The organism is Streptomyces sp. NPDC020884 (assembly GCF_044333935.1).
Classification (GTDB): domain Bacteria; phylum Actinomycetota; class Actinomycetes; order Streptomycetales; family Streptomycetaceae; genus Streptomyces.
The window spans coordinates 1-461,373 of record NZ_JBIRRY010000006.1 but is presented as its reverse complement, the minus strand read 5'-3'; the positions used below and the strand labels follow the sequence as shown (position 1 = coordinate 461,373).

Annotated in this window: 388 protein-coding genes, 4 pseudogenes and 2 riboswitches (1 of these 394 only partly in view); of the genes and pseudogenes, 238 read left to right on the top strand and 154 right to left on the bottom strand. The window is 72.3% G+C overall.

Annotated elements, in window-relative coordinates; translation table 11 throughout:
• The 9 genes from ACH4UK_RS21385 to ACH4UK_RS21345 form a co-directional block, all read left to right on the top strand.
• A protein-coding gene (locus ACH4UK_RS21385) for a nucleotide pyrophosphohydrolase (protein ID WP_398358446.1) crosses the window boundary here: on the top strand, positions 1 to 132 show its 3' portion. It extends 228 nt beyond the left edge of the window; only the last 132 of its 360 coding nucleotides appear in the window; its start codon lies off the left edge, out of view; its stop codon occupies positions 130 to 132.
• 124 nt (positions 133 to 256) lie between these two features.
• Positions 257 to 757, top strand: a complete 501-nt coding sequence (locus ACH4UK_RS21380) for a DUF6099 family protein (RefSeq protein ID WP_398358445.1) — start codon at positions 257 to 259, stop codon at positions 755 to 757.
• 85 nt (positions 758 to 842) lie between these two features.
• Entirely contained in the window at positions 843 to 1,766 is a 924-nt protein-coding gene (locus ACH4UK_RS21375) for an LLM class F420-dependent oxidoreductase (RefSeq protein ID WP_398358443.1), read from the top strand.
• Positions 1,767 to 1,890: 124 nt separating this feature from the next.
• A complete protein-coding gene (mmuM, locus tag ACH4UK_RS21370; RefSeq protein ID WP_398358442.1) occupies positions 1,891 to 2,808 on the top strand; it encodes a homocysteine S-methyltransferase in 918 nt (305 codons plus the stop codon).
• Positions 2,809 to 2,909: 101 nt separating this feature from the next.
• A complete protein-coding gene (locus tag ACH4UK_RS21365; protein WP_398358440.1) occupies positions 2,910 to 4,457 on the top strand; it encodes a 3' terminal RNA ribose 2'-O-methyltransferase Hen1 in 1,548 nt (515 codons plus the stop codon).
• Complete coding sequence (locus ACH4UK_RS21360; RefSeq protein WP_398358439.1) at positions 4,454 to 7,057, top strand: polynucleotide kinase-phosphatase; 2,604 nt, start codon at positions 4,454 to 4,456, stop codon at positions 7,055 to 7,057. Before ACH4UK_RS21365 ends, ACH4UK_RS21360 begins: the two co-directional genes overlap by 4 nt.
• Positions 7,058 to 7,144: 87 nt before the next feature.
• A complete protein-coding gene (locus tag ACH4UK_RS21355) occupies positions 7,145 to 8,380 on the top strand; it encodes an arginine deiminase (protein WP_398358437.1) in 1,236 nt (411 codons plus the stop codon).
• A gap of 114 nt (positions 8,381 to 8,494) precedes the next feature.
• Positions 8,495 to 9,499, top strand: a complete 1,005-nt coding sequence (gene argF / locus ACH4UK_RS21350) for an ornithine carbamoyltransferase (protein WP_398358435.1) — start codon at positions 8,495 to 8,497, stop codon at positions 9,497 to 9,499.
• A 215-nt stretch (positions 9,500 to 9,714) separates the two neighbouring features.
• A complete protein-coding gene (locus ACH4UK_RS21345) occupies positions 9,715 to 11,202 on the top strand; it encodes an amino acid permease (protein WP_398358433.1) in 1,488 nt (495 codons plus the stop codon).
• Here the strand turns inward: ACH4UK_RS21345 and ACH4UK_RS21340 are convergent.
• Positions 11,153 to 11,602 carry an ATP-binding protein gene (locus tag ACH4UK_RS21340; RefSeq protein WP_398358431.1) on the bottom strand — a complete coding sequence of 150 codons (450 nt, stop codon included), beginning with the start codon at positions 11,600 to 11,602 and terminating at the stop codon, positions 11,153 to 11,155. The genes ACH4UK_RS21345 and ACH4UK_RS21340 overlap by 50 nt on opposite strands.
• A gap of 283 nt (positions 11,603 to 11,885) precedes the next feature.
• On the opposite strand from ACH4UK_RS21340, the gene ACH4UK_RS21335 reads away from it, so the two are divergent.
• Both ACH4UK_RS21335 and ACH4UK_RS21330 read left to right on the top strand, forming a co-directional pair.
• Positions 11,886 to 12,713, top strand: a complete 828-nt coding sequence (locus tag ACH4UK_RS21335; RefSeq protein ID WP_398358429.1) for an enoyl-CoA hydratase family protein — start codon at positions 11,886 to 11,888, stop codon at positions 12,711 to 12,713.
• Positions 12,698 to 14,998, top strand: a complete 2,301-nt coding sequence (locus tag ACH4UK_RS21330; RefSeq protein WP_398358428.1) for a bifunctional salicylyl-CoA 5-hydroxylase/oxidoreductase — start codon at positions 12,698 to 12,700, stop codon at positions 14,996 to 14,998. The genes ACH4UK_RS21335 and ACH4UK_RS21330 overlap by 16 nt, the downstream gene beginning before the upstream one ends.
• Here ACH4UK_RS21330 and ACH4UK_RS21325 read toward each other — a convergent pair.
• The 4 genes from ACH4UK_RS21325 to ACH4UK_RS21310 form a co-directional block, all read right to left on the bottom strand.
• Positions 14,985 to 15,461: a hypothetical protein gene (locus tag ACH4UK_RS21325; protein WP_398358426.1), complete on the bottom strand. Its 477-nt coding sequence runs from the start codon at positions 15,459 to 15,461 to the stop codon at positions 14,985 to 14,987. The genes ACH4UK_RS21330 and ACH4UK_RS21325 overlap by 14 nt on opposite strands.
• Complete coding sequence (locus tag ACH4UK_RS21320) at positions 15,458 to 16,288, bottom strand: GNAT family N-acetyltransferase (RefSeq protein ID WP_398358424.1); 831 nt, start codon at positions 16,286 to 16,288, stop codon at positions 15,458 to 15,460. Before ACH4UK_RS21320 ends, ACH4UK_RS21325 begins: the two co-directional genes overlap by 4 nt.
• Before the next feature lie 69 nt (positions 16,289 to 16,357).
• Positions 16,358 to 17,179 (bottom strand): PaaX family transcriptional regulator C-terminal domain-containing protein, encoded by an 822-nt coding sequence (locus tag ACH4UK_RS21315; RefSeq protein WP_398358422.1) that lies wholly within the window; start codon positions 17,177 to 17,179, stop codon positions 16,358 to 16,360.
• Positions 17,180 to 17,183: 4 nt separating this feature from the next.
• A complete protein-coding gene (locus tag ACH4UK_RS21310; protein WP_398358420.1) occupies positions 17,184 to 18,863 on the bottom strand; it encodes an AMP-binding protein in 1,680 nt (559 codons plus the stop codon).
• A 150-nt stretch (positions 18,864 to 19,013) separates the two neighbouring features.
• Here ACH4UK_RS21310 and ACH4UK_RS21305 point away from each other — a divergent pair, with 150 nt between their 5' ends.
• The 9 genes from ACH4UK_RS21305 (at position 19,014) to mnhG (ending at position 27,696) form a co-directional block, all read left to right on the top strand.
• The gene (locus ACH4UK_RS21305; RefSeq protein WP_398358418.1) at positions 19,014 to 20,168 is read left to right on the top strand and encodes an acyl-CoA dehydrogenase family protein; all 1,155 of its coding nucleotides are present in this window, start codon (positions 19,014 to 19,016) and stop codon (positions 20,166 to 20,168) included.
• Positions 20,165 to 20,566, top strand: coding sequence for a RidA family protein (locus ACH4UK_RS21300; protein ID WP_398358416.1), 402 nt, complete (start codon positions 20,165 to 20,167; stop codon positions 20,564 to 20,566). Before ACH4UK_RS21305 ends, ACH4UK_RS21300 begins: the two co-directional genes overlap by 4 nt.
• Before the next feature lie 55 nt (positions 20,567 to 20,621).
• Positions 20,622 to 21,080 (top strand): (4Fe-4S)-binding protein, encoded by a 459-nt coding sequence (locus ACH4UK_RS21295; protein ID WP_398358414.1) that lies wholly within the window; start codon positions 20,622 to 20,624, stop codon positions 21,078 to 21,080.
• Between the two features lie 140 nt (positions 21,081 to 21,220).
• On the top strand, positions 21,221 to 24,124 hold the full coding sequence (locus ACH4UK_RS21290; RefSeq protein WP_398358412.1) for a Na+/H+ antiporter subunit A: 2,904 nt from the start codon (positions 21,221 to 21,223) through the stop codon (positions 24,122 to 24,124).
• On the top strand, positions 24,121 to 24,732 hold the full coding sequence (locus ACH4UK_RS21285) for a Na(+)/H(+) antiporter subunit C (RefSeq protein WP_398358410.1): 612 nt from the start codon (positions 24,121 to 24,123) through the stop codon (positions 24,730 to 24,732). Before ACH4UK_RS21290 ends, ACH4UK_RS21285 begins: the two co-directional genes overlap by 4 nt.
• A gap of 3 nt (positions 24,733 to 24,735) precedes the next feature.
• Positions 24,736 to 26,388, top strand: coding sequence for a Na+/H+ antiporter subunit D (locus tag ACH4UK_RS21280; protein ID WP_398358409.1), 1,653 nt, complete (start codon positions 24,736 to 24,738; stop codon positions 26,386 to 26,388).
• Entirely contained in the window at positions 26,385 to 27,014 is a 630-nt protein-coding gene (locus tag ACH4UK_RS21275; RefSeq protein ID WP_398358407.1) for a Na+/H+ antiporter subunit E, read from the top strand. The genes ACH4UK_RS21280 and ACH4UK_RS21275 overlap by 4 nt, the downstream gene beginning before the upstream one ends.
• Positions 27,011 to 27,346, top strand: a complete 336-nt coding sequence (locus tag ACH4UK_RS21270; protein WP_398358405.1) for a monovalent cation/H+ antiporter complex subunit F — start codon at positions 27,011 to 27,013, stop codon at positions 27,344 to 27,346. The genes ACH4UK_RS21275 and ACH4UK_RS21270 overlap by 4 nt, the downstream gene beginning before the upstream one ends.
• Positions 27,343 to 27,696 carry a monovalent cation/H(+) antiporter subunit G gene (gene mnhG / locus ACH4UK_RS21265; RefSeq protein WP_398358404.1) on the top strand — a complete coding sequence of 118 codons (354 nt, stop codon included), beginning with the start codon at positions 27,343 to 27,345 and terminating at the stop codon, positions 27,694 to 27,696. Before ACH4UK_RS21270 ends, mnhG begins: the two co-directional genes overlap by 4 nt.
• Positions 27,697 to 27,714: 18 nt before the next feature.
• Here mnhG and ACH4UK_RS21260 read toward each other — a convergent pair whose 3' ends face one another.
• Complete coding sequence (locus ACH4UK_RS21260) at positions 27,715 to 28,083, bottom strand: nuclear transport factor 2 family protein (protein WP_398358402.1); 369 nt, start codon at positions 28,081 to 28,083, stop codon at positions 27,715 to 27,717.
• Between the two features lie 193 nt (positions 28,084 to 28,276).
• On the opposite strand from ACH4UK_RS21260, the gene ACH4UK_RS21255 reads away from it, so the two are divergent.
• Complete coding sequence (locus ACH4UK_RS21255; RefSeq protein WP_398358400.1) at positions 28,277 to 29,011, top strand: CDP-alcohol phosphatidyltransferase family protein; 735 nt, start codon at positions 28,277 to 28,279, stop codon at positions 29,009 to 29,011.
• On the opposite strand, the gene ACH4UK_RS21250 is transcribed toward ACH4UK_RS21255, so the two are convergent.
• Entirely contained in the window at positions 28,980 to 29,429 is a 450-nt protein-coding gene (locus ACH4UK_RS21250) for an adenylyltransferase/cytidyltransferase family protein (RefSeq protein ID WP_030079843.1), read from the bottom strand. The genes ACH4UK_RS21255 and ACH4UK_RS21250 overlap by 32 nt on opposite strands.
• A 152-nt stretch (positions 29,430 to 29,581) precedes the next feature.
• On the opposite strand from ACH4UK_RS21250, the gene ACH4UK_RS21245 reads away from it, so the two are divergent.
• From ACH4UK_RS21245 to ACH4UK_RS21235, 3 genes are read left to right on the top strand one after another with little or no spacing between them, the layout of a single operon-like run.
• Positions 29,582 to 30,844, top strand: coding sequence for a glycosyltransferase (locus tag ACH4UK_RS21245; protein WP_398358398.1), 1,263 nt, complete (start codon positions 29,582 to 29,584; stop codon positions 30,842 to 30,844).
• Positions 30,841 to 32,532, top strand: a complete 1,692-nt coding sequence (locus ACH4UK_RS21240) for a lipopolysaccharide biosynthesis protein (RefSeq protein ID WP_398358396.1) — start codon at positions 30,841 to 30,843, stop codon at positions 32,530 to 32,532. Before ACH4UK_RS21245 ends, ACH4UK_RS21240 begins: the two co-directional genes overlap by 4 nt.
• Entirely contained in the window at positions 32,529 to 33,770 is a 1,242-nt protein-coding gene (locus ACH4UK_RS21235) for a hypothetical protein (RefSeq protein WP_398358394.1), read from the top strand. The genes ACH4UK_RS21240 and ACH4UK_RS21235 overlap by 4 nt, the downstream gene beginning before the upstream one ends.
• Here the strand turns inward: ACH4UK_RS21235 and ACH4UK_RS21230 are convergent.
• Positions 33,739 to 35,235, bottom strand: a complete 1,497-nt coding sequence (locus ACH4UK_RS21230) for a hypothetical protein (protein WP_398358392.1) — start codon at positions 35,233 to 35,235, stop codon at positions 33,739 to 33,741. The genes ACH4UK_RS21235 and ACH4UK_RS21230 overlap by 32 nt on opposite strands.
• 110 nt (positions 35,236 to 35,345) lie before the next feature.
• Here ACH4UK_RS21230 and ACH4UK_RS21225 point away from each other — a divergent pair, with 110 nt between their 5' ends.
• Positions 35,346 to 36,509, top strand: a complete 1,164-nt coding sequence (locus tag ACH4UK_RS21225) for a glycosyltransferase (protein ID WP_398358391.1) — start codon at positions 35,346 to 35,348, stop codon at positions 36,507 to 36,509.
• A 12-nt stretch (positions 36,510 to 36,521) separates the two neighbouring features.
• Here ACH4UK_RS21225 and ACH4UK_RS21220 read toward each other — a convergent pair whose 3' ends face one another.
• From ACH4UK_RS21220 to gmd, 5 genes are read right to left on the bottom strand one after another with little or no spacing between them, the layout of a single operon-like run.
• Positions 36,522 to 37,373, bottom strand: a complete 852-nt coding sequence (locus ACH4UK_RS21220) for a glycosyltransferase family 2 protein (protein WP_398358389.1) — start codon at positions 37,371 to 37,373, stop codon at positions 36,522 to 36,524.
• A complete protein-coding gene (locus tag ACH4UK_RS21215; protein WP_398358388.1) occupies positions 37,370 to 38,098 on the bottom strand; it encodes a hypothetical protein in 729 nt (242 codons plus the stop codon). Before ACH4UK_RS21215 ends, ACH4UK_RS21220 begins: the two co-directional genes overlap by 4 nt.
• Before the next feature lie 4 nt (positions 38,099 to 38,102).
• Positions 38,103 to 40,361 (bottom strand): LamG-like jellyroll fold domain-containing protein, encoded by a 2,259-nt coding sequence (locus ACH4UK_RS21210; protein ID WP_398358386.1) that lies wholly within the window; start codon positions 40,359 to 40,361, stop codon positions 38,103 to 38,105.
• A complete protein-coding gene (locus tag ACH4UK_RS21205; RefSeq protein ID WP_398358384.1) occupies positions 40,358 to 40,693 on the bottom strand; it encodes a hypothetical protein in 336 nt (111 codons plus the stop codon). Before ACH4UK_RS21205 ends, ACH4UK_RS21210 begins: the two co-directional genes overlap by 4 nt.
• Positions 40,690 to 41,703, bottom strand: coding sequence for a GDP-mannose 4,6-dehydratase (gene gmd / locus ACH4UK_RS21200; protein ID WP_398358382.1), 1,014 nt, complete (start codon positions 41,701 to 41,703; stop codon positions 40,690 to 40,692). Before gmd ends, ACH4UK_RS21205 begins: the two co-directional genes overlap by 4 nt.
• Here gmd and ACH4UK_RS21195 point away from each other — a divergent pair.
• Both ACH4UK_RS21195 and ACH4UK_RS21190 read left to right on the top strand, forming a co-directional pair.
• Positions 41,684 to 41,821: a hypothetical protein gene (locus ACH4UK_RS21195; RefSeq protein ID WP_398358380.1), complete on the top strand. Its 138-nt coding sequence runs from the start codon at positions 41,684 to 41,686 to the stop codon at positions 41,819 to 41,821. The genes gmd and ACH4UK_RS21195 overlap by 20 nt on opposite strands.
• The gene (locus ACH4UK_RS21190) at positions 41,818 to 42,801 is read left to right on the top strand and encodes a GDP-L-fucose synthase family protein (RefSeq protein ID WP_398358378.1); all 984 of its coding nucleotides are present in this window, start codon (positions 41,818 to 41,820) and stop codon (positions 42,799 to 42,801) included. The genes ACH4UK_RS21195 and ACH4UK_RS21190 overlap by 4 nt, the downstream gene beginning before the upstream one ends.
• 61 nt (positions 42,802 to 42,862) lie before the next feature.
• Here ACH4UK_RS21190 and ACH4UK_RS21185 read toward each other — a convergent pair whose 3' ends face one another.
• From ACH4UK_RS21185 to ACH4UK_RS21140, 10 genes and pseudogenes are all read right to left on the bottom strand, one after another.
• Complete coding sequence (locus ACH4UK_RS21185; RefSeq protein ID WP_398358376.1) at positions 42,863 to 44,416, bottom strand: exopolysaccharide biosynthesis polyprenyl glycosylphosphotransferase; 1,554 nt, start codon at positions 44,414 to 44,416, stop codon at positions 42,863 to 42,865.
• A 376-nt stretch (positions 44,417 to 44,792) separates the two neighbouring features.
• Positions 44,793 to 47,018 carry a hypothetical protein gene (locus ACH4UK_RS21180; RefSeq protein WP_398358374.1) on the bottom strand — a complete coding sequence of 742 codons (2,226 nt, stop codon included), beginning with the start codon at positions 47,016 to 47,018 and terminating at the stop codon, positions 44,793 to 44,795.
• Between the two features lie 72 nt (positions 47,019 to 47,090).
• Entirely contained in the window at positions 47,091 to 47,627 is a 537-nt protein-coding gene (locus tag ACH4UK_RS21175; RefSeq protein ID WP_398358372.1) for a hypothetical protein, read from the bottom strand.
• A gap of 132 nt (positions 47,628 to 47,759) precedes the next feature.
• Positions 47,760 to 50,315 (bottom strand): SpoIIE family protein phosphatase, encoded by a 2,556-nt coding sequence (locus ACH4UK_RS21170; RefSeq protein WP_398358371.1) that lies wholly within the window; start codon positions 50,313 to 50,315, stop codon positions 47,760 to 47,762.
• A 96-nt stretch (positions 50,316 to 50,411) separates the two neighbouring features.
• On the bottom strand, positions 50,412 to 51,041 hold the full coding sequence (locus tag ACH4UK_RS21165) for an alpha-ketoglutarate-dependent dioxygenase AlkB (RefSeq protein WP_398358369.1): 630 nt from the start codon (positions 51,039 to 51,041) through the stop codon (positions 50,412 to 50,414).
• Positions 51,042 to 51,097: 56 nt separating this feature from the next.
• Positions 51,098 to 52,672 (bottom strand): GMC family oxidoreductase, encoded by a 1,575-nt coding sequence (locus ACH4UK_RS21160; protein ID WP_398358367.1) that lies wholly within the window; start codon positions 52,670 to 52,672, stop codon positions 51,098 to 51,100.
• 34 nt (positions 52,673 to 52,706) lie between these two features.
• The gene (locus ACH4UK_RS21155) at positions 52,707 to 54,314 is read right to left on the bottom strand and encodes an APC family permease (protein WP_398358366.1); all 1,608 of its coding nucleotides are present in this window, start codon (positions 54,312 to 54,314) and stop codon (positions 52,707 to 52,709) included.
• Positions 54,311 to 55,780 carry an aldehyde dehydrogenase family protein gene (locus tag ACH4UK_RS21150; RefSeq protein WP_398358364.1) on the bottom strand — a complete coding sequence of 490 codons (1,470 nt, stop codon included), beginning with the start codon at positions 55,778 to 55,780 and terminating at the stop codon, positions 54,311 to 54,313. Before ACH4UK_RS21150 ends, ACH4UK_RS21155 begins: the two co-directional genes overlap by 4 nt.
• 267 nt (positions 55,781 to 56,047) lie before the next feature.
• Positions 56,048 to 57,577, bottom strand: a complete 1,530-nt coding sequence (locus ACH4UK_RS21145; protein ID WP_398358363.1) for a helix-turn-helix domain-containing protein — start codon at positions 57,575 to 57,577, stop codon at positions 56,048 to 56,050.
• A gap of 190 nt (positions 57,578 to 57,767) precedes the next feature.
• Positions 57,768 to 57,954: pseudogene (locus tag ACH4UK_RS21140) on the bottom strand (RidA family protein); the annotation flags it as partial.
• A 401-nt stretch (positions 57,955 to 58,355) separates the two neighbouring features.
• Here ACH4UK_RS21140 and ACH4UK_RS21135 point away from each other — a divergent pair.
• Positions 58,356 to 58,799: a VOC family protein gene (locus tag ACH4UK_RS21135; protein WP_398358361.1), complete on the top strand. Its 444-nt coding sequence runs from the start codon at positions 58,356 to 58,358 to the stop codon at positions 58,797 to 58,799.
• Between the two features lie 102 nt (positions 58,800 to 58,901).
• Here the strand turns inward: ACH4UK_RS21135 and ACH4UK_RS21130 are convergent, their stop codons facing one another.
• Complete coding sequence (locus ACH4UK_RS21130) at positions 58,902 to 59,630, bottom strand: alpha/beta fold hydrolase (RefSeq protein WP_398358360.1); 729 nt, start codon at positions 59,628 to 59,630, stop codon at positions 58,902 to 58,904.
• 327 nt (positions 59,631 to 59,957) lie between these two features.
• On the opposite strand from ACH4UK_RS21130, the gene acnA reads away from it, so the two are divergent.
• Positions 59,958 to 62,684 carry an aconitate hydratase AcnA gene (gene acnA, locus ACH4UK_RS21125; RefSeq protein ID WP_398358359.1) on the top strand — a complete coding sequence of 909 codons (2,727 nt, stop codon included), beginning with the start codon at positions 59,958 to 59,960 and terminating at the stop codon, positions 62,682 to 62,684.
• A 77-nt stretch (positions 62,685 to 62,761) separates the two neighbouring features.
• On the opposite strand, the gene ACH4UK_RS21120 is transcribed toward acnA, so the two are convergent.
• On the bottom strand, positions 62,762 to 63,343 hold the full coding sequence (locus tag ACH4UK_RS21120) for a hypothetical protein (protein ID WP_398358357.1): 582 nt from the start codon (positions 63,341 to 63,343) through the stop codon (positions 62,762 to 62,764).
• A gap of 269 nt (positions 63,344 to 63,612) precedes the next feature.
• On the opposite strand from ACH4UK_RS21120, the gene ACH4UK_RS21115 reads away from it, so the two are divergent.
• Entirely contained in the window at positions 63,613 to 64,227 is a 615-nt protein-coding gene (locus tag ACH4UK_RS21115; RefSeq protein WP_398358356.1) for a hypothetical protein, read from the top strand.
• Positions 64,228 to 64,299: 72 nt separating this feature from the next.
• On the opposite strand, the gene ACH4UK_RS21110 is transcribed toward ACH4UK_RS21115, so the two are convergent.
• Positions 64,300 to 68,187 (bottom strand): GH92 family glycosyl hydrolase, encoded by a 3,888-nt coding sequence (locus tag ACH4UK_RS21110; RefSeq protein WP_398358354.1) that lies wholly within the window; start codon positions 68,185 to 68,187, stop codon positions 64,300 to 64,302.
• 505 nt (positions 68,188 to 68,692) lie between these two features.
• Here ACH4UK_RS21110 and ngcE point away from each other — a divergent pair.
• The 9 genes from ngcE (at position 68,693) to ACH4UK_RS21065 (ending at position 80,838) form a co-directional block, all read left to right on the top strand.
• Positions 68,693 to 70,138: an N-acetylglucosamine/diacetylchitobiose ABC transporter substrate-binding protein gene (ngcE, locus tag ACH4UK_RS21105; protein WP_398358352.1), complete on the top strand. Its 1,446-nt coding sequence runs from the start codon at positions 68,693 to 68,695 to the stop codon at positions 70,136 to 70,138.
• A 49-nt stretch (positions 70,139 to 70,187) separates the two neighbouring features.
• Positions 70,188 to 71,108: a carbohydrate ABC transporter permease gene (locus ACH4UK_RS21100; RefSeq protein ID WP_398358350.1), complete on the top strand. Its 921-nt coding sequence runs from the start codon at positions 70,188 to 70,190 to the stop codon at positions 71,106 to 71,108.
• Positions 71,108 to 72,058 (top strand): carbohydrate ABC transporter permease, encoded by a 951-nt coding sequence (locus ACH4UK_RS21095; protein WP_398358348.1) that lies wholly within the window; start codon positions 71,108 to 71,110, stop codon positions 72,056 to 72,058. The genes ACH4UK_RS21100 and ACH4UK_RS21095 overlap by 1 nt, the downstream gene beginning before the upstream one ends.
• A gap of 224 nt (positions 72,059 to 72,282) precedes the next feature.
• Positions 72,283 to 73,482, top strand: a complete 1,200-nt coding sequence (locus tag ACH4UK_RS21090; protein WP_398358346.1) for an ROK family protein — start codon at positions 72,283 to 72,285, stop codon at positions 73,480 to 73,482.
• Between the two features lie 120 nt (positions 73,483 to 73,602).
• Positions 73,603 to 74,715 (top strand): sugar ABC transporter substrate-binding protein, encoded by a 1,113-nt coding sequence (locus ACH4UK_RS21085; RefSeq protein WP_398358345.1) that lies wholly within the window; start codon positions 73,603 to 73,605, stop codon positions 74,713 to 74,715.
• Between the two features lie 281 nt (positions 74,716 to 74,996).
• A complete protein-coding gene (locus ACH4UK_RS21080) occupies positions 74,997 to 75,785 on the top strand; it encodes an ATP-binding cassette domain-containing protein (protein ID WP_398358542.1) in 789 nt (262 codons plus the stop codon).
• Positions 75,782 to 77,104 (top strand): sugar ABC transporter permease, encoded by a 1,323-nt coding sequence (locus ACH4UK_RS21075; protein WP_398358343.1) that lies wholly within the window; start codon positions 75,782 to 75,784, stop codon positions 77,102 to 77,104. Before ACH4UK_RS21080 ends, ACH4UK_RS21075 begins: the two co-directional genes overlap by 4 nt.
• A 163-nt stretch (positions 77,105 to 77,267) precedes the next feature.
• A complete protein-coding gene (gene dxs / locus ACH4UK_RS21070) occupies positions 77,268 to 79,181 on the top strand; it encodes a 1-deoxy-D-xylulose-5-phosphate synthase (RefSeq protein ID WP_398358341.1) in 1,914 nt (637 codons plus the stop codon).
• Between the two features lie 190 nt (positions 79,182 to 79,371).
• On the top strand, positions 79,372 to 80,838 hold the full coding sequence (locus ACH4UK_RS21065; RefSeq protein ID WP_398358540.1) for an amino acid permease: 1,467 nt from the start codon (positions 79,372 to 79,374) through the stop codon (positions 80,836 to 80,838).
• Here the strand turns inward: ACH4UK_RS21065 and ACH4UK_RS21060 are convergent.
• Together ACH4UK_RS21060 and ACH4UK_RS21055 are read right to left on the bottom strand one after the other, a co-directional pair.
• On the bottom strand, positions 80,835 to 81,245 hold the full coding sequence (locus ACH4UK_RS21060) for an NTP pyrophosphohydrolase (RefSeq protein ID WP_398358339.1): 411 nt from the start codon (positions 81,243 to 81,245) through the stop codon (positions 80,835 to 80,837). The two genes, ACH4UK_RS21065 and ACH4UK_RS21060, sit on opposite strands and share 4 nt — an antisense overlap.
• 39 nt (positions 81,246 to 81,284) lie before the next feature.
• A complete protein-coding gene (locus ACH4UK_RS21055; RefSeq protein ID WP_398358337.1) occupies positions 81,285 to 82,364 on the bottom strand; it encodes an LCP family protein in 1,080 nt (359 codons plus the stop codon).
• 293 nt (positions 82,365 to 82,657) lie between these two features.
• Here ACH4UK_RS21055 and ACH4UK_RS21050 point away from each other — a divergent pair, with 293 nt between their 5' ends.
• The 4 genes from ACH4UK_RS21050 (at position 82,658) to ACH4UK_RS21035 (ending at position 90,578) form a co-directional block, all read left to right on the top strand.
• Positions 82,658 to 83,740 (top strand): hypothetical protein, encoded by a 1,083-nt coding sequence (locus ACH4UK_RS21050; protein WP_398358335.1) that lies wholly within the window; start codon positions 82,658 to 82,660, stop codon positions 83,738 to 83,740.
• A 358-nt stretch (positions 83,741 to 84,098) separates the two neighbouring features.
• Positions 84,099 to 87,905, top strand: coding sequence for a CDP-glycerol glycerophosphotransferase family protein (locus ACH4UK_RS21045; protein ID WP_398358333.1), 3,807 nt, complete (start codon positions 84,099 to 84,101; stop codon positions 87,903 to 87,905).
• The gene (locus ACH4UK_RS21040; protein WP_398358331.1) at positions 87,898 to 89,367 is read left to right on the top strand and encodes a hypothetical protein; all 1,470 of its coding nucleotides are present in this window, start codon (positions 87,898 to 87,900) and stop codon (positions 89,365 to 89,367) included. Before ACH4UK_RS21045 ends, ACH4UK_RS21040 begins: the two co-directional genes overlap by 8 nt.
• Before the next feature lie 68 nt (positions 89,368 to 89,435).
• Positions 89,436 to 90,578 (top strand): hypothetical protein, encoded by a 1,143-nt coding sequence (locus ACH4UK_RS21035; protein WP_398358330.1) that lies wholly within the window; start codon positions 89,436 to 89,438, stop codon positions 90,576 to 90,578.
• Positions 90,579 to 90,582: 4 nt separating this feature from the next.
• On the opposite strand, the gene ACH4UK_RS21030 is transcribed toward ACH4UK_RS21035, so the two are convergent.
• From ACH4UK_RS21030 to ACH4UK_RS21000, 7 genes are all read right to left on the bottom strand, one after another.
• Complete coding sequence (locus tag ACH4UK_RS21030) at positions 90,583 to 91,500, bottom strand: endonuclease/exonuclease/phosphatase family protein (protein ID WP_398358328.1); 918 nt, start codon at positions 91,498 to 91,500, stop codon at positions 90,583 to 90,585.
• 86 nt (positions 91,501 to 91,586) lie between these two features.
• A complete protein-coding gene (locus ACH4UK_RS21025; RefSeq protein WP_398358326.1) occupies positions 91,587 to 93,716 on the bottom strand; it encodes a 3-hydroxyacyl-CoA dehydrogenase NAD-binding domain-containing protein in 2,130 nt (709 codons plus the stop codon).
• Positions 93,713 to 94,933, bottom strand: coding sequence for a thiolase family protein (locus tag ACH4UK_RS21020; RefSeq protein ID WP_398358325.1), 1,221 nt, complete (start codon positions 94,931 to 94,933; stop codon positions 93,713 to 93,715). Before ACH4UK_RS21020 ends, ACH4UK_RS21025 begins: the two co-directional genes overlap by 4 nt.
• Positions 94,934 to 95,128: 195 nt before the next feature.
• A complete protein-coding gene (locus tag ACH4UK_RS21015) occupies positions 95,129 to 95,827 on the bottom strand; it encodes a ferritin-like domain-containing protein (protein WP_398358323.1) in 699 nt (232 codons plus the stop codon).
• Positions 95,828 to 95,925: 98 nt separating this feature from the next.
• Positions 95,926 to 97,200, bottom strand: coding sequence for an HRDC domain-containing protein (locus ACH4UK_RS21010; RefSeq protein ID WP_398358321.1), 1,275 nt, complete (start codon positions 97,198 to 97,200; stop codon positions 95,926 to 95,928).
• Positions 97,201 to 97,313: 113 nt separating this feature from the next.
• A complete protein-coding gene (locus ACH4UK_RS21005; RefSeq protein WP_398358319.1) occupies positions 97,314 to 97,976 on the bottom strand; it encodes a LuxR C-terminal-related transcriptional regulator in 663 nt (220 codons plus the stop codon).
• A 213-nt stretch (positions 97,977 to 98,189) separates the two neighbouring features.
• Positions 98,190 to 98,849, bottom strand: coding sequence for a DUF3000 domain-containing protein (locus ACH4UK_RS21000; protein WP_398358317.1), 660 nt, complete (start codon positions 98,847 to 98,849; stop codon positions 98,190 to 98,192).
• Between the two features lie 92 nt (positions 98,850 to 98,941).
• Between ACH4UK_RS21000 and hemE the strand changes: the two genes are divergently transcribed.
• Positions 98,942 to 100,039: a uroporphyrinogen decarboxylase gene (gene hemE / locus ACH4UK_RS20995; RefSeq protein WP_398358315.1), complete on the top strand. Its 1,098-nt coding sequence runs from the start codon at positions 98,942 to 98,944 to the stop codon at positions 100,037 to 100,039.
• Between the two features lie 48 nt (positions 100,040 to 100,087).
• On the opposite strand, the gene ACH4UK_RS20990 is transcribed toward hemE, so the two are convergent.
• Both ACH4UK_RS20990 and ACH4UK_RS20985 read right to left on the bottom strand, forming a co-directional pair.
• Positions 100,088 to 101,476, bottom strand: coding sequence for an FAD-dependent oxidoreductase (locus ACH4UK_RS20990; protein ID WP_398358313.1), 1,389 nt, complete (start codon positions 101,474 to 101,476; stop codon positions 100,088 to 100,090).
• A 76-nt stretch (positions 101,477 to 101,552) separates the two neighbouring features.
• The gene (locus ACH4UK_RS20985) at positions 101,553 to 102,563 is read right to left on the bottom strand and encodes a DUF4349 domain-containing protein (RefSeq protein ID WP_398358311.1); all 1,011 of its coding nucleotides are present in this window, start codon (positions 102,561 to 102,563) and stop codon (positions 101,553 to 101,555) included.
• Positions 102,564 to 102,696: 133 nt separating this feature from the next.
• Here ACH4UK_RS20985 and hemG point away from each other — a divergent pair, with 133 nt between their 5' ends.
• The gene (gene hemG, locus ACH4UK_RS20980; RefSeq protein ID WP_398358309.1) at positions 102,697 to 104,160 is read left to right on the top strand and encodes a protoporphyrinogen oxidase; all 1,464 of its coding nucleotides are present in this window, start codon (positions 102,697 to 102,699) and stop codon (positions 104,158 to 104,160) included.
• Between the two features lie 4 nt (positions 104,161 to 104,164).
• Positions 104,165 to 104,893 (top strand): hydrogen peroxide-dependent heme synthase, encoded by a 729-nt coding sequence (hemQ, locus tag ACH4UK_RS20975; protein ID WP_398358307.1) that lies wholly within the window; start codon positions 104,165 to 104,167, stop codon positions 104,891 to 104,893.
• Between the two features lie 152 nt (positions 104,894 to 105,045).
• Here hemQ and ACH4UK_RS20970 read toward each other — a convergent pair whose 3' ends face one another.
• The 5 genes from ACH4UK_RS20970 to ACH4UK_RS20950 form a co-directional block, all read right to left on the bottom strand.
• Positions 105,046 to 106,635: an alpha/beta hydrolase gene (locus tag ACH4UK_RS20970; protein ID WP_398358305.1), complete on the bottom strand. Its 1,590-nt coding sequence runs from the start codon at positions 106,633 to 106,635 to the stop codon at positions 105,046 to 105,048.
• Positions 106,636 to 106,763: 128 nt separating this feature from the next.
• Positions 106,764 to 107,819: a TIGR04222 domain-containing membrane protein gene (locus ACH4UK_RS20965; RefSeq protein WP_398358303.1), complete on the bottom strand. Its 1,056-nt coding sequence runs from the start codon at positions 107,817 to 107,819 to the stop codon at positions 106,764 to 106,766.
• 6 nt (positions 107,820 to 107,825) lie between these two features.
• Positions 107,826 to 109,223: a DUF692 domain-containing protein gene (locus ACH4UK_RS20960; RefSeq protein ID WP_398358301.1), complete on the bottom strand. Its 1,398-nt coding sequence runs from the start codon at positions 109,221 to 109,223 to the stop codon at positions 107,826 to 107,828.
• 122 nt (positions 109,224 to 109,345) lie between these two features.
• The gene (locus tag ACH4UK_RS20955) at positions 109,346 to 110,092 is read right to left on the bottom strand and encodes a DUF4142 domain-containing protein (RefSeq protein WP_398358539.1); all 747 of its coding nucleotides are present in this window, start codon (positions 110,090 to 110,092) and stop codon (positions 109,346 to 109,348) included.
• 220 nt (positions 110,093 to 110,312) lie between these two features.
• Positions 110,313 to 111,035 carry a peptidyl-tRNA hydrolase gene (locus tag ACH4UK_RS20950; protein WP_398358299.1) on the bottom strand — a complete coding sequence of 241 codons (723 nt, stop codon included), beginning with the start codon at positions 111,033 to 111,035 and terminating at the stop codon, positions 110,313 to 110,315.
• 71 nt (positions 111,036 to 111,106) lie between these two features.
• Between ACH4UK_RS20950 and ACH4UK_RS20945 the strand changes: the two genes are divergently transcribed.
• The 4 genes and pseudogenes from ACH4UK_RS20945 to ACH4UK_RS20930 form a co-directional block, all read left to right on the top strand.
• On the top strand, positions 111,107 to 111,781 hold the full coding sequence (locus ACH4UK_RS20945; RefSeq protein WP_398358298.1) for an AIM24 family protein: 675 nt from the start codon (positions 111,107 to 111,109) through the stop codon (positions 111,779 to 111,781).
• A 17-nt stretch (positions 111,782 to 111,798) separates the two neighbouring features.
• Positions 111,799 to 111,990, top strand: coding sequence for a hypothetical protein (locus tag ACH4UK_RS20940; protein WP_398358296.1), 192 nt, complete (start codon positions 111,799 to 111,801; stop codon positions 111,988 to 111,990).
• Positions 111,991 to 112,004: 14 nt separating this feature from the next.
• Positions 112,005 to 112,193, top strand: a complete 189-nt coding sequence (locus ACH4UK_RS20935) for a hypothetical protein (RefSeq protein ID WP_398358294.1) — start codon at positions 112,005 to 112,007, stop codon at positions 112,191 to 112,193.
• 38 nt (positions 112,194 to 112,231) lie between these two features.
• Positions 112,232 to 112,530: pseudogene (locus tag ACH4UK_RS20930) on the top strand (hypothetical protein); the annotation flags it as partial.
• A 182-nt stretch (positions 112,531 to 112,712) separates the two neighbouring features.
• On the opposite strand, the gene ACH4UK_RS20925 reads toward ACH4UK_RS20930, so the two are convergent.
• On the bottom strand, positions 112,713 to 113,738 hold the full coding sequence (locus ACH4UK_RS20925) for a hypothetical protein (RefSeq protein WP_398358292.1): 1,026 nt from the start codon (positions 113,736 to 113,738) through the stop codon (positions 112,713 to 112,715).
• Positions 113,739 to 114,974: 1,236 nt separating this feature from the next.
• On the opposite strand from ACH4UK_RS20925, the gene ACH4UK_RS20920 reads away from it, so the two are divergent.
• The 3 genes from ACH4UK_RS20920 (at position 114,975) to ACH4UK_RS20910 (ending at position 117,583) form a co-directional block, all read left to right on the top strand.
• Entirely contained in the window at positions 114,975 to 116,474 is a 1,500-nt protein-coding gene (locus ACH4UK_RS20920) for a hypothetical protein (protein WP_398358290.1), read from the top strand.
• A 214-nt stretch (positions 116,475 to 116,688) separates the two neighbouring features.
• Positions 116,689 to 117,054, top strand: a complete 366-nt coding sequence (locus ACH4UK_RS20915; RefSeq protein ID WP_398358289.1) for a hypothetical protein — start codon at positions 116,689 to 116,691, stop codon at positions 117,052 to 117,054.
• A gap of 73 nt (positions 117,055 to 117,127) precedes the next feature.
• Complete coding sequence (locus ACH4UK_RS20910; RefSeq protein ID WP_398358287.1) at positions 117,128 to 117,583, top strand: peptidoglycan-binding protein; 456 nt, start codon at positions 117,128 to 117,130, stop codon at positions 117,581 to 117,583.
• Between the two features lie 40 nt (positions 117,584 to 117,623).
• Here the strand turns inward: ACH4UK_RS20910 and ACH4UK_RS20905 are convergent, their stop codons facing one another.
• Positions 117,624 to 118,388, bottom strand: coding sequence for an SDR family NAD(P)-dependent oxidoreductase (locus ACH4UK_RS20905; protein WP_398358285.1), 765 nt, complete (start codon positions 118,386 to 118,388; stop codon positions 117,624 to 117,626).
• Positions 118,389 to 118,439: 51 nt separating this feature from the next.
• Here ACH4UK_RS20905 and ACH4UK_RS20900 point away from each other — a divergent pair, with 51 nt between their 5' ends.
• Together ACH4UK_RS20900 and ACH4UK_RS20895 are read left to right on the top strand one after the other, a co-directional pair.
• On the top strand, positions 118,440 to 119,063 hold the full coding sequence (locus ACH4UK_RS20900; RefSeq protein WP_398358283.1) for a TetR/AcrR family transcriptional regulator: 624 nt from the start codon (positions 118,440 to 118,442) through the stop codon (positions 119,061 to 119,063).
• An 83-nt stretch (positions 119,064 to 119,146) separates the two neighbouring features.
• A complete protein-coding gene (locus ACH4UK_RS20895; RefSeq protein WP_398358281.1) occupies positions 119,147 to 119,923 on the top strand; it encodes an isocitrate lyase/phosphoenolpyruvate mutase family protein in 777 nt (258 codons plus the stop codon).
• A gap of 45 nt (positions 119,924 to 119,968) precedes the next feature.
• On the opposite strand, the gene ACH4UK_RS20890 is transcribed toward ACH4UK_RS20895, so the two are convergent.
• The 4 genes from ACH4UK_RS20890 to zapE form a co-directional block, all read right to left on the bottom strand.
• Positions 119,969 to 120,853 carry a polysaccharide deacetylase family protein gene (locus tag ACH4UK_RS20890; protein WP_398358537.1) on the bottom strand — a complete coding sequence of 295 codons (885 nt, stop codon included), beginning with the start codon at positions 120,851 to 120,853 and terminating at the stop codon, positions 119,969 to 119,971.
• Positions 120,854 to 120,948: 95 nt separating this feature from the next.
• Positions 120,949 to 122,322, bottom strand: a complete 1,374-nt coding sequence (locus tag ACH4UK_RS20885) for an alkaline phosphatase PhoX (RefSeq protein WP_398358280.1) — start codon at positions 122,320 to 122,322, stop codon at positions 120,949 to 120,951.
• 139 nt (positions 122,323 to 122,461) lie between these two features.
• Positions 122,462 to 122,887 (bottom strand): OsmC family protein, encoded by a 426-nt coding sequence (locus ACH4UK_RS20880; RefSeq protein WP_398358278.1) that lies wholly within the window; start codon positions 122,885 to 122,887, stop codon positions 122,462 to 122,464.
• A 109-nt stretch (positions 122,888 to 122,996) separates the two neighbouring features.
• A complete protein-coding gene (gene zapE / locus ACH4UK_RS20875; protein WP_398358276.1) occupies positions 122,997 to 124,088 on the bottom strand; it encodes a cell division protein ZapE in 1,092 nt (363 codons plus the stop codon).
• Between the two features lie 37 nt (positions 124,089 to 124,125).
• Here zapE and ACH4UK_RS20870 point away from each other — a divergent pair, with 37 nt between their 5' ends.
• From ACH4UK_RS20870 to msrB, 4 genes are all read left to right on the top strand, one after another.
• On the top strand, positions 124,126 to 124,926 hold the full coding sequence (locus ACH4UK_RS20870) for a pyrimidine reductase family protein (protein ID WP_398358274.1): 801 nt from the start codon (positions 124,126 to 124,128) through the stop codon (positions 124,924 to 124,926).
• A 163-nt stretch (positions 124,927 to 125,089) separates the two neighbouring features.
• Positions 125,090 to 125,542, top strand: coding sequence for an indole-3-glycerol phosphate synthase (locus tag ACH4UK_RS20865; protein WP_398358272.1), 453 nt, complete (start codon positions 125,090 to 125,092; stop codon positions 125,540 to 125,542).
• Positions 125,543 to 125,609: 67 nt separating this feature from the next.
• The gene (gene murC / locus ACH4UK_RS20860; protein ID WP_398358270.1) at positions 125,610 to 127,004 is read left to right on the top strand and encodes a UDP-N-acetylmuramate--L-alanine ligase; all 1,395 of its coding nucleotides are present in this window, start codon (positions 125,610 to 125,612) and stop codon (positions 127,002 to 127,004) included.
• A 10-nt stretch (positions 127,005 to 127,014) separates the two neighbouring features.
• Positions 127,015 to 127,422 (top strand): peptide-methionine (R)-S-oxide reductase MsrB, encoded by a 408-nt coding sequence (msrB, locus tag ACH4UK_RS20855; RefSeq protein WP_398358268.1) that lies wholly within the window; start codon positions 127,015 to 127,017, stop codon positions 127,420 to 127,422.
• Positions 127,423 to 127,426: 4 nt separating this feature from the next.
• Here the strand turns inward: msrB and ACH4UK_RS20850 are convergent, their stop codons facing one another.
• From ACH4UK_RS20850 to ACH4UK_RS20840, 3 genes are all read right to left on the bottom strand, one after another.
• Entirely contained in the window at positions 127,427 to 128,074 is a 648-nt protein-coding gene (locus ACH4UK_RS20850) for an SIMPL domain-containing protein (RefSeq protein ID WP_398358536.1), read from the bottom strand.
• Positions 128,075 to 128,130: 56 nt separating this feature from the next.
• Complete coding sequence (locus ACH4UK_RS20845; RefSeq protein ID WP_398358267.1) at positions 128,131 to 128,604, bottom strand: hypothetical protein; 474 nt, start codon at positions 128,602 to 128,604, stop codon at positions 128,131 to 128,133.
• Positions 128,605 to 128,734: 130 nt separating this feature from the next.
• Entirely contained in the window at positions 128,735 to 129,325 is a 591-nt protein-coding gene (locus tag ACH4UK_RS20840; RefSeq protein WP_398358266.1) for a TetR/AcrR family transcriptional regulator, read from the bottom strand.
• Positions 129,326 to 129,410: 85 nt separating this feature from the next.
• On the opposite strand from ACH4UK_RS20840, the gene ACH4UK_RS20835 reads away from it, so the two are divergent.
• Positions 129,411 to 130,424 (top strand): saccharopine dehydrogenase, encoded by a 1,014-nt coding sequence (locus ACH4UK_RS20835; protein WP_398358264.1) that lies wholly within the window; start codon positions 129,411 to 129,413, stop codon positions 130,422 to 130,424.
• A gap of 35 nt (positions 130,425 to 130,459) precedes the next feature.
• On the opposite strand, the gene ACH4UK_RS20830 is transcribed toward ACH4UK_RS20835, so the two are convergent.
• The gene (locus ACH4UK_RS20830; RefSeq protein WP_398358534.1) at positions 130,460 to 131,134 is read right to left on the bottom strand and encodes a response regulator; all 675 of its coding nucleotides are present in this window, start codon (positions 131,132 to 131,134) and stop codon (positions 130,460 to 130,462) included.
• Positions 131,135 to 131,426: 292 nt separating this feature from the next.
• On the opposite strand from ACH4UK_RS20830, the gene ACH4UK_RS20825 reads away from it, so the two are divergent.
• From ACH4UK_RS20825 to ACH4UK_RS20815, 3 genes are all read left to right on the top strand, one after another.
• Entirely contained in the window at positions 131,427 to 132,392 is a 966-nt protein-coding gene (locus ACH4UK_RS20825; protein ID WP_398358262.1) for an ATP-binding cassette domain-containing protein, read from the top strand.
• Positions 132,389 to 133,129 (top strand): ABC transporter permease, encoded by a 741-nt coding sequence (locus ACH4UK_RS20820; RefSeq protein WP_398358260.1) that lies wholly within the window; start codon positions 132,389 to 132,391, stop codon positions 133,127 to 133,129. Before ACH4UK_RS20825 ends, ACH4UK_RS20820 begins: the two co-directional genes overlap by 4 nt.
• A 120-nt stretch (positions 133,130 to 133,249) precedes the next feature.
• Positions 133,250 to 134,899, top strand: coding sequence for a sensor histidine kinase (locus tag ACH4UK_RS20815; RefSeq protein WP_398358258.1), 1,650 nt, complete (start codon positions 133,250 to 133,252; stop codon positions 134,897 to 134,899).
• Between the two features lie 14 nt (positions 134,900 to 134,913).
• On the opposite strand, the gene ACH4UK_RS20810 is transcribed toward ACH4UK_RS20815, so the two are convergent.
• Together ACH4UK_RS20810 and ACH4UK_RS20805 are read right to left on the bottom strand one after the other, a co-directional pair.
• On the bottom strand, positions 134,914 to 135,159 hold the full coding sequence (locus ACH4UK_RS20810) for a DUF397 domain-containing protein (protein ID WP_398358256.1): 246 nt from the start codon (positions 135,157 to 135,159) through the stop codon (positions 134,914 to 134,916).
• Positions 135,156 to 136,034, bottom strand: coding sequence for a Scr1 family TA system antitoxin-like transcriptional regulator (locus ACH4UK_RS20805; protein WP_398358254.1), 879 nt, complete (start codon positions 136,032 to 136,034; stop codon positions 135,156 to 135,158). Before ACH4UK_RS20805 ends, ACH4UK_RS20810 begins: the two co-directional genes overlap by 4 nt.
• A gap of 153 nt (positions 136,035 to 136,187) precedes the next feature.
• Between ACH4UK_RS20805 and ACH4UK_RS20800 the strand changes: the two genes are divergently transcribed.
• Entirely contained in the window at positions 136,188 to 136,649 is a 462-nt protein-coding gene (locus tag ACH4UK_RS20800; protein ID WP_398358252.1) for an ATP-binding protein, read from the top strand.
• Positions 136,650 to 136,654: 5 nt separating this feature from the next.
• Here the strand turns inward: ACH4UK_RS20800 and ACH4UK_RS20795 are convergent, their stop codons facing one another.
• The gene (locus ACH4UK_RS20795) at positions 136,655 to 137,524 is read right to left on the bottom strand and encodes a peptidoglycan DD-metalloendopeptidase family protein (protein ID WP_398358251.1); all 870 of its coding nucleotides are present in this window, start codon (positions 137,522 to 137,524) and stop codon (positions 136,655 to 136,657) included.
• A gap of 117 nt (positions 137,525 to 137,641) precedes the next feature.
• On the opposite strand from ACH4UK_RS20795, the gene ACH4UK_RS20790 reads away from it, so the two are divergent.
• From ACH4UK_RS20790 to ACH4UK_RS20780, 3 genes are all read left to right on the top strand, one after another.
• On the top strand, positions 137,642 to 138,724 hold the full coding sequence (locus tag ACH4UK_RS20790; protein WP_398358249.1) for a GH25 family lysozyme: 1,083 nt from the start codon (positions 137,642 to 137,644) through the stop codon (positions 138,722 to 138,724).
• A 142-nt stretch (positions 138,725 to 138,866) separates the two neighbouring features.
• Entirely contained in the window at positions 138,867 to 139,667 is an 801-nt protein-coding gene (locus tag ACH4UK_RS20785) for a MerR family transcriptional regulator (RefSeq protein ID WP_398358247.1), read from the top strand.
• The gene (locus tag ACH4UK_RS20780) at positions 139,664 to 140,914 is read left to right on the top strand and encodes a glycosyltransferase (RefSeq protein WP_398358246.1); all 1,251 of its coding nucleotides are present in this window, start codon (positions 139,664 to 139,666) and stop codon (positions 140,912 to 140,914) included. The genes ACH4UK_RS20785 and ACH4UK_RS20780 overlap by 4 nt, the downstream gene beginning before the upstream one ends.
• Before the next feature lie 92 nt (positions 140,915 to 141,006).
• Here ACH4UK_RS20780 and ACH4UK_RS20775 read toward each other — a convergent pair whose 3' ends face one another.
• The 5 genes from ACH4UK_RS20775 to ACH4UK_RS20755 all read right to left on the bottom strand — a co-directional run bounded on the left by ACH4UK_RS20775 (position 141,007) and on the right by ACH4UK_RS20755 (position 151,234).
• Positions 141,007 to 142,377 (bottom strand): hypothetical protein, encoded by a 1,371-nt coding sequence (locus tag ACH4UK_RS20775; RefSeq protein WP_398358244.1) that lies wholly within the window; start codon positions 142,375 to 142,377, stop codon positions 141,007 to 141,009.
• Between the two features lie 318 nt (positions 142,378 to 142,695).
• Positions 142,696 to 143,244 carry a hypothetical protein gene (locus ACH4UK_RS20770; RefSeq protein ID WP_398358243.1) on the bottom strand — a complete coding sequence of 183 codons (549 nt, stop codon included), beginning with the start codon at positions 143,242 to 143,244 and terminating at the stop codon, positions 142,696 to 142,698.
• 12 nt (positions 143,245 to 143,256) lie between these two features.
• Positions 143,257 to 145,536: a hypothetical protein gene (locus ACH4UK_RS20765; RefSeq protein ID WP_398358241.1), complete on the bottom strand. Its 2,280-nt coding sequence runs from the start codon at positions 145,534 to 145,536 to the stop codon at positions 143,257 to 143,259.
• A gap of 145 nt (positions 145,537 to 145,681) precedes the next feature.
• Positions 145,682 to 148,141 carry a GTPase-associated protein 1-related protein gene (locus ACH4UK_RS20760; protein ID WP_398358239.1) on the bottom strand — a complete coding sequence of 820 codons (2,460 nt, stop codon included), beginning with the start codon at positions 148,139 to 148,141 and terminating at the stop codon, positions 145,682 to 145,684.
• Between the two features lie 282 nt (positions 148,142 to 148,423).
• Entirely contained in the window at positions 148,424 to 151,234 is a 2,811-nt protein-coding gene (locus tag ACH4UK_RS20755; RefSeq protein WP_398358237.1) for a BREX system ATP-binding domain-containing protein, read from the bottom strand.
• Positions 151,235 to 151,643: 409 nt separating this feature from the next.
• Between ACH4UK_RS20755 and ACH4UK_RS20750 the strand changes: the two genes are divergently transcribed.
• Positions 151,644 to 152,414, top strand: a complete 771-nt coding sequence (locus tag ACH4UK_RS20750) for a thioesterase II family protein (protein WP_398358236.1) — start codon at positions 151,644 to 151,646, stop codon at positions 152,412 to 152,414.
• Here the strand turns inward: ACH4UK_RS20750 and ACH4UK_RS20745 are convergent.
• Positions 152,338 to 152,937 (bottom strand): helix-turn-helix domain-containing protein, encoded by a 600-nt coding sequence (locus ACH4UK_RS20745; RefSeq protein ID WP_398358234.1) that lies wholly within the window; start codon positions 152,935 to 152,937, stop codon positions 152,338 to 152,340. The genes ACH4UK_RS20750 and ACH4UK_RS20745 overlap by 77 nt on opposite strands.
• 130 nt (positions 152,938 to 153,067) lie before the next feature.
• Here ACH4UK_RS20745 and ACH4UK_RS20740 point away from each other — a divergent pair, with 130 nt between their 5' ends.
• Positions 153,068 to 154,045 (top strand): NAD(P)/FAD-dependent oxidoreductase, encoded by a 978-nt coding sequence (locus ACH4UK_RS20740; RefSeq protein WP_398358232.1) that lies wholly within the window; start codon positions 153,068 to 153,070, stop codon positions 154,043 to 154,045.
• 65 nt (positions 154,046 to 154,110) lie between these two features.
• Entirely contained in the window at positions 154,111 to 155,583 is a 1,473-nt protein-coding gene (locus tag ACH4UK_RS20735) for an MFS transporter (protein WP_398358230.1), read from the top strand.
• 88 nt (positions 155,584 to 155,671) lie between these two features.
• On the opposite strand, the gene ACH4UK_RS20730 is transcribed toward ACH4UK_RS20735, so the two are convergent.
• Positions 155,672 to 156,136 (bottom strand): group II truncated hemoglobin, encoded by a 465-nt coding sequence (locus ACH4UK_RS20730; RefSeq protein WP_398358228.1) that lies wholly within the window; start codon positions 156,134 to 156,136, stop codon positions 155,672 to 155,674.
• A complete protein-coding gene (locus ACH4UK_RS20725; RefSeq protein ID WP_398358227.1) occupies positions 156,136 to 156,741 on the bottom strand; it encodes a flavoprotein in 606 nt (201 codons plus the stop codon). The genes ACH4UK_RS20730 and ACH4UK_RS20725 overlap by 1 nt, the downstream gene beginning before the upstream one ends.
• Positions 156,742 to 156,904: 163 nt before the next feature.
• Between ACH4UK_RS20725 and hlmE the strand changes: the two genes are divergently transcribed.
• The 12 genes from hlmE (at position 156,905) to ACH4UK_RS20665 (ending at position 174,726) form a co-directional block, all read left to right on the top strand.
• The gene (gene hlmE / locus ACH4UK_RS20720) at positions 156,905 to 160,195 is read left to right on the top strand and encodes a holomycin non-ribosomal peptide synthetase HlmE (protein ID WP_398358225.1); all 3,291 of its coding nucleotides are present in this window, start codon (positions 156,905 to 156,907) and stop codon (positions 160,193 to 160,195) included.
• On the top strand, positions 160,192 to 161,856 hold the full coding sequence (locus ACH4UK_RS20715) for a GMC family oxidoreductase (RefSeq protein ID WP_398358223.1): 1,665 nt from the start codon (positions 160,192 to 160,194) through the stop codon (positions 161,854 to 161,856). The genes hlmE and ACH4UK_RS20715 overlap by 4 nt, the downstream gene beginning before the upstream one ends.
• Positions 161,853 to 162,656 carry a thioesterase II family protein gene (locus ACH4UK_RS20710; protein ID WP_398358221.1) on the top strand — a complete coding sequence of 268 codons (804 nt, stop codon included), beginning with the start codon at positions 161,853 to 161,855 and terminating at the stop codon, positions 162,654 to 162,656. The genes ACH4UK_RS20715 and ACH4UK_RS20710 overlap by 4 nt, the downstream gene beginning before the upstream one ends.
• The gene (locus tag ACH4UK_RS20705; RefSeq protein ID WP_398358219.1) at positions 162,635 to 163,792 is read left to right on the top strand and encodes an acyl-CoA dehydrogenase family protein; all 1,158 of its coding nucleotides are present in this window, start codon (positions 162,635 to 162,637) and stop codon (positions 163,790 to 163,792) included. Before ACH4UK_RS20710 ends, ACH4UK_RS20705 begins: the two co-directional genes overlap by 22 nt.
• Positions 163,793 to 163,863: 71 nt before the next feature.
• Positions 163,864 to 164,736, top strand: coding sequence for a GNAT family N-acetyltransferase (locus ACH4UK_RS20700; protein WP_398358217.1), 873 nt, complete (start codon positions 163,864 to 163,866; stop codon positions 164,734 to 164,736).
• A 45-nt stretch (positions 164,737 to 164,781) separates the two neighbouring features.
• Positions 164,782 to 165,621 carry an alpha/beta fold hydrolase gene (locus tag ACH4UK_RS20695; RefSeq protein WP_398358216.1) on the top strand — a complete coding sequence of 280 codons (840 nt, stop codon included), beginning with the start codon at positions 164,782 to 164,784 and terminating at the stop codon, positions 165,619 to 165,621.
• A 143-nt stretch (positions 165,622 to 165,764) separates the two neighbouring features.
• Positions 165,765 to 166,589: a hypothetical protein gene (locus ACH4UK_RS20690; protein WP_398358214.1), complete on the top strand. Its 825-nt coding sequence runs from the start codon at positions 165,765 to 165,767 to the stop codon at positions 166,587 to 166,589.
• Between the two features lie 9 nt (positions 166,590 to 166,598).
• Positions 166,599 to 168,788 carry a bifunctional serine/threonine-protein kinase/ABC transporter substrate-binding protein gene (locus tag ACH4UK_RS20685; RefSeq protein WP_398358212.1) on the top strand — a complete coding sequence of 730 codons (2,190 nt, stop codon included), beginning with the start codon at positions 166,599 to 166,601 and terminating at the stop codon, positions 168,786 to 168,788.
• Position 168,789: 1 nt separating this feature from the next.
• Positions 168,790 to 171,153 (top strand): bifunctional serine/threonine-protein kinase/ABC transporter substrate-binding protein, encoded by a 2,364-nt coding sequence (locus ACH4UK_RS20680; protein ID WP_398358210.1) that lies wholly within the window; start codon positions 168,790 to 168,792, stop codon positions 171,151 to 171,153.
• Positions 171,154 to 171,460: 307 nt separating this feature from the next.
• Entirely contained in the window at positions 171,461 to 172,489 is a 1,029-nt protein-coding gene (gene tdh / locus ACH4UK_RS20675) for an L-threonine 3-dehydrogenase (RefSeq protein WP_398358209.1), read from the top strand.
• A gap of 73 nt (positions 172,490 to 172,562) precedes the next feature.
• On the top strand, positions 172,563 to 173,756 hold the full coding sequence (locus tag ACH4UK_RS20670) for a glycine C-acetyltransferase (RefSeq protein WP_398358207.1): 1,194 nt from the start codon (positions 172,563 to 172,565) through the stop codon (positions 173,754 to 173,756).
• A 46-nt stretch (positions 173,757 to 173,802) separates the two neighbouring features.
• On the top strand, positions 173,803 to 174,726 hold the full coding sequence (locus ACH4UK_RS20665; protein WP_398358205.1) for a LysR family transcriptional regulator: 924 nt from the start codon (positions 173,803 to 173,805) through the stop codon (positions 174,724 to 174,726).
• 117 nt (positions 174,727 to 174,843) lie between these two features.
• On the opposite strand, the gene ACH4UK_RS20660 is transcribed toward ACH4UK_RS20665, so the two are convergent.
• From ACH4UK_RS20660 to ACH4UK_RS20650, 3 genes are all read right to left on the bottom strand, one after another.
• Positions 174,844 to 176,115, bottom strand: coding sequence for a low temperature requirement protein A (locus ACH4UK_RS20660; protein WP_398358203.1), 1,272 nt, complete (start codon positions 176,113 to 176,115; stop codon positions 174,844 to 174,846).
• Positions 176,116 to 176,358: 243 nt separating this feature from the next.
• Positions 176,359 to 179,013 (bottom strand): FtsX-like permease family protein, encoded by a 2,655-nt coding sequence (locus ACH4UK_RS20655; RefSeq protein WP_398358201.1) that lies wholly within the window; start codon positions 179,011 to 179,013, stop codon positions 176,359 to 176,361.
• Positions 179,010 to 179,708, bottom strand: a complete 699-nt coding sequence (locus tag ACH4UK_RS20650) for an ABC transporter ATP-binding protein (protein ID WP_398358532.1) — start codon at positions 179,706 to 179,708, stop codon at positions 179,010 to 179,012. The genes ACH4UK_RS20655 and ACH4UK_RS20650 overlap by 4 nt, the downstream gene beginning before the upstream one ends.
• A gap of 179 nt (positions 179,709 to 179,887) precedes the next feature.
• Between ACH4UK_RS20650 and ACH4UK_RS20645 the strand changes: the two genes are divergently transcribed.
• Together ACH4UK_RS20645 and ACH4UK_RS20640 are read left to right on the top strand one after the other, a co-directional pair.
• The gene (locus tag ACH4UK_RS20645) at positions 179,888 to 181,117 is read left to right on the top strand and encodes a histidine kinase (RefSeq protein WP_398358199.1); all 1,230 of its coding nucleotides are present in this window, start codon (positions 179,888 to 179,890) and stop codon (positions 181,115 to 181,117) included.
• Positions 181,105 to 181,764, top strand: a complete 660-nt coding sequence (locus ACH4UK_RS20640) for a LuxR C-terminal-related transcriptional regulator (protein WP_398358197.1) — start codon at positions 181,105 to 181,107, stop codon at positions 181,762 to 181,764. The genes ACH4UK_RS20645 and ACH4UK_RS20640 overlap by 13 nt, the downstream gene beginning before the upstream one ends.
• A gap of 16 nt (positions 181,765 to 181,780) precedes the next feature.
• Here ACH4UK_RS20640 and ACH4UK_RS20635 read toward each other — a convergent pair whose 3' ends face one another.
• Complete coding sequence (locus tag ACH4UK_RS20635; RefSeq protein WP_398358196.1) at positions 181,781 to 182,173, bottom strand: VOC family protein; 393 nt, start codon at positions 182,171 to 182,173, stop codon at positions 181,781 to 181,783.
• A 75-nt stretch (positions 182,174 to 182,248) separates the two neighbouring features.
• On the opposite strand from ACH4UK_RS20635, the gene ACH4UK_RS20630 reads away from it, so the two are divergent.
• The 3 genes from ACH4UK_RS20630 (at position 182,249) to ACH4UK_RS20620 (ending at position 184,833) form a co-directional block, all read left to right on the top strand.
• Complete coding sequence (locus tag ACH4UK_RS20630) at positions 182,249 to 182,959, top strand: nucleoside/nucleotide kinase family protein (RefSeq protein WP_398358194.1); 711 nt, start codon at positions 182,249 to 182,251, stop codon at positions 182,957 to 182,959.
• Between the two features lie 285 nt (positions 182,960 to 183,244).
• Positions 183,245 to 184,393 carry a M24 family metallopeptidase gene (locus ACH4UK_RS20625; RefSeq protein WP_398358192.1) on the top strand — a complete coding sequence of 383 codons (1,149 nt, stop codon included), beginning with the start codon at positions 183,245 to 183,247 and terminating at the stop codon, positions 184,391 to 184,393.
• A 53-nt stretch (positions 184,394 to 184,446) separates the two neighbouring features.
• Positions 184,447 to 184,833 carry a hypothetical protein gene (locus ACH4UK_RS20620; protein ID WP_398358191.1) on the top strand — a complete coding sequence of 129 codons (387 nt, stop codon included), beginning with the start codon at positions 184,447 to 184,449 and terminating at the stop codon, positions 184,831 to 184,833.
• Between the two features lie 55 nt (positions 184,834 to 184,888).
• Here the strand turns inward: ACH4UK_RS20620 and treZ are convergent, their stop codons facing one another.
• The gene (treZ, locus tag ACH4UK_RS20615) at positions 184,889 to 186,649 is read right to left on the bottom strand and encodes a malto-oligosyltrehalose trehalohydrolase (protein ID WP_398358189.1); all 1,761 of its coding nucleotides are present in this window, start codon (positions 186,647 to 186,649) and stop codon (positions 184,889 to 184,891) included.
• A gap of 213 nt (positions 186,650 to 186,862) precedes the next feature.
• Between treZ and ACH4UK_RS20610 the strand changes: the two genes are divergently transcribed.
• Together ACH4UK_RS20610 and ACH4UK_RS20605 are read left to right on the top strand one after the other, a co-directional pair.
• Positions 186,863 to 188,257: a GH1 family beta-glucosidase gene (locus ACH4UK_RS20610; RefSeq protein ID WP_398358188.1), complete on the top strand. Its 1,395-nt coding sequence runs from the start codon at positions 186,863 to 186,865 to the stop codon at positions 188,255 to 188,257.
• Positions 188,258 to 188,272: 15 nt separating this feature from the next.
• The gene (locus ACH4UK_RS20605; RefSeq protein WP_398358186.1) at positions 188,273 to 189,403 is read left to right on the top strand and encodes an alpha-L-fucosidase; all 1,131 of its coding nucleotides are present in this window, start codon (positions 188,273 to 188,275) and stop codon (positions 189,401 to 189,403) included.
• Here ACH4UK_RS20605 and ACH4UK_RS20600 read toward each other — a convergent pair.
• Together ACH4UK_RS20600 and ACH4UK_RS20595 are read right to left on the bottom strand one after the other, a co-directional pair.
• Positions 189,375 to 190,286: a GNAT family N-acetyltransferase gene (locus ACH4UK_RS20600; protein ID WP_398358184.1), complete on the bottom strand. Its 912-nt coding sequence runs from the start codon at positions 190,284 to 190,286 to the stop codon at positions 189,375 to 189,377. The two genes, ACH4UK_RS20605 and ACH4UK_RS20600, sit on opposite strands and share 29 nt — an antisense overlap.
• Before the next feature lie 360 nt (positions 190,287 to 190,646).
• Positions 190,647 to 191,603, bottom strand: coding sequence for a GNAT family N-acetyltransferase (locus ACH4UK_RS20595; RefSeq protein WP_398358181.1), 957 nt, complete (start codon positions 191,601 to 191,603; stop codon positions 190,647 to 190,649).
• 130 nt (positions 191,604 to 191,733) lie between these two features.
• On the opposite strand from ACH4UK_RS20595, the gene ACH4UK_RS20590 reads away from it, so the two are divergent.
• Positions 191,734 to 192,375 (top strand): DUF1707 and FHA domain-containing protein, encoded by a 642-nt coding sequence (locus ACH4UK_RS20590; RefSeq protein ID WP_398358179.1) that lies wholly within the window; start codon positions 191,734 to 191,736, stop codon positions 192,373 to 192,375.
• Between the two features lie 174 nt (positions 192,376 to 192,549).
• Positions 192,550 to 193,533 carry a cytochrome P450 gene (locus ACH4UK_RS20585; RefSeq protein WP_398358178.1) on the top strand — a complete coding sequence of 328 codons (984 nt, stop codon included), beginning with the start codon at positions 192,550 to 192,552 and terminating at the stop codon, positions 193,531 to 193,533.
• Positions 193,534 to 193,563: 30 nt separating this feature from the next.
• On the opposite strand, the gene treY is transcribed toward ACH4UK_RS20585, so the two are convergent.
• Together treY and glgX are read right to left on the bottom strand one after the other, a co-directional pair.
• On the bottom strand, positions 193,564 to 195,936 hold the full coding sequence (gene treY / locus ACH4UK_RS20580) for a malto-oligosyltrehalose synthase (RefSeq protein ID WP_398358176.1): 2,373 nt from the start codon (positions 195,934 to 195,936) through the stop codon (positions 193,564 to 193,566).
• 83 nt (positions 195,937 to 196,019) lie between these two features.
• On the bottom strand, positions 196,020 to 198,149 hold the full coding sequence (glgX, locus tag ACH4UK_RS20575) for a glycogen debranching protein GlgX (protein WP_398358174.1): 2,130 nt from the start codon (positions 198,147 to 198,149) through the stop codon (positions 196,020 to 196,022).
• Positions 198,150 to 198,553: 404 nt separating this feature from the next.
• Between glgX and ACH4UK_RS20570 the strand changes: the two genes are divergently transcribed.
• Both ACH4UK_RS20570 and ACH4UK_RS20565 read left to right on the top strand, forming a co-directional pair.
• Complete coding sequence (locus ACH4UK_RS20570) at positions 198,554 to 199,789, top strand: SAV2148 family HEPN domain-containing protein (RefSeq protein WP_398358172.1); 1,236 nt, start codon at positions 198,554 to 198,556, stop codon at positions 199,787 to 199,789.
• Between the two features lie 130 nt (positions 199,790 to 199,919).
• Complete coding sequence (locus tag ACH4UK_RS20565) at positions 199,920 to 200,633, top strand: 3'-5' exonuclease (RefSeq protein ID WP_398358170.1); 714 nt, start codon at positions 199,920 to 199,922, stop codon at positions 200,631 to 200,633.
• Between the two features lie 54 nt (positions 200,634 to 200,687).
• Here ACH4UK_RS20565 and ACH4UK_RS20560 read toward each other — a convergent pair whose 3' ends face one another.
• Both ACH4UK_RS20560 and ACH4UK_RS20555 read right to left on the bottom strand, forming a co-directional pair.
• A complete protein-coding gene (locus tag ACH4UK_RS20560; RefSeq protein ID WP_398358168.1) occupies positions 200,688 to 202,253 on the bottom strand; it encodes an oleate hydratase in 1,566 nt (521 codons plus the stop codon).
• 180 nt (positions 202,254 to 202,433) lie between these two features.
• Positions 202,434 to 203,300 carry a phosphotransferase enzyme family protein gene (locus tag ACH4UK_RS20555; protein ID WP_398358166.1) on the bottom strand — a complete coding sequence of 289 codons (867 nt, stop codon included), beginning with the start codon at positions 203,298 to 203,300 and terminating at the stop codon, positions 202,434 to 202,436.
• Between the two features lie 140 nt (positions 203,301 to 203,440).
• On the opposite strand from ACH4UK_RS20555, the gene ACH4UK_RS20550 reads away from it, so the two are divergent.
• The 16 genes and pseudogenes from ACH4UK_RS20550 to ACH4UK_RS20475 all read left to right on the top strand — a co-directional run bounded on the left by ACH4UK_RS20550 (position 203,441) and on the right by ACH4UK_RS20475 (position 221,545).
• On the top strand, positions 203,441 to 204,472 hold the full coding sequence (locus ACH4UK_RS20550; RefSeq protein ID WP_398358164.1) for a carbohydrate ABC transporter permease: 1,032 nt from the start codon (positions 203,441 to 203,443) through the stop codon (positions 204,470 to 204,472).
• Positions 204,473 to 204,477: 5 nt separating this feature from the next.
• A complete protein-coding gene (locus ACH4UK_RS20545) occupies positions 204,478 to 205,353 on the top strand; it encodes a carbohydrate ABC transporter permease (protein ID WP_398358163.1) in 876 nt (291 codons plus the stop codon).
• Positions 205,353 to 206,648, top strand: coding sequence for an ABC transporter substrate-binding protein (locus tag ACH4UK_RS20540; protein ID WP_398358161.1), 1,296 nt, complete (start codon positions 205,353 to 205,355; stop codon positions 206,646 to 206,648). Before ACH4UK_RS20545 ends, ACH4UK_RS20540 begins: the two co-directional genes overlap by 1 nt.
• Before the next feature lie 18 nt (positions 206,649 to 206,666).
• A pseudogene (mgt, locus tag ACH4UK_RS20535) lies at positions 206,667 to 207,903 on the top strand (macrolide-inactivating glycosyltransferase).
• A gap of 570 nt (positions 207,904 to 208,473) precedes the next feature.
• Entirely contained in the window at positions 208,474 to 209,676 is a 1,203-nt protein-coding gene (locus ACH4UK_RS20530; RefSeq protein WP_398358159.1) for a S8 family peptidase, read from the top strand.
• A gap of 271 nt (positions 209,677 to 209,947) precedes the next feature.
• Positions 209,948 to 210,847, top strand: a complete 900-nt coding sequence (locus ACH4UK_RS20525) for an alpha/beta fold hydrolase (protein WP_398358157.1) — start codon at positions 209,948 to 209,950, stop codon at positions 210,845 to 210,847.
• A 9-nt stretch (positions 210,848 to 210,856) separates the two neighbouring features.
• Positions 210,857 to 212,047 (top strand): sensor histidine kinase, encoded by a 1,191-nt coding sequence (locus ACH4UK_RS20520; protein WP_398358155.1) that lies wholly within the window; start codon positions 210,857 to 210,859, stop codon positions 212,045 to 212,047.
• Positions 212,044 to 212,706 (top strand): response regulator, encoded by a 663-nt coding sequence (locus ACH4UK_RS20515; protein WP_398358153.1) that lies wholly within the window; start codon positions 212,044 to 212,046, stop codon positions 212,704 to 212,706. The genes ACH4UK_RS20520 and ACH4UK_RS20515 overlap by 4 nt, the downstream gene beginning before the upstream one ends.
• Positions 212,707 to 212,775: 69 nt before the next feature.
• Positions 212,776 to 213,324: a DUF1697 domain-containing protein gene (locus ACH4UK_RS20510; RefSeq protein WP_398358152.1), complete on the top strand. Its 549-nt coding sequence runs from the start codon at positions 212,776 to 212,778 to the stop codon at positions 213,322 to 213,324.
• A complete protein-coding gene (locus ACH4UK_RS20505; RefSeq protein ID WP_398358150.1) occupies positions 213,317 to 213,700 on the top strand; it encodes a DUF4440 domain-containing protein in 384 nt (127 codons plus the stop codon). The genes ACH4UK_RS20510 and ACH4UK_RS20505 overlap by 8 nt, the downstream gene beginning before the upstream one ends.
• Positions 213,701 to 213,827: 127 nt before the next feature.
• Positions 213,828 to 215,519, top strand: coding sequence for an ABC transporter ATP-binding protein (locus ACH4UK_RS20500; RefSeq protein ID WP_398358148.1), 1,692 nt, complete (start codon positions 213,828 to 213,830; stop codon positions 215,517 to 215,519).
• Complete coding sequence (locus ACH4UK_RS20495; protein WP_398358146.1) at positions 215,516 to 217,315, top strand: ABC transporter ATP-binding protein; 1,800 nt, start codon at positions 215,516 to 215,518, stop codon at positions 217,313 to 217,315. The genes ACH4UK_RS20500 and ACH4UK_RS20495 overlap by 4 nt, the downstream gene beginning before the upstream one ends.
• 60 nt (positions 217,316 to 217,375) lie before the next feature.
• Complete coding sequence (locus ACH4UK_RS20490; protein WP_398358144.1) at positions 217,376 to 218,431, top strand: ABC transporter substrate-binding protein; 1,056 nt, start codon at positions 217,376 to 217,378, stop codon at positions 218,429 to 218,431.
• Positions 218,432 to 218,519: 88 nt separating this feature from the next.
• Complete coding sequence (locus ACH4UK_RS20485; protein WP_398358142.1) at positions 218,520 to 219,545, top strand: FecCD family ABC transporter permease; 1,026 nt, start codon at positions 218,520 to 218,522, stop codon at positions 219,543 to 219,545.
• A 65-nt stretch (positions 219,546 to 219,610) separates the two neighbouring features.
• Complete coding sequence (locus tag ACH4UK_RS20480; protein ID WP_398358530.1) at positions 219,611 to 220,708, top strand: FecCD family ABC transporter permease; 1,098 nt, start codon at positions 219,611 to 219,613, stop codon at positions 220,706 to 220,708.
• Positions 220,709 to 220,711: 3 nt separating this feature from the next.
• On the top strand, positions 220,712 to 221,545 hold the full coding sequence (locus ACH4UK_RS20475) for an ABC transporter ATP-binding protein (RefSeq protein ID WP_398358140.1): 834 nt from the start codon (positions 220,712 to 220,714) through the stop codon (positions 221,543 to 221,545).
• Between the two features lie 43 nt (positions 221,546 to 221,588).
• Here ACH4UK_RS20475 and ACH4UK_RS20470 read toward each other — a convergent pair whose 3' ends face one another.
• The 14 genes from ACH4UK_RS20470 to ACH4UK_RS20405 form a co-directional block, all read right to left on the bottom strand.
• Positions 221,589 to 222,353, bottom strand: a complete 765-nt coding sequence (locus ACH4UK_RS20470) for a sirohydrochlorin chelatase (RefSeq protein ID WP_398358138.1) — start codon at positions 222,351 to 222,353, stop codon at positions 221,589 to 221,591.
• Positions 222,354 to 222,361: 8 nt separating this feature from the next.
• Positions 222,362 to 223,291: an ABC transporter permease gene (locus ACH4UK_RS20465; protein ID WP_398358136.1), complete on the bottom strand. Its 930-nt coding sequence runs from the start codon at positions 223,289 to 223,291 to the stop codon at positions 222,362 to 222,364.
• Positions 223,278 to 224,069 (bottom strand): ABC transporter ATP-binding protein, encoded by a 792-nt coding sequence (locus ACH4UK_RS20460; protein WP_398358134.1) that lies wholly within the window; start codon positions 224,067 to 224,069, stop codon positions 223,278 to 223,280. The genes ACH4UK_RS20465 and ACH4UK_RS20460 overlap by 14 nt, the downstream gene beginning before the upstream one ends.
• Before the next feature lie 39 nt (positions 224,070 to 224,108).
• Entirely contained in the window at positions 224,109 to 225,224 is a 1,116-nt protein-coding gene (locus tag ACH4UK_RS20455) for an aliphatic sulfonate ABC transporter substrate-binding protein (protein WP_398358132.1), read from the bottom strand.
• A 237-nt stretch (positions 225,225 to 225,461) separates the two neighbouring features.
• Positions 225,462 to 226,808, bottom strand: a complete 1,347-nt coding sequence (locus ACH4UK_RS20450) for a sulfate adenylyltransferase subunit 1 (protein ID WP_398358130.1) — start codon at positions 226,806 to 226,808, stop codon at positions 225,462 to 225,464.
• Positions 226,809 to 226,810: 2 nt separating this feature from the next.
• On the bottom strand, positions 226,811 to 227,746 hold the full coding sequence (gene cysD / locus ACH4UK_RS20445; protein WP_398358129.1) for a sulfate adenylyltransferase subunit CysD: 936 nt from the start codon (positions 227,744 to 227,746) through the stop codon (positions 226,811 to 226,813).
• The gene (cysC, locus tag ACH4UK_RS20440; RefSeq protein ID WP_398358127.1) at positions 227,743 to 228,288 is read right to left on the bottom strand and encodes an adenylyl-sulfate kinase; all 546 of its coding nucleotides are present in this window, start codon (positions 228,286 to 228,288) and stop codon (positions 227,743 to 227,745) included. The genes cysD and cysC overlap by 4 nt, the downstream gene beginning before the upstream one ends.
• 23 nt (positions 228,289 to 228,311) lie before the next feature.
• On the bottom strand, positions 228,312 to 229,028 hold the full coding sequence (locus ACH4UK_RS20435) for a phosphoadenylyl-sulfate reductase (RefSeq protein WP_398358125.1): 717 nt from the start codon (positions 229,026 to 229,028) through the stop codon (positions 228,312 to 228,314).
• Positions 229,025 to 229,204, bottom strand: a complete 180-nt coding sequence (locus ACH4UK_RS20430; protein WP_097934331.1) for a hypothetical protein — start codon at positions 229,202 to 229,204, stop codon at positions 229,025 to 229,027. The genes ACH4UK_RS20435 and ACH4UK_RS20430 overlap by 4 nt, the downstream gene beginning before the upstream one ends.
• Positions 229,201 to 230,898, bottom strand: a complete 1,698-nt coding sequence (locus ACH4UK_RS20425; protein ID WP_398358123.1) for a nitrite/sulfite reductase — start codon at positions 230,896 to 230,898, stop codon at positions 229,201 to 229,203. Before ACH4UK_RS20425 ends, ACH4UK_RS20430 begins: the two co-directional genes overlap by 4 nt.
• A gap of 114 nt (positions 230,899 to 231,012) precedes the next feature.
• Complete coding sequence (locus ACH4UK_RS20420; protein WP_316944184.1) at positions 231,013 to 231,096, bottom strand: putative leader peptide; 84 nt, start codon at positions 231,094 to 231,096, stop codon at positions 231,013 to 231,015.
• Between the two features lie 196 nt (positions 231,097 to 231,292).
• Complete coding sequence (locus ACH4UK_RS20415; RefSeq protein WP_398358121.1) at positions 231,293 to 231,889, bottom strand: GNAT family N-acetyltransferase; 597 nt, start codon at positions 231,887 to 231,889, stop codon at positions 231,293 to 231,295.
• A gap of 49 nt (positions 231,890 to 231,938) precedes the next feature.
• Positions 231,939 to 233,234: a GAF domain-containing protein gene (locus ACH4UK_RS20410; protein WP_398358119.1), complete on the bottom strand. Its 1,296-nt coding sequence runs from the start codon at positions 233,232 to 233,234 to the stop codon at positions 231,939 to 231,941.
• Positions 233,235 to 233,477: 243 nt separating this feature from the next.
• Positions 233,478 to 235,115, bottom strand: coding sequence for an acyl-CoA dehydrogenase family protein (locus ACH4UK_RS20405; protein WP_398358117.1), 1,638 nt, complete (start codon positions 235,113 to 235,115; stop codon positions 233,478 to 233,480).
• A gap of 74 nt (positions 235,116 to 235,189) precedes the next feature.
• Between ACH4UK_RS20405 and ACH4UK_RS20400 the strand changes: the two genes are divergently transcribed.
• A complete protein-coding gene (locus tag ACH4UK_RS20400; RefSeq protein WP_398358528.1) occupies positions 235,190 to 236,353 on the top strand; it encodes a YihY/virulence factor BrkB family protein in 1,164 nt (387 codons plus the stop codon).
• 9 nt (positions 236,354 to 236,362) lie between these two features.
• Positions 236,363 to 237,133, top strand: coding sequence for a DUF6597 domain-containing transcriptional factor (locus tag ACH4UK_RS20395; protein WP_398358116.1), 771 nt, complete (start codon positions 236,363 to 236,365; stop codon positions 237,131 to 237,133).
• On the opposite strand, the gene ACH4UK_RS20390 is transcribed toward ACH4UK_RS20395, so the two are convergent.
• The 4 genes from ACH4UK_RS20390 to ACH4UK_RS20375 form a co-directional block, all read right to left on the bottom strand.
• Complete coding sequence (locus tag ACH4UK_RS20390; protein ID WP_398358115.1) at positions 237,061 to 237,465, bottom strand: VOC family protein; 405 nt, start codon at positions 237,463 to 237,465, stop codon at positions 237,061 to 237,063. The two genes, ACH4UK_RS20395 and ACH4UK_RS20390, sit on opposite strands and share 73 nt — an antisense overlap.
• Positions 237,466 to 237,537: 72 nt before the next feature.
• Entirely contained in the window at positions 237,538 to 239,088 is a 1,551-nt protein-coding gene (locus ACH4UK_RS20385) for a 3-hydroxyacyl-CoA dehydrogenase NAD-binding domain-containing protein (protein WP_398358114.1), read from the bottom strand.
• A 62-nt stretch (positions 239,089 to 239,150) separates the two neighbouring features.
• The gene (locus ACH4UK_RS20380) at positions 239,151 to 239,948 is read right to left on the bottom strand and encodes a CoA-transferase subunit beta (RefSeq protein ID WP_398358113.1); all 798 of its coding nucleotides are present in this window, start codon (positions 239,946 to 239,948) and stop codon (positions 239,151 to 239,153) included.
• The gene (locus ACH4UK_RS20375) at positions 239,945 to 240,889 is read right to left on the bottom strand and encodes a CoA transferase subunit A (RefSeq protein WP_398358111.1); all 945 of its coding nucleotides are present in this window, start codon (positions 240,887 to 240,889) and stop codon (positions 239,945 to 239,947) included. The genes ACH4UK_RS20380 and ACH4UK_RS20375 overlap by 4 nt, the downstream gene beginning before the upstream one ends.
• 129 nt (positions 240,890 to 241,018) lie before the next feature.
• On the opposite strand from ACH4UK_RS20375, the gene ACH4UK_RS20370 reads away from it, so the two are divergent.
• Positions 241,019 to 242,044 (top strand): LysR family transcriptional regulator, encoded by a 1,026-nt coding sequence (locus ACH4UK_RS20370; protein WP_398358109.1) that lies wholly within the window; start codon positions 241,019 to 241,021, stop codon positions 242,042 to 242,044.
• Positions 242,045 to 242,059: 15 nt separating this feature from the next.
• A complete protein-coding gene (locus ACH4UK_RS20365) occupies positions 242,060 to 243,280 on the top strand; it encodes an acetyl-CoA C-acetyltransferase (RefSeq protein ID WP_398358107.1) in 1,221 nt (406 codons plus the stop codon).
• A 21-nt stretch (positions 243,281 to 243,301) separates the two neighbouring features.
• Here ACH4UK_RS20365 and ACH4UK_RS20360 read toward each other — a convergent pair whose 3' ends face one another.
• Positions 243,302 to 244,561 carry an FAD-dependent monooxygenase gene (locus ACH4UK_RS20360; RefSeq protein WP_398358105.1) on the bottom strand — a complete coding sequence of 420 codons (1,260 nt, stop codon included), beginning with the start codon at positions 244,559 to 244,561 and terminating at the stop codon, positions 243,302 to 243,304.
• A 181-nt stretch (positions 244,562 to 244,742) separates the two neighbouring features.
• Entirely contained in the window at positions 244,743 to 245,438 is a 696-nt protein-coding gene (locus ACH4UK_RS20355; RefSeq protein ID WP_398358103.1) for a chaplin family protein, read from the bottom strand.
• A 551-nt stretch (positions 245,439 to 245,989) separates the two neighbouring features.
• On the opposite strand from ACH4UK_RS20355, the gene ACH4UK_RS20350 reads away from it, so the two are divergent.
• The 6 genes from ACH4UK_RS20350 (at position 245,990) to ACH4UK_RS20325 (ending at position 249,009) form a co-directional block, all read left to right on the top strand.
• Positions 245,990 to 246,391, top strand: a complete 402-nt coding sequence (locus ACH4UK_RS20350) for a rodlin (protein ID WP_030625336.1) — start codon at positions 245,990 to 245,992, stop codon at positions 246,389 to 246,391.
• Between the two features lie 292 nt (positions 246,392 to 246,683).
• Complete coding sequence (locus ACH4UK_RS20345; protein ID WP_398358102.1) at positions 246,684 to 246,917, top strand: chaplin; 234 nt, start codon at positions 246,684 to 246,686, stop codon at positions 246,915 to 246,917.
• Between the two features lie 265 nt (positions 246,918 to 247,182).
• Positions 247,183 to 247,473, top strand: a complete 291-nt coding sequence (locus tag ACH4UK_RS20340; protein ID WP_398358100.1) for a hypothetical protein — start codon at positions 247,183 to 247,185, stop codon at positions 247,471 to 247,473.
• A 188-nt stretch (positions 247,474 to 247,661) separates the two neighbouring features.
• Complete coding sequence (locus tag ACH4UK_RS20335; RefSeq protein WP_030625334.1) at positions 247,662 to 248,072, top strand: rodlin; 411 nt, start codon at positions 247,662 to 247,664, stop codon at positions 248,070 to 248,072.
• A gap of 191 nt (positions 248,073 to 248,263) precedes the next feature.
• The gene (locus tag ACH4UK_RS20330; protein ID WP_398358098.1) at positions 248,264 to 248,482 is read left to right on the top strand and encodes a hypothetical protein; all 219 of its coding nucleotides are present in this window, start codon (positions 248,264 to 248,266) and stop codon (positions 248,480 to 248,482) included.
• Between the two features lie 119 nt (positions 248,483 to 248,601).
• On the top strand, positions 248,602 to 249,009 hold the full coding sequence (locus tag ACH4UK_RS20325) for a rodlin (RefSeq protein WP_398358096.1): 408 nt from the start codon (positions 248,602 to 248,604) through the stop codon (positions 249,007 to 249,009).
• A gap of 137 nt (positions 249,010 to 249,146) precedes the next feature.
• Here the strand turns inward: ACH4UK_RS20325 and ACH4UK_RS20320 are convergent, their stop codons facing one another.
• Positions 249,147 to 249,647 carry a DUF5949 family protein gene (locus ACH4UK_RS20320; protein ID WP_398358095.1) on the bottom strand — a complete coding sequence of 167 codons (501 nt, stop codon included), beginning with the start codon at positions 249,645 to 249,647 and terminating at the stop codon, positions 249,147 to 249,149.
• Between the two features lie 372 nt (positions 249,648 to 250,019).
• Here ACH4UK_RS20320 and rsgA point away from each other — a divergent pair, with 372 nt between their 5' ends.
• Complete coding sequence (rsgA, locus tag ACH4UK_RS20315) at positions 250,020 to 251,171, top strand: ribosome small subunit-dependent GTPase A (RefSeq protein ID WP_398358093.1); 1,152 nt, start codon at positions 250,020 to 250,022, stop codon at positions 251,169 to 251,171.
• A gap of 92 nt (positions 251,172 to 251,263) precedes the next feature.
• Positions 251,264 to 252,736: a DNA-3-methyladenine glycosylase 2 family protein gene (locus ACH4UK_RS20310; RefSeq protein WP_398358527.1), complete on the top strand. Its 1,473-nt coding sequence runs from the start codon at positions 251,264 to 251,266 to the stop codon at positions 252,734 to 252,736.
• On the opposite strand, the gene ACH4UK_RS20305 is transcribed toward ACH4UK_RS20310, so the two are convergent.
• Both ACH4UK_RS20305 and ACH4UK_RS20300 read right to left on the bottom strand, forming a co-directional pair.
• Positions 252,661 to 253,143: a DUF456 domain-containing protein gene (locus ACH4UK_RS20305; protein WP_398358091.1), complete on the bottom strand. Its 483-nt coding sequence runs from the start codon at positions 253,141 to 253,143 to the stop codon at positions 252,661 to 252,663. The two genes, ACH4UK_RS20310 and ACH4UK_RS20305, sit on opposite strands and share 76 nt — an antisense overlap.
• A gap of 69 nt (positions 253,144 to 253,212) precedes the next feature.
• Positions 253,213 to 254,202: a helix-turn-helix domain-containing protein gene (locus tag ACH4UK_RS20300; RefSeq protein WP_398358089.1), complete on the bottom strand. Its 990-nt coding sequence runs from the start codon at positions 254,200 to 254,202 to the stop codon at positions 253,213 to 253,215.
• Positions 254,203 to 254,411: 209 nt separating this feature from the next.
• Here ACH4UK_RS20300 and ACH4UK_RS20295 point away from each other — a divergent pair, with 209 nt between their 5' ends.
• The 3 genes from ACH4UK_RS20295 to ACH4UK_RS20285 all read left to right on the top strand — a co-directional run bounded on the left by ACH4UK_RS20295 (position 254,412) and on the right by ACH4UK_RS20285 (position 262,126).
• Complete coding sequence (locus tag ACH4UK_RS20295) at positions 254,412 to 258,182, top strand: S8 family peptidase (protein WP_398358087.1); 3,771 nt, start codon at positions 254,412 to 254,414, stop codon at positions 258,180 to 258,182.
• A gap of 198 nt (positions 258,183 to 258,380) precedes the next feature.
• Entirely contained in the window at positions 258,381 to 260,270 is a 1,890-nt protein-coding gene (locus ACH4UK_RS20290; RefSeq protein WP_398358085.1) for a protein phosphatase 2C domain-containing protein, read from the top strand.
• A 113-nt stretch (positions 260,271 to 260,383) separates the two neighbouring features.
• Positions 260,384 to 262,126, top strand: coding sequence for a pyruvate dehydrogenase (locus ACH4UK_RS20285; RefSeq protein WP_398358084.1), 1,743 nt, complete (start codon positions 260,384 to 260,386; stop codon positions 262,124 to 262,126).
• Between the two features lie 12 nt (positions 262,127 to 262,138).
• On the opposite strand, the gene ACH4UK_RS20280 is transcribed toward ACH4UK_RS20285, so the two are convergent.
• Together ACH4UK_RS20280 and ACH4UK_RS20275 are read right to left on the bottom strand one after the other, a co-directional pair.
• On the bottom strand, positions 262,139 to 265,252 hold the full coding sequence (locus ACH4UK_RS20280; RefSeq protein WP_398358082.1) for an alpha-mannosidase: 3,114 nt from the start codon (positions 265,250 to 265,252) through the stop codon (positions 262,139 to 262,141).
• 87 nt (positions 265,253 to 265,339) lie between these two features.
• The gene (locus tag ACH4UK_RS20275; RefSeq protein WP_398358081.1) at positions 265,340 to 265,771 is read right to left on the bottom strand and encodes a ribonuclease domain-containing protein; all 432 of its coding nucleotides are present in this window, start codon (positions 265,769 to 265,771) and stop codon (positions 265,340 to 265,342) included.
• A gap of 356 nt (positions 265,772 to 266,127) precedes the next feature.
• Between ACH4UK_RS20275 and ACH4UK_RS20270 the strand changes: the two genes are divergently transcribed.
• Positions 266,128 to 266,493: an ATP-binding protein gene (locus tag ACH4UK_RS20270; RefSeq protein WP_398358525.1), complete on the top strand. Its 366-nt coding sequence runs from the start codon at positions 266,128 to 266,130 to the stop codon at positions 266,491 to 266,493.
• A gap of 24 nt (positions 266,494 to 266,517) precedes the next feature.
• Here the strand turns inward: ACH4UK_RS20270 and ACH4UK_RS20265 are convergent, their stop codons facing one another.
• Both ACH4UK_RS20265 and ACH4UK_RS20260 read right to left on the bottom strand, forming a co-directional pair.
• Complete coding sequence (locus tag ACH4UK_RS20265; protein ID WP_398358079.1) at positions 266,518 to 267,621, bottom strand: DUF2637 domain-containing protein; 1,104 nt, start codon at positions 267,619 to 267,621, stop codon at positions 266,518 to 266,520.
• A gap of 192 nt (positions 267,622 to 267,813) precedes the next feature.
• Positions 267,814 to 268,662 carry a (2Fe-2S)-binding protein gene (locus tag ACH4UK_RS20260; protein ID WP_398358078.1) on the bottom strand — a complete coding sequence of 283 codons (849 nt, stop codon included), beginning with the start codon at positions 268,660 to 268,662 and terminating at the stop codon, positions 267,814 to 267,816.
• A 146-nt stretch (positions 268,663 to 268,808) separates the two neighbouring features.
• Here ACH4UK_RS20260 and ACH4UK_RS20255 point away from each other — a divergent pair, with 146 nt between their 5' ends.
• Together ACH4UK_RS20255 and ACH4UK_RS20250 are read left to right on the top strand one after the other, a co-directional pair.
• Positions 268,809 to 269,567: a GntR family transcriptional regulator gene (locus ACH4UK_RS20255; protein ID WP_398358076.1), complete on the top strand. Its 759-nt coding sequence runs from the start codon at positions 268,809 to 268,811 to the stop codon at positions 269,565 to 269,567.
• 75 nt (positions 269,568 to 269,642) lie between these two features.
• Entirely contained in the window at positions 269,643 to 270,071 is a 429-nt protein-coding gene (locus tag ACH4UK_RS20250) for a hypothetical protein (RefSeq protein WP_398358074.1), read from the top strand.
• A 57-nt stretch (positions 270,072 to 270,128) separates the two neighbouring features.
• Here the strand turns inward: ACH4UK_RS20250 and ACH4UK_RS20245 are convergent, their stop codons facing one another.
• The gene (locus ACH4UK_RS20245) at positions 270,129 to 270,914 is read right to left on the bottom strand and encodes a hypothetical protein (RefSeq protein WP_398358073.1); all 786 of its coding nucleotides are present in this window, start codon (positions 270,912 to 270,914) and stop codon (positions 270,129 to 270,131) included.
• 173 nt (positions 270,915 to 271,087) lie between these two features.
• Positions 271,088 to 272,836, bottom strand: coding sequence for a PucR family transcriptional regulator (locus ACH4UK_RS20240; RefSeq protein WP_398358524.1), 1,749 nt, complete (start codon positions 272,834 to 272,836; stop codon positions 271,088 to 271,090).
• A gap of 313 nt (positions 272,837 to 273,149) precedes the next feature.
• Here ACH4UK_RS20240 and ACH4UK_RS20235 point away from each other — a divergent pair, with 313 nt between their 5' ends.
• The 7 genes from ACH4UK_RS20235 (at position 273,150) to ACH4UK_RS20205 (ending at position 284,667) form a co-directional block, all read left to right on the top strand.
• Positions 273,150 to 274,040, top strand: a complete 891-nt coding sequence (locus ACH4UK_RS20235) for an FAD binding domain-containing protein (RefSeq protein ID WP_398358071.1) — start codon at positions 273,150 to 273,152, stop codon at positions 274,038 to 274,040.
• A gap of 2 nt (positions 274,041 to 274,042) precedes the next feature.
• On the top strand, positions 274,043 to 274,642 hold the full coding sequence (locus ACH4UK_RS20230; RefSeq protein WP_398358069.1) for a (2Fe-2S)-binding protein: 600 nt from the start codon (positions 274,043 to 274,045) through the stop codon (positions 274,640 to 274,642).
• A complete protein-coding gene (locus ACH4UK_RS20225) occupies positions 274,639 to 277,056 on the top strand; it encodes a xanthine dehydrogenase family protein molybdopterin-binding subunit (RefSeq protein WP_398358067.1) in 2,418 nt (805 codons plus the stop codon). The genes ACH4UK_RS20230 and ACH4UK_RS20225 overlap by 4 nt, the downstream gene beginning before the upstream one ends.
• A 335-nt stretch (positions 277,057 to 277,391) precedes the next feature.
• Positions 277,392 to 278,852: an NCS2 family permease gene (locus ACH4UK_RS20220; RefSeq protein WP_398358065.1), complete on the top strand. Its 1,461-nt coding sequence runs from the start codon at positions 277,392 to 277,394 to the stop codon at positions 278,850 to 278,852.
• A 41-nt stretch (positions 278,853 to 278,893) separates the two neighbouring features.
• Complete coding sequence (locus tag ACH4UK_RS20215; protein WP_398358064.1) at positions 278,894 to 280,036, top strand: XdhC family protein; 1,143 nt, start codon at positions 278,894 to 278,896, stop codon at positions 280,034 to 280,036.
• Positions 280,037 to 280,241: 205 nt separating this feature from the next.
• The gene (locus tag ACH4UK_RS20210) at positions 280,242 to 283,913 is read left to right on the top strand and encodes a S8 family serine peptidase (RefSeq protein ID WP_398358522.1); all 3,672 of its coding nucleotides are present in this window, start codon (positions 280,242 to 280,244) and stop codon (positions 283,911 to 283,913) included.
• A gap of 82 nt (positions 283,914 to 283,995) precedes the next feature.
• Positions 283,996 to 284,667, top strand: coding sequence for a hypothetical protein (locus ACH4UK_RS20205; protein WP_398358062.1), 672 nt, complete (start codon positions 283,996 to 283,998; stop codon positions 284,665 to 284,667).
• Between the two features lie 58 nt (positions 284,668 to 284,725).
• Here the strand turns inward: ACH4UK_RS20205 and ACH4UK_RS20200 are convergent, their stop codons facing one another.
• The 3 genes from ACH4UK_RS20200 to ACH4UK_RS20190 all read right to left on the bottom strand — a co-directional run bounded on the left by ACH4UK_RS20200 (position 284,726) and on the right by ACH4UK_RS20190 (position 287,594).
• The gene (locus tag ACH4UK_RS20200) at positions 284,726 to 285,097 is read right to left on the bottom strand and encodes a hypothetical protein (RefSeq protein WP_398358060.1); all 372 of its coding nucleotides are present in this window, start codon (positions 285,095 to 285,097) and stop codon (positions 284,726 to 284,728) included.
• 89 nt (positions 285,098 to 285,186) lie between these two features.
• Entirely contained in the window at positions 285,187 to 286,746 is a 1,560-nt protein-coding gene (locus ACH4UK_RS20195) for a peptidoglycan-binding protein (protein WP_398358058.1), read from the bottom strand.
• 401 nt (positions 286,747 to 287,147) lie between these two features.
• Complete coding sequence (locus ACH4UK_RS20190) at positions 287,148 to 287,594, bottom strand: nitroreductase family deazaflavin-dependent oxidoreductase (RefSeq protein ID WP_398358056.1); 447 nt, start codon at positions 287,592 to 287,594, stop codon at positions 287,148 to 287,150.
• 245 nt (positions 287,595 to 287,839) lie between these two features.
• Between ACH4UK_RS20190 and ACH4UK_RS20185 the strand changes: the two genes are divergently transcribed.
• The 3 genes from ACH4UK_RS20185 to ACH4UK_RS20175 are packed head-to-tail and all read left to right on the top strand — an operon-like array spanning position 287,840 to position 290,257.
• A complete protein-coding gene (locus ACH4UK_RS20185) occupies positions 287,840 to 288,073 on the top strand; it encodes an acyl carrier protein (RefSeq protein WP_398358054.1) in 234 nt (77 codons plus the stop codon).
• On the top strand, positions 288,070 to 289,335 hold the full coding sequence (locus ACH4UK_RS20180) for a beta-ketoacyl-[acyl-carrier-protein] synthase family protein (RefSeq protein WP_398358052.1): 1,266 nt from the start codon (positions 288,070 to 288,072) through the stop codon (positions 289,333 to 289,335). Before ACH4UK_RS20185 ends, ACH4UK_RS20180 begins: the two co-directional genes overlap by 4 nt.
• Before the next feature lie 22 nt (positions 289,336 to 289,357).
• A complete protein-coding gene (locus ACH4UK_RS20175; protein ID WP_398358050.1) occupies positions 289,358 to 290,257 on the top strand; it encodes an alpha/beta fold hydrolase in 900 nt (299 codons plus the stop codon).
• Positions 290,258 to 290,287: 30 nt separating this feature from the next.
• Here ACH4UK_RS20175 and ACH4UK_RS20170 read toward each other — a convergent pair whose 3' ends face one another.
• On the bottom strand, positions 290,288 to 292,705 hold the full coding sequence (locus ACH4UK_RS20170; protein WP_398358048.1) for an endonuclease/exonuclease/phosphatase family protein: 2,418 nt from the start codon (positions 292,703 to 292,705) through the stop codon (positions 290,288 to 290,290).
• 524 nt (positions 292,706 to 293,229) lie between these two features.
• On the opposite strand from ACH4UK_RS20170, the gene ACH4UK_RS20165 reads away from it, so the two are divergent.
• The 8 genes from ACH4UK_RS20165 (at position 293,230) to ACH4UK_RS20130 (ending at position 304,508) form a co-directional block, all read left to right on the top strand.
• Positions 293,230 to 294,534, top strand: a complete 1,305-nt coding sequence (locus tag ACH4UK_RS20165) for an ROK family protein (protein ID WP_398358046.1) — start codon at positions 293,230 to 293,232, stop codon at positions 294,532 to 294,534.
• 381 nt (positions 294,535 to 294,915) lie between these two features.
• The gene (locus ACH4UK_RS20160; protein ID WP_398358044.1) at positions 294,916 to 295,419 is read left to right on the top strand and encodes a flavin reductase family protein; all 504 of its coding nucleotides are present in this window, start codon (positions 294,916 to 294,918) and stop codon (positions 295,417 to 295,419) included.
• Positions 295,420 to 295,437: 18 nt separating this feature from the next.
• Positions 295,438 to 296,520, top strand: coding sequence for an ABC transporter substrate-binding protein (locus ACH4UK_RS20155; RefSeq protein ID WP_398358042.1), 1,083 nt, complete (start codon positions 295,438 to 295,440; stop codon positions 296,518 to 296,520).
• Positions 296,517 to 297,407, top strand: a complete 891-nt coding sequence (locus ACH4UK_RS20150; RefSeq protein WP_398358040.1) for an ABC transporter permease — start codon at positions 296,517 to 296,519, stop codon at positions 297,405 to 297,407. The genes ACH4UK_RS20155 and ACH4UK_RS20150 overlap by 4 nt, the downstream gene beginning before the upstream one ends.
• Positions 297,383 to 298,132 carry an ABC transporter ATP-binding protein gene (locus tag ACH4UK_RS20145; RefSeq protein ID WP_398358038.1) on the top strand — a complete coding sequence of 250 codons (750 nt, stop codon included), beginning with the start codon at positions 297,383 to 297,385 and terminating at the stop codon, positions 298,130 to 298,132. The genes ACH4UK_RS20150 and ACH4UK_RS20145 overlap by 25 nt, the downstream gene beginning before the upstream one ends.
• A gap of 105 nt (positions 298,133 to 298,237) precedes the next feature.
• Positions 298,238 to 299,620: an LLM class flavin-dependent oxidoreductase gene (locus tag ACH4UK_RS20140; RefSeq protein ID WP_398358036.1), complete on the top strand. Its 1,383-nt coding sequence runs from the start codon at positions 298,238 to 298,240 to the stop codon at positions 299,618 to 299,620.
• Positions 299,617 to 303,477, top strand: coding sequence for an ABC transporter ATP-binding protein (locus tag ACH4UK_RS20135; RefSeq protein WP_398358034.1), 3,861 nt, complete (start codon positions 299,617 to 299,619; stop codon positions 303,475 to 303,477). Before ACH4UK_RS20140 ends, ACH4UK_RS20135 begins: the two co-directional genes overlap by 4 nt.
• A complete protein-coding gene (locus ACH4UK_RS20130) occupies positions 303,474 to 304,508 on the top strand; it encodes an aldo/keto reductase (protein ID WP_398358032.1) in 1,035 nt (344 codons plus the stop codon). The genes ACH4UK_RS20135 and ACH4UK_RS20130 overlap by 4 nt, the downstream gene beginning before the upstream one ends.
• 22 nt (positions 304,509 to 304,530) lie before the next feature.
• Here the strand turns inward: ACH4UK_RS20130 and ACH4UK_RS20125 are convergent, their stop codons facing one another.
• Both ACH4UK_RS20125 and ACH4UK_RS20120 read right to left on the bottom strand, forming a co-directional pair.
• On the bottom strand, positions 304,531 to 305,628 hold the full coding sequence (locus ACH4UK_RS20125; RefSeq protein ID WP_398358030.1) for a glycoside hydrolase family 5 protein: 1,098 nt from the start codon (positions 305,626 to 305,628) through the stop codon (positions 304,531 to 304,533).
• Between the two features lie 172 nt (positions 305,629 to 305,800).
• A complete protein-coding gene (locus ACH4UK_RS20120) occupies positions 305,801 to 306,196 on the bottom strand; it encodes a VOC family protein (protein WP_398358028.1) in 396 nt (131 codons plus the stop codon).
• A 121-nt stretch (positions 306,197 to 306,317) separates the two neighbouring features.
• On the opposite strand from ACH4UK_RS20120, the gene ACH4UK_RS20115 reads away from it, so the two are divergent.
• Positions 306,318 to 307,817 carry an MFS transporter gene (locus tag ACH4UK_RS20115; protein ID WP_398358026.1) on the top strand — a complete coding sequence of 500 codons (1,500 nt, stop codon included), beginning with the start codon at positions 306,318 to 306,320 and terminating at the stop codon, positions 307,815 to 307,817.
• Positions 307,814 to 308,851, top strand: a complete 1,038-nt coding sequence (locus ACH4UK_RS20110; RefSeq protein ID WP_398358024.1) for a glutathione S-transferase family protein — start codon at positions 307,814 to 307,816, stop codon at positions 308,849 to 308,851. Before ACH4UK_RS20115 ends, ACH4UK_RS20110 begins: the two co-directional genes overlap by 4 nt.
• Before the next feature lie 9 nt (positions 308,852 to 308,860).
• On the opposite strand, the gene ACH4UK_RS20105 is transcribed toward ACH4UK_RS20110, so the two are convergent.
• A complete protein-coding gene (locus ACH4UK_RS20105) occupies positions 308,861 to 309,733 on the bottom strand; it encodes a DMT family transporter (protein WP_398358023.1) in 873 nt (290 codons plus the stop codon).
• Between the two features lie 118 nt (positions 309,734 to 309,851).
• Here ACH4UK_RS20105 and ACH4UK_RS20100 point away from each other — a divergent pair, with 118 nt between their 5' ends.
• A complete protein-coding gene (locus ACH4UK_RS20100) occupies positions 309,852 to 310,988 on the top strand; it encodes a winged helix DNA-binding domain-containing protein (RefSeq protein ID WP_398358021.1) in 1,137 nt (378 codons plus the stop codon).
• 32 nt (positions 310,989 to 311,020) lie between these two features.
• On the opposite strand, the gene ACH4UK_RS20095 is transcribed toward ACH4UK_RS20100, so the two are convergent.
• On the bottom strand, positions 311,021 to 311,863 hold the full coding sequence (locus tag ACH4UK_RS20095) for a response regulator transcription factor (protein ID WP_398358019.1): 843 nt from the start codon (positions 311,861 to 311,863) through the stop codon (positions 311,021 to 311,023).
• Between the two features lie 128 nt (positions 311,864 to 311,991).
• On the opposite strand from ACH4UK_RS20095, the gene ACH4UK_RS20090 reads away from it, so the two are divergent.
• Positions 311,992 to 313,668 (top strand): AMP-binding protein, encoded by a 1,677-nt coding sequence (locus ACH4UK_RS20090; RefSeq protein ID WP_398358017.1) that lies wholly within the window; start codon positions 311,992 to 311,994, stop codon positions 313,666 to 313,668.
• The gene (locus ACH4UK_RS20085; RefSeq protein ID WP_398358015.1) at positions 313,665 to 315,287 is read left to right on the top strand and encodes an AMP-binding protein; all 1,623 of its coding nucleotides are present in this window, start codon (positions 313,665 to 313,667) and stop codon (positions 315,285 to 315,287) included. The genes ACH4UK_RS20090 and ACH4UK_RS20085 overlap by 4 nt, the downstream gene beginning before the upstream one ends.
• A gap of 26 nt (positions 315,288 to 315,313) precedes the next feature.
• Here the strand turns inward: ACH4UK_RS20085 and ACH4UK_RS20080 are convergent, their stop codons facing one another.
• The 3 genes from ACH4UK_RS20080 to ACH4UK_RS20070 all read right to left on the bottom strand — a co-directional run bounded on the left by ACH4UK_RS20080 (position 315,314) and on the right by ACH4UK_RS20070 (position 317,146).
• The gene (locus ACH4UK_RS20080; protein WP_398358013.1) at positions 315,314 to 315,511 is read right to left on the bottom strand and encodes a hypothetical protein; all 198 of its coding nucleotides are present in this window, start codon (positions 315,509 to 315,511) and stop codon (positions 315,314 to 315,316) included.
• 170 nt (positions 315,512 to 315,681) lie between these two features.
• Complete coding sequence (locus tag ACH4UK_RS20075) at positions 315,682 to 316,323, bottom strand: GNAT family N-acetyltransferase (RefSeq protein WP_398358012.1); 642 nt, start codon at positions 316,321 to 316,323, stop codon at positions 315,682 to 315,684.
• 112 nt (positions 316,324 to 316,435) lie between these two features.
• Positions 316,436 to 317,146, bottom strand: coding sequence for a hypothetical protein (locus ACH4UK_RS20070; RefSeq protein WP_398358010.1), 711 nt, complete (start codon positions 317,144 to 317,146; stop codon positions 316,436 to 316,438).
• Positions 317,147 to 317,407: 261 nt separating this feature from the next.
• Here ACH4UK_RS20070 and gcl point away from each other — a divergent pair, with 261 nt between their 5' ends.
• A complete protein-coding gene (gene gcl, locus ACH4UK_RS20065; RefSeq protein ID WP_398358008.1) occupies positions 317,408 to 319,192 on the top strand; it encodes a glyoxylate carboligase in 1,785 nt (594 codons plus the stop codon).
• A 664-nt stretch (positions 319,193 to 319,856) separates the two neighbouring features.
• Here gcl and ACH4UK_RS20060 read toward each other — a convergent pair.
• The 8 genes from ACH4UK_RS20060 to ACH4UK_RS20025 all read right to left on the bottom strand — a co-directional run bounded on the left by ACH4UK_RS20060 (position 319,857) and on the right by ACH4UK_RS20025 (position 329,899).
• On the bottom strand, positions 319,857 to 321,314 hold the full coding sequence (locus ACH4UK_RS20060) for a catalase (protein ID WP_398358006.1): 1,458 nt from the start codon (positions 321,312 to 321,314) through the stop codon (positions 319,857 to 319,859).
• A gap of 245 nt (positions 321,315 to 321,559) precedes the next feature.
• Positions 321,560 to 322,453, bottom strand: coding sequence for a 2-hydroxy-3-oxopropionate reductase (locus ACH4UK_RS20055; RefSeq protein ID WP_398358004.1), 894 nt, complete (start codon positions 322,451 to 322,453; stop codon positions 321,560 to 321,562).
• Between the two features lie 79 nt (positions 322,454 to 322,532).
• A complete protein-coding gene (locus ACH4UK_RS20050; RefSeq protein WP_398358003.1) occupies positions 322,533 to 323,372 on the bottom strand; it encodes a TIM barrel protein in 840 nt (279 codons plus the stop codon).
• Between the two features lie 216 nt (positions 323,373 to 323,588).
• Entirely contained in the window at positions 323,589 to 325,037 is a 1,449-nt protein-coding gene (locus ACH4UK_RS20045; RefSeq protein WP_398358001.1) for a cellulose binding domain-containing protein, read from the bottom strand.
• Positions 325,038 to 325,073: 36 nt separating this feature from the next.
• Positions 325,074 to 326,699, bottom strand: a complete 1,626-nt coding sequence (locus ACH4UK_RS20040) for a beta-N-acetylhexosaminidase (RefSeq protein ID WP_398357999.1) — start codon at positions 326,697 to 326,699, stop codon at positions 325,074 to 325,076.
• Positions 326,700 to 326,764: 65 nt separating this feature from the next.
• Entirely contained in the window at positions 326,765 to 327,610 is an 846-nt protein-coding gene (locus tag ACH4UK_RS20035) for a carbohydrate ABC transporter permease (protein ID WP_398357997.1), read from the bottom strand.
• The gene (locus ACH4UK_RS20030) at positions 327,607 to 328,590 is read right to left on the bottom strand and encodes a carbohydrate ABC transporter permease (protein ID WP_398357995.1); all 984 of its coding nucleotides are present in this window, start codon (positions 328,588 to 328,590) and stop codon (positions 327,607 to 327,609) included. The genes ACH4UK_RS20035 and ACH4UK_RS20030 overlap by 4 nt, the downstream gene beginning before the upstream one ends.
• 40 nt (positions 328,591 to 328,630) lie before the next feature.
• Positions 328,631 to 329,899 carry an extracellular solute-binding protein gene (locus ACH4UK_RS20025; protein ID WP_398357993.1) on the bottom strand — a complete coding sequence of 423 codons (1,269 nt, stop codon included), beginning with the start codon at positions 329,897 to 329,899 and terminating at the stop codon, positions 328,631 to 328,633.
• Between the two features lie 280 nt (positions 329,900 to 330,179).
• Here ACH4UK_RS20025 and ACH4UK_RS20020 point away from each other — a divergent pair, with 280 nt between their 5' ends.
• The 10 genes from ACH4UK_RS20020 (at position 330,180) to ACH4UK_RS19975 (ending at position 339,838) form a co-directional block, all read left to right on the top strand.
• Positions 330,180 to 331,022, top strand: a complete 843-nt coding sequence (locus ACH4UK_RS20020) for a GntR family transcriptional regulator (RefSeq protein ID WP_398357991.1) — start codon at positions 330,180 to 330,182, stop codon at positions 331,020 to 331,022.
• A gap of 134 nt (positions 331,023 to 331,156) precedes the next feature.
• Entirely contained in the window at positions 331,157 to 332,383 is a 1,227-nt protein-coding gene (locus ACH4UK_RS20015; RefSeq protein ID WP_398357989.1) for a lactonase family protein, read from the top strand.
• Between the two features lie 122 nt (positions 332,384 to 332,505).
• Positions 332,506 to 332,745 carry a thiamine-binding protein gene (locus ACH4UK_RS20010; RefSeq protein ID WP_398358520.1) on the top strand — a complete coding sequence of 80 codons (240 nt, stop codon included), beginning with the start codon at positions 332,506 to 332,508 and terminating at the stop codon, positions 332,743 to 332,745.
• On the top strand, positions 332,742 to 333,140 hold the full coding sequence (locus ACH4UK_RS20005) for a helix-turn-helix domain-containing protein (protein WP_398357987.1): 399 nt from the start codon (positions 332,742 to 332,744) through the stop codon (positions 333,138 to 333,140). Before ACH4UK_RS20010 ends, ACH4UK_RS20005 begins: the two co-directional genes overlap by 4 nt.
• 164 nt (positions 333,141 to 333,304) lie before the next feature.
• Positions 333,305 to 333,841 carry a 2-oxo-4-hydroxy-4-carboxy-5-ureidoimidazoline decarboxylase gene (gene uraD, locus ACH4UK_RS20000; protein WP_398357985.1) on the top strand — a complete coding sequence of 179 codons (537 nt, stop codon included), beginning with the start codon at positions 333,305 to 333,307 and terminating at the stop codon, positions 333,839 to 333,841.
• Positions 333,842 to 333,861: 20 nt separating this feature from the next.
• A complete protein-coding gene (gene uraH / locus ACH4UK_RS19995; RefSeq protein WP_398357983.1) occupies positions 333,862 to 334,251 on the top strand; it encodes a hydroxyisourate hydrolase in 390 nt (129 codons plus the stop codon).
• Positions 334,252 to 334,258: 7 nt separating this feature from the next.
• Positions 334,259 to 335,182 carry a factor-independent urate hydroxylase gene (gene pucL, locus ACH4UK_RS19990; protein WP_398357981.1) on the top strand — a complete coding sequence of 308 codons (924 nt, stop codon included), beginning with the start codon at positions 334,259 to 334,261 and terminating at the stop codon, positions 335,180 to 335,182.
• Between the two features lie 68 nt (positions 335,183 to 335,250).
• Positions 335,251 to 336,654, top strand: a complete 1,404-nt coding sequence (locus ACH4UK_RS19985; RefSeq protein WP_398357979.1) for a nucleobase:cation symporter-2 family protein — start codon at positions 335,251 to 335,253, stop codon at positions 336,652 to 336,654.
• Between the two features lie 45 nt (positions 336,655 to 336,699).
• Positions 336,700 to 338,088 carry an 8-oxoguanine deaminase gene (locus tag ACH4UK_RS19980; RefSeq protein ID WP_398357977.1) on the top strand — a complete coding sequence of 463 codons (1,389 nt, stop codon included), beginning with the start codon at positions 336,700 to 336,702 and terminating at the stop codon, positions 338,086 to 338,088.
• A gap of 292 nt (positions 338,089 to 338,380) precedes the next feature.
• A complete protein-coding gene (locus ACH4UK_RS19975) occupies positions 338,381 to 339,838 on the top strand; it encodes a nucleobase:cation symporter-2 family protein (protein ID WP_398357975.1) in 1,458 nt (485 codons plus the stop codon).
• 64 nt (positions 339,839 to 339,902) lie between these two features.
• Here the strand turns inward: ACH4UK_RS19975 and ACH4UK_RS19970 are convergent, their stop codons facing one another.
• A complete protein-coding gene (locus ACH4UK_RS19970) occupies positions 339,903 to 340,724 on the bottom strand; it encodes a chitosanase (RefSeq protein WP_398357973.1) in 822 nt (273 codons plus the stop codon).
• Positions 340,725 to 340,789: 65 nt separating this feature from the next.
• Here ACH4UK_RS19970 and ACH4UK_RS19965 point away from each other — a divergent pair, with 65 nt between their 5' ends.
• Positions 340,790 to 341,473, top strand: coding sequence for an alpha/beta fold hydrolase (locus tag ACH4UK_RS19965; RefSeq protein ID WP_398357971.1), 684 nt, complete (start codon positions 340,790 to 340,792; stop codon positions 341,471 to 341,473).
• 61 nt (positions 341,474 to 341,534) lie between these two features.
• Here ACH4UK_RS19965 and ACH4UK_RS19960 read toward each other — a convergent pair whose 3' ends face one another.
• Positions 341,535 to 341,912 (bottom strand): VOC family protein, encoded by a 378-nt coding sequence (locus ACH4UK_RS19960; protein ID WP_398357969.1) that lies wholly within the window; start codon positions 341,910 to 341,912, stop codon positions 341,535 to 341,537.
• 152 nt (positions 341,913 to 342,064) lie between these two features.
• Positions 342,065 to 342,682, bottom strand: coding sequence for a TIGR03086 family metal-binding protein (locus ACH4UK_RS19955; protein ID WP_398357967.1), 618 nt, complete (start codon positions 342,680 to 342,682; stop codon positions 342,065 to 342,067).
• 159 nt (positions 342,683 to 342,841) lie between these two features.
• Here ACH4UK_RS19955 and ACH4UK_RS19950 point away from each other — a divergent pair, with 159 nt between their 5' ends.
• The 4 genes from ACH4UK_RS19950 (at position 342,842) to ACH4UK_RS19935 (ending at position 348,332) form a co-directional block, all read left to right on the top strand.
• Positions 342,842 to 343,834 (top strand): fibronectin type III domain-containing protein, encoded by a 993-nt coding sequence (locus tag ACH4UK_RS19950; protein WP_398357965.1) that lies wholly within the window; start codon positions 342,842 to 342,844, stop codon positions 343,832 to 343,834.
• Positions 343,835 to 343,947: 113 nt separating this feature from the next.
• Complete coding sequence (locus ACH4UK_RS19945) at positions 343,948 to 345,309, top strand: M20/M25/M40 family metallo-hydrolase (protein WP_398357963.1); 1,362 nt, start codon at positions 343,948 to 343,950, stop codon at positions 345,307 to 345,309.
• On the top strand, positions 345,306 to 346,838 hold the full coding sequence (locus ACH4UK_RS19940; RefSeq protein ID WP_398357961.1) for a YfcC family protein: 1,533 nt from the start codon (positions 345,306 to 345,308) through the stop codon (positions 346,836 to 346,838). Before ACH4UK_RS19945 ends, ACH4UK_RS19940 begins: the two co-directional genes overlap by 4 nt.
• A gap of 81 nt (positions 346,839 to 346,919) precedes the next feature.
• Complete coding sequence (locus tag ACH4UK_RS19935) at positions 346,920 to 348,332, top strand: PQQ-binding-like beta-propeller repeat protein (RefSeq protein ID WP_398357959.1); 1,413 nt, start codon at positions 346,920 to 346,922, stop codon at positions 348,330 to 348,332.
• Between the two features lie 67 nt (positions 348,333 to 348,399).
• Here the strand turns inward: ACH4UK_RS19935 and aceB are convergent, their stop codons facing one another.
• Both aceB and ACH4UK_RS19925 read right to left on the bottom strand, forming a co-directional pair.
• Positions 348,400 to 350,019, bottom strand: coding sequence for a malate synthase A (gene aceB, locus ACH4UK_RS19930; RefSeq protein WP_398357957.1), 1,620 nt, complete (start codon positions 350,017 to 350,019; stop codon positions 348,400 to 348,402).
• Between the two features lie 254 nt (positions 350,020 to 350,273).
• Positions 350,274 to 350,903 (bottom strand): NTP transferase domain-containing protein, encoded by a 630-nt coding sequence (locus ACH4UK_RS19925; protein WP_398357955.1) that lies wholly within the window; start codon positions 350,901 to 350,903, stop codon positions 350,274 to 350,276.
• Positions 350,904 to 351,102: 199 nt separating this feature from the next.
• Here ACH4UK_RS19925 and ACH4UK_RS19920 point away from each other — a divergent pair, with 199 nt between their 5' ends.
• A complete protein-coding gene (locus ACH4UK_RS19920; protein ID WP_398358518.1) occupies positions 351,103 to 351,405 on the top strand; it encodes a DUF5955 family protein in 303 nt (100 codons plus the stop codon).
• Between the two features lie 46 nt (positions 351,406 to 351,451).
• On the opposite strand, the gene ACH4UK_RS19915 is transcribed toward ACH4UK_RS19920, so the two are convergent.
• Both ACH4UK_RS19915 and ACH4UK_RS19910 read right to left on the bottom strand, forming a co-directional pair.
• Positions 351,452 to 352,087 carry a response regulator gene (locus tag ACH4UK_RS19915; RefSeq protein WP_398357953.1) on the bottom strand — a complete coding sequence of 212 codons (636 nt, stop codon included), beginning with the start codon at positions 352,085 to 352,087 and terminating at the stop codon, positions 351,452 to 351,454.
• Entirely contained in the window at positions 352,084 to 353,394 is a 1,311-nt protein-coding gene (locus ACH4UK_RS19910; protein WP_398357952.1) for a sensor histidine kinase, read from the bottom strand. The genes ACH4UK_RS19915 and ACH4UK_RS19910 overlap by 4 nt, the downstream gene beginning before the upstream one ends.
• Positions 353,395 to 353,504: 110 nt before the next feature.
• Here ACH4UK_RS19910 and ACH4UK_RS19905 point away from each other — a divergent pair, with 110 nt between their 5' ends.
• The gene (locus ACH4UK_RS19905; protein ID WP_398357950.1) at positions 353,505 to 354,587 is read left to right on the top strand and encodes an ABC transporter permease; all 1,083 of its coding nucleotides are present in this window, start codon (positions 353,505 to 353,507) and stop codon (positions 354,585 to 354,587) included.
• Complete coding sequence (locus tag ACH4UK_RS19900; RefSeq protein ID WP_398357948.1) at positions 354,584 to 355,264, top strand: ABC transporter ATP-binding protein; 681 nt, start codon at positions 354,584 to 354,586, stop codon at positions 355,262 to 355,264. Before ACH4UK_RS19905 ends, ACH4UK_RS19900 begins: the two co-directional genes overlap by 4 nt.
• A gap of 112 nt (positions 355,265 to 355,376) precedes the next feature.
• Here ACH4UK_RS19900 and ACH4UK_RS19895 read toward each other — a convergent pair whose 3' ends face one another.
• A complete protein-coding gene (locus ACH4UK_RS19895; protein ID WP_398357946.1) occupies positions 355,377 to 356,180 on the bottom strand; it encodes an IclR family transcriptional regulator in 804 nt (267 codons plus the stop codon).
• A gap of 350 nt (positions 356,181 to 356,530) precedes the next feature.
• Between ACH4UK_RS19895 and allB the strand changes: the two genes are divergently transcribed.
• From allB to ACH4UK_RS19880, 3 genes are all read left to right on the top strand, one after another.
• Positions 356,531 to 357,874 (top strand): allantoinase AllB, encoded by a 1,344-nt coding sequence (gene allB, locus ACH4UK_RS19890; RefSeq protein ID WP_398357944.1) that lies wholly within the window; start codon positions 356,531 to 356,533, stop codon positions 357,872 to 357,874.
• A gap of 26 nt (positions 357,875 to 357,900) precedes the next feature.
• Positions 357,901 to 359,022: an allantoicase gene (gene alc / locus ACH4UK_RS19885; protein ID WP_398357942.1), complete on the top strand. Its 1,122-nt coding sequence runs from the start codon at positions 357,901 to 357,903 to the stop codon at positions 359,020 to 359,022.
• A 170-nt stretch (positions 359,023 to 359,192) separates the two neighbouring features.
• Complete coding sequence (locus ACH4UK_RS19880) at positions 359,193 to 359,522, top strand: putative quinol monooxygenase (protein WP_384337151.1); 330 nt, start codon at positions 359,193 to 359,195, stop codon at positions 359,520 to 359,522.
• 25 nt (positions 359,523 to 359,547) lie between these two features.
• Here ACH4UK_RS19880 and ACH4UK_RS19875 read toward each other — a convergent pair whose 3' ends face one another.
• The 3 genes from ACH4UK_RS19875 to ACH4UK_RS19865 all read right to left on the bottom strand — a co-directional run bounded on the left by ACH4UK_RS19875 (position 359,548) and on the right by ACH4UK_RS19865 (position 362,052).
• Positions 359,548 to 360,378, bottom strand: a complete 831-nt coding sequence (locus ACH4UK_RS19875; protein WP_398357940.1) for an aldo/keto reductase — start codon at positions 360,376 to 360,378, stop codon at positions 359,548 to 359,550.
• A 153-nt stretch (positions 360,379 to 360,531) separates the two neighbouring features.
• On the bottom strand, positions 360,532 to 361,308 hold the full coding sequence (locus ACH4UK_RS19870) for an SDR family NAD(P)-dependent oxidoreductase (RefSeq protein ID WP_398357938.1): 777 nt from the start codon (positions 361,306 to 361,308) through the stop codon (positions 360,532 to 360,534).
• Between the two features lie 102 nt (positions 361,309 to 361,410).
• A complete protein-coding gene (locus ACH4UK_RS19865; protein ID WP_398357936.1) occupies positions 361,411 to 362,052 on the bottom strand; it encodes a TetR/AcrR family transcriptional regulator in 642 nt (213 codons plus the stop codon).
• 241 nt (positions 362,053 to 362,293) lie between these two features.
• Here ACH4UK_RS19865 and ACH4UK_RS19860 point away from each other — a divergent pair, with 241 nt between their 5' ends.
• Complete coding sequence (locus tag ACH4UK_RS19860; RefSeq protein WP_398357934.1) at positions 362,294 to 363,223, top strand: DMT family transporter; 930 nt, start codon at positions 362,294 to 362,296, stop codon at positions 363,221 to 363,223.
• Between the two features lie 34 nt (positions 363,224 to 363,257).
• Here ACH4UK_RS19860 and ACH4UK_RS19855 read toward each other — a convergent pair whose 3' ends face one another.
• Positions 363,258 to 363,461, bottom strand: a complete 204-nt coding sequence (locus ACH4UK_RS19855) for a hypothetical protein (protein ID WP_398357932.1) — start codon at positions 363,459 to 363,461, stop codon at positions 363,258 to 363,260.
• 145 nt (positions 363,462 to 363,606) lie between these two features.
• Between ACH4UK_RS19855 and ACH4UK_RS19850 the strand changes: the two genes are divergently transcribed.
• The 3 genes from ACH4UK_RS19850 (at position 363,607) to ACH4UK_RS19840 (ending at position 366,913) form a co-directional block, all read left to right on the top strand.
• On the top strand, positions 363,607 to 364,827 hold the full coding sequence (locus ACH4UK_RS19850; protein ID WP_398357930.1) for a sensor histidine kinase: 1,221 nt from the start codon (positions 363,607 to 363,609) through the stop codon (positions 364,825 to 364,827).
• A gap of 46 nt (positions 364,828 to 364,873) precedes the next feature.
• A complete protein-coding gene (locus ACH4UK_RS19845) occupies positions 364,874 to 365,623 on the top strand; it encodes a response regulator (protein WP_398357928.1) in 750 nt (249 codons plus the stop codon).
• Between the two features lie 93 nt (positions 365,624 to 365,716).
• Positions 365,717 to 366,913, top strand: coding sequence for a cytochrome P450 (locus ACH4UK_RS19840; RefSeq protein ID WP_398357926.1), 1,197 nt, complete (start codon positions 365,717 to 365,719; stop codon positions 366,911 to 366,913).
• Between the two features lie 33 nt (positions 366,914 to 366,946).
• Here ACH4UK_RS19840 and ACH4UK_RS19835 read toward each other — a convergent pair whose 3' ends face one another.
• On the bottom strand, positions 366,947 to 367,966 hold the full coding sequence (locus tag ACH4UK_RS19835; protein ID WP_398357924.1) for a Gfo/Idh/MocA family oxidoreductase: 1,020 nt from the start codon (positions 367,964 to 367,966) through the stop codon (positions 366,947 to 366,949).
• 130 nt (positions 367,967 to 368,096) lie between these two features.
• Between ACH4UK_RS19835 and ACH4UK_RS19830 the strand changes: the two genes are divergently transcribed.
• The 11 genes from ACH4UK_RS19830 to ACH4UK_RS19780 all read left to right on the top strand — a co-directional run bounded on the left by ACH4UK_RS19830 (position 368,097) and on the right by ACH4UK_RS19780 (position 379,499).
• Positions 368,097 to 368,855 (top strand): GntR family transcriptional regulator, encoded by a 759-nt coding sequence (locus ACH4UK_RS19830; RefSeq protein ID WP_398357922.1) that lies wholly within the window; start codon positions 368,097 to 368,099, stop codon positions 368,853 to 368,855.
• A 317-nt stretch (positions 368,856 to 369,172) separates the two neighbouring features.
• Entirely contained in the window at positions 369,173 to 370,153 is a 981-nt protein-coding gene (locus ACH4UK_RS19825; protein ID WP_398357921.1) for a sugar ABC transporter substrate-binding protein, read from the top strand.
• Positions 370,150 to 371,205: an ABC transporter permease gene (locus ACH4UK_RS19820; protein WP_398357920.1), complete on the top strand. Its 1,056-nt coding sequence runs from the start codon at positions 370,150 to 370,152 to the stop codon at positions 371,203 to 371,205. The genes ACH4UK_RS19825 and ACH4UK_RS19820 overlap by 4 nt, the downstream gene beginning before the upstream one ends.
• Positions 371,202 to 372,059, top strand: coding sequence for an ATP-binding cassette domain-containing protein (locus ACH4UK_RS19815; RefSeq protein WP_398357918.1), 858 nt, complete (start codon positions 371,202 to 371,204; stop codon positions 372,057 to 372,059). The genes ACH4UK_RS19820 and ACH4UK_RS19815 overlap by 4 nt, the downstream gene beginning before the upstream one ends.
• A 133-nt stretch (positions 372,060 to 372,192) precedes the next feature.
• On the top strand, positions 372,193 to 373,359 hold the full coding sequence (locus tag ACH4UK_RS19810) for an ROK family glucokinase (protein WP_398357916.1): 1,167 nt from the start codon (positions 372,193 to 372,195) through the stop codon (positions 373,357 to 373,359).
• Positions 373,360 to 373,430: 71 nt separating this feature from the next.
• The gene (locus ACH4UK_RS19805; protein ID WP_398357914.1) at positions 373,431 to 374,027 is read left to right on the top strand and encodes a hypothetical protein; all 597 of its coding nucleotides are present in this window, start codon (positions 373,431 to 373,433) and stop codon (positions 374,025 to 374,027) included.
• 387 nt (positions 374,028 to 374,414) lie between these two features.
• Entirely contained in the window at positions 374,415 to 375,518 is a 1,104-nt protein-coding gene (locus ACH4UK_RS19800; protein ID WP_398357912.1) for a M23 family metallopeptidase, read from the top strand.
• A gap of 363 nt (positions 375,519 to 375,881) precedes the next feature.
• Entirely contained in the window at positions 375,882 to 377,171 is a 1,290-nt protein-coding gene (locus ACH4UK_RS19795) for an alpha/beta fold hydrolase (RefSeq protein ID WP_398357910.1), read from the top strand.
• 12 nt (positions 377,172 to 377,183) lie between these two features.
• Positions 377,184 to 377,837 (top strand): MBL fold metallo-hydrolase, encoded by a 654-nt coding sequence (locus tag ACH4UK_RS19790; RefSeq protein WP_398357908.1) that lies wholly within the window; start codon positions 377,184 to 377,186, stop codon positions 377,835 to 377,837.
• A gap of 42 nt (positions 377,838 to 377,879) precedes the next feature.
• A complete protein-coding gene (locus ACH4UK_RS19785; protein ID WP_398357906.1) occupies positions 377,880 to 378,659 on the top strand; it encodes an exodeoxyribonuclease III in 780 nt (259 codons plus the stop codon).
• Positions 378,660 to 378,752: 93 nt separating this feature from the next.
• Entirely contained in the window at positions 378,753 to 379,499 is a 747-nt protein-coding gene (locus ACH4UK_RS19780) for a Clp protease N-terminal domain-containing protein (RefSeq protein ID WP_398357904.1), read from the top strand.
• 45 nt (positions 379,500 to 379,544) lie between these two features.
• On the opposite strand, the gene ACH4UK_RS19775 is transcribed toward ACH4UK_RS19780, so the two are convergent.
• A complete protein-coding gene (locus ACH4UK_RS19775; protein WP_398357902.1) occupies positions 379,545 to 380,324 on the bottom strand; it encodes an SDR family NAD(P)-dependent oxidoreductase in 780 nt (259 codons plus the stop codon).
• Between the two features lie 109 nt (positions 380,325 to 380,433).
• On the opposite strand from ACH4UK_RS19775, the gene ACH4UK_RS19770 reads away from it, so the two are divergent.
• The 5 genes from ACH4UK_RS19770 (at position 380,434) to ACH4UK_RS19750 (ending at position 384,250) form a co-directional block, all read left to right on the top strand.
• Positions 380,434 to 380,874 (top strand): DUF6278 family protein, encoded by a 441-nt coding sequence (locus tag ACH4UK_RS19770; RefSeq protein ID WP_398357901.1) that lies wholly within the window; start codon positions 380,434 to 380,436, stop codon positions 380,872 to 380,874.
• A gap of 146 nt (positions 380,875 to 381,020) precedes the next feature.
• Entirely contained in the window at positions 381,021 to 381,764 is a 744-nt protein-coding gene (locus tag ACH4UK_RS19765; RefSeq protein WP_398357899.1) for an amino acid ABC transporter ATP-binding protein, read from the top strand.
• Between the two features lie 11 nt (positions 381,765 to 381,775).
• On the top strand, positions 381,776 to 382,705 hold the full coding sequence (locus tag ACH4UK_RS19760) for a glutamate ABC transporter substrate-binding protein (protein WP_398357897.1): 930 nt from the start codon (positions 381,776 to 381,778) through the stop codon (positions 382,703 to 382,705).
• Between the two features lie 16 nt (positions 382,706 to 382,721).
• Complete coding sequence (locus tag ACH4UK_RS19755; protein ID WP_398357896.1) at positions 382,722 to 383,366, top strand: amino acid ABC transporter permease; 645 nt, start codon at positions 382,722 to 382,724, stop codon at positions 383,364 to 383,366.
• Positions 383,363 to 384,250: an amino acid ABC transporter permease gene (locus ACH4UK_RS19750; RefSeq protein WP_398357894.1), complete on the top strand. Its 888-nt coding sequence runs from the start codon at positions 383,363 to 383,365 to the stop codon at positions 384,248 to 384,250. The genes ACH4UK_RS19755 and ACH4UK_RS19750 overlap by 4 nt, the downstream gene beginning before the upstream one ends.
• Positions 384,251 to 384,282: 32 nt before the next feature.
• Here ACH4UK_RS19750 and ACH4UK_RS19745 read toward each other — a convergent pair whose 3' ends face one another.
• Both ACH4UK_RS19745 and ACH4UK_RS19740 read right to left on the bottom strand, forming a co-directional pair.
• Positions 384,283 to 385,884: a CocE/NonD family hydrolase gene (locus ACH4UK_RS19745; protein WP_398357892.1), complete on the bottom strand. Its 1,602-nt coding sequence runs from the start codon at positions 385,882 to 385,884 to the stop codon at positions 384,283 to 384,285.
• A gap of 148 nt (positions 385,885 to 386,032) precedes the next feature.
• Complete coding sequence (locus tag ACH4UK_RS19740; protein WP_398357890.1) at positions 386,033 to 387,241, bottom strand: Ig-like domain-containing protein; 1,209 nt, start codon at positions 387,239 to 387,241, stop codon at positions 386,033 to 386,035.
• Positions 387,242 to 387,393: 152 nt separating this feature from the next.
• Between ACH4UK_RS19740 and murJ the strand changes: the two genes are divergently transcribed.
• Entirely contained in the window at positions 387,394 to 389,076 is a 1,683-nt protein-coding gene (murJ, locus tag ACH4UK_RS19735) for a murein biosynthesis integral membrane protein MurJ (RefSeq protein WP_398358517.1), read from the top strand.
• A 13-nt stretch (positions 389,077 to 389,089) separates the two neighbouring features.
• Here the strand turns inward: murJ and ACH4UK_RS19730 are convergent, their stop codons facing one another.
• Complete coding sequence (locus ACH4UK_RS19730) at positions 389,090 to 389,833, bottom strand: hypothetical protein (protein WP_398357888.1); 744 nt, start codon at positions 389,831 to 389,833, stop codon at positions 389,090 to 389,092.
• 105 nt (positions 389,834 to 389,938) lie between these two features.
• Between ACH4UK_RS19730 and ggt the strand changes: the two genes are divergently transcribed.
• Positions 389,939 to 391,756, top strand: coding sequence for a gamma-glutamyltransferase (gene ggt, locus ACH4UK_RS19725; RefSeq protein WP_398357886.1), 1,818 nt, complete (start codon positions 389,939 to 389,941; stop codon positions 391,754 to 391,756).
• Between the two features lie 81 nt (positions 391,757 to 391,837).
• On the top strand, positions 391,838 to 392,557 hold the full coding sequence (locus ACH4UK_RS19720; protein ID WP_398357885.1) for a glycoside hydrolase family 75 protein: 720 nt from the start codon (positions 391,838 to 391,840) through the stop codon (positions 392,555 to 392,557).
• A gap of 20 nt (positions 392,558 to 392,577) precedes the next feature.
• Here ACH4UK_RS19720 and map read toward each other — a convergent pair whose 3' ends face one another.
• Positions 392,578 to 393,345, bottom strand: a complete 768-nt coding sequence (gene map, locus ACH4UK_RS19715) for a type I methionyl aminopeptidase (protein WP_398357883.1) — start codon at positions 393,343 to 393,345, stop codon at positions 392,578 to 392,580.
• 73 nt (positions 393,346 to 393,418) lie between these two features.
• Between map and ACH4UK_RS19710 the strand changes: the two genes are divergently transcribed.
• The 27 genes from ACH4UK_RS19710 to ACH4UK_RS19580 all read left to right on the top strand — a co-directional run bounded on the left by ACH4UK_RS19710 (position 393,419) and on the right by ACH4UK_RS19580 (position 422,095).
• On the top strand, positions 393,419 to 393,688 hold the full coding sequence (locus ACH4UK_RS19710; RefSeq protein ID WP_398357882.1) for a helix-turn-helix domain-containing protein: 270 nt from the start codon (positions 393,419 to 393,421) through the stop codon (positions 393,686 to 393,688).
• 95 nt (positions 393,689 to 393,783) lie between these two features.
• Positions 393,784 to 395,016 (top strand): alginate lyase family protein, encoded by a 1,233-nt coding sequence (locus tag ACH4UK_RS19705; protein WP_398357880.1) that lies wholly within the window; start codon positions 393,784 to 393,786, stop codon positions 395,014 to 395,016.
• A 10-nt stretch (positions 395,017 to 395,026) separates the two neighbouring features.
• A complete protein-coding gene (locus tag ACH4UK_RS19700; protein ID WP_398357878.1) occupies positions 395,027 to 395,407 on the top strand; it encodes a PPOX class F420-dependent oxidoreductase in 381 nt (126 codons plus the stop codon).
• A gap of 151 nt (positions 395,408 to 395,558) precedes the next feature.
• Positions 395,559 to 396,971 carry a hypothetical protein gene (locus ACH4UK_RS19695; RefSeq protein ID WP_398357876.1) on the top strand — a complete coding sequence of 471 codons (1,413 nt, stop codon included), beginning with the start codon at positions 395,559 to 395,561 and terminating at the stop codon, positions 396,969 to 396,971.
• Between the two features lie 197 nt (positions 396,972 to 397,168).
• On the top strand, positions 397,169 to 398,011 hold the full coding sequence (locus ACH4UK_RS19690) for a nitrilase-related carbon-nitrogen hydrolase (RefSeq protein WP_398357874.1): 843 nt from the start codon (positions 397,169 to 397,171) through the stop codon (positions 398,009 to 398,011).
• Entirely contained in the window at positions 398,008 to 399,291 is a 1,284-nt protein-coding gene (locus ACH4UK_RS19685; RefSeq protein WP_398357873.1) for an aspartate aminotransferase family protein, read from the top strand. The genes ACH4UK_RS19690 and ACH4UK_RS19685 overlap by 4 nt, the downstream gene beginning before the upstream one ends.
• Positions 399,292 to 399,388: 97 nt before the next feature.
• Positions 399,389 to 400,789: a dihydropyrimidinase gene (gene hydA / locus ACH4UK_RS19680; protein WP_398357871.1), complete on the top strand. Its 1,401-nt coding sequence runs from the start codon at positions 399,389 to 399,391 to the stop codon at positions 400,787 to 400,789.
• An 11-nt stretch (positions 400,790 to 400,800) separates the two neighbouring features.
• Positions 400,801 to 401,799: a TIGR03842 family LLM class F420-dependent oxidoreductase gene (locus ACH4UK_RS19675; RefSeq protein WP_398357869.1), complete on the top strand. Its 999-nt coding sequence runs from the start codon at positions 400,801 to 400,803 to the stop codon at positions 401,797 to 401,799.
• Between the two features lie 89 nt (positions 401,800 to 401,888).
• Positions 401,889 to 402,242, top strand: a complete 354-nt coding sequence (locus tag ACH4UK_RS19670; RefSeq protein ID WP_398357866.1) for a YciI family protein — start codon at positions 401,889 to 401,891, stop codon at positions 402,240 to 402,242.
• A 38-nt stretch (positions 402,243 to 402,280) separates the two neighbouring features.
• Positions 402,281 to 403,528 (top strand): RNA polymerase sigma factor, encoded by a 1,248-nt coding sequence (locus tag ACH4UK_RS19665; protein ID WP_398357864.1) that lies wholly within the window; start codon positions 402,281 to 402,283, stop codon positions 403,526 to 403,528.
• 293 nt (positions 403,529 to 403,821) lie between these two features.
• Complete coding sequence (locus tag ACH4UK_RS19660) at positions 403,822 to 404,310, top strand: PhzA/PhzB family protein (RefSeq protein WP_398357863.1); 489 nt, start codon at positions 403,822 to 403,824, stop codon at positions 404,308 to 404,310.
• Positions 404,311 to 404,355: 45 nt separating this feature from the next.
• Entirely contained in the window at positions 404,356 to 405,597 is a 1,242-nt protein-coding gene (locus ACH4UK_RS19655; RefSeq protein WP_398357861.1) for a 3-deoxy-7-phosphoheptulonate synthase, read from the top strand.
• The gene (locus ACH4UK_RS19650; protein WP_398357860.1) at positions 405,594 to 406,217 is read left to right on the top strand and encodes an isochorismatase family protein; all 624 of its coding nucleotides are present in this window, start codon (positions 405,594 to 405,596) and stop codon (positions 406,215 to 406,217) included. The genes ACH4UK_RS19655 and ACH4UK_RS19650 overlap by 4 nt, the downstream gene beginning before the upstream one ends.
• A complete protein-coding gene (locus ACH4UK_RS19645; protein ID WP_398357858.1) occupies positions 406,214 to 408,088 on the top strand; it encodes an anthranilate synthase family protein in 1,875 nt (624 codons plus the stop codon). The genes ACH4UK_RS19650 and ACH4UK_RS19645 overlap by 4 nt, the downstream gene beginning before the upstream one ends.
• A gap of 23 nt (positions 408,089 to 408,111) precedes the next feature.
• The gene (locus ACH4UK_RS19640; RefSeq protein ID WP_398357857.1) at positions 408,112 to 409,260 is read left to right on the top strand and encodes a PhzF family phenazine biosynthesis protein; all 1,149 of its coding nucleotides are present in this window, start codon (positions 408,112 to 408,114) and stop codon (positions 409,258 to 409,260) included.
• Positions 409,261 to 409,271: 11 nt separating this feature from the next.
• The gene (phzG, locus tag ACH4UK_RS19635) at positions 409,272 to 409,907 is read left to right on the top strand and encodes a phenazine biosynthesis FMN-dependent oxidase PhzG (protein ID WP_398357855.1); all 636 of its coding nucleotides are present in this window, start codon (positions 409,272 to 409,274) and stop codon (positions 409,905 to 409,907) included.
• Positions 409,908 to 409,954: 47 nt separating this feature from the next.
• Positions 409,955 to 411,577: a flavin-containing monooxygenase gene (locus tag ACH4UK_RS19630; protein ID WP_398357853.1), complete on the top strand. Its 1,623-nt coding sequence runs from the start codon at positions 409,955 to 409,957 to the stop codon at positions 411,575 to 411,577.
• A 136-nt stretch (positions 411,578 to 411,713) separates the two neighbouring features.
• Positions 411,714 to 412,043 carry an antibiotic biosynthesis monooxygenase family protein gene (locus tag ACH4UK_RS19625; RefSeq protein WP_398357851.1) on the top strand — a complete coding sequence of 110 codons (330 nt, stop codon included), beginning with the start codon at positions 411,714 to 411,716 and terminating at the stop codon, positions 412,041 to 412,043.
• A gap of 41 nt (positions 412,044 to 412,084) precedes the next feature.
• Positions 412,085 to 413,281 carry an FAD-dependent monooxygenase gene (locus ACH4UK_RS19620; RefSeq protein WP_398357849.1) on the top strand — a complete coding sequence of 399 codons (1,197 nt, stop codon included), beginning with the start codon at positions 412,085 to 412,087 and terminating at the stop codon, positions 413,279 to 413,281.
• Positions 413,282 to 413,364: 83 nt separating this feature from the next.
• A complete protein-coding gene (locus ACH4UK_RS19615; RefSeq protein ID WP_398357847.1) occupies positions 413,365 to 414,366 on the top strand; it encodes a UbiA family prenyltransferase in 1,002 nt (333 codons plus the stop codon).
• Positions 414,367 to 414,370: 4 nt separating this feature from the next.
• On the top strand, positions 414,371 to 415,459 hold the full coding sequence (locus ACH4UK_RS19610; RefSeq protein ID WP_398357846.1) for a polyprenyl synthetase family protein: 1,089 nt from the start codon (positions 414,371 to 414,373) through the stop codon (positions 415,457 to 415,459).
• A 231-nt stretch (positions 415,460 to 415,690) separates the two neighbouring features.
• Entirely contained in the window at positions 415,691 to 416,617 is a 927-nt protein-coding gene (gene mvk, locus ACH4UK_RS19605; RefSeq protein WP_398357844.1) for a mevalonate kinase, read from the top strand.
• Complete coding sequence (gene mvaD / locus ACH4UK_RS19600; RefSeq protein ID WP_398357842.1) at positions 416,607 to 417,632, top strand: diphosphomevalonate decarboxylase; 1,026 nt, start codon at positions 416,607 to 416,609, stop codon at positions 417,630 to 417,632. The genes mvk and mvaD overlap by 11 nt, the downstream gene beginning before the upstream one ends.
• Positions 417,633 to 417,634: 2 nt before the next feature.
• Positions 417,635 to 418,768: a phosphomevalonate kinase gene (locus tag ACH4UK_RS19595; protein WP_398357840.1), complete on the top strand. Its 1,134-nt coding sequence runs from the start codon at positions 417,635 to 417,637 to the stop codon at positions 418,766 to 418,768.
• Positions 418,758 to 419,849: a type 2 isopentenyl-diphosphate Delta-isomerase gene (gene fni, locus ACH4UK_RS19590; RefSeq protein ID WP_398357839.1), complete on the top strand. Its 1,092-nt coding sequence runs from the start codon at positions 418,758 to 418,760 to the stop codon at positions 419,847 to 419,849. The genes ACH4UK_RS19595 and fni overlap by 11 nt, the downstream gene beginning before the upstream one ends.
• A complete protein-coding gene (locus tag ACH4UK_RS19585; protein WP_398357837.1) occupies positions 419,846 to 420,907 on the top strand; it encodes a hydroxymethylglutaryl-CoA reductase in 1,062 nt (353 codons plus the stop codon). The genes fni and ACH4UK_RS19585 overlap by 4 nt, the downstream gene beginning before the upstream one ends.
• Positions 420,908 to 420,910: 3 nt before the next feature.
• On the top strand, positions 420,911 to 422,095 hold the full coding sequence (locus ACH4UK_RS19580) for a hydroxymethylglutaryl-CoA synthase (protein WP_398357835.1): 1,185 nt from the start codon (positions 420,911 to 420,913) through the stop codon (positions 422,093 to 422,095).
• 79 nt (positions 422,096 to 422,174) lie between these two features.
• Here ACH4UK_RS19580 and ACH4UK_RS19575 read toward each other — a convergent pair whose 3' ends face one another.
• Positions 422,175 to 423,545 carry a hypothetical protein gene (locus ACH4UK_RS19575; RefSeq protein ID WP_398357833.1) on the bottom strand — a complete coding sequence of 457 codons (1,371 nt, stop codon included), beginning with the start codon at positions 423,543 to 423,545 and terminating at the stop codon, positions 422,175 to 422,177.
• Between the two features lie 340 nt (positions 423,546 to 423,885).
• Between ACH4UK_RS19575 and ACH4UK_RS19570 the strand changes: the two genes are divergently transcribed.
• Positions 423,886 to 426,081: an MMPL family transporter gene (locus ACH4UK_RS19570; protein ID WP_398357831.1), complete on the top strand. Its 2,196-nt coding sequence runs from the start codon at positions 423,886 to 423,888 to the stop codon at positions 426,079 to 426,081.
• Between the two features lie 126 nt (positions 426,082 to 426,207).
• Here ACH4UK_RS19570 and ACH4UK_RS19565 read toward each other — a convergent pair.
• Positions 426,208 to 427,080, bottom strand: a pseudogene (locus tag ACH4UK_RS19565) (ThuA domain-containing protein); the annotation flags it as partial.
• 267 nt (positions 427,081 to 427,347) lie between these two features.
• Between ACH4UK_RS19565 and ACH4UK_RS19560 the strand changes: the two are divergent.
• Positions 427,348 to 429,576, top strand: a complete 2,229-nt coding sequence (locus ACH4UK_RS19560; RefSeq protein ID WP_398358514.1) for an RICIN domain-containing protein — start codon at positions 427,348 to 427,350, stop codon at positions 429,574 to 429,576.
• A 17-nt stretch (positions 429,577 to 429,593) separates the two neighbouring features.
• Here the strand turns inward: ACH4UK_RS19560 and ACH4UK_RS19555 are convergent, their stop codons facing one another.
• Positions 429,594 to 430,355 (bottom strand): hypothetical protein, encoded by a 762-nt coding sequence (locus ACH4UK_RS19555; protein ID WP_398357830.1) that lies wholly within the window; start codon positions 430,353 to 430,355, stop codon positions 429,594 to 429,596.
• A gap of 197 nt (positions 430,356 to 430,552) precedes the next feature.
• Between ACH4UK_RS19555 and ACH4UK_RS19550 the strand changes: the two genes are divergently transcribed.
• Positions 430,553 to 430,939, top strand: a complete 387-nt coding sequence (locus tag ACH4UK_RS19550; protein ID WP_398357828.1) for a hypothetical protein — start codon at positions 430,553 to 430,555, stop codon at positions 430,937 to 430,939.
• 149 nt (positions 430,940 to 431,088) lie between these two features.
• Positions 431,089 to 432,567 carry an amidase gene (locus tag ACH4UK_RS19545; protein ID WP_398357826.1) on the top strand — a complete coding sequence of 493 codons (1,479 nt, stop codon included), beginning with the start codon at positions 431,089 to 431,091 and terminating at the stop codon, positions 432,565 to 432,567.
• Between the two features lie 10 nt (positions 432,568 to 432,577).
• Here the strand turns inward: ACH4UK_RS19545 and ACH4UK_RS19540 are convergent, their stop codons facing one another.
• Positions 432,578 to 433,555: a carboxymuconolactone decarboxylase family protein gene (locus ACH4UK_RS19540; RefSeq protein WP_398357824.1), complete on the bottom strand. Its 978-nt coding sequence runs from the start codon at positions 433,553 to 433,555 to the stop codon at positions 432,578 to 432,580.
• A 169-nt stretch (positions 433,556 to 433,724) separates the two neighbouring features.
• On the opposite strand from ACH4UK_RS19540, the gene ACH4UK_RS19535 reads away from it, so the two are divergent.
• The 5 genes from ACH4UK_RS19535 (at position 433,725) to ACH4UK_RS19515 (ending at position 440,393) form a co-directional block, all read left to right on the top strand.
• Entirely contained in the window at positions 433,725 to 434,888 is a 1,164-nt protein-coding gene (locus tag ACH4UK_RS19535) for a sensor histidine kinase (protein WP_398357823.1), read from the top strand.
• Complete coding sequence (locus ACH4UK_RS19530) at positions 434,885 to 435,589, top strand: response regulator (RefSeq protein WP_398357821.1); 705 nt, start codon at positions 434,885 to 434,887, stop codon at positions 435,587 to 435,589. The genes ACH4UK_RS19535 and ACH4UK_RS19530 overlap by 4 nt, the downstream gene beginning before the upstream one ends.
• A 104-nt stretch (positions 435,590 to 435,693) precedes the next feature.
• Positions 435,694 to 437,916 (top strand): NADP-dependent isocitrate dehydrogenase, encoded by a 2,223-nt coding sequence (locus ACH4UK_RS19525; RefSeq protein ID WP_398357819.1) that lies wholly within the window; start codon positions 435,694 to 435,696, stop codon positions 437,914 to 437,916.
• 123 nt (positions 437,917 to 438,039) lie between these two features.
• Entirely contained in the window at positions 438,040 to 439,626 is a 1,587-nt protein-coding gene (locus ACH4UK_RS19520; protein ID WP_398357817.1) for a molybdopterin-dependent oxidoreductase, read from the top strand.
• 119 nt (positions 439,627 to 439,745) lie between these two features.
• A complete protein-coding gene (locus ACH4UK_RS19515; RefSeq protein WP_398357815.1) occupies positions 439,746 to 440,393 on the top strand; it encodes a fasciclin domain-containing protein in 648 nt (215 codons plus the stop codon).
• An 81-nt stretch (positions 440,394 to 440,474) separates the two neighbouring features.
• On the opposite strand, the gene ACH4UK_RS19510 is transcribed toward ACH4UK_RS19515, so the two are convergent.
• From ACH4UK_RS19510 to ACH4UK_RS19480, 7 genes are all read right to left on the bottom strand, one after another.
• Positions 440,475 to 442,124: an FAD-dependent monooxygenase gene (locus ACH4UK_RS19510; RefSeq protein WP_398357813.1), complete on the bottom strand. Its 1,650-nt coding sequence runs from the start codon at positions 442,122 to 442,124 to the stop codon at positions 440,475 to 440,477.
• 113 nt (positions 442,125 to 442,237) lie between these two features.
• Complete coding sequence (locus tag ACH4UK_RS19505; protein ID WP_398357812.1) at positions 442,238 to 443,302, bottom strand: biotin/lipoate A/B protein ligase family protein; 1,065 nt, start codon at positions 443,300 to 443,302, stop codon at positions 442,238 to 442,240.
• A gap of 100 nt (positions 443,303 to 443,402) precedes the next feature.
• Positions 443,403 to 444,221 (bottom strand): enoyl-CoA hydratase, encoded by an 819-nt coding sequence (locus ACH4UK_RS19500; protein ID WP_398357810.1) that lies wholly within the window; start codon positions 444,219 to 444,221, stop codon positions 443,403 to 443,405.
• Entirely contained in the window at positions 444,218 to 445,144 is a 927-nt protein-coding gene (mmsB, locus tag ACH4UK_RS19495; RefSeq protein WP_398357808.1) for a 3-hydroxyisobutyrate dehydrogenase, read from the bottom strand. The genes ACH4UK_RS19500 and mmsB overlap by 4 nt, the downstream gene beginning before the upstream one ends.
• A complete protein-coding gene (locus tag ACH4UK_RS19490; RefSeq protein WP_398357807.1) occupies positions 445,141 to 446,208 on the bottom strand; it encodes an enoyl-CoA hydratase/isomerase family protein in 1,068 nt (355 codons plus the stop codon). Before ACH4UK_RS19490 ends, mmsB begins: the two co-directional genes overlap by 4 nt.
• Entirely contained in the window at positions 446,205 to 447,359 is a 1,155-nt protein-coding gene (locus ACH4UK_RS19485; protein ID WP_398357805.1) for an acyl-CoA dehydrogenase family protein, read from the bottom strand. The genes ACH4UK_RS19490 and ACH4UK_RS19485 overlap by 4 nt, the downstream gene beginning before the upstream one ends.
• Positions 447,356 to 448,858 (bottom strand): CoA-acylating methylmalonate-semialdehyde dehydrogenase, encoded by a 1,503-nt coding sequence (locus tag ACH4UK_RS19480; protein WP_398357803.1) that lies wholly within the window; start codon positions 448,856 to 448,858, stop codon positions 447,356 to 447,358. Before ACH4UK_RS19480 ends, ACH4UK_RS19485 begins: the two co-directional genes overlap by 4 nt.
• A gap of 226 nt (positions 448,859 to 449,084) precedes the next feature.
• A riboswitch (cobalamin riboswitch) is annotated at positions 449,085 to 449,264 on the bottom strand.
• A 175-nt stretch (positions 449,265 to 449,439) separates the two neighbouring features.
• Here ACH4UK_RS19480 and cobF point away from each other — a divergent pair.
• Positions 449,440 to 450,231 carry a precorrin-6A synthase (deacetylating) gene (gene cobF / locus ACH4UK_RS19475; protein ID WP_398357801.1) on the top strand — a complete coding sequence of 264 codons (792 nt, stop codon included), beginning with the start codon at positions 449,440 to 449,442 and terminating at the stop codon, positions 450,229 to 450,231.
• Positions 450,232 to 450,323: 92 nt separating this feature from the next.
• Here cobF and ACH4UK_RS19470 read toward each other — a convergent pair whose 3' ends face one another.
• Positions 450,324 to 450,521 carry a hypothetical protein gene (locus ACH4UK_RS19470; protein ID WP_398357800.1) on the bottom strand — a complete coding sequence of 66 codons (198 nt, stop codon included), beginning with the start codon at positions 450,519 to 450,521 and terminating at the stop codon, positions 450,324 to 450,326.
• A gap of 278 nt (positions 450,522 to 450,799) precedes the next feature.
• On the opposite strand from ACH4UK_RS19470, the gene ACH4UK_RS19465 reads away from it, so the two are divergent.
• From ACH4UK_RS19465 to ACH4UK_RS19440, 6 genes are all read left to right on the top strand, one after another.
• Positions 450,800 to 451,444 carry a TetR/AcrR family transcriptional regulator gene (locus ACH4UK_RS19465; protein ID WP_398357799.1) on the top strand — a complete coding sequence of 215 codons (645 nt, stop codon included), beginning with the start codon at positions 450,800 to 450,802 and terminating at the stop codon, positions 451,442 to 451,444.
• 50 nt (positions 451,445 to 451,494) lie between these two features.
• Entirely contained in the window at positions 451,495 to 452,889 is a 1,395-nt protein-coding gene (locus ACH4UK_RS19460) for an MFS transporter (RefSeq protein WP_398358512.1), read from the top strand.
• A gap of 31 nt (positions 452,890 to 452,920) precedes the next feature.
• Positions 452,921 to 453,136: riboswitch (cobalamin riboswitch) on the top strand.
• A 165-nt stretch (positions 453,137 to 453,301) separates the two neighbouring features.
• Complete coding sequence (metE, locus tag ACH4UK_RS19455; RefSeq protein ID WP_398357797.1) at positions 453,302 to 455,626, top strand: 5-methyltetrahydropteroyltriglutamate--homocysteine S-methyltransferase; 2,325 nt, start codon at positions 453,302 to 453,304, stop codon at positions 455,624 to 455,626.
• 121 nt (positions 455,627 to 455,747) lie between these two features.
• Complete coding sequence (locus tag ACH4UK_RS19450) at positions 455,748 to 456,767, top strand: immunity 49 family protein (protein ID WP_398357795.1); 1,020 nt, start codon at positions 455,748 to 455,750, stop codon at positions 456,765 to 456,767.
• A 208-nt stretch (positions 456,768 to 456,975) separates the two neighbouring features.
• Positions 456,976 to 458,499, top strand: a complete 1,524-nt coding sequence (locus ACH4UK_RS19445; RefSeq protein WP_398357793.1) for a pyridoxal phosphate-dependent decarboxylase family protein — start codon at positions 456,976 to 456,978, stop codon at positions 458,497 to 458,499.
• A 70-nt stretch (positions 458,500 to 458,569) separates the two neighbouring features.
• Entirely contained in the window at positions 458,570 to 459,961 is a 1,392-nt protein-coding gene (locus tag ACH4UK_RS19440) for a lysine N(6)-hydroxylase/L-ornithine N(5)-oxygenase family protein (protein WP_398357791.1), read from the top strand.
• A 63-nt stretch (positions 459,962 to 460,024) separates the two neighbouring features.
• Here the strand turns inward: ACH4UK_RS19440 and ACH4UK_RS19435 are convergent, their stop codons facing one another.
• Together ACH4UK_RS19435 and ACH4UK_RS19430 are read right to left on the bottom strand one after the other, a co-directional pair.
• The gene (locus ACH4UK_RS19435) at positions 460,025 to 460,987 is read right to left on the bottom strand and encodes an electron transfer flavoprotein subunit alpha/FixB family protein (protein WP_398357789.1); all 963 of its coding nucleotides are present in this window, start codon (positions 460,985 to 460,987) and stop codon (positions 460,025 to 460,027) included.
• Positions 460,988 to 461,040: 53 nt separating this feature from the next.
• On the bottom strand, positions 461,041 to 461,373 hold a 333-nt coding region (locus ACH4UK_RS19430; RefSeq protein ID WP_398357787.1), incomplete at its 5' end, for an electron transfer flavoprotein subunit beta/FixA family protein.

The window sequence follows — 461,373 nt, the reverse complement described above, 5'->3', positions numbered from 1 at the left end:
TATCTCCTGCAGTTCTGCCAGGTGTTGGGCGTCGACCCGACGGCGGCGCTGGTGGCCAAGTTGGAGCGGAACGAGAAGCGGTTCCCCCTGCCGGGCGCTCCGGAACCCCACGATCGTCACTCTTCGGAGTGAGCGAGATATCCACAGTCGACTTCGTGTCCACAGATTTCCGATTTCCTCTGGCCTTACGGTGCTGTCTACCTCACTGTGGGTAATGAATGAGGTGAGCGGGTTTTCGTATGGACGGGGGAAACACATGGAAGCGGAGCGACTCATCGAGGCGGGGCGGCGGGCTCTGGCGGCCAGCCGGGGCGCGCTGGACGTCATGGCGGAGGCCTGGCAGGCGCAGGCCCTCGCCCGGGTGGTCGGCAGCCGACTGGCGCTGTACGGCCCGATGGAATTACGGAGCGAGGCGCGGGCGCTGGGGGAGATCGGCGCCGGATGCTCGGCGCTGGACCACCCGACGGTGCTCTCCGGCGGTGCCAGGGCGGCCCAGTTGTCCGGCATCGCCGATGTGCGGCCGACCCTGGCCGGGCTCGCGCTGCTGCTCGGCGAGGCCGGGATCGCCCTGGTCGGGGTGGCCTGCGACACCGGGGAGGACGGTCTCTACTGGCAGTGCATCGAAGCGATGGACGCGGCCGACGAATCACTGGACCGCGTGCACGGGATGCTGAGACGGCTGGCGGAGCGGGAGCGGGAGCGCGACGGCCCCTACGGGGGCATACGCGGCCCCGCGCCGTCGGCGGCGGGCCCCTGAGAGGGCCGGGGGAGAGGTGGAGATATCGCCGGGCTCCGGCCGGGCTGGTGAGGAGGACCGGTCGCCGGAGGGGCAGGATGGTGGCATGGATCTTCGCATCTTCACCGAGCCCCAGCAGGGGGCCGACTACGACACCTTGCTCACCGTCGCCAAGGCCGCCGAGGACCTGGGCTTTGACGCCTTCTACCGCTCCGACCACTATCTCCGCATGGGCTCCGGCGACGGTCTCCCCGGACCGACCGACGCCTGGATCACCCTGGCCGGACTGGCCCGCGAGACCAGCCGGATCCGGCTCGGCACGCTGATGACCGCGGGCACCTTCCGGCTTCCGGGCGTGCTGGCCATCCAGGTGGCCCAGGTCGACCGGATGTCCGGCGGCCGGGTCGAACTGGGCCTGGGGGCGGGCTGGTTCGAGGAGGAGCACAAGGCCTACGGCATTCCGTTCCCGAAGGAGAAGTTCGGCCGCCTGGAGGAGCAGCTCGCGATCGTCACGGGCCTGTGGGCGACGGAGGTCGGCAAGACCTTCACCTACGACGGGACCTACTACCAGCTCACCGACTCGCCCGCGCTGCCCAAGCCCGCCCAGGCCAAGGTGCCCGTCCTGATCGGCGGCCACGGCGCGACGCGCACCCCGCGGCTCGCCGCGCAGTATGCGGACGAGTTCAACATCCCCTTCGCCTCGCTGGAGGACAGCGAGAAGCAGTTCGGCCGGGTCCGGGCCGCCGCGCAGACCTACGGACGCTCGCCGGACGACCTGGTGTACTCCAACGCGTTGATCGTCTGCACCGGCAAGGACGACGCCGAGGTCGCCCGGCGCGCGGCGGCCATCGGCCGGGACGTGGAGGAGCTCAAGGCGAACGGGCTGGCGGGATCGCCCGCCGAGGTGGTCGACAAGATCGGCCGCTACGGGGCGATCGGCTCGTCGAGGATCTACCTCCAGATCCTCGATCTGGACGACCTGGACCATCTGGAACTGATCTCCTCGCAGATCCAGTCCCAGCTGACCTGACCTGACCTGACCTGACCTGACCTGACCTGACCTGACCTGACCTGACCTGACCTGACCTGACCTGACCCGGGCTCCGGCTCGGGCCCGGCCTGCACCGGGCCGGGCGAACGAGAAGGAGGCGGCCGTGAGCACCGGCACCACCCTCGCCGACGCGTTGGCCACCGGCCCCGTCCTGCTGGACGGCGGTCTCTCCAACCAACTGGAGGCGCAGGGCTGCGACCTGACCGACGCGCTGTGGTCGGCCCGGCTGCTGGCCGACGCGCCGGAACAGATCGAGGCCGCTCACCTCGCCTACCTCCGGGCGGGGGCGCGGGTGCTCATCACGGCCAGCTACCAGGCCACCTTCGAAGGGTTCGAGCGGTACGGGATCGACCGGGCCGGGGCCGGAGCCCTGCTCGGCCGCAGCGTGGAGCTGGCCCGGGGCGCCGCCGACGCGGCGCGCCGGGCCGACCCCGGGCGGGAGACCTGGGTCGCCGCGTCGGTCGGACCGTACGGGGCCATGCTCGCGGACGGCAGCGAGTACCGGGGACGCTACGGGCTGAGCGTCCGGGAGCTGGAGCGCTTCCACCGCCCCCGGGTGGCGGCGCTGGCCGCTGCCAGGCCCGACGCCCTGGCGCTGGAGACGGTGCCGGACCTGGACGAGGCCGAGGCCCTGGTCCGGGTGGCCGAGGAGACCGGACTGCCGTACTGGCTCTCCTACAGCGTGGCGGGCGGTCGGACCCGGGCCGGCCAACCGCTTCAGGAGGCGTTCGCGGTGGCGGCCGGTCGGGACTCCGTCCTCGCGGTCGGGGTCAACTGCTGCGAGCCGGAGGAGGTCCAGGGGGCAGTGGAGCAGGCGGTGGCGGTCACGGGCAGGCCCGCCGTGGTCTATCCGAACAGCGGGGAGGGATGGGACGCCGGAGCGCGGGGGTGGACCGGGCGCAGCACCTTCGACCCGGGGCGGGTGCGGGCCTGGACCCAGGCCGGGGCCCGGCTCGTCGGGGGCTGCTGCCGGGTGGGACCGGACCGGATCACGGAGCTGGCCGGGCGGCTGGAGCGCTGAGGGCGCGTCCCGCCGGGGAGGACGGGACAGCCCCTGGGGGAGGTGCGGGACCTGGAGAAAATGCCTGGTGGGGGCAGGAGGCGGCGATCATACTCGGACACGTGTTCCTGACCATCGGTACGACCGGCAACCATGAGCGTCCCGCCACGGACCTGGGCTTTCTGCTGCACAAGCATCCCGACAAGGCGCAGGCGTTCTCCACCTCGCACGGCTCCGCGCACGTCTTCTACCCCGAGGCGTCCGCCGAGCGCTGCACGGCCGCACTCCTGCTGGAGGTGGATCCGGTGGCGCTGGTGCGGCGCGGCAAGGGGAAGGGCCGGGGCGGCGCGCCCGACGCGGCGCTCGCGCAGTATGTCAACGACCGCCCCTATGCGGCGTCCTCGTTGCTGTCGGTCGCCCTCGCCGCCGTCTTCAAGTCCGCGCTGGCCGGCGCCTGCCGGGCCATGCCCGAGCGGGCCGGGAGCCCGTTGCCGCTGCGGATCGAGGTGCCCGCCCTGCCGGCCAGGGGCGGCGCCGAGCTGGTGCACAAGCTGTTCGCGCCGCTCGGCTGGTCGCGGGTCGAGGTCACGGCCGTACCGCTGGACGAGCAGTTCCCCGCCTGGGGCGACTCGCGCTATGTACGCCTGGTGCTGGAGGGCGAGTTGCGGCTCTCCGACGCGCTGCGCCAGCTCTATGTCCTGCTCCCGGTGCTCGACGACGCCAAGCACTACTGGGTCGCGCCCGACGAGGTGGACAAGCTGCTGCGCGCCGGTGAGGGCTGGCTGGCCGACCACCCCGAGCGGCCGCTGATCACCCGCCGCTATCTGTCCCACCGCTGGGGGCTGACGCGCCAGGCCGACCAGGCCCTGGAGCTGGTGCGCCTCGCCGAGTCGGACGACCTCGACGTGGAGAGCGTCGACAACGCGGTGGACGAGAGCACCGACACCGAGGAGAGGCCGGTCCCGCTCGCCGAACACCGGCGCACCGCGATCCTCGACGCGCTGCGCGCCGCCGGGGCGAGCCGGGTGCTCGACCTCGGCTGTGGCCAGGGTCAGTTGGTGCAGGCGCTGCTCAAGGACGTGCGCTTCACCGAGATCGTGGGCGTCGACGTCTCGATGCGCGCCCTCACCATCGCCTCGCGGCGGCTGAAGCTGGACCGGATGGGGGAGCGCCAGGCCGACCGGGTCGCCCTGCGGCAGGGTTCGCTCACCTACACGGACAAGCGGCTCGTGGGATACGACGCCGCCGTGCTCAGCGAGGTCGTCGAGCACCTGGACCTGCCGAGGCTGCCCGCGCTGGAGTACGCGGTGTTCGGCGCGGCGCGACCGGGGACCGTGCTCGTGACCACGCCGAACGTCGAGTACAACGTCCGCTGGGAGAGTCTCCCGGCCGGACACGTCCGGCACCGGGACCACCGCTTCGAGTGGACCCGGGCCGAATTCCGGGCCTGGGCCGGAAAGGTCGCCGAACGGCACGGATACACCGTCCGGTACGAGCCGGTCGGCCCGGACGACCCCGAGGTGGGGCCGCCGACCCAGATGGCGGTGTTCACCCGGACCGACGCCACCACGGGCACGAGGGCCCCCGCGGCCAGCGAAGCGACCCCGACCACCGAAGCGACCCCCAGCACCGATGCGACCGAGAAGACGAAGGAGGCGGAAGCCGCATGAACAGCACCCACGCCGGCGCGGGCAGCGCCGACAGCACAGGCGAGACCCTCGCGGGCGACCGCGGCGCCGCGCGCACCCTGCCGGTGACCGACCTCTCCCTCGTCGTCCTCATCGGCGCCAGCGGGTCCGGCAAGTCCACCTTCGCGCACAAGCACTTCAAGCCGACCGAGGTCGTCTCCTCGGACTTCTGCCGGGGTCTGGTCGCCGACGACGAGAACGACCAGAGCGCCAGCCGCGACGCCTTCGACGTGCTGCACTACATCGCCGGCAAGCGCCTGGAGGCCGGCCGGCTCACCGTGATCGACGCCACCAACGTCCAGTCCGAGAGCCGCAAGCAGCTCGTCCAGTTGGCCCGGAAGCACGACGTCCTGCCCATCGCCATCGTCCTGGACCTCCCCGAAGAGGTCTGCGCCGCCCGCAACGCAGCCCGCCCCGACCGCGCCTCCATGCCCCGCCATGTCATCCAGCGGCACCGCCGCGAGCTGCGTCGTTCCCTGCGCGGCCTGGAGCGCGAGGGCTTCCGCAAGGTGCACGTCCTGCGCACCGAGGAGGAGACCGAGAGCGCCGCGGTGGTCCTGGAGCGCCGCTACAACGACCTGCGCCACCTCACCGGCCCGTTCGACATCATCGGGGACATCCACGGCTGCCGCTCCGAGCTGGACACCCTGCTCGGCGCGCTCGGTTACGTGGACGGCGCCCACCCCGAAGGGCGTACGGCCGTGTTCGTCGGCGACCTCGTCGACCGGGGCCCCGACAGCCCCGGCGTGCTGCGCCGCGTCATGTCCATGGTGGCGGCGGGCCACGCCCTGTGCGTCCCCGGCAACCACGAGAACAAGCTCGGCCGCTATCTCGCGGGCCGCAAGGTCCAGCTCACCCACGGCCTGGCCGAGACCGTCGAGCAGTTGGAGCGGGAGGACGTCGAACACCCCGAGTTCCGGCAGCAGGTAAGGGAGTTCATCGACGGACTGGTCAGCCACTACGTCCTGGACGACGGCAAGCTGGTGGTCTGTCACGCCGGGCTGCCCGAGAAGTACCACGGCCGCACCTCCGGCCGGGTCCGCTCGCACGCGCTGTACGGGGACACGACGGGGGAGACCGACGAGTTCGGCCTGCCCGTGCGCTACCCGTGGGCCGAGGAGTACCGGGGCCGTGCCACCGTGGTCTACGGCCACACCCCGGTGCCCAGCACCTCCTGGATCAACAACACCATCTGCCTGGACACCGGGGCCGTCTTCGGCGGCAGGATGACCGCGCTGCGCTGGCCGGAGCGCGAACTCGTCGACGTACCGGCCGAGAAGGTCTGGTACGAGCCCGTCAAGCCGCTGGTCACCGAGGCGCCCGGGGGCCGGGAGGGCCGGCCCCTGGACCTCGCCGACGTGCAGGGCCGCCGGATCGTGGAGACCCGGCAGATGGGCCGCGTCGCCGTGCGTGAGGAGAACGCCGCCGCCGCGCTCGAAGTCATGAGCCGGTTCGCCGTCGACCCGCAGCTCCTCGCCTATCTCCCGCCCACCATGGCCCCCACCGCCGCCTCCCGCGAGGACGGCTTCCTGGAGCACCCGGCCGAAGCCTTCGCGCAGTACCGCGCCGACGGCGTCGAGCGGGTCGTGTGCGAGGAGAAGCACATGGGCTCCCGGGCCGTCGCCCTGGTCTGCAAGGACGCGGAGGCCGCGACCGAGCGCTTCGGCACGGCGGGACCCACCGGCGCGCTGTACACCCGCACCGGACGCCCCTTCCTGGACGACACGGCCATGACCGAAGAGGTCCTGGACCGGCTCCGCGCCGCCGTCACCGCCGCCGGACTCTGGGCGGAGTGGGACACCGACTGGGTGCTCCTGGACGCCGAACTGATGCCGTGGTCGCTCAAGGCGGGCGGGCTGCTGCGCTCGCAGTACGCCGCCGTGGGCGCCGCCTCCGGCGCGGTCTTCCCGCCGGCCGTCGCCGCGTTGGAGCAGGTGGCCGCCCGGGGCGTCGAGGTGGCGGGTCTCGCCGGACACCAGCGGGCCCGCGCGAGGGACGCGGCCGCGTTCACCGAGGCGTACCGGCGCTACTGCTGGCCCACCGAGGGACTGGACGGGGTGCGCCTCGCCCCCTTCCAGATCCTCGCCGTCCAGGGCCGCTCCCTGGCCGCCGTGCCGCACGACGAGCAGCTCGGCTGGCTGGACCGGCTGGTGGAGCACGACCCGACCGGGCTGCTCCAGGTCACCCGCCGGCTCGTCGTCGACACCGGGGACGAGGACTCCGTGCGCTCGGGCGTGGACTGGTGGCTGGAGATGACCGGGCGCGGCGGCGAGGGCATGGTCGTCAAACCGCTCGCGGCCCTCGTGCGCGATGCCAAGGGCCGGCTCGTCCAGCCCGGCATCAAGGTGCGCGGCCGGGAGTATCTCCGCATCATCTACGGCCCCGAGTACACCCGCCCGGAGCATCTGGAGCGGCTGCGCTCCCGGTTCCTCGGCCACAAGCGATCGCTGGCGCTGCGGGAGTACGCGCTGGGTCTGGAGGCCCTGGACCGGCTGGCGGAGGGCGAGCCGCTGTGGCGGGTCCACGAGGCGGTGTTCGCGGTCCTGGCCCTGGAGTCGGAGCCGGTGGACCCCCGGCTCTGACCGCCGGGCCGCTCCTCGCGGACACCCCGGCGGAACCGATGGGCGGTTCGCCGGGTGAACGGCGCTCCGCGCGGTGAGGATGAAGGCATGGGATTCCATGTCGACTCCGAAGCCGGGCGGCTGCGCCGCGTCATACTGCACCGTCCTGATCTGGAGCTGAAACGGCTCACCCCCAGGAACAAGGACGCGCTCCTGTTCGACGACGTCCTGTGGGTGCGCCGCGCCCGCGAGGAGCACGACGGGTTCGCCGACGTGCTGCGCGACCGGGGGGTCGCGGTGCACCTCTTCGGCGATCTCCTGCGCGAGTCCCTCGACATCCCGGTCGCCCGGCGGCTCGTGCTGGACCGGGTCTTCGACGAGAAGGAGTACGGCCCGCTCGCCACCGAGCATCTGCGGGCCGCCTTCGAGGAGTTGTCGTCGGAGGAGCTGGCGGAGGCGCTGGTCGGCGGCATGACCAAGCGGGAGTTCCTGGGGCGGCACAGCGAGCCGACCTCCGTCCGCTTCCATGTGATGGACCTGGACGACTTCCTGCTCGGCCCGCTGCCCAACCACCTCTTCACCCGGGACACCTCGGCCTGGATCTACGACGGGGTCTCCATCAACGCGATGCGCTGGCCCGCCCGGCAGCGCGAGACCGTCCACTTCGAGGCCATCTACCGTCACCATCCGCTGTTCACCGGCGCGGAGGCGGGCGCCTTCCACCACTGGTCGGAGGGGCAGGACGACTACCCCTCGACCATCGAGGGCGGTGACGTCCTGGTCATCGGGCAGGGGGCGGTCCTGATCGGGATGAGCGAGCGCACCACGCCGCAGGCGGTGGAGATGCTGGCCCGCGGACTCTTCGACGCCGGTTCGGCGCGCACGATCGTGGCGCTCGACATGCCCAAGGCCCGCGCGTTCATGCACCTGGACACGGTGATGACGATGGTCGACGGCGACACGTTCACCCAGTACGCAGGTCTCGGCATGCTCCGCTCGTACACGATCGAGCCCGGCAGCGGCCCCCGCGAGCTGAAGGTCACCGACCATCCGCCCGAGCACATGCACCGCGCCATCGCCGCCGCCCTCGGCCTCGACTCCATCCGGGTGCTCACCGCCACCCAGGACGTGCACGCGGCCGAGCGCGAGCAGTGGGACGACGGCTGCAACGTGCTCGCGGTCGAGCCCGGCGTCGTCGTCGCGTACGAGCGCAACGCCACGACCAACACCTATCTGCGCAAGCAGGGCATCGAGGTCATCGAGATCCGGGGCAGTGAACTGGGCCGGGGGCGCGGCGGGCCGCGCTGTATGAGCTGCCCGGTGGAGCGGGACCCCGTGGGGTGAGCGGCCTACGGGCCAGGAGCCGATCGCCCTGTATAGGGATGCGGTGGATCGTATAGACTTCCAGTTCTGCCGTGCGCAGTGCGCCGATCCCCGTCCGACCCAGGAGCAGTCATCATGGCCATAGACCTCACCGGCCGCCACTTCCTCAAGGAGCTGGACTTCACCTCCGAGGAGTTCCTCGGTCTGGTCGCGCTGGCCGCCGAGCTCAAGGCGGCCAAGCGGGCCGGGGTCGAGGTCCAGCGGCTGCGCGGGAAGAACATCGCGCTGATCTTCGAGAAGACCTCGACCCGTACGCGCTGCGCGTTCGAGGTCGCCGCCGCCGACCAGGGGGCCTCCACCACCTATCTCGACCCCTCGGGCTCCCAGATGGGCCACAAGGAGTCGGTGAAGGACACCGCCCGGGTGCTCGGCCGGATGTTCGACGGGATCGAGTACCGGGGCGACAGCCAGCAGGCCGTCGAGGAGCTGGCGGAGTACGCCGGAGTGCCGGTCTTCAACGGGCTCACGGACGACTGGCACCCCACCCAGATGGTCGCCGACATGCTCACCGTGACCGAGTTCGGCGAGGGCCCCCTCGCGGGTACGGCCTTCGCCTACCTCGGCGACGCCCGCTTCAACATGGGCAACTCCTACCTGATCACCGGCGCCCTGCTCGGCCTGGACGTCAGGATCGTCGCCCCCGAGGCGTACTGGCCGGACGGGGCCGTCGTGGCGCGGGCCCGGGAGCTCGCCGAGGTCAGCGGCGCGACGATCACCCTCACCGACGACGTGGCCCGGGGCGTCCGGGGCGCCGGCTTCGTCGCCACCGACGTCTGGGTCTCGATGGGGGAGCCCAAGGAGGTGTGGGCCGAGCGCATCGCCGCCCTCGCCCCGTACGCCGTGACGATGGACGTCCTGCGGGCCACCGGCAACCCGGACGTGAAGTTCCTGCACTGCCTGCCCGCCTTCCACGACCTCGGCACCCGGGTCGGCCGGGACATCCACGCCACGTACGGGCTGACCGAGCTGGAGGTCAGCGACGAGGTCTTCGAGTCGGCGCACTCGGTCGTCTTCGACCAGGCGGAGAACCGGATGCACACGATCAAGGCGGTCCTGGTGGCGACGCTGGCCGGGAAGTAGCCCCGCCGATACGCGTGCGCGGGGCGGGGATTCGCATGCTCATACACCCGATTGGGTGAACATGCGCGGTGGTGGCTACGATGTCGCCTCTTGGTGGGGTTCGGGCTCGCACATGCCCGGACCCCCCTTCCCATGTGCCGCCCGGGGTCCCCACGACCGCCGTGCGCACCGGGAGACGTCCCCCCACTGCGCCACCAGAGATGAGAACGTCCCGCATGAGCACCGGTCTGCCGCGTTCCGGCACCCCGAAGCGCCCCGGCCTCCCCCAGCGGGACCTGCGCCGCAAGAGCCCCGATCAGCTCATCGCCGAGTCCGGCGGCGACCTGGAGGGCCACGGCCTCAAGCGCACGATGGGCCTCTTCCAGCTCGTCTGCTTCGGGGTCGGCGCGATCGTCGGCACCGGCATCTTCGTGGGGCTGTCCGACAGCGTCGCCGAGGCCGGCCCCGCCGTCGTGATCTCCTTCGTCCTCGCGGCGATCACCTGCATCTTCACCGCGCTGTCCTTCGCGGAGCTCGGCAGCGCCATTCCGGTCTCCGGAAGCTCCTACTCCTTCGCGTACGCGGCGCTCGGCGAGCGCACCGCTTTCCTCGTCGGCTGGTGCCTGCTGCTGGAGTACGGCGTCTCCGTCTCCGCCGTCGCGGTGGGCTGGAGCCAGTACGTCAACGAGCTGCTGAACAGCGTGATCGGCTGGGAACTCCCCGAGGCCCTGTCCTCCGGGCCCGGCGACGGAGGCGTGATCAACCTGCCCGCCGTCGTCGTGATCGCCATGGCCGCCACCCTGCTGGTACGCGGTGTCCGGGAGAGCGCCACCGCCACCGCCGCCATGGCCGTCCTCAAGATCGGCATCCTGATCGCGTTCTGCGCCGTGGCGTTCAGCGCGTTCCAGGACGACAACCTCATGCCGTTCGCGACCCACGGGCTCGGCGGGATCACCGCCGGCGCCTCGCTCGCGTTCTTCTCCTACATCGGCTTCGACGCCATCACCACCGCCGGCGAAGAGGTCAAGAACCCCCGGCGGAACATCCCGATCGCCATCCTGATCTGCATCGGCGTCGTCACCCTGCTCTACTGCGCGGTGGCGCTCTCGGCCATCGGCGCGATCGGCTCGGACGACGTCGCGAACAAGAGCGCGGCCCTCTCGATCGCCGTCAACCAGGTCACCGACTCGACGGTCGGCGGCGGCATCATCGCCTTCGGCGCGGTCGTCGCCATCGCCTCGGTGGTGCTCGCCGTGATGTACGGGCAGACCCGCATCCTGATGTCGATGTCCCGTGACGGGCTCATCCCGCGGGTCTTCGAGCGGGTCTCGCCCAGGACCCACACCCCGGTCGCCAACACCTGGATCGTCGCCTGCGTCTTCGCGGTCCCGGCCGCCTTCGTGTCGCTCGACGTCGTCGTGAACCTGACGACCATCGGCACGCTCGCCACGATGGTCGCCGTCAACCTCGCGGTGCTGGTGCTCCGCCGCCGCAACCCCGAGCTGAAGCGGACCTTCCGGGTGCCGCTCTACCCGGTCAGCCCGCTGCTGGGCGTCGTGTTCTGCCTGTATCTGATGTACGGGACCGGCTGGACGACCTGGGTCCAGTTCGCGGTCTTCCTGGCCGTCGGCTCGCTGCTCTACGCCGGTTACGGGCGCAAGCGCTCCCGGCTGGTCAGCTCCCCGGGGACGGCCCCGGCTGCGCCGGTATCGCCGGAAGCGTGAACCACACGGCCTTGCCGTGCTCCGTGGTGCGGTGACCGCACGCGGAGCTGAGGGTCCGGATCAGCAGCAGGCCGCGGCCGTGCTCCTGCCAGGGGTCGACCTCACAGCCCGGCTGCGGCCGGGACAGGTCGCCCGGCGGAGCGGGGTCCCGGTCGTGCACCTCGACCTGGCAGCCGGTGGGCAGCAGCTCCACGACCAGCTCGATGGGCTCGCCGCCCAACGTGTGCTCGACCGCGTTGGCCACCAGTTCGGCGGTCAGCAGCTCGGCGGTGTCGCTGTCGGCCGGGGCATCGATGTCCGACAGCGCCGTACGGATGAGCGCGCGGGCGATCGGCACGGCCGCGGTGGAGTGCGGCAGGGCGATGCGCCAGGAGGCGGGGAGGGGGACATCGGGCGGCACGGCGGGGTTTCCGTTCGGGAGCGGGTCTTCCTCGAAGAGGGAGGTCTCGACTTCTCGGGTTCAGCTGGTTCTCGCGTCGGGACTTCCTGGTTTCAACCTTACGAACCGCTCCGGCTCAGCCATAGGGGCGGTCGGCCGGAGCAAAGGGGACTTTCGCCACAACGGTCTCATGGATGCTGTATTGCGACCTCGTGACGGCAGTCACGTAAGGGTGATAACTTCGGAGGCGGAACGCGACCCGCGCATGGCCGGCACCAGCCCGATCGCTGAAGGGGACCCCTCCATGAGCCCGTTTCCCAGCTCGGCCCCGAGCACCGAGGAATGGCGTCATCTGCGGCTGACCCGGGACGAAGGTGTGGCCACCGTCACATTCGCCCGCCCCGAGAAACTCAACGCGCTCACCTTCGGCGCCTACGCGGATCTGCGCGACCTCCTCGCCGAGCTCTCCCGGGAACGCTCCGTCCGCGCCCTCGTCCTGGCCGGTGAGGGGCGCGGCTTCTGCTCCGGCGGCGACGTCGACGAGATCATCGGCGCCACCCTGGCCATGGACACCGCGCAGCTCCTCGACTTCAACCGGATGACCGGACAGGTCGTCCGGGCCCTGCGGGAGTGCCCCTTCCCCGTCGTCGCCGCGATCCACGGCGTCGCCGCCGGAGCCGGGGCGGTGCTGGCCCTGGCGGCGGACTTCCGGATCGCCGACCCCTCGGCCCGGTTCGCCTTCCTCTTCACCCGGGTCGGACTCTCCGGCGGCGACATGGGCGCGGCCTACCTGCTGCCCCGGGTCGTCGGCCTCGGCCACGCCACCCGGCTCCTGATGCTCGGGGACGCCGTCCGCGCCCCCGAGGCGGAGCGGATCGGGCTGATCAGCGAGCTGGCCGAGGAAGGGCAGGCCGACGAGCGCGCCGCCGAGCTGGCCCGCCGCCTCGCCGACGGCCCCGCCCTCGCACTCGCCCAGACCAAGGCGCTGCTCACCGCCGAACTGGACATGCCGCTGGCCGCCTCCGTCGAGCTGGACGCCAACACCCAGGCCCTTTTGATGCACGGCGAGGACTACGCCGAGTTCCACGCCGCCTTCACCGAGAAGCGGTCGCCGAAGTGGCAGGGGCGGTAGCCGTGCCGGCGCCCGTGCGGCGGATCGCGGTCATCGGCGGGGGCCCCGGCGGGCTCTACGCCGCCGCCCTCCTCAAGCGGCTCGACCCGCACCGCGAGACCACCGTCTTCGAGCGCAACGCCCCCGACGAGACCTTCGGCTTCGGCGTCGTCCTCTCCGACGAGACCCTCGGCGGCATCGAGCACGCCGACCCCGAGGTGTACCGGGCGCTGAGCCGCGCCTTCGTCCGCTGGGACACCATCGACATCGTCCACCGGGGCCTGACCCACACCTCCGGCGGTCACGGCTTCGCCGCCCTCGGCCGCCGCCGGCTCCTGGAGATCCTGCACGAGCGCTGTACCGGCCTCGGCGTCGACCTCCGCTTTCGCACCCCGGCCCCGCCCGCCGCCGAACTCGCCGCCGACCACGACCTGGTCATCGCCGCCGACGGGGTCCACAGCGCCACCCGTACCGCGCACGCCGACGCCTTCGGCCCGAGCATCACCGAGCACCGCAACCGCTACATCTGGCTCGCCGCCGACTTCGCGCTCGCCGCCTTCCGCTTCGAGATCGCCGAAACCCCCTACGGCGTCATGCAGTTGCACGGATACCCGTACGCGGCGGACGCCTCCACCGCCATCGTCGAGATGCGTGAGGAGGTCTGGCGTGCCGCCGGCCTCGACGCCTGTGACCCCGCCGAATCCGCCGCCCGCTGCGCCAAGTTCTTCACCGAGGCCCTGGACGGCCGGCCCCTGCGCGGCAACAGCTCCAGCTGGCTCGCCTTCCGTACGGTCACCAACTCCCGCTGGTCCCACGGCAACACCGTGCTCATCGGCGACGCGGCCCACACCGCTCACTTCTCCATCGGCTCCGGCACCAAGCTCGCCGTCGAGGACGCCCTCGCGCTGGCCGCCTGCGTCGGTGAACAGCCGGACCTGCCGACGGCCCTCGCCGCGTACGAGGCGGAGCGCCGCCCGGTCGTCGCCTCCACCCAGCGCGCCGCCGCCGCCAGCCTGCGCTGGTTCGAGGACCTGGCCGGCTATGTGGACCAGCCGCCCCGCCGCTTCGCGTTCAACCTGCTCACCCGCAGCCGCCGGGTCACCCACGACAACCTCCGGCTGCGCGACGCCTCGTTCACCGCCGCCGTCGAGGACGAGTTCGGCTGCCCGCCCGCCACCCCGCCGATGTTCACCCCGCTGCGGCTGCGCGGCCTCGAACTGCGCAACCGTGTCGTCGTCTCGCCCATGGACATGTACTCCGCCACCGACGGACTCCCCGGCGACTTCCACCTCGTCCACCTCGGGGCCCGCGCGCTCGGCGGCGCCGGGCTCACCATGACCGAGATGGTCTGCGTCAGCCCCGAAGGCCGCATCACCCCCGGCTGCACCGGCCTGTGGACCGACGAACAGGCCACCGCCTGGCGGCGGATCACCGACTTCGTCCACACCTCCGCCCCCGGCGCCGCCATCGGCGTCCAGCTCGGCCACTCCGGCCGCAAGGGCTCCACCCGGCTGATGTGGGATGGCATCGACCAGCCCCTGGAGCGCGGCAACTGGCCCCTGACGGCCGCCTCCCCGCTCCCGTACACGCCGGGCGTCAGCCAGGTCCCCGCGGAGCTGGACCGGGCCGGACTGGACGCCGTGCGCGAGCAGTTCACCGCCGCCGCCCGGCGCGCCGCCGACAGCGGCTTCGACCTCCTCGAACTCCACTGCGCCCACGGCTACCTGCTCTCCGGCTTCCTCTCCCCGCTCACCAACCACCGCACCGACGCCCACGGCGGATCTCTCGAGGCCCGGCTCCGCTTCCCTCTCGAGGTCTTCGACGCCGTGCGCGAGGTGTGGCCGCGGGAACGGCCGATGACCGTGCGGATCTCCGCGACGGACTGGGCCGAGGGCGGCACCGACGCCGAGGACGCCGTCACGATCGCCCGCGCCTTCGCCGAGCACGGGGCCGACGCCATCGACGTCTCCACCGGCCAGGTCGTGCCCGAGGAGCGCCCCGAGTACGGCCGCTCCTACCAGACGCCGTACGCCGACCGGATCCGCAACGCCGTGGACGTCCCCGTGATCGCGGTCGGCGCGATCTCCTCCTGGGACGACGTCAACTCCCTGCTCCTGGCGGGCCGCGCCGACCTCTGCGCCCTGGCCCGCCCCCACCTGTACGACCCGAACTGGACCCTGCACGCGGCAGCCGAGCAGGGCTACACCGGACCGGGCGCGCCCTGGCCCCTCCCGTACGGTGCGGGCAGCCGCCCGCCGCCCACGGGCCGCACCGACGGACCGAAGCCCCGGCTCACCCTGCGGTGAGGAGGCAGCCGTGGCAGCGGCACGGGACGGGGTGCGGTGCGCCGCCCCAGTGCTCCTCGCGGTACCGGGCGGCCAGGCGTCCGAGCAGGGCGGCCAGCTCCCCGGCGTGTTCCGGCGTCCCCCACGCCCCGTCGACGCCCACCGCCCCCGTGCGCCGCAGCACCGCCGGGCTGTGGACCGCCGTCGGCCGGAACGTGTGCAGATTGCGGGTCGCCATGTCGATGGTGATGTACGCACGGGTGTGACGGCCCCGGCCGATGGTGGTCAGCTGCTCGTGCCCCATGCCCGGGTGGGTGCCGACGACATAGACCTTCGCCCCGCCCCGGTACGACTTGGTCCCCGGGCGCAGTTCCTGCCCGCCGTCCCCGTACCGCCGCCACCGCACCACGTTCGCGGCGACCAGCCAGAGCGGCTCGGGCGTCGCGTCCCGCTCCTCGGCCCCCGGGTCCTCCTCCGCCGTCATGCGCCCCTCCTCACCAGCAGCCGGTCCGCCACCGGCTCGTAACCGATGCGCCGGTACACGCCGTTGCTCGTCGGGTTGGCGAGGTCCGTGAACAGCAGGACCTCCGCGGCCCCCGCCTCCAGGGCGGCCCGGGACGCCTCGGCCGTCACGGCGGCCGCGTACCCCCGGCCGCGCAGCTCCGACGGGGTGTACACCAACGTCACGCGCACCCTGCCCGCCAGCATCCGGGAGCGCCCCGCCAGGGCCACGGGCGCCCCGCCGCTCTCCCAGAGGGTGAGCGCCCCGCGCTCCGTGCCCTCGTCCACCAGCCAGGGCGCCGCGGACTTCGACTGCCCGGTCGCGTCCGCGAACCCCTGCACCCATCCCACCAGCAGCGCCCGGTCCGCACGCGTCGCCGCCCTGGCCCGGCCCTCCGGCGCGGGGGAAGGGGGCCGCAGCAGGTCCAGCCGGTACAGCCGTTGCTCCTGCTCGGTCCGGTAGCCCGGCAGCCGGGCCGCCAGCAGCGCCGCGGTGTCCCGGTCCGCGTTGACGGCGTCGAGGTCGGGACCGGCTCCCAGGGCCTCCGCCAGCGGCTCCACCGCCTCCGCCGGCACGGCGGTCAGCAGCGCCGGATGGGGCGGAGTGCGCACCAGGGTGCCCGCCACCGCCCCGTCCGTCCCGCGCCACCAGCCGAACACCGGATCACCCGCACCGTAGTGATGCGCGCCGGAGCGCCTCAGCCGCTCGGTGACCGTCAGCGCCACCGTGTGCTCGACGGGCCGCGCGGCGAGCGACGCACCGGCCGACGCGAGGAACGCGTCGACGTCGTCAGTGAAGGTCCAGGTCATGCCTCATCCTGCCTGCGGGCGGGGGCCCGGGGCACCTGGATTTCACCTGCGGGCGGGGGCCTCACGTCCTCACGCGCGCACGAACCGCTCCCCGGCGTCCCGCAGCCGCTCGTGCAGCCGGCCGAACACCTCCGCCGACCGGGCGCCCGGCCAGTCGTCGGGCAGCAGCTCCCGGGGCAGACCCGGGTCCGCGTACGGGAGTTGCCGCCACGAGTCCAGCGCCAGCAGATAGTCCCGGTAGGCGGTCTGCGGGCGGGGCGCGTCCCCCGAGTCCCCGGACGCCTCCCAGTCCCGCAGCACCGGCTCGTGCAGCTCCAGGAAGTCGTGGTGCAGACGCGCCAGCGTCTCCAGGTCCCACCAGCGGGCCACGGCCTCGCGGGTGGCGGCAAAGCCGAGGTGCTCGCCGCGGAACAGGTCGACGTACGGGGCGAGTCCGAGCCTTTGAAGGGTGTGCCGGGTCTCCTCGTACAGCCCGGCCGGCGCGATCCACACCCCGGGCGCGGCCGTGCCGAACCCCAGGCGGGCCAGCCGGGAGCGCAGGAGGTGGCGCTTGCTGCGCTCCGCCTCGGGCACGGAGAACACCGCGAGCACCCAGCCGTCGGCGAGCCGCGCCGCGGGGCGCCGGTAGATCCGCCGGTCGCCGTCGTCCAGCAGCTGCCGGGCGTCCGGCGACAGGGCGTACCCCGCGGAACCGTCCGCCGCACGGGCCGCCACCAGCAGCCCGCGCCGCTTGAGCCGCGAGACGCAGGAGCGCGACGACGGGGCGTCGACGCCCACGGCGTGCAGCAGGCGGATCAGCTCCGACACCGCGAACGGCGCGCCGTCCGGCGGACGGCCGTAGGCGCCGTAGAGCGTGATGATCAGGGAACGGGGGGTGCGCAACTCGGCCACGTGATCACTCTAGAGGCCGGGCCGGGGGAGAGCCGGGTCGGTCCCGCAGCAGGAACCGCTGGAGTTTGCCGGTCGCGGTACGCGGCAGGGACTGCTCGAAGACGAAGAGGCGCGGGCACTTGTGCGGGGCCAGGTTGGCCTTCATATGGGCGCGCAGCGAGTCGGCCGTCTGCTCCGAGCCCTCCGTCAGCACCACGTGCGCCACCACGATCTCGCCGCGCAGCTCGTCCGCCCGGCCCACCACGGCTGCCTCGGCGACCTCCGGATGGCGCAGCAGGGCATCCTCCACCTCGGGGCCCGCGATGTTGTACCCGGAAGAGATGATCATGTCGTCGGCGCGGGCCACGTAGCGGAAATACCCGTCCGGCTCGCGGACGAAGGTGTCGCCGGTCATGTTCCAGCCGTGCCGGACGTACGTCGTCTGCCGCGGGTCGGCGAGATAGCGGCAGCCGACCGGGCCGCGCACGGCGAGCAGCCCCGCCTCGCCGTCGGGCAGCTCCTCCCCGCTCCCGTCCACCACCCGCGCCTGCCAGCCCGGCACCGGCACCCCCGTCAGACCGGGCCGGATCGCGTCGTCGGCCGCCGAGATGAAGATGTGCAGCAGCTCGGTGGCCCCGATGCCGTTGATGACGCGCAGCCCCGTCGCCTCGTACCAGGCCTGCCAGGTCGCGGCCGGCAGGTTCTCCCCGGCCGACACACAGCGGCGCAGCGCCGAGAGGTCGTGGCCGTCCAGCTGCCCGAGCATCGTGCGGTAGGCGGTCGGCGCGGTGAACAGGACCGAGACCCGGTGCCGGGCCAGGGCGGGCAGCAGTTGCCGCGGGCCCGCCTGCTCCAGCAGCAGGGTCGAGGCCCCGGCCCGCAGCGGGAAGACCAGCAGCCCGCCCAGGCCGAACGTGAAGCCCAGCGGCGGACTGCCCGCGAAGACGTCGTCGGCCGAGGGGCGCAGCACGTGCCGGGAGAAGGTGTCGGCGATGGCGAGGAGGTCCCGGTGGAGGTGCATACAGCCCTTGGGTCGCCCGGTGGTGCCCGAAGTGAACGCGATGAGCGCGACCTCGTCGGCGGCCGTGTCCACCGCCCGGTAGGGACCGGTCCTGGCCTGGGCCAGCCGGGTGAGATCCCCGGGCCCGTCCCCGCCGAACGGGGTGATCCGCAGGCCGTCCACGTCCGCCTTCGTCAGGTCCTCGGTGGATCGGGCGTCGCACAGCGCGTGGCGGACCCTCGCCAGCGAGCAGATGGTGGCCAGCTCCGTGGCGCGCGCCTGCGCCAGGACGGTGACGGCGACCGCGCCCGCCTTCATGACGGCGAGCCAGCAGGCGGCCAGCCAGGGCGTGGTCGGCCCGCGCAGCAGCACCCGGTTGCCGGGCACGACGCCCAGGTCGTCCGTCAGCACATGGGCAATGCGGTCCACCGTCTCCCGCAGCTCGCCGTAGCTCCAGACGCCGCCGTCGCCGGAGCGCAGCGCGGGGCGGTCGGCTCCCCGTTCCGCCACGGTGCGGTCCAGCAGTTCGTGCCCGCAGTTCAGCCGGTCGGGGTAACGCGGCGCGGGATCGTCCAGAAGGAGCTCGGGCCACTGCTCCGGCGGCGGGAGATGGTCGCGCGTGAAGGTGTCGATATGCGCGCCGGGGACGCGTACGGACGCGTCGGCGGCGGCTGTGGGCGTGTTCGGCGAGGAATTCGGCTCCATGAAGGATCGCCCCCTTGTCGCCTCTGGAGCGTATCGTTTGGGTGACGGTAGTCAACGGTCCGCGATAAGACATGACGGGCGATGCACCGCGACGCGATGCCACGAGACGCGACCGACCACGCGACAAGACGCGACAAGAGAGGCGCCGCCATGACGGCATTCTCCCTCGAACCGGAACAGACCGCCTGGTGCGAAGAGCTGCGCACCCTCGCCGCACAGGAGCTGCGCCCGCTGGCGGAGAAGGGGGAACCCGGGCGCGTCAACCGCCCGCTGCTCGCCGCGCTCGGCGAGTCGGGACTCCTCGGCCGGATGCTGGGCTCCGGAGCCCTCGACCTGTGCCTGCTGCGCGAATCCCTGGCCCGGGGCTGCACCGAGGCCGAGACCGCGCTCGCCCTCCAGGGGCTCGGCACCGCCCCGATCGTCCAGGCGGGCAGCCCCGGCCACCGCGAGCGCTGGCTCCCCGAGGTCCGGGCCGGGCGGGCCGTCGCGGCGTTCGCGCTGAGCGAGCCGGGGGCGGGCTCCGACGCGGCCGCCCTGAGCCTGGCCGCCGAGCACACCCCCGGCGGCTGGCGGCTCACCGGCGAGAAGTGCTGGATCTCCAACGCTCCCGAGGCCGACTTCGCCGTGGTCTTCGCCCGGACGACCCCCGGCGCGGGATCCCGGGGCATCACCGCCTTCCTGGTCCCCTCCGATCGCCCCGGACTCACCGGCTCCGCCCTCGACATGCTCTCCCCGCACCCCATCGGCACCCTGGAGTTCGACGGTGTGCCGGTCACCGCCGACGACGTACTCGGCGAACCGGACCGGGGCTTCCGGGTCGCGATGAACACCCTCAACCTCTTCCGGCCCAGCGTCGGGGCCTTCGCCGTCGGGATGGCCCGCGCCGCCCTCGACGCGACCCTGGACCACACGGCCCGGCGCACCGCGTTCGGCGGTCCGCTGAGCGACCTCCAGGCCGTCTCGCACCAGGTCGCCGAGATGGCCACCCGCACCGAGGCCGCCCGCCTCCTGGTGTACGCGGCGGCCGCCGCGTACGACGCGGGGGAGAGCGGCGTCCCGCGCCGCGCGGCGATGGCCAAGCTGTACGCCACCGAGACCGCGCAGTACGTCGTCGACACCGCCGTCCAACTGCACGGCGCCCGCGCCCTGCGCCGGGGCCATCTGCTCGAACACCTCTACCGCGAGGTCCGCGCGCCGCGGATCTACGAGGGCGCGAGCGAGGTGCAGCGCACCATCATCGCCAAGGAGCTGTACGCGAACGCCGCACCGCGGTCCGCGTCCCCGACCCAGGAGCCGCCCGCATGAGTCCGTCCCACCGGATCAACCCGTCCGAACTCTCCCCGCCCACCGGCTTCTCGCACGCCGTCGTCGCCACCGGCGGGCATCTGGTCTTCCTCGCCGGACAGACCGCGCTCGACCCGGACGGCAAGGTCGTCGGGACCACCCTGCCCGACCAGTTCGCCGTCGCGCTGGGCAATCTGCTCACCGCGCTGCACGCGGCCGGCGGCGCCCCCGCCGACCTGGCCCGGGTCACCGTCTACGCCACCGACATCGCCGACTACCGGTCCCACGCCGCCGAACTGGGCCGGATCTGGCGCAGGCTCGCGGGGCGCGACTACCCGGCGATGGCCGTCATCGGGGTGGCCCGGCTCTGGGACGAGCAGGCGATGGTCGAGATCGACGGGGTCGCGGTCCTGCCGTGAGGCCGCCGCCCGAGTAGCGGCGCGCGGGCGGCGGGGCGAGGCTGAGGGGGTCCGGATGCCGAGCCGCCCAGGAGAGTCAGCGGTGACCAGCCAGCCTCCCCCGCGCCCCGCCGCCCGGTCCTACGACGGCGAGGGCATCGTCGTCGGCTTCGACGCGCACCGCTGTCTGCACGCCGCCGAATGCGTGCGCGGCCTCCCCGCCGTCTTCGACGTCGGCCGCCGCCCCTGGATCCTGCCCGGCAACGCCGACGCCGACGAGGTCGCCGACGTCATCCACCGCTGCCCGAGCGGCGCCCTCCAGTACCACCGCACCGACGGCATGCCCGACGAGGTCCCCGACGTCCCCACCCATGTCTCGCTGCACGCCGACGGGGTGCTGCACCTGCGCGGGGACCTCGAGGTCGGCACGCCGTACGGGCCCCGGCAGGAGACCCGGGTGATGCTCTGCGGCTGCGGCGCCACGGGCAACACGCCGTACTGCGACCACAGCGGCCGCTGCGCCGGACACGGCTGAGGCGGCCCGCACGGACCGGGTCCGGACACAGCGGCCGGGCGGCGCGCGGCGCGCCGGTCGGGTGAATCGGTCTGAGCGATATATCTGTATTTAGTGCCCTTTATTCCGGATGCCCCGCCGCCCGAACCGGACACCCCGCTGTGATCGCGCTCATCGTCGCCCACTTCGCACTGGCGGCCTGCGCGGGCCCGCTGGTGCACCGTCTGGGCCGACGGGCCTTCGTCGTGCTCGCCCTGCCCCCGGCGGCCGCCACCGGCTGGGCCCTCACCCGCTGGAGCACCGCCGCCTCCGGAGGCGCGGACACCTGGACCTGGCAGTGGATCCCGGACTACGGCGTCACCCTCGACCTGCGCCTGGACGCACTGGCCGAGCTGATGGTGCTGCTCGCCGCCGGGGTCGGCGCACTCGTCCTGCTCTACTGCGCCTCCTACTTCACCGACGACACCCCGCAACTGGGCCGCTTCGCCGGAAACCTGCTCGCCTTCGCCGGGGCGATGCTCGCCCTGGTCCTCGCCGACGACCTGATCACGCTCTATGTGTTCTGGGAGCTGACCACGGTCTTCTCCTACCTGCTGATCGGCCACGGCAGCGAACACCGGCACAGCCGCCGCTCCGCCCTCCAGGCCCTCGTGGTCACCACCTTCGGCGGGCTCGCCATGCTCGTCGGCTTCCTGATCATCGGTCAGGCCGCGGGCACCTACCGGATCTCCGCGATCGTCGCCGATCCGCCCGAGACCACCCTCGCCGTGTCCGTCGCCGTCGTCCTGGTCCTGTGCGGGGCCCTGTCCAAGTCGGCGATCTGGCCGTTCTCCATGTGGCTGCCGAACGCCATGGCCGCACCGACCCCCGTCAGCGCCTACCTGCACGCCGCCGCGATGGTCAAGGCCGGGGTCTACCTGGTGGCCAGGCTCGCCCCCGCCTTCGCCGACGTCCCCGTCTGGAAACCCGTCGTCCTCGTCCTCGGCGGCGCGACCATGCTGCTCGGCGGCTGGCGGGCGCTGCGCCTGAACGACCTCAAGCTCGTCCTCGCCTACGGGACCGTCAGCCAACTCGGCTTCCTCACCCTGCTCGCCGGGACCGGCAACCGCAACGCCGCGCTCGCCGCCGTCGCCATGATCCTCGGGCACGCCCTCTTCAAGGCCCCGCTGTTCCTCGTCACCGGCATCGTCGACCACGCCGCCGGCACCCGCGACCTGCGCGAGCTCTCCGGGGTCGGCCGCTCCCTGCCGTACGTCGCCGGGGTCGCCGTGCTCGCCGCCGCCTCCATGGCCGCCCTCCCGCCGCTGCTGGGCTTCGCCGCGAAGGAGGCCGCGTTCGAGGCGCTGCTGCACGGATCCGCCGCCGAACGCTGGGCGCTGGCCGTCGTCGTCGCGGGCTCCGCGCTGACCACCGCGTACACCCTGCGGTTCGTCTGGGGCGCGTTCGCCCGCAAGCGCGGCGTCCCCGACACCCCCGTCCACCGCGTCGGCGCCGCCTTCCTCGCCCCGCCCGCCCTGCTCGCCGTCCTCGGCCTGGTCCTCGGCCCCGGCGTCGGCTGGACGGACCGGCTGCTGGGCGCGTACGCCGACACGTTCCCGGCCGACCCGGACCCCTACCACCTCGCCCTCTGGCACGGATTCGGCCTCGCGCTGCTCCTGTCCGCCCTCGCCTGGGCCGGCGGCGCGGTGCTCTTCCTCGGCCGCACGACCGTCACCCGGCTCTCGCGCCGGATCGCCTGGCCCACCGCCGACAGCGTCTTCGGCCATCTGCTGCTCGGGCAGGAACGTCTCGCCCTCCAGGTCACCGGCTTCATCCAGCGCGGCTCCCTCTCCGTGTACCTGGCCACCACCCTGCTCGTCATGCTCGGCGGACAGCTCGCCGTCCTCATCGTCGACACCCCCTGGAACGGGGCCGTGCGCCCCCGGCTCTGGGACAACCCGCTCCAGGGCGCGGTCGCCGTACTGACCTGCGCCGCCGCCCTGCTGTGCCTGACCGTGCGACGGCGTATGAAGGCCGTCGTCCTGGCGGGCCTCACCGGCTACGGCACCGCGCTGCTCTTCGTCGTCCAGGGAGCGCCCGACCTGGCGCTCACCCAGTTCTGCGTCGAGACCGTCGCGATGATCGTCTTCGTGCTGGTGCTGCGCCGGATGCCCGTCCACTTCCAGGAGACCGTGAGCACCTGGCGGCGCGCCACCCGCATCCCGGTGGCCCTCGCGGCGGCCGCCACCGTCGGCGTCGGGATGTGGGTCGCCGCCGCCGCGCGCACCGCCGAACCGGCCGGCGCCGCCATGGTCCAGGAGGTCGCCGACCACGGGTACAAGGACGTCGTCGCCACCATCCTCGTGGACCTGCGCGCCTGGGACACGATGGGGGAGTCCGCCGTGCTCGCCGCCGCCGCCGTCGGCGTCACCAGCCTCATCTACCTGCACCGCCGCAGCGAGGGCTCCATGGCCCAGGAGGAGTTGCAGGGCCGCACCGCCTGGTCCCTGTCCGCGCACCACTCCTCCAGGCTGCCGCAGGGCGACGACGCGGCCCCCGAACGCAGCTGGCTGGCCGCCGGAGCCACCCTCGCCCCCGAACACCGCTCGATCGTCTTCGAGGTGGTGGCCCGGCTGCTGTTCCACCCGATCCTGGTCCTCTCGGTCTATCTCCTCTTCTGCGCCGAGAGCCTGCCCGGCGGCGGCTTCGTCGCCGGACTCGTCGCCGGGGTCGCCCTGATCACCCGCTACCTGGCGGGCGGTCGCTTCGAACTCGCCGAGGCGGCCCCCCTGCAGCCCGGACTCTTCACCGGCCTCGGGCTGTTCATCTCCACCGGAGTGGCCCTCCTCGGACTCTCGGAGGGCACCGTCCTGCACGCCTTCACCTACCACGGGCACCTGCCGGTCTTCGGCGACTACCACCTGAGCACCTCCGTCCTCTTCGACTTCGGCGTCTACCTGCTGGTCCTCGGCGTCGTCCTGGACATCGTGCGGGCCCTCGGCGCCAAGGTCGACCGGCAGATCGAACGAGCGGCGGGCGTCCTCACCCCCGACGGCGGACCCGAGGCGGGAGCGCCCCTGCGATGATCGTCAGCGCCTCGCTCATCGCCACCGCCGTCGTGCTCTGCGCCGTCGGCGGCATCCTCATGCTGACCCGCCCGCTGACCCGCATCCTGCTCGGCGCCGTCATCCTCGGCAACGGCATCAACCTGCTGGTCCTCTCCTCCACCGGCCGGGCCGGCGCCGCGCCCCTGCTGTACGGGGTGTCCCTGAGCCGGGTCACCGACCCGCTGCCCCAGGCCATCGCGCTGACCGCCATCGTCATCACCCTGGCCACCACCGCGTTCCTGCTGGCCATGGCCTACCGCAGCCACCAGATCACCGGCACCGACGAGGTCCACGACGACCTGGAGGACCGGCGCATCGTGCTGCGCGCCGAAGTCCTCGGCGAACGGGCCCAGTTGCGCGAGCGGTTCCGGTCGGGCGCCGAACCCACCGCCGAGGAGCGCGAACGCTACCGCGACGAGCGCCGCCGGCTCCGCGACCGGCTCCGCGCCGACCGCGCACGCCAGGCCCGGGGCCGCGACGCCTCCGGCAACCTCTGGAACGACGTGCTGGGCGCGGACCCGGAGGACTACGCACGCGACGGCGACGCCAAGGCGGACGACCGCTACCCCCGCGACCGAGGAGCCTGACGGATGAACGCGCTCGTTCCGCTGCCGGTCCTGCTGCCGCTGTGTGCCACCGGCCTCAGCCTCGCCTTCGGCACCCGCCTGGGGCGCTTCCAGCGCTTCATCAGCGTCGCCGTCCTCACCGCCGTACTCGCGCTCTCGGTGATCCTCATGATCGCCGCCGACCGGCAGGGCCCGCTCTCCGTCCACCTCGGCGACTTCGCCCCGCCGCTCGGCATCACCCTGGTCGCCGACCGGCTGTCCGGGCTGATGCTCACCGTCTCCTCGGCCGTCACGCTCTGCGTGCTCGTCTACTCCCTCGGCCAGGGCATGACCGACCGGGACAAGGAGACCCCGCTCGCCGTCTTCCACCCCGCCTACCTGATCCTCGTCGCCGGAGTCTCCTGCACCTTCCTCGCGGGCGACCTCGTCAACCTCTACGTCGGCTTCGAGATCATGCTGGTCGCCAGCTTCGTCCTGCTCACCCTCGGCGGCACCGGCCCCCGGATGCGGGCGGGCTCCACCTACGTGATCATCTCGCTGTTCTCCTCGATGCTCTTCCTCACCGCCATCGCCATGACGTACGCGGCCACCGGCACCGCGAACTTCGCCCAGCTCGCCGAGCGCCTGCCCGAACTCCCCATCGGCGTACAGACCCTGATCCAGGCGCTGCTGCTGACCGTCTTCGCGATCAAGGCCGCCGTCTTCCCGCTCGCCGCCTGGCTGCCCGACTCCTACCCGACGGCCCCGGCCCCGGTCACCGCCGTCTTCGCCGGCCTGCTCACCAAGGTCGGCGTCTACTGCATGCTGCGCACCGAGACCCTGCTCTTCCCCGGCAACCGCATCGGCGACCTCCTGATGGCCCTCGCGCTGGCCTCGATGGTCGTCGGCATCCTCGGCGCGGTCGCCCAGACCGACCTGAAGCGGCTGCTCTCCTTCACCCTGATCAGCCATATCGGCTACATGGTCTTCGGGATCGGCCTGGCCACCCGCGAGGCGTACGGCGGGGCCATCGTGTACGTCGCCCACCACATCACCGTCCAGACGACGCTGTTCCTCGTCACCGGGCTCATCGAACGACGCGGCGGCACCACGGAGCTGACCCGGCTCGGCGGTCTGGCCCGAGCGGCTCCGATGCTCGCCCTGCTGTTCTTCGTCCCCGCGATGAACCTCGCCGGGATCCCTCCGCTGTCCGGCTTCATCGGCAAGCTCGGGCTGATGCGCGCGGGCGTCGCCGACGGCGGTGGCTGGGCCTGGGTCCTGGTCGCCGGCTCGGCGGCCACCAGCCTGCTGACGCTGTACGTCGTCGCCAAGGTCTGGAACCTGGCCTTCTGGAGGGCCGCCCCGCCCGGCCAGGCCGCCGCCGGCACGGTCCTGGAGTCCGGCGACGACAGCGACGACGACAGCGACGCGGGCCCCGACCGGATCCCCGGCACCGGCGACGAGGGCGTCGGGCCCGCGCCCCGCCCGGCGGGCCGGGCGGGCGCCGCGACCCTGCACGGACGGGCCGTCACCACCACCGTCCGGCTGCCCCGGCCGATGACGGCGGCCACCGCCGCGACCATCGCGATCGGCCTGGCCTTCACGGTGTTCGCCGACCCGCTCACCGCCTTCACCGACCGCTCGGCCGTCGAACTCCTCCAGCGGACCCCCTACATCCAGGAGGTGCTGGGCCGGTGAGACGCATCCTGCGCTTCTCGTTCCGCAACGCCGATCTGCCGCCGCTGAGCTGCGAGTTCGGCACCCGCCGCCGACGGGTGCTGGACCTGCCGCTGATCGCCTGGCTCACCGTCATCTGGGTCCTGCTCTGGTCGACCCTCACCTGGGCCAACGTCCTGACCGGCCTGGTCGTCTCGGTCGTCGTCTGCCTCGCCTTCCCGCTGCCCCGGGTCGACCTCGGTCTGCGGCTCCACCTCTGGGGCATCGTCTGCCTGGCCGGCTATCTCTTCCACGACATGTACACCTCGGGGGTGAAGGTCACCCGGCAGATCTTCTACGGTCTCCCGCACCGGGCCGCCGTCATCGGCGTCCCCCTGCGCTGCCGCAGCGACCTGATGCTCGCCGCCACCGCCGTCGCCGTGTCGAACGTCCCCGGCGGCTCCATCATCGAGGTGCGCCGGGCGACCGCCACCGTCTTCCTGCACGTCCTGGACGCCGACCGGCCCGAGGAGCTGGAAGCCGCCCGGCGCAAGGTGTGGCGCCTCGAGGAACTGACCGTACGGGCCTTCGGCACCCCGGACGAGATCGCCCGGGTCGCCGAACCCCCGCCACCGCCCCAGCTCGCCGCCGGGAGGCCCGCACCATGACCGCACCCGAACAGGTCGACCGGATCCTGCTGACCACCGCCGTCGTCCTGATCCTCGTCGCCGGTGGCCTGCTGCTGGCCCGGATCTGGCGTGGCCCCTCCATGCTCGACCGGGCGATCTCGCTGGACGTCTGCGCCGCCCTGATCATCGCCGGGCTCGGCGCCAAGTCGGCGTTCGCCCGGGACCCGTTCTACTTCCCGATCATGCTGGTGCTGGCCTTCCTCGGGTTCACCGGATCGGTCGGCATCGCCCGCTTCATCGCCGTACGCGACCGGCCCCGCCACCCGTCCCGCCCGCCGCGGCCCGGCGACGCCCAGGAGGGCCCGCGATGAGTCTCTGGCTCCAGATCGTCGACACGGTCGGCGCCGTGCTGCTCCTCATCGGCGCCGCGATCTGTCTGCTCGGGGTGATCGGCATGATCCGGCTGCCCGACGTCCTCTCCCGCAGCCACGCGGCGACCAAGCCGCAGACCCTCGGCATGATCCTGGTGCTGGCCGGGGTCGCGCTGCGGCTGCGCAGCGGCATGGACCTCGCCACCCTCGCCCTCATCGCCTTCTTCCAGATGCTCACCGGCCCGGTGGCCTCGCACCTGGTGGCCCGCTCCGCCTACCGCACCGGCCAGGTCGACCACGACGAACTGCTCTTCGACGAACTCGACGAGCAGCTCACCGAGGGCGAGTGAGGGTCCGCCGGCGGGCCCTCACGCTCCCGGCAGGCGGTCCAGGAAGCCGCTCACCGAGCTGACCCGGCCGTCCTCGGCCAGCCGGACCACGTCGAACCCGGCCACCGGCGCCGAGCCGTCCGCCGGGGAGACGAGCTCCCAGGAGAACCGGACCAGGTCGTGGTGCCCGTCCGGCGTCCCGGCGGGCCGGAACCGGAAGCCGGGGAACTGCTCGTGCGTGCCGGCGATCAGGGCCGCCAGACCCTCGTGCCCGCGCACCTCGGCGAGCGGGTCGCAGTAGCGGGCGTCGGCGGTGAACGCGGCGGCGACCGCCTTCGCCCGCTCCTCGGCTCCGGTGGCGTTCCAGGCGGCGAAGTAGCGCTGAACGGCCTCGTCGTACGCGGTCATGGTGGGGCCCTCTCCTCCGGAGCCCCGGCGGTCCGGGGCGGTGGTCCCACCCTGTCGCGGAGGTGCCGGAGGCGTCGATTACCCGGGAGGTAAGGAGGTGTGGGCCGACCGGGGCGGCGGCCTGGCCCCAAACACCCCACCGGCCGGTGTCCCGCATGCCATGATGCGGGCAATGCCGGACGCTGGGGGGCGTATGGGAAGCACGGGCACAGTGCTGCGCGAATTGCGCGGCGCACAGAAGAGCGCCAAGGGCGTCTCGCTCTACTCGCGGTACGTGAACCGGCCCGCCGGGCGACTGCTCGCGGCGGGGGCCTTCCGCGCGGGTATGACACCCAATCAAGTGACTCTGACCAGTGCGTTGTTCACGTACGGGGCGCTGGCATCGGTCGCGCTCGTCGAGCCGTCGTGGACGCTCGCCGTCGTGGTCTACGCGGCGCTCGCGGTCGGCTTCGCCTTCGACTCCGCCGACGGGCAGCTCGCCCGGCTCACCGGCCGCGGCGGGCCCGACGGGGAGTGGCTGGACCATGTCGTGGACTGCGGGAAACTGCTGCTCGTCCACGCCGCCGTGCTGATCTCCTTCTACCGCTTCGGTGAACTGCCCTCGGACGGCTGGCTGTTGCTGCCGCTGGGCTTCCAGCTGGCCGCCGTCCTGACCTTCTGCGCGGGGCTGCTGCGCGAACAGCTCGGCAAGGCGGCGGCGAGCGCCCGGGGTCCGTCGTGGGCGGCGCCCGCGGCTCCGGTGTCCCGGGTGCGGGCCGTGGCGCTGCTGCCCGCCGACTACGGGGTGTTCTGCCTGGTGTTCCTGCTGCTCGGCGCACCCGGGGCCTTCCGCACCGGGTACGCCGTGCTCGCGGTGGTGCACACGCTGTTCCTGGCGGCTTTCCTCGCCAAGTGGTTCAGGGAGCTGAAAGCGCTCCGGGCCGGCTGACGAGCACGTCCAGCGCCCGGCGCAGCTGGGTGCTGGACGTGTGCACGGTGTACGGGAAGTAGACGACCTCCACGCCCACTTCGGCGAAGTCGCGCTCCAGCTTCTGCCCCTTCTCCGTGCCCCGCCAGTCGTCGCCCTTGAAGATCACGTCGAACCGGACCTGCTGCCAGGTCTCGACCTTGTCCGGCACGGTCTCCACGAACGCGGCGTCCACGAAGCGCACGCTGCGGACGATCTCCAGTCGTTCGCGGAGGGGGATCATCGGAGTGTGTCCCTTGGCGAGGGCCGCCATCTCGTCCGACACGACCCCCGCGACCAGGTAGTCGCACTGACTGCGGGCGTGCCGCAGGATGTTGAGGTGCCCGACGTGGAACAGGTCGTACACCCCGGGTGCGTAACCCACCCTGTGCTGCACCATCCGTATCTCTCCCCCCACGGTGAACATGGCCCGGTGATGTTCCAACGACCTTACTGTGAAGAACACTTGTGCAAGCCGTGAACGGATAAGCTCGACGGGGGGCTGTTCCTCGGTGGGGACAGCGGCTGTTGTGGGGGGAAGGCGATCGTCCGATGTCCGAAGCGTCAAGGCCCGGTCCGTTGCGAGGCCGCCGACTTCTGCTGGTTTCGACCAACTATGCGCCCGAGCTCACGGGCATCGGCCCGTACGCCACCCAACTGGCCGAGCACTGGGCCGCGTCCGGCGCCCGCGTCCGGGCGCTCACCGGCATGCCGCACTATCCCGCCTGGCAGCTGGAGGAGGCTTACCGGGGCGTCTGGCGGACGGTGGAGATACGCGGCGGCGTCGGCGTGCACCGACGACGGCACTACGTCCCGCCCCGTCAGACCGCCCTGAAGCGTGCGGCGTTCGAGGCGAGCATCCTCGCCACCGGGCTGATCGCCCCGCCGCCCGGACGGCCCGACGCCGTGATCTCCCAGCTGCCCAGCCTCGCCGGCGGTGTCATCGGAGCGCGCCTCGCCCGCCGTCACCGCGTCCCCCACCTCCCCGTCGTCCAGGACCTGATGGGCGCCGCGGCCGCGCAGAGCGGCATCCGGGGCGGAGGCAGGGCCGCCGCCGTCGCAGCGGCAGCCGAGCGGTACGCGCTGCGCGGGGCCGCCCTCGTCGGCGTCATCCACGAGAGCTTCGTCCCCGGCGTCCGGGCCCTCGGCGTCGACCCCGGCCGCATCCGCCTGGTCCCCAACTGGACCCATGTGCAGGGCCCGACCGCCGACCGGGCCGCGACCCGGGCCCGGCTCGGCTGGCCCGAGGGCGTCCCGGTCCTCCTGCACTCCGGCAACATGGGCCTCAAACAGGGCCTGGACGTCCTGGTGGACACCGCCCGCCTGGCGAGCGACGTCCGCGTCGTCCTGATGGGCGACGGCAACCAGCGCGACGCCCTGCGCGCCCGCGCCGGCGAACTGCCCAACGTGGAGTTCCTGGAGCCCGCGCGGGCCGAGGAGTTCACCGACGTCCTCGCCGCCGCCGACGTCCTCGCGGTCACCCAGCGCGCCTCGGTCCTCGACATGAGCGTCCCCTCCAAGCTCACCTCCTACTTCACCTCCGGACGCCCCGTGATCGCCTCCGTCGCCGACGAGGGCGGCACCGCGGACGAGGTCCGCCGCTCGGGCGCCGGAGTCCTCGTCGCCCCCGAGGATCCGGCCGCGCTGTTGGCCGCCGTGCGGAAGCTGGCCGCCGACCCGGCCGCCGCCGACGCCCTCGGGGCCGAGGGGCCGCGCTATGTGGCCCGCCATCTGAGCCAGGAGGCGGGCCTCGCCCGCTTCGACGACCTGCTCGCCGAGGTCCTGCCGGACGCGCAAGGGAGCTCCCGCCGATGACGCCACAGCACCGCGCCCCGGACGACCAGGACGAGCCGGCCCTCCTGCGCGACCAGTTCCGCCAACTCCTGCGCTACCGGAGCCTGCTGGCCTCCGGAGTCGTCATCGGCCTGCTCGGCGGCGGCTATCTCGCCCTCAGCGGCGAGGACACCTACACCGCCACCGGCGAGGTGCTCGTCCGCTCCGCGATCTCCGACCCCTTCGCCGCCGGGTCCACCGCCGACAAGGGCATCAACATCGGCTCCGAGCGCCAGACCGCCGTCAGCGACACCGTGGGCACCCTGGCCGCCGGGACCCTCCTCAAGGCGGGCGACGACGTCACCGCCCGCAAGCTGCTCGCCGGGCTCCAGGTCACCAACCCGCCCAACACCCTCACCCTCCGCTTCTCCTACACCGGCACCGGCCCCGAGCAGGCCCGAGCCCGCGCCGAGGCCCTCGCAGGCGCCTATCTGACCCACCGCAAGGCGCGGACCGAGGAGAGCATCCGGAACATGTCCGACGGCTACCGGGCCCAGCTCGAGCCGTTGGAGGACAAGCGGGACCTCCTGGAGGAGCAGATCGGCGCGGGCGCGGCCGACGACGTCACCAGCGCCCGCGCCAACATCATCGTCTCCATCTCCGAGCTGAGCCGGAAGATATCCGAGCTGGGGGCGCTGGACACCACCCCCGGCTACCTCAACAAGAAGCCCGTCGCCCCCACCGCGCCCACCGGCGCGGGACTGCCCCTGCTCCTCGGGCTCGGCGGCGTCGTCGGCCTCGCGCTGGGGTTGCTGCTCTCCTGGGTGCGCCTCGTCTTCGACCCCGCCGTACGCTCCACCCGAGAGCTCGTCCACTCGCTCGGCGCACCCCTGCTCGGCACCCTGCCCCGGGAACGCGCCGCCGCGGGCGGCCTGCTCGCCATCGGCCGGGGCGGCTCCCGGCTGGCCGAGGAGTACCGCGCCGTCGCCTTCCGGCTCGCCTACGACCCGTCGTTCGCCGAGGGCCGCCGCCTGCTGGTCACCGCCCCGCGCGGCGACAACAGGGCCGCCGCCGCTGCCGCCGCCAACCTGGCCGCCGCCTTCGCCGAGATGGGGCGCGACGTCCTGCTCGTCGAGGCCGATCTGCGCACCCCCTCCCTCGCCCGCGACCTGGGACCCGCCGCCCACGAGGTGCGCCCGCCGCGCTGGGCCGCCGAGGAGGGCGACGGCAGCTGGCCCACCGGCGGCCGCTCCAACGTCGACGTCCCCGGCTCCGGGGCCTTCGCCCTGGTCCCCGGCGCCACCGTCGACAACGTCCCGCGCGCCCTCACCTCCCCGCCCGTCGGACGCATCGTCGCCGAGGCCGACCGGACCGGCAGCGTCGTCATCGTCCTCGCCCCGCCCGTCCTGTCCTACGCGGACGCGGTCGCCCTGGTCGACCGGGTGGCGGGCGTCATGATCGTCTGCGATCCGCGCGAGGTGCACCGCAGCGACCTGGAACGCATCCGCGAGATCATCGGCGCCTCCGGCGGCCGTGTCCTCGGCGCCCTGCTCCACCCGGGCCGGGGCCGCCTGCGCCGGAACGGGCGCCGCACCGCATCACCCCGGAGCCGTTCCGGCGGCGACGACGGCGGGGCCCCGGCGGCCGGCCCGGACACGCCCGAACGCACCGGCGATCCCGCCGAGACCCTCGGCCTGCGCTCCGTCACCCTGCCGGCCGCGCGCCGGTGAGAGCCCGCACCGCCGTCCTCTGCTCGGTCGCGGACCAGGGCGTGGCGGCGCTCACCAACATCCTCGTGCTGGTGGCCGCCGCCCGGCTCTCCACCCTCGACGACTTCGCCCGCTTCTCCGCCGTCTACCTGGTCTTCACGGTGCTGCTCGGCGTCTCGGGCGCGTACACCGGACAGCCGCTGGTCCTGAAGCGCGGCGGCGAAGAGACCCGCGGCGCCTGCCGCTCCGCCGTCGCCTTCACGGTCCTCGCCTCGGCCGCGCTCGGCGCGCCGGCGGCCGCCGTCTGCCTTCTCCTGCCCGGCGACACCGCCCGCGCCCTGCTGGTGCTCGCTCTCGTGCTTCCCGTGGTGCTGGGACAGGACGCCGCACGGTACGCCTTCGCCACCCTTCAGCAACCCCATCTCGCCCTGCTCGCGGACCTCTTGAGGCTGGCCTGCGTGCTCTGCGCGCTGGGGACGCAGGCGTACGGGGCCTCTCCCGCCCGCCTGATCGGACTCTGGGGCCTGTCCGCCCTGCCCGCCCTCCTGCTCTCCGCCGCCCTCCTCCAGCGCGCCACCGCCGGGGCCCCGCTGCGGCTGCGCCCGATGCTGCGGCGCGGCCACCTCGGGCAGCGCTTCACCGTCGAGTTCGGCGTCGGCAACGCGACCGGCCAGCTGTCCGTCCTCGGCCTCGGCGCGGTCGGCAACCCGCTCCTCGTCGGCGCGCTGCGCGGGGCGACGACCCTCTTCGGACCGCTCAACGTGCTCTACACCTCGGCCACGTCCTTCGGCCCCCCGCTGCTCGGCCGCATCGGCGACGAGCGCCGCCGGATCCGGGCCACCGCCGCGCTCGCCGCCGTCCTCGCCGCGACCGCCGCGCTCTGGGCCACCGGGCTCGCCCTGCTGCCCGAGAGCGCCGGACGGGAACTGCTCGGCGACACCTGGCCCACGGCCGCCGCCCTGCTCCCGGCGACGGGCAGCCAGTACGCCGCGATGGCCGTCGGCACCTGCGGGCTGCTCGCCCTGCGCATGCTCGACCCGCGCACCACGCTCTCCCTCCAGATCGTCTTCTCGCTCACCGCCGTGATGTTCCTCGCGGGCGGTTACGTCATCGGGGGCGTCCCCGGCGCCGCCTGGGGGCTGTTCCTGGGATCGCTCTGCAAGGCCGTCGCCACCTGGATCAGGGTGGCCGGGATCCGCCGCAGGAGGCCCGTGCCGCAGGAGGACGTCAGCGCCGACGCGCTGCCCTCTGCTCCCTGAACGTGCTGATCAGCGCCAGGCACAGGGCCGCGATGGCCAGCTTCCCCGCCGCCTGGAGCAATGGACCGCGCAACAGGATGAAGGTGTATCCGGCGATCAGCGGAGCGGCGATGGCCAGCACACTCCCGGGGCCGGGCCCCGCGCGGGTGACGGCCAGGGCATAGCGACGGTCGGTGCGGGCCGACGCGTAGCCGATCAGGGCCAGGCCACCGATCATGCCGGTCGCGCCGAGATCGACCCAGAACTCGGTCCACATCGGGGCCGAGAGGTTGGTCATCCGCAGCCCCATCCACTGCCCGACCCGGACCCCGGTGTCCTCCGGCTTCCCGCTCCACACCGCGCGAGGCACGAAGAACAGCCCGGAGCCCGCCAGTTGGCGGCCGTAGGTGTGGCCCCGGGTGTCGACCCACGAGATGGTGTTGGCGAACATCACCATCTGGTCGTAGTCCTTGGTCACCAGCGGATCGAAGACCGAGGCCGACTGGACGGCCCGCTGGCCCCCCTCCTCGTACCGGAATCGGTCCGCGTACGGAAAGACCACCAGCGCCCCCACCACCCCCGTCGTCAGCACCGTCCGGTAGACCGCCGCACTGCTCGGGAACGCCGCGAACAGGAACGACACCAGCACCGTCAGGAACCAGTAACGGGCGTTGGAGACCGGGTTGTTCACCACGAGGTTCAGCGCCGCAAGCGCCACCCACACCAGCACCGTCGAGGGGGTGCGCCGGGCCCGGAAGGAGGTCGCCAGGCGGCGGGTGTAGAAGAGCAGCGCCAGCAGCGCCGGGACCTGGCCGAAGCCCTTGATGAACGCGGAGCCGACATTCGATCCCTCCGTGACGACTCCGCTCGCCGCCACGGTCTCGTTGATCTCCTGCCGGCTGGAGAAGAAGACCGCGGGCCCGCCCAGCTTCAGCACGTAGAACGCGCTCGCCGCGAACGCCACCAGCACCAGCAGTCGCAGCCGCAGCGGATCCGCCAGGGCCGGCCCGCCGCCCGAGCCCCGCGCGGAGGGCGCCCGGCGGCGCAGCGGCCGCCGCGAGGCCAGCAGCGCCCCCAGGTCATAGGCGGCACACCCCACCAGGACCATCGCGATGGCCGTGACCAGGTCCTGGCGCGGCCCCACCATCGGCGTCGGCGTCTGCCCGATCACCACCTGGGCGAACGGGGCCACGCCCATCGCGATGTACACGAACATCCAGAAGACGCCCTGGAGCAGCCGCCGCCGGGTGGAGAGGATCATCGTCGCCAGCCGGGCCCCCGCATAGCAGGTCAGCACCAGCTGGAGCCAGTACGCGGTGTCCCGCACCCCGCTGCCGGGCTGGGCGGCGATCACGGCGGGCAGGAAGCAGACCAGGCCCAGGATCAGCGGCACCGCCAGCGCCCGCGACAGCATCGCCCAGGCGATCGGCCGTGCCGCGACCGCGGGGGTGGTCCGCCCCCGCGCCGACGTGTGCACCGACGTCATGCGCCCCCCCCCGGGATCAGTGAACCGCTGAACACTCTAACGAATCAGCTCACTTGAGGGGGTCCGATGACTACGCTGTGAATACTTGGCCATAGTCGAGGGGAACTCTGGTGAAAATCCTGCACGTTGTCACGCTCCACACCCCGGACCACGCCTTCGGCGGTCCGACCCGGGTCGCGTTCAACCTGTCCAAGGTCCAGCGCGCCATCGGCGACGACGCCCGCGTCATGGCCCTCGGAGACGGCTTCCCCGACGGCGAACTCCCCAGCCGGGTGGAGGGAGTTCCGGTCCATCTCTTCCAGGCCCGGCACCTCCTGCCGATGTTCGAGGTCAGCGGCATCACCTCCGCCGCGCTGCTGAACACCGCCCGCCGCATGATGCGCGGCGCCGACCTCGTCCATGTCCATCTGATGCGGGACCTGGTGACCCTGCCCGCGGCGCTCCTCGCACTCGCGACCCGTACGCCCCTGGTCGTCCAGACCCACGGCATGATCGACCCCACCGAGAAGAAGGTCGCCCAGCTCACCGACCTGCTCGGGGTCCGCAAGGTGCTGCGCGAGGCGGACGCCGTCCTGCATCTGACCGAGATGGAGCGGGTCGACGTCAACGCCGTCGCCGCTCCCGTGCCGCTCACCCGCACCGTACGGCTGGTCAACGGGGTCCGCCCGCAGGAGCGCAAGCCCGCCCGTGAGCCCGGCCGCCCGCCCACCGTGCTGTATCTCGCCCGGATCCAGGAACGCAAGCGCCCCGAGGACTTCGTCGCCGCGATGCCGCACGTGCTCGCCCGCCACCCGGACGCCCGGTTCGTGCTGGCCGGGCCGGACACCGGCGCGCTGTCCGGCACCCTGGCCCTCGCCCGGAAGCTGGGGGTGGCCGACTCCCTCGACCACGTCGGCCCGTTGGAGCACGACGCGGTCCTGGCCGCCGACCGCGAGGCCGATGTGTATGTGCTGCCGGCGATCGAGGAGCCGTTCCCGGTCTCGGTGCTGGAGGCGATGTCGGTCGGCACCCCGGTCGTCATCACCCGTACCTGCGGGCAGGGCCCCGATGTGGCGCGGGCCGGTGCGGGCCGGGTGATCGACAGCCGGGTCGGCGAGGACGCGGCCAACGCGCGCAAGGTCGCCGACGCGATCCTGGAACTGCTGGAGCCGGAGGCCGCCGAGCAGGCGGGCAAGGCCGCCTGGGAGCTGGTGAACGAGCACTTCACCATCGAGGCCGTCACCGCCACCCTCCGGCGGACCTACCAGGACGTGGTCCGCCGGCGGCGGGGGTGACCGGCCGGCCCGTCAACGCAACGGCTTCTCGCGGGACTTGAGCGCGATCTGCCAGCGGTAGAAGCTCATCGCCAGCGCGAAGTCGAAGCCCGCCCGGCCGTCCAGGAAGCCCCGCCGGTAGAAGTACATATAGGCGAAGGACACCACCGGCTTGAACGGCGCCTTGTGGAACAACTGCCCCTGGCGCGACTTGACCTGGCGCACCTGCTCCTTCACCTGGGGGTGCTGCTCGAGCCACGCCTCCCAGTCCGAGTAGCGGTTGTGCCGCTCGAACCAGGCGGTCACCGGGTCGAGGTCCTGGTGCTCGATGGGGTGGGTGAGCGTGCCCACGCTCGCCGCGACCGGCTGGTAGTGGCCCTCGACCTCCCCGATGCCCGGGGCGTCCAGGTCCCCGACCTCCGGGTAGTGGCAGCGGGTCCGGTCGGTCAACGACCGCTTGCGGATGGTGTATCCGTGCCGCAGCCGCTTCCCCGAGAACCAGTAGCCGAGCGGAATGTCGTACGCGGCCGGCTTCGGGGCCGCGGCGTCCCGGAAGGTCTCCCGCAGTTCGGCCAGCAGCCCGGGGCTCAGCCGCTCGTCGCCGTCCAGGAGCAGGATCCAGTCCAGATCGGTGCGGACGTTCTCCAGGCACCACTGCTTCTTGCGCGGATGGCCCCCGTCCCAGGTGTACGCGACCACCTCGGCCCCGCACTCCTCGGCGATCTTGACGGTGTCGTCGGTGCTGTGGGAGTCCACCACCACGACCGCCTCGAAGTGGCCGAGCACCGATTTCACCGCCTCCGCGATGTTGAGCCCCTCGTTCTTCGTGGGAATCGCCACGGCTATCGGCAGCCGGGGCCGTGCGGAGGTCTTTCCAGCGGTCATCCCTTGGCTCCTTCGGGCAGCCAGGCGTAGCAGCCTGTGGAGGTGAACGTGCGGGCGGACTTCGGGATCGTGATCTTCCGGGACGTGCCGGTGTCGGAGCTGCCCGAGGACAGCTCCTTCCCCCCGGCCCCGGCGATCAGCCAGGAGCAGTCCGCGGTGGGGGAGGCGGACCGGTAGACGCCCGGCCGGAGCCTCTTCCCGGTGTGGACGCCGTCCGGGTAGGCGTACGCCGCCTCGTCCACCAGGTCCTGGTGGAGCGGGCAGAGGCCGGCGACCGCGGCCGCCGCGTCCGGGATCTCGTCCGTGGCGATGGCGCCGACGGCGGTGTCCCGGTCGGCCTTGACCAGATAGCGGAGCCGGTCGCAGGTCTCCTGGCCGGTCTGGAGCACGGCGGCCGGGTCCATGCCCTTGGGCACCCGGTCCTCCAGATACTCCTTCTGCTTCTTCGTGAAGGTCCCGGTGGCCGGGGTGATCTTGTCGGAAGGCGTCTTCGGGCCCTCGGCGGCCGGCTTCTCCGGTTCTTCGGGCTCATGCGGCTTCTCGGTGGCGGCTGTGGCCGGTGTCGTGGGCGTGCCGGCGGACGGGCCGGGGGCGGCGGGCCCGGAGGCCGCGGGGCGCTGGGCGCCCGCGGCCTGCGGACCGTTCCCGTCGGCGGACGAACCGCAGGCGGCCAGCGCCGCCGCCGTCATGACGACGACGGCGCCGGCCAGGAACGGGTTCCTCATCGGATCAGCCATTCCTCAGGGCGTAGTGCGCGCTGACCTGGGAAGCGGTCAGCGTGGTCGGATAGACGGCGGTCTCGTCGATCTGCCCGGCGAAGAAGTTGCTCGTCGGGCGGGTCGGCCAGCCGGACAGGTTGTCCCCGCCGACGCGCCAGTACCCCGGTTGGCTCTCGTTGCCGGAGACCAGGATGTTCGACGCGCGCAGCTGCCCGTCGACGTACAGCGACATCCCCTGGCCCAGGGGGCCCTGGGTGGCGACGACGTGGTGCCACTGGCCGTCGTTGTAGGCGGCCGAGGTGGCGACGGTGCGTGCCCCGCTGCTCTGGACGCCGAAGACGAGCCGCCCGTCGTTGCGCATGTAGACGTGCTTGTCGTGGCGGGTGCTGTTCTGCTGCGTCATGTTGCCGAAGCCGATGATCTTCCCGCCCCGGGTGGTGGTGGTCCTGATCCAGGTCTCCACCGAGAACCGGGGCGGCGCCGGGTGCAGCCGGTTGCTGTACGCGTACTCGTCGGCGCCGTTGAAGCCGATCGCCGTCGAGGGTCCGGCGACCGCCGCCGGGGTCTGCCGGTAGGCCGGTCCGTTGCGCAGGAAGCCGTTGTCGAGGTTGCCGCTGCTGTCGTGCGCGAACGTCGAAGTGCCCTCGTCGTAGCGCCAGTAGAGACTCGCACCGTCGGACCTGACCCGCGCCGGGTACGCCTCCGTCGTGCTCGCCACGGTCGCGGACTGGGCCGGGGACCTGGCGCTGGTGTTGGTCCCGTCGCTCGCGGTGATCCGGTACGAGTGGGTCTCGCCCGGCGCGACGTCGGTGTCCTGCCAGGTCAGCTGCGGCCGGTCCCAGAAGACCGAGTAGCCGGTTGTGGTGTGGATCGGGGTGTTCGAGCCGTCCTTGTAGATCCGGTAGGTCAGCTCACCGTCGTCGGTGTCGAAGCTGGTCTGCCAGTTGACGTCGATCTGCCCCGGAGTCTGCGTGGAGAGACTGACGTTGGGCACCCAGGGCACCCCCGTGTCCGGGCCGTCCGCGAACCGGGTCAGCCCCTGCTGCGGCTTGCTGTTGACCGTGGTGAACTCGCCGCCCACCCACAGGTAGTGGCGGCCGCCCCCGCTCGTCTGGCTCATCACGCGCGGCCCGACCGGTTCGCCGATCCCGTCGTTCGTGTCCGGGAACCACGGCAGCAGCTTCGGGTCGTCGACCGACTGGGCCAGCAGGTGCTTGCGCGGCTGGTCGGGGAACGCGCCCATGCTGGAGCAGTCGTGGGCGTGACTGCCGCTGTACAGCACCCCGGAGTGCACCAGCACGGACTGGGTCGCGCCGAGGCAGGTGTCCCGCCAGCGCTGCTGGAAGTCGTCGAGGTCCAGCGCGATGCGCCCGTCGAACACCCCGCCGCCGGTGCCCTCGTTGCCGGTGTAGAAGCCGGTGGCGTCGGTGGTGATGTCCTGGACCGTGGAGTTGTTGTGGATGAACCCCGGGTAGGACTTGGCGAGTTGCCCGGTCGTGGCGTCGACCACGGCCAGTGCGTGGGTGTTCGTGCCGTTGATCCGGAAGAAGTCCCCGCCGAGCAGCACGTGCTGCCCGTCCGGGGTCACCTCGACGGCCCGTGCGACCTCGTCGGCGTTGGCCGTGAAGGGCAGCAGTGAGGCTCCGGTCGTGACCGCGGCGAAGTGGCTCCTGGTCTGCCCGCCGACCGTGGTGAAGTCGCCCGCCAGATAGACCGTGTCGTCGGTGACGGCGAGCCCCCGCACGGTCGCGGATACGCCGATCTTGAAGGTGTTGCTGACCGTGCAGGTCTCGGTGTCGATCGCCGCGACATTGCTCACGCCGACCCCGTTCACCGCACCGAACTGGCCACCCGCGTACAGGGTTTCGCCGTCCGGTGACAGGGCCAGGGACCGGACCGTCGCCGTCCCGGAGGAGATCGTGAAGGACAGCGAGCAGTCGGTGGGCGCGCCGGTCGCCGCGTCGAACGCGGCGAAGTTCACCGCGGACCGTTCGCCCGTCCCGGGGGCGGCGGACGGCGGCCGCAGCGTGGAGAAGGTGCCGCCCGCGTAGACGACGCCGTCGCCGGCGGCCATCGACCAGACGATGCCGTTGGTCTGCCAGGTCGTGAGGTCGTCCGCGGTGATGGCGACCGGCGGTGTCAGCGCCGCCGCCGGGGAGGTCCCGGCCGCGGTCGCGGTCAGGGCTCCGGCCAGCAGACCGAGAGCGGCGGAGGCGGCCCGCACACGGCCGCGCCCTCCGGATCTCTGCCCCGTGCTTTCGTTCATCATTCAGCTCCGAAGGTGAGAACGAGCTGCGGCCGAAAGGCCGCGGATCCTGCCTCGCCCGACCGGATGCGCGGACTGTCTGCCGCGCTGCTGGTCGGGACGAGTGAGTAGGAGGAGCCCAGGGCCCCGCCCGGTGCCGGCGCGGAGAGCTCCACCGCGTAGTCGGTGGAGACGGCGGTTGCGCCGGTGATCGTCCCGGGCGCGGACGCGGCGAGCGCCGGCCGGGAGGTGTGGGTGACCGGGGACCCGGTCCGGGCGCCGGTGACCGGCGCCGCGCTGTTGCTGTGGCTGTCGGGGGAGCCCGCGCCGGAGAACCGCCGGGTCGCCCCGTTCATCTGTCCACCCGGACGGCGGCCCCGGTCAGCTGGTCGTTCAGCCGGCGGATGTCCGCGTCGACCATGATCCGGGCCAGCTCCCGCGACTTCACCTCGGGCTTCCAGCCCAGCAGCTCCTCGGCCTTGGACGCGTCGCCGATCAACGCGTCGACCTCGCTGGGGCGTTCGTACTTCGGGTCGTAGCGGACGTGCTCGCGCCAGTCGAGGCCCGCGTGCTCGAAGGAGAACTCCAGGAACTGCCGGACGCTGACGCCCTCGCCGGTGGCGATCACGAAGTCGTCGGGGGTGTCGCACTGGAGCATCCGCCACATGGCGTCCACGTACTCCGGCGCGTACCCCCAGTCCCTGATCGCGTCCAGGTTGCCCAGATGCAGGCGGTCCTGGAGCCCGGCCTTGATCCGGGCGACGCCCCGGGTGATCTTCCGGGTCACGAAGGTCTCGCCCCGGCGCGGCGACTCGTGGTTGAAGAGGATCCCGTTCACCGCGAACATGCCGTACGCCTCGCGGTAGTTGACCGTGGCCCAGTAGGCGTACACCTTCGCCACGCTGTACGGGCTGCGCGGGTGGAAGGAGGTCTTCTCGTTCTGCGGGGGCGGGCTGGCGCCGAACATCTCGGAGGACGAGGCCTGGTAGATCCGGGTCCGGATGCCGCTGGCCCGGACCGCCTCGAGCAGCCGGACGGTGCCGAGCCCGGTGACGTCACCGGTGTACAGCGGGGCGTCGAAGGAGACCCGCACATGCGACTGCGCACCCAGGTTGTAGACCTCGTCGGGCTGGATGTCGCGCAGCAGGTTCACCAGCGCCACGCCGTCGGACAGGTCCGCGTGGTGCAGGACGAAGGAGCGCTCCGGCTCCTCGGGGCCCTGGTAGATGTGGTCGATCCGCTCGGTGTTGAAGCTCGAGGAACGGCGTATGAGCCCGTGCACCGTGTAGCCCTTGTCGAGCAACAACTCGGCCAGATACGAACCGTCCTGGCCGGTCACTCCGGTGATGAGCGCGGTCTTCGCCACGATTCCCCCTTCTCTGCTGATCGCCTGGGCGGCGATGTTCACCGATATTCCGGAATTGGAGCGTTCTGCGGCAAAACGTCACCGCAGTCCCTTTCTGCTGGCACAATCCGAGCCATGACGACCGAACTCCCCGTCCCGTCCCAGGAATCCGCCCGCCCCCTACTGCGGCCCGGCTCCCGCATATTCGTCGCGGGCCACCGCGGCCTGGTCGGCTCGGCGGTGGCCCGCCGCCTCGCCGACGACGGCCACGAGGTGCTCACCCGCGGCCGTGACCTCCTCGACCTGCGCGACGCCGCGCGGACCGAGACGTATCTGAAGGAGGTCCGCCCGGACGCCGTGGTGCTGGCCGCCGCCAAGGTCGGCGGGATCATGGCCAACAGCACCTACCCGGTGCAGTTCCTGGAGGACAACCTGCGCATCCAGCTGAGCGTGATCGCCGCGGCGCACGCGGCCGGGACGCGACGGCTGCTCTTCCTCGGCTCGTCCTGCATCTACCCCCGGCTCGCACCCCAGCCGATCCGTGAGGAGTCGCTCCTCACCGGTGAGCTGGAGCCCACCAACGAGGCGTACGCGCTCGCCAAGATCGCCGGAATCGTCCAGACCCAGTCCTACCGGCGGCAGTACGGCGCCTCCTTCATCAGCGCCATGCCCACCAATCTCTACGGGCCCGGCGACAACTTCGACCTGGAGACCTCGCACGTCCTGCCCGCACTGATCCGCCGCTTCCACGAGGCGCGACGGGACGGGGCTCCCGAGGTGACCCTGTGGGGATCCGGCAGCCCGCGCCGCGAGTTCCTCCACGTCGAGGACCTCGCCGCCGCCTGCGTACGCCTGCTGGAGGCCTACGACGGGGACGCACCCGTCAACATCGGCTGCGGAGAGGACCTCACCATCCGCGAACTCGCCGAAACCATCCAAGAGGTGACGGGCTATCAGGGCCGGATCGTCTGGGACACCTCGAAGCCCGACGGGACGCCCCGCAAGCTGCTCGACGTGACCCGCCTCTCCTCCCTCGGCTTCCGGCCGCGGATCCCGCTGCGCGACGGCATCGCCCGCACCTACGCCTGGTGGCAGGGGCAGCTTCCATCCGGGCGGTGACGGCGCGCCGCTGCCCGCGCCCCCGCGCCCCGGCGCTCCTCGCGTCTGCATGCCCGCCCCCTCAGTACGCCCCGCGGCCGTCGGTGACGGCGCGCACGGTGCGGGCGAGGAGTCCCATGTCGGCCGCCACCGACCAGTTGTCGACGTACCAGAGGTCGAGCGAGACGGTCTCCTGCCAGGTCAGGTCGGAGCGGCCGCTGACCTGCCAGAGGCCCGTGAGCCCCGGCTTCACGGCGAGCCGGCGGTGCTCCCGCTCGTCGTAGCGCGACGCCTCCTCGGGCAGCGGGGGGCGCGGGCCCACCAGCGACATATGACCCAGCAACACATTGACCAGTTGCGGGAGTTCATCGATCGACGTACGTCGCAGCATCCGCCCGATCGGCGTCACCCGAGGATCGCCGCGCATCTTGAAGAGCGGGCCGTCGACCTCGTTGGCCGCGGCCAGCTGCGCCTTGAGGTCCTCCGCGTCCGCCACCATCGTGCGGAACTTCCACATGGTGAAAGGCCTGTTGTGCTGCCCCTGCCGGACCTGCCGGTGGAAGACGGGCCCCCGCGAGGACAGCCGGACGCTCAGTGCCACCGCCAGTAACAGCGGCGCCAGGGCCAGCAGCCCGAACAGGGCGCCCGCACGGTCCAGCACGTTCTTGAACACCGCCTGCGGACCGCCCCGCAGCGGCGGCGCTATGTGCAGCAGGGTGAGCCCGCCCGCGGTGACGGGGCGCACCCGCGTCGCCGCCACACCGGACAGCTCGGAGAGCACGGAGAGGGCGACGCCCCCGTCGTGCAGCCCCCAGCCGAGCCGCCGGAGCCGGTCGCCGGTCAACTGCGGCCCGGGAGCCACCAGCACGAGGTCCGCCGCGTGCGCGTAGACCCCGCCGAGGACCGTCGTCACATCGTCCTCGGCCGGGCAGGACGCCAGACGCCCCGGCACCTGCACCCCGTCCAGCTCCAGCCGGTCCGCGCCCACCGGAATAGCGGCGACCAGCGAGAAGTCGTGGTCCGTACGGGAGTTGAGCAGCTCGGCCGCCCGGTCCACCCCCGACGCCTCACCGACCAGCAGCACCCTGCGGACCCGCTGGCCATGACGGGCGGTCAGCGGCCACCGTCGCAGCCCCGCCACCGCGGTGGCGACGAGCAGGCCGGGTGCGACGGCCACGACGGCCGTGGCCGGGTCCACCGGACTCCCCGCCGCCGTGTGCAGTACGGCCAGCAGGCCGATGAGCACGAGCCAGTCCCCGACCGCGCCGAGCGCGCTGCCGGGCTCGGCCGCCCTGGGCCGGTCGGTGTACCGCCCCCGGGTGCCGCGCAGCACGGTCCACACCAGCCCCGCCACCGCGGCGGCCGCCACCGGGCGGGGCTGGTCGCCCGCGCGCAGCAGCAGCCAGGCCGGAGTGGCCAGACCCAGCAGGTCGGTCAGTGCGGCGAGGGCCGGGCCGGGCGCCGGCTTCCGCCGGGCCGGAGCCCGGCCGGCCGGGTCGCGCTGTGCTGTCGGGGCCCTCCACAGCTGTTCCAGGGCCGCCACGCGATTGCGGGAGGCGGCGGTCCGGGGGCGCGGCGCACCCCGGAGCCCCACCGGTCCCGATAGGTCGGTTTCAGGTATTTCGACATGCCCCATGAACCCCCCAGTCACAGTCGCACCCCCACAAACGGGACGCATCCGCCGATCCCATGGACTGACGGATGCGCCCTCGCTCGGTGCACGATATCCACACACGTGCCATTTCGCTGGAGTTCTCGTGAAGTTCAGACGGCTCGGACCAGACCTCTCCGATCGGCCATAACCATCCGATGTCGGCGTGTGTGCACGGAAGTTGATGGAGCGGCAGACGGGTAAGCGCTTGTGCCGTCCGCCGTCGGGGGCCGGCCCGTGGAGGCCCCGGCTCCGGTGCGCCCCGCCGGAAACGCGCGAACCCCCTGGCGGGCGGTGTACCCGGCCAGGGGGTTCGCCCCTCCCGGCCCCTGTTCCGAGGGGCCGGGAGGGGCGCGACGGGTCAGAACGCGCCGTCCGTGCGCCTCCTTGCGCGCCGGTGGACCAATAGTCCCGCGCCAACGAGCGCGACTGCTGCGAGAGTTGCCGCAAGGACGGTGATCCCGGTGGCCGCGAGGCTGCCGCCGCCGGACGTGGCTGCGGTGCCGCCCCCGACGCCACCGCCGACGGTGGTGCCGGAGCCGCCGACCGCCGAGCCGGTGCCGCCGGTGGAGCCTGAGCCGCCGGTGGTGCCGGAGCCCCCGGCAGTGGAGCCGCCGCCCGACTGCATACCGCTCACCCCGCCTGTCGGTCCGTCACCTCCCGTGCTGCCACCGCCGTTCGAGGCCCTGCCGGTGCCGCCGGTCTGCCCGCCGCTGGCGGCCGCGGTCACGGTGAGGGTCACAGCTGCGGTGCGGGTGGTGCCGACGTCGTTGCGGAACTCGGCGCGGTAGTGGTAGCCGTCCTGCGCCGTGCGCGCGGTGAACGCCAGGGTCGGCCCGTCCGCGCCCTCGACGTCCTTCCAGGTCTGCGAACCGTCGGCGCTGACCTGCCAGCGGACCGTGGGCTCAGGAGTGCCGTCCGCCTGTGCGGTGAGGGCCACGTCCTCGCCGTCCTCGGCCGTGCGGTCGGCGGGCGCCCGGGTCACGAGCGGCGAGACCTGCCGGACCAGCTTGGTGATCTTGCCCTCGGCGGGACTGGTCACGAAGACGGTCGCGCCGCCCGGTTCGACGGCGAGCGAGGCGGCCCCGGACTGGGAGTGGTTGCCGGGCAGCGACACGTCCTTCGCGGCCACGGCGAAGTCCTCGCTGCCGTACACGGTCAGGGTGCCGTTGTTGTCGTTGGCCGGGTCGGAGAGGTCCCCGCCGTCCTGCCAGGCGACGAAGGCCCGGCCGCTCCGCGGGTCGAAGGCGGCGTCCCGGGCGAGGTCCTTGCCGACGAGCGTCTTGAGCAGCGCGCCCGCGGCGTCGAAGACCAGCACGGACCGGTTGACCCCGACCCAGACCGCGCCGGTGGCCGGGTCCGTCTCGGTGAAGCCGGCCATCCCCCCGGCGCCGGGCAGGTCGAAGGATCCGGTGACGGCGAACGACGCGAGGTCGACCCGGTGCAGCTTCCCCGCCGCGAAGTCGCTGAACCACAGCGCGCCCCGCTCCGGATCGGCGGCGAACTGCGTGCCGCCCGGCAGCGTGAGGCTCCGGGTGGCCGTGCCGGTGGCCCGCTCGATCTCGGAGAGCTTCGCGCCCTGGGCGACCAGCACCGTCTCCGCGGTCGTACCGGGGGCGATGTCCGTGATCGTGGACCCGGCGAGCCAGACCCCCGAGGCCGCCTCGTCACCGGACCCGGCGCTGCCGACGCCCCGCAGCGGGTAGTTGTAGACGACGCCGTCACCCGGCAGCGGTCCCGAGATGCGGGCGGCCGCCGAGGCGCGCAACTCCCCGGTGGGTCCGGGCGCCCGGCTGGTCCAGCTCTCGGCCTTCCCGTCCCCGGGGTTCAGGACGTACAGCCCGCGCTCGTCGACGTCGGCCGTGTCGGGGAGGTTGTCCGCACCGACGTACAGCTTCTTCGTGTCGGGGTGCAGCAGCAGGTCCAGCGGCTTGCCCGCCGAGGTGAAGTCGGCGGCGGCCCGGTAGGAGACGGTTCCCGCGGGCACGTCGACGCCCTCGCCGCCCGGTTCGCCGGGCTCCCGGCCCGCGAAGGCGACGGGTATGCGGACGTCCTGCGTCCGGTCGCCGGCCGAGCGGTGGTCGGCCCGGGTCACCAGGGAGCAGGGCGTCGCGGCGCAGTCGAGGCCGTCGCCCTTCTCGGTGATCTCGATCTCCACGTCGAAGGTGCCACCGGGGCCGAAGGCGCGGGCCAGGTCGCCCTCGTACGGGTCGCCCGGGGGCACGATCCACTGCGAGGTCTTCGAACCGCCGCTCATGTCCGCGCCGCCGAGGCAGGGGGAGGGCACCCGGTTGTCGCCGTTGTCCTTGCACAGCGCGACGTAGATGCCGGAGGCCTGGCCGTACCCCTCGCCGGTGACCCGGACCTGCTGACCGGCCGGGTCGAGCCCGGTGGTCGCCGAGACGGTGAGCTTCTGCCCCTGGGGGCCGGTGGCGCTCCTGGGGGTGCCGGCGTCGGCGCTGACCGCCGCGCCCGTGGGGACCGCCGCGAGCAGCAGGGCGGCGACGGCGGCCGCGCCGGCCCGGAGTCCCCGTCTGCCGTGGCCGCTCGGCGGGGTGCCGGGATCGGTGCCCGGAGTGGATGTCATGTCATTCCTCGTCACAACGCGGGGAGCCCGGCCCCGGCACGAACTGCCGGGACCGGGCGCAGGGCTGGGGTGCTACACGAAGTCGATGGGAGCGTGTACGTCGTACTTGCGGTCGTTGGTGTCGGTGTGGTCGGCGCGGGTCACGACGGCGCACTCGACGGTGTCGCCGCAGACGTTGCCGCCGCCGAGGTCGGCCTTGACGTGTATCTGGACGCTGAAGGTGCCGCCCGCGCCGAAGGGCGAGGTGTTGGGCAGGCCGCCGCCCAGGCCGGACACCCAGTGCGAGGCGCCGGTGGTGCCGGCCTCGTCCTGGCCGCCGAGACACGGCGAGGGCTTGTTGTCGCCCTGTGCCCCGTCCACCACGCACAGGCTCACGTAGACGCCCTGCCCGGTGTGGTAACCACTGCCGGTGACCGTGATGTTCGCGCCCGAGGCGGCCGCGGTGTCGGGGCCCGAGAGCGACAGGTTGTAGGTGGTACCCCCGTCGGTGACCGTACGGGTCCCGGTCGCGGCGGCGGCGGGGGAGGCGAAGGTCACGGCCAGCGCGGCGGCGGCGAACGCGGCGAGGCCGGTGCGGGCGACGGTACGGGTGGAGGGAACAGCACTCATGAGATGAGCACCTTTCTCGGCATCGGTAACCAGAACCACGGACACCCAGTCGACTTAGGTAAGGCATACCTAAGTCGAAGTCTGTTGGGTTGTCAACAAAGTGGCGCGTCCCGGCCGCAGGGCGAGAACGGGTCAGCCGACGCCGGCCGGCGGGAGGGTCTGCTCGGTCCAGATGGTCTTCCCGGTCGGGGTGTACCGGGTGCCCCACCGCTGGACGAGCTGCGCCACGATGAACAGGCCGCGCCCGCCCTCGTCGTCCTCCGCGCTGTGCCGCAGGTGCGGCGAGGTGTGGCCGGTGTCCGAGACCTCGCAGACCAGGGTGCGGTCGCGGATGAGGCGCAGCCCCAGCGGCCCGCCCCCGTACCGGACCGCGTTGGTGACCAGCTCGCTGACGACCAGCTCGGTCGCGAAGGACAGCTCCTCCAGCCCCCAGGCCGTCAGCTGACCCGTGGCCAGCTCGCGGGCGCGGCCCACCGACACCGGCTCCGCGGTCAGCTCCCAGTCGGCCACCCGCTCCGCGTCGAGCGCGCGGGTGCGGACCAGGAGCAGGGCGGTGTCGTCGGCGCTGGTGCCGCCGGGCACCAGCTCGGACACCGCCCGGTCGCACAGCTCCTCCAGCGAAGCGGAACGGTTGCCGAGCACCCGGCCGAGCGCGTCGAGGCCCTCGCCGATGTCGTGGTCCCGGGCCTCGACCAGACCGTCGGTGAACAGCGCCAGCAGGCTGCCCACCGGCAGGTCGATCTCCATCGACTCGAACGGCAGGCCGCCGAGGCCCAGCGGCGGCCCGGCCGGCAGGTCCGGGAACGACGTCCGGCCCTCGGGGTCCACGATCGCCGGCGGCAGATGCCCGGCGCGGGCCATGACGCAACGCCGGGAGACCGGGTCGTAGACCGCGTACAGACAGGTCGCCCCGGTGATCACGTCGTACGTCTCGACCGCTCCGCCGGGCGCGTCCGACCGCTCCTCGGCCGGCTGCCCCACCAGGTCGTCCAGGCGGGTCAGCAGCTCGTCGGGGGCCATGTCGAGCTGGGCGAAGGCCCGTACGGAGGTGCGGAGCCGCCCCATGGTGGCGGCCGCCTGGAGGCCGTGCCCGACCACGTCCCCCACCACGAGACCGACCCGGGTCCCGGACAGCGGGATCACGTCGAACCAGTCCCCGCCGACGCCGGTCACATCGTCCGCCGGCAGATAGCGGTAGGCGGTCTCCACCGCGGACCGGGGCGGCAGGTGATGGGGCAGCAACTGCCGCTGGAGGGCGAGCGAGGCGGTGCGCTCGCGGGTGTAGCGGCGCGCGTTGTCGATGCAGACCGCGGCGCGGGCGGCCAGCTCGTCGGCCAGCGCGACCTCGCCGTTGTCGAACGTGGTCGCCCGGTCGGGGGCGAGCGCCCGGCCCCAGGCCTCGGGGCCCAGACCCCGGTCGAAGGTGACCAGCCCCAGGATGCCGCCCCCGGCCCGCAGCGGGACGACCAGGGTGCCCTCGTCGAGCACGAGCCCGCCGGAGGACAGGCTCCGGTTCTGCGGCGAGCCGGGCGGATAGGCGACCGGCGGGTAAGGCTGCCGGGGGCCGGCGGGGACGTCGGGGTCCAGGGAGCCCCGCGCCGCCCCCGGCGGGCCCGTGCTCGGCGGGCTCGCCTCCGGGAAGCCGGGATCCGGCGCACCGGATCCCGGCTCCGACCGTTCCGCGACCCGCAGCAGGGACATGTCCGCCGGGCTGCCGACCGCCGCCGTCTCCCCGGTCACCGCGGCCCGGGTGACGTCGACCCGTACGGTGCCGGCGAAGTCCGGCACGGCCACCTCGGCGATCTCCTCGGCGGTGGTGGCCACGTCCAGGACCGTGCCGATCCTGCGGCCGGCCTCGACGAGGAGGGCCAGCCGCTCCTGGGCCCGGTGGCGGTCGGTGATGTCGAACGCGTCCTCGCAGACGCCGAACACATGCCCGTGGGCGTCCTCCAGCCGGTAGTAGGCGCAGGACCACAGATGGTCCCGCCCCGGGTCGCTGGGCGGCTGCCCCCGGAAATGCAGGTCGAGGATCGGCTCGCCCGTCTCGATCACCTGGTGCATGACGCCGGCCAGCGTCTGCGGGTACCCCGCGGTCACGAAGGTGCCCCCGGGGTACAGCTCGTCGGCCCGTTTGCCCCGGAACGCGGCCAGCGGCTGTCCGATCTCCCGCTCGTAGGCGGTGTTGCTCCAGGTCAGCCGCAGATCGGTGTCGTAGATGGCCAGGCCGACGGGCGACTGGGTGGCCAGCCCCTGGAGCAGCGCGATCCGCGATTCCCAGTGCCGCAGGGCCCCCACCTCGGCCGCCACCAGGATCCGGTCCGGCGCGCCCGGCGCCCCGTGGCCCGCGCCGCCGCCCGGCAGCGGGCACGTCGCCGTCGCCACCAGCACCTCACGGCCGTCCCGGGCGCGGGCCACGTGGATCTCGTTGCCGACGAGGGACGGCGGGCCGGGGCCGGGACCGGCCGTCCCCGGCGGTTCGGCCGGGGGAGCGCCGCCGACCGGGGGCACCGAGAGAAACGCGCTCAGGGGACGCCCGAGGACGTCGGAGGGGTCGTAGCCGAGCAGCTCGGCGGCCGCGGGGCTCCAGCCGATGACGGTGCTCTCGGCGTCCAGAACCACCGTGGCCGCCCTGGTGATGTCCAGGGGGCCGCGGAAATCGGCGCTCTCCGCCGTGTTCGCCGCGCTCACGGCGCGACACCGGCCCGGTTCATTGTCTTCAGAATCCGCCCTGCCCCCGGCCGGCACAACCGCGGGTGCCCGGGGTGCGGCGGTCGTGCGCCGGGGTCAGCGCACCCCGTCGGGCCGGAACTGCACGCTGATGCGCGGTCCGACGGCCCGCGCGGTCTTGGGGATCGCGTGTTCCCAGGTGCGCTGGCAACTGCCGCCCATGACGATCAGGTCGCCGTGGCCGAGCGGCCTGCGGACGGGGGCGGGGCCCGGCCGGCGCGGCCGCAGTGCGAGGTGCCGGGGGGCGCCCAGCGAGAGGATCGCGACCATGGTGTCCTCGGTGCCGCCCCGGCCGATGGTGTCCCCGTGCCAGGCGACCCCGTCCCGTCCGTCGCGGTAGAAGCACAGCCCCGCCGTGGTGAACGGTTCGCCCAGCTCGGCCGCGTAGTGCCGGCCGAGCTCGGTGCGGGCGGCCTCCAGGGCCGGATGCGGAAGGGGGTCCTGGCGGCCGAAGAAGGCCAGCAACCGGGGGACCGCCACGACGCGCTCGTACATGACGCGCTGCTCGGCCCGCCAGGCGACATCGCGTACCAGGGTCTCGAACAGCGTGTCGGCTCCCCGGAGCCATTGCGGCAGTACGTCGATCCAGGCCCCGTGGCCCAGATCCGTACGCCGCAGTCCGCTCAGGGGGCGGGTGCCGACCTCGGCCTCCTGGTCGAAAAGCGAGCTCTGCAGGTGGACGGACATGGGAAGAGCGTAACGTTATTCGAGCATGTGTGCGAATACCAGCGGTGGGCTTCCGCTCAGCCGGCCCCGACCGGATCGGCCTTGATCAGATCGGCGCACTTCTCGCCGATCATCATCGTGGTGATGCACGGATTGACCGTCGGCAGCAACGGCATGACGGACGCGTCCGCCACCCGCAGCCCGGTGACCCCCTTCACCCGCAGCTGCGGGTCGAGCGGCGACTGCGGGTCCGACGCCGGACCCATCCGCACGGTGCCCGCCGGGTGGTACACGGTGTTGTGGGTCTCGCGGATGTAGTCGAACAGCTCCGCGTCCGTGGTCGCCCCGGGCCCCGGAGCCAACTCGGCGCCCGCCCAGGGGGCCATCCGGGGCTGCGCGACGATCTCCCGCGCCAGCCGCAGCCCGTGCGTCATCACCCGTACGTCGTGCTCGTCGGTGAAGTAGCGCGGATCGACCCTGGGCTTGTCCCGGAAGTCCCGCGTCCGCAGCCGCACCGTGCCCCGGGACCGGGCGCGGGTGACGTTCGGGGTCAGACAGAACGCGTTGTCCGAGGTCGGGTAACCGCGCCGGTAGGTGTTCAGGTCGAACGGCACCGAGCCGTAGTGGAACATCAGGTCCGGCCGGTCCAGACCCGGCTCGGTGTCCGCGAAGATCCCGATCTCCCACCACTGGGTCGAGGTCGTGACCATGGGCTGCTTCGCCTCCCACATGATCACGCCCTCCGGGTGGTCCTGGAGGTGCGAGCCGACGCCGGGGGAGTCCACCCGCACATCCACCCCGGTGTCCCGCAGATGCCCGGCCGGGCCGATGCCGGACAGCATCAGCAGCTTCGGCGAGTCGATCGCGCCGCAGGAGACGATCACCTCGCGCCGGGCGTGCACCGCCCCGCTGTGAACGGTGTCCGGCTCCAGGTACTCCACGCCTGAGCACCGCTCGCCGTCGAACAGCAGCCGCTTCGCCTGGAGCCCGGTCCGCACCTCCAGGTTGGGCCGCTTCCCCAGCACGGGATGCAGATACGACACCGAGGCCGAGGAGCGGGTGCCGTCCTCGCGGGCGTTGATCTGGAACCAGTGCGCGCCCCGGACCACCGTGGAGCCCGTGTTGAAGGGGACGGTGGGGATGCCCGCCGCCGCGCAGGCCGACAGCAGGGCACTGCCGCACGGGTCGCGCGGCGGCACGGTCCGGATGGTGACCGGACCGGAGCGCCCGTGGTGGTCGCCCGGCGCGTCGTTGGTCTCCAGCCGCCGGTAGAGCGGAAAGCAGTCCGCCGCGCTCCACCCCGTACAGCCCAGCGCGCCCCACTCGTCGAGGTCCTCGGCCGGGGCCCAGAAGGCGATGCACGAGTTGTGCGAGGAGCAGCCGCCGAGCACCTTGGCGCGGGCGTGCCGCATGAAGCTGTTGCCCCTCTCCTGCGGCTCCACCGGATAGTCCCAGTCGTAACCGGACTCCAGCAGCGCCATCCACCGCTCCAGCCGCAGGACGCTGTCGTCCCCGACGTCCGAGGGGCCCGCCTCCAGTACGCAGACGGTGACGGCGGGGTCCTCGGTGAGCCGGGCGGCGATGACGGCTCCGGCCGTACCGCCGCCGACCACGACGTAGTCGAACGCGGGTACGGGGCTTGCTTCGGGCATCGCGTCTCCAGGAGGCGGCGGGGGCCGGCGTGACTCAGCGGGCAGCCGGCGGGGGCGGGGGAGGAGTGGTGGGGGCGGCGGGGTCCTGGGCCTCGAACCGGTGCTCGGCGAGCACGCCGGTCCGGTGGCGCTGGACGAACCAGTAGTAGGCGAAGCCGCCCAGCGCGACGAAACCGATGAAGAGGAACGCGCCCCAGCGCAGATACCAGTGCTGCGGGCCGGTCGCGTTGTACACCTCGGCGCGCGGCCAGGCCAGGTTGAGCGCCATCACCGAGCCCCACAGCACCGCCATGACGTTGATCGGCAGCCCCCAGCGGCCCAGCGAGAACGCGCCCTCGCGCGGCTCCCACTCGCCGCGCAGCCGCCGCACCAGCATGGGCACGGTGACCAGCAGATAGGCCACGTAGATCATGATGATCGCGATGCTGGTGATCACCGAGAAGATCTGCGGCTGGTTGATGTTCACCACCAGGATCACGACCCCCACCACCCCGATCACCACGGCGGGCACCACGGGCGTCTTGAAGCGGGGGCTGACCTTGGCCAGCTTCGATCCGGCGGGCAGGTTGTTGTCCCGCGCCATGGCGAACATCAGCCGGATCCCGGCGGCCTGCACGGCCAGCACGCAGACCGTGATCGCGACGACCACCGCCCAGAGGAAGACCTCCCCGACGGTGTCGCCGAGCGTCGCCAGCACCACGTACTGCAGACCGCCCGTCGACAGCTCCTCGGCCTGCAGGTCCGGCACCGCGAGCAGCGCGAACAGCAGGATGAACGCGCCGATCAGGAAGGACGCGATGAGCGCCCGCAGGATCGCGCGGGGGGCGTTGCGGCCCGGGTTGTGCGACTCCTCGCCGAGCGAGGACGCGGTGTCGAAGCCGTACATCACATAGGCGGAGGCCAGCGACGCGGTGAGGAACGCGCCGAAGTAGCCCAGCGACTGGCCGCTGCCCAGACCGTACGTCTCCGTCAGGGCGGTGCTGGGGCCCCGGGTGATGTGGGCGGCCAGGAAGATGATGAGGAGGACGGCGGCGACCAGCTCGATGAAGACGCCCGCGGAGTTGATCCGGGCCATGAGCTTGACCCCGAAGGCGTTCACCAGCGTGGAGAACAGGATCAGCACCGCGCCCAGCAGGACCGCGTTCGCCGCCTGGTCGTTCTTGCCGCTCCCGTCGCCCACGAACTGGAACCAGCCGTCGATCTGGGGCAGCGTGATCTGGTAGGCCAGCGCCACGGCCGACAGGGTGACCATGGTGGCCGTCATCATCATCCAGCCGCCGAGCCAGCCGACGTGCGGACCGCCCATCTTCTTGGCCCAGTTGTAGACCGAACCGGCCACCGGATAGCGGGCGGCCAGCTCGCAGAAGCACAGGGCCACCATCAGCTGCCCGCAGAAGACCATCGGCCAGGACCACCAGTAGGCGGGCCCGCCGAAGCTGACGCCGAAGTAGAACAGCTGGAAGGTGCCGGTCAGGATCGAGATGTAGCTGATCCCGGCGGCGAAGGTGTGGAAGTTGCCGAGCGTGCGCCGGAGTTCGGGCCGGTAGCCCAGCTCGCCGAGCGCGTCGTCATCGTCCTGGCTCCGGCTGCGACCGGGCGGCGGTGCGGCCGGACCCCGCCCCGAACCGCTGTCCGTGCTCACTCGAACCACCGCTGGGGAACCGCCGCGACATTGCGCCAGATGTGCTTGGCCTCCTGATACTCGGCGAGGCCGGCCGGGCCCAGCTCGCGGCCGAAGCCGGACTGCTTCATGCCGCCCCACTCCGCCTGCGGTACGTAGGGGTGGAAGTCGTTGATCCACACGGTGCCGGCCCGCAGCCGCGAGGCCACCCGGTGGGCGCGCCCGCCGTCCTGCGTCCAGACCGCCCCCGCCAGCCCGTACACGGTGTCGTTGGCCAGCCGGACCGCGTCGTCCTCGTCCCGGAACCGCTCGACCGTGAGCACCGGACCGAAGGACTCGTCCTGCACCACGGACATCGAGGTCGCGCACTCGTCCAGCACCGTCGGCGGGTAGTAGAAGCCGTCGGCCAGCGCCGGATCGTCCGGCCGCGCGCCCCCGCAGCGCAGCACCGCGCCCTCGGCGATGCCCTCGGCTACATACGCCTCGACCTTGTCGCGATGCGCGGCCGAGATCAGCGGACCGCTGCGCGCGTCCTCGTCGAAGGGCCCGCCGAGCCGGATCCGGCCCGCCCGCGCCACCAGCTCGTCGGTGAACCGGTCGTGCAGCTCGTCCTGCACGAGGAGCCGCGCCCCGGCGGAGCAGACCTGCCCCGAGTGCAGGAACACCGCCATCAGCGCGTAGTCGACGGCGGTGTCGAAGTCGGCGTCGGCGAAGACGATGTTCGGGTTCTTGCCGCCCAGCTCCAGGGCCACCTTCTTCACGGTGGGCGCGGCGGCCGCCATGATGCGCCGCCCGGTCACGAGCCCCCCGGTGAACGACACCATGTCGACCCGGGGGTCCTCGGTCAGCGGCGCACCCACCACGCCCCCCGCCCCGAGCACCAGATTGGCCACCCCGGCAGGCAGCCCGGCCTCCGCCAGCAGCCCCATGAGCAGGACGGCGGTGTGCGGAGTCAGCTCACTGGGCTTGAGCACGAAGGCATTGCCGGCCGCGAGCGCCGGAGCGACCTTCCAGGCGGTCTGGAGCAGCGGATAGTTCCACGGTGTGATGAGCGCGCAGACCCCGACGGGCTCGTGGACGATACGGCTGTCCGTGTCCGCGCTCCCGGTGTCCACGACCCGGTCCGGCCCCCCGGCGCCGGCGAGGTTGCCGAAGTACCGGAAGCAGTTCGCGATGTCGTCCATGTCGTAGGCGCTCTCGACCAGCCGCTTGCCCGTGTCCAGCGACTCGGCACGGGCGAAGACGTCCTTGTCGCGCTCCAGCAACTCGGCCACCCGCAGCAGCAACCGTCCCCGCTCGGCGGCCGGCGTCCCCGGCCAGGGCCCGTGATCGAAGGCCCGCCGGGCCGCGGCGACGGCCGCGGCGGCGTCCTCGGGCCCACCCTCGTCGACGGTGGCCACCGTCGTACCGTCGGCCGGACAGCGGATCTCCCGCGTCCGCCCCTCGGCGGCCGCGGCCCACTGGCCATCGATGAACAGCTCCGGCATGGGCTCCTCCAGGTACGGCTGGACCGGTCGCCCGGCCGTATGCCGTCCCTGCGGCATCCCGGTGGCGATCCCCTGCCGACGGTAAGCGCGGGGGTCCTGGCGCGCAGCACAAGCGCGGCCGAACCGAGGACCGGCTCGCCCGCGCAGGGTGGAGGGGCGCCACCGAGCGGGAAGGCAGCCTCCCGGAGAAGTACCGGAGATGCCGCAGCACCCCTGCCCGACCCGCGGGCAGCGGGCCGGGCTGGGGTGCGGCGGCATCCGCTTCGGTCAGATGTCCCGGAAGATCTCGATCTGCGCGCCCACCGAGTTGAGCCGCTCGGCCAGCTCCTCGTAACCGCGGTTGATCACATAGACGTTGCGGAGTACGGAGGTGCCTTCCGCCGCCATCATCGCCAGCAGCACCACCACGGCGGGCCGCAGGGCGGGCGGGCACATCATCTCGGCGGCGCGCCAGCGGGTCGGGCCCTCGACCAGGACCCGGTGGGGGTCCAGGAGTTGGAGGCGGCCGCCGAGACGGTTGAGGTCGGTGAGGTAAATCGCCCGGTTGTCGTAGACCCAGTCGTGGATCAGGGTCTGGCCGTGCGCGGAGGCGGCGATCGCCGCGAAGAACGGGACGTTGTCGATGTTGAGGCCGGGGAACGGCATCGGGTGGATCTTGTCGATCGGGGCCTCCAGCTTGGAGGGCCGCACCGTCAGGTCCACCAGGCGGGTGCGCGCGTTGTCGGCGGCGTACTCCGGGGTGCGGTCGCAGTCGACGCCCATCTCCTCCAGGACCGCGAGCTCGATCTCCAGGAACTCGATCGGCACCCGGCGGATGGTGAGTTCGGACTCGGTCACCACCGCGGCGGCCAGCAGGCTCATCGCCTCGACCGGGTCCTCGGAGGGGGAGTAGTCCACGTCCACGTCGATCTGCGGGACCCCGTGCACGGTGAGCGTCGTCGTGCCGACCCCGTCGACCCGTACGCCCAGCGCCTCCAGGAAGAAGCACAGGTCCTGGACCATGTAGTTGGACGAGGCGTTGCGGATGACGGTCGTGCCGTCGTGGCGGGCGGCGGCCAGCAGGGCGTTCTCGGTCACGGTGTCGCCGCGCTCGGTCAGCACGATGGGCCGCCCGGGTGAGACGGAACGGTCGACCTGTGCGTGGTACAGGCCTTCCGTGGCGGCGATCTCCAGGCCGAACCGGCGCAGCGCGATCATGTGCGGCTCGATGGTGCGGGTGCCCAGGTCGCAGCCGCCCGCGTACGGCAGGGTGAACTGCTCCATCCGGTGCAGCAGCGGGCCCAGGAACATGATGATCGACCGGGTGCGGCGCGCGGCGTCGGCGTCGATCGCCTCCATGTCCAGCTGCGCGGGCGGCACGATCTCCAGGTCCACGCCGTCGTTGACCCAGCGGGTGCGCACGCCGATGGAGTTCAGCACCTCCAGGAGCCGGAACACCTCCTCGATCCTGGCCACCCGGCGCAGGACCGTGCGGCCCTTGTTGAGGAGCGTGGCGCACAGCAGCGCGACGCAGGCGTTCTTGCTGGTCTTGACGTCGATGGCGCCGGAGAGCCGGCGGCCGCCGACGACCCGCAGATGCATGGGCCCGGCGTAACCGAGCGACACGATCTCGCTGTCGAGGGCTTCACCGATGCGCGCGATCATCTCAAGGCTGATGTTCTGATTGCCGCGCTCGATGCGGTTGACGGCGCTCTGGCTCGTGGCGAGCGCCTCGGCCAGCTGCGTCTGTGTCCAGCCCCGGTGCTGTCGGGCGTCACGGATGAGCTTGCCGATACGTACGAGGTAGTCGTCTGACATGGCGGCAGGTTATCTCAGATATGAGATGAGGGTGCTGTGGGGGTGTGCCGTTCGAGTGACGGGTGTGCACCGACTCCGCGCGTGCCGGGTCTCCCCATCGTGGCCCGCGCGGGGACGGAGGGCGCGGTCCGCGCGTCCGTACGGGGCACGAGGGCGTGGGGGCGCGGAGGTACGGAGATTCGCCCCGCCGTTACGCCGACGGGGCGCCGGCCGGACCACCGGGCGCCGGGCCGTCGAGAACGGGGCCACGGCTTCGATCTCGACGAGCTGGTCCGCGCAGCCGAGCACGGTGACGCCCATCAGGGTGCTCGGCACGTCGTGCTCGCCGAACGAGTCCCGGACCACCCCCCCCAGGCGGCCACGAGATCCTCCTGCCGGGTCCAGAACCTCCGGCGACGAACCGGATTCCGTTGCCCCGGCAGGGGCAAGGGCGCGGTCCTGGGAGACACGCTCCACCTGCGTGGACGGAATCTCCCGAAGCCCCTCACGCGCGAAGCGCCACGACTACCCGCCCCTGGCCCGCCCGCTCCCGCTGCATCTGGCGCGTCTCGCGGGCCAGTACGTCCTCCCGATGGCAGACGGAACGGAGACCGGCAGGAGGACAGATGGCACCGAGTCCGGGCACTCCGCGCGGTGACGCCATGAGACCGGTATGCCTGATCAGGGGCCATGACGGTTGCCATCGACGGTCGAGCGAGCCCGGATGCGGACACCGGCGGCGCTTCCGAGCCGACGAAAATCGGAGGCTCGGCGACCGGTGCGTCACTAGGGTGGCCCGATGGCTTCGATCAGGCAGGTCAGGCAGGTCCAGATCACCTTCGACTGCGCGTCGCCCTCGCGCGTCGCGTATTTCTGGTGCGAGGTGCTGGGGTATGTCGTACCGCCGCCGCCCGAGGGGTTCGCCACGTGGGGCGACTACGACCTCTCGTTGCCGCCCGAGAAGCGGGACGCGGGGTTCGTCTGCCAGGACCCCTCGGGGGTGGGCCCGCGCATGTACTTCCAGCGCGTTCCCGAGGGCAAGGTCGTCAAGAACCGGGTGCATCTGTGCGTGCGGGTCGGCACCGGACTCGTGGGGGAGGAGCGCCTCGCCGCGCTGGAGGCCGAATGCGCGCGGCTGATTCCGCTCGGCGCGGTGCGGCAGCGCCTGCTGCTCGCCGATGAGGAGAACGAGTCCTGCCTCGTGATGCAGGACATCGAGGGCAACGAGTTCTGCCTCGACTGACGCCCTCGGGCCCCCTCGGGCCCGGTCCCTGTGCGGCAGGACCCGCGGGCCGGCCGTTCCGAAAAGCCCGTCCTGCGCGCGGGCGCGGTGTGCGCGCGGCGCTCAGCGGCCCGCGGTGAGCTGCCGTGCGAAGCGGCGTACGGCATCGGTGAAGGCGCCCGGCGCGTCGAAGTTCGCGAGATGTCCTGCCCGCGGGATCAGTTCGACGCGAGCGTGCGGGTGCGCGCGGGCGAAGTCCGCCTCGCCGGACCGGAAGAGGCTGTCCTTCTCGCCGTTGAGGATCAGTGCCGGAGCCGCCACGTGGCGCATCGCGCCCGCGTCGAAGCGTCCCCGTACCTCGCCCCAGGCGGCCGGCAGGGTGTGGAAGGCGTAGCCGGAGCGGATGGTCGCCCCCACCACGTCCGGCGGATAGTGCCGCAGCAGCATCCGGTCGTTCCACCGGGTCAGCCGGTCCGCCGGTATACGGGGCACCAGCCCGGCGACCCACCGGTACGGCATCGTCCACGCGCCGCGGGTGGCGGCGCTGGCGCCGGCGAGGACCAGTCCGCGGAGCTGGTCGGGGCGGCGCCGCGCGAAATCCAGCGCGACGTATCCGCCGAGTGAGTGCCCGACGACCAGGGCCGGGCCGCGGCCGAGCGAGTCCACCGCTGAGGCGATGATCTCGGTTGCGGAGCTCAGGCTCCAGGGCTGGTCCGAGCGCTCTCCGTGGCCCGGCAGGTCGACGGCGGCCACCGGGAATTCGTTCCGGAGCGCGGCGAGCTGGGTGCTCCACTGTCCCGCGCTGAAGCGTGTCCCGTGCACGAAGACCATGGGCAGCGCATCCGCGGCCATGGGTGACGCATCCGCTGTCGTCATCGCCCCCCCGGTGATGTCGTCCCTACTCGGACTCTACCCGCGCGGTCCCCCGCGTGATCGAGGCGGTCCCGCGGCGTCCGGTGGCGTGGTGGGGCACCTGGGCATGACCGAGCGGCGGCTATGTACTAGAGTTATCTCGACATCGAGATATCTGCCGAGGCGCACCACAGCCGCCGCCCGGTAAGGGTTACCTAACTAATCCTTACCTTAGCGGATGGTCGGGGCCGTAGACGGCAAAACGCGGCGCCGACTGCCAAGGAGGCGCGGCGCGGAGATACGCGCACATTGAAGAAGGAGACTGTCGTGTCGGCGAACAGCTTCGACGCCCGCAGCACGCTGCGCGTGGGCGACGAGTCGTACGAGATCTTCAAGCTGGACAAGGTAGAGGGCTCCGCGCGCCTCCCGTACAGCCTGAAGGTCCTGCTGGAGAACCTGCTCCGTACCGAGGACGGCGCGAACATCACCGCCGACCACATCCGGGCCATCGGCGGCTGGGACTCCCAGGCGCAGCCCAGCCAGGAGATCCAGTTCACGCCGGCCCGCGTGATCATGCAGGACTTCACCGGCGTGCCGTGTGTCGTGGACCTCGCCACCATGCGTGAGGCCGTCAAGGAGCTCGGCGGGGACCCGGCGAAGATCAACCCGCTGGCCCCGGCCGAGCTGGTCATCGACCACTCCGTCATCGCCGACAAGTTCGGCACCAAGGACGCGTTCCTCCAGAACGTCGAGCTGGAGTACGGCCGCAACAAGGAGCGCTACCAGTTCCTGCGCTGGGGCCAGACCGCCTTCGACGAGTTCAAGGTCGTCCCCCCGGGCACCGGCATCGTCCACCAGGTGAACATCGAGCACCTGGCGCGCACGGTCATGGTCCGCAACGGCCAGGCCTACCCCGACACCCTCGTCGGCACCGACTCGCACACCACCATGGTCAACGGCCTCGGCGTGCTGGGCTGGGGCGTCGGCGGCATCGAGGCCGAGGCCGCGATGCTCGGCCAGCCGGTCTCCATGCTCATCCCGCGCGTCGTCGGCTTCAAGCTGACCGGCGAGCTCCCGGCCGGCACCACCGCCACCGACCTCGTGCTGACCATCACCGAGATGCTCCGCAAGCACGGCGTCGTCGGCAAGTTCGTCGAGTTCTACGGTGAGGGCGTCGCCGCCACCTCGCTCGCCAACCGCGCCACCATCGGCAACATGTCGCCGGAGTTCGGTTCCACCGCCGCGATCTTCCCGATCGACGACGAGACGCTGAAGTACCTGCGCCTGACCGGCCGCGACGAGCAGCAGGTCGCGCTCGTCGAGGCGTACGCCAAGGAGCAGGGCCTCTGGCTGGACCCGGCCGCCGAGCCGGACTTCTCCGAGAAGCTGGAGCTCGACCTCTCCACGGTCGTCCCCTCCATCGCCGGCCCGAAGCGCCCGCAGGACCGCATCGTCCTCGCGAACGCCAAGGAGCAGTTCGCCCGCGACGTCCGCAACTACGTCTCGGACGACGAGGAGGCGGGCAAGGAGTCCTTCCCGGCCTCCGACTCCCCGGCCGCCTCCAACGGTGTTCCGACGAAGCCGACCACCGTCACGGCCCCCGACGGCTCGACGTACGAGATCGACCACGGCGCCGTCACCGTCGCCGCGATCACCTCGTGCACCAACACCTCGAACCCCTACGTCATGGTCGCCGCCGCGCTCGTGGCGAAGAAGGCCGTCGAGAAGGGCCTGACCCGCAAGCCGTGGGTCAAGACCACCCTCGCCCCGGGTTCGAAGGTCGTCACCGACTACTTCGACAAGGCGGGCCTGACGCCGTACCTCGACAAGGTCGGCTTCAACCTCGTCGGCTACGGCTGCACCACCTGCATCGGCAACTCCGGCCCGCTGCCGGACGAGGTCTCCAAGGCGGTCAACGAGAACGACCTCGCGGTCACCTCGGTGCTCTCCGGCAACCGTAACTTCGAGGGCCGGATCAACCCCGACGTCAAGATGAACTACCTGGCGTCCCCGCCGCTGGTCGTCGCGTACGCCATCGCCGGTTCGATGAAGGTCGACATCACCAAGGACGCCCTCGGCGTCGACCAGGACGGCAAGCCGGTCTACCTGAGCGACATCTGGCCCTCCGAGGCCGAGGTCAACGACGTCGTGGCGAACTCCATCGGCGAGGACATGTTCAACAAGTCCTACGCCGACGTCTTCGCGGGCGACGCCCAGTGGCAGGCGCTGCCGATCCCGACCGGCAACACCTTCGAGTGGGACGCCGAGTCCACCTACGTGCGCAAGCCCCCGTACTTCGAGGGCATGACGATGGAGACGACCCCGGTCGAGGACATCACCGGCGCCCGGGTGCTCGCCAAGCTCGGCGACTCGGTCACCACCGACCACATCTCCCCGGCCGGCGCCATCAAGGGCGACACCCCGGCCGGCAAGTACCTCACCGAGCACGGCATCGAGCGTCGTGACTTCAACTCCTACGGCTCGCGCCGTGGCAACCACGAGGTCATGATCCGCGGCACGTTCGCCAACATCCGCCTGCGCAACCAGATCGCGCCGGGCACCGAGGGCGGCTACACCCGCGACTTCACCCAGGCTGCGACCGCTGACGCGGCTCCGGTGTCGTTCATCTACGACGCCTCGCAGAACTACCAGGCCGCCGGCACCCCGCTCGCGATCCTCGCGGGCAAGGAGTACGGCTCCGGCTCGTCCCGCGACTGGGCCGCCAAGGGCACCGCGCTCCTGGGCGTCAAGGCCGTCATCGCCGAGTCCTACGAGCGCATCCACCGCTCGAACCTCATCGGCATGGGCGTCCTCCCGCTCCAGTTCCCCGAGGGCCAGACCGCCGAGACCCTCGGCCTCACCGGCGAGGAGTCCTTCTCCTTCACCGGCGTCACCGAGCTGAACAACGGCACCACCCCGCGCACCGTCAAGGTCACCACCGACACCGGTGTGGAGTTCGACGGCGTCGTCCGCATCGACACCCCCGGTGAGGCGGACTACTACCGCAACGGCGGCATCCTGCAGTACGTGCTCCGCAGCCTGATCCGCAAGTAGGCCGGCGGCACACAGAAGTCGAGGGCCGCACCCCGTCGTGTACCGGGGTGCGGCCCTCGTGCGCTGAGGGTGTGTGTTCAGTACCGGTGCGGCTGCTTCTTGCCGGTCGTGTTCGCCACGCCGAAGGCGCCCGCCGCGGCCACGGCAAGGCCCACGAGAGCGACGCCGCCGTTGAGGCGCTCCCACCAGAACTTGTGCGGGGCCAGGGGTTCGTGGTCCAGCACCGCTTCGAGCAGGTCGATGCCGCCGGCGTCGAGCAGGGTGAACACATAACCGTTGGCGACGCCGAAGTACGCGGCCAGCGCGGCCAGGACGGCGGCCCAGACATGGAGGCCGGCCCCGCGGCCGCCGGTGCGGCCCACCACCGCTCCCACCGCCACCGCGAGCACGGCCGCGACGACCAGGTAGCTGGCCTGGAGCCCCACGCGTGAGAGGTCCTTGTGGGTGGCGAGCAGGATGCCCGCGTACGCCAGTCCCACGGCCGCCGCGACGAGCAGCCCCAGGAAGAAGGCCTTGCCCGGCCGTGCGCCGCCCTGGGGCGGGAAGCCCGGCTGGTAGGGGGAGGGGTAGCCGTGCTGCATGGGCTGCATCGGTTGCTGGGGAGGGTAGGCGGCCGGGTAGCCGTACCCCGGCTGCTGCTGCGGCACGGGCTGCGGCACGGGCTGACCGTACGGATGGTGCTGCGGCGTGTGTGGCTGCCAGGGCTGGCTCATGGTGTCCCCCGATGGTGAATGCGGTCCCACGCGTGTGTGCGCGCGAGCGGCTCAAAATACCAACACCGCAGATCCCGCCACCGCCGAGCCCGGGACACGAGTGGCTGCGATCGCGGTGGCCGGATCCGGTAACCTGCCCCGGACCGTACGCCGTTCGAGGAACGGTCCGCTCCAACCGAGCCACTGACGCATTCTGCTTTTCGGGGGATCATCACATGCGTGTTCGTCGCGCCGTCGGCGCTGCCATTCTCGCGCTCGCGGCCATCACCACACTCGCCGGCTGCACCGACAATCCGAGCGACAAGGCCTTCGGCGGCCTCGGCGACGCGCCCGCGCCGCCGAGCATGCCCAACCCGTCGCTCACCTTGAGGCCGAGCGGACTGCCCGACGCTCCTGGCGCCTCCGGCGGCTCGGGCGGCTCGAGCGGTTCCGGGGGGCTCATCTCCGGCGGCGGCTCCGGCAGCTCCGGCGGTAGCGGCGGCAGCACCAGCCGTCCGACGACGCGGCCGCCCTACAACGCGAGCGCGATCAGCGAGGTGATCGGTGAGAACTGCAGCTACGAGCGCTCCACCGGGCGGATCAGCTACGACGTCGACATCCAGAACGCGTCCGCCGACTTCGCCTACCGCTACAGCTTCACGGTGCAGTTCAAGGTCGGCAAGTACCCCAACTCCACGGTCGCGAGCAGGAGCGTCAGCTCCCAGTACAAGACGGTGACGGTCACGCCGGGCGGCGACCGGTCCCTCTCGGTGCACGCCCCCTACCGCACCAACGACCGGCTCGTCTACTCGTGCCAGGTGACCTCGGCCCGGAAGTCCCCGGCGTCCTAGGAAAGCGGAAGGGGCGGGAGTGGACCAGCCACTCCCGCCCCTGTGCCGCCCCGCACCCGCGGTGGAGGCGGATCAGCTCAGCAGCTCGACCTCCGCGAGCGTCGCCGAGCCGTCCAGGACGAGCCGGTAGTGCCGGTACTCGCCCGGAGCGGACACGGTGAACGCCCGTGTCTGCCGGTCCCAGGCGAAGGACTCGCCGGACCGCTTGTCCAGCTGCTTCCACTTCTTGCCGTCGGCGGAGCCCTGGAGCACCCAGCCGCGCGGCGCCTTCGCCCTGTCGGACGACGACGTCAGCGTGTACTGCACGGCCTTCGTCGCCTTGGCGACCGGCAGCTCCACGGACTCGGCGGTCGCCGAGGTGGCCGAGGTGTCGTCGAAGAGCGCGCCGTCACCCTTCAACGCGTCGCCCTTGGGCGTCGGGACCTGGTCGTCCTTCTGGACGGAGACCGGGGCCGCGTTCTTGCCCGTGCCCCAGGCCGACGGCTTCGGGCCCATGTCGAACTCCAGCGTGCCGCCCTTGGCCAGCACGTCGTGCGGGAGCGCGGTGGAGGTCCACTTCTTGCCGTTGACCTTCACGCCCTGCACATAGATGTTCTTGTCGCTGTTCTTCGGGGCCTTCACGACCAGCTTGCGGCCGTTGTCCATGCGGACGGTCACCTTCTTGAAGAGCGGCGAGCCGATCGCGTACTCCCCGCTGCCCATCACCAGCGGGTAGAAGCCGAGCGAGGAGAAGAGGAACCAGGCCGACTGCTCGCCGTTGTCCTCGTCGCCGTGGATGCCCTGCCCGATCTCGCTGCCGACGTACAGCCGGCCCAGCACCTCACGGACCTTCTCCTGCGTCTTGTACGGCTGCGAGGCGGCGTTGTACATGTACGTGGCGTGGTGGGCGACCTGGTTGCTGTGGCCGTACTGGCCCATCCGCACATCACGCGCCTCGGTCATCTCGTGGATGACCCCGCCGTAGCTGCCGACGAACTCCGGGCCCGCCGTCTCCGGCGTGGAGAAGTACGTGTCCAGCTTCTTGCCGAGACCGTCGCGGCCGCCGTACAGGTTGGCCAGGCCGCGGCTGTCCTGCGGAGCGGTGAAGGCGTAGCCCCAGCCGTTGGTCTCCGTGTAGTCGTATCCCCAGACGCGCGGGTCGTACTGGTCGGAGGGCAGCCGCCAGTCGCCGTTCGGCTTCTTGCCCTGGAAGAACCCGGCCTTGCCGTCGAAGAGCTTGACGTACTTCTGCGCCCGGTTCATGAAGTACTCGGACTCTTCCTTGTACCGCGCCTTCTTCGTCTTCTTGTACAGCTCCTGCCCCATCCGGGCGATGCCGTAGTCGTTGACGTATCCCTCGAGCGACCAGGATAGGCCCTCGTGGGTGGCGGTGTCCGCGTAGCCGGTGAAGACGGAGGTCTCCAGGCCCTTGCGGCCGACGCCCGAGGACGGCGGGGCCACGGTGGCGTTCTTGAGGGCCGCGTCGTACGCCGCCTCGGCGTCGAACTTCACGCCCTTGACGTACGCGTCGGCGAACGCCACGTCCGAGCTGGTGCCGGTCATCAGGTCCGCGTAACCGGGGGAGGACCAGCGCGAGGTCCAGCCGCCGTCCTTGTAGTGCTGGACGAACCCGTCCACCAGCTCGCCGGCCTTCTTCGGGGAGAAGAAGGAGTAGGCGGGCCAGGTCGTGCGGTAGGTGTCCCAGAAGCCGTTGTTGACGAAGACCTCGCCGTCGACGATCTTCGCGCCGGTCTGCGTCGGGGTGTCCTCACCGACCGCCTTGGAGAAGGGGCTGGCGTACTTGTTCCTGCCCTTCACCTTCTCGTGGCCGGAGTTCGGGTAGAGGTAGAGGCGGTAGAGGCTGGAGTAGAGCGTCGTCAGCTGGTCCGCGTTCGCGCCCTCGACCTCGACCGTCCGCAGGATGTCGTCCCAGGCGCCCTGCGCCTTGCGCTGCACCCGGTCGAACGAGGTGGACTCCGGGATCTCCATGGCCAGGTTCTGCTTCGCCTGGTCGACGCCGATCAGCGAGGTGGCCAGCCGCAGGTTGACCGTGCGGTCCTTGCCCGCGTCGAAGCGGAAGAACCCGGTGACGTCGTCGCCCCCGCCGCCCTTCAGCTTGCCGCTGTCGGTGACCGGCGCGTCGAAGACGCCGTACACGAACATCCGGGTGGCGCCGGTGGACAGGCCGCTCTTGACGTCCGTGTAACCGGAGAAGGAGCGGTTCTCGGCGTCCAGCGTGATGCCGCCGTCGTTCGTGACGTTGTCGAAGACCAGGCTCGCGTCCTTGCCCGGGTAGGTGAACCGCATCCGGGCCGCGTGGTCGGTCGGCGTCATCTCGGCCTTGAGGCCGTTCTCGAACGTGACGCCGTAGTAGTGCGGCTTCGCCGTCTCGTTCTCGTGCCGGAAGGGCAGCGCGCGGGCCGTCCGGGACGCGTCCGGGGTGCCGGAGGCGGCCGACGGCATCAGCTGGAAGGTCTGCCGGTCGCCCATCCAGGGGCTCGGCTCATGGCTGGCGCTGAAGGCCTGGAGCGTGGGGAGGTTGTCCTCGTTGTTGCCCCGGGCGTAGTCGTACAGCCAGCTGGTGGTGCCGGCGTTGGTGACCGGCGTCCAGAAGTTGAAGCCGTGCGGGACGGCTGTGGCCGGAATGTTGTTGCCGCGCGAGAAGCCGCCGCTGGAGTTGGTGCCGCGGGTGGTCAGCGCGTAGTCCGAGAGATGCGCCTTGCGCTTCTCGGGGGCCTTCGGGGCGATCGTGATGTCGTCGATCCAGCCCTGGAACTTCGCCGGGCCCTTGGGGGAGTCGTACGCCACCAGGATCCGGTCGACCGTCTTGCCCGCGGCGACCGTGCCGAGGCGGGAGGCGACCTTGTTCCACTGGTTGACGTAGAGGCGCTTGGCGTCGGCCTGCCCCTGCGGGGTCAGCAGCCCGCCGTGGCTGTCGGTGGCCTTGAGCTCGCTCAGATACGTACCGTCGGTGAAGGCGAGGTCCACCGCCACGTGGGTGGCCGGGTAGTTCAGGTCCGTCTCGCCCATCTGCGGATAGACGAGGTAGGACAGCTCGGTGTCCTTGGTGACGGCCGTGTTCACGTCGAAGATCTTGTTGTACGAGTAGGCGCGTCCGTCGGGGGTGTGCGTACCCGCGTAACGCAGCGCCTTCTTTCCGGTGAATCCCGCGCCCGACTTCGCGGTGGGGGATCCGGAGGGGCCGCGGTCGGGCTGGCTGCGCATCTCCTCGGGCGCCGGAGTGGAGGTGTCACCGTTCGAGAATTGAACGTCGGAGAGCTGGAGCGCGTCCGCCGCTCCGTTGTTCTTCGTGATCTCCAGCCGGAAGTGCCGGTAGGCGGTGTCGCCCGTGAAGTCGTACGTCCTGGTCTCGTGCCGCTTCGCGAAGGTCTCGCCGCTGCGGGTGTCGAGGTCGGTCCACTCCTTGCCGTCCGCCGAGCCCTTGAGGGTCCAGTCCTTCGGATCGCGCTCGGCGTGGTCGTTGGCCGAGGTGAGGGCGTACGTGACGACCTTGACGGGTTCGTCCAGATCGAACTCGACCCAGCCGGTGGGCTGGAACGCCAGCCACTTGGAGCCCGGCTCGACGTCGACGAGGTTCTCCTTGACCTCGCCGCCGGCGGTGTTCTCGGCGCTCGCGCGGACCTCCGTCACCCGGTCGGTGACATTGCCCGGTATGCCGGAGGAGAAGCCCCCGTCGACGCCGGAGGAGCGCTTCTCGCCGTCGGGCCCCTCCTCGACGGTGCTGCGCCAGTCGGGCTGCTTCTCGTCGGCCTCGAAGGAGGTGCTGAACGTCCGCTCGCCGGAGGGCTTCCGGTCCGGCGATGCGGGCTGCGCGGTGGCGACCGCGGGGGCGATCACCACCAGGGCGAGGGATGCCGCGAGGGCGGCTGCTGTGGGGGTCCGTCTCCGGCGGGGGGCCGTGCGGGGGACCGTGTGAGGGGCTTTGTCGGAGCCGTGATTGAGGCCGCGTGGTGGCTGCATGCCGAGCCGTTCCTCCCCGGGAAAATGCATGGACAACGTTGTCATAACGGGATGCAAGGTCCAGTAGGGAGCCAAGTGACAGGACGTGTCAAGGGTGTTGCCGCGGGGGGTGTCGGCGAATCGGCCGGAATGGGGAAATAGCCGCCGCGGGAAGAGGGCGCGAGGTGCCGAGGTGTCCGTGAGGTCTCAACTCGGGAAAGACTGCCGCCCAAACCTGCTTTCGATCTTGCTCAGTTGGCGACAAGTGGACTATACCTGTCGGCGTCTGCACAGCCGTTTCACACGGACGTGCGCGCGGGGGAAACGGGGACGGTTGCGGGACGCCAGGGGCGTCCTCGCTGTACGGTCATCCGAAATCCCCACAGCGCCGGCCTGTCCGGTACATCTGCATATCTGCACCACCCAAGCGCAACTGACCGCGGTGGCGGGGCCCTTCGCCTGAGGCGAATTTCCGACGGGGCGACCGGTACACCGCCTGAGTCCTGGAGAAGGCGAGGACTTGAGCATGGGATCCACCTCCGCCCACAACAATGAGGGCCTTGGCCGTCGCGATCTGATCAAGCGTTCTGCCGCACTCGGCCTGATCGCTGTTCCGACGATGAGCTTCCTGTCCGCCTGCGCGAGCGGCGACAGCGGCAGCGACGACAAGGTCGAAAAGGGCGAAAAGACCGAGAAGAACCCGCTGGCCGTCAACGGCAGCGCACCGCTGGAGATCGTCATCTTCGACGGCGGCTTCGGCACCAAGTACGCCGAGGACGCCAAGGCCGTCTACGAGAAGACCTATCCCGACGCGAAGGTCAAGTTCTCCGCGACGCAGAAGATCCAGTCGGTTCTCCAGCCGCGGTTCAACGGTGGCACCCCGCCGGACCTGATCGACAACTCCGGCGCCCAGCAGATGGACATGGGCGTCCTGGTCGGCAAGAAGCAGCTCACCGACCTGACCGCGCTGCTCGACGCCCCCTCGATCGACGACCCCGCCAAGAAGGTCCGCGACACCCTGCGGCCCGGCATCGTCGAGATGGGCCAGTTCGACGGCGACCCGGTCTGGATCATGTACTACGCGTACACGGTCTACGGTGTCTGGTACTCGCAGACCGCGCTGGAGAAGCTCGACGCCACGTACCCGGAGAACTGGGACGACATGCTCGCGCTCTGCGCGAAGGCGAAGAAGCAGGGCATCGCCGGCTGGACCTACCCCGGCAAGCACCCCTACTACCTCCCCTTCTCGCTGTACCCCTTCATCGCCAAGATCGGCGGTGTCGAGGTCCTCGACGCGATCGACAACCTGGAGCCGAAGGCCTGGGAGCACCCCGCGGTCAAGGCGGCCTTCGAGGCGTACTACGAGCTCTACGCCAAGGGCTACATCCTCAAGGGCACCCCCGGCCTGGACCACCGCGGTTCGCAGGGCGCGTGGGCCCGCGGCAAGGCGCTGTTCATCCCGAACGGCTCCTGGGTCGAGAACGAGGAAGCGGCGATCATCCCCAAGGACTTCAAGCTGTCCGTGGGCGCCCCTTCCAGCCTCGACTCCTCGGACAAGCTGCCCTTCGGCACCCTCTGGGCGTCCGGCGGCGAGCCGTTCATCGTCCCGAGCAAGGCGAAGAACCCGGCGGGCGGCATGGAGCAGCTGCGCATCATGCTCAGCGAGGACTCCTCCAAGTCCTTCACCACCAGCACCAAGTCGCTCTCCGCCTTCAACGGCGGCACGGACGGCATCGAGCTGTCCGACGGCCTGAAGTCCGGTGTCGCCGCGCTGGAGAAGGCCGGCACCAATGTGGTCAACCCGCGCCTGCAGGACTGGTACGTGAAGCTCCAGAAGGAGCAGATCGGCGTCGCCGCGCTCGGCGAGATGATGGCCGGACGGGCCAACCCGGCCGAGACCATCAAGAAGATCCAGGCCTTCGCCGACGCGACCGCCAAGGACCAGTCCATCAAGCACTTCAAGCACCAGTGACCACGCGTCACCAGCGGCGGGCAGCACGGGAAGGTCGGAGTCGGTAACGATGCAACACGGTAAATACCGGTTCATAATCGGGTTCTTGGTGGTTCCGATGGCGTTGTACGTCATCTTCGTCATCTGGCCCTTCATCCAGTCCATCTACTACTCGTTCACGGACTGGACGGGGCTGAGTCCCGACTTCAAGATGGTCGGGTTCGACAACTACACCAAGATGCTCGACGACGACGTCTTCTGGAAATCGCTTCAGCACAGTGTGCTGCTGGCTGTTCTGCTGCCGCTGGTGACGCTGGGCCTCGCGCTCTTCTTCGCCTTCATGCTCAACGTGGGCGGGCGGCGCCGCAAGGGCGCCGCCGTCACCGGCGTACGGGGCTCGGGCTTCTACAAGATCGCGTACTTCTTCCCGCAGGTGCTCTCGATCGCGATCGTGGCCATCCTGTTCCAGTTCGCCTTCGACCCGGCCCAGGGCATGATCAACGGCACCCTCAAGGCCGTGGGGATCAGCGACGTGCCGGACTGGCTGGGCGACCCGCAGCTGGCCCTGTGGTGCATCATGGCGGTCCTCGTCTGGTGCACGACCGGCTTCTTCGTGGTGCTGTTCTCCGCGGGCATGGCCTCCATCCCCAAGGACTTCTACGAGGCGGCCCTGCTGGACGGCGCCAGCCGCTTCACGACCTTCTTCCGGATCACGCTGCCCCTGCTGTGGGACACGGTCCAGTCCGGCTGGGTCTACATGGGCATCCTGGCGCTCGGCGCCGAGGGCTTCGCCATCGTCCACATCATGAGCGTCGGTCCCGGCGGGCCCGACTACTCGACCACCGTCCTGCCGCTGTACGTCTACCAGGCGGCGTTCCGTGACGGACAGGCGGGCTACGCGACCACGATCGGTGTCGCCCTGCTCATCGTGACCCTGGCGTTCGCCGCCATCGTCATGCGGGTGGGCCGGCGCGAGCGGCTGGAGTTCTGATGAAGACCACTGACACCCCTCCCTCCGGTCCCTCCGGGCCCCCCTCCGACGCCGGCGCGGTGAAGGTCCCGGCCCAGCGCACCGGCCCGGCGGGCGCGAGCCCGTCGGCCCCCGCGAAGAGCAGCGAGGGCTCGGTCCTCAACGTCTTCTCGCACGGGATGCTCGTCCTGTGGGCGATCATGGTCGTCCTGCCGCTGTTCTGGGCGGTGATGTCCTCGTTCAAGAGCGACTCGGACATCTTCAACACTCCGTGGTCGCTGCCCAGTTCGCTGAACTTCGACAGCTGGGGCCGGGCCTGGAGCCAGGCCCACATGAGCGAGTACTTCCTGAACACCATCCTGGTGGTGGGCGGGTCGCTCGTCGGCACCCTGGTCCTCGGGTCCATGGCCGCCTATGTGCTCGCCCGCTTCGAGTTCCCGGGCAACCGCTTCATTTACTTCTTGTTCGTCGGCGGCATGAGCTTCCCGATCATGCTGGCGCTGGTCCCGCTGTTCTACGTCATGGACAACATGGGGCTGCTGAACACGATCCACGGCCTGATCCTCGTGTACATCGCGTACTCGCTGCCGTTCACCGTGTTCTTCCTGACCTCGTTCTTCCGTACGCTGCCGACCTCGGTGGCGGAGGCGTCGATCATCGACGGGGCCTCCCACACCCGTACGTTCTTCCAGGTCATGCTGCCGATGGCCAAGCCCGGCCTGATCAGCGTCGGGATCTTCAACTTCCTGGGGCAGTGGAACCAGTACATGCTGCCGACGGTGCTGAACACCGACCCGGAGAAGCGGGTGCTGGCCCAGGGCCTGGTGGAGCTGGCCTCCAGCCAGGGCTACAAGGGCGACTACTCCGGCCTCTTCGCCGGCCTGGTGATCGCGATGCTGCCGGTGCTGGCCGCGTACATCATCTTCCAGCGCCAGGTCGTCTCCGGTCTGACGGCGGGCGCGCTCAAGTAGGTCACCTTTCGCATACGACACGGTGCCCCGGCAGAGGACTCCTCCGCCGGGGCACCGTGCCGTATGCGCGCGGGTGAGCCCCGGCCCGCTCAGGTCTTGACGGGAGGCACCCCCGAACGGTCAGCTTAGGGTTCACATGTTGGAGGAAGCCGGGGTCTCATCGCTGCGGCCCCGGCCGGGGCGGTCTTCCGGACCGCCCGCCAAGGGCAGGAGTGGATGAGTCGATGGAGACTCCCGGGTCGCAGACATCGCTGCACAGGGCCAATCTGGAGCGGGTCGTACGCGCCGTACGGATGGCAGGATCGCTCACCCAGGCGGAGATCGCCCGGAGCACCGGGCTCTCCGCAGCCACGGTCTCCAATATCGTCCGGGAGCTGAAGGACAGCGGGACGGTCGAGGTCACCCCCACCTCGGCGGGCGGCCGCCGGGCCCGCAGCGTCTCGCTCAGCGGCGACGCCGGCATCGTCATCGGCGTCGACTTCGGCCATACGCATCTGCGCGTCGCCGTCGGCAACCTCGCCCACCAGGTGCTGGCCGAGGAGTCCGAGCCGCTGGATGTCGACGCCTCGTCCGCAGAAGGCTTCGACCGGGCGGAAGTGCTGGTCAAGCGGCTGATCGAGGCCACCGGGATCGGCCCGGACAAGGTGATCGGCATCGGTCTGGGCGTGCCGGGCCCCATCGACGTCGAGTCCGGCACGCTGGGCTCCACCTCGATCCTGCCGGGCTGGACGGGCATCAACCCGAGCGAGGAGCTCTCCGGCCGCCTCGGCGTGCCCGTGTACGTCGACAACGACGCCAATCTGGGGGCGCTCGGCGAGCTGGTCTGGGGGAGCGGCAGGGGCGTCAAGGACCTCGCGTACATCAAGGTGGCCAGCGGCGTCGGCGCCGGCCTGGTGATCGACGGGACCATCTACCGGGGTCCGGGCGGCACGGCCGGCGAGATCGGGCACATCACGCTCGACGAGTCCGGCCCGGTCTGCCGCTGCGGCAACCGCGGCTGCCTGGAGACCTTCACCGCCGCCCGCTACGTCCTGCCGCTGCTCCAGCCCAGCCACGGGGCCGGGCTCACCATGGAGCGGGTGGTCCAGCTGGCCCGCGAGGGCGATCCGGGGTGCCGCCGGGTGATCGGCGACGTCGGCCGCCACATAGGCAGCGGGGTGGCCAACCTGTGCAATCTGCTCAATCCCAGCCGGGTGGTGCTCGGCGGCTCGCTGGCGGAGGCCGGGGAGCTGGTCCTGGGGCCCATACGGGACTCCGTGTCGCGTTACGCGATCCCCAGCGCCGCCCGGCAGCTCTCGGTGCTGCCCGGAGCGCTCGGCGGCCGTGCCGAGGTGCTGGGGGCGCTCGCTCTGGTGCTCAGCGAGATGGGGGATTCCACCCTCCTGGAGAGCACCCTCCCCGCGTCGACTCCTGCCTTCACTTAGATAACGAATGGCACCGTTGTCATCTCGTTAAGGATTTACTCCTTGACGCTGGCGCTGGGGCCGAGTTGACTTCCAGCCACCTCGGCCGCAACGTCGCGGCCTCGTCAGGGAGGTTCGAGAATGAACACGCGTATGCGTCGTGCCGCCGTTGCCGTTGCCGCCACCACGATGGCGATCTCGCTGGCCGCTTGCGGGAGTGCCAAGGAGTCCGGCGACAAGGCCGATCAGGGCTCGGAGAAGAAGGGCGACGACCTCAAGATAGGTCTGCTCCTCCCCGAGAACCAGACGGCCCGTTACGAGAAGTTCGACCGGCCGATCATCGAGAAGAAGATCAGCGAGCTCACCGGTGGCAAGGCCAAGGTCACCTACAACAACGCCAAGCAGGACGCGACCACTCAGGCGCAGCAGATCGACACCATGATCACCAACAAGGTCGACGCGCTCATCGTCGGCGCGGTGGACGCGAAGGCGATCGAGAACAGCATCAAGAAGGCCAAGGCCGAGGGCATCCCGGTCGTCGCCTTCGACCGCCTCGCCGAGGGCCCCATCGACGCCTACACCTCCTTCGACAACGAAGAGGTCGGCCGGGCGCAGGGCACCGCCCTGCTGGAGGCCCTGGGCGACAAGGCCGACGGCGGCACGATCGTCATGATGAACGGCGCCGTCACCGACCCGAACGCCGCGCTCTTCAAGAAGGGCGCCAAGTCCGTCCTCGACGGCAAGGTGAAGTACGGCAAGGAGTACGACACCAAGGAGTGGAAGCCGGAGAACGCCAACGCCAACATGGAAGCGGCGATCACCGCGCTCGGCAAGGACAAGATCGACGGCGTCTACTCCGCCAACGACGGCATGGCGGGCGGCATCATCACCGCCCTCAAGGCCGCCGGTCTGCCGAAGCTTCCCCCGGTCACCGGCCAGGACGCCGAGCTGGCGGGCGTGCAGCGCATCGTCTCCGGTGAGCAGTTCATGAGCGTCTACAAGTCCTACCCCGCGGAGGGCATCGTCGCCGCGGAGATGGCCGTCGCCCTCGCCAAGGGCGAGAAGCTCGACTCGATCGCCACCTCCAAGGTCGACAATGCCAGCCAGAAGGGCATCCCGACGGTGCTCGTCCCGGTCGTCTCGCTGACCAAGGACAACATCCAGGACACCGTGCTCAAGGACGGCATCTGGACGCTGGAAGAGATCTGCACGGCCAAGTACAAGGCCAACTGCGACACGATCGGTCTCAAGTAGGCCCCCGGGACCCGGCCCGCCCCCGAGCGGCCGGGTCCCGCCCGCCGCGACGCCCGCCCGCCGCACCGCGGCGAGGGCCGAGCGGCCCCACCACCCGCGCACGCGAGCGCCGTACTCCGGCCCGCACGCGCCACGAAGCCTGTCCGGCGCCCCGCACACCAACCGTCCCGCTACCGGGCGGGGCGCCGGACGGAACGCTCACCCCTCATCTGTTCTCTTTGCTCGACACCGCCGCCCCTTCCCCCGGGGACGGCATCCCCGCCGGTCAGGCGGCGAAGGAGATGGTTCATGTGTCCGCTACGCCCGTGTTGGCGTTGCGAGGGGTCTCCAAGCGATTCGGTGCCGTCCAGGTACTCACCGATGTAGAGCTTGAGGTCCACGCCGGCGAGGTGGTCGCCCTGGTGGGCGACAACGGCGCCGGTAAATCAACGCTGGTCAAGACGATCGCCGGAGTGCACCCCATCGATGACGGCGTCATCGAGTGGGAGGGCCGGGCCGTCCAGATCGACAAGCCGCACGACGCCCAGAACCTCGGCGTCGCGACCGTCTATCAGGACCTCGCGCTGTGCGACAACATCGATGTCGTCGGCAACCTCTACCTCGGCCGGGAGCTGCGCAGGTTCGGCATCCTGGACGAGGTCGAGATGGAGCGCCGCTCCCGCGAGCTGCTGTCCACGCTCTCCATCCGCATCCCGAGCGTCCGCATCCCGATCGCCTCGCTCTCCGGCGGCCAGCGCCAGACCGTGGCCATCGCCCGGTCGATGCTCGGCGAGCCCCGCCTCGTCATCCTCGACGAGCCGACCGCCGCCCTCGGCGTCGAGCAGACCGCCCAGGTCCTCGACCTCGTCGAGCGGCTGCGCGAGCGCGGGCACGCGGTCATCCTCATCAGCCACAACATGGCCGATGTGAAGGCCGTCGCCGACAAGGTCGCCGTGCTCCGGCTGGGCCGGAACAACGGTGTCTTCGATGTGAAGACCACCTCCCAGGAAGAGATCATCTCCGCCATCACGGGCGCCACGGAAAACGCCGTGACCCGACGTGCGGCGCGCAACGCGGAGGTTTCCAAGTGACCACCGACGAGACCACCAACCCGGTGGACAAGACCAGCACCTCGCTGGACAAGGCCGACGCGCCGCCGGTCGGCAACCCGGACGCGGCCGAGGGCGCCGCCACGGTCATCGACCCCCGCCTGCTCATCCGTGAGCAGGGCCTCACCGGCTACGTCACCGAGTTCAAGCGCAAGATCAGCGGCGGCGACCTGGGCTCGATCCCGGTGATCGTCGGCCTCGCGATCATCGCCATCGTCTTCCAGAGCATGAACTCCGAGTTCCTCTCCGCGAAGAACATCAGCGACATCGCCACCACGATGGTCGCCACCGGCATGATGGCCGTGGGCATCATCTTCGTCCTGCTGCTCGGCGAGATCGACCTCTCGGTCGGCTCCGTCTCCGGTGTCTCCGGCGCGCTCGTCGCGGTGCTCAGCGTCACCCAGGGCATGAACGAATGGCTGGCGATCCTCGTCGCCATCGTCAGCGGCGCGGTGATGGGCGCGGTCCACGGCTTCTTCTTCGCCCGGGTCGGCGCACCCGCCTTCGCCGTCACCCTGGCCGGCCTGCTGTTCTGGCTCGGCTTCATGCTCCAGCTGCTCGGCGACTCCGGCACGATCAACCTGGACGGCGACGGGGTGGTCGGCAAGCTGACCACGTACTACTTCACCGACGTCGCCGCTGCCTACGGGCTCGCCGCGATCGCGGTGATCGGCTACTTCGCCGCCGCCTTCCTGGACACCCGACGCCGCGAGCGGGCCGGCATCCCGGCCCGCCCGATCGCCGACATCGTCGTGCGCACCGCCGTCATCGCGGTGTTCGCCTTCGCCGCCGCGTACATGTTCAACCAGTACCGCGGCCTGCCGCTCGCCCTGGTCCTCTTCCTGATCGTTCTGGTCGGCACGGACTTCCTGCTCCGCCGCACGGCCTACGGGCGGAAGATCTTCGCGCTCGGCGGCAGCGTCGAGGCCTCCCGGCGCGCCGGTATCAACGTCACCGCGATCCGGATCTCCGTCTTCTCCATCGCGGGGACCTTCGCGGCGATCGGCGGCCTGTTCTGGGCCTCCAAGATCGCGGCGGCCAACCAGGGCTCCGGCACCGGCGACCTCCTGATGAACGTCATCGCGGCGGCCGTCATCGGTGGCACCAGCCTCTTCGGCGGCCGCGGCCGCACCTGGAACGCGCTGCTCGGTGTCATGGTGATCGTCTCGATTCAGTACGGCCTGTCCCTGGAGGGCATCGCCACGCCGATCCAGTACATGGTCACCGGCGCCGTGCTTCTCGCCACGGTCGTCATCGACTCCGTCACCCGGAGGACCCAGAAGACCGCGGGCCGCGCCTGACCGCGGATCCGCGCAGGTGCCCGGTGCCCCCAGGGGTGCCGGGCACCTGCGCGTGTCCGGCATTCCGTATTCGAACAACGCCGCCCGATGCCCGCCGTCGCGAACGGAACATTAGACTCATCGGATCGGCACGCTCGATCAGCTCAAACGCAAGGAGGCACGGGTGGACCTGCTGACCCGCATCAAGGGACCGCGCGACCTGGACCGGCTCAGCCTCGGTGAGCTGGAGCAGCTCGCGGAGGAGATCCGTACCTTCCTCGTGGACGCGGTGTCCAAGACCGGCGGACACCTCGGCCCCAACCTCGGCGTCGTCGAGCTGACCCTCGCCCTGCACCGGGTCTTCGAGTCTCCCCAGGACAAGGTCCTGTGGGACACCGGCCACCAGAGCTATGTCCACAAGCTGCTCACCGGCCGCCAGGACTTCTCCCGGCTCAAGAGCAAGGGCGGCCTCTCCGGCTACCCCGCCCGTGCCGAGTCCGAGCACGACATCATCGAGAACAGCCACGCCTCCACGGTCCTCGGCTGGGCCGACGGCCTGGCCAAGGCGAACGAGGTCCTCGCCAAGGACGACCACGTCGTCGCGGTCATCGGCGACGGCGCGCTCACCGGTGGTATGGCCTGGGAGGCGCTGAACAACATCGCCGCCGCCAAGGACCGCCCGCTCGTCATCGTCGTCAACGACAACGAGCGCTCCTACGCGCCGACCATCGGCGGCCTGGCCAACCACCTCGCCACGCTCCGTACGACCGACGGTTACGAGCGGTTCCTGGCCCGCGGCAAGGGCATCCTGGAGCGGACGCCCGTCGTCGGCCGCCCGCTGTACGAGACCCTGCACGGCGCCAAGAAGGGGCTCAAGGACTTCATCGCCCCGCAGGGCATGTTCGAGGACCTCGGCCTGAAGTACGTCGGCCCGATCGACGGCCATGACATCGAGGCCCTGGAATCCGCGCTCCAGCGCGCCAAACGCTTCGGCGGCCCGGTCATCGTGCACTGCCTCACCGAGAAGGGCCGCGGCTACACCCCGGCCCTCCAGGACGAGGCCGACCGCTTCCACGCGGTGGGCAAGATCCACCCGGACACCGGCCTGCCGATCTCCACCTCCGGCCTCGACTGGACCTCCGTCTTCGGCGAGGAGATGCTCAAGCTCGGCCAGGAGCGCGAGGACATCGTCGCGATCACCGCGGCCATGCTCCAGCCCGTCGGCCTCGGCAAGTTCGAGGAGGCCTTCCCGGACCGGATCTACGACGTCGGCATCGCCGAGCAGCACGGCGCGGTCTCCGCGGCCGGCCTCGCCACCGGCGGACTCCACCCGGTCTTCGCGGTCTACGCCACCTTCCTCAACCGCGCCTTCGACCAGGTCCTGATGGACGTCGCCCTGCACAAGTGCGGCGTCACCTTCGTCCTGGACCGGGCCGGCGTCACGGGCACGGACGGCGCCTCGCACAACGGCATGTGGGACATGTCGATCCTGCAGTGCGTTCCCACGCTCCGGATCGCCGCCCCGCGCGACGCCGACCAGGTCCGCGCCCAGTTGCGCGAGGCCGTCACCGTCGACGACGCGCCCACCGTGGTCCGCTTCTCCAAGGGCGCGGTCGGCCCCGCCGTCAAGGCGGTCGGCAAGGCCGGCGGCATGGACATCCTGCGCGAGCCGAAGGCCCCCCGCCCGGACGTCCTCGTCGTCTCCGTCGGCGCGCTCGCCCCGATGTGCCTGGAGATCGCCGACCTGCTGGACGCCCAGGGCATCTCCAGCACTGTCGTCGACCCCCGCTGGGTCAAGCCCGTCGACGAGGCGCTCGCCCCGCTCGCCGAGCGCCACCGCGTCGTCGTCACGGTCGAGGACAACAGCCGTGCCGGAGGCGTCGGCTCCGCCATCGCCCAGTCGCTGCGCGACGCCGGCGTCGACGTACCGCTGCGCGACTTCGGCATCCCGCCGGTCTTCCTCGACCACGCCTCGCGCGCCGAGGTCATGGCCGAGATCGGACTGACCGCCCCGGACATCGCCCGGCAGGTCACCGGCCTGGTGGCCAAGCTCGACGGCCGCTTCGAGAGCCGCGCCGTGGAGCCCGCCCGCGACTGATCCCCGTACCTCCATACGGCTCAACGGGCCGGGGGAACCGCCCCTGTACGGGTGGTTCTCCCGGCCCGTTCGCGTGAAACGGGCCGGATGGCGCGTTCCCGCGCCGACCCGATCCGAATCATGGCGTTCACAACCAATGCGTGGAGGTACGCAGGTGAGCGCGCAGGTCACACCACCCCGCGGAAACGGCATGTTCCGCACCAAGTCCGTCGAACAGTCGATCCGTGACACCGAGGAGCCGGAACACGGGCTCAAGAAGTCCCTCTCCGCCCTGGACCTGACGGTCTTCGGCGTCGGCGTCATCATCGGCACCGGCATCTTCGTCCTCACCGGCCAGGTCGCCAAGGAGACGGCGGGCCCCGCCACCGCCATCGCGTTCGCCGTGGCGGGCGTCGTGTGCGCGCTGGCCGCGCTCTGCTACGCCGAGTTCGCCTCCACCGTCCCGGTGGCCGGCTCCGCCTACACCTTCGCGTACGCCTCGCTGGGCGAGCTGGTGGCCTGGATCATCGGCTGGGACCTGGTGCTGGAGTTCGCGCTGGGCACCGCGGTGGTCGCGGTCGGCTGGTCCGGCTACGTCCGCTCACTGATGGACAACGTCGACTGGACGATGCCCGAGGTGCTCTCGGGTCCGGATGTGGCGGAAGGGTTCGGCTTCGACATCCTGGCCTTCGCCCTGGTGCTGGTGCTGACCGCCATCCTGGTCGTCGGCATGAAGCTGTCCGCCCGGGTCACCTCGGTCGTGGTGGCGATCAAGGTCGCGGTGGTCCTCATGGTGATCATCGCGGGCCTGTTCTTCATCAAGGCCGAGAACTACAAGCCCTTCATCCCGCCGGCCGAACAGCAGCCCGCCGGCTCGGGCTGGGACGCCCCCCTCGTCCAGCTGATGTTCGGCTACGAGCCCACGAACTTCGGTGTGATGGGCATCTTCACCGCCGCCTCCATCGTCTTCTTCGCCTTCATCGGCTTCGACGTGGTGGCCACCGCCGCCGAGGAGACCAAGATCCCGCAGCGCGACATGCCGCGTGGCATCCTCGGCTCGCTCATCATCTGCACGGTGCTCTACGTGGCGGTCTCGATCGTGGTCACCGGCATGCAGCACTACAGCGAACTCTCCGTCAGCGCCCCGCTCGCCGACGCCTTCAAGTCCACCGGGCACCCCTTCTACGCCGGGCTGATCAGCTTCGGCGCGGCGGTCGGCCTCACCACGGTCTGCATGATCCTGCTGCTCGGCCAGACCCGGGTCTTCTTCGCGATGAGCCGCGACGGACTGCTCCCGCGCTTCTTCTCCAAGACACACCCGCGCTTCCACACCCCCTACCGCCCGACGATCCTGCTCGGCGTGCTGATCGCGATCATCGCCGGGTTCACGAGCATCGAGGAACTGGCCACCCTGGTGAACATCGGCACGCTCTTCGCGTTCGTCGTCGTCGCCCTCGGCGTCCTGGTCCTGCGCCGCACCCAGCCGTCCCTGCCCCGCGCGTTCCGTACCCCGTGGGTGCCGCTGCTCCCGATCGTCTCGGTGGCCGCCTCGGTCTGGCTGATGCTCAACCTGCCGGTGGAGACCTGGGTGCGCTTCGGCGCCTGGATGGTCCTCGGCGTGATCATCTACTTCGTGTACGGGCGTTCCCACAGCCGGATGAGCAAGGAAGGGCGCTAGCGCTCCCCGTCCCGGCGCGGCGGCAGCGGCCGTACCGTGCGCGGCCCCACACACCGGGCCCCGTACGCCTCGACCCGCTGCCGCAGTCCGCGGTCGGCGGTGACGACGACGCACTCCCGGTCCGGGCAGGCCCCGGCCGCCAGTTCGGCGATCAGGTCGTCACCGCTGCCGGGGGCCGATTCGACCCGGACCCCGGCCACCGAGGCGATGCCCCGGGCGGCCCCTTCGACGACGAGTACCAGCTCGACGGGGCCGGGCAGCCCCGGCAGTCCGTCCCGCGCAGGGCGGACCAGCGAGTCCCGCAGCCGGGTCGCCGCCCCGCGCCGGTCCCGCCACCACCCGTCGGGCACGGAGCCGACCACGTTGGCGGCGTCCACGATCACCAGCACCGCTTCGTCGTCGTTCATCCCGGCAGGGTGTCACGCGGCACGCGGGACGACGGGTCGTCAGCCGCCGGTGGCGGGGGACTTCTTCGCTTCCTCGGGGATCGTGGCGTCCTCGCGGATCGCCTTCCACAGCTGGCCGGACTGCGGCTCGGACGCGATCACCCGGTTCGGGTCGATCTTGTCGTACGCCACCGGCAGCATGATCGTCTCCATCGAGGCCGGGTCGACGCCGTTCATCGAACGGGCGAACTCCGCCAGCGAGGTGAGCGAGGCGAGTCCCGAGTCGGTGGTGAGCGCCTTGGTGGCGGAGTTGGCGATCTTGTAGGAGCTCGCCGGGCTGCCCAGCAGGTCCTGCGACTTGACCTCGCTCAGCAGAGCCAGCAGGAACTGCTGCTGGAGCCCGATGCGGCCGAGGTCGCTGCCGTCGCCGATGCCGTGCCGGGTCCGGACGTACGCCAGGGACTCGGTGCCGTTCAGCTTCTGCGGGCCCGCGGCGAGGTGCAGCCCGGAGGCCTTGTCGTCGATGTCCTGCGGTACGTCGACGGTGACCCCGCCGATGGCGTCGACCAGGTCCTTGAACCCGGCGAAGTTGATCTCCAGGTAGTGGTCGACGCGGACGCCGGACATCTTCTCCACCGTCTTCACCACACAGGCCGGACCGGCCTGCGAGTAGACGGAGTTGAACATGACGCGCTCCTTGCCCGGCAGCGCCGAACCGTCGTCCTTGACGCACTCGGGCCGGGTCACCAGGGTGTCGCGCGGTATGGAGACGGCGACCGCCTTCGACCGGCCCTCGGGTATGTGCACCACCATCGCGGTGTCCGAGCGCGCCCCGCCGACGCTCCCGCCGCCGCCCAGTTCCTTGTTCTCCGCCCCGGCGCGCGAGTCCGAGCCGAGGACCAGCAGGTTCTGTCCGCTGGTGGGCAGCTTCTCGGGGCGGTCCTCGCCGAGCGCCTTGTTGATGTCGACGGCCTTGATGTTCCCGTCGAGCCGGCTGTAGAGCCAGTAGGCGGTGGAGCCGGCGGCGAGCAGCAGAACGAGGAGAACACCGAGCGTGATCTTGAGGCCGCGGCGGCGCTTGCGGGGTTTGGCGGCGCGTCGGGATGTGCGGGGGCCCGGAGGCATGACGTCGTTGCTCATCCTGTTTTCGAGTCCCTCGGTGTCGCGGCCCCATAGGGCTGTGGCGGGTGGACTCGGGTGGGGGGAGGAGCCGGTCCGACATTCGTGGTGCGGAGAACTATAGACAACTCATCGAGCATCCGTGCGAGTGCCGCTGCGCCACCGCACGGTCGCGCAGCCGTCATCGTGGCCTCGAACCGTAAGGGATCTTCATTTTCTGAGCCCCATCTGTTCGCTCGCTGTGAGGGTCTAGGATGAGCCAGATTCGAAAACACGTGCAATGGGTCGAACGTCTGGAAGGGTGACGCGGAACGATGCTCGGACGGACTGCCCGCCCGGCTGCCAGGGTTGCTCCCGCGGTCGACACGTTGCGGGGAATCTGGCTCGCCAGGGGCAGGGACGGCAGCCTCGCCGTCTACGCTCCGGCGGAGGGCGGACTCCGGCGCTGGACCGAGACGCGGCCGGGCGCGGAGGACTGGGGGCAGCCCGCCCTCGTCCCGATCGCCGGCCTCACCCATCTGTCCGTGACGCAGGACGCCAACGCGTACGTGCACTTCGTCGGCCGCCGCGAACGGCAGAAGGCCGACGGGCGGACCGTCGTCGATGTCGTGTACGCCATCCAGTACCAGACGGGCCGCCCGGTCTCCGAGTGGCGTTCGCTGGGAAATCCGCACAAGGACGCGGAGCGGGCCGGCCGGCTCGGTGAGCCCGTGGTCGTGGTGACCCCCTCGGGCATGGTCCACATCTTCGTCCGGAACGCGGACGGCGGACTGGCCCTGCGCCGTGAGCAGAGCGACGGCAAGTGGCGGCCCTGGGACGACCGTCGGGGCAGTGGCATCGCATCGACCCTCGCGGCCATCGCCCTCGCGTCGGGGCGCATCGAACTGTTCGCCACGACGGCGGACGGCATTCTCCACTGGTCCCAGCAGGCCGCGGGCGGGGCGCTGGGCGAAGGGCATCCGGCCCGCCTCGCGGCGGTGCCGGGCACGGTGGCGGTCCTGGAGACGGGGCCCGACCGGCCCACGTACTACTGGACCGACCCCGCCGGCCAAGGTGTGGTGGCCTACCGGGCCGGTGCCTGGCCGACGGTGCTGGGCGGGGTGCCGGGCGAGGGCCCGCACGCCGCGCTCCGCACCCTCCTCGACGGCTACGACTGCACGGTCCTGGCCCATCGCGGCGTGGACGGAAGCGCCGTGGTCGGGGTGGGCGTCACCGAGGACGAGGGAAACGGCGTCTGGTGGTCCGACACGGGTGTGCCGTGTCTCGCGCCGCCGGCCCTGGCCCTGGACGTCTTCGGCCGGGTCGTGATGGCGGTCGTCGACGGCGACGGCGTCCCACGCGTGGCCCGGCAGACGGATGATCCCGGTCTGACGCTCTCGGAGTGGCGAAGACTCTGACCCCGGTTCCGTCGAACGCGGGCCGGTAGACCCCCCATGGCGCTTCCGCGCGCGGAGAAACGCCGGTGGTATCAGATCGCCGAGCGCTCCGGAAGGTTGTGCGCCGCGCAGTATGGCGCATGTCACGTGGATGTGTCGAGCAGATCATCGAACTGTGTGCAGAATCTGCACATTGACATCTTTTAATGTTCACTTAAGATTTGCGTCTGACGCAACAGTTCGAGAGCCGAGCCGCAGGCGATCGACGGGGGTGTGCCCGACTTCGAGTCAACGGGGATTCGGTGGGGGCAAGGCGCGGTGGTCGGGAAGTCGAAGGAGCGCAGGTGGTCACCTCCTGCCTCGAACTGGAGTGTGAAGCATGGCCGCTGGGCCCCGTTTGAGTGTCATCGTTCCGTTTCAGGACGTTGAGACGTACCTCACGGAGTGCCTGGAGTCCATCGCGCGGCAGACCTTCCGCGACTTCGAAGTGATCATGGTGGACGACGGCTCCACCGACACCTCCACGGAGATCGCCCAGCGCTTCTGCGCCGCTGACCCGCGCTTCCGGCTGATCCGCCAGGAGTCGCACGGCCCGGGGCACGCCCGCAACACGGGGCTCCGTGCCATGCATTCCGACGGCGAGTTCCTGGTTTTCGCGGACGGCGACGACGTCGTCCCCGAATACGCCTACGAGTTGCTCGTCCGCACGCTGACCGAATCCGGATCGGATTTCGTCTCCGGCAATGTCCAGATGATGAACTCCACCAAGAAGTGGCAGTCGCCGCTCCACAAGGGCCCCATGCAGCGGGACCGCAAGGGCACGCACATCACGCGCTTCGAGGCCCTGATCTATGACCGCACCGTGTGGAACAAGGTGTTCCGCCGGTCTTTCTGGGACCACCACTTCATCGAGTTCCCCGAAGGCGTCCTGTACGAGGACTCCTGGGTGAACATGTTCGCGCACTTCCGGGCGGCCAAGGTCGACGTCATCACCGACATCGTCTATTTCTGGCGACGCCGTGACGGCGGTGCCGCCCCCTCCATCACCCAGCGCCACACCGAGGTGTCCAATCTGCGGGACCGTGTCGCGGCCGTGCAGTCGGTGAGCCGCTTCCTCGGGCAGCACCGCTCGCGCCAGTTCCGGGATCACAAGCGCAAGTACGACCTCGCCTGCCTCAAGTCCGACCTCATGCTGCACCTCAAGGTCCTCCCGGACGCGGAGGACGACTACCGCGACGCGTTCATGCACTGGGCCCAGGAGTTCCTCTCCGAAGCCGACTACGACATCATCGAAGAGCTCCCCGCCGACGCCCGGGTCAAGTGGCTGCTCGTCCACCAGGGCCGGCTCGGCGAACTCCTCGACGTCCTGGAGTTCGAGCGCAAGGGCGGACCGCTGCCGGTCCGCCGGCGGCTGCGCCGCTACCTCAACTACCCGCACCTGGAGAACCGGAAGACGGGCCTCTACAAGAGCGACTACCGGCTCGACAAGGAGCTGTCCCCCTACAGCTCGCTCTCCGAGGCGGCGTGGGACGGCGACTCCCTGGTCCTCAAGGGCTCTGCCTACATCCGGTTCATCAACGTGCACAAGCGGCACATGTCCACGAAGATGCTGGCGCTCCGCAACAAGAAGACCGGCAGCAAGCTCGTCAACCTGGCCAGGACCAGCTACTTCCCGCAGGCGACCGAGTACTCCAACCAGAATCGTTACTGCTACGACTGGGCCGGCTTCGAGAGCCGCTTCGACGTCACCCGGCTCCAGCGCAAGGGCCAGTGGGTCGAGGGGACCTGGGACGTCGCCGCCGGTGTGTTCAGCCGGGGCCTGTTCCGGTACAAGGGCATCGGCCGGGGCAGCGCCGGGACCGCCGCCAACCCGGCGTACCGCTATGTCGACAAGAACACCCGCATCCTCCCGCTCTTCATGCAGGGCAGCCTGAAGCTCCGGGTGGAGGTCGTCCGCTGCCGCATCACCCGGCACCGGGTGGTCGGGGAGCACCTGGAGATCGGCGGGGTCCTGCTCACCCCGGCCGTCCCCGAATGGGGCAAGTTCCGCGTCACCAGCATGAACGGCGCCGGCCGGCATGACTCCTGGATGTCGTTCCAGCCCGGCGGGGAGGGCTGGTGCACCTTCGCCACCCGCATCCCCCTCACCAGCCTCGTCCCCGGCTCCCGGGCGACCGGCGACACCGTCCCGCAGGCCTGGACGATGGGGAGCAACGGCTGGAAGGTCACCCTCCACGTGGAGGGCCGCAAGACGCCGCTCTACCCGGTGATGGCCCAGGAGGTCGACGACGGCCACTACCGCATGCCCGGGACCCTGCAGACCGAGGAGCGGGACCGCGAGGTCGTCGTCCACCGCAACGGCTCCGGCTATGTGGTGCTCTTCGAGCGCGCCGCCCTGCCGCTGCTCAGCGACGGCGAGTGGCTCGCGGACGGCTCGCTGGAACTCGTCTGCGACTACGCCGGATACGACCTGCTCCCGCCCGCGGAGCGGATCAGCGCCCACCTCGTCGTACGCTCGCGCGCCCACGGCGCCGAGCGGGCGGTGCCCATCCAGTGGGACGGGCGGCGGTTCCGCACGGTCCTGACCCCGGCCGCCATGCGCACCCTCGCCGGAGGCATCCCGCTCGCCGCCGGCCGCTGGGACTTCTTCCTGCGCCGCCAGGACCCGTCCGCGGTGGCCCCCGAGGACCGCTCCCCGGACCTCATGATCAAGATCGATCAGGGCATCATCCCGTCCATGCCCCAGAACCTGGAGGTGGGGGAGCGGCGCTACGAACTCCAGGCCGAGGCGTACGACCGGCTGTCGATGCTGGTGCACTCCGCCATGCCCGAGGACGCGCGGGGCCCCTACCGGCAGAAGCTGCTGCGGACCAAGGCCTACCCGCAGGCCCGCCGCGAGCCGGTCCGCCCCGCCGTGCTGTTCGACGCCTTCAAGGGCACGCAGTACTCCGACAGCCCCCGGGCGGTCCACGAGGAGATGGTCCGGCGCGGCGTCGACCTCGAACACCTCTGGGTCGTACGGGACGACCAGGTCGACGTACCGCCGACGGCGCGACCCGTGCGCATGTGGTCGCCCCAGTGGTACGAGGCCCTGGCGACCTCCCGTTACGTGGTCGCCAACAACCACCTCCCCGACTGGTTCGCCAAGCGCCCCGACCAGATCGTCGTGCAGACCTGGCACGGCACCCCGCTCAAGAAGATCGGCCACGACATCGAGTCGGTGCACTTCGCCGACCAGCGGTATCTGGAGCGGGTGGAGAAGGAGGTGCAGAACTGGGACATGCTCGTGTCGCCCAACAGCTTCTCCACCCCGATCCTCCAGCGGGCCTTCAAGTTCCCCGGCGAGATGGTCGAGTGCGGCTACCCGCGCAACGACATCCTGCGCCGCCCCGGTACGGAGCGCCGCGCCGCGGAGATCCGGCAGCGGATCGGCCTGCCCCCCGGCAAGCGCATCATCATGTACGCGCCCACCTGGCGCGACGACCAGTTCTACGCGCCGGGGAAGTACAAGTTCGACTTCCGGATCGACCTCGACGACGCCCGTGCCCGGCTGGGGGACGACCACGTCCTCATGGTCCGCCGCCACCCCAACGTCGTGGACCCGGTCCCCGGCGCGGGCGACGGCTTCGTCTTCGACGTGTCCGACTACCCGGACATGGCGGACCTGTCGCTGATCAGCGATGTGATGATCACGGACTACTCCTCCCTGATGTTCGACTTCGTGAACACCGGGCGGCCGATCCTGTTCTTCACCTACGACCTGGACCACTACCGGGACACCCTGCGCGGCTTCTACTTCGACTTCGAGCAGAGCGCCCCGGGCCCCCTGCTCTTCGCGTCGGCCGAACTGATCTCCGCCATCCGGAACATCGACCGGATCGAGGCGGAGTACACCGAGCGCTACCGCTGGTTCCAGCGCGAGTTCTGCGACCTGGACGACGGATACGCCGCCGCCCGGCTGACGGACCGCATCCTCGTGGCGGGCGGCGACCTCGACGCCGGGCAGGCGACCGCCCCGGCCGTGGGCACCGTGACCCCGCCGCCCCGCCCCGCCGCGCACCAGCCGCTCGCCGGCGCCGGCCGACGGGCGCAGGGGAACGCGGCTGCCGGCCCCGCCGCCCTGCGCCCGATGAGCACCCCGACCGCTGAACCGTTCCGGCACGAAGTGGATGTCGTCCATGTCTAACGCAGACCCGAACGCGCGCCGAGTGTTCAGCGGCGTCGAGGCCTCCGGGGCCCACCCCCTGGAGTACCGCTTCGCCCACGCCAAGAACGGCAACCGCCACCTGGTCGTCGTCTTCGCCAACCTCAACGCCCCCGGCGAATGGGGCTGGGCCAACGGCGTACTGGACAAGACCCGGGCCAACATCCTGTGGATCCGCGACCAGTTCGACGGGCAGAACAGCTACTACCTGTGCAAGGAGATGGACTTCACCCTGGAACAGTCCGTCATCGGCCTCATCTCACGGGTGATGAACTCCCTCGGGCTGACTCCCGATGAGTGCACCATGTTCGGCAGCTCCAAGGGCGGGACCGCCGCCCTGCACTTCGGTCTGAAGTACGGGTTCCGGAACATCGTGGCCAGCGTGCCCCAGTTCCGGATCGGCACCTTCGTCAGCGAGTCCATGCCGGGCGCCGCCCGTCTCATGATGGGGGAGGTGACCGAGGAGAAGATCCGGGTCCTCGACTCCGTCCTCGCCGACGTGGTGCGTACGAGCACCAACCGCGACGCCAACGTCTATCTGATCTCCTCGCCCCAGGACGAGCAGTACGGCCGGCACGTCGAACCGTTCCTCGGACTGTTCCGGGACTACGCGAACTTCAACTTCGTCTACAACGACTCGTCGCTGATCGCCGGCCACGGCAAGGTGACGCTGCGCAACCTGCCCACCATGATGGGGCTGCTGAACCTCCTGGTGGACGGCATCACCCCGCGCATCGGCGTGGTCACCAACGGCGGGGAGCAGCCGCAGCGCGACACCTCGGCGATCGACGCCTATCTCCAGGCCACCTCCCAGGTGCAGGCCCAGGCGTTCCCCAGCCCTGTCGTCACCCTGCCGGCGCAGCACGGGGAAGTCCCCGGCAACCAGGTGCGGTTCGCCGGCAGCGCGCCCGGCGCCGTACGGGTGAGCATGTGGGAGAACGGCAAGTACCTCGGATCGCCTCCGGTCCAGGCCGACGGCGGCTGGTCATGGGAGCCGGAGAAGACCTGGTCCCCGGGGCGGCACGTCATCCGCCTCTTCGCGGTGAACGCGCAGAAGTTCCACAGCGAGCGCACCGAGATCGTCTTCACCGCGCTGGAACCGGCGCTCGCCCCGGTGTCCCACGGCCCGGCCGCCCCCGTCGTCACGGCGCCGGTCCCGCACCAGCCGGTGCGGAGCCAGGGCATCCTGTTCACCGGGTACGGCGACGCGGGCGCCCAGGTCGTCTTCCGGATGGAGGGCTCGGTCCTGGGCACCGTCATGGTCGGGCCGGACGGCAGCTGGTTCTGGGAGCCCGGCTGGACCTGGCCCGAAGGGCCGCACACCCTGGACTGCTTCGCGGTGGACGGGACGGGAGCCCAGTCCCCGCCGTCCGCGATCGTCTTCACCGCCACGGGAGCCTTCGCCGCACCGGTGAACGCCTCCTACGCCGAACCGCGGCACTGACGCCGCCCAGAACCGCGGGGCGCGCGTCGGCCGGACGCGAACCCCTCCCCGATCGGAGTCCGCCACCCATGTCCGCAGCACCGTCCGGCCTGCACACCGGTATCGACACCTCCGACGCGTACCCCGTGCAGTACCGCTTCAGCCATGCGAAGAAGGGCAACCAGCACCTGGTGGTCGTCTTCGCCAACATCGCCGCGCCCGACGACTACGGCTGGTCCAACGGGATCTTCGACAAACTGCGCTGCAACGTCCTGTGGATCCGCGACCAGTTCGACGGGCAGAACAGCTACTACCTGTGCAAGGGGATGGACTTCACCCTGGAGCGGTCCGTCGTCACGCTGATCGCCAACGTGATGAACTCCCTGGGGCTCACCCCGGACCAGTGCACTCTGTGGGGCGGCTCCAAGGGCGGCAGCGCGGCGCTGTACTTCGGGCTCAAGTACGGCTTCCGCAACATCGTCTCGCTCGTTCCGCAGTTCCTGATCGGCACCTATCTGCACAAGCACCCCGGCATCGCCGCGTTCATGATGGGCCAGGTCACCGACGCGAACATCCACGTTCTCGACCGGGCCATCCCGGACCTCGTGATGTCCGGGGCGAACCGCGGGGCCAACATCTACCTGCTCTCCTCCCCGCAGGACGAGCAGTACCCGGTCCAGGTGGAGCCGTTCCTCCACCTGTTCAACGGCTACGAGAACTTCAACTTCGTCTTCAGCGACTCCCCGTTCATCACCGGCCACACCGAAGTCACCCGGCGCAACGTTCCGATGCTCATGGGGCTGGTGAACTTCCTGATCGACGGCATGGCCCCGCGCCTGGGGCACGTCGTGAACGGACGGGAGCACCCGGGGGCCGACCGGTCGGCCATCGACGGCTACCTCGAGGCCACCTCGCAGATCCGCGGTTCCTTCCCCGCACCCCTGGTGCACACGCCGGTGCCCGGACAGCGGATCCAGGGGGCGGTGGTGCCGTTCACCGGCTTCGCGCCGGGAGCGGTACGCGTCAGCCTCTGGGAGCGGGGGAAGTTCCTCGCCTCTCCCGACGTGGCCCCCGACGGAAGCTGGTCCTGGGAGGCCGGCCGGCCCTGGTCGCCCGGCGAGCACCTCGTGCGCGTCTTCGCGGTGGACGCCTCCGGCTTCGCCTCCCCGACCACCGACCTGGCCTTCCAGGTGGAGCACGCCCACGTCGCGCCCGCGGGGCCCCGCCACTGACCGGTCAGCCGGTGGCCACCCGCATCAGCAGGGCCCAGTGGTCCGAAGCCGGCGAGCGGAGCACCGAACACCCCTGACGGGGCAGGTCCGTGAAGAGATAGTCGATCTTGTAGCCGCTGCGGTGGGTCTCCTGCGGCACACCGGACCGGTCGCACTCCCGGTAGGCGCCGTACGGGCCCTCGGTCCGGGCCCACGCATCCGTTCCGGTCCCGTCGGGCGGACCGGTGTTCAGGTCGCCGCCGAAGACGGTGCGCGGTCCGGCCGCCGCCCCGACGAGCGCCCGCAGCTGGCCCTCGCGCAGCTCGGCCGGCACCGAAGCGGCCCCGCCCTGCTGCGGGTTGAGATGCGTCGTGCAGAGCCGTACGTTCTCCGCACCGGCCGTGGCGCAGAGGATGCCCCGGCGCGGACCGGTGACCGGCTGGGGCAGGGGAAGGTCGGCGACGCGGGTCAGCGGCAGGGCGGACAGCATGCCGTACCCGGCCGTGCCCCGCCCGTCGCCCGTGCAGCGCGTGGTGGAGCTGCGCCCCTCCCGCACCGAGGTGTACGGGCGGAACAGGCTCTGCCAGGTGCCGCCGAGCGACGCCCGTACGGTGGAGAGGTCCGCGGAGCACACCTCCTGGAGCAGGACGACACGGGCCCCGGACTCCCGGGCCAGGGCCTCGATCCGGGCCCGCTTCTCCTCGGCCGGGCCGGTGTCCTCGCAGTTCCACTGGCGTACGCCGCAGACGTTCCAGGTCGCGACGGACAGGGCGCCCCGCGCATCGGTGCGGCCCGGGGCGCCCGGGGAGTCCGGGGAGTCCGGTGTGCCGCCGAACAGCCGCAGGCCGAGGGCCAGTCCCGTCAGCGCCGCGAGGATCCCCGCGCCCGCCACCCACAGCGGTGCGCCCCTGCGGCGGGGCGCACCCCTTCGGCGTTCCGCCATCTCCCGGCCTCTCCTCGGCATGACGGAGCGGGCCGCACGGCCTGTCGGCCGTGCGGCCCGCTCCGGGACCCATTCCTACCCCATGACTAGGCCGGCACGCTCGCCACGCCCTGCGCCAGGAACGGCTTGCCGTTCACCCGCTGGGAGACGCCCTCACGGTCCAGGTACGGCGTGATGCCGCCCAGGTGGAAGGGCCAGCCCGCGCCGGTGATCAGGCACAGGTCGATGTCCTGGGCCTCGGCGACGACGCCCTCGTCCAGCATCAGGCCGATCTCCTGCGCCACCGCGTCGAGCACCCGGTCGCGGGTCTGCTCCTCGGTGAGGACGGTGTCGCCCTGCTTGAGGAGGGCGGCGACCTCGGGGTCGAGGACCGGCGCGCCGGAATCGTAGACGTAGAAGCCGCGCTTGCCCGCCTTGACGACAGCCGCGAGGTTCTGCGAGACGGTGAAGCGCTCCGGGAAGGAGCGGTTCAGGGTCTCGGAGACGTGCAGGCCGATGGCCGGGCCGACCAGCTCCAGGAGCACCAGCGGGGACATCGGCAGGCCGAGCGGCTCGACGGCCTTCTCCGCGACCTCGACCGGGGTGCCCTCGTCGATGACGTTCTGGATCTCGCCCATGAAGCGGGTGAGGATGCGGTTGACGACGAACGCCGGGGCGTCCTTCACCAGGACCGCGGTCTTCTTCAGCTTGCGGGCCACGCCGAACGCCGTCGCCAGCGAGGCGTCGTCCGTCTGCTCGCCGCGGACGATCTCCAGGAGCGGGAGGATCGCGACCGGGTTGAAGAAGTGGAAGCCGACGACCCGCTCGGGGTTCTTCAGCTTCGAGGCCATCTCGGTCACCGACAGCGAGGAGGTGTTGGTGGCGAGGATCGCGTGCGCCGGGGCGACCGCCTCGACCTCCGCGAACACCTGCTGCTTGACGCCGATCTCCTCGAAGACGGCCTCGATGATGAAGTCCGCGTCCGCGAAGCCCTCGGCCTTGTCGAGGACACCGGAGACCAGGCCCTTGAGGCGGTTGGCCTTGTCCTGGTTGATGCGGCCCTTGCCGAGCAGCTTCTCGATCTCGGCGTGGACGTAGCCCACACCCTTGTCGACGCGCGCCTGGTCGATGTCCGTGAGGACGACCGGGACCTCCAGGCGGCGCAGGAACAGCAGCGCCAGCTGGCTGGCCATCAGACCCGCGCCCACGACGCCGACCTTGGTGACCGGGCGGGCCAGGTTCTTGTCCGGCGCTCCGGCCGGGCGCTTGGCGCGCTTCTGGACCAGGTTGAAGGCGTAGATGCCGCTGCGCAGCTCGCCGCCCATGATCAGGTCCGCGAGCGCCTGGTCCTCGGCGTCGAAGCCGGCGCTCAGGTCGCCGTCCTTCGCCGCCGCGATGATGTCCAGCGCGCGGTAGGCGGCCGGGGCCGCACCGTGCACCTTGGAGTCGGCGATGGCCCGGCCCCGCGCGACGGCCTGGTCCCAGGCCTCGCCGCGGTCGACCTCGGCGCGCTGAGGCGCGACCGTGCCCTTGAGCACGTTCGCGGTCCAGATCAGCGACTGCTCCAGGAAGTCCGCACCCTCGAACAGCGCGTCCGCGATGCCGAGTTCGAAGACCTGCTTGCCCTTGAGCTGACGGTTCTGGTTCAGCGAGTTCTCGATGATCACCGAGACCGCGCGGTCCGCGCCGATCAGGTTCGGGAGCAGCGCGCAGCCGCCCCAGCCGGGGACCAGGCCGAGGAAGACCTCGGGCAGCGAGAACGCCGGGATCGCGGTGGAGACGGTGCGGTAGGCGCAGTGCAGACCGACCTCGACACCGCCGCCCATCGCCGCGCCGTTGTAGTACGCGAAGGTGGGGACCGCGAGGCCGGAGAGGCGGCGGAAGACGTCGTGGCCGCCCTTGCCGATGGCGAGCGCGTCCTCGTGGCGGCCGAGCAGCTCGACGCCCTTGAGGTCGGCGCCGACCGCGAAGATGAACGGCTTGCCGGTGATGCCGACGCCGGTGATGGTGCCCTCCGACGCCTCCTTCTCGACCTGGTCGATGGCGGCGTCCAGGTTCGCCAGCGACTGCGGTCCGAAGGTGGTCGGCTTGGTGTGGTCCAGGCCGTTGTCCAGCGTGATGAGCGCGAACCGTCCGGCGCCGTACGGGAGGTCCAGGTGACGTACGTGCGCCTGCGTGACGACCTCGCCGGGGAACAGCTCTGCCGCGCCCTTCAGAAGCTCAGTGGTGGAGCTCACTTGTTGCCTCCGTCGAAATTCGGGTTCTCCCAGATGACCGTGGCGCCCATGCCGAAGCCGACGCACATCGTCGTCAGGCCGTAGCGGACCTCGGGCTGCTCCTCGAACTGCCGGGCCAGCTGCGTCATGAGCCGGACACCGGAGGAGGCCAGCGGGTGGCCGTAGGCGATCGCGCCGCCGTACTGGTTGACGCGGGCGTCGTCGTCGGCGATGCCGTAGTGCTCCAGGAAGGCGAGCACCTGCACGGCGAACGCCTCGTTGATCTCGAAGAGACCGATGTCGGAGATGGAGAGGCCGGCCTGGGCCAGCGCCTTCTCGGTCGCCGGAATCGGGCCGTAGCCCATGACCTCCGGCTCGACGCCCGCGAAGGAGTAGGCGACGAGGCGCATCTTGACCGGGAGCCCCAGCTCGCGGGCGACGTCCTCGGCGGCGAGCAGCGAGGCGGTGGCGCCGTCGTTGAGCCCCGCGGCGTTGCCGGCCGTCACGCGGCCGTGGGCGCGGAAGGGGGTCTTCAGGCCCGCCAGCGACTCCATCGTGGTGCCCGGACGCATCGGCTCGTCGGCGGTGACCAGGCCCCAGCCCGTCTCACCGGCCTCGGGGTTGGTGCGGCGCACCGAGACCGGCACCAGGTCCTGCTGGATCTTGCCGTTGGCGTACGCCTTGGCGGCCTTCTCCTGCGAACGCACCGCGTACTCGTCGGCGCGCTGCTTGGTGATCGTGGGGTAGCGGTCGTGCAGGTTCTCCGCCGTCATGCCCATGAACAGGGCGGACTCGTCGACCAGCTTCTCCGACACGAACCGCGGGTTCGGGTCGACGCCCTCGCCCATCGGGTGGCGGCCCATGTGCTCGACGCCACCGGCCACGACGACGTCGTACGCGCCGAAGGCGATGGAACCGGCCGTCGCGGTGACGGCGGTCAGCGCGCCCGCGCACATGCGGTCGATCGAGTAGCCGGGGACCGACTGCGGCAGACCGGCCAGGATTCCTGCGGTCCGGCCCAGCGTGAGGCCCTGGTCGCCGATCTGCGTGGTCGCCGCGATGGCGACCTCGTCGATCTTCTTGGGGTCCAGGTCCGGGTTGCGGCGCAGCAGCTCCCGGATGGCCTTCACGACGAGGTCGTCGGCGCGGGTCTCGTGGTAAATGCCCTTCGGGCCCGCTTTGCCGAACGGGGTGCGGACGCCGTCGACGAAGACGACGTCCCGGATGGTACGAGGCACGGTGGCTCTCCTCCAGGGTGCGGGATGGCACTGCTGCGGGGCACGCCACGGGGGCGCACCGCCTGCCCTCATGCTACTTGCGGGTAACCAGACTGCCCACCCCTCACGGCCGGAGCGTCGAAGGTCACACCGCTCCGACGGCCGCGACGGGCCTTCCCGGACGCCCCGGGGCCGTGCCCGCCGACGCCGCGCCCGTCACCGCATCGCCGCCGCGATCGGCCCCGAGGACCGGACCACCTCCGCCGTGAACCGCCCCCGGCCGACCCCCAGCCGCCGCAGCGCCGGGCCGTGGTCCACGGCCACCACCAGCGCGGCCACGGCCAGGGCGGCGCGCCACCCGGCGGTCACCAGACCCCGTGCCGGCGACGGCAGCGGGCGCAACGCCCGGCGCAGGCGGTGGCAGTGGAAGGGCACATGCCGCTCCTCGTCCGCCAGGATCCGCCGCGCCACCTCGCGCGTCAGCGCGTCCTCGCCGCCGTCCCGCAGAGCCCGGTAGTACCGCAGCGCGACCACCTCCGCGATCATGAGGACCAGCAGTTCGAGGCGGAGTCCCAGGGCTCGGCGCAGCGCCACGAAGACCCGGTCGCTCCAGTGCGAGGTGATGACCGGGGCGCCACCCGCGGCGAGCAGAAGCGCCAGCAACCTGGCGTGATTTCGCTCCTCCGCGACGAACATCCGCACCGCCGACGCGTACGCTCCGTCGCCGGCCGCCTCCGCTTTGGTGATCAGCCCGGCCCCGTCGCCGTCCTCGCCGACCTGGAAGCGCTGCACGCTGCGCCGGATCGCGGGGTGCGGCTCCACCCCGGTCCGCCAGTCCGGATCGCCGCGCTCCGCCCGCTCCAGCCGCGCCTGCTCGAAGGCGCGTATCCAGTCGCCGTACGCCGTGCTGTCCATGTCCGTCCCCCGTGACCCCGGTGCTTCCTGTGGTTCCCGCCGGGAAGTCAAACACCCCCCGGCCGTCGGCCGGGGGGCGTTCGGGGGCGGGTGCGCGTTCAGGCGTCGGTGTTCAGCGCCCGGACCAGAAGCGGGGCGACCTGCTGGATCTGCCAGTTCCGTGCCCCGTACCCGGCGAGGGTGTCCTCGACGGCCCCCGGGGTCGGGTTCGCCGGCGGCTCCCAGCAGACCCGGCGCACGGTGTCCGGGGTGATCAGGTTCTCCTGGGGCATGTGGAGGCGCTCGGCCAGCTCGGTCACGGCGGTGCGGGCGGCCGAGAGCCGGGCGGCGGCGGCCGGGTCCTTGTCGGCCCAGGAGCGCGGGGGAGGCGGTCCGGCCGGCTGCTGACCGGGCTGCGGGAGCTCCGACTCGGGCAGCGCCCTGGCCCGCTCCACGGCCGCGTGCCACTGCTCCAGCTGACGGCGTCCCATGCGGTGGCCGAATCCCGGCAGCGCGGTCAGGGCCTGCACATCGACCGGCAGCGCGAGCGCCGCCTCGACGATCGCGGCGTCGCCGAGCACCTTGCCCGGCGAGACGTCACGCCGCTGGGCGACCTGGTCACGGGTGGTCCACAGCTCGCGGACGACGGCCATCTGACGGCGGCGGCGCACCTTGTGCATGCCCGAGGTGCGGCGCCAGGGGTCCTTGCGGGGCGGCGCGGGCGGCGCGGAGGCGATGGCGTCGAACTCCTCCCGGGCCCACTCCAGCTTGCCCTGCCGCTCCAGCTCGTCCTCCAGCTCGTCGCGCAGGTCGATCAGGAGCTCCACGTCCAGCGCGGCGTAGCGCAGCCAGGGCTCGGGCAGCGGGCGGGTGGACCAGTCGACCGCGGAGTGGCCCTTCTCCAGGGCGTATCCGAGGACGTTCTCCACCATCGCGCCGAGGCCGACGCGCGGGAAGCCCGCGAGCCGTCCGGCCAGCTCCGTGTCGAAGAGGGAGGTGGGGGTCATGCCTATGTCCCGCAGGCACGGCAGGTCCTGGGTGGCCGCGTGCAGGATCCACTCGGTGCCGGTCAGCGCGGTGCCCAGGCCGGAGAGGTCGGGGCAGCCGACCGGGTCGACCAGGGCGCTGCCCGCACCCTCACGGCGCAGCTGTACGAGATAGGCGCGCTGGCCGTAGCGGTACCCCGAGGCGCGCTCGGCGTCGACGGCCACCGGGCCGGTGCCCGCGGCGAAGGCAGCGATCACCCCGGCGAGGGCGTCGTCGGACGTCACCACCGGGGGAATGCCCTCGCGCGGTTCGAGCAAGGGGATCGGCGCCGGGGCGACGTCGTCCGGGGGAGCGCCCCCGGTGGTTCGCAGTGAAGTGTCTGCTGCGGTCTCTTGGGCGTCGGTCACGTGTCAAGGGTATCTGTGTATGCACGGAGCCCGTCGACGGAACGTTCCGTCGACGGGCTCCGTGCACGTATTCCAGCCGGAGGCGCATCGGTGCACGTCCCGGCGGGGTGCGGTCAGTGGATGATGCCCGTCCGCAGGGCGACCGCGACCATTCCGGCGCGGTCTCCGGTGCCGAGCTTGCGGGCGATCCGGGCGAGGTGGGACTTGACGGTCAGGGCGGAGAGGCCCATCGAGACGCCGATGGCCTTGTTGGACTGGCCTTCGGCGACCAGACGGAGCACCTCCACCTCGCGTCCGGACAGTTCGCGGTAGCCGCCCGGGTGGCCCGGGGAGCCCGGAGGCCTGCGGTGCATACGGGCGGCATTGGCGCCGATGGGGGCGACGCCGGGGCGGGTGGGGTGACCGATGTTGGTTCGGGTGCCGGTGACGACGTAGCCCTTCACGCCGCCCGCGAGGGCGTTGCGAACGGCGCCGATGTCGTCGGCGGCGGAGAGGGCGAGACCGTTGGGCCAGCCTGCGGCACGGGTCTCGGACAGCAGGGTCAGCCCGGAACCGTCGGGCAGGTGGACGTCGGCAATGCAGATGTCGCGCGGATTGCCGACGCGGGGACGTGCCTCCGCGATGGACGACGCCTCGATGACGTCACGTACTCCGAGGGCCCACAGATGGCGGGTGACGGTGGAACGGACGCGCGGGTCGGCCACGACGACCATGGCCGTCGGCTTGTTCGGGCGGTAGGCGACCAGGCTTGCGGGCTGCTCAAGGAGAACGGACACCAGGCCTCCTGGGGGGAGTGGCGGGACGGGCCGGCTCGGGGGATGAAGCCGGGGGGCGAACCGTGCTTGAAGGGTCATTGACCTCTTCGGCAGCGGACCCGTCCTCCTTTAGGGGAAGATCACGATTTGGTGAGTAACAATTCGGGCAAATAGGACGTGCGATCGATTGTACGAAAAGAGAGTCGGCGCCTGTGCGATACGGGTGACGGAGTGTTACGAAACCTGTGGCCCGCGCCGCTGCGGCAGCGTCACCACCGCCGCGTCCGACGGTTCCGACGGCGGCAGTCCCGCGATCTGGCACAGCAGATCGCCCCAGGCCATCAGGTGCGACGCCGTCTCCGGGACGCCGCCCCGGCCCTCCCGCGGCGTCCACGAGGCGCGGATCTCGATCTGCGTCGCCGGACGGCGCGCGGACAGCGCACCGAAGTAGTGCGATCCGGCGCGTGTCACCGTCCCGCCCGCCTCGCCGTACGACAGGCCCCGCGCGTCCAGCGCACCCGTCAGCCAGGACCAGCACACCTCCGGGAGCAGCGGGTCCGCCGCCATCTCCGGCTCCAGCTCCGCCCGGACCAGCGTCACCAGCCGGAACGCGCCCTGCCAGGCCTCGTGCCCCGCCGGATCGTGCAGCAGGACCAGTCTGCCGTCCGCGAGATCGTCCTCGCCGTCCACCACCGCCGCCTCCAGGGCGTACGCGTGCGGCGCGAGGCGCTGGGGCGGCCTGGTCGGCTCCACCTCCAGCTCCGGGCGCAGCCGCGCCGAGCGCAGCGCGTCGACCGCCGCCAGGAACGCGGGCGGCACGGAAGGACCCTCCGCTCCGTCCTTGCTGTCGACGCCATCGGAATGATCGGAAAATTGTCCCTGAGCCGGAGCCATGCGGGGAAGAGTAGGCGGAAGGCGGGCCTCGCGCAGGGACAGACACCCGTGCGGGGCCGGGCTCCTTCGGCACGCGTGCGAAGATTCTGTGCGTGAGTGCCAACGACAGCCCTTCGGGCCAGCAGACGACGACCTCCGCCAGCCACGACGCGAGCCGCCACGCCACCCACGACTCGGCGTTCCTGCGGGCCTGCCGCCGCGAACCCGTACCGCACACGCCGGTCTGGTTCATGCGCCAGGCGGGGCGCTCGCTGCCCGAGTACCTGAAGGTCCGTGAGGGCATCGCGATGCTCGACTCCTGCATGATGCCGGAGCTGGTCGCCGAGATCACGCTCCAGCCCGTGCGCCGCCACAAGGTCGACGCCGCGATCTACTTCAGCGACATCGTCGTGCCCCTCAAGGCCATCGGCATCGACCTCGACATCAAGCCCGGCGTCGGCCCCGTCATCGCCGAGCCGATCCGCACCCGCGCCGACCTCGCCCGGCTGCGCGACCTCACCCCCGAGGACGTCCCGTACGTCACCGAGGCCATCGGGATGCTCACCGCCGAGCTGGGCGCCACCCCGCTCATCGGCTTCGCCGGGGCCCCCTTCACCCTCGCCAGCTACCTCGTCGAGGGCGGCCCCTCGCGCAACCACGAGCGCACCAAGGCCATGATGTACGGCGACCCGCAGCTCTGGGCCGATCTCGTGGACCGGCTCGCGGAGATCACCGGCGCCTTCCTCAAGGTGCAGATCGAGGCCGGCGCCTCCGCCGTCCAGCTCTTCGACTCCTGGGTCGGCGCGCTGGCCCCCGCCGACTACCGCCGCGCGGTGCTGCCCGCCTCCGCGAAGGTCTTCGACGCCGTCGCCCCCTACGGCGTCCCCCGCATCCACTTCGGCGTCGGCACCGGCGAACTGCTCGGCCTGATGGGCGAGGCCGGCGCGGACGTCGTCGGCGTCGACTGGCGCGTCCCGCTGGACGAGGCCGCCCGCCGCGTCGGCCCCGGCAAGGCGCTCCAGGGCAACCTCGACCCGGCCGTGCTGTTCGCCCCGACCCCGGCCGTCGAGGTGAAGACCCGCGAGGTGCTGGACGCCGCGGCCGGCCTGGAGGGCCACATCTTCAACCTGGGCCACGGCGTCATGCCGACCATGGACCCGGACGCGCTCACCCGGCTCGTGGAGTACGTCCACACGCAGACCGCGCGCTGAACGACCGGTCGTACGGGGGCCGGCCCGAAGAGCCGGCCCCCGGGAGCGTCAGCTCCCCGCGGCCCGCACCGCCGCCACCGTCTTGCGGGCGGCGACCAGCACCGGATCCCAGACCGGCGAGAACGGCGGCGCGTATCCCAGGTCGAGCGCCGTCATCTGCTCCACCGTCATCCCGGCCGTCAGCGCCACCGCCGCCACGTCCACCCGCTTCGCCGCCCCGTCCCGGCCGACGATCTGCACCCCCAGCAGCCGGCCCGTGCGGAACTCCGCGATCATCTTCACCGTCATCGGCTTGGCCCCCGGGTAGTAGCCCGCCCGCCCCGTCGACTCGATCGTCGCCGTGACGTAGCGCAGCCCGACCGCGCGGGCGTCCTTCTCCCGCAGCCCGGTCCGGGCGATCTCCAGGTCGCAGACCTTGCTCACCGCCGTACCGACCACGCCCGGGAACGTGCCGTAGCCGCCCCCGACGTTGGAACCGATCACCTGCCCGTGCTTGTTGGCGTGCGTGCCCAGCGCGATGTGCCGGGTGCGGCCCGCCACCAGGTCCAGGACCTCCACGCAGTCGCCGCCCGCCCAGATGTTCTCGTGGCCCGCCACCCGCATCGCCAGGTCGGTGAGCAGCCCGCCGTGCGGACCGACCGGCAGCCCCGCCCCGCGCGCCAGCTCCGTCTCCGGCTCCACGCCGATGCCGAGGACCACCACGTCCGCCGGATACGTGTCCGCGTCCGTCGCCACCCCGCTCACCCGGCCGTCGGGACCGGTGAGGATCCCGGTGACGGCGGCCCCGTTGACCGTGGTGATGCCCAGCCCGTCCATCGCGTCGTGGACCAGCCGCCCCATGTCCGGGTCGAGGGTCGCCATCGGCTGCTCGCCCCGGTTCAGGACGGTCACCTCGAAGCCCCGCTTGAGCATCGCCTCGGCCATCTCGACGCCGATGTACCCCGCGCCCACCACGACCGCCCGCCGCCCCGCGTCGGAACCCAGGGCGTCCAGCGAGTCCAGGAGCGCCTGCCCGTCGTCCAGGGTCTGCACCCCGTGCACCCCGGCCGCGTCCATCCCGGGCAGCGCCGGGCGCACCGGACGGGCCCCGGTGGCGATCACCAGCTTGTCGAAGCCCGTCCAGTACGCCGTCCCGCTCTCCCGGTCCAGCGCCCGCACCCGCCGCCCGGCCACGTCGAGCTCCGTCACCTCGGTCCGCATCCGCAGATCGATGTCCCGCTCCCGGTGCTCCCGGGGGGTGCGGGCGATCAGGTCGTCGCGCGCCGCGACGTCGCCGCTCACCCAGTACGGGATGCCGCAGGCGGAGTACGAGGTGAAGTGCCCGCGCTCGAAGGCGACGATCTCCAGCGCGTCCGGCCCCTTCAGCCTGCGGGCCTGTGACGCGGCGGACATACCCGCCGCGTCACCGCCGATGACCACCAGTCGCTCCGCTGCCATGCCGGGTCCCTTTCGCCGGTTCGCCGATGCGGCGATCCACCACGTCGGAGCCCCACGCTACGGCGCTGGAGCGCCTTCAGGGCGCCGGAGTGCCCTCCTGCTCCGGGGCGGCGGCGGGAGCGGCCCTGCGGGCGCGCAGCACCCGCCAGACCAGCAGCGCCAGGGCCGCGGTGAGCAGGAACGGGAACGCGGCCCCGAACGCCACCGCGATCCACCGCAGCATCGTCACGAACGCGTCCCAGCCGCCGCCCAGCGCGTCCAGGAACCCCGGGTCCTCCTCCCGCCCGTCGTCGTCCGGAGCGTCCGGCGGAGTCAGGTCCAGGGTGATCGTCGACAGCGAGGTGCGGTCCTTCAGGCTCGCCTGCTGGGCGAGCAGCGACTCCAGATCGGACTGACGGCTGCTCAGCTCGCCCTCCAGGGCCACCACATCGCTGATCCTCTCCGCCTCGTCCATCAGCTCCCGCACCCGCGCCACACTCGCGCGCTGCGTGGCGATCCGGCTGCCCACGTCGACCACCTGGTCGGTGACGTCCTTCGCGTTCGAGGTGCGCGAGCGCAGCTTCCCGGAACCGGAGAGGGTCCGCAGCACCTCCTGGAAGCGGTCCTGCGGCACCCGCAGCACCAGGTGCGAGGTCTCGTAGGCGTCGTCCAGCCGCTCGGTGTTCTCCGTCGCCACCAGGCCGCCCGCGCCCTCCACCGCGTCGCGGGCGGCGGCGACGGCCTTCGGCACGCTCCTCACCTCGACGGACAGGGCCGCCGTGCGGATGACATGGGTGGCCCCTGGCGCGGTCACCGCCTTCTTCCCCGAGGCCTTCGGGTCCGAGCGCTGCCCGGCGGGCGCGGACGCGTCCTCGTCCGCCGCCCCCGCCCCGGCCTGTCCGTCGGCGCGCCCCTCGGGGCCCGCGTACTTGCCGTCCGCCGCCTTCGCGCCACTGTCCGACGCGTCGCCCCCGGCCCCGCAGCCGCCGACGGCGAGCAGGAGGCCGAGCGCCCCGGCGACGAGTGCCGCGCGGCGACGGGCCCGCGCCCGACGCCGGTGCGCTGCGCCGGGCCGCCGGTCGAAGGGTCGATCGGTGCTGCTGCCCATATCCATAACTGGTCCCCCCAGGACGGTGGTTGATGGTGACGGTTCGACGAGGCCGCTCCGCGGCAGGTTGCCGTCCGCCGGTTTCGAAGTGGTCACGGTCATGACGCGGCAGGGGGTTTGAGAGAGTGGACCCATGCAGCGTTCTCAACAGCGTGCGGAATCGCCCTCGGGCCACGTCGTCGTCATCGGTGGCGGCATCGCCGGTCTGGCCGCCGCCCACCGCCTGGTCGCCGGCGGTGCGCGGGTGACCCTCCTGGAGGCGACGGACCGGCTCGGCGGCAAGCTCATGACCGGGGAGATCGCGGGCGTCCAGGTCGACCTGGGGGCCGAGGCGATGCTCGCCCGGCGCCCCGAGGCGGTCGCCCTGGCCCGTGACGTGGGCCTCGCCGACCGCCTCCAGCCGCCCGCCACCACCACCGCCTCGCTGTGGACGCGCGACGCGCTGCGCCCGATGCCCAAGGGGCACGTCATGGGCGTCCCCGGCGCTCCGTCGGTGCTCGGCGAGGTGCTGTCCCCCGAGGGCGTGGCCCGGATCGCGAAGGAGCGCGACCTCGCTCCGGCCGCCGTCGGCGACGACGTCGCGGTCGGCGCGTACGTCGCCGACCGGCTCGGCCGCGAGGTCGTGGACCGGCTGGTGGAGCCCCTCCTCGGCGGGGTCTACGCGGGCGACGCCTACCGGATCTCGATGCGCGCCGCCGTACCCCAGCTCTTCGAGGCCGTGAAGGAGGGCGGCCCGCTGCTGGACGGCGTGCGCCGCGTCCAGGAGCGGGCCGCCGCCCGGCAGCGGACCGGCCCCGTCTTCCAGGGCATCGAGGGCGGCATCGGCACCCTCCCGGCCGCCGTCGGCGACGCCGTACGGGCCGGGGGCGGCGAGATCCTCACCGAGACCCCCGTCCTCGGCCTCACCCGTACGGGAACGGGCTGGGCCGTCCGCACCGACACCCGGACCATCGCCGCCGACGGCATCGTCCTGGCCACCCCCGCCTGGTCCGCCGGCGCCCTGCTGGCCGCCGAGTCCCCGGCCGCCGCCGCCGAGCTGTCCGGCGTCGAGTACGCCTCGATGGCCCTGGTCACCCTCGCCTTCCGGCGCGCCGACATCGAGCGGCACGAAGCCCTGCGCGGCCGCTCCGGCTTCCTGGTGCCGCCGGTCGACGGCCACACGATCAAGGCGTCCACGTTCTCCAGCAACAAATGGCAGTGGGTCACCGACCGGGCCCCCGACCTGTTCGTGCTCCGCACCTCCGTCGGCCGGTACGGCGAGGAGGAGCATCTGCACCGGGAGGACGCGGAACTCGTCGCCGTCTCGCTGCGCGAACTCACCGAGGCCACCGGACTCACCGCGCGGCCGGTGGACACCGAGGTCACCCGCTGGATCGGCGGCCTGCCGCAGTACCCGGTCGGCCACCTCACCCGGGTCGCCCGGATCCGCGACGAGGTGGCCAAGCTCCCCGCCCTGCGGGTCTGCGGCGCGGTCTACGACGGCGTCGGCATCCCCGCCTGCATCGCGAGCGCCCAGCGGGCGGCCGACGAGATCACGAGAGAGATCATCGCCACGCCGACCCTGGTTCGGGGCACGGAGAGCGAGGCGGGACAATAGCCGTATGAGTGCTCCTGAGACTGCGACATCAAGCAAGGGTCCGAACGCCGGCAAGAAGGCCAAGGACCTCAACGAGGTCATCCGCTACACCCTGTGGTCGGTCTTCAAACTGCGTGACGTGCTCCCGCTGGACCGCGCGGGATACGCCGACGAGGTCCAGGAGCTGTTCGACCGGCTCGCGGCGAAGGACGTCACCGTCCGCGGCGCCTACGACGTCTCCGGTCTGCGGGCCGACGCCGACCTCATGATCTGGTGGCACGCCGAGACCTCGGACGAGCTCCAGGAGGCGTACAACCTCTTCAGGCGCACCAAGCTCGGCCGCGCCCTCGACCCGGTCTGGTCGAACATGGCGCTGCACCGGCCCGCCGAGTTCAACAAGTCGCACGTCCCGGCGTTCCTCGCCGACGAGACGCCGCGCGACTACATCAGCGTCTACCCCTTCGTGCGCTCCTACGACTGGTACCTGCTGCCCGACGAGGACCGCCGCCGTATGCTCGCCGACCACGGCAAGATGGCCCGGGGGTACCCGGACGTCCGCGCCAACACCGTCGCCTCGTTCTCGCTGGGCGACTACGAGTGGGTCCTCGCCTTCGAGGCGGACGAGCTGTACCGCATCGTCGACCTGATGCGTCACCTGCGCGCCTCCGAGGCACGGCTCCACGTGCGCGAGGAGGTCCCGTTCTACACGGGCCGCAGGAAGAGCGTCGCAGACCTGGTGGCCGGGCTCGCATAACCAGCGAGTCCCGCACCACCCCAACCCGGAAGATCAGAAGGACGGGCACCCGGCACCGACCGTGCCGCCCGCCGTTCCAGCGACACCGGGTTCGGCTTCGGGGGCCGCCGCACCGTCCTGGTGCGGCGGCCCCCGCTCCGTGCCCCGCCCGGTCAGTCCAGCGACACCGGGTTCGGCTCCGGATGCGCGGCGCAGTCCGCACCCCGCCCCGGCACCTCACCGGTCAGCAGATACCGGCGCAGATGATCGTCGACGCAGGTGTTCCCGGCCCCGCCGATGCCATGCGTACCGGCGTCCCGCTCGGTCACCAACGACGAGCCGGGCAGCCGCTTCCGCAGCTCCAGCGCCCCCTTGTACGGGGTCGCCGCGTCCCGCTCCGCCGCCAGGATCAGTACCGGCGGCAGCTCGCCCCACCGCGTCCCGACCTCCAGCGGCCGCTGCCGGGGCGCGGGCCAGAAGGCGCACGGCAGGTTCGAGAAGGCGTTGTCCCAGGTCTCGAAGGGCGCGACGCGCGCCAGGTCGGTGTGGTCGCGGTCCCACACCTCGAACTCCTCGGGCCACGGCGCGTCGTTGCACTCGACGGCCGTGTACACCGCCTGGGCGTTCTCGTTGTCCTTCGCCGCCACCGCGCGCGGGGACGCCTGCGCGACCAGCGGCTCCGGGTTGCCCCGGACGTACTCCGACAGCGCGGTCGCCCGCATCGCCCAGTAGTCGTCGTAGTAGCCCGCCCCCAGGAACGCCGAGTGCAGCTGCCCCGGCCCGACCTTCCCGCCCGCCGGTTTCACCGCCAGCTCGGCGCGCACCTCGTCGTAGTGCCGCTGCACCGCCTCGGGCGTGTCCCCCAGGCGGTAGACGTCGTCGTGCCGGGCCACCCAGCGACGGAAGTCCTCCCACCGCGACTCGAAGGCCAGCGACTGGCCCATGTTCGAGCGGTACCAGATCTGCTCCGGGTCCGGGTCGACCACCGAGTCGAAGACCATGCGCCGTACGTGGGAGGGGAAGAGCGTCGCGTACAGCGCGCCGAAGTACGTTCCGTAGGACGCCCCCATGAACGTCAGCCGCGGCTCGCCCAGCGCGGCCCGCAGCACGTCCAGGTCGCGGGCGTTGTTCAGCGAGGTGTAGTGCCGCAGCGCCTCGCCCGCGTGCTGCGCGCAGCCCTGGGCGTACGCCGTCGCACGGGCCACGCGCCGCTCCTTGTACTCCCGCGTCGGATGCGTCGGCGCGTCCGTCGGGCCCTTCGTGTAGGCGGCGGGGTCCTGGCAGGTCAGCGGGGCGGAGGAGCCGTTGACGCCGCGCGGGGCGTAACCGACCAGGTCGTACGCCTCGGCGACCTCCTTCCACTCCGGCATCTCCCCGGCCAGCGGGAAGGTGATGCTGGACGCCCCGGGGCCGCCCGGGTTGTAGACGAACGCGCCCTGCCGCCCCTCGGCCGGGCCGGTGGCGGGCGTTCGGCTCACGGTCAGTTCGAGCTGCCGCCCGTCCGGCTCCGCGTAGTCCAGGGGCACCTTCACCGTGCCGCACTTCAGGGAGTCCGGGAGCATCTCCTCCTCGGGGCAGGAGGCGAAGTCGATCCCGGCGGCTGTGGCCCGAGCGGCGGCGACGGCGGTGCCCCGGGCCTCGGCGGCGGTCACCTGCCGGGGGCCCGGTTCCGCCGCCGGACGGATCTCGCCGGAGGCGGGAGCGGCGGCCAGGGCGGACAGGACCAGGGAGCCGATCGATGTGTACAGCGCAGCTGTTCTCACGCGCGGTGCCTCTCTGCGGATGCGGAGAGGGATGGTCGGGCGGACGGCCGCCGATGTCCAGCACCGCCCCGGCATGTCCCGCGGAACGACCCCGTTGGGCGGTCGGAAAGGCTCCCCGGAAGGGGAGTTCAGGAGCTCCCGCCGCCACAGCTGGACCCGCCCGAGCTCCCGCCGCAGCTGGACCCGCCGGAGCTCCCGCCGCAGCTGGACCCGCCGGAGCTCCCGCCGCAGCTGGAGCCGCCCCCGCAGCTCGATCCGCCGCTGCCCCCGCAGCCGGATCCGCCGCCGCAGCTCGAACCGGAGCCGCCCCCGCTGGACCCTCCGCAGCTGGAGCCGCCGGGGCTGGAGGCTGCGCACCAGACCGTCGGCACGGCGACGGCGGCGGCTCCCGCCGTCAGGCCGCCGGCGGTAGGGGCCGACAGCCGCCCGCGCGGACCGCTCAGCCGTGCCGCCGCGATCAGTTGGGCCTGGAGCACCGAGTCCGGCAGGGCGCGGAGCCCCAGTGTGGCGACCAGGTGGGCGTGGGTGACCACATAGGCGTAGGCGTTCCGGAAGTTCAGGGCGGCCCGGCGGCCCGCCTTCGTGATGCGGGTGGAGGAGGACGCCGCGACGATCAGCCCGCTGAATCCGCCGATCAGGATCGGGGGCAGCATCATCACGACGAACGGGAACGGCCGGTCCTCGACGGTGAACTGGACGAAGGTCAGCACCACGCTCAGCGGCAGGGCGGCGATGCACACCAATCCCTGGATCAGCGCCCACCGCCGCAGCGGCCGGCTCTCCAGGGGCGACACCAGCAGCCCGCGCGCGGCGAGCCCGTCGCCGATCTCCTGGACCGCGGGGTGTCGCATCACCGCGTCCCGCAGCACGTGCAGGGCGCCGTTCGGCGCGGCGGCCAGCTCCTGGAAGACCGCGCGTTCCACCGGGTCGTTCGCCTGCGCCCGCTGTACGCCGACGATGCCGGGCCCACCGACGACCAGCCGGCCGTCCGCGTGCAGGGCGCTCAGGGCGGTGTCCACGACCCTGGCCGGGCCGCCGTTCAGGAACGCGGCCTCATACAGGTCGTGGAGGGCGAGGCCGGGGTCCGGGCGGGGGCGGCGGGCCCGCTCGTTCACGGCTTTGACGATGAGCACCATCGAGGAGACGGCGACCACGACGGTCACCAGCAGAGCCAGCACGGACACGGCGGATCACTTCCCCACGAGGACGGCACGGGCCGCCCGGACCAGACGGGTGGTACGGCGCGGGGGCCGGGCGCCCGACCGGTCCTGCCACCAGTACGTCAGCCGGCGCCGCGCCACCGGATCGGCGGGATCACCCGCGATGAGCAGGTGCTCGGCGAAGTCCAGGGCGTCGCGCCGGTAGCCGCCGGACATCGGGCGGTTCCCGGCGTACGCGAGGAACGCGGCGCGGTATGCGTCGCCGAGGATCTCCGGCAACTCCGGCGCGACCTTGGCGACGACGTCCGCCCGCTTGGCGGCCAGCGCCCGGCTCTGCACCCGCAGCCGCCGGTGGTCGAAGCCCTCGGGGGCCGGTGTTCCGGCCACCAGCGCGGAGAGCAGCGCGGTCTGCGCGACGGCGGTGCGGTCACGGGCGCCGGCCGCCGCGGCCGTACGGGTGCCCGACGCCTCGGGGACGGCCGCCGCGCGGGTCTCCGGTACCTCGGGGACGCCCGCCGCACGGGTCTCCGACGCCTCGGGGACGGCCGCCGCACGGGCTGCGGGGTCCGCCGCGTCGTGGGGCGCCGGGCGCGGGTCCGCCGGGGGAGCCGACTGCCGCAGCGTCGCCCGGATCGCGTCCAGTTCGCCCGCGAGTTCGGCGGCCGGCGGGAAGGCGTCGTCCCGCTCCAGCAGCACGCCAGGCGGGTCGACCCGGGAGCGCAGCTCGGCCAGCACCGCCAGGACGGGCGCGGACACCGGGTGGGCGTGCGTGTCGTGCCAGACGCCGTCCCTCTCCACCCCGCCCGCCACATGGACGTACGCGATGGCCTCCACCGGCAGTTCGTCCAGCGCCTTCGCCGGGTCCAGGCCGAGGTTGACGTGGTTGGTGTGCAGGTTGGCCACGTCGATCAGCAGCCGCACCCCGGTCCGCTCGACCAGCTCGGCCAGGAACTGCCCCTCGGTCAGCTCCTCGCCCGGCCAGGAGATCAGCGCCGCGATGTTCTCCAGCGCCAGCGGAACCGGCAGCGAGTCCTGCGCGATCCGCACGTTCTCGCACAGCACGTCCAGCGCGTCCCAGGTGCGCGGCACCGGCAGCAGATGCCCCGCCTCCAGCCTCGGCGACGCGGTCAGCGGCCCCCCGGCCCGTACGAACGCGATGTGCTCGGTCACCAGCGGCGTCCCCAGCAGCTCGGCGCGCGCCGCGAGGCCCGCCAGCCGTGCGGGGTCCGGTCGGTCGGCGCCGCCCAGGCCGAGTGCCACCCCGTGCGGCACGACCCGCACGCCGCGCTCCCGGAGCCGTACGAGGGAGTCCGGGAGGTGGTCGGCGCAGAGATTCTCCGCGACCGCCTCGACCCAGTCGATCCCCGCCAGCGCCTCCACCTCGTCCGCGATCTCCGGCCGCCAGCCGATGCCGATGCCCAGCTTCATGGTGTCCCCCTACTCACCCGGGCCTTCGCCCTGTCCAGGGGTCATGACCCCGTCGAGCGGTGATGAACCCGACCAAGGGGACGTTCAGAGGTGGATTTGAGGTTCCGGGGCCGTCGCTCTCGTTATGGCATCGGCATCATCGTGGGCGGCACCGGGCGTGAGGTGAAGGACTGGTCGCCGGTCGGCGTCACCGGCAGCGGGACCTGGGGCGCCTGCCCGTCCTGGGGCATCGACGGGCCCGAGGGGCTGGCCGACGAACCGCCCGCCGCCTCGCGCGCCAGGGCGTCGAAGTCGACGAAGCCGGTGGCCTCCAGCATGGTGATGTGGTCCAGCACGGTCTGGTTGGCGTCGCTGGCCAGCTGCCGGATCAGCGTGTTCCGGGTGGTGTGGCGGACCTGGCCGATCAGGCCGAAGACCTTGCCGTGGGCGGCCCGCAGGATATTGGCGAACTTGCGCTCGTAGGCGTCCCCGCTCGCCGCTGTCAGCTCCCGCAGCCACCCCTGCTGCTGGGCGGTCGGCTGGTTGGGCAGCTCCACCCCGAGCTTGGCCGCCACGTCCCGGGCCCGCCGGTCCAGGTCCGCGTGCCCGACGACCAGGTGGTCCCCTGCGGCCTTCGTCGCCTCGCTGGGGGCCCGTTCGATCGCCTGCTGCCCGGCGGGCAGTTCCCACAGCCCGGCGAGCCGCACCTTGACCAGGAAGTCCCGGTCGGTCGCGGAGAGCGGTCCCCACTGGGTGGCGACGCTGGAGGCGTTGAGATGGGCCTCGCCGGTGCCCGAACGGTCCGCGTAGGACCAGACCGGGAACGCGATCGCGGCGAGCGTGGCGACCAGCGCCGCGATGATGAGGGCCGTTCCGTTGATGCGTCGCAACAAGGTGTCTCCCGGGCCGAGGCGTGACAGCGTCGAACAGGCGTCAATCAACCGCCAACCGACTCGCTGCGCAGGCTACTTGGCGGTAATGCCGGTGCGGCAGTATCGGGAGGTACGGAGTCGGGCGCAGAAACACTCAGCCGAACACCCGATTCCGTTTCGGCTGAAGCCTCCCGCCTCCCGCCTCCCGCCTGACGGCTGACACACCTGACGGCTCCGGTCAGCGGCGCAGCGCCGGGTGGTCGGCGACCACCGTGCAGGACCCCGGGGCGATCTCGGTGAACCCCGCGTCGCGCACCACCGGCAGCCCGCTCACCGTCAGCTGCCGCCAGCGCTCCGCCCCGGGGGCGGCCACGGAGAGCGGGAACCCGGCCTCGCGCCAGGCCTTGCGCTCGGCGTCGGACAGTTCCCACCAGGCGAGCTGCGCCCCGTGCCCGGCCTGGGCCATCGTCTTGCCCGCCGACATGTCCAGATCGGGGTTCAGCCACAGCACCGGACCCGAGGGATCGGGCGCCGCGGGCGGCTCGGGGTCGTCCAGGTCGGTGCCCGACACCTGGAGCTTGGCCAGTTCCTTGGGCCAGCCGTCCAGGGGGATCGGCGGGAACACCCGTACCTCCGCGCCGTCCTCGCCCGTCACCGTGATGCCGTCCAGCGCAGCGGCCTTGCGCCACTCCGCACCGCGCGCCCGGCGCACGACCTTGCGGATCCGGGCGTCCTGCCAGTCCCGCATCGCCGCGGCCCACACGCCGTCGCCGAGGGACCGCTCGTCGGAGAGGATCGTCAGCACCGCACGGGCGGCGGTCCGCAGCGCGTCGGTGCGGGCGGGCGGGTCCGTCTTCTCCAGATGCAGCACCAGCGGCAGCACGAACTGCTGCGCCTGGTCGCGGTCGGTCGGGCCGTCGTGGAACGGGCTCTCGGGGGCGGGGGTGTCGTCGCTGGTCACTGCCCCAGTCTGCCAGGCCGGGCATGTCACCTTCTTGGCGGAACGACCGGGTCCGGGTGAGGATGCTCCGCATGAAGAGCGATCTCTTTTCCAGCGAGCACATGGCCCAGCCGGCCACCGCCCCCGGCATGACCCTCCAGAACTCCAAATCGATCAAGTACGCCGTCAACGGGGAGATGCACGCCCGGCAGGGCTCGATGATCGCCTTCCGCGGCGACCTCCAGTTCGAGCGCAAGGGCCAGGGCATCGGCGGCCTCCTCAAGCGCGCGGTCACCGGCGAGGGGCTCGCCCTCATGGCGGTCCGCGGCCAGGGCGAGGCGTGGTTCGCGCACGAGGCGGCGAACTGTTTCGTCGTGGAGCTGGACCAGGGCGACTCCATCACCATCAACGGCCGCAACGTCCTCTGCTTCGACGCCACGCTCTCCTACGAGATCAAGACGGTGAAGGGCGCGGGCATGGTCGGCGGCGGCCTCTTCAACAGCGTCTTCACGGGCTACGGCAAGCTCGGCCTGATGTGTGAGGGCACCCCGATCGTGATCCCCGTGACGGCTGCTCAGCCGGTGTACGTGGACACGGACGCGGTCGTCGGCTGGAGCCAGCAGCTCACGACCAGTCTGAACCGCTCCCAGAGCGTCGGCTCCATGGTGCGCGGCGGATCCGGCGAGGCCGTCCAGCTGATGCTGCAGGGCGAGGGCTTCGTCATCGTCCGGCCCAGCGAGGCCAGGCCCGAGAAGACCTCCAACTGACCCTGGAACTACGGGGTGTGGGCCACCGGTACGGCCTCCGCGGCCCTTGGGTGCTGCGCGGGGTCGAGCTGGCCCTGCCCGCGCGGGCGCTCGTCCGGGTCGAGGGGGCCAACGGCGCCGGGGGAGTGGCTGACCCTGCTCGGGGCGGCGGCTCTCTCGCCGCCGCGGCGGCGTTTCTCGTCTGCCGGATCGCCGCCCGGCGCGGGTGAGTAGGCTCGTGGACGTGGACAGGGACGATACGTACTGCGAGACCCCGGGACCGATCGCACCGGCCGCGCCGGCCGAAGGCCCTCCGTACGCCGCGTGCGTGCTGTGCAGCGAGCCGACCGAATACCCGGAGTCGACGAAGGGCGCCACGCTGTGCCCGGTCTGCGCCTGGCAGGAGGCGGGCCGCACGGCCTGCTCCGGCTAGGACCGACCGGACGACAGGGCACAAGACCGGGGGAGACCGTGAACCGACCGCTGCTGTTCCTCGACGTGGACGGGCCGCTCAACCCCTATGCGGCCAAGCCGGAGAGGCGTCCCGACGGCGCCCCCTGAGGTTCTGGCTCAACCCGGAGCACGGGCGAATCCTGCTCCGGCCCGGCTTCGAGCTGTGCTGGGCCACCACATGGATGGACGACGCCAACCGGTGGATCGCACCGGTCCTCGGCCTTCCCGAACTTCCCTTCGTGGACTTCGGCGACGTCCTGCTCCAGGAACGCCCTGATGGGGTCCATGGGAAGACCGGACCGCTGGTGGACTACGCCGCTTTACCGACCGGCGAGCTCACCGGGACGCGCTCAACCTGAGGCGATGCGTCGCGGTCGTGTCAGGGATGGCCTGCTTCCTTCTCGGATGTCGGGCCGCAGGTAGGCACCCTGAGCCTCGCGGCCACCCGGCGTCACGCTATGCCCGCACCGTGACGCCTCGGCTGCACCCTGCGGACGGGCTACGTCATCAACTCGATATGCGGATGCTCGGGCTCCGCCGGGCAGACGAACAGGTGCTGCCGGTAGCCGCTGCCTATCTGGACCCCGGTCGCGTTGTAGCCGCGGTGGCCGGGGTACGGTCCAGCACCTGGGTGGGGGTGCGGGGACCAGCTGTTCCCGGCGTCGTCCCCTTCCTCGAACGTGGCGACGGTCATCAGGACCTCCATGCCGGTGCCGCACTCGGAGCAGGGCTGCGAGCTGGGGTCGGTGGAGTTCCAGGCGGGCCAGCCGCCGACCTTCCAGCCGGGTGCGTTGGACAGCACACAGTCGTAGTACGTGTCCGGGTCCATGTCTTCCTCTGCTGCCTGCGGCACACTCCACTGCTTGAGCTGCTCCCGCAGTTCTTCGCTCAGCTCCAGATGGTCGGGGTACTCGGTGATCTGCTCCGGTTCGAGCACGCACGGTTCCGGTAGATAGCCGTCGAACTGCACTGCGGGCGGCTCGGGGGGCGTGTCGAGGATGTCGGTGACGGCGACTGCCGAACGCCAGAAGAGCAGGGTCCTGGGCATGATCGGATGATCGAAGGGGCACCACAGAACCTGCAGCAGATCCTTGCCCTCCGGCGGGCTCAGATCGGGCACATCCCGTACGTACAGCTGCGCGATGGGCAGCATCGCCATGGGGCCGTCGTACGCCTGGACCGCCAGCCTCACCGGATACGTCCGAGGGGGCCGGATCCGCTCGAGAGTCTCCCGTTCCTCCGGAGTCAGGTCCCGGCCGTGCGAGGCGGCGAAGATCCGTCGTTCCCGCCGCAGATCCGCCGGGGACCGGGCTGGGTTGATGCCATCCACCACATGCGGTTCCTCGCAGTGCGGCCACGGCTCCTCAGCGGGCCACAGCAGCGGCCCGCCGATCGAGCTGTCGTGCCATGTCGGCGCCCCAGGGCGGGGGTGCAGGCGGGTCGCCGTGCGGGCCAGCGGAGCCAGTTGGGGAAAGACCGCGGCAACGTCGATCGGCCGTGGCGGAGTGGCAGGAGTGACATTCATGGCCGCAATCTTGCCAATCGCCTCTGACAACGGCCCTCGTGGCCGCCCCACGAAGAGTTCCGGCACGGGCGCCACCCGGGAGAGCGCTACCGCCGATCCGTTGCCGGCAGATGGCCCGCGAGCAGGTCCACGAACCGCGCGCGTGGATGTCCGTCCACGCGCGCGGTTCGTCGCCACGTACCACCTGGACGGGGACGACCTTTTCGAGCAGTTGGGCCTCAAGGGCGGCGATGCGTTTGTCGGCGAAGCGGAGGTTGGAACGGGCGCCTTCCAGTCGCTCCTGGAGCTTGCGATGCCCCTCGGTGAGCTGGTGAACGCGGTGCTTGAGGGTGGTGCTCTCGGTGGCCAGTTGCTGGACGGATTCGCCAGGAACCACCCACGGCCCCCAAGTAGCGGCACCACGTCAACCCGCGGATCGGCCTACGGGAGAACGACTTCCACGCGCTCGCCGACTTCGCCCGATCCCTGGACACCCCACGAACCACCGGCTGAGCGCCGCGCCGGCGCAGGGTGAAGACATGGACGAAGTGTCAGAGTTCCTGCCCTGCTTTTGTACACACCCGGCTCATGACGGCTCCGAAGCGGGGAGCGGTAGCGTTGAGTCCTGGTCAGCGCGATACGCCGCGGGGCCGGTGAATCCACCTGACCAGCAACACCAGCACCAGTGCGCCTGGGTCGGCGCCGATCGCAGCTGTCTGACCTCGGAGTCCTGGCCGTAAACGGACTGCTACCAACTCGGCCACCGCCCCTGGCGGCATAGCGTCCCCGGGAGCCGGCGTCGTGGCGGTACGGCGTTCTCTTCACCTACGTCACGCAACGGTGCGCGACAGGAGGCACAGGACATGCAGACCAAGTCGAGCAGAGCCCGACGTGAGGACACCGACATGCGCCGTGGAGCGGAGACCGCGCCACCAGCAGCCTTTGAACTCCGTTGTGGCGGACTGCACCTGACGGTCCAGCGGTTCCCCGGATGGCTGGTGGCAGCTCTCGCCACGGCCACGGGAAGCGGGCTCGCCGCGTGGCTCACGTCGCGGTGACACCACGGGCGGGGTCCGCGGGGGCGGGGGTGCTCCAGCGAGCCTGAACCGAGCCTTGCTCACTAAGATCATTCGTGGCGCGGGGCCTTGGCCGCTGGTAAATTGATCGGTCGGCCATGTCGTCGGCATCGCGACGGTTCTGCATCGCTCCTGAAGGAGCTGCCAGGTCGGTCCGCGCGATCCACCTCCAGGGGGCAAGGTGCGGGACAACTTCGGGCCGCTGTCGGACCTTTCTGATGTCGAGGAGGTCGCCGAGGCCATCGCGTCGGTGCTGAGCCAGCAGCTCGTCGACTATGAACCGCGGGCTGAACCGGGCGACCGCCTCGTCTTCGTGCTGGGTGCGACCCTGGCGAGCGGAGGAACCGGTGTCGAGGGTATCGACGACGTCCTCCGTGATGTCTACCGGCGCGCCCCCGACCGGCCTCGCGCTGGCTGGGAGGCGGAGGTCGGATTCGACGCGATCCTGGAGACGGCCCACCGGCTGGTCGCCTCCAGAGGGAGGCCCGACACTCAGGTCGAGGGACCTGCCACCCTGGAGATGCTGGTCCGCGACGAGACGCCCCATGAGGTGCTCAGGAGGCCGCAGGGCGAGAGCGTGACCTACAAGGTCAGGACCACCTCGGCCGGGAAGTGCACGGTCACTGTGGGGCCCCCGTCGGTTGATCTGCTGTTGCGTCTGGCGCTCCGCCGCGGCGGCTTCGAGCGAACGGAGTTCCTGGACCGGCAGCGTCTGTTCCAGTTCCTGATCGAACAGGAGGAGAAGAAGGGGCTCACCGAGGGTGCGCGTACCCGCGTGTCCGCAGTGCGTCTGCTGCGCGTGATGGCCCGCCCGGAGCTCGTCTCCCTACGTCTTGAAGGTCCTCGCGGAACAGGTACAGGCGAGCTTGAGAAGCTGGCGACGAGCTTCCGCACGCGTCTCGCTTATGAGAGCGACGTGGTTCTCGCCCCGGTTCTGGACGTCGACCGTCTGGAGAGCTCTCCTTCGCAGCCCCGGTTCATACGACAGCTGCATGGCCGGGCAACGGAGTTCGTCGACGCCATCGGCGAGGGGAGCCCCACCGGCCACATGGGTGACCGGCTCCTCGGTGCGCTCGCGGGTGCGGACGAGGAGTTGTCCCTGAGGTATTTACGGGCGATCGCGGCGGACAACCCCTTCGCCGCGTTCATGGGGTACTACCACGTGCTCGAGTACCAGATGGAGGAGGCGTGGTTCGGGAATCTGAGCCGGAGGGTCGCGGCCATCGGGGGTGTTCTGCAGCGCCCCGTCGAGGGCATCCGTAAGGCCGCGAAGCAAGCTCGAGACCTGCTCGGCGTGAAGGACGACGAGGTGAGGTTCACCGAACTGAGGGCCGTGCAGGATCTGCTCGAAGTCTCCCTCGACGTGCGCCGACTCGCCGCCGACCTCAGCCGGCTCGACATGCGCGACGCGGGCACTGTCGAGTACTTTGCTGCCGGGAACCTCCCCTTTGTCGATGTCCCCCACTTGGAATTCACGAGTCCACTCGACGCGGCTGGAGAGGCGAAGCTGAAGCGCGAGACGGCATCGCGCATATACATCGTCCGCTGTGCGATCACCCACAGCAAGGCGTCCACCCGCCGCTACAGCCCCTACACCGACGACCTCCATCTTGCCCGCGAGGTCCCGTTGGTCCGGGTAGCCGCGGAACAGCTCCTGATCCCGCCGGATCAGCTCCTCTGAGAGGAGCCTTCTTCCGCCCCGGGAACAGATCTGTCGGGACAGCCCTTACCTGACCGATTCGGCCCCGCAACCTCAATAGTTCCAGGTGCACCGATGGGCTCGGCCGCAAGAAGCTGGATTGCATCTTCCGCACGTCGAACTGCGTGCGGACCGTTGAGCGTTGCCCCCTGAGGGGGGAAGCCTCAAGTCGCGATCCGACAGCGGGGAGCACCTCATGAAGTCTTGGGTACGAAAGTGTGTCGGCGCATCCGGCGCGATTGCCGTCGCTGTCGCCGTCTCCGTGGTCAGCGCGCCCTCGGCCCAGGCCGACAGCGCGTACGGCTGCAACTATCCCGAGGTCTGCATCTACAGCGACACCAGCGTGAATTCGACCATCGTCGGTCGCTTCAAGGTGGTGACGTCCTCCTGGCAGTACCTGGACAACCCGAACACCGACTACGCCATCGTCAACACGCGCAACGACGACGTCGCGTACGTCAAGAACAGCAACGGCAACGTGTCCTGCGTAAAGCCGAACGGCAGCATGAGTTCGAGCCAGAGGATCGTGGCCATTCGCATCGACTCAAGCTCCACCTGCTGAGACTGACGTGATCCAGAAGAAGGGGCGGCCTGCCGCATCTGGTGCCGCTCCGCCCTCTCGAAGGAGGAAACGCATGCGATCGCTCATCTCGGCGCGGACACTCGCCGGCGTCACCGTCGTCGTCGCCATGGTCGGTGGGAGCCTGGCCGGCACGGGTGCCGCCTTCGCGGCGCCCGTGCCGGCCTCGAAACCGACGTCGGTTTCCGGGGAGTTCGCCGTCCTCGCCGTGCAGAACTTCGGCCTCAGCAAGGCGGAGGCCATCAAGGCCCAGCAGTTCGTCAAGGCCTACTGGGACTACAACGACTCGATCGACGGAAAGCTCGGTCCCCGAAGCTGGATGGCGTTTCAGCGTCTCTTCGCGACCCACTGGGAATACAAGGGTGCGATCGACGGGAAGCCGGGCCCCAACACGGTGAAGGCGATGCAGCGCTGGCTGACGGAGCGCTACGAGTACACCGGCGAGATCGACGGAGACGCCGGTCCGCTGACCCGGGCGGCGTTCAAGCGGTTCGCCAACTCGCTCGTCTAGCCTCGCTCGTCCGGCCTCGGCCCCGCAACCTCCTGCCGGGTCACGCGCGGGGTCCGAGGAACAGGCCGCCGCTCGCGTCGATGGTCTGGCCGGTGATCCAGCGGGCGGCGTCGGAGGCGAGGAAGGCGACGACGTCGGCGATGTCGCCGGGGCCGCCGAGGCGGTCGAGTGCCGTCATGCCGGTGATCAGGTCGGTGAGGCCCGGTGCGTCGAAAACGGCCCCGTTGGTCGGGGTCAGGGTTGTTCCGGGAGCGACCGCGTTCACCGTGATGCCCCGGTCCCCGAACTGGTTGGCCAGGGTTCTGCTCATCGTCTCGACCGCGGCTTTCGTCATGGCGAAGGACGTCTGGGCCGGGTTGGCCATCCGGGTCGCCACCGACGAGATCGTGATGATCCGGCCGCCGTCGCGCAGCAGGGGCAGCGCGTGCTCGATGATGAAGTACGGCGCGCGCACATTCACCGCGAACAGGTGGTCGAACGCGGCCCGGGTCGTCGTGCCGATCGGGCCGGCCGGCGCGGCTGCGGCGTTGTTGACGAGGATGTCGAGCGGCCGGCCGGACAAGTGGGCCTCGACGCCGGCGAAGAGCGTCTCCACGTCGCCGTCCACGCCCAGTTCGGCCCGGACGGCCAGGGCCGTTCCGCCGGCGCGCTCGATTCCCTCGACCGTCGCCGCCGCACCGCTCTCATCCGTGCCGAAGTGCACGATGACCATCGCCCCCTCAGCCGCGAGCCGGGTCGCGATCGCCTGTCCGATGCCGCGCGAAGCGCCGGTCACCAGGGCCGTCCTGCCGGTGAGATCACTCATGCCGTCCACCATTCTGATGTTAGTCACTAACATTGGGGTAGTGTCTATCACATGAGTGAGAGGCAACCCACCCTGCGGGCACGACAGCGGTCCGAGACCCGGCAGGTGGTCCAGGCGCACGCGATCCGTCTGTTCACCGGTCGCGGCTACGACGCGGTGACCGTCGCCGACGTCGCCGAGGCCGCCGGCGTATCGGCCATGACCGTCTACCGGCACTTCCCCACCAAGGAGGACCTCGTCCTCGTCGAGCAGCCCGCCCGGCTCATCGCCGAGCGCGTCGCGGCGTCCCCGGCGACGCACCCCGTGGTGCGCCGCGTCGGTGACGCACTCGTCGACGCGGCCGCGGCCTTGACGGGCGAGCACGGGGACTCCTCGGCGGCCGACCGGCGGTTCCTGCTGAACTGCCTCCGGCTCATGGTGACGACGCCCGCACTGCGAGCCCGGCACCTGGACAGCCAGTACGCGCTGCAACAGGCCATCGTCGAGGCACTCGGGGTCGACGCGGACGACCCCGACGCCGCGTTCCGCGCCCAGGCCGCGACCAGCGCCTGCCTGGCCGCGATGCACACCGCCCTGACGCGCTGGGCCGAGGACGACGGGCAGTCGGAACTTCCCGAGCTGATCGCGCGCGCACTCGCCGCGTCCTTCGGCGACCCCGTCACCCGGAAGGACTGAGGCGGCCGCCCCGATCCAGGAGTCCACCGGGCCCGCCCCGTCGGCACGTTGTTTCGTGGTGATGCGGGGGTAGCGTCCTGGGCATGGACTTTCGTACCACCGTTGAGCGCGCTCAACGCCTCAAGCAACTGCACGCCGAGTCCCAGCCGCTGGTGCTGCCGACCGTCTGGGACGCCTGGTCCGCGAGGGCGGCGGTCGACGCCGGGTTCCCCGCCCTCACCGTCGGCAGTCATCCGCTCGCCGAATCCCGGGGGGCCGCCGACCAGGAGGGGCAGACCTTCGAGGAGGTGCTCGCCGCGATCCGGCCGATCATCGCGGCGGTCGACGTCCCGGTCTCCGTGGACCTGGAGGCCGGGTACGGGCAGGAGCCCGCGGATCTCGTCGCCGGACTCATCGAGGCCGGCGGCGTCGGTCTCAACATCGAGGACACCGTCCACTCGGAGGGCGGCCGGGTGCGCAGCACGCCGGAGCACGCGAGCTACGTCGCCGGCCTGCGCGCGGCGGCCGACGACGCGGGGGTCCCGGTCTGGGTCAACGGGCGCACCGACCTCTTCCTGTACGCGGAGGACGCCGCCGGCGTCCTCGACGAGGCGATCGAGCGACTGCGGGCCCTGGTGGAGGCCGGCGCGGACAGCGTCTACCCGGTCCGTATCCAGGACGACGACGAGCTGCTCACGGCGGTGATCGCCGCGGTCGCCGTTCCAGTGAACTCCACGGCCCACCCCGTCAAGCACGACCTCGAGCGCTTCCGCCGCCTCGGCGTCGGCCGGATCACCTACGGCCCGCTGCTGCAACGCGCGATGGCGGACGAGATGAAGAACCTGCTCACGCCGTGGGCGCCCGGCTCGGGGCGTCCCTGAGGGATGAACGCGAAGCGTCCGGCCGCCCGGCCCCCGTCCGGCGGGTCATGACCGGCCGGACGCGTCCCGGGGCCTGTCCTCCATCAACTCCGACACCTTCACGAAGCGGTAGCCGCGCTCGCGCAGTTCCGGCACGATCCGGCGTACCGCCGCTTCGGTGGCCGGGGCCGCGCTGCGCGTGCAGTGCATCACCACCAGCGACCCCGGCCGCACCCCGTCCAGCACCTGCTCGGCCACCGCGTCCGCGTCCGTGGCGAAGGCGTCGCCGCTGACCACGTCCCACTGCACGGCCGTCACGTTCGCCGGGGCCAGCGCGCGCAGTGCCGTGTCGTCGTAGCAGCCGCCCGGGAAGCGGAAGTACGGCACCACGTTCCGCGCCCCCGCCGCCCGGAACGCCGTGAAGGCGCGTTCCACCTCGCGGGTCATCGCGGCCTTCCCGACCACCGGCAGGCCGTAGCAGTCGGCGCTGAAGGCGTGGTGGCTGTAGGAGTGGTTGGCGATCTCGAACAGCGGATCCGTGCCGATCGCCTTCGCCTGCGCCGGGTACTCCTCGGCCCAGCGCCCGGTCATGAAGACGGTGGAGGGCACCTTCAGCCGGCGCAGCAGCGCGACCAGCTCCGGATTGTCGAAACGCTCGCCGGAGGCCGCCCGAGGGCCCTGATCGGCCGTCATGTCGGCGTCGAACGTGAGCGCCACGACCTTCTCGGCCGAGCGCCCCGCCGGGCCCCCGCCCGCCGGTCTCCGCTCGAAGACCGGGGTGCGGCCCGCCGGGCCGGGGGCCATCGTGGGCGGCTTCCCCGGCGCGGCGGAGGCCGGGGCGGAAGCCGCGGGGGTGGGCGGGGGAGCGGGTGCGGGGGCAGGGCCCCCGCACCCGGCCAGGGCGGCACCGGCCAGCACCCCCGTGACCGTCAGGGCCGTCGTCTTCCGCATCTTCCGCGCAGCAGTGATCACTCACGGAAAATATCCGACAATCAGGTCATATGGGGTGATGGCGCTCCGGTGTCCCGCCGAGGGGCGCGGCTACCTCAGCACCAGGGCCCCGTCACCGCGAACGTGGTCCCCGGCGTGTAGCAGTTCACGTACATCGTCGAGCCGTCCGGGGAGAAGGTCACTCCCGCGAACTCGCCCCACTCCGGCTCCTCGGGCGTCCCGATGTTCTGCCGCCCGCGCGCCATCGGGTACACCTCGCCCTGCCGGGTCACCCCCAGCACGTGCTGGGCGCCGCCGCCGTCCTCGCAGACCATCAGCCCGCCGTCGGCCGCCAGGCAGATGTTGTCGGGGGACTCGCCGGGCAGCTGGATGTCGGTGTCCGGGCCGAAGATCACGACCAGGGTGAGCCGCCGCTTCTTCGGCTCGTAGCGCCACACCTGCCCGTAGTGGTCGGCCGCCGAACCCTCGTCGCGGTGCGCGAAGCTGGAGACGAAGTAGACCGAGGAGCCGCCCCAGTAGCAGCCCTCCAGCTTCTGCGCGTGCGTGATGCCCTTCGGCCCGAAGTCCTGGAAGCGGATCGCGGTCTCCGCGGCCAGCGGGTCCGGTACGGGGACCCACTCGATCCGGTCGAAGCTCGTGCCGGTCTCCTGGACGACGGACAGGTCGGGCACCCCCGGCACCCGCATCGCCTCCAGCGCCCCGCCCGCCCGGAGCGAACCGGTGCCGCCCAGCGGCTTCTCGGGAAGGAAGCGGTAGAAGAGCCCGAACGGCTTGTCGAACGCGTCCTCCGTCTCGTACACGATCCCGGACTTCGGGTCGATGGCGATGGCCTCGTGCTGGAAACGGCCCATCGCGGTCAGAGGGACGGCCCCGGTGCGGCGCGGATCGGCGCCGTCCACCTCGAAGATGAAGCCGTGGTCCTTGGTGTACCCGTTGGTCCCGGCCTTGTCCTCGTTCTCCTCGCAGGTCAGCCAGGTGCGCCAGGGCGTGGGCCCGCCCGCGCAGTTCACCGCCGTGCCGGCGATGGCGACGCGCTCGCCGAGCACCTTGTTGCGGCCGTCCAGCTCCAGGGACGTACAGCCGCCCTTGGCCATCGGGTCGTAGGTCAGCCCCTCGACCGTCGGTACGCCGATCTCGGCGGTGTGCCGGTTCTCGTGGTTGCGGACGAGGTGGACCCGTCCGTTGCGGCCGGGCAGGGCGGCCATGCCGTCGTGGTTGCCGGGCACGGGCCCCTCGCCGGAGCGCAGCGGTTCGCCCTCCCGGGACAGCACCCGGTAGCGGAACCCCTTCGGCAGGTCGAGCAGGCCGTCCGGATCGGGGACGAGCGGGCCGTGGCCGCCGTGGCCGCGTGCGGCGGCGGTACCCGCGAAGAGTTCACTGAAAGCGCCGGTGAAGGCGACCGCGGCGGCTGCGCCGCTGCCTGCCAGGACCTGGCGTCGTGTTGCGGTGGGACGGGGTGCGGTTGACATGAGGTGACTCCCTGTTGGCGGACAGGTGAAGTGACCCGCACGTGTGTAGCACGCACAGAGGCGCGGGGGAACCATGCGCGCCCCCGCGCCCCGTGTTGCTGCTGTGACGGCCCTGATGGGAGCAGCCGTACGCGGAAGGTCAGGCGAGCGAGGCCGACAGGGTGATCGTCGTGCCCGTCAGCGCCTGGCTGACCGGGCAGTTCGCCTTGGCGTCCTCGGCGGCCTTCACGAAGCCCGCCTCGTCGAGACCGGGGACCTCGCCCACGACGCTGAGGTGGATGCCGGTAATGCCCGTGCCGGGCTGGAAGGTCACCTCGGCCTTGGTCTCCAGCCGGGTCGACGGGGTGCCGGCCCCCGCGAGTCCGTGGGAGAGCGCCATCGAGAAGCAGCTGGAGTGGGCGGCGGCGATGAGCTCCTCGGGGCTCGTCTTCCCGTTCGCCTGCTCGGAGCGGGCGGGCCAGGAGACGGGGTAGTCACCGATGCCGGAGGAGTCGAAGGTGACGACCCCCTTGCCCTCGATCAGGTTGCCTTCCCAGTTCGTGTGCGCCTGACGCGTGGTAGCCATGCTGGATCCCCTTCGAACGGTGTGCGCGGTTGTATCGGGACATGCGTGTGCACGGGATATGCGGGGCGCGCCGTCATGCGCCGTGCCCCATCGCGTTACGCCCCCGAACTTACTGCGCCACCAGCCCCTTCGCGTCACGCGCCAGCGCCGTCAGCCGGGAGATCGCCCGGAAGTACTTCTTCCGGTACCCGCCGTTCAGCATCTCGTCGCTGAACAGCTTGTCGAAGGGCACCCCGGAGGCGAGCACCGGGACCTCCCGGTCGTACAGCCGGTCGGCCAGCACCACCAGGCGCAGCGCGGTCGACTGGTCGGGCACCGCCGTCACCCCGGTCAGGCAGACCGCGCCGATGTCGTCGGTCAGCGCGCCGTACCGGCTCGGGTGGACCCGGGCCAGGTGCTCCAGCAGCCCGGGGAAGTCGTCGAGGGACGCGCCCGCGGTGGCGTACGCGGCCCGGGTGACCTGCTCGTCGTCGTACGGCGGCGGGGCCTCGGGCAGACCGCGGTGCCGGTAATCCTCGCCGTCGATGCGCAGCGGGCGGAAGTGCGCGGACAGGCCCTGGATCTCGCGCAGGAAGTCCACGGCGGCGAACCGGCCCTCGCCGAGCTTGCCCGGCAGCGTGTTCGAGGTCGCGGCCAGCGCCACCCCGGCCTCGACGAGCCGGCTGAGCAGCGAGGACACCAGCACGGTGTCGCCCGGGTCGTCGAGCTCGAACTCGTCGATGCACAGGAGCCGGTGCCCGCTGAGGGTCCGCACCGTCTGCTGGAAGCCCAGGGCGCCGACCAGGTTCGTCAGCTCCACGAACGTGCCGAACGCCTTCAGCGACGGCTCCGCGGGCGTGGCGTGCCAGAGGGACGCGAGCAGGTGGGTCTTGCCGACGCCGTACCCGCCGTCGAGATACACCCCGCGCGGCCCGGTCGGCGCGGCCGGCTTCCTGCCGAACCACTTGCGTCGCCCGGAACCCGTCGCGTGCGCCCCGCCGAGCCCGGCGGCGAAGTCCGCGAGCACCGTGACGGCCTCGCTCTGGCTGGGCTGGTTGGGGTCGGGTACGTACGTGTCGAAGCGCACCGAGTCGAAGCGCGGCGGCGGCACCATCTCGGCGACCAGACGGTCTGCGGGGACGTGCGGCTCACGGGCGCACAGGGACAGCGGGGCCGTTTCGGCAAGGGGGCTCTGCCCCGGAAACGCGGTGGATGACGACACAACTGTCCACCCTAAGGCCCGTGCCAGACTGCAACCCATGCGAAGCCTGTTCCCTGTGACGGACCTGACAAGAACCGTCCCCGACCCGTCCGGGCCGCTCACCGACCGCGAGTGGAGCCTCGACGAACTGGCGGACGCCTACGCCTACCCGCCGGACCGGCCGGCCGGGGGCTCCTGGCTGCGCGCCAACATGGTCTCCACCCTCGACGGGGCCGCCCAGCACGACGGCCGGTCCCAGGGCATCTCCTGCGCGTCGGACATGCGGATCTTCGGGACCCTGCGGGGCCTGGCCGACGTGGTGATCGCCGGGGCCGAGACCGTACGCCTGGAGGGGTACCGTCCCGCCCGCGCCCGGGAGGCGTTCGCCGCGCGGCGGGCGGCGGCCGGCCAGGGCCCCGCTCCCGCCGTCGCGGTGGTGACCGGCTCCCTGGACCTGGACTTCTCGCTGCCGCTGTTCACCGAGCCGCTCGTTCCGACGCTCGTGGTGACCGGCGCGGGGGCGCCCGCCGACCGGATGGCGGCCGCCCGGAAGGCGGGCGCCGACGTGGTGATCGCGGGCGACGGCGCCCGGGTGGACCCGGCGCGCGTCGTGCGCGAGCTCGCCGACCGGGGGCTGCGGCGGCAGCTCACCGAGGGCGGGCCCCGGCTGCTCGGCCAGTTCGTGGCGGCCGGCGTGCTGGACGAGCTGTGTCTGACGGTCTCCCCGATGCTGACCGCCGGGGACGCCCAGCGGATCGCCGGGGGTCCCGGGGTCGCCGTGCCGGAACGTTTTTTCCTGGCATCGCTGCTGGAAGAGGCCGGGTTCCTCTTCACTCGGTACCGTCGGACTGACAGTTAGCGGAATTTACCGTTCCGCTTAGCTCCGGCTGGGCACACTTACCCCTGCAGTCCCCGTGGAAGCACGGGGAAGGATGGTTTCAGCAAACGACCGTCGACGGTCGAGCCGGCAGTCGACGAGACGAAGAAGCGGAAGGGCGCCTGTCGTGTTCACAAGCGTTTTGATGATCGAGAAGCCGCTCACTCCCGAGGACGTGGAATTCGTCACCACCCTCCACGGCGAGGAGCGGATCTCGTTCGTCGTTCTGTTGCAGCCGCGCGGTGACCAGGCCGATGTCCTGCTGCGCGCGATCGACGACGTGGCGATGGGGGAACTGAAGGAAGCGGTCCGCGAGGGCGAGGAGCCGGAGGGCAACGAGGCCCGCGAACCCGCCGAGATCGGCCTCGAGTACTCCCTGCGGGCCCTGCGCGAGGCGGGCTCCGAAGCGGTCGGACAAGTGATCGAGGACCACCCCCTCGACAAGCTGAAGACCGTGGTCGAGGACGCGGGCGCGGACGAGGTGATCGTCCTGACCGCCCCGCACTACGTGGAGGAGTTCTTCCACCGCGACTGGGCCTCCCGCGCCCGGCACCGGGTCGGCGTCCCGGTGCTCAAGCTCTTCGCGCACAGCGAATAGGCTGACCTCGCGGTCCGGGTCGGCCCCCGGCCGCCGTCCGAACCGCAGCGACCACGCAGGAGCACAGATGGCACCCGGCATTCCCGCCGCCATGGAACGACCCCACTTCATCGGCATCGGCGGCGCCGGAATGTCGGGCATCGCGAAGATCCTCGCCCAGCGCGGCGCGAAGGTGGCGGGCAGCGACGCGAAGGAGTCCGCCACCGCCGAGTCGCTGCGGGCGCTCGGGGCGACCGTGCACATCGGACACGCGGCGGGCCACCTGGCCGACGACGCGTCCTGCGTGGTCGTCTCCAGCGCCATCCGCGCCGACAACCCCGAGCTGCTCCGGGCGAACGAGCTGTCCATCCCTGTGGTGCACCGCTCCGACGCGCTGGCCTCGCTGATGAACGGCCTGCGCGCCATCGCGGTGGCCGGCACCCACGGCAAGACGACCACGACCTCGATGCTGGCCGTCGCCCTCTCCTCGCTGAGCCTCGCCCCCTCGTACGCCATCGGCGGCGACCTGGAGGGCCCCGGCACCAACGCCACCCACGGCGAAGGGGACATCTTCGTCGCCGAGGCGGACGAGAGCGACCGCAGCTTCCAGAAGTACGACCCCGAGGTCGCGATCGTCCTCAACGTCGAGCTGGACCACCACGCGAACTACGCCTCGATGGACGAGATCTACGACTCCTTCGAGACCTTCGTCGGCAAGGTCGTCCCCGGCGGCACCCTGGTCATCTCCGCCGACCAGCCCGGCGCGGTCGAGCTGACCCGCCGGGTCCGCGACCTCTCCGACCTCAAGGTCGTCACCTACGGTTCCGCCGACCACGCCGACGTACGCGTCCACAAGGTCACCCCGCGCGGCCTGACCAGCGAGGTCACGGTCCTGCTCAACGGGAAGTTCCTGACCTTCACCGTCTCGGTCCCCGGCAGCCACTACGCCCACAACGCGGTCGCCGCCCTCGCCGCCGGGGTCGCCCTCGGCATCCCGGCGCACAACCTGGCCTCCGCGATCGGCAGCTACACCGGGGTCAAGCGCCGCCTCCAGCTCAAGGGCGAGGCGGCGGGCGTTCAGGTCATCGACTCGTACGCCCACCACCCCACCGAGATGACCGCCGACCTGGAGGCCATGCGCGGCGCGGCCGCCGACGCCCGCATCCTGGTCGTCTTCCAGCCGCACCTGTTCTCCCGTACGCAGGAGCTGGGCACCGAGATGGGCCAGGCCCTCGCGCTGGCCGACGCCTCCGTCGTCCTGGACATCTACCCGGCCCGCGAGGACCCGATCCCCGGCATCACCAGCGCCCTGATCGTCGACGCGGCGAAGACCGCGGGCGCCGAGGTCACCGCCGTCCACGACCAGGCCGACGTCCCCGCCGCCGTCGCGGGAATGGCGAAGCCCGGCGATCTCGTTCTCACCATGGGAGCGGGCGATGTCACCGACCTCGGCCCGCGCATCCTGGATCACCTGTCGAGCTGAGGAGCGGGACGTGTCGTACGACGTCGAGAAGCCGGACGAGCAGTGGCGGGAAGAGCTGAGCCCCGCCGAGTACGCGGTGCTGCGCCAGGCCGGCACCGAGCCCGCGTTCAGGGGTGAGTACACCGACACCGAGACGGCGGGCGTGTACTCCTGCCGGGCCTGCGGGGCGGAGCTGTTCCGCTCCGACACCAAGTTCGCTTCGCACTGCGGCTGGCCGTCCTTCTACGACCCGAAGGACACCGACGCGGTCGAGCTGCTGGAGGACCGCGCCCACGGCATGGTCCGCACCGAGGTGCGCTGCGCCCGCTGCGGCTCGCACCTGGGCCATGTCTTCGAGGGCGAGGGCTACCCGACCCCCACGGACCAGCGCTACTGCATCAACTCGATCTCGCTGACCCTGGCGCCGGACGAGAGCTGACGCCTCAGGTCTGCATGATCGAGAAGCCGACGACCACCCCGGCGGTGACCGTCACCCTGCCGGGGGTGAGGTCGCCGTCGCCGTCGCCCGCCGCGCTCCTGCCGTGCGAGCGGTAGCTGTTCTGCAGTTGCTCGGAGTCCACGTCCTTGATGTGGACGACCGCACCGAGCCGGACCCCGGCGGCCTCCGCGTAGAGCGCCGCCTTCTCACGGGCGGCGGCCACGGCGGCCCGGCGCGCCTCGGCGCGGAGCTCCTTCTTCGTCCGCACGTCGAACTCGACGCCGCCGACCTCGTTCGCCCCGGCCTCCACGACGTCGACCAGCACGGCCTCCAGCGTGTCCAGGGCACGCAGCTCGATCACGAAGGACGCCGTGCACTCGTAGCCGACGAACTTGCGCTCGCCGCCGTAGACGTAGGAGGACTCGAGGTTCAGCCGGGACGTGGACACCTGCCGGTCCGGCACACCGTGGCCGCGGACGACCTCCCGGACCTGGTTGACCCCGCGCCGGGTGACCTCGAGCGCCTCGCCGGCCTGCTGCCGGACCTCTTTGATCGCCACCCGGAGCCGTGCCACATCGGGGGCGGCGTCGATGCTCGCCGCGCCGAAGACGGATATGCCCCAGGGCGTCTCTATGGACTGGTCGCTTCTCATACGGCTCATCCAAGCAGGTGAAAGGCCGTACGCACGTGCCCTTTACGGGCAGCGGATCACTGCTCGTCGTCCCCGCCGTCGGACGCTTCGGACCGCAGCAGCGGGTGGATCACGCCGGGGAAGACCCGGGCCCGCACGACCTCCTCGGCCGACCCGCCCTGGACGACGGTCTCGGCGACGCCCCAGGGCCGTCCGGGCAGGTGGATGGTGAGGGTGTACGAGGAGGAGCAGCCGGTGCACGTGTAGCGGTCGGCCCAGGTCTCGACCTCGGTGGTGGAGCCCGGGTAGCGCTTCACGTGGCGGTGGCGGGCGTGGCAGTGATCGCAGGTCTCGCCCGGCTCGCAGGTCCCGCCGCACGGACAGGGCACGTCGAAGGAGTCGGCGGGCTTCCAGCGCTGCACGAGGACGGCCTCGCGGGTCGCGCCCATGTCCTTCATGGCCTTGAGATTGCGGGCGGCGACGTTGTACGACTCGCCGGTGGCGGCCATCCGGTCGCGGATGACGTCCTTGCGTCCACGGTTGGTCGTCATGTCAGCTCCTCCTGGGGTTCACGCAGCCCGCCAGGAGGCCCATGAGTCGATCAGTGCCTCTTTACGTTACCCGCCCGGCGGCCGGTGCCTGGACCTGGGCGTCGCGAGCGGACCGCACCGTGGAGTCGCATCACCGCTCGGCCCCGGCGTCGAGGCCCCCCACGATGAGATGGGTCAACGCGGTGACCGCTTCGCCCTCGGTCGCCCGCTCCCGGTTCAGCTCGGCGGCGATCGCCTCGGCCGCACCCAGCACGCCGACGCACCGCAGCCGGAGGGCGCGGGGCGCGAGGCCGGAGTAGGGCAGCAGTGCGGTGGCCATCAGGTCCGCGTAGCCCTCGGTCGACTCGTGCTGGAGCGCATCCATCTCCGGGTTTCCCCGCAGCGCGGCGGAGACGGCGCTGAGCTCCGGCATGGCGGTGGCGCAGGCGAAGTAGGCGGTGCTGATGACGCGGGCGACCTCGCCGACGCCGGGTGCGGCGTCCCGCAGCGCCCGGGTGATCGCGGCCCGGTGGCGTTCGTCGAGCCGTCGATGGAGCGCGAGCAGCAGGCCGGGGCGGCTGGCGAAGTGGTCGTAGGCGATCGGCCGGCTCACCCCGGCCTCCTCCGCGAGGGTGACCAGCGTCAGGCCGTCGGCGCCCCGCGTGCGCACGATTCCCACGGCGGTGTCGAGCAACTGCTCCCGCCTGGCCTGCTTGGACAGGCGGGTCGGTGTGGTGGCCATGGCCCTCCCTTGCGTTTCTGGTCCAACCTAAGCTACAAAACGTAGGTTACAAAATGTAGCTTCATGGATGTGAGGGGAACCCACTGTGGGACAGCCGGAATCGGTACTGATCCTGGGCGGTACGGGCCAGGCGGGCGCGGGGGCCGCCGGTCTGCTGCGCCGGTGGCACCCGGCACTGCCGCTGACGATCGCGGGTCGTGACATCGGCCGCGCCCAGCGGCTGGCCGACGAACTCGGCGCCGCAACGGCCGCGACCATCGACCTGCGGCGCAGCGACCTCGGTCTCCCGGCCGACCGCCGCCACTCGGCGGTGGTCGCCGCGCTCTGGGACGACCACCTGCACGGACTGCGCTATGCCCAGCGTCGCGGGCTGCCCTACCTCAGCATCTCCAGCGGTCCGGTGGACATCGCGCCGGAGGTCGTCGCGGGCGCACGGGGGGCGAACGCCGCGCCGATCCTGCTGGCCGGCCACTACTGCGCCGGGGCCGTCGTCCTCGCGGCACTGCACGAGGCCCGGGAGTTCGACCGGATCGACACCGTCCGGATCAGTGCCGTCCTGGACGAGCGGGACACCGGCGGGCCCGCGGGGATCGCGGATCTGGAGCGCTGGTCCACTGCCGCCTCGGCGGGCCTGGTGCGCCGGGACGGCGTCTTCACCTGGGTCACCGGCCCCGACGCGCAGGCGGATGTGCGCAGTACCGACGGCACCGTTCTGCCCGGCCAGGACATCGCCATCCTCGACGTACCGAGCCTCGCCCTCGCGACGGACGCGCCCGACGTCCGCTTCACCTTCGCCGTCGGCGAATCCGCCGGCCGACGCCGCGGCGAACCCGCTTCCTTCGAGGTCCGGATCGACCTGGCAGGGGCGGGCCGAGAGGGTGCGCCGATCAGGCGGAGCCGCTACCTGGTCCACCCGGCAGGGCAGCGACCCCTGACCGCAACCGGCATCGCCCTCGGCGTCGAGCGCCTGCTCGGGCTGCGCGGCGAAGCCGTCCCCCCGGGCGTCCACACCCCCGAGACACTGCTCGACCCGGCCTATGCGGTCGAGCGGATGGCGGAGACCGGCGCGGTCCTCCTCGACGCGCCCGGCGACAGCTGAGCCTCCCCGAGGGCCCGAGGACGCGCGGGGCACGATCAGCCCGGACCGGGGGACGCCGAGCCGGAGCCGGCGGGGCCCGGTGGGACCAGGCCGGCCTCGTATGCGGAGATGGCCGCCTCCACCCGGTTGCGTGCGCCCAGCTTCGCGAGCACCGCGCTGACGTGCGCCTTCACCGTGCCCTCGACAAGGTGCAGCCGGCTCGCGATCTCGGCGTTGGACAGTCCCGTCCCGAGTCCGGCCAGTACCTCGCGCTCCCGTTCCGTGAGCCGCTCCAGTGAGCGATGGGGGTGCGCCGCCCGGTGCGCGCGCATCCCGGCGATGACCCGGCCGGCGACCCGCGGGGACAGGTAGGCCCCGCCGGCTCCCACCGCCCTGACCCCGTTGAGGAGTTCTCGCGGATCGTCCGCCTTCAGCAGGAAGCCGTCGGCCCCCTCCTCCAGGGCGCGGGTGACATGCTCGTCCTGGCCGAAGGTCGTCAGCATGATCACACCGACCGCCGCCGCCTCCCGGTGGAGCCGCGCCGCCGCCGACAACCCGTCCAGGCCGGGCATCTGGATGTCCAGCAGGACCACGTCCGGCCGGTGCCTGCGGGTGAGCGCGATGGCCTCGTGCCCGTCGCTCGCCTCGGCGACCACCTGGACGTGCGGGTCCCGGGCGAGGATGGCCCGCACCCCCGCCCGGATCATCGCTTCGTCGTCGGCTATCAGCACCCGGACCGGGCGGCTGTCCGGTGTCGTCTCTTCCACGCGGCGAGCCTACGGCCGGCCCGCCGCCGTACGGACGGTGGCCGGTCACGGATCATCCCCGGGCGGGACGCACCCCCGACGAACGGCAGGACGCCGCTGCCGTTCGACCGATGGTCGGCGGCGCGGCGCACTTCTAGCGTCGCTCTCGTACGGAAGACGCGGCGGCCCGCTCCCGAGCCGAGCACGCTGCCCCGGCCGGTGCGCGCCGCCGCCGGCTTCCGTGTTCCGCGTTCCGCGACCGGCACCGAGGAGTTCTGTGATCACCCTGCGAGGACTGACCAAGCGTTACGGCGAGACCGTCGCCGTGGACGGTCTGACCCTGGACGTCAAGGGCGGGCGGGTGACCGGCTTCCTCGGTCCCAACGGCGCGGGCAAATCCACCACGATGCGCATGATTCTCGGCCTGGACCATCCCTCCGGGGGCGTGGCACTCATCGACGGAAGGCCGTACTCCTCGATGCGCCACCCGATCCGCGAGGTCGGCGCGCTGCTGGACGCCAAGGCCCTGCACCCGGCCCGCTCCGCACGCAGCCACCTGGTGGCGCAGGCGCGCAGCAACGGCATCGCGCTGCGCCGGGTGGACGAGGTGCTGGAGATGGTCGGCCTGGCGAAGGTGGCACGGCGCTCCGCCGGGGCGTTCTCCCTCGGCATGTACCAGCGGCTGGGCGTGGCGGGCGCGCTGCTCGGCGACCCGCACGTGCTCATCTTCGACGAGCCGGTCAACGGCCTCGACCCCGACGGAGTCCGCTGGGTGCGCGAGCTCGTACGATCCCTGGCCGCAGAGGGCCGGACGGTCTTCCTCTCCAGCCATCTGATGAGCGAGATGCAGCTGACCGCCGATCAGTTGGTCATCATCGGACGGGGCAGACTCCTGGCCGACACCCCGATGGCCGACCTGCTGGCCGGCAGCTCGCTGGCGTCGGTGCGGGTGCGGACCCCCGACGCGGCAGACCTGCGCACGCTGATCGAGCATCTGCTGAGGGACGGCGATGCGAGCGTGGAGTCGCCCACGGCCGACGAGCTGGTGGTGAGGGGCCGCAGCGCCGAACAGGTGGGCGACCTCGCCCACCGGCTGGGGCTGCGACTGCACGAACTGCGGACCGTCGCCGCCTCGCTGGAGCAGGTCTACATGGAACTGACCGCGCAGAGCATGGAGTACGAAACGGGCGACGTCGTGTCCGGCGGCACCGGTGCCGGGCCGACGCGGGGAGCGGGAGCATGAGTGCCGTCGGCGCGTTCACCTCGGAGTGGACCAAACTGTGGACCGTCCGCACGCCGTACGTCTGTCTGCTGGCCGGCCTGGTCGTGACGGCGGTCTTCACCTACTACTACGGGTCGATCGCCCGGATCAACGACAAGCCGATCCAGCCTGTCGGCAACGCCTCGGTTTCCTCGGTCGTCCTCACCCAGTTCGCTCTGGTGATTCTCGCGATGACGACGGTCACGAGCGAATACTCCACGGGCAGCATGCGCACCTCGCTGCTGTGGGTGCCGGTCAGGCCCCGCGTACAGCTGGCCAAGGCGCTGCTGAGCGCCCTGGTGGGCTTCGTCGCCGCAGCGGTGTGGGCCGTGCTGGGCATCGCCCTGGCCTGGGGCCCCTTCCAGGGGCACGCCGGCTTCGAGCTGTCGAAGGTCGCGTACCAAACGGTCGCCATGGGCGTCTACGCCGCCCTCGTCTGCGTGATGACCGTAGGGGTGTCGTTCGCTCTGCGGTCGGCGGCCGGAGCCATGGCCCTGATCTTCTTCGTGGTGTCCGCCCTGCCCGGCATGCTGGTCGGACTGGGAGGTCCGGTGCTGCTGGCCGTCAACGCGTACATGCCGCAGACCGTGGGCGGATTTCTCATGCTGGGTGACGGCACAGCCCCGTTCCCGGACGCCGTGAGCCTGCTGATCCTGCTGGCGTGGGCCGTCGCCGCCCAGTTGGCCGGTCTCCTGGTGCTGCGACGGCGGGACGCCTGACCAGCGGCGGACGGGCCCGGACGCCCCCACCGTGCCCCCCTCTCGTCGGGCGTCCGGGCCCGTCCCACAGAATCTCCCCCGACAGCTCAGGACTGCCGACGGAAGGAGGACCGACGCACCATGCAGCGCCCGCGCACCACCTCGGTCAGATCCGCGTGCGGCGACGCGGCTCTGTGGGCCGCTCTCGCCGCCGCCACCGGCTACGGGTACCGGGACGCGGCTGCGGCCTCCCTGACGCTGGACCTGATGCTTCCCCTGGCCGTCCTGGCGGTGGCCGTGCCGTGGTCCCGCCGCCGCCCGGGAGCCGCCGTCGTGCTGGTCAACGGGTTGTGCGCGATGGGCCTGGCCGACACCGCGACTCCCGGCAACGCCCACGTCCTGTCGCTGGCCGCCCTGAGCTGTCTGCTCGGCGCCCGGGTCACCACGGCCAGGGGCCCGCTCCTGGTGCTCGCGGGTTGCGCGGCGGTCGATCTCGCGGCGTGCGCTGTGCTGCGAGCACAGCCCGTGTGGTGGTTCTACGCGCTCACCGTCCTGCCCGCGGCCCTGCTGCTGCCCTGGCTGGCGGGCCGGCACGGGCGGGGCCGGCGCCGACTCGTGCGGGAGGGCTGGCGGCTGGCCCGGGGCCTGGAAGAGCGGCAGCATCTGGTCGCGGAACGGGCACGGCTGACCGAACGCGCGGAAATCGCGGCCGACATGCACGATTCCCTCGGCCACGCGCTGAGCCTGGTCGCCCTGCGCGCCGGGGCGCTGGAGCTCTCGCCCGACCTCACCGACCGCGACCGCGCCGACCTCGCCGATCTGCGCGGGACGATCGCGGACGCGGTGGAGCAGGTACGGGAGACCGTCGCGGTCCTGAAGGACCCGCCCGGCGGGGACACGGGTGCGGGTCTGCCGGTCAACGACACCGTCGAGGACCTCCTCGCACGGGCGGTCGCCTCCGGAGTGCCGGTGCGCTGGGACCGGCGCGGGGCGTCGCCTCCCCTGTCCTCCCTGGTCGAACGCGGGATATACCGGGTGGTGCAGGAGGCCCTCACCAACGCGACGAAGCACGCACCCGACTGCTCGATCAGCGTGCGGATCACCCACGAGCCCGACCGCACCCGGGTGAGCGTCGTGAACGCCGTACCGCCGGCCGGCGGTACGGGGCACGCCAGCGGCACAGGACGGGGGCTGATAGGCCTTCAGGAGCGGGTGACGGTCCTCGGCGGCTCCTTGCGCACCGGCCCCGCCCAAGACGGGTTCCAGCTCACCGCCGTCCTCCCGCACCAGGCAACCGCCCGTACGGGGACCCCGGCGCTGCGACAAGTGACGCCGACCGCTTCGCCGTCCGAGGACACTCCCCACCCGGCCACGGTGGTCTCCCCGGACGCGGTCCTGCCGGACTCCGCCGAGCGGCTCGCCTCCGTACGGAGTGACGCCCGTCGCCGCTCCGCCGTCGCCTTCGTCGCACCTGTTGTCGCAGCCGTCTTCTTCGTACCGGCCGCCGTCTACCTGGCGTGGCAACTGACGACGACCGTTCTCCCGCCCTCTCGGTTCGAGGAGTTGACTCCTGGCCGGCCGCGCGCCGAACTCGCCCGGCTGCTGCCGGCCCGCGCCTATCCCTACCCGTCCGACCACGCCCGTTCCGCACCCCGGCCGCCCGGCGCCCGTTGCGAGTTCTACCGCTCCGGCAGCGACCTGTTCGCCGAAGTCGACCTCTACCGGCTCTGCTGGTCCGGCAACACGCTCCTGGCCAAGGACACCGTGCCCGCTGACACCCGAACAGGGTGAGGGGCGCGGCCGGCTCAGCCCTGGGCGGCGTACCCGAGGAAGTGGGTCCAGGCGGCCGGGGCGAGGGCGAGCTCCGGGCTCTCCTCGATCTTGGAGTCACGGACATGGACGGTGGAGGGGCAGGCGGCGACCTCGACGCAGGAGTCTCCGTCTCCGCCGCTGTAGCTCGACTTGTGCCACTCCAGGGCGACCTCGACGCAGGAGTCGCCGGAGCCGCCGCTGTAGCTGCTCTTGAACCAGGCCAGGGGTGTGGTGCTCATCTCGCTCCTCGCATCCGCCGCATCAGGCTCTTGGAGTCGTCCAACGAGAGAGCCTGTGAACGCATATTGGCACACCGCATCTGGAGTGCGCTGATCACTTCGGGGTCGGAGACGAACTGGCCGTACTTCTGTCCTTCCAGGTAACCGAACCACTGGTGATCCTGTGTCTCCAGCAGCTGCATCGGCCCGTCCAAACCCGCGTGGTGATGCCGTACCAGAGGCATGATCTGGATGCTGACGTTGCGTAGCTCGGACAGATCGAGGATGTGGTCGATCAGCTCCCGGGTGACGTCTTCACCGCCCAAGTCCCGCAGGAACAGGTGCTCTTCGAGGATGAAGCTGAACGCGGTGTTGGGCCGGTTCCGCAGGAGCTGCTGACGCTCCAGTCGAGCCGCGAGCTGGGCCTCGATCTGCTCGTCGGCGAGTGGTGGCAACTGGTCGGCGAACAGTGTCCGCGCGTACGCGGGCGTCTGCAACAGCCCCGGAATCAACCGGCACTCGTACGTGTAGAGGCTCAGCGCCCCCAGCTCCAGGCTGGCCCACTGCCGGAACCAGCTCGCCAGCCCCTTCCGTCGCGTCAGATGCTTTGCCGCGCCCCGAATGACCCCGAACGCGTCCAGCACCAATTCGGCGCGCTCCACGAAGTCCGGAGGCGGGAAGCGCCGTCCCTGCTCGATGGAGGCGATGGTCTCGGGTGAGTACCCGACGAGCGGGGCGAACTGTTCCTGCGTCAGCCCGGCCCGCTTGCGGCAGGCCTTGACGACCTCCCCGAACACCTTGAGGCTGTACTGCGGTTCGGGTTCGGGGCTGCGGCCCTGGCCGTTGCCGAACGTCCCGTACGTAGTGCTGTCGATGCCGTCCGTGCCGTGCGTCATGTACGGCCACCTCCCCGTGCGCCTGTCCTGGTCCACGACCCGTCCATGCTCACGGAACGTGACCCGTACCGTCTACCCTTCGCACCCGTACGCTGACTGAGCGTACGGGTTGCTGACCTGGTGGAGCGGGGGCGGGGCCCGGAATCTGGGGGCATGGAAGCGTCTACGAAGACCCAACCCCCCGTAACCGTACGTGTGTTCAATCGGCAGTTCGCAGCGGATCCGCGCGGTGCGCGGCTCGCCCGTCGCGTCGGCCTCTACAAGCTGCACCTCTGGGGCATCCCGTACCTCAGTGACGCCTCGGAGTCGGCGGCCCTGATCATCGGCGAGCTGACGGCCAACGCGGCGACCCATGGCCGCGTTCCGGGCCGCAACTTCGAACTGCGCCTGTCGCACATGCCCGGCGACCCGGAAACGCCCGGCCTCCTGCGGGTCGAGGTGTCCGACACCCGGGGCGAGTGCCGGCCGCCCGGCCCCGGCGGGATCACCCCACCCGAGGACGGCTCCGACAGCGGGCGCGGGCTGCTGATCGTGGAGGCCCTGGCGGACCGCTGGGCGGTCCTCGACCGCAGGCCGGGCAAGACGGTCCGGGCCGAGCTGGACCTGCTGTACTGAGGGGTTCAGTCCCAGTCGTTCTGGTTGAGGAAGCGGGCGAAGCCGCGCCAGGAGTTGGGGCCCATCGCGCCGTCGATCGGGCCGGTGTAGCCGTGGGTAGCGGCCAGGCGCTGGACGGCCGCCCAGGTGTTGGCCCCCGGTACGCCGTCGATCGGGCCGGTGTATCCCCAGCCCCGTACGCCGCGCTGGAGCGCCGCGTAGGTGTTCGGGCCGGGAACGCCGTCGATCGGGCCGGTGTAACCCGACGTGATCCGCAGCCAGTTCTGCGCCCGCCGCCACATCACCGGCCCCGGGACACCGTCCTGCTCCGTCGCCGACTTCGGCAGGCTGCCGCCTCCGCCGCCCAGGTGGTCCAGCGGATTGACCCGGGTGCCCCCGGGGGTGATCAGGTGCCAGTGGACGTGGGGCCCGTCGGAGTTTCCGGACCCGGGAGCGCCGGCGGCGCCCCCGGAGAGGCCGACGATGCCGCCCTTGCCGATCGAGGCGCCGTTGGCCAGCGAGAACTGCGACAAGTGCATGTACTGCGTCCGGTACCCGTCGCTGTGGGTGATGGTCACCGTGTGGCCGCCGGTGCCGTTGTTCGGGATGTTGGTGACGGTGCCGGCGCCCGCGGCCGGCAGCGGGGTGCCGACGGACATCGCGTAGTCGAGCCCGCCCAGGGAGCCCCGGTTGATGTGGTCCTGCCATCCGGCGGTGTGCGGGTAGCCGGTGAACGGGTGGTAGAGGTCCGCCGCCTGTGCGGGACCGGCGAGAAACAGGCTGCCACCGGTGACCAGACCGAACGTGGTGACCGAGCCGCGCAGCAGGGTGCGCCGGCTCATCCCGGGGCTCTGTCGGTCCTTGGCCCCGTCATCGGGTCCGTGGTGCTCGCACATGTCAACTCCTCAGTCATACAAGCGACTTGATGTGGCGGAAGTAGAGGCGATCACGGTAACCTACGCGCGTATAATTTGACACGGACATGCCATTCCCGTTCGGCTCCCGGAGGAAGTATGCGCAGGAGAACCTGGATGCGCGGCGCCCTCGCGACAGCGTTGGCCCCGGCCGGAATCGCGACGGCCGCCGGCGCCGCGGCCGCCTCGCCCCGGTCCCGGGCGGCCGACCTGTACGGCCTCGACGTCTCCAACTACCAGAACGGCATCGACTACGCCCTCGCCGCCGGGCAGGGCCAGCAGTTCGCCATCGTCAAGGCGGGCGGCTGCCAGCTCGCCGACGGCCCGTACGTCAGCTCCTCCTACGCCGGTCATGTCGACGGCAGCCGCGCCGCCGGCCTGCGGGTGGGCCACTACTTCCTGTCCGGCGACTTCCTCACTCCCGAAGCCGCCGCCGACTTCTTCGTGGCGAACCTGCACGACTACCGCGTCGGCGACGTGCTCGCGCTGGACGTCGAGGTGCTCGACGACTCCACCCGCCTGTGGGAGGACGGGGAGGTGTCCGCCTGGTTCCACCGGGTCCGGGAACACGTCGGGGCCTATGTGCCCTGGTTCTACATCAGCGCCGGCGCTCTCCGGGCCCGCACCTGGAGCCACACCATCGCGGCCGGTGCCCACCTGTGGGCGGCCTCCTGGGGGCCCAACGACGGCAGCCTGCACGGCCCGCCCGACCTCGGTGGCAGCTATCCCGACTGGTCCGCCCACCAGTACACGTCCGTCGGCTCGGCCGGCGGTGTCGGACCGGTCGACCTCAACGTCGCCCGGCCCTCCGCGTTCGATCTCACCGAGCCGACCGACCCGCCGCTGCCCGGGGAGGACCCCCTGCCGAAGTCGGCGACGGAGCAGGACGGTGTCCCGGGGCCGGTGATGTGGCGGCGGGCGCAGAACTGGCTGCGGATCACGTCGGGTTACACCGGCCCGATCGACGGCGTTCCCGGCCCGAACACCTACGCGGCGCTCCAGCGCGGCGTACGGGGCTGGGGCTACACCGGCCCGATCGACGGCGTACCGGGGGCCAACACCTGGGCGGCCGTCCAGCGCCTGGCCGCTACCCACGGCTACACCGGCCCGATCGACGGCGCGATGGGCCCCAACTCCTGGCGCGGCTTCGCCCGCTTCCTCAACCAGAACGACTGGGACTGAACCCCAGCGGCAGCCGGACCGCGTGCGGCCCGCGGTCCGGCGGGCCCCGCCGGGCAAGGCCCCGCTCCGCTGCGAAGCGGGCGGGAGTTGACTCTCCCCTTACGTCAGGCTTGAGGCTGTAGGCCGACGAAAGGGCAGGTGGATGAGCTACTCCGTGGGGCAGGTCTCGGCCTTCGCCGGTGTGACGGTGCGGACACTGCATCACTACGACAAGGCGGGACTGCTGTCGCCCAGTGACCGCAGCCACGCCGGATACCGGCTCTACAGCGAGGCCGACCTGGTCCGTCTCCAGCAGATCCTCTTCTACCGCGAGCTCGGCTTCGCCCTCGACGAGATCGCCGCGATCTTCAAGGATCCGCAGGTGAACCCCTTGGAGCGGCTACGGGCCCGGCAACGGCAGCTGAGTGAGGAGATCGCCAGGCTGCAGCGGCTGGCCGAGGTGGCGGAGCGGGCGATCGAGGTCCAGAAGACCGGGGTGTCCCTGACTCCTCAAGAACGCTTCGAGGTCTTCGGTGAGATCACCTTCGACCTGAGCTACGCCACCGAGGCAGAGCTGAAGTGGGCGCAATCGGAGGGACAGCGCGAGGCGATGGCGCGCGCGGCGGCCCACACCAAGGAGGACTGGCGTCAGCTCATGGGCGAGGCCGCAGCCTGGCGGGCGGAGCTGATCGCGGCCTTCGACGAGGGGGAGCTGAGCCATGGCGAGCGGGCCATGGACCTCGCCGAGGAGCACCGCCTGCACACCGCACGCTGGTTCACCGCCTGCCCGCCCGACATGCACCGGCGCATCGCGGACGACTTCGTCGCCGACCCGCGCGCCTTCGCTCTGGTCATACCGCCCTCGCAGCAACGCCCGGGTCTTGCCGCCTACACGCGCAAGGCGGTTCACGCCAACGCGGACCGCCACGCAGGTGGCCGCACCGGTTCCGAGGAGGGCCGGTGAGGATCCTGATCGCCGCAGCCGGATCGCGCGGCGACGTCGCGCCGTACACGGGTCTGGGCGCCGTGTTGTGCCGGGCCGGATACGACGTCACCCTCGCCACCACAGACACCTTCGCCCCCCTCGTACGCGGCGCAGGGCTGGAGTTTCGCAGCCTCCCCGCCGACGCGCGGGTGCGCGGCAGCGGCACCGGCAAGCGGCAGCTCATGCGCACTGCCGCCGCGTTCATCACCGAACTGGGTCAGGGCTTCGCCGATGTGATGGACGGCGGCACGGACCTGCTCCTGCTCTCGACCACCACGGCTCCGCTCGGCTGGCACCTCGCCGAGGCCACGGGCACCCCGAGCCTCGGCGTGTACCTCCAACCCACCGCACCGACCGGCGACTTCCCGCCCGTCGTCACCGGCTCCCCCTCACTGGGCCGTCTCGCCAACCGGGCCACCGGACGCTTCGCGCTGCGCATGGCCGACCGCGTCTACGAACAGGCCGTCGCCAGGCTGCGTCACCGCCTCCAACTGCCCCCGGCCTCCGCTGCCGAGATGCGTCGGCGACAGGAACAGGCGCACTGGCCCATCGTGCACGGCTTCAGCACGGCCCTGGTGCCCCGCCCCTCCGACTGGCGCTCCGGCCTGGAGGTCGTCGGCAACTGGTGGCCCGATCACGAGGCGACCGAACGGCTGCCTGCCGAACTGGAGGACTTCCTGCGGGCCGGACCCCCGCCCGTCCTCATCGGCTTCGGGAGCATGGCGTCCGGCGACGGAGAACGGCTGAGCGAGATCGCCGTGCGAGCCCTGCGCCGCGCCGGGCTGCGCGGCATCCTCCAGGCCGGCAGCGCCGGGCTCGCCGCCGACCGGGACGACCTGCTCACCATCGAGGACGTACCGCACGCCCTGCTGTTTCCGCGGCTGGCCGCGGTGGTCCACCACGGCGGGGCCGGCACCTCGGCCGCCGCGCTGCGCGCCGGAGTGCCCGCGGTCCCCGTGCCGGTCACCGCGGACCAGCCGTTCTGGGCGAGCCGACTCGCCGCCATCGGCGCCGCCACCGACCCGATCCCCTTCCGGTCCCTCACCGCGGAACGGCTTGCCGACTCACTGCACCGCGTGGTGCAGCAGCAGGCACACCGCCGAGCCGCCGAAGAAGCGGCGCGACATCTGCTGACCGAGGACGGAGCGGGCCAGGTGCTCAAGGCCGTCCAGCGGCTGACCGATGGATCCGCACCTCGCACCGGCACCGGTGGAGAGCCTCACTGAGCGTTTTCCAACCTCGCGCTGATGAGTGGTGAAGGACGAGGACGGCCTTCACGACGTCGGTGATTCGGTTGGTGCTGCAGCGGAGCTGCGACTTACTTCGACGGGTAGAAGCCCGCCGTGAAGCCGGTGACCCACGAGCGCTCGCCGTGCTCGGGGACGTACGCGGCGACGCCCTCGGCGACCCAGGTGGGAGGCTCGACGTCAGGGCCGAGCGGGGTGACCTTGTCGGCGGCCAGGTCGACCTCGACCGGGAGCGGGGGGCGGCTGGAGCGGTCGGCCGGGACCGTTCCGTAGGCGATGCGACGCTCGGCGTCCACGGACGTGAACGTGACCCTCTTGCGGTCCTCGGTGTCCTCGAAGCAGTAGCCCTTGTTCTCGCGCAGATCCAGCACGACGGGGCCCGCGTGGACGTAGCGGCCGCCGGACAAGGTCGGCGCGGGCGGCCTGCTGTCCGCGCCGACGGGCTTTCCTTCGCAGCGGACGGTGACCCGTACCTTGCCGGTGCCGGGGTCGCGGACCTCGTACCGGCGGATCGTGCCTTGCTTCCCGGCGGACCAGTCCGCGACGATCACGCCGCCGAGGTAGCTCGGCTCCACCAACCCGAAGATGCCCTGTCCGGCGTCGGACGGTTCGTTCTGGCCGCTGTGCCAGTTTCCGCCGCCGAGCCAGAAGGAGGAGGCGTCTGCGGAGGCCAGCGGCCCCTGGGGCGAGACGCCGAAGACGTGGGCCCGCTTGTCGCACTCGCGCGGGCCGGCGGACCGCCACTGGGTGCAGCGTGCGACCCCCTTCGGGGCCGCGAGCTCGCGCGTCGTGTAGGTGGTCTGCTCGCCCGTGGTGACGTCCACCGACGCGAGCTTCGCCTCCGTGCCCCGCGGCTGAGTGGAGGTGTGGACCACGCCGCCGCTGTCCTGGGCGGCGAAGAACTCGCCCTTGTGCGGGAACTCGAAGGTACGGTCGGCCTCGACCTCGCCCGAACCGCCGGCCGGGAACACGTTGAGCCGCGTGATGTCGCGGGACTTGGACGCCCCGTCGCCGCCCGTCTCGCCCGAGAACTTCACCACCGCGTAGTCGGTCTCGTCCTTCGAGGTCAGCAGGAGCGTCACCTCGCCGTTCACCGAGCCGTCCTGCCCCGACGCCGACAGTTCCACCGGCGCGCCGGTCCAGCGCACGACACCGGTCCGCAGATCCCGCGCCACTACCTGCGTGGACCTGCCGTCCCGGGCGTTCTTGAGGAAGAGGACCTCCTTGGCGTGCGGCGCGTAAACGGGACGGCTGAGCTTCTCCGACGACTCCACGGCCCACCCCTTGGTGCCGTCGAAGGCGGCGGGCACCTCCACCCGGGGCTTCCGCTCCTCTGTGGGCGCCGCGCCCGTCGTGGCCGTACGCTCCTGCCCCTCGGGCTTCTGCCCGTCGTCGCTCCCGCCGCCACTGCACCCCACCAGCAGCAACACGACCGCGGCCACTCCGGCGGCACCCTTCCCCGCACGACGCACGGCCCCCACGGCTCCGCCCCCATCTCCCTCGTCCAACTCTCCACTTTCTCAACGCGGTTATAACCGTACAGCGCCGCTCTGACACCTCACCGTGACGCTCGCCGGTCCGCGACGACGAAGCGCACTCGCCTGCACCAGGCTGCGTGACGGTGCTGGGAGCGTGCTGGTCTGCCCGAAGCTCCGCTGCAGCACCAACCGAGTCACCGATGTCGTGAAGGCCGTCCTCGTCCTTCACCACTCATCAGCGTGAGGTTGGAAAACGCTCACTGAGCGGCGGGTGCGGTCAGCTCATGCGCACTTGAGTTCCTTCTGGGCGAAGGAGGTGAATTGATTGAGGAGGGCGGGGAGGGTTTTGCGCCCGTTCTGGGTGCTTGCGCGGCTCACATGGATCCGAAGCTCGACGAACTTCCCGGTCGAGGGGCCCGTGCCGGGGAGGGGCCTGCAAGGCACGTACGAGGCTGCGCCCGTGTCCCAGGCGATACCCTTTTCTCCGGTGCGAACCGAGTCCGGCTTGTGCGCGGACCATGAGCTCCAGTCGATGAATTCTTCCTCGTCCTCGAAATTGGCGAAGGCGCGGAATCCGTAGTCACCATCGACGTACAGGATGCAACTCACGGACGAATTATGTTCATCGAACTGAAAGGGATCGACATCCTGGCTCAGTTTTTCGCCCACGGGTATCAGGGGTTGCACCGCCGCTCCGTCGAATGCGTTCCAGCAGAATTGATTCGGCAGTGCCGGGGCAGTCTTCTTCGTCTCTTCGGAGCATCCGGTCGTGACGCCCAGCAAGGTGAGCGAGAGCGCCAGTGATGCCATGATTCTCGTGGGCCGGTGCATGCGGATACTCCCTCAGGGGCGGGTTTCTTCTACCATGTCGCGCCCGATGGAGTGCGCGCTTGCGGTTGCCGTGGCGGCGGAACCCTTGTAGTCGTTGTACTGATCAGGTGTCAGGCCGGCTGCTTTTCCTGCGGTGACGACCGCCGATTCTGCCGCTATTCTGGTGGACTTCTCTGCTGCCGTGTAGTCCTTCCCTGATGCGAGTGCGGCCTCATCGAGATCGTCATTCTGTGCCGAATCCACTACCGCTTGAGTGATGTCCTCCTGGATCCAGGTGACAGCGTCCCCACCCACGGGCAGCATTTCGAGGTACTTGGCGCCGACTAGGTCGATGACCCGGTTCGTCCACTTCGCGTTGTCCTCGACGCCCTTGTTGTACTCATCATTCTCGTGCGTTTTCAGTTCGATGGTCGCGTGCGCCCGCGCCTCCGCCATCATTCCTGCGATCTCCCCGCCCGGATGGACCGCGTTACGAATCGCCTCGCCCATGTCCGCATGCCGCTCGGGATGGCGGAACGCATCGCCCACGAGTGCCGTTGTGTAGGCCTGCTGAGCATGCGTGATCGCACCGTAGGCGTCAGGGTCCTGGCCGACCGAGCCGAGGAACCTCGTCATCAAGTGCTTCTCGAATTGCGCCGGTTCGCCGAACGGCTTGATCTGGCCCGCCGCGTTCTCGGCGGTCGCCTGGAGGTCCGGCATGTACTCCGCCGCCATGTTGCCGAACTGCGGGGCCAGGGCGCTCAGCGGGCCTGGCGGGTCGCCCGCCTTGGCCGATACGAGCTCCGGGTTCGTGCCGATCTTCTCCACGACCTTCTCCATGACACCGCTCATGTCCTCGGAGTGGCGTACCGGCGGTGCGTCGTCGTCGCCGGGGACGCGGCCCGTGACCGCTGCCTCCAGGGCGTTGCCCATGGCCTTCTGGCCGAGCGTGGTGCCGCTCTCGGCCGTCGTGTCGTACCAGTCGTCCGCAGGCTTCTCGTCGAGCATGTAGTCCACCACGCTCTGTGCGTCCTTGCCGCCGGTCTCCACGTCGAGCAGCGTGACGATGCCGTCGTTGTTGGTGTCCGACCGCAGGTTCTCGTTGAAGAACTCCGCCGCCGCCGCAGGGTGCCTGCTCATGGCGTCCATGAGGCCGGTGACCGGGTTGAAGCCCTTCCCCCCGTCTGTGCCGAGGTTGATCGCCATGTCCTGGTTGTACGGCAGGTTCCGGGACCAGATCTCGGGGTCCTTCTTGTCCATGGCGATCATGTCCCGGCCCACCGACGTCAGGAACGCCTGGTCGTAGGTGCCCTCCCGCAGCAGCGCGCCGAGCGCCTGGTAGCCGTACACCTTGGCTCCCACGCCCGCGAACCCGGAGACGTCGATCTCCTTGCGGCCCGCCTGGAGGAGCTGTGAGGTCCAGGCGGCGTCCAGATGGTTCGGTACCGACGGCGTGGTGGCCAGGCCCAGCATCGCCCCCATGTCGCTCTGGATGTTGCGGACCATGCCCACGCGGTCCGCTCCCGCCGGACCGAGGGACGTGGAGTCCAGGGACATCCGGGTGAGCGCCTCCAGCGTTCCGTCCGCGCCCAGCCTGCGGTAGAAGGCGGTGGCGAACTCGGGGTCGTCGCGGTTGTCGTCGATGATGTCCTCGAGTTTGCGCAGCGCCTCGAGGTTCCGGGCTGTGCCGCCCTCTCCGGTGACCGTCTTCAACAGCTCTGCCGCGTGACCCGCCTGCTCCGCGTCGAGGGTCTTGTACGCGGGCTTGCTGAAGTCGTGCTCGCTCTTCATGTTCGCTTCGAGGGCGCGCTTCAAGGACTCGTCGGCGTCGGAGCAGTCCTCGACGATCCGGTCGACCTTCCGCTGCCAGGAGGCGACCGCCGCCTTCTGCTTGCTCAGCGCCTCCGGATAGTCCGGATCCCGACGCGCGGTGTGGTCGTCCTCCAGATCGTGTCGGGCCACCACCTTGCCCCTCGCGGTGACCACCACACCGGCCGCGGGGCCCTCTACGTCCTGAATGCCGAGCAAGGTCTTCTTGGCGTACGCGAAGGATGTGTAGGCGTCCGCCAACAGGGACTTGATGCCCCTGGCCTGGGACACGGCGTCGTCGAACTCCGCTGCCGTCTTTCCGACGAACCCCTTGGTGACACCGGCGTTGACACCTTCCCACCGGGCCTTGGTCGCCTTCGCCTTCATGCCGTTGCGGGCATCCTCGGCGAGTCTCTCGAGTCTGGTCACCATGGTGCCCCAGTCGTCAGCAGCCAACTTGAGCTTGCTGACGGGTGCGTTCACCACATCGTCGAAGGTCAGCACGGTTCCCCCATGAACGGCTGGTCTGAGCGCCGCAGGGCGGAGCCGCCCCCCGGGGTGCCAACCTAGTCCCGGGTGCACAGGGGCACCGTATGCATGTGCGACTTTGAGACAGGCGCGAGGCCGGGCGGTCCGCCCCGGATCGGGGTCAGCCCCGCCGCACCCGGCCCGCGATCCGGCGGCCCAGCCGGCCCAGGGCGCTCGACCTGTTCCAGTCGCGGAAGGCGACCGCCCGGCCGCTGCTGCCGGTGCGCCCCACCGTCTCCTCCACCTCCGCGACGGCCTCGGCCGTCATCGTGCGCACGGCCGGGCGCAGCACCTCGTCCAGGAGGGCGGCGGCCGTGGCCGTCCAGGCGGAGCCCGCGTGCGGGTGGGCGGTCCAGACCGTGAAGCAGTCCGCCGTGTAGGCGGGCTGGGTGCGCAGCCGGGCGCGGGTCGGCTCCGAGCGGGCCGCACGGTCGTAGGCGGCGATCAGTTCCGCGTCGTCGCCCTGGACGAAGTCGTACAGCTCCGCTCCCGGCCGGTCCGGGGCCAGCAGGCGTTCGACCAGGGAGGCGAACGCCCGGTCCCGCACCGCGGGTTCGACCGGCTGCGCCCGGTCCCGGAGCGTGCGTACCTGCTCCGCCCAGCCGGGCTCGGGCGCCCCCGCGCGCAGGGCACGGCAGAGGTCCAGGAGCTGGAGCGCGGCCCGCTCCCGGCCGCCGATCTCCTGCGGGAAGCCGCGCAGCAGGTCGTGGGCGAGCGCGGTGGCGTCCTCCGCGTCCGCCGGTGCGCCCAGTGCCGCGTCGACCAGGCGGGCCCACGTACCGGCCGCCCGGTGCGCGTCCGAGGTCGCCGCCTCCAGCAGCATCCGGGCCTCCTCCACGGTGGGGGCCCGGTCCTCCCAGACCAGGCCCACCGCCGTGCGCAGGATCAGGGGCTCGGCGAAGGGGGAGAGGCCGGCCGCGCGCAGTACCCGGTGCCACACTGCCGCCCGGTCACCGCCCAGCGTCGCCATCGCCTCCGGCACCTCGGCGCACATCCGCAGATGCGGCAGCGCCTGCGTACCGGTGAAGGGCAGCGTGACCCGCTCCAGGAAGCGGGCCACCGCCCCCGGGTCCTGCGGCGCGATGCGGTCCAGCGCGCCGAGCAGCGCCGTCCGCACCTCGAACTGCTCGTCCAGCAGTTCCAGGAGAGCCGGAGCGAAGACCGGAGGGCCTTCGTGCTCCGCCGGCCGATCCGCGTCCTCGCGGACCGCCTCCGTCAGCAGCGCGGGCGCCAGCCGGTCCACGACGCCCGGCAGCAGCTCCGTACCGTCCACGCCCAGCAGCCGGGCCACCCGAAGCAGTTGCACGGTCCGCGCCACCGAGCGCGAGCCGGTCGTGTCGGCCAGCTCGGTCAGGATCTCCGGCCCGAGCACCCCGGCGACGGCCGCCCCGTCCGGACCCGCGAACGCGTCCCGGCGCGGCAGTTCCAGCGAGCCGTTGCCGCCCCGTACCGCCTCGGTGACCAGCATCGCCGCGAGCGGCGCGGTGACCGAGGCCGGGCAACGGCCCTCCAGCGCGCCGAACAGCCTTCCGGCCGCGTCGAACTCGGATCCCGTACGGTCGTCGATGCCGGGGGAGGTGAGGGCCTCGACCAACTGGCCCGTGCGCTTGGCGTCCAGCGCGTAGGGGCGCTCGGCGGCCCAACCGGCGCCCGCTGCCCGGCCGTCCGGCCCGAGCATGACCCCCGCGCACAGGGCCACCACGGCCAACGGCCCTGCGGCGAAAGGCTCCCCGGGCAGTTCGCGCGCCTCGCGGAACAGCTCGGGCGACCGGCTCCGCCAGACCCGGGCCGCCGTCGCCGCCCATACGTCCTCGGTACCGCCCGCCGGGGCCTGCCCCGTGCATGCGTGCACCCGCAGCCCCGCCGCTCGGGCCGCCGTCGCGTCCTCGGGCAGCACCCCCACCACCCGTGCCGCCGAACTCCCCGGCCGCCGGGTGTACGTGGTGAACGTCAGCCGCTCCGCGCACTCCCTGGGCAGGGTCACCGACGCGAGGCCCAGCCACCGGGCCACATCCGCGCACTGCCGCTCCACCAGCACCACCGGTCGCCCGCCGGCCTCCTCGCCCTCGCTCGCCCGGCGCAGATCCGCCAGCACCGCCGCGAGCCAGGGGCCGCGGGACACGGCGAAGTCGTCCAGGCCCTCGGAGACCGCCGCCGGGCCCGGCGGCAGCGTCAGCGGGTCCGGTATCGCCCCGCCGGGCGTCACCGCCGCCCAGTGCGGCGAGCGCCACGCCTCGACCGGCAGCCGGTCGCCCGGCAGCGGGACCCCCGGCGGCAGATGCACCGCGTGCGCATGGAACCGGACACCCGAGCCCGAGCCGCCCGGGTCGCGTACCGGAGCCGAACGCGCCACCAGCCGACTGCCGTCGGACAGCACGGCATATCCGAACGCCTGCGGCAGCGAACGCAGTTCGCCGTCGGACGGCCGGTCGGGTACGCCCCCGGGAAGTTCGTAGCGCACCAGGGGTTCGATCTCGGCCAGCAGGGCCCCCGACACCCCGGGCCCGACCGCCGTGAACCGGCCCGCCGACTCCGCGTCCCCCGGCGCGGGGGAGGTGTAGTGCACCTGTGCAAGGCTCATCTGTCGGCCCTCTTCGTCCTGCCGCGCCCGGTCCCCGTGCCCACCCCGTACGGCTGGGTCGGGGGAAGAAGTCCGCAGCCGCGGGGGCGACGTTATCAAGGACGCAGGGATCTCTCCGATCCTCGGCGGGCCGGGCCTCCCCGCCCCACCGCACAGCGCACCGAGATGTCCGAATTCCGCCGGTCACCGCTGCCTTGGACGCTGATTTGGGAGACGTTCCCCCCGGTCGACGGCCACGACGGGGTCATGCGCCTGCCGGAACTCCGGGCCGGCCGTCCGGCGTCAGGCGGACTGCCGGTGACGGCGGTGTCCGGCCGCGGCTTGAGGGTGCAGGAGCGTCGAGCCCGCCGCGCCCTCCTCGGCCGACAGGAACCGGCTCAGCTCGCCCCGGCCGCTGATCCGGAGCTTGCGGTAGCAGTGGGTGAGATGCGATTCGACGTTGCGCAGGCTCACCTGGAGCAACCGGGCGATGTCCCGGTTGCTCATCCCCTGGGAGGCCAGCTTGGCGACCTGGCGCTCCGAAGGCGTCAGCAGCGCCTCCGCGGACGCCTTGCGGGGGTCCGGCCGGCCGCCCGCGTCGCGCAGCGCCTTCTGCACCAGCTCCACCAGCCCGTCCGCGCCCAGGGCGATGCTCACCTCGTTGGCCCGGTGCAGCAACTCGCGGGCACGGGCGGTGGATCCGCCCTGCTGATAGGCGTGCCCCGTCGCGTACAGCGACTGCGCGTACAGCAGTGGGGCCTCCTCCACGTCGAGGAGGTCGACCGCGCGACGGTTGAGCCGCAGCACGTCACCCACGGGAGACACGGCGGCCAGCGTGAGCAGCGCCCTGCCCTGGGCGAACGGGGCTCCCCACCGCAGGGCGAGGTCGGCCTCCCGCCGGGCCAGCCGCCGGGCGTCGGGCAGATTGCCCAGACCGGCGCAGATCAGCGCCTTGGTCGAACGCCACGGCAGCACCGCCGGGTTGCTGATCCCCCGGCGGCCCAGCTCCTGCTCGCAGTAGGTGACCAGGGCCAGGGCCTGGCGCGAGTGACCCAGCCGGCCCAGGGCGCGGGCGGCGCTGTGGGCGAGGTGCAGGTGCCACCAGGCGGCGGGCTGCCCGGCCGGCGGCACCTGGACGTCCAGCAGCTCGGACACCTCGGCGAGCTGGTCCTTCTCCACGGCCACGTCGATCAGCACGCTGCGGGCCAGGGCGCCCATGTGGTGGGCGTCCGCGTCGATCCGCCGCAGCGCGGTGAGTGCCAGCCGGGCGTCCCGCCCGGCCTCCGTGAGCAGGCCCCGGTGCATGTGCAGCAGGGCGCGGACGGCCCGAGCCTCGGCGACGCGGGCCACCGCGCCCTCCTTGATCGCGAGGCGCACCTCCGCGTCGATGTGGCTCTGGGCCTCGTCGAAGTCGCCCGCCCAGATCAGCCCCAGCAGCGCGTAGTACCAGGAAGGCGAACCGTAGGGGGTGCGGGGCGTGGCGAGACACATGCGGCAGAGCCGGCGCGCGGCCGCGGCCGACTCGCCCTTCGCGATGCGGCGCAGGATGACGCTCTCCAGACGCTCCAGTCCGCGCGGGGCGTCGGCGCACGCACCGTCGTCCATACAGATATGGGCCAGGTGCCGGCTCAGCCGGGCCGCCGCGGCGGCGTCCTGGTCCCGCACCCGGTCGTGGACGCTGTTGAGCACCTGACGGGCCTCCTGCGGCTCGCCGAGGCGGATCAGGGTGTCGGCCAGCCGGTGCGCACGTGCGGCCAGCTCCCGGTGGCCCGCGGCGAGCCGGAGCAGCGCGTACTGCGCCGGCACGGATCCGGGGAGGTCCAGTTCGAGGAGGGTGAGCACCCGCAGTTCGGCGATGCGCGGGGCCAGCTGCTCCGGGACGCCGTGACGCTCCACGGTCTCGATGTGTTCGAGGGCGGTGGGCGCGTCCCCCGGCAGCAGCTTCTGCGCGGCGTCCAGCAGCAGGGTGGCCATCCACGGTTCGTCGAGGGCGGCCGCCTGCACGAGGTGCGGGGTGATGTCGGCGGGGCCGAACCTGCGGTGGTACAGGCACCGGGCGGTCTGCTGGTGGAGCACGGCACGGTGCGAGCGGGGGATGTCGAGGTAGAGGAGCCGCGCGATGACGGGGTGGCGGAAGACCAGGCTCGTCGGGTGCAGGATGCCGCACTCGGCCAGCTGCTCCAGATTGCGCGACGCCTCCTCCACGGACAAGGAGCAGAGTTCCCCGATGAGTTCGGCGGTCATCGCCGAACCGCCGACGACGCTGACGGCGTGCGCGACGCGCAGACCGTCGCGGTCCAGCCGGCGCAGCAGGCTCAACACCCGGTCCTTGACCGCCCGGAGCCTGATCGGGAGGTCCGCCGCGGAGTCGTACCGGACGCCGTCGCCCGACTGCTCCGCACTGTGGGTGGCCAGTATCTGCTGGGTCAGCAGATACGGATTGCCGCCGCTGTCCGCGATGAGGGTCTCCGCGGGGCCCGGGACGCAGCTGCCGAGCGCGTCGACCAGACGGGACGCGGCACTCGGGCCGAGGTCCTCCAGGCGCAGATGCCGGTCGGGACGGATGCTCTCCATGAACTCGACCAGAAGGTTCTGGTCGCCGGCCGGTTCCCCCCGGCGCTGGCTCGCCAGCAACACCACGCGAATGTTCTCGATCCGGCGCAAGAGGAATCCCAGCCATAAGAGAGAATCCCGATCGACGCACTGAATGCAATCGACCGTCACCAGAATCGGGATGCGCTCCGATGTCGCACTCATTACCTTGTACAGATCGGAGAGCTGCAGATATTGCGGGTCGACCTGTGCCGGATGGCGCGATGTGTACTGTCCGGGCGGGGCCGAGGGAACTCCCGCCTTTTCCAGACAGCTGAACAGCTGATGAACGATACCCATCGAAAAGCGGCGTTCCGTGGGGGCGGCGGTGGCCGAAAGCACCAGCATGCCCCGCTGTCGGGCCTGCCCCTCCGACCATCGGAGCAGGGTGGTCTTCCCGGTCCCGATGATGCCCTCCACCAGGGCGGATGCTCCCTCGCCCGCCAATGCGGAGTCGAGCATCTCCTCGATAATCCGGAATTCCTGATTCCGTCCGAACAACTCCCTGGACACCGCTTGCATCCCCCTGTTCGACAGTAAAGACGAGAGCCTGGAGACCACCCTTTCCAGCCTTTTGGGCCGAGCCGGGTGAGCGTTGCGCTGCGTGCTGTCCGGACGCTAACACGCCGCGCGCCTGCACCGTTGTCGGAGATACGGACTTCGGCCAGCACGCGATGGCCCTTCGGTCGATTCTGCGGATCCACCGTATTGAGGAGCGATCATTCCGCACGGGTACGGTCAGCCGGGCCGTGCGGGGGCCTGGCACGGTCGGTGTCCGTCACCCCGGAGGTCGTAGTCGTCCCGGCGAACCGAAAGGGTGGCAGCGCATGTCCACGAAGACCCGAGAGCCAGGCACGGAACACCTTTCCCCCTTCCGGGCCGGCCTGCCGGCGCAGGTGCGACGGCGGCCCTGCGCCGGGGCGGGCGCGTGATGACGGATCTGTCGGTACGCCTGTTCTGTCTGCCGTACGCCGGGGCCTCGGCCCGGATGTACGAGGCCTGGGCGCGGGAGCTCGCCCCCTCGATCGTGGTCACCCCGGTCGAGCTGCCGGGCCGGGGCTCTCGGGCCCACGAGCGCCCGGTGGCCGGAACCGAGGCACTGCTGCGGGACCTGACCGCCTGTGTGACCCGGTTCTGCGACCGGCCGTTCGCCCTGTTCGGGCACGGGCTCGGCGCGCTGCTGGCGTACGAGATCGCGGCCCGCCTGGAGTGGCGCCACGACCGGGTCGCCGAGCGGCTCTACGTGTCCGGGCAGGGGGCGCCCCGCGCGGGGGCCGGGGCGGACGAGCTGAGCCGACTGCCGCCCGAGCTGTTCCTCGAACGGGTCCGGGAACTCTACGGATCCGCCCGCAGGACCTTCGCCGACCCGGAGGCGATCGGCAGACTACTGCCCCTGATGCGGGCCGACTTCGCCATCGCCGAGGCCTACCGGGCCCGCGCCCAGGACGTGCTGCACTGCCCGATCACCGCCCTCGGCGGCCGGGGCGACGCGTCGGCGGACCGGGCGCGGCTCGCGGGCTGGCAGGCGCACACCCGGCGGCACTGCCGGGTGCGGATCCTCCCCGGTGACCATCTGTTCCCGCACACGGCGGGGGAGCAGGTGACCGACATGCTCGCCGCGGACCTCAACGGGCCGGGCGGCTTCCCTCCCGGGGGCGGGCCCGTACGTGCATACGCTCCCCTTGCCGGCCGAAGAGGCTGAGCACCTCGACGGGGCCCTCCCCGGTGGTGCCGAACCAGTGCGGCAGCCGGGTGTCGAACTCGGCCGCCTCACCCGGACCCAGCATCAGATCGTGGTCGGCCAGCAGCAGCCGGAGCGTGCCGGACAGGACGTACAGCCACTCGTAGCCCTCGTGGTTGCACAGGTCGGGCGTCTTGCGGGTGGCCGGGAGCACCATCTTGAACGCCTGGAGCGGACCGGGCTGACGGGTCAGCGGCAGCACCGTGTTGCCGTTGACGCTCCGGGGCGAGGGCCTGATCCGCGGATCGCCGACCTCCGGAGCGCCCACCAGCTCGTCCAGGGGGACCTGGTGGGCCTGGGCGATCGGCAGCAGCAGCTCCAGGCTCGGCCGGCGCTGCCCCGACTCCAGCCGGGACAGCGTGCTCTTGGAGATCCCGGTCGCCTCGGCGATCGCGGTCAGCGACACGCCGCGCTGCGTGCGCAACCGGCGTAACCGGGGACCCACCTCGTCGAGGACCTGGGAGATGGCAGGTGATTGCTTCATATCGCCCATTCCACCGGGTCGTTGCGGAAACGGCAACAAACGTTGTCCCGCTGCGGGGGCCGATCGCACCCTGTGCGTGCTGATCGCGGGAGCAGGCGCGGGCAGGAAAAGTGAGACGAGAGGGGCGGACATGTCCGAGAACGGATCGCGGAACGGCTTCACCCACGAGGACGGCATCGACGTCGTCGTGATCGGTGCCGGGGCCGGCGGCCTCAACGCCGCGCTGGTCCTGGCGCGGGCGCGCCGCCGGGTGGTCGTCGTCGACTCGGGGGCGCCGCGCAACGCGCCCTCCGCGCACATGCAGGGATTCCTGTCCCGCGACGGGATGGCGCCGAGCGCGCTCCTGGAGACCGGCCGGGCCGAAGTGGCCGGGTACGGGGCGGAGTTCATACAGGGCGAGGTCGACGACGTGGAGCGCGACGGCAAGGACGACGCGCCGCGCTTCACCGTCCGCCTCGTCGGCGGCGTGGTGCTGAGCACCCGCCGGGTGATCGTGGCGACCGGCCTGCGCGACGAACTCCCCGACATCCCCGGCGTCCGCGAGCGCTGGGGCAAGGACCTGCTCCACTGCCCGTACTGCCACGGCTACGAGGTCAGCGACCAGCCGCTCGGCGTCCTCGGGACCAGCCCCGGCGCGGTCCGGCACGCCCTGCTGCTGCGTCAGTGGTCCGACGACGTCGTGCTGTTCCGGCACGGGCTGGAGCTGACCGACGACGACCGCACGGCCCTCGGCGCCCGGCAGGTGGCCGTCATCGAGGGGACCGTCAAGCGGCTCGTGGTCGAGGACGACCGGCTGCGCGGGGTCGAGCTCGCCGAGGCCAGCGGCGTCGCCCGCAGCACGGTCTTCGTCGTCCCGCGCATGGTGCCGCGCGACGGACTGCTCACCGCGCTGGGCTGCGAGCGCGGAGCCGACGGGTGGATCGCCACCGACCGCTCCGGCCTCACCAGCGTGCCCGGGGTGTGGGCGGTCGGCAACGTCGTGGATCCCCGTGCCCTGGTGGTCAGTTCCGCCGGTATGGGATCCGCCGCCGCGTTCGCCCTCAACCACGGACTGGTCGACGAGGACGTCGCGCTGGCCGTCCGGGCGGCCGCCCGGACCACGGCCTGACGGGGCCGGACGGACATGCCCACCGAGTCACCGACGCCCGACGGGCCCCAGAGGAGAGACCTGCGATGGACCCCACCCAGCCCCTGACCGAACCCACCCTGCCCCCGAGAACACCGGCGGCCGGACCGGTGGGCTCCGGCGACGGCCCCGGGGGCGAGGGCCGAGCCCCCGGCAAGGGCACCGGATCCCCGGCCGGACTCGCGTTCGTGATGCTCGCCGTCGTCCAGGCCACCCTGATCTTCACCATCACGCTGATCGCGGTGCCGCTGCCCGCGATCGGCCGGGAGTTCGGCCTGAGCGCGGCGGACCTGGTCCTGGTCAACGCCGCGTACGGGCTCCCCTACAGCGGTCTGCTGCTCTTCGGCGGCCGACTGGCCGACCGGTACGGCGGCCGCCCGATGTTCGTGCTGGGCCTCGTGCTGTTCGGCCTCGCGTCCGCGACGGCGGCCTGGGCCCCCTCGTTCGAGGCGCTGGTCGCCGTCCGGTTCAGCCAGGGCCTCGGCGCGGCGCTCACCGCACCGGCGGCCCTCGCCGTCCTGCGCGCCGTCTTCCGCGAACCCGCGGCCTTCGGCCGGGCCATGGCGAGCTGGGGCGGCGTGTCCGTCCTCGGCGCCGCGGTCGGCACGCTGACCTCGGGCGCCGTCACCACCTGGGTCTCCTGGCGCTGGATGTTCGCCGTTCCGGTGCTCGTCGCCGTGGTCGCGCTCCTGCTGACCCGCCGACTGCTCCCGGCCGACCCCGCCGACGCCTCGGCCGCCCCGCCGGGACTCGACCCGGCCGGGGCGCTCCTCGCCACGCTGGGCATCTCGATCGGCAGCTACGGCCTGATCCTCAGCGGCGACCACCCGTGGAGCTCGCCCCGCGTCCTCGTGCCCCTCGCGATCGGGGCCGTCCTGCTCGTCCTGTTCCTGCTGGTCGAGCGGCGCGTACGGGACCCGCTCCTGCCGCCCGGCTTCACCGTGGAGCCCCGCCGGCTGGTGGGCCTCGTCGGCATCCTGCTGGCAGCGGCGGGCACCGGCCTGGTGACCTTCCTGCTCTCCCTCTACCTCCAGCAACAGCAGGACTGGTCCACCCTGGCCACGACCGGCGCGTTCGTCCCCTTCACCCTGGCCCTGATCGTCGCCAACCAACTGGCCGGGCGGGCGGTCGGCCGGCACGGCGCGGGAGCCGTCACCATCGCCGGACTGGTGGCCGGCGCCGTCGGACTGGCGCTGCTCACCGGCATCGGCCCCGACACGTCGTTCGCCCTCGGGCTGATGCCGGGCGCGGTCCTGCTGGCGGGGGGCACGTCCTTCATCTTCTCCGGCTCCGCCGTGCTGACCACCACGAACGTCCCCGCCCACCAGGCCGGACTGGCGGGCGGGGTGATGAACACCGCGATGGAACTGGGGCCCACGGTGGGCCTGGCCGCCCTGATGGCGGTGGCCGCGGCCCAGGCCGATGTGGTCGTCGGCTACGCCTGGGCGTTCGGCGCCGGAGCCGTCGTCTACCTGGTCGCCGCGCTCGCGGCGACCGCGGTGGTCCGGAGCAGGCCCTAGGCCCTGCCCGGCCCCCCACGCAGGCCGGGCGTGCCCTCCCCGCGGGGACGGCACGCCCGGCTCGCGGACCGGCTCCGGCCGGCGCCGGTCAGGCCTTGCCGGGCGGGGACTGGCCCCAGCCCCAGACCGGAACGGTCTCCCGTCGCGAGGGCGGCGCGTCGGGCTGGGAATTCGCCATGGCCCGGCGGGAACCCCATTCGATGTACGCGACGAATGCCGACCTGAATTCCGAGTCGGCGGGCAGTTCGACTTCGTCGGCGGCCTCCAGCATCAACGTCACCCAGCGCTGCCGCTGTTCCGGCTGGATCTCCCGGCCACGATGGCTCTTCAGCATGCGCCGGAACCCGCCGAGTTCTTCGGTGTAGGTCGCGGGACCCCCGAAGACCTCACCGAGCCAGGTCGCCACGTGCTGCGGATGATCGTCCGTCATGTACTGGAAGAGCGGGGCCAGGAGTTCATCCTTGCGTACCCGCCGGTAGAACTCCTCGGTGAGCCGTTCCAGCGTTTCCGCGCCGCCGACCCATTCGTACATCGTCGGAATTTCCTCCGCCATCACGACACCTCCGTTCGTCGGTGATTCTCCGGTGTGGCCAGCAGCTCGGCGACGAGCTTGGCCACCTGCTCGGGCGAGGGCAGCGACGGATGGCTGGAGCGGTTGCCCGTCCCGGGGTCGAAACCCTCGTGCCAGACGGGCTCCGGCACTGCGCACCCGTCCTCCCGCAGCTGCGCGACATTGCGCCGCACGGCCGGCTTCTCCCACATGCGCGCGCCCATGACCGGGAAGAACACCACGGGGGAGGCCATGGCGAGGATCACTGTGCCGAGGCGGTTGGGGGCGGCCCCCGCGGCGGCCATGGCCAGCGTGTTCGCCGTCGCCGGCAGCACCAGCAGGATGTCGTGGTCGGCCGCCAGCCGGGACGGTTTGTCGGTCGGCCAGTCGTCCGGCGACTCGCCGCTCACCACCCGCTCCGCGAACAGCGCCGCCGTCTGCGGCGACAGGAACGACGTGGCGGCCGGCGTGAGCAGCACGGTGCAGGTGACGTCCAGACGCTCCCGCAGGAAGCCGAGATACGACGGCAGCGACGGCGTCGCAATGGAACCGGTAGCGGCGACGAGTAGGCGTTTTCCGCTGGAAGGAGAGGGGGTCGGATTTTCCATGGCGAAATCATGAGGGGGAATTCATGGGCCGGTCAACACCGTTGTGTTGCATGTCTCTTGACCGTTCGGTGATACCGAAGAGGTCCTTCGGTCAGTTCTGCGGTGGCACCGTATTGATGCTTCGTGCGGCGACCCGCCACGGTATCGGGGTTGTTCGACGCACGTGGTGAAGAGAGGCGTGGAATTCATGGAAGACGTTGTTGCCGAGTTGCTGAATCGTCACCCGCAGGACCTGCCCCGGGCCGAATCGCGTCCCGCGGAACGTCATGACGCGTTCCCGCTGACCGACATCCAGCAGGGATACCTGATCGGCCGTCACAGAGGTCTGGAGCTCGGCGGGGTCTCCAGCCACTATTTCTTCGAGTTCGACGGGCCCGCCCTGGACGTCCCCCGCCTCACCACCGCCCTCGGCCGGGTCGTCGAACGCCACGACATGCTCCGCGCGGTGACCGACGACGACGGAGCCCAGCGGGTCCTCGCCGAGACGCCCCCGTACGCCATCGCCGTCACCGACCTGCGCGAGGTGTCCGACGCCGAGCGGGACGAGGCACTGGCACGTGTCCGTGCCGAGCTGGAGAACCAGGTGCTGCCCAGCGGCCGTTGGCCGCTCTTCGACATCCGGGCCACGCACCTCCCCGGCCACCGCACCCGGCTGCACGTCAGCGTCGACCTGCTCTTCGTCGACGTCCGCAGCCTGCTGCTCGTCCTCGCGGAGTGGCGGCGCTTCTACGACGACCCCGCCTGGTCCCCGGCCCCGCTCGAGCACACCTTCCGTGACCACGTCCTGGCCGAGCGAGAGCTCCGCGACGGCCCGGCCGGCCGCCGCGCCACCGACTTCTGGACGGCGCGCCTCGACGAGATCCCCCCGGCCCCCGACCTGCCCACGGCCACCGCCCCCGAGCAGATCGGCCCGCCCTCCTTCGTCCTGCGCCGGGCCGTCCTGCCCCAGGACCGGTGGGCCGCCCTGTCGGCCACGGCCCGCCGGCACGGCCTCACCCCCTCCAACCTGCTGCTCGCGGCCTACGCCGAGGTGCTGCGCACCTGGTCGCGGCGGCAGGAGTTCACTCTCACCCTCACGCTGTTCGACCGGCTGCCGCTGCACCCGCAGACCGACGGCATCGTCGGCAACTTCCTCTCCCCGAACCTGCTCACCGTCGACGGCCGGTCCGACGAGACGTTCGGGCGTCGGGCCGCCCGGGTGCAGAGCCGGCTGCTCGCCGACCTGGAGCACTCCCTGTACGGGGGAGTGCGGGTCCTGCGTGAACTGACCCGACGCCAGGGCGACGGGCGCAACGTGTCCATGCCGGTGGTCTTCACCAGCACCCTCGACGGCGCCGAGGACGGCGCCAAGGGCGACCCGCTGAGCGTCTTCGGCGAGCTGGCGCACAGCGCGAGCCAGACCCCCCAGGTCTGGCTGGAGAACCAGGTCTTCGAGGAGGACGGCGCCCTCAGCGTCAACTGGAACGCGGTCGACGGGCTGTTCGCCGACGACACGCTCGACGCCATGTTCCACGCCTACCGGACCCTCCTGGACCGGCTCACCGACGACGAGAGCGTCTGGGAGCAGACCGGTGGCGCGGTGCCCCTGCCCGCGGCCGAACTCGCCGAGCGCCGCGCGGCCAACGCGACCGCCGCCGACATCCCGCCGCGCCTCCTCCACGAGCTGGTGCAGGAATCCGCCCTCCGCCGCCCCGACGCCGTCGCCGTGATCGCCGACGGGACCGAGGTCACCTACCGGACGCTCCAGGGGAACGCGCACCGGATCGCCCGACGGCTCCGCTCGGAGGGCTGCGCGGAACCGGGCACGCTCGTCGCCGTCTCCATGCGGCCGGGCGCCGCGCAGATCGCCGCCCTCCTGGGCGTTCTGCACGCGGGCGCCGCGTACGTCGCCATCGACCCGGAACTGCCCGAGGAGCGCCGCCGCTCCCTGCTGCACCGATGTCGGGCCAAGGCCGTCGTCACCGAGGCGGAACTGGGCGCATCGCTCAGCTGGCCCCAGGACATCCGGGTCGTCACCCCCGACGACCCGGCGACACTGCGGTGCGGCACCGGACCGCTGGAGAGCCGGCAGAGCGTCGACGACCTCGCGTACGTGATCTTCACGTCCGGCTCCACGGGCGAACCGAAGGGGGTGATGATCTCGCACCGCAGCGCCGCGAACACCGTGCAGGACATCAACGCCCGCTTCGAGGTGACCGAGCGGGACCGGGTCCTGGCCCTCGCCCCGGCCGGATTCGACCTGTCCGTCTACGACGTCTTCGGCATCCTGGGCGCGGGCGGCTGCGTGGTCGTCCCCTCCGCCGGGCGCGGCAACGACGTCGCCCACTGGACGGAGCTGCTGGACCGGCACGGGGTCACCGTCTGGAACAGCGTGCCCGCCCCGATGCGGCTGTGGACCGAGTCCCTCGCCGACCTGGCCGAACAGGACGGCGCCGGACACGGCGGGAGCCTGCGGCTGGCCCTGCTGAGCGGCGACTGGATCCCCGTGGCGCTGCCCGGCCAGATCCGCCGGCGCGTCCCGGGCATGCGGACGATCAGCCTGGGCGGGGCGACCGAGGGGTCGATCTGGTCGGTGTGCTACCCGATCGGGGAGGTTCCGGCCGACTGGACGAGCATCCCGTACGGCAAACCGCTCGCCAACCAGACCCTGCACGTCCTCAACGCCTGGCTGGAGCCGTCCCCGAGGGGCGTGACGGGCGACATCCACATCGGCGGCGTCGGCGTGGCCCAGGGCTACTGGAGCGATCCGGAACGCACGGCCGAGCGGTTCATCGACCACCCGGTGACCGGCGAACGGCTCTACCGGACCGGTGACCTCGGCCGGTACCTGCCCGGCGGGGACATCGAGATCCTCGGCCGCGAGGACTTCCAGGTGAAGATCAACGGCTATCGCGTCGAACTCGGCGAGATCGAGGCCGCTCTGGGCCGGCTGCCGGGCATGCGCCAGGTGATGGTCACCGCCCAGGCCCACCCCCGTACCGGACAGCGGCAGCTGACCGCCCACCTCGTCGGCGACGACCCGGCGGTCCTCGAACCGGTGGCCCTGCGCACCGCGATGGAGGCGGTGCTGCCCGGCTACATGGTGCCCTCGCACTACCTCACCCGTGACGCACTCCCGCTGACCGCGAACGGGAAGATCGACCGGGACGCGCTGGCGCTGCCCTGGAGCGACGGCGACGAGACCCAGGGGCGGACCGCGCCGCGCGGCGCCGTCGAGGAACGGCTGTTCGCGCTGTGGGCGGAGCTGCTGGGGCACAGCGAGTTCGGCGTCGAGGACGGCTTCTTCGACGTGGGCGGCGACTCGCTGCACGCCGTACGGATCATCGCCCGGCTGCGCGCCGACTTCGGCATCGACGAGGACGCCGAACAGCAGGTCATCGAGGGGCTGTTCATGAACGCGACGATCGCGGACTTCACCGAGATCGTCCGGCCCTTCGAGGAGGCCACCGCATGAGCGGCACGGCGCACGACCCCACCGGCGACACCCTCTGGGACCACCTGGTGGTCGGAGCGGGCTCCGCGGGATCCGTCACCGCCGCCCGCCTGGTCTCCGCCGGGGCGCGCGTGCTGCTGGTCGAGGCGGGCGGGGACCAGCCGGAAGGGGGCGCGGAGACCAACCCCCTCCGGGACGCCAACCGCCTCATCCTGGAAGGCTTCAACTGGGACCACCGGGCCAACCTCCGCTCCAGCACCCGGTGGGACGAACTCGTCGGCGCCGACGGCGCGTCCGGCTCCCCCGCCGGCGAGGCGCGGAGCCGCGCCCTGTGGACCCGGTTCCCCTACCAGCTGGGCAAGGTCGTCGGCGGCTCCTCCGCGGTGAACGGGGCGATCGCGATGCGCCCGCTGCGCAGGGACTTCGACACCTGGGTGGCGCGCGGCAACCCCGACTGGAGCTGGGACCGGGTCCTGCCGTACTACCGTCGGATCGAGAACGACGCGGACCACCCAGGCGACGCGGCGCACGGGGACCGCGGCGCGATCCCCGTCCGCCGGCCCGGCCCCGCCGACCTGCACGAACTGGAGGTCGCGTTCCGTACCGCCTGTCTGCGGATGGGCGTCGAGGACCTGCCCGACCTGAACGGCGGCGGCGAGCGCGGAGTCGGCCCGGTGCCGGCCAACGCCGTCGACGGCGAGCGCGTCGACGCGGCGACCGCCTACCTCACCGACGTACGCAAACTGCCCGAACTGGAGCTGCGCACCGGCTGCCGGGTGACCCGGGTGCTCTTCGAGGGCCGGCGCGCCGTCGGCGCGGTCCTGGTGGACGACGACGGCCACCGCACCGAAGTGCGGGCCCGGAACGTGATCCTGTGCGCGGGCGCGGTCGGCACACCGGTCGTCCTCCAGCGGTCCGGCGTCGGGGACGCCCGGCTGGCGGCCGCCCTCGGTGTGCCCGTCGTCGCCGACCTGCCCGGAGTGGGCGAGAACCTCGCCGACCACCCCTCGGTGGTCATCTGGTCCCTGCCCGGGGCGGGCGTGTGCAGGCCCGGCATGCCGTGGCGGCAGATCGCGGCGCGGATGTCCAGCGGGTACGACGACGACGTCGACGTCCAGGTGGGGCTGCTCAACAACGTGGAGTCCACGACGATCCCCGGGTTCGTCGACCGCCTCGGCTCGCCGATGGCGGTGGGCCTGTCGGTCATGCTGATGCGCCCGGAGTCGCGGGGCCGGGTCTTCGCCGAGAGCGCCGACCCGGACACCCCGCCCGTGATCGAGCTGGGCATGGGCACGATCGAGCGGGACGTGGACCGCCTCATGCACGGCGTGCGCAAGGCCTGGGGCATCCTGCGGGCGCCCGGCATCGCCGAGCGCCTGGAGCGGACGCAGTTCTGGACCGACCGGATGATCGGCAACGAGGTCGTGCTGCGCAACGGGGTGCGGAACATCATGAACCCCGGCTGGCATGCCGTCGGTTCGGCCCGCATGGGGCCGTCGTCCGACCGGATGTCCGTGGTCGACCAGCGCGGCCGGGTCCACGGCCTCGAAGGGCTGCGCGTGGTCGACGCGTCCGTCTTCCCCTCGGTGCCCAGCGTCCCCACCAACCTGACCACGCTGATGCTCGCCGACCGCATCGGTGACGACCTCGTCGCCGCGTTCACGGAAGGAGGACGGGCATGAGCCGCGCGACATCCCCGAAGACCCCGGTCCGGCTCTACTGCTTCCCGCACGCCGGCGCCAGCTCCCTGGTGTACCGGGGCTGGCGGGCGCCCCAGGGCGTGCCCCTGGAGATCGTCGGCGTCGACCAGCCGGGACGCGGTCTCCGGGCCCGGGACGCCCGCGTCACCCTCTACCCGGAGCTGGTCGCCGCCATGGCCGACCAGGTGGCGGCCGATCTGCGGGCGGCCCGCGCGGAGCGGCACGGGCTGCGCTGGGCCACCTTCGGCCACAGCTTCGGTGCGACGCTGAGCCTGTCGGTGGCCGCGGCCGTCGCGCAGAGACTCGGGGAGCGGCCCGAGCGGTCCGTGCTCTCGGCGGCGCTGCCGCCCAGGCTCCAGCCCGAGAGCGTCATCGGCGACCTCGACGACGACGCGCTGCTGGCCAAGATGGTCGCCGACGGCGGCACCGCGTCCGCGCTGCTGTCCAACAGCACGATGACGCGGCTCCTGGTCCGGATGATGCGCCAGGACGAGGAGATCCGCTGCCAGTTCGGCCGCGAGACCTCCACGCTGCGCGTCGACCACCCGCTGGTCCTGCTCGCCGCACGGGACGACCGCCATGTGACACCCGCCCAGATGGCCGGCTGGGCGGAGCACAGCACCGCACCCAGCCACCGCGTCGAGATCCCCGGTGGCCACTTCGCGGCGGTGCTCGAACCGGAGCGGGCTCTCGCTCTGGCAGCCGACGGCGCGACCCGTGCCCCCGAGGGGCGACCGGGTCGGGAAGGGGAATCGCTGACATGCGTGAGCGTCCCGAGGTGACCCCGCACTACGGTGCGGAGCACGAGGATTTCCGGAAGATGGTCCGTACGTTCCTGGAGCGCGAGGCCGTTCCGCACCACGACCGGTGGGAGAAGGAGGGGATCGTCGACCGCGAGCTGTGGCGGAAGGCCGGTGCCGCCGGGCTCCTCGGCATGGACGTGCCGACCGAGTACGGCGGCGGGGGCGAGCCCGACTTCCGGTACCCGGCCGTCTTCGCGGAGGAGCTCATCAGGGCGCGGGTCACCGTGCCCGGCTTCGTCGCCCACAACGACGTCGTGGCCTCCTATCTCGCCGTCCGTACGACGCCGGAGCAGCGGCGGCGCTGGCTGCCCGGACTCTGCTCCGGCGAACTCGTCGCGGCCATCGCGATCAGCGAACCGGACGCCGGATCCAACGTGGCCGACATCCGCACCACCGCCGTCCGGGACGGCGACCACTACGTCCTGAACGGCCAGAAGGCCTTCATCACCAACGGAGAGAACGCCGACCTCGTCCTGGTGGCGGCGCGCACCGCGCCGCAGCGCGGCGGACAGGGCCTGAGCCTGTTCGTCGTGGAGCGGGGCGCCGCCGGCTTCGCCCGGGGCAACCGGCTGGAGAAGCTCGGCTGGAACGCCAGCGACACCTGCGAGCTGTTCTTCGACGGCTGCCGCGTTCCCGCCGACAACCTGGTCGGCAAGGAGCACGCCGGCATGGCCTACCTCATGACCGGGCTGCCGCGCGAACGGCTGAGCATCGCCACGGTCGCGGTCGCCGCCTGCGAACGGATGCTGGAGGACGCCCTGGACTACGCGCGGCAACGCCAGGCGTTCGGGCAGGCCATCGGGAGCTTCCAGCACAACCGGTTCCAGCTGGCGACGATGGACACCGAGGTGACCATCGCCCGGGTCTTCCTCGACCACTGTGTCACGCAGATCAACGCGGGCCGGCTGTCGGCCGCCGACGCGGCGAAGGCCAAATGGTGGACCACGGAACTCCAGGTGGAGGTCTCCAACCGGGCGCTCCAACTGCACGGCGGCTACGGCTATCTGAAGGAGAGTCCGATCTCCCGGGAGTGGGCCAACAGCCGGGTCCAGACGATCTACGGCGGCACCACCGAGATCATGAAGGAAATGATCGGGCGATCCCTCGGCCTGTGAGCGCCGCACCCCCCTCACCTCCGCACATCCGGCCCGGCGAGCTCGGCCGGACCAGAAGGGACCACTGCTTCATGAACTCCCACGACGCGTTCACCGTTTCCACCGCCACCCTGGAGGACTGGTACCAGGTGGCGAAATGGGCGGACGGGGAAGGCTGGAACGTCGGCGACGGCGACGTGGCCTGCTTCCATCCGACCGACCCCGCCGGCTTCTTCATCGGCCGCCTCGGCGAACGTCCCGTCGCGGCCGTCTCCATCGTCAACTACGACGACCGGTACGCCGTCCTCGGCCACTACCTCACCGACCCGGAGTTCCGCGGCCGGGGCCACGGGCTGGCGACCTGGAAGGCGGCGTTCCCGCACTCCGGGAACCGCACGGTCGGCCTGGACGCGATGCCCGCACAGCGGGCCAACTACGAGACGTACGGGTTCAAGGCGGTGCACGACACCGTGCACTTCGCCGGACGTCCGGCGCGGTCCGGCGGGTCCGGCGGGTCCGGCGGACCAGGCGAAGGGGTTGCCCCGGTCACCCCCGAGCACGCCGAGGCCCTGGCCGTCTACGACCGCCGCTGCTTCCCGGCCGACCGGAGCGGGTTCGTCGCCCGCTGGCTCACCGCACCGGGCCGGACCGCCCGCGTCCGGCTGCGCGACGGCGCCGTCGTCGGATACGGAGTGATCCGCCCGGCCGGTCGCGGCCACCGCATCGGGCCGCTCTTCGCGGACACCCCCGAGGACGCCGCCGCGTTGTTCGACGCCCTGGTGGACTGCCTCGGCCCCGACGAGGAGGTCTCCCTGGACATCCCGGGCACCCACGCCGCTTCGGCCGACCTGCTGAGGTCCCGGGGGCTGGCGGCGCAGTTCCACACCGTGCGCATGTACACCGGCCCCGTACCCGGGACATCCGAGGAGCGGGTCTTCGCCATCACCACGCTCGAACTGGGCTGACCGGGCCCCGACCGGGCCCGGGGGCGCCTGGGCTAGGTTGGCGGCATGAGCGACGTGAGGCTTTCCGCGGGTGTGATCACCTATCAGGACAGCGGTGGCGACGGGCCGGTGGTGGTCCTCCTGCACGGGGTGGCCATGGACGGATCGCTGTGGGACGACGTCGTCGCCGGGCTCGGGGACGGCGTGCGGTGCATCGTGCCGACCCTGCCGCTCGGCGGGCACCGCAGGCCCATGGACGCCGGGGCCGATCTGTCCGTCCTCGGGGTCGCGCGGCTGGTCGCGGAGTTCCTGGAGGCCCTCCGGCTCGAGGACGTGACGTTGGTGATGAACGACTGGGGCGGCGCTCAGGCCCTGGTCGCCGACGGGCGGGCCGACCGGATCGGCCGGCTCGTGATCACCTCCTGCGAGGCGTTCGACAACTACCCGCCGGGGCTGCCCGGCCGGAACCTCGCCGCCTTCGCCAGACTGCCCGGAGGACTCCGGATCGCCTTCTCCCTCCTCCGGCTGAAGCCCGCGCGGCGGCTGCCCATGACCTGGGGGTGGATGAGCAAGCGGCCCGTCCCGCACGCCATGATGGACGCGTGGTTCCGGCCGCTGCTGACCTCCCCGGAGATCCGGCGCGATCTGCGCGCCTATGTGCTCGGCGTGCCGGAGAAGGCCGAACTCCTGCGGTGGACCGAGCAGTTGCGCACCTTCGACCGGCCCGCGCTGGTCCTCTGGGCGACCGAGGACCGGGTGATGCCGCTCGACCACGGGCGACGCCTCGCCGGGCTCCTGCCGCAGGGCCGGCTGGTCGAGGTCGCCGACAGCTACACGCTCATCCCGCTGGACCGGCCCGACGCCCTCGTCGAGCACATCGGCGCCTTCCTCGCCGAGACGGCCTGACGGCCCGGACCGGGGCCTGGCCAGCGGTGCCGCACATGTTCCGATGAGGCAACAGTCCCCGGACGCCACCGCCCCGCGCAGCCGGGCGAACCTATGATCGACGCGGCGTCGAGGAGGAACGGGGAAACGCTGTGACCTGTCATGTGCCCTTAAGGAAAGTCCGGATCGTCCTGCCCCTGGCCCTGGTGACCGTGCTGGTCGCCGGCTGCTCCGGCGCGGCGGAGAACCCCGGGAACGTGGAGAAGCGCGACGCCTCGGCGAGCGCGAGCGCCGCCCAGGGCTCCGGCGACAGCACTGGGGACGGTCCGTCGGCCGACGCCGCCGACCCGCTCGACCCCGACCCCGCCCGGCTCCCGAAGAACCGGGCCGCGGCGCTCGACCTCATCGGCCGCGTCATCGCCGAACCCGACAGCTTCGGCCCCGGAGTGGTGAAGCGGAGCCCGTACGAGAGCGACCCGGCCACCTGGCCCGTACTGGGCGAGGACTGCGTCTGGCAGCAGCAGAAGCCCGGGTTCAGCGTCCTGGCGACCCGCACCCGCTCGTTCGAGGTGCCCGCCGAGCCGGGCAAGGGGCCGGTGCGCCTCGCCGCCGTCGTCACCGTCCACCGCACCCGCGAGGACGCGGCCTGGGAGATGGCGGAGTCCATCGAGGAGACGATGCGCTGCCCCACCCAGGAACTGCGCGAGGGCGAACTGATCGGCTCCATGGTCGCCGCCGCGCTCCTCGGCGGCGAGGCCACCCAGACCAACTCCGAGGACGCCCTCAGCGAGATGGGCCAGTACCAGAGCTCGGAGCTCGGCGGACCGCACCACTACGCCTGGCAGCAGGCGCAGACGCTGCAGTTCACCGTCGCCGTGACCGGCAAGGGGGCCAAGGGGCGCACCGAGCGGGAGATCGACGACCTGGTCGTCCAGGCGCAGGCCGCCATGCTGGTCCGCTTGGAATCCGCCGTCGAGAAGCAGAACTGAGGCCGGGCGATGGACGACCTGCGACCCACCGACCCCGTCCGCATCGGCGGCCACCGGCTCCTCGGCCGCCTGGGAGCGGGCGGCATGGGCGTCGTCTACCTCGGACGCACCGACGCCGGAGCGCTCGCCGCGATCAAAGTGATCCTTCCCGAGCACGCCGGCGACGAGGACTTCCGGACCCGCTTCCGCCGCGAGGCCGAGGCCGCCCGCCAGGTCGACAGCCCCTGGGCCGTGTCGGTCACCGGTGCCGACACCGAGGCGGAACGCCCGTGGCTCGCCACGGAGTTCGTCCCCGGGCCGACGCTCTTCGACGTCGTCGCCCGGCGCGGGCCGCTGCCCGTGCGCAGCGTCACGGTCCTCGGCCGGCTGCTCGCCCGCGCCCTGGCCGCCGTGCACACCGCCGGGCTCGTCCACCGCGACGTCAAACCGGGCAACGTCCTGCTGGCGGCCGGCGGCCCCCGGCTGATCGACTTCGGGATCGCCCGCGCCGCCGACGCCACCGCCCTGACCGCCACCGGACTCGTCGTCGGCACCCCCGGCTTCCTCCCGCCCGAGCAGGCGTCCGGGAACACCGCCGGGCCCGTCGGGGACGCCTTCTCGCTCGGCTGCCTCCTCGCGTACGCGGCCACCGGCCGGCCGCCCTTCGGCAGCGGCGCGGTCGACGCCGTCCTCTACCGCACCGTGCACGACGCCCCCGACCTCGACGGCATCGACGACACCCAGCTGCGCGCGCTGCTGGACCGGTGCCTGGCCAAGGACCCCGGTGAGCGTCCGACCGCCGCCGACCTCGACGCCCTGATCACCGAGGACGTACCGGCCGGAGCCACCGCCGACTGGCTGCCCGAGGACGTCGTCCGGATCATCGCGGACCGGTCCGCCGCCCTGCTGGCCCTGCCCGACATCGACGCCACCGTCGCCGAGGAGCCCGGCCCGCCGGATCCCGCCCCCGGCCGACGGCGGTTCCTGCTGTTCGCCGCCGGCGGCGCGGTGGCCCTCGGCGCGGGCGCCGTCGCCGCCGTACGCCTCACCCGCGACGAGCCCGGTGGCGGCGGCGGGGACGGAGCCCCCGGCGGGCGTCGCTGGATCATCGGCGTGCACGCCGACCTGACGGGACCCCTGAGCGCCGCCGGACGGGCCCAGGAACGCGGCGTCCGGCTCGCCGTCGACCGCTTCAACTCCCTCGACGACCAGCCCTTCCGGCTGGCCGTGAAGGTCCTCGACGACCAGGGCGACGCCGACCGCTCCACCCGGGTCGCCGAGGAGTTCGCCCGCGACCCGGAGGTCCTCGCGGTCATCGGCCCCACCGGCGACGAGGCGGCCGGGGCGGCACTGCCCGCCTACGACGAGGCCGTGCTGCCGGTCCTGGCGGTGTCGGCCCTCCAGATCGCCTTCCCGAAACGGGCCAACGGAGCCTTCTTCCAGGCCGCCCCCTCCTACGCCTCGCTCTCCGTCCCCATCGTCAACCGTCTCCTGCTGCGCCCCGACGTCGAGCGGCTGGGCATCCTGATCGACCGGTCCGGCGGGCAGGCGGCCTACCAGGCGGGCTACGCGACCAACATGATGACGCCCAACCTCACGACCGGCACCACCCACCCGCGCGTGGTGCCCGCCGGGACGAGCGTCTTCGACCCGGTCGTCACCGATCTCCTCTCCCACCGCAGCGACGCCCTCTTCTACGCGGGCGACGCGGCCGGCGCCGCCCGGGTCGCCCGCATCCTGGCCGACCTCTCCTTCGACGGACCGCGCATGGCCCAGCACACCGTCATGGGGCCGGAGTTCCTGGAGCTGGCGGGCGCGGCGGCCGACGGCTGGGAGTTCGTCGCCCCGTTCACCGACGAGACCGCTCCGGCCGCCGCGACGTTCGCCGCCGCCCACCGCAAACGCTTCGGCGCCCCGCCCGCCGCCTGGTCGGCCGAGGCGTACGACGCGGCGGGACTCGTCGCCCGCGAACTGGCGGCCCTCGTCGAGGCCCTCGCCAAGGAGGCGAAGGCGAGCGCCACGCCCTCCGGCGACGGCGGGCCCACCCGGTCCGCGCTCACCACCGCGATCGCCGCCGCCCGGTACGACGGGATCTCCCGCTCCTACGCGTTCGACGAGGAGCGCCAGCACCTCGTGGGCCAGGACGCCCATCTGTACCGGGTGGAGGACGGCCGCCACCGCTATCTCGGCCCGGCCCCGAAGCCGAAGCCGAAGAGCTGACGTGCGGCCCCTCACCTCCGAGGACCCCCGCACCGTCGGCCCGTACCGCATCCTCGTCCGGCTCGGCGCGGGTGGCATGGGCGTGGTCTACCTGGCGCGCTCGGCGGGCGGGGCGCTCGCCGCCGTCAAGGTGATCCGGGCCGAGCACGCCGCCGACCCCGGCTTCCGGGCCCGCTTCCGGCGCGAGGCCGAGGCCGCCGCCCGGATCACCGGCCCGTGGGTCGTCCCCGTGCTCGGCGCGGACACCGAGGCCCACGAGCCGTGGCTGGCGACCGCCTTCGTCCCCGGGCCCTCGCTGGCCGAGGTGGTGGGCGCCGGCGGCGCGCTGCCCACGACCACCGTCCGGGCGCTCGGGAACCGGCTCGCCGAAGCCCTCGCCGCGGTCCACGAGGCCGGGCTGATCCACCGCGACGTCAAACCCGGCAACGTCCTCCTCGCCCTGGACGGCCCCCGCCTCATCGACTTCGGGATCGCCCGCCACGAGGGCGCCACCGCGCTGACCACCACCGGCGCGGTGATCGGGACGCCCGGCTACCTGGCCCCCGAGCAGGCGTCGGCCGGACCGCTGGGCCCGCCGTGCGACGTGTTCTCGCTCGGCTGCGTCCTCGTGTACGCGGCGACCGGGCGCCCGCCGTTCGGCGGGGGCGGCGGGGCGGGCGCCCTGTTCCGCACGATCCACGAGGAGGCGGACCTGACGGGCGTGGAGCCCGGCCTGGCACCCCTGATCACCGCCTGCCTGGCCAAGGACCCGTCCGCCCGCCCGACCGCGACCCGGGTCCGCGAAGCGCTGTCCGCGGAGCGGGCCACGGGCGGGCCGGGGGAGCGGGGGGCGGCCCCGGGCGGGTCCGGGGGGCTGGGGGTGGACTCCGGGTGGGTGGCGGGCTCGGGTGAGTCTTCCGGGCGGGGCCGGGCGTCGGACTCCGCCGAGTCCTCCGGTCGGGGCCGGGTGAGGGACCCGCGTGAGGCCCCGGGGCGGTGGGGGGCTCCGGACCCCGGGGAGACTCCCCGTACCGCCCCCGCGCCCGACCTCTGGCAGATGCCCGCCGGGCTTCCCGCGCTGATCGCCGAGCGGTCCGCGGCAGCCCTCGCGCTGCCGGACCCCGAGCCGCTTCCCACGACGTTCGCCCCGGCCGGAGACGGGGACCGAACCGCGTCCGGTCCCACCCGCCGGAGGCTGCTGACCGCAGGGGCGGCCGGGGCCGTCCTCCTCGCCGGCGGCTCCACCGCGACCTGGCTCGCCCTGCGGGGGCGCGGTGCGGGGGCGGGCGGCCCGTCGGCGGGCTCCGAGGAGCCGCCCACGTACACCATCGGGCTCCACGCCGACCTCGCCGGACCCGGCCGGGCCACCGGGCTGGCCCACCAGCGCGGCGCCCAGCTCGCCGTCACCGACCACAACTCCCGTAAGGACAAGGCGTTCCGGCTCGCCCTGCGCACCGAGGACGACGCCGGGGACCCGGCGGCGGCGCTCCGGGCGGCCGGGCGGCTGGCGGCGGACCCCGCGGTCATCGCGGTTCTCGGCCCCACCGGAGACCTGCTGCGCGAGGACGTCGTCCAGCGGTACGGCACGGCGCGGCTGGCCACCGTCGTCGTCGCGGCGGGCTCCACCACCGTCGAGACCGGCACCGGCCTCCAGCTCTGCCTGACCCGCCCCCTGGACCGGGTGCTCGCGGCCGGCCTCATCAGCTACCTGACCCGCACCAGCCCCGCCACCCGCATCCTGCTCGTCGAGGACGCCGCCGATCCCGGGCTCGCAGGGGAGGTCGGGGGCACGTTCCGCCAGGCCTCCCTCACCGACGCCACCCTCCTCGAGCACCCCCTGTCCCGGGGCGGGGCGGGCTTCGGACCGGCCGCCCGGAAGGCCGTGACCAGCAGGGCGGACGCCGTCGTGCTCGCCGGCGGCGACCCGGCCCGCGCCGCCCGCCTGGCCACCGCACTGGCCGGCGAGGGCTTCACCGGCACCCGGGTCGCCGTCGGACCCGCCCTCGGGCCCGCCTTCCTCGACGGGGCGGACGAGGCCGCCGACGGCTGGGTCTTCGCCGAGGCGTACGCCGACCCCGGGGCCCTCCCGTCGGCCAAGGCGTTCACCGCCGCCCACCGCAAGCGCTTCGGCGCGCCCCCGGCCACCTGGTCCGCCGAGGCGTACGACGCGGTCGGCCTGATCGCCCGCGCCGCCGGGACCACCAGCGCCTCGGGGGAGGTGCGCAGCGGCATCGCCCAGCGGCTCGTGCGGACCGAGCACCGGGGGATCGTGCGCACCCTCGCCTTCGACGCCTCCACCCGCCAGGTCCGGATCGAGGACGGGATCTACCTCTACCGGATCGAGAAGGGCCGCCCCCGCTTCCTGGGCCCGTACAGCGAGGTGTAGCCGCCCCGGCGCGGGCCCGGCGCGGCCCCGGTGAGGGCAGCGGGCGGTGAAGCCACGGCCAGGTGTGAAGATCTTCTGCGGCGGCGCTTAAGAAATCCTCGATGGACCCGGGACCCCGCCGTACGGCAGCCTTCTCCATGACGGCCGGGGACGGCGCGTGGAGCCTTACGAGATGCTCCGTCCCGTCCCGCCGAACCCCCACCATGGGGGGTGACCCCCCGAAAACCACCCCGGGCCGCAGGGTTCCTCCGACATGCCCCCAGGCCCGGGGTATCCACTCGCGTACCGACGTCAGGGAGCCGCAGCCGTGAAGGCACTCGTCAAGCAGAAGGCCGAACCCGGACTGTGGCTGATGGACGTGCCGGAGCCGGAGTACGGCCCCACCGACGTCCTGATCAAGGTCCTGCGCACCGGCATCTGCGGCACCGACCTGCACATCCGCGCCTATGACGGCTGGGCCCAGCAGGCGGTCACCACCCCGCTCGTCCTCGGCCACGAGTTCGTCGGCGAGGTCGCGGCGCTCGGCTCGGACGTCGTGGACATCGCGGTCGGCGACCTGGTCAGCGGCGAGGGCCACCTCGTCTGCGGCAAGTGCCGCAACTGTCTCGCCGGCCGCCGCCACCTCTGCCGTTCCACCGTCGGCCTCGGCGTCGGCCGGGACGGCGCGTTCGCCGAGTACGTCGCGCTGCCCGCCTCCAACGTGTGGGTGCACCGGACCCCCGTCGACCTCGACATCGCGGCGATCTTCGACCCGTTCGGCAACGCCGTGCACACGGCCCTGTCCTTCCCGCTGGTCGGCGAGGACGTCCTGATCACCGGCGCCGGACCGATCGGCATCATGGCCGCCGCCGTCGCCAAGCACGCCGGCGCCCGCAACGTCGTCATCACCGACGTCAGCGAGGCCCGCCTCGCGCTCGCCCGCAAGGTCGGCGTCAGCCTGGCCCTGAACGTCGCGGACCGCACCATCGCGGACGGGCAGCGGGATCTCGGCCTGCGCGAGGGCTTCGACATCGGCCTGGAGATGTCCGGCCGCCCCGAGGCGATGCGCGACATGGTCGCGAACATGACGCACGGCGGCCGGATCGCCATGCTCGGCCTGCCCGCCGAGGAGTTCGCCGTCGACTGGTCCCGCATCGTCACCTCGATGATCACCATCAAGGGGATCTACGGCCGTGAGATGTACGAGACCTGGTACGCCATGTCCGTCCTGCTGGAGGGCGGCCTGGACCTCGCCCCCGTGATCACCGGCCGGTACGGCTACCGCGACTTCGAGGCGGCCTTCGACGACGCCGCGAGCGGCCTCGGCGGCAAGGTCATCCTCGACTGGACCGTCTGACCTTCCGGGCCGGCTTCCGGGCCGGCCTTCGAGCCGACCTTTCGAACCCCTTCCTGACCCTTAAGGAATCCGCATGTTCGACTCCGTACGCGACGATCTGCGCACCACCCTCGACGAGATCCGCGCCGCCGGGCTGCACAAGCCCGAGCGCGTGATCGGCACCCCGCAGTCCGCGACCGTGGCCGTGACCTCCGGCGGGCGCGCCGGCGAGGTCCTCAATTTCTGCGCCAACAACTACCTGGGCCTCGCCGACCACCCCGAGGTGATCGCCGCCGCCCACCAGGCGCTGGACCGCTGGGGCTACGGTCTCGCCTCGGTCCGCTTCATCTGCGGCACCCAGGAGGTCCACAAGGAGCTGGAGCAGCGGCTCTCGGCCTTCCTCGGCCAGGAGGACACGATCCTCTACTCCTCCTGCTTCGACGCCAACGGCGGAGTCTTCGAGACGCTGCTGGGCCCCGAGGACGCGGTCATCTCCGACGCGCTCAACCACGCCTCCATCATCGACGGCATCCGGCTCTCCAAGGCGAAGCGCCACCGTTACGCCAACCGCGACATGGCCGACCTGGAGCAGCAGCTCAAGGAGGCGTCCGGGGCCCGCCGCCGCCTCATCGTCACCGACGGCGTCTTCTCCATGGACGGCTACGTCGCCCCGCTCCAGGAGATCTGCGACCTGGCCGACCGCTACGACGCCATGGTCATGGTCGACGACTCGCACGCCGTCGGCTTCGTCGGCCCCGGCGGACGCGGCACGCCCGAACTGCACGGCGTCATGGACCGGGTCGACATCATCACCGGCACCCTCGGCAAGGCGCTGGGCGGAGCCTCCGGCGGTTACGTCGCGGCCCGCGCGGAGATCGTCGCCCTGCTGCGCCAGCGCTCGCGCCCCTACCTTTTCTCCAACTCGCTCGCCCCGGTCATCGCCGCCGCCTCCCTCAAGGTCATCGACCTGCTGGAGTCCGCCGGTGACCTGCGCGACCAGCTCAACGCCAACACCGCGCTCTTCCGCACCCGGATGACCGAGGAGGGCTTCGACATCCTGCCCGGCGACCACGCCATCGCCCCCGTCATGATCGGGGACGCGGGCAAGGCGGGCCGGATGGCGGAACTGCTCCTGGAACGCGGGGTGTACGTGATCGGCTTCTCCTACCCGGTCGTCCCGCAGGACGCGGCCCGTATCCGTGTCCAGCTCTCCGCCGCGCACTCCACCGCCGACGTGAACCGCGCCGTGGACGCGTTCGTCGACGCTCGGGCGGCCCTGGAGGCGTAAAACGCACCAGGTCGGGGTCTTGGCCGCGACCTGGGACAATGGGCACATGATCGATGCGCGGCGGCTGCGAATCCTCCGTGCGGTGGCCGACCACCGCACCGTGACCGCGGCCGCCGCCGCCTTGTACCTGACGCCCTCCGCCGTCTCCCAGCAGCTCGCGGCCCTGGAGCAGGAGACCGGCCACCGCCTCGTCGAACGCGGCGCGCGCGGCGCCCGGCTCACCGCCGCCGGGGAGATCCTGCTGAGCCACACCAACGTGGTCCTGGCCCAGCTGGAGCGGGCGGAGGCGGAGCTCGCCGACTACAGCGCGGGCGTCGCCGGTACGGTCACGGTCGCCGCGTTCGCCACCGGCATCGGCCTCGTCCTCGCCCCCGCCCTCATCGAGCTGGCCCGCACCGCGCCCGGCATCCGGGTCAAGGTCCAGGACGCGGAGGGCGACGCGAGCGTCCCGATGGTGCTGGACCGGCAGGTCGACGTGGCGGTGGCCGTCGAGTACCGGGGCGCGCCCGCCGAGGACGACCGCCGGCTGACCCGCGTCCCCCTGTACTCGGAGCCGTTCGACGCGGTGCTCCCGGTGGGCCACCGCCTCGCGGACCAGGCGCAGGTGGCGGTCGCCGACCTCGCGAAGGACCCGTGGATCGGGCCCTACCCGGGCAACCCCTGCCATGACGTGGTGGTCCTGGCCTGCGAGTTCGCCGGATTCGCCCCCCGCCTCGAACACTCCTCGGACGACTTCCGCGCCGTGGTCTCCCTGGCCGGGGCGGACGCCGGGGTGGCTCTGGTGCCCCGGTCCGCTCTGCGCGGGATGGAGCTGACCGGGGTGGTTGTCCGCCCGGTCGAGGGCAGCGCCCCCACCCGCCGGGTCTTCGCGGCCGTACGCCAGGGGGCCGAGGGCCATCCGCTGATCCGGCCGGTGCTGGACGCGATGGAGGCGGTGGCCGTACGGGAAGCGGGTCTGGCGCGGGCGTGACGACCACTGCGGCCGGGCGATTCCCGGGCAGGAGGTCCCCGATCGGATGACTCCAGCTCGCGCGATTCCTGCTCGCGCGTTTCCCGGTCGGATGATTCCCGGGCAGTCGATCTCCCGTCAGACGATGCGGGTCCCTCGCCTGATCCTTCGCCGCCGCCCGGACGGTGGTGCTCCGGGCGGCCCCGGGTTGTAGGCGATCTGCCAGCAGACCAGCGCCACCAGGATCCAGATCGTGGCCCAGGCCGGCAGCCGCACCCCGAGCGGGGCGAGCGCGGCGGCCCCGGCCACGCAGGGCAGCGCCCAGCCCAGCAGCCAGATGCGGTCGGACCGGTCCGCGAGCGGCAGTGCCGCGACCAGCCCGGCCGCGAAGTACCCGGCCATCGCCCCGCACAGCAGCCAGTGCTGGCCCTTCGGCAGGACGTCGTCGACGTGCGTGACCGCCGAGCCCAGCGCGGTGGCCAACGCGACCAGGAAGCCGGTCATCACGGCGTGCAGCAGCATCGCCAGTCTCGGGGCGAGCGCGTCCTTGCGCAGATGGGGGATCCCGTTGGTGCCGTAGAGCAGGCTCAGCGTGCAGATCGCGGCCAGCAGCCCGAAGGCCCCGAGACCGGTGGCCGCCAACGGCCGGTCCCAGTCGTCGCGCTCGGACGCCGCGTCGATGATCTGGATGACGCCCTCGCCCAGCACGATGATCACGTACAGCCCGAGCCGTTCGCCCATGTGCGCGGCGTCGACGCGCGACTCGCTGAGCCGGGGCGGCGCGGGGGCGGTGGAGTGCGCGGGGCCCGGCGGCGGGCGGTCGTCGCGGCGGCGCGCGGCCCGTTCGTTCGCGCGCCGCAGGGTGCGGTCGCGGGTGGAGATCAGGAGAGTGACGATGTCCAGCGCGATGCCGAGGGCCCAGAGCCAGTAGCGCAGCGGCGTCTCCACGAAGAGGGAGACGAGCCAGGGCACCGCGCCCGCCCCGAACTGGGCCAGCGGCCAGTCCACGACGATGCTTCCGCGCTGCCAGATCCGGCCCGCCTGGAGGCGCAGCGCGACGTACGCGATGACGAAGGCGACCGCGTGGCTCGTCCGGACCGTGTGCACGGAGGCCGCCATCACCGCCATGCCGAACATCGCGATGAGCAGGGTGCGGACCCGGGTCGCGGAGGCCGCGATGTCCCCGTAGACGGCGAACCCCGCCCAGGTGGTCCAGAAGGCCAGGTAGAGGACCCCGTACAGGGCGAGATCCACCAGGTGCGGGCCGTCGTGCAGCAGATGGGCCAGCTGTCCGGCCCCGGCGACGACGACGAGGTCGAAGAACAGCTCGTTCCAGCCGGCGTGCCGCTCGGCGGGTGCTGCGGGGGCCGCCCCTCCGGCCTGGGAGGCGGCGCTCTCCGTGGACTCCATGGACCCATGGTCATCGGAGGCCGCCGGGCCGCGCCTCGGCAGTGGGCCGAATGGCGAGGCGGGCGGCGGGGAGGGCGGTGGGCAGGGCCGGGGCCTGGTCCGGTCCTGCCCTCAGGCCCTCAGGCCCTCAGGCCCTCAGGCCCTCAGGCCCTCAGGCCCTCAGGCCCTCAGGCCCTCGGCCTCTCCGCCTTTCCCCGCCCGGGGGCCTCTCACCCCCTCCGCCTTTCCCCGCCCCGGGGCCCCTCACCCCCTCCGCCGATCACCCCGCCCGGCGCGTCCCAACACGAAGCGTCCCCCGGCCACCCCCGGGACCAGCGTCCCCGCCGCCGCGGCGAGCGTCACCGCGCCCGCGATCACCCCGTACTGGACCGGCGGGAGATACGGCGCCGTGCCCGCCACCGCGACGGCGAACGCGGTCAGCGGGACCGCTGCCACCGCCGTGCCGATCACCAGCCCGGCGACCGTCACCAGGCCGGTCTCCAGCACCAGCATCCGCCGAAGCTGCCGGCGGCCCGTGCCGACCATCCGCAGCAGCCGGAACTCGCCCCGGCGGCCGACCGTGATCAGCGCCAGCGTGCTCACCACGGCCAGCAGCGCGAAGCCGCCGATCACCCCGACGCCGATGACGATCACGGCGTTGTCCCGGTCCGAGACGGGCGGGCTGATCCTCACGTCGTCGGCCGTCGCGGCCCGCACCGTCACCCCGCCGCCGTACGGAGCCAGCGCCTCCCGCACCCCGGCCGCGGCCTTCCCGTCGCTCCCGGCCCCGGCCCCGGTCCGGATCAGGACAGCCTGGTCCCGTGCGGCCGTGACATGGCCCGCCAGCGCCTCGTGCGGGAAGAGGAACTCGCCCAGACCCAGCCCGTGTTCGTACACCGCGACGACCCGCGGCTCCACCCGGGTGCCGTCACCGAGCCGCAGCGCCACCCGGTCCCCGGGGCCGACGTCCAGGCTCTTCGCCCGGTCCGTCCCGACCGCGACCGCGTCCCGGCCCGTGAGCCGGTCCAGGTCGCCCGCCGTGACCCGGGGGTCGAGCGTGCCGGACAGCCCGCTCGCGTGCACGCCCAGCACGGGCAGGCGGCTGAGCACCGGCTCGCCGGCCTCCCGGTCGGCCAGGACGACCGCCGAGCGCAGCACCCCGGTCGCCGCCGTGACCCCCGGCGCCTCCCGCACCGCCCGTACCGCTCCGGCCGGCAGACCCGCACCGCCCGCCGTCGCCACCAGGTCCGCCCGCAGTGCGGCGGATGCCTGCCGGTCGGAGGCCCGCTCCAGCGTCGACCCCGACGCCAGCTGTACGCAGACGAACGCGACCACCAGCACGATCGGGGTGAACGCGGCGGCCAGCCGCCGTGTGTGCGCCGCGGCCGCCCGCTCGGCCAGGAAGCCCGACACCCCGCCCGCCCGGCGCACCGGTCGGCCCAGCACGCCCAGGGCGATCCGCGCGATCCGGGGCCCCAGCAGGGCGACCGCGATCACCAGCGACATCGCTGCCCCCGAGGCGGCGACGCCCGCCGCCTGACCGCTCTGCGCCGCCGCCACCCCCGCCGAGCTGACGCCCGCGAAGGCCAGCACCGCGCCCGCGACCGTACGGAACCGGCCCGGCCCGCTCGGTTCGTCCGCCGTCGCCGCACCCAGCGCGGCGGCGGGCCGCAGCCGGGTGATGCCCCGGGCGGCGAGCATCGCGACCGGCCGCGCGAGCAGCGCGACCAGCAGCCCGCCGGCCAGGGCCGCGGCGGGCGGCAGCCACCACGGCACCGGCAGCGGGAGGGTCCCCGTCGTCAGCAGGGAACGCATCGCCAGACCCAGCGGTACGGCCCCGATGCCGCCCAGCAGCGCGGCCGCCGCGGACACCCGGCCCGCCTCCCGGCCGATCGCGGACCGCAGTTGGCGGGGTGAGGCCCCGACCGCCCGCAGCAGCGCCAGCTCTCCGGACCGCTGGTGGATCGCCTGGGACAGCGTCGAGGCGATCACCAGGAGCGCCACCATCAGCACGGTGCCGCCGATCGAACCGAGCAGGGCCAGCTGGTCCGCGCGTCCGCCGAGCGCGTCCACGTGCTCGGCCTCCCCGCGCTCCGCACCCGTCAGCACCCGCACACCCCGGTCGGCACCCGCGACGCCCGAACGCTCGGGCAGGACCGCGCCGATCGCCTCGTGCAGCGCCTCCCGGGGGACGCCCGGCTCCACGACCACGCCGATCGCGTCGATCCGGCCCGGGTGACCGGCCAGGGCGGTCAGCCGGGGCTCGGTGAAGAACACGGCCGGGGGACCGTCGCCGCCGTGCCCGGTGCGGGCGATGCCGCTGACGGTGTACGTCCGGGCGGCTCCGTCGGCCCGCAGCACCACCCGATCGCCCGGGGCGGGGCCGCCGGCCGCGAGCGCGCCGTCCAGGACGACCTCGGTCGCGTCCCCGGGGGCCCGCCCGTCGGACAGTTCGTACCGGGTGAGCACGGCGGACGGCCAGGAGCGGCCCACCGCCGGCCGCCCGTCGCCGGTGGCAACCGGCACGGAGTCGTCCGCGACGGCCCGCGCCACCCCGTCGGCCCCGGCCACCGCGGCCAGCACCGACCGGTCCAGGCGGGCCCGCTCGGGGAGGTACGCCGTCGCGGTCCGCGGTTCGCCGCCCCAGGGCTTCGCGGTGTACGACACCTTCTGGTCCGCCGCCACCACCGCGTCGGCCCCGGCGTACCGCTGCACCGGCGGCGCGGCCACCAGCAGCGAGCCGATGACGAACGCGAACGCGCCGACCAGCGCCGCGGCCGCGCCGGTCGCCACGACCACCGCCGCCCAGGCCCGCCGGTGCGTGGCCAGCGACCGCCGGGCCAGGAACGCGGCGGCCCGCCGCGACCCCTGCCGTACGCCCAGCGCCTCCCGCGCCGCCGTGTTCGTACGCCGCCTCATCGCAGCCGACCGCCGTCCATCGTCAGCACGGTGTCCGCCCAGCTCGCCGCCACCGGGTCATGCGTGACCATCACGACCGTGCGGCCCTCGATCCGCACGGCATCCCGCAACAGGGTCAGGACCAGCGCCGCGGACTCCGGGTCGAGGGAGGCCGTCGGCTCGTCCGCGAAGATCACCTCGGGCTCCGTCACCAGCGCCCGCGCCACCGCCACCCGCTGCTGCTGACCGCCCGACAGCGTCGCGGGGCCGTCGCCGCCGCGCCCCGCGAGACCGACCCGGGCCAGCAACTCCCGCCCGCGCGCCAGCACATCGGGGCCGCCCGGATCCGCACCGCCCAGCACCAGCGGCAGCACCACGTTCTCCTCGATGGACAGCGACGGCACCAGGTTGAGCGCGTGCGACTGGAAGACGAACCCGATCCGGTCCCGGCGCAACCGGGTCAGCGCCGCCTCCGAGAGCGACCCGAGATCGGTGCCGCCGATCCGCACCGTCCCCGAGGTCGGCCGGTCCAGGCCCGCCGCGACCTGGAGGAAAGTGCTCTTGCCCGAACCCGAGGGACCCACCACCGCGGTGAAGCTGCCGGCCGGGACCGCGCAGCTGACCGCGTCCAGCGCCGTCGTCGTCCGGCCGCTACCACGCCGCCCGTAGCTCCGGCTCACCTCCACCAGACCGAGCGCGGTCACCTGTTCCACCATCGTCGTGCGCACTGTTCGCCTCCACCGTCCCCGTACCGTTCGACCTGCTCAAACGCTAGGAGCCGGGGCGCGGGCGGGCGAGGGTGGCCACTCCCGGACCGGGGGTGGACCCAGCTCCACCCCCGGCCGGGGGCGGGCCCCCCTCCGGCGGTGGACCCGCCCCCGTAACGTGAGCTGCCATGAGCTCCCCACCCGCCCCTCTCACGGTGGCCGTACGGCGTTCCTGGGACGCCTCGCTCTACCTCTTCCTCGGTATCGGGGTCGCGATGCTGACCTACGTCGGCGGGTTCCTGGTGGTGGCGACCCTCCTGTTCGCCGTTGTGATCATCGGGCTGCCCGCGCTGCCGGAGGCCGCCGCGCTGCTGCGCCGGGCCGCCGCGGCGGAGAGCCGCAGGGCGGCGGCCCGCCTCGGGCCCGGCCACCGTCCCGCGTCGTATCCGTCCCTGGACGGCGGCGAGTTGTCCGAACGTGTCCGTCGGACGCTCACCGACCGGACCACCTGGCGTCTCGCGCTGTGGCTGCCGCTCCAGACGCTCTTCGGGATGGGGCTCGGCTACCTCGCGATGGTCCTGTGGCCCGTCGCCCTGCTGGTGGACGGGGTCGCGCTGTCCGTCGTGGGCCAGGTGGACCGGCGGCGGGCCGACGAGTACGGGACCGAGCCGCCCGAGCGGCCCGGCTGGGCGCTGCGCTGGCACCCGGTGCTGGCCGATCTCTCGGCGGGCTGGACGCTCGCCCTGCTCGCCCCGCCGCCCGCCGCCGAGCTCACCGAGCGGATCGCCCACCTCACCGAGAGCCGGGCCGGCGCGGTCGCCGCGCACGGGGCCGAACTCAGGCGCATCGAACGGGATCTGCACGACGGGGCCCAGGCCAGGATCGTCGCCCTGTCGATGCGGATCGGGCTCGCCCGACAGCTCCTGGACCGCGACCCGGCCGCCGCGCGGGCCCGCCTGGACGAGGCGCAGGACGGGGCGGACGCCGCGCTCGCCGAGCTGCGGCACGTGGTGCGCGGCATCCATCCGCCGGTGCTCACCGACCGCGGACTGGCCGGTGCGGTACGGGCGTTGGCCGCCGACGTCGCCGTACCCGTCACGGCGGAGCTGGACGGGGTGGAGGACGGACGGCGGCTGCCCGCCGCGATCGAGGCCGCCGCCTACTTCGTGGTGGCCGAGGCGCTCACCAACATCAGCAAGCACAGCGGCGCCACCGCCGCCCGGGTCCGTATCGACCGGGGCCCCGGCCTGCTGCGGGTGATCATCGGCGACGATGGTCACGGCGGCGCGGACGAACGCGCCGGCAGCGGGCTGGTGGGCATCCGGCGGCGGGTCGCCGCGCTGGACGGCGCCACCCGCGTCAGCAGCCCCGCCGGGGGGCCGACGGACATCGAAGTGGAGCTGCCGTGCGGATCGTGATCGCCGAGGACAACGCCCTGCTGCGGGAGGGCCTCGTCCTCCTGCTCACCAGCTCCGGGCACGAGGTGGTGGCCGACGCGGCGGCCGGCCCGGAGATCCTGCCCGCCCTGCTCGCACACCGCCCGGACGTCGCCGTCCTGGACGTACGGCTCCCGCCCACCTTCCGCGACGAGGGCCTGCGGGCCGCGCTCGCCGCCCGCGCCGAACTGCCCGACCTGCCGATCCTGGTCCTCTCGCAGTACGTCGAGGAGACGTACGCCGCCGAGTTGCTCGCCCGGGGCGCCCGGGGCATCGGCTATCTGCTCAAGGACCGGGTGGGCCGGGTCGAGCAGTTCCTGGAGGCGCTGGAGCGGGTCGCGGCGGGCGGCACCGCGCTCGACCCGGAAGTGGTCTCCCAGCTCCTGACCCGCAGGTCGACGGCGGGCCCGCTCCAGAGCCTCACCGCCCGCGAGCGCGAGGTCCTGGAGCACATGGCCCAGGGCAAGGCCAACGCCACCATCGCCGCCGACCTCACCGTCTCCGAGAGGGCGGTGAGCAAGCACATCGGCTCGATCTTCGCCAAGCTCGGCCTGGAGCCGGACGACGGCACCGTCCACCGCCGCGTCCTCGCGGTGCTGGCCCATCTGGAGGGCCGGGGCGGGTACTGAGCGCGGCCACGCAGGGTCAGCCGGCCGGTTGCAGCAGGTCCCAGCGGTTGCCGTAGAGGTCCTCGAAGACCGCGACCGAGCCGTACGTCTCGTGCCGGGGCTCCTCCAGGAAGCGCACCCCGGCCGCGCTCATCCGGGCGTGGTCGGCCGCGAAGTCCTCGGTGTGCAGGAAGAAGCCGACCCGGCCGCCCGTCTGCGCCCCGACGGCCGCGGCCTGCGCCTCGTCCTTCGCGCGGGCCAGCAGCAGCCCCGTGCCGGGAGCCGCGCCGCGCGGGCGCACCACCACCCAGCGGGTGCCGTCGCCCCGGTCGGTGTCCTCCACCGCCTCGAAGCCGAGCGCGTCGCGGTAGAACGCGAGCGCCTCGTCGTAGTCGCGGACGACCAGGGTGACCAGGGCCAGACGGGACATGGCGGGGGAGTCCTTCCATCGATGAGTTATACGTAACACTAACGCCGGGGCTCCCCGCCGCCGCACAATGCCCGCATGGACATCGTGGACGGCACGACCACCGGCGGCCCGGCCGCGCTGACGGACCGCGCCCGCGCGCTCGCGGACGCCGGCCGGCGGCGCATCCTCGGGATCGCCGGCCCGCCCGGGGTGGGGAAGTCCACTCTGGCGGACCAGCTGGTCGCGGCCCTGGACGGACGCGCCGCCCTCGTCCCGATGGACGGCTTCCACCTCGCCGCCGCCGAGCTGGACCGCCTGGGCCGCGCCGACCGCAAGGGCGCGCCCGACACCTTCGACGCGGCCGGGTACGCGGCGCTGCTGCGCCGGCTGCGCGATCCCGACCCGGTGCACGCGGTCTACGCCCCGGCCTTCGACCGGTTCCTGGAGGAGCCGGTCGCCGGTTCGCTGCCGGTGCCGCCGGACGTCCCGCTCGTCGTGACCGAGGGCAACTACCTGCTGCTCGACGACGGGCCCTGGGCGCAGGTGCGCGGGCTGCTGGACGAGGTGTGGTTCCTGGACCTCGACCCGGAGGTCCGGGTGCGCCGGCTCGTCGACCGCCATGTGCGCCACGGCCGGGACCGGCCCGGCGCTCAGGAGTGGGTGGCCCGGTCCGACGAGGCGAACGCCCGGCTGGTGGAGCGGGGCCGGGACCGGGCGGACCTGATCGTGCGGCTCCCGACGGCCGACCGCCGCCGGCCCCGGCCGACACGCGGCGGTGGGGCCGGGCGTGTACCCCCGGGGGTCTGACACGCGGCGGCGGGGCCGGTCGCGTGCGCCCGGGGGTCTGACATGCGGGGGCGGAGCTGGTCGCGTACCCCCGGAGGTCTGACACGTGGCGGGAGGCCGGTCGCCTACCCCCGGGGGTCCGAAACGTGGCGGCGGGGCCGGTCGCGTACCCCCGGAGGCCTGACACGAGACGGCGGGGCCGGTCGCGTACCCCCCGAGATCTGACACGCGGCGGGAAGCCGGTCGCGTACGTCCCGTCGGGCGGGCAGGATGCTGTGTGCCGTGTCGCACCGCCAGGAGGTCTTGATGTCCAGCCCGAGTCCGTCCGCCCAGCAGTCCGTCCCGCCCGTGCCCTTCACCGCCGACGACTACCGGGCGCGGATGGCGCGCGCCGCCGAGTCCGCCGCCGAGGCCGGGCTCGCCGGGGTGATCGTCGCGCCGGGTCCCGACCTCGTCCACCTCACCGGCTACCGCCCCGTGAGCACCGAACGCCTCACGCTCCTCGTGTTGCGGGCCGGCCAGGACCCGGTGCTGGTGGTGCCGACCCTGGAGGCCCCCGACGCGGCCGCCGCCACCGGCGCGCCCGCCCTCACCCTGCGGGACTGGACCGACGGCAAGGACCCGTACGCGGTGACCGCCCCGCTGCTGGAGGAGCGGGGCCGCTTCGGCGTCAGCGACAACGCCTGGGCGATGCATCTGCTCGGCCTCCAGCGGGAGCTGCCCGGCACCTCCTACACCGCGCTCACCGAGGCGCTCCCGATGCTCCGCGCGGTGAAGGACGCGGCCGAACTGGAACGGCTCACCGCCGCCGGGGCCGCCGCCGACGCCACGTACGAGGAGATCCTCAAGGTGCGCTTCTCCGGCCGCCGGGAGGTCGACGTGGCCATCGATCTGGCCGCGCTGCTGCGGGAGTTCGGCCACTCCCAGGTGGACTTCACCGTCGTGGGATCCGGCCCCAACGGGGCCAACCCGCACCACGAGGCGGGCGAACGCACCATCGAGCGCGGCGACATGGTCGTCCTCGACTTCGGCGGCCTGAAGCACGGCTACGGCTCCGACACCTCCCGTACGGTCCACGTCGGCGAACCCACCGCCGAGGAGCAGCGGGTCCACGACATCGTCCGCGAGGCCCAGCAGGCGGGCTGCGCCGCCGTCCGGCCCGGCGTCGCCTGCCAGGAGATCGACCGGGCCGCCCGCGCGGTGATCACCGAGTTCGGCTACGGCGACCGGTTCATCCACCGCACCGGCCACGGCATCGGCGTCACCACCCACGAGCCGCCCTACATGATCGAGGGCGAGGAGCAGCCGCTCGTCCCCGGCATGTGCTTCTCCGTGGAGCCGGGCATCTACCTCCCGGGCCGCTTCGGCGTCCGGATCGAGGACATCGTGGCGGTCACCGAGGACGGCGGACGGCGGCTCAACACCACCGCCCGCGAACTGGCCGTCGTGGAGTAGCGGGACCCGGCGGGGTGCCACCATGGAGTCCCGAATCCGAAGGAGTGCCGCCCGTGCGACTGGTCTCCGACCCCGCGTGTGACGAAGTGGATCTCCAGGCTTCGGCGGAGGAACTGGCCGACCTGGCAGCAGCGGTGAGCGAGGGCGACGGGTTCATCGGCGCCACGCGGTCGCCGGGCGGCCACACCCTGGCAGGCATCGAGGCCAGGAAGGCTCCGGGCGCCGGCGTCCGGATCGAACTCGACACCGCGCGCCAGGTCCTGGTGATCAGCGGCGGCCCTGAAGCCAGGGCGATCCTGGCGGACAATCTGAAGGCCATGGCCACCGCGGAGGACGGCGGACACCTCCACGTCGACTACTTCCCCGAACACCCCTATCTCGTCGAAGGATCGGTGCCGATCGTGGTCAACAGCCCCCACGGAGGCATGCCGACCCGGTGAACGGTCCGGCGCGAGGCGCGGCCGGACCCGACCGTGATCAGCCCGGCGGCCGGGCTCAGTCGTCCGCCAGCACCACGCACGACTCCGGCGGCAGATGCAGCACCCCGTCCGCCCCCGGCGCCTCCACCGGCTCCCAGGCCGCCAACACCCGCCCACCGGTGCGCCGGTGGCGTCCGGAGCCCAGCGGAATGGCGGCCGGCCGGTCCGCCAGGTTCACCGCGATCCGCAGATCGCCCCTGCGGTACGCCAGCCAGCGCGCGTCCTCGTCGAACGCCGTCTTCACCGACGCCAGGTCGGGATCGTGGAGGTCGGGCAACGTACGCCGCAGCGCGATCAGTTGGCGGTACCAGGCGAGCAGCCGCGCGTGCGGCTCGCGCTCCGGCTCGGTCCAGTCGAGGACCGAGCGGTCCCGGGTGGCGGGGTCCTGCGGGTCGGGGATCTCCTCCTCGGCCCAGCCGTGCGCCCCGAACTCCCGCCGCCTGCCGTTGCGTACGGCCTCGGCCAGCTCCGGGTCCGTGTGGTCGGTGAAGAACTGCCAGGGGGTGCGCGCCCCCCACTCCTCGCCCATGAACAGCATCGGGGTGAAGGGGCCGGTCAGCACGAGCGCGGCGGCGCACGCCTGGAGGCCGGGGGAGAGGGACGCGGCGAGCCGGTCGCCGAGCGCGCGGTTGCCGATCTGGTCGTGGGTCTGCGCGTACCCGACGAAGCGGTGGGCCGGGCTGCGCGTCACGTCGACCGGACGGCCGTGGGTGCGGCCCCGGAAGCTGGAGAAGGTCCCGTTGTGGAAGAACGCCGACGTCACCGTCTTGGCGAGGGCCCCCAGCGGGGCGCGGGCGAAGTCGGCGTAGTAGCCCTGCGACTCGCCGGTGAGCGCGGTGTGCAGGGCGTGGTGGAAGTCGTCGTTCCACTGGGCGTGCAGCCCGAGGCCGCCCGCCGTGCGCGGGGTGGTGGTGCGCGGGTCGCAGAGGTCGGACTCGGCGATCAGCCCGAGCGGCCTGCCCGCTTCGACGGCCAGCGCGTCGACCGCGGCCGACAGCTCCTCCAGGAAGGTGAGCGCCCGGGTGTCGGCGAGCGCGTGCACCGCGTCGAGGCGCAACCCGTCCAGCCGGTAGTCGCGCAGCCAGGCCAGCGCGCTGCCCAGCAGGAAGGCCCGCACCTCGTCGGAGCCGGGCGCGTCCAGGTTGACCGCCGCGCCCCACGGGGTGTGGTGGGTGTCGGTGAAGTACGGACCGAAGGCGGGCAGGTGGTTGCCGGACGGGCCCAGATGGTTGTGGACCACGTCCAGGACCACCCCCAGCCCCAGCCCGTGCGCCGTGTCGACCAAGCGCTTCAGCCCCTCCGGGCCGCCGTACGGCTCGTGGACCGCCCACAGCGAGACGCCCTCGTACCCCCAGCCGTTCACGCCCGGGAACGGGCAGAGCGGCATCAGCGACACATGGGTGACGCCCAGCTCCGCCAGATGGCCCAGCCGCGCCGCCGCCGCGTCGAAGGTGCCCTCGGCGGTGTACGTCCCCACGTGCAGCTCGTACAGCACCGCCCGGTTCAGCCGCCGCCCCGCCCACCCGTTGCGCCAGGCGTACGCCTCCTGGTCGACGACCGCGCTCGGGCCGTCGGGCCCGTCCGGCTGACGCCGCGAACGGGGGTCCGGCAGCAGCGGCCCGTCGTCCAGCCGGAACCCGTACCGGTCCCCGTCAACGGCCTCCGCCTCGGCCGTCCACCACCCCTCGCGCCCCGTATCGCGCTCCATCGGGGACCGGACGTCCGCCGCCTCCAGCACGACCGAGTCCGCATCGGGGGCCCACACCTCGAACTGCATCCACCACTCCTCGTCCCTGGGCGGGGCGCGCGGTCGCCCGCGGCGGGCTCCACGATCCACGCGACAGGCTCTGTTGCCGCCCGCCACCGGCGATTAAGGTCTGGTCCTGATCATTGCCCGGCGAGGCGCCCGCTCATACGGATTGCGCTCACACGTACTGGTTCTGCTGACGCGTACCGGTCCTGCTCACACGTACGGCTGCTGGAGGCCGCCATGACCCTGCCGATGTTCCCGCCCGGCTTCCTCTGGGGAGCCTCCTCCTCCGCCTTCCAGACCGAGGGGGCGGTGGACGCGGACGGCAAGGGCCCCTCCGGCTGGGACGCCTTCGCCGCGCTGCCCGGCCGGATCAAGGACGGCACCGACACCACCCGGGGCACCGGCTTCCACGCCCGCTACCGCGAGGACGTCGCCCTGCTGGCCGGCCTCGGCGTCGACGCCTTCCGGTTCTCCGTCAGCTGGCCGCGCGTGGTGCCCGGCGGCAGCGGAGCGGTCAACGCCGACGGGCTCGACTTCTACGACCGGCTCGTCGACGAGCTCTGCGCCCGGGGCATCACCCCCGCCCCCACCCTCTACCACTGGGACACCCCGCTCCCGCTGGAGGAGGCGGGCGGCTGGCTCGACCGGGACACCGCCCACCGCTTCGCCGAGTACGCGGGCATCGTCGCCGAACGCCTCGCCGACCGCGTCCCCATGTGGATCACGATCAACGAGCCCGCCGAGGTCACGATGCTCGGCTACGCGCTGGGCGAGCACGCCCCCGGCCGCACCCTGCTCTTCGACGCCCTGCCCGCCGCCCACCACCAGCTCCTCGCCCACGGCCTCGCGGTCCGCGCCCTGCGCGCGGCGGGCGCCGACAACATCGGCGTCGCGCTCTCCCACGCCCCGGTGTGGACGGCCGGGGACGGCGACGAGGACCGCTTCGGCGCGGAGCTGTACGACACGCTCACCAACTGGCTGTTCGCCGAGCCGATCCTCACCGGCCGCTACCCGGACGAGAGCCTCGCCGCCCTGATGCCGGGACCGGTCGCCGACGACCTGAAGGTCATCTCCACCCCGCTCGACTGGTACGGCGTCAACTACTACAACCCCACCCTCGTCGGAGCGCCCAGGCCGGAGGCACTGGAGACCTTCTCCGGCTTCACGATGCCCGCCGGACTCCCCTTCGGCATCAGGGAGATCGAGGGGTACGAGAAGACCGGCTTCGGCTGGCCCGTCGTCCCCGAGGGGCTGACCGAGATCGTCACAGCGCTCCACACCCGCTACGGCGACCGCCTCCCGCCGCTGTACATCACCGAGAACGGCTGCGCCCTGGAGGAACCCCACGCGGACGACCGCCGCATCGCCTACCTGGAGAGCCACCTGGCGGCCCTGCGCGCCGCGATGGACGCCGGGGTGGACGTACGCGGCTACTTCACCTGGTCGCTCACCGACAACGTCGAGTGGACCGAGGGCGCGTCCCAGCGGTTCGGCCTGGTCCACATCGACTACGAGACCCTCGCCCGTACGCCGAAGGCCTCGTACGCCTGGTACCGCGACCAGATCCGGGCCCAGAAGCAGCAGAAGCGGAACAAGCCGGTCGAAGGGGCTTTCGCGACACCCTCCGAGTGATCGATACTTCCCGCCATGGTCGCTTCATGGTGGTCCCGGGCCCGACTGGGGATCTTCGTTCACTGGACACCCGCATCCGTCCCCGGCTGGGCCCCGCCCTACGTCCCCGCCGCCGAGCTCCCGGCGGCGGGCCGGCGCGCGCCGCTCGGCTGGACCTCGTACGCGGAGTGGTACGAGAACGGGCTCCGCTTCCCCGGCTCCCCGGCCGCCGCCCACCACCGCGCGACCTACGGAGCCCGCCCCTACACGGACTTCGGCCGCGACTTCGAGGACGGGCTCGGCGACTGGGACCCGGCCGCCTGGGCCCGCAGCTTCCGCGAGGCGGGCGCCGGATACGCGGTCCTGGTCACCAAGCACCACGACGGATTCTGCCTCTGGCCCTCCGAGACGAAGAACCCGCACCGCCCCGGCTGGCACACCACCCGGGACGTGGTGGGCGAGTTCGCCGAAGCCGTACGGGCCGAGGGCCTGCGCTTCGGCGTCTACTACTCCGGCGGACTCGACTGGACCTTCGACGACCGGCCCATCGGCACCGCGGCCGACATGTTCTCCGCCGTCCCGCGCGGCCACTATCCGGCCTACGCCGACGCGCAGCTCAGAGAGCTGATCCGGCGCTACCGTCCCGACATCCTCTGGAACGACATCGCCTGGCCCGCCTCCGCCGCCGAGATCCGCTCGCTGGTCGACTTCTACCGCTTCACCGTCCCGCACGGCGTCGTCAACGACCGCCTGCTGCCCCGCGCACCACACTGGCGAGGCCTGAACCTGCCGGGCGCGAAGGCGCTCTACAACTGGTGGGACCGCCGGACGGTGGCGCAGGGCGAGGGCTTCGTCCCGCGCACACCGCCCGTCTTCGACTTCCGCACCCCCGAGTACGCCCGCTACACGGGCTCCGACCCGTACGAGATCACCCGGGGCGTCGACCACAGCTTCGGCTACAACCGGGCCTCGGGGCCGGACGCGTTCATCGGCCGCGAGGCCCTGACCTCACTGGTCCGCGACACGGCCGCCGACGGCGGGAACGTGCTGCTCAACGTGGGGCCGCGCGGAGAGGACGCGACGATCCCCGCCGAGCAGCGACTCCGCCTTGACTGGCTCGCCGAGGAGGCCGGGGCCCTCACACCAGATGGATCCATTCCTGGGTGATCGGGTACCCGGCGCGGGCGAACGCGGCGGCCATCGGCGCGTTCCCCTGATCCGTCGCACCCGCGACGAACTCGGCGCCCTGCTCGACCAGGAAGCGGGTGCACTCCACCAACAGGTCGTAGCCGTAGCCGTGCCCGCGCGCCTCGGGCACGACTCCGATGAAGCCGACGCAGGGACCCGACGGGTTGTGCGCGGGCACCTGGATGCCCGCCACCTCGCCGTCCGGTGTGTAGGCGAGCTGCCACCACTCCCGCGGCGAGGGGCACCAGTGGAAGAAGTCCAACTCCTCCTGGGCCGCGGCCGCCAGACCTCCGGGTCCCTCGATGGCCTTGCGGGCGTGGGCGTCCAGCGTGACCGAGTGCACCCGGCGCAGCACGTCGAGGATGACCGCGTCGTCCGGCTCCGGACGGAAGGTGAGCCGGCCCGTCCGCTCCGGCAGCGGGCAGCCGGGGGTCCACCGATAGCGGTAGCGCTCGACCAGCGGCCGCATGCCGGCCGCTGTCGCCGCGGCGATCCGCGCCTCGGCCGCGGCCCGCACGGCCGGGTCCTCCCGCCAGCCGGCGGGCGCGATCAGCTCGTACTCCTTGTCGAACGGGGCGCGGCGCAGGAGTTCGGCGCCCGCCTCCGCCTCCCCGTCGGCGAAGTCGAACCAGTTGAGCACGACGGGCTCGGTGTCGTCGGGCCCGCCCCACCAGGCGGCCCTGGCGATCACGGTGTCGTCGCGCAGGGCGACCCAGGACCAGTCGGGGCGGTACTCGCCGCCGTCGGCCGTCGAGGTGTAGCCGTGGCCGAAGGCGGCACGGCCGACGAGGGGGCTGTCCTGGAACGTGGTGAAGAGTGCGGCGTCGCTCGGCGTGAGCGCGCGGATGACCGGATCGGTCATGGGGTGTCCTCCGGGACGGAATGCCACGCTCCCGGTCAGACGAGGTCCGACACCGCCCGGTGGACGGGGCGGGAGCGCGGGAGTGACGTACTGCGGATGGTGGTGCTGCGGTTCCTGCGCACGGTTCTCGCCTCCTTCCACGACCGGGGTCGATGTCGGTGCCGACCGTAGTCGCCCCCGCGCCGGCCGTCCACCGGATATTTTCGAACCGGCTCCCGGGGGGCGACGCCGTCCCTCACTCCCGGCGACGGGCCTTGCGCGGGCTGAGGTGGACGACCATCGCGAAACCGCCGAACACCACCAGCACCATGGTCATGACGACCACGCCCAGGACCGTGAGAGCGACCGGTTCGTCGGGTACTACGCCTCCCAGACCATGTTGAACGCGCGCTCGAAGTTGACGTACCCCAGACGCTCGAAGGACCGCGCCATCGGTACGTTGCCGAGGTCGGTCGCCGCCCGGATCCGGTCCACGCCCTGGGCCGCCAGCACCCGGGTGCCCTCGGCGAGCAGGTCGTCGATGTACCCCTGCCCGCGCCGGTCGGGGAGGACGCCGATGTACGCGATGATCGGGTTGTAGTTGTTGCGGGCCGGGATGACGAAGCCGACCGGCTCACCGGTGGGCAGTTCGGCGATCCGCCACCAGTCCATCGGGGTCGAGAACCCCGCCAGCTCCTCGTCGTAGTGCTTCTCCGCCGCCTTGCGGGCATCGAGCCCGGACGCCAGGTCCGCCTGCCCATGGGCGTCGAGGGTGCCCTCCAGCACACGCGTCATCAGTGCGAGCAGGTCCTCCCGGCCGGTGACCGGACGGAACACCAGCCGGCCGGAGTCCGCCGGAACCGGCGTACCGGACCGCCACTCCAGCCGCAGCCGCTCCACCAGCATCCGGGCCCCGGTCGCCTCCATCACCCGGATCCGGGCCTCGACGACCTCCCGCGCGACCGGATCCTCGTGCCAGTCCGGCGGCACGAACCGTCCGTACTCGGGCCGTTCGGCGCCGGCCGGCAGCACGGCCGCCGTCGCGGTCTCCAGCAGCCGGACGCCGATCGCGACGCGCTCCGGGACCGGAAGGGTGTCGTCCAGGTCGAAGAAGTCCAGCGCCAGCGGCCGGTTGCCCGCCGCGTCCGTCCACCACGCGGCCCTGGCGAGGACCCGCTCGCCGTCCAGCGCCACCCACATCCAGTCCGGGACGCGGCGGCCGGTGGCGAGGTCGTCCGCCAGCTCGTGGTCGAGAACATACGAAAGGCGGCAGAACAGGTCGAGCTCATCGGATCCGGACAGCGGACGGATGGTCAACTGCGAGGGAGCAGAGGTCACAGAGTCTCCTGGTAATGGATGAGCGGCAGACCCTAGCAAGACGCCCCGCAACCGGTCCGAGCTGGTCGGACGGCGGGGAAACACGGTCTCGTCTGGACACTCCGGGCCCCTCGGCCCGACAATCGTCCACGTGACGTCCTCCTTCGAGTTCCACACGTATCCCGCGCGGCTGTCGGACGCCCAGCGCGACCGTGTCCTCGGCGTGCTCAGAGAGGGTGCCGCACAGGGCAAGCTGTCGCACGACACCTTCATGCGGCGCATGGAGCTCGCCCTCGTCGCCCGACGCCCCGAGGAGCTGGCGGCCCTCACATCCGACCTGGACACCGGCAGCCGCTGGTCCCAGGGCCTGGTCCGCGCGGTCGGCGGGATCTCCGCGTTCCCCGGGCGGCTGCGCCGCGCCTGGCAGACGGAGCGGCTCCCGCAGCTGCTGCTCCCCGCGCCCGGCCCCTACCCGCTGCTCGTCGGCCGCGATCCGGCGAACGGACTGCGCCTCAACCACGAGACGGTCTCCCGGCTGCACGCCGAACTCTCCGTGCAGAACGGCCGCTGGGTGCTGCGCGACCTCGGTTCCACCAACGGCACCTGCGTCAACGGCCGGCGGCTCGTCGGCTCCATCCCGGTGCGGGACGGCGACCAGGTGAGCTTCGGCCGGATGAGCTTCCGCCTCACCGCCCCGGCCCTCCGCCCGCCCGAGCTGCCGCCCCACGCGCCCCGGCCCGCCGCCCTGCCGCCCGAGCCGCCGCCCCATCGCCCCGGTCCGCCGCCCGCCTGAGCCCGGGTTCGGCTCCGCGGGAGCGGGCGGGCCCGCGCCCGGGGCTTCCGGTGCCGCGCGCCCGCCACGGGCCTTCACCCGAACGGACGCACGCCGGCTGCGGCGCGCCCCCGGGGATGGTCCGCTGGGAAGACGCGCGCCGGACGCCGGCGCACCGATTCCAGGGGGCGCGGGATGCCGGTCGACCGCCCCGACGCCCTGCCCGCCGCCCGCCGCCCGCACCGGCTCGCGGGCGGGCAGCCGGGACTCCTGACGCCGGGGGCCACCACCGACCCCTACCGGCTGCGCCTCTACCGCCTGCTGCGCACCGACTACCCGCTCGGCTACGACGCCGGCCTCGGCGCCTGGCTGCTGAGCCGGTACGCGGATGTGGCCCAGGCCCTCACCGACCCCCGGTTCACCGGCTACCCGCACGACGGGGCCCCGCGCGGCCGCACCCTCGTCCCGCTGGGGCTCTGCCGGGGCAGCCTGGTCTGCGTCCCGCCGGCCGTGTCGAGCCGCACCGCCGAACCCGCCGTCGAGCGGACCGCGTACGTCCTGGCCCGCCGGATCGCCGGGCGCGACGGGGCCGACCTGGTCGGCGACTTCTGCCGGTGGCTGCCCGCCGGAGCGGCCGGCGCCGCGGCGGGCGGCCACCGGCGGACCGGCGCGGGAGGGGGCGACTGCGCCGGGCACACCGCGCTCCGCGAGCGGGCCCTCGCCTCGTTCCTCGCGAACATGCTGGACGACCCCGACCTGCTGGCCGCCGCGACGGGCGGGGCGGGGTCCGGGACCCTGCTCGACCGGGCCTGGGCGGAGACGCTGCGCCGCGACCCGCCCGTCCAGATCGTGCTGCGCCGCACCCGTACCGAGGTGGCCGTCAGCGGCGGCACGCTGCCCGCCGACGCGCCCGTCGCCTGCCTCATCGGCGCGGCGGGCCGCGACCCGGCCCGGTTCGGCGCACCCGACCGGTTCGACCCCCTGCGTGCCGACGCCGACCCGCTGCTCATCGGACCGGCCGGCTGCCCCGCCGCCCTCCTCGGCAGGATGGAGGCCGAACACGGCCTGCGCGCCCTGCTGACGGCGATGCCCGGCATCCGCTGGGCCGACGGCTTCCGCCCGGTCGCGGGCGGCCTGCTCACCCGCGGCCCGCGGACCCTGCTCGTCCGCCCGTCCTGATCGTCCCCGCCGCCGCGGCCCCGCCGCCGCTCAGCCCCGCACCCGCTGCAGCAGCGCCACCGGCCGTTCGGCGAACAGCTCGGCCGCCGCCACCGCGCCCCCCGCGAACTCCCGGCCGGGCGAGGCCGACAGCAGGTCCCGCCACGGGCCGTCGGCCGGCAGCTCCAGCACCGTGTCCCGCCAGCCGCCGCCCTCGGCCAGCCGCAGCGAGAGCCGGGTCACCGCCGTGACCACCTCGCCCGACCGGTGGAAGGACACCAGATGGGCGGCGGCCGGCCCTCGGGACGTCAGCGGCGTGTACGTCCCCGACTCCCCGAACACCTCCGGGAGTTCCCGCCGCAGCCCCAGTGCGATCGTCGTCAGCGCCTGCTTCTCGTCCGGGACCTCGGGCCGCCGGAACGGCCGCCGGTTGTCCGGGTCGACCAGGGCCAGGTACTCGCTCTCCGTGCCCTGGTAGAGATCCGGCACCCCCGGCATCGTCAGATGCACCAGCGCCGCCCCCAGCACCTGGGCCCGCACCTGCGGGGCGAGCGCGTCCGCGAACTCGGCGACCAGCGTCCGGGTCACCCCCGACCCGTTGCCCGGACCGGCGGCGACGAAATCCGACACCGCCCGCTCGTACGCCGGGTCCGGCTCCGTCCAGCTGGTGAACAGGCCCGCCTCGCGCACCGCCTTCAGCAGCGCCGGCTCCAGCCGGCCGGCCAGCTCCCCGGCCGGCAGCTCCGCGCAGCCGTACGCCGACTGCCATGCCTCCCAGGCCAGTTGCGGGTCCGGGGCCCCGGCCGCGGTCGCCGCCGTCAGCTCCGTCACCAGCGCCGCCCAGCGCGCCGGGCACTGGGACAGCACCGAGATCCGGGCCCGGACGTCCGCGCTGCGTTTCGTGTCGTGCGTGGTCAGGACCGTGCCGGTGGCGGGCCAGTCGCGGGCGATCCGGGCGGCGAAGGCGTGGAACTCCTCCGGCGACACCGCGGGCCGCCCCGGGTCCCCGCCCACCTCGGTGGCGGAGATCAGCGGGACGTACCGGTAGAACGCCGTGTCCTCCACCGACTTGGCGTGCAGCGCGGACGCCGTCTGCGCGAACCGGGCGCAGAACGCCGCCTGCTCCTCACCGTCGCCGAGCCGCCCGAGCGCCAGATCCCGTACGACGTCGACGGCCGCCGCCTCCTCCGGCACGGAGAACACCGCCTTCGCGTCCCGTACCGCCTCGTCGGTCAGCGTCTCCTGCGCGATCCGGGTCGGCGGCTCGCCCGCCGTGACGTACGGCCGGTAGACCGGGATCCGCACCAGCAGCTCCCGGACCGCCGTCCGCAGCGCCCACGGCGCGTGGTCGCGCAGCGCCGGGTCCCGGCCGCAGATCCCGGCCGCCAGCCGGGTCAGCCAGGCGGTCTCGGCGGCCAGCTCATGGGTGGCCACCCGGTACGCGGCCCGGCGCACCGTCGCCGCCCACGAGCCGCCCCGGTCGCCGGGCGGGCCCGCGAACTCCCGGTAGTGGCCGAGCAGCTCCGCCGCGCCGGACGGGTCGGTGAACAGCCCGTCGATCCGGTGCAGCGCGTCGTACCCGGTGGTGCCCGCGACCGCCCACTCCGCCGGCAGGCTCTCCTGGCCGGTGAGGATCTTCTCCACCACCGTCCAGCGGCCGCCGGTGGCCTCGTTCAGCCGGTCCAGGTAGGCGGCGGGGGCGGCGAGGCCGTCCGGATGGTCGATGCGCAGCCCGTCCAGCACCCCGTCGCGGAGCAGTTCGATGACCTTGGCGTGCGTCGCCTCGAAGACCTCCGGGTGCTCGACGCGGACCCCGATCAGCTCCGAGACGGTGAAGAACCGCCGGTAGTTCAGCTCGGTGCGGGCCAGCCGCCACCAGCCGAGCCGATAGTGCTGGGCGTCCAGCAGCTCCGGCAGCGGGAGGTCCGCCGTGCCCGCGCGGAGCGGGAACTCCAGCTCGCCGTAGCGCAGCACCTCCCCGTCCACCGCGAGGGCGTCCTGTTCCCGGCCGAGCGGCCCGGCGAGCACCGGCAGCAGCACCTGGTTCCCGCCCGCCGCCCAGTCGATGTCGAACCAGCGGGCGGACGGGGACGCCGGTCCCTCGCGCAGCACGTCCCACAGCCGGCGGTTGTGCCGGGGCGAGGCCGCCATGTGGTTGGGCACGATGTCCAGGATCAGGCCGAGCCCGTGCTCGCGGGCGGCCGAGGCGAGTGAGCGCAGCCCCTCCTCGCCGCCCAGCTCCGCCCGGACCCGGCTGTGGTCGACCACGTCGTAGCCGTGCGAGGAGCCGGGGACCGCCTCCAGGACGGGCGACAGATGGAGGTGCGAGACGCCGAGCGCGGCGAGGTACGGCACGGCCTTCTCGGCGGCGGCGAACGGGAAGTCGGGCTGGAGCTGCAGGCGGTACGTCGCGGAGGGCGTCATGGACTCCTACGTACCCCGCCCGGGGCGATCCGTGTCACCCCGGGCGGAACCCTCACCCCTGTCTCCTGCCGCCCCGCCGCCGCTCAGGCCGGGCGCTTCAGCACCGTCAGGCTGCGCCCGATCAGCGTGACCCGTTCGCCCTCGGCCACCTTCGGCCCGGTCCCCGGCTCCACCCCGTCCGGCCGCGCGGTGTCGACGACGACCTGCCACTGCTCCCCGTGGTCGACGGGGACGGCGAACTCCAGCGTCTCGGCGCTCGCGTTGAACATCAGCAGGAACGAGTCGTCGGAGATCCGCTCGCCGCGCGGCCCCGGTTCGGAGATCGCGTGGCCGTTCAGGAAGACGGTCATCGCCTTGGCGTGGGCCGCCTGCCAGTCCTGCTGCGTCATCTCCTCGCCCTCGGGGGTGAACCAGGCGATGTCGGACAGCTCGTCGTGGGTGCCCTCCACCGGCCGCCCGTGGAAGAAGCGGCGGCGCCGGAAGACGGGGTGGTCGCGGCGCATCCACACCATGGCCCGGGTGAACTCCAGCAGCGTCGAGGCGGGGGCGTCCGATGGCTCGTCCGGGTCGGGCCAGTGCACCCAGGCCAGCTCGTTGTCCTGGCAGTAGGCGTTGTTGTTGCCGCGCTGCGTACGGGCGAACTCGTCGCCGTGGCTCAGCATCGGCACGCCCTGCGAGAACATCAGCGTGGCGATGAAGTTCCGCATCTGGCGGGCCCGCAACTCCAGGATCTCCGGGTCCTCGCTCTCGCCCTCCGCGCCGCAGTTCCAGGACCGGTTGTGGCCCTCGCCGTCCCGGTTGTCCTCCCCGTTGGCGTCGTTGCGCTTGTCGTTGTACGAGACGAGGTCGTGCAGGGTGAAACCGTCGTGGCAGGTGGTGAAGTTGATCGAGGCGAGCGGCCGGCGGCCGTCGTCCTGGTAGAGGTCGGAGGAGCCGGTGAGCCGCCCGGCGAACTCCGCCAGGGTGCGCGGTTCGCCGCGCCACAGGTCGCGGACCGTGTCGCGGTACTTGCCGTTCCACTCGGTCCACAGCGGCGGGAAGTTGCCCACCTGGTAGCCGCCCTCGCCGACGTCCCACGGCTCGGCGATCAGCTTCACCTGGCTGACCACCGGGTCCTGCTGCACCAGGTCGAAGAACGAGGAGAGCCGGTCCACCTCGTGGAACTGGCGTGCGAGCGTGGCCGCGAGGTCGAAGCGGAAGCCGTCCACATGCATCTCGGTCACCCAGTACCGCAGCGAGTCCATGATCATCTGGAGGACGTGCGGGGACCGCATGAGCAGGGAGTTCCCGGTGCCCGTGGTGTCCATGTAATAGCGCTGGTCGTCGGTCAGACGGTAGTAGGAGGCGTTGTCGAGGCCGCGGAAGGAGAGCGTCGGTCCGAGGTGGTTGCCCTCGGCCGTGTGGTTGTAGACCACGTCGAGGATGACCTCGATGCCCGCCTGGTGCAGCGCCTTCACCGCCTGCTTGAACTCCAGCACCTGTTCGCCGCGGTCGCCCCAGGAGGCGTAGGCGTTGTGCGGGGCGAAGAAGCCGATGGTGTTGTAGCCCCAGTAGTTGGCGAGCCCCATGTCCGCCAGCCGGTGGTCCTGTACGAACTGGTGAATGGGCATCAGCTCGATCGCGGTGACGCCCAGTTCGGTGAGGTGGGCGATCACCTCCGGGTGCGCGAGGCCCGCGTAGGTGCCGCGCAGCTCGGGCGGGAGGCCCGGGTGCAGCATCGTCAGGCCCTTCACATGGGCCTCGTAGAGGACGGTGCGGTGGTAGTCCGTCCGGGGCCGGCGGTCGTCGCCCCAGTCGAAGTACGGGTTGACCACCACCGCGCTCATGGTGTGCGGGGCCGAGTCGAGGTCGTTGCGGGCGTCCGGCCTGCCGAACGGGTAGCCGTACACCTCCTCGCCCCACTCGATTTTTCCGGCCACCGCGCGGGCGTAGGGGTCCAGCAGCAGCTTCGCGGAGTTGCACCGCCGGCCGCGCTGGGGCTCGTAGGGGCCGTGCACCCGGAAGCCGTACCGCTGACCCGGCATCACTCCGGGCAGATAGGCGTGGCGCACGAAGGCGTCGGTCTCGCGGAGCTCCACCGCCGTTTCCGAGCCGTCGTCCTGCAACAGGCACAACTCGATCCGGTGGGCGGCCTCGGAGAAGACCGCGAAATTGGTGCCGGCGCCGTCGTACGTGGCGCCGAGGGGATAAGCGTGTCCCGGCCAGACCTGCATGATGAAGACTCTTCCACTTCTGATCCGGGTGCGGTGGCTTTCCTCGGCCCGATACTCCTCGATGCCTCTCGAATACTCCCCGAAGACGGGGCGCTCACCTAGGACGTCGCGCGGTGCGGCCGCATCCCGTCGCCCCGCCCCGGCCGCACCGGTCAACTTCGGACACCCGGGTGCCGCTCCGGACGTGCTTCCGGACCCCGTCACCCGGCGGGCGTCCGGTTCCCGGCCCGGGGCAGGGGGCCTAATCACTATGAATCAGCTCACTCCACCCGATCTCGCCGCAAGGAACAGGCCGCTCCGGTAGGGGAGTTGAGAAAGTCGCCTGCGCATCGGGCTGCGTCGGATCACGCTCCCGGAGTACCCTTCCTTGATCGTTGGGTGGGGGAGTGGAAGGCGGTACGCGGGTGAGCTCGGGAGGGTTCGAGCTGCCCCCAGGTGACGCAGGTCACGAGGGGGAATCGACCGATGCCCCGCCCGGGGCGGTGTCCCTCGCGCAGCCCATGGAGATAGGCGCCGAGCTGGACTGGGGATCGGAGGCCTGGGGCGAGGTGCGGACCCGTGCCCAGCGGGCCGGGCGCGCCTATATCTGGCTGAATCTGGTCGAACAACGCCTGCGGGCCGTGGTCGCCGCGGTGCTCCGGCCGATCTACGAGCCGGTGCACGGCGAGGAGTGGGTGGTGGCCGCGGCCGGACCGGCCGGGCAGGAGTGGGTGCAGCGCGCCGTCGCCGTACGCGAGGTCTCGCGCCGCAAGGGCTATCTGCTGGACCCGGCCGACGACAACGTCCTCAGTTTCCTGACGCTCCCGCAGCTGCGCGAGCTGATGGTCCAGCACTGGCCCTGCTTCGAGCCGTACTTCGACGACCGGCGCGATGTCGAGCTGGCCCTCGACGAGCTGGAGGTCGCACGCAACGTCGTCTCCCGCAACCGCGCGCTGAACGAGGCGGTCCTCGCCCAGGCCGAGCGCGCCTCCGCCCGCCTCCTGGACATCCTCGGCAGCGGCGCCTCCGTCCCCTCCGCCGACCGGCTGCCGGTGGACGCGGTGGAGGAGCTGGTCGGCGACCGGTACGCGGACGTGGTCTCCGTCCACCCCGACCGGGTCCGGCTCCAGCGCCAGCTGCCCGCCGAGGACCTGTTCGGCGGGGCACGGCGGCTCGACGCCATCGGGATAGGCCTCAACCTGCTCGTCCAGAACTTCTCCGGCCGCCGGCTCGTCCGGCTCGCCGAGTCCGGCTGCCGGGTCCGTCTGCTGTTCATCAACCCGGCCAGCAGCGCGGTCCGCCGCCGGGAGCGGGAACTCGGCCTCAAGAAGGGCGAGCTGAGCCGCTCGGTGGAGATGAACATCCTGCACATGCGCCGGGTGCGCTCCAAGCTCCGCGACCCCGGCGCGTTCGAGATCCAGGTCTTCGACGAGACCCCGCGCTTCACCGCCTACCTGGTGGACGGCGACGGCCCGGACGCCGTGGGCGTCGTCCAGCCCTATCTGCGGCGGGCCCGGGGCATGGAGGCGCCGGTGCTGGTCCTGCGCGGCGGCGGCAGGCGCACGGTGGTGCGGGCGGGGCAGGACAGTGAGCACGGCCTGTTCGAGACGTACCGCGAGGAGTTCGAATCGGTCTGGACGGACTCCCGGCCGGTCTCCTGACGGTCCCGGCCGCCCTCCACCCGGCGGGCCGTGCGCCGCAGGCCTCCTGGGGCTCTGTCAGTGGCCCGTGCGAAGGTGGTCATCACTCGGGGGGAGCACCACGGGGGAGCACCACGAAGGAGGTATCGGGATGAGCTGGCACCGGGGCACACTGGTCGGCTTCGACCTGGAGACGACGGGGACCGACGTCGAGAACGACCGGATCGTCACCGCCGCACTGGTCCGGCTGGACCCGGACGGCACGGTCGCCGAGCAGCGGACCTGGCTGCTCGACCCGGGGGTGGCCATACCCGAGCAGGCCTCCGCGATCCACGGCATCGGCACCGACCACGCCCGCCGGCACGGGGCGCGGGCCGCGTCCGCGGTCGAGGAGATCGCGCACGCGGTCGCCGGGGTGCTGGGCTCGGGCGTCCCGCTGGTGGTGATGAACGCGCGCTACGACCTCTCCCTGCTGGACCGCGAATGCCGCAGGTACGGGCTGCCGTCGGTCGAGGAGCGGGTCGGCGGAGCGCCCTCGCCCGTGATCGATCCCCTGGTGATCGACAAGCACGTCGACAAGTACCGCAAGGGCAAGCGGGCCCTCCAGGCACTGTGCGACCACTACGGGGTCACGCTCGAGGGAGCCCACGACGCGAGCGCCGACGCGGTGGCCGCCGTGCGCGTGGTGCGCCGGATGGGGGAGCGGCACCTGCCCGTCGGCACCCTGCCGCCCGCCGAGCTGCACGCCCTTCAGATCCGGGCGGCCGCCGAGCAGTCGGCCTCGCTCCAGGCGTATCTGCGCCGCACCGCCGACCCGGCGGCCGTCGTCGAGGCCTCCTGGCCGGTGATCCCGCGCAGCCGCTGAGCCGGCGGCCGGTGGTGCGGCGCGCGTCACCCGTTCGACGCGCGCCCGGCCCGCCTAACGCCGGTGGAGCGTTTCCAGGGCTTCGAGGAGGACCTGGGGACTGTGCTTGCCCCGGTAGACGGGCGGGGGCCGCCTGTCCAGGTCGAGGAGTTGCGCGACGGCGGTCCACGCGGTGCGCACGGAGTACTCGACGGTGAAGACGACATCGTCGGGCACCTCGGCGTACTGGCCGATGAACGCGAGGTTGGTGGAGCCCTCGGGCACGACCTGCGGGCGGTCCCCCGCCTCGCGGACCAGGAACTGGCTGGTGATGTAGGGCATGAGCGCGGGGATCACGATCGCGTCGTCCAGGAGTTCCTCGCGGTCCTCCAGCCGCAGGTGGCGCAGGACCTCGTCCAGGATCTCGCGGCCGGTGCACCGTGACATCGGCTTCCTGACGAAATCGCCCTCCTTGTCGGGGAAGAGGGCGTAGCCCCACCACACGAACGTGCCCTCGGGCTGGTCGTGGAAGTGGGGCTGATGGTTGAGGACGATCGTCAGCAGCCAGCTGGAGTCCTTGAAGGTGATCAGCCCGCCCTTGCCCGCCTCGCTGCCGCTGAGCTTCTCCATCTGCTCGAAGAACAGGGGGTTCTGCGTGGTGACGGTGAACGACTCCCAGGTGGAGTCCCGCGGGGTGGAGCAGAACACGGCGGGGTTGCCCAGACCGGGGCGCCGGGCCGCGAGCGTCTCCCACAGCCGCCACGCCCCACTGGACGACGTGGTGTCCAGGACGGGGGCGGCGGTGGTGGATCCCAGGGCGGAGTCGGCGGTCATCGACCCGTTCGTCACCATGACCAGGTCATCGGCGTCCAGAGGGGTCTCCTCGGACTGTCCGGCGCGGTCCCAGGCGATGGCCTCGACGCTGAGGCCGTCACCCGGAGCCAGCCGCAGGTCGCTGACGCGGGTGCCGAGCTGGATCCGTACGCCCTGGTCGGTGAGCCACCGCAGGAGGGGCCGGACGATCGAGTCGAACTGGTTGAACCGGGTGCGGTAGATCCCCGACATGGTGTCGAAGGTGCGGAACAGATGGACGAAGCGGTTGAGATAGCGGCGGAACTCGATCGCGCTGTGCCACGGCTCGAACGCGAACGTGGTGCACCACATGGCCCAGAAGTTGGTGGTGAAGAAGTCCGGGTGGAAGCAGTCGGCGATCCGCTTGCCGTCGAGGTGGCTCTCCGGTGTGGAGGCGCACGTGATCAGCTCGAGCCGGTCGCGTTCGCTGAAGGTCATCGCGTGCGCGTCGATGATCCGCCCGTCGGCGTCGATCAGCCGGGCGTGGTCGTCCCAGGCGAAGTCCTCGTGGAAGGCGAAGGTGTCCTCGGTGACCGACTTCGACGGGTCGTCCAGGGACGGGATCGAGGAGAGCAGGTCGTACGTGCAGTCGAAGTGGATCTCGAACATCCGGCCGCCGCGCATCGTGTAGCCGGTCTCGGGCGTGCCCGCCGCGTCCAGGCTGCCGCCCTCGCGGTCCTGTTCCTCCAGGATCACGATGTCCCGGCCCGCGAACCCGCCCTCGCGGATGAGGAACGCGGCCGCCGCCAGCGATGCGATCCCGCTGCCCACCAGATATGCCTTCGCCACGACAGGACTTCCTTTCCCCTGCATCGCCTTCTCCCGCCGCATCCGTTCTCGGGCCGTGCGGCCTCGCGGAGCGGTGGTCGCGGTCATGGAGTGCCGCTGGATCCCGACATTAGGGACACCAGGGGGATCGCGCCTGGGGAAGCGCGGGCGGCGGCCGGCGGACGAGGCCCGCCGCGTCCGCTAGAAGGGGTACCACCGCACCGCGGAGTCCCCGTCCCGCAGCGAGGCGACCCGGCGGCGGAATTCGGCGAGCGCCTTCGGGTTGGCCGGGGCGTGCTGGGAGACCCAGGCGCAGCTGGCCGTCTCGCGGGCGCCGCGCAGCACCGCGCACCCCTCCCACTCCCGGACGTCCCAGCCGTAGGCGGAGGTGAAGGCGTCGTAGGCCGCGGGGTCGAGACCGTAGCGGTCGCGGGACAGGGCGAGGACGACCAGGTCGTGCTCCCGCAGATCGGCGGAGAACGTCTCCAGGTCGACCAGGACCGGGCCGTCGGGTCCGACATGGACGTTGCGCGGGAGCGCGTCGCCGTGGATCGGGCCGGGCGGCAGATGGGGGACGAGCGCGGCGGCCGCGGCCGCGAAGCCGTCGCGGCGCTCGCGGAGGTAGTCGGCGTCGGCCGGGTCGATCGCCTCGCCCGCCAGGCTCAGCCACCGCTCCACGCCGCCCAGCAGTTCGCGGCGCGGCAGGGTGAAGTCCGCCGGGGCGGGCAGCGCGTGCACCAGGGAGAGCAGCGGGGCGAGGTCGCGCGGCTCGGCAGGGCGCACCGGGTCGGGAAGCCGGTGCCACAGCGTCACCGGGTGGCCCTCGACCGAGCGGGGTCGCCGCTCGGCCGCGCGGACGGCCGGGACGCCGGAGGCGGCGAGCCAGTCGGCGAGCGCCACTTCCCGCTCGGCCCGCTCGCGGAGCTCGGGGTGGCCGGTGGCGTCCCGGCCGACCTTGATCACCAGGTCGTCGGCGGCGAAGACCGCGTTCTCGCCCAGCGCGAGCAGCTTCGCCGCACCGGGGAACCCGGCGGCCGTCAGTACCTCGCGTGCGCGCTTTTCGTCCATGGATGCGATTTTCGCATCCCCGCAGGCCACCTTGACGAACCCACGGCCCGTCAGCACGATGACGGAGGCCTCCGAGCAGCCGGAACAGGGAAGCACGTCTCGGGTGCGGTAAGGACATCAGAGACAGAGAGGTCTCCTTCGTGACATCGGTGACCGCGGCGAAGCGGTCCGGACCGGACGGCCGGCACGGCGACCGGAACGGACGGGACGGGCAGGACGGGCAGGGTGGGAGCGGCGGGGGCGGCGGACGCCGGGGCAGCTCCTGGCGATCCGGGCGACCGGGCCGTCCGGCGCAGAAGGCGTTCGGGGACCGGGCCGCCTGGTTCCTGGTGCTGCCCGCGCTCATCCCGATCCTGATCCTCAGCGTCGGCCCCCTCCTCTACGGCATCGCTCTCGCCTTCACCGACGCGCAGTCCGGCCGGACCCGCTCCACCCAGTGGATCGGTACCCTCAATTTCCAGGACCTGCTGCACGACACCCTGTTCTGGGACTCGTTCCGGATCGGTCTCCTCTGGGCCGTCGGTGTCACCGTCCCGCAGTTCCTCCTGGCGCTGGGCCTCGCCCTGCTGCTCAACCAGAACCTGCGGATGCGCTGGCTGGCGCGGGCGCTGGCGATCATCCCCTGGGCGATGCCCGAGGTCGTCGTCGGCATCATGTGGCGGCTCGTCTACAACCCGGACGCCGGCATCCTCAACGAGACCATCCGCGACCTCGGTCTCGGGGACGGCCGGGACTGGCTGACCGGCCTCGCCACCGCGCTGCCCGCCGTCATCCTCGTCGGTATCTGGGCGGGCATGCCGCAGACCACCGTGGCCCTGCTCGCCGGACTCCAGAACACCCCGCGCGAACTCCACGAGGCCGCGGCCCTGGACGGGGCGGGCGCCTGGCGCCGGTTCCGTACGGTCACCTGGCCCGCGCTGAAGCCGATCGCGCTCGCGATCTCCGCGCTCAACCTGATCTGGAACTTCAACTCCTTCGCCCTGGTCTACGTCCTGACCAGCGGCGGACCCGGCGGCCGGACCCGGCTGCCGATGCTCTTCGCCTACGAGGAGGCCTTCCGCTACGGACAGTTCGGCTATGCCGCGGCGATGGGCTGTGTGATGGTCGCGGTGATCTCCGTGCTCCTGGCCCTCTACCTCGTCGGCCGGCTCAGGGGAGGCGAGGACCGATGAGGAGCATGCCGCGGAGGCGGACCCCGGCCGGGCGGGAGTCGACGGGTCTGCGCACCGGCAGGACCGCGCGGGCCGCTCAGTACCTGGCGCTCCTGGCGTATCTGGTCTTCCTCGCGTTCCCGTTCGTGTGGCTGATCTCGACCGCCTTCAAACCCGCCCGCGAACTGGGCTCGCTGCACCCCACCTGGATCCCCGAGCAGCCCACCCTGGACAACTTCCGGCAGGCCTTCGACGAGCAGCCGCTGCTCCAGGCCGCGGCCAACTCGCTGATCGCCGCCCTCGGCGCGGCCGTGATCGCCGTCGTGATCGCCACCCCGATGGCCTATGTGATGGCCCGCCACCGGGGCCGCCTGGCCACCGCCGCGACCGGCTGGGTCGTGGTCAGCCAGGCGTTCCCGTTCGTCCTGGTGATCATTCCGCTCTTCCTGATCCTGAAGAACCTGCATCTGATCAACACCCTGTGGGGGCTCGTCCTGGTCTACGTCGTCTGGTCGCTCCCCTTCGCCCTGTGGATGCTCGCCGGATACGTACGGGCCGTGCCGACCGAGCTGGAGGAGGCCGCCGCCGTCGACGGGGCGGGCCGGGTGCGGACCCTCGTCTCGGTCGTCGCCCCGCTGCTCGCCCCCGGCATCGTCGCCACCGCGCTGTTCGCGTTCATCACCGCATGGAACGAGTTCTTCTTCGCGCTCGTCCTGCTCAAGACCCCGGAGAAGCAGACCTTGCCGGTCGTCCTCACCCACTTCCTCGGCGCGGAGGGCGTGGCCGACCTCGGGCCGCTCGCCGCCGCCGCCTTCCTCGCCACGCTGCCCTCCCTGGTCCTCTTCGCCCTCATCCAGCGGCGGATCACCGGCGGGATGACGGCCGGGGCGGTGAAGAGCTGATGCGCGCCACGGTCCGGCGGGCGGCGGCCGCGGTCGCCGTGCTGACGCTCCTGCTCGGCGGCTGCTCCGACGGCGACGACGGGCGGGACGCGAACGGTGTGATCCGCCTCCGGTTCCAGTCGCTGGCCTGGCAGAAGGAGTCCGTCGACGCCAACAAAGAGCTGGTGAAGGAGTGGAACGCGGCCCACCCCGACGTCCAGGTGGACTACGTCCAGGGCAGCTGGGACAGCGTCCACGACCAGTTGCTCACCTCCTTCGAGGGCGGCGAGGCCCCCGACGTCATCCACGACGCGTCCGACGACCTGGCCGACTTCGCGTACGGCGGGTACCTCGCCGACCTGCGCCCCTTCCTCCCCGACCGGCTCGAGGCCGACATCCCCGAGCAGTCCTGGCGCACCACCACCTTCGGCGAGGGCGTCCACGGGGTGCCCTTCCTCCAGGAGCCCCGGGTCCTGATCGCCAACACGAAGCTGCTGAAGGCCTCGGGCGCCCGCGTCCCGACCCCGCAGCGCCCCTGGAGCTGGGAGGAGTTCCGGCGGGTGACGAAGGAGCTGACCGGCAAGGGGCGGTACGGGATCGCCTGGCCGCTCAAGGAACCGGTCTCCGTCACCCTCAACCTCGGCCTGTCCGGCGGCGGCCGGCTCTTCCACCGCGACGACGACGGCAAGGCGGTCCTGCGCTTCGAGGAGGGCGACGGCGTGGTGGCCGGGACCATCCGCGACCAGGTCAACACCGACGGCAGCGCGGCCCGCAGCGCGCTGGGCATGGGCGGGTCGGACGCGCTGCCCGGGTTCTTCGGCGGCAAGTACGCGATGCTCCCGCTCGGGTTCTCCTACCGCCAGCAGGTCATCCAGCAGGCCCCCGAGGGGTTCGAGTGGACCGTGCTGCCGATGCCGGCCGGCTCGGGCGGAGCGGTCCAGGGCGTGAGCCCGCAGACGCTGTCGGTCGCCGAGGAGAGCCCGCACAAGAAGGAGGCCGTCGCGTTCATCGACTTCCTGCTGCGCCCCGCCAACATGGTGCGCCTCGCCCGGGGCGACTGGATGCTGCCGACCGGAACGAAGGCGCTGGCCGACCCGTCGCTGCGTGACGCCGAGCACGGCTGGGCCGTCGGCACCGCGCTCGCGGAGGGGCTGCGGCCGGCGCCCGCCCAGTCGGTGCGCGGCTATCCCGAGTGGAAGGACAAGGTGGCGACCCCCGCGCTCCAGGATTTCTACAGCGGCGCGATCGACGAAGAGGAGCTGCGCGCACGGCTGGTGGACGACGGCAACCGGGTGCTGGCCCGCTACCAGCGCTGACCCGGACACGTAAGCACGTTGCACGAGACGTCTCGTCTCGTTTACGGTGGGCTCCATGACGGAATCCCCGCGTGCCCACATCGCCATGTTCTCCATCGCCGCCCACGGACATGTGAACCCGAGCCTCGACGTCATCCGCGAACTCGTCGACCGTGGACACCGCGTCAGTTACGCCATCCCGGCCTCCTTCGCCGAGAAGGTCGCCGCCACCGGCGCCCGGCCGGTGATCTACACCTCGACCCTGCCGACCGACGAGGACCCCGAGGCCTGGGGCACCGAGCTGATCGACAACATCGAACCCTTCCTCTCCGACGGCATCCAGGCGCTCCCGCAGCTCGCCGAGGCGTTCGCCGGCGACGAGCCCGACCTCGTCCTGCACGACATCACCTCCTATCCCGCCCGGGTCCTCGCCCACCGCTGGGGCGTCCCCGCCGTCTCGCTGTGGCCCAACCTGGTGCCCTGGGAGGGGTACGAGAAGGAGGTCGGCGAGCCGATGACCGCCGAGCTGAAGCAGACCGAGCGCGGCAAGGCGTACTACGCCCGCTTCGACGACTGGCTCGCCGCGAACGGCCTCGGTCATGTCTCCAGCGACGACTTCGTCGCCCGCCCGCGGCGCGCCCTCGTCCTGATCCCCGAGGCGCTCCAGCCGAACGCGGAGCGGGTGAACCGCGAGATGTACACCTTCGTCGGGGCCTGTCAGGGCGACCGGGCGGACCAGGGGGAGTGGGTCCGGCCGGCCGGGGCCGAGAAGGTGCTCCTGGTGTCGCTGGGCTCCTCCTTCACCAAGCAGCCCGCCTTCTACCGGGAGTGCGTCGAAGCCTTCGGCGAGCTGCCGGGCTGGCATGTGGTGCTCCAGATCGGTGCGCACGTCGACCCGGCCGAGCTCGGTGACGTACCGGCCGGCGTCGAGGTGCGCTCCTGGGTGCCGCAGCTGGCGGTGCTCGAGCAGGCCGACGCCTTCATCACCCACGCCGGCGCCGGCGGAAGTCAGGAGGGGCTCGCCACCGGCACCCCGATGGTCGCCGTCCCGCAAGCCGTCGACCAGTTCGGCAACGCGGACATGCTCCAGTCGCTGGGCGTGGCCCGGCATCTCCCGATGGCGGAGGCCGATGCCGCGAGCCTGCGCGAGGCCGTGCTCGCTCTGGTGGGCGACCCCGAAGTGGCCGCCCGGTGCGGGCGGCTGAGGGAGCAGATGGCGCGGGAGGGCGGCACCCCGCGGGCCGCCGACCTCATCGAGGCCGAACTGTCGCGCTGAGCGGAATCGCCGGAGCGCTATCCGGACGTTCTCCGTCCCGCCCCGTGGGCCGCACCCGGCGGCCTCCCCGGGGCGGGACGCTTGTGTTTCGGCTCTGTGAAACCGGTGCCGGGACGGGTCCGGTCGGCGCATCTGCACGCACGCCCTTGCGATTTCACACCGGGGACCGGGTGTTCACCCCTCCGGTGCACTCCTTCACCGACCTTCACGAGTCTTCACGCGTGGTCACTCCTGCCCCAGGGGGTCATCAGTGGGGTGCGGGCGGCGGTCGGGCGGGTGGTCGACAACGCCGCAAGGGCGGCTCTGAGCAGGCGGTATGCGGATGGGGAGGGCCCCTCCGGGGCTGCCCGCGGCCGGTCGATCCGGGTGGGCCCGTCACCCGATGGCCCTTCGCGGCCCTTGTGACCAGCGATGGCCGATTTCCCCTTACGAAACCTTGTTGAGGAAGTCACACCTTCATGAGGGTCTTGATCTGTGCTCGTCAATCGGTCAGGGTTTCGAGCCAGCCCCCGGAGATCTTCCGGCCGAGGGCCAATCCCCCCACAAAGAATGACGAGGAGCTCCCTCTTCATGGCCAAGCACCAGCGCACCCGTCGCATCAAGCTCACCGCCGCGATCACCGCCGTGGCGGCCGCCGCCGGAGTCACCCTTCTCGGTACCTCGTTCGCGGGAGCCGCACCGGTTCCCATGGGCACGGTCTACGGAGCGGACGCCGCCACCGCGGTGTCCGGCAGCTACATCGTGATGCTGGACGAGAAGAAGGCCGACAAGTCCAAGCTCGCCAAGGAGTACGGCGGCAAGCTCAAGCGCAACTACACCTCCAGCATCAACGGCTTCTCCGCCAGCGGGCTTTCGGAGACCGAGGCCAAGCGCCTCGCCGCCGACCCGGCCGTCGCCAAGGTGGTGCAGAACAAGAAGTTCAGCATCAACGCCACCCAGGACAACCCGCCGTCGTGGGGTCTGGACCGGATCGACCAGGCCGAGACCGCGGGCGACAGCGCCTACACCTACCCGGACTCCGCCGGTGAGGGTGTCACCGCGTACGTCATCGACACCGGCGTCCGCGTCACCCACGAGGACTTCGAGGGCCGGGCCACCTCCGGCTTCGACGCCGTCGACAACGACGACGACGCCGACGACGGCAACGGGCACGGCACCCACGTGGCGGGCACCATAGCCGGGGCCGCGCACGGCGTCGCCAAGAAGGCCAACATCGTCGCCGTCCGCGTCCTGGACGACAACGGCTCGGGCACCACCGAGCAGGTCATCGCCGGGATCGACTGGGTCGCCGCCAACGCCAAGGGCCCGTCCGTCGCCAACATGAGCCTCGGCGGCGGGGCCGACCCGGCCCTCGACGAGGCCGTCCAGAAGGCCATCGCCGCGGGCGTCACCTTCGGTGTGGCCGCCGGGAACGAGTCCAGCGACGCCGGTCAGGGCTCGCCCTCCCGCGTCCCCGAGGCGATCACCGTCGCCTCGTCCACGGAGGCCGACGAGCAGTCGGACTTCTCCAACTACGGTCCGGTCGTCGACATCTACGCCCCGGGCTCGGACATCACGTCCACCTGGAACGACAGCGACACCGGCACCAACACCATCTCCGGTACGTCCATGGCCACCCCGCACGTCGTCGGCGCGGCCGCCGTCTACCTGGCGGGTCACCAGGACGCCACCCCGGAGGCCGTCGCCACGGCGCTCACCGAGGGAGCCACCCCGGACGCCATCACCAACGCCACCGACGGCACGGCGAACCTGCTCCTCAAGGTCGTCGAGTAGCAGCCCGGTTCCGACCGGACGCCGGGCGGCAGGGGTCACGCACCCCCGCCGCCCGGCCCCGCGCAACAGCAGCCGCCGCGCTCTCCCCCACGGGGCGCGGCGGCTGCGCGTTTTCCGGATGCGGACCGGGCGCGGCCCCGTCCCCCACGGGAGCTACGCGCGAGTGTCCACCGGGGGGTGACGCTTTCGGGCCGCGGTCTCCCTAGCGTTGGTGATCAGCCGGGGCCCCGAGCCCGGCCGCACCCGCGAAACGTTCCCTGGAGGCTCCCTCGTGTTCCGCACCCTCTTCAAGGCGCTCGCCGCCATCGCCGTCGTCTGCACGGTGGGCGGCATCGGCCTGATCGGCTACGAGGAGTTCGCCAGGTCGGAGCCGGACGGGACACGCTCCGCATCCTCCCTGGGCGACCCGTTCACCGGAACCAAGAAGATCCGGACCGACGGCCGTTCGGTCAACGTCTCCTGCTCCGGGGACGCCGCCCACGACGGTCCCCTCGTCCTGCTGATGCCCGGCGGCGGCGACGGCCTGGAGACCATGGCCCCGCTCGGCACGACCTTGAGCAAGGAGTTCCGGGTCTGCTCCTACGACCGTCCGGGCGAGGGCGCGAGCGACAAGCCGGACGGGCCCCAGAGCATCGACGACAGTGCGAAGCTCCTCACCTCGGTGCTCGACCGGCTGGCCGGCGACCGGCCGGTCGTGCTGGCCGGACACTCGCTGGGCGGCCACATCGCCGCCCGCTACGCACCCGACCACCCGGACCGGATCAAGGGCCTCGTCCTGCTGGACGCCACCGTCCCGACGCTGACCGCCGACATCTCCCGGACGATCCCCGCCTCCGCCACCGGCCTGCCGGCGCAGTTGCGCGCCCAGGCCATCGCGGTCAACAAGGGCGAGAACCCTGAGCTGTTGGTCGTCGAGGACGCAGCGGTCCGCCCCGCCGGACAGATTCCCGTGGAGATCCTCCAGCACGAGTCCCAGTACGCGGAGGTCCCCGACTACGGGCCCGCCCTGGAGCGCATGTGGTCCGCGGGCCAGGAGAAGTGGCGCCTGCTCTCCGGCCGGAGCAAGCTCAGCACCGCCGAGGGCACCGGCCACCACATTCACGTCGACCGGCCCGACCTCGCCGTCGGGGCCGTCCAGCGGGTCGCCGCCCAGGCCGCCTCCAACGACTAGGCTCGCACGATGACGGTGACGGGGAGGGCCGGGGAGCTGTGGCAGCTCCGGCACCGATGGACGCCCAGCGGATGGCAGCGGTTCGACGTGACCAACTGGTATGTCGTGCTGGGCCCGTTGCTGCTGCTGGCCTCCTTCGTACCGGCTTTCCACACCCACGGCACCCAGGTCGGCGGAGTGCCGGACCGCCCCTACGATCTGTTGGCCGTGGCGGCCATCGCCCTGCAGTGCCTCCCGCTGACGGTGTGCCGCAGATGGCCGGTGACCGTTCTCGCCCTGGTGTCGGCGGGCTTCGCCGTCGACCAGCTGCGCGGATACCACTCCCTGGCGGGAACGGCCTTCTCCTTCGCGCTCCTGGGCGTCGGGTCGCGGCTCGACGAGCACCGCGGCAGGACCGTCCTCGCACTCTCCCTCGCGTACGTGCCGCTGGCCGTCGCCCTCGCACAGCTCGGATCCGGCGAGCCGGCGAGCGAGTTCGTGCTGTTCTACCTCGCGTGCGCCCTGGTGTGGTGGATCGGTTCGCGGCTCCGCTCCGGGCGGATCGCCCAGGCCGAGCGGCGGCGGCGGGTGGCGGAGGAGACCCGCGACGCGGAACGCGCCCGGATCGCCCGCGAGTTGCACGATGTGGTGACCCACCATGTGACGGCGATGGTCGTGCAGGCCGAAGCGGCCCGCTATCTGACCGCCGTGCCCGACCGGCTGGAGGAGGCCCTGACCTCCGTCACGGCCACGGGGCGCGAGGCCATCGGCGATCTGCGGCAGATGCTCGATCTGCTCGACCCCGACCACGGAACGGGGGCCGCGCCCCCGCCCGTCGGCCGGCTCCGGTCCCTCGTGGAACAGACCCGCCGAGCGGGCCAGCCCGTGGAGTTCACCGAGGAGGGCACCGCCCCCGCAGCGGCCCACGACGCGGAACTCGTGGCCTACCGGGTCGTGCAGGAAGCCCTGACGAACGCCCTCAAATACGCTCACGGCGTCGACACCTCGGTCCGGGTGCGCCATGGCGAGAAGGAGCTGGCCGTGGAGATCTGCACACAGGCGGCCGGCCCCCGGGGAAGATCGCCCGGCGGGAGCGGACGGGGCCTGGCCGGACTGCGGGAGCGGGTGGTCGACGTCCTGGGCGGCGAGTTCAGCGCGGGCCACCAGCCCGGCGGCGGATTCGTGGTGCGGGCGTCCCTGCCCGTGGCGGGGTCCGCGTGACCGCGCCGCTGCGGGTCGTGGTCTGCGACGACCAGGCCCTGATCCGCACCGGACTGGTGACGATCATCAACGCCCAGCCCGACATGGAGGTGGCCGGCGAGTGCGGCGACGGGCAGGCCGCCGTCGACCTCGCCGGCCTCGTGCGGCCCGACGTCGTGGTGATGGACCTGCGCATGCCCGGCCTCGACGGCATCGGGGCCACCAGGATCCTGGCCGGTGCCGGAGTGGCCCACCCCGTCAAGGTCCTGGTGGTGACGACGTTCAACCTGGACAGCTACGTCTACGATGCGCTGCGCGCGGGAGCGAGCGGCTTCCTCCTCAAGGACGCGCCGCCGGACCGGCTGCTGCACGGCATCCGGACCGTGGCCTCGGGCGCGGCCCTGCTGGACCCCGAGGTGACGCGCAAGCTGGTGGGCAGGTACGCCGCCCGGATCCGGCCCGTCGGGCCCGACGCGGGCCAGGCGACGCCGCTGACCCCTCGTGAGCTGGAGGTCCTGCGTCTGATCGCCGACGGACTGTCCAACACCGAGATCGCCGCGGCCCTGGTGATCAGCCGGGAGACCGTCAAGACCTTCGTCTCCCGCATCCTGACCAAACTCGCCCTCCGCGACCGGGTCCAGGCCGTCGTCTACGCCTACCGCAACGGCCTGGTCCACTGACCGGCCCCCTGCGACGCCCCATCCGATCCGGCCCGATCCCCCCCCCACGAGGGCCTAGGGTGAGTGGCCATGACGACGACGTACGCGGCGCTGCTGCGGGGGATCAACGTGAGCGGCAGCAAGAGGGTCCCGATGCCCGAACTGCGCACCGTGCTCACCGAACTGGGACACACCGGCATCGCCACCTACCTGCAGAGCGGCAACGCCGTCTTCCGGAGTGACAGCGACGACGAGAACGCGCTCGCCGCCGCTCTGGAGCAGGCTCTGCACCAGCGGTTCGGGTTCCCCGTCGACTGTCTCGTCCGCGACGCCGGCTATCTCGCCGCCGTCGCCGAGGCCTGCCCCTTCCCCGCCGCCCGCCTCGAGGGCAAGCAGCTCCACGTCACCTACTTCGACCGGCCGGTGGCCGCCGACCGCTTCGCGGACCTGGAGGCGGAGAGCTTCCTGCCCGAGGAGTTCCGGCTCGGCGACCGCTGTCTGTATCTGTACGCCCCCGACGGGCTCGGCCGCTCCAAGCTGGCCGTCGCGCTGGGGCGCCCCCGCCATGTGAAGGGCATGACCGCCACCGCCCGCAACTGGAACACCGTGGCGAAACTCGTGGAGATGACCCGTGGCTGAGCCGTCGCCCGCCGTGGCCGCGGCCATCGAGGGCGAGCTCCGACTGCTGGACCCGGTCGTACGGGCCTCCGCCGGGCTCCTCGCCTCGCTGCTGCACCCCGAGTTCCGGGAGATCGGCACCAGCGGCCGGCTCTGGAGCCGGGAGGCGATGATCGCCTGGCTCACCGCGGCCGACGCCCCGCTCGCCGGCCCGGTCACCGCCTCGCGGATGAAGGGAGTGCAGCTCGGGGCCGACCTGGTGCACCTCACCTTCGACACGGAGTCCCGGCGGACCCGCTCGCACCGCAGCTCCCTGTGGCGGCTGACCGCGGAGGGCTGGCAGCTCTACTTCCACCAGGGGACCCCCTTCCTGGACGAACCCGTCACCGGGGCCTGAGCGCCGCCTGCCGGAGGGCTGGGCTCCCCGCCGCGAGCACGACAGGTTAGCCTTGCCTTTGTTTGGCTGGAGGTGAGTGGCCGGAAGTCACCCCTCCGCTGTCCGTGACACGCTGAGGAGCAGGTGAGTGGGGGCTGATACGGCCGGGCGCGGTGTCATCCGCCGCGCCGTCGCAGGGCAGCGTCGTGATGTGATCGCCGGATCGGTGCTGGGCGCCGGTCACCAGATCGGCGAGGCGCTCATCCCCGTACTCATCGGACTGATCGTCGACCGCGCCGTGGTCCGCCCCGACGGGGGAGCGCTGGCGATCTGGCTGCTGGTCCTCGCCGGCGTCTACACCCTGCTCTCCTTCGGCTTCCGCTTCGGCGCCCGTGCCGGTGAACGCGCCGCCGAACAGGCCGCGCACCGGCTGCGCCTCGATGTCGTACGCCGGGTCCTCGCCCCGCACGGCGGCGCGGAGGCCGGCCGGCCGCCCGGCGCGCTGGTGAACGTGGCCACCGAGGACGCCCGCCGGGTGGGGGCCGTCAACATGGCCCTGACCCTCGGCATCGCCGCCGTCGTCGGAGTCGTCGCCGGCGCGGTACTCCTGCTCCGCGCCTCCCTGCCCCTCGGGCTCCTCGTCCTGATCGGCGCCCCGGTCCTGATGGCGCTGGGCCACCTCCTGGCCCGCCCGCTGGAGCACCGCAGCGAAGCCGAGCAGGAACAGGCCGCCCACGCCTCCGGGGTGGCGGCCGACCTGGTCGCCGGGGTCCGCGTGCTCAAGGGCCTGCGGGCGGAGCGCGCCGCCGTCGACCGCTACCGCGCCACCAGCCAGGCCTCCCGCGAGGCCAATGTGCGCGCCGCCCGCGCCGCCGCCCTCCAGACCGGCCTGATGCTCACGCTGACCGGCTCGTTCATCGCCCTCGTCGCCCTCGTCGGCGGCCGCCTGGTCCTCAGCGGCTCCATCGGCCTCGGCGCCCTCGTCTCCGCCGTCGGCCTCGCCCTCTTCCTCCCCGGCCCGATCAGCGTGCTGGCCTGGGTCGGCGCCGAGCTGGCCAAGGGGCGCGCCTCCGCCGCCCGGATCGCCGATGTGCTGGCCGCCCCGGGCGAGACCACCGGCGGCACCGCCGAACCGGCCGCCCACGCCCCCGGCGAACTGCGCCTGAACGGACTCGGCCACGCCGGACTCGACGCCCTCGACCTGACCGTCCGCCCCGGCGAACACCTCGGCGTCGTCGTCACCGACCCGGCCGACGCCCAGGCCCTGCTGCACTGCCTGGCCCGCCGCTGCGACCCGGACCGGGGGAGCGTCGAACTCGACGGCGTGCCCGTCACCGAACTGGCCCCCGCCGCCCTGCGCTCCGTACTGCTCGTCGCCGAGCACGACGCCCAGCTCTTCGACGGCACCCTCCTGGAGAACGTCACCGCCGCCGCCCCCGCCGGGGCCGACCCGCGCCCGGCGATGGACGCCGCCGCCGTCGACGAGGTGGCCTCCGCCCTGTCCGGCGGCACCGGCGGCCGGATCGGCGAGCGCGGCAGCTCGCTCTCCGGCGGCCAGCGCCAGCGCGTCGCCCTGGCCCGCGCCCTCGCCGCCGACCGCAGCGTCCTCGTCGTCCACGACCCGACCACCGCCGTCGACGCCGCGACCGAGGCCCGGATCGCCGCCGGCATCCGACGCGCCCGCACCGGCCGCACCACCGTCCTGGTCACCAGCAGCCCCGCGCTGCTCGCCGCCACCGACCGCGTCGTCCTCGTCGACGGCGGCACGATCACCGCCGAGGCCCGGCACGAGGACCTCGTACGCGACCATCCCGTCTACCGCACGGCGGTGCTCACATGACCGTGAAGACCGATCCACCCGGCATAGCCGACGCGGCGGAGGGCGACGACGGCAGGGAACTGCTCCCGGTCGCCACCGCCGCCCGCACCCGGGCCGCCCTGCGCGCGCTGATCCGGCCCGACCGGGGCCTCGCCCTGACCGGCCTCGGCATCCTGGTCGCCGCCACCGCCGTCGGCCTCCTCGTCCAGCCGCTGCTGGGCCGGATCGTCGACATCGTCGCCGACGGCCGGCCCGCCGCCGACCTGACCCTCCCGGTCGTCCTCCTCGTCGCGGTCGCCGTCGTCCAGGGCCTCACCACGACGATCGGGCTGACCCGCATCGCCCGGCTCGGCGAAACCGTACTGGCCCGGCTGCGCGAGCAGTTCGTCGAACGCGCCCTGGACCTGCCCGCCGACCGCCTGGAACGCGCCGGGGCCGGAGACCTCACCGCCCGCGTCACCGGCGACGTCGCCCGGGTCGCCGAGGCCGTCCGCTCCGCCCTGCCCGAGATGGCCCGGTCCGTCCTCGCGATCGTCCTCACCCTCGGCGCGATGGCCCTCCTGGACGTACGGTTCCTGCTCGCCGCACTCCTCGCCGTCCCCGTCCAACTGCTCACCGCCCGCTGGTACGTACGCCGCGCCCTCACCCTCTACGCCGACCAGCGGGTCGCCAACGGGGCCCAGCAGCAACAGCTCCTGGAGACCATCGGCGGAGCCGCGACCGTCCGCGGCCACCGGCTGGAGGAGCAGCACACCGAGCGCAGCGCGGGACGCTCGCGCAAGGCCGTCGCCCTGACCATGCGCAGCGTCAACGTGGTGCTGGGCTTCTACGGACGCCTGCACATCGCCGAGTACATCGGCCTGGCCGCCGTCCTCGTCGCCGGCTTCCTCCTGGTCGGCGACGGCGCGGTGTCGATCGGCACGGCGACGGCCGCCGCCCTCTACTTCCACAGCCTCTTCGGGCCCGTCAACGCCGCCCTGGTCCTGCTCGACGACGCCCAGTCGGCGGCCGCCGGACTGGCCCGGCTGGTCGGGGTGACCGATCTCGACGGGGGAGCGGAGCCCACCGCCGTACCGCGTCAGCGGACCGGACCCGAGGCAGCCGTCACCGTGGACGGGGTCAGCCACGCCTACGGGCCCGGCCGCCCCGTGCTGCACGAGGTCTCCCTCACCCTGAAGCCCGGCGAGCACGTGGCGCTCGTCGGGACCAGCGGAGCGGGCAAGTCGACGCTCGCCCGGATCGTCGCGGGCGTCCAGCAGCCCACCGCGGGCACGGTCACCGCACCGGCGGGCGCCGGAGAACCGTCGGTCGTCCTGGTCACCCAGGAGGTCCACGTGTTCACCGGCACCCTCGCCGAGGACCTCCGGCTCGCCCGCGCCGACGCCACCGAACCGGACCTGCGCAAGGCCCTGGCCACGGTCCACGCCCTGGACTGGGCCGAAGCGCTCCCGGACGGGCTCGACACCGTCGTCGGCGAGGGCGGCCACCGCCTCGACCCCGCCCGCGCCCAGCAACTCGCCCTCGCCCGGCTCGTCCTGGCCGGCCCCGCCCTCGCCGTCCTCGACGAGGCGACCGCCGAGGCGGGCAGCGCGGGCGCCCGGGTCCTGGAGCGCTCCGCCGAGGCCGCCCTCGCCGGCCGCACCGCCCTGGTCGTCGCCCACCGCCTCACCCAGGCCGCCGCCGCCGACCGGATCGTGGTGCTGGAGGCCGGCCGCGTCGTCGAGAGCGGGCCGCACGAGGAACTGCGCGACGCGGACGGCCCGTACGCCGCCCTGTGGCGCGCCTGGTCCGGCAGCCGCGCCGCACCGCACCCCTGACCCCCACGGCACCCCCCGCCCCGCCTCCGGCGTATGCCGACCCTCCCGAAGGAATCCGTCATGTTCCGCATGTTCCAGCGCACCCGGCTGACCGCCGTGGCCGCGTCCGCCCTGCTGCTGTTCGGAGCCGCGGCCTGCGGGTCCGGCGGGAGCGACGACGCCGCCCCGCCCGCCGACAGCGCACAGAAGGGCGCCTACCCGGTCACCCTCGACCACAAGTACGGCGCCACCACCCTCACCTCCGAGCCGCAGCGCATCGTCACGGTCGGCCTCTCCGACCAGGACGCCGTGCTCGCCCTCGGCAAGGCCCCGGTCGGCACGACCGAGTGGCTCGGCGAGTTCAAGGGAGCCATCGGCCCCTGGGCCGAGAAGGCGCTCGGCGACAAGCCGCGCCCCACCGTCCTGCACGACGACGGCACCGGGCCCCAGGTCGAGAAGATCGCCTCGCTGCGCCCCGACCTGATCCTCGCCCTGTACTCCGGCCTCACCAAGGACCAGTACCGCACCCTTTCCAAGATCGCCCCGGTCGTCGCCCAGCCCAAGGACGGCCCGGACTGGTCCATCTCCTGGCAGGACCAGACCGAACAGGTCGGCAAGGCCCTCGGCAGGAGCGAGGAGGCCGCGAAGCTGGTCGCCACGACCGAGAAGCACATCACCGACGCCGCCGCCGAGCACCCCGAGTTCACGGGCAAGAGCGCCGTCATGGCCACCCCGTACGAGGGCATGTACGTCTACGGCCCGCAGGACAACCGCTCCCGGCTGCTCAACGGCCTCGGCTTCCGGCTCCCCACCGACCTGAGCGAGGTCGTCGGCGACGCGTTCGGGGCGAACATCAGCAAGGAGCGCACCGACCTCCTCGACACCGACGCCGTCGTCTGGATCGTCACCGACCCGGACAAGGACGTGAGGAAGCTCCACGCCGACCCGCTCTACGGCAAGCTCGGCGTGGTCGAGGAGGGCCGCGAGGTCATGGTGGAGGAGAGCAGCCACTTCGGCAGCGCCATCTCCTTCGTGAGCCCGCTCAGCCTCCCGTACACCGTCGACCGCCTGGTCCCGATGCTCGCGGCCGCCGTCGACGGCAAGACGGACACGAAGGTCGAACAGCCCGCGTCCTGATGCCCCTCCGGGCCGCCCCGCGTCGGCGGAGCGGCCCGGCCCTCCCCTCTCAACCGCCAGTGAGGAACCGGACCGTGGAGCCAGCCCCGTGACCCGCCCCGCCCGATGGCGACCCGCCCTGCTCGTGGCCGTGCTCGGCGCGGTGCTGGTCCTGCTGTGCCTGCTCTCGCTCGGCCTCGGGGCGCTCGGCATCCCGCCCGGCGACGTCCTCAAGGCGCTCACCGGGCAGCCGACCGGGCCCCGGATCGAGGACGTCATCTGGTCGGTGCGCGTCCCGCGTACGGCGCTGGGCCTGGCCGCCGGAGCGGCGCTCGGGCTCTCCGGCTGTGTGATGCAGGCGCTGACCCGCAACCCGCTGGCCGACCCCGGCATCCTCGGGGTCAGCGCCGGTGCGGCCTTCGCCATCGTGCTCGCCGCCGGCGTCGCCGGGATCGGCTCACTGCTCGGCTACATCTGGTTCGCGTTCGCCGGGGCGATGGCGGCGAGCATCGTGGTCTATCTGCTGGGCCGGCTGGGACGCTCGGGATCGACCCCGGTGAAACTGGCCCTCGCCGGAGTAGCGGTCACCGCCGTGCTGTCCTCGCTCACCAGTGCCGTCGTCCTCACCGACCCGGCCGCGCTGGACCGCTTCCGCTTCTGGTCGGCCGGATCGCTCGCCGACCAGGACGCCTCCACCGTGCTGCGCGTCCTGCCCTTCCTCGGGGCCGGCGCGCTCCTCGCCCTGGCGAGCGCCCCCGCACTCAACAGCCTGGCGCTCGGCGACGACGTGGCCGCCTCGCTCGGCCGCAGGCTCGGCCTCGTCCGCCTCCAGGGCGTCGTCGCCGTCACTCTGCTCACCGGTGCGGCGGTCGCGGTGATCGGCCCCGTCGTCTTCATCGGCCTCGTCGTCCCGCACGTCGCCCGGGTCCTCGCCCAGTCCGCCGGACTCGGCCCGGACCACCGCTGGCTGCTGCCGCTCTCGGCCGCGCTCGCCGCGGGCCTGCTGCTGAGCGCGGACATCCTCGGCCGGGTGATCGCCCGCCCCGTCGAGGTGCAGGCCGGGATCATCGTCGCCTTCATCGGCGGGCCGTTCTTCATCGCCCTGGTCCGCCGACGCCGCCTCGCGGAGGTATGACCGTGACCACCGACAGCTCGACCGGGGACACCACAGGCACCGTGACCGGGGACACCACCGGCACCATGACCGGGGACACCACAGGCACCGTGACCGGGACGACCACCGGCCCGCTCGCGAAGCCCGCCGCCCGCCCCTTCCGTCTCGCCTTCCCGCCGGTCTCCGGCACCCTGCGCCCCCGTCAGCTCGCCGTCTGCGCGGGCCTCGCCGTCGCCGTGTTCGCGGCGCTGTGCTGGCACGTCTCCATCGGCGAGTACGGGATCCCGCTCGCCGACGTCGCCCGCGCGCTGACCGGCTCCGGGGACGCGGGCACCCTCCTGGTCGTCCAGGAACTGCGGCTGCCCCGCGCCATGACGGGCCTCCTCGCGGGCATCGCGTTCGGCATGTCCGGCGCACTGTTCCAGACGATGACCCGCAACCCCCTGGCCAGCCCCGACATGATCGGCCTCACCCAGGGCGCCGGAACGGCCGTCGTCGCGGGCATCGTGCTGGGCTGGGACTTCGGCCTCGGCACCCAGGCCCTCGGCCTCCTCGGCGCCCTCGCCAGCGCTCTCCTCGTCTACGGGCTCGCCTGGCGGCGCGGCACCACCGGGTACCGGATCATCCTCGTCGGCATCGGGGTCTCCTGGGTCTGCCTCAGCGCCACCGACTTCCTGCTCGCCCGGGGCGGCCGCTTCCAGGCACAGGCGGCCCTCGGCTGGCTCGTCGGCAACCTCAACGGCCGCGACTGGCAACAGGCGGCGCCCCTCGCCTACGCCCTCGTCGTCCTGGTCCCCGCCGCCCTGCTCATCGGCCGGCTGATGCGTACGCTGCAACTCGGCGACGACGTCGCCAAGGGGCTCGGCACCCGCGTCCAGGCCGTCCGCCTCACCGTGCTGCTCACCGGCGTCGGCCTGGTCGCCTTCGCCACCGCGGCGGCCGGACCGGTGGCCTTCGTCGCGCTCGCCGCCCCCCAGATCGCCCAGCGGCTCTGCCGGACCGCCTGGCCGCCGCCGCTCGCCGCCGGACTCACCGGCGCCCTCGTCGTCCTCGCGTCCGACGTCCTGGCACGCGAACTGATCCCCGGCACCGAACTGCCCGTCGGGATCGTCACCGGAGTGCTCGGCGCCCCGGTGCTGCTCTGGCTGCTCATCCGCGTCAACCGCGCGGGCTCAGGAGGCTGACCGATGTCCACCGCCGAACCCGAACTGCGGGCCGAGGGCCTGCACCTGGGCTACGACGACCGGGCCGTCGTCAGCGGCCTCGACCTGGCCGTGCCTCCGGGCCGGATCACCGCCATCGTCGGCGCCAACGCCTGCGGCAAGTCGACCCTGCTGCGGGCGCTGGCCCGGCTGCTGGCCCCCCGCGAAGGGGCGGTCAGCCTGGACGGGCGGGCCCTGCACGCCATCCCCACCCGGGAGCTGGCCCAGCGGCTCGGCATCCTCCCGCAGTCGCCGGTCGCCCCCGAGGGGCTCACCGTCCTCGACCTGGTCAACCGGGGCCGCTCCCCGCACCAGACCTGGTGGCGGCAGTGGACCAAGGCCGACGAGCAGGCGGTGCACGACGCGCTGGCCGCCACCGGCACCACCGACCTCGCCGACCGCGCGGTCGACGAACTCTCCGGCGGCCAGCGCCAGCGCGCCTGGATCGCGATGGCCGTGGCGCAGGGCACCCCGGTCCTCCTCCTGGACGAGCCGACCACCTACCTCGACCTCGCCCACCAGGTCGACGTCCTGGACCTGGTCGTCGACCTCAACCGGCGCGAGGGACGCACGATCGTCATGGTCCTGCACGACCTCAACCAGGCCTGCCGGTACGCCGATCACGTCATCGCGATGAAGTCGGGCCGCATCGTCGCCGAGGGGGCGCCCGCCGACGTCATCACCGCCGCGACGGTCGAGGACGTCTTCGGTCTCCGCTGTCAGGTCGCCACGGACCCGGTGAGCCGGACCCCGCTGGTCATCCCGGTCGGCCGCCACCACACCCCGGACCCGGACCGGCCGCTGGGCACGCTCGCCTGAGGTGTGAGGTGTGAGGTGTGAGGTGTTGAGCGTGCCGCGCGCCTCAGGCCGACAGCGACGCCCGCTCCGTCACCCGCGCCTCGTCGTACCGGTCCAGCAGCAGCCGGGCCAACTCCGGCGCGGGGCCCAGCACATCGGCGAGCACGTCCGCCCCGGCCGCCTCGGCCCCGGCCGCGATGCGGTCGGGGAGCCGGCCGGGCGCGATGACGTACGGGGCCACCGCCACCCGGCGTACACCGTCGGCGCGCAGCGCCCGTACGGCGTCCTCGGTGCGGGGGACGCCACCGGGATGAGCAGCGGAGGCGAACGCAGGCCGCACGGCGCACCAACCGGTGTGCCGCAGCTCCCGCGCGATTTCAGCGATCACTGCGATCGCCTCCGGGTCGGATGATCCCGCCGAGGCCAGGACGAGCCCGGTCCGGGGGAGGTCGCCGGGACGGATCCCGGCCTCCCGCAGCCGCCGCCCCAGGGTGGCGAGCAGCAGCGGGGACGGGCCGAGGACCTCGGCCTGCCGGATGCGCAGCCGCGGCAGCCGGGCGCGGGCCTCGCGCAGGACCGAGGGGATGTCGGTCTTGGCGTGGAACGCCCGGGTGAGCAGCAGCGGAAGGGCGATGACCTCGTCCGCCCCCTCCGCGGCCAGGCGCTCCAGCACGCGGGGCACGGAAGGGGCGTTGAACTCCAGGAAGGCCGTCTCCACACGCAGCCCCGGCCGCTCGGCCCGTACCCGCTCGGTGAGCGCGTGCACGGTCGCGGCGTGCCGCGGGTCGCGGCTGCCGTGGGCGATGACGAGGAGCGTGGGACGGGACATGGCGTGACTCAGTTCTTGACGAGGAGACCGCGGCTGCGCAGCACCCACCGCTCCAGCGGACTGAAGATGAGCAGGTCGATCGCGATGCCGACGAACAGGATGAGCAGGATCGACAGGAAGATCCCGGGCATGTCGAAGTTGCTGCGGCCGTTCTCCAGCAACTGCCCGAGACCCAGACCCAGTTCGGGGGAGGACGCGATGATCTCGGCGGCCATCAGCGAGCGCCAGGAGAACGCCCAGCCCTGCTTGAGGCCCGCCAGATAGCCGGGCAGCGCCGCCGGGAGCACGATGTGCCAGGTCCCGCGCAGCCCGGTCGCGCCCAGCGTGCGGCCCGCCCGGAGGAACAGCGGCGGCACCTGGTCGACGCCGGAGACCAGTCCGTTGGCGATCGAGGGCACCGCGCCCAGCAGGATCACCGCGAACATCATCTGGTCGTTCAGGCCGAGCCAGATCACCGCCGGGGCCACCCACGCGACCGAGGGAAGCGACTGGAGCCCGGACAGGATCGGGCCGATCGCGGCCCGGATCAGCTTGACCCGGGCGACCACCAGCCCCAGCGGCGTACCGATGGCGACCGCGAGCAGGAAGCCGAGAAGGCCGCGGGAGACGCTGGTCCAGACGACCTCCAGCAGCGTGCCCTTGAGCCACATCTCCTGGGCGCTGTCCCACACCGCGGACGGCGGCGGCAGCTTGTAGACCTCCGTGACCTGGGCGCGCACCAGCAGCTCCCAGACCACCAGGACCAGCGCGACCGCCACGACCGGCGGCAGCACCTTGTGCAGCAGGACCTCGCGCACGGGGGTGCGGCGGATCTGCACCGCGTCCAGGGCGTCGAGGCCGGCCTCCAGGCCCGCCAGGTCGTCGCGCTTCGCGTCGACCGGTCCGGCGGCCGTCGCGTCCGGCCGCTTCCGGTCGGACGTGATGTCAGTGCTGGCCATGTCGGCGGATCTCCCCACGCAGTTCTTCGGTGATCTCGACGGACAGCTCCGCCACGGCGGTGTCCTCGATGCGGCGCGGCTGCTCGATGTCGACCGTCCACTCGCGGGCGATCCGGCCCGGCCGGGACGACAGCAGCACCACGCGCTGCGCGAGCCGTACGGCCTCGCGCACGTTGTGCGTGACGAAGAGGACCGAGGCGTTCGTCTCCCGCCAGATCCGGGTCAGTTCGTCGTGCAACACATCGCGGGTGATGGCGTCCAGCGCCGCGAACGGCTCGTCCATCAGCAGCAGCTGGCTGTCCTGGGCGAGCGCGCGGGCCATCGCGACCCGCTGCCGCATCCCGCCGGACAGCTCGTGCACCCGCTTGCCGTACGCCCCGCCGAGACGGACGAGCTCCAGCAGCCGCTCCGCCTCGGTGCGGCGCTCCGACTTCGGCACCCCGCGCAGCCGCAGGGCCAGTTCGATGTTCTTGCCCGCGGTCAGCCACGGGAAGAGGGCGTGCTCCTGGAACATCAGGGCCGGCCGCCCGCCGGGGGTCTCGATGGACCCCTTCGACGGGCGGTCGAGTCCGGCCACCAGATTGAGCAGCGTCGACTTGCCGCACCCGGAGGCTCCCAGGAGGGTGACGAACTCACCCGGAGCGACATCGAGCGTGATGTCGTCCAGGACGAGCTGGGGCCCCGTCGGCCCGTTGAAGGACTTCGAGACGTGCGCGAGACGGGCGGCGTGCTCGACCGTCGTACGGTCCTCGGCCTTGGTGAGGGTGGTGGTCGCCATGGTCGTCACCTCCTGGGAATCCTGGTACGGGTGGGCGGGCTACTTGACGCCGAGACCGGCGTCGGCGACCTCGGGCTGACCGTCGGCCTCGAGGATCTTGTTCAGCGGGCCCAGGTCGTAGATGCCCTGGAGGTTCGGCTCCTTGAGCAGACCGGACTTCACCGAGTAACCGGCCTGCGTCTTGAGCGTGTCGGCCAGCGGGTCGTCGGTGATCTCGATGGACTCCCACGCCGGGTCGAGGATCTCCTGGGGCAGCGGCTTGCCGCTCAGGGTCTCCAGCGCTTTGTTGGCGGACGCCTTGGCCTCATCGGGGTTGGCGTTGATCCACTTGTTGGTGGACACCGAGCCCTTCAGCACCGCCTCGACCACGTCCGGGTGCTCGTCGAGGAACTTCTGCGACACGATGATGTTCGTGATCACGAACTTCTTGTCCGGCCACAGGTCCTTCTCGTCCAGGAGCACCTTCGCGCCCTCGGACACCAGCTTGGAGGCGGTCGGCTCGGGCACCCACGCCCCGTCCAGGTCACCGGACTTGTAGGCGTCCGGCGTCACCTTGTTGTCCGAGCGGACCACGGAGACGTCGCCCTTGCCGCTCTGGGCGTCGACCTTCCAGCCCTTCTCGGAGATCCAGTTGAGGAAGGCCACGTCCTGGGTGTTGCCGAGTTGGGGGGTGGCGATCTTCTTGCCCTTGAGGTCGTCCAGGGTCTTGATCTTGTCCGGGTTGACGACCAGCTTCACCCCGCCGGAGGCCGAACCGGAGATGATGCGCAGGCCCTTGCCCTGGGACTTGCTGTAGCCGTTGATCGAGGGGGAGGGGCCGATGAAGCCGATGTCGATGGACCCGGCGTTCAGCGCCTCGATCTCGGAGGGGCCCGCGTTGAAGGTCGTGGACTCGACCTTGGTGCCGCCCAGTTCCTTCTGGATGGTGCCTTCCTGGATACCGACCAGGGCGGTGGCGTGCGTGAGGTTCGGGAAGTAGCCGATCTTCACGGTGTCCGCGGAGAGCTTCTTTCCTCCGGCGGAGACGTTCGCCTTCTTGGCGTCGTCGTCCTTGGCGTCGGAGCCGTAACCGCAGGCGGTGGCCGCCAGGGCGAGCAGCGGCAGCGCCGCGACGGCGGCGATGGAGCGGCGAACGGTGGAACGGGGGGCAGGCACGGGAGGCTTTCCTCTCGTTGGCCCGGTACGCGCGTCCCGCTGTCTGGTCAGGGGGGCGCGGCCGGGAGGTCGGCAGGTCTTCGGCGATACGGGCGGTGCGGGTGGTGAAGGTGGGCGCGCAAGCGGTGCGCGTACGTCATCACGCACATCGCCCGACCCCGCCCTGACCGCTGCCGAGGGCGCCGCTGCCTACCCGGCCGCCCTCCTTCGCGAAGGTGGAGAAGAAGTCGGTGGCCATCAGAAGTCCCATTCGGCGTCGTCGTCGGCGGCCGGTGCGGCGGCTTCGGCGACCGCGGCGAACGAGGCGCCCGCCATGCCGGCGCTCAGCGTCGTACCGTCCGCCGGGTCGATCAGCAGGAACGAACCGGTGCGCCGGGAGTCGGCGTACGCGTCCAGGGCCAGCGGTTCGGCGGTCCGCACGACGACCCGTCCGATGTCGTTGGCGACGAGCTGCCCGGGTGCCGGGTGCTGGGAGAGGTCGTCCAGGGTCAGCCGGGACGGGATGTCCTTGACGATCGCCTTGACCGTACGGGTGGTGTGCTTGAGCAGCACCCGCTGGCCCACCGCGAGCGGCTGGTCGGCCACATGGCAGACGGTCGCCTCGACGTCCTGCGTCACGGCCGGCGCGTCGTCCGCCGGGGCGAGCAGGTCGCCGCGCGAGATGTCGATGTCGTCGGCCAGCCGGATCGTCACCGACTGCGGCGCCCAGGCGATGTCGACGCTCTCCCCGAGCGCGTCGATGCCCGCGATCGTCGTGGTGCGCCCCGAGGGGAGTACGGAGACGGACTCGCCGACCCGGAACACCCCGGCCGCGATCTGACCGGCGTACCCCCGGTAGTCGGGGTGCTCGGCGCTCTGCGGGCGGATCACGTACTGCACGGGGAAGCGCGCGTGGCAGGCGGTGAGGTCATGGCTGACCGGCACCGTCTCCAGGTGTTCCAGGACGGTCGGCCCGCCGTACCAGTCCATGTGCGCGGACGGCTCCACCACGTTGTCCCCGGCCAGCGCCGAGATCGGGATGGCGGTGATCTCCGGGACGCCGAGAGAGGCGGCGTACGCGGTGAACTCCTCGGCTATCGCGGCGAACACGGGCTCCGCGTACGCGACCAGGTCCATCTTGTTGACCGCCAGCACCACGTGCGGGACGCGCAGCAGCGCGGCGACGGCGGCGTGCCGGCGGGTCTGCTCGACGACCCCGTTGCGGGCGTCGACCAGGACCACGGCCAGCTCCGCCGTGGAGGCGCCGGTCACCATGTTGCGGGTGTACTGCACATGGCCCGGGGTGTCCGCGAGGATGAACCGCCGCCGGGTGGTCGCGAAGTAGCGGTAGGCGACATCGATGGTGATGCCCTGCTCGCGCTCGGCCCGCAGCCCGTCGGTCAGCAGCGCCAGGTCCGGAGCGTCCTGGCCGCGGCTCAGCGACGCCTGCTCGACGGCCTCCAGCTGGTCGGTGAGGATCGACTTGGAGTCGTGCAGCAGGCGTCCCACGAGGGTGGACTTGCCGTCGTCGACCGACCCGGCCGTGGCGAATCGCAGCAGGGTGGTGGCCGACACGTCGGCGAACTGCTCGGTGGTCGTGGTCATGGTTAGAAGTACCCCTCGCGCTTGCGGTCTTCCATCGCGGCCTCGGACACCTTGTCGTCGGCGCGGGTCGCACCCCGCTCGGTGAGCCGGGAGGCGGCGATCTCGGTGATCACGGCGTCCAGCGTGGTGGCGTCGGAGTCGACGGCCCCGGTGCAGGACATGTCGCCGACCGTGCGGTAGCGCACCAGACGGGTCTCGGTGGACTCGTGGTCCTTGGGCCCGCCCCAGCCGCCGGCCGTCAGCCACATGCCGTTGCGGCTGAAGACCTCGCGCTCGTGGGCGAAGTAGATCTCCGGGAGCTCGATGGACTCGCGCTCGATGTACTGCCAGACGTCCAGCTCGGTCCAGTTGGAGATCGGGAAGACCCGCACATGCTCGCCCGGGGCGTGCCGGCCGTTGTACAGCTGCCACAGCTCGGGGCGCTGGCGGCGCGGATCCCACTGCGAGAACTCGTCGCGCAGCGAGAAGACCCGCTCCTTGGCGCGCGCCTTCTCCTCGTCGCGCCGCCCGCCGCCGAACACCGCGTCGAAGCGGTGCTGCTGGATCGCCTCGGTGAGCGGGACCGTCTGGAGCGGGTTGCGGATGCCGTCGGGGCGCTCGCGCAGCTTCCCGGCGTCGATGTACTCCTGCACGGAGGCGACATGCAGCCGCAGCCCGTGCTTCTCGACCGTGCGGTCGCGGTAGCCCAGGACCTCGGGGAAGTTGTGCCCGGTGTCCACGTGCAGCAGCGTGAACGGCACCGGCGCGGGCGCGAACGCCTTGAGCGCCAGGTGCAGCATCACGATGGAGTCCTTGCCGCCGGAGAACAGGATCACCGGCCGCTCGAACTCGCCCGCCACCTCGCGGAAGATGTGGACCGCCTCCGACTCCAGGGAGTCCAGGTGGCTGAGCGCGTACGGGTTGACGGTGCCTTCCGGCACGGTGGCGACGGTGCTCACGCCAGGCCCCTCTCGGTGAGCAGCGCGTGGAGCGCCGCTGCGGACTCCTGCACGGTCTGCTGGTGCGACTCGATCCGCAGGTCGGGCGACTCGGGGGCCTCGTAGGGGTCGTCGACCCCGGTGAGACCGGTGAGCTCGCCCGCCGCCTGCTTGGCGTACAGCCCCTTCACATCGCGTACGGAGCACACCTCGACGGGCGTCGCGACGTGCACCTCCAGATAGCCGGTGGACTCGGTGGCGTGCCGCTTGCGGACGGCCTCGCGGCTGTCGGCGAACGGGGCGATGACGGGGACCAGCACCTTCACGCCGTTGCCGGCGAGCAGTTCGGCGACGAAGCCGATCCGGGCCACGTTGGTGTCCCGGTCCTCGCGGGAGAAGCCGAGGCCCGCGGAGAGGAACGTGCGGATCTCGTCGCCGTCGAGCACCTCCACCTTGTGGCCCTCGGTCCGCAGCCGGCCCGCCAGCTCGTACGCGATGGTGGTCTTGCCCGCGCTCGGCAGACCGGTCAGCCAGATCGTGGCTCCCGTCTCCGTCACGCTCATCGAAGTCTCCTGATCAGTCGTCATCAGCCGTGCAGCCCGCATTCGGTCTTGCCCCGTCCGGCCCAGCGGCCGGCCCGTGCGTCCTCGCCCTCCAGCACCCGGCGGGTGCAGGGCGCGCAGCCGACGGAGGCGTAACCGTCCATCAGCAGCGGGTTGGTGAGCACCCCGTGCTCGGCGACGTAGGCGTCCACGTCGTCCTGGGTCCAGCGCGCGATGGGGGAGACCTTCACCTTGCGGCGCTTGGCGTCCCAGCCGACGACCGGGGTGTTCGCCCGGGTCGGGGACTCGTCGCGGCGCAGACCCGTCGCCCACGCGGCGTACGCGGTCAGGCCGTCCTCCAACGGCTTCACCTTGCGCAGCGCGCAGCACAGGTCGGGGTCGCGGTCGTGCAGCTTCGCGCCGTGCTCCGCGTCCTGTTCGGCCACCGTCCTGCGCGGGGTGATCGTGATGACGTTGACGTCCATCACCGCGTCCACCGCGTCCCGGGTCCCGATGGTCTCGGGGAAGTGGTAGCCGGTGTCCAGGAACACCACGTCCACGCCCGGCATCACCCGCGACGCCAGGTGGGCGACCACGGCGTCCTCCATCGAGGAGGTGACGCAGAAGCGCGGCCCGAACGTGTCGGTCGCCCACTTCAGGATCTCGGTGGCGGAGGCGTCCTCCAGCTCCCGTCCGGCCCGTTCGGCCAGCTCCTGGAGCTCCCGGTCGGTGAGCTGTCCGGTCAGCAGCGTGTCCGTCATGTCCGGTCCCCTTCGCCGTCGTTGCGCTGAACGCCCCGGGTCAGCAGGCCCAGGAACTTCAGCTGGAACGCACGGTTGCAGGAGGCGCATTCCCAGGCGCCGTGACCGGTCTCGTTGGGGCGCAGGTCCTCGTCGCCGCAGTACGGGCAGTAGAACGGGGCGGCTCGCTCGCTCATGACAGCGACTCCGCACTGGCGCGCGCCGCCCAGGTCGCGAAGCGCTCGCCGTCCTCGCGCTCCTCCTGGAACCGGCCGAGCACCCGCTCGACGTAGTCCGGCAGTTCGGCCGAGGTGACCTTCAGACCGCGGACCTTGCGGCCGAACCCGGCCTCCAGTCCGAGCGCCCCGCCGAGGTGCACCTGGTAGCCCTCGACCTGGTTGCCCTCGCCGTCCAGCATCAGCTGGCCCTTGAGGCCGATGTCGGCGACCTGGATGCGGGCGCAGGCGTTCGGGCAGCCGTTGATGTTGATCGTGATCGGGTGGTCGAACTCCGGGATGCGGCGTTCCAGTTCGTCGATGAGGGCAGCGCCGCGCGCCTTCGTCTCGACGATCGCCAGCTTGCAGAACTCGATGCCGGTGCAGGCCATCGTGCCGCGCCGGAACGGGGACGGGGTGACCTTGAGGTCGAGCGCCTCGAGGCCGGCGACCAGGGACGCCACCTGCTCCTCGGCCACGTCCAGCACGATCATCTTCTGCTCGGCGGTGGTCCGCACCCGGCCGGAGCCGTGCTCGTCGGCCAGTTCGGCGATCTTGGTGAGCGTGGAGCCGTCGATCCGGCCCACCCGCGCGGCGAAGCCGACGTAGAAGCGGCCGTCCTTCTGCCGGTGCACCCCCAGGTGGTCGCGCCAGGTCTGGGCGGGCTCCTGGGGCGCGGGGCCGTCGGTCAGCTCGCGCTTGAGGTACTCGTCCTGAAGGATCCGGCGGAACTTCTCCGGGCCCCAGTCGGCGACCAGGAACTTCAGGCGGGCGCGGGTGCGCAGCCGCCGGTAGCCGTAGTCGCGGAAGATCGAGATGACCCCGCCGTACACGTCGGGCACCTCGTCCAGCGGCACCCAGGCGCCGAGCCGCACGCCGAGCTTGGGGTTGGTGGAGAGGCCGCCGCCGACCCAGAGGTCGAAGCCGGGGCCGTGCTCCGGGTGGTCCACGCCGACGAAGGCGATGTCGTTGATCTCGTGCGCCACGTCCAGGTGCGGGGAGCCGGAGATCGCCGTCTTGAACTTGCGGGGCAGGTTGGAGAAGTCGGGGTTGCCGATGAACCGGCGCTGGATCTCGTCGATGGCGGGGGTGCCGTCGATGATCTCGTTCTCCGCGACGCCCGCGACGGGCGAACCGAGGATCGTGCGGGGCGTGTCACCGCAGGCCTCGGTGGTGGACAGGCCCACCTCTTCGAGCCGCCGCCAGATCTCCGGCACGTCCTCGATGCGGATCCAGTGGTACTGCACGTTCTGCCGGTCGGTGAGGTCGGCGGTGCCGCGCGCGAACTCCTGCGAGATCTCCCCGATCACCCGCAGCTGCTGCGTGGTCAGCCGGCCGCCGTCGATCCGGACGCGCAGCATGAAGTACTCGTCGTCCAGCTCCTCCGGCTCCAGCACGGCCGTCTTGCCGCCGTCGATGCCGGGCTTGCGCTGGGTGTACAGCCCCCACCAGCGCATCCGTCCGCGCAGGTCGTTCGGGTCGATGGAGTCGAAGCCGCGCTTGGAGTAGATCGTCTCAATACGTGTCCGTACGTTGAGACCGTCGTCGTCCTTCTTGAACTGCTCGTTCCCGTTCAGGGGCGTGTGGTGGCCCACGGCCCACTGACCTTCACCACGGTGCCGTCCGGCCTTGCGGCGGGGCGTGGCGGTCGCAGGCTGTTCCGGGGTAGCGGCCATGGCAATACGTCCTTCGGGACTGCGGGAGGGCGGCTCTGAGCGGCACACTCGCGCTGAGGCGCGGCAGTGCGCAGGGCGGTTCAGAGGTAAGAGGAGGCGGCGGTGCTGGGACTCTCAGCTCGCCGGACAGATGGCGCTGGACATGCGGCAGAGGTCGACGTGGCGTCGACTCACCAAGGCAATTCCAGTTCCAGACATGACGGAAGCGTGTCACGCGAATCTCGGGACAGTCCACCACTATCCGTCATGTGGACGGCTGGGTCTCGATCCGTGAGACATCGTGACGTCGGTCACGGGGTGTGGCAGGGGCATGGGCGACAAATCGCCCACGTGCGGATCGCCGGAGGGCACGGTGGAACCAGCCGCTCCACCGCCCCCCGGGGAGCCGGGACGATCAGGAGGCGTACGCCCCGGGCCACGGGCCGGGTGTCGCCACCTCCGGCTCCACCTCGGTCTTCGTCCCGAAGAGCCGGAAGCCCCGCCGCAGGTAGTTGTCCATCGCGTGCGGGCCGTCCTTCGAGCAGGTGTGCAGCCACACCCGCTTCGTCCCCGGCCGCTCCGGCCAGCGCTCCGCCAGGTCCCAGGCCCGCGCCGCCCCGTACGAGAGGAGGTGGCCGCCGATCCGCCGCCCCCGGAACGCCGGGATCAGCCCGAAGTACATGATCTCGACCACGCCGTCGTCCTGCGCGTCCAGCTCGACGTACCCGGCCGGCGTCCCGTTCGCGTACGCCACCCAGGTCTCCGCCCCGGGCCGCTGGAGGACCTCCAGCCACTGGGCGTACGTCATGCCCAGCCGGTCGGTCCACCGGATGTCCCCGCCCACCGCGGAGTAGAGGAACCGGCTGAACTCCGGCAGCGCGACCTCGGACCGGACGATGCGCAGATCGCCCTCCGGGGCCGGGGCGGGGCGGAGATCGGCGGGGGAGGTCTGTTCCAGCGACCAGACGGTCACCTCGGTGGTCGGCGCAGCGGGCCGCGGGGTGTCGCTCATGACGGCCAGCGAACCACGCCGCCACGCGCCCGCGCACGGCGACCCCCTCTCAGGTGGCCCGAGCCGCCTCGCGGGCCTCCGCCACCACCGGCGCCAGCGAGTGCGGCAGCAGATCCGCGTGGTGCTCCGGGTGGATCACCTCCACCTCGACCCCGTCCCCGAAGCGGTACGGGCGGTGCGCCAGGACCTCCGCCAGATGACGCCGCAGCCGGGAGACCTCCGCCCGGACCGTCACCGTCCGGGTCGCGTCCCCGAAGAGGTCCCGCGCCAGCTCCGACGCCGTCCGCCCCTGCCGGTGCACCGTCAGCGCGTACAGCAGCTCCGCATGCCGCGGCGAGAGTCGCTGGGTGCGGCTCCCCAGCGGCCCGGTCAGATGCACGGTGAGCGCCCGGGGCCGGCTCAGATCCAGCACCACTCGGCGCGGCGCCCCCTGCGCACTGCCGTCGCCCACCTGCACCAGCCAGCCGCCCGGCAGCGGCTCGACCCGGCACATGCCCAGCGAGGGCAGCCACACCGGACCCGGCCGCAGCGACTTCGGCAGCGGCAGCCGGTCCACCGGAGCCATCCCGGTCACCGCCGCCAGCCGCCCGTGCACGTCCACCGCCAGCGCCCGCCCGCCGATCCGGCACAGGATCGGCGCGGCCACCGCGCGCAGCCGCTCGATCTCCGCCAGGTGGCGGGTGCGGATCTCGGCCTCGGCGAGCCGGGCCACCGAGTCCACCAGGGCCAGCGTCGCCGGATGGAAGGTGGACGCCGCCCCGCTGATGTCCACGATCCCGATCAGCCGGCCGTCACGCGGATCCCGGACCGGGGCCGCCGCACAGGTCCAGCCGTGCAGCGCCCGGATGAAGTGCTCGGCCGAGTGGACCTGGACGGGGACCCGGGCGGCCAGCGCCGTCCCGATCGCGTTCGTCCCGGTCGCCGCCTCGTCCCAGGCCGCGCCCTCCTCCAGACAGATGTCGTGCGCCCGGCGCAGCACCCCGGTGTTGCCCTGCCGCCACAGCACCCGGCCCTCGGTGTCGGTCACCACCATGATCTGCTGCGAGGCGTCGGCTATCGAGGCCAGCCCCGCCCGCAGCAGCGGCATCAGTTCGCCGAGCGTCGTGCTGCGCCGCCGGTGCTCGATCTCGTCCGCCTCCAGCAGGTCGCTCTCCGGCGACTGCTCGGGGTCGATGCCGCTGCGCACCACCCGGTCCCAGGAGGCGTCGATCTCCGCCCGGGGCGCGACAGCGGACCGTTCGCCCGTCAACCGGGCCTCCCGCGCCCGGTGGAGCAGCCTGGTCGTCCGACGGCCCGCCCCCTGACCGGTCACCCGCACCACCCCCGCAGAACCTGTGTCCGTCATGGTCCCCGTTTTCCCGAACGCTTCCCGTTCCCCGGCCCATCCTGCCGCGCACCGGGCATGCCCGCCGACCAGTCCGTCCAGGCGTTGCAACCCCTTGCAACTCTGGCGATGCCTCACGGGTCCGTACCAGAGTGGCAGAACACTGTGCGCCGGGCCTGTCCCGGTCGCCCGGTGTTGCACAAGCATGGAGGGTGGTGCCGTGTCGGCGCAGCACCACCCTCCGTCGCTTTTCCCCCGCGGTCGCTACCCGGCGGCCGGCCGGGCACGGGCCACGACCGAGGCCAGATCCAGACTGTGCGGCAGCGTCCCGAACGCCGTGCCCCAGTCCCCGCCGAGCCGTGAGGCGCAGAACGCGTCGGCCACCTCCGGCGGAGCCCAGCGCACCAGCAGCGAGCCCTGGAGCACCAGCGCGATCCGCTCCACCAGCCGCCGGGCCCGCGCCTCGACGCCCTCCAGGTCGGCCAGCTCCGTCAGCAGGTCCTTGATCGCCGCGTCCAGCCGGTGATCGGCTCCGCGCGCGCGGCCGACCTCGCGCAGGAACGCGTCCAGCGCCCGCGGCTCCCGTTGCAGCGCCCGCAGCACGTCCAGCGCCTGCACATTGCCCGAGCCCTCCCAGATCGAGTTGAGCGGCGCCTCGCGCAACAGCCGGGGCATCCCCGACTCCTCCACGTACCCGTTGCCGCCCAGGCACTCCAGGGCCTCGCCCACCACGGCGGTGCAGCGCTTGGTGACCCAGTACTTCGCGGCGGGCACCGCGAGCCGCAGGAAGGCGCGCTCCTCCTCGGTGTCCGTGTCGTACGCCGAGGCCAGCCGCATCGCCAGCACCGTCGCCGCCTCCGACTCCAGCGCCAGATCCGCCAGGACGTTGCGCATCAGGGGCTTGTCGATCAGCAGCCCGCCGAACGCGCTGCGATACGCGCTGTGATGGACGGCCTGCGCCACCGCCTGCCGCATCAGCGCCGCCGAACCCACCACGCAGTCCAGCCGGGTGGCCGCCACCATCTCGATGATGGTGCGCACCCCGCGCCCCTCCTCGCCGACCCGGCGGGCCCAGGTCCCGTCGAACTCGACCTCGCTGGAGGCGTTCGACCTGTTGCCCAGCTTGTCCTTCAGACGCTGGATCGCGAACACGTTGCGCGTGCCGTCCGGGAGCACCCGCGGCACCAGGAAGCAGCTCAGCCCGCCCGGCGCCTGCGCCAGCACCAGGAACCCGTCCGACATCGGCGCCGAACAGAACCACTTGTGCCCGGTCAGCAGATACTCCCCGTCGCCGGAAAGCGCCTCGGCCCGGGTCGTGTTGGACCGTACGTCGGTGCCGCCCTGCTTCTCGGTCATGCCCATCCCGAACAGCACCCCGGCCTTCTCCCGCGGGGTCCGCAGCCCTTCCCCGTAGGTGTGCGAGGTCAGCAGCGGCTCCCACTCGGCGGCCAGCGCCGGATCGGTCCGCAGCGCGGGCACCGCGGCATGCGTCATCGACAGCGGGCAGCCGTGCCCCGCCTCGGCCTGGGTCCAGACCAGGAACCCCGCCGCACGCCGGACATGACCGGCCGGACGGCCCCAGGCGTCCGTCAGCCCGGCCGACACGGCATGGCTCAGCAGCCGGTGCCAGGACGGGTGGAACTCGACTTCGTCGATGCGGTTCCCATAACGGTCATGGGTGCGCAGTACGGGCGGATACGCATTCGCCTGCGCACCCCATTCCTGCGCCTGGGCGGAGCCCGCGGACCGGCCGAGCTCGCCGAGCTCCTCCAGAGCCACGGGCAGCACGCCGGGCTCGATGTGCCGTTCGACGGCCTCGGACAGGGCCCGGTCGGCGGCGAAGACGTCATAGCCGACCAGCGGCGGAACCTGATTGGTCACTGTGTGGGTGGTGGCTGCCATGCCGCTACGGTAAGGAGGTGCAGGCAGCAAAGGAAACACCCGAGCGGCCACCGGGCCGACTCCACCGGGCGCGAGTGCTCTACCGCAACGTCTCCAAGCGACGGATGGCGTGGCACTTGCTCAAGGACACCGTCAACTCGTGCATCGAGTACCGCATTCTGGGCCTCGCGGCCGAGGCGGCGTTCTTCACCCTGCTCTCGCTGCCCCCGCTGCTGCTCGGCATGATCGGGCTCCTCGGCTACGTCGACGAGTGGACGACCACCACCACGGTCGCCTCCATCGAGCGCAACATCCTCTCCGCGGCCCAGACGGTGCTCTCCGAGCGCGGGGTCAACGACTTCGCCAAACCGCTGCTCGCCGACGTCACCACCGGGGCCCGCCCCGACGTCATCTCCATCGGGTTCGCCATCGCCCTGTGGTCCGGCTCCCGCGCGGTGAACGTCTTCATCGACACCATCACCGTGATGTACGGACTCGACGGCCACCGCGGCATCGTCAAGACCCGGCTGCTCGCCTTCCTGCTGTACGTCGTCGCCCTGCTGCTCGGCGCGGTGGTGCTGCCGCTGCTGGTCGTCGGCCCGGACCGGGTGGTCGAGTTCGTCCCCTGGGGCACCGAGGTCATAGCCGTCCTGTACTGGCCACTCGTGATGCTGCTGACCGTCGCCTTCCTCACGACGCTCTACCACGTGTCCGTGCCGGTGCGTTCGCCCTGGATCGAGGACGTCCCCGGGGCTCTGGTCGCGCTCGGGATGTGGGTCCTCGGCAGCTTCCTGCTCCGGATCTACCTGACCAACACGGTCGAAGGCCCCACCATCTACGGCTCCCTGGCGGCGCCGATCGCCGTCCTGCTGTGGATCGGCATCTCCGCCTTCGCGGTTCTGGTCGGCGCCGCGGTCAACGCGGCCATCGACCGGGTGTGGCCCTCGCTCGCGACGGCCGCCGCCCGCGAGGCCACCGAACGCGTCCGGGCCGCGCAGGCCGCCGAGTTCGTCGCCCGTACCCGCTCGGCCGGCTACGAGGGCGCGGACGACGACGAGGACGAGGACGACGGCCCGGCGTACATGCCCTCCGAGTTCCCCGAGCGCTGGTCCCGCTTCCTGCCGCCCGACGACGTGAAGTCCCGGCTGCACGCGACCTGGGAGAAGGAACCCAAGGACACGAAGGAGAGCAGGGAGAGCCGCGAGGGCAGGGAGAGCCGGGAGGCCGGCGAACCGCCCTCCCGCCGGCCCAGCCCTTAGCGTGGAGACATGCCCCGGGAACACCAGCGCTACCAGGAACGGCCCTCCAGGCTGGACGGCGCGGTCCTGTGGACCGTGGACGTACCGCCCGGCCCGGACCTGCCCGCCCGGTCCGTCCTGCCGGACGGCTGCGTGGACCTGATCTGGACCGCCGGACGCCTGATCGTCGCCGGGCCCGACACCCACGCCTTCCAGGTCGACCCGCACGACCGGGGCCCCTGCGCCGCGATCCGGTTCGCGCCCGGAACCGCCCCCGTGCTGCTCGGCGTACCGGCGTACGAGCTGCGCGACCACCGGGTCGAGCTGGCCGAGCTCTGGTCCCGCTCCACGGTCCGCGCCCTCACCGAGCACATCGACCGGGCCGCCGACCCCACCGCCGCCCTGGAGGACTTCGCCCTGGGCCGCACCGCTGACACCGGCCCCCCCGACCCGCTCACGGTGGCCGTCGCCGACCGGCTGCGGCGGGGCAGGTCCATCGCGTCGACGGCCGCCGAGGTCGGCCTCGGGGCCCGCCAGCTGCACCGCCGCTCCCTGGCGGCGTTCGGCTACGGCCCCAAGACCCTGGCCCGGGTGCTCCGCCTCCAGCGCGCCCTGGCCCTCGTCCGCGCGGGGCTGCCGTACGCCGAGGCGGCCGCCGCGGCGGGCTGCGCCGACCAGGCGCACCTGGCCCGCGAGATGCGCGACCTCGCCGGGACGACGCTCGGGGCCTACTTCGCGGCGGGGGACGCGGAGGCGAACAGCGAGACCCCGCAGCCGTCCGGGTCCAGCACGACCGCGTAGCGCTGCCCCCACACCGCGTCCCAGGGCTTCGCATGGCCCGTGTACCCGGCCCCGACGAGGTCCGCGTACACCGCGTCCACCTCCGCCGGGCTGTCGCAGACGAACGCCAGCCCGAGCCGCTCGCCGCCCGAGGGCCGCTGCCACCCCGGATCGAACGAGGCGATCACCTCCTCCGTGTCCCACAGCAGTCGCTGCCCGCCCGGCAGGGCCACTTCGACATGGGGTGCGGATTCCGCCCCGGCGGGGATGTCCAGGCCGAGCCGGCGGTAGAAGGCGAGCGAGGCGGCCAGGTCCGCCGTGATGATGCCGATGGCGTCGAATCGTGGAGTCATGCCTCCGACCGTAGGCGCGCACCGCCCCGCCGTCTTGGACGAATCGGTCGCCCGGCCACGCCTGGCCCGCCCTCAGCCCAGACAGTCGGCGGGCGAGGTCCCCGGATCGGTGAGCGCGAGACCCAGGGCGGCGCGCTCCGTGATCCACCGCGTCGGCCGGTGGCGCGGGTCGCCCGTCGTCGCGTGCAGCGCCCGTTGCAGCTCCAGCATCCGCACGGCCCCGACGCGCTCGCCCCAGGCCAGCGGACCGACCGGATAGCCGAGCCCGGTGGTCACCGCCAGATCGATGTCGGCGGGCCCGGCGAGCGAGCGCTCCGCGATCGAGCAGCCGACCGCGACGACCGAGGACAGCAGCCGCTGGGCGACCGAGCCCGCCGTGTCCCGCACGACCGACACCGCGTACGGCTCCCCGCCCTCGGCCGCCCGCGCCAGCACGGCACGCGCGTCCCGGGCGGCCGCCGGATCGCCGGCCGCCGTCACCGCGAGGACCCGCCTGCGCCCCGCCGCCGGCAGCACCTCGACGCCGAACGTACGCTCCCGGGGCAGCGCGCCCTCCGCGACCGCCGCCGACACCGGCGTCCCCCAGACGGGCACCAGCACCACGGCCCCCGCCGACGGCCCCGCGCCCCGCTCGACGCGCACCCCCGCGGCCTCCAGCGCACCGGCCAGGCTCTCCTCGTACCCGGCCGTCCCCGGCCGCCCGCCCGAGGCCAGGAACACCGGGCGATCCGCGTCCCCGGTGACCGCGCTCTCCGGTGCGGGGCCGGCCGCCCCGTCGCCGTACGCGTACCAGCCCCGGCCCGTCTTACGGCCGTGCAGCCCCGCCACCACCCGGTTCGGCGTCAGGAAGGACGGGCGCAGCCGGTCCTCGTACCGGAAGCCCTGCCAGATCGAGTCGATCACCGCGGCCGTCACGTCGAGACCCGTCAGGTCCATCAGCTCGAAGGGGCCCATCCGCAGCCCCAGGACGTCCCGGGCGATCCGGTCGATCTCCGCCGGGCCCGCCACCGACTCCTCCAGCAGTGCGAGGGCCTCGGTCACCAGCCCCCGCCCGGCGTGGTTCACCAGGAAGCCGGGGGTGTCGGCGACCGTGACCGCCCGGTGCCCGCAGCCCTCCACCAGCTCGGTCAGCAGGGCCGGAATGTCCGGCCGGGTGGCCGCGCTCGGCACCACCTCGACGATCCTCATCAGCGGCACCGGATTGAAGAAGTGCAGGCCGGCCAGGCGCGAGGGGTCCTGGAGCGTCGTGGCGATCCGGGTCACCGACAGGGAGGAGGTGTTGGTCGCGAAGACGGCGGATGAGGGCAGGGCCCGCTCCAGCCGCCCGAACACCTCGGCCTTGGTCGCCAGGTCCTCCCGTACGGCCTCGATCACCAGCTCCACCTCCGGGCCCGCCGCCCACGGCTCGGCGAGCGGCACCAGCCGGGCCACGGCCCCGTCCCGCTCGGCAGCGGACAGCCGGCCCTTGGCGACCGCCCGGTCCAGCATCGAGGCGACGAAGTCCAGGGCCTCCGTCACCGCCTCGGGCCGTACGTCCCCGAGCTCGACGGTGTGTCCGGCGCTCGCCGCCCACTGGGCGATACCGCGGCCCATGGCCCCGGCTCCGACGATCCTGATACGCATGGCGGTGAAAGACCTTTCAGCGGAGACAGACGTGGTTCTTCGGTGGAGGCGGACACGGCTCTTCAGCGCAGGTACACCCGGTTCGGATCGACATCGTCCCGCAGGAGCCGCAGCTCCGCGGGGTCGGGCGGGTCCGTCGTCGCGACCCGGCCCGCCGTCCGGAGATCCCAGCCGGTCGCGGCCCGGACCTGCTCGACGGTGACCCCGGGATGCACGGCAACCAGCCGGAGCTCGTCCCCGACGCCGTCACGGGCGAGGACGCCCAGCTCGGTGACGACCCGGGTGACGCCGACGCCCAGCGGGCGGATCCCGTCCGCCAGCGCCCGGTCCGGGCCCGGCGTGGTGCAGAAGTCCAGGACGCCGACGAACGAGCGGGGCGTGTGGCGGCGCATCACCACGAAGACCTCCCGGGCGTTCGCCATCACCTCCACCGCGCCCCCGGAACCCGGCAGCCGCACAGACGGGCCGTCCCACTCCCCGATCACCGAGGTGTTGAGGCTGCCCCACCGGTCGATCTGCGCGGCCCCCAGGAAGCCCACGTCGATGTGCCCGCCCTGGAGCACCGAGCCGAACAGGGTGGGCATCGACACCACCGCCTCGGCCCCGGTGACCAGGACCGCGTCCGCGATGGTCTCCGGCAGATGGGAGGGGTGCGCCCCGCAGACCCCGGACTCGTACACCACCTCCATGTCCGGCGCGACGGTGAGCCGCGCCAGCTCGGCCGCGAGCGTCGGCAGCCCGATGCCCGCGAACACCGTGCGGCGGCCGGCCAGTTCACGCGAGGCGACGACGGACAGCAGCTCGGAGGAGGTGACGGCCCCGGCGGCGCGGCCCGCTGCCGCCGGGCTCGGGCCGCTCACAGCCGCCGCCCGTAGTTCACCGGCTCGCTCAGCGCCTCGCCGACCGCGAGCCCCGCCCAGAACTCCTCGCCCAGCTTCGCCGCGTACTCCGCGTGGTCGGCCGTTCCGTACACCCACTCCGCCAGCCACTCCCGCAGCCGCACCGGGTCCCCGCTGATCGCGGACCAGGACCGGTAGAAGGCGTTGTCCCGGTCGTAGTAGCCCTGCGCGAACGAGGGATGCGCCCCGCGCGGGCAGACCACCACCGCGTCGACCGCGTGCGCCGGGATCAGCGTGCGGTTCGGGTCCGAGCGGATCACCTCGTCGTCGACCAGCTCCTCCACCACCACGACCGCCCGGTCCGCCGCGTACACCGCCTCGGCCTGAACGCCCGTCAGACCCCAGATCTGGGTGTTGCCCCGGCGGTCCGCGCGCTGCGCGTGGACGAACGTCACGTCCGGGCTGACGGGCGGCACCACGTAGATCTGCTCGGGAGCCTGCCCGTCCGGCCCCGGATAGGGCGAGGTCACCTTGCGGATGCCCGGGTTGACCGAGGGCAGATCGCTGCCGGCGTACGAGCGCAGCGGATAGAACGGCAGCCGCTGCGCACCGGCGAGATACCGGCACACCATCCCGTAGTGGCTGTACTCCTCGAACGCCAGCGGCTCCGGATCGGCCCGCTCGATCCGCCGCCGCAGCTCACCGAGCGAACCGGCGGAGGAGTTGCCCACGAAGGACGAGACCAGCCGCGCGACGCAGCCGGCCGCCAGCATCTGGTCCACCACGATGTCCGCCGTCATCCGCACGACGGTGAGACCGCGCCGGCCCTGCCGGATGATCTCGTGGCCCGCGGCGGTCGGGATGAGGTGGGTGAACCCTTCGAGGCTCACGGTGTCCCCGTCGCGCACGAAGCGCGCGACGGCCTCCCGCAGCGACACGACCTTGCCCGCCGTCCGTTCCACAGCGCTCCCCGGCGTCGGTGTACAGGTCGCCCCACCGTGTCAGGGGCCATTGATCGGTGTCCAATACCGAATTAGGCTCGCATTGAGATGCCAGAGCTCTCACCCGGCCGGAAGAGGGCGAGGACCCGGATGGAACTGCGCCACCTGAAAGCCTTCCTCGCCGTGGCCGAGGAACTGCACTTCGGCCGGGCCGCCAAGCGCCTCCAGATGGCACAGCCGCCGCTGAGCCAGCAGATCCGCCGGCTGGAGAAGGAGCTCGGCGTCCAGCTCTTCCGCCGCAACACGCGCTCCGTCCGGCTCACCGGCGCGGTGGAGGCCTTCCTCGAACCCGCGCGCACGGTCCTCGACGACCTCGACACCGCCGTGCGGGCCGCCCGCTCCGCCGGCCGGGGCGAGTACGGCCGGATCACCATCGGCTTCGCCGGGGCCTCCAGCCACGAGACGCTGCCCCGCCTGACCCGCGCCGTGCGCGCCGCACACCCCGGGCTCGAACTCGTCATGACCGGCCAGACGTACGCCAACGTCGCGCTGTCCCGGGTCGCCGACGGCTCGCTCGACCTCGGCTTCGTCCGGCTGCCGGTGAACCGGCCGGGAGTGGACCACCGGGTGATCGACGAGGAGGAGCTGCTGTGCGCCCTGCCCTTCGACCACCCGCTCGCCCGGCGCGAGGCGGTGCCGCTCGGCGCGCTGGCCGACGAACCGTTCGTCTCCTTCCCCGCCAACACCGGCTCCACCGTGCGCGACGCGATGACCGAGGCCTGCGAGAGCGCCGGGTTCACCCCGCGCGTCGTCCAGGAGGCCCCCGACTCGTACACGATCATGGCGCTGGTCGCCGCCGGGGTCGGCGTCACCCTCACGGTCACCTCCGTACGCCACATCCAGCAGAGCGGGCTGGTCTACCGGCCCCTCACCGGACCGCCCATCCGCCGCCAGGCGGCCCTGGCCTGGCGCGCCGACAACCCCTCCGCCGCCCTGCACGCGGTGCTCGCCGTCGCCCGGGACGCCCTGCCGACACCGGTACGCGGACCGGACGGAGCACCGATTGAGACGCCCGGCCTCTCGGTACCGGGCACATCCGGTATTGGACCGGCTCAGTCACCGGATGCGAAGGTCACCCCACCACCCGTGCCCCGCCTGTCGCCCTGGTCGCCCTGAAGGAAAGGCCCCGTCGTGCCGCTCGACGTCGTCATCTGCGAACCCCTGCGCACCCCCATCGGCCGTTTCGGCGGGGCCTTCGCCCAGCAGACACCGGCCGCGCTGGCCGCACACGTCATCGCGGAGATCGTCGCCCGGACCGGCATCGACCCCGCCCGGGTCGACGAGGTGATCCTCGGCCACGCCTACCCGACCAGCGAAGCCCCCGCCATCGGCCGGGTCGCCGCCCTGGACGCCGGGCTGCCCACCACGGTCACCGGCTCCCAGATCGACCGCCGCTGCGGCTCCGGCCTCCAGGCGGTGCTGGACGCGGCGATGCAGATCCGGGCCGGGTTCAGCGACGTCGTGATCGCGGGCGGCGTGGACGTGATGAGCGCCGCCCCCTACTACACCCACGACGGACGCTGGGGCATCAAGGGCCCCGGCCTCCAGCTCCACGACGCACTCGCCCGGGGCCGCGTCACCGCCGGAGGCGTCAACCACCCGGTCCCCGGCGGCATGATCGAGACAGCGGAGAACCTGCGCCGGGAGCACGGGATCAGCCGCGCCGATCAGGACGCCCTGGCCCTGCGCTCCCAGCAGCGCGCCGCCCGCGCCGCCGCCGAGGGCCGCTACGACGCCGAGACCGTCCCCGTCACCGTGCGCACCCGCAAGGGCGAGAGCGTCATCACCGCCGACGAGCACCCCCGCCCCGACACCACCGCCGAACAACTCGCCGCCCTCCGCCCGGTGATGGCCAAGACCGACCCGGACGCCACCGTCACCCCGGGCAACGCCAGCGGCCAGAACGACGCGGCCGCCGCCTGCCTGGTCACCAGCGCCGAGACCGCCGAACGCCTCGGCCTCACCCCGCTTGTCCGCCTGGTCTCCTTCGCCCGCTCCGGAGTCCCCGCCGCGACGATGGGCATCGCCCCCGTCGCGGCCACCCGCACCGCCCTGGACCGGGCGGGCCTCTCCCTCGCCGACCTCGACCTGATCGAGCTGAACGAGGCGTTCGCCGCCCAGGTGCTCGCCTGCACCAGGGAGCTGGGCCTCGGCGAGAAGGACCACGACCAGCGGATCAACGTCAACGGCTCGGGCATCTCGCTGGGCCACCCGGTCGGCGCCACCGGAGCCCGCATCCTCGCCACCCTCACCCGCGAACTCCACCGCCGCGAGGCCCGGTACGGCCTGGAGACGATGTGCATCGGCGGCGGCCAGGGCCTCGCCGCGATCTTCGAACGCATCGCGGACTGACGGCACTCGGGGCGCCCCGCCTCACCGGACGACGGTCGCCCCCGTGCCCGGGTCCGTCCCCCTGCTCGCATCCGGATCCGTCGTGGCCGCGGCCGCGTCCTCGTAGAGATAGTGCCGCGTCCCGGCCAGCACCCCCCGGAACCAGGCGTCCACCTCGTCCTGCCCCATCGCCGGCCAGTGGGGAGTCTCCTCGACCAGGGCGCGTCCCATCCGGCGACTCAGCTCCACCAGGTGGGCGCCCGCCGCCGTGCGTTCGTCCGCGTACCGCTCCAGCGCGGCGGAGAGGTCCTGCCGCCCCCCTTCACGGAGCACCCGTTCCAGGCACAGGGCGTCCTGGAGTGCCTTGACCGCGCCGGTGGCGGTGTGCGGCCTGGTCACCCCGGCCGCGTCCCCGGCCAGCAGCAGCGGCGGGCGGGCGACCCGGGGAGCCCGCACATCGGCGACGGGGTGGCAGGCCGCCGCCCGGCGTCCGCCCCGCGCGACGATGTCCGCCCACGCCGCCGGAAAGTGCTCCTCCGCCAGGTCGTGCACATACGGTCCGGGGTCGACCCCCTCGGGCGGCCGGCCGTAAATGGCGTACGCGAGCAGCCGGTTGGTCTCACCGCTGCTCCCGTCGCCGTCCTGCGGGCCGCCCGGGATCAGGTAGAAGATGCCGTGCCCACCGGGGAAACCCAGGGTCACCCACGCGCTGCGCAGCAGCTGAAGCTCCCGGGGGAGCCCGGCCGGCGCGCCGAGCGGGATCGCGCCGCGCCAGACCAGATACGGGGCGGGCTCCGGCCGCAGCCCCGGGGCGACCAGCTGCCGGGTGGCCGACGCGTGCCCGTCGGCGCCCACGACCACGTCGTACGGTTCCTCGCCCCGCGCCGTGGTGATCACCGCCCCGCCCGATCCGCCCCGGCCGACCGAGAGCACCGGCTGCCCCCGGAGATAGCGCACGGCTCCGGCACTCGCGCGCAGCGACCGCCACAGGAGCCCCCAGTTGCACGGGGTCACGGGGGAGGACTGCCGGGCCAGCTCCCGCGCGGAGCGGCCGCCCGGCTCCCGGGTCAGCCAGACCCGCGTCCCCACCGGGGCCGTCGGCATCGTCGCGTCCAGATAGCCGGACCCGACCAGCTCCGCGTGCAGCGGCGGCGGGATCACGATGCCGAACCCCCGGTCCTGGAGCTCGGCGTCGCTCCGCTCGTACACGGTGACGTCCGCCCCGGCCCGCGAGCCCGCGACGGCCGCCGCGCACCCCGCGATGCTGCCGCCGATCACCCCGATGCGTAACGCTGCTGCCACGTCCCCGGTCCTTCCCGTCGTCCCGCCGGCTTTCCGGCGTTCCGCGCGGTGCGCGGTGCCCCGGCCATCGTTCCATCACCGCGCCCGGAGCCCCGGGGGAACGGGCCACCGGGCACACGGAAGGTCCGGCCGGACAGTCCCCGCTGTCCGGCCGGACCTCATTTCTCCCGAGGGAGGTCTGTCAGTCCCGTGCGTTGCGCGTGCGGCGCATCAGGACGGCGCCGCCGAGCAGCAGCGCGGCGCTCGCGCCGGCGGCCAGGCCCAGGTCGGCGGCACCGGTGTCGGCCAGGTGCGCGTCCGGGGTACCGGACCCGGGCGTGCCGGACCCGGGCGTGTCCGAGCCGGGGGTGTCGGTACCGGGAGTGTCGGTCGGCGGCTCGTCGACCGGCGGCTGGTCGACCGGGGGCTCGTCGACGGGCGGCTGGTCGACCGGGGGCTCGTCCACCGGCGGCTCGTCCACGGGGGGCTCATCGACCGGCGGCTCATCGACCGGCGGCTCGTCCACGGGCGGCTCATCGACCGGGGGCTCGTCCACCGGCGGCTCGTCGACGGGCGGCTCGTCCACCGGGGGCTCGTCCACGGGGGGCTCGTCGACCGGCGGGTGGTCCACCGGCGGGTGATGGTGCTTCGGGCCGTCGGCGTTCACGCACTTGTTGCCGAAGGCCGGGTTCAGCAGGGCGATCACGTTGACGGTGTTGCCGCACACGTTGACCGGGACGTGCACCGGCACCTGCACGGCGTTGCCCGAACCGACCCCCGGCGAACCCACGGCCGCCCCCTCGGCCGACGCGTCGGCGTGCGCGGTGCCGCCCACCGCGGCCAGGAGGCCCGATGCGGCCGCCATGACGATCATGCTTCTGTTCAGTACCTGTCGCATTACTTGCCCTTTCTTAGGACATTCGCGAGGACATCGCGTGGGTGCTTCGCGCGCGGAGAGCGGGCAGCCGTCGGGCGGAGCCGCTGCACAGCCGGATCCCACGGGAAGCCAGAGTGAAAGCTGTAAACACATGCGCGCTGGACGACTGCCATAACGACTCAGGGTTGTGCGGGAAACTTGGAATTGCGTAGAAAATGTGTAATCACCCGAACGGGTGGTGTCCGTCGATCCCGCACATCCCGGTTCGCCGAGCAAGAAAAACGATTCACCGCCAACCCAGCCGTACTCGCCTGGAGTTGACCGCGAGCAAACGCCCTCTCCGGGTAAGTCGCGCCGTCACGGCCGCCGGCCATCGTTCATCCGTTCGGACGAAAGGGGCGGAGGGGTGTGCGCATTTTCTTCACGAACAGGCACACGAACAGGCAGCCGTACGAACAGAGGAGGGGTCGCCCCCGTATCCGGCATTCGGGTGAATGGGCGGAACCAAACGCCGGTTGGTGAGTTGACCAGGGGGCTCCGCCGCGGGGCAATCAGTACGAGAAGGGTTAATCGTGATCAAGAAGGTTCTGGCTACGGGCGCTGTCGCCGCCTCCATCCTCGGTCTCGGCGCGACGCAGGCCATGGCGATCGGCAACGACGGAGGCACGACCTCGGTCAACGGCAACGGCGCCTCGCAGTCCTTCGGCAACGCCGAGACCCACGGCGACTGGAGCCCGCAGTTCGGCCTGGTCCAGGGCTCGCTCAACAAGCCCTGCGTCGGTCTGCCGCTGAAGGCCAACGCCGGCTCGCTCGTCGGCCTCGTGCCGATCTCGGTCCAGGACGTCAACGTCCTGTCCTCCCCGCAGAACCAGCAGTGCACCGAGAACTCCACCCAGGCCAAGGGTGACGAGGCTCTGTCGCACATCCTGGACGACATCCCGATCCTCTCGGGCAACGGCGCCAACAACGGCTGATACGGCTGATATACCCGGGCCCGAGCCCTCGGCGTTCCTCCACCGAGCGGCTCGGGCCCGCTGCTGTCCCGGGAATACCGGAAGCGGCCGGCCCGCGCAATTCCGTGCCCGTCCACGGGGCCGGACCATGCGGCATTCGGGCGGTTCTCCGGAAAAACGCTCCCGGGAGAGTTTCGATTCCGGACGTTCATCGTTACGAAAGACAGCGCCGGAGTCACGAGCGATCAGGACCCGGCTCGGGCGGCACGAACGTCGTGACCGCACCGGACTCCGCCGAGGAAAGGGACGAAAAGTGAAGTACACCAAGATTGCCGCCGTCGCCGCCGGAACGCTCATGGCGATGGGCGCCGCCGCGCCGGCCATGGCCGACTCGGGCGCCGAGGCCATTGCCGCGCACTCCCCGGGCGTGCTGTCGGGCAATGTCCTCCAGGCCCCGATCCACATTCCGGTCAACGTCTGCGGCAACACCGTCAACGTGATCGGTGCGCTGAACCCGGCCTTCGGCAACACCTGCATCAACAAGTGACCCCCTGACCGGCCGGGCCGAGCGCCCGTCACCGGTGGGCCCCGGACGGCTTATGCCGTCCGGGGCCCTTTTCGTCGACCGGCTCGCAGCCGACCTCGGGGACGGGCTCCGTGAACGGCGTCGGAGAAAACCGTCGCCCCGTAGTTTCCCGAATGCGGCCGGATCGTTATTCAGGGAGAAAGCGGCAGAAGTCACAGGTAAAGAAAGCTTGTGTGCGGCACGGGAACGTGACCGAAACAGATGCCGCGCAGAAGGGATCCCCCAAGTGAAGTACGCGAAGACCGCAGCGCTCGTTGCCGGTTCCGTGGCCGCCCTCGGAGCGGCGGCCCCCGCCTTCGCCGCTACTGACGCCATGGCCCCCAACTTCAGCCTCGACCGCGGCCTCAACCAGGTGATGGCCAGTGCCCCGCAGGTCGTGGACCCGCTGGTCGAGACCGTCGGCGACACCACCGAGACGGTCTCGAAGGACGGCACGGTCGGCAAGCTGGCGGGCGAGGCCACCGGTGTGGCCGGGGAAGCCGCCCCGCTGCTCGGCGGAGTGCCCATCGGCGGCTGACCGCCCGGGGACGGAAGTTCCACCGGCTCTTTCGCCGATCCCATTCCTCCGGTGCCCGTCCCCGTTCTCGTGGACGCCTGGCAGGAAAAGCATCGTTCGAGTGAATGGGCATAACCAGATCCCGCCGGGACGAGTTGATCAGATCGCTCCGGACAGGCGGGCACACGTTTCATCCAGAAGGGCTTTTCATGATTAAGAAGATTATGGCCTCGGCAGCCGTCGCTGCCTCGGTCGTCGGTGCCTCCGCTGCGGCCGCCCCCTCCGCCATGGCCATCGGCAACGACAGCGGCACCACGTCGATCAACGGCAACGGCGCCTCGCAGGCCTACGGCAACTCCGCCACCCACGGCGACTGGAGCCCGCAGTTCGCGCTCATCCAGGGCTCGCTGAACAAGCCCTGCATCGGCCTGCCCGCCAAGGCGAACCTCGGCTCGCTCGTCGGCGTCGTGCCGATCGCGGTCCAGGACATCAACGTCCTGTCCTCCCCGCAGAACCAGCAGTGCACCGAGAACTCCACCCAGGCCAAGGGTGACGAGGCTCTGTCGCACATCCTGGACAACATCCCGATCCTCTCGGGCAACGGCGTCGCCAACAACTGACGCCACGCGGCATGACCCCGGGGCCAGCCCTCCGTACGGCGACCGTTCTTCGCCGGACCGGACGGGCTGGCCCTTCGGCATGCACCGGCGCATCCCGCGCGAAGACGGGGGACGGCGGACGGGCGGCGGCGGTTGGGCCGGATGCCGCAGCACCTGCTGACGGTCCGTGCCCGCCCGGGTAGAGCATCTTCATGGATCCGTACGACAGTCAGCCCCCGCAGAGCAGAGAGCAGCAGCCCGCACCGAGCGGCACGCCGATCTACGACCGGCTCGTCGCCGAGTGGCGGGCGGCCGGTCACGACCCCCTGCCGGAAGCCCCCCGGCCATCGGAAGCCCCCCGGCAGCCGGCCGCTCCCCGCAGTGGCCTCGTCCCGGCGGCCCGCTCGTCGGACGAGGGCGCCGGGACGTGAACGACGGCGTCGACCTTGCGCCGGATCGAACCCATTTGAGTGGTACTGCGCAACCGATCGGGGTCCGCGTCGGTTGATCAGTACGTTCCACAACGGGACGTTCCGAAAGGTGAAGTCTGATGAAGAAGATGATGGCCGGCGCGGCAGTGGCTGTGTCCCTGCTCGGTCTGTCCGCAGCTGCGGCTCCCACGGCCATGGCGATCGGCAACGACGGTGGCACCACCACGGTCAACGGCAACGGCGCCGAGCAGGAATTCGGCAACGCCGAGACCAAGGGCGACTGGAGCCCGCAGAACCAGCTCGTGCAGGGCACGCTGAACAAGCTCTGCATCGGCCTGCCGGCCAAGGCCAACGTCGGTTCGCTCGTCGGCGTCGTGCCGATCGCGGTCCAGGACATCAACGTCCTGTCCAACCCGCAGAACCAGCAGTGCGCCGACAACTCCACCCAGGCCAAGGGCGACGAGCCGCTGTCGCACGTCCTGGACGACATCCCGGTCCTCTCGGGCAACGGCGTCGGCAACAACTGACGTACCGAGGACGGGCGGTCCGGAGATCACACTCCGGGCCGCCCGTCCTTGCTTGCGTGGGGCGCCCACGGGCGAGGCCCACCACTCCACGGGGGGTGGTGGGCCTCGCCCGTGGGCGCGGGGTGGCGGAGTGCCGCTCAGCCCAGGGTGCGGACCGGGAGCAGGCAGTGGGCGGCGGTGCGGACGACCTGCTCGTCGGCGGCGAAGGCCCGCAGCCGGTCCTCGCCGACCGGCTGCCCGGGAAGAGCCTCCGGCCACGGGCTGGTGGCGAACATCCCGTACACCTGACCCTGCGCCTGGGCGGCGGCCAGCCACTCCGCGGGGGCGGGGTACTGCGCCGTGAGGTGAGGCAGCGTCAGAACGGCCCGCCCCGCCTGGACGAGCAGCTTCGCCTGGATGCTCGGGGTCTCGGCCGCGTCCTGGATCGAGCCGCCGACATGGAGGCCCGCGCGCTCCAGAGCCGCGCGCATGGCCTCGCTGCCGACCTCCGGGCCGTCCCGCCCGTCGCCCAGCGAGTAGGCGAGGAGGAAGGCGGTGTCCTGGTCGGCGTCGGGCTGCCGGCCGCTCCAGCCGATCAGGATCTGGGTGCCCAACTGGGCCGGTGTGAACGTGCCGGTGGGGGCCTGGGGTGTGGTCATGCTCGGCACCCTAACGGCCCCGGACCGGGCCTTATGCATGCGTATCACCCGATCGAGGGAGATCTACGGGTAACTCCGGCGGATGCCCGGATCCGGATCGCTCCCGGCCCCTCTACCGGGGGCTTCCGGAAAACCTGTTGACGCTGCTCCCGGGGGGCGGGCTAGGGTGATCACCGTTCCGCACGCAGCCGTGCGGAGACGTACGGAAGCCAGCGGAACCAGGAGGTGAGGACATTGATGACTGTCGTTGCGATGGGCACTGCCCACAACCGGAAGAGCATCGTCCTCATCCCCGTGGCCACCGGCTGACCTACCTCTCTCTCACTTTCGCGCCGAGCGCGCGTGCCGGGGCCACCCTGTGAAGGGTTTCCCTTGTCCTCCTCGCTTCTCTCCGCTCCTTCTTCCTCGCACCCGCTGACTCCGTACGGCTGGGACGAGAACTGGGCGGCTGCTTTCTCCTCGTACGCCCAGCAGGGGCTCGTGCCGGGACGGGTCGTGCGGGTCGATCGCGGTCTGTGCGACGTGATCACCGCCGACGGCCCCGTGCGCGCCGACACCGCGTTCGTGGTGCCCCGTGACCCGATGCGGATCGTCTGCACCGGCGACTGGGTCGCCCTCGACGCGGACGGAGACCCGCGCTTTGTCCGCGCGCTGCTGCCGCGCCGCACCGCCTTCGTCCGCTCCACCTCCTCGCAGCGGTCCGAGGGGCAGGTGCTCGCCACCAACATCGACCACATCGCGATCTGCGTCTCGCTCGCCGTCGAGCTGGACCTCGGCCGCCTGGAGCGCTTCCTCGCGCTCGCCCTGTCCAGCTCCGGCGGCGCCGCGCTGCTCGGCGACGGACACGACACGGGCCACCGCCCTGAGCCGATCGTGCTGCTGACCAAGGTCGACCTCGTACCCGACGCGGTCACCGTGTCCCACCTGGTCCAGGACATCGAGGCGATCGCCCCCGGCGTCCAGGTGCTGCCCGTCAGCTCCACCACGGGCGAGGGGCTCGACATCCTCGGGGCCGTCGTCTCCGGCGGTACGAGCGTGCTGCTCGGCATCTCCGGAGCGGGCAAGTCCACCCTGGCCAACACCCTGCTCGGGATGGACGTGATGGAGGTGCAGGCCGCCCGCGACGTCGACGGCAAGGGCCGGCACACCACCACGACCCGCAACCTCCTGCTCCTGCCGCAGGGAGGCGTCCTCATCGACACCCCCGGCCTGCGCGGGGTCGGCCTCTTCGACGCCGCGACCGGGGTCGGCGAGGTGTTCGCCGAGATCGAGGAGCTGGCCGCGGGGTGCCGGTTCCACGACTGCGCCCACGAGGCCGAACCGGGCTGCGCGGTCCTCGGCGCGCTGGCGGACGGCAGCCTGCCCGAGCGGCGGCTCGACAGCTACCGCAAGCTGATCCGGGAGAACCAGCGGATCGTCGCCAAGACCGATGCCCGGGTGCGTGCCGAGATCCTGCGGGACTGGAAGCGCAAGGGCGCGGAGGGGCGCGCGGCCGTGCAGGCCAAGCGCGGCCGGGTGCGGTAGCCGGGGCCCGGCCCGGCCGGCCGGTCCCTCCTGGTTCGACGTCCGAATTCCGCGAGTGCGGCGGCCCCGGCTGCCGCACACTGGACGGTGTGATGGACGAACGGACCAGGTACGAGGCGGTGAGCAGCCGCGACGCACGGTTCGACGGAGCGTTCTTCTTCGCCGTCGTGACCACCGGCATCTACTGCCGGCCGAGCTGCCCCGCCGTCACACCCAAGCGCGCCAACGTCTGCTTCTACCCCACAGCCGCGGCGGCCCAGGCAGGCGGGTTCCGGGCCTGCCGCCGCTGCCGGCCGGACGCCGTGCCCGGCTCGGCCGAGTGGAACGTCCGCGCGGACGTCGTCGGCCGGGCCATGCGTCTGATCGGCGACGGCGTCGTGGACCGCGAAGGCGTCCCCGGACTCGCCGGGCGGCTCGGCTACAGCGCCCGGCAGGTCCAGCGCCAGCTCAATGCCGAGCTGGGCGCGGGACCCGTCGCGCTCGCGCGGGCCCAGCGCTCCCACACCGCCCGGGTGCTCCTCCAGACCACCGGGCTGCCGGTCACCGAGATCGCCTTCGCCGCCGGGTTCGCCAGCGTCCGGCAGTTCAACGACACCATCCGGCAGATCTACGCCCGGACCCCCAGCGCCCTGCGGGCCGAGGCCGGCACCGGGCTCGGCGGCGGACGCCGCGCCGGGATGCGGGCCGGGATCCCGCTGCGGCTCGCCCACCGGGGTCCGTACGCCGCCACCGCCCTGTTCGACCTGCTGGCCGCCGAGGCGGTCGCGCGCGTGGAGGAGACGGTGGGCCCGCCCGGCCGCCGCGCCTACCGGCGCACCCTCCGGCTGCCGTACGGGACCGGGCTCGTCGCGGTCGACGAGGCGTCGCCCGGCGGCCCCTGGCTGGAGGCCCGGATCCAGCTCACCGACCTCCGCGACCTGACCACCGCCGTCCAGCGGGTCCGCCGCCTGTTCGACCTGGACGCCGATCCGCACGCCGTGGACGAGGCGCTGGCCGCCGACCCCCGGCTCGCCCCGCTGGTCGCCGCCCGTCCCGGGCTGCGCTCGCCGGGCGCGGCCGACCCGGAGGAGGCCGCGGTGCGGACCCTGGTGGGGCGCGCGGAGGCCGGGGAACTGGTCGAGCGGTACGGGAAGGTGCTGGACGTGCCGTGCGGCGGGCTCACCCATGTGTTCCCGGAGCCGGACGTGCTCGCCGGCGCCGCGCGGGACCCGGCGCTGCGGGCCCTGGCCGCCGCGCTCGCCGACGGCCGGCTGCGGCTGGACGCCGGGGCCGACCGGGACGAGGCGGAACGGACGCTGCTGACGCTGCCCGGGATCGGCCGGCGCACCGCCGCGCTGATCCGGATGCGGGCGCTCGGCGACCCCGACGTGGACCCGTACGGAACGCCGGGCGCGGAGCGGTGGCGGCCGTGGCGCTCCTACGCCGCGCGCCATCGGGAAGCGGGGGAAGCGGCGGTGCCGGACCGGCCCCGGCCGCGGGGGCGCTCCGGTCAGGCCCAGAGCACCGCGCCCAGCCAGGCGCCCGCCACCAGCAGGCAGCAGAAGAGCTCCACCAGCACCGCGTAGCCCGTCGCCCGCATCACCGAGCGCACCGACGCCCAGCCCGCGCCGCGACTGCCCAGCCGCAGCCGCTCCGCGCCGAAGATGGCCCCCACGTACCCGAGGATCCCGCCCACCACCGGCACGACGAAGAAGCCCGCGATCCCCGCGATCCCGCCGATCATCAGGGTTCGGCGGGGCGCCCCCGACTCACCCGGGCGGCGCGGCGGCAGCAGCGGTTTGAGGGCCTGGTTCAGCAGCATCAGCGCCGTCGCGCCGATCAGGACGCCCCAGGCGGCCGGCGTCATGTCCGTCAGCGCCCACCACAGCACCGCCGCCCAGACGATCGCCTGACCGGGCACGCCCGGCACCAGCACCCCGACCAGACCCAGCAGCAGGACCAGGCCCACGGCGACGAGCTGCCACACACTCATCTGACCAGCCTGCCGGAGAGTGCCCCGCTCCGCCCGTCAGCGCCCCCGGCCACCTGCGCCGATGCCGCATCAGCCCGACTCGGTGCGGGCCACCCAGCCACGCTCGTACGCATGCCAGCCCAGCTGGAGCCGCGTCGAGACCCCGGTCAGCTCCATCAGCCCCTTGACCCGGCGCTGCACGGTCCGCAGCCCCAGATCCAGTTGCTTGGCCACACTGGCGTCCGTCAGCCCCGCCAGCAGCAGCGACAGGATCTCCAGGTCCGTCGGGTCCGGCCCGACCCCGTTCTCGCGCACCCCGCCGCCTTCGCCCAGCCGCAGCGGCATCGCCTCCCGCCACACCGCCTCGAAGAGGCCCATCAGCGACTCCAGCAGCCCGCTGGCGTGCACGACCAGGGCGGCGGGCTCCTCGCCGCGACCGGTCAGCGGGACCATCGCGAGGCTCCCGTCGGCGACCACCAGCTTCGTCGGCACCCGGTCCACCACCCGGCACTGCTCGTCCCGGCTCAGCGCCGCCGACAGCTCCAGGATCCCGAACGGCGTCGACAGCACCTCGCGCTCGACCACCACCCGGTAGCTCACCCCGCGCGAGGTGGCCCGCTCCTCGGACTCGTTCTCCATTCCGGTCACCGCGATCGGCTTGCCCGTCACGAGGGCGCAGACCTCGGACACCGCTCCCAGCTGCAACTGGTGGAAGCGCTGGGCGACGGCGCCCGCCCCCGTCACGACCTCCACCAGATCGTGCACTGCCGGCTCGCTCGCCTCGGCCCGGTACTCCTCGGCGAGCAGCGCGGACGCCAGCTCCGCCTGCTCCAGCTCGTGCCGCTGCTGGATCAGCAGCGCGCCCAGCGCCACCCCGGGCGGCGCCGCCACCCAGCGGCCCGGACGGGCCGAGGACTGGGCGGCCAGGCCCTGTTGCTCCAGCCGTCGCAGCACGCGTTCGGCGTCCGCCTCGGAAAGCGCCAGCCGGTGCGCGAGATCGGTGAGCTCCGCGGCTCCCGCCGCGACGAGCGCGCGGTACGCGGTTTCCTGTCTCTCGTCGAGACCTATCGCCCCCAGCATTCTCCGACCTCCCCGGGTGTGGTGATCGCGCATCACGGCGCCCTGCGGCGGGGTCCCCCGTGGCGGGTAAAGGCCACGGCGTAAACCCGCCGCCCACATCATCCCCTGTACCCCTCGCCCCTCTGCCACTGTGGCGCCACCGCAGCACCAACAACCTCCGGAATGCGGCTCATTGAGCTGCTTTGTTCTGGATTGACCTGGGGAGAGCGATGCGCCCGATATCGCGTACGGCACTCGGAGCGGCGACCGCCGCCGTGCTCGCCGTCACCGTGATCGCGCCGTCGGTGGCCGCACCACCGGACGGGCGAGACGCGAACAGACCGATCACCGGAAGCGCGGCCGCCGCCGCCACGGACCCGAAGCCCGTCACGCTGACGCTCGTCACCGGCGACACGGTGCTGGTCACCACGGACGCCTCGGGCACGTCCGCCGCCACCGCCCTGCCCCGCGCGGACGGCACGGTCCCCCTCGTCCAGACCCGGCGATCCGGCCCGGACCTGTACGTCTACCCCGAGTCCGCCGTCCCCGCGCTCGCCGCGGGCACCGTGGACGAGGAGCTGTTCAACGTCACCGGGCTCATCCGGCAGGGCTACGACGACAGCCGCACCGACTCCGTCCCGCTGATCGCCACCTACACCGGCGACACCGCCCGCCGCGCTCCGGTCACCCCGCGCGGGTCCGAGCGCGGAGCGGCGCTCGACGTCATCGACGGACTCGCGCTGAAGGCCGACAAGAAGCGGGCCGCCGACTTCTGGGCCGATCTCACCGCACCCCGCTCCCGGTCGGGCTCCGGCCTCGAGAAGCTCTGGCTCGACCGAAAGGTTCAGGCCAGTCTCGACAAGTCGACACACCAGGTCGGCGCGGACCTCGCCTGGGCCGCCGGCTACGACGGGACCGGTACCAAGGTCGCCGTCCTGGACACCGGTGCCGACGCCGGACACCCCGACCTCCAGGGCCGGATCACCGCCTCGGAGAACTTCACCGACTCCGACACCACCGACGACCGCCAGGGCCACGGCACCCATGTCGCGTCCACCGTCGGCGGCTCCGGCGCGGCGAGCGACGGGAAGAACAAGGGCGTCGCCCCCGGCGCGGACCTGATGGTCGGCAAGGTCCTCAACGACAGCGGATCCGGTGCGGCCTCCTGGATCATCGCGGGCATGCAGTGGGCCGTCGACAGCAAGGCCGACGTCGTCTCCATGAGCCTCGGCAGCGCGGAGCCCACCGACTGCACCGACCCGATGAGCCTGGCCGCCGAGGAACTCGGCAAGAACAAGGACACCCTGTTCGTCATCGCCGCCGGAAACCTCGGCCCGTCCCTGAACACGGTCTCCTCGCCCGGCTGCACACCCGGCGTGCTCACCGTCGGCGCGGTCGACCGCGACGACTCCACCGCGAACTTCTCCAGCCGCGGCCCCGCGATCGTCTCGCACACCCTCAAGCCCGAGATCGCCGCGCCCGGCGTCGCCATCTCCGCCGCCTCCGCGGGCGGCCGGGGCGGCCAGGCGTACCGGTCCATGTCCGGTACGTCGATGGCGACCCCGCATGTCGCGGGCGCGGCGGCCGTGGTCAAGCAGCGGCACCCCGAGTGGACCGCCCAGCAGGTCAAGGCGGCCCTGGTCTCCTCGGCGCGGAGCGCCGTCCCCGGCGACGTACGCGAGACCGGAGGCGGCCGGCTCGACGTCGACCGCGCGATCCGTACGCCCGTACTCGGCGCACCGGCCGTGCAGGGCGGCGCGTTCAACTGGCCGCAGGACAAGAGCGACCGCACCAGCGTCGCCGTGCCGTACACCAACACGAGCGGAAAGCCGGTCACGCTCTCGCTGAAGGTCGCGGGCGTCACCGGCAACGACGGCTCGACCGTCGGCTCCAGGATCGCCTCGCTCGGCGAGAAGTCCGTCACCGTGCCCGCCGGAGCGACCGTCGAGGTCCCTCTCGACCTCGACCCGGACGCGCGCCTGACCGCCGCCCAGTACGGTGACGTCACGGGCCGCGTCCTCGCCACGGCCTCCGGGGGAGTGCGGGTCTCCACCCCGTTCTCGCTGTACGTGGAGCCGGAGACGGTCACCCTGCGCGTCAAGCTCGTCGACCGCACCGGCAAGCCCGCCGACGGCGTCTCCTCCCTCGACCTGATCGGGACCGACACCGCGTCCGGCGAACGCCGCTTCAACGAGGGCGCCACCGACCAGACCTACCGGGTCCGCCCCGGCGCGTACTTCGTCTCCAGCTTCGTCGCCTCGCCCGACCCCACCGACCCGACCGGTCGACTCGTCGGATCCGTCGGCTATCTGGCGCGTCCTCAGCTGAACGTCACCCGGGACACCACCCTCGTCCTCGACGCCCGCAAGGCCCACCGCCTGAAGATGCGGACCGAGGACAGGGTCGCCGAGACACGCGGCGCGACCCTCGCGTTCGGGCGCTCCTGGGACGACACCTGGCTGCACTCCGGGTCCCTCTCCGGCACCGAACTGGTCAAGGACTACCTGGTCGACGTCCAGGGCAAGGCGCGTGACGGGGACTTCGAGTTCGCCTCCCTCTGGCGCGCCTACGCCCCGCAGATCCAGAAGTTCTCCCTGGCCGGCGGAGCGGCCCTGCACCCCCGGCCCGCCGGCCAGGGCTCGGTCAACCTCGACGGCGTCGGCCGCGCCGAGGCCGTCGACGCCGGTGCGGGCAGCGCCGCCGAGCTGGAGGCGGCCGGAGCGAAGGGCCGGATCGCCCTGGTGAAGGTCGCCGACGACGCCCCGGGCGTCCTGGCCCAGGCGCGGGCCGCCGAGGCCGCCGGGGCGAAGGCGCTCCTGGTGCACCGACCGTCGGCCGGTGACTGGCAGCCGTCCATCGGCTACGGGGCGCCGCCCCTTCCGGTCCTCGGCCTGCGCGCCGACGAGGCCGCCGTGCTGAAGTCGGCCCTCGGCGAAGGGACGTCGGAGGTCTCCTGGACCGCCACGGCCGTCAGCCCGTTCGTCTACAACCTGTCGTTCCCGGAGAAGGGGCAGATCACCTCGGACCGTACCTACAAGGTCCGGGACAGGAAGCTCGGTTCGGTGGTCTCCACGCACGAATCCATGGGCGTGGCCACCGACTTCGTCGACACGCTCCTCGTCTCCCGCCCCTACGGCGCGACCTTCGGCGCGTCCTCGCTCGCCGTGGTCGCCGCCCCCGGGAAGCGCACCGAGTACTACACGGCGGGGGACACCGTCTGGCAGAAGATGCTCTCCTCCAGCTTCCCCTGGGGCGAGCTGATGACGGGCGACGCCCGTACGTACCGGGCCGGCCGGACCACGACGGAGGAGTGGTACCGGGGCCTGCTGGTCCCGGGCGCCCCGCGTGACGCCCGGGGTGCGGAGCTGCTCGCCGGTGAGCGCCAGGACAACGTGATCGGCGCTGCCCCGGCGTTCCTGACCGACTCCGAACACGTCGGCCAGCAGGGCTCGTTCGGCGACATCGGCGGCATGCGGCTCGAGCGCGAGGGGGAACTCGTCGGCAGCAGCGGATATCCGTTCGGCGCCTTCACCGTGCCGGCCGAGGACGCCGCGTACGAACTCACCCTGATGACCACGAAGATCGGCTCGCCCGCGGCGGTCTGGAAGCGGTCCACGCGGACGGAGACCACGTGGAGGTTCCGTTCCGAGCGGAAGCCGGACGTGGCCTCGCAGGGGATCCCGCTGCTCTTCCCGCGCTACGACGTGCCGTCGGACGGGATGAAGACCGTGCCCGCGAAGAACGGCCAGAGGATCGGGCTCGGCGCGACCGGGCACGCCGGCTACACCCCCGGCGAACTGACCGGTGCGAAGGTCTCGTTCAGCCACGACGGCGGCGAGACCTGGCACCCGGCCACCACCGCGCGGCAGGGCGGCCGCTGGACCGCGACCGTCGACCACGCGGACGCGGTCGGCAAGTCCGTCACCCTGCGGACCGAACTGAGCGACGCGAACGGCAACTCCGTCGTCCAGACCGTCGACGACGCGTACGCCGTGCGGTGAAGCGGCAGGGCCGATGAGCCGCTGAACCGGTGATCGGCCGATCGTACGAACGGCTGAGCGCCGATCGGACGATCACTCCGACCGGTCTGCCGGGCGTCCCTTCCCGTGGGGGGTGGGGCCGCCCGGCAGACCTTGTTCACGGGCCACTTTTTCCCGATGCCCCGTTTTCGGAGCCGCTCCGCGGTGGACAATAGGGGCATGAGTCAGCAGGGGGAGAAGCCCGCCGCCCATGAGGACGACTGGTGGCGCAAGCTGTACGACGAGACCGCGCCGGACACCGGTCCCAGCAGTACGGCCGACAGCCTCGACGATCGCTTCGACTCCGTGTCGGACACGGTGAGCAGCCCGGTGGACGACCACCGGGACACCGTGCGCGAGACCGTCCGGGACCCGTACGCGGGGCCGTACGAGGACCCGTTCGCGGACCGGTACGAAGAACCGGACGCGGACCGCTACGAGGGCCCGAACACGGAGACGCACCGGCCACCGGAGCCGAGCCGCTCCGTGGTGGCACAGCGGGACGGGGCCCCGGGCCCGGTGGCGGACCGGGCTCCGGACGTGGGCCCGAGTTGGGCTGCGGACGCGGCCCCGGACCGGGCTTCGGACGCGGCCCCGAGCCCAGCTCCGGACGCGACCCCGGACGCGGTGGCGGACACGCCCTCGGATCCGGAGCTGGACCGGGGTGCGGCAGCGGATCCGGACCTCATGCCCGCCCCCCGGTCGGCCTGGGACCCGTATGCGAAGCGCGACCCGTTGCCGGAGCCGGGTGCGGCTGCATCCGGCGCGCCGGACACGAACCGGGAACCGCACCCGGGGTCGCCCGCCCCCGCCGCACCGGCAAAGCCGCCCCGGGAGTCGGCCGCCCCCGCCGTACCGCACGTAGCGGAGCCGCAGCCGGAGCCGACCCCGGCTGCGGCTCCGAGGACGGCCGCCCCCGCCGTACCGCATCCGCATCCGGCGCCGGAGGCGACCGCGCCCCGCACCACCGTCTTCCCCGCCCCCTGGGAGGCGCCCGGCGGGCAGCCGGGGCCCCGGACGTTCGCCGCGCCGCGTGCACCGGAGCCGGTCGAGCCCGCCCTCGCGCCCGACCCCAGCGCCCTGCACGAACTGCCGCCGGACCTCCCCGAGGTGCCCGGCGGACGGCCGGCCGTCGAGCACCTCGGGGACCGGCCGCCCACCTATGACGCCGAGCCCGCCGGCCTGCCCTCCGCCACCTCCCAGAACCTGGACGGCCTGGTCCCCGACACCGTCCTGGACGGCGCGCGGTACGGGACGTACACCCTGCGTGCCGCCTCCGTACGCGGCGATTCCGCCCGCTTCCGCGGCGAACCCCGGCGCGACGGGCTGCTCACCGCCCGCTTCGGGGCCGCCGAGAGCGCCCTTGTCCTCGTCGCCGTGGCCGGCGGCAAGCGGGCCGGTGAGGCGGCGCACCTCGCCGCGGCGGACGCCTGCCGCTGGATCGGCGGGGCCGTCGCCCGCAGTCACGTCCGGCTCTCCGAGGACATAAGAGCGGGCCGCCGGGGCGACCTGAAGTCCGGGCTGCACCGGCTCACCGACCGCACGTACGGCAAGCTGCGCGCCCGCGCCGCCGAACTCGGCGTCGAACCGGACGCGTACACCGCCGACCTCCGCTGCCTCCTGCTGTCCGCCGACCCCGACTGCCGCACCCGGGTCTTCTTCGGCGTCGGCAGCGGCGGCCTCTTCCGCCTCCGCGACGGCCTCTGGCAGGACCTGGAGCCCTTCATCCCGGAGGGTGGCGGCGAGCAGGAGGAAGGGGGGGACGGGGACCGGCTGACCATGGACCTCCAGATCACCGCGGTGCCGTCGCCGCACACCGAGAGCCCCGCGCAGCCGCCCGCCGAGCCCTTCCGCTTCCGGGCCTCCCTGGCGCGACCCGGCGACACACTGCTGCTGTGCAGCAACGGACTCGCCGAGCCGATGCGCGGCGAGGCGGCGCTCCCCGGGGAACTCGCCGAGCGCTGGGGGAGCGCCGGACCGCCCGGACTGCCCGCCTTCCTCGCCGACACCCAGCTCCGGATCAAGGGGTACGCCGACGACCGCACCTGCGCCGCCGTCTGGGAGGCGTAACCGCGCACCCCGTGGGTTGATGGATTCCGGAGCCCGGCGAAACGGTGTGTTTCGGGCTCCGGTCTCCGGTCAGCCGACGTGCACGGAGCACGGGCAAGGAAGGGTGCGCACCCATGGCCAAGCAGAACGTGGCGGAGCAGTTCGTCGACATTCTCGCCAGGGCAGGCGTCAAGCGCCTGTACGGCGTCGTCGGCGACAGCCTGAACCCCGTCGTGGACGCCATCCGGCGTAACCCCGCCGTCGACTGGATCCACGTCCGCCACGAGGAGACCGCCGCCTTCGCGGCCGGAGCCGAAGCGCAGGTCACCGGCTCGCTCGCGGCCTGCGCCGGCTCCTGCGGACCGGGCAACCTGCACCTGATCAACGGCCTGTACGACGCCCACCGCTCGATGGCCCCGGTGCTGGCCCTCGCCTCGCACATCCCCTCCAGCGAGATCGGCCTCGGCTACTTCCAGGAGACCCATCCGGAACTGCTGTTCCAGGAGTGCAGCCACTACAACGAGATGATCTCCAACCCGGAGCAGATGCCGAGGCTGCTCCAGACGGCGATCCAGCACGCCATCGGGCGCGGCGGCGTGAGCGTCGTCTCGATGCCGGGCGACGTCGCCTCCAGGCCCGCCCCCGAGAAGAGCATCGAGCACGCCCTCGTCACCGCGCGGCCGACCGTGCGGCCCGGCGACGACGAGATCGACAAGCTGTGCCGCATGGTGGACGAGGCCAAACGGGTGACGTTGTTCTGCGGCAGCGGCACGGCCGGGGCGCACGCCGAGGTCATGGAGTTCGCCGAGAAGGTCAAGTCCCCGGTCGGGCACGCGCTGCGCGGCAAGGAGTGGATCCAGTACGACAATCCGTACGACGTCGGGATGAGCGGGCTGCTCGGCTACGGCGCCGCCTACGAGGCGACGCACGAGTGCGACCTCCTCATCCTGCTCGGCACGGACTTCCCGTACAACGCCTTCCTCCCCGACGATGTGAAGATCGTCCAGGTCGATGTGCGCCCCGAGCACCTCGGTCGCCGCTCCAAGCTCGACCTCGCGGTCTGGGGCGATGTGCGCGAGACCCTGCGCTGTCTCACCCCCCGGGTGAAGCCCAGGTCCGACCGCAAGTTCCTCGACCGGATGCTGAAGAAGCACGCGAACGCCCTGGAGGGCGTGGTCAAGGCCTACACCCGCAAGGTCGAGAAGCACGTCCCGATCCACCCCGAGTACGTCGCCTCCGTGCTGGACGAGATGGCCGACGAGGACGCCGTGTTCACCGTCGACACCGGCATGAACAACGTGTGGGCCGCTCGCTATCTGACGCCCAACGGCAGGCGCCGGGTGATCGGTTCGTTCAGCCACGGCTCGATGGCCAACGCCCTGCCGCAGGCGATCGGCGCCCAGTTCACCGACCTGGGCCGGCAGGTCGTCGCGATGTCCGGCGACGGCGGATTCGCCATGCTGATGGGCGACTTCCTCACCCTGGTCCAGTACGACCTGCCCGTGAAGGTCGTCCTGTTCAACAACTCCTCCCTCGGCATGGTGGAGTTGGAGATGCTCGTCGCCGGCCTCCCGTCCTACGGGACGACCAACAAGAACCCCGACTTCGCCGCCATCGCCCGCGCGGCCGGCGCCTACGGCGTACGGGTGGAGAAGCCCAAGCAGTTGCAGGGCGCGCTCAAGGACGCGTTCAGGCACAAGGGCCCCGCGCTCGTCGACGTCGTCACCGACCCGAACGCGCTCTCCATCCCGCCGAAGATCAGCGCCGACATGGTCACCGGCTTCGCGCTCTCCGCCAGCAAGATCGTGCTGGACGGCGGGGTGGGCCGGATGCTCCAGATGGCCCGCTCCAACCTCCGTAACGTGCCCCGCCCCTAGGGCCGTTCCGGATCATGCCGGGGTCAGGCGCACCGTCAGGATCTGGAACGGCCGCAGCGCCAGGACGAGCCCGTCCTCATCGGTCTCCGCCGGGTGCAGCGGCCGTTCCAGCAGATCGGTGATCCGGGACCCGGCGACCGGGAAGGACACCGTCAGCCGGGTCCGCACCCGGCTTCCCGCCGACTCGTAGAGCCGTACGATCACGTCCCCGCTGCGGTCGTCGGCGAGCTTGACCGACTCGACCGTCACCGCCGGGTGGCCCGTCGACACCAGCGCGGGCACGACCGGGGCGACCGCCGCCCGCAGCGGCAGGTTCAGCGCCAGCCCCTCCCGCACGGCGTCCGTCACCTCTGCGCCGGGCGCGAGCGCGTAGCGGAAGCGGTGCACGCCCAGATCGGTGTGCGGGTCCGGGCTGTGCGGGGCGCGCAGCAGCGTGAGCCGGACCGTCGTGCCGAGACCCTCCGGGTGCGGGGTGCGGGTCACATCGTGGCCGTACGTCGAGTCGTTGAGCAGCGCGACGCCGTACCCCGGTTCCGCGACCCGCAGCCAGCGGTGGGCGCAGATCTCGAAACGGGCCGCGTCCCACGACGTGTTGTCGTGGGTGGGCCGGTGGACATGGCCGAACTGGATCTCAGCGGTGGACCGTTCGGCGTGCACATCCAGCGGGAACGCGGCCTTGAGGACCTTCTCCGACTCCTGCCAGTCCACCTCGGTGTCGACGTCGAGCTGCCGCGCCCCCGCCGCGAGCCGCAGCTCCTGCACGAGCGTCGACCTCCCGAAGGAGCGCACCACCCGCACGGCCGCCCGCAGTGGCCCGTCCTCCACCAGGGACACGGAGTCCGCGGCGGTCAGATCGGTGCGGCTGCGGCGGTAGTGCCGGTCGATGTCCCAGGCGTCCCAGTGATTGGGGTGGTCCGGATGCAGCTGGAGGAGGTTGCCGCGGGCGCCGGGGACCAGCACCTCGCGTCCGGCGACCAGATCGCGGACCGCCGAGACGAGCCCGTCGCCGTCCACCGTGACGCGCAACAGCCCGTTGTCCAGGACGATGTCGCCCGCCCCGGACGCCTGCGCGGTCGCCGGGTGCTCCGGGACCTCCGCACCGTCCAACGGGCCCGCCCCGAGCCCCGGACTCCGCGCCACCACCGCGGCCCGGCCCTCGCCCAGCGCCTGCACCCGCGCCCCGGACGGCAGGACCCCGGCCGCCTCCGCGTCCAGCTCGATCACCTGAACCCGTTCGTACGGCGCGGAGTTGAGCGCCACCATGCCCTCGGACGCGCCCAGCGAGGCCACCGCTCCGGCCACCAGGTCCGCCAGCTCGGCGCGCACCTCCTCATAGGTGTCGCGGGCCTCCCGGTGCACCCAGGCGATCGACGAACCGGGCAGGATGTCGTGGAACTGGTGCAGCAGCACCGTCTTCCACACCCGGTCGAGACGCTCGTGCGGATAGCGGTACGAGGGTGAGCGCAGCGCCGCCGTCGTCGCCCACAACTCCGCCTCGCGCAACAGGTGTTCGCTGCGCCGGTTGCCCTGCTTGGTCTTCGCCTGGGTGGTGTACGTCGCCCGGTGCAGCTCCAGATACAGCTCGCCCGACCAGACGGGCGCCTGCTCCCCGTACTCCTCCTCGGCCGCGGCGAAGAAGGCCGAGGGCTTCTCGACCGACACCCGGGGCGATCCCTCCAGGTCCCGCAGCCGGCGGGCCCGCTCCAGCATCTCGCGGGTCGGACCGCCTCCGCCGTCGCCCCAGCCGAACGGCACCAGCGAGCGGGTGGCCCGGCCCTTGTCGGCGAAGTTCTGCTCGGCGTGCGCCAGTTCGCGGGCGTGGAGCTGCGCGTTGTAGGTGTCGACCGGCGGGAAGTGGGTGAAGACCCGGGTGCCGTCGATGCCCTCCCACCAGAAGGTGTGGTGCGGCATCTTGTTGTGCTGGTTCCACGACAGCTTCTGGGTGAGGAACCACCGCACCCCGGCCAGCCGCGCCAGTTGGGGGAAGGCGGCGGTGTAGCCGAAGGAGTCCGGCAGCCAGATCTCCTCCGTCTCGACGCCCAGTTCCTCGCGGAAGAATCGTTTGCCGTGCACGAGTTGGCGTGCCAGGGCCTCGCCGCCCGGCAGGTTGGCGTCCGACTCCACCCACATCGATCCGACCGGAGACCACTGCCCGGCCGCCACCGCCTCCTTGATCCGCTCCCAGACGTGCGGCTGGTGCTCCTTGACCCAGGCGTACTGCTGGGCCTGCGAGCAGGCGAAGACCAGCTCCGGGTAGTCCTTCGCGAGGGCGGTGACATTGGCGAACGTACGGGAGGCCTTGCGCACGGTCTCGCGCAGCGGCCACAGCCAGGCCGAGTCGATGTGCGCGTGCCCGGCCGCCGAGATCCGGTGCGCGCTCGCGGTGGCGGGCCGCGCCAGCACCCCGGCCAGCGCCGCCCGGCCCGCCGTCGCGGTGCCGGAGACGTCGTGCAGGTCCAGCGCGTCGAGCATCGACTCCAGCGCCCGCAGGATCTCGTGCCGCCGCGACCGGTCGGCGGGCAGCTCGTGCATCAGCTCGGAGAGCACCTCGATGTCCAGGACGAGATGCCAGACCTCCTCGTCGAGGACCGCGAGGTCGGCGGAGGCGAAGCGGTACAGGGGGCGGTCGCCGGAGGTCCGTACGTCACCGAGCGGCGTCGGCTCGAAGCCGTGCTCCAGGACCGCCGGGTTGGCCGCCGCCTCCAGCAGCAGATCGACCGGCTCCCCGCCCGCCGCCGGGTGCGCCAGCGTCAGGTGCCGGTTGCGGGGATGAACACCCTTGAGAGGGACGCCCAGATGGTCGTACAGCAGGCCTTCCGCCTGGAACCCCGGCCCCTGGCCGGTGAACCCCGGGTCGACGACCACTTCCACCCGGCGCCCCGACCACTCCCCGGGCACCGCTCCCCGGAGCCGGAACCAGCTGGTCGACCAGGGCCTGCCCCACTCCGTACCGGCGGTGAAGGGCTCGAAGTCCGCCCCGAGGGCCTCGGCCACCGGCACCGGCTCGCCCGGAGCGTGCCACACGGTCAGGGCGAGCGGGGTGCGAGCGGCGTACTGGGCCGGGCGGACGAACTGGTGGAGGGCCCTCTCCAGGCGGCCCTCCACCAGGGTGCGGTCGTCGTGCATCACAGCTCCTCGGGAAGGGGTGGGGTCCGGGCGGGGGCGCCTCGGGTTCCCTTCCCCCGGAGTGTGCGGAACACCCCTCGGAGAGGGTCAGCAGTCGTGGTCGACCAGGTCGAAGGAGGCGTAGTGGTCCGCGGTGTAGTAGTCCTCCTCCACGTCCTCACCGGTGACGATCCGGCGGGCGCCGCGGTTCGGGGAGCCGGGCGTGATGACCGTGTACTCGTGGTAGTAGCCGGTGGACTGGCCGGGCAGCAGACCCTCGCGGTTCTGGAAGACGGTGCCGTCCTGGTCGTACGGGAACGGCCCGCCCTGCTCGATCAGGTCCAGGGTGTCGTGGGCCTGGGACGGCAGGGCGGAGTAGCAGACGCTGCCCACCGCGGCTGCCCGGAAGGCGGTCGCGGAGTGGGCCGAGGGGGCGGCGGTCGGAGTAGCGGCCTGGGCCGTGACCGGGCCCGCGGCGAGGAGGAGGGACAGGAGGGCGGCCGTGCCGCCGAGCTGAGTGATGCGTGGGGGGATGCGCATGCCATCATGATGACGCGCGTAGAAGTTCGCTCGTCAACGCCAACTCCGTTGTATTCGCCGGACGTTAACCGGAGCTGCGCCTATGTGGTGATGGCGTGCGCGGGTGGGATGTTCCGTGCGCCCCTCGCCGCCCCGGACCGTTCACTTATTGATGAGTCGACAAGCGTGACCGTGTACATACAGGGGCATGCATCCCGTGAGGCTGTTCGAAGGACAGCCGGATCAGAGGAGGTCGGTTCACTGTGCGGGCGGGGGAAATGGCGAAGCGTCAGAACAGGACCACGGCCGTCGAGGGGCGCGGCCCCCGGAGCCGGAGACCGGGGGAGGCGCCGCAGCCGGCCCGGATGCGCCGAAGAGTGGGCCACACCGAACGGGCGGCGGTGGGGGAGGTGCGCCGGGAGCTGAGGGAGTTCCTCCGACATCGCTCCGGCCGGGAACAGACCGAGGCGGCGGAGCTGTTGGTGAGCGAGCTGGTGACCAACGCGCTCATTCACACCCGGCACGGGGCCGTGGTCACCGCCACGGCGACCTCCGCCCGACTGCGGGTGGAGGTACAGGACTTCACGTCGGACGACTTGCCCCCGCCGTACGTACCGAACGCCGACGACGGTACGCACGGCAGGGGCCTCATCCTGGTCCGGAGCCTGGCCGACGCCTGGGGCGTGGAGGCACAGGCCCTGGGCAAGATCGTCTGGTTCGAGCTGCGCGGCGGGAGGCCCTGAGGGGCCCTCCGCCGCGACGCGGACTCAGCCGAACTGCTGTTCCAGATCCTTCAGTTTCTGTTCCAGCGAATCGAGCCGGGGGAGTGTCTGGGTGTCGTCCTCGGCGGTGAGGTCGACGGTCCGTGGGTCACTTCCCTGGTTCGGTGCGTCCAGGCTCTTCGAGCTCGAACCGTCCGCCGCCTGCTTCGGGCCGACGGCTTGCAGGGATGGCCGGGGTCGCAGAGGCAGCTGACCCGGCTCTGCTATGGCCGGCTCCGCGACGGCCGGCGCCGCGCCGCCCGAAGCCGGAGCGAGGGCGGGCACGTCCACCCGCTGCCCGCCCCGGCCGCCGCGTCCCCAGACCCGGTTCTGCCGGTTCAGGGCCTTGATATGGGCCCGGTCCAGCTTCTCCTGGTCACGTCGGCGCAGCCGGTCCTGCTCGCGCTCCCTGCGGTCCTCCCGCACCTCGTCCACCGCCTCGTCCAGGGTGCGGACGCCCTCCAGGAGCATCAGCGACCAGGCGCCGAAGGTCTCCCGGGGCGCCCGCAGCCAGCGGACGATCCGGATCTGCGGCAACGGACGGGGCACCAGGCCCTGTTCGCGCAGCGCGGCGCGGCGGGTCTGCTTCAGCGCGCGGTCGAAGAGCACCGCGGCCGAGAGGGACATCCCCGCGAAGAAGTGCGGGGCGCCCGCGTGGTCCAGGCCCCGGGGGGCGTGCACCCAGTTGAACCAGGCGGCGGCCCCGGCGAACGTCCACACCAGCAGCCGGGAGCCGAGAGCCGCGTCTCCGTGGCTCGCCTCCCGTACGGCCAGCACGGAACAGAACATCGCGGCGCCGTCCAGTCCGAACGGGACCAGATACTCCCAGCCCCCGGTGAGGTTCAGGTTCTGCCGGCCGAAGCCGACGAGCCCGTGGAAGGAGAGCGCGGCGGCGACCGCCGCGCAGCAGAACAGCAGGACGTAACTGGCGGTGGCGTACAGCGCTTCCTTGCGTCTGCGGCGGTCCTCGCTGCGTTCCCAGGAGTCGTCGGCCGCGGCCTTGCCGGCGGCACGCTTGCCGCGTGCGACCACCGTCACCGCCGCCATGACCCCCACGAGCAGTACGGCGCCCGGAAGCAGCCAGTCAAGCGATATGTCGGTCAGTCTCATGCGCGGTCCCTTGCGTCACGTAGGGCGTTTCGTGCGCCATCGTGACGGAATTCCCGTCCCGTTCCGGGGGTTTCGGGACAAGAGCACGCCATGGGGGTGGGAGAGGCTATCGATGGGTGGAATCTTCTCGAACGGCCGCCCGGTCAGGCCGAGTTGCGTTCGATTCCACGTCATCCGGACGGGCGGTGTGGATCAGGAAGCTGCCGCGAGCTTTCGCACCCGGTCCGCGTCGCAGGTACGCGGGCAGGTCACACAGGTGTCCTCGGGGCGCAGCGTGTAGAAGAGGCAGCAGCTCGCCCGGTCCCGGGTCGGCAGGGGCTGACCCTCGGGACCGGTCAGCTCGCGGAAGCCGGCGGCGCCGACGTACGGCTTCGTGGTGCCGGGGAGCAGCAGCTCCAGCTCGGCCATCGCGCGGCGCTCCTCGCCCAGCAGGTGCGCGACGTACCAGAGGCCCTCGACGATCTCGTCCGTCGCCATCCCCCACAGGGCCCGCTTGCCGCGCCGCATGCGCGGACCGAAGCCCTCCAGCACCGGACCGAGGTGCTCGGCCAGGGAGTCCAGGACCTCGGCCCGCAGCGCCGCCTCGTCCGGGACGACCCGGGCCCCGGGCAGCGTGGCCGCCGGGTCGTCCGGCAGGCAGGCGAATTCCCGGACCCGCACGGTCAGATGGCCCAGCGCCCGCTGGAAGGACACGTCCTCGACCGGGATCCGCGGCACCCGGCGCTGCAGGAACCAGGGCACGGTCACGAGCAGACAGGCGGGCCAGGCGTACCGGTGCAGACCGAAGCTGGCCACCACGTCCGGGCGGGCCTGCCGGCCGTAGTCGCGCAGCACCTGGGCGTTGTCCCAGGCGAGGAAGGTGTCCACGACGGGGCCGCCGGCCGCCAGCTCCGCCGCGCCGACCCAGCCCGCGCCGGACGGGGCGACGGCGTCGCCGACGAGCACGTCGGCCCGCAGGCCGGGGAACACCTCGGTCAGGCGGGTGTACGCGGCGGTCACGGGGGACGTCGCGGCACCGGTGAACGGCGGGGAGAGGGTCATGCAGGGGACCACCGAATCGGGATCGTTTGCAGGTAAGGCTAACCTTACCCGACGCCGTCGATGTTTGAACTGCGGCCTCCTCCCTCTATCGTGCACAGGAGGTCCGGCGCACGCGAGTCGGCCCGCGGCAGGCGGAGGAGGTCCGGGTGGAGCAGCGCAGCGCGCGCGAGGGCGCACGTCCGGCGTACGCCCCCGGAGCGTTCCCGCACACCCCGGCGGTCGCCCGGGTGCCGGAACAGGTCCGCGGCGAGCACACCCACAGTGAGCCCCCCGCCCCGCACGCCGTCCAGCGCCACTCCGTACGCGGCCAGATCCTGGACGCCCTGCGCGCCGCCCTCGTCGACGGTGAACTGGTGCCCGGCCAGGTGTACTCCGCTCCCGCGCTCGGCGCCCGCTTCGGGGTCTCCGCGACGCCGGTGCGCGAGGCCATGCAGCGGCTGGCCGTCGAGGGCGCGGTCGAGGTGGTGCCCAACCGCGGCTTCCGGGTCAGCGAACGCGGCCCCCGCGAGCTGGCCGAGCTGGCCGAGGTGCGGGCCCTGATCGAGGTCCCGGTGATGCTGCGCCTGGCCCGTACGGTCCCGGCGCACCGCTGGAGCGTCCTGCGCCCGCTGGCGGACGCCACGGTCACGGCGGCGGCCGTCGGCGACCTGGCCGCCTACGCCGAGTCCGACCGGGCCTTCCACCGCGCGGTCCTCACGCTGTCGGGCAACGAGCAGCTCGTGACCGTCGCCGACGAACTGCACCGGCGCTCCCAGTGGCCGCTGGTCTCGGGCCCCGCCACCCGCCGGGCCGACCTGCTGGCGGACGCCTCCGAGCACACCGCCCTGCTCGACGCCCTCATCGCCCAGGACCTCACCGTCGTCCAGGCCCTGGTCCGCGAGCACTTCACCGGCGCCGACGGCTGACCCCGGGGAAGCGGGAGCGCGATGCCGGGTAGGGCGAAGGCACGAAGACGACCGTGGGGTCCGGTGGCGGGAGCCGTGACGGCGGCCACGCTGGTCACCGCTCTCGCGGGCTGCTCGCACGGGGCGGACGACCGTACGCCTCCGGCCCGGACGCCGTCCCCCACGAGCGCCGCCGCCACGCCGACACCCGGCGCGAGCGCGCCGGAGAGCCCGAGCGCCTCGCCGAGTCCCACGCCCGCCCCCGCGACCACCGCACCGCCCCGGCCCTCGCCCGTGGTCACCCTGCCCCTGCCGCGCACCAGCAGGGCCGTGCCGCCGAAGACGCCGGTGATCCCGCCGCGCCGGGACGGCGGCGGCTCGGGATCCGGGGCGACGGCCGTCCCGCAGAACCCCCACCGGGGCCCGACCCCGCCGCCCGCTCCGCCGCGCCCGATCCCGGAGCCGGACCCGACCGACGCGCGGTGGCAGCCGGGAGACCCGGTGGACGACCGGACCGGCGGCTGAGCGGAGTTCCGCCCGCCGCTCCGGACGGGACGCCGCCCACGGCCCGCCCGGCCGTGCTCAGCTCGCCTCGGCGGTGCGCTGGGCCGGGGGGCCCAGATACGGGGCCAGCCAGGTGGGCACGCCGCCCAGCAGCCGGAACAGCCGGCCCGCCTCGGCGCGCAGCCGGTCCGCCGCCTCCGGTTCCGGTTCGGCCTCCGCCAGCGAGATCAGCGCGGGGGCCGTGCCGACCAGGAACCCCAGCTCCTCCCGGATCCGCAGCGACTCCGCGAAACCGTGCCGGGCCTCGGCCAGCTCCCCCTCGCGCAGGGCGAGCGCGGCCAGATGCCGCCAGGTGGACGAAAGCAGGAGGGCGTCGCCGCGGGCCGTCGCCCCGGCGTGCGCCCGGCGGAAGGCGGCGCGCGCCGACTGCGGCGACTCCGCGATGTTCTGGGCGATCAGCCCGCGCCGGAAGTCCAGCAGCGGCCGGGCCGGTGACCCGGGGGCCAGCAGCGCCGCCGACCGGCTCAGCGCCACGCTCGCCTCGTCGGCCCGGTCCCGGACCGCGAGGAGGGTCGAGGCGTACGCGAGATGGCCCCGCTCGGAGGCGGCCGCCCCGCGCTCGTCGTCGCTGCGGGCGATGGCCTCGGCCGTGCGCAGGGCGTCCTCGGCGTCGGTCCAGCCCTCTCCGGTGTAGAGGCACCGCTCCGTCAGCAGGGCGGTGCGCTGGAGCGCCGACGCCGGATCGGTGGCCGCGTGGTGCGCCAGCAGCGCCGCCGCGTCCGACCAGCAGGCGCGAGACCGCAGCCGCCATACCGCGGTCTGGAGCGGCGGATCGTCATCTGCTGTCGTTCCGGAACCAGACATGGCGGTATCCGCCACATTGCCCTCCCCGAGCGCGCCATTGTGCTGTTGGGTACGGCGCATCTCAGCACGGATAGGCACGCCGGGCCAAGGGGTCCGGGCAATGTCAGGTGAAAGATTTCACAATCGGCCGGACCGCGACGGGGGCCCGCCGGACCCCGCGCACGGCCGGAAGATCAGCTCATGCGCAGGGCGAGGAAGAAGTCGAGCTTGTCCTCCAGGCGCGAAAGGTCACGCCCCGTCAACTGCTCGATCCGGCCGACGCGATAGCGCAGCGTGTTGACGTGCAGGTGCAGCCGGGCCGCGCAGCGGGTCCAGGATCCGTCGCAGTCCAGGAAGGCCTCCAGCGTCTCGATCAGCTCCGCCCGATGGCGCCGGTCGTAGTCGCGCAGCGGGTCCAGCAGCCGGGCGGTGAAGGCGCGCCGGACGTCGTCGGGGACGAACGGCAGCAGCAGCACGTGCGAGGCCAGCTCGTGGTGACCGGCCGCGCAGACCCGCCCCGGGCGGGCCGCGGCCACCCGGCGGGCGTGCCGGGCCTCCTCCAGTGCGCCGCGCAGCCCTTCGGCGGAATGCACAGCCGCGCTGACACCCAGTGTCAGCCGGCCGTCGTCGGCGAGCCCCGCCGAGAGCGGTTCGCGCACGGAGGCGAGCAGGGTGTCGGCGTGCAGCCCGGGGTGCCCGTCCAGGGCGTCGGCGTCCTCGACCGTCCCGGCGGCGTCGCCCTCCGCGTCCTCCCCGGACTCCGGCGGCACGGTGGTGAGCATGGGCAGCGGCACCAGGGCGATGGCCTCCTCGCCCGTGTGGGCGACGGCGATCCGGTCGGCGGAGTCGGGGCCGCTGATCGCCGGGTCGACGAGGATCTCCTCCAGCAGCGCCTGGGCCACCGGACCGCTCGCGATGTCGCCCGCGGCGGCGGCCTGGCCCGGGGCGTTCCAGTCGACCCGGGCCACCACGACCTGCCACTGCGGGGCCACGCCGAGGCCGGGCAGCAGGACCGGTGCGGCGACCCGCAGCCTGGCCGCGATCTCGGCGGGGGCCGCACCCGCCTGGACCAGCTCCAGGACCTCCTGGGCGAGCCTGCGGCGTACGGTGCGGGCCGCGTCGCGGCGGTCGCGCTCGACCGAGATCAGCTGGGTGACGCCCTGGAGCAGGTCGAGCCGGGCGGCGGGCCAGTCCGAGGCGTCCGCCTCGACCGCGAGCAGCCAGTCGGAGAGCACCGACTCCCGCACGTCGCGGGCGGCCGGCACCGCGCCCCGGCCGGTGTTCCGGATCGGGAAGAGCGAATACGCCGTCCCGGCGATCGTGGCCCGGTGCGGACCCCGGCGGCCGGTACGGGTCGCGGCCAGGTGGTGCCCGGCCAGCGCCGCGCCCAGCGGTCCGGGCAGCGGGGCGCCCGCCCCGGCGATCTGGCGGCCGGTGGGGGACAGGACCCAGGCCCGCAGGTCCAGGTCGGAGGTGAGGAGGTCCAGGACGACCTCCGGGCCGCCGCCCGCCGGGCCCGAGGTCATCAGCCGCCGGTGCCGGTCCACCACGGCCGCCAGATCGCCCGCCCGCTCGCCGGACACCTGGCGCACGACATACTCGGTGATCGTTGCAAAGGCCACGGTCTCGTGCACGGCGAAGAGTGGGAGGCGGTGGTGCAGGCACGCCTCGACCAGGTCGGCGGGGATGTCGCCGAGCTCCGCCTCGCCGGCCGCGAGCCCGGCCACCCCGGCTCCCGCCAGGATCCGGACGAACGGCTCGGAATCCGCCGCGTCCCGGCGCCAGGCGAGGCCCGTGAGCACCAGCTCGCCGCCGGAGAGGTAGCGGCTGGGGTCGCGCAGGTCGGTGGTCATGACGCCGCGGACCGTGCGGTCCAGTTCGTCCTCGCCGCCGAGCAGCCGCAGGCCCAGCGCGTCGGTCTCCAGCAGTGCGCGCAGCCGCATCTCGTCGCCGCCGATCTTCCGTAGGAGGAGTGGGTGAAGGAGCAGGTGGTGAAGGTGGTCGTGGGGTGGGGGAGCCATGGGGTGAACGGGTATCTGTGAATTGCGGTGAGGTTACCGATCCCCGTCATTCGTTCGAATCTACAAGACGAGGACGGAGACCAGCCAACTCCTTCAGTGTTTCGGTGACTGCACCGGCAGGACCGGGGCTTGTGTACTGGGCCACACACCACGTGAACACCATATGAACGAGCCAGTCAGGGCCGGCTGTCCCCAGCCCCAGTGAACGACCCGATTGAGAAGAAGAGAGCCACTCATGGACTTCCTTCGCCCCGCCAGCTGGGAGGAGGCGCTCGCCGCCAAGGCCGAGCACCCCACCGCTGTGCCCATCGCGGGCGGCACCGATGTGATGGTCGAGATCAACTTCGACCACCGGCGGCCCGAGTACCTCCTGGACCTGAACCGCATCGGTGAGCTGTCCGAGTGGGAGGTGGGCCAGGAGAGCGTGCGGCTCGGCGCTTCCGTGCCGTACAGCAGCATCATGGAGCACCTGCGCACCGAGCTGCCCGGCCTGGCGCTCGCCTCGCACACCGTCGCCTCGCCGCAGATCCGCAACCGCGGCGGCGTCGGCGGGAACCTCGGCACCGCCTCGCCGGCCGGTGACGCACACCCGGCCCTCCTGGCGGCCGACTGCGAGGTCGAGGCCGAATCCGTACGCGGTACGCGGCTGATTCCTATCGACACTTTCTACACAGGGGTCAAGCGCAACGCCCTGGCGCCGGACGAGCTGATCCGCGCCGTGCACATCAGGAAGGCCGACGGACCGCAGCAGTACTCCAAGGTCGGCACCCGTAACGCCATGGTCATCGCCGTCTGCGCGTTCGGTATCGCGCTGCACCCCGAGACCCGCACCGTGCGCACCGGCATCGGCTCCGCCGCCCCGACCCCGGTCCGGGCCAAGGAGGCCGAGGAGTTCTTGAACGCCGCGCTCGAAGAGGGCGGGTTCTGGGAGAACGGCAAGATCATCACCCCCGCGATCGCCAAGCAGTTCGCCGCCCTCGCGTCCGGCGCCTGCAACCCGATCGACGACGTACGAGGCACGGCGAAGTACCGCAGGCACGCGGTCGGCATCATGGCCCGCCGCACGCTCGGCTGGACCTGGGAGCAGTACCGCGGCGCGGGCCGCACGCTGGAAGGAGCTGCGTAACCATGCGAGTCAATTTCACGGTCAACGGCCGTCAGCAGGAAGCCGACGACGTGTGGGAGGGCGAGTCCCTCCTGTACGTCCTGCGTGAGCGCATGGGCCTGCCCGGCTCCAAGAACGCCTGCGAGCAGGGCGAGTGCGGTTCCTGCACGGTCCGACTGGACGGCGTCCCGGTCTGTTCCTGCCTGGTCGCCGCAGGCCAGGTCGAGGGCCGCGAGGTCGTCACCGTCGAGGGCCTGGCCGACTACTCCAAGCACCGCGAGAACGCCCACCCCGGCGCCGGCTGCGCCTCCGGCGCGTGCGGCACCACGCTGGACGCCGCCAAGCGCTGGCAGTCCAAGCCCACCGACGGCCAGACCGGCGAGGCCGTCGAGCTGTCCCCGATCCAGCAGGCGTTCATCGACGCCGGAGCCGTCCAGTGCGGCTTCTGCACCCCCGGCCTGCTGGTCGCCGCCGACGAACTGCTGGAGAACAGCCCCTCCCCGTCCGACCAGGACATCCGTGAGGCGCTCTCGGGCAACCTGTGCCGCTGCACGGGTTACGAGAAGATCCTCGACGCGGTCCGCCTCGCGGCCGCCCGTCAGGAAGAGGCGGTCCAGTCATGACGACGCCCCCGAAGTCCGCGACCGTACCGGCCGGCACACCCACCGAGATCACCCAGGGCTCGCCCACCAAGGGCGGCATCGGCGAGTCCACGCTCCGCCCGGACGGCACCCTCAAGGTCACCGGCGAGTTCGCGTACTCCTCCGACATGTGGCACGAGGACATGCTCTGGGGCCAGACGCTGCGCTCCACCGTCGCGCACGCCGAGATCGTCTCCATCGACACCTCCGAGGCGCTCGCCACGTCCGGCGTCTACGCGGTGCTGACCTACGACGACCTGCCCGCCGAGATGAAGAACTACGGCCTGGAGATCCAGGACACCCCGGTTCTCGCCCACGGCAAGGTCCGTCACCACGGTGAGCCGGTCGCCATCGTGGCCGCCGACCACCCGGAGACCGCGCGCCGCGCCGCCGCCAAGATCAAGATCGAGTACCGCGAGCTGCCCCTCGTCACCGACGAGGCCTCGGCTACCGCCCCGGACGCCGTGCTCGTGCACGAGGGCCGCGACGACCACCACATCGGCCACGTCCCGCACCCCAACATCGTGCACCGCCAGCCGATCATCCGCGGCGACGCCGACGAGGCCGCCAAGCGCGCCGACGTCATCGTCAAGGGCGAGTACACCTTCGGCATGCAGGACCAGGCCTTCCTCGGCCCCGAGTCCGGCCTCGCGGTGCCCTCCGAGGACGGCGGCGTCGAGCTGTACGTCGCCACCCAGTGGCTGCACTCGGACCTCGGCCAGATCGCCCCCGTCCTCGGCCTGCCCGAGGACAAGGTCCGCATGACGCTCTCCGGCGTCGGCGGGGCCTTCGGCGGCCGCGAGGACATCTCGATGCAGATCCACGCCTGCCTGCTGGCGCTCCGCACCGGCAAGCCCGTCAAGATCGTCTACAACCGGTTCGAGTCCTTCTTCGGACACGTCCACCGGCACCCGGCGAAGCTGTACTACGAGCACGGCGCCACCAAGGACGGCAAGCTCACGCACATGAAGTGCAAGATCGTCCTGGACGGCGGGGCCTACGCCTCCGCCTCCCCGGCGGTCGTCGGCAACGCCTCCTCGCTCTCGGTCGGCCCGTACGTCATCGAGGACGTCGACATCGAGGCGGTCGCCCTCTACACCAACAACCCGCCCTGCGGCGCGATGCGCGGCTTCGGCGCGGTCCAGGCGTGCTTCGCCTACGAGGCGCAGATGGACAAGCTCGCCGCGAAGCTGGACCTGGACCCGGTGGAGTTCCGGCAGCTCAACGCCATGGAGCAGGGCACCCTGCTGCCCACCGGCCAGCCCTGTGACTCGCCGGCCCCGGTCGCCGAGCTGCTGCGCCGGGTCAAGTCCCGGCCGCTGCCGCCCGAGCAGGAGTGGCTGACGGCGGGCAGCGAAGGCACCTCCGTCGACGTCCGGGCCCTGCCCGGCGGGCTCTCCAACACCACCCACGGCGAAGGCGTCGTGCGCGGTGTCGGCTACGCGGTCGGCCTGAAGAACGTCGGCTTCTCCGAGGGCTTCGACGACTATTCCACCGCCCGCGTGCGGATGGAGGTCATCAACGGCGAGCCGGTCGCCACCGTGCACACCGCGATGGCCGAGGTCGGCCAGGGCGGCGTCACCGTGCACGCCCAGATCGCCCGTACCGAACTCGGTGTCAACCAGGTCACCATCCACCCCGCCGACACCCGCGTCGGCTCCGCCGGATCCACCTCGGCCTCCCGCCAGACGTACGTCACCGGCGGCGCGGTCAAGAACTCCTGCGAGGCCGTGCGGGAGCAGGTCCTGGAGCTCGGCCGCCGCAAGTTCGGCACCTACCACCCGGCCTGGGCCACCGCCGAACTCCTCCTGGAGGGCGGCAAGGTCGTCACCGACGGCGGCGAGGTGCTCGCCGACGTGGCCGACGTCCTGGAGGACGAGGCGATCGACGTCGAGCTGGAGTGGCGCCACCGCCCCACCGAGGCGTTCGACCTGAAGACCGGACAGGGCAACGGCCACGTCCAGTACTCCTTCGCCGCGCACCGCGCGGTCGTCGAGGTCGACACCGAGCTCGGCCTGGTCAAGGTCATCGAACTGGCCTGCGCCCAGGACGTCGGCAAGGCGCTCAACCCGCTCTCCGTCCTCGGCCAGATCCAGGGCGGCACCCTCCAGGGCATGGGGGTCGCGGTGATGGAGGAGATCATCGTCGACCCGAAGACCGCGAAGGTGCGCAACCCGTCCTTCACGGACTACCTGCTGCCCACGATCCTCGACACGCCGACGATCCCGGTCGACGTGCTCGAACTCGCCGATGAGAACGCCCCGTACGGGCTGCGCGGCATCGGCGAGGCCCCCACCCTCTCGTCCACCCCGGCCGTCCTCGCGGCGATCCGGAACGCGACGGGCCTCGAGCTCAACAGGACACCGGTGCGGCCCGAACACCTCACCAGCACCTGAGAGCCTGCCGGGCGGCCTCCCACCGGTCGTCGCCCGGCAGCCTCCGAGCGGTCCCCCCCCCGAACTCTCCGGGCGGTGTGCTGAGCCGAGAACGTCACACTTTTCCGCATCCCGCACCGCCCGGAGACACCAAGTACCGCACCGCTCGCGGTTCTTCGCCGTGCCCGACAGCACGGCACCGTCCCACGGACCCACCGTGCCTCCCCGGCACAACCGTTCTGCTTCAACAGTCCGTCCCGGCCGTCCCCGGGTCGTGCAGCCGACGCAGTCATCCCAAATCCCGCATTCAGGAATCTCCACGCGGGTGCCCCTGTGAACCTTGGGAGTCAGGCATCATGACCCAGCAGTCAGTGGAACCGAAGACCAGTCCGGAAGGTGCGGGCCCCGGCTCGCGCATCCCCGCCGGAAGATCATGGCTCGACCGTTACTTCCACATATCCGAACGAGGATCCACCGTCGCGCGCGAAGTGCGCGGCGGCGTCACGACCTTCATGGCCATGGCGTACATCCTCCTGCTCAACCCGCTGATCCTGGGCGGGGAGGACGTCAACGGCAACCTCCTCAGCCAGCCCGGCCTGATCACCGCCACCGCCTTCGCGGCGGCCGCGACGACCCTGCTCATGGGCTTTGTCGGGAAGGTGCCCCTGGCGCTCGCCGCCGGGCTCAGCGTCTCCGGTGTGCTCGCCTCGCAGGTCGCGCCCAACATGACCTGGCCGCAGGCCATGGGCATGTGCGTGATCTACGGTGTGGTGATCTGTCTCCTGGTGGTCACCGGCCTCCGAGAGATGATCATGAACGCGATTCCCCTCGCGCTCAAGCACGGCATCACCATGGGCATCGGGCTCTTCATCGCCTTCATCGGCCTCTTCAAGGCCGGCTTCGTCCACAAGGGCGCCGGCGCGACCCCCGTCTCGCTCGGCCCGGCCGGTGAACTCGCCGGCTGGCCCGTCCTGATCTTCAGCGTGACCCTGCTCCTGATCTTCATGCTCCAGGCGCGCAACATCCCCGGCGCGATCCTCATCGGCATCGTCGTGGGCACGCTGATCGCGATCGTCATCAACGCGATCGTCGACATCGACCCCAAGACGTGGAGCAGCGGCCCGCCGGAGCTGGAGGGCAGCGCGGTCTCCACCCCCGACTTCTCACTCTTCGGGAACGTCGAGTTCGGCGGCTGGGGAGACGTCGGCGTGATGACGGTCGGCATGATCGTCTTCACCCTGGTGCTGGCCGGCTTCTTCGACGCGATGGCCACCATCATCGGCGTCGGCACCGAGGCCAAGCTCGCCGACGACAAGGGCCGCATGCCGGGCCTGTCCAAGGCGCTGTTCATCGACGGCGCCGGCGGCGTCATCGGCGGTGTCGCCTCGGGCTCCGGCCAGACGGTCTTCGTCGAGTCGGCCACCGGCGTCGGGGAAGGAGCCCGGACCGGGCTCGCCTCCGCCGTCACCGGCCTCTTCTTCGCCGCCTGCCTCTTCTTCACCCCGCTCACCGCGATTGTGCCGACCGAGGTGGCCTCCGCCGCCCTCGTCGTCATCGGCGCGATGATGATGCAGAACGCCCGGCACGTGGACTGGGGCGACCGCTCGGTCGCCATCCCGGTCTTCCTGACCGTGGTCCTGATGCCCTTCACGTACACCATCACCACCGGTGTCGCCGCGGGTGTCATCGCCTACAGCGCCATCAAGCTCGCCCAGGGCCGGGCCCGCGAGGTCGGGGCCTTCATGTGGGGGCTGACGGTGATCTTCATCGTCTTCTTCGCCCTCAACCCGATCGAGAGCTGGCTGGGCGTCCACTGACGCCCCCGGGCCCTCCCCCTTCTCGCCTAAGGAGACACGCCATGCTGGACATCGCCGAGGAGCTGCACCGGTGGGTCTCGCAGGGACGCGAGTTCGCCGTCGCCACCGTGGTGGCGGTCGGCGGCAGCGCGCCCCGGCAGCCCGGCGCGGCCCTCGCGGTCGACCGTGACGGCACGGCCATCGGGTCGGTGTCCGGCGGATGCGTGGAGGGAGCGGTCTACGAACTGTGCCGGCAGGCCCTCGAGGACGGGAAGTCCGTCCGCGAGCGCTTCGGCTACAGCGACGAGGACGCCTTCGCGGTCGGACTGACCTGCGGCGGCATCATCGACATCCTGGTGACACCGGTACGGGCGGACGATCCCGCCCGCCCGGTGTTCGCCGCAGCGCTCGCGGCCGCCGCCGAGGGGACGGCGGCCGCGCTGGCACGGATCACGGACGGGCCCGCCGAACTGCTCGGACTCCCGCTCCTGGTCCGGGCCGACGGCGGTTACGAGGGCGGGCTCGGCGGCCACCCGGCGCTCGACCGGACCGCCGCGGCCGAGACCCGCGCCCTGCTGGACGCCGGCCGCACCGAGCCGCTCACCATCGGCGCGGAGGGCTCCCGCTGCGGCCGGCCCATCGAGCTCCTGGTCGAGTCCAGCGTGCCCCCGCCCCGCATGATCGTGTTCGGCGCCATCGACTTCGCCGCCGCGCTGGTCCGGGCCGGGAAGTTCCTCGGCTACCGGGTCACCGTCTGCGACGCCCGACCGGTCTTCGCCACCGAGGCACGCTTCCCCGAGGCCGACGAGATCGTCGTCGACTGGCCCCACCGCTACCTCGCCGGGACCACCACCGACGCCCGCACCGTGCTCTGCGTCCTCACCCACGACGCCAAGTTCGACGTACCGCTGCTGGAGGCCGCCCTGCGCCTGCCGGTCGCCTACGTCGGGGCGATGGGCTCGCGCCGCACCCACCTGGAGCGCAACGACCGGCTGCGCGAGGTCGGCCTCACCGACCGTGAACTGGCCAAGCTGCACTCGCCGATCGGCCTCGACCTCGGCGCCCGTACGCCGGAGGAGACGGCCCTGTCCATCGCCGCCGAGATCGTCGCGGTCCGGCGCGGCGGCAGCGGCGTACCGCTCACCGGGGCGCACACCCCCATCCACCACGACAGCAGCGGACAGCCGCTCGCCTCGGTGGCCTGAACCGTCCCGTCAACACCCCGTCCACCCCGGGCGGGTAACCGCCACGGCGGCTTCCCGCCCGCCCCGAACGCAGCGGTCGCCCCGGATTTACCGGTAGATCAACTGCATGACTTCTTCCCCCTCCTCCGTTCCCGGCCGGGCGAGACCCGCTCGCCCAGGACGCAGAGCCCTGCTCCTGGCGACCTCGGCGGCCCTCCTGGGCGGCATGCTGGTCCCCTTCGCGGGCACCGCGGGCGCCGCCCCCGCACCGGGCGCCGACGCCCCGCGCTCCGGCATACGCACAGCGAGCCACACCGTCACCCTGGTCACCGGTGACGTCGTGCGGTACGTGGACGGCCCCGGCGCCCAGGACACCGTCACCGTGGACCGCCCCGACGGCGCGAGCGGCGGCGTCCACATCCAGCAGGCGGGCGAGGACGTGTACGTCCTGCCCGACGAGGCCACCACGCTGATCGCGGCGGGCACCCTGGACCGACGGCTGTTCAACGTCTCGGCCCTGGTGCGGATGGGATACGACGACCGCGGCGCCGGCTCCATCCCGCTCATCGCGACCTACCCGGCGGCCACGGGCGATGCCCAGGCCAAGGCCCTGCCCGCCGCCCCGCGCGGCGCGCGGAAGGTCCGCACCCTCGCCTCCATCCACGGCGCCGCGCTCACCGCCGACAAGGACGGCGCGCGGACGTTCTGGAGCGCCGTCACCCGGACGCCGGGGGCCCGTTCACTGGACGGCGGGATCGCCAAGCTCTGGCTGGACGGCCGCTCCGACGCGCTGCTCGCCGAGTCGGTGCCGCAGGTCGGTGCCCCGCAGGCGTGGGCGGCCGGATTCGACGGCAAGGGCGCCAAGGTCGCCGTCCTGGACACCGGCATCGACGCCGACCACCCGGACGTCGAGGACCGTGTCGTCGCCGCCCGCAGCTTCGTCCCCGGCGAAGAGGTCGACGACAGGAACGGCCACGGCACGCACGTCGCCTCCACCATCGCCGGCTCCGGCGCGGCCTCCGACGGCGCGAACAAGGGCGTCGCCCCGGCCGCCGACCTGCTCGTCGGCAAGGTCCTCAGCGACGAGGGCTCCGGCGCGGACTCCGGGATCATCGAAGCCATGGAGTGGGCGAAGGCCGAAGGGGCCGACGTCGTCTCCATGAGCCTGGGCTCCCCGGTGCCCGACGACGGCACGGACCCGATGTCCCAGGCGGTGAACTCCCTCTCCGCGGACGGCGGTCCGCTCTTCGTGATCGCCGCCGGCAACGCGTACGGGGCGGGCACCATCGGCTCGCCCGGCTCGGCGGAGAAGGCACTCACCATCGCCGCCGTCGACAAGCAGGACAGCCGCGCCGCCTTCTCCTCGATGGGCCCGCTGGTCCGCTCCCACGGCCTGAAGCCCGACCTGTCGGCCCCCGGCGTCGACATCAACGCCGCGGCCTCGCAGTCCATCCCCGACATCGAGGGCATGTACCAGTCGATGTCCGGCACGTCGATGGCCACACCCCATGTCGCGGGCGCGGCAGCCATCCTGAAGCAGCGTCACCCCGACTGGTCCGGCCAGCGCATCAAGGACGCGCTGATGACCTCCTCCAAGAAGCTCGACGCGTACACCCCGTACGAGCAGGGGACCGGCCGGCTCGACGTGAAGGCCGCGATCGACACCACGATCGAGGCCACCGGCTCGGTCCGGACCGCCTCCTACGACTGGCCGCACAGCCCGTCCGACGAGGTCGCCGAGCGCACCGTCACCTACCGCAACTCCGGTGACACGGACGTCACGCTGAAGCTCGCCACCGACACGGACGAGACGGCCTACACGCTGTCCACCGACACCCTGACCGTCCCGGCGGGCGGCAGCGCCGAAGCGGTCCTGTCGCTCGATCCGTCGAAGGTCGCGAACGACACCACCTTCTCCGGCCAGGTCCTCGCCACGGACGCGGCGGGCGACACCGTCGCGCACACCGGCTTCGCGCTCACCAAGGAGAAGGAGCTGCACGACCTGACGCTGAAGCTCCGCGACCGGTCGGGCCGGCCGATGGACGGCCTGGTCGTCCTCGGCGAGCTCGGCGACCCGCAGCTGGGCCTCGTCCAGGTCAGCGGCGGCGGGACCACCCTGCGCCTGCCGCCCGGCAACTACACCGCCTGGGCCTCCGTGGACATCGACGGCGACCGCCCCGACTCCCGGGCCGTCGCGTTCCTCGCGGCCCCCGAGACGATCCTCACCGGCTCCACCACCGTCACCCTCGACGCCTCGAAGGCCCGCAAGGTCGGCGTGCGCACCCCGAAGGAGACCGAGACCCGCCAGCTCCGCTACGACATGGCGCGCACCGCCCCGGACGGCACCGTCCAGCGTGACGCCTTCCAGATCCCCCTCACCTACGACCAGTTGTGGGCGAGCCCCACCAAGAAGGTCACCGAGGGTGACTTCAGCTTCCTGACCCGCTGGCGGCAGGGCGAGAAGCTGATCGACGTCGAGGCCGACGGCCGTGACGTGCCGGTCTTCGTCCAGGGCGGCTCGCCCGTCGCCGAGGACAGCGGGCAGAAGCTGAAGGCCCTCTACGCGGGCCGGGGCGCGCCGGCGGACTACGAGGGCGTGAACGCGCGCGGCAAGGCCGTCGTCATCACCCGCAGCGCCGGGGTCGCCCCCGCCGAACGCCTCGCGGCCGCGCTGGCCGCCGGAGCCGAGGCCCTGTTCGTCGTCAACGACGAGCGCGGCGTGGCGATGGAGAGCTACACCCCGTACGGCGAGGAGACCACCATCCCGGTCGCCTCGGTCCGGAGCTCCGCCGGTGAGACGCTGATCAGGGCGGCACAGCGCGGCAAGAAGATCCGGATCGACCAGAAGAGGTTCGCGGACTACCTCTACGACCTGGTCGACCGCCACGACGGCACGATCCCGGAGCGCTCGCTGGCCTTCGCCCCCTCGACCCGTCAGCTGGCCAAGGTGGAGAACACCTTCTACGGCCATCAGAAGACGCTCGGCGGCGGCTACCGCTACGACATCCCGGACTACGGTCCCGGCCTCGGCTTCGAGGAGTACGAGCGGTTCCCGGACGTCCGCACCGAGTGGGTCAACCCGCTGCCGGGCGACTCGTTCTGGTACGAGAACCACGCGGTCCTCAACGCGGATCAGTCCGACCGGGCGCACGAGATGCGCAGCGCCGAGCTGGACTACCGGGCGGGCCGGGACTACCGCGCCGAGTGGTTCGCCCCGGTGACCCGCCCCCGCCTGGGCACCGGCTACTGGGGCCCGTTCCGCACCGTGTCCAACGACCTCCAGTTCAACATCACCCCGTGGACGGACGCGGGCGCCGGCCACTCCGGCTCGATGCCCGAGGACGAGTACGACACCACCTCCTACGCCCTCCACCAGGGCGACACGCTGCTCAGGCAGGGGGCGGGCCGCGCCGGTTACGTCGGCGACCTGGCCGCCGAGAAGCTGCCCTACCGCCTGGTCATCGACGCGCGGCGGGACGCGGGGACCTGGAAGACGTCGACCCGCACCCACTCCGAGTGGGGCTTCGTCTCCGGTGCGCTGGAGGAGGGCGGCCCGTCGCAGGCCGACATCCCGATGCTCCAGCTGGACTACGACGTCGACACCGACCTGGCCGGCGACGTCCGGGCCGGGCGCTCGACGGAGATCGTCCTGTCGGCCGGCACCCAGGAATGGCTGCCGGGCGCGGTCAGGGCGAACAAGGCCGCGCTGTCCGTCAGTTACGACGACGGCAAGCACTGGATCGAGGCGGAACTGCGCAAGGGGAAGGCCGGTGAGTGGACCGCGAAGTTCCGCACCCCGTCGAAGGGCGCGGCCTCGGTCTCGCTCAAGGCGCACGCGGAGGGTCCCGGCGGACTCGTCGTCGACCAGGAGATCATTCGGGCCTTCGGCCTGAAGTGACCTACTGACGTGGTCCCGTACTCCCCTCGCGGAGTGCGGGACCACGTGCGTGGGCCCCCGGCCGGTGCGGTTGGATGAGCCCATGAGCGTTCACGACGTGGCCCGCAGGCTGCCGGACATATCCGTCCTCACCGATCTCTGCCGTTCCCTGGCGATGCTCGACGCGATCCTGTGTCCCGAGTGGGACCACCGCTGGCACGGCTTCGACACGCAGTGGTCGCCGACGGAGGAGATGGCCTCGATGCGGGACGGGTCGGGCGGCGAGTACTCCGTGGTCCTCTCCGCCGACGGCGCGTACGCGCGGGGCTTCGACCACGAGTCGCCGATGAGCCCGTACGTGGACGACGCCCCCTGGCCCGGGGTGCTCGACGAGGTGCCGGCCGTCTTCCGCCGGTACGTCGACGAGCCCTCGTTCACCGACGAGTTCGGCCTGCCCGTCGTCACCGCCTGCCTCTGGCGCGAGAGCGGCGATGACCGCTGGCGGGCCGGCAGTGTCGAGTTCCCGGAGGACGGCGAGGACTCCGACGGGGCCGACTGGCTCTTCCAGCTCCTCGTCACGGGCACCCCCGAGTCCTACCGGGAGTGGGCCGAGGACTACTTCGAGGTCCCCGTCGACCTCGAGGCCGTACGCCATGTCTACGCGCTGCGGCCGCTCACCGACGCGGTGATCACCGCGCTCAACCCCGAGCGGGTCCCCGCCGAACTGGCCGAGGACGTGAAGGAGATCGGGTACCCGGTTGGCGCGGGGGAGTGACGGGCGCGCGCCCCCGACGCACGCACCGGACCTGCTCCTGGCCAGGCCGGCTCGGGCGTCAGTCGGCCTCCGGGACCGACGGATCGCGGCGGGCCAGCGCCTGCGCCGCCGACAGGCCGGTCCGGGCCGCCACGATCCGGCGGGCCCGGACCTCCGCGCCGGTCCGGGGGCGGAAGCGCGGCTCCTTGCCGCAGCCGCACGCCTCCAGACCCTCGTAGCGCAGGCCCGCCGCCAGGACGGCCGCCACCGCGCTCCAGGCCGCGGTGTCACGGCGCGGCGGCGGCGCGAAGTCGTGGCCCGCGCAGACGAGGGCGCGGCCGCAGTTCGGGCAGGGCTGCTCCCGGTCGCCCGCGGGATGCCGTTTGAAACTGACGCGGCACGGGACACAGGCGAAGTGCAGCTTGTAGTGGGTCATCGCGTAGTGGCACACGCTACGACGCTATCGGTACGGGGCCCCGGACGGCAGCCCCGGACCGCGGCCCCGGACGGCCCCTCGGGAGGGCCGCCCGGGGCCGGGGATCACTTACCGCCCTGCAGCGCCGCCCAGGTGGCCGGGCCGACCTGGCCGTCGACCGTGAGCTTGCGGCTGGTCTGGTAGCTGCGCACCGCGGTCTCGGTGGCCGGGCCGAAGGTGCCGTCCACGCCCACGGTGGTGCCCAGCGCCGCCGTCAGGGACCGCTGGAGCCGCTTCACCGCGTCACCCGTGCTGCCCTTCGCCAGCGCCGGGGTGGTGCCGGCCGACAACAGGGCCGTCCAGGTCTTCGGGCCGACCGTGCCGTCGGCGTCGAGGGAGCGGGCCCGCTGGAACGCCTGCACCGCGCTGTGGGTGGTGGGCCCGAAGCTGCCGTCCACGGCGCCCGCCTCGTAGCCCTGCGTGTTGAGCAGCTGCTGGACCGCCTTGACCTGCGGCCCGCTGGAGCCCGACTTCTGGGTGGTGTACGAGGGGAAGGTCAGGCCGTCGCCGCCGGAGCCCGGATCGCCGTCGATCAGCTCCATGTAGCGGTTCCAGTCCCAGTGGGGACCCGGGTCGGTGTGGTCGGCGCCGGGCGCCTCGCTGTGCCCGATGATGTGCGACCGGTTCTTCGGGATGCCGTACCGCGCCGCGAGGTGCTTGGTCAGGGCGGCGGAGGAGCGGTACATCGCGTCGGTGTACCAGGCCGGGTTGTCGACATAGCCCTCGTGCTCGATCCCGACGGACGAGGAGTTGGTGCTCCCCGCGTGCCAGGCGGTGTCCTTCTCCAGGACCGACTGGGTGACCTCACCGTCCGAGGAGCGGATCGTGTAGTGCGCGCTGACCTCCGAGGCCGGGTTCTGGTACCAGCTGATGGAACCGGCGTACGAGCCCTGGGTGGTGTGGATGACCACCTTGTCGACGGAGGCCTTGCGGCCGACGACGAAGTTCCCGGAGTACGCGGGCACCCAGAGCGCCGAGGGGTAGTCCGCGCTCCTGGCCTGGACGTCGGCGGCCGACACCCCGCCCTTGTCCGGGGCGACCGGCCGGGAGGGCACGAGCACCTCCTCGCCGCCGGACACCGTCGCCGTCACGCCCCGGGCGAGGAAGTCGAAGACCCCGTCCGCGTAGAGCGCGGCGGCGGTTCCCTCGGCGGCGCTGTAGCGGGCGACCGCCGGATACCAGGAGTTCACGTCCCGGCGCTCGGCGGAGTCCAGGCCCAGCGCGTCGGCGTGGTCGCGCAGGACGGCCGCGCCGCCGAGGATGTTGGCCGTGGTGTCCCGGCGCAGCCGGGCCGCGCTCTCGCCGGTCAGCTCGGAGGCCTTCTCCAGCGAGCGGTTGACGGGGTTGCTCGCCAGGTGCATCACGCCGTAGCCGTTCGCCTGGCTGGGCGTGCCCGCGTGTCCGTCGAGACGGCTCTCGCCGTAGCCGACGGCGGCCAGCAGATCGCGCGGCACCCCGTACTCCCGGGACGCCTCCGCGAGGGCGCGGTTCATCGGGTCGGCCTTGTCCGGACCGGGTGCTGCGGTCGCCGGGTGCCCGGTGGCGAGAAGGGCCGTGGCGGTGAGGGCCGCCACGGCGCAGGCGCAGGCGCGGGCCCGGGTTCGGGCGACGGTGCGTAGGGGCATGAGGGCTCCTGCTCTGTGGGGGAGGGGTGTGGGGGAGGCCGCGAAGGGGACCGCGTGGACATCGCGCGGGGCTTCGCGGGAAGAGAAAAGCCCTCGGACCCGGGTCGGGCCAGAGGGATGGCGAATGCGGCCAGGCTACCGAGCTGAGCAGGGCATGACAACGAGAGACCTGGTCGATCCGGCTGGCAACATCCTGCAAATACAGGGGAGTTGGCTCTCGCGCTAGGCCTGTCGGGTGACGTCGAACGTCACCCGACAGGGGTGTCGGCGCTGGTTGACGCGTCACCTGGCGGTCGGTCACCAGCACGCACTCGTCACACCGCATGCTGCCGCCGCTGGGTCCCCGCACCATGGCGCGCATCGCGGACATGGCGTCGAAGAGGGCGGGGGTCTGCGACGGCTCAGCGCCGCGTCAGCCGCACCACCGGGATGTCCCGCTCGGTGCCCGCCTGATACTGCCCGTAGCGCGGGAACAGCTCCACCAGGCCCGGCCAGACCCGCGCCTTCTCCTCGGCCGGCAGCGTCGCCGCCACCGCCCCGAACCGCTCGGTGTTCACCCGCAGTTCGACCTCCGGGTTCGCCTGGAGGTTCAGATACCACAGGGGCGGCCGGTCCGATCCGCCGTTGGACGCCACGATCAGGTAGTCCTCGCCGTCCCGCCCGTACATCAGCACCGTGCGGCGCACCGTCCCGCTGCGCCGCCCCACGTAGTCCATCAGCAGACACGGCACGCCCAGTTGCGTGGTGCCCTTCGTTCCGCCGGAGGACTCGTAGAGCTCGGCCTGCCGGGCGACCCAGTCGGCGGGGCTCGGTGCGGCCTCCGCATTGCCGTCCTGCTCGGCCGTCATCGGTTTCTCCTTCTCTCGTGCCGTCCCGTACGGGCTGTGCTCCCATCCTGGCATCCACCCGCGCCGCACCCCGGATTCGTACACCTGGACACCCCTCCCACCGCACGGGGGAACGCGGACCGGGAACGCGTCCGCGAAGGCGTATAAAGGGTCCTTCCGGAGCAGCCGGCGTCCCCCGATGGCCCCTCCCCCCCACCTCCCCTCACGCGGCCGGCGTCACCGCGTCACCGATCCCAGGAGCGCCAATGAGCACCTCGGAAGAGATCAGCGCCCTGCTGGTAGCGAAGTTCGGCACCGACCCCGAGGCCATCCGCCCCGACGTTCCGCTGCACCGGCTGCGGCTGGACTCCCTCGCGCTGGAGGAACTGCGGCTGCTCATCGAGGACCGGCTGGACGTGGACCTGGAGGACGTCGCGCTCACCTCGCGCGACACCGTCGGCCGCCTCGTCGAGGCCGTGCACGGGAAGGTCTCCGCATGAGCGCGGCCACCGCACGGCCCTACCGCCGCACCCCGCTCGCCCCGTTCGCCGCGGCCGTCACCGGCGTCGGCCTGGTCACCGCCGCCGGTACGGGAGCGGACGCCGCCTGGCGCGGCGTCACCGAGGGCCTCGCGCCGTCCGCCGGCCCCCGGCCCGAACTGGACGGGCTGCCCTGCGACTTCTTCTACTCCGTCACCGACTGCGACCCGGGGGCCGTCCTCGGGGTGGCCGCCCAGCGGCTGATGGACCGCTTCGCCCAGCTCGCCGTGATCGCCGCCCGCGAGGCCGTCGCCGACGCCGGGCTCGACCCGGCCGTCTGGGACAGCGGCCGGGTCGGCGTCGTCATCGGCTCCGCCCACGGCGGACTGCCCTTCTACGACGAGCAGCACACGACCCTCGCCGGGCGCGGCCCCCGCCGGGTCTCCCCGAAGCTCGCCCCGCTCAGCGTCGTCAACGGCGCGGCCAGCAGCGTCAGCCTGGACCTCGGCGTCCACGGACCCAGCCAGGCCGTCTCCACCGCCTGCTCCTCCGGTACGGTCGCCATCGGCACCGCCCACCAGATGCTCCGCTCCGGGGCCTGCGACATCGTCATCGCGGGCGGCGCGGAATCCACCTGCACCCGCCTCCTGATCGCCAGCGCCTGCAGCCTCAAGGCCGTCTCCACCCGACGCGAGGACCCCGCGGCCGCCTGCCGCCCCTTCGACACCCACCGCGACGGCTTCGTCGTCGGCGAGGGCGCGGGACTGCTCGTCCTGGAACACCCGGACCACGCACGCGCCCGCGGCGCCACCGTCCGTGCCCACGTGGACGGTTACGGGGCCTCCAGCGACGCCCACTCCGCCGTCGCCCCGGACCCCGAGGGCCTCGGCATCGAACGCGCCCTGCGCACCGCGCTCGCCGACGCCGGCCTCTCCCCGGCCGACGTCGGGCACGTCAACGCGCACGGCACCTCGACGCTCTCCAACGACCTGATCGAGGCGACGATGCTCCGCCGGGTCCTCGGCGAGAGCCCCCTGGTGACCTCCACCAAGGCGATGACCGGCCACACCCTCGGCGCGGCCGGCGGCATCGAGACCGCGCTCACCGTGCTCGCCCTCCAGCACCGACTGGTCCCGCCCACCGTCAACCTGGACGCCCCCGACCCGCGGATCCCGATCGAGGTGGTCGCCAAGGAGGCCCGGACCGCCGCCTTCGACTGCGCCGTCAAGACCTCGCTCGGCTTCGGCGGCCACAACGCGGCACTCGTCCTCACCAGGGCCTGAGCGGAAGGGAACGCAGGAGCACATGCCCGAGGAGATCATCCGGACCCTGTCGGTCGACGGAGTGCGCTACAGCTACCGCGTCCTGCCGCACACCCGCCCCGGGACGCCCCCGGCCACCGAGCCGACGCTCGTCCTCGGCGGTGCGCTCCAAGGCATGTTCGGCTGGCCCCAGATGGACGACCACCTGGGCCCGGCCACCGATGTGGTCACCGCCGACCTGCCCGGCATGGGCAGCGCCGACCCGCTCCCGCCAGGACCCAGCGCCGACCTGCTGCGCCGGGCCGTCCTCGGCATCGCCGACGACCTCGGCGCCCCCCGGCTCAACGTCTTCGGCTTCTCCTACGGCACCGCCATCGCCTACGGCTTCGCCCGCCGCCACCGGGAGCGGGTGGCGCGGCTGGCCCTCGGCGGCGTTCCGGTCCACATCGACGCCGCCCAGGTCGCCTGCTGGGAGCGGGCCCGGCGCCAGCTGGCCGAGGGGGACCGCGCGGGGTTCGCCGCGACGGCCGCCGACGCGCTGATGTGCCTGGACCCCGAACGCCCCGTACACCGCAGGGAATTGGCCCGCCGCTATGTCCGGCGCTCGTTCCTGCACGCACTCGCCCACTCGCCGCACGCGGCGGACTCCCTCTACCGGGCGCTGGCCGACCGGCCCGACTTCTCCGGCGGGCTCACCGGCGTACCGGCGCTCGTCTTCGCGGGGGAGCACGACACGGTGACCTCGCCGGCGCGGCAGCGGGAGTTCGCCGCGACGATCGAGGGCAGCCGGTTCCTGACGATCGAGGAGTCCGACCACTGGGTGGTCCTGGAGCGGGCCGACGACGTGGCCTCGCTGGTCTGCCGGTTCTTCACGGAGCGGGAGCCGGCGGCCGGCGCGGTCGCCCTGCCGCGCCAGGCGGCCGCGCCGGCGGGCCGGACCTGAACATCCGGTCCGGCCCGCCGGGTCCCGGACTCAGCGTCCGTGGCCGTGCGCCCCGTCGACCCTCACCCGCACCACCTGCGGGTCGTGGTCGCTCGCCTGGTCGGCGAATTCGGCGTTGATGTGCACCACGTCGTAGTCGGGCCGCCGGATGCCGGGGCTCGTCAGGATGTGGTCCAGCGTCTGCGAGTTGCCGTCGAAGACATAGCTGTACCGCTCGGCGGCGGGCAGCGTCGTGATCAGCGGCCTGAGCGCCCTGCCCTTGGTCAGCGCCTTCATTGTCGGGGAGAACTCGAAGTCGTTGAAGTCCCCGAGCGCGACGACCTTGGCCGACTTGTCCGCCTTCAGCAGCGAGGCGACGAAGGTGTTGACCTCGGCGGCCTGCTGGATCCGCTTGGTCTCCGAGGACCGCGTCGGCTCCTGGTAGCGGCCGTGCAGCGGCTGGTCGCCGCCCTTGGACGCGAAGTGGTTGCCGACGACGAAGACCGGCTCGCCCCGGAAGACGAACTCGCCCACCAGCGGCTTGCGGCTGTCCGCCCACGCCGCGCTCGCCGGGTTGATCCGGCCGGGCGAGACGGAGAGTTCGACGCCCTTCCCCTTCTTCACGGCCTCCACCGGGGTGGTGGCGTCGCCGCCCGCGCGGTCGGTGAAGGAGACCCGCTCGGGGTTGTAGAGGAAGACGTTGCGGATGTTGCCGCCGGGCTCGCCGCCGTCCTGGTTGTTCTCGGGGGCGATGGAGCGCCAGGCGTAGCGCGGGCCGCCCTGGGCGACGATCGCGTCGGTGAACCGCTTCAGCGTGGCCTCCGAGCCCGTCGTGCCGTCGTTCACCGCGCCGTTGTCGTCCTGGATCTCCTCCAGCGAGACGATGTCGGGGGAGGACAGATTGACCGCGACGCCCTCGGCCAGCGTGTCGAACTTGGCCTGGTCGTCGACCGCGTCGAGGTTCTCCACGTTGTAGGTGGCGACCGCCAGCTCGTTCTTCCTCTGCTCGCGGGTCACCTCGCGCCGCAGCTTCCTGTCGACGAGCGTGCCCAGCTCGGTGGCCTGCACGTTGTAGCCGCCGTACGAGGCGTAGTCGAGCACGCCGGTGGTGCGGCCCTTGAGTACGTCCCCGACGTTCGCCGCCGGGATCGGCTGCGCCGGGTCCAGCGACATGACCTTGAGACGGCCGGTGTTCTGGTCCTCGTACGAGGCGTAGAGCGTGCCGCCGCGCCGGGTCGGGTTCTCCTTAGGCTCGACCGTCACCCAGATCTCGTCGTACGGGGTCGTCGCGCCGGTGACCCGGGTGTCGGCGATCCGGACCCGGGAGCCCTCCAGCGCCTCGTACAGGTCCAGGGCGTAGCGCTTCGGGTTCAGGGGCAGCGCGTCGATCGCCCCGCCGTCCGCCGAGGGCACGTAACGGCCGGGCACCGAGCGGGCGTCGAGGACGACCGGGGCGGGCAGCGCGTTCCCGGAGGAGAGGACGGTGGTGCGCGGTGCGGTGAGCTGGGTGAGCGACTGGGTGCCGGTGCCCGGGTAGTACTCGGCGACCTTGCCGCTGACCAGGACCGCGTCGCCGACCTGCACGGCCGGGGCGGTGGAGCCGGTGTAGACGAACAGGCCCTCGCCGGTGCGCGGGTCGTTGTCGGGCGCGGTGTCCTGGATCCAGAAGCCGCGTGAGCCGCTGGTCCGCACGCCGGTGACGACGCCCGGGACCCCGGTGACCGCCGTGCCGTCGAGCGGGGAGACGCGGGTGGCGCCCTGGATGTCGTGGATCCGGACGTCGCCGGGCTCGGTGGGGCCGGGCTCCTCGGGCTCCTGACCGCCGCCGGACGTCTCGCCCTTGGCGTTGACCGGGGTCGGCGCGCCCGCGGCGAGGTCGGCCGCGTTGTCGTCGGTGTCGGCGAGCGAGGCGGCCCGCGCGACGGAGGCGGTGGCCGACGCGCCGGGGACCGGGCCGACGCCCTCCCGGACGACCGCGGACCCGTAACCGACCAGATCGACGATCCGGGTGTCCGCCGCGCAGTCCGCCGCCGACTTGCAGGTGAGCGGGGCCGTCCCGGAGACCAGGGCGACGGTGCCGCTGCCCGCCGCCAGGGCGACCGTGCCGGTGGCGTCCGCGGTGGGCAGCGCGACCGTGCCGCCGGTGCCGGCGGCCTGGGCGAGCAGGTAGCGGCCGCCGGGCGCGATCGACCCGGACAGCTCGGAGACCTGCCACAGCGAGCCGGCCGACGGGCTGCCCGGCAGGTACTGGACGCTGAGACCGCCGACCTCGAAGGGAGCGGAGCCGGCGTTGGCCAGCTCGACGAAGTCCCGGGTCAGCGTCGCGCCGGAGTTGCCCCCGCCGCCGTACACCTCGGAGATCACGGCGGTGGCGGACGGGGCCGCCTGGGCGGCGGGAAGGGCGGTCACCGCGAGAGCGACGGCGACGGCGCCGGTCAGCAGGACGGAACCGGATCTGTATATCTGCACGGGAGGTGCCCCCAACGGAGTAGTAGGGGCAAAAGCTATGCGCGTAGAACGGGGCATGACAAGGCATCATCGGTTAATTCCCGGCACCATCCCGATGGAGAGCGGGCCTCGCCGCCCCGCACCGATCGCCGGATCACCGCGTCGCGCCCCCGCCACACGCCTGTCACATGCGGCAATACCCGGGCAACACGCCCCGCTGAGACGGCCGTCCACCATGCGGTCAGCGGTTTGACCGGGTTACGCCGCTCCGGCTACGTTGCGCGCCATGCAGCGATCCGCACACCTGACGACGCGAGGTCATGTCGACCTGAAGCGCGTGTGCTCCGCGGCGTGTCACCGGGTCTGAACGCACACCGGCCCGCGCGACCGCCACCGGAGCCCCCCGGTGCGCGCGCCCTGGGCCACCGTTCCACGGGAGAAGCCGAACCCGCTCCGGCCCTGCGCCGGGCGGATCCTCGGCCCGAGGCTCCGTCCGGACGCCTTCCCGCACGGCCCGCTGCCATCGAGGACCTGTGAAGACACCTGTGAAGCGTCCGCCCGTGCCCGCCCGCCGCCCCGCCCCGCTGCGCCGCTCGGACATCCCCGCCGCCGGGTCCGCCCGCCGGGTCTCCGGCACCGGCTCCGTGCTGAGCGCCATCCTCGACCACGGGCCGGTGGCCCGGTCGAACGTCGCCCGGCTCACCGGGCTCTCCCCGGCGGCGGTGACCGGCCACGTCGGGCAGCTGCTGGCGCGCGGTCTCGTCCGGGAGGGCGCGGAGACCGCCGGACCCAAAGGCCTCGGCCGGCCGCACATCCCCGTCGAGATCGACACCGGCCGCTATCTGGTCGCCGGGGCCCACGTCGCCGTCGCGCACTCCACGGTCGCGCTGATGGACCTGCGCGGCCGCATCGTCGCCGAGGACCGGCAGCCGCACGCCATCGGGGCCAACGGCCCGTACGCCACCGTCCCCGGCGGCTCCCCGCGCGGCCTGGCCACCGGGCCCGCCCTGCTGCGTGACCTCGCCGACCGGCTGCCCCGGCTGGTCGAGGCGCACGCCGCCGGCCGGACCGTCCTCGCCCTCGGCTTCGCCACCGGACACCGGGTGGACCCCGCCGCCGGAGTCGTCGTCGAGCATCCGCACCTGGGCTGGCGGGACGTCCCGGTCCGCGAGATCCTCGAAGCCGCCACCGGGCTCCCCGTCCATGTGGACAGCCACTCGCGGGCGCTGGCCCGCGCCGAGCAGCTGTTCGGCGAGGTGTCGACCCGGGCCAGCACGGTCCTGCTCTTCGTCGGAGCCGTGGTGGACGCGGCCTTCGCCAGCTCCGGAACCATGCACCTGGGCCCTCGCTCCGGTGCGGGCAGCGTGGCCCATCTGCCGCTCGGGGCAGGCGGATCGGGCGGGGCCGAGCCCTGTTCGTGCGGCCGCACCGGCTGCCTCCAGTCGGAGGTCTCCGAGCGGGCCATGGTGCGCCGCGCCGCCGAACAGGGCCTGTTCGTCGGCTCGTTCACCGAACTGCTGGACGGAGCCCTGGCCGGCGACCCGCGGGCCCTCGCGCTCTTCCGCCGCCGGGCCCTGCTCGTCGGCCGGGCGGCGGCCCTGCTGCTCGACATGTTCGACCCCGAGGTCCTCGTGGTCGTCGAGCCGGGAGCGGGCCGGATACCGGAGTGCCTGGCGGACCTGCGGGCGGAGGTGGCGCGGCGCTCCTGGGTCTGCGACGACCCCGAACGGGCCGTGGTGCCGAGCAGCTTCACCGGATCGGTGCTGGCCACCGCCGGTGGCGCGGTGGCGCTCGGCGCGCTGTACACCGACCCGCTCGGGCCCTGGCCCGCACTGCCCGCGGTGTCCTGAACACGTCCGCCGGCCCCGTTCTCCGGCGGTGTGCGGAACCCGACTTAATTCAGAACGTTGCATTGTTGACCGGCCCGACAGCACCCCAGGGCAATGGATTCATGACCAGCCGACAGCGTATTCAGCAGAGCGTGCCCTGCGCGGCTCGCCGCTGTCGCACGGCTGCGCCGGTGAGGGAATTCTCCCGGCCCTGTCGTGGTCGCTCCTGTCCGGGATCCCGATAACTCCCAGCTGATTCTCCGGGCGGTCGACGCGACCGGCCGATCCCCGCCGGGATCCGGCCCCGCTTTCGCGTGTGCCTCTTTCGCCCGTGCCTCCGTGCGCGCTTTTTTCGAGCCCTTCGCTCGTTCCGTGCCCGCCCTTCCTTCCATTCCGGGAGAGATGTTGACCGTCACCGTGCCCTCCTATGCCCCCGCCTACGCCCCCGACCGTTTCAAGCAGGTGTTCCGCCGCTATCCGGCCGGCGTGGTCGTCGTCACCGCCGACTCCGGCCGCGGACCCGTCGGCTTCACCGCCACCTCGCTCACCTCGCTGTCCCTGGACCCGCCGCTCGTCTCGTACGGCATCGGCACCACCACCTCCTCCTGGCCCCATGTCGAGGCGGCCTCCTCCAGCGTCGTCAACTTCCTCGGCGCCGACCAGGAGTCCCTCGCCCGGACCTTCGCCACCAGCGGCATCGACCGGTTCGCCGCCCCCACCGCCTGGCGGCGGCTGGCGGGCGGCGAACCTGTGCTCGACGGGGTGGCCGGCTGGCTGCGCCTGGAGACCGAGCAGATCGTGCCCGCCGGGGACCACCGGATCGTCATCGCCCGGGTCACCGACTCCTGGCTCGACGAGGACCGCAGCCCGCTGCTGTTCCACGACGGCGCCTACCACTCCCTCTGAAAGCCAGGAACACACCCCATGCCTCGTCACCAGACCCACGACCTCTCCGCGACCACCCGAACCGTGGGCCGCCGGTCCTTTCTCGCTCTGGCCACCGGAACGGTTCTCGGCCTCGCCGCCTGCTCTCCGCAGGCCAAGACCGTGGCCCGTTCCGAACCCACCGGAAAGCTTCCCTCGGGCGCACCGCCGCCGGGCACGAAACTGACCGTCGCGGTACGCCAGACCCGGCTCCAGCTGGAACCCGCCGGTCTTCAGAAAGAACTTGCCTTCACGGTTTCCGAATGGCCGAATTTGAGCGCGGGCCCGGATATCATCCAGGGATTCCGGGCCCAGTCCATCGACCTCGCCTCCAATGCGGGAATTCCGCCGATCCAGGCCAAGGCCATCGGCGTCGACACGAAGATCGTCGCCGTTCAGGTGCGCCCGCGCCCCCTCTACACCTTCGCCACCGCTCCGGGCTCCGACATCGCCTCGGCGGAGGACTTCCGCGGCAAGAAGATCGGCTTCTCCCAGGGCCAGGCGCAGGGCGTCGTCGTCCTGCGCGCCCTGAAGGCGGCCGGTCTGAAGAACAGCGACGTCGAACTCGTCGCCCTGCCCAGCACCCAGTTCCTCACCGCGCTCCAGTCCCGGCAGGTCGATGTGGCGCCGCTCGGCGAGCCGACCCTCACCAAGTACCTCGACCAGTACGGCAAGGACGGCGCCACCGGCCTCAAGACCGAGGTCGTGGACCTGCTCACCGTCCTGTGGGCCCCGGTGGAGGTGCTCGACGACCCGGCGAAGGCCGCGGCCGTCCGCAGTTTCATTCCGCTGTGGGCCAAGGGCCTGGTCTGGGCGTGGGAGAACACGGACGAGTGGATCGACACCTACTACGTGAAGAGCGAGGGCGTCTCCGTGGCAGACGGCCGGCGCATCGTCGCCTCGCTCAACAAGCCGCAGTTCCCGGTCGACTGGGACCAGGCCATCGCGTGGGAGCAGGAGACCGCCGACCTGATGGCCGAAGGCGGCTTCGTACCGAAGCAGGACGTGGCCGACCTGTTCGACCGCCGCTTCGAGGGCCTGGCGGCCCAGTCCGTTCCCGCCGAGTACCGGGAGACCTCATGACCGACCTGCTGCCCACGGCCCGCCCCGGCGGACCCGCCGTCCTCACCGAGGACGCGCCGCCCCCGGCGGACACCGCGGACCGGAACCGCCCCGCCGTCGCCCGCGGCACCCGCAGGCGGCTCGGCCCCGGCCGGTCCCTCCCCTTCGGCCGGCTCATCGGCCCCGTCCTGCTCGTCGCCCTGTGGTGGGCCGCCTCCGCCTCCGGCTATCTGGACCCGCGCATCCTGTCCGGGCCGGGCACCGTGATCTCCACCGCATCCGACCTGGTGGCCACCGGACGCCTCCAGGACAACGTCCTCATCTCCCTCCAGCGCGCCGGGCTCGGCCTCTTCTTCGGCGTCACCGCCGGCGTGGTCCTCGCGGTCGCCGCCGGGCTCAGCCGCAGCGGCGAGTACCTCCTGGACGGACCGCTCCAGATCAAGCGCGCCATCCCCTCGCTCGCCATGCTGCCGTTGCTGATCCTCTGGCTCGGCATCGGCGAACAGATGAAGGTCACGGTGATCGCGCTCGGCGTCGCGGTCAACATGTACATCAACACCTACGCCTCGCTGACCTCCATCGACAGCCGGTACGTGGAGCTCGCCGAAGGACTCGACCTCGGCCGGGCACAGTTCCTGCGCAAGGTCGTCATCCCCGGATCGCTGCCCGGCTTCTTCGTCGGTCTGCGGCTCGGCGTCACCTCCTCCTGGCTCGGCCTGATCGTCGTCGAGCAGATCAACTCCACCAGCGGCATCGGCTACATGATGTTCCAGGCCCAGCAGTACGCCCAGTCCGACGTGATCATCGTGGGGCTGGTGGCCTACGGGATCTTCGGCTTCGCCTCCGACGCGGGCGTGCGCGCGATCGAAAGGAAGGTCCTGTCATGGCGACGCACCCTGGCGGGCTGATCACGAAGGCCCCGCCCGCCGTCCGCACGTCCCGGCTGGTCCGCAGGTTCGGCGACCGGATCGTCCTGAAGGAACTCGACCTGACCGTGGCGCCGGGGGAGTTCACCGCGCTCCTGGGCCGCAGCGGATCCGGCAAGTCGACCCTGCTGCGGGCCGTCGCCCGGCTCGACCACACGGTCGAGGGCTCCGGCGAACTCACCGTCCCGGAACGGGTGTCGCTCTCCTTCCAGGACTCCCGGCTGCTGCCCTGGCTCCGCGTCCTGGACAACGTGACCCTCGGGCTGCGCGGCCCCGGCACCCGCGAACGCGGCCTGACCGCGCTGGAGGAGGTCGGCCTGGCGGGCCGGGACCGCTCCTGGCCGCACGAACTGTCCGGCGGCGAGCAGCAGCGCGCCGCACTCGCCCGCGCCCTGGTCCGGGAACCCGAACTCCTGCTGGCCGACGAGCCGTTCGGGGCGCTCGACGCCCTGACCCGGATCAAGATGCACGGCCTGCTGCGCGAACTGTACGAGCGCCACCGCCCCGCGGTGCTCCTGGTCACCCACGACGTGGACGAGGCCGTGGAACTCGCCGACCGGGTCCTGGTGCTGGAGGACGGCCTGATCTCCGTCGACCTCGCCATCGATCTGCCGACCCCGCGCTCGCGCCGGGACGCCCGCTTCCAGGAGTACCGCGACGCCCTGCTCACCGCCCTCGGGGTCGCGCAACCCCCCGCGGCGGCCTGACGCCTGCCGCTCCGGCGTCACGCGGCCGCCGCCGGCCGCCCGACGCGTGAACACCCGCTGCCCGTACCCGCCGGGAATCCCTCCCGCACCTGCCTGGAGACAGCCATGCCTTCCGCCGGACCCCGCAAGCCCCTCCACCTCAACGCCTTCCTCATGTCCACCGGACACCACGAGGCGTCCTGGCGGCTCCCCGAGAGCCCCGCCGAGGCGAACTCCGACATCGCGCACTACAAGAACCTCGCCCGGATCGCCGAGCGCGGCCGCCTCGACTCCCTGTTCCTCGCGGACAGCCCGGTCCTCATGGGCGACCCCGGCCGCCGTCCCGCCGCCAAGCTGGAGCCCACCGTCCTGTTGACCGCGCTCGCAGGGGCCACCGAGCACATCGGGCTCATCGCCACCGCGTCCACCAGCTACAACGAGCCCTACAACCTGGCCCGCAGGTTCGCCTCCCTGGACCACGTCTCCGGCGGCCGGGCCGGCTGGAACATCGTCACCACCGCCGGGGCCGACGCCGCCCGCAACTTCGGCCTGGACGACACCCCGCTGCACCGCGAGCGCTACCGCCGCGCCGCCGAGTTCGTCGAGGTCTCCACCAAACTCTGGGACAGCTGGGCGGACGACGCCGTCGTCGCCGACAAGGAGAAGGGCGTCCACGCGCTCGCCGACCGGGTCAGGGCCATCGACCACCGCGGCGAGTTCTTCCGCGTCGAGGGAGCGCTCAACGTCCAGCGCCCGCCGCAGGGACACCCGCTGCTCGTGCAGGCCGGATCCAGCGAGGACGGCAAGGACTTCGCGGCCCGGTACGCCGAGGCGGTGTTCACCGCCCAGCAGACCCTGGAAGAGGGCATCGCCTTCTACCGGGACGTCAAGGCGCGGGCCGTCGCGCTCGGCCGGGACCCCGACACCATCAAGATCCTGCCCGGCATCGTCCCCGTCATCGGCGACACCGAGGCCGAGGCCCATGAGCTGGACGCCGAGCTGGACCGCCTCATCGTCCCCGAGTACGCCAAGCGGCAGCTCGCCCTGCGCCTGAAGATCGCCCCGGACGACCTCGACCTGGACGCCGAACTTCCCGAGGACATCCCGACCGAGGACGAGATCGAGGGCGCCAAGAGCCGCTACACCCTCATCGTGGAACTGGCCCGCCGCGAGCACCTGACCGTACGCCAGCTCATCGGCCGGCTCGGCGGCGGACGCGGCCACCGCACCTTCGCGGGCACCGCCGAACAGGTCGCCGACACCATCGAGCACTGGTACGACAGCGGGGCCGCCGACGGCTTCAACATCATGCCCGCCGTGCTCCCCTCGGGCCTGGAGGTCTTCGTCGACCGGGTCGTCCCGATCCTCCAGGAACGCGGCCTGTTCCGCACCGAGTACACCGGCTCCACCCTGCGCGACCACTACGGCCTGCCGCGCCCCGCCAACCAGTTCTTCGACGCCACCGCGGCCCACCTCCGCGCCGTCCCGGCCACGGCAGGGGCCCGGTGACGGACTGTACGGCGCACGGCGGCGCCGGAACCCGGCAGCACCCGGGGACCGGCGCCGCCGGGCGGTCCGGCACCCGACCGGGCTGGGCGCGACGCCTCCTCGGCTACTGCCTGCGCCACCGCACCGACCTCCTGCTCGCCTTCGGCGCGGCGCTCGTCGCCGCCCTGGCCACCGCCACCCTGCCCCTCGTCCTGCGCCACGTCGTGGACGGACTGGCCGGCGACACCGGCTCACTCGTCCCCTGGACCGTCCTGCTCGCCGCACTCGGAGCCGTCCGCTTCGGCGCGAGCTTCACCCGCCGCTACCGCTCCGGACGGCTCTCCCTCGGCGTCCAGTACGACCTGCGCAACGACGCCTTCGCCGCCCTCCTGCGACTCGGCGGCGCCCAGCAGGACGGGCTGCGCACCGGACAGGTGGTGAGCCGGTCCATCTCCGACATCACCCTCGTCCAGACCCTGCTGCAGTTCCTGCCGAACCTCACCGGCAACGCCCTGATGTTCCTGTGCTCGCTGGTCTTCATGGCGTTCCTCTCCCCGCTGCTGACCGTCGTCGCCCTCGTCGTCGGCCCGCTGCTCTACCTGATCGCCCTGCGCAGCCGCCGCGACCTCTTCCCCGCCAACTGGCACGCCCAGCAGGAGGCCGCCGAGGTCGCCTCCACCGTCGAGGCGACCGTCACCGGCGTCCGCGTCGTCAAGGGCTTCGGCCAGGAGGACCGCGAGCTGACCGGCCTGGAGGAGCGCGCCCGCGACCTGTTCGCCTCCCGGCTGCGCGTCGTGCGCTTCACCGGCCGCTACAACCCGGCGCTCCAGGCCGTCCCCGCCCTCGGCCAGGTCGCCGTCCTCGCCCTCGGCGGCTGGATGGCCCTGCACGGCCGGATCTCGCTCGGCACCTTCCTCGCCTTCACCACCTACCTCGGCTCCTTCGTCACCCCCGTGCGCCAGGTCGCTACCCTCCTCACCGTCTGGCAGCAGGCCCGCGCCGGAGCCGAACGCGTCCTGGAGGTCGTCGACGAGGCCCCCGTCATCGCCGACGCCCCCGACGCCCGCGAACTGCCCGACCGGCCGCCCGCGCTCTCCTGGCAGGACGTCACCTTCGCCCACGGCGACGGTCCGCCGCTCCTCGACGGCTTCACGCTCGACGTCCGCCCCGGCGAGACGGTCGCCCTGATCGGCGCGGCCGGTTCGGGCAAGTCGACCGCCGCGGCCCTGCTGCCCCGGTTCTACGACGTCCCCTCCGGGACGGTCGCCGTCGACGGCACCGACGTGGCCGAACTGTCCCTCGCCTCGCTGCGTGCCCGGATCGGCTACGTCTTCGAGGAGAGCCTGCTGGTCTCCGACACCGTGCGCGCCAACATCGCCTACGGGGCGCCGGACGCCACGGAGGAGCAGATCCGCACCGCCGCCCGGATCGCCCGCGCCGACACCTTCGTCGAACGGCTTCCCCAGGGCTACGACACCGTCGTCGGCGAGCAGGGCCTCACCCTCTCCGGCGGCCAGCGCCAGCGCATCGCGCTGGCCCGCGCCCTGGTGGGCGACCCGGCGATCCTGGTCCTGGACGACGCGACCTCCGCCATCGACGCCCGCGTCGAGGTCGAGATCCACGCCGGGCTGCACGCGGCGACCCGCCGCCGGACCACCCTGATCGTGGCGCACCGCCGCTCCACCCTGGAGCTCGCCGACCGGATCGCCGTCCTGGACGGCGGCCGCATCGCCGACACCGGCACGCTGGACGAACTCCGCTCCCGATCGGCGCTGTTCCGCACGCTGCTGTCCACCTCCGAGCCGACCGCCTCCGAGCCGGTGCCCGAAGCCCCGGCCGGCGGGGTGACCGCGGACCTGTGGCACCGGGACGGGGCCGCCGTCGAGGACGCCGACGAGTCCACCGCCGTCCGGGCCGCCCAGGCGCTGGCCGAGGCCGCCGCCACCTCCGGTCCCGGCCGCGGCGGACCCGGCGGCGGGGTCCTCGGCTCCGCCCCGCCGAGCCCCGAGCTGATCGCCGGACTCGCCCGCCTCCCGCTGCCCGAGGCCGATCCGAAGGTGCCCACGGCCCAGGCGGTCGCCGCTGACCGGGAGTTCCACCTCGGCACCCTGCTGCGGCCCTTCCGCCTCCCGCTGTTCCTCGGGCTGCTGCTCGTCGCCCTCGACGCGGCGGCGCAGATCGCCGTGCCCGTCCTCGTCCGGCACGGGGTGGACCACGGCGTCGCCCGGGGGGCCGGGGGCGTGCTCCTGGTGGCGGCCGCGGTCGCGGGCCTGGTCGTCGCGGCGAACTGGCTGATCGGCGTCGCCCAGGTCCGCACCACCGGACGCACCGGCGAGCGGCTGCTCTACACCCTGCGGGTGAAGACCTTCGCCCAGCTCCAGCGGCTCGGTCTGGACTACTACGAGCGGGAGCTCGGCGGCCGGATCATGACCCGGATGACCACCGACGTGGACGCCCTGTCGAACTTCCTCCAGACCGGTCTGATCACCGCCGTCGTCAGCCTGCTCACCGTCCTCGGCGTGCTGGTCGCCCTGCTGGTCATCGACGCGGGCCTCGCCGTCGTCCTGCTCCTCGCCCTGCCCGTCCTGATCGGCGCGACCGCCCTCTTCCGGCACTACTCGGTCCCCGCCTACCGGGAGGCCCGCGAACGGGTCAGCGCGGTCAACGCCTGCCTCCAGGAGAACGTCACCGCGATCCGCGTGACCCAGGCCTTCCGCCGCGAGGAGCGCAACGCCCAGGACTTCGCCGAACTGGCCTGGGGCTTCCGGAACTCACGGCTTCGCGCCCAGCGCTACATGGGCACGTTCTTCCCGTTCGTGGAGTTCCTCGGCACCCTGTCCACGGCGGCCGTCCTGGTCGCCGGCGCGGGCCAGGTGCGCTCGGGCGAGCTGAGCGCGGGCACGCTGATCGCCTTCCTGCTGTACGTGGAGCTGTTCTTCTCGCCCATCCAGCAGCTCTCGCAGGTCTTCGACGGCTACCAGCAGGCGGTCATCGGCCTCGGCCGGCTCCGCTCCCTGATGCGCACCCCGGCCGGCACCCCGCAGCCCGAACGCCCGCTGCCGGTCGGCCGGTTGCGCGGCGAGGTGGAGTTCGACGAGGTGTCCTTCGGTTACGCGGGCGGCGGCGGGCAGGAGGTCCTGCACGGGCTGCGGCTGCGCATCGCGCCCGGCGAGACCGTCGCCCTGGTCGGGGCCACCGGCGCGGGCAAGTCCACCGTCGTCAAACTGCTGGCCCGCTTCTACGACCCGACCGCCGGGACCGTCCGGGTGGACGGCCACGATCTGCGCGACCTCGACCTGCCCGCCTTCCGGCGCAGACTCGGACTCGTACCGCAGGAGCCGTATCTCTTCAGCGGGACCGTGCGGGACGCCATCGCCTACGGGCGGCCCGACGCCACCGACGCCGAGGTGGAGAGCGCGGCGCGGGCCGTGGGCGCCCACGAGATGATCGCCGGACTCCGGCTCGGCTATCTCCAGCAGGTGGGGGAGCGGGGCCGCAACCTGTCCGCCGGGCAACGCCAGCTCCTCGCCCTGGCCCGCGCCGAACTCGTCGACCCGGACGTGCTGCTGCTCGACGAGGCCACCGCCTCGCTCGATCTGGCCACCGAGCGCCGGGTCGCCGCGGCGACGGACGCCCTGTGCCGGCGCCGTACCACCGTGGTCGTCGCGCACCGGCTGACCACCGCCGCCCGTGCCGACCGCGTGATCGTCCTCGACGCCGGAGCCGTCGTCGAGAGCGGTACGCACACCGAACTCCTCGCGGCGCGGGGCCCGTACCACCTCCTGTGGGAGGCCTTCCGGCAGACCGGCGTCCCGGCCCCGCCCGACCACCGCCCCGACACCACCACCAGTCAGCTCGTCAAGGAGAGTGCCAGATGACCGAATACCGCAACCTCGGCCGCACCGGCGTCCAGGTCAGCCCGCTCGCGCTGGGCACCATGATGTTCGGCGCCCGGGGCAACGCCGATCACGACGACAGCGTCCGGATCATCCACCACGCCCTGGACTCCGGCATCAACTTCGTCGACACCGCCGACGTCTACTCGCAGGGCGAGTCCGAGACCATCGTCGGCAAGGCGCTCGCGGGCGGCCGGCGCGACAACGTGGTGCTGGCCACCAAGTTCCACGGCCGGCTGGGCGATGACCCCAACGCCTTCGGCAACAGCCGCCGTTGGATCATCCGCGAGGTCGAGAACAGCCTGCGCCGGCTCGGCACCGACTGGATCGACCTCTACCAGGTCCACCGCCCCGAGCCCGACACCGACTTCGACGAGACGCTCGGCGCGCTCTCCGACCTGGTCCACCAGGGCAAGATCCGCTACATCGGCACCTCCACCTTCGAGCCCTCCGCGATCGTGGAGGGCCAGTGGACCGCCGAGCGCCGGGGCCGCGAACGCGTGGTCGCCGAGCAGCCCCCGTACTCGCTGCTGGCCCGGGGCATCGAGCGCGAGGTGCTGCCTGTGGCGCAGCGGTACGGGCTGGGGGTGCTGTCCTGGAGCCCGCTCGCCGGTGGCTGGCTGACCGGCCGCTACCGTACGGGCGGCGAGCAGCCGGCCTCCAGCCGCGCCGAGCGCCAGGCCGCCCGGTTCGACATCGCCGCGCCCGAGAACGCGGCCAAACTGGCGGCCGCCGACGCGCTCGCGGCCCTGGCCGATGAGGCCGGACTCACCCTGGTCCAACTCGCCCTGGCCTTCGTGCTGGAGCACCCGGCCGTCACCTCGGCGATCATCGGGCCGCGCACCTTCGAACAGCTGGCGAGCCAACTGGGCGCCGACAAGGTGAGGCTGGGCCGGGACGTCCTCGACCGGATCGACGAGATCGTCCCGCCCGGCGTCAGCCTGTCGGCGCGCGACGCCGGTTACACCCCGGCGGTCCTCACCGACGCCTCCCTGCGCCGCCGTTCCGTCTGACGGCGCGGGGAGCGGGCCGGGGTCACTGGCGGATGCGGTCGCGGATCCAGACCCCGGCCTCCTTCAGGACCCCGGTCCCCGTCCAGTTGCTCCCGTCGCAGGTGCCGGTCTTGAAGACGGCGCCGGAGCGGTGGTCGTCGGAGTAGTTCCAGTTGGTCCAGGAGATGTTCTTGCTCTTCATCAGGTCGAGGTAGCGCTGCGACATGGCGAAGTCGTTGGCGCCCTCGCCCGCGTAGTTCTGCGTCCCGAACTCGGTGACGAAGACGGGCAGCTTGTCCGAGGCGCGGTCCAGTGCGGCGAGGTACTCCTCGCGGTGCGAGGCCGCGTAGAAGTGGAAGGTGTACATGATGTTGGAGGCGTTGACCGGGTTGTTCACGACCTCCGACTCGTCGGAGCCCTCGGACACCCCGAAGGAGGACCAGGCGCGCGTCCCGACCAGGACGACCGCGTCGGGGTCCTGGGCCCGGATCACCGGGATGATCTGCTCGGAGTACGACTTGATGGCCGACCAGCTCACCCCCGAGGGCTCGTTGGCGATCTCGTAGAGCACGCCCGGGTGGTCCTTGTACTTCTTCGCCATCGCGGTGAAGAACGTCTTCGCATTCGCCAGGTTCGCGTTCGGGTCCCCCGGGCTGAGCATGTGCCAGTCGATCACCGCGTACATGCCGCGCGCGTGCGCCGCGTCGACGAACTTCTGCGCACGGGCGGTGAATCCGGCCGGATCGGTCTCGTACCCGCCTTCCTGTACGTAGGTGGAGACGCGCAGGACGTCGGCGCGCCAGTCCTGGGCCAGGGCGTCGAGCGAGCCGTCGGTGACGCACTGGGCGTACCACTGGGTGCCGTGCGTGCTCATCCCGTTGAGGGCGACCGCCTGGCGGGAGGAGTTACAGAGCTGGCGGCCGCAGACGGAGAGCTGGCCGTTGGCGGCGAGCGGGGTGGCGGCCGTGGCGGAGGCGGGGGAGGTGGGGGAGGCGGGAGCCGGGGCGGCACCCGCCCGGACGGGAGCCATGAGAGCGGTGACCACACCGAGCGCGGACGCGGCGAGCAGGGCCTTGCGGGCCAGCCGGCGGCGACCGGTCGCGGGGGTGGGCTCGGTGGGGGGATTGGTGCGCTGGTGCATGGTGGTGCTCCCTTCGGAGGGGGGTGGGAGGCGCCATGTCGGCAGGACTGAAAGTAAAGGTTCCTTCCAATTGGCGTCAACAGTGTTGGGAAACTTTCCTGTCTATTAACGCGCGTGGCGGAAGGGCCCGTTGGGACCCTTCCGCCACCCGCCCCGCCGGTCCGCCGGCCGCTCAGCCCTGGGGCAGCGGGTAGACCGCCAGCGAGAACGAGTGGCCCGCCGGATCCGCGTACACCCGCACGTCCCGGGGTCCGCCGTTGCCGTCGCCGGTGTCGACGGGCCGGGCCCCCAGCCCGATCGCCTCCCGCTCGGCCTCGTCGATGTCCTCACTCCCCACCAGGATCCGCAGGTGCGCCTGTTGCGAGTCCTCCGGGCGGGGCCAGCTCGGCGGGGCGTAGCCGTGGTCGCGGCGGATCGCCAGCCGGACGCCGTCGTTGCCGACGATCTCGACGAAATCGGGGTCGGTGCCGATCCGTATCTCCGCGTCGAGGAGACCGGCGTAGAACTCGGCCAGCTCCATGGGTTCGGCACAGTCAAGGACGAGGACGCTCGTCTTCTCCACAGTCATGCGGGAACGAATACCCCCGCCGGCCCCCGGCACGCCGCGCCGGACCCCGCCGGAAATCCGGGCCACCGGTGCGGACGCGTCCTGGGGGAAGAACCCCCCGGCGCGACCTAAGGTGCGAACCATGGCACGGAGCGCGGCGCATCCCGGGCCGACCGGGGGCGACGCCGCCCCCGGCGGCCCCGACCCCCGGCGTTGGCGGGCACTCGCCGTCTGCCTGGTGGCGGGCTTCATGACCCTGCTGGACGTCTCCATCGTCAACGTGGCTCTGCCCTCCATCCGGGAGGGCCTCGACACCCCCGAGTCCGATCTCCAATGGGTGCTCTCCGGCTACGCCCTCGCCTTCGGCCTCTTCCTCATCCCCGCCGGACGCCTGGGGGACGCGCGGGGCCGCCGCGTGGTCTTCATGGCGGGACTCGCCCTCTTCACCCTGGCCTCCGCCGCCTGTGGAGCCGCCCAGTCCAGCCTCTGGCTGGTGGTCGCCCGACTGGTGCAGGGTGTGGCGGGCGGACTGATCTCCCCGCAGATCTCCGCCCTGATCCAGCAGATGTTCTCCGGGCGGGAGCGCGGCCGGGCCTTCGGCATGTTCGGCACCGTCGTCGGCATCTCCACGGCCGTGGGCCCGCTGCTGGGCGGACTGCTCATCCAGGCCGCCGGACCGGAGCACGGCTGGCGCTGGGTCTTCTACGTCAACCTCCCGCTCGGCGTCCTCTGCCTCCTGCTCGCCCGCCGGCTCCTGCCCGACACCCCTTCGGCGAGCCGGGTCCGCCCCCGCGACCTGGACCCGGTGGGCGTCGCCCTGCTCGGGGCCGGGGTGCTGGCCCTGCTGTTGCCGTTCGTCCAGGCCCAGCAGTGGCCCGGCAACGCCAAGTGGCTGCTGCTCGTCCTGGCCGGGGCGCTGTTCGCCGCCTTCGTGGCCTGGGAGTCGCGGTGCACGGGGGGACGCACCCACCCGGTCCTGGACCTGTCGCTGTTCCGGCTGCGCTCCTACTGGCTGGGCTGCCTGCTGATCCTGCTCTACTTCGCCGGGTTCACCTCGATCTTCTTCGTCACGACCCTCTATCTCCAGTCCGGCCTGGGCTACTCCGCCCTCCAGGCCGGACTAGCCATCACCCCCTTCGCCCTGGGCTCCGGCGTCGCCGCGTCCATCGGCGGCCGGCTCGTCGGGCGCTTCGGCCGTCCGCTGGTGGCGGCCGGCCTGGTGATGGTCGCCCTCGGCCTCGCGGGCACCGCCCTCGCCGTCCACCTGGTCCCCGGCGCCGGAGCCGGCTGGGCCATGGCGGCCCCGCTGCTCCTCGCCGGTCTCGGCAGCGGCCTGGTCATCGCCCCGAACCAGACCCTGACCCTCGCCGAGGTGCCGGTGGACCGCGCCGGCAGCGCCGGGGGCACCCTGCAGACCGGCCAGCGGGTCGGCTCCGCGATCGGGATCGCCGCCGTCGGCGCGGTCTTCTTCGCCCAGGTGGGCCCGGACGGCTGGGCCGACGCCTACGACCACGGGCTCATCGTGTCCGTCGCCTTCGTGCTGGCCGGGCTGATCGTGGCGCTGGCCGACGTCGGGGCCGACCGGCGGGGCCGACGACGAGCACCGGACAGATCCACCGACGCATCGAGGAGCACGGCATGAGCGACACGACAGCGACCGGCGCCGGGACCGAGGGCAACGGCTCCTACGGGCACAAGCCGTTCAAGCGGTCCCGGAGCCACTTCGCCGACCGGATCACGGCGGACGGGCGGGACGGCCGGCCCGTCGAACCGGGCCGCTACCGGCTCGTCGTCAGCCGGGCCTGCCCCTGGGCGAGCCGCGCCCTGGTCTCCCGGCGGCTCCTCGGCCTGGAGGACGCCCTCTCCCTCGCCGTCGCCGACCCGATCCAGGACGACCGCAGCTGGCGCTTCACCCTCGACCCGGACGGCAAGGACCCGGTCCTCGGTATCCGCCACCTCAGCGAGGCCTACGACGCCAGGGAGCGCGGCTACCCCGGCGGCGTCAGCGTGCCCGCGATCGTGGACGTACCGAGCGGGAAGCTGGTCACCAACGACTACCAGCAGATCACCCTCGACCTCGCCACCGAGTGGACCGCTCTGCACCGGCCCGGCGCCCCCGACCTCTACCCCGAGCCGCTGCGCGCGGAGATCGACGAGGTCATGGAGGGCGTCTACCGGGACGTCAACAACGGCGTCTACCGCGCGGGGTTCGCCAGCTCCCAGGAGGAGTACGCAGAGGCGTACGCGACCCTCTTCCGCCGCCTGGACCTGCTCTCCGCCCGCCTCGCGGACCGCCGCTACCTGGTCGGCGACACCATCACCGAGGCCGACATCCGGCTGTTCACCACCCTGGTCCGCTTCGACGCCGTCTACCACGGCCACTTCAAGTGCAACCGTACGAAGCTGACCGAGGAACCCGTCCTGTGGGCGTACGCCCGCGACCTCTACCAGACGCCCGGATTCGGGGACACGGTCGACTTCGACCACATCAAGCGCCACTACTACCAGGTGCACACGGGCATCAACCCCACCGCCATCGTCCCCGCCGGCCCCGACCTCACCGGCTGGACCACCCCGCACCACCGCGAACAGCTCGGCGGACGCCCCTTCGGGGACGGCACACCCCCGGGACCCGTGCCGCCGGGCGAACGGGTCACCCCGCCGGACGCCGCCTGACCCGGGCGGTCACCGGGAGGCGGCGGGCGGCGGTGCGAGCGTGCCCGCCGCCAGCGGCGTACGGGCCAGGCGCACGCACCCCGCGGCGATCAGGGCCAGCGCCGCCAGCTCCGGCAGCAGCCACCAGCCGGTCCGCAGCTCCTCGCCGAACAGCGTCACCCCGTACAGGATGCTGATCAGCGCGTCCCCCAGGGTCAGCATCGGCTGCACGGCCACCAGACTGCCCGCCTGAAGAGCGTTCTGGAGCAGGAACAGGGCGCCCACCCCGGCCGCCGCCGTGGCGTACAACTGCCAGGACGCCAGCAGCGCGAGGACCCCGCCGTCGTCGAGGTTCGCCATCGCGTCCTTCATCAGGGCGGCCGTCAGCGCGTAGCCGCACGCGGCGGCCAGCCCCAGCAGGGCCGCCCGGGGATTGCCGCGGGTCCGCAGCGCGGCGCCGATCAGCCCCGCCTCGAACACCGCGGTCAGCACCAGCGCCGGAACCCACGCCGCGTCCCGGACCGTGTCGCTTCCCTCGACCGGAGCGGCCGACACCATGCCCAGCGCGAGGCCGACCGTGACGGCCGCGACCCCGTACCAGACGGCCCGCTCCACCCGGGCCCGCATCACGAACCCGGCGATCAGCAGGGTCGCCGGCAGCTCGATCACGAAGATCGGCTGCACCACCGCGATCGGCCCGGTGGCCAGCGCGACCGCCTGACAGACCGCCGCCACGATCACCAGACCGATCCCCGCCAGCCACACCCTCTGACGCAGCAGATGACCGATCAGCGAGAGCCGCATCGCCTCGCTGTCGGGCACCCGCATCGCCGCCCGGCGCTGGAGCACCGAGGCGGATCCGTTGCTGAGTGCGGTGAGGACGGCGAACAGGACACTGATCACCGGTTCATCATGGAGCCGGTCCCGCCGGGACGCCCGGCGCACGGGGCCGGTGGGCGTAGTGCACACACCCGGGGACTTGCGGACCGGATCCGACCGCAAGCCCCGGTAGCGTGCGGGCATGGCCGCGAAGACGCACCGCACCGCCGCACAGCCCGCCGTCCTCTCCACCCGGGCGCTGAACCGGGCGACCCTGGACCGTCAGCTCCTGCTGCGCCGGTCCACGATGTCCGCGAAGGACGCGGTCGCCCACCTCCTCGGGCTCCAGGCCCAGAACACCAAGCCGCCGTACTTCCAGCTCTACTCCCGGCTCGCCGACTTCGACCCCGCGGAACTGTCCGGCCTGATGGAAGCCCGCGAGGTGGTCCGGATCGTCACCCTGCGCTCCACCCTCCACACCCATACGGCCGACGACGCGCTCACCCTGCGCCCCCTGGTGCAGGCGGCCCGCGACCGGGAGCTGAAGAACTTCCGGCGCGGGCTGGAGGGGGTCGACCTGGACGGGCTCGCGGCGCTCGCCAAGGAGCTGGTCGAGGAGCGCCCGCGCCCCGTCAAGGAGCTGCGGGACGAGCTCCTGGCGCGCTGGCCGGACGCCGACCCCCTGGCGCTCACGGTCGCCGCCCGCTGCCTGCTGCCGCTGGTCCAGGTCACCCCGCGCGGTCTGTGGGGCCGCAGCGGGCAGGTCGCGCTGACCACCGCCGAGCAGTGGCTCGGCCGGCCCGCGGCCCCCGTTCCCGCACTCGACGCCACCGTCCTGCGCTACCTGGGCGCGTTCGGACCCGCCTCGGTGCGGGACTTCCAGTCATGGGCGGGGCTCACCCGCACGAAGGAGGCCTTCGAACGGCTCAGGCCCCGGCTGCTCACCTTCCGGGACGAGCGGGGCGTCGAGCTCTTCGACCTCCCCGACGCCCCGCGCCCCGAACCCGACACCCCGGCCCCGGCGCGCTTCCTGCCCGAGTTCGACAACCTCCTCCTCGGCCACGCCGACCGCACCCGTGTCATCCCCGCGGTGAACAAGGGCCGCAACGGGGTCGGCAACCAGGCGTACGGGTCCGTGCTGATCGACGGGTTCTTCGACGCGGTCTGGCGCATCGACCGCGAGGGCGGCACGGCGATCCTGACCGTCCAGGCGCTCCGGAGCCTGTCCCGCGACGAGCGCGCGGAGATCACCGAGGAGGCGGTGCGGATGGTGGCCGTGATGACGGACGCGACGGACCACGACATCCGGTTCGGCACGTTCCTGGACTACGGGGACTGACGGCACCACGGCCGGCGGCCACGGCACGCGGATCAGGGCAGCAGCCCCGCCCGGCGGGCCGCCACCACCGCCTCCAGCCTGGTGTGCGCCCCCAGCTTCCGCATCGCGGACCGCAGATACCCCTTCACCGTCTCCGGCCGCAGCCCGAGCCGCTCGGCCGCCGCCGCGTTCGTCGCGCCCGCCGCCACGCACGCCACCACGTCCACCTCGCGCGGCGCGAGGTGGACCTCCCGGGCGGCCGGCGCCCGAGCGCCCGACGCCGAGGCCAGGCGCCCGCAGACGTCCAGGAGTTCCTCGCGCAGCGCCGGATCGACGACCCGGGGGGCCAGAGCACGCAGGGCGCGGTGGGCCTCGCGCACGTCCTCCCAGGTGCCGGGCACCGTGTCCGGATCGCTCACCTGCTCCCGGCCCGCCGCCAGCAGCTGCCGGACCTCGTCCCGCACCGCGAGCGACTGCTCCACGTCACGGGCCGCCGCCACCGCCGCGTCGAACGTCCGGTCGCCGAGGGTGACCGGGGTGCGCAGCGCCCCGTACAACACGCCCCGCACCGAACGCCGTACGACGACGGGGACCGCGACGACCGAGCGCAGGCCCTCCGCCGCCACCGCCGCGTCGTACTCGTGACTGATGTGGCGCGAGAAGGCGTAGTCCGTCACCGCGCAGGGCCGGGACAGGGCGATGGCCTTGCCGCCCAGGCCGCTTCCGGCGGAGATGACCAGGCCCCGCAGCGCGCTGGTCTGCGCCCCGTTCAGCTCGGCGATCCGCGCATGGCGCGCGTCGGACAGCAGGCCGCCGAACACGACGGGAAGTCCGCTCGTGCGGCGCAGCCTCAGCAGCGCTGCCTGCATCTCGACCGCATCGTCCGGTTCCGGCACTCCGACGCCCTTTCACCCGGCCCGTGCCGTCCCCCGGACGGGGGAGGGGCCACCCCCGTCCGGGGGTGGTGAGACCTGGGTCACTGTTTGCATGATGTTAGGCGACCGGTCCGTAATGAGGAGGGCACATGTCGGCAACCAGCGCGACCGAGACGTTCCGGGCCGCCCGGGACTTCCTGCTGGAGCACCGCGAGGACTACGCGCGGGCGTACGCGGGCTTCCGCTGGCCCCGGGTGGACCACTTCAACTGGGCGCTGGACTGGTTCGACGTGATCGCGGAGAACAACGACCGCACCGCCCTGCACATCGTGGAGGAGGACGGCCGGCGCACCGAGGTGTCCTTCGCTGCGATGTCCGAACGCTCCGACCGGGCCGCCAACTGGTTGCAGGGGCAGGGCGTGCGGGAGGGCGACCGCATCCTGGTGATGCTCGGCAACCAGGTCGAGCTGTGGGAGACCGCCCTCGCCGCGATGAAGCTGCGCGCCGTCGTCATCCCCGCCACCCCGCTGCTCGGCCCCGCCGACCTGCGCGACCGGGTGGAGCGCGGCCGGGTGCGCCATGTGCTGGTGCGCGACACGGACACCGCGAAGTTCGACGAGGTCCCCGGCCGCTACACGCGGATCGCGGTGGGCGCGGACGTGGCGGGCTGGCTGCCGTACGCGGACGCGGCCGAGGCGTCCGCCGCGTTCACGCCCGGCCGGGAGACGGACGCGGACGAACCGCTGATGCTCTACTTCACCTCCGGCACCACGGCCAGCCCCAAACTGGTCGAGCACACCCATGTGTCCTATCCCGTGGGCCACTTGTCGACGATGTACTGGATCGGGCTCAAACCGGGCGACGTCCATCTGAACATCTCCTCGCCCGGCTGGGCCAAGCACGCCTGGTCGAACCTCTTCGCCCCGTGGACCGCCGAGGCCACCGTCTTCATCTTCAACTACACCCGCTTCGACGCGGGCCGTCTGATGGCCGAGATGGACCGCTCGGGCATCACGAGCTTCTGCGCCCCGCCCACCGTCTGGCGGATGCTCATCCAGGCGGACCTGGGCCAGCTGAAGGTCCCGCCGCGCGAGGTCGTCGCGGCGGGGGAGCCGCTAAACCCGGAGGTCATCGAGACGGTCCGGCGGGAGTGGGGCGTCACCATCCGGGACGGCTTCGGACAGACGGAGACCGCCGTCCAGGTCGCCAACACCCCCGGCCAGCTCCTCAAGACCGGCTCCATGGGCCGCCCAAGCCCCGGCTTCACCGTAGAACTGCTGGACCCGGTCACCGGCCGGCCCGGGGCGGCCGAGGGCGAGATCTCCCTCGACCTGGCCGACCGCCCGATCGGCCTGATGACCGGCTACCACGGTGACCCGGACCGCACCGCCGAGGCGATGGCCGGCGGCTACTACCGCACCGGGGACATCGGCGCACGCGACGAGGACGGCTACATCACCTATGTCGGCCGCGCCGACGACGTGTTCAAGGCCTCCGACTACAAGATCTCGCCGTTCGAGCTGGAGAGCGCCCTCCTGGAGCACGAGGCGGTCGCCGAGGCCGCGGTGGTGCCCGCCCCCGACCCGGTCCGCCTTTCCGTCCCGAAGGCGTACGTCGTGCTCGCGGCGGGCTGGGAGCCGGGACCGGACACCGCCAAGCTCCTCTTCGAGCACTCCCGGGCGGTTCTCGCCCCGTACAAACGCATCCGCAGGCTGGAGTTCGCGGAACTGCCCAAGACCGTCTCGGGCAAGATCCGCCGCATCGAGCTCCGCGAACGCACCGCCCTGGGCGGCGGCGCCGAGTTCGACGAGGGGGACCTGAAGTGAGCGCTCTGCCGCACGGGAAGTTGTCCTACGCGCACGGCACCGGCGACACGGAGCTGCTGGGCGACACCATCGGCCGCAACCTCGACCGTGCCATCGCCGCGCACGGCGACCGCGAGGCGCTGGTCGACGTGGTGTCGGGCCGCCGCTGGACGTACACGGAATTCGGCGCGGACGTCGAGGAGCTGGCCCGCGCGCTCATGGCGTCCGGGGTGGCGAAGGGCGACCGGGTCGGCATCTGGGCGGTCAACTGCCCCGAGTGGGTGCTCGTCCAGTACGCCACGGCCCGCATCGGGGCCGTCATGGTCACCATCAACCCCGCCTACCGCGCCCACGAGGTGGAGTTCGTCCTCGTCCAGGCCGGCATCACTCTGCTCGTCGCCTCCCTCTCCCACCGCACCAGCGACTACCGCGCCCTCGTCGACGAGGTCCGCGCCGACTGCCCGGACCTGCGCGCCGTCCACTACATCGGCGACCCGTCCTGGGACGAGCTGACCGCCGCCGCCCCCGCCGTCACCGGGGAGCAACTGGCCGCCCGGGAGGCCGAGCTGTCCTGCGACGACCCGATCAACATCCAGTACACCTCGGGAACCACGGGCTTCCCCAAGGGGGCGACGCTCTCCCACCACAACATCCTCAACAACGGGCATTCCGTGGGGGAGACGATCGCCTACACGCAGGAGGACCGGGTCTGCCTCCCGGTGCCCTTCTACCACTGCTTCGGCATGGTGATGGGCAACCTCGCCAGCACCTCCCACGGCGCCTGCATCGTGATCCCGGGCCCGTCCTTCGAGCCCGCCGCCGTGCTGGCCGCCGTCGAGCAGGAGCGCTGCACCTCGCTGTACGGCGTGCCGACGATGTTCATCGCGGAGCTGAACCTGCCGGACTTCGCGGCGTACGACCTCTCCTCGCTGCGCACCGGGATCATGGCCGGTTCGCCCTGCCCGGCCGAGGTGATGAAGCGGGTCGTCGCCGAGATGCACATGGCCGAGGTGTCCATCTGCTACGGGATGACGGAGACCTCTCCCGTCTCCACCCAGACCCGCCGCGACGACGACCTGGGGCGCCGCACGGGCACGGTGGGCCGGGTGCTGCCGCACATCGAGGTCAAGATCGTCGACCCGGTCACCGGCGTCACGCTGCCGCGCGGCAGCGCCGGGGAACTGCGCACCCGGGGCTACAGCGTGATGCTCGGCTACTGGGACCAGCCCGACCGCACCGCCGAGGTGATCGACGCGGGGCGGTGGATGCACACCGGCGACCTCGCGGTGATGGGCGAGGACGGATACGTCCAGGTCGTCGGCCGGATCAAGGACATGATCATCCGAGGCGGCGAGAACGTGTACCCACGGGAGATCGAGGAGTTCCTGTACGGCCACCCGAAGATCGCCGACGTCCAGGTGGTCGGGGTGCCGGACGAGCGCTACGGCGAGGAGATCCTGGCCTGTGTCATCCCCCGGGACCCGGCCGACCCGCCGACCCTGGAGGAGGTCGCCGGGTACTGCCGGGAGCGGCTCGCGCACTTCAAGGTCCCACGCGGGCTGCGGATCCTGGAGTCCTTCCCGATGACGGTGAGCGGCAAGGTCCGCAAGATCGAACTACGCGAGACGTACGCGGACTGAGCCTGCCTGTCGTCTCGGGCGTCCCCTCAGGCGGCTTCGATGATGTCGGGGCCGCCCCGGGTCGCCGCCGCCCACTCGATGAGCAGCACCTCGTACGTCGCCGCCTCCCTCGGGGACCAGTCCTGTCCGGAGGAGTCGACGAGCGCGCGGATGGCCTCGTTGGCCTGCTCGGCGGCGGGCGCGGGGCGGTCTGCGGGGAGGGAGCTGTCCGGGAGTAAGGCCATGCGCACAGCTTAGACCCACCGGCAATCGGGGGGTGGGAGAAGGAGCGGGGCTGGGTGCGTGCAGCTGCAAGGCGGAGGATTGAGTCAACGCGGAGCGTTGGTGATTGACGACAACGCCGCAGATGTGCGTGCCCAGCCCCGCGACGCCGCCCCCCGATTGCCGGTGGGTCTTAAGCGCCACCACGGACAGCCACGGCTGTCGCGGCGTCCGAGGACCCCTCCGATGCTCCCGAAGGTTCCGGGACCCGCGGAGGCTCGACGGGCCCCGGAGTGTCCGGCGGGCGGGCGGCGGAGGTCAGTTCGCGCCGCATGCAGACCCGGGGCCAGCGGTCCAGGCCGTGCTGGGCCTCCTCGGCGCGGATCGCCCGCAGCCCGTCGGTGAGTTCGCCCTCGGGCAGGATCCGGAAGCCGATGCGGACGTAGTACGGGGCGTTCCACGGCACATCGGTGAAGGTGGTCAGGGTGAGCGCCGCCATCCCCCGGGCCGAGGCCAGGGCGGCGAGGTGGGCGATCAGGTTCCGGCCGATGCCCCGGCGGGCGGCGGCGGGGTCGACCGAGACCTGCTCGATGTGCAGGGCGTCGTCGACGGGGTCGGCGAGCACATAGCCGAGCGGCCGGTCGCCGGTGGCCGAGAGTGGGTCGGTGGCCACCCAGCAGCGGCCTGCCAGCCGGTAGCTCTCCAGCAGGTCGAGCGGGGGCGGATCGTCGTCGGCCACGAAGGCCATGCCCAGGGTGCGGAACGGTTCCCCTGCGGCGCGCTCGATGTCCTGGAGAAGCGGAAGTTCCGAGCGTCTGGCGGAGCGGATACGCATGTACTCAGTGTGCCGCGCCGGACGGCGGACCGGTACGCGGTGGCCGGATCGGGATGGCCGGAGGGCGGGCGCCGGCCAGGGCCCTGCCGGGACCTCGGGTGGCCGGGGCTGCTCAGGCCCCCGTGCTGACCAGCTCGTCCGCAGGGCCGTTCACCGGCTGCGGGGTCCCGGTGAGGTCGATGACGAAGAGCGGGAGCCCGATGCCGTCCGCGCGGGACCGGGCGTCGGCCGCGTACCCCGCGAGGGAGAAGAACACGCCGGTCACCGAGGCGCCCAGGGCGTTCAGCCACAGGCACTCGACCGCGCGCAGCGTCGTCGGCCGGGTGCTGGAGTCGACCCGCGCGATCAGGCCGTCGGCCCGCAGGTCGATCCCGGAGGCGGGGCCCGCCCCGGGCCGGCCGACGTCGGGGTAGCCCAGCCAGGTCAGATAAAGGCCGGCCGCGCTGACCGCGTCGTGGCCCGTACGGATGGTCATCGGCCGGAACGCCGGGCGCGGGTGCGCGGCGGTGCGGGGCAGCGGGATGTGGGCGGGGGCGACCGGGCCGGCCGGGTCCGGCGCGGCGGCCGCCGGGCGCACCGGTATCCGCAGGACGGTCCCGCAGGGGCAGCACAGCTCGGGCTGCGGCCACTGGTCCTCCCGCGCGCAGGACGCGCAGCGGACGGTGACCCAGGCCTCGCTCCAGCTGCGGTGGGTGACCAGGACCGCCGGGACGCCCCGCAGCAGCGGCGGGGCGGTGGGGGTCCCGCAGGGGCAGGGGTACGCCGGTGTTCTGTAGGCGTGGTCCCGGCTGCAGACAGGGCACCGTACCGGCACGGACTCCACGATCGTCTCCCTCCGGCACGGACGGCGCGGCCGACTGCGCTCCGTGCCTCCCTCGTCACAGCATCGTCCACCAGGAGCGAGGCTCTGGGGAGGGGATTGGCGCACTTCGTCCGGGCGGTCGGCGGCACACGCTCTTGACGGCGGTCGTCCCACGTTTTAGATTGCTTCCGTATAGCAGAACTGAATTTCCGTAATGCGGAATTGGTGCTCTCAGGTGGCGCGACAGAGCCCGACTCCACCAATCCCGAGCAGGAGCACTCAATGCCTCGTATGACCGCTGCCCGAGCGGCAGTTGAGATCCTCAAGCGCGAAGGCGTCAGCAACGCGTTCGGTGTGCCGGGTGCGGCGATCAACCCCTTCTACGCGGCCCTCAAGGCCTCCGGCGGGGTGCAGCACACCCTGGCCCGGCACGTCGAGGGCGCCTCCCACATGGCCGAGGGCTACACCCGGGCCACGGCCGGCAACATCGGCGTCTGCATCGGTACGTCGGGCCCGGCGGGCACCGACATGATCACCGGTCTGTACTCCGCCATCGCCGACTCCATCCCGATCCTCTGCATCACCGGCCAGGCGCCGACGGACGCGCTCCACAAGGAGTCGTTCCAGGCCGTCGACATCGCGTCGATCGCCAAGCCGGTCACCAAGGCGGCGACGACCGTCCTGGAGGCCGCGCAGGTCCCCGGCGTGTTCCAGCAGGCCTTCCACCTGATGCGCACCGGCCGGCCCGGCCCGGTCCTCATCGACCTGCCGATCGACGTCCAGCTCACCGAGATCGAGTTCGACCCCGAGCTGTACGAGCCCCTCCCGGTGCACAAGCCCGCGGCCTCCCGCAAGCAGATCGAGCGGGCGATCCAGATGCTGAACGCCTCGGAGCGCCCGGTGCTCGTCGCGGGCGGCGGCATCATCAACGCCGACGCCTCCGAGCTCCTGGTGGAGTTCGCCGAGCTGACCGGCGTCCCGGTCATCCCGACCCTGATGGGCTGGGGCATCCTCCCCGACGACCACGAGCTGAACGCCGGCATGGTGGGCCTGCAGACCTCGCACCGCTACGGCAACGCGAACTTCCTGGAGTCCGACTTCGTCCTCGGCATCGGCAACCGCTGGGCCAACCGTCACACCGGCGAGATCGGCGTCTACACCCAGGGCCGCACCTTCGTCCACGTGGACATCGAGCCCACCCAGCTCGGCAAGATCTTCGCCCCGGACCTCGGCATCGCCTCCGACGCCAAGGCCGCGCTGAAGCTCTTCGTCGAGGTGGCGCGCGAGCTGAAGGCCGCGGGCGAGCTGAAGGACCGTTCGGTCTGGGCCGCCTCCACGCAGGAGCGCAAGGCGACCCTCCAGCGCCGGACCCACTTCGACAACGTGCCGCTCAAGCCGCAGCGCGTGTACGAGGAGATGAACCGGGCGTTCGGCCCGGAGACCCGTTACGTCACCACGATCGGGCTCTCCCAGATCGCCGGCGCGCAGATGCTGCACGTCTACAAGCCCCGCCACTGGATCAACTGCGGCCAGGCGGGCCCCCTCGGCTGGACGATCCCGGCTGCGCTGGGCGTCGCCACCGCGGACCCGGAGGGCACGGTCGTCGCCCTGTCCGGCGACTACGACTTCCAGTTCATGCTGGAGGAGCTGGCCGTCGGCGCGCAGCACCGCATCCCGTACGTGCACGTCCTGGTGAACAACTCCTACCTGGGGCTCATCCGCCAGGCGCAGCGCAACTTCGACATCGACTTCCAGGTCAACCTGGAGTTCGAGAACATCAACTCCCCGGAGCTGGGCGTCTACGGCGTGGACCACGTCAAGGTCGTCGAGGGCCTCGGCTGCAAGGCGATCCGGGTCACCGAGCCGGACCAGCTGCTGCCGGCCTTCGAGGAGGCGAAGAAGCTGGCCGCGGAGTTCCGGGTGCCGGTGGTCGTCGAGGCGATCCTGGAGCGGGTCACGAACATCGCGATGAGCGGTAGTGACATCGCGTCGGTCAACGAGTTCGAGGACATCGCCACGGACCCGTCCCACGCCCCCACCGCGATCCGCCCCCTGACGGCGTCCTGACCCCACCCGTCACCCACGAGGGCCCCTGCCCCGGAGAACCCCTCCGGGCCAGGGGCCCTCGCCGCGTATCCAGTCTGCCCGGGGGTGCGCCCCCCCCAGCCTGCCCGGCGTTTGAGGGCGGAACCCTGGAGCGGGTGGGCCCGCACTCGCTGAACAGGGCTGAGGGCGTGTCCCTCACGCAGGGAACGGCTCGCTCCAGAGCCCCGGTTCCGTCCTCAAGCGCCGGACGGGCTGGAAGTGCGGGCTCACGCCAGAGCCCCGGGTCAGTCCTCAAGCGCCGGACGGGCTGGGGGTGCGGGACGCGGGCCCACGCAGTGGCAACGGTTCCGGGTGGCCACGGGGCCGTCCTCAAACGCCGGACGGGCTGGAAGTGCGGGACGTGGGCCCACGCCGTGGCCGGGCACGTGAAAGGGCGCGGAGTACGGGACCGTATCCGTACTCCGCGCCCTCGTTCATGGGGTGACGCAAAGGTGTCGCTCGGGTGACAGGGACCGCGGCGGCGGCGATCGGCCCGGGGAAGCCGGCTCCTTCAGGTCAGGAGACGGTCCCCGGGTCCTTCACCACCGCACTGGCATCGCTCGACCGCCGCGGCCTCGTCGTCCTGCCCGCGCCGCGCGGCACCCCTCATCCGGGTGCGCGGTGCGGGCAGGGTTCAGGGGGTGGCCTAGTCCTCGCGCAGGGCGCGGACGGCCTTCTCCACGCGCTTGCCGTAGTCGGCGTCGGCGGCGTGGAAGTGGGCGAGGTTCTTCTCGATCACGTCGTCGCGGGTGACCTGCGAGAGGCCTCCGGCGATGTTCGCGACCAGGCGGCCCTTCTCGTCCTCCGACATGAGCCGGAAGAGTTCGCCCGCCTGGAAGAAGTCGTCGTCCTTGGTGTGGGCGGGCGCCTCGTGCGTGCCCGTCCAGCCGTGGATCGCGAGCGGGGCGGCGAGCGCCGCGTCGGTCTGCGCCGGACCGGCGTACGAGTTGGGCTCGTAGTTCTTGTCGTGGCGCGAGCCGTTGCGGGTCGCGTGGATGCCGTCGCGGCCGTAGTTGTCCACGACGGCGGTCCTCGGCGCGTTCACCGGCAGGTGGGTGTGGTTGACGCCCAGGCGGTAGCGGTGCGCGTCCGCGTAGGCGAACAGCCGGCCCTGGAGCATCTTGTCCGGGGAGGGACCGATGCCGGGCACGAAGTTGTTCGGGGAGAACGCGGACTGCTCGACCTCGGCGAAGACGTTGTCCGGGTTGCGGTCCAGGACCAGGCGGCCGACCCGCTGGAGCGGGTAGTCGCTGTGCGGCCACACCTTGGTGAGGTCGAACGGGTTGAACCGGTAGTCGGCGGCGTCGGCGGCCGGCATCACCTGGACGTGCAGCGTCCAGGAGGGGTTGACGCCGCGCTCGATGGCCTGGAGCAGGTCCGTCTGGTGGGAGTTGGCGTCCTTGCCGACGAGCTCGGCGGCCTGCTCGCCGGAGAGGGACCGCACGCCCTGGTTCGTCTTGAAGTGGTACTTGACGAAGAAGGCCTCGCCCTCGGCGTTCGTCCACTGGTAGGTGTGCGAGCCGTAGCCGTTCATGTGACGGTACGAGGCGGGGATGCCGCGGTCGCCCATCAGCCAGGTGATCTGGTGCGTCGCCTCGGGGGCGTGCGCCCAGAAGTCCCAGACGTTGTCCGGCTCCTGCTTGCCCGTGAACGGGTCGCGCTTCTGCGAGTGGATGAAGTCGGGGAACTTGATCGGGTCCTTGATGAAGAACACCGGGGTGTTGTTGCCGACCAGGTCGTAATTGCCCTCGTCCGTATAGAACTTGAGGGCGAAACCGCGCGGGTCGCGGACCGCGTCCGCGCCGCCGAGCGAGTCGGCGACGGTCGAGAAGCGGATGAACGTCTCGGTGCGCTTGCCCACCTGGGAGAGGAAGTCGGCGCGGGTGAAGCCGGTGACGTCGTCGGTCACCTCGAAGTAGCCGTACGCGCCGGAGCCGCGGGCGTGGACCACGCGCTCCGGGATGCGCTCACGGTTGAAGCGGGCGAGCTTCTCCAGGAGGTGCTGGTCCTGGAGGAGGATCGGTCCGCCGACACCGGCGGTGGCGGAGTTCTGGTTGTCGGCGACCGGGGCGCCTGACTCGGTCGTGAGCACACGCTTAGCCATGTGGCGGGAGGACCTTTCGTACGAGCTGCTGACGGCTTGAGGAGCGTAGATTCGCCGCGGGGCAACGTCAACAGTTTGTTGAAAACGAAGTGTGTGGTTCCGGGCCGCGGCAGCGCCTGGGCGCGACAGGACAGGTGTCAGCGCCACCGCGGCCCGGAGAATGTGGGGCCCGTCGTGCGGGCCGTGGCCCCGGGGGCGGACCGGCGATCGTGGCCGGTCGCCCCTTCGCGGGGCCGGGGGAGGGATCAGACCTGGGAGCCGGACAGCCGCTCGACCGAGCGCAGCAGCGCCGAGTGGTCCAGGCCGCCGTCGCCCTGGGCGCGCAGCGAGGCGACCAGCTGGGCGACCACACCGCCGACGGGCAGCGCCGCGCCGACGTTGCGGGCGGCGTCCGTGACGATGCCCATGTCCTTGTGGTGCAGGTCGATCCGGAAGCCGGGGGCGAAGTCCCGCTTCAGGAAGTTGTCCTTCTTGCGGGTCAGCACGGTCGAGCCGGCCAGACCGCCGTTGAGGACGTCCAGCGCGGCGGCGAGGTCCACCCCGGACTTCTCCAGGAAGACCACGGCCTCGGCGCAGGCCTGGATGTTGACCGCGACGATGAGCTGGTTGGCCGCCTTCACCGTCTGGCCGGAGCCGTGCGGGCCGCAGAGCACGATGGTCTTGCCGAGCGCGTCGAGGAGCGGCTTCGCGGCGTCGAAGTCCGCCTGCTCGCCGCCGACCATGATGGACAGGACGGCCTCGATGGCGCCGGCCTCGCCGCCGGAGACCGGTGCGTCCAGGACGCGGATGCCCTTCGGCGCCGCGTTCTTGGCGAGGTCCACGGAGGTCTGCGGGGTGATGGAGGACATGTCCACCAGCAGCGCGCCGCGCTTGGCGTTCTCCAGGATGCCGTCGGCGCCGTAGGCGATGGCCTCGACCTGCGGGGAGGCGGGCACCATCGTGATGACGACATCCGCGTCCTTGACCGCGTCCGCGATCGAGGAGGCGCCGGTGCCGCCGGCCGCGACCAGCCGGTCGACCTTGTCCTGCTCCAGGGTGTATCCGGTGACGTCGTAACCGGCCTTGATCAGGTTCTCGGACATGGGGGAGCCCATGATGCCGAGGCCGATCCACGCAACCTTGGGGAGGTTGTTGCTCATGAGGGTGCCTTCCTGAAAAACGTGTGTACGTGAGGGGGTCGGGTGCGGCCGGAGGCCGCCCCGGCCCGTCCGCGGCCGGTCAGTGGGCCGCTCGGGCCGACGCCGGGAGCCAGTCGAAGGACTCCGCGCTCGGCCGGTCGCCCGGCTTGTACTCCAGGCCGACCCAGCCCGCGTACCCGGCGTCCTTCAGCTCGTCGAGGAGCTGCTCCAGCGGGAGCGAGCCGGTGCCCGGCGCGCCGCGGCCCGGGTTGTCGGCGATCTGGACGTGGCCGGTCTTCGCGGCGTACGCCTTGATGACCTGGCTCAGGTCCTCGCCGTTCATCGAGAGGTGGTAGAGGTCCAGCAGGAACTTGGCGTTCCCGAGGCCCGTCGCCGCGTTGACCTTGTCGACGACCTCGATCGCGGCCGGTGCGCTGACCAGCGGATAGAGCGGCGACTCGGGCTTGTTGAGCGTCTCGACCAGGAGGATCGCCCCGATGCGGTCCGCCGCGCGGGCGGCCGTCACCAGGTTCTCCAGGGCGAGCGCGTCCTGGACCTGCGGGTCCGTGCCCTCGACGCGGTTGCCGTACAGCGCGTTGAGCGCCGTGCAGCCGACCGAGGCGGCGAAGTCGGCCGCCACCTCGATGTTGGCCCGGAAGCGGTCCGACTCCGTGCCGGGCACGGAGAGCGCGCCGCGGTCGGGGCCGGGCAGCTGTCCGGCGTAGAAGTTCAGCCCCACCAGCTGGGTGCCGGCGTCGTCGAGCGCCTTCTTGAGGGCGTCGAGCTCCGCCTGCGGCGGGGTGGGGGTCTCGATCCAGGGCCACCACAGCTCGACCGCGGTGAAGCCCGCCGCGGCGGCTGCCGCGGGACGCTCCAGGAGCGGGAGTTCCGTGAAGAGGATCGAAAGGTTCACATTGAAGCGCTGGTCCGGGTATCCCATGAGGATGTCGGCGCTCCTTCCGTATTGCGGAAGTTAGTTTCTGCTTAACGGAAGATTGCCCGGAGGGTGGCAGGGCTGTCAAGGGGGTGCCGGAAAATTGGCCCCGGTCGCGGGCGTACGGAATCGGTGGCGCGGGCGCCCCCGGGCATACGAAAGCGGGGCGGGGGCCGCCCTCGACCCCCGCCCCGCCCGGCTCTCACGCCGTACGCGCGGTCCCTATCCCGCCGGGACCGTGTCCTCGAAGGACGTTCCCGCACCTCGGTACGCGCCGACCATCGCGTTGACCTGTGCCGGGGTGAGCACCTCGTCCTTGACGTGCAGGACGTAGTCCACCTGCTGGTCGTAGGAGCGAGGGGTGGTGCTCGGCTGCCCTTCGAGGTCGATCAGCCACTGGTTGAAGTTGATCGACATCGGCCGCTCGGGGAGGTAGGCCGCCCCGTGCGTCCCGAAGTGCTGCCCGTCGATGTAGTAGGTGATCTCGTTGTCGTCGATCGTCACCACCAGGTCGTGCCAGCCCGCGAACGACTGCCGCGACTCGCTGTGCGCGTTGACCGCCTCCCACGGGTCGGGCCGGTAGGTCTCCCACGACGTCGTGTAGAGGATGTTCGCCGGCTCGCCCCAGCCGCCGTTGGGCAGATACTCGAAGTCGTACTCCGCGTAGTCGTCCGCCATCGGCGCCTTCAGGTCGTTGATGGTGAAGAAGGTCTGCACGATCCGGTCGCCGTCCGGACCCGAGCGCGGCGCGTCGCTGAACTTCACCCGGGACGCGTACGTCCCGTTCTTGAACTTCATCGACTGCGTCAGGATCTCGGTGTGCTTCGTCGACGCCCCGGTGCCCGCCGACGAGGTCTCCAGGTTCATCACCGAGTTCCCGCTCTGGTCGGCGAAGGTGACGTTCTCCGGGGCCCAGGTCGCGCCCGGCACCCCCGGACCGCCGGAGTTGGACCGTACGCTCCAGCCGTTCGCGTTGATCTTCGGGTCGGTGTGGGAGCTGTAGTCGAAGTCGTCGAACAGCTTCGGCGCGTCCCCCGGCGGGTCGGTGGGCGGGTCCGTCGGGTCCGGCGGGTCGGTCGGGCCGTTCCCTCCGGGCGCCTCGCCCCAGACGGTCGCGCCCGCGACATGGGCCGTCACCTTGGACCAGTCGCCGTAGGCGGACCGCTCGGCGCCGAAGGAGTAGTCGTCGGACTGGACGAGGGAGGCCCAGGAGCTCTGGTGGAAGCGGAGCTGCAGGTCGCCGGTGTCCGCGCCCGGCGCCAGCGAACCGGCGCCGGCCGTGAAGCCGATCTCCAGATAGCGGTCGGCGGTGGCGGTCGGACTGGCGAGCGTCCCGAACGTACCGGTGATGTTCGCGCACCCCTTCACCGCCCAGGAACAGGCGAACCGGTAGGCGGCGGACGCGGAGTCGGCCTTGAAGTAGTAGCGCACCTTGACGCTGCTCAGCGGTACGGAAGTGGCGCCGGCGTTACGGACCTTCAGCCACGGCTCGCTCTGGTCCGCGCTCGCACCGGACGCGCTCGTGCGGTACTGGACCACGATCCCGTCCGCCGCGGCGGACGCCGAGGACGGGAGGGCGGCCAGACCGGTGGCGGCCAGGGCCACGGCGGCGGCCGACGCGGCGGCGGTGCGCAGCCTGCTCCGGCGGGGATTCTTGGGCGGTGTGTTCACAGGCGTGTTCCTCTCCGGAACGATGGTGGGGGACGGTTACGGGTGGAGTCGCGCTGTTCCTGCGGACGGGGACGGGGATGGTGTCGGGGACGCGGCGGCCGTCGCGAGCGACCGCGCGTCCAGCGGGCGGTAGGGGACGCCCAGGGCGTCCAGCCGGGCGGTGTGGTGACGCAGCCGCTCGACGAACCCCGGCCAGTCGCCGCGCCCGCCGGACCAGGAACGGTCGGCCAGCGCGCAGAGCCGCGGGTAGCTGAGGTACTCGATCTCCTCGGGGGTGCGGGCGTACTCGGTCCACACCTGGGCCTGGGTCCCGAGCACCCGGGCCCGTTCCTCCTCCGGCCAGTGCTCCGGAGCCGGTTCGTACCCGTGGACCGTGTGCAGGTCGACCGGCGCTCCCGGTTGGGCGACCGGCTCGGACGGGTCCCCGGACTGGGCGTAGTCGAGGTAGGTCGCCCGGTGGTGCGCGGCGATCACCTGATGGCCGCGGCGGGCGGCGGCCCGCGCGTGCGAGGAGTCGCGCCAGGTCATCACCGTGAACTCCGGGGGGAGTTCGGCGCCGTTCTCGACCCAGCCGAGCGGAATGCGGCCGCGCTCCACGAGGAACGCCCCGACCCGGCCCATGAACCAGCCGTGCAGCTCCGCCGGGTCCGCGAGCCCCAGTGCCGCCGCGCGTTCCCGGGCCGCCGGGCTCTCCTCCCACTCGGTGGTCGGACACTCCTCGCCCCCGATGTGGACGTACGGCGACGGGAAGACGTCCATCACCTCCTCCAGCACCGCGCGGCAGAAGTCGAAGACCCCCTCGTGCACGCCGAGGATCGTGTCGCACACCCCCCAGCGGGTCCACACGTCCAGCGCGCGTCCCGGGTGGTTGCCCAGCTCCGGGTAGGCGGCGAGCGCGGCCCGCACATGGCCGGGCATCTCGATCTCCGGTACGACGGTGACGCCGAGCTCCGCCGCGTACCGCACCAGGTCCCGCAGCTCCGCCTTGGTGTAGGACCCCTCGTGCGGCACCGCGTCGAAGTGCGCCCCGTCCGGACCGGTCGGCCCCTTCTGCGACCTGGCCCGCCGGGAGCCGACCGAGATCAGCCGGGGGTAGGCGTCGACCGGCATCCGCCAGCCCTGGTCGTCGGTGAGGTGCAGGTGCAGGACGTTCAGCTTGTGCAGCGCCAACAGGTCCACGTACCGGCGCAGTTGGCCGACCGGCTGGAAGCGCCGCGCCACGTCCAGCATCGCGCCGCGCCAGGGCCGGTCCGGTACGTCGGTGATCTCCACGCACGGCACCTCCCAGGACCCGGATCCCCGCGCGCCGCCCGACAGGGCCTCCGCGGGCAGCAGTTGGCGGATCGTCTGCACGCCCCGGAGCAGCCCGGTGGGACGGGCGGCGCGCAGCAGGAGCGCCTGCGGTCCGATCGTGAGCCCGTACCCCTCCTCGCCGAGGCCGCCCAGCCGGCCGTCCAGCGCGAGGACGACCCGGCCGTCCGGCGACGGGGCCAGCGGCAGCCCGGCGGCGGGGCCGACCAGGGAGCGCAGCAGGTCCGCCGCCGGTTCCGCGCCCGGCAGCGCCCGGACGGTGGTCTCCCGGTCGAGGGTGAGCCGGCCGCCCAGCGAGGAGACCTTGGTGGGCCGGGGGAGGAGGGAGAGAGCGGGACGCGGTGCGGGCACGGGGGCCTCCGGATGCGGTGCGCGGACGGGCGGAGGAGCGGGCGGCGGCGGGGTGTCCTGCCCGCTCAGCCCTTGACGGCGCCGGCGGCGAAGCCGGAGGTGACATGGCGCTGGAGCAGCAGGAAGATCACCAGGGCGGGCAGCGCGAAGAGGGTGGAGGCGGCCATCGTGGCGCCCCAGTCGGTGCCGAAGGTGTTCTGGAAGGACGACAGCCAGACCGGCAGGGTCCGGTTGTCCTGCTGCTTGATGATGAGGAAGTTGGCGTAGGCGAACTCGTTCCAGGCGGTGATGAAGCCGAACAGCGAGGTCGCCATCAACCCCGGGGCCAGCAGCGGCATCGCCACCCGCCAGAACGCCCCGGTCCTGGTGCAGCCGTCGACCTGTGCGGCCTCCTCCAGCTCCGGCGGGATCGTCCCGATGAAGCCGCGCAGCACCACGACCGTGAACGGCAGCGTGATCATGAAGTAGATCAGCGTCAGCGTCGGCAGCCGGTCGAGCATGTCGGTGTCCCGGGAGATGATGTAGACCGGGATGATCAGCGACTCCCACGGCGCCATCTGCGCGATGAAGATCATCAGCATGAACTGCCGCCGGCCCTTCCACCGCATCCGCGCCACGGCGTACGCCGCGCCCAGCGCCACCAGCAGCGCCAGCAGGACGGCCCCGAGCGTGACCAGGATGCTGTTGCGCCAGAACAGGGCGAACCCGTCGGCCTCCACCGCCCGTCGGAAGTGGTCGAGCGTCCAGGTGTGCGGGAAGAGCTGCGGGTCGGCGGACTGGATGTCCTTGGACGGCTTGAAGGCCGTGGAGATCATCCAGTAGACCGGGAAGAGGCAGATCACCACGGTCACGGCGGCGGCGGTGTTCAGCGGGAGCCGTCGCAGTCGGGGGCGTACGGTACGCGGGCTCATCGGGACTCGTCCTCCTGGCGGAGCATCTGGCGGAAGTAGAGGACGAGCACCCCGGACATCAGGACCACGGTGACCATCGAGGCGGCGGAACCCAGGTCGTACCGCTGGCCGGAGAGGGCCGTCTGGACCGCGTAGACCGGCAGGATCGTCGTCGCGTCGCCCGGTCCGCCCCGGGTCATCACCCAGATCTGGACGAACGCCTTGAACGTCCAGATCACCTCCAGCGAGAGGACCAGCAGAAAGATCGGCCGCAGCATCGGGAAGGTGACCGAGCGGAAGATCCGCGCCGCGCCGGCTCCGTCCAGCCGCGCCGACTCGTAGAGCTCCAGCGGCACGGTGGTCAGCGCCGAGTACAGGGTGATCGCGGCGAACGGCACCGACTGCCAGACGATCAGCGTCACCAGGATCGCGAAGGCGGCGGTCCCGTCGGCGAACCACGGATAGCGCTCGAAGGAGTCGAAGCCGAGCGAGGTCAGCGACCAGTTGACGATCCCGAACTCCGAGTGGAACAGCCACTGGAAGACCGTGGTCGCCGCCACCACCGGCATCGCCCAGGCCAGCACCAGCGAGCACAGCACCACCGTCCGCCCGATCCGGCCCAGCCGCTCCACCATCAGGGCGACCAGGGTGGCGATCACCATGATCAGGACGACGTTGATCGCCATGAACAGGAAGGTGCGGCGCACCACCTCCCAGAAGCGGGGGTCCGACAGCAGCGTCCGGTAGTTCCGAAGCCCGACGAACTCCGCGTCTCCGGCGATCAGTTGACGCAGCCGGAAGTCCTGGAACGAGATCAGCACGGCCCGCACCAGCGGGTAGACCAGCAGATAGAGCATGCCGCCCACGGCAGGGGCGACCAGGGCGTACGGCCAGAGGCCGTGCACCCTGCCCTGCGGGGACGGGTCCTTGCCCACGGCGAGGCGCGGGGCCGGGCGCCGCCGGGGTGTGCGGGGTGCGGTCCGTTGGTCGACGACCGGCACGGCACGCCTCCTTTCGTGGTCGGCGGGGGAGGGATCGCGGTCAGGAACCGGCGTTCATGGCCCGGGTGATGTCCTGCGACGCCTTCGCCGCCTCCTTCGCCGGATCGCCCCCGGTGAGCACGGCCGTCATGTAGTCCTTGATCGGGTTCTCCGCCTCGACCGCCGCCCAGCCCGGAGTGTTGGGCGTGGCGTGCCCGTTGGCCGCGCCGACCGCCATCGCCGCCGCCCCCGGGTCGTCGGCCACCGCGGAGGCCAGCGTGGTCCGGTTGGGCACATAGCTCATGGCGACGGCGAGCTTCTTCTGCCAGGTGTCCCCGGTCAGGTCCTTGATGAAGGCGACGGCCTCGTCGGGGTGGGCCGCGGCGGCCGGCACGACCAGGTCGGAGCCGCCGGTGAAGACCGCGCCCGGCGCGTCCGCGGTCTTGCCCGGGATCGGGAAGAAGGCCAGCTTGCCCTTGAGGTCGGGGTTGTTCTCGGTGATGACGTTCGCCCCGCCCGGCGTGGAGATGATCTGCGCCACCTGCCCCTGGGCCATCACCTCGGCCTGCGGCGGGTCGTCCTCGTCGGAGTCCTTGGGGCCCTTGCCGAGCGCTTGGAGCTCCTGGTAGAACGCCATGCCGCGCAGCGCCTCGGGGGTGTCCAGCGCGCCGGACCAGGTGCCGTCGGACTCGGCGGCGAGGTCGCCGCCCTCGTCCCAGACGAAGCCGGCCAGGGCGTACCACGTCTGTCCGGGCAGGTAGATGCCCTGCGTGCCGCCCTTGTTGAGCTGGGCGGTGGCATCGATCCACTGCTCACGGGTCTTGATCGCCGCCGCGTCGACGCCCGCCTTCTCGAAGAGGTCGGTGCGGTGGATGACCACCCGGTTCGCCGCGTAGTACGGGATCCCGTACTGCTTGCCCTCGTAGGACCCCGGCTCCGCCAGCCCGCTCAGCCAGTTCTCGCCGTCCAGCTCCTCGGTCCGGTCGCTGAGGTCGAGCAGTCCGCCGCTCTCCGCGAACTGCGCGACCTGGGTGTTGCCCGCCTCGATGACGTCCGGGGCGTCGTTGCTCGCCAGGGCGGCCGTGATCTTCTGGCCGATCCCGTCCCACTCCTGGATCTGGATCTTCACGTCGATCGTCGGGTGGCGCTTCTCGAAGTCCGCGGTGAACTCCTTCTGGAACCGGGCCGAGACGCTGTCGCGCATCAGCCAGACGTCCACCGTCGTCCGGCCGTCCCCGTTCCCGGAGTCCGATCCGGACGACGAACTACAGGCACTGAGCGCGGCGGTCAGGAAGAGCGCGGACCCACCGGCAAGCAAGCGGTACTTCACGGTTCACCTCGGAAGCAGAACTGATCTGACGGACCTGACCTGACCTGACCACCTGACCAGTGGGGTGCACTGGACAGCTCACCTCTCGATGGGGGTTGAAGGTGGCATAGACCAATGAGGTCGTCAACCCCTTGCGTACAAAGGGGATTTGGTGATCTGTGCGTAACGAGATCGCTTTTGTGTTCCCGGGGAGGCGCTACACTTCACCTGACCAGCAGGCCGGTTCGGCTGGACTGGTAGTCAACTGGTAAGGAAAACCGACCCGTCGGGAGGGGAACGCGTGGACGCGGACGTGCCGGGGACGGTGCTCAAACGGGAGCGCACCCGCGATGCGGTACTGGAGCTGATCGAGTCGCGCAGCCCCGGGGACGCCATCCCCTCGGAGCGCGCCCTGTGCGCCCTGCTCGGCGTGTCGCGGCCCACCGTGCGCGCGGCGGCCGACGAGCTGGTCGCCGCCGGGCTCCTGGTGCGCGAACACGGGCGGGGCATGTTCGTCGCCCCCGCCAAGATCACCCAGGAGCTGGTCGCCGGGGACCGGGCGCTGAGCGTGCCCCGGGCGGCGGGCGCCTGGTCGAGCCGGCTGCTGGAGTTCACCACGCTCCAGGCGGGCGCCCGGGTCGGCCGCAAGCTGCGGATGTCGCCCGCCGCCGAGATCGTCTACGTGGCGCGACTGCGCCTGGTCGACGGTGCGCCGATGGCCATCGAGCATCTGCACATCCGGGCCGAGCTGGTGCCGGGCCTCAGTGCGCAGGAGCTGGAGAGCGGCGACCTGTACGAGCATCTGCGGGGCACCCACGGCGTGCACGTCCACGAGGCGGTCCAGGCGATCGAGCCCACGGTCGTCTCCCGCGCCGAGGCCCGGCTGCTCGACGTCCCCGAGCTGTCCCCCGCGCTGCTCTTCGAGCGGCTGACCTCCGACACCACGGGCCGCCCGGTGGAGTACGTCCACTCGCTCTACCGGGGCGATCGCTACCGGATCGTCTCCCGGCTCGCGCTGGGCCCGGCGGCCGAGGTCGCCCCCGACCGGGAGGGCCACCACCACCCGGGCATCCCGCCCGGGGATTTCGCGCACGGCGACGCCATCGCCTCCTCGACCAGGGGAGACATCCAGGCCGGCGGCTGACCCGGCCTCAGTTCCCGGCCCCGGCCCCGTTGCACAGGATGCAACTCTTGTTGCACCTCTTGCCCGGGGGGCCTCGGCGGGCCAGGGTGGCGGACACATCCGGAGCAGCCGAACCCCCACCCGAGGTGCCTCGCATGAACGCAGCCCCCCACCCGAACTCCGCCCCCGGTCACCCCGCTCCCGCGTCCGGTCCGCCCAGCCGGCGCAGCCTCCTCGGCGGTCTGCTGGCGGGGGCCGCCCTGGCCGCCGCCCCCGCCCTCGCCGCGCCCGCCCCGGCCGCGGCCCGCCCGGCCCCGGCCCCCACGCCGGCCGCCGCCCCGCGCGCCACCCGCCCGCTGCTCCTCGGCACGTACACCTCCGAGGCGGGAGGCGGCACGGGCATCGGCACCGCCGCGTACGACACCGGCACCGGCGCGATCATCCCCGGGCCGACGATCAGCGGCGTCGAGAACCCCTCGTACCTGGCCCTGCACCCCTCCGGCGCCACCGTCTACGCGGTCGCCGAGCAGGACGCGGGCGCGGTCACCGCCGTGGCGCTCGCGCCGGACGGGACGTACGAGGTGCTCGGCAGCCGCCCCACCGGCGGCTCCGGCCCCACCCACCTCTGCGTCCACCCGTCCGGAGACTGGCTGCTGAGCGCGAACTACTCCTCCGGCAGCGTCGCCGTCCACCCGATCGCGCAGGACGGCTCGCTGGGGGAGCGCACCGACCTGGTCACCCACAGCTCTCCGCCGCCCGGACCCGGCCAGGGCGGGCCGCACGCCCACCAGGTCGTCACCGCCCCCGACGGCGGCCACGTCCTCGCCGTCGACCTGGGCACCGACACCGTGTACACCTACCGGCTCGACGCGACCGCCGGGACGCTCGGCGAGGTCTCCCGCGCCGCTCTGGAGCCCGGCTCCGGCCCCCGTCATCTGGCCTTCCACCCGGGCGGGCGCTTCGCCTACCTGGCCTGCGAGCTGGACAACACCCTGGTCGTCTGCGCCTACGACCCCGCCACCGGCGCCCTCACCCCGGGCCCGGGGCAGTCCACGGGCACGGGATCGGGCACCAGCTACCCCGCCCAGCCGGTGGTCACCGGCGACGGGGCGTACGTCTACCTCGCCAACCGGGGCCACAACAGCCTCACCCGCTATGCCGTGGAGGACGACGGGGCGGCCCTGCGACTGCTGGACACCGTGCCCGTCGGCGGCGACTGGCCCCGCCAGCTCGCCCTGTCCCCGGACGGCTCCCTGCTCCTCGCCGCGAACCAGCGCTCCTCCACCGTCACCGTCTTCGGGGTCGGTTCCGACGGCTCGCTGAGCGCCGTGGGCGACCCCTTCCCGGCGCCGGTCGCGGTCTGCGTGCTGCCGCTCCCGTGACCGCGGCCCTCGGGGCCCCGCACGCACCGGGGCGGGGCCCCTTCCAGCGGTTACAGTCGTGGCCGAGCCGCGGGAGCCCGCACCCGGGGCGAGGAGACCATGGAGGCACAGTGCGCTTGAGGGTGGAATTCACCACCGAGCCGTTCGATCTCGACGAGGCGCCCACCCACGCGGTGGTGGCCCGCGAGGTGATCCAGAGCGCCGGGCTGGACGCCGTGGACGTCGGCCCCTTCGGCAACACCGCGGAAGGGGGCGCGGACGAGGTGCTCACCGCCGTGGACTCGCTGCTGCGCCAGGCCCTGGCCTCGGGCGCCACCCGGGTCTCGCTCCAGGTCAACGTGATCGGGGAGGACGCACAGTGACCGAATCCGTCGATCACTCCCCGTCCATGGCCGATCACCCTCTCGTCTCCGCGGTCAAGCCGCTCGTCGACGCGATGGGCGCGGAACTGATGGGTCCCGAGCAGGCCGAGCCGGACGATGTGGTGCTCGCCTGGGAGGGCCGGGACGTCATAGCCGTACGCCTGCCCCAGCTCTCCGACTCGCTGGACCACATCCTGGCCGCGATGGAGCGGCGGCACGGGATGCCGCTCGCTGACCTGGACCGCAAGGCCAAGCAGAGCGTCGTCCGGACGCTGGAGGCACGCGGTGCCTTCTCGGTGCGGCACGGAGTGGAGACCGTCGCGAGCGCCCTGGGCGTCTCCCGGTTCACCGTGTACAACTATCTGAACCGGGAACATTCGGCCAAGGGTGAGTAGTTGGCCGAACCCGCCGAACGCACCGGAAAGCCGCCGTCCGCATGTCGGGACGGCGGCTTTCTTCGTTCGCGAGATTTCAACAAAGTGTTGACGTCGTGTTGCGGAGGGCGTTAGCTATCCGCAGCCCGAACAACGCACAGCGAAAAACAGCCACGGAGGCTCCCGTGACTTCGAGCTCCACACCGGGCCTCACCCGGTTCAACACCCTGGCGGACGGCGAGGCCACCCCCGCACTGCACGAGGTATGTGCCAGTGCGACCTGGGGAGACACCCTCCTCGCCGGGCGTCCGTACGCCACCGAAGAAGCCCTGCTCTCCGCGAGCGACGCCGCCACGGCGAAGCTCACCGCGGAGGATCTGGCCGAAGCGATGGCCGGCCACCCGCCGATCGGCCGCCCGAAGCCCGGGGACCCGACCTCCTCCCGCGAGCAGCGGGGGATGGCCGGCGCCTCCGAGGAGCTCAAGACCGAGATGCTCGAACTGAACCTGGCCTACCAGGAGCGGTTCGGACATGTCTTCCTGATCTGCGCCACCGGCGCCACCGGTGAGCAGATGCGCGACGCGGTGAAGTCCCGGATCGGGAACTCGCCCGAGCAGGAGCGAGAGATCGTGCGCACCGAACTGGGCAAGATCAACCGCATCCGGCTGACCCGTCTCGTACGGGAGACCCTCGCCGAGGGCGCTTCCGCACAGGACTCTTGAGATCTAGGAGAGTGACGGTCTTGAGTACCGACACGACCGCATCGGTGTCCACCCACATCCTGGACACCAGCATCGGCCGCCCCGCCGCGCACGTCGCCGTCTCGCTCGCCGCCCGCAGCGGCAGCGACGCGCCGTACGTGACGCTCGGAGCGTCCGCGACCGATGCGGACGGGCGCTGCAAGGACCTCCCGGCACTGCCGGAGGGCACCACCCACGTGCGTCTCGACTTCGACACCGAGACGTACTTTTCCAAGAAGCAAGCCGAGGCGCAGCAGGACGCCCCCCGCGTAAGGGACAGCGGCGCGTTCTTCCCGGAGGTGACCATCGCGTTCGCGGTGGTCCCGGGCGAGCACTATCACGTACCGCTGCTGCTCAACCCGTTCGGCTACTCCGTTTACCGAGGGAGCTAGCACCGACATGCCCACGATTCTCGGCCAGAACCAGTACGGCAAAGCAGAGAACCGCGTCGTCAAGATAACGCGGGACGGCGACACCCATCACATCAAGGACCTGAACGTCTCGGTCGCCCTCTCCGGCGACATGGACGATGTGCACTACTCCGGCTCCAACGCCAACGTCTTGCCGACCGACACCACCAAGAACACGGTGTTCGCGTTCGCCAAGGAGCACGGGATCGAGTCCGCCGAGCAGTTCGGCATCCACCTCGCCCGGCACTTCGTCTCCTCGCAGGAGCCGATCCACCGCGCCCGGATCCGGATCGAGGAGTACAGCTGGGAGCGCATCGCGACCTCGGACGGCAACTCGAAGTTCATCGGCGCCGACGAGGTCAGGCACTCCTTCGCCCGCAAGGGCATGGAGACCCGCGTCTCCCAGATCACCTACGACGGTGAGAACTGGGAGGTCATCTCGGGCCTCAAGGACCTCACGGTGATGAACTCGACCAACTCCGAGTTCTGGGGCTACGTCAAGGACCGGTACACCACGCTCAAGGAGGCGTACGACCGCATCCTGGCGACGGACGTCTCGGCCCGCTGGCGCTACAACTGGACCAGCGACGAGCAGCGCATGCCGAACTGGGAGAAGTCCTACGAGCAGGCGCGCAAGCACATGCTCCAGGCCTTCGCCGAGACGTACTCCCTCTCGCTCCAGCAGACCCTGTACCAGATGGGTTCGCGCATTATCAACAGCCGGAGCGAGATCGACGAGATCCGCTTCTCGCTGCCGAACAACCACCACTTCCTGGTGGACCTCGAACCGTTCGGCCTCAAGAACGACAACGAGGTCTACTTCGCGGCGGACCGTCCCTACGGTCTGATCGAGGCCACCGTGCTCCGGGACGGCGTCGAGCCGCGGATCCCGGTCGACATGACCAACCTCTGACGCGGTACTGAACCGGCCCCCGTCCGCGCAACGACGGGCGGGGGCCGGTCATCCCGGAGGGAACACCCATGGCACAGCCTGCAACGGGGCCGGCAGAAGCCCCAGGTAAAACCTCGCCGACCACCGCTGCCGACACGGCGGTTCACCCGGTCGACGAGAAGCTTCCTCCCGCGCGGCTCTTCCCCGCAGCGCTCCAGCACATCGCCGCCATGTACGCGGGCGTCGTCACCCCTCCGCTGATCATCGGCCAGGCCGTCGGCCTGGACACCGCCGGCATGACCCGGCTCATCGCGGCGAGCCTCCTGATCGCCGGACTCGCCACCATCCTGCAGACCGTCGGCCTCGGCCGATTCGCCGGCAACCGGCTCCCCTTCGTCAACGCCGCCTCCTCCGCCGGGATCGCGCCGATGCTCGCCATCGCCGAGACCAGCGCACCGGGCCACCAACTGCCCGCGATCTACGGGGCGGTGCTCGTCGCCGGAGTCTTCTGTCTGGCCGTCGGCCCCTTCTTCGGCCGACTGCTGCGCTTCTTCCCGCCGCTCGTCACCGGCGTGGTCATCACCCTCATCGGCGTCACTCTCATGCCCGTGCCCGTCGCCTGGGCGCAGGGCGGCGACGCCACCGCCGACGACTTCGGCGCCATGAAGTACCTGGCGCTGGCCGCCTTCACGCTCGTCGTCATCCTGCTCATCCAGCGCTTCGGCCGCGGCTTCCTCAAGCAAGTGGCCCTGCTCATGGGCATGTTCGTCGGCACGCTGGCCGCGATCCCGTTCGGACTCGCCGACTTCTCCGCGCTGAAGTCCGCACCGCTCGCCGCCCTGCCGACCCCCTTCGCCTTCGGCGCGCCGGAGTTCCACCCCGCCGCGATCCTCTCCCTCTGCATCGTCATGCTCGTGCTGATGACGGAGTCCTCGGCCGGGATGCTCGCCCTCGGCGAGATCTGCGACCGCCGCACCGACGGCCGCACCATCACCCGCGGACTGCGCACCGACGGCATCGCGACCCTCCTGGGCCCGGTCTTCGGCGGCTTTCCCACCAGCGCCTTCGCCCAGAACGTCGGCGTCGTCTCGCTGACCCGGGTACGCAGCCGGTACGTCGTCGCCGCGGCGGGCGGCGCCCTGCTGGTCCTCGGCGCCTTCCCGGTGCTCGGCGCGGTCGTCTCGCTCGTGCCGATGCCCGTCCTCGGCGGCGCCGGCATCGTCCTCTTCGGCTCCATCGCGGTCAGCGGCATCCGTACGCTCTCCGAGGCCGGGCTCGACGACAGCTCCAACATCATCCTGGTCGCGGTGGCGCTCGGCGCGGGCATCATCCCGCTCGCCGCGCCCACCTTCTACGCCGGATTCCCGGCGTGGGCGCAGACCGTCCTCGGCTCCGGGATCAGTGCGGGAGCACTGGTCGCGGTCCTGCTCAACCTGTTCTTCCACCATCTCGGCACCCACAGCCGCACCGCTGTGGCACTCAAATCCTCCTAGGGTCCTGCCGTGCCCACATCGCCACAGAAAGAAGAAGGAAGCACCATGGCAGCTTCGGCAGACCCTCAGCGCATCATCATCGAGAACTGTTCGATCGCCACCGTCGACGCCCACGACACGGAGTACGCGTCCGGGTACATCGTCGTGGCGGACAACCGCATCGAGTCCGTCGGCGCCGGCAAGGCGCCGGAGGGCCTGTCCGGCGTCGTCCGCCGCATCGACGGCACCGGACACCTGGCGACGCCCGGCCTGGTCAACACCCACCACCACTTCTACCAGTGGATCACCCGGGGCCTGGCCACCGACCACAACCTCTTCAACTGGCTGGTCGCCCTCTACCCGACCTGGGCGCGCATCGACGAGCCGATGGCCCGCGCCGCCGCGCAGGGCTCGCTCGCCATGATGGCCCGCGGCGGCGTCACCACCGCCATGGACCACCACTACGTCTTCCCGAAGGACTCCGGCGACCTGTCCGGCGCGATCATCGGCGCCGCCCGTGACATGGGCGTGCGGTTCACCCTCGCCCGGGGCTCCATGGACCGCAGCGAGAAGGACGGCGGCCTGCCCCCGGACTTCGCCGTCGAGACCCTCGAGGGCGCGCTCGCCGCCACCGAGGCCACCATCGACGCCCACCACGACGCCTCCTTCGACGCCATGACCCAGGTCGCCGTAGCACCCTGCTCGCCCTTCTCCGTGTCCACCGAACTGATGCGCCAGGGCGCCGAGTTGGCCCGCCGCAAGAACGTACGGCTGCACACCCACGGCTCGGAGACCGTCGAGGAGGAGCAGTTCTGCAAGGAACTGTTCGGGATGGGCCCGACCGACTACTTCGAGTCCACCGGCTGGCTCGGCAGCGACGTGTGGATGGCGCACTGCGTCCACATGAACGACTCCGACATCGCCGCCTTCGCCCGTACCGGAACGGGCGTCGCCCACTGCCCGTCCTCCAACGCCCGCCTCGCCGCGGGCATCGCCCGGGTCCCCGACATGCTCGCCGCCGGCGTTCCGGTCGGCCTCGGCGTGGACGGCACCGCCTCCAACGAGTCCGGCGAACTGCACACCGAGCTGCGCAACGCCCTGCTCATCAACCGCCTCGGCGCCCACCGCGAGGCCGCCCTGAACGCCCGTCAGGCCCTGCGCCTGGGGACCTTCGGCGGAGCCCAGGTCCTGGGCCGCGCCGACCAGATCGGCTCCCTGGAGGCCGGCAAGCTCGCCGACCTCGTCCTGTGGAAGCTGGACACCCTGGCCCACTCCTCGATCGCCGACCCGGTGACCGCGCTCATCTTCGGCGCGGCCGCCCCGGTGACCCTCTCCCTCGTCGACGGCAAGCCGGTCGTCGAGGGCAACCACCTCACCACGGTGGACGAGGACGCCATCGCCCGTGTCACCCGCGACGAGGCACGCCGCCTCGCGCAGATCGCCGCCGGAGCCTGACTCCTCGCGGTATCCCCGACCGGCCGGTCGAGGGGGACGGCCCGAGACCGGCCGCCGTGGACCCGAGCGGGGTCCACGGCAGCCGGTCCGGCTGACGCGCGCATGGTGCGCGTCCGCCGGACCGGTGATGAACGCTGCCCGCACACACCCCCCGTGCGCGCCCCCCCGCACCCCCCTCTGCACCACCTGCACGCCCTGCACCACCTGTGAGAGCCGCACCACCGCACCACTTACGCACCACCTCCCTGAACCCCACGTCGCCGACGACGTGTAACCGACCGGAGGAACCGCCGTGGCCGCTGAGCCCAGGTTTCGCAAAGACGCAGATGCAGCCGCCCCCGACCCGACGGCCGATACCGTCGAAGAAGCGGGGGTCGACCGGAAACACCCGGTCGACCAGACCCTCCCCCCGCTGAAGATGTTCACCAGCGGCCTCCAGCACGTGGCCGCCATGTACGCGGGCGTGGTGGCCCCGCCGCTCATCGTGGGGCCGGCCGTCGGCCTCACCGCCAAGGAGACCGCCTTCCTGATGGGGGCGAGTCTGTTCACCGCGGGGATAGCCACCCTGCTCCAGACCATCGGCTTCTGGCGGGTGGGCGCCCGGCTGCCCTTCGTGAACGGTGTCTCGTTCGCCGGGGTGGCCCCGATGATCGCGATAGGCAAGGACCGGGGGCACGACGGGATAGCCGTCATCTTCGGCGCGATCATCGTCGCGAGCCTGCTCGGCTTCTTCGTCGCCCCCTACTTCGGCAAACTGGTCCGCTTCTTCCCACCCGTCGTCACCGGCACCGTGATCACCCTGATCGGCGTATCGCTCCTGCCGGTCGCCTTCAACTGGTCCCAGGGCGGCAACGCCACGGCGGACGACTACGGTTCGATGACCAACATCACCATGGCCGCGGTGACCCTGGTGATCGTGCTGGCCATGCGCAAACTGCTGCGCGGCTTCCTCCAGCAGATCGCGATCCTGCTCGGCCTGGTCCTCGGCACGCTGATCGCCATCCCGGCCGGCATCACCGACTTCGGCGCCATCAAGGACGCCGACGTGGTGGGCTTCCCGACGCCGTTCGCCTTCGGCGCACCGCAGTTCGAGATCGCCGCCATCATCTCCATGTGCATCGTGATGCTGGTCTGCATGACCGAGTCCACCGCGGACATGCTGGCCCTCGGCAAGATCGTCGGCCGCCCGGCGGACGAGAAGATCATCGAGGGCGGTCTGCGCGCCGACACCCTCGGCAGCGCCATCAGCCCGTTCTTCAACGGCTTCATGTGCAGCGCCTTCGCCCAGAACGTCGGCCTCGTCGCCATGACGAAGATCCGCAGCCGCTTCGTCGTCGCGGTGGGCGGCGTGATCCTGATCGTCCTCGGCCTGGTCCCGGTCGCCGCCTCGGTCATCGCCCTGGTGCCGCTGCCGGTGCTCGGCGGAGCGGGCATCGTCCTGTTCGGCACGGTCGCGGCCAGCGGCATCCAGACCCTGGCCACCGCCGCCCTGGAGAAGGGCGAGAACGCCCTGATCGTGGCGGCGGCCATCGGCATCGGCCTGATCCCGATCGCCGCGCCGCAGTTCTACCACGCCTTCCCCGAGGACCTGCTGGTCGTCCTCGACTCGGGCATCTCCACCGGCTGTGTGGTGGCGATCGTGCTGAACCTCGCCTTCAACCACTTCGGCCGCGGCGCGGACGTGGAGGACGAGGAGACGGCCGACGGCGAACACGTGGTCCCGGCGGCCGCGGGGGTGGGCGTCCACTGACGGATCCGCTCCCGCAGCCCGGTGAAGCCCCGCGTCCCGCGCGGGGCTTCGGCCGCTCCCGGGGTCAGCCCTTCTCGATGCGGTAGCCGTCCCCGTACACCTTCCACCGCAACGGCGTCTCCAGCCGGAGCCTGCCCTCGCGGACGAAGACGCGTTGGGCCGTCTCCACCCGGCTGGTGTCGGTGTGCGAGGGCTCCTTGCCGATCGCGGCGACCCGGGCATCGAGGAACGCGTTCAGATACGCCTTCTCGTCGCCGCCCCGCGCGGGCGTCCGGGCCGCCGCCATCGCCTCGCGGCGCATCGTGGCGAACCCGACCGTGCCCTGCGTGTCGCCCGCTCCGTGCATCACGTACGCGTCGTAGTAGATGAACTGGCCCAGTGCGCCGAGCCCGTCCTTCCCGGCCTGCCGCACCGCCGGGTCGAAGTACGCGGCGTCGCGCTCCGCGTCCTGCGCCGCACGGAAGGCGGGGTCCGACGCCGCCTCGGCCCAGGCCTTCGTGAACGGCTCACCGAGCCCCGTGTGCGCGGCGCTGCCCTCCACCGCGCGCAGTGCCGGAAGGAACCGCTCCAGCGGATTGCCGGGGCGCGCCTTCGCGTACCGCGCCACGACCTGCGTCATGTCCCCGGTGCCGGAACAGAACCCGATGATGCCCGCCGTGTACCCCCGGCCGTCCCCGATGTCCTCGATGTACGGGTACTGCGCCTCCCAGTCCAGGGAGGAGTTCTCCGCGCTGGAGACCAGCTGCATGGCGATCCGCTTCTTCGCCGGGTCGGCCAGCCCCGCGTCCGGGGAACCGTCGGCGGACCCGGAGCAGCCGGTCAGGGCGGCGGCCGTGAGGAGCGTGGCGGCGAGGGGCAGGCGCAGGGCGCGGACGATGTGCTTCACCCGCCCAGCCTGCCAGGCCGGGGGCACGGAGCCGACCGGTTCCCGTCGGCTGTAGCGTCGGGGGCATGGAAGATCAGTCTGTTGTGGATGTCGGCGATGTGCGCCTCGCGTACCGGACCTGGGGCGACGCGTTCGGCTCGCCCGTCGTGCTGCTGCACGGCCTCGGCGGTTCGGCCGCGAACTGGGAGGCGGCCGGCACCCTGCTGGGCCAGGAGTGGCGGGTCTTCGCCCTGGACCTGCGCGGTCACGGCGAGAGCGACTGGCCCGACGACTACGCCCTGGACCTGATGGCCGAGGACGTCGTGGGCTTCCTCGACGAGCTGGAACTGGACCGGGTCGGTCTGGTCGGCCACGGCATGGGCGGCGTCGTCGCCCGGCTGGTGGCCCAGGAGCACTCCGACCGGGTGGAGCGACTGGTGCTGGTGGAGACCCCGGCCCCGTTCCCCGGCGACCCTGGTCCGGCGGGGCGGGCCGAGGGCCCGGTGGACTACGACGAGAACGCGGTGCCCGCCGTACGGGACCAGCTCGCCGACCCCGGCCCGGACGCGGACGAGGGCCTGGGCGACATCGTGTCCCCGACGCTGATCATCACCGGCGGTCCGGAGAGCCGCATGCCGCAGGAGCGCCAGGCCGATGTGGCCTCCCTGATCCCGGACTGCCGGCTGATCACGGTCCCCGGCGGCCACCGGATGCACGAGACCCGGGCCGACCAGGTGGCCGCGCACATCACGGAGTTCTTCACCAGCTGAGACGCCGGAACCCCGGCGGCGCCCGACCCGTGCGGGCCGCGTGCGCGCCCGGGTGCGGCGGTCAGGCCCGGATGATCCTGCGGACCAGTTCCGGGGTCCACTCGACGTACTCGATCTCCGCTCCGTCCGCGTGGCGGGCGTAGAGGAACCGCCCCGTGGGACCACCGGTCGCCGGAGTGGTGAGTGTGGCGCCGGCGGACTTCAGCGTGGCCTGCAGGGCGTCCAGGTCGTCGACGACGACCGTCGCGGAGGCGTGGCCGTACCGCGCGCGCTCCTCGGCCGGGCCCGCGATGACCAGGAAGTTCCCGATGGCGGCGAGGGCGACCTCGTGGAAGGCCATGCGCAGGTGGGGCTGCTCGCCGGTGAGCTCCTCCAGCAGGGGCAGCGCGCGGTCGAGGTCCTCGGTCCAGAGGCGTGCGTACGTGGTGAGGATGGTCATGAGGGTGCTCCCAGCCGTCTCTTCCCGTGTCCCGGAAACCGTAGGCGAGCGGGGAGCCGGCGCGGAAGAACGCACTTTTCGGTGAGAGAGGCACCTGGACGAAACCGAGGGGGCGCGGCGCGGCCCGCCGACGCCGGCGGGCCCCACCCGCTTCAGCTGTTCGGCCGCCAGTCCGGACGGCGGCCGCTGAGGCCGATCACCCGGTCCAGCAGCGGGGCGTCGTCCGGCACGGTGACGGGCGGCCCGAAGAGGGTGTCCTCGCCGGGGTCGCCATCGACCGGGGCGAGCAGGGCCGCGCAGAACCGCAGCTCGGCCGCCCCCGGTGCGTACGGCTGACCGGTCGAGCGGGCCAGGTCCCAGCCGTGGACGACGAGTTCGTTGAGCGCGACGGCCCCGGCCACCTCGCCGGGCAGCTCCACCCCGCCCGCCCGGGTCATGCCGGTCCAGGCGGCGGGCGAGCGCCAGGCCGCCGCGACCTCCGCCAGCCGCCGGGGCAGCACCTCACGCCAGTCGTCGTCCAGGACGGGGAGGGCGGCGTCCGGCGAGACGGCGGTGCTCGGCCCGAGATCCTTGTGGGCGGCGTCGCGGAAGGCCGCGGTCAGTCCGCCGAGATGGCCGAGCAACTCCCGTACGGCGTAGTCGGGGCAGGGGGTCGGGCCGTCCAGCCGGCCGTCGTCGACCGAAGAGAGCAGCTCGGTGATCCGCCGGGCGGCCGGCTCCAGGTCGGGCAGGGCGGCGGCACCCGGTACGGGGGTCTCTTGCGTATCCATACAGGGAAGACCCCGCCACCCCCGAAAACTCATCGGCCCACGGACCGGCCGGGCCACGGGGCGGCCGGCGCAACCCGGCACATAGCGGAAGGTTCCCGGCCGGACTCTTGTCGGAGGACCCCACGCCATGTCATACAGGTCTGGACCATTGCTGTCCGGATGGAAGGCACCCCCGTGCAACGCCCCCACATATCTGCCGCGTTGGCCTGTTCCGCCGCTCTGCTCCTCGCCACCCTCACCGCCTGCGGCGGTGCCGCCGACGCCGACACACAGCGCCCCAGCACCCCCGAGGGCGTGACCGCCCAGGCCAGCAGCTCCACCTCGGTGCACGTCATGTGGGATCCGGCCTCCGACAACAAGGCGATCACCGGCTACGAGGTCTACCGGGAGAAGACCAAGGTCAGATCCGTTCCGGCGACCAAGCACATGATCGACGTCGACGGGCTGGCGGCCGCCACGGACTACACCTTCACCGTCCGGTCCAAGGACGCCGCCGGAAACCTCTCCGCGCCCAGCACCGTCGTGCCCGTCACCACGCAGGCCACCCCGCCCGAGGACGACGAACCCCCCGCCGTCCCCGCGAAACTGACCGGAACCGCCGAGGGCGGCCGCGCGGCGACCCTGACCTGGCGGGCGGCCAAGGACGACGTCGGCGTCACCTCGTACGACATCTACCAGGAGGACTCCCGGATCCACAGCGTGCCGGGCACCGCGACCACGGCGAAGGTGACGGGCCTGCGCCCCGGAACCGTCTACACCTTCACCGTCCGGGCCCGGGACGCCTCCGACAAGTCCTCGCCCGACAGCAACGCCGTCGACCTCACCACCGCCCCGGCCGCCGGCGCGCCCGCGAGCACTGCCCCCACCGGACTGCGCACCGAGGTCGGCAAGGAGGGCGCCGAGTTCACCCTCGATCTTTCCTGGGACCAGCCCGAGACGGGCGGCGTGATCCCCGCCTACGAGCTCCATCTGAACGGAAAGCTGACCACGACCATCGTGTGGGGCGGTACGCCTCCCCAGGGCCGCGCCACCTACCGGCTGAACCTTCCGGACCCGGCGGGCACCCGCTATTCGGTGAAGCTCAGGGCCAAGCTTCCGGACGGCAAGTGGGGGGACTTCTCGGCCCAGCGGACCGTCGTCCTGACGGACTGACCCCTCGGGACTCCGCCTCCCAGGCATGCGGCGGCCCGCCCCCCATGGTCCATTGATCCCAGAACCTCGCAGCAGCGCACCACGAGGGATCAAAGGACCGAAGGGGCTGACCGATGGACCTGAGCAAGCGGGCCGACGCGTTGATGGACGGGCTGGTCGCCGACCTGGAACGGCTGGCGGCCATCCCGTCCATCGCCTTCCCCGGCTTCCCGCCCGAGCCCGTGCGGGAAGCCCACGACCTGCTGGTGGAACTGCTGCGCGGCGCGGGCGTGGAGCACGTCGAGCGGCTGGACCTGCCCGACACCTCGCCGATCATCGTCGCGGAGGTCCCGCCGCCCACCCCGGACGCGCCGACCGTCCTGCTCTACGGCCACTACGACGTCCAGCCGCCCGGCGACGCGGCGCTCTGGCTCTCGCCGCCCTTCGAGCCCACCCCCGTCGACGGCGGTCTCCGGGCCCGGGGCATCGCCGACGACAAGTCCAACATCATCGTCCACCTGGGGGTGCTCCGCGCCTTCGAGGGGCGTCCGCCGGTCGGGCTGAAGATCGTCCTGGAGGGCCAGGAGGAGTACGGCAGCGCCTTCGACGACTACCCGCCCACCGACCCGGCGCGCTTCGCCTGCGACGCCATGGTCATCGCGGACATGGGCAACCTCCGCCCCGGCAGCCCCACCCTCACCACCGGGCTGCGCGGCGCGTCGGAGGTCGTCGTCGAGGTCCGCACCCTCGCCGAACCCCGGCACAGCGGCGAGTTCGGCGGCGCGGCCCCCGACGCCCTGCTCGCCCTCCTCAAGGCCCTCGCCACCCTGCACGACGTCCACGGCGATGTGGCGGTCGAGGGCCTGCGCCGCGACGCATGGACCGGCACCACCTATACGGAGGAGGAGTTCCGCTCCCTGGCCGGCGTCCAGGAGGGCATGCCCCTCATCGGCTCCGGGAGCCTGGGCGAACGCCTCTGGAGCGGACCGGCGATCACCGTCATCGGCATCGACGCCCCGGGCGTCGAGAACGCGGCCTCCGCCGTCGTCCCGTACGCCCGCGCCAAGCTGAACCTGCGCTTCCACCCCGAGCAGGACCCGAGCCGGGCGCGGGACCTGCTCGTCACCCATCTGGAGTCCCTGCGCCCGTTCGGTATCCCGCTCACCGTCACCCCGGGCGACACGGGTCCCGGATTCGAACCCGCGACCGACGGCCCCGCCTACCGGGCCGCCCTCGTCGCCCTCCGCGAGGGCTGGGGGAGCGAAGCGGCCTTCGTCGCGAGCGGCGGCTCGATCCCCCTGGTCAACGGCCTGGCCAAGGCGGTCCCGAACGCCGAGGTCCTGCTCTTCGGCGCCCAGGACGGGCTGTGCAACCTGCACGCCCCGAACGAGCGGGTCCTCTTCTCGGAGCTGCGCTCGGCGGTCATCGCCGAGGCCGCGTTCCTGCGGGAGTACGCGAGGACGTACGGCGCGGGCACGGGCGGGAGCGCCGCGTGAGCAGCGCGGCGGACACGAAGCCCGCACCGGAGGAAGAGCCATCGGCCAGGAAGAAGTTCACCTTCCCCAGCGCCCTGACGATCCTCGCGATCGTCACGCTGGCCGTCTGGGCCCTGGCCTTCCTGATCCCGTCCGGCGCCTACGACCGCGACGGGGACGGCGCCCCGGTCGAGGGCACGTACCACCGCGTCGACTCCGACCAGAGCTTCGTCGACCGCCTGAACGACCTCTTCCTCTCCCCGGTCAACGGCCTCTACGGCGTCCAGGACGCGAAGACGGGCGAGGTCGGCCCCGACCTGGCCGGCGAACTGTACGGCAGCGCGGGCGTGTTCCTCTTCGTGCTCGCCATCGGCGCGTTCATCACCGTGGTGTTCGCCACCGGAGCCCTGGACCGGGGCATCGGCCGCCTCGCGCACCGGCTGCGCGACCGGGGAGCGCTGCTGATCGCCGGGGTGATGCTGGTCTTCTCGCTCCTGGGCACGGTCGAGGGCTTCGCGGAGGAGACCCTCGGCTTCTACGGACTGATCGTCCCGCTGATGCTGGCCCTGGGCTACGACCGCATGGTGGCCACCGGCACGATCATCCTGGGCGCGGGCATCGGGGTGCTCTGCTCCACGGTGAACCCCTTCGCCACCGGAGTCGCGTCCTCCGCCGCCGACATCTCGCTCGGCGACGGCATCGTGCTCCGCGCGATCATGTGGGTCGTCCTGACCACGGTGACGATCGCCTACGTCATCCGCTACGCGGTCCGCGTCCGCAAGAACCCCGACCGCTCGCTCTCCGGCTTCCTGCCCGGCGACCGCGAGCACAACGCGGCGGACGCGGCGGAACCCCCGGAGCTGACCGGGCTCCACCGGACCATCCTGGTCCTGGTCGCGCTGGTCTTCGCCTTCATGATCTTCTCGGTCGTCCCCTGGTCCAGCGCCCTCACGGGCGACGCCGACGCCACCCCGTACGGCTTCGAGCTCGGCTGGTCCTTCCCGCAGCTCGCCGCGCTGTTCCTGGTCGCGGCGGTCCTGGTGGGCGTCGTCGCCCGGTTCGGCGAGCAGAAGCTGAGCTCGACGATCATCCAGGGCGCGGCCGACTTCATCTCCCCGGCCCTGGTCATCGTCCTCGCGCGCGGCGTCACCGTCATCATGAACAACTCGCAGATCACCGACACCGTGCTGCACTCGATCGAGGGCGTCGTCTCGGGCACCTCATCGGCGCTCTTCGCGGTCTTCGTCTTCCTCGTCAATCTGCCCCTGGCCTTCCTCATCCCCTCCACCTCGGGCCACGCCACCCTGGCGATGCCGATCCTGGCCCCCCTCGCCGACTTCGCCGGCGTCTCCCGCGCGGTGGTCGTGACGGCCTGGCAGGCGGCGAGCGGCTGGATGAACCTCTGGGTCCCGACGACGGCGGTCACCATCGGCGGGGTGGCCCTGGCGAAGGTCAGCTACGACAAGTACCTGCGGTTCGTCTGGCCGTTGCTGGCGATCCTGTTCGCCCTGATCTGCGGATTCGTGGCGCTGGGCGCGGTCTGGACGTGAGGCGGCCCCGGTCGCCGGGTGTCACGCCCAGCGGGCTTCGCCTACGGTGGATCACCGGTGTGACCCACGAGGGGCGGGGAGATGCGAAGCGTACGAAAGGGCCTGTCGGGCCTGGTGGTTGTGGCGTTCCTGGCGGTGGCGGGATGCAGTTCCGGGGACGCGGACTCCGCCGACGCGAAGGACGGCGGGGCCGGCCGGAGCACAGCGTCGAAGCCCGCCGACAAGCCGGCGGCGAAGGCGTACGAAGCACCGGTGAGGTTCGCCGGGAAGCCCACGGGTGAGCAACTCCTCCAGAGCGGGCCCTGGCTGAACTCGGCGTTGGCCGGGCGCTATCTCTTCACCCGGACCCACGAGGACGTCCAGGTGACGGACGTGGCCACCGGGCGGCCGGCGGGGCCGCGACTGAGGCCGGAGAACCCGGCCGGGCGCGTGTACACGCGTTCGCTCGACTGGGACACGGACCGGGAGGACGACCTGGCCCCGTTCGCACTCGAGCGCGCGGACGGACCGCCCCTGGTCCTCGTCCCGTACCACGTGTCCAAGGAGGGCCGGGGCACCACCGCCTCCCAGCAGCTCATCGAACTCCTGGTCATCGACTCCGGCACCGGCAAGGTGCGCAGCCGCCTGGAGACCCCGCTGGTGGCGGACGCGTACAGGGGCCGGACCACGGCCGTCCGGGTCGTGGGCGCGCAGGACGGCACGGTGGCGGTCTCGCTGCGCGTGCACGACCGGCGTTCCTCCTCGCCCAACTCGGTCAGGGAGACCTTCGGCGTCGACCTGAGCGACCCCGACCGCCCCAGGACCACCTGGAAGAAGGCCGGTTTCGAGGCGTACACCGTCGCCGGGGGAAACGCGGTGGGCGCACAGGCCGACACCGGCTTGCGGTACCAGGTGCTGACGGCCGTGAGCATGAAGGACGGCGAAACGGCCTGGCAGGACCGCACCCATGAGCGCACCGCCGGGATGAACCCCGAACTCCAGGCGCAGTGGACGACGCCCGCGGGGCCCGACCGGATCATCACGACGAAGGTGACGCGCAGCGGCCTCGTCACCTCCCGCGGTCAGTTGCTCCTGGTGGACGCGGCGACGGGCAAGCAGCGGCCGCTGTCCGACAAGCAGCGCCCCGTGCACTGCCGTTACGACGGGAAGTCGGTCGTGGTCTGCGGCCCGCACCCGGGCACGCGCGCGGCCCCGAAGGAGGTCTTCGCCCTCGACGCCCCCAGCGGAAAGATCCTCTGGGAGCTGCCCGACAGCGCGGCCGGTCGCATCGCCCCCGAGGTCACCGCGGTCCGGCACGGCCGGGTCTACGCCGACACCCCTTCGGGCCCGGTGGTCCTGGACGCGCGCAGCGGGGCGGACATCGAACGGGATCCGGGCATCGCACCGGTGGTCGTGAACGAGTACGCGGGACTGGCGGCCCGGTCGCGCGGCTCCGGCTCCGGCCGAGCGTCGGCCCAGAGCTGGGAACTGTCCCTGCACCACACCCGCGGCTGACCCCGCCCGCGCACCCGAACCGCCCCCGGCGCTGTGCGGTGCCGGGGGCGGTTCGGGTGCGGAGGGGTCAGCGCAGCTGCTCGTACGCGGGCAGCGTCAGGAAGTCCGCGTAGTCCTGGTCCAGGGAGACCTGGAGCAGGAGGTCGTGGGCCTGCTGCCACTTGCCGGCGGTGAAGGTCTCCTCGCCGATCTCCTCGCGGATCGCGGTGAGTTCCTCGGCCGCGACCTTGCGGGCCAGGTCCGCGGTGGCGTGTTCGCCGTTCTCGAAGACCACGTCCGCGTTGATCCACTGCCAGATCTGCGAGCGGGAGATCTCGGCGGTGGCCGCGTCCTCCATCAGGTTGAAGATGGCGACCGCGCCCAGGCCGCGCAGCCAGGCCTCGATGTAGCGGATGCCGACCGCGACGGCGTTGCGCAGACCGTCGTACGTGGGCTTGGCGTGCAGGGTGTCGATGGCGATCAGGTCGCCGGGCGCCACCGAGACGTCCTCGCGCAGCCGGTCCTTCTGGTTCGGCTTCGCGCCGAGGACCGCGTCGAAGGAGGCCAGGGCGATCGGGACCAGGTCGGGGTGGGCGACCCAGGAGCCGTCGAAGCCGTCGTGCGCCTCACGGTCCTTGTCCGCCTTGACCTTCTCGAAGGCCACCTTGTTGACCTCGGCGTCGCGGCGCGAGGGGATGAAGGCGGCCATGCCGCCGATCGCGTGCGCGCCGCGCTTGTGGCAGGTGCGGACCAGGAGTTCGGTGTACGCCCGCATGAACGGGGCGGTCATCGTCACCGCGTTGCGGTCCGGCAGGACGAACTTGGGCCCGCCGTCACGGAAGTTCTTGACGATGGAGAAGAGGTAGTCCCAGCGGCCGGCGTTCAGGCCGGAGGCGTGGTCGCGCAGCTCGTAGAGGATCTCCTCCATCTCGTACGCGGCGGTGATCGTCTCGATCAGGACGGTGGCGCGGACCGTGCCCCGGGGGATGCCGACGTAGTCCTGGGCGAAGACGAAGATGTCGTTCCAGAGGCGGGCCTCCAGGTGCGACTCCGTCTTCGGCAGATAGAAGTACGGGCCCTTGCCGAGGGCGATGAGGCGCTGGGCGTTGTGGAAGAAGTAGAGGCCGAAGTCGACCAGCGCGCCGGGCACGGAGACGCCGTCGAGCTGGAGGTGGCGCTCCTCCAGGTGCCAGCCGCGCGGGCGCATGACGACCGTGGCGAGTTCGCCGGCGGACTTCAGCGCGTAGGACTTGCCGGACTTCGGGTCGGTGAAGTCGATGCGACGCTCGTAGGCGTCGGTCAGGTTGAGCTGGCCGAGGACGACGTTCTCCCACGTGGGGGCGGACGCGTCCTCGAAGTCGGCGAGCCAGACCTTCGCGCCGGAGTTCAGCGCGTTGATGGTCATCTTGCGGTCGGTCGGACCGGTGATCTCCACCCGGCGGTCGTTCAGCGCGGCCGGAGCCGGCGCGACCTTCCAGGAGTCGTCCGCGCGGATCGCCGCCGTCTCGGGCAGGAAGTCCAGCGTGGAGGTGCGGGCGATCTCGGCGCGGCGCTCACCGCGCCGGGCGAGCAGCTCATTGCGGCGCGGCGTGAACTGCCGGTGCAGCTCGGCCACGAACGCGAGGGCCGCGTCGGTCAGGACCTCTTCCTGCCGGGGCAGGGGCTCGGCATCGACGATGGCCAGCGTGGACGGCGCTGGTGCGGACATGAGCTGTCACTCCTTCAGCGGGCGGCGGCGTCGCATGGCCGCCGGGTCGCCTGAGACGGCACGGCGTGCCATGGCTCCGAGATACGGCCGTGGGCGCCGTCTGAGGGTTCAGAGGGCTTCTGACCAGTGGATAGTAGTTTCCTCATGGTGGAAGTTCAATGGTTTGTTGATGTCGAGATTCTCCGGGTCGACAGAATCGGCCCGATGGCGGCGCAGCGTGCCAGCGTGGCCACGCACCGTTCGCCCTGCTCCGGTCACTCCAGGCGCTCGAGGTCCTGTGAGGTGTCGATGTCGTACGCCTCGGCCACATCCGAACACTCCACGAGCGTGATCGCATCGCGGTGCTCCCGCAGATACGCCCGCGCCCCCCGGTCGCCCACCGCCCCCGCCGCGATGTCCGCCCACCGGTCCGCCCCGAACAGCACCGGATGGCCCCGCTCCCCGCCGTACGAGGCGGCCGCCAGACTCGTCCGCGAGCGGTGGGCGAGACGCACCCGCGCCACCGCCTCGGCGCCGATCCCCGGCTGATCGACCAGCAGGACGAGCGCCGCGTCCGCGTGCGTGGCGCTCAGGGCGGCCAGACCCAGCCGGAGCGAGGAGCCCATGCCCTCCTCCCAGCCCGGGTTCACCGTCACCGCGCAGCCCGTGAGGTCCGCGCGGGCCTGCACCTCCTCGGCCGCCGCGCCCAGCACCACGTGCAGCGGGCCGCAGCCGCCGTTGCGCAGGGAGCGCACCGCGTGCTCGATCAGCGGGCGGCCCCGGTGCTCCAGCAGCGCCTTCGGGCGGCCGCCGAGGCGGCGGCCCCCTCCGGCGGCCAGCAGCACCCCCGCGACCTCGGGGTTCTTCGCCTCGGAAGGCGTGTTCGCAGCCATGTCCGTAACCATGAGGCCTGGATACCACTGAGCCCTTCGTACACGCGACACGCATGTCATCCTCAGGGGTAACCCTGATTTCTTTCCGTGGGCTGGCGCGCACTGCCTGTCATGGCGTTAACTTGCGGGCGAACCCGGGGACTTGGCCACCGCACGGGTCCGGGGGACACCGGCACAAAGACGTGCGAGGGGGAGTGCTGTGTTGCGAAGCGTGGGGCAGAAGCGGCTGACCGGCAGCGGTGAGGACCCGAGGGTGGCCGAGCTGCGGATGGCCGTGTCCCGGCTCCGCCGGGAGCTGGCCGGGCTCCGGACGGAGTTCCCCGACCGGCCGATCGCCGAGGACGAGCTGGCGTCCCTGGACGCCATGGCCGTCAGCGGTCTGCCGGAGATCCCCCGGATGCGCCGCTCCCTGCTGCTGATCGCGGGGGCGATCGGCTCGGTGAGCGCGCTCGCCGCCGCCCTGCGCGAGGTGCGCAACGCGGTGGACCTCTTCGGAGAGCCGCCGCGCCTCTGACCGGCGGGCGTGACGGGCCGCCGTCGGCGACGGGCCGAAAGCCGGGTCAACGGCGGATGAGCCTGCGGGCCGTGGCCGCCGCGACCGCCGACGTACGGGAGTCGACGCCCAGCTTGGCGTAGATGTGCACCAGATGGGACTTCACCGTCGCCTGGCTCAGGAACAGCTTCTTGCTGATCTGCAGGTTCGACAGGCCCTCCCCGACCAGCTGGAGCACCTCCAGCTCCCGCCGGGTCAGCGCCTCGGCCGGGGTGCGCATGCGGTCCATCAGCCGGTGCGCCACCGAGGGCGCCAGCGCCGAGCGGCCCGCCGCCGCGGTGCGCACCGCGCCCGCCAGCTCCTGCGGCGGCGCGTCCTTGAGCAGATAGCCGCTCGCCCCCGCCTCGACCGCCGCCAGGATGTCCGCGTCGGAGTCGTACGTGGTGAGGATCAGGACGTGAGGGCCCCCCGGCACGGCGGTGATCGCCGCCGTGGCCTCCGAGCCGTGCATCCCCGCCCCGAACTGGAGATCCATCAGGACCACGTCGATCCCGCCCGCGGCCGCCAGGGCGACCGCCCGCTCCGCGGTGGCGGCCTCGTCGACGACCCGGAAGTCCGGCTCGGTGTCCAGGACCGCGCGCAACCCCGCCCGGACGACCGGGTGGTCGTCCGCGAGCAGCAGTCGGATCGCGTCCCCGCTCATGCGGCACGCTCCCGCTCCGCGACGGGCAGCGGCAGCGTGACCGCCACCGCCGTGCCCTGGCCCGGCGCCGACTCCACACTCAGCGCCCCGCCGAGCGATCCGGCGCGCGCCCGCATCGCCGGCAGCCCGAAGCCGCCGTCGCCGGGCTGCCGGACCGGTGCCGCCGCCGGGTCGAAGCCCCGGCCGTCGTCCACGATGTCCAGCGCCACCGAGGTGTCCATGAAGCTCAGGGTGATCTCCGCCCTCCCGGCCCGCGCGTGGCGCACGGTGTTGGCCAGTGCCGACTGCGCGGTCCGCAGCAGCGCCACCTCGTACGGGGTGGGCAGCTCCACCGGAGTGCCGCTGACCGCGAACCGTACGGTCAGGTCCGGGGCGGTGGTCCGGGCGCAGAGCCGCTCCAGGGCAGCGGCCAGCGAGCCGTGCTCCAGGTCCGGCGGGGTCAGGGCGCGGACGAAGGAACGGGCCTCGGCCAGATTGGCCTGCGCGGCCTCGCGGGCGGCCCGGACGTGCGCGGCGGCCGGGGCGTCCTCGGGCAGCGAGCGCTCGGCGGCGCGCAGCAGCAGCTGGATGCTGGACAGGCCCTGGGCCAGCGTGTCGTGGATCTCCCGGGCCAGGCGCTCGCGCTCGGCGAGGGTCCCCGCCGTACGCTCCGCCTCGGCCAGGTCCGCCCGGGTGGCCACCAGCTCCACGATCAGCTCGCGCCGCCGTTCGCTCTCCCGGAACAGGGCGTCGTACCCGAGGACCGTGGCGACGGCGACGGCCGCGCCGAGCAGCGGCCCGATGAAGGCGCCGGGCGCGATCTCCTGCCGGTGCACCACGAAACTGGTGATCGCGGCGGCCGCGGTGACCACCACGGCGGGCAGCGCCCAGCGCATCGGCACCATGTGGAGCTGGAGGAAGTAGAGCGGGAAGGCCACCCACAGGGCGTCCGGCGACAGCACGAGCAGCGCGGCCCACAGGGCGCACAGCCCCGCCAGCCACAGCGCGGCGGCCCTGCTCCCGGGCAGCGGTACGGAGGCGGGGCGAGCCCGCGCGGGGCCGGGCGGGCGGGGACCGTCCCCGGCCGCGCTGCCCGGCGGCGCCGACGCCTCGCGCTCCTCGGCCCGGCTCCGGAGCGTCACGGACGCGGCGAGCGCCCCCGCCGCGTACAGCGCGCCCAGCAGCAGCGCCACCGCCACGATCGCCGCCCTGTGCGGCGCGCCCTCGGTCACCGCGCGGACCACCACCAGCGCCAGCAGCCCCGCCAGCAGCGCGTGCAGACAGAGCCGCAGGGCGGCCGTGACGTGGGTGTGCGAACGCGAATCCATGGTTCGTCCAGCGTAGCGGCGGCGGCCGCGGACCCGGTCAATCGAAAGGTTGATCCCGGGCCCGTCCGCCGTGCGATGTTTTCCCGCCCCGGCCCGACGACGCTGGAGCCATGTTTGTCGCATGGAGAGACCTTCGCTTCGCCAAGGGCCGGTTCGCGCTCATGGGCTCGGTCGTGGTGCTGATCACGCTGCTCGTGGGCCTGCTGTCCGGCCTGACCGCCGGTCTGGCCCGGGAGAACACCTCGGCCGTCACCGGTCTCGACGCCGATCAGCTGGCCTTCGCCGCGCCGCCGGACGGCCAGTCGGTGTCCTTCGCCAACTCGACCGTCCGGGAGGACGACTGGCGGGCCTGGGCCGGGCGGCCCGGCGTCGAGGCCGCGCAGCCGGTCGGCATCCGGACCCTGAACGCCACCGCCGCCGGTGAGCGGACCGCCGCCGTGTCGGCCTTCGGCGTCGAACCGGACGGCACCCTGGCCCCCCGGGGCATCGGCCCCGGGCGCGTGGTGCTCTCCGTGAAGGCGGCCGAGGAGCTCGGCGTGGCCGTCGGCGACCGGATCGCGCTCGGCCGGGCCGAGCGGGAGGTCGCCGCCGTCGAGGGAGACGCCGCCTACAGCCACACGCCCGTCGTCTGGACCACCCTCGACGACTGGCAGCAGGTGGGCCACGACGGCGCAGGCCCCGCCGAACAGGCGACCGTGATCGCCCTGACCACCACGGACGGCGTCGACCTCGCGGCGGGCGACGAGGCGGCGGGCACCAGCACGCTCGCCCTCGACGACTCCCTCACCGCCATCGGCTCCTACCAGGCGGAGAACGGCTCGCTGCAACTGATGCGCGGCTTCCTCTTCGCCATCTCCGCGCTCGTCATCGGCGCCTTCTTCACCGTCTGGACGATCCAGCGCAGCGGCGACGTCGCCGTACTGAAGGCGCTCGGCGCGTCGACCCCCTACCTCCTGCGCGACGCGCTCGGGCAGGCCGTGGTGATGCTCGCCATCGGTACGGGCCTGGGCACCGCCATCGCCGCCGGGGCCGGCGCCCTGATCGGCGGGGGAGCCGTGCCGTTCGTCCTGGACGCGGCGACCGTCCTCGTCCCGGCCGCCGTGATGATCGCCCTCGGCGCGCTCGGGGCCGCCCTGTCCATCCGGCGGATCACCGCCGTCGACCCGCTCACCGCACTCGGGAGTGCCCGATGACGCTCACCCTGACCGATGTCACCCTCACCTACCCGGACGGCGAGGGCCGGCTCACCGCCCTGGACCGGGTCTCGCTCGACGTGCCCCCGGGCACGCTCACCGCCGTCGTCGGGCCGTCAGGATCGGGCAAGTCCAGCCTGCTCGCGGCGGCCGCCACCCTGGTCACCCCGGACTCCGGCGAGGTCGTCGTGGCCGGAACGCGGACCGCCGGACTCGGCCGGGCCGGGCGGGCGGCCCTGCGCCGGGAGCACATCGGCATCGTCTTCCAGCAGCCCAACCTGCTGCCGTCGCTGACCGCCGCCGAACAGCTCCAGGTGATGCGCCACCTGTCCGGCGGCTCCGCCCGCAGCGCCCGCCCGAGGGCCCTGGAGCTGCTGGACGCGGTCGGCCTGGCCGACCGCGCCGACCGGCGGCCGCACCAGCTCTCGGGCGGTCAGCGCCAGCGGATCAACATCGCGCGGGCCCTGATGAACGAGCCGGCGGTCCTGCTCGTCGACGAGCCGACCAGCGCGCTCGACCACGAACGCGGCGCGGCCGTGCTCGACCTGCTGGTCACCCTGACCCGGGAGCGCGCCACCGCCACGGTGCTGGTCACCCACGATCTGGCGCATCTGGACCGGATGGACCGCACGGTGACGATGGACGACGGGCGGCTGACGGTTCCGGCGCAGGTCTGACCGGCGGAAGGTCCGGCCGGTCGCAGGGCTGGCCGGTCCAGGGGCTGGCCGGTCGAAGGGGTGGCCGGTCGTGAGCCCGAAGGGCGCGGGCCGGTGCCCGCGCCCCGGCGGATCAGCCGCCGTTCGTGCCGCTGCTCGCCAGCGCGTCGGACAGTTCCTTGGCGACCTGCTGGAGTATCGGCACGATCCGCTCCGTGGCCGTCTCCGTCACGCGTCCCGCCGGCCCCGAGATGGAGATCGCGGCCGAGGTGGGGGAGTTCGGCACGGAGACCGCGAGGCACCGCACCCCGATCTCCTGCTCGTTGTCGTCCACCGCGTATCCGGCGCGGCGCACCAGCTCCAGGGCGTCGAGGAAGCCCTCCGGCGTGGTGATCGTCTTCTCCGTGGCGGCCGGCATGCCGGTACGGGCCAGGAGCGCGCGGACCTCGTCGGGCGGGGTGTGCGCGAGGAGCGCCTTGCCCACGCCGGTGGAGTGCGGCAGGACCCGGCGGCCGACCTCGGTGAACATCCGCATGGAGTGCTTGGACGGCACCTGGGCGACGTACACGATCTCGTCCCCGTCCAGCAGCGCCATGTTGGCCGTCTCGCCGGTCTCCTCCACCAGACGGCTGAGGTAGGGGCGGGCCCAGGTGCCCAGCAGCCGGGAGGCGGACTCGCCGAGCCGGATCAGACGGGGGCCGAGCGCATAGCGCCGGTTGGGCTGCTGGCGCACGTATCCGCAGACCACCAGGGTGCGCATCAGCCGGTGGATGGTCGGCAGGGGCAGACCGCTGCTCGCGGAGAGCTCGCTCAGTCCGACCTCGCCCCCGGCGTCGGCCATCCGCTCCAGCAGATCGAAGGCGCGCTCAAGGGACTGCACCCCACCGCTGGAACCGGAGGGCTTGGAGTCGGCTGTGCTGGCGTGGGACGGCGGCACGTCAACGGTCCTTTCGAAGCGGAAGGCAAGGCAGCAGCCTACCGGGCGGTTCCCGATCGGCCCACAGTTCCCCGGTCGGCGTCCGTGCCGGTCAGGGCCTGTTTTGTCCGGGTGCCGACGGTCGTGCGGGCGGCTCGGCGCTGCTCCTCCTGGCCCATGCTACGTTCCGCAGTTCGAAATATGACTTTTACTTTGTGGAAACCTCCAGTCGGGCGCCAGGGGTGGCCCGCCGGGTCCCCGTGACGGAGGGTGGGGTCTTGACGAGGGCGATTCCCGAGTGAAGACTCCATCGAAGCTTCAACAGTTCGTTGAATTCCTGTTGTGATCATTGCTGGAGTGAAGGAGCACAGGTGTCCGGTCCGGACGTGAACCTGATACTGCGCTCGACGCGCGTCGTCACCCCCGAGGGCACCCGCCCCGCAGCGGTCGCCGTCGCGGGCGGGACGATCGACGCGGTCCTGCCGTACGACACCGAGGCGCCCGCGGGCGCCCACCTGGAGGACTTCGGCGACGACGTCCTGCTGCCCGGCCTGGTCGACACCCACGTCCATGTGAACGACCCCGGCCGCACCGAGTGGGAGGGCTTCTACACCGCCACCCGCGCGGCCGCCGCCGGTGGCATCACCACACTCCTGGACATGCCGCTCAACTCGCTGCCGCCGACCACCACCGTCGAGCACCTGCGGATCAAGCAGCAGGTGGCGGCCCCCAAGGCGCACGTCGACACCGGCTTCTGGGGCGGTGCGATCCCGTCCAACGTCAAGGACCTGCGCCCGCTGTACGAGGCCGGGGTCTTCGGCTTCAAGTGCTTCCTGTCGCCCTCGGGCGTCGAGGAGTTCCCGGAGCTGGACCAGGAGCAGCTGGCCCGCTCGATGGCGGAGATCGCCGGCTTCGGCGGGCTGCTCATCGTGCACGCCGAGGACCCGCACCACCTGGCCGAGGCCCCGCAGCGCTCCGGCCCCGCCTACGCGGACTTCCTCGCCTCCCGTCCGCGCGACGCCGAGAACACCGCGATCGAGGGGCTCATCGCCCACGCCAAGCGGCTGAACGCGCGGATCCACGTCCTGCACCTCTCCTCCAGCGACGCCCTGCCGCTGATCGCCGCCGCGAAGCGCGAGGGCGTCCGCGTCACCGTCGAGTCCTGTCCGCACTTCCTCACCCTCACCGCCGAGGAAGTGCCGGACGGGGCCACGGAGTTCAAGTGCTGCCCGCCGATCCGTGAGGCCGCCAACCAGGACGCGCTGTGGGCCGGGCTCGCCGACGGCACGATCGACTGCATCGTCAGCGACCACTCCCCGTGCACCACGGACCTCAAGACCCCGGACTTCGCCTCCGCCTGGGGCGGCATCTCCTCCCTCCAGCTCGGCCTGCCCGCCATCTGGACCGAGGCCCGCAGGCGCGGCCACTCCCTCGACGACGTCGCCCGCTGGATGTCCGCCGCCCCCGCCGAGCTCGCCGGACTGAGCCGCAAGGGCGCCATCGAGGCCGGCCGCGACGCCGACTTCGCGGTCCTCGCCCCCGAGGCGACCTTCACCGTCGACCCCGCCGAGCTCTTCCACCGCAACCAGGTCACCGCCTACGCCGGCAAGACCCTGCACGGCGTGGTGCGCTCCAGCTGGCTGCGCGGTGTCCGCATCGCCTCCGACGGCGTCCTCGCCGAGCCCGCCGGCCGCCTCCTCGAACGCGACCACTGACCGTTCCCCGAAAGGACCCGCCGACCATGACGGACGCCGCGATACCGCGCTTCACCGGCGACGCCAGCCCGTACGCGGGCGGCGACCCCTACGCCGACCACCGCACCGCCGACTTCCCCTTCACCCACCTCGTGGACCTGGCCGACCGCCGCCTCGGGGCCGGGGTGATCGCGGCCAACGACGAGTTCTTCGCCGAGCGCGAGAACCTCCTCAAGCCCGAGCCCGCCGTCTTCGACCCGGAGCACTTCGGGCACAAGGGCAAGATCATGGACGGCTGGGAGACCCGCCGCCGACGCGGGGTCAGCGCCGGCGAACCGCACCCCACCGCCGACGACCACGACTGGGCCCTCGTCCGCCTCGGCGCGCCCGGCGTCATCCGGGGCATCGTCCTGGACACCGCCCACTTCCGCGGCAACTACCCCCAGGCGGTCTCCGTCGAGGCGGTCTCGCTGCCCGGCTCCCCGTCCCCCGAGGACCTCCTCGCCCCCGACGTGAAGTGGACGACGCTCGTCCCCCGTACGGCGGTCGGCGGTCACGCGGCCAACGGGTTCGCCGTCGACGCCGAGCAGCGCTTCACCCACCTGCGGGTCAACCAGCACCCGGACGGCGGGATCGCCCGGCTGCGCGTCCACGGCGAGGTCGCCCCGGACCCCGCCTGGCTCGGCGCGCTCGGTACGTTCGACCTCGCGGCCCTGGAGAACGGCGGCCAGGTCGAGGACGCCTCCGACCGCTTCTACTCCCCGGCCACCAACACCATCCAGCCGGGCCGCTCGCGCAAGATGGACGACGGCTGGGAGACCCGCCGCCGGCGCGACAAGGGCAACGACTGGATCAGCTACCGCCTCGCCGCGCAGTCCGGGATCCGGGCGGTCGAGATCGACACCGCCTACCTCAAGGGCAATTCCGCCGGCTGGGCGAGCCTTTCGGCGCGGGACGGCGAGGGCGGCGACTGGACGGTGGTCCTGCCCCGGACCCGCCTCCAGCCCGACACCAACCACCGCTTCGTGCTGGACGGGACCGTCCGGGCCACCCAGGTGCGGATCGACATCTTCCCGGACGGCGGCATCTCACGGCTCCGGCTGTTCGGATCGCTCACCGACGAGGGCGCCGCCGCCCTGGCGGCCCGTCACCGGGAGCTCGGCGGCTGATCGCTGATCCCGAGAAGTCCGGCACGGGCGCACCGCGGTCGCAGGGGGATCGTGGTGCGCCCGTGCCGGTCCTGTCGCGTGCGGCTGTGTCACCCTGTTCGGGGTGCGGCGAGCAGGCCCGCAGGGCCGGGCGCGCCGCACCTCTCGACATTCCCGACCAGGAGCCCCCCATGATCTTCATCGCCGTCAAGTTCACCGCCCTCGTCGCCGAGCGTGACAACTGGCTCCCCCGGCTGGAGGACTTCACCGTCGCCACCCGCAGCGAGCCCGGCAACGTCTTCTTCGACTGGTCCTACAGCGTGGAGAACCCCAACGAATTCGTCCTGCTGGAGGCATTCGCCGACGGGGCGGCGGGGGAGGCGCACGTGAACTCCGACCACTTCAAGGCGGCGATCGAGACGATGTCGGAGATGGTGGCCGAGGTCCCCGAGATCATCAACGTCGAGGTGGAGGGCGCCGGCTGGTCCCGGATGGCGGAGGTCACCCCGCGCAACCGGTGACCGCGGAGCCCCGGCCGGCCCCGGGCTAGAACTCCTCGTGGGAGTCCGGGTCGCCGCCGAACCGCCGCTGCCGCCCGGACCCGATCGTCGTCAACTCCTGCGCGGTCAGCTCGAACCCGAACAGATCCAGGTTCTCGCGCTGCCGCCCCGGATCCGCCGACTTCGGGATCGGCACCGCGCCCAGCTGGGTGTGCCAGCGCAGCACCACCTGGCCGGGGCGCACTCCGTGGTCCTCGGCGATCGCCACGGTCGAGGGATCCTCCAGCACCTCGCGGCCGCGGGCCAGCGGGCTCCAGCTCTCGGTGACGATGCCCTTCGCCGCGTGCACCGCCCGCAACTCCTCCTGCGGGAGCAGCGGATGCATCTCGATCTGGTTCACCGAGGGCAGCACGCCCGTCTCCCGCTCCAACCGCTCCAGGTGCGCGGCGGTGAAGTTGGAGACGCCGACGGAGCGGACCAGACCGTCCTCGCGGAGCCTGATCATCGCCTTCCACGTGTCCACGTACCTGTCGACGCGGGGGAGCGGCCAGTGGATCAGGTAGAGGTCGACGTACTCCAGGCCCAGCCGGGCCCGTGACTCCTCGAACGAGGCGAGCGTCTCCTCGTACCCGTGGTGCCGGCCGGGCACCTTGGTGGTGACGAAGACGTCCTCGCGGGGGACGCCGCTGCGGGCGATGCCCCGGCCGGTGCCGGTCTCGTTGCCGTAGTTGAGGGCCGTGTCGACCAGCCGGTAGCCGAGCCCCAGGGCCCCGGCGACGGCCTCCTCGGCCGCCGCGTCGTCCAGCGGGTAGGTGCCGAGCCCCACCGCGGGGAGCCGTGTGCCGTCGTTGAGCGTGTGAACCGGTGTGCCGGACATGTGCTGGGTCCCGTCCTTCCCGTCGCCGCCCCGTCCCCGCCAGCGTAGGGGCGGCGACGGGGCGGGGCAGCCGGGACGGGGCCGCCGGGCGGAGCACGCGGGCCGGCCGGAGAGCATGCCGGCCGGGCAGCGCGCGCCGGGCGGCGCGGCCGCTCAGGCCGCGTGGCCGCCGTCCACGACGACCTCCGTGCCGGTGATGAAGCCCGCCTCCGCGCTCGCGAGGTACGCGACGAGCGAGGCGACCTCCTCCGCCGTGCCGAAGCGGCCCAGGGCGGTCGCCGCCCGCTGGCCCTCGGCGAACGGCCCGTCGGCCGGGTTGAGATCGGTGTCCACCGGACCGGGCTGGATCAGGTTCACCGTGATGCCGCGCGGCCCCAGCTCCCGGGCGAGCGGCTTGGTCAGCCCGGCGAGGGCGGACTTGCTGAGGGCGTAGAGAGTGCCGCCGGGCCCGCCCGCGTACCGGCTCAGGGCGGTGCCCACGGAGACGATGCGGCCGCCGTCGGCCAGCCGCTCCGCCGCCGCGCGGCAGGCGAGGAAGACGGCCCGCACGTTCACCGCCAGCGTGCGGTCCACCTCCGGCCCGGCGAGCGCGGAGATCGGGCCGAGGACGCCGATGCCCGCGTTGTTGACCAGGATGTCCAGCCGGCCGAGCGCGTCCGCCGCCCGGTGCACGGCGTCGGAGGCCGCCTCCGCGTCCGCCGCGTCGCAGCGCAGGGCGAGTCCCCGACGGCCGAGGCCCTCGATCCTCGCGACGACCGCACGGGCCGCCGCCTCGTCCTTGACATAGGTGACGGCGACGTCCGCGCCCTCCTGGGCGAGCCGCAGCGCGGTCGCGGCGCCGATGCCCCGGCTGCCCCCGGTGACCAGGGCGGCCCGGGGCGCCCGGCCGGTGGGAACGGCGGAAAGGGTGGGGGAAGGGGTGCTGGACATGGCTGGTTCCTCGCGGTTGGGGAGGCCGTCGCTCCGACGGCATCCCCCAGCAAACGCGCGCCGGGTCCCGCGCACCGGCGGGTATCGGACGCCCACGGCCGTCTACCGCGCAGGCAGCAGTGCGGGGTCCGTCGCCGCCGCCCGCAGCCGGACCAGGATGGCCCGCGCCGCCTTGTCGTAGCCGAGGTTGTTGTTCTGCAGCACCGATTCGGCGTTGGCCAGTTCCAGCAGGGCGATCATCTCGAAGGCCAGCTGGCACACGTCGGTGTCCCCGGCCAGCTCCCCGGCGGACCTGGCCTCCTCGATCGTCTGCTCCACGAAGGTGACCCAGCCCGTCTGCGCGGACGCCAGGGCGTCGTGCACCCTGCCGCTGCGGGCGTCGAACTCGGCGGTGGCGGCGTAGAAGAAGCAGCCGCCCCGGAACACCCGCTCGCGGGAGTACGCGATCCACGCCTCGCACAGCCGCCAGACCCGGCCGAGCCCCGGCGGTGTCTGCCGGGTGGGGCGCAGCACATGGTCGACGTACAGGGTCACCGCCCCCCGCACGGCGGCCAGCTGGAGCCCCTCCTTCGAGCCGAAGAGGGCGAACACCCCGCTCTTGCTCAGCCCCAGCTCGGTGGCCAGCCGCCCCAGCGACAGGCCCTCCAGCCCTTCGACCGAGGCGATCTGCACCGCCCGACCCAGGATCAGCTGCCGGGTCTGGTTCCCCCGCTCGACCCGTCCGTCCGCTCTTACCGACGCCATGTGACCACTCCGTGTCTCAGAGTTATCGAGGCGTCAGTCTAGGGAGCGGCGGCGCGGTCGATCGACGCTGTGCCGCCCGGCAGACCGGCCCGATCGCCTCTGACCTCGGGTGATGCCCCGGAGGGATCCGACCGATGAGACAGGTGTTCCTTTCCGGGGAGCCCGGCGGGTAGCGTGATCGTTCCGCGTGCGAGCCGGTGAGGTCTCCACAACACGTTCCGTGGGGATCCAGGAGAACCAGGTGTCCGCTGTCGCCGTGCCCGCCCTCGCGCCCGCGCCCCGCGCCTGGGCCACCGACCTGCCCGTGCTGGCGGTCGCCGTCGTCTGGGGCGCCAGCTACCTCGCGGCCAAGGGCATCACCACCGCCCACACCGTCGTCGCGGTGCTCGTCCTGCGCTTCGCGATCGTGCTGCCGGTGCTCGTGGCGACCGGATGGCGCAGGCTGCGGGCGCTGACCGGCGCGCAGTGGCGGGGCGCCGGGCTGCTGGGCCTGGTGCTGAGCGGGATCTTCCTGCTGGAGACGTACGGGGTGGTGCACACCTCCGCCACCAACGCGGGGCTGATCATCAGCCTCACCATGATCTTCACGCCCCTGGCCGAGGCCGTCGTGACCCGTGTGCGCCCGTCGGCCGGATTCGTCGCCGCGGCCGGGCTCTCGGTCGCCGGAGTGGTCCTGCTGACCCAGGGAGGCGGGTTCACCAGCCCCTCGGGCGGCGATCTCCTGATGCTCCTGGCCGCCCTCGCCCGGACCGTCCACGTCCTGGCCATGGCCCGGATCAAGGCGGTCCAGGACGCCGACTCGCTCTCCCTGACCACCGTCCAGCTCGGCAGCGCCGTCGCCGTCTTCGCCGTCCTGGCCACCGTTCCCGGAACCGGCGCATCGCCGTGGAGCGCGGCGGCGGACTTCGGCGCCCGCGAGTGGGCGGGCCTGGTCTTCCTCTCGGTGTTCTGCACCCTGTTCGCGTTCTTCGTGCAGATGTGGTCCGTTCGCCGCACCTCGCCGTCCCGGGTCAGCCTGCTGCTCGGTACGGAACCGCTGTGGGCCGCCGCCGTCGGCATCAGCCTCGGTGGCGAACGGCTCGGGCTGCTCGGCGCGGCCGGGGCGGTCCTCGTCCTGGCGGGCACCGCGTGGGGGCGCCGCGGCGCCGACCGCGGGCGCGCCGGGACATGAGCCGGACCACCGCGGGCGCGCCGGCTCATGTCCGTCAGGTCTTGATCGAGTCCGCGGCGATCATCACGGCCGCCCCCGTCACGATCAGCACGATGTTGACGAACAGCCCGCGGTCGCTGAGGAAGTCGATCCGCCGCACCACCGTCCACAGCCGGAACCAGCCCGTCCACTCGTACAGCAGCCCGCCGGCGCCCTGGGCGAAGACGAGGAACCCGATCGTCTCGACGATTTTCTTCATGGGCCGAGCCTCCCGCCCGCCCCGCACCCGCCGCGTCGGCCACCGGTACCCTCCGCCGCGCCGAAAGTAGCGGGTCCTGCGACTTTGGTCGCCTTCTCGCCGCGCACGCCTCCTCCGGCCCGTCCGGCTGCGTAACTTTGTCGATATGACGCGCACCGAGTACCCCTGGCTGCTCCCTTCGGCGATGGCCGACCCCGAGCTGCCCGGCGACCGGAGCCGGACGCGGCGGACCGTGCGGGACTGGGCCGTCGACATCACGGCCTTTCTCTGCGCCGCCGGCATCGGGATGCTGGCCCTCGCCGCGATCGACGCCGACGACACCACGGCGGACATCGTCGTGTTCGTGGACTCGTTGATCGGCGCGGCTGCCTGCTGCGCGCTCTGGCTCCGGCGGCGCTGGCCCGTCGGGCTCGCCGTCGCCCTGACCCTCGTCTCCATCGTCGAACCCGTCACCGCCGGGGCGCTGATGGTGGCCCTCTTCAGCGTGGCCGTCCACCGCCCCTTCAAGCCGGTGGCGATCGTCGGCGCGGCGGCCCTGGCGGTCACGCCCCTCCAGCCCTTCCTGCGCCCCGACCCGGCGACCTCGTACGTCGCCTCGACCATCATCGGGGTCCTGCTGGTCCTGCTGGTGCTCAGCTGGGGCATGGTCGTACGCTCCCGGCGCCAGCTCGTCGTCACGCTGCGCGAGCGGGCCCGGCGCGCCGAGACCGAGGCGGAGCTGCGCGCCGAACAGGCCCAGCGGCTGGCCCGGGAGGCCACCGCCCGCGAGATGCACGATGTCCTGGCCCACCGCCTGACCCTCCTCAGCGTCCACGCCGGGGCCCTGGAATTCCGGCCCGACGCCCCCGCCGCCGAGGTGGGCCGGGCCGCCGGAGTCATCCGGGACAGCGCCCACGAGGCGCTCCAGGACCTCCGCGAGATCATCGGCGTCCTGCGCGGCCCCGGCGAGAGCGACGAGGGCGAGCGGCCGCAGCCCACCCTCGCCACCCTGGACACCCTCGTCGCCGAGTCCCGGCTCGCGGGCATGCGGGTCGTCGTCGACAACCGGGTCGCCGAACCCCGGGCCGCCCCCGCCGCCACCGGCCGCACGGTCTACCGGATCGTGCAGGAGTGCCTGACCAACGCCCGCAAGCACGCGCCCGGCGCCGAGGTCTCCCTCACCGTGACCGGCGGCCCGGGAGACGGGCTCACCGTCGTGGTGGAGAACCCGGCCCCCACCGAACCCTTCGAACGGGTCCCCGGCTCCGGCCAGGGGCTCATCGGCCTCACCGAACGCGCCACGCTCGCCGGGGGCGGGCTGGAGCACGGCCCGACGAAGGCCGGCGGCTTCGCGGTCCGGGCCCGGCTGCCCTGGCCCGCCGCGTGACGCCCGCGGTGGGAGGGCCGCGCCCCGGCTGGCTACGGTGGCCGTCATGAGCACCCCGCCGTCCCCGAGACCCCCGGCGTCCCCCACGCCCCCGCCCGGCCCGCCCGTCCGGCTGCTGATCGTCGACGACGACCCGCTGGTGCGGGCCGGACTGACCCTGATGCTCGGCGGCGACGAGGGCATCGACATCGTGGGGGAGGGGGCGGACGGCGACGAGGTCGAGGCGCTGGTCGAGCGACTGCGCCCCGATGTCGTCCTGATGGACATCCGGATGCCGGTCATGGACGGACTCACCGCCACCGAGCGGCTGCGCCGCAGGCCCGGGGCGCCCGAAGTCGTCGTGCTCACCACCTTCCACGCGGACGAGCAGGTGCTCCGGGCCATCCGGGCCGGGGCGGCCGGATTCGTCCTGAAAGACACCCCGCCGGCCCGGATCGTCGATTCGGTCCGCCGGGTCGCCGCCGGTGACCCGGTGCTCTCGCCCGCCGTCACCCGTCAGTTGATGGCCCGTGCCGCGGGCGGCGGGCACGACGACCGGGCCCACCGCACCGACCGTGCACGCAGGCGTTTCGGCCAACTCGCCGAGCGGGAGAGGGACGTCGCGGTCGCCGTCGGACGGGGCGGCTCCAACGCGGAGATCGCGGACTCGCTCTACCTCAGCGTCGCGACTGTCAAGACCCATGTCTCGCGCATTCTCGCCAAACTCGAACTCAACAACCGCGTGCAGATTGCCCTGTTGGTCCATGACGCGGGGCTCCTCGACTCGGACCAGGAAGAAGGGGGCGGCCTACGCTGAGCGGTGCGCGCGCGGGGGCTGCCCGCGCGCTGGTGAGGCGCGTTCGGAGGGCTCCGCCCGGTGCCGCCTCGACTCCTCTGGAAGGGAACCGTGTTGACCACTCAGCCTCTGGTCGATCTCGCCGCGCTCGGCGAGCAGTTCACCCGCGACCCCTACCCGGTCTACGCCGCCCTGCGGGAGAAGGGCCCGGTCCACCGGGTGCGGGTCCCCGAGGGCGCCGACGCCTGGCTCGTCGTCGGATACGAGGTGGGCCGCGACCTCCTCGCCGACCAACGGCTCTCCAAACAGTGGGAACGGGCCTCGCCCGCGCTCGGCCTGACCAAGGTGTCCGCGGGCTCCTCGCTGCTCGGCTCCGACGCCCCCGACCACACGCGCCTGCGCAAGCTGGTCGCCCGCGAGTTCACCCCGCGCCGGATGGAGCAACTGGCCCCGCGCATCCAGGAGATGACCGACGGGCTGCTGGACGCGATGCTCGCGGCCCCGGACCGCTCGGCGGACCTGGTCGAGGCGCTGTCCTTCCCGCTGCCGATGTCGGTGATCTGCGAGCTGCTCGGCGTCCCCTTCCAGGACCGTGAGGACTTCCGCACCTGGTCCAGCCAGGCGGTCTCCCCGGTCGACCCGTCCGTGCGCGCCTCCTCCAGGGAGGCGATGACCGCCTACATCGCGGGACTTCTCGCCGACAAGCGCGAGAAGCCGGGCGGGGACCTGCTGAGCGCGCTCATCCACACCGCCGACGAGGACGGCGCCCGGCTGTCCGGCGAAGAACTGATCGGCATGGCCTGGCTGCTCCTGGTCGCCGGGCACGAGACCACCGTCAACCTCATCACCAACGGTGTGCACAACCTCCTCGCCCACCCCGATCAACTGGCCGCGCTGCGCGCCGACTTCAGTCTTATCGACAACGCGGTCGAGGAGATCCTGCGCTTCGAGGGGCCGCTGGAGACCCCCACGTACCGCTTCACGATCGATCCGATCGAGGTCTGCGGCACGGTGATCCCCGGCGGCGGCGAGCTGGTCCTCGTCGCGATGTCGGACGCCAACCGGGACCCCGTCCGCTACGCCGACGCCTCCCGCTTCGACATCACCCGCGACGCCCGGGGCCACATCGCCTTCGGGCACGGCATCCACTACTGCCTGGGCGCCCCGCTGGCCCGCATCGAGGGCCGGATCGCCATCCGGTCGCTGCTGGAGCGCTGCCCGGACCTGCGGTTGGCCGCCGACCCGGCGACGCTCGCCTGGCGCACCGGGATGTTGATGCGGGGGCCGCTGAGCCTCCCGGTGGCCTGGTAGCCGCCCGAGGGACGAGCGGGGCAGGGGGCCCGATCAGCCGCCGGGGATCTCGGCGATCGCCACCGGCCGGCGTTCGCGGCGGGAGATCTCGCACGCCTCGGAGATCCGCAGGGCGTGCAGGGCCTCCCGCCCGTCGCACGGATTGGCCAGCTCGCCGCGGACCACCCGCAGGAACGCGTCGAGCTCCGCCTCGTACGCCGGGGCGAACCGTTCCAGGAAGCCCGGCCAGGGCTTCGCCGGGGCGTCGGGGCCGCCCGGCTCGGCCGAGGTCAGCGGCGTACGGTCGTCCAGGCCGACGGCGATCTGGTCCAGCTCGCCGGCCAGCTCCATCCGTACGTCGTACCCGGCGCCGTTGCACCGGGTCGCGGTGGCGGTGGCGAGCGTCCCGTCGTCGAGGGTGAGCAGAACGGCGGCCGTGTCCACGTCTCCCGCCTCCCGGAACATCGCGGGCCCCGCGTCCGAGCCGCCGGCGTACACCTCGCGCACCTCGCGGCCCGTCACCCAGCGCAGGATGTCGAAGTCGTGGACCAGGCAGTCCCGGTACAGCCCGCCGGAGAGCGGGAGGTAGGCGGCGGGCGGCGGGGCGGGGTCCGAGGTGACCGCCCGCACGGTGTGCAGCCGGCCCAGCCTGCCCTCCCGCACGGCGGCCCTGGCCGCGCCGTACCCGGCGTCGAAGCGCCGCATGAAGCCGAGCTGGAGAATGCTGCCCGCCGCTTCGGTCTCGGCGAGCGCGGCCAGCGTGCCGGGCAGGTCCAGGGCGATCGGCTTCTCGCAGAACGCGGGCAGTCCGGCGCGGGCGGCGCGGGCGATGAGCCCGGCGTGCGCGGCGGTCGCCGAGCAGATCACCACGGCGTCGGGCGGGCCGCCGGCCGCGCCCGCTCCGGTGAAGAGGTCGTCCACCGCGACGGCCGTGGCCCCGGTCCGTGCCGCGGCCCCGGCCGCCCGCTCCGGGTCCGCGTCCGCCAGCAGCAGGCCGTCCACGGCGGGGTGACGGCTCAGCACCTCCGCATGGAATGTGCCGATCCGTCCCGTTCCGATCAGTCCGATGCGCATGGGCCCCAAGGTGGCGTTCGCCCGGTCGTCATGTCAAGCGTTTGTCCTGACAAATGGCGGCCGCGTCGATCGGCGGTTCCCGCCCCGGTGGACCATGGCTTTGTCCGGACAAGCGAACTACGCTCGCCCCGTGACCGCACAAGGAACCGACCGGCCGCTGCCGCTGAGCGTGGACCGCACCAGCCCGGTGCCGCTCTACTTCCAGCTGGCGCAGCAGCTGGAGGCCGCCGTCGAACAGGGCCTGCTGGCCCCCGGCGCCCTGCTCGGGAACGAGATCGACCTCGCGGCCCGCCTCGGTCTGTCCCGGCCGACCGTCCGCCAGGCCATCCAGTCGCTGGTCGACAAGGGGCTGATGGTGCGCCGCCGCGGCGTCGGCACCCAGGTCGTCCACAGTCAGGTCCGCCGCCCGCTGGAGCTCAGCTCGCTCTACGACGACCTGGAAGCGGCCGGCCAGCGCCCCGCCACCCGCGTCCTGCGCAACACCACGGAACCGGCCACCGCCGAGGTCGCCGCCGCGCTCCGCGTCGCCGAGGGCAGCGAGGTCCACCTCGTCGAACGGCTGCGCAGCGCGCACGGCGAGCCGATGGCCCTCCTGCGCAACCACCTGCCCCCGGGGCTGCTGCCGCTGCCCACCGAGGAGCTGGAGGCCACCGGCCTCTACCGGCTGCTGCGCGCCTCCGGCATCACGCTGCACAGCGCCCGCCAGTCCGTCGGCGCGCGCGCCGCGGACGACCGCCAGGCGCAGGCGCTGGCGGAGCCGGTGGGCGCGCCGCTGCTCACGATGGAGCGCACCACGTACGACGACACGGGCCGCGCGGTCGAGTTCGGCTCCCACGTCTACCGCGCCTCACGCTACGCGTTCGAGTTCCAGCTGCTAGTACGTTCCTGAGCCGCCGACCCAGCCCGTCCGGGGCGCCGCTCCAGCCTTCCGGCGATTGAGGACGGAACCCTTGCGCGGGTGGGCCCGCAGGCAGATGATCCTGGGCATCGGGCTCCCCCGAGGGCGACCGGTGCCCACGTCGACGGTTCCGTCCCCGAACGCCGGACGGGCCGGGGACGAGCCCTGCCGGGCGGGACCGGGCAGGGCTCGGGGATACTTGGGCAGCCGGCCCGGGGACCGTACGCTCCCCGGCCCGGTCAAGCGCACAGCGAGCAGCAGTAGAAGGGCACGGCGTCGTGGCAAGGGTTCGGACAGGGGTACGCGCGATGGGCGCCGTGCTGGCAGTGGTGCTGGGCGCCTCCCTCGCGGGATGCAGCAGCACCGGCGGCAAGCGCGCCGAGGAGCGCGCGGCCGCCGCGGCCGAGGGACGGGCCGCGGTGAACACACCGCGCTGGACCTTCGCCATGGTCACCCACTCGGGCGACGGCGACACCTTCTGGGACATCGTCCAGAAGGGCGCCGAGCAGGCGGCCGTGAAGGACAACATCAACTTCCTCTACTCGCACAACGACGAGGCCAACCAGCAGGCCCAGCTCGTCCAGACCGCGATCGACAAGAAGGTCGACGGGCTGATCGTCTCGCTGGCCAAGCCGGACGCGATGAAGGCCGTGGTCGCCAAGGCCGTCAAGGCGGGCATCCCGGTCGTCACCGTCAACTCCGGCTCCGCGGAGTCCAAGGAGTTCGGCGCGCTCACCCACATCGGCCAGGACGAGTCGATCGCCGGCGAGGCCGTCGGCGACGAGCTGAACGGCCGGGACCGCAAGAAGGCCCTCTGCGTCCTGCACGAGCAGGGCAACGTGGGCCACGAGCAGCGCTGCGCCGGGGCGAAGAAGACCTTCGACGGCACGATGCAGAACCTGTACGTCGACGGCACCAACATGCCCGACGTCACCGCGTCCATCGAGGCCAAGCTCCAGTCCGACAAGAGCATCGACGCGGTCGTCACCCTCGGGGCCCCCTTCGCCGACGCGGCCGTCCAGGCCAAGCAGACGGCGGGCAGCAAGGCCGAGATCGACACCTTCGACCTGAACGCGAAGGTCGCCACCGGCCTGCAGAGCGACAAGCTCGGCTTCGCCGTCGACCAGCAGCCCTACCTCCAGGGCTACGAGGCCGTCGACCTGCTCTGGCTCTACCGCTACAACCGCAACGTCCTCGGCGGCGGCCTGCCCGTCCTGACCGGACCGCAGATCATCACCAAGGACGACGCCGACGCCCTGGCCGACTACACGAAGCGGGGAACCCGATGAGCGGCTCCACCGCCGCCCCGGAGAGCCCCGCGAAGGTGGACGAGCGCCTCGTGCGCACCTCACCGCTGCGCAAGCTGCTCGGCCGCCCGGAGCTCGGCTCGGTCGTCGGCGCGGCGGCCGTGTTCCTGTTCTTCGCGATCGTCGCCGACAGCTTCCTCCAGGCCTCCAGCTTCGGCACGGTCCTGTACGCGGCCTCCACGCTCGGCATCATGGCCGCGCCGGTCGCGCTGCTGATGATCGGCGGCGAGTTCGACCTCTCCGCCGGGGTCATGGTGACCAGCTCCGCGCTGATCTCCTCGATGTTCAGCTACCAGATGACGGCCAACGTCTGGGTCGGCGTCTTCGTGTCGTTGCTGGTCACGCTCGCCATCGGCGCGTTCAACGGCTTCATGCTGACCCGCACCAAACTGCCGAGTTTCATCATCACGCTCGGCACGTTCCTGATGCTGACCGGTCTGAACCTCGGCTTCACCAAGCTCATCAGCGGCACCGTCTCCACCAAGGGCATCGGCGACATGGAGGGCTTCGACTCGGCCCGCGCCCTGTTCGCCTCGACGCTCACCCTCGGCGGCGTCGAGTTCAAGGTGACGATCCTGTGGTGGGCGGCGCTCGTCGGGATCGCCACCTGGATCCTCCTCCGTACCCGCTTCGGCAACTGGATCTTCGCCGTCGGCGGCGAGGCCGACGCGGCCCGCGCGGTCGGCGTCCCGGTCATCCGCACCAAGATCGGGCTCTACCTCGGCGTGGCCTTCGCCGCCTGGGTCTCCGGGCAGCACCTGCTGTTCAGCTACGACGTCGTCCAGTCCGGCGAGGGCGTCGGCAACGAGCTGACGTACATCATCGCGGCCGTCATCGGCGGCTGCCTGATCACCGGCGGCTACGGCTCCGCGATCGGCTCGGCGGTCGGCGCCTTCATCTTCGGCATGACCAGCAAGGGCATCGTCTACGCCGAGTGGAACCCGGACTGGTTCAAATTCTTCCTGGGAGCGATGCTGCTCCTGGCCACCCTGCTCAACGCGTGGGTGCGCAAGCGCGCGGAGGCGACGTCATGACGGCCACCCCTGAAGAGACCGCGGGAACGACCGTCGGCCCGCTGGTCGCGCTGGACGACGTCAGCAAGTTCTACGGGAACATCAAGGCCCTGGAGCATGTCTCGCTGGAGGTCCACGCGGGCGAGATCACCTGCGTCCTCGGCGACAACGGCGCCGGCAAGTCCACCCTCATCAAGATCATCGCGGGGCTGCACCGGCACGACGCCGGGCGCTTCCTGATCGACGGCGAGGAGACCGCCCTCGCCAACCCGCGCGACGCCCTGGACCGGGGCATCGCCACCGTCTACCAGGACCTCGCCGTCGTCCCGCTGATGCCGGTCTGGCGGAACTTCTTCCTCGGCTCCGAGCCCACGCTCGGCGCCGGCCCCTTCAAGCGCCTCGACGTCCGGAAGATGCGCGAGACGACCCGTACCGAACTGCTCCGCATGGGCATCGACCTGCGCGACGTCGACCAGCCCATCGGCACGCTCTCCGGCGGTGAGCGCCAGTGCGTGGCCATCGCCCGCGCCGTCTACTTCGGCGCCAAGGTCCTTGTGCTGGACGAGCCGACCGCCGCGCTCGGCGTCAAACAGTCCGGCGTGGTCCTCAAGTACGTCGCGGCCGCCCGCGACGCCGGCCTCGGCGTGGTCCTCATCACGCACAACCCGCACCACGCCCACCTCGTCGGCGACCGGTTCGTCCTCCTCAAGCGCGGCGTGATGTCCGGCAGCCACACCAAGGACGACGTCACGCTGGACGAACTGACCCGGCAGATGGCGGGCGGCAGCGAGCTGGAGGAGCTCAGCCACGAGCTGGAGCGCACCCCGACCCCCACCCTCCCGGGCAGCCACGGCCCGGCCGACGGCACCCCCTGAGCGGCGACCGCCCCGGCGCGGCCGACCCCGCCCACGGGCCCCCGGGGGCCGGGCAGTGGCAGAATCGAGCGCGGCGGGCGCCGTCCGCCGCCGGCCGCGACAGCGGCCCGGCCCCCCAGACCCCGCAGGGACGATGAGCACGTACCGCGACTTCGCACACCGCGGCTCCGCCCGCGCCACCGTCCTCAAGACAGTCGGCACCAAGGAGCGCCGCTCGCACCTCACCGCACCCCGGGTCCCCACGGTCGGGATCGACATCGGCGGTACGAAGGTGATGGCGGGCGTCGTCGACGCCGACGGCAACATCCTGGAACAGCTGCGCACCGAGACGCCCGACAAGTCCAAGAGCCCCAAGGTCGTCGAGGACACCATCGTCGAGCTGGTGCTGGACCTCTCCGACCGGCACGACGTCCACGCGGTGGGCATCGGCGCGGCGGGCTGGGTGGACGCCGACCGCTCCAAGGTCCTGTTCGCCCCGCACCTGGCCTGGCGCGACGAACCCCTGCGCGACGCCATCGCCTCCCGCCTCGTGGTCCCCGTCATGGTCGACAACGACGCCAACACCGCCGCCTGGGCGGAATGGCGCTTCGGAGCGGGCCGCGGCGAGGACCACCTCGTCATGATCACGCTCGGCACGGGCATCGGCGGCGCGATCCTGGAGGACGGTCAGGTCAAGCGCGGCAAGTACGGGGTGGCCGGTGAGTTCGGCCACATGCAGGTCGTGCCGCAGGGCCACCGCTGCCCCTGCGGCAACCGCGGCTGCTGGGAGCAGTACAGCTCCGGCAACGCCCTGGTCCGCGAGGCCAGGGAGCTGGCCGCCGCCGACTCCCCGGTCGCGCACTATCTGCTGGACCGGGTGAAGGGCAACATCCCCGACATCACCGGCCCGCTCATCACCGAACTGGCCCGCGAGGGCGATGCGATGTGCATCGAGCTCCTCCAGGACATCGGTCAGTGGCTCGGCGTCGGCATCGCCAACCTGGCCGCCGCGCTCGACCCCTCCTGCTTCGTGATCGGAGGCGGCGTCAGCGCCGCCGACGACCTCCTGATCGGCCCGGCCAGGGACGCCTTCAAACGCCACCTCACCGGTCGCGGCTACCGCCCCGAGGCCCGGATCGCGAAGGCGCAGCTCGGCCCCGAGGCGGGTATGGTCGGCGCCGCGGACCTGGCCCGGCTGGTCGCCCGCCGATTCCGCCGGGCCAACCGGCGGCGCGTCGAGCGGTACGAGCGGTACGCCCAGATCTACGACCAGGCGGCGAGCACCATCCGCAACACCCGGTCGACCCGTACCGCCGACTGAACCGCAGCCGCCCTTTCCGGCGTCCACCCTTCAGTACGCCGTCACCGCAGCACCTTAGGGACCACCTGATCATGATCGCAGCCGAGCACCCCGTGGTGCCGCACCAGTCGGAGTCCCCGGGCGACGGCGAGGGCAAGCCGCCCGAGGACCCCCGGCATGTCTTCAAGCGGCGGTTCATCACCGCCACGATCATCGTGCTGCTGATCGGCATCCCCGCGGGCTACCTGCTGATCTCGGCCGGCCAGAGCCGCCGCTCGGGCAAGGACAAGGAGACCGAGGCGTCCGCCCAGGGCCTCCGCGACGGCTGGCCCTCCAAGATGCAGCGCCGGATCTTCGAGATCCCGATCCCCGGCAACGGGCTCGGCGTCCAGTACTACGAGACGAACAACTGGAAAGCCAGCCGGATGTACGCGAAGTTCCGGACGACCTCCGCCGGTCTGGACCGCTTCCTGACCGGCGTGGGCACCGGACGCGCGGCGCTGGAGCCCGACACGATCGACGTCAACCCGCGGGACGTCAAGATCACCGGTTGGTCCTTCGGCCCGACCGAGCACTGGGCCAGCACCACGCACAGCAACAAGAAGCCGCGCCCCACGCTGAACATCACGGTCAATATGACCGATCCGGCCAGCCCTGTGGTCTACGTGGTGTCGGCGGCGACCCCCTGACCCGAAGCCTTTCCCGCGGCCGGATTTCGCTCCTTCCCGCGGGCCGGACATTGCGCGTTCGGGAAAAGGCCCGAAGAGATGGCGCCGGTGTGGCTGACAGGATCCTGCCACGCCGTTTTTTTGACTGAACATTGACAATTGTTCGGCCGACTTGCCAGGCTGCGCCCTGGCCGAGTCGTCGTCCGGACGGAAGTCCTCCCGCCGAATTCAACGGCCGTCAAGCGGTTCACGGGGCGAGTGGATAAGAGAAACAGGACTTCTGGGACGCCCACGGTTATCCGATCGAAATGACTCGATTCCGACAACGTGTACGGCGCGGCCACGTTCCACCACCTGCTCGCTTCTGTCCGCCCGGCAGGCACCGCCTGCCCAGAAGGGATCTCGCCCATGTTCTCCAGGCTGTCCGTCAGAACCACGGTCGTCGCCCTCGCCGTCACCGGGCTGCTCAGCGCCGTGCCCGCGGCGATGGCGACCTCCCGGGGCCCGGCCCCGGTGACCGCCTCCCCCTCGTCGTCCGCGGGCGTCACCGTGAAGATGCCGGCCGCGGTCGCCGACCGTCTCGGCGCCGACCGTGAGGCCCTGGTCGACGCGGTCTCCACCGACGTCCTCACCCAGACCCACGATGCCGGGGGCCTCGCCCCGAAGGCCGCCGTCGACAAGTTCGCCGACGAGGGCCGCAAGGTGGTCGTCGACGTCCGCACCGTCTCGCGCGACTGGGCCCGTGGCGTCGCGTACATCGAGGCGCCGCGCGACCGCCACGGTCAGCCCGAGGGCTGGCTCTACATCGCCCACCGCGAGGAGGGGCGTTGGGTCGCCGGCCTCGAGGGCGACGGCGAATTCGCCGCGTACGTCGCCGAGTCCCCGCTGGTCGGCAAGGCGGAGCGGAAGACGATGACGGCGTACACGCGGCAGGGGGCGGTGGCGCGGAACGAGGCGTCGCCCCTGCGGGAGGAGCCGTCCCTGGGGGTCCTGGCCAACACCAACGGGCTGCTGCTGCCCTGGATGCCCGACTACTACATGACGGTCACCGGGGGCCCGCACGCCCACGACGGCGCGACCGGCTACTGGAGTGCCCTCGACTTCGCGGGCGGCAACGCCAGCGGCCGCGTCCGTTCGTCCCGTGAAGGCACGGCGACCTCGATGTGCGGCGCGGGCGGCGGCTGGACCAGGGTCATCCACCCGGGCGGCTTCTCGACCGACTACTACCACATGCACAACGCGACGTACTACAACGGAACGCAGGTCGCGAGCAGCGCCTCGCTCGGCACCATCGGCACCGACGTCTGCGCCGGCGGCAGCGCGACCGGAGCCCATGTGCACTGGAGCCTGCGCACCTACGACGCCAACCTCAACGGTCAGTACACCTGGCTGAACGGCCGCACCATCGGCGGCTGGACGTGGCAGAACGGCGGCGGCCAGTACAGCGGTTGCGGCTACCGCCTCGGCTACACCGGCTGCCCCGGCACGGCGATCTACAACCGCACCGGCTGACCACCGCCCGGCCCCACCGCATCCCGCGGTGGGGCCGGGGCGGCGCGGGGCGGTATTTTCGCACGGGCGTTCACGGCCCCATTTTCGCTTTCGGCGCGTACCCCGCAATACCTTCTCGTAGGCGAGCAGATACAGGGCACAACGGATATCCGCACCGGAATATCGTTCCGGCTCGAGGCGGCCGTCGAGAACATATCCGCGCAGAAGTCGTCGGATTCCTCTTCCTCCGTTCCGTCGACTTCCTTCCCGACGTCGGCCGCCGGGCTCCCCGTACCCGGGACCCGGTCCCCGGAGAAGGGTCCGGAGCGGCGGGGGACGCCCCCGGCGACGCGAGGGGCGGCGAGAGATGAGAGGGTCTGGCGGGTGAGTGAAACACCATCCAGCACCCTGCAATACCGCTTCGACGGGCCTGAGGACGCCCCGGTCCTGGTGATCGGACCCTCGCTCGGGACGACGTGGCACATGTGGGATCGCCAGATACCCGAGCTGTCCCAGCACTGGCGGATCTTCCGCTACGACCTGCCCGGCCACGGCGGCGCGCCCGCCCATGCCGCCGCCTCCGTCGCCGATCTGTCCGACCGGCTGCTCGCGACGCTGGACGGCCTCGGCGTCCAGCGCTTCGGCTACGCGGGCTGCTCGATCGGCGGGGCGGTCGGCGCGGACCTGGCCCTGCGCCACCCGCACCGGGTCGCCTCGCTGGCGCTCGTCGCCTCCTCGCCCCGGTTCGGCACGGCCGACGAGTTCCGCCGGCGCGGCGTGATCGTCCGCACCAACGGCCTGGAGCCGGTGGCCCGGACCGCGCCGGAGCGCTGGTTCACCCCGGGCTTCGCCGCCGCGCAGCCCGCCATCGTCGAATGGGCCGTGCAGATGGTCCGCACCACCGACCCCGGGTGCTACATCGCCGCCTGCGAGGCGCTCGCCGCGTTCGACATCCGCGGCGCGCTGGGCCGGATCGGCGTCCCCACCCTGGTCCTGGTCGGGGCGGAGGACCAGGTCACCGGGCCCGCCGAGGCCCGCACGCTGGTCGCCGGGATCCCGGACGCCCGCCTCGCGCTCGTCCCCGGCGCCTCGCACCTCGCGCCCGTGGAGCAGCCCGCCGCCGTCAGCGACCTGCTCCTGATGCACTTCTCCACCGCCTGGCAGCAGGACACCTCGGCCGCCATCCCCGTGCTGCCCCTCGTCCCCGGGCCCGCGACGCCCGCCACCCCGTTCGCCCCGGTGGCCGAGATAGCCCCGGCCGCCGCCCTGCCCGAGACCCTCGCGCCGACGCCGGACGACCGGCACGAGCAGGGCACGAAGGTACGCCGGGAGGTGCTGGGGGACGCCCATGTCGACGCGGTGAACGCCTCGGCCGACGGGTTCACCGAGGACTTCCAGGAGCTGGTCACCCGGTACGCCTGGGGCGAGGTCTGGAGCCGGGACGGCCTCGACCGCCGCACCCGCAGTTGCATCACGCTCACCGCGCTCGTCGCCTCCGGCCACCTGGAGAGCCTGGCCGCGCACACCCGCGCCGCCCTGCGCAACGGCCTGACGCCCGCCGAGATCAGGGAGGTCCTGCTCCAGACCGCCGTCTACTGCGGCATTCCGGCCGCCGGGGCCGCCTTCGCCATCGCGCAGAAGGTGATCCAGGAGGAAACCACGCCGCCGGCGTAGCAGGATGGGGTGATGAACGCATCGCCTTCGGCACTCACCCTCACCAAGAAGACCCACTCCTGCGTCCGGATCGAGAAGGAGGGGCGGGTCCTGGTGATCGACCCCGGTGGCTTCTCCGAGGACGACGCGGCCCTCGGCGCCGATGTCGTGCTGGTGACGCACGAGCACCCGGACCACTTCAACGAGGCGCGGCTGCGGGCGGGGCTGGAAGCGAACCCGGCGGCCGAGATCTGGACCCTGCGCAGCGTGGCCGGGCAGCTCTCGGCCGCCTTCCCGGGGCGGGTGCACACCGTGGGCGACGGGGACGCGTTCGCCGCCGCCGGATTCGACGTCACCGTGCACGGCGAGCTGCACGCGGTGATCCACCCGGACCTCCCGCGGGTCACCAACGTCGGCTTCCTCGTCGACGGCTCGGTCTTCCACCCCGGCGACGCGCTCACCGTTCCCGACCGCCCCGTCGACACCCTCCTGTTGCCGGTGATGGCCCCCTGGAGCAAGATCTCCGAGGTCATCGACTACGTACGCGAGGTGAAGCCGCGGCGGGCCATCGACGTCCACGACGCCCTGCTGACCGATCTGGCACGGCCGATCTACGACCACCAGATCGGGGCCCTGGGCGGCGCGGACCACGGCCGGCTGGCACCGGGCGGCGTCACCGAGCTGTGAGGCCTCCGGCGACTGTCAGTGGGAGCCGCTAGGTTGGCTGCCATGCGCATCGCCACCTATAACGTCAATTCGATCACCGCCCGGCTGCCGAGGCTTCTGGCCTGGCTGGAGAGCAGCGGCACCGATGTGCTGTGCATCCAGGAGACCAAGTGCACGGCGGAGCAGTTCCCCACCGCCGCGCTCGCCGAGCTGGGCTACGAGTCCGCGGTCAACGCCACCGGCCGGTGGAACGGGGTCGCGCTGCTCTCCCGGGTCGGTCTCACCGACGTCGTCAGCGGGCTGCCCGACGGCCCGGAGTACGACGGGGTGCAGGAGCCCCGCGCGATCTCGGCGACCTGCGGCCCGCTGCGCCTCTGGTCGGTGTATGTGCCCAACGGCCGCGAGGTCGAGCACGAGCACTACGCGTACAAGCTGCGCTGGCTCCAGGCCCTGCGGAAGGCCGTGGCCGCGGACGCCGCGGGGACCCTGCCGTTCGCGGTCCTGGGCGACTTCAACGTGGCCCCGACCGACGAGGACGTCTGGGACCCGGCGCTGTTCGCAGGCGCCACGCATGTGACACCCGCCGAGCGCGCCGCCCTCGCGGCCCTGGAGGCGGAGGGCCTGAGCGAGGTGCTGCCCCGCCCCCTCAAGTACGACCGCGCCTACACCTTCTGGGACTACCGCGAGCTGCGGTTCCCCAAGAACAAGGGCATGCGGATCGACCTGACCTTCGGCAACGCCCCGTTCACCGCCGCCGTCAAGGACAGCTACGTCGACCGCGAGGAGCGCAAGGGCAAGGGCGCCTCCGACCACGCCCCGGTGGTCGTCGACCTCGAGCTCTGAGGAGCCGCCGGGCGCGAGGGAGGCGGGAAGAGAGGCCGGGCCCACTGACAACCGAAGGTTGACACCACCCGGGTGTCAACTTACGGTTGACGCATGACGCATCCTCTTTCCGCCACACCCTCCGTGCGCCTCGACGACCTGATCGAGGCCATCAAGAAGTCCAACACCGACGCCCTGGAGCAGCTCTCCGGCGCGGTCATCGCCGCCGACCACCTCGGCGATGTGGCCGACCACCTGATCGGCCACTTCGTGGACCAGGCGCGCCGCTCCGGCGCCTCCTGGACGGACATCGGCCGCAGCATGGGGGTCACCCGCCAGGCGGCCCAGAAGCGTTTCGTGGCCAAGAAGGGCGAGAGCGCCTCCGACCTGGACCCGAGCCAGGGCTTCGGCCGCTTCACCCAGCGCGCCCGCAACGTCGTCATGGCCTCCCACAACGAGGCCCAGGCCGCCCGGCACGCCGAGATCCTCCCCGCCCACCTGGTGCTCGGCCTGCTCGCCGAGCCCGAGGGTATCGCCGCCCGGGTCCTCACCGGGCAGGGCGTGCCGGCGGAGTCCGTGCGCACCGCCGCGGTCGCCGCACTGCCCGCCGCCGCGGACGAGGTGCCCGAGCTGATCCCGTACGACGCGGACTCCCGCAAGGTCCTGGAGCTGACCTTCCGCGAGGCGCTCCGGCTCGGGCACAACTACGTCGGCACCGAGCACGTCCTGCTCGCCCTCCTGGAGTTCGAGGACGGCTCCGGCGTGCTGACCGGCCTCGGCGTGGAGAAGGACGCCACCTCGGCGGCTGTCGACGCGGCGGTGACCGAAGCGGCCGCGGCCCTCTGGCAGCAGTCGTCCTGAGGACCGCGGGTCGTGGACGGCCGGGGCCTTCGTGCGCCGGGACCCTCAGTGCACCGAGAACCCGCCGTCCACGAACACCGACTGCCCGGTGACGTACGCCGAGGAGCGCCCCGCCAGGAACACCGCCGCCCCCGCGAAGTCCTCCGCGAGCCCGTTGCGGCCGGTCAGGGTCCGGGCGGCGAGCGACGCCACCTTCTCCGGGTCCGACGCGAGGCGCTCGTTCAGCGGCGTCAGCACGAACCCGGGCACCAGGGTGTTCACGGTGACGCCGTGCGGCGACCAGGCCTCGGCCTGCGAGCGGGCCAGGGACTCCAGGCCGCCCTTGGACACTCCGTACGCACCGCTGTTCACGAAGGCCCGGTGCGCCTGCTGCGAGGTGACGTGGATGATCCGCCCGTAGCCGCGCTCGGCCATCCCCGGTCCGAAGCGCTGCCCCAGCAGGAACGGCGCCTTCAGGTTCACCGCCATCGTGGTGTCCCAGACGTCCTCGTCCAGCTCCGTCATCGGCGGCCGCAGATTGATCCCTGCGCAGTTCACCAGGATGTCCGGCTCGCCGAACGCCTCCACGGCCTCCGCCGCCCCCGCGAGCGTCCCCTCGGCGGTGCTCAGGTCCGCGCTCACCCAGGCCGCCCGGCAGCCCTCGGCGGTCAGCTCGTCCACCGTCGCCCTCAGCTCCGCCTCCCGGCGGGCCACCACCACGACGCCCGCGCCGGCCCGTGCCAGCGCGCCGGTGATCGCCCGGCCGATGCCGGAACTGCCGCCGGTCACCACCGCCACCCGGCCTTCCAGCGAGAACAGTTCCGCGACGTACGCCTGTGCACTCATGTGCGTACCTTAGATATCCGCTCGGTTTCCCGGCCGGAGCGGGGTGGGGGAACGGTGAACGCCGCGCGCCCTGTGGTGCGGAACCTGGCCGGGATGGGACCCTAGTGGTATGAACATCCCTTTCTTGGACAACTGGCGTAAGCGTCAGGGTGGTACGCAGGGAGGCGCGCTCGCGGCCGCCGTCGAGGCCGATCCCGACGGCGTGGCCGAGCTGCTCGCCGAATGCGAACTGCTGCGCGTCCGGGCGGGGCACCACGGACTCGAACTCGACGACACCCCCGCTTCGTTGACCGCGCTCGACCAGCTGCCGCCCCGTTGGCGCGACGACCCCGAGGAGCTTCCCTGGCTCGGCAACGACGCCGGTCTCTATCTCGGCACGGTGATCGTGCGGACTGTCCCGGGCGCCGCGTGGGACGTCTGGCCGAGCGGCCAGCCCGTGGTGCGGCTGGAGTCCGGCCGGGAGATCGACGTCGTCGCGGCCGGACTCGACTGGGCGATGGCGGGCAGCCCGGAGCTCTCCCAGGTGTACGCGGAGTCCGCGGAGAACTGAGCCGGGAGCCGGCCGGTCCCCGCCCTCCTCGCCTAATCTAGATAAACAGCCTTTTGCGCCATTTACGCGTGTCGGGTGCGAAGTCCCTTTTCGGGATGGATAGTTTGCGCTGACCTCGACACAGCGACAAGTGGGTAGGGCAGCGCATGGCCGTCGATCCGTTGATCGAACTGAGGGACGTCAACAAACACTTCGGGGAGTTGCACGTACTTCAGGACATCAATCTCACCGTCGGCCGGGGGGAGGTGGTGGTGGTCATCGGCCCCTCCGGCTCCGGGAAATCCACCCTGTGCCGGGCGATCAACCGGCTGGAGACGATCGAGTCCGGCAGCATCACGATCGACGGCAGACCCCTTCCCGAGGAGGGCAAGGGCCTGGCCCGGCTCCGTGCCGAAGTCGGCATGGTCTTCCAGTCGTTCAACCTCTTCGCCCACAAGACCGTGCTGGACAACGTCTCGTTGGCTCAGCTCAAGGTCCGCAAGCGCAAGAAGGACGAGGCCGACCAGCGCTCCCGTGAGCTGCTGGAGCGGGTCGGCCTGGCCGCTCACGCCGACAAGTTCCCCGCCCAGCTCTCCGGCGGCCAGCAGCAGCGGGTGGCGATCGCCCGCGCCCTGGCCATGGACCCCAAGGCGCTCCTCTTCGACGAGCCCACCTCGGCGCTCGACCCGGAGATGATCAACGAGGTGCTGGAGGTCATGCAGCAGCTCGCCCGGGACGGCATGACCATGGTCGTGGTCACCCACGAGATGGGCTTCGCCCGCTCCGCGGCCAACCGCGTCGTCTTCATGTCCGACGGCTGTGTCGTCGAGGACCGCACCCCGGAGGACTTCTTCACGAACCCTTCGAGCGACCGCGCCAAGGACTTCCTGTCCAAGATCCTCAAGCACTGAGGGGGGCTTCCATGTTGCGCACGAGGAACACGCGTACGAGCAGGGCCGCAGCCCTCGTGGCCGGTCTCCTGCTCGCCGCACTCGCCGCGGGCTGCGGCAGGGACGGCAGCCCGCCGGTCAAAGGACCCAAGCCCGAGGCGCTGCCCGTGTACCAGGTCGACACCGGCTTCGAACTGCCCGACTCCCGCACCTGGACCAAGGCGAAGAAGCGCGGCCGGCTGGTGGTCGGCGCCAAGGAGGACCAGCCCTACCTGGGGGAGAAGGACCCGGCGAGCGGGATCTACTCCGGCTTCGACATCGAGATCGCCCGGATGCTGGCGGCCTCGATCGGCTTCGAGCCGAAGACGATCAGCTTCCGCACGATCGCCTCCGCCAACCGGGAGACGGCCCTGCAGAACGGCCAGATCGACTACTACGTCGGCACCTACACCATCAACGACATGCGCAAGAAGCTCGTCGGCTTCGCCGGCCCCTACTACATGGCGGGCCAGGGCCTGCTGGTGCGCACCGACGAGAACGACATCCAGGGGCCGCAGGACCTGGCGGGCAAGACCGTCTGCTCGGCGGCCGGCTCCACGCCCTACCAGCGCATCGCCGCCGACTACCCCAAGGCGACCCTCGTCGCCTACGACACCTACTCGATCTGCGTCGACAACCTGCTCACCTACCAGGTCGACGCCGTCACCACCGATGACGCGATCCTGCTGGGCTTCGCGGCCAAGGCGCCCGACGAGATGAAGGTCGTCGGCAAGCCCTTCTCCGAGGAGCCGTACGGCATCGGCGTACCGCGCGGCGACAACGCGCTGCGCGCGGCGCTCAACGACGCGCTGGAGGCCAACGAGAAGGACGGCAACTGGAAGAAGGCGTACGACGCGACGCTGGGCCTCTCCGGAGCCCCCGCGCCGACCCCGCCGCCCATCGACCGCTACCCGGCGAACTGAAGGGACGGCCCCACCCATGGATGTACTGACCGAGAACTTCTCCCTCTACGGCAAGGGCTTCCTCGGCACCGTCGAGCTGACCGTCTACGCCTCCGCGCTGGCGCTCGTCCTCGGATTCCTGATGGCGTCCTTCCGAGTCGCGCCCGTCGGCTCCTTCCGGGTGCTGGGCACGGTCTGGGTCGCCGTGCTCCGCAACACCCCGCTGACGCTGCTGTTCTTCGCCGTCCTGCTCGGCCTGCCCCGCTTCGGGCTCGTCCTGCCGTTCCAGGTCTTCGCCGTGCTGGCGCTCGGCTGCTACACCTCGGCGTTCATCTGCGAGGTGCTGCGCTCCGGCATCAACACCGTGCCCAGGGGCCAGGGCGAGGCCGCCCGCAGCCTCGGCATGAACTTCGGCCAGACCCTGAGCACCGTCGTGCTGCCGCAGGCGTTCCGGTCGGTGATCCCGCCGGTCGGCTCGACCCTGATCGCGCTGGCGAAGAACTCCGCGATCGCCGGGGCGTTCAGCGTCACGGAACTCCTCGGCACCTACAAGACGCTCAACGAGCTGGGCTACAGCATCATCTGGTCCTTCATCTGGATCGCCGTCGGCTACCTGATCATCACCCTGACCATCAGCGCGGTGTTCAACGTGATGGAGAAGCGCTGGGGAGTGGCACGATGACCAAGACCCTCACCCGCGGGCCGTCGCTGCCCGCGGCCACCGCGCTCTACGACATCCCCGGGCCGGTGACCCGCAAGCGGCACCTGATGTACGGGATCGGCTCGACCGTCGTCATCGTGGCGCTGTTCGGCTGGATCGTCTATCTGCTGTTCGACACCGACCAGTTCACCGCCGAGAAATGGACGCCCTTCGAGTACAAGGGGATCCAGGAACTGCTGCTGCGCGGGCTCGGCAACACCCTCAAGGCGTTCGCGTACGCCGCGGTTCTCTCGCTCGCCCTGGGCGCGGTCCTCGCGGTCGGCCGGCTCTCCGAACACCGGGTGCTGCGCTGGCTCTCCACCCTGCTGGTCGAGTTCTTCCGGGCCATGCCGGTGCTGGTGATGATCTTCTTCATCTTCGTGGCGCTGAAGGTCCAGCCGCTGCCCGCCCTGGTCGCCGGGCTCACCCTCTACAACGGCTCCGTCCTCGCGGAGGTGTTCCGCACCGGGATCAACTCCGTGGACCGGGGCCAGCGCGAGGCCGCGTACGCGCTCGGGATGCGCAAGACGCAGGTCACCACGTTCGTCCTGGCTCCCCAGGCCGTACGCGCGATGCTGCCGACCATCATCAGTCAACTGGTGGTCGCGCTCAAGGACACCTCACTGGGCTATCTGATCACCTACGAGGAATTCCTCCACGCCGGAAAGCTGATCGCGTCGAATCTCGACTACGATCTTCCCTTCATCCCCGTCGTGATGGTGATCTCCCCGATCTACATCGGGATGTGCATGCTGCTCTCGTGGTTCGCCACCTGGGTGGCCCGTCGTCAGCGGCGCAATCCGAAGACGAAGGCGGTGGGGGTGGCCCCGGCCGAACCGGGGACGCTGCTGCCGGGAGGGCAGTAGCCGGGCCCTGCCCGCCCGGCAGCAGTCGGTGATCACTTCTCGCGCAGCGGGACCGAGAGATGACTCGGGTCCGTGCCGGGCGAGGAGAAGGTCAGCTGCGCGCCGGTCGGGTTGTGCTCGATGTACAGCGGATCGACGGTGTCGATCACCAGGGCGAGCCGGTGACCGGCCGGGACGTCGTAGGCCGTGGAGAACAGCTCCACGTCGACGGGGAACGGCCGGCCCGGCGTCTGCCCGTGGAAGGTGTAGGGAGCATTGCTGACCAGCTTGCCGATGCCGAGCGGCCCCACGTCGTAGAGATACGCGACGAGGGTGCCGCTCGGCTTCGTGGCGGTGACGGTGGTGTGCAGCGCGGACGTGCCCCGGATCCGCTGCTCGACGGCGTACCGCTCCGACTGCCACACGCTCGCGAAGGAGCGCGGCAGCAGGGGTACGGAGACCATCGGCGGCAGCTTCAGGAACTGGTCCAGGGCGTTGGACAGGATCGAGATGCCGCCGTTCGCGCCGGAGTCGACGTTCGCCCGGACCTTCTTCGTGCCGTCCAGCGGGATCCGGTTCTTCACGGCGCCCACGGACTTCCAGTCCGGGTAGCCCTCGTACCCCTTGTCCGTACGGGATGCGAGCTGCACGGGCTGTTCGGTGTCGATGCCGTTGCGCTCGTCCTTGAGATAGCGGTCGAACCAGCGGCGGGTGCTCGTCCAGGTGTCGTTCGGCAGCCCGAGCAGACCGGTGGCCTCGGCGGTGGCGTGGTCGCCGGGGCGGAACTCCAGCCGCTTGGGGCCGGTGAGCTTGTCGTAGAACGAGGCGTACTGGTTGGGCGGGAAGATCGTGTCGCCCCAGGCGTTGCCCATCATGATCGCCGCGCCGTTGGCGTTGATCTCGTCCAGATACGTCGCGGGGGAGCGCTTCTTCCCCCAGGCGATCATCTCCGGCTCCTTGTCCAGGTTGGAGCCGAGGAAGTCCTTGAGCGTCCGCGTCAGTTCGTCGCCGGGGCGGCCGGTGACCAGACCCAGGCCCCCGAGCAGGGCGGCGGCCTGGAGGTGCTGGGTGCGGCCGCTGTAGATCGAGTCGATCAGATCGGCCCAGCCGCTGAGCGCGGCCACGGCCTTGATGCGCGGATCGTGTCCGGCCGCCAGGAGGCTGATGCCCGCGCCGTAGGAGACGCCGCCCATGCCGACGCGGTCCGGGTCGGCGGAGGTGTGCTCCAGCGCCCAGTCGATGACGGCGGAGGCGTCCGCGATGTCCGGCGGACCGGCCACCTCGATCTTCCCGCCGGAGAGCCAGAAGCCGCGCGAGGTGTAACTCACCACGACATAACCGGAGTCGGCGAGCTTCTGGGCCTGCGCCAGATACTCGATCTGCGGCATGGCCCAGCTCGTCGGGAAGACGATCAGCGGATGCTTCGCCCCGGCGGGGGCTCCGGCCGGGGTGAACACATTGCCCTTGAGCGTGATGCCCCCGGAGCCGGGGATGTCATGGAACGTCAGGCCCTCGGCCGCCGTGCCCGCGGGCGCGGCGACGGGTGCGGGGGCGGCGGTCGCCACCGGGGCGGCGACGAGCGCGCCCCCGGCGAGCAGGGCGACGGCGGTGGTGATCGAAGCGGTGGTGCGCAGTGCCGGTTTCGGACGTGCCACGGGTCACTCCTCGCGCGTGTCAGTGCAAAGTGACCCGACGGTAACCCGGACGTTTACCGCTGGTAACTACCCGGTGCGTTGCGTGAAGGTAACGATTGTTGGACGTGGTGTCAGTAGTGTCCCCGGGGCCGGAACGGGCGCTGCCGGGTCACTTCAGGGCGCTCTTGGCCGCCCAGTCCGCCCACGGGACGTTCCACGCGCCGTACCCGTTGCCCTCGGCCACCGGACCCTTGGCGTCCGCGCCGGACATCTCGAACGGGTCGCCCACCCGCACCTGTCCGTACAGGGCGGCCGCATCGGCGTCGCTCATCCCGACACAGCCCGAACTCCGGTTGGCCTGGCCGAAATAGCCCGCGTTCCAGGGGGCCGCGTGCGCGTACATCCCCGACCAGGTCAGCCGCATCGAGTAGTCGACCATCTTGTCGTAGGCGTCACCGAGGCCCACCGTCTCGGAGCGCATGTTGATGGTGCCCTCCTTCGACATCAGGACCGCCGTGCCCCGCCAGGAGGCCTTGTCGCCGCCCGGGGTGCCCGCCGACATGGGGACGTCCAGGACCTGCTTCCCCTCCCGGCGCAGGGCGAGCCGGTGCCGGTCGAGGTCGACCTCGACCACCTGGGCCGCGCCGATGGTGAACGTCGTCGTGTAGTCGCGGACGAACCAGCCGCCGTCGGCCCCCGTGTCGACCCCGTTCAGCCGCGCGTCCAGGGTGACCTTCGTGCCGGGCTTCCAGTACTTCTCGGGTCGCCAGTCGACACGGTCCTTGCCCGAGTAGTCCTGGAGCCAGCCCCAGGAACCCTCGGTGTCGTTGGACGTGGAGACCCGCAGGGCCTTCTCGACGGCCGCCTTGTCCTTCACCGGGTGGTCGAAGACCACGGACAGCGGCTGCGCGATGCCCACGGTCGTGTTCTTCCCGGGCGCGAGCGACAGCTTGTTGACCTTCTCGGCCCCGGCGGTGGCGAACGTCGCCCGGTCGCTGCCGCCGTCCGCGTCCAACGCCTCGACCGTGTACCCGGTGCCCGGTACGGCGACCCGCTCGGACGTCCAGCTCCGGCCGTCGGCGGATATCCTCCCGGCCAGCGCACCGCTCCCGCCCGCCGTCACCGACACCGCCGTCAGCTTCCCGTGCGCCAGCGTCACCTTCACCGGCCCGCCGGGCGCCGCCGCCCTGCCCGTGAGGTTCACCGAGATGCTGGTGTCGGGCGCCTTGCCGTCCCCGCCCGCATCGGCGGAGCCCGACGAGCCGCCCGAGCACGCGGTGAGCGCGGCGGCGAGCAGGGCCGCCGGACCGGTCAGGGCGAGCCTGGCCCTCCGGCCGGCCGGGGCGGTACGACGGATGTGCGGACGTGCGGAACTCAACGGAAAAACCTCCAGGGCAGGGGCGCTCAGCAGGGGAGAGGCATTTCCCTCATGTCGGGTTCCGTCCCGTCCCCGGGGAAACCTCACTCCTCGGCCCGGAGTACCCTCCACCGTCGGCCAGAACCTCAGGACACGGGAGACGACCAGTGAGCGTGAACGCGGCCGGCACGCCGGAGTGGACCGAGGCGGACCGGGAGAGCCGGCCGCCCGCCGAGGCCCCGCCCCGGTCCGCCTCGGTGCTGCGCGACGGGGCCGTGATGGCGGCCGGCTCCGTCGTCTCGCGCGCCACCGGCTTCGTCCGCTCGGCCGTCGTCGTCGCCGCACTCGGCACCGGCCTGACCGCGGACGGCTACGCGGTCGCCAACACCGTGCCCAACATCCTGTACATCCTGCTCATCGGCGGCGCGCTCAACGCGGTCTTCGTCCCCGAACTGGTCAGGGCCGCCAAGGAGCACGCCGACGGGGGAGCGGCGTACACCGACCGGCTGCTCACCCTGTGCACCGTCGGCCTCCTCGCGCTCACCGCGCTCGCCGTGGCGGCGGCTCCCCTCATCGTCGGGCTCTACACGGACTACGACGACCGCCAGGCCGAACTCACCGTCGCACTGGCCCGCTACTGCCTGCCGCAGATCCTCTTCTACGGGCTCTTCACCCTGCTCGGCCAGGTCCTCGGCGCCCGCGGCCGGTTCGGCGCGATGATGTGGACCCCGGTCCTCAACAACGTCGTGATCATCGGGGTGTTCGGCCTCTACATCGCGGTCGCCGCCGACTCCGACGGCACCCTCTCCGGTGCGGACGCCCACCTCCTGGGCTGGGGCACCACCGCCGGGATAGCCGTCCAGACCCTCGCCCTGATTCCCGCGCTGCGGGCCGCGAGGTTCCGCTGGCGGCCCCGGTTCGACTGGCGCGGCAGCGGACTGACCCGGCCCGTCCGGGCGGCCGGCTGGCTGGTCCTGCTGGTCCTCACCAACCAGCTCGCCTACTGGGTCGTCACCCGGCTCTCCACCGCCACCGGACAGCACGCCGTCGAGCAGGGCGTCGCGGGCGGGGCGGGCTACACCGCGTACAGCTACGCCTATCAGCTCTGGGTCGTCCCGCAGGGCATCATCACCGTCTCGCTGGTCACCGCGCTGATGCCCCGGATGAGCCGGGCCGCGGCCGACGGCGATCTGGCCGGGGTGCGGCGCGACGTCGCGTACGCCCTGCGCACCAGCGCCGCCGTCGTGGTGCCCGCCGCCACCGCGCTGCTGGTGCTCGCGCCGTGGGTGATCGGCTCCGTCTTCGGGTACGGGCGGGCATCCGACGCCGACGTCCTGGTGATGGCCGGGATGCTGGCGGCGTTCGCCCCCGGGCTGATCGCCTTCTCCGGGCAGTACGTGCTCGCCCGCGGCTTCTACGCGATGAGCGACACCCGCACCCCGTTCCTCCTCAACCTGGTGATCGCCGCCGTCCAGGCGGCTCTCTCGGTCGCCGCGTACCTGCTGCTGCCGGCGCGCTGGGCGGTGACCGGGATGGCGGGGGCGAGCACGGTGGCCTTCTGCGCCGGGTTCGCGGTCACCGGGTACGTCCTGTCCCGCCGGCTCTCGGGGCCCGGCGCCGGATCCCTGCTGCGGTCGCCGACCCTGGGGGCGCACCTCCGCCTCGTCGCCGCCTGTCTGCCCGCCGGTGCGCTGGCCTGCGGCGCGGCCTACGCGGTGCGGGGCGCCGGGGACCCGGCGGCCGCCGGGTCCGGGGTCCTCACGCTGCTGCTCGTGGTGGTGCTGCTGGCCCGGCCCCTGGGCATCGGGGAGATCACCACGATGGTGGCGGGCGGCCGGGCCCGGCTGCGACGCTGAGGGCGGGCCCGGTTCAGCTGCCCGCGCGGTGCGACGCCGGTGTGCTGGGCGCGGGGGCCTGGGCCTCGCGCGTCACATCGCCGACGAGCTCGACCACATCGGGGCCGTACGCCTGGGAGTTGACGACCTTCAACAGCAGACAGAACGACTTGCCGCCGTGCTTGCGGAGCAGCTTCTCGTAGTTCCGCGCCACATAACGGGTCGCCGCCTGGTTGGTGATGGCCCGCTGGCCGCAGAACAGGAAGACCGGACGCGCTTCCTGACCACCCGTCAGCCGTGCGAGCAGGACGTACTCCGAGGTGCCCGGCTCCAGCCGGTAGCGCTCCGGGCCGATCTGGAACGCCACCTGGTCCGGCCCCGGATCCTGCTCGACGTTGATCCGCACGCCGGGCAGCAGGGTGCGCAGATGGGCGGCCATCCGCTGGTTGGACATCGGGCCGCCGACGCAGAATTCCGTCCGCTCCCCGAACCCCTGCTGCGCGGTGTCGTGGGTGACGATCTGGGCGTGCGCCGCACAGTCCTTGATCAGCGCGGAGAGTTCGAGCAGTGCGAAGGCGTCATGGCGGTGCACGGACCCGTCGGCGCCCGCGTACCGGTTGACCACCAGCAGGCACTCGGAGTTCGCCGGCAGCCCGAAGAAGACCTGTTTGCGGCGGAGTTTGCGCCGCCAGAGGTAGGTCCGGGCCAGCCAGCCCAGCGAGGCACTGATCCCGGCGGCTATCACGCCCAGCACGATGTTGCGTACGTCGTCGGTCATGGGCGCGCATGGTATCGGTCATTCGGGTATTCGTTCGAGGCGGTCCTGACGATCCGGGCCCGCCGGGGCTACCCTGCGGCGGAGATCCGTTGACTGGAGGTACGTATGCGCCGTTCCGTCGGCCGCACCACGTCACTGTTGGCCGTCCTCGCCGTGGTCGCCTCGGTCGGGGCCGCTGCCCCGGCGGCCCCGGGAGGTTCCGCCGCCCCGCGGCCCGCACCGCCCAAGTCCCCGGTGGCGGTGGGCCACGGGGGAGCGGTGGCCAGCGTCGACCCGGACGCGTCGGCCGCCGGGATCGAGGTACTGCGCAAGGGCGGCAACGCGGTGGACGCGGCCGTGGCCACCGCGGCGGCCCTCGGCGTGACCGAGCCGTATTCGGCGGGCATCGGCGGCGGTGGGTACTTCGTCCACTACGACGCCGCGCAGCGCACCGTGCGGACGATCGACGGCCGCGAGACCGCGCCGCGCAGCGCGGACGCCTCCCTCTTCCTGGAGAACGGCAAGCCGATCCCCTTCGAGGAGGGCATGACCAGCGGTCTCGGCGTCGGCACGCCCGGCACCCCGGCCACCTGGGAGCGGGCGCTGGACGCGTGGGGCAGCAAGTCCCTGCGGACGCTGCTGAAACCGGCCGAACGCCTGGCCCGGGACGGCTTCGTCGTGGACGACACCTTCCGTTCGCAGACGGCCTCCAACCAGGCCCGGTTCGCCGACTTCCCCGCCTCGTCGAAGCTGTTCCTGCCCGGCGGTGAACTGCCCTCCGTCGGCTCGGTGTTCAAGAACCCCGACCTGGCCCGTACGTACGAGAAGCTCGGCCGCGAGGGCGTCGGGGAGCTGTACCGGGGCGAGTTGGCCGACGACATCGTGCGCACGGTCCGCAAGCCGCCCGTCGACCCGGACGCCGCCCGCGTCGTGCGGCCCGGCGATCTGACCCGCGGCGACCTCGCCTCCTACCGGACCCTGCGCAAGGACCCGACCCGGGTCGGCTACCGGGGCCTGGACGTCTACGGCATGGCCCCCTCCTCCTCCGGCGGCACCAGCGTCGGCGAGGCCCTCAACATCCTGGAGTCCACCGATCTCTCCCGGGCCGACCGGACCCAGTACCTGCACCGGCTCATCGAGGCGAGCCGGATCGCGTTCGCCGACCGGGGCCGCTGGGTCGGCGACCCCGCGTTCGAGGACGTCCCCACGAAGGAGCTCCTGAGCCAGCGGTTCGCCGATGCGCGGGAGTGCCTGATCAGGGACGACCGGGCGCTCACCAGCCCGCTGCCGCCGGGTGATCCGCGCGACCCCGAGCGCTGCGGCAGCGGCGGCACCGCCGCGCCGACCACCTTCGAGGGCGAGAACACCACGCACCTGACGACGGCCGACAAGTGGGGCAACGTCGTCGCCTACACCCTGACGATCGAGTCCACCGGAGGCAGCGGCATCACCGTGCCCGGCCGCGGCTTCCTGCTCAACAACGAGCTGACCGACTTCTCCTTCGCCCCCGCCGACCCGGCGGTCCACGACCCGAACCTGCCGGGTCCGGGCAAGCGGCCGCGCTCGTCGATCTCCCCGACCATCGTGCTGCGGCACGGCAAGCCGGTGCTCGCGCTCGGCTCGCCGGGCGGGGCCACGATCATCACGACCGTGCTCCAGTCGCTCACCGGACACCTGGACCGGGGGCTCCCGCTGGTCGACGCCATCGCCGCGCCGCGCGCCAGCCAGCGCAACGCGCCGACGACGGAGATCGAGCCGGACCTGTGGAACAGCCCGGTGCGCGCGGAGCTGGAGAAGCTCGGCCACGCCTTCAAGCAGAACCCGGAGATCGGAGCCGCCACCGGAGTGCAGCGGCTGCCGGACGGACGCTGGCTCGCGGCGGCGGAAAAGGTGCGCCGGGGTGGCGGCTCGGCCATGGTGGTGCATCCGGGCGGCAGGCACTGAGACGGCAGGGGTGCGCCGCCCGACGCGTCGCCACGGGGACCCGTACGGGCCCCTCGTCTACGGGAAGGGTCCTTCCGCACCATGCGCACCCGCATGCTCGCCCTGACATCCGCCGCCTGCGGCGCCGCCCTCCTCGGAGCGGCGGCGCTGCCCGCGTCCGCCTCTGCCTCCGGCCCCGGTCAGGAGGCAGAGGCGGAGGCGGAGGCGGGGGTGGAGGCGGCGACCGCCGCCGAACTGCTGGCCGAGGTCCGCGCCTGCGCCCGGATCTCGAAGGGTGAATACCGCACGGACAGCGGCAGTCCGAAGGCCACGGTGCCGGTCTGCGGCACCACGGACGCGGTGTTCTGGAAAGCGGACATGGACATCGACTGCGACGGCCGGAAGACGAAGGCCTGCAATCGGAAGACCGATCCGTACTTCCTCCCGGAGACCGCGTTCCAGAGCTCCCGCGGCGAACCGCTGGACTCGGCCGCACTGCCCCATGTGGTGGTGCCGGGCCCGAGCAAGGTGTGGGACTACCGGAAATCGGGGCTCACCGGCGGCAGCGTCGTGGCCGTCGTGTACCGCGACCGGGTGCGCTACGGCGTGATCGGCGACACCGGCCCGACAGGCATCATCGGGGAGGCGTCGTACGCCATGGCGAAGTCGCTGGGCATCGATCCCGACCCCTCGACCGGAGGCGCCGAGTCCGGCGTCACCTACATCGCGTTCAAGAACTCCCGCATCGCTCCGATCGAGAGCCGCGCGCGGGCGCGGAGCAAGGGAGAGGCGCTGGCCAGGGAGTTCGTCGGACGGTCATAGCCGCACGGCCCCGGCAGGGCTCACCGTGCGGTCAGGACGCGCGGCCCGTCGTCCGTGATCGCCACCGTGTGCTCGGCGTGCGAGGCCCGGCTGCCGTCGGTGGTGCGGAGCGTCCAGCCGTCCTCGTCGTGGCGGAACTCGTCGCCGCCCCCGCCGATCAGCATGGGCTCGATCGCCAGGACCATCCCGTGCCGCAGCTTCATGCCGCGTCCGGGCCGTCCCTCGTTCGGCACGGAGGGGTCCTCGTGCATGGACCGGCCGATCCCGTGGCCGCCGTAGCCCTCCAGGATGCCGTAGCCCGCGTCGCGGCAGACCGTGCCGATCGCGTGGGCGATGTCGCCGATCCGGTTGCCCACCACGGCCGCGCCGATCCCGGCCTCCAGGGCCCGGTTCGCGGTGGCGACGAGCCGGGTGTCGGCGGGGCGGGCCCGGCCCACGGTGAAGCTGATCGCGGAGTCGCCGGCCCAGCCGCCGAGGAGGGCGCCCGCGTCCACGCTGACCAGGTCCCCGTCGCGCAGCGGCTCGGCGGAGGGGATGCCGTGCACGACCGCGTCGTTGACCGAGACGCAGATGACGGCCGGGAACGGGGTGGGCGCGAAGTGCGGCTTGTAGTTCAGGAAGGGCGAGGAGGCCCCGGCCTCGCTCAGCACCTCGCGGGCCGCCTCGTCCAGGTGGCGGGGCGTCACGCCGACCGCCGCCACCTCCCGCGCCCGGGTCAGGATCTGCGCGACGACCCGGCCGGCCTCGCGCATCGCTTCGATATGTGTGTCCGTCTTGATGTGCACCATGCCCATTACTATACCGGTCGAAGCGGTATAGTAATGACGGTATAGAAATCGCCATCCGTAGTAGGGTGACCCCATGGTCCGCACCCCACTGACACCCGAAGAGCGCCTGCGCGGCGAACGTCTCGGCGTCCTGCTCCGCCAGGCGCGCGGCGAGCGCAGCATGGCCGCCGTCGCCGCGAGCGCCGGAATCTCCGCCGAGACCCTCCGGAAGATCGAGACCGGCCGTGCTCCCACTCCCGCCTTCTTCACCGTGGCCGCCCTCGCCGGTGCGCTGGGCCTCTCCATGGACGAGATCCTCGGCCGCTGTGCCCCGGAGCCGGCCGCGGTGCCGCTGATCGCGTAACCGGACAGGGCCGTACGGCGGGCGGCGAAGCGCGAGCGGCCCCGGCCGGCGCAACAGATCCTGCGGACCGCCCCGCTCCGGGCCACCGTGGATTCGTGCCCGTACGGAAGAGTCTCCTCGCCGCCGTGATCGCCCCGCTGCTCCTGCTGCCCGCCTGCGCCGCCGTCGACCACGACTCCGCCGCGCCCAAGGACACCACGGGCCCCGCCGCCTTCCGCCACCCCGGAGTGGTGGTCAGCGGCGACGGGCTCGCCGCCGTCCGGGAGAAGGTCGCGGACGGCCGGGAGCCCTGGAAGTCCGCGTTCGACGCGATGAAGGCCAGCCGGTACGCCTCCCTCGGCTACGCCCCGCACCCGGCCGAGGACGTCGCCTGCCCGCCGAACTCCGGCCCGCCGGCCTGTCTGGCGGAGCGCGAGGACGCCATCGCCGCGTACACCCACGCCCTGCTCTGGCAGCTCACCGGAGAGCGCCGGCACGCCGCCGAGGCCGTCCGGATCATGGACGCCTGGTCCGCCGCCCTCAAGAAGCACAGCGACGGCAACGCCGGTCTCCAGGCCGCCTGGGCGGGCTCCACCTGGGCCAGGGCCGCGGACCTCGTCCACGCCACCTATCCGGCCTGGGAGGGCCCCGCCGTCCAGCGCTTCAAGTGGATGCTGCGCAAGGCCTACCTCCCCGCCGTCACCGCCCGGGTGCCCGACTACAACGGCAACTGGGAACTGACGATGACCGACGCGGCCATCGGCATCGCCGTCTTCCTGGAGGACCACACCGTCTTCGACGAGGCGCTGCGCCGCTACCGCGACCGGGTGCCCGCCTACTTCTACCTGGCCTCCGACGGGCCGCTGCCGGTGCCGCCGCCCGGCAGCACCCTCGACACACCGCGGAAGATCCGTGCGTACTGGTTCGGACAGCAGCGGTACGTGGACGGGCTCGGCCAGGAGACCTGCCGCAACCTCATGCACATCGGCTACGCGCTCGCCGCCACCGCGCACATCGCCGAGACCGCCTGGCACCAGGGCGTCGACCTCTACGCCGAGGAAGCCGGGCGGCTGCGTGCCGCCCTGGAGTTCCACGCCCGCTACCAACTCGGCGAGAAGCCGCCGAAGTGGCTCTGCGGCGGCACGATCGTGCGGACCATGGGCCCGGACGTCGAGATCGCCCTCAACCACCTGAGCCGGCGCATGCACCTGGCACTCCCGGAGACCGAGAAGCTGGCGGCCGCCACGCGCCCCGCGGGCACCGACGACCTCTTCGTCGCCTGGGAGACCCTGACCCACGCGGGCGACCCGGAGGACTCCGGCTCCCGGACCCGCCACGAGGGCGCGTAGGGTCGGCGACGTGACCCTCCAGGACTTCGCCCGCAGCGAGTACGTCAGTCTGACCACCTACCGGAAGGACGGCACACCCGTCGCCACGCCCGTCTGGGCGGCGGCCGAGGGCGATGTGCTGTACGTCTGGACCCGCTCCGACTCGTGGAAGGTCAAGCGGCTCCGCAACAACGGCAAGGTCGCCGTGACCGTCTGCGACGTACGCGGCCGGATCGCCGAAGGGGCCCCCAGCGCGGAGGGCGCCGCGACCCTCCTCGACGAGGACGGCACCCGCGCGGCGCGCAAACTGCTGGCCCGCAAGTACACCTGGAAGTTCTGGCTGGTCGACTGGCCGGCCACCGTCGTCCGGCTCGGCAAGCGCCCGCACACCGGGATCGCCGTCACCTTCTGAGCCCGGTCGCCCCGGCGCCGGGGGGCGCGCGGCCGGGTGCCGTGCTCCCGCCGCAGCATCCCCGAAAGCTGCGCGTAGCCGTCCCGTAACACGCCTGCGGTCGAATGCCTCCGGACTGGAGGGCTCCAGTCGACAGTCGGCGAGGGCGACGATGACGGTGCATCAGCAGGCTGACGAAGTAGGGGCGTTCGCCCAGTACCTGCGGGACCTGGTGGCGCGGCTGGACCCCGGACGCGGATGGTACGGGGTCTTCGCCCGGCGCGACCCCGCAGGCATGAGGTCCTGCCTCGACGGGGTGGAGATCCCGCCCTGGGACGTGGTGGAGTCGCTGCTCGCGGACCTTGCCGCCCTCCAGGGCGACCGGTTCGCCGAGCAGGTCTCGGTGCGGGCCGCCGCGCTCTACTCGGCGTCCGCCGCCACCCACGACCGGCGGCCCGGCGGACGCCAGGAGCTCGTCCACCGGCTGGAGTTGATGGTCCGCGAGCAGCACCGGGCAGCGGAACGCCTGGGCGGCGCCGGGACCGGCGGCCCGGATCCGGCCGGGCCGGAAGCACTGGCCTGGGCCCGCGACGACCATGCGCGGGCCACCGCCCGGTGCGCCGAGCTCCGCAAGCGGCTGGCGGCCGTGGCGGCGCCCGACGGCTGGTTCCGGGCGGAGGAGGCCGCCGAGGCGTCCGCCGGGACCGGCCGGGTCCCGCGGCCGCGCGCCGGGGTCCCGGACGCGGCGGCCGGGCGCCCGCACCCCCAGGGGCCCAGCGGCGACGACGGACCCCTGGTTGCTCCCGCCGCCCCGGAGGCCCCCGCCGCCGAGGCTCCGGCGCCCCGGCGCAAGAAGCCGCGGGGCGCCCGGTTCGCCGGTCTGGAGGTCGACGAGGAGGCCGGCTACGCCCCGTTGCCGTCGCCCGGACCACCCGGGCCCTCGCGCTCGGCCGCCCCGGCCCCGCGCGGCGCACGCTTCGGCGGCGGTGCGGCCGGGGAGGCGCGCGGGGGCGGCGGAGCGCGGGGGCGCGCGCCGGAGGCCCTGCCGGATCCGGCCGCCGCGGAGGCCGTCGCCGGGGCCGTGGCCCAACTGGTCCGGCTGCGCGCCGAGGGCCGCAGCGGCGAGGCGCACGTGGTGCTCTGCGAGGTCGCGGCCTGGCCCGCGCCCCGGCTGCCGGTGCTCGCGGTCGCCCTGTACCGCGCCGGGCTGGCCGCCGACTGGACGACGCTGCTCTGGGAGGCGTCCTCGCTGCCGCCGGCCGGGTTCGCCGCCGCGGCGGGGGCGCTGGCCGCCGCCGGGCGCGAGGCGGACTGCGGGCTGCTGCTGCGCCAGGGGGTGGCCCGGCCCACCGCCGAGGTGGCCGATGCGGTGCTCGCCCTGGACGGCGCCGGCCGGGAGCGGGAGGCGCGGGACCTGCTCGGCGCCTTCGTCCGCGTACGCACTCCGCAGGAGGCCGCCGAGCTCGCCGGAACCGGCGGGACCCGGCTGCTCCCGCTCCTGCTGGCGGCGGCCCGTGAGGTGTCGGTGGAGCGGGAGTGGGACCTGGTCCACGCGCTGCGGGTGGCGGGTGTGCCCGGGGTGTGAGGGCCCGCTGACACCGTCCGGGACCGGGTCTGTGCGCCTTGTGGACCGGTCGGGTGCGAAACATGATCGACTCTGCCGGTTCACGGCGATGGTCTTGCCCCGCCGGACGACGGGGCTTACGTTCTCCATCCATGCACCGATCTACGTGCGTAGAAAACGCGTAGAGGCTCTCTGACGCCGCGTCGAAGGAGCAGCTCATGTCCCATGTCGTACGCGCCGCACTCGTCCAGGCGACCTGGACCGGCGACACCGAATCCATGATTGCCAAGCACGAGGAACACGCGCGCGAGGCCGCCCGGCAGGGGGCGAAGATCATCGGCTTCCAGGAGGTGTTCAACGCCCCCTACTTCTGCCAGGTCCAGGAGCCCGAGCACTACCGCTGGGCCGAGCCGGTCCCCGACGGGCCGACCGTCCGGCGCATGCAGGACCTGGCCCGTGAGACCGGCATGGTCGTCGTGGTCCCGGTCTTCGAGATCGAGCAGTCCGGCTTCTACTACAACACCGCGGCCGTGATCGACGCCGACGGCTCGTACCTCGGCAAGTACCGCAAGCACCACATCCCGCAGGTCAAGGGGTTCTGGGAGAAGTACTACTTCAAGCCCGGCAACGCCGGCTGGCCGGTCTTCGACACCGCCGTCGGCAAGGTCGGCGTGTACATCTGCTACGACCGGCACTTCCCCGAAGGCTGGCGGCAACTCGGTCTGGGCGGAGCCCAGTTGGTGTACAACCCCTCGGCCACCTCGCGCGGACTCTCCAGCCACCTCTGGCAGTTGGAGCAGCCGGCCTCCGCCGTCGCCAACGAGTACTTCGTCGCCGCGATCAACCGGGTCGGCCAGGAGGAGTACGGCGACAACGACTTCTACGGCACCAGCTACTTCGTCGACCCGCGCGGCCAGTTCGTCGGGGAGGTCGCCAGCGACAAGGAGGAGGAACTCCTCGTCCGCGACCTGGACTTCGACCTGATCGAGGAAGTCCGCCAGCAGTGGGCGTTCTACCGGGACCGGCGGCCCGACGCCTACGACGGGCTGGTGGAGCCGTGACCGGACTGCACGAGCGCCACCTCGCCGTCAGCCCTCAGTGGCTGGCCCTCTACTACGGCCGGCCCCTGGAGCTCACCCACGGCGAGGGCCGCCACGTCTGGGACGCGGACGGCAACCGCTACCTGGACTTCTTCGGCGGCATCCTCACCACGATGACCGCCCACGCGCTGCCCGAGGTGACCAAGGCGGTCGCCGAACAGGCCGGGCGGATCATCCACTCCTCCACCCTCTACCTCAACCGCCCGATGGTGGAGATGGCCGAGCGGGTCGCCACCCTCTCCGGCATCCCCGACGCCCGGGTCTTCTTCACCACCTCGGGCACCGAGGCGAACGACACCGCGCTGCTGCTCGCCACCGCGTACCGCCGCTCCAACCAGATCCTCGCGATGCGCAACAGCTACCACGGCCGGTCGTTCTCCACGGTCTCCATCACCGGCAACCAGGCCTGGTCGCCCACGAGCCTGTCCCCGCTCCAGACCCTGTACGTGCACGGCGGCGTCCGCGGCCGGGGACCGTACGCCGAGTTGAGCGACGAGCGGTTCATCCAGGCATGCGTCGCCGACCTGGAGGACCTCCTCGGGCACACTCGCCGGCCCGCGGCCCTGATCGCCGAACCCATCCAGGGCGTCGGCGGCTTCACCTCGCCGCCCGACGGACTGTTCGCCGCGTTCCGGCAGGTCCTGGACCGGCACGGGGTGCTGTGGATCTCGGACGAGGTGCAGACCGGCTGGGGCCGTACCGGCGACCACTTCTGGGGCTGGCAGGCGCACGCCGAGCACGGTCCGCCGGACATCCTCACCTTCGCCAAGGGCATCGGCAACGGCATGTCGGTGGGAGGCGTGGTGGCCCGCGCCGAGGTGATGAACTGCCTCGACGCCAACTCCATCTCCACGTTCGGCGGTTCGCCCGTCACGATGGCCGCGTCGCTCGCCAACCTCTCGTACCTCCTGGAGCACGACCTCCAGGGCAACGCACGGCGCGTCGGCGGGCTCCTCATCGAACGGCTGCGCGCCGTCGCCGCCGGTTCGCCCGCCGTACGCGAAGTGCGCGGCCGGGGCCTGATGATCGGCATCGAGCTGGTGAAGCCCGGCACCGACGAGGCCGACCCGGACGCCGCGGCGGCCGTCCTCGAGGCGGCCCGCGCGGGTGGGCTGCTCATCGGCAAGGGCGGCGGCCACAGCACCAGCGTCCTCAGGATCGCCCCGCCGCTGACCCTGACCGTCGCCGAGGCCGAGGAAGGCGCGGCGATCCTCGCGGACGCCCTGCGCGCGGCGGGCTGACCCCGCCCGCAGGACCGTACGCACACGAACCGCGCGGGGCCGCCCCGACCGTACGCCCGGAGGGCCGGTGGGGGCGCCCCGCAGTGAGGAGGTACCCATGAGCCGCACTGTCATCCACGGTGGTCTGGTCATCACCGCGTCCGACGAGATCCACGCCGACGTGCTCGTCGAGGGCGGCCGGATCGCCGCCCTCGCCGCCCACGGAACCGACGCCGCCGCGAGCTGGAGCGCCGACCGGAGGATCGACGCGACGGGCAAGTACGTCATCCCGGGCGGCGTCGACGGGCACACCCACATGGAGATGCCGTTCGGCGGGACCTACGCCGCCGACACCTTCGAGACCGGCACCCGGGCCGCCGCCTGGGGCGGCACCACCACCATCGTCGACTTCGCCATCCAGAGCGTGGGCCGCTCCCTGCGCGAGGGGCTCGACGCCTGGTACGCCAAGGCCGACGGCAACTGCGCCGTCGACTACGCCTTCCACATGATCCTCGCGGACGTGAACCCCTCCTCGCTGAAGGAGATGGACCTCCTCGTCGCCGAAGGGGTCACCTCCTTCAAGCTGTTCATGGCCTACCCCGGGGTCTTCTACAGCGACGACGGCCAGATCCTGCGCGCCATGCAACGGGCCGCAGGCAACGGCGGACTGATCATGATGCACGCGGAGAACGGCATCGCCATCGACGTCCTCGTCGAGCAGGCGCTCGCCGAGGGGCGCACCGACCCCCGCTACCACGGGGACGTCCGCAAGGTCGCCCTGGAGGCCGAGGCGACCCACCGCGCCGTCCAGCTCGCCCGGGTCGCCGGATCCCCCCTCTACGTCGTCCACGTCTCCGCCGACGAGGCCGTCGCCGAGATCGCCGCCGCCCGCCACCAGGGCCTCCCCGTCTTCGGCGAGACCTGCCCGCAGTACCTGTTCCTGTCCACCGACAACCTCGCCGAGCCCGACTTCGAGGGCGCCAAGTACGTCTGCTCCACGCCGTTGCGGCCCAAGGAGCACCAGGCAGCCCTGTGGCGCGGCCTGCGGAACAACGAACTCCAGGTCGTCTCCACCGACCACTGCCCCTTCTGCTTCTCGGGCCAGAAGGAGATGGGCCGCGGCGACTTCTCCAAGATCCCCAACGGCATGCCCGGCGTCGAGCACCGCATGGACCTGCTGCACCAGGCCGTCGTGGACGGCCACATCACCCGCCGCCGCTGGATCGAGATCGCCTGCGCCTCCCCGGCCCGGATGTTCGGCCTCTACCCGAAGAAGGGCACCATCGCCCCGGGCGCCGACGCCGACATCGTCATCTACGACCCGGCCGCCGAACAGACCCTCTCCGCCGAGACCCACCACATGAACGTCGACTACTCGGCGTACGAGGGCAAACGCATCACCGGTCAGGTCGAGACCGTGCTCTCGCGCGGCGAACTCGTCATCGACGGACGGAAGTTCACCGGCCGCGCCGGACACGGCATGTACACCCCCCGCGCCACCTGTCAGTACCTCGACTAGGAGACCCCGCCATGGACTTCGGACTCGTCCTCCAGACGGACCCGCCCGCCTCCGCCGTCGTCGGCCTGATGCGCCGCGCCGAGCGCAACGGCTTCCGCTACGGCTGGACCTTCGACTCGGCGGTGCTCTGGCAGGAGCCGTTCGTCATCTACAGCCGCATCCTGGAGCACACCGACCGGATGACCGTGGGCCCGATGGTCACCAACCCGGGCACCCGCACCTGGGAGGTCACCGCCTCCACCTTCGCCACCCTCAACGACATGTACGGCAACCGCACCGTCTGCGGCATCGGTCGCGGTGACTCCGCGATGCGCGTCGCGGGCCGCCGGCCCAACACACTGGCCCGGCTCGGCGAGGCCATCGACGTGATCCGGGACCTCGCCGAGGGCCGGGAGGCGACGGTCGACGGGCAGCCGGTGCAGATCCCCTGGGTGAAGGACGGACGGCTGCCGGTGTGGATGGCGGCGTACGGGCCCAAGGCCCTGGCCCTGGCCGGGCAGAAGGCGGACGGCTTCATCCTCCAGCTCGCCGACCCCTTCCTCACCGAGTGGATGATCAAGGCGGTACGGGACGCGGCGTCCGACGCAGGGCGCGACCCGGACTCCGTCACCATCTGCGTCGCCGCCCCCGCCTACGTCGGCGAGGACCTCGACCACGCCCGGGAGCAGTGCCGTTGGTTCGGCGGGATGGTCGGCAACCACGTCGCGGACCTGGTCGCCCGCTACGGAGAGCACTCCGGCCTGGTCCCCGAGGCGCTCACCGCGTACATCGCCGGACGCTCCGGCTACGACTACAGCCACCACGGGCGCACCGGCAACCCGGACACCGCCTTCGTCCCGGACGAGATCGTCGACCGGTTCTGCCTGCTGGGCCCCGCCGAGGCGCACATCGAGAAGCTCCGGGCCCTGCGGGACATGGGCGTCGACCAGTTCGCGCTCTACAACATGCACGACGCCCGGGAGGCGACCATCGACGCCTACGGCGCCGAGATCATCCCGGCCCTGAGCTGATGCGGCCGTCGCGGCGGGCCCACGTGGCGTGGAGATCGGTACGGTAGCGTGAGCAGCCGTTCGGGCATCGACGGGGGAGGCACGAGAACGTGGCGGAGTACTTGTTGTTGGTGTACGAGGACGAGGCCACGACGAGTGAGCTGCCCGCGGCGGAGGAAACGGCCCTGGTGGGCCGGTTCCAGGACTTCATGCGGCGCAACGAGGCGAGCGTGGAGCGGGGTCAGCGGCTCCACCCGACCTCCACGGCCACCTCGGTGCGGCGGGACGTCGACGGCGGGGTCCGGATCAGCGACGGCGCCTTCGTCGAGTCGAAGGAAGTCGTCGCCGGATACTTCCTGATCGAGGCGGAGGACCTCGACGAGGCGCTCAGGCTGGCCCAGGAGATTCCCGTGCCCAACGGCGGGGTCGAGGTCAGGCCGATCCGTTCCGTGCCGGACGCCTGAACCGCCGTCACCCGCACACCCGAGTTCCCGGAGCGTCCATGGATGCAACCGTCGCGGACGCCGTCGCCGAGGCACACGGCCGGCAGTGGGGCTTCGTGCTCGCGGCCACCGTGCGCGTCACCCGGGATCTCGACCTCGCCGAGGAGTGCGTCCAGGAGGCCTATGCCCAGGCACTGCGGCAGTGGCCGGAGGAAGGGGTGCCGAAACGGCCCGAGGCCTGGCTGACCACGGTCGCTCGTCGCCGTGCCCTGGACGCCCTGCGCCGCCTCGACACCTTCCGCGGCAAACTGCCGCTGCTGGCCGGAGACGACACCGCCCCGCCCGCGGACCAGGACTTCGTCGACCGGGACATCCCGGACGACCGGCTGCGGCTGATCTTCACCTGCTGTCATCCCTCGTTGGACGTCGACACCCGGGTCGGCCTCACCCTGCGGCTGGTGTGCGGCCTGTCCACCGCCGAGGTCGGCCGGGCGCTGCTCGTCTCGGAGCCGACGATGGCGGCCCGCATCACCCGTGGCAAGAAGAAGATCAAGGCTGCCGGAATCCCCTACCGGGAACCGTCGCCCGAGGAGCTGCCCGCCCGGCTCGACGCCGTGCTGGACGTCGTGCACCTGGTCTTCAGCACCGGGCACACCGCGCCGTCCGGGGAGCGACTGCAACGACGCGACCTGATCGAGCGGGCGCTGCATCTCGCCCGCGTACTGCACCAGTTGCTGCCGGACCAGTCCGGTGCGGCCGGGCTGCTCGCGCTCATCCTGCTCACCGACGCGCGCCGCCGCACCCGCACCCGCCCCGACGGTTCGCTGGCACTGCTCTCCGAGCAGGACCGGACGCTCTGGAACGCCGAGGAGATCCAGGAGGGGCTGCGGCTGGTCGCGTACGCCATGCGGCACCGGCCGCCGACCCGGTACGCGCTGATGGCGGCGATCGCCGCCGTGCACGCGCAGGCTCCGGACTGGGAGGCCACCGACTGGTCCCGCATCGTCGGCCTCTACGACGGCATGCTGCGGATCTGGCCGTCGCCGGTGGTGGCGCTGAACCGTGCCATCGCCGTCGGGCAGGCGTACGGGCCGGAGGCCGGTCTGCGGTGCCTGGCGGAGATCTCCGCCGAACCCAAGCTGACCGAGTATCAGTACTTCGCGGCCGCCCGTGCGGACTTCCTGCGCCGGCTGCACCGCTTCGACGAGGCGCGGGCCGCCTATCGGGAGGCGCTCGCGAGGACCGAGAACGCGGTGGAGCGCGAGTTCCTCCGCTCACGCATCGATGAACTCGGTGCTCTCCCGTAGCCGTTCCCGCCCGGTGCCGTGCCTTCTCGAGGGTGGCGACGTCGCACCGCATATGCCCGCCGTCGCTCACGCATGCCTGCGTGCTCGGTCATTGCTCCTGAAATGCCGAGATTCCCGGTCCGATCGCCGCGGAATGAACGGTATCCATGCCTCCGCTTAAAATGCGCAGCGTGCAAGCGGAAGGCGCGCATTCTCGTGAGGCAGCCGAAAATTGCAGCCGCGGAGGGCGCATTGGTACTGTCCGGCGGACGTCGAGCATCTAGCGTCGAAAACTTCATCAGGCGGGGGAAAAAATGTCTGAGTCGAATGCTCCTGCGAACGCCGAGGAAGTAACTCGGGTACGCGAGCACAATCGCAAGATCGTTTCGCAGTACATGAACACGCGCGGCCAGGATCGGCTGCGGCGTCACGAATTGTTCACCGAGGACGGTCAGGGTGGTCTCTGGACCACGGACACGGGTGAGCCCATCGTCATCCGAGGTCGTGACCGCCTGGCCGAGCACGGAGTGTGGTCCCTCCAGTGCTTCCCCGACTGGCAGTGGATCGACATCGAGATTTTCGACACGCAGGACCCGGACCAGTTCTGGGTCGAGTGCAACGGTGTCGGAAAGATCCTCTTCCCGGGTTATCCGGACGGGCGCTACGAGAACCACTTCCTGCACCACTTCACCTTCGAGGGTGGAAAGATCAAACGTCAGCGGGAATTCATGAACCCGGTCCAGCAGTTCCGGTCCCTCGGAATCGAGGTGCCGAAAATCGTCCGGGAGGGAATCCCGACGTGAATCGGCATTGAAATCTGCATCTCGTTCTCTTTTAACCCTACGGGGGTGGGATCGAACGTGAAGTATCAGGCCTCTTCGAAGCAACCACTGACAGCTGCTCAGCAGCCGGAATGGGGCGACCGGCATCAGGTCGCCCAGGTCCGTAACGTCCTGGCGGCCACCGGTTCACTCGTCGACACCGAACAGGTTCTCGCCCTGCGCGGGGCGCTGGCGGCGGCGGCGCGCGGTGAAGCTCTGATTCTGCAGGCCGGTGACTGCGCCGAACATCCCGATGAATGCCGCGCGTCACCCATGGAGGCCAAGGCCGCCCTGGCCCACCGGCTCGCCGATCTGCTGGGCGCGGAATCGGGGCTGCCGGTCATCCGGGTCGGCAGGATCGCCGGCCAGTTCGCCAAACCCCGCTCGCATCCCTTCGAGGAGATACCCGGCAGCGGCCAGCTCCCCGTCTACCGGGGCCACATGGTCAACCTGCCCGCACCGGACGCCCACAGCAGGCGGCCCGATCCCCTGCGGCTGCTCATGTGCTTCATGACGGCCCGCGAGGCGATGGAGCACCTCGGATGGCGGGCCGACGCGGACTGGGCGGCGCGGGAGACCGAGGACCGGCTGTGGACCAGCCACGAAGCGCTGCTGATGGATTACGAGCAGCCGCAGCTTCGTCCGACCGGGGACGGCCGGCAGCTGCTCGGGTCGACCCACTGGCCGTGGATCGGCGAGCGCACCCGGCAGCTGGACGGCGCCCATGTGGACCTGCTGTCCGGGGTCGTCAACCCGGTCGCCTGCAAGGTCGGGCCGGGCATGACGCCGGACGAACTGCTCGCCCTGTGCGCCCGGCTGGATCCACAGCGCGACCCCGGCCGGCTCGCGCTGATCGTGCGGATGGGTCCGGACCCGGTCACCGCACGGCTGCCCGCTCTGGCCCGCGCGGTCCAGGACGCCGGTCACCCCGTGCTCTGGCTCTGCGATCCCCTGCACGCCAACACCGTCAAGCTCCCCGACGGGACCAAGACACGCCACGTCGCCACGGCCGTGGAGGAGGTCCGCCGGTTCTCGGAGAGTTTGAACGGCGTGGGCGCGCAGGGCCACGGTCTCCATCTGGAGACCAGTCCGTACGCGGTGGACGAGTGTGTCGGGGGCTCCCCGGGCGCGATGCCGTCGCCCCGGGGCGCCGCCAGCCTGTGCGATCCCCGGCTCGGTCCGGCGCAAGCCGCCGAGGTCGTCTCGGCGTGGTCGGCCGTGGGTGATCCGCGCGGTGAATCTGTTCTGACGAGGCGGGGGTTGTCATGAGCCTGAAACTGGAAGTCGAACCGTACGACCTGCCCGGCCGGCCGGACATGCCCATCGGCGTGGTCGACTGGACCGTCCGGCCCGAACGGGCCGTCCTGCTCGTCCACGACATGCAGAAGTACTTCCTCGAGGCGTTCGAACCCGGGATGCGCGCCCGGCTGATCGACACCGCGGCCGCTCTGCGCAAGCGCTGCGCGGCCCAGGGCGTCCGGATCGCCTACACCGCCCAGCCGGGCCGCATGACACCGCAGGACCGGGGCCTGCTCCGGGACTTCTGGGGGCCGGGCATGACCAGCTCCGACGCGGACCGCGTGATCACCGACGAGCTGTCACCGGGCGCCGACGACTGGACGTTCGTGAAGTGGCGCTACAGCGCGTTCTTCCGCACCGACCTGCTGGACCGGATGCGGGCCGAAGGCCGCGATCAGCTGGTGGTGTGCGGCGTCTACGGACACGTCGGCATCCTCACCACCGCCCTGGAGGCCTACAGCAACGACGTGCAGGTCTTCCTCGCCGGGGACGCGATCGGTGACTTCTCCGCCGACCGGCACCGGCAGACGCTCCAGTACGCGGCCGGCTGCTGCGCCAGGGTCGCCACGGCCGAGGACCTCGTGCCGTGACGGCCGATCTGCTCGACGCCGTGCTCGCTGACACGGTCGGGGACTACGCGCTGATCTGCCGCAGCGACGGAAGCGGCCGTCAGGTGCAGGTGATCACGGGGGACACCGGTCATCCCGCCTCGCTCGCGGCGATCGACTTCGCGGGCCGCCCGGCCGCCGGCGCCGCCTCCAGCGACATGCTGATCGTGGTCCCCTACCGGCAGCTCGTCGAGCGCGGTCATCCCGCGGTCGACGACGGCGCGCCCCTCCTCGCGATGCGGGTGACGGCCGAGGAGCACCACCCGGTCTCCTCGGTGCTGAGCCGGCTGCCGGACCGCCGGGTGCGCCTGGAGAACGGTCACTTCGACGCGGACGACAGCGAGTACGCCCAGTGCGTCGCGTCGGTGCTGGCCGACGAGATCGGCACCGGCCAGGGAGCCAACTTCGTCATCAAGCGCACCTACGTCGCCGACATCGCCGATCCCGGTCCGGACGCCGCCCTGTCGGCGTTCCGGCAACTGCTCGCGGCCGAGCGGGGAGCGTACTGGACGTTTCTGGTGCGCACCGCCGGATCCACCATCGTCGGGGCGTCGCCGGAGCGCCATGTCGGTCTGGCCGACGACGTCGTCAGGATGAACCCGATCAGCGGCACCTACCGCTACCCGGCCGACGGTCCGACGCTGAGCGGTGTGACCGACTTCCTCGCCGACCGCAAGGAGGCCGAGGAGCTGTACATGGTGGTCGACGAGGAACTGAAGATGATGTGCCGGCTCTGTCTGCCCGGCACGGTCTCGGTGACCGGCCCGCACCTCAAGGAGATGGCCCGGGTCGCGCACACGGAGTACCACATCGAGGGGCGCACGGACCGGGGCGTCCCGGAACTGCTGCGCGAGACGATGTTCGCGCCCACCGTCACCGGCAGCCCGGTCGAGAGCGCGGCACGGGTGATCCAGCGCTACGAGCCGGGCGGCCGACGCTATTACAGCGGCATCATCGGGCTGGTCGGCAGCGACGGGGCCGGCCGTCAGACGCTGGACTCGGCGATCGTGATCCGCACCGCCGAGATCGACCCCGCCGGGAGCCTGTCCCTCTCGGTCGGCTCCACCCTGGTGCGCCACTCCGATCCGCTGGGCGAGGTGGCCGAGACCCGGGCGAAGGCCGCCGCCCTGCTGGCGGCGTTCGGCGAGGCGGAGCCCCGCCGGGGGTTCGCCACCCACCCCGAGGTGCTCTCCTCGCTGAGCCGGCGCAACGAGGGCATCGCCGGCTTCTGGACCACGTCCGACGCCGTCGGGTACACCCGCTCCAAAGGGCTGGACGGGCACAAGGTGCTGGTTGTCGACGCCGAGGACACCTTCACCTCCATGCTCGAACACCAACTGCGCGCACTGGGGCTCGGCGTCACGGTGCGGCGCTTCGACGAGTCGTACGAGATCCGGGACCACGACATGATCGTCATGGGCCCGGGGCCGGGCGACCCCTGCGATCCCGGCGATCCGAAGGTCGCCGCCCTGGACGCGGTCATGGCCGAACTGCTCGCCGAGCGGCGTCCGATGCTGGCCGTCTGCCTGAGCCATCAGGTGCTCTGCCGACGGCTCGGTCTGCCCGTGCTGCGGCGCGCCCGGCCCAACCAGGGAGTGCAGCGGCACATCAACCTCTTCGGCAGTCCCGAACGCGTGGCCTTCTACAACACCTTCGAGGCCCGTGCCGCCGTTGACCGCCGGGACACGGAGGCGGGCGTGCCGGTGGAGATCGCCCGCGATCCCGACACCGGTGAGGTGCACGCGCTGCGCGGTCACCGGTTCGCGTCGCTGCAGTTCCACCCGGAGTCGCTGCTCACGGTCGACGGACCTCGCATTCTCACCGACATGACGGAATGGGTACTGGGCGAATGAATCCAACGGAACAGACGAAACCCATGAACCTGGAGATCGCCTGGTGGGACCTCGATGGCGCCTTCACCACGGTGGACGACCTCGAGCGGCATCTGGGCGAGGACGGCGTCGTCGAGGACTGGAAGCAGGTCAGCGGTCTGCACGAGAAGTACTGGATCGCCGACCGGGCGGGCAACCGCTGGGGCGCCGTCATGGTCTGGGACGGCGAGCGTCCCGCCGACCTCCCGGAGAACAAGGCCGCCCAGCTGATCGGCGCTCCGGTGACGCACCGTGAGCGGTTCGAGGTCCAGGCCGCGGTGCGAGGGGCCGGCCCGGGGCGCGGCGTCTCCCATCGGTACATCGTCGTCGACGCCTTCGCGGACGAGCCCCTCCGGGGCAACCCGGTCGCGGTCTTCTTCGGGGCGAGCGACCTGAGCGCTGAGCGGATGCAGCGGATAGCGCAGGAGATGAATCTCTCCGAAGTGACGTTCCTGCTGCCGCCCACCACCGGCGACGCGGACCTGCGGGTGCGGATCTTCACCCCCGTCAACGAACTGCCCTTCGCCGGACACCCCTTGCTCGGGACCGCCGTCGCGGTCGCCCTGGACTACGGAAAGGACCGGCTGCGGCTCGAGACCGCGATGGGCGTCGTGCCCTTCGACGTCGTCCGCGCTCCCGACGGGGAGACGGCGCACGCCTCGATGGAGCAGCCGATCCCCGAATGGCGCCCCTACGAGCACGCCGACGCCCTGCTCGCGGCGCTGGGCATCGACTCCTCCACCCTGCCGGTGGAGATCTACCGCAACGGCCCCCGGCACGTGTTCGTCGGACTTCCCGACGTGGCCGCGCTGGACGCCCTGCACCCCGACCACCGGGCGCTGGCCGCGTTCGAGGACATGGCCGCGAACTGCTTCGCCCCGGACGGCGAGCGCTGGCAGACCCGGATGTTCTCGCCCGCGTACGGCGTCGTCGAGGACGCGGCCACCGGCTCCGCGGCCGGTCCGCTCGCCATCCACCTGGCCCGGCACGGACGGGTCCCGTACGGCAGGACCATCGAGATCCACCAAGGGGTTCGACTCGGCAGGCGCTCGATCATGGTCGCCGAGGCGACGGTCGACACCGCCGGAGAGATCGCCCGCGTACGGGTCGGCGGCCACGGGGTCGTCGCCGCCGAGGGCACCATCCGCGTCTGACGGGGGAAGAAGTGAGCAGCGAACTGGAAAGCATCACCGGCGTCGTCGACCTCGACTTCCCGGAGTACGACAACCCCCCGCCCGACCCCATGAAGCCGGCCCTCGGCTGGCTGCGCGCGGCCGTCGAGGGCGGCGTCCGCGAACCGTACGCCCTGGCCCTGGCCACCACCGACGCTGCGGGCCGCCCCTCCAGCCGGATGATCGCCGTCAGCGACGCGTCCGCCGAGGGACTGCTGTTCACCACGCACAGCACCAGCCGCAAGGGCCGTGAGATCGCCGGGACGGGATGGGCGTCGGGCCTGTTCTACTGGCGGGAGACCGCACGGCAGCTGTGCTTCTCGGGCCCCGTGGTCCTGCTGGACGACGAGGAGAACGACCGGCTCTGGCACGGCCGCGCGTCCGGTCTGCACCCGATGACGGCCGCCTCCCGGCAGAGCGAGTCGCTCGACGATCCGCGCCGACTGCAGCGGGAAGCCGATCGGTTCGCGACCGAGGACGCCCCGCTGCCGCGACCGGAGCGCTTCGTCGGATACCGCCTCCAGCCGCACTCCGTGGAGTTCTGGTCCGCCGCGGAGAGCCGCCTGCACCGGCGCCTGCGCTACGAGCGGACGGACACCGGATGGCAGGTCACCCGGCTTCAGCCGTGATCCTCGGCACCGCGCACGCCCACCCATCGACGCTTCGAAAGGCAGCCATGAAGGACCGACCGACCCACCTGGACTCCATCGTCATCGGCGCCGGAATCGCCGGCATCTACATGCTGCACAAACTGCGTGACGAGGCCGGCCTCACCGTACGGGCCTTCGACAAGGCCGGCGACGTCGGCGGTACCTGGTACTGGAACCGCTACCCGGGCGCGGCCGCGGACGTCGACAGCATCGTCTACCGCTACTCCTTCGACAAGGAGATGCTGCGGGAGTGGCAGTGGAAGACCCGCTACGCCACCCAGCCGGAGATCCTCGACTACCTGAAGGCGGTCGTCGACCGGCACGACCTGCGCAAGGACATCCAGTTCGACACGGCCGTCGAGGCGCTGACGTACGACGCGGCGACCCAGCTGTGGACCGCGCGGACCGACGGCGGCGAGGTGTTCACCGCACGCTACGTGGTCAGCGCCCTCGGACCGCTGTCGACCGCCAACTTCCCCGACATCCCGGGCCGTGACACCTTCGCCGGGCCGATCGTGCACACGGGTGCCTGGCCCGCGGACCTGGACATCGCGGGCAAGCGCGTCGGGATCGTCGGCACCGGCTCCACCGGTACGCAGTTCATCTGCGCGGCCGCCAGGACGGCCGAGCACCTCACGGTGTTCCAGCGTTCCGCGCAGTACGTCGTGCCCTCCGGCGACAAGCCGCTCAGCGACACGTACCTGGCGGAGGTCCGGGAGAAGTACGACGAGATCTGGGCACAGGTCTTCGACTCCCGGGTCGGCTGCGGATTCGAGGAGAGCCAGACGCCGGCGATGAGCGTCTCGGCGGCCGAGCGCGAGCGCGTCTTCGAGGAGGGATGGCAGGCGGGCAACGGCTTCCGGTTCATGTTCGGCACGTTCGCGGACCTCCCCTTCGACCCGGCGGCCAACGAAGCCGCCGCCTCCTTCATCCGCTCGAAGATCCAGCAGACCGTGCGGGACCCGGAGACCGCCCGCAAGCTCATGCCGACCGACTTCTACGCCAAGCGGCCGATCTGCAACAGCGGTTACTACGAGACCTACAACCGCGACAACGTCACCCTGGTGTCCACCAAGGAGACCCCGATCGCGAGGATCACACCGACCGGTGTGGTCACCGAGGACGGAACGGAACACGAACTGGACGTCCTGGTCTTCGCCACCGGCTTCGACGCCATGGAGGGCGGCTACCGCCAGGTCGACATACGCGGGCGCGACGGCGTGCGGCTGGGGGAGCACTGGGGCGACGCCCCGAGCAGCTACCTCGGCATCGCGATGAACGGATTCCCCAACCTGTTCATGGTCTTCGGCCCCAACAGCGTCTTCTGCAACCTGCCGCCCGGCCTGGAGACCCAGGTCGAGTGGATCGCGCAGCTGGTCGGCGCGGCGGAGGAGCGCGGGATCACCCGCATAGAGGCGACCGCCGCCGCGGAGGAGGGCTGGACCACGGAGTGCCGGGAGATGGCGGAGCACAGCCTGTTCGCGCAGACCGAGTCCTGGATCTTCGGCACGAACATGCCCGGCCGCAAGCGGCGCACGCTGTTCTACTTCGGCGGCCTGGGCGCCTACCGGCAGCGGCTGGGCGAGATCGTCGCCGCCGACTACGAGGGCTTCACCCTCGAGGGCCGGACAGCGCCCGTGACGGTCTGAGCCGGGGGGTGTGACGCGGCCGGCGGACTTCCGTTCCGCCGGCCGCGCCGACCCCATTGAATTACCCCCGACGCGCATTCCGTATGAGTCAACGCAGCTGTTGTCCAGGGCTTTTGGCCGTCGATATTTTGGCGCCATGAGTGAGACGACAATTCGCCCGAGCGACCATCTCGTAACTCTGATCAATGTCTTCGAGGTGGATCCGGTGAAACAGGAAGAACTCGTCACCGTACTCAACGAGGGACTTGAGAAGGTCTTCCGCCACCGCCCCGGATTCGTATCCGGGCACATCCTCGCATCCAAAGACGGCAGCCGCGTCATGAACTATGTCCAGTGGCGCAGCGCGGAGGACATCCAGGCCACTCTCTCCGACCCCGCCGCACAGGAGTACGCGCGGCGCACGGGCGCGCTCGGCAAGCCCGCGCCGGCCGTGTACTCGGTGGTCTCGGCGGTCACCGCCGCCTGACCCGTCCCACGCCCGCCCCGGGCAGAAGGGTGACAGCCGCCATGAGCAAGGCTGCACAGACCGCCATCGTGATAGCCGGCGCCGGCATCGGAGGCCTCACGGCCGCGCTCGCCCTGCACGCCCGAGGGCTCTCCGCCACGGTCCTGGAGACCGCCGCGGAGATCCGGCCGCTCGGTGTCGGCATCAACATCCAGCCCGCCGCGGTCGCCGAGCTGATCGGACTCGGTCTCGGCGACGCTCTGGCGGCCACCGGGATACCCACCCGCGAGCACCGGTACCTCAACCACCGCGGGGCCACCCTGTGGACGGAGCCGCGCGGTGCGGCGGCAGGCCATTCGGCGCCGCAGTACTCCATCCACCGGGGCGAGTTGCAGCTGCTGCTGCTCGATGCCGTGCAGGAGCGGCTCGGCACCCGGGCGATCCGCACCGCGACAGAGGTGCGCGGATTCCACCAGAGCGGTGACCGGGTGTTCGTGCACACGACCGGTCCTTCCGGCGAGGCGGAGGCGGTCGAGGCCGACGTGCTGATCGGCGGGGACGGACTGCAGTCGGCGGTGCGCTCCCAACTGCACCCGGACGAGCCGCCCCTGCGCACGACCGCGGTACGGATGTGGCGAGGCCTGACCGAGCTGCCCGAGTTCATCGACGGCCGGACGATGATCATCGCGTCCGACGACCGGGCCAACCGGATCGTCGCCTATCCCTGCTCCAGACGGCACGCCGAGCGCGGCGCCGTCCTGCTCAACTGGGTCTGCCTGGCCGCGGCCGGGGGCGGCGACCCGGGCTCCGGCGTCGGGCCGGGCCGGCTGGAGGACCTGCTGCCGCACTTCGCGGACTGGGACTTCGACTGGCTCGACATCCGCGCGACGCTCGCGGCCAGCCCCACGATCCTGCACTACCCGATGGTCGACCGCGATCCCCTGCCCACCTGGGGCGACCGTCGGGTCACCGTCCTCGGTGACGCGGCCCATCCGATGTACCCCGTCGGCGCGAACGGCGCGAGCCAGGCCGTCCTGGACGGGGTGGCCCTGGCGGCCGAACTGTCCGAGGGCGACGATCCCGCCGCCGCGCTCCAGCGGTACGAGGCGGCCCGGCGGCCGGCCACGACCGCGATCGTGGAGGCCAACCGCACGATGGACCGCTCCGAACGCGCCCTCGCCGAGCGCCTGGACGGCGATGTCTCCGGCGAACTGCGCACCATCGCCCATGACTACCGGGCGGCCGTCGAACGGCCGTGACCGACGTCGGGCCCGCTCACCCGGGCAGGTACTCCGTCCCCGTACCTGCTTCTGTTGCTCCGATCGAGAAGGGTACGCACTCCGTGTCCAGCACGAGCGCCACCACCCTCGGCACACGACTCGCCGAGGTATTCACCGACTCCCGCGGCGTGCCCGTAGAACGTGCCTCCCTGGGCACGCGCCTCAAGTACGCCCTCGTCATCCGCCGGATCGAGTTCCTGCCGATCCATATGGTCATCGGCCTCGTGCCGACCGTGCTGGGGGCCCGCACCTGGGGCGAACTCGCCTCGGTGAACGCGGTCGTCGCGTTCCTGTTCTGCGTCACCCACATGCAGCTCGCGGACATGCTGAACGCCCTGGCCGACCGTCAGCTGGACGCCACGTACAAAGCCCGCCAGCCCCAGGCCGTCTACGGCCTGGGCGTGCCCAAGGTCATCGTCCACATCGCCGTCACGACAGCCCTCTACCTCGGCGCCTCGGTCTTCATCGCCGTCCGCACCGGCCACTGGGACCTGGTGGCGATCGCGATCGCCGGCTGGCTGATGGGCGTCCAGTACTCGCTGCCCCCGCTGCATCTCAAGAGCGCCGGCATCTGGCAGCTGCCCACCCTGCAGTTCGGCTGCGTCCTCATCCCCGGCCTGTTCGCGCTGCGGTCCTTCGAGCACGGTCTCGAATGGGGCAGCGTCGTGATCGTCATCGGCCTGTCGCTGGCGCTGACGGGCACGTTCGTCACCAACCACGCCGAGGACTACCTGGAGGACCAGCAGTTCGGCATCCGTACCTACGTCCTCGCCCTGGGCATCCGCAAGGCGATGCTGGTGCAGTCCACGATGCTGGCCCTCGGCGCGCTCCTCGTCCTCGGCGCCGCCTGGTTCGAGTTCGGCTTCACCTGGGGGCTGGTCCTCTACACCGTTGTCTGGCTGGTCACCCAGCGCTTCATGGGGACGGTCACCCGGGGGACCCGCGGCTCGTTCGACGATGCGCTCGCCACCGTGCGCAAGCACGCGCTGTCCCTGCCGTACCACGGCGTGGCGATGGGCTTCACCAACGTGGCCCTGGCGCTCTTCGTCCTCGGGGGGCGCTGAGACCGTGGCCGTCGGACATCTCGGGACGGCCGTGGCCCCGGAACGCTTCGACACGGCGCTCAGGGAGTTCTTCGCCGACCGCCGCGGCGACGCCGAGGCGATCGGGGCGAGCGTCGGCCATGCGGTCGAGGAGCTCGAGAGCTATCTGCTGCGGGGCGGCAAACGCGTACGGCCGGTCTTCGCCTGGCTGGGGTGGATCGGCGCCGGCGGCGACCCCGCCGGCCCGGCCGCCCCGGCGGTCGCCCGTGCGTGCGCGGCACTGGAGCTCCTGCACGCCTCGGCCCTCATCCACGACGACATCATCGACGCCTCACTGACCCGCCGCGGCTTCCCGGCCGCACACGTGACCTTCGCCGAGCGGCACCGGGCGCACGGCTGGTCGGGCGACCCGGCGGACTACGGCACGGGCATCGCGATCCTGCTCGGGGACCTGGCCCAGGCCTGGGCCGACGACATGATCCGCACCTCCGGACTCCCGGACCCGGCGCAGGCCCGGGTGGGCCCGGTGTGGTCGGCGATGCGCAGCGAGGTGCTGGGCGGCCAGCTGCTCGACCTCGACGCGGAGGCGAGCGGCGACGAGGACATCGGAACGGCCCTGCGGGTCAACCGCTACAAGACCGCGTCCTACACCGTGGAACGGCCGCTCCACCTCGGTGCCGCGATCGCCGGCGCGCCGGAGCCGCTGATCGCGGCCTACCGGGCCTTCGGCCGTGACATCGGCATCGCCTTCCAGCTCCGCGACGACCTGCTGGGCGTGTTCGGCGACCCCGCGGTGACGGGCAAACCCTCCGGCGACGACCTCCGCGAGGGCAAACGGACGGCGCTGATCGCCACGGCGCTGCGCAACGCCGACACCTGCGACCCCGAGGGCGCGCGCTTCCTCAGGGCGAGCATCGGCACCGACATCGACGAGGCCGGACTCGCCAGGATCCGCCGCATCCTCATCGGCAGCGGTGCGGTGGACGTCATGGAGAAGGACATCGCCCGCCGCACCGACCAGGCTCTCACCGCCCTGCGGGTGAGCGGCGTCGCCGACCCCGCTCTGGAGCAGCTCTCCACGATGGCGGTCCTGGCGACCCAGCGGGTCAGCTGACCCGCCGGAATATCCGCGTATTCCAGTTGCGCCCCATCAGGGATCGTCATGCGCGCATTTCCGGCGATTCCATGGATCTGTTGTCCGTCCCTATCCGGTCATGGATTCTCGACAAAGAAATTCGACGCAGGGGAAAAGGAGTTGAGTGCGTTGACTTTGCCGACCTCGGCACAGGGCGCGCCGGGCAACTCGAAAAGCCGAGAGTTCGGCATCGGATGTGCCCATGGGAAAGTGATTCTGCTGGGGGAGCACGCCGTCGTCTACGGGGCCCCGGCACTGGCCCTTCCGGTCGCGGAGCTGACGGTCACGGCGAGCGCCGCTCAGTCCTCGCACCCCTCCGCCGTGGCGGGGGACGTCACGTTCACCGTGGCGGGGGCATCGGGACCGGTGGCGCTGGAGGGCGCCGACGGACTCCGCAGTCTGGTGGCGGAGTTCGAACGGACGGCGGGCATCACCGACCGCCCGCATCTGGACGTGATCATCGACTGTGTGATCCCGACCGGCCGGGGGCTCGGCGCCAGCGCCGCGTGCGCACGGGCCGTGGTCCTCGCGCTCGCCGACCTCTTCGGCGTCGAACTCGACGCCGGCACCGTGTTCGACCTCGTGCAGGTCGCCGAGAACGTGGCGCACGGCCGGGCGAGCGGCATCGACACCCTCGCCACCGCCTCGCCGTATCCCGTGCTGCTCTCCGGCGGCGTCGCACGCGAACCGCGGATCGGCTTCGACGGCCGGCTCGTCGTCGCGGACAGCGGCGTCGCGAGCCGGACCAAGGACGCCGTCGAACAGCTGCGGCGCGGCTTCGAGAGCGACCCGGCAGCGGGGGAGGAGTTCGTCGCCGGGGCCACGGAGCTGACACGTGGAGCCGTGCGCGACCTCGCCGACGGCCGGGCCGCGGCCTTCGGGAGGAGGCTGACCGCCTGTCACGAGCTGCTCGCCGGAGCGGGACTCAGCACCGACCGGATCGACGCGCTGGTCCGGGCGGCACTCGCCGCGGATGCCCTCGGCGCCAAGATCAGCGGCAGCGGCCTGGGCGGCTGCATGATCGCCTCGGCCGAGGGGCCGGAACACGCCCAGCGGGTCGAGCGGGCGCTGCGCGAGGCCGGGGCCGTGCAGACCTGGGTCGTGCCGATCGAGAGGTTCACCGGCCATGCCCGTTGACGCGCGAGTCCTGGACGACGGCGCCACCGCGGTCGCCCATCCGAACATCGCCCTGGTCAAGTACTGGGGCAAGCGCGACGAGCGGCTCATCCTCCCGGCCACCGACAGTCTGTCGCTGACCCTGGACGCCTTCCCGACGACCACCTCCGTACGGCCGGATCCGGCCGTCGCGGCGGACGAGGTGACGCTGAACGGCGAACCGGCCGACGGCGAGTTCCACCGCCGCATCAGCGCGTTCCTGGACCTGGTGCGGGCTCGGGCGGGCCGCACCGAACGGGCTGTCGTGACCACCCTCAACACGGTCCCGACCGGGGCGGGCCTGGCTTCCTCCGCGAGCGGCTTCGCCGCCCTGGCCGTCGCCTCGGCGGCCGCGTACGGGCTCCGGCTGGACGCCACCGCGCTCTCGCGGCTGGCCCGGCGCGGATCGGGTTCGGCCGCCCGGTCGATCTTCGGGGGGTTCGCGGTCTGGTACGCGGGTCCGGCGGCCGACGCCGGGGACGAGGCGGGCCGGGACCTGGCCTCCTACGCCGAGCAGATCCCCGCCGAACTCGACCCGGCGCTGGTGATCGCCCTGCTGGACACCGGCCCCAAGGCGGTCTCCAGCCGGGTGGCCATGCGGCGTACGGTCCAGACGTCACCGCTCTACCGGCCCTGGGCCGAGTCGGGCCGGGCGGACCTGGCCGGGATGCGCGAGGCCCTGCTGCGCGGGGACCTCGAAGCGGTCGGGGAGATCGCCGAACGCAACGCACTCGGTATGCACGCCACGATGCTGGCCGCGCGCCCGGCGGTGCGCTACCTGTCACCGGCCTCCCTCACCGTGCTCGACGCGGTGCTGGAGCTGCGGCAGACGGGGGTGCCGGCCTACGCGACGATCGACGCGGGGCCCAACGTCAAGGTGCTGTGCCGGCGTGCCGACGCGGACCGGGTCGCCGGGGCGGTGCGTGCCGCCGCGTCGTGCCGGGTGGTCGTCACCGGTCGCGGTCCGGGCGCCCGCCTGCACAGCGGGGTTCGGTGACCATGACCCGCACGGTGACCCGGCACGTGCCGGGCAAACTGTTCGCCGCCGGGGAGTACGCGGTCGTGGAACCGGGCAACCCGGCGATCCTGGTGGCGGTCGACCGGCGGATCTCCGTCACCGTGACCGCAGCCGACAGCGCCGACGGCGCCGACGCTGATGTCCTGGTCACCTCGGACCTGCTGCCTCACGAGGTGCGGCTGCGGTGGCGGGGCGACCGGCTCACCGGCCTCGGCCCGGAGGACGACCGGACGGCCCAGGAAGCCCTGGCGCACGTGGTGTCGGCCCTCGAGGTCACCGACCGGCTGCGCGCCGAGCGCGGGCTGCCCGCATCCGCGCTGCACCTCACGATCGGCAGCCGGCTGCACGACCGGGGCAGGAAGTACGGCCTGGGCTCCAGCGGCGCGGTGACCGTGGCGACCGTCGAGGCCACGGCGGCGTACCGCGGGATGGAACTGCCGCCCGCGGCGCGGTTCCGGCTGGCCCTGCTCGCGACCGCGCTGATCGACCCCGGCCCCTCCGGCGGTGACCTCGCCGCCAGCACCTGGGGCGGCTGGATCTCCTACCGGGCGCCGGACCGCGGGGCCGTGCTGGAGTCGGCACGTCGCCGGGGCGTGGAGGAGACGCTGCGCGTCCCCTGGCCCGAACACGAGGTCCGGCGGCTGCCGTCGCCCCGCGGGCTCGCCCTGGTGGTCGGCTGGACCGGACGGCCCGCGTCGACCACCGCCCTGGTGGCGGGCCTGGACGCGCGCGACTGGCGGGGCGGCCCGTCCCACCGGGACTTCCTGGCCCGCAGCGCCGACTGCGTACGGGCCGCGACCCGCGCGATCGAGGACGGCGACCGCGCCGCCCTGCTGGACGGGTTCCGCACCGCCCGGCAGTTGCTCGCCCGCTTGGACGAGGAGACCGGACTCGGCATCTTCACCCCCCAGTTGCGTGCGCTGTGCGACACGGCCGAGGCCGTCGGCGGCGCGGCGAAACCCTCGGGCGCGGGGGGCGGCGACTGCGGCATCGCCCTGCTGCCCGAGGAGACGCCGGAGCAGATCGCGCGGCTGCGGGCCCGCTGGGAAGAGGCCGGGATCGTGCCGTTGCCCATCCGCCCCGCCGACCGAAGGGACCAGAGCAATGATCGCTGAACGCAAGGACGACCATGTCCGGCTCGCCGTCGAGCAGCAACACGGACACGGCGGTCGCAACCAGTTCGACGAACTGTCCTTCGTCCACCACGCGTTGGCCGGCATCGACCGGTCCGAGGTGTCCCTGCGGACCCGGTTCGCGGGCGTCGAGTGGCCGGTCCCGCTATACATCAACGCGATGACCGGCGGCAGCGCCAGGACCGGTGTCATCAACCGGGACCTGGCGATCGCCGCGCGCGAGACCGGCGTGCCGATCGCTTCGGGATCCATGAGCGCCTACTTCAAGGACCCGACCTCGGCCGACACGTTCGCCGTGATGCGCCGGGAGAACCCGGACGGGTTCCTCATGGCCAACATCAACGCCACGACCACGCTCGACAACGCGCGTCGGGCCGTCGAACTGCTGGGCGCCGACGCCCTGCAGATCCACCTCAACACCGTCCAGGAGACGGTGATGCCGGAGGGCGACCGCTCGTTCGCCTCCTGGGGCCCGCGGATCGAGGAGATCGCGGCCGGGGTGGACGTACCGGTGATCGTCAAGGAGGTCGGGTTCGGGCTGAGCCGCGAGACGGTGGACCTGCTCGGGAAACTCGGCGTCCGGGTCGCCGACGTCGGCGGTCGCGGCGGGACCAACTTCGCCCGCATCGAGAACGGCAGGCGCGACGGAGCCGACTACGCCTACCTCGACGACTGGGGGCTGAGCACGGCCGCCTGTCTGCTGGACGGGCAGGAGGCGGGCATCGAGCTGCTGGCCTCCGGCGGTGTCCGCCACCCGCTCGACGTGGCCCGTTCGCTGGCCCTCGGCGCCGCCGCCGTCGGCGCCTCCGGTGGATTCCTCAAGGTCCTGCTGGACGGCGGGGTGCCCGCGCTGGTCGAGCGGATCTCCACCTGGCTCGACCAGCTGACCGGACTGATGACCGCGCTCGGCGCGCGCACACCGGCCGAGCTGGCCCGGTGCGACGTGCTCGTCCACGGCGGACTGCGGGACTTCTGCGCCGACCGCGGCATCGACACGCGCCGGATCGCCCAGCGGTCCGGCTTCCTCAGCACCACGGACCGCACGACGGGGAGCACACGATGAACGACACGCACGAGACCGCCGGGGTCCCCATGAGATGGGTGGGGCCCCTGCGGATCTCCGGGAACGTCGCCACCACCGAGACCGACGTGCCGCTGGCCACCTACGAGACGCCCCTGTGGCCGTCCGTGCAGCGCGGTGCGAACATCTCCCGGCGCACCGAGCGGGGCATCGTGGCCACCCTCGTCGACGACCGCATGACGCGGTCTGTGCTCGTCGAGGCGAAGGACGCGCAGGCCGCCCACGCCACCACCCGGCTGCTCGACACCCGTATCGAGGAACTGCGCGAGGTGGTACGCGGTTGCAGCAGATACGCCGAACTGCTCGGCATTCGGTACGAGATCGCGGCCGATCTGCTGTTCATCCGGTTCGAGTTCAGCACCGGTGACGCCTCCGGCCACAACATGGTCACCCTCGCCTCCGACGCGTTGCTGACCCACATCCTGCGGACCGTTCCGGATATCGCGTACGGATCGATATCCGGGAACTACTGCACGGACAAGAAGGCCACCGCGGTCAACGGAATTCTGGGCCGCGGCAAGAACGTCGTCACCGAACTCCTCGTACCGCGTTCGGTGGTCGTCGAGAGGCTGCACACGACGGCCGCGAAGATCGCTTCTCTGAACGTCCGCAAGAACCTCATCGGCACCCTGCTGGCGGGCGGAATCCGCTCGGCCAACGCCCACTACGCGAATATGCTCCTGGCGTTCTATCTGGCGACCGGTCAGGACGCGGCCAACATCGTCGAGGGATCGCAGGGCGTCACCATCGCCGAGGACCGCGACGGTGACCTGTACTTCTCCTGCACCCTGCCGAACCTGATCGTGGGCACGGTGGGCAACGGCAAGGGCCTCGACTTCGTGGAGGCCAACCTCGTCCGCCTCGGCTGCCGGGCCGATCGCCCCACCGGGGAGAACGCGCACAGACTCGCGGTCGTCGCGGCCGCGACGGTCCTGTGCGGTGAACTCTCGCTCCTCGCCGCGCAGACGAACCCGGGCGAACTCATGCGCGCGCACGTCCGCCTGGAACGCGACAACGAGACGACCCGGATCGGGGTGTAGGGCATGACCGGGAACGGCGTCAACGGCACCGTCGGCATCCACGACCTGTCCTTCGCGACGACACGGTTCGCGCTGCCCCACACCGAACTGGCCCGCCACAACGGCACCGACATAGCCAAGTACCACATCGGCATCGGCCAGCGGTCGATGAGCGTGCCCGCCGTGGACGAGGACATCGTGACCATGGCGGCGGCCGCGGCCGCCCCGGTGGTCGCCCGGCACGGGACCGACGGCATCCGGACGGTGGTGCTCGCGACGGAGTCCTCCATCGATCAGGCGAAGGCCGCCGGCGTCTACGTCCACTCGCTCCTCGGGCTGCCCTCCGCCACCCGGGTCGTGGAACTGAAGCAGGCCTGCTACGCCGGCACCGCCGCACTCCAGTTCGCGCTGGGGCTCGTGCACCGGGACCCCGCCCAGCGCGTCCTGGTGATCGCCACCGATGTCGCGAAGTACGACGCGGACAGCCCCGGTGAGGCGACCCAGGGGGCGGCCGCGGTGGCCATGCTGGTCTCGGCCGACCCCGCGCTCGTCCGCATCGAGGAGCCCTCGGGGCTGTTCACCGCCGATGTCATGGACTTCTGGCGGCCGAACTACCGGGAGGCCGCCCTGGTGGACGGGCAGGAGTCCATCTCCGCCTATCTGCAGGCGGTGGAAGGGGTGTGGAAGGACTACCGGGAGCGGGGCGGGCGGGCGCTCGGCGAGTTCGCCGCCTTCTGCTACCACCAGCCGTTCACGAAGATGGCCTACAAGGCGCACCGGCACCTGCTGCACTGCTGCGGCGAGGACACCGACGATGCCGTGGTGGGGCGCGTCCTCGGGCGGACCACGGCGTACAACACCGTCATCGGGAACAGCTACACCGCCTCCGTGTACCTCGCCCTGGCCTCGCTGCTGGACGATGCGGACGACCTGAGCGGGCAGCCGGTCGGGTTCCTCAGCTACGGGTCCGGCAGCGTCGCGGAGTTCTTCGCGGGGACCGTCGTTCCCGGCTACCGCGAGCATCTGCGGACCGCCGCCCACCGCGAGGCGGTCTCCCGCAGGCGGCCGATCGACTACGCCGCCTACCGCGAGCTGCGCGCGCACGTGCTGCCGGTCGACGGCGGTGACCACCTGCTGCCGACGCAGACCGAGGGGCCCTACCGGCTCGCCGGGGTCAGTCGGCACAAGCGCCTGTACGAGCCGCGCTAGCCATCCGGCGGCGCCCCGCGTGCGCCCCTGCGGCCGCCCTCGGGCCGTGGCGGCGCACTGCCGTGCACCGGCTCCTGGGTCAGGACGCCGCGCCGGGCGAGCGACGGTGCGCGTGCAGCAGGTCGGCCTGACGCACCGACTCCGTCCCGCCCGCTGCCATCAGGTGTAGCCGGTCGGTCATCGCCGTGCTCCGGCGGTGCAGATCCGCCGGGTTCAGACAGGCGTAGGTGTCCGCGACGATCGCCTTGTCGTGGGCGGTGACCTCGTGATGGCGCAGGGTGCGGTGGTACGGCGTGGCCGTGTCGTACTCCTTGCGGCGCGTCCCGCTCTCGTCGGCGGGCAGGGAGTGCTGCTGCGGATAGAAGTAGTTGGTGAGGGTGGACAGCGCCGCCCAGATCTGGTTGAGCAGGGCCAGCTGCGCGGTGGTGTCGTACCGGTAGTCCCCGGCGATGGTCTGGAGCAGGCTCCAGTTCTTCTGGCCGACGTGGTGGTTGCCGCTGTACGTCGGGCGGGCGTGGGTGAACGTCACCCGGCGCTGCCCGCACCAGCCCAGCAGGATCTCCTCCGCCTCGGAACCGGAGTTGCCCGAGTCGAGCCCCAGCATCGGGAACGGCAGGATCCGGGCGACCTCGTCCAGCGCGTACGGCACCCGGTTGACGTTGCGGATCGTGCGGTTCTCCGACCAGCCGGTGGCGATGTCGGTGACGGTCACCGTCCGCAGGCAGCCGTCCTTCGGCCCGTCGCCGTCGTGCCGGACGACCGTGATCTCCATGAAGCCCGGCCGGGTGTGGTCCCATTCGGCCCAGTTGAGCAGCGGGAGTTCGTTGCGCAGAAGCGAGCCGGCCCTGATGTGCTTGGGCACCACGGTCCGCTGCCGCTGCTCCGCCAGCCGTCGGTCGATCGTCGCCGCCGACATGCCCATCAGCAACTCGGCGGTCTCGTCGGTGATCTCCAGCTCGCCGTGGCGGCGCAGCACCGGCACCAGCTCGGGCAGCACCGGGGCCAGCCGCTTGCCTGCGGGCCGGTCCAGTACCTTCCAGCAGAACGTCAGGGCGGCGACGACATCGGCGTCGTACTTGGTGCGACCGGTGCGCGGCGGCCGGGCGGCCTGCGGGCGCGCCACCCTCAGCAGCGCCTTGCGGGCGTGGCTGCGATGCCATCCGGTGACGGCGCACACGTGGTCGAGGATCTCCGACTTCTCCTGCTTGCCCGCCTGGGCGTAGCGCGTGGCGACGGTGTTGGCCAACGCCTTGCGTTCGGCGAGTGTGCCGGCCGTCGCCCCGGTCGGCACGGCGGCGCATGCGGTGGCGGGCGCCTCCGGTTCGTCCGCGGTGCAGTGCCGTGGCGCCCGGGTGGACCTGCCGGCCCAGGGCGCGAATGCCCCCGCGAGGTCGGGTCCGGGCTTCTTCCATGTGTCGATCCGCAGTGCCGTAACGGCTGAGTCCGTCACTGTGTCCCCCATGATCGGCGGCCTCTTGGTGAGACCCTCGCCCTATTCGTCGAGTGGGGGACCCGTCAGATCGACAACCTGGCTACGGGAGGACGATTTTTCGACGACATTGGCCGAATGTGTACGCGCATTTTTCGTGCGGCAACCCAGCCGTAGTGATCGGTTCGGCGGCTGCCTACGCTCGCTGTGAAAATGGCAGGCAATAAGATCAGAGGTGGCCGGTGGCAGGGGTGCAGGGATGCTGACCCGAGTTGTTCGTCTTGCAATCAACCGACCCAAGCTGGTGCTCATCGCCGCGCTGATAACGGTGTTTGTGTGCGGGGTTTTCGGAGCATCCGTCATGGATCGCCTGAAAGCTGGTGGTTATACCTCCCCGGACTCCGAGTCGGCGCGGGCCGTCACCGTCGTCAACGACCACTTCAGCGGCGTGCAGCCGAACCTCATTATCGCGGTCACGTCCGACGAGGGCGCGGACAGCGCTCAGGCGCGCTCCGCGAGCGGGACCGTCGCGTCCTGGCTCGACCAGCGCGACGACGTGGACGGCATCCAGTCCTACTGGAGTCTCGGCCCGGAGGCCGGATCCACGCTGCGCAGCGAGGACGGCGACACCGGGCTCATCACGGCCCACATCGACGCCAGTGAGACCGACCTGCCGAAGGTCTCCGACGAGCTGCTGGACGACGCGCCGCGGCCGGACGGGGTGAGCGTCCGCGTCGGCGGTTACGGCCCGCTGATGGCGGAGATGAACTCCACCGTCACCAAGGACGCCACGATCGGCGAGGCCGTCGCCTTCCCGATCACGCTCATCGTGCTGATGATGGTCTTCGGCAGTCTGATCGCGGCCGGTCTGCCGCTCCTGATCGGCGCCGTCTCTATCGTGACGACGCTCGCGGTCCTGCGCCTGGTGACCATGTTCGCCGATGTGAACATCTACGCGCTCAACATGACGACCGTGCTCGGCCTCGCGCTCGGCATCGACTACAGCCTCCTGATGGTGAGCCGCTACCGCGAGGAACTGCGCGCCGGGCTCGCGCCCGCGGACGCCGTGCTGCGCGCCGGTCAGACGGCGGGCCGCACGGTCGTGTTCTCCGGGGTCACCGTCGCCCTCGCGCTCGCCGCCCTGTTCGTCTTCCCGGTGTTCTTCCTGAGGTCCTTCGCCTATGTGGGCGTCGCCGTCGTCCTGGTGAGCGTCCTGACAGCGGTGCTCGTCCTGCCCGCGGCCCTCATCCTGCTCGGCAACCGGGTCGACAAGTACGACATCCGGGTCCCCCTGCGGCGCTGGTTCAAGCTCAAGCCGCCGCGTGCGGTCGAGCCCGAGGACACCCGCTGGTACCGCATGGTCGTCGCCGTCACCCGGCGCGCCGTTCCGGTCGCCGTTCTGACCACCGCGCTGCTCCTGCTCCTCGGCGCACCCTTCCTGTCGTCGAAGTGGGGCTATCCGGACGACCGGGTGATCACCGCCTCCGTCTCGGAGAGCCGCCAGGTCGGCGACATGCTGCGCGAGGACTTCGCGGAGGACGCGGCCGCCTCGACCACCATCGTGCTGCCCGACTTCGACGGCGGCGTCCAGCAGCTCGCCACCTACGCGACGGAGCTCTCCCGGGTCGACGGGGTCTCGGACGTGGCCAGCGGCGCCGGCTTCTACGCCGACGGCGCGCAGGTCGGGCCGGGCAGTGCCGCCCTCAGCAACGAGGCGGGCGCGGTCCTGCGGGTCGGTACGGCCCTGGACCCGTACGCCGAGGAGGGCAAGCAACTGCTGGAGCAGCTGCGCGCCGTGGACAGCCCGGGGACCACCCTGTTCGCCGGCGCCGCCGCGGAGAACCAGGACGTCATCGACGCGCTCACGGAGCCGCTGCCCTACGCGGTGGCGCTGATCGCGCTCACCATGTTCGTGCTGCTGTTCCTGTTCACGGGCAGTGTGGTGCTGCCCCTGAAGGCGCTGGTGATGAACACGCTGTCACTCGCCGCCGCGTTCGGCGCGATGGTGTGGGTGTTCCAGGAGGGGCACCTGTCGGGGATCCTGGGCTTCACGGCCACCGGCTATCTCGTCGCCAACGTCCCCGTCCTCATGTTCTGCCTGGCCTTCGGCCTGTCGATGGACTACGAGGTCTTCCTGCTCTCCCGCATCCGTGAGGAGTGGCTCGCCTCGGGGCGCACCACCACCGAGGACAACACCCACGCGGTGGCCATGGGCGTCGCCCGCACCGGCCGGGTCTTCACCGCGGCCGCCGTCCTGATGGCGATCGTTCTCACCGGCATGGGCGTCTCGAAGGTGTCCTTCATGCAACTCTTCGGTCTGGGGCTCGCCCTGACCGTTCTGGTGGACGCCGTGATCGTGCGGTGTCTGCTCGCCCCGGCGATGATGCGCCTGATGGGCCGTTTCAACTGGTGGGCCCCGGCCCCCCTCCGGCGTCTGCACGACCGCATCGGGCTGACCGAGGAGGCGGCGCCGCCGTCCGGGAAGACCGTCACCGAGCCGGGCGCCGCCCCCGTCGGTGCTGCCGGCGAGGGCACCGCGCAACGCGCGGAGCGATGAACCGCGAAGGGCGGGCTCCGGCTCCCACCGCTGGATAGCGGCGGGAGCCGGAGCCCGGAGCGGCGGCCCTCCCCCCGAGGGCCGCCCCGGAGCCGGTCAGTGGGCGAGAGCCCCCTGACCGGCTCCGGGCGTTCGGGGGGCCGGGGCCCCGGCCGCACCGGTGCCGAGCCACTTCAGCCCGTCCAGGAGGAAGGTGTTCTGGGTGGCGGAGGCGAAGGTGGACGACAGCGGGGTGTCGGTTTCGTAGTTCATCGCGTTGTGGCCGAAGTTGGCGTACAGCATGCGGTACTGGTGGTTGGTCCACACGATCGGGTAGTCACCGCTGTACCAGCTCTGGTTGGGGTCCGTGCCCAGCGGGAAGCTCACCGGGTCGACCGAGGCCAGTACGTCGATGTCGGGGTTGGTCCGCAGGTCGCGGCTCCAGCTGTACCACTCGCTCACCGACGAGGTGAACGTCCCAGGCAGGTGCTCCGTCGACGGGTGGGTGCGGTGGTCGGTGTGCAGCGTCGCGGTGGTGGGACCCCAGGTGTTGGTGGCGAAGTTCCCGCTGCCCAGGAACTGGTCGTGATACCAGGGCCAGCTCCGGGCGTCGGTGGTGAACGCCGCGACATGGAAGCCCATCCAGGCGCCGCCGCCCCGCATGTACGCCTCGAACCCGGCGCGTTGGGCGGCCGACTGCGGGGCGTCGTCCAGGAAGAGCACCACCTGGTACTGCTCCAGCGCCGCACTGTCGGCGAGCAGGTTCCAGTTGTTCGTCGAGGTGTAGGTGAAGCCGTTCTCCGCACCCGCCCTCGGGAACCACTCGTTGGCTTCCTTGACGAAGCTGATGTGGGCCGCGTCCCAGGTGCCGTTGTAGAACGCGACGACCTTGAAGGGTGCTGCGGCGGCGGGCGCTCGGGCGGCCGCGCCGGCCGGTGACACGAGAAGTCCCAGCAGCAGGGCCAGGAGGGCGAGGAGGGAGAGTCCGGCTCGTGTGCGGCCGTGGGGGGCCTGGGGCATGGGTGTGGTCCTTTGTTCGTCCATGTGGCGACCGTTCCACCATGTGATTAAGAAGTGAACGGAACAAAGTGTCAAGGCTTTGGTCCGGACCAGTGCGGAAGCGGTGGTGGATCGCCGACAGGGCGCTGAATGGCGGGAGTTGATGCCGATCATCGCGGCCCTGACCGGATTCATCTTCCGTACGCGCAGTCTTGACGTGTCCACGGAAGGGGCCTAACTTCACGGCCTGAAGTAAGCCCCCCGCGCCCGCAGGAGACACATATGAGAATGCCGGCCCCCCGCACTACCCCCGGCTCGCGCCGCGACGGACACAGACCCCGGCGCCGCTTCGTCCCGCTGCTGGTCCTCGGCGGACTGGTGGCCTCCCTGCTCACCGCCGTCGCCGGGGCCCCCTCCGCCCAGGCGGCCGAACTCCCCTCCGGCTGGTCGACGGTGACGGCGGGGCACAGCGGCAAGTGCGTCGACTCCGCCGCCGCCGGGACCGCCGACGGCACCGCGGTGCAGCAGTACGCCTGCAACGGCAGCACCGCCCAGCAGTGGCAGTTCCGGTCCGTCGGCGGGGGATACGTCCGGGTCGACAACCGCAACGACCCGGCGAAGAGCTGGGACGTGACCGGGGTGTCCACGGCCGACGCCGCGCCCGTGCAGCTCTGGTCGTACTCCGGCGGCGCCAACCAGCAGTGGCTGCCCGTGGAGGAGCCCGGCGGCGCCTTCCACTTCGTGAACCGCAACAGCGGCAAGTGCCTCGACGTCCCGTCCGCCTCCACCGCCGACGGCGCCCGCGTCCAGCAGTACACCTGCAACGGATCGGCCGCGCAGTCCTTCCGGGTGGGCGCCACCGACGTGCCGAACCCGCCCGGCACCCCCGACTTCGGCCCCAACGTCACCGTCTTCGACCCCACCACGCCCCGCGCCACCATCCAGAACAAGCTGAACCAGGTCTTCGCCCAGCAGGAGACCAACCAGTTCGGCTCCCAGCGCCAGGCCCTGCTCTTCAAGCCCGGCAGCTACGACGTGGACGCCAACGTCGGCTTCTACACCCAGGTCGCCGGGCTCGGCCTGTCGCCCGACGACGTCACCATCAACGGCGGCGTGCACACCGAGGCCGACTGGTTCCAGGGCAACGCCACCCACAACTTCTGGCGCTCCGCCGAGAACCTGTCGGTCGACCCGCCCTCCGGCACCGACCGCTGGGCCGTCTCCCAGGCCGCCCCGTACCGGCGCATGCATGTGCGCGGCAACCTCCAGCTCGATGACGGCGGCTGGTCCAGCGGCGGATTCATGGCCGACTCCAAGATCGACGGCCAGGTCCGCTCCGGCACCCAGCAACAGTGGCTCTCCCGCAACAGCCAGTGGAACAGCTGGACCGGGTCCAACTGGAACATGGTCTTCGTCGGCGACGTCAACGCCCCGGCCAACAGCTTCCCCAACCCGCCCTACACCACGGTCGCCCAGACGCCCGTGAGCCGTGAGAAGCCCTTCCTGTACGTGGACGGGGCCGGCGCCTACCAGGTCTTCGTCCCGGCGCTGCGGGCCAACTCCCAGGGCACCAGCTGGGCTTCGGGGACGCCTGCCGGACAGTCGCTGCCCATCGAGCAGTTCTTCATCGTCAAGCCGGGCGCGACCGCGACCCAGATCAACGCGGCGCTCGCGGACGGCAAGAACCTGCTCTTCACCCCCGGCGTCCACCGTCTCGACCGGACGATCGACGTCACCCGCGCCGACACCGTCGTCCTCGGCCTCGGGCTCGCCACCCTCGTCCCCGAGAACGGCATCACCGCCCTGAACGTCGCCGACGTCGACGGCGTCAAGATCGCCGGGCTGCTGATCGACGCCGGCACCGTCAACTCCCCGACGCTGATGCAGGTCGGGCCGCCGGGAGCCGGTGCCCGGCACACCGCCAACCCCACCTCGCTGCACGACGTGTTCTTCCGCATCGGCGGGGCCGCCGTCGGCAAGGCCACCCAGAGCCTGGTCGTCAACAGCTCCGACGTGATCGGCGACCATCTGTGGCTGTGGCGCGGCGACCACGGCAGCGGCATCGGCTGGAACACCAACACCGCGGCCACCGGACTGGTCGTCAACGGCGCGGACGTCACGATGTACGGGCTGTTCGTCGAGCACTACCAGCAGCACCAGGTCATCTGGAACGGCAACGGCGGGCGCACCTACTTCTTCCAGAACGAGATGCCCTACGACCCGCCGAACCAGGCCGCCTGGATGAACGGTTCGACGCGCGGCTACGACGCGTACAAGGTGTCCCCGTCCGTCACCGGCCACGAGGCGTGGGGCCTGGGCAGCTACTGCTTCTTCAACGCGAACCCGTCCGTGGTCGCGGAACGCGCCTTCGAGGCCCCGAACACCCCGGGGGTGCGGTTCCACAACATGGTGACCGTCTCGCTCGGCGGCACCGGCACCATCGACCACGTCATCAACGACTCGGGAGGACCGTCCGACTCCGGCAGCAACGTGGCCAACCTGGTGGCCTATCCCTAGCGCGCCGCACGGGCGGGCTACACGGGTTTGACGCTGCGGCCCAGGAGGGCGGTGACGTCGACCGTCTCGTCCGCCGGGGGAGTGGCCGTGGGCACCGGCCGGTCGAAGCCGGAGAAGTCCACGGTCCCTTCCTCGTCGGCGTTGCGCACGGTGATCCGCACCGGGTACGGCGTGCCCTCGGCGGCCACGTAGGCCGTCAGGCGCTCGCCGCCCTCGGCCCGGGTCACCGGAACGGCGGGCGCACCGTTCACCTCGGTCTTCGCGCCCTTCGTCAGGGTGCCCCGGTCGGCGGTGCCGGCGTTGTCCGCGATCAGCCCGCGGAAGGTGTCGAGATCGCAGACCTCGGTCACGCTCAGCAGCCGGGGGTCGTCGGCCGAGGCCTTCATGTACCGGCCGTCGAGGATCGCGTCGAAGGTGGAGCCGCCGATCGGCACGTGGTTCTTCCAGAAGGCGGCGTCCGGCTTCAGCCAGACGTCGTCGCCGCGCTTGACGATCTCCACCGAGCCCTCGTCGCCCATGTCGATCCCGCCCGTGCAGTTCCCCTCGCGGTCCAGGGTGAGGTCCAGGCTCTGGTCCGGCCCGCTCCCGTCGATGCTGCCGCGCGCGCTCAGATGCAGGGAGTCCACGTCGAGCAGCGCGTCGCGCGAGCGTTCGGCTATCTCCTCGGCGCCGAGCGCGTCGATGTCGTCGTCAGCCCGCGCGAGCGTGCCACCCGTCACGGTGAGGGCGACCGCCGCCGCGCCCGCGGCCGCACGGGCGGCCCATCGGTGTCCGCTCACGTCGCCTCCTCGGCAAGGCCCCGGTCAGGGCGTGCGAACCAGGGTGACCGGCACATTCGAGCGTACGCCGGGACCGGGAGCGCCGCCCGGCGCGCACACGGAGAGTGAAGTGCGGCGGTGTTTTCGGCCACGCAGCGTGGGCAAAGCTGCGGTGATCCCGCCCGGGATCACCCACGCACGCACCACGGAGGAGAACCATGAACCTGTTCACGGGGACGCGGCACCAGGGCGGTACGGCGACGGGGAAGCGCCCCCGGCCCGTCCTGCGGGCGCTCGCCGCCGCGTCGACGGCGGCCGCGCTGGCGATCCCGGTCACCGCGGCGACCGCGACCGCCGCTCCGGCCGCGATTCCGCCCGGCCTCTCCTGCGACACCGGCAAGCACGCCATCGACGACTACACGGGCTTCGCCCTCTGTCGCAACAACGGCAGCCAGCCGCAGACCTTCTGGGTCCACCTGGTCTGCGGCTGGTCCCCGGACGTCGACGGCGAACACGTCACCCTGCGACCCGGCGAGTCCGGCCAGTCCACCGCCCACTGCGCGGGCCTCGGCAGCGGCATCGGCGAGATCCACGTCCGACCGTGATGCCGCGGCCGTAGACCCGCGGGGCCGCGCCGTGCCGGGGCGGCCCGAACGGTTGAGCGTGCCGCCTCCTCTCGTTACCCTCCAGTAAGTACGGGGGGCACAGCCGGGACGACCGGCCGGCCCCGCGATACGAGGGAGGCGGCACGCCCATGTCCTCAGTGGAGCCCACCGAACAGACCGGCCCGGCCGTACGGGACCCCGCCCGCACCCCCCGCCCGGCCGCCCCCGTCCCGCCTCCGCTGCCCGGACTCGCGGAGAGCACCCGCCTCCTCGCCGAAGCGGCCACCAGCTCCACCGCGCTCGTGGCCGACGCCCTCGCCCGTATCGAGGCCACCCGGCCCACCCTCAACGCCTTCCGCCACCTGCGCGCCGAGGCGGCCCTCGCCGAGGCGGCGGAGGCCGACCGCAGGCTCGCGGCGGGGGAGCGGCTGCCGCTCCTCGGCGTGCCCATCGCCGTCAAGGACGACACCGATGTGGCGGGCCTGCCCACCCACTTCGGCTGTGCCGGCGAGCTGCCCCCGGCCGCCCTCGACAGCGAGGCCGTCCGCAGGCTGCGCGCCGCCGGGGCCGTCGTCGTCGGCAAGACCAACTCCTGCGAACTGGGCCAGTGGCCCTTCACCGAGGGACCCGCCTTCGGCGCCACCCGCAACCCCTGGAACACCGCGCACACCCCGGGCGGCTCCTCCGGCGGATCGGCGGCGGCCGTCGCCGCGGGCCTGGTCCCCGCCGCCCTCGGCTCGGACGGCGCCGGGTCCGTCCGCATCCCCGCCGCCTGGACGCACCTCGTCGGCATCAAACCGCAGCGCGGGCGGATCTCGGTCCACCCGCACAGCGACGCCTTCCAGGGGCTCACCGTGAACGGCCCCCTCGCCCGTACGGTCGCCGACGCCGCGCTGCTGCTGGACGCGGCGGCGGGCGCGCACCCCCAGGACCCCCACCGCCCGCCCGCCGTGCGCGCGGCCGACGCCGCCCGCCGCGACCCGGGCCGCCTCCGCATCGCCCTCGCCTGGCGCCCCCCGCTCACCCTCACCGGCTCCGGACCGGACCCCGAGGTGCGCCGGGCCGTAGCCGCCCTCGCCGAGACCCTCGCCCGGCTCGGCCACCACGTCGAGGAAGCCCGCCCCCGGTACGGGCTGATCGGCCTCGCCTTCGTCCCCCGCGCCACCGCGGGCATCGCCCAATACGCCGCCCGCCACCCCGAACCGGCCCTGCTCGACCCGCGCACGCGCAGCGCACTGCGGACCGGGACGCGGCTGGGCGGCCGGGCGGTCCGGGCCGCCCGAGCCCGGGAAGTGCGCCAGCACCGCAGGATCGGCGCGCTCTTCGACGCCCGGGGATACGACGTGCTCCTCACCCCCACGACCGCCGCGCCCCCACCCCGTATCGGCGCTTTCGATGACCTCAGCGCCTGGCGCACCGACCTCACGATGACGGCCGCCTGCCCCTACGCCTGGCCGTGGAACGTCCTCGGCTGGCCAGGCGTGAGCGTCCCGGCCGGCTTCACCCGTTCTGGCCTCCCGGTCGGGGCCCAGCTGCTCGGCCCCTCCCGCAGCGAGGAACGGCTGATCGCGCTCGCCGCCCAACTGGAGGACGACCTGCGCTGGTTCGAGCACTGGCCGCCGGTCTGAGGGGCGGCGCTCACCCCCGGGCCGCGCCCCCCATCCCCGCCTCCACCCGCTCCACGGCCAGCATCGCGCCGAACGCGACCAGGTGCACCAGGCAGTGATCGGTGAACGGCGGTACCCGCCAGGCCTGCACGTCCTCGGCCGTGATCCGGTACGGAGCCCGCGCCGCGAGCAGGGCCAGCCGGGCCCCCGGGCGCTCCGCCCGGTCCGGCAGCCCGTCACCGGACAGCGGCAGCGGCGTGAACCCGTCCCAGGCCGCCACCGCCTCCCGGACGAGCGCGGCGTCCCCCTCCGCCAGCAGCCCGGCGCCCGCGTGGGCCGCCGACCGCAGGGCGCCGAAGGCCGTGCCCACCGGAGTGCCCGCCGCCCAACCCGGCGGCGGGCCCCCGGCCCCCAGCAGGGGAAGGCTCAGCCCCGGCTCCGGCCGTCCGCGCACCGCGCGGACCAGGGCCCGCCCCGCCGCGCTGTCCAGCAGCTCGGCGGGGTCCGCGCCGCCGGACACCGACTCCTCGTCGATCAGGGCGGAGACGATCCGGTTGATGAAGTGGAACGCCAGCGCCGAGCCCACGAACTCCGGCGCCGCGTCCACGGCGAAGGGCGCCGGGCCCCGCATGTCCTGCCCCCAGGACAGCAGGTGTTCGTGTCGCGGATCCCCGGGGCGCTCGCCCCGGGCCAGCGCCCCGGCCGGCTCGAGGTCGCCGCCCGCGTACAGCAGCAGGGTGTGCGCGCCCACGCAGAACGGACAGCGGTTGGCCAGCGACACCCCGTAGGCCACCAGCTCCTTCTCCGTGCGGGAGGCCCGGCCGGACAGCAGGGACTCCCGCATCAGCGCCCACGCCGCCGCCATCAGATCGGGGGCGGCGGACAGGACGACGAAGGGCAGGGCGCCTTCGATGCCGAAGTCCCGGGTCACCTGGGCGTGGACGGCCGCGACCGTCTCGTTGCCCGTGCCGACGGGTCCGGGTGAGGTGAAGCGGAAAGGTGAGGTCATGCCCCAGATGCTGGCGGGCGCGGGTGCGCCGGGTCGTCGTACGGCGGGAGGCAGTTGGGGCTGTGCCGCGGCAACCGGTCGGGGCCCCGGGCTACTCCCCGGGGAGTAGTGCCGACGCCCTCATCGAGGAGGACGCGGCCGTCGGGGCCCGGACGTTAGGCTGCCGCACATGCAGGGGGACAGCGCACGACGGGCATATCTGCTGGACGGGGCGCTCGCCGCCGTCATCGCCGCGGCCGTCGCCGCTGCGGCCTGGGCCGCCGCCTCGCCCGGACCCCTGGACCTGCTGCTCGTCCTGACCGGTTCGCTCGCCCTGGCCGGACACCGCCGTGCCCCGCGAGCCGTCCTCACCGTGAGCGCCCTGTGCCTCTTCGGATACGTCGTCCATGGCGAGCCGGCCAGTTGGGCGGCCCTTCCGGTCGTCGTCGCCGTCCATGCGGCGGCCCGCAGCGGGCACCGGGCGTACGGCATCGCGGCCGGGGCGGCCTTCCTCGCGGGATACCTCGGCGTCCTGCTCGCCTCCGGGCCCGGCGCGGGGGAGACCGCCGAGCGGGTGCTGCTGCTGCTCGGCTGGTTCCTCTGCGCGGGTGTCACCGGGCTGATCGACAAGAACTGGCAGGCCTACCTGCACCAGACGGAGCAGCGGGCAGCGGACGCCGAACGGACCAGGGAGGAGACGGCGTTGCGCCGGGCGGGTGAGGAACGCCTGCGTATCGCCCGTGAGTTGCACGACTCGCTCACCCACTCCATCTCGATCGTGAAGCTCCAGGCCGGCGTCGCCGTCCATCTCGCCCACAAGCGCGGAGCCGCCGTGGACCCCGCCCTGCTCGCCATCCAGGAGGCGGGCGGCGAGGCCATGCGCGAACTGCGCGCCACACTGGAGGTCCTGCGCGAGGACGGCCCGGAAGAGCCTCGGTCGCCGGGCGCGGGCCTGGCGCGGATCGGCGAGCTGACCGAGCGGGCACGGGCGGCGGGGATCGCTCTGAGCGTCCACATCGACGGCGAGGAACGCACGCTGCCCGAGGACATCGACCGGACCGCGTACCGCATCGTCCAGGAAGCCCTGACCAATGTGGCCCGGCACGCCGGCCGGGCGCGGACCGGGGTGCGGCTCGGCTACACCGCGCGGACCCTCACCGTCGCGGTCGTCGACGAGGGCCCGTGTCCGCCCGGGGCGCACATCACCCCGGGCACCGGACTCACCGGCATGCGCGAACGCGTCGCGGCCCTCGGCGGCACCCTGGTCGCGGCCCCTCGCCCGGACGGCGGCTTCGCCGTCCACGCGGAACTGCCGCTCGCTCTGCCGTCGCCCCGGACCCCGAGCGCCCGGTGAGCGCCCGCGGCCTCCTGCGCGTCGCGATCATCGACGACCAGGCGCTGATGCGCGCCGGATTCCGGGCGCTGCTGGAGGCCGAGGAGGACATCGAGATCGTCGGCGAGGCCGCGGACGGCCGCGCCGGACTCGACCTCGTCCGCGAGCACACCCCCGACGTGGCGCTCCTGGACATCAGCATGCCCGTGATGACCGGCATCGAGGTCACCCGGGAGATCGCCGCCGACCCGCTGCTGTCCTCGGTGCGCGTCGTCATCCTCACCAACTACGGACGGGACGCCTACGTCTTCGAGGCGCTGCGCGCCGGGGCCGCGGGCTTCCTCCTGAAGGACACCGAGCCCGCGGAGCTGCTCCGGGCGATCAGGGTCGCCGCCGACGGCGACGCGCTCCTCTCGCCCGCGATCACCCGCCGGCTGATCGGCGAGTTCGTCGCCCGCCCTCCGGACCGGTCCACCGCCCCCGGCCTGGAGGCCCTCACCCGCCGTGAGCGGGAAGTCACCGCGCTGGCGGCCCGTGGCCTCAGCAACGAGGAGATCGCCGTCCACATGGTGGTCAGCCCCTACACCGCGAAGACCCATGTCAGCCGCGCGATGATCAAGCTCGGCGCCCGCGACCGGGCCCAGCTCGTGGTCTTCGCCTACGAGTCCGGACTGGTCGAGCCCCGCTCGCGCGCGGACGGGGGCGGGTCCCCGGGCCGCTGAGGCGCCCATGGTGCGGGAAACCGTGCGGGGGCCTTGTGGAGCCCGGCACGGCGAGGAGATATCTTGATGTCAAGCAATGTTGCAGACGTGGAGCGGAGCACCCGGTGACTGACTCGACCATCATCTATACGCACACCGACGAGGCCCCTGCCCTGGCGACCTACTCGTTCCTGCCCGTCGTCGAGGCCTACGCCTCGACCGCAGGCGTCACGGTGGAGCGCCGTGACATCTCCCTCGCGGGCCGGATCATCGCCAGTTTCCCGGAGCACCTCAAGGCCGAGCAGCGTATCGATGACGCACTCGCCGAGCTCGGCGAGCTGGCCAGGACGCCCGGCGCGAACATCATCAAGCTGCCGAACATCTCGGCGTCGATCCCGCAGCTCAAGGCCGCCGTCGCCGAGCTCCAGAAGCAGGGCTACGCGCTTCCGGACTACCCGGACGACCCGCAGACCGATGAGGCCAAGGACGTCCGCGCCCGGTACGACAAGGTCAAGGGCAGCGCCGTGAACCCGGTGCTGCGCGAGGGCAACTCCGACCGCCGCGCCCCCGCCTCCGTCAAGAACTACGCCAAGGCCCACCCGCACCGCATGGGCGCCTGGAGCGCCGACTCGAAGACGAACGTCGCCACGATGGGCGTCGACGACTTCCGCTCCACTGAGAAGTCCGCGGTCATCGCCCAGGACGGCTCGCTCCGCATCGAGCTGCACGGCGACGACGGCACCACCACCGTGCTCCGCGAGTCCGTACCCGTCCTCAAGGGCGAGGTCGTGGACGCGGCCGTCCTGCGCGTCGCCGCGCTGCGCGAGTTCTTCACCGCGCAGGTCGCCCGCGCCAAGGCCGAGGGCGTCCTGTTCTCCGTGCACCTCAAGGCCACCATGATGAAGGTCTCCGACCCGATCATCTTCGGCCACGCGGTCCGCGCCTTCTTCCCGAACACCTTCGCCAAGTACGGCGACCAGCTCGCCGCGGCCGGCCTCACCCCGAACGACGGTCTGGGCGGCATCCTCAAGGGCCTGGACTCCCTGCCCGACATCGGCGCCGAGATCCAGGCGTCCTTCGAGGCCGAGCTCGCCGAGGGCCCCGCCCTCGCGATGGTCGACTCAGACAAGGGCATCACCAACCTGCACGTCCCCAGCGACGTCATCGTCGACGCCTCGATGCCCGCCATGATCCGCACCTCGGGTCACATGTGGGGCCCCGACGGCGACGAGGCCGACACCATCGCCGTCCTCCCGGACAGCAGCTACGCCGGCGTCTACCAGGTCGTCATCGACGACTGCCGCGCCAACGGCGCCTTCGACCCGTCGACCATGGGCTCCGTGCCCAACGTCGGTCTGATGGCGCAGAAGGCCGAGGAGTACGGCAGCCACGACAAGACCTTCGAGATCCCCGCCACCGGCACCGTGCGCGTCGTCGACACGAACGGCACCGCCGTGCTGGAGCAGGCCGTGGGCGCCGGCGACATCTTCCGGATGTGCCAGACCAAGGACCTGCCCATCCAGGACTGGGTCAAGCTCGCCGTCACCCGCGCCCGCGCGACCGGCAACCCGGCCGTGTTCTGGCTGGACGAGGGCCGCGCGCACGACGCCAACCTGATCGCCAAGATCACGACGTACCTCGCCGACCACGACACCGACGGCCTGGACATCTCCATCAAGACGCCGGAGGAGGCCACCGCCTTCTCCCTGGAGCGCATCCGCCGCGGCGAGGACACCATCTCCGTCACCGGCAACGTGCTCCGTGACTACCTCACCGACCTCTTCCCGATCCTGGAGCTCGGCACCAGCGCGAAGATGCTCTCCGTCGTCCCGCTGATGAACGGCGGCGGCCTGTTCGAGACGGGCGCGGGCGGTTCGGCCCCCAAGCACGTCCAGCAGCTCGTCAAGGAGAACTACCTGCGCTGGGACAGCCTGGGCGAGTTCCTGGCCCTCGCGGTCAGCTTCGAGCACCTGGCGACCACCACGGACAACCCGCGGGCCCAGGTCCTCGCCGACACCCTGGACCGGGCGACGGGCACCTTCCTCAACGAGGACAAGTCCCCGAGCCGTCGCCTCGGCGGCATCGACAACCGCGGCAGCCACTTCTACCTGGCGCTCTACTGGGCCCAGGAGCTGGCGCAGCAGACCGACGACGCGAAGCTCGCCGAGGCGTTCGCGCCGCTCGCCAAGACGCTGGCCGAGCAGGAGGAGACCATCGTCGCCGAGCTCATCGCGGTGCAGGGCTCCCCGGCCGAGATCGGCGGCTACTTCCAGCCCGACCCGGCCAGGGCCGAGGCGATCATGCGCCCGTCCGCCACGTTCAACCAGGCCATCGCGACCCTCGCCTGACCTGATGTGAGGCGGACGTCTCCGCCGCACCGTTCCGCCCCGGCAGGCCCCGTGCCCGCCGGGGCGGACCGCGTTTTGGGGCCGATGTGATCCCGGACCAATCCGCCGGGCCCACGGCTCCGAATGACGACCGTGAGGATCACCCGGACAGCCCTGACCCGCGGCGCGCTCGCCGCCCTGAGCGGACTGCTCGCGGGATTCGCCTCGCTGGCCGTCGCCGAGCTCGTATCGGCAGCCGTCAGGCCCGAGGCGAGTCCCGTGACGGCGGTCGGCGGAGCAGCCATCGACCGGACGCCCGCCGGGGTCAAGGACTGGGCGATCCGGAACTTCGGCGAGGACGACAAGTTCGTCCTGCAACTCGGCATCGTCGTCACGCTCGCCCTCTTCGCCCTGGCCGTCGGCCTGTTGGCGCTGCGGTTCCGGCGGGCCGGTTCGGCCGCCGTGCTGGTCTTCGGCGTGGTCGGCGTGGGCGCCGCCGTCAGCAGGCCGGACTCCACAGGCTTCGTGGACGGTCTGCCCTCCCTGGCGGGGGCGGTCGTCGGGGCCGTACTGCTGTACGTCCTCATCGGCCGGCTCACCCTCCCGCACCGGATCGCCGGTGAGCAGCAGGAGGAGGGGAACTGGGACCGGCGGGGCTTCCTGATCGCCGCCACGGCCGCGGCCGCCGCCTCCACGGCGGCGGGAGCGGTCGGCCGGACGCTCAACAGCCGAAGCGCCCAGGACGCCGTCGCTTCCCGCCAGGCCGTCACGCTGCCCGCCCCGGCCTCGCCCGCCGAGCCGATTCCGGCGGGGGCGCAACTGCGGGTGCCCGGCCTCTCCTCGTTCACCACCCCCAACAAGAAGTTCTACCGGGTGGACACGGCTCTGGTGATCCCCAAGGTGGACGCGAACACCTGGCGGCTGCGCATCCACGGCAAGGGGGTGCGGCGGGACCTCGAGCTCACCTACCAGGACCTGCTGGACCGTCCACTGATCGAGCGGGAGATCACCCTCTGCTGCGTCTCCAACGAGGTCGGCGGCCCCTACATCGGCCACGCGAAGTGGATCGGCGTACGCCTGGCCGACCTGCTCAAGGAGGCCGGGGTCAAGCCGCCGTCCCGGGGCGGCAAGGCGGACCAGATCATCTCCCGCTCGGTGGACGGCATGACGATCGGCACCCCCGTCGAGGACGTCATGGACGGCCGGGACGCCATGCTCGCCCTCGGTATGAACGGCGAACCGCTCCCCTTCGTCAACGGGTTCCCCGTCCGGATGCTCGTCCCCGGTCTGTACGGGTACGTCTCGGCCTGCAAGTGGATCGAGGACATCGAACTCACCACGTTCGACGACTACGACGCGTACTGGGTGAAGCGCACATGGGCCCGCAAGGCCCCGATCAAGACCCAGTCCCGGATCGACACCCCCAAGCCCTTCGGCCGCCCGGAGGCCGGCACGGTCATGGTGGCCGGAGTGGCCTGGGCCCAGCACCGCGGCATCGAGAAGGTCGAGATCCGCGTGGACGAGGGCCCCTGGCGGCCGGCCCAGCTCGCCGAACAGGACACCGTCGACACCTGGCGCCAGTGGTCCTACCCCTGGAAGGCGACCCCGGGCGGTCACACCCTGACCGTCCGCGCCACCGACGGCACCGGCGAGGTCCAGACCGAGAAGCGCACCAAGACCGTCCCCGACGGTGCGAGCGGCCGGCACTCCGTCGTGGTCACCGTCGAGTGAGCCCCCCAGACCTCCCCCCAGTACCAGCTGTCCCCTTTCCCCGACGAACAACTCGTTCCCGACGAACAGCTCTTTCCCTACGTACGACTCTTTCCCTACCAACCACTCTGGAGCATTCCATGAACGCCCTTCGCCACCGCCGCGCAGCCGTCGCCGTCGTCGCCGCCGTACTGCTGCCCCTGTCGCTGACCGCCTGCTCCGACGACAGCTCGGACAAGGCGTCCGACAGCTCCTCCGCGGCGGGCTCGACCCCCGAGGAGTCGAAGCCGGCCGCCGGTGACGACGCGACGACCGACAAGCCCTTCGGCCCGGCCTGCGCGGGCGTCCCCGCCGATGGCGCGGGCAGCTTCGCGGGCATGGCCAAGGACCCGGTCGCCACCGCCGCCTCCAACAACCCCGACCTGTCCACCCTGGTCACCGCCGTCAAGAAGGCCGGCCTGGTCGACACCCTCAACAACGCCGAGAACATCACGGTGTTCGCCCCGACCAACGAGGCCTTCGCCAAGATCCCGAAGGCCGACCTGGACGCGGTCCTGGCCGACAAGGCCCAGCTCACCAAGATCCTCACCTACCACGTCGTGGGCGAGAAGCTGGCCCCGCAGCAGCTGGAGAGCGGCACCTACGACACCCTCGAGAAGAGCACGCTCAGCACCGCCGGCTCCGGCGAGTCCTACAAGGTCAACGACACCGCGAGCGTGGTCTGCGGCAACGTGCCCACCGCCAACGCCACCGTCCACATCATCGACACGGTGCTGATGCCCAAGTAGCGGACGGGAACGACCCGACCGACCACCCCGCAGCGGGAGGACCGCTCCCCCCAAGGTCCTCCCGCGGCGGGGTTTCCCGTCTCACGGGCCGAAGACCCGCCCGAGCGCCGACGACAGCTCCCGCACCGTCGCGGGACACAGCCGGGCGCCCAGATATCCGTCCGGCCGCACCACGAACGCCGTCCCCTCCCCGGCCCCGTACCGGAGCGCGAACTCGCCGAGGCCGTCGCGGTGGACGGGGACCGCCGCCTCCTCGCGAGCGGTCCCGTCGGCGCGCAGGATCCAGTGCGTCTCCACCAGCCCGTGGGACGACTCCCGTGCGGCGGAGGCGAGATCGGCGACGGTGTCGCCGGCCGGATGGGACCCGTACACCAGCAGGACGTGCCCCCTCCCGCGCAGGACGTCGAACAGCCGCACCGGATAGGCCGCGATGTCGTTCGTGAGGCCCCCGCAGTCCGGCGCCCGGTCGCCCGGCCGCGGCGCGCCGTCGTCGTCCGGCGGCGACGGCGTCACCAGCGGGCTGTCCCGGTAGCCGATGAGCAACTGGGCCTCGCGCAGCAGCAGCGTCCGCGGGTCCTCCGGGTCGGCCTGGACCCCCTCGGCGGCATGCCGCACGGTCCGCCCGACGACCTCCTCGCCGACCGGGTGACGCTCCGCGTCGTAACCGGCGAGCACCCGCGGCCCCGCCGCGTCCCCGACCGCCAGCGCCAGCTTCCAGGCCAGATTGCAGGCGTCCTGGATCCCGGTGTTCATGCCCTGGGCGCCGGTCGGCGGATGGATGTGCGCCGCGTCCCCGGCGACGAACACCCGGCCCCGGCCGTAGCGGTCCACCAGCCGGTGACTGATCCGGAACACCGACGACCAGCGCAGCGCGGACGCCGTGACCGGGGCCGGGGCCAGCCGGTCCAGAACCTTCTGGACATCGGCGAGGGCGGGCGCGGTGCCGCCCTCCAGCCCGTGGGCCACCCCGTCGCCGCCCGCCGCCCCGGACGCCTCCGCCTGCCGCGCGGCGGACAGCTCCGGCGGAACCAGCATCGACATCCGGTAGCGGCCCGTCCCCGGCAGCGGGATGCAGACCAGCAGATCGTCGATGGCACCGTCCTCGCCCCGGTGCATGGAGCGCACCCCGTACCCGGACGGCAGGTCCCAGCCCACCTCCACATCGGCGAGCATGTACTCCTCCGGGAACGCGCCGCCCTCGAACGAGAGCCCCAGTCCCTTGCGGACCAGGCTGTGCGCCCCGTCGCACCCCACCAGGAACCGGGACCGCACCTCCGCCTCGCCACCGGACGCCGTCGACAGCCGGCTCGTCACCCCGTCGGCGTCCTGGGCGAACGACACCAGCTCGGTGGAGCGCTCGATCGCCGTGCCGAAGCGCCCGAGGAACTCCTCCAGGACGCGTTCGGTCTCGTACTGCGGCAGCGCCGCGAAGCCGTACGGCACCTCCGGCGGCAGCACCAGCTCGATCCGCCCCTGCTCCACGCCGTTCAGGTACGTCAGCTGCCCGCGCATCGGGACCGCCGCGTCCAGCACGTCCCGCACCAGGCCCATCCGGTCGAAGAGCTCCAGGGTGCGGGGCTGGAGGCCCACCGCCTTCGCGAACGGCAGCCGGGCCGGGAGCCGGTCCACGATCCGGCAGGAGACCCCCGCCCGCCGCAGCTCCGCGGCGAGCGTCAGGCCGACCGGGCCGGCGCCCGCGATCATCACGTCCGTCGCCTCGCTGCGCACCACCGGTGTCTCCCGCCATGAGCCCCCACGGGCGGATGCCCTGGGCTCATCGTCGCGCGGCGGGCGGCTTCCGGCACCCCGGGAGCGGCCCGCGCCGGCGCGGTGCGGCGGTCCGCCTACGGCACCCGGGCCGTCCACTGCGGCGTACCGAACTTGGTGCGTACGAGCTCCTCGGCGCGCGCCAGCTCGGTGTCCGTCACGCTGCCCGCGGTGAGCCCGTGGCGCCTGCGGAAGGAGTCGATCATCCGTTCGATGACGACCTGGCGGGGCAGCCCGGTCTGCCGCCGCAGCGGGTCGACGCGCTTCTTCGCGGACCGGGTGCCCTTGTCGGACATCTTCTCCTTGCCGATCCGCAGGACCTCCAGCATCTTGTCCGCGTCGATGTCGTACGCCATGGTCACGTGGTGCAGCACCGCCCCCGGCCCGCCGTCCGGGCCGACCATCCGCTTCTGCGCGGCCCCGGCGATCTTGCCGACCTCGGTGGCGATGTCGTTGAGCGGCTGGTACCAGGCCTTGATCCCCATGTCGGCGAGGGCTTCGAGGACCCAGTCGTCCAGATAGGCGTAGCTGTCGGCGAACGACAGCCCGGAGACCAGGGACTGCGGAACGGCCAGCGAGTAGGTGATGGTGGAGCTCGGCTCGGCGAACATCGCGCCACCGCCGGAGATCCGGCGGACGACGTCCACGCCGTGCCGCTCGACACCCGCCGGGTCCACCTCGTTGCGCAGCGACTGGAAGCTGCCGATGATCACGGCGGGGGAGTCCCACTCCCAGACCCGCAGCGTCGGCGGCCGCAGCCCCGCCGCGACCTCCGCGGTGATCACCTCGTCCAGCGCCATGTGCAGCGCCGGCGACTGCGGGGCCTCGTGGATCAGCTGCCAGTCGTAGTCGCTCCACTCGGTCGCCTGCGCGAGGGCCCGGCGCACGGCGACGGCGACGCCCTCCGCGCTCAGCCCGAGCATCACCGTGGAGTCGGGCAGCGCCGCCTCGACGCGGGCCGCGAGGCCCGCCGTGTCGGTGGTGGCCGGGGCGCCCTCCAGCGCCGCGTCGATCGCCAGGATCGCCTCGTCCGGTTCGAGGAAGAAGTCCCCGGCCACCCGGACGTTCCGCAGCGCCCCGCCCGCCACCTCCAGGTCCACCACGACCAGCTTGCCGCCGGGAACCTTGTACTCACCGTGCACAGCGCCGCCTCCAGCTCCGGGTGGCCCGGCTCGGAGATGAGCCGGACACACCCGTGCATAACGCGCGGGGAAGGGCGAATCATCCCCGGCCCCCAGGAGATCAGCGGTGTGTGAACTCCGCCGGCCGCTTCTCGGTGAACGCCTTCATGCCCTCCTTCTGGTCGTCCGTCGCGAACACCGCGTGGAACAGGCGGCGTTCGAAGCGGACGCCCTCGGCGAGCGTCGTCTCGAAGGCCCGGTTCACCGCCTCCTTCGCCATCATCGCGACGGGCGCCGACATGCCGGAGACCGTCCCCGCGACCGCGAGCGCCTCCGTCAGCAGATCCGCGTCCGGCACGATCCGGGAGACGAGGCCGGCCCGCTCCGCCTCCTGGGCGTCCATGGTCCGGCCGGTGAGGCAGAGGTCCATCGCCTTGGCCTTGCCGACCGCCCGGGTGAGCCGCTGGGATCCGCCGATGCCCGGGATCACGCCGAGCCGGATCTCCGGCTGCCCGAAGACGGCCGTGTCCGACGCGATGACCAGGTCGCACAGCATCGCCAACTCGCAGCCGCCGCCCAGGGCGTAGCCCCGTACGGCGGCGATCGTGGGCGTGCGCAGCTGACCGAGCCGGTCCCAGGCGGTGAACCAGTCGCTGAGGTACATGTCCATGTAGCTCCGCGGCTGCATCTCCTTGATGTCCGCCCCGGCCGCGAACGCCTTCGCCCCGCTGCCGGTGATGACGATGCAGCCGACGTCCGGGTCGCGGTCCAGCGCCTCCGTGGCCTCGACGGTCTCCCGCATGACGTCCAGGCTCAGCGCGTTGAGCGCCTTGGGCCGGTTCAGGGTGAGCAGGGCGGTACGGCCCCGGCGCTCGACCAGGATGGTTCCGTACAGCCCCGGGGTGGACGTGCTCTCGCTGCTTTCGCTCTGCCCGCTCATGGGGTGGCGCCCTTCTCTGTGTCGGTGGTGTGCGCCGAGGCCGCCCGGATGGCCCGGACGATCCCGGAGAAGTCCTGGTCCGCCCCCGCGCCCTCGGCGAACCGTGCGTACAACTCGGCTGCTCGCAGGCCCAGTTCGGCGTCGACTCCGCCCGCGCGGACCGCGTTGGCGGCCAGCTGGAGGTCCTTGGCCATCAGCGGGGCGGCGAACCCGGGGCGGTAGTCGCGGTTGGCCGGGCTGGCCGGGACCGGACCGGGGACCGGGCAGTTGACGGTGAGCGCCCAGCACTGACCGGAGGCGGCCGACGCCACGTCGTACAGCGCCTGGTCGGACAGGCCGAGGCTCTCCGCGAGCACGAACGCCTCGCTGACGGCGATCATCGAGACGCCGAGGATCATGTTGTTGCAGATCTTCGCCGCCTGCCCGGCTCCGGCCGCCCCGCAGTGCACGGCCTTCCTCCCCATCACGGACAGCAGCGGCTCGGCCTGCGCGAACGCGGCCTCCTCGCCCCCGGCCATGAAGGTCAGCGTGCCAGCCTCGGCCCCCACCACCCCGCCGGACACCGGGGCGTCCAGCGAAGGGTGGCCGGCCGCCGCCGCTGCCGCGTGGGCGGCGCGGGAGTCGGCCACGTCGATGGTCGAGCAGTCGACGAACAGAGTGCCGGGACGGGCGGCGGCGAGCAGGCCCTCCGGCCCGTACAGGGACAGGACGTGGCGGCCCGCGGGCAGCATCGTGATCACCACATCGGCCACCGAGGCGGCGTCGGCGGCGGACCGCGCCCGCTCGACCCCGCTCGCCACGGCGGCCGACAGGCAGGCTTCGACCAGATCGTGGCCGAGCACCCGGTGTCCGGCCCTGACGAGGCCCGCGGCCATCGGGCCGCCCATGTGGCCCAGTCCGATGAAGGCGACGGTCGTGGTCACCAGGGCACCTCCTGCGGTGAGTCGGATGCGGCGAGGGACAGTTCCTCGCCGCCGGTCGGTGCGAAGTACCGGGCCACGTCCGCGTCCGTGACCTCGACGAGCGTGCCGGGCGACCACCGGGGTGCGCGGTCCTTGTCGATCACCTGGGCGCGGATGCCCTCCACCAGGTCGGGGGAGGACAGGGCCGCGTACGAGACGCGGTACTCCTGCTCCAGCACCCTTTCCAGCGGGCCCAGTTCGCGGGCCCGGCGCAGTGCGGCGAGGGTGACCTTCAGCGCGGTCGGCGAGCGGCCGAGGATCGTGGCCGCCGCCTCGCCCGCCGCCGGGGCGTCGGAGGCGAGCAGCCGCTCCACGATCTCCTCGACCGTGTCGGCGGCGTAACAGTGCTCGATCCAGGCGCGGTCGGCTTCCAGTGCCCCGGGGGGCGCGTCCCGGACGTGGCGGCGCAGCACCTCGGCGGGTGGTCCGGTCCGCAGTCCGGCGAGGAGGGCGGGCAGCTCCTCCTGCGGCACGAAGTGGTCGGCCAGCCCGCACAGCAGCGCGTCCCGGGCCCCCAACACCGCACCCGTCAGGGCGAGATGGGTGCCCAGCTCCCCGGGTGCGAGGGCCAGCAGATAGGTGCCCCCGACGTCCGGCACGAAGCCGATCCCGGTCTCCGGCATGGCGACCGCGGAGCGCTCGGTGACGATCCGGACGCTGCCGTGCGCCGAGACCCCGACCCCGCCGCCCATCACGATGCCGTCCATGACCGCGACGTACGGCTTGGGGTAGCGGGCGATCCGGGCGTTGAGCCGGTACTCGTCGCGCCAGAACGCGGCCGATGCCGTGCCGCCCGCGCGGGCGTCCTCGTAGATCGAGCGGATGTCGCCGCCCGCGCACAGGCCGCGCTCCCCGGCCCCGGTGATGACGACGGCCGCCACCTCGGCGTCGTGCTCCCACCGGTCCAGGGCGGCCGCGATCGTCTCCACCATCGTGTGGGTGAGGGCGTTGAGCGCCCTGGGCCGGTTCAGGGTGAGCACCCCCGTGCGTCCCTCGACGCACGCCCGCACCAGTTCCTCGGTCATCGCAGGGCTCCCGTCAGGCTCCGGGCCACCATGACGCGCATGATCTCGTTGGTCCCTTCCAGGATCTGGTGGACCCGCAGGTCCCGGACGATCTTCTCGATGCCGTACTCGGCCAGATAGCCGTAGCCGCCGTGCAGTTGGAGCGCCCGGTCGGCCACCGAGTAGCCGGTGTCCGTCGCGAAGTGCTTGGCCATCGCGCACAGCTTCGGGGCGCCGGCCACGTTCCGGTCGAGCGCCTCGGCGGCCTGCCGCACCAGCGCTCGGGCGGCGGCCAGCTCGGTCGCCATGTCGGCCAGCCGGAACTGCAGCGCCTGCGCGTCCAGCAGCCGGCCGCCGAACGCCTCCCGGCTCGCCAGATGGGCGAGGCTGCGGTCCAGGGCGCTCTGCGCACCGCCCAACGAGCAGGCGGCGATGCCGAGTCGGCCGCCGTTCAGCCCGTTCATCGCGATGCGGAAGCCGTCGCCCTCCTCGCCGAGCAGCCGGTCGGCCGGGATCCGGACCTCATCCAGCAGGACCTGCCGGGTGGGCTGGGCGTTCCACCCCATCTTCTTCTCGTTGGGCCCGAACGAGAGCCCGGGGTCGTCCCGTTCGACGAGGAACGCGGAGATCCCCCGGGGTCCGTCGTCGCCGGTGCGGGCCAGCACGATGTAGAGGTGCGCGGCGCCCGCCCCGGAGATGAACTGCTTCGTCCCGCTCAGCACGTAGTGGTCGCCGTCGCGCACTGCACGGGTGCGCAGCGCGGCGGCGTCGGACCCCGCGCCCGGCTCGGTCAGGCAGTAACTGCCCAGCCGCTCCATGGTGCAGAGCGCGGGCAGACAGCGGCTCCGCTGGTCCTCGCTGCCGTACCGGTCGATCATCCAGCCGACCATGTTGTGGATGGAGAGATAGCCCGCGATGGACGGACAGCCGGTGGCCAGGGCCTCGAAGACCAGGACGCCGTCGGAGCGGGAGAGCCCGGACCCGCCGACGTCCTCGCGTACGTAGACGCCGCCGAGGCCGAGCCGCGCCGCCCTGCGCAGCACGTCGACGGGGAAGTGCTTGTCCTGGTCCCAGGCCACGGCGTGCGGGGCCAGGTGTTCCTGGGCGAAGTCCAGGGTCGTCTCGACGACCGCGAGCTGGTCGTCGGTGAGGAGCGTGGTCACGGCACTCATCCCATGGTCGGAATCGTGAAGCTCGCGCCGTCCCGGATCCCCGAGGCGGGCCAGCGCGATGTGACGGTCTTCGTACGGGTGTAGAAGCGGATGGCGTCCGGCCCGTGCTGGTTCAGGTCCCCGAAACCGGACCGCTTCCAGCCGCCGAAGGTGTGGTACGCCACCGGCACCGGGATCGGCACGTTGACGCCGACCATGCCGGTGTCGACGCGGCGCGTGAAGTCGCGGGCGGTGTCGCCGTCGCGGGTGAAGAGCGCGACGCCGTTGCCGTACGGGTGCTCCGACGGCAGCCGCAGCGCCTCCTCGTAGTCCGCCGCACGGACCACGCAGACCACCGGGCCGAAGATCTCCTCCTGATAGATCCGCATGTCGGGCGTGACCCGGTCGAAGAGGGACGCGCCCGCGAAGAAGCCGTCCTCGTGGCCTTCCAGGGTGAAGTCCCGCCCGTCGACGACCAGTTCGGCGCCCTCCTGGACGCCGAGGTCGACATGGCCGCGGACCCGGTCCACCGCGTCGCGGCCCACCAGCGGCCCGAAGTCGGCGTCCGGGTCGTCCGAGCGGCCGATCCGCAGCTCGGCGATCCGCTCGGTGAGCCTGGCGACCAGCGCGTCGGCGGTGGCCTCGCCCACCGGCACGGCCACCGAGATCGCCATGCACCGCTCGCCCGCCGAGCCGTATCCCGCGCCGATCAGCGCGTCCACCGCCTGGTCCAGGTCGGCGTCCGGCATCACGATCATGTGGTTCTTCGCCCCGCCGAAACACTGCGCGCGCTTGCCGTGCGCGGCGGCGGTGGCGTAGATGTGGGCGGCGATCGGGGTCGAGCCGACGAAGCCGAGCGCCTTGACGCGCGGGTCCTCCAGAAGCGTGTCCACGGCCTCCTTGCCGCCGTTGACGACATTGAGCACCCCGGGCGGCAGACCCGCCTCCAGGAACAGCTCCGCCAGCCGCAGCGGCACCGAGGGGTCCCGCTCAGAGGGCTTGAGGATGAAGGCGTTTCCGCAGGCCAGAGCGGGTGCGGCCTTCCACAGGGGGATCATCGCGGGGAAGTTGAACGGAGTGATGCCCGCGACGACCCCGAGCGGGCGGCGCAGCGAGTGGACGTCGATCCCGGCCCCCGCGTTGTCGCTGAACTCGCCCTTCAGCAGATGCGGGACACCGGCGGCGAACTCCACCACGTCCAGCCCGCGCGCGATGTCGCCGTGCGCGTCGGCCACGGTCTTGCCGTGCTCGGCGGAGAGCAGCCGGGCCAGGGAGTCCCTCTCCTTCTCGACGAGCTGGAGGAAGCGCAGCAGAACCCGGGCCCGGCGCTGCGGGTTCCACTCGCCCCACGCGCTCTGCGCCTCGACGGCATCCGCGATGGCCGTGGTGGTCTGGGAGCGGTCGGCCAGCGGCACGCGGGCCTGGACCCGGCCGGTGTTGGGGTCGTGGACATCGCCGTAGACGCCCGAGGTGCCGGGCGTGTGCTTGCCGCCGATGAAATGGGTGAGTTCGCGGACCATGGAAGCCTGCTCTCGTCGGTGAGATCGTCAGGTGAGATCCGGGATGGCGCGCGGCGGCCACCGGCGCGCGGCGCACCGGTGGTTCGGTGCGCGGGCGTCGAGGGGCCTGCCGTGGTGGACGCGAAGGGCGGGGGCCGTCAGGGGGCGGGGAGAACCGCTCGCCGGGACAGGCCTGCGGGGCCGTGGGTGCGGACCGGTGCCATGCGTGTCTGCTCCATCCTCGTGGAAACACGGAACAACCCGCGGCCGGTATCCTGACTCCCGGATCAGCGCGCGTCCTCATGCCTTCCCGACGGCTGCTTCGCCGTCAGTGGCGTGTCCTGCGAGGACGAACTCCCCGGTCACAGTGGCGGGACCGCGCCGGAATCACACCGGCTTCCCTGACACCACGGGCCTTGAGGGCGCCCGGCTGCGTACCGGTCACCCCGCTGCCCCGAAGATATAGTTGGACGTCCTAGTAAGTCCACCCCGCCTCGCCCCGGACCCGATCCGCACCGCATCGCACGGGGGCCGGGCGGGGGAGTCCGTCACGGGGGCCGAGGCGCAGCGCATCGGAAGAACCACCAGGAAGAACGGCTGACATGAGCGACGCACCACGCCACCTCCTCGTCATCGGCATGGGAGCCGGCGACCCCGACCACCTGACCCTCGCCGCGGTGAAGGCCATGCGCCGGGCCGACGTCTTCTTCGTGCTCGGCAAGGGCCAGGAGAAGGAGTCCCTGACCCGGCTGCGCCGGGACATCCTCGACGAACACCTCACCGGCTCCTACCGCGTCGTGGAGGCCGAGGACCCGTGGCGGGACCGCACCCAGCAGGACGCCGGGCGCTACACCTCGGCGGTCCACGACTGGCGCCACCGCCGCGCCGACCTCTGCGAACGCCTGATCGCCGAGGAGCTCGCGCCTGGGCAGTGCGGAGCCTTCCTCGTGTGGGGCGACCCGTCGCTCTACGACAGCACGCTCGCGATCCTCGACGACATCCAAGGGCGCGGCACGGTGGAATTCAGCCATGCGGTGATCCCCGGGATCAGCAGCGTCTCCGCCCTCGCCGCCCGCCACCGCGTCACCCTGAACCGGGTCGGCCGCCCCATCCGCATCACCCCCGGCAGGCGCCTCGCCCAGGGCTTTCCCGAGGACGACGGCGACATCGTCGTGATGCTCGACGGGCATGAGACGTTCACCCATCTGACGGGCAGGGGTCTGTGGATCCACTGGGGCGCGTACCTCGGCACCCCCGACGAGATCCTGGTCTCCGGCCCGCTCGACGAGGTCGCCGGCCGGATCAGCCGACTGCGCGCGGAGGCCCGCGAACGGCACGGCTGGATCATGGACACCTACCTGCTGCGCCGGACCCCGGACGGCACGGACGACTGACGGCCCGGACGGCTGACGGCCGACAGTCGACGGTCCACGTCGAGGCGCGGACGGCGATGGCCTCCGCACCTCGTCGTCGGACCGGCAGGGTGTCAGCGCCTGATCTCGTGCGCCCTGATCACGCCGAGCCCGTGCCCCAGGCTCGGGCATTCGGCGGTCAGGTCGTCGCCCCGCACCAGGTAGTCGTACACCCGGCCGTCCGCCGGCCGCTCGGTCGCGCGATACAGCGTGCCGTTCACGGTGATCGTCCAGTCGTCGCCGTCCTGGGCCCACCCGACTGTCTTCTTCATACGGCGTTGTCCCTTTCCTCGGTCGGCTCGCCGCGGGTCGGCGGCCGTGTAGTGGGAAGAAGAACGGCTTGTGACGCTCCGTGGTTCCGCGTTCTCTACGCCATTCGGTTACAGCTGGGTCACTGCCTCCACACAGTCGAGGTCAGCGACCTGACCGGAAATCAGGAAGTGCGTGACGAACAGCAGAACGGGCGTGGAACGCCCGTGCCCGCGTCCGTGCCCGACCCGGGCCGCATGATGAGTAGACACTGTCTACTTCGCGGTGCTAGAAAATCCTCATGGAAGACGAATCCCCCTTGCGGGAACGGCTGGTGGACGTCGGCGTCGAGATGCTGGAGACCGAGGGGATCGCGGCGTTGGGGCTGCGGGAGATCGCCCGGCGGGCCGGCGTCTCGCACGGCGCCCCGCGCCGCCATTTCCCCACCCACCGCTCCCTGCTCTCCGCCGTCGCCGGGCGCGGATTCGACGCGCTGAAGGACCGGCTCGACACGGCCCTCCAGCCGGACGGCGAGCCGCGCGCGCAGCTGAGCCGCCTCGCCGACGCCTATGTCGGATTCGCCGTCGAGCACCGCCCGATGTTCGAGCTGATGTTCCGCCACGACCTGCTGGACGGCGGCGACGAGGCCGACGGGCGGCCCCGGCTGCGGGAGAAGACGCTCCCGCTGTTCGCGTCCGTCGTCGCCCTGGTCGCCCGCCACCGCCAGGACGCCGCCCGGGAATCGCCCCTCGGCCCCGGGGACGCCCCGGACGCCGTGGCCGCCGTCTTCTGGGCGAACGTCCACGGCATCGCCCAACTGTGGAGCTGGGGGAGTCTCTCCCTCACCCTCGACGCCCCCTCGCCGGGCGACGAGCACGCCCACGCGAGCCTCGCACCCCTGATCGCCCGGACCGTCGAGGCCCACCTCGGACCGGCGAACCCGTGACCGCGGCCGTCCGGCCCCGGCTCGCCCTCGCGGGCAGTGTCGCCGGGGCGATGATCGTCGCGCTCGACGGCTCCGTCCTCATCGTGGCCCAGCCCACGCTGCAGCGTGATCTCTCCGCGACCCTGGCCCAGGTGCAGTGGACGAGCACGGCATACCTCCTCGCGGTGGCGGGACTTCTCGTTCTCGCCGGGCGGCTGGGCGACCGCTACGGCCACACCCGGCTGCTCATGATCGGCTCCCTCGGCTTCGGGGCGGCGTCCGCCGGCATCGCCGTCGCACCCTCGGTCGGCTGGGTCATCGCGCTGCGCGCCGTACAGGGAGTGTTCGGGGCCCTGCTCCAGCCGGCGACGCTGGAGCTGCTCCGCCAGGTCTACCCACCGGACCGGCTCGGGCTGCCGGTCGCCCTGCGGACCAGCGCCATCGGGGTGGCCGCCGCCACCGGTCCACTGCTCGGCGGCTTCCTGGTGGCGCACCTCGGCTGGCGGTCCGTCTTCGTCATCAACGTGCCCGTCGCGCTCCTGATCGGCCTGTTCTGTCTGGCGGCCCGCGTCCCCGAGCATGCGGGCCGGAGCGCGTCGCGCCGCCTGGAGGCCGGCGGGGCCCTGCTGCTCGCGGCCGCGCTCGCCCTGCTGGTGAACGCGCTCGCCGAGGTCGAACGCCACGGCTGGGCCGGCCGCCGTACGCTGGCGGGGCTGGTCTGCTCGGCCGTTGTCGCGGCCGTCCTCGTCCGCCACGAACGCCGCAGCCGCCATCCGCTGATACCGGCGGCGGTCGCACGGTCGGTACCGGTCACCGCTTCGCTGGCGATGCTGCTGTGCACCACGACCGGCATGTTCGGCGCCCTGTTCGTCAGCACGTACTTCCTCCAGAACGCCGTGGGCCTCGACCCGCTCGACAGCGCCCTGCGCGCGTGGCCGTTGACGGCGCTGATGGTCGTCGGCGCGCCCCTCGCCGGGTTCGCGCTGCGCGGACTCGGCGCCAGGACCACCGCGCTCGGCGGCACGCTGCTGGTGGTCCTGGGGATCGGCTGGCTGGCCCGGACGGACACCGGCACCGGCCCGGTGGCGATGGGCGCGGCCTTCGCGCTGCTGGGCGCCGGGTACGCCACGGTGATGGTCACGGCCACCGGGACGGTGGTCGGCGACGCACCGCCCGGATACGCCGGAGTGGTGGGCGGCCTCAAGCAGACCGCCGTGAACATCGGCCCCGTCCTCGGCATCGCCGTCGCCGCCGGTCTGCTGCCCGCGGCCCGGGGCGGGCCGGCGCAGCAGTGGCAGGGGCCGATGGGGACGGCGCTCCTGGTGCTCGCCGCGACGGCCGCGCTCGCGCTGCTGCCCGCGGCGCTGCTGCCGGGCGCGGCGCGCCGCGCCGGACCGCCGCGGGACGCGGACCGCCGACGGCCGCGGGCGGCGGACTCGTGTCCCACATCACCGTCCGAAGTGTGAACAACGGTGTGCGCCCGGCGGTCGCCCCCTTAGGCTGACCGGCGCAGCTGGTTCGTCCTGTCCGCCAGACAGGGTGTCGTAAGAGGGAACCCGGTGGGAATCCGGGACTGCCCCGCAGCGGTGAGTGGGAACGACCGCCGTCATACGCACTGGGCCCGGCCGGGTCTGGGAAGCGACGGCCAGTAGGTGTCTGCCCCGGCAGACGCGCCCGCGAGTCCGAAGACCTGCCCGCTGTCCGCACGCGACCGTTCGCGTGCGGAGATCCCGGTGACCTCGTGGGCGGGTCGGCGTAACCGTCAGGTGGACGGACACGGTTCTCCGTGTCCCGGTGTCCGCCCGACGCGTCGTCCCTTCGCGTCCGCGTCCCGTCCCGGGATCTGCCCCCGCAGACACGCTCGCGAAGGAGAGTCACGTGACAGCGAAGCCCGCAGCCGCGGCAGCACGGGCCACCGTTTACGGCTACCCCCGACAGGGACGCAACCGTGAACTGAAGAAGGCCATCGAGGGCTACTGGAAGGGCCGCGTCGACGCGGACACCCTCCGGCGGACCGCCGCCGAACTGCGCAGGGGAACCTGGCAGCAGCTCGCCGGGGCCGGAGTCCACGAAGTGCCGACCGGAGACTTCTCGTACTACGACCATGTCCTGGACACCAGCGTCATGGTCGGCGCCGTCCCCGAACGGCACCGTGACGCGGTCCGCGCCGACGCCCTCGACGGCTACTTCGCCATGGCCCGCGGCACGCAGGACGTCGCTCCGCTGGAGATGACGAAGTGGTTCGACACCAACTATCACTACCTGGTACCCGAGTTGGGACCGGACACGGTGTTCGCCGCCGACTCCGCCAAGCAGGTCGCGGAGTTCGGGGAAGCCCTCGCGCTCGGCCACACCCCCCGCCCGGTGCTCGTCGGACCCGTCACCTACCTCCTGCTCGCCAAGGCGGCGCCCGGTGTGGCCGCCGACTTCGAGCCGCTGACCCTGCTGGACCGGCTCCTTCCCGTGTACGCCGAGGTCCTTGCCGACCTGCGTGCGGCGGGCGCCGACTGGGTGCAGCTCGATGAGCCGGCCCTGGTCCAGGACCGCACTCCGGCCGAACTGAACGCCGCCGCCCGCGCCTACCGCGAGCTCGGCGGCCTGACCGACCGGCCCCGACTGCTGGTCGCCTCCTACTTCGGGCGGCTCGGCGAAGCGCTGCCGGTCCTGGCCAAGGCCCCCGTCGAGGGGCTCGCCCTCGACTTCACCGAATCCGGCGCGGCCAACCTCGCCGACCTCGCCGCGGCCGGCGGACTGCCCGGCAAGCGGCTGGTCGCCGGGGTCGTCAACGGCCGCAACATCTGGATCAACGACTACGAGAAGTCGCTCGCCACCCTCGGCACGCTCCTCGGCCTCGCCGACCGGGTCGACGTCAGCGCCTCCTCCTCGCTGCTGCACGTCCCGCTGGACGCGGACGCCGAGCGCGACATCGCCCCCCAGATCGCCCGCTGGCTCGCCTTCGCCCGGCAGAAGACCGAGGAGATCGTCGTCCTGGCCCGCGGGCTGGCCGGCGGCACCGACACGATCGCCGCCGAACTCGCCGCCAACCGGGCCGACCTGGCCTCCCGCTCCGGTGCGGCGCTCACGCACGACCCGGCCGTGCGCGCCCGTACGGCGGCCGTCACCGACGCCGACGGCCGCCGCTCGCAGCCGTACACCGAGCGCTCCGCCGCCCAGCGCGCCCACCTCGGGCTGCCGCTGCTGCCGACGACCACCATCGGCTCGTTCCCGCAGACCACCGAACTGCGCACCGCACGCGCGGACCTGCGGGCCGGGCGGATCGACGAGGCCGGGTACGAGGAGCGCATCAAGGACGAGATCCGCGAGGTCCTCTCCTTCCAGGAGAAGGCGGGGCTCGACGTCCTGGTGCACGGCGAGCCCGAACGCAACGACATGGTGCAGTACTTCGCCGAGCAGCTCACCGGATACCTCGCCACCCGGCACGGCTGGGTGCAGTCCTACGGCACCCGCTACGTCCGCCCGCCGGTCCTGGCGGGCGACATCTCGCGCCCCGAGCCGATGACGGTGCGCTGGACCGCGTACGCGCAGTCGCTGACCGAGCGCCCCGTTAAGGGCATGCTCACCGGACCGGTCACCATGCTCGCCTGGTCCTTCGTCCGCGACGACCAGCCGCTCGGGGACACCGCCCGCCAGGTGGCCCTCGCCCTGCGCGACGAGGTGAACGACCTGGAGGCGAACGGCACTTCGGTGATCCAGGTCGACGAGCCCGCGCTGCGCGAGACGCTCCCGCTGCGGGCCGCCGAGCATGCCGCGTACCTGGAGTGGGCCACGGAGTCCTTCCGGCTCGCCACCGCGGGCGTGCGGCCGGACACCCAGATCCATACCCACATGTGCTACGCGGAGTTCGGCGACATCGTCCAGGCCATCGACGACCTCGACGCCGACGTCATCAGCCTGGAGGCCGCCCGCTCCCATATGCAGGTCGCCCGCGAACTGGCCGCCCACGGCTACCCCCGTGAGGCCGGACCCGGCGTCTACGACATCCACTCCCCGCGCATCCCCAGCACGAAGGAGGCGGCGGCCCTTCTGCGCAAGGGACTTGAGGCCATCCCGGCCGAGCGGCTGTGGGTGAACCCCGACTGCGGACTCAAGACCCGGGGCTGGCCCGAGACCCGGACCTCCCTGGAGAACCTGGTCGCCGCCGCCCGGGAGATCCGCGCGGAGCTGCCCACCGACGCGGTGTGATCCGGGCCTGGTGCGGGAGCGGCCACCGCCGCTCCCGCACCGGGCCGCACCCCGCGGGGATGTCCGAGCCCGCTGATAGCGTGCCACGTCCGGCTGGAAGATCATGAAGGGGCGGCGGGTCGTGCGGGAAGTGACGTGCCATGAGATCGATGCCCGGCGTCTGAGCGAGGCGCTCGAAGGCATCACCGGACGCACCGTGCGGCGGTGGCATCTGATGCGGTACGACGACCCGTCCCCCGAGCGGCTGCGCGAGCTGGCCGACGAGCTGCTCGACCACGTGGCCGCTCGGGCCGGGACGGGGGCCGCGCTCGACCGTGCGGCGCGTTCGGTGTTGCGGACGGCCGCGGAGTGCCGGCTGGGGGAGCTCAGCGTCGGCTGCTTCCCCAACGGTGACCAGGAGCTCCACTTCCCGTCCATCGGTGAGACGCTCAGCAGCGAGGAGACGGCCTTCGGCGATGTCGTCGCCTTCGGGGGAGGGCGGGCCCCATCGGCCAGGACCTGGCTCGACGCGTTCGCGGTCCTGCTGGTCAGCGGGCTCGTCCGGGACCGGCAGCGGGTGATCGGCCTCCTCCTGCGGAACGACTACGCGCCCGCGATCCGCGAAGGGGTGCCGTATTCCCCGCTCGACTCGGTGTCGGACCCGGCGGACCTCGCCGCGATGGACGCCCTGTGCCTCTATCTGGCCGAGGCCGACGGGCCTCAGCCCCGGCACTGGCCCACCGTGCCGCTGCGCAGGCCCGAAGCCGGTGAACGCGCGGTGGCAGCGGCGAAGTTGGACGCTATCGGCACTCCGGCACCCGATCAGCGGCTCCTTCGCGTCCTCCTCGACGCCGAACAGGAGCCCTTCGAGGAGGCGTTGGCGACCCGGCTCGCCGACCACCGGGAGAGCGTGGGACCCGACCCGGCCCCCCGGACCCTGCTGCCGCTCGACGCCCTCGCCCTGGCCGCGCTCGCCGTGCAGGTGCACGGGTGGAGACTCGACGTCCGCTCCGGCTACCTGCCGGCCGAGCTGCTGGGGACCCCCGATGCGCCGCAGCGGGCCGGGCGGTCGCGCACGAACGAGCTGGGCGGCTGGTCCACGGAAGAGCAGCTGCGCCCCGACTGCACTGAGGGGAACGGGAGTTCGTACGCTGGGGGCTAGGACCGGGCGTCGGAAAGCCGTTCTTCCGCAGCTGAAAAGTTAGGTTAGCCTAACCGTCGAATGTCGGTGGTGGATCTTTCCGCGACCGGTCTCGACCCGCGTGCGGACGCCGCTCCCGCCCGACCCGCCGCGCCCCCCGACCGAAGGGCTTCGCCATGCCGCGTGCTCAGCTCCCGCCGTCCGGTGAACTGCCCCTGGAGTGTGGGGCGTGAGCACCGGTACGCCGTCGATTCCCGGGCCCCCCGGCAGTCCGGGGCGTCTCCTCGCGGGCGGCGTGGCCGGGCCGGGACGACTACGGGACCTGACCGCGATCGTCCTGGACGCGCTGGAGAGCGCCGCCCCGGCCCGGGGCGGACCGCTGCCCGCCGGAGGGCCCGAAGCCGTGGCGCTGAGGACCCTCGCCCTCTGCGCCCCGGTCCTGCCGGAGGAGGGCGTCGGCCCCGAGGCCGCGCTCGGCGATCTGGTCCGCGCGGTCGCGGAAGGGGCAGCCGATCCGGCCGACCCCGCCTGCGTCGCCCATCTGCACTGCCCGCCGCTCGCCGTGGCCGTCGCGGCGGACCTGGCGGGGGCGGCCCTCAACCCGTCCATGGACTCCTGGGACCAGGCGCCCGCCGCCGGGGTGATCGAGGAGCTGACCACGGCCGCGCTGGCCCGACTCGTCCACCCGACGGCGTCCGCCCCCGACGCGCTCATCACCAGCGGCGGCACCGAGTCCAACCTGGTCGCCCTGCTCCTCGCCCGGGAACGGGCGGCACCCGGCCCGCTGCGGGTGGTGACCGGAGCCAACGCCCACCACAGCGTCCACCGCGCCGCATGGATGCTCGGACTGCCCGCACCCACGGTCGTCGCCTGCCGCGACGGCCGGATCGACCCGGCCGCCCTGGAGGGTGCCCTGGCCGCCCTTGCCGGAGCGCCGCTCCTGGTCGTCGCCACCGCCGGAACCACCGACGAGGGGCGCATCGACCCCCTCCCGGAGATCGCCGAGGTCGCCGAACGGCACGCGGCCCAGCTCCACGTCGATGCCGCGTACGGGGGTCCGCTGCTCTTCAGCGAGCGCCTGGCCCCGCAGCTCGCGGGCCTGGAGCGCGCCGCATCCGTAACCTTCGACCTGCACAAACTCGGCTGGCAGCCGGTCGCCGCGGGTGTGCTGGCGGTCGCGGACGCCGGGATGCTCGCCCCGCTGTCCCTGCGCACCGACTACCTCAACGCCGACGACGACACCGAGGCCGGACTCCCGGACCTGCTGGGCCGTTCGATCCGCACCACCCGACGCCCCGACGCCCTGAAGATGGCGGTCACCTTCCGGGCGCTGGGACGCCGGGGACTCGGCGAACTGGTGGAGCACTGTGTGCGCACGGCCGATGAGTTCGGCCGGGCCGTCGACGCCCGCCCGGCACTGCGCCGCCGCCCCGGCGCGATCGGAATCAGCACGGTGCTGTTCCGGCCGACGGTGGCCGACACACTGCCCGACGAGGCGGGCGACGCCGTGGTCGCCGCCGTCCGCCGCACCCTGCTCGTCGAGGGACGCGCGGTCCTCGGCCGCGCGGTGGCCGAGGACGGCGACGGCCGACGCCGTCTGTGGCTGAAGGCCACACTGCTGCACCCGAACTCCGCGACGGCCGACCTGCTTCCGCTGCTCGACCTCGTCACGGCGGCGGCGGACCGCGCCGCGACCGAAGCCCCGGCGGTCGCCGGTGCCGACGTCCCCGTGGCGGAAAGGCTGTCGCCATGACGCCGACGACGCGCACGACTCGCCCGGGACGACCCCCCGCCGCCCTCGCGACCCCCGCCGGAGGAACCCGATGACACCCGGACCGCGGACGCCGCCCCTGGATCTGCTGGGGGTGGGGGCAGGGCCCTTCAACCTCTCGCTCGCCGCGCTCGCCGACGGCGTACCCGGCCTGCGCACCGTCTTCCACGAACAGCGTGCCGCCTTCCACTGGCACCCCGGCCTGCTCATCGAGGGCGCGACCCTCCAAGTGCCTTTCCTGGCCGACCTGGTGAGCCTCGTCGAGCCCACCAGCCCCTGGTCCTACCTCAATTACATCAAGATCCGCCGCAGGCTCTTCCCGTTCTACTTCGCCGAGCGCTTCCACATCCACCGCTCCGAGTTCGACGACTATCTGCGCTGGGTGAGCGCCGAACTCCCCTCCACCCGCTTCGGCCACCGGGTCGACACGGTGACCTGGGATTCCCGACAGGCCGCGTTCGGCGTGGAGTTCACCCGGCTGGGCCCCGACGGGGAGACGCTCACGACCGGTCTCGCCCACGCCCGCAACCTCGCCCTCGGCGTCGGCACGGTCCCCTACGTCCCCGAGCCGCTGCGGGCGATGGTCCAGGACCCGGCCGCCGTCGTGCTGCACTCCGCGGACTACCTCGCCCAGCGGGACCGGCTGCTGGCCGCCCGCCACATCACCGTCGTCGGCTCGGGCCAGTCGGGCGCCGAAGTCCTGCTGGACCTCCTGCGGTCCCGGCCCGACGGGGCGGAGGGGCTGACCTGGCTGGCCCGTACGCCCGCCTTCGCGCCCATGGAGTACAGCAAGATCGGCCTGGAGCAGTTCACCCCCGACTACACCCGCTACTTCCACGGACTCCCGCAGGCCACCCGGGACCGGCTCCTGCCCCGCCAGTGGCAGCTCTACAAGGGCGTCAGCGGGGACACCCTCGGCGACATCCACGACGAGCTGTACCGGCGCAGCCTCGGCGGCGGCTGGCCCGACGTCACGCTCACCCCCGGCATCGAGGTCACCGCTGCGGCCACCACCGGGGCGGGGCGCATCGAACTGGGCGTCGAGCACGGCCAGCAGGAGACCCGGGGCCGGCTCGTCACCGACGCCGTCGTCCTCGCCACCGGTTACCGGGAGCGCCCCGTCGACCTGCTGCTCGCCGCTCTCGACCCGTACATCGTCCGCGACGAGGCCGGACGTCCGCAGGTCGACGCGGCCCAACGGCTGGTCCTGGCACCGGAGATCGCCGGTTCCGTCTTCGTGCAGAACGCCGAACGGCACACGCACGGCGTCGGCGCACCGGACCTGGGCCTGGCCGCCTGGCGTTCCGCCGTGATCGTCAACGCGCTGACGGGCAAGGAGTTCTACCCGTTGCCCGAGCGCACGGCCTTCACCACGTTCGGGCTCGGCGCACAGGATCGCGACGACCGGGACCCGTCGTCGCGTTCCGCCGAGGAACGACGGTGACAACGCGGAAGGGCCGCGCGGTGGGGTTCACCGTGCGGCCCAGTGCGGGGGTGGTGCGGGGGATCAGCCCTTGCGGGTGTTGATCTCCTCGGTGAGCTGGGGAACGACGGCGAAGAGGTCACCGACGACGCCGTAGTCGACGAGTTCGAAGATCGGGGCCTCGGCGTCCTTGTTGATCGCGACGATCGTCTTGGAGGTCTGCATGCCCGCCCGGTGCTGGATCGCGCCGGAGATACCCGAGGCGATATACAGCTGCGGGGAGACGGACTTGCCGGTCTGCCCGACCTGGCTGGTGTGCGGATACCAGCCCGCGTCCACCGCCGCACGCGACGCACCCACCGCAGCACCCAGACTGTCCGCGAGCGCCTCGATGACGGGGAAGTTCTCCGCACCGTTGACCCCACGGCCACCGGAGACCACGATCGCCGCCTCGGTCAGCTCCGGGCGCCCCGTCGACTCACGCGGGGTCCGCGAGGTGACCTTCGTCCCCGTCGCACCCTCACCGAACGACACCGGCAGAGCCTGCACCGCACCCGCGGCCGCAGCCGGCTCGACAGGCGCCGAGTTCGGCTTCACCGTGATCACCGGGACACCCCGGGAGACCCGGGACCTCGTCGTGTACGACGCGGCGAACGCCGCCTGCGTCGCGACCGGACCCTGCTCACCGGCCTCCAGATCCGTCGCGTCCGTGATCACACCGGAACCGACCCGCAGCGCCAGACGCGCGGCGATCTCCTTGCCCTCGGCGGAGGACACCACCAAAACCGCCACCGGGGAGACCGCATCGAACGCGGCCTGCAACGCATCGACCTTCGGCACCACCAGATAGTCCGCGAACTCCGACGCGTCCGAGACCAGAACCCTCACCGCACCGTGCTCACCCAGCACACCCGCGGTCGCCTCCGCACCCGCACCCAGCGCCACCGCCACCGGATCACCGATCCGACGCGCCAGCGTCAGCAGCTCCAGCGTCGGCTTACGCACCGCACCGTCCACATGATCGACCAGAACAAGAACTTCAGCCATGACAACGCACTCCAAGAGAGAAGAGACAGAAGAAGAGAGGGGGAAAGGAGGGGCTAGATGAACTTCTGGCCCGCGAGGAACTCGGCGAGCTGCTTGCCGCCCTCGCCCTCGTCCTTCACGATCGTGCCCGCCGTGCGCGCCGGACGCTCCGTCGCGGAGTCCACGACCGTCCACGCACCCGCCAGACCCACCTCGCCCGCCTCCAGCTCCAGATCCTCCAGATCCAGCGACTCGACCGGCTTCTTCTTCGCCGCCATGATCCCCTTGAACGACGGGTACCGCGCCTCACCGGACTGGTCGGTCACCGACACCACCGCCGGAAGCGACGCCTCCAACTGCTCCGTCGCCGTGTCACCGTCACGCCGACCCGTCACGACACCACCGTT

Bases quoted from the DNA above. Each gene is read 5' to 3' on its own strand.
- ACH4UK_RS19695 (WP_398357876.1), top strand. From the start codon at position 395,559: ATGACGGTGCATCAGCAGGCTGACGAAGTAGGGGCGTTCGCCCAGTAC.
- ACH4UK_RS20370 (WP_398358109.1), top strand. From the start codon at position 241,019: ATGGAACTGCGCCACCTGAAAGCCTTCCTCGCCGTGGCCGAGGAACTG.
- ACH4UK_RS20175 (WP_398358050.1), top strand. From the start codon at position 289,358: ATGCCCGAGGAGATCATCCGGACCCTGTCGGTCGACGGAGTGCGCTAC.
- ACH4UK_RS20635 (WP_398358196.1), bottom strand. From the start codon at position 182,173: ATGTCCCGTCTGGCCCTGGTCACCCTGGTCGTCCGCGACTACGACGAG.
- ACH4UK_RS21215 (WP_398358388.1), bottom strand. From the start codon at position 38,098: ATGAGGAACCCGTTCCTGGCCGGCGCCGTCGTCGTCATGACGGCGGCG.
- ACH4UK_RS19850 (WP_398357930.1), top strand. From the start codon at position 363,607: ATGACGCGCACCGAGTACCCCTGGCTGCTCCCTTCGGCGATGGCCGAC.
- ACH4UK_RS20300 (WP_398358089.1), bottom strand. From the start codon at position 254,202: ATGCTGGGGGCGATAGGTCTCGACGAGAGACAGGAAACCGCGTACCGC.
- ACH4UK_RS20405 (WP_398358117.1), bottom strand. From the start codon at position 235,115: ATGGCAGCCACCACCCACACAGTGACCAATCAGGTTCCGCCGCTGGTC.
- ACH4UK_RS21220 (WP_398358389.1), bottom strand. From the start codon at position 37,373: ATGACCGCTGGAAAGACCTCCGCACGGCCCCGGCTGCCGATAGCCGTG.
- map (WP_398357883.1), bottom strand. From the start codon at position 393,345: ATGGTGCACATCAAGACGGACACACATATCGAAGCGATGCGCGAGGCC.
- ACH4UK_RS19660 (WP_398357863.1), top strand. From the start codon at position 403,822: ATGTCTGAGTCGAATGCTCCTGCGAACGCCGAGGAAGTAACTCGGGTA.
- ACH4UK_RS20180 (WP_398358052.1), top strand. From the start codon at position 288,070: ATGAGCGCGGCCACCGCACGGCCCTACCGCCGCACCCCGCTCGCCCCG.
- ACH4UK_RS20650 (WP_398358532.1), bottom strand. From the start codon at position 179,708: ATGGTGGAACAGGTGACCGCGCTCGGTCTGGTGGAGGTGAGCCGGAGC.
- ACH4UK_RS20115 (WP_398358026.1), top strand. From the start codon at position 306,318: ATGGCACGGAGCGCGGCGCATCCCGGGCCGACCGGGGGCGACGCCGCC.
- ACH4UK_RS20205 (WP_398358062.1), top strand. From the start codon at position 283,996: ATGAGCGTTCACGACGTGGCCCGCAGGCTGCCGGACATATCCGTCCTC.
- ACH4UK_RS20125 (WP_398358030.1), bottom strand. From the start codon at position 305,628: ATGCACCAGCGCACCAATCCCCCCACCGAGCCCACCCCCGCGACCGGT.
- ACH4UK_RS21040 (WP_398358331.1), top strand. From the start codon at position 87,898: ATGTCTAACGCAGACCCGAACGCGCGCCGAGTGTTCAGCGGCGTCGAG.
- ACH4UK_RS20790 (WP_398358249.1), top strand. From the start codon at position 137,642: ATGCGCAGGAGAACCTGGATGCGCGGCGCCCTCGCGACAGCGTTGGCC.
- ACH4UK_RS21065 (WP_398358540.1), top strand. From the start codon at position 79,372: ATGTTCCGCACCAAGTCCGTCGAACAGTCGATCCGTGACACCGAGGAG.
- ACH4UK_RS19665 (WP_398357864.1), top strand. From the start codon at position 402,281: ATGGATGCAACCGTCGCGGACGCCGTCGCCGAGGCACACGGCCGGCAG.
- pucL (WP_398357981.1), top strand. From the start codon at position 334,259: ATGCCCACGATTCTCGGCCAGAACCAGTACGGCAAAGCAGAGAACCGC.
- ACH4UK_RS20630 (WP_398358194.1), top strand. From the start codon at position 182,249: ATGGACATCGTGGACGGCACGACCACCGGCGGCCCGGCCGCGCTGACG.
- ACH4UK_RS20895 (WP_398358281.1), top strand. From the start codon at position 119,147: ATGGACTTTCGTACCACCGTTGAGCGCGCTCAACGCCTCAAGCAACTG.
- ACH4UK_RS20795 (WP_398358251.1), bottom strand. From the start codon at position 137,524: ATGTGCGAGCACCACGGACCCGATGACGGGGCCAAGGACCGACAGAGC.
- ACH4UK_RS20390 (WP_398358115.1), bottom strand. From the start codon at position 237,465: ATGACTCCACGATTCGACGCCATCGGCATCATCACGGCGGACCTGGCC.
- ACH4UK_RS19460 (WP_398358512.1), top strand. From the start codon at position 451,495: ATGATCGTCGCGCTCGACGGCTCCGTCCTCATCGTGGCCCAGCCCACG.
- ACH4UK_RS20190 (WP_398358056.1), bottom strand. From the start codon at position 287,594: ATGACGGCCGAGCAGGACGGCAATGCGGAGGCCGCACCGAGCCCCGCC.
- ACH4UK_RS20540 (WP_398358161.1), top strand. From the start codon at position 205,353: ATGCGCGCCACGGTCCGGCGGGCGGCGGCCGCGGTCGCCGTGCTGACG.
- ACH4UK_RS19675 (WP_398357869.1), top strand. From the start codon at position 400,801: ATGGACTTCGGACTCGTCCTCCAGACGGACCCGCCCGCCTCCGCCGTC.
- ACH4UK_RS20555 (WP_398358166.1), bottom strand. From the start codon at position 203,300: ATGGACGAAAAGCGCGCACGCGAGGTACTGACGGCCGCCGGGTTCCCC.
- alc (WP_398357942.1), top strand. From the start codon at position 357,901: ATGACGGACGCCGCGATACCGCGCTTCACCGGCGACGCCAGCCCGTAC.
- ACH4UK_RS20600 (WP_398358184.1), bottom strand. From the start codon at position 190,286: ATGACCGATCCGGTCATCCGCGCGCTCACGCCGAGCGACGCCGCACTC.
- ACH4UK_RS20430 (WP_097934331.1), bottom strand. From the start codon at position 229,204: ATGAGCGAGCGAGCCGCCCCGTTCTACTGCCCGTACTGCGGCGACGAG.
- ACH4UK_RS19950 (WP_398357965.1), top strand. From the start codon at position 342,842: ATGGAAGGCACCCCCGTGCAACGCCCCCACATATCTGCCGCGTTGGCC.
- ACH4UK_RS21205 (WP_398358384.1), bottom strand. From the start codon at position 40,693: ATGAACGGGGCGACCCGGCGGTTCTCCGGCGCGGGCTCCCCCGACAGC.
- ACH4UK_RS20265 (WP_398358079.1), bottom strand. From the start codon at position 267,621: ATGAGACTGACCGACATATCGCTTGACTGGCTGCTTCCGGGCGCCGTA.
- ACH4UK_RS20810 (WP_398358256.1), bottom strand. From the start codon at position 135,159: ATGAGCACCACACCCCTGGCCTGGTTCAAGAGCAGCTACAGCGGCGGC.
- ACH4UK_RS20450 (WP_398358130.1), bottom strand. From the start codon at position 226,808: ATGACCACGACCACCGAGCAGTTCGCCGACGTGTCGGCCACCACCCTG.
- ACH4UK_RS20770 (WP_398358243.1), bottom strand. From the start codon at position 143,244: ATGCACCGGCCCACGAGAATCATGGCATCACTGGCGCTCTCGCTCACC.
- ACH4UK_RS20470 (WP_398358138.1), bottom strand. From the start codon at position 222,353: ATGTCCCGTCCCACGCTCCTCGTCATCGCCCACGGCAGCCGCGACCCG.
- ACH4UK_RS20290 (WP_398358085.1), top strand. From the start codon at position 258,381: ATGAGTCAGCAGGGGGAGAAGCCCGCCGCCCATGAGGACGACTGGTGG.
- ACH4UK_RS19800 (WP_398357912.1), top strand. From the start codon at position 374,415: ATGTTCTCCAGGCTGTCCGTCAGAACCACGGTCGTCGCCCTCGCCGTC.
- ACH4UK_RS20035 (WP_398357997.1), bottom strand. From the start codon at position 327,610: ATGAGCCCGCGTACCGTACGCCCCCGACTGCGACGGCTCCCGCTGAAC.
- ACH4UK_RS19490 (WP_398357807.1), bottom strand. From the start codon at position 446,208: ATGACCGAGGAACTGGTGCGGGCGTGCGTCGAGGGACGCACGGGGGTG.
- ACH4UK_RS20945 (WP_398358298.1), top strand. From the start codon at position 111,107: ATGAAGAGCGATCTCTTTTCCAGCGAGCACATGGCCCAGCCGGCCACC.
- ACH4UK_RS20355 (WP_398358103.1), bottom strand. From the start codon at position 245,438: ATGCGACAGGTACTGAACAGAAGCATGATCGTCATGGCGGCCGCATCG.
- ACH4UK_RS19640 (WP_398357857.1), top strand. From the start codon at position 408,112: ATGAACCTGGAGATCGCCTGGTGGGACCTCGATGGCGCCTTCACCACG.
- ACH4UK_RS19625 (WP_398357851.1), top strand. From the start codon at position 411,714: ATGAGTGAGACGACAATTCGCCCGAGCGACCATCTCGTAACTCTGATC.
- ACH4UK_RS19585 (WP_398357837.1), top strand. From the start codon at position 419,846: ATGAACGACACGCACGAGACCGCCGGGGTCCCCATGAGATGGGTGGGG.
- ACH4UK_RS20310 (WP_398358527.1), top strand. From the start codon at position 251,264: ATGGACGAACGGACCAGGTACGAGGCGGTGAGCAGCCGCGACGCACGG.
- ACH4UK_RS20840 (WP_398358266.1), bottom strand. From the start codon at position 129,325: ATGGCCACCACACCGACCCGCCTGTCCAAGCAGGCCAGGCGGGAGCAG.
- ACH4UK_RS21055 (WP_398358337.1), bottom strand. From the start codon at position 82,364: ATGAGCAACGACGTCATGCCTCCGGGCCCCCGCACATCCCGACGCGCC.
- ACH4UK_RS19935 (WP_398357959.1), top strand. From the start codon at position 346,920: ATGCGAAGCGTACGAAAGGGCCTGTCGGGCCTGGTGGTTGTGGCGTTC.
- ACH4UK_RS20415 (WP_398358121.1), bottom strand. From the start codon at position 231,889: ATGAGCGACACCCCGCGGCCCGCTGCGCCGACCACCGAGGTGACCGTC.
- ACH4UK_RS19545 (WP_398357826.1), top strand. From the start codon at position 431,089: ATGTCCTCAGTGGAGCCCACCGAACAGACCGGCCCGGCCGTACGGGAC.
- ACH4UK_RS21250 (WP_030079843.1), bottom strand. From the start codon at position 29,429: ATGGTGCAGCACAGGGTGGGTTACGCACCCGGGGTGTACGACCTGTTC.
- gcl (WP_398358008.1), top strand. From the start codon at position 317,408: ATGCCTCGTATGACCGCTGCCCGAGCGGCAGTTGAGATCCTCAAGCGC.
- ACH4UK_RS21320 (WP_398358424.1), bottom strand. From the start codon at position 16,288: ATGACCTGGACCTTCACTGACGACGTCGACGCGTTCCTCGCGTCGGCC.
- ACH4UK_RS20850 (WP_398358536.1), bottom strand. From the start codon at position 128,074: ATGAGAAGCGACCAGTCCATAGAGACGCCCTGGGGCATATCCGTCTTC.
- ACH4UK_RS19855 (WP_398357932.1), bottom strand. From the start codon at position 363,461: ATGAAGAAAATCGTCGAGACGATCGGGTTCCTCGTCTTCGCCCAGGGC.
- ACH4UK_RS21150 (WP_398358364.1), bottom strand. From the start codon at position 55,780: ATGCCGGAGCTGTTCATCGATGGCCAGTGGGCCGCGGCCGCCGAGGGG.
- ACH4UK_RS19785 (WP_398357906.1), top strand. From the start codon at position 377,880: ATGCGCATCGCCACCTATAACGTCAATTCGATCACCGCCCGGCTGCCG.
- ACH4UK_RS20625 (WP_398358192.1), top strand. From the start codon at position 183,245: ATGTCCAGCCCGAGTCCGTCCGCCCAGCAGTCCGTCCCGCCCGTGCCC.
- ACH4UK_RS20385 (WP_398358114.1), bottom strand. From the start codon at position 239,088: ATGCGTATCAGGATCGTCGGAGCCGGGGCCATGGGCCGCGGTATCGCC.
- ACH4UK_RS20145 (WP_398358038.1), top strand. From the start codon at position 297,383: ATGGCGACGCACCCTGGCGGGCTGATCACGAAGGCCCCGCCCGCCGTC.
- ACH4UK_RS21130 (WP_398358360.1), bottom strand. From the start codon at position 59,630: ATGGCCGCGGATGCGCTGCCCATGGTCTTCGTGCACGGGACACGCTTC.
- ACH4UK_RS20280 (WP_398358082.1), bottom strand. From the start codon at position 265,252: ATGCACGACGACCGCACCCTGGTGGAGGGCCGCCTGGAGAGGGCCCTC.
- ACH4UK_RS19910 (WP_398357952.1), bottom strand. From the start codon at position 353,394: ATGGATTCGCGTTCGCACACCCACGTCACGGCCGCCCTGCGGCTCTGT.
- ACH4UK_RS20155 (WP_398358042.1), top strand. From the start codon at position 295,438: ATGCCTCGTCACCAGACCCACGACCTCTCCGCGACCACCCGAACCGTG.
- ACH4UK_RS20480 (WP_398358530.1), top strand. From the start codon at position 219,611: ATGACCGGGGACACCACAGGCACCGTGACCGGGACGACCACCGGCCCG.
- ACH4UK_RS19465 (WP_398357799.1), top strand. From the start codon at position 450,800: ATGGAAGACGAATCCCCCTTGCGGGAACGGCTGGTGGACGTCGGCGTC.
- ACH4UK_RS21110 (WP_398358354.1), bottom strand. From the start codon at position 68,187: ATGCAGCCACCACGCGGCCTCAATCACGGCTCCGACAAAGCCCCTCAC.
- ACH4UK_RS20530 (WP_398358159.1), top strand. From the start codon at position 208,474: ATGGCCAAGCACCAGCGCACCCGTCGCATCAAGCTCACCGCCGCGATC.
- ACH4UK_RS19750 (WP_398357894.1), top strand. From the start codon at position 383,363: ATGACCAAGACCCTCACCCGCGGGCCGTCGCTGCCCGCGGCCACCGCG.
- ACH4UK_RS19440 (WP_398357791.1), top strand. From the start codon at position 458,570: ATGACACCCGGACCGCGGACGCCGCCCCTGGATCTGCTGGGGGTGGGG.
- mnhG (WP_398358404.1), top strand. From the start codon at position 27,343: ATGAGTCTCTGGCTCCAGATCGTCGACACGGTCGGCGCCGTGCTGCTC.
- ACH4UK_RS20100 (WP_398358021.1), top strand. From the start codon at position 309,852: ATGGCCGCGAAGACGCACCGCACCGCCGCACAGCCCGCCGTCCTCTCC.
- ACH4UK_RS20275 (WP_398358081.1), bottom strand. From the start codon at position 265,771: ATGCGCATCCCCCCACGCATCACTCAGCTCGGCGGCACGGCCGCCCTC.
- ACH4UK_RS19780 (WP_398357904.1), top strand. From the start codon at position 378,753: ATGACGCATCCTCTTTCCGCCACACCCTCCGTGCGCCTCGACGACCTG.
- ACH4UK_RS19870 (WP_398357938.1), bottom strand. From the start codon at position 361,308: ATGTCCAGCACCCCTTCCCCCACCCTTTCCGCCGTTCCCACCGGCCGG.
- ACH4UK_RS19720 (WP_398357885.1), top strand. From the start codon at position 391,838: ATGCGCACCCGCATGCTCGCCCTGACATCCGCCGCCTGCGGCGCCGCC.
- ACH4UK_RS20710 (WP_398358221.1), top strand. From the start codon at position 161,853: ATGAGCCGCGCGACATCCCCGAAGACCCCGGTCCGGCTCTACTGCTTC.
- ACH4UK_RS20305 (WP_398358091.1), bottom strand. From the start codon at position 253,143: ATGAGTGTGTGGCAGCTCGTCGCCGTGGGCCTGGTCCTGCTGCTGGGT.
- ACH4UK_RS20420 (WP_316944184.1), bottom strand. From the start codon at position 231,096: ATGTCTGGAACTGGAATTGCCTTGGTGAGTCGACGCCACGTCGACCTC.
- ACH4UK_RS20725 (WP_398358227.1), bottom strand. From the start codon at position 156,741: ATGGAAAATCCGACCCCCTCTCCTTCCAGCGGAAAACGCCTACTCGTC.
- ACH4UK_RS21335 (WP_398358429.1), top strand. From the start codon at position 11,886: ATGAGCCCGTTTCCCAGCTCGGCCCCGAGCACCGAGGAATGGCGTCAT.
- ACH4UK_RS20490 (WP_398358144.1), top strand. From the start codon at position 217,376: ATGTTCCGCATGTTCCAGCGCACCCGGCTGACCGCCGTGGCCGCGTCC.
- ACH4UK_RS19760 (WP_398357897.1), top strand. From the start codon at position 381,776: ATGTTGCGCACGAGGAACACGCGTACGAGCAGGGCCGCAGCCCTCGTG.
- ACH4UK_RS21080 (WP_398358542.1), top strand. From the start codon at position 74,997: ATGGTTCATGTGTCCGCTACGCCCGTGTTGGCGTTGCGAGGGGTCTCC.
- ACH4UK_RS19845 (WP_398357928.1), top strand. From the start codon at position 364,874: ATGAGCACCCCGCCGTCCCCGAGACCCCCGGCGTCCCCCACGCCCCCG.
- ACH4UK_RS20240 (WP_398358524.1), bottom strand. From the start codon at position 272,836: ATGCGGCTGCGCGCACTGCTGGAGACCGACGCGCTGGGCCTGCGGCTG.
- ACH4UK_RS21355 (WP_398358437.1), top strand. From the start codon at position 7,145: ATGGGATTCCATGTCGACTCCGAAGCCGGGCGGCTGCGCCGCGTCATA.
- ACH4UK_RS21240 (WP_398358396.1), top strand. From the start codon at position 30,841: ATGACGCCACAGCACCGCGCCCCGGACGACCAGGACGAGCCGGCCCTC.
- ACH4UK_RS19765 (WP_398357899.1), top strand. From the start codon at position 381,021: ATGGCCGTCGATCCGTTGATCGAACTGAGGGACGTCAACAAACACTTC.
- ACH4UK_RS20745 (WP_398358234.1), bottom strand. From the start codon at position 152,937: ATGAAGCAATCACCTGCCATCTCCCAGGTCCTCGACGAGGTGGGTCCC.
- ACH4UK_RS21310 (WP_398358420.1), bottom strand. From the start codon at position 18,863: ATGGAGCCGAATTCCTCGCCGAACACGCCCACAGCCGCCGCCGACGCG.
- ACH4UK_RS20785 (WP_398358247.1), top strand. From the start codon at position 138,867: ATGAGCTACTCCGTGGGGCAGGTCTCGGCCTTCGCCGGTGTGACGGTG.
- ACH4UK_RS19875 (WP_398357940.1), bottom strand. From the start codon at position 360,378: ATGTCCGGCACACCGGTTCACACGCTCAACGACGGCACACGGCTCCCC.
- ACH4UK_RS20730 (WP_398358228.1), bottom strand. From the start codon at position 156,136: ATGGCGGAGGAAATTCCGACGATGTACGAATGGGTCGGCGGCGCGGAA.
- ACH4UK_RS21300 (WP_398358416.1), top strand. From the start codon at position 20,165: ATGAGTCCGTCCCACCGGATCAACCCGTCCGAACTCTCCCCGCCCACC.
- ACH4UK_RS20225 (WP_398358067.1), top strand. From the start codon at position 274,639: ATGACGACGCCCCCGAAGTCCGCGACCGTACCGGCCGGCACACCCACC.
- ACH4UK_RS20815 (WP_398358258.1), top strand. From the start codon at position 133,250: ATGCAGCGCCCGCGCACCACCTCGGTCAGATCCGCGTGCGGCGACGCG.
- hydA (WP_398357871.1), top strand. From the start codon at position 399,389: ATGAGCCGCACTGTCATCCACGGTGGTCTGGTCATCACCGCGTCCGAC.
- ACH4UK_RS19980 (WP_398357977.1), top strand. From the start codon at position 336,700: ATGGCAGCTTCGGCAGACCCTCAGCGCATCATCATCGAGAACTGTTCG.
- ACH4UK_RS21060 (WP_398358339.1), bottom strand. From the start codon at position 81,245: ATGAACGACGACGAAGCGGTGCTGGTGATCGTGGACGCCGCCAACGTG.
- ACH4UK_RS20845 (WP_398358267.1), bottom strand. From the start codon at position 128,604: ATGACGACCAACCGTGGACGCAAGGACGTCATCCGCGACCGGATGGCC.
- ACH4UK_RS21050 (WP_398358335.1), top strand. From the start codon at position 82,658: ATGCTCGGACGGACTGCCCGCCCGGCTGCCAGGGTTGCTCCCGCGGTC.
- ACH4UK_RS21015 (WP_398358323.1), bottom strand. From the start codon at position 95,827: ATGGACAGCACGGCGTACGGCGACTGGATACGCGCCTTCGAGCAGGCG.
- ACH4UK_RS21260 (WP_398358402.1), bottom strand. From the start codon at position 28,083: ATGACCGCGTACGACGAGGCCGTTCAGCGCTACTTCGCCGCCTGGAAC.
- ACH4UK_RS20705 (WP_398358219.1), top strand. From the start codon at position 162,635: ATGCGTGAGCGTCCCGAGGTGACCCCGCACTACGGTGCGGAGCACGAG.
- ACH4UK_RS20160 (WP_398358044.1), top strand. From the start codon at position 294,916: ATGTTGACCGTCACCGTGCCCTCCTATGCCCCCGCCTACGCCCCCGAC.
- ACH4UK_RS20230 (WP_398358069.1), top strand. From the start codon at position 274,043: ATGCGAGTCAATTTCACGGTCAACGGCCGTCAGCAGGAAGCCGACGAC.
- ACH4UK_RS20510 (WP_398358152.1), top strand. From the start codon at position 212,776: ATGACGACGACGTACGCGGCGCTGCTGCGGGGGATCAACGTGAGCGGC.
- ACH4UK_RS20150 (WP_398358040.1), top strand. From the start codon at position 296,517: ATGACCGACCTGCTGCCCACGGCCCGCCCCGGCGGACCCGCCGTCCTC.
- ACH4UK_RS20215 (WP_398358064.1), top strand. From the start codon at position 278,894: ATGCTGGACATCGCCGAGGAGCTGCACCGGTGGGTCTCGCAGGGACGC.
- ACH4UK_RS21295 (WP_398358414.1), top strand. From the start codon at position 20,622: ATGCCGAGCCGCCCAGGAGAGTCAGCGGTGACCAGCCAGCCTCCCCCG.
- ACH4UK_RS19595 (WP_398357840.1), top strand. From the start codon at position 417,635: ATGACCCGCACGGTGACCCGGCACGTGCCGGGCAAACTGTTCGCCGCC.
- ACH4UK_RS19770 (WP_398357901.1), top strand. From the start codon at position 380,434: ATGAACATCCCTTTCTTGGACAACTGGCGTAAGCGTCAGGGTGGTACG.
- ACH4UK_RS19650 (WP_398357860.1), top strand. From the start codon at position 405,594: ATGAGCCTGAAACTGGAAGTCGAACCGTACGACCTGCCCGGCCGGCCG.
- ACH4UK_RS20890 (WP_398358537.1), bottom strand. From the start codon at position 120,853: ATGCGGAAGACGACGGCCCTGACGGTCACGGGGGTGCTGGCCGGTGCC.
- ACH4UK_RS20120 (WP_398358028.1), bottom strand. From the start codon at position 306,196: ATGACTGTGGAGAAGACGAGCGTCCTCGTCCTTGACTGTGCCGAACCC.
- ACH4UK_RS21165 (WP_398358369.1), bottom strand. From the start codon at position 51,041: ATGTCCGTCCACCTGCAGAGCTCGCTTTTCGACCAGGAGGCCGAGGTC.
- ACH4UK_RS19815 (WP_398357918.1), top strand. From the start codon at position 371,202: ATGACGGCCACCCCTGAAGAGACCGCGGGAACGACCGTCGGCCCGCTG.
- ACH4UK_RS21030 (WP_398358328.1), bottom strand. From the start codon at position 91,500: ATGGCGGAACGCCGAAGGGGTGCGCCCCGCCGCAGGGGCGCACCGCTG.
- ACH4UK_RS20960 (WP_398358301.1), bottom strand. From the start codon at position 109,223: ATGAAGCTGGGCATCGGCATCGGCTGGCGGCCGGAGATCGCGGACGAG.
- ACH4UK_RS20185 (WP_398358054.1), top strand. From the start codon at position 287,840: ATGAGCACCTCGGAAGAGATCAGCGCCCTGCTGGTAGCGAAGTTCGGC.
- ACH4UK_RS19965 (WP_398357971.1), top strand. From the start codon at position 340,790: ATGGAAGATCAGTCTGTTGTGGATGTCGGCGATGTGCGCCTCGCGTAC.
- ACH4UK_RS20195 (WP_398358058.1), bottom strand. From the start codon at position 286,746: ATGCCCCTACGCACCGTCGCCCGAACCCGGGCCCGCGCCTGCGCCTGC.
- ACH4UK_RS19835 (WP_398357924.1), bottom strand. From the start codon at position 367,966: ATGCGCATCGGACTGATCGGAACGGGACGGATCGGCACATTCCATGCG.
- ACH4UK_RS20285 (WP_398358084.1), top strand. From the start codon at position 260,384: ATGGCCAAGCAGAACGTGGCGGAGCAGTTCGTCGACATTCTCGCCAGG.
- ACH4UK_RS20610 (WP_398358188.1), top strand. From the start codon at position 186,863: ATGACCCTGCCGATGTTCCCGCCCGGCTTCCTCTGGGGAGCCTCCTCC.
- ACH4UK_RS19550 (WP_398357828.1), top strand. From the start codon at position 430,553: ATGAACCTGTTCACGGGGACGCGGCACCAGGGCGGTACGGCGACGGGG.
- ACH4UK_RS20080 (WP_398358013.1), bottom strand. From the start codon at position 315,511: ATGGCCTTACTCCCGGACAGCTCCCTCCCCGCAGACCGCCCCGCGCCC.
- ACH4UK_RS19580 (WP_398357835.1), top strand. From the start codon at position 420,911: ATGACCGGGAACGGCGTCAACGGCACCGTCGGCATCCACGACCTGTCC.
- ggt (WP_398357886.1), top strand. From the start codon at position 389,939: ATGCGCCGTTCCGTCGGCCGCACCACGTCACTGTTGGCCGTCCTCGCC.
- ACH4UK_RS20295 (WP_398358087.1), top strand. From the start codon at position 254,412: ATGCGCCCGATATCGCGTACGGCACTCGGAGCGGCGACCGCCGCCGTG.
- ACH4UK_RS20805 (WP_398358254.1), bottom strand. From the start codon at position 136,034: ATGACGCACGGCACGGACGGCATCGACAGCACTACGTACGGGACGTTC.
- ACH4UK_RS20670 (WP_398358207.1), top strand. From the start codon at position 172,563: ATGTTCGACTCCGTACGCGACGATCTGCGCACCACCCTCGACGAGATC.
- ACH4UK_RS20905 (WP_398358285.1), bottom strand. From the start codon at position 118,388: ATGAGTGATCTCACCGGCAGGACGGCCCTGGTGACCGGCGCTTCGCGC.
- ACH4UK_RS21135 (WP_398358361.1), top strand. From the start codon at position 58,356: ATGGCTTCGATCAGGCAGGTCAGGCAGGTCCAGATCACCTTCGACTGC.
- ACH4UK_RS20915 (WP_398358289.1), top strand. From the start codon at position 116,689: ATGAAGTCTTGGGTACGAAAGTGTGTCGGCGCATCCGGCGCGATTGCC.
- argF (WP_398358435.1), top strand. From the start codon at position 8,495: ATGGCCATAGACCTCACCGGCCGCCACTTCCTCAAGGAGCTGGACTTC.
- ACH4UK_RS21285 (WP_398358410.1), top strand. From the start codon at position 24,121: ATGATCGTCAGCGCCTCGCTCATCGCCACCGCCGTCGTGCTCTGCGCC.
- ACH4UK_RS19710 (WP_398357882.1), top strand. From the start codon at position 393,419: ATGGTCCGCACCCCACTGACACCCGAAGAGCGCCTGCGCGGCGAACGT.
- ACH4UK_RS19435 (WP_398357789.1), bottom strand. From the start codon at position 460,987: ATGGCTGAAGTTCTTGTTCTGGTCGATCATGTGGACGGTGCGGTGCGT.
- ACH4UK_RS20565 (WP_398358170.1), top strand. From the start codon at position 199,920: ATGAGCTGGCACCGGGGCACACTGGTCGGCTTCGACCTGGAGACGACG.
- ACH4UK_RS20235 (WP_398358071.1), top strand. From the start codon at position 273,150: ATGGACTTCCTTCGCCCCGCCAGCTGGGAGGAGGCGCTCGCCGCCAAG.
- ACH4UK_RS19955 (WP_398357967.1), bottom strand. From the start codon at position 342,682: ATGGATACGCAAGAGACCCCCGTACCGGGTGCCGCCGCCCTGCCCGAC.
- ACH4UK_RS21210 (WP_398358386.1), bottom strand. From the start codon at position 40,361: ATGATGAACGAAAGCACGGGGCAGAGATCCGGAGGGCGCGGCCGTGTG.
- ACH4UK_RS21245 (WP_398358398.1), top strand. From the start codon at position 29,582: ATGTCCGAAGCGTCAAGGCCCGGTCCGTTGCGAGGCCGCCGACTTCTG.
- ACH4UK_RS21095 (WP_398358348.1), top strand. From the start codon at position 71,108: ATGAAGACCACTGACACCCCTCCCTCCGGTCCCTCCGGGCCCCCCTCC.
- ACH4UK_RS20985 (WP_398358311.1), bottom strand. From the start codon at position 102,563: ATGGGCAGCAGCACCGATCGACCCTTCGACCGGCGGCCCGGCGCAGCG.
- ACH4UK_RS20660 (WP_398358203.1), bottom strand. From the start codon at position 176,115: ATGGAGTCCACGGAGAGCGCCGCCTCCCAGGCCGGAGGGGCGGCCCCC.
- ACH4UK_RS20330 (WP_398358098.1), top strand. From the start codon at position 248,264: ATGGATCCGTACGACAGTCAGCCCCCGCAGAGCAGAGAGCAGCAGCCC.
- glgX (WP_398358174.1), bottom strand. From the start codon at position 198,149: ATGCAGGTCTGGCCGGGACACGCTTATCCCCTCGGCGCCACGTACGAC.
- murC (WP_398358270.1), top strand. From the start codon at position 125,610: ATGGCACCCGGCATTCCCGCCGCCATGGAACGACCCCACTTCATCGGC.
- ACH4UK_RS19915 (WP_398357953.1), bottom strand. From the start codon at position 352,087: ATGAGCGGGGACGCGATCCGACTGCTGCTCGCGGACGACCACCCGGTC.
- ACH4UK_RS19690 (WP_398357874.1), top strand. From the start codon at position 397,169: ATGTCCCATGTCGTACGCGCCGCACTCGTCCAGGCGACCTGGACCGGC.
- ACH4UK_RS21145 (WP_398358363.1), bottom strand. From the start codon at position 57,577: ATGTCAGACGACTACCTCGTACGTATCGGCAAGCTCATCCGTGACGCC.
- ACH4UK_RS21230 (WP_398358392.1), bottom strand. From the start codon at position 35,235: ATGACGTCGGTGCACACGTCGGCGCGGGGGCGGACCACCCCCGCGGTC.
- ACH4UK_RS21345 (WP_398358433.1), top strand. From the start codon at position 9,715: ATGAGCACCGGTCTGCCGCGTTCCGGCACCCCGAAGCGCCCCGGCCTC.
- ACH4UK_RS19790 (WP_398357908.1), top strand. From the start codon at position 377,184: ATGAACGCATCGCCTTCGGCACTCACCCTCACCAAGAAGACCCACTCC.
- ACH4UK_RS20245 (WP_398358073.1), bottom strand. From the start codon at position 270,914: ATGTCTGGTTCCGGAACGACAGCAGATGACGATCCGCCGCTCCAGACC.
- ACH4UK_RS20740 (WP_398358232.1), top strand. From the start codon at position 153,068: ATGTCCGAGAACGGATCGCGGAACGGCTTCACCCACGAGGACGGCATC.
- ACH4UK_RS21360 (WP_398358439.1), top strand. From the start codon at position 4,454: ATGAACAGCACCCACGCCGGCGCGGGCAGCGCCGACAGCACAGGCGAG.
- ACH4UK_RS19945 (WP_398357963.1), top strand. From the start codon at position 343,948: ATGGACCTGAGCAAGCGGGCCGACGCGTTGATGGACGGGCTGGTCGCC.
- ACH4UK_RS21100 (WP_398358350.1), top strand. From the start codon at position 70,188: ATGCAACACGGTAAATACCGGTTCATAATCGGGTTCTTGGTGGTTCCG.
- ACH4UK_RS19810 (WP_398357916.1), top strand. From the start codon at position 372,193: ATGAGCACGTACCGCGACTTCGCACACCGCGGCTCCGCCCGCGCCACC.
- ACH4UK_RS20910 (WP_398358287.1), top strand. From the start codon at position 117,128: ATGCGATCGCTCATCTCGGCGCGGACACTCGCCGGCGTCACCGTCGTC.
- ACH4UK_RS20870 (WP_398358274.1), top strand. From the start codon at position 124,126: ATGCGAAGCCTGTTCCCTGTGACGGACCTGACAAGAACCGTCCCCGAC.
- ACH4UK_RS20715 (WP_398358223.1), top strand. From the start codon at position 160,192: ATGAGCGGCACGGCGCACGACCCCACCGGCGACACCCTCTGGGACCAC.
- ACH4UK_RS19825 (WP_398357921.1), top strand. From the start codon at position 369,173: ATGGGCGCCGTGCTGGCAGTGGTGCTGGGCGCCTCCCTCGCGGGATGC.
- ACH4UK_RS19560 (WP_398358514.1), top strand. From the start codon at position 427,348: ATGCCGGCCCCCCGCACTACCCCCGGCTCGCGCCGCGACGGACACAGA.
- ACH4UK_RS21255 (WP_398358400.1), top strand. From the start codon at position 28,277: ATGGGAAGCACGGGCACAGTGCTGCGCGAATTGCGCGGCGCACAGAAG.
- ACH4UK_RS21195 (WP_398358380.1), top strand. From the start codon at position 41,684: ATGAGCGCGGTCTTCGCCACGATTCCCCCTTCTCTGCTGATCGCCTGG.
- ACH4UK_RS21190 (WP_398358378.1), top strand. From the start codon at position 41,818: ATGACGACCGAACTCCCCGTCCCGTCCCAGGAATCCGCCCGCCCCCTA.
- ACH4UK_RS21185 (WP_398358376.1), bottom strand. From the start codon at position 44,416: ATGGGGCATGTCGAAATACCTGAAACCGACCTATCGGGACCGGTGGGG.
- ACH4UK_RS20755 (WP_398358237.1), bottom strand. From the start codon at position 151,234: ATGCAAGCGGTGTCCAGGGAGTTGTTCGGACGGAATCAGGAATTCCGG.
- ACH4UK_RS20750 (WP_398358236.1), top strand. From the start codon at position 151,644: ATGACGGATCTGTCGGTACGCCTGTTCTGTCTGCCGTACGCCGGGGCC.
- ACH4UK_RS20015 (WP_398357989.1), top strand. From the start codon at position 331,157: ATGAACGCAGCCCCCCACCCGAACTCCGCCCCCGGTCACCCCGCTCCC.
- ACH4UK_RS20260 (WP_398358078.1), bottom strand. From the start codon at position 268,662: ATGACCCTCTCCCCGCCGTTCACCGGTGCCGCGACGTCCCCCGTGACC.
- ACH4UK_RS19985 (WP_398357979.1), top strand. From the start codon at position 335,251: ATGGCACAGCCTGCAACGGGGCCGGCAGAAGCCCCAGGTAAAACCTCG.
- ACH4UK_RS20140 (WP_398358036.1), top strand. From the start codon at position 298,238: ATGCCTTCCGCCGGACCCCGCAAGCCCCTCCACCTCAACGCCTTCCTC.
- ACH4UK_RS20520 (WP_398358155.1), top strand. From the start codon at position 210,857: ATGACGGTGACGGGGAGGGCCGGGGAGCTGTGGCAGCTCCGGCACCGA.
- ACH4UK_RS21090 (WP_398358346.1), top strand. From the start codon at position 72,283: ATGGAGACTCCCGGGTCGCAGACATCGCTGCACAGGGCCAATCTGGAG.
- ACH4UK_RS21280 (WP_398358409.1), top strand. From the start codon at position 24,736: ATGAACGCGCTCGTTCCGCTGCCGGTCCTGCTGCCGCTGTGTGCCACC.
- ACH4UK_RS20545 (WP_398358163.1), top strand. From the start codon at position 204,478: ATGCCGCGGAGGCGGACCCCGGCCGGGCGGGAGTCGACGGGTCTGCGC.
- ACH4UK_RS20055 (WP_398358004.1), bottom strand. From the start codon at position 322,453: ATGAGCAACAACCTCCCCAAGGTTGCGTGGATCGGCCTCGGCATCATG.
- ACH4UK_RS20495 (WP_398358146.1), top strand. From the start codon at position 215,516: ATGACCGTGAAGACCGATCCACCCGGCATAGCCGACGCGGCGGAGGGC.
- ACH4UK_RS21380 (WP_398358445.1), top strand. From the start codon at position 257: ATGGAAGCGGAGCGACTCATCGAGGCGGGGCGGCGGGCTCTGGCGGCC.
- ACH4UK_RS21305 (WP_398358418.1), top strand. From the start codon at position 19,014: ATGACGGCATTCTCCCTCGAACCGGAACAGACCGCCTGGTGCGAAGAG.
- ACH4UK_RS20585 (WP_398358178.1), top strand. From the start codon at position 192,550: ATGCCGGTCGACCGCCCCGACGCCCTGCCCGCCGCCCGCCGCCCGCAC.
- ACH4UK_RS19470 (WP_398357800.1), bottom strand. From the start codon at position 450,521: ATGAAGAAGACAGTCGGGTGGGCCCAGGACGGCGACGACTGGACGATC.
- ACH4UK_RS20220 (WP_398358065.1), top strand. From the start codon at position 277,392: ATGACCCAGCAGTCAGTGGAACCGAAGACCAGTCCGGAAGGTGCGGGC.
- ACH4UK_RS20210 (WP_398358522.1), top strand. From the start codon at position 280,242: ATGCTGGTCCCCTTCGCGGGCACCGCGGGCGCCGCCCCCGCACCGGGC.
- ACH4UK_RS19820 (WP_398357920.1), top strand. From the start codon at position 370,150: ATGAGCGGCTCCACCGCCGCCCCGGAGAGCCCCGCGAAGGTGGACGAG.
- mvaD (WP_398357842.1), top strand. From the start codon at position 416,607: ATGCCCGTTGACGCGCGAGTCCTGGACGACGGCGCCACCGCGGTCGCC.
- ACH4UK_RS20425 (WP_398358123.1), bottom strand. From the start codon at position 230,898: ATGGCCGCTACCCCGGAACAGCCTGCGACCGCCACGCCCCGCCGCAAG.
- ACH4UK_RS20335 (WP_030625334.1), top strand. From the start codon at position 247,662: ATGATTAAGAAGATTATGGCCTCGGCAGCCGTCGCTGCCTCGGTCGTC.
- ACH4UK_RS20435 (WP_398358125.1), bottom strand. From the start codon at position 229,028: ATGACGGACACGCTGCTGACCGGACAGCTCACCGACCGGGAGCTCCAG.
- aceB (WP_398357957.1), bottom strand. From the start codon at position 350,019: ATGTCCGCACCAGCGCCGTCCACGCTGGCCATCGTCGATGCCGAGCCC.
- ACH4UK_RS21045 (WP_398358333.1), top strand. From the start codon at position 84,099: ATGGCCGCTGGGCCCCGTTTGAGTGTCATCGTTCCGTTTCAGGACGTT.
- ACH4UK_RS19620 (WP_398357849.1), top strand. From the start codon at position 412,085: ATGAGCAAGGCTGCACAGACCGCCATCGTGATAGCCGGCGCCGGCATC.
- ACH4UK_RS20925 (WP_398358292.1), bottom strand. From the start codon at position 113,738: ATGAATGTCACTCCTGCCACTCCGCCACGGCCGATCGACGTTGCCGCG.
- ACH4UK_RS20460 (WP_398358134.1), bottom strand. From the start codon at position 224,069: ATGGCGACCACCACCCTCACCAAGGCCGAGGACCGTACGACGGTCGAG.
- ACH4UK_RS20395 (WP_398358116.1), top strand. From the start codon at position 236,363: ATGCCCCGGGAACACCAGCGCTACCAGGAACGGCCCTCCAGGCTGGAC.
- ACH4UK_RS19755 (WP_398357896.1), top strand. From the start codon at position 382,722: ATGGATGTACTGACCGAGAACTTCTCCCTCTACGGCAAGGGCTTCCTC.
- hemG (WP_398358309.1), top strand. From the start codon at position 102,697: ATGCAGCGTTCTCAACAGCGTGCGGAATCGCCCTCGGGCCACGTCGTC.
- ACH4UK_RS20475 (WP_398358140.1), top strand. From the start codon at position 220,712: ATGTCCACCGCCGAACCCGAACTGCGGGCCGAGGGCCTGCACCTGGGC.
- ACH4UK_RS20410 (WP_398358119.1), bottom strand. From the start codon at position 233,234: ATGACGGACACAGGTTCTGCGGGGGTGGTGCGGGTGACCGGTCAGGGG.
- ACH4UK_RS21035 (WP_398358330.1), top strand. From the start codon at position 89,436: ATGTCCGCAGCACCGTCCGGCCTGCACACCGGTATCGACACCTCCGAC.
- ACH4UK_RS20060 (WP_398358006.1), bottom strand. From the start codon at position 321,314: ATGGCTAAGCGTGTGCTCACGACCGAGTCAGGCGCCCCGGTCGCCGAC.
- ACH4UK_RS19775 (WP_398357902.1), bottom strand. From the start codon at position 380,324: ATGAGTGCACAGGCGTACGTCGCGGAACTGTTCTCGCTGGAAGGCCGG.
- ACH4UK_RS20695 (WP_398358216.1), top strand. From the start codon at position 164,782: ATGAGCGACGTGAGGCTTTCCGCGGGTGTGATCACCTATCAGGACAGC.
- cysC (WP_398358127.1), bottom strand. From the start codon at position 228,288: ATGAGCGTGACGGAGACGGGAGCCACGATCTGGCTGACCGGTCTGCCG.
- ACH4UK_RS19880 (WP_384337151.1), top strand. From the start codon at position 359,193: ATGATCTTCATCGCCGTCAAGTTCACCGCCCTCGTCGCCGAGCGTGAC.
- ACH4UK_RS21085 (WP_398358345.1), top strand. From the start codon at position 73,603: ATGAACACGCGTATGCGTCGTGCCGCCGTTGCCGTTGCCGCCACCACG.
- ACH4UK_RS21115 (WP_398358356.1), top strand. From the start codon at position 63,613: ATGCGTGTTCGTCGCGCCGTCGGCGCTGCCATTCTCGCGCTCGCGGCC.
- ACH4UK_RS20655 (WP_398358201.1), bottom strand. From the start codon at position 179,013: ATGAGGCGGCGTACGAACACGGCGGCGCGGGAGGCGCTGGGCGTACGG.
- ACH4UK_RS20700 (WP_398358217.1), top strand. From the start codon at position 163,864: ATGAACTCCCACGACGCGTTCACCGTTTCCACCGCCACCCTGGAGGAC.
- hemQ (WP_398358307.1), top strand. From the start codon at position 104,165: ATGAGTGCTCCTGAGACTGCGACATCAAGCAAGGGTCCGAACGCCGGC.
- ACH4UK_RS20050 (WP_398358003.1), bottom strand. From the start codon at position 323,372: ATGGGATACCCGGACCAGCGCTTCAATGTGAACCTTTCGATCCTCTTC.
- ACH4UK_RS21375 (WP_398358443.1), top strand. From the start codon at position 843: ATGGATCTTCGCATCTTCACCGAGCCCCAGCAGGGGGCCGACTACGAC.
- ACH4UK_RS19905 (WP_398357950.1), top strand. From the start codon at position 353,505: ATGTTTGTCGCATGGAGAGACCTTCGCTTCGCCAAGGGCCGGTTCGCG.
- ACH4UK_RS20800 (WP_398358252.1), top strand. From the start codon at position 136,188: ATGGAAGCGTCTACGAAGACCCAACCCCCCGTAACCGTACGTGTGTTC.
- treY (WP_398358176.1), bottom strand. From the start codon at position 195,936: ATGACGCCCTCCGCGACGTACCGCCTGCAGCTCCAGCCCGACTTCCCG.
- ACH4UK_RS20665 (WP_398358205.1), top strand. From the start codon at position 173,803: ATGATCGATGCGCGGCGGCTGCGAATCCTCCGTGCGGTGGCCGACCAC.
- fni (WP_398357839.1), top strand. From the start codon at position 418,758: ATGATCGCTGAACGCAAGGACGACCATGTCCGGCTCGCCGTCGAGCAG.
- ACH4UK_RS21325 (WP_398358426.1), bottom strand. From the start codon at position 15,461: ATGACGGCGGAGGAGGACCCGGGGGCCGAGGAGCGGGACGCGACGCCC.
- ACH4UK_RS20645 (WP_398358199.1), top strand. From the start codon at position 179,888: ATGAGCTCCCCACCCGCCCCTCTCACGGTGGCCGTACGGCGTTCCTGG.
- ACH4UK_RS21160 (WP_398358367.1), bottom strand. From the start codon at position 52,672: ATGCCCGAAGCAAGCCCCGTACCCGCGTTCGACTACGTCGTGGTCGGC.
- ACH4UK_RS20685 (WP_398358212.1), top strand. From the start codon at position 166,599: ATGGACGACCTGCGACCCACCGACCCCGTCCGCATCGGCGGCCACCGG.
- ACH4UK_RS20735 (WP_398358230.1), top strand. From the start codon at position 154,111: ATGGACCCCACCCAGCCCCTGACCGAACCCACCCTGCCCCCGAGAACA.
- ACH4UK_RS20130 (WP_398358032.1), top strand. From the start codon at position 303,474: ATGACCGAATACCGCAACCTCGGCCGCACCGGCGTCCAGGTCAGCCCG.
- ACH4UK_RS20325 (WP_398358096.1), top strand. From the start codon at position 248,602: ATGAAGAAGATGATGGCCGGCGCGGCAGTGGCTGTGTCCCTGCTCGGT.
- ACH4UK_RS19865 (WP_398357936.1), bottom strand. From the start codon at position 362,052: ATGGCGTCGGTAAGAGCGGACGGACGGGTCGAGCGGGGGAACCAGACC.
- ACH4UK_RS20885 (WP_398358280.1), bottom strand. From the start codon at position 122,322: ATGTCAACCGCACCCCGTCCCACCGCAACACGACGCCAGGTCCTGGCA.
- ACH4UK_RS20110 (WP_398358024.1), top strand. From the start codon at position 307,814: ATGAGCGACACGACAGCGACCGGCGCCGGGACCGAGGGCAACGGCTCC.
- ACH4UK_RS19570 (WP_398357831.1), top strand. From the start codon at position 423,886: ATGGATCGCCTGAAAGCTGGTGGTTATACCTCCCCGGACTCCGAGTCG.
- ACH4UK_RS19520 (WP_398357817.1), top strand. From the start codon at position 438,040: ATGACGACCGTGAGGATCACCCGGACAGCCCTGACCCGCGGCGCGCTC.
- ACH4UK_RS20990 (WP_398358313.1), bottom strand. From the start codon at position 101,476: ATGGCAGCGGAGCGACTGGTGGTCATCGGCGGTGACGCGGCGGGTATG.
- ACH4UK_RS19485 (WP_398357805.1), bottom strand. From the start codon at position 447,359: ATGAGTGCCGTGACCACGCTCCTCACCGACGACCAGCTCGCGGTCGTC.
- ACH4UK_RS19900 (WP_398357948.1), top strand. From the start codon at position 354,584: ATGACGCTCACCCTGACCGATGTCACCCTCACCTACCCGGACGGCGAG.
- ACH4UK_RS19730 (WP_398357888.1), bottom strand. From the start codon at position 389,833: ATGACCGACGACGTACGCAACATCGTGCTGGGCGTGATAGCCGCCGGG.
- ACH4UK_RS20880 (WP_398358278.1), bottom strand. From the start codon at position 122,887: ATGGCTACCACGCGTCAGGCGCACACGAACTGGGAAGGCAACCTGATC.
- ACH4UK_RS20760 (WP_398358239.1), bottom strand. From the start codon at position 148,141: ATGAGCCTTGCACAGGTGCACTACACCTCCCCCGCGCCGGGGGACGCG.
- ACH4UK_RS19540 (WP_398357824.1), bottom strand. From the start codon at position 433,555: ATGACCTCACCTTTCCGCTTCACCTCACCCGGACCCGTCGGCACGGGC.
- ACH4UK_RS21180 (WP_398358374.1), bottom strand. From the start codon at position 47,018: ATGACATCCACTCCGGGCACCGATCCCGGCACCCCGCCGAGCGGCCAC.
- ACH4UK_RS19805 (WP_398357914.1), top strand. From the start codon at position 373,431: ATGATCGCAGCCGAGCACCCCGTGGTGCCGCACCAGTCGGAGTCCCCG.
- ACH4UK_RS21270 (WP_398358405.1), top strand. From the start codon at position 27,011: ATGACCGCACCCGAACAGGTCGACCGGATCCTGCTGACCACCGCCGTC.
- ACH4UK_RS20090 (WP_398358017.1), top strand. From the start codon at position 311,992: ATGTCGGCAACCAGCGCGACCGAGACGTTCCGGGCCGCCCGGGACTTC.
- ACH4UK_RS20900 (WP_398358283.1), top strand. From the start codon at position 118,440: ATGAGTGAGAGGCAACCCACCCTGCGGGCACGACAGCGGTCCGAGACC.
- ACH4UK_RS21175 (WP_398358372.1), bottom strand. From the start codon at position 47,627: ATGAGTGCTGTTCCCTCCACCCGTACCGTCGCCCGCACCGGCCTCGCC.
- ACH4UK_RS19500 (WP_398357810.1), bottom strand. From the start codon at position 444,221: ATGAGCGGGCAGAGCGAAAGCAGCGAGAGCACGTCCACCCCGGGGCTG.
- ACH4UK_RS20465 (WP_398358136.1), bottom strand. From the start codon at position 223,291: ATGGCCAGCACTGACATCACGTCCGACCGGAAGCGGCCGGACGCGACG.
- ACH4UK_RS19535 (WP_398357823.1), top strand. From the start codon at position 433,725: ATGCAGGGGGACAGCGCACGACGGGCATATCTGCTGGACGGGGCGCTC.
- ACH4UK_RS19480 (WP_398357803.1), bottom strand. From the start codon at position 448,858: ATGGTCCGCGAACTCACCCATTTCATCGGCGGCAAGCACACGCCCGGC.
- ACH4UK_RS20320 (WP_398358095.1), bottom strand. From the start codon at position 249,647: ATGACCACACCCCAGGCCCCCACCGGCACGTTCACACCGGCCCAGTTG.
- ACH4UK_RS20820 (WP_398358260.1), top strand. From the start codon at position 132,389: ATGAGTGCCGTCGGCGCGTTCACCTCGGAGTGGACCAAACTGTGGACC.
- ACH4UK_RS19630 (WP_398357853.1), top strand. From the start codon at position 409,955: ATGAAGGACCGACCGACCCACCTGGACTCCATCGTCATCGGCGCCGGA.
- ACH4UK_RS19960 (WP_398357969.1), bottom strand. From the start codon at position 341,912: ATGACCATCCTCACCACGTACGCACGCCTCTGGACCGAGGACCTCGAC.
- cobF (WP_398357801.1), top strand. From the start codon at position 449,440: ATGAGCGACGCACCACGCCACCTCCTCGTCATCGGCATGGGAGCCGGC.
- ACH4UK_RS20075 (WP_398358012.1), bottom strand. From the start codon at position 316,323: ATGCGTATCCGCTCCGCCAGACGCTCGGAACTTCCGCTTCTCCAGGAC.
- ACH4UK_RS20865 (WP_398358272.1), top strand. From the start codon at position 125,090: ATGATCGAGAAGCCGCTCACTCCCGAGGACGTGGAATTCGTCACCACC.
- ACH4UK_RS21000 (WP_398358317.1), bottom strand. From the start codon at position 98,849: ATGGCTCCGGCTCAGGGACAATTTTCCGATCATTCCGATGGCGTCGAC.
- ACH4UK_RS19515 (WP_398357815.1), top strand. From the start codon at position 439,746: ATGAACGCCCTTCGCCACCGCCGCGCAGCCGTCGCCGTCGTCGCCGCC.
- ngcE (WP_398358352.1), top strand. From the start codon at position 68,693: ATGGGATCCACCTCCGCCCACAACAATGAGGGCCTTGGCCGTCGCGAT.
- treZ (WP_398358189.1), bottom strand. From the start codon at position 186,649: ATGCAGTTCGAGGTGTGGGCCCCCGATGCGGACTCGGTCGTGCTGGAG.
- ACH4UK_RS19925 (WP_398357955.1), bottom strand. From the start codon at position 350,903: ATGGTTACGGACATGGCTGCGAACACGCCTTCCGAGGCGAAGAACCCC.
- ACH4UK_RS20605 (WP_398358186.1), top strand. From the start codon at position 188,273: ATGGTCGCTTCATGGTGGTCCCGGGCCCGACTGGGGATCTTCGTTCAC.